Source organism: Opitutaceae bacterium TAV5, from assembly GCA_000242935.3.
In the GTDB taxonomy this organism is placed as follows: Bacteria; Verrucomicrobiota; Verrucomicrobiia; order Opitutales; family Opitutaceae; genus Geminisphaera.
The window spans coordinates 2,960,698-3,422,070 of the sequence record CP007053.1 but is presented as its reverse complement, the minus strand read 5'-3'; the positions used below and the strand labels follow the sequence as shown (position 1 = coordinate 3,422,070).

The following is a 461,373-nucleotide window of genomic DNA, read 5'->3' as shown; positions in this document are numbered from 1 at the left end:
GGCTCTTGTCGCGGTCCCGTCAGGCAGAGCTATTCCTGATTCGCCGCTCAGGTAGAAAGTACTGCCAGTTCTGGTTCCATCACCCAGATAGCCATCGCCCATCGCAGCGACAAGGCCTGCTTTATATTGGTAGTATCGGGTGCCCACTGATTGAACCGATGGTTGCGCCGCGGTCGGCCGTGAATCGGCGCGAATTCCGGAGAGGTACCCCTTGTCGTCTGTAACAGGCGCCGTGCCGTTTGAATTCGCCAAGCCAAAAACGAAATAGTTGCCGGTATTTGCTCCGTATTCGATCCCCTTGTAATCGAAGGAGAGCGTAATCGTTTCACCCGCTCGAAGGGTTACCGGGGCGAAGCTGGCATAAGCGGCGTGGCGGGTATCGCTGCTGTCGCCCGCACCGGTACGGGAAAATGCGCCGGCCGGGTTGCCTGAAGCCGGACCAGCCGTGTTCGTTGCCGCAAAAGCAAACGCCGTCGATGTCGTTGACCAGTTGCCCACGCCGGAGCTGAAATCGTCCTCGAAGACGAGTGCGCCGCGGGCGAGGGGCGCGCACAGGGAGATGGCAGGAAGGAGCAGGGAAAACAGATATTTCGCTTTCATGATTTTTGAAGGTATTGACTTAACGGGTGCGGGCGTAAGGCGGGCTGGCCGCCTGGATGGCAGCCACGATGTTTCACCCTTGTCGTGGCACAACCGCGACGCTACTGAAGCGTTCAAATGGCCAACCGTAGCCCCAAAAACACTCCGGCTGTTTCTGCTTCGCCGGCTCCGCCCGCTCCCCGCCGCCCCACCCTGCGCACCATCGCACGCGAGGCCGGCCTCTCCCTCGCGGCCACCTCGATGGCCCTGCGCAACCATCCGGGTATCGCCGCCTCCACCTGCGCCCGGGCGCAGGCCGTGGCACACCGCCTCGGCTATCATCCCGACCCCAAGCTCGCCACGCTCATGCAGCACCTGCGCACGCAGAGCGGGACGGAGTATCACGAGACCATCGCCTTCCTGAGCAGTTTTGCCCGTTACGAGGAGTGGTCATGGATTTCCCAGCACGATTATTACCTCGGCGCGACCGAGCGGGCCAGCGAGCTGGGCTATCGGGTGGAAACTTTTCACCTCGGAGCCCCGGACATGACTCCCTCCCGCATGAGCGACATGCTGTCGGCACGAGGCATCCGGGGGCTGCTCGTCGCCGGTTTTCCGCAGGCCGGCACGCATCTTCCGCTCGCGTGGGAACGCTTCGCCGCGGTGACGTTCGACTACTCCGTGACCACTCCCCTGCTGCATCGGGCCACGACCGACTACTATCGCGAAATGCTCACCGTCCTTCACCGGCTTTCCGAGGCAGGCTGCCGACGCATCGGGCTCAACATCAGGATCGGAGACGATGCCAAGGTCTGGAGCCTGTGGCGCTCCGCGTATTTACTTTTCAACGACACCCTGCCGCGCAACAGACGCCTCCCCGTGAACGCATCCGACGACGGAAAGGGAAATCTCGACACATGGATCAGGAAATATCGTCCGGATGCAATCGTCAGCGCCGGGGGAGACTTTCCCCTCGACTACGAAAAGGTGCGCCGCCGTCCGCCTCCGGACGACATTCGCTACGTCAACATGAATATCCGCCACGCGGACTCCCGCTCACAGGGTATCGACAAAATTTCCTGGGTTGTCGGCCGGATGGCCTGCAATCACTGTGTCACCTTGCTCCAGCAGAACGAAATCGGCCTGCCCGGACACCCCCAAATCATCTCCATCGAAGGCAAGTGGGTGGAGAATTACGACACCTGGCTGGCCTCGCTCGACAGCCGTTGCACACGACCGGAATGCACCTACACCGGGCGCGGGAAATCGTGATTCCTCCTCCCCCCGGAACCTGTGCACTTACGTTCGGTAACTGATGTTACGCGCTTGCGACGTGGCACGGGCATCTTGCCCGTGGACGGCGCTCCGCGCCGCAAGCGTCCCGTCCCTGCAAGCGTCCCCCTCCCCCCCCTCTCCTCCCGGCAATCATGGGCAGGATGCCCATGCCACGCTAACCGACGACGCTTCGCGTCGTCCACGGGCTGGAAGCCCGTGCCACCGTCGGCCTGCGTAACATCAGTTACACAGTGGGCATGGCGGACTGAACGCTTCACCTGCCGCCTTCTCGCGGCCGGGCGGTGCGTATCGTTCCCTTGGCGCAACGAAATCATGCACACGGCCTCCTCCGTACTCGACACACCACCACGCCAGTCCGCACACGCCCGTGCGCACGCTCCCGAATCCGTTCCCGTCTCGCACCGCTGGCACACCGGCAACCTGCTCGCCTTTTCCCATCTCGACGGTCCGGCCGACTACACCCACGGGCTCGTGGCACGGACGGTTCCCGACGGGATCGACTGCAAGTTTCCCGGACCGGGCCATGTGCGGTTTCTCCATCGGGTCGGCCAATCCCGTGTCACCGGCGACTGGTTCGAAGCGCAGGCGGACGACGGTTCGCTCATTCGCGGCGTGATGCTCGATGCGCACCATCTCCTGGTCGAAGGTTCCTGTGAAATGCACGCCGCTTCCGCCGCGATTGCGTCCCTTTCCGGCAACGGTCGCCTGCTTGTCGGCTCCTCGGCCCGTTTCAATCCTGCCCTGCTCGATATCGATTTCGATGCCATCGTCCGCACGCGCCTCCACTGGCTGAAACGGCAACTTCCCCGACTCCCCCGCCCCGTGCCCGCCGCCTCCCGTCATCCTCTCGTCCGCGCGCTCTCGCAGATGAAAGGGCAGGTCTGCTCACCGGAAGGGATCATTCGTCACCCCTGGACCACGCCCGACCGCTGGCCGCACCGCGACATGTGGCTCTGGGACTCCGCCTTCCACGCCATCGGCTGGCGGCACATCGACCCGGCGCTCGCACAGCAGATGATCGACGCCGTGCTCGACGTCCAGGCGCCCGACGGCTTCGTGCCGCACATGGCCAACCCGAGGCGACGTTCCGACATCACCCAACCTCCCGTCCTCGCGCTCGGCGCCAGTCTCGTTTTCGAAAAGACACGCGACCTCGCCTGGCTGGCCGCCCTCTATCCGAAGCTCTGCGCCTGCGTGGAGTGGAACGCCGCCCACCGCGATACCGACGGCGGTGGCCTGCTCGAATGGTTCATCGAGCAAACACCGGACTGCCGCAGCGGCGAGAGCGGCATGGACAACTCTCCGCGCTTCGACATCGCCGTCCCTCTCGACGCGCCGGATTTCAATGCGTACCAGGCCAGCGAATACGAGACGCTCGCCGCCTTCGCGCTTCTCCTCGGCCGCCCCGACGAGGCCGCACGCTGGTCCGCCCGCCACGCCGCGCTGTGCGCCCTGATCAACGAAAAACTCTGGTCGGACGAACACCGGCTCTATTGCGACCTCGATCCCCGGACCGGGCGGCACACGGGGATCCTGTCGAGTGCGGGCTTCCTGCCGCTGCTTTGCGGCGCTCCCGATTTGTGTCAGGCGATGGAGCTCGCCGCGCATCTCGAAAACCCCGCGACCTTCGGCACCGCGTTTCCGATTCCCTCGATCGCCGCCTGCGATGCGGCCAGCTATTCGAAGGACATGTGGCGCGGCCCGACGTGGATCAACATCAACTGGCTTGTGGCGCGCGGCCTCCGCCGCTACGGCCTGAGCGCCGCCGCCGACCGGTTGCGCACGCTCACGCTGGCGGAACTGGAGCGGACATGCGCGACATGGGGTACGTTTTTCGAATACTTCGACGACCGCCGTCAGGTGGAGCCGCCGTTTCTGCTGCGCAAACTCAAAAACATCCCGGGCCGCCATCCGCATCAGGCAATCCATGACTATGGCTGGTCCGCGACACTTTATGTGGACTGGCTGCTGGAATCCTGAGGCGGTCAGGGTGTTGATTTTTGAGCCTGCCTTAATGATTTAACCTCCATTCCTCCCCGGAGATCATGTTTACAAAAATTCCGGACACCGCCATCTCGTCCACCGAAAAACTGCTCGTGGAATCCGGACTTTTCCAGTCGTGGAGGGATCCCGGATCAGGTGTGGAAAGCTTTATCCTGAATTCGCGGGTAGCTCCGGTACAGCAGTCGTTTTATTTCGTGAACCGGAGCCTTGGCGACGACGGGCGTTTTTGCTGGTTTTACTGCGCATTTCCGCCAAGCGGGAATGCCAACCAGGGACGTTCGCTCGGCGTGGCCGATCTGGCGGAGGGGACAGTCACGCACTTTCCGGAAACCCATTTCACCGACGCATCTCCGCTCGTCGACGGGCGGACGGGAGAAGTTTACTGGTGCTCGGGACTGGAAGTCTGGAAGCGTAGTCCATCAGAAGATACGAGGGCAACGCTGGTCAACCGGTTTCCTGAAAAACTGGCGAGGAACCGGCGCCCGTGGCGGTTGGCAACCCACCTGACGTTTTCGGCCGACCGCAAGGCGGTGAATCTCGACGTGGAAATCGGCAACGAATGGCAGGTCGGACATCTGCCGCTGAATGGTGGCGAGTTTGTTTTGTGGGGCCGGTTTGACCGGTGTTTCAACCATGCGCAGTTCAGCCCGGTCGACCCGGATCTGCAATTGCTGGCGCGGGATCATTCGGTGCATCCGGTGACGGGCGAGGTTACGCGCTACGACAATCGCCTGTGGTTGCTCCGCCGCAATAGCGGAGGCGTGGCGGAGCCGGTGTTTGCCGATCCGCTTGCGGGGGCAATACATCCGGGCAATCCGCATTACGCGCATACTACAGCAGAAATAGTCGCGGATGCGCGCACGAAGCATGGCCACGAATGGTGGGGAATGGACGGACGGCATGTATTTTATGTGCACTACGGAAAGGGTGTCTTCCGGGTCAATGTGTCCGGAAAGGCGGAACGGCGCACACCGGAGTTACTGTGGGCGTCGAACACGGTTTCGCACGCGCACGCGAGCGCCGACGGGGCGCTGATCGTCGCCGATTGCATACCGGGACCACATACCGGCATTTATCGCGTGGTGTTCATCAACCGGAATACGGGACGTGAAGCTGAAATCGTGTCACATTCGGATTATCCTCCACCTGCGTTGCAGCGTTACCATGTGCATCCGCATCCACAGTTTTGTGCACAGGACCGCTATGTGTGCTACACGACATTCGTCCGCGGACGAGTGGATGTGGCGCTTTGCGACGTTGAGAAACTCGTCGCGATGACTTCGTAGCCCAAGCGGGGAAGGCGGTTCCTCCGTTCCGGGACACCACCCGCATCGGCACCCAGACCCTCGAAAAAAAGAGTTTGAAACCCTGCCGGCAAGGTCGTCAGGCTCATTTATTGATAATGAGTCTCATTCCTGAAAGAAATGCCGATCCCCCTTTCCCTGTCGGATCACGATCGCTTCGCGCCGGATTGACCGGGCCTTCATTCGATTGCGATGTCCTTGCGCCCGATCAGGATACGGTCCGGTACCTCAAAGACGTCGCCAAGGTCTGTGCCCGGGATGTCGGGGTAAACCTCTGCCTCAAACCCGCGACCGGGCATGACGGAGTGCCGGCCGGCGGGCTCTTTACCCTTCATCTCTCGCCCGGCCAGGCTGTTTCCCAGCACGCCGTCTGGTGCCTTGCCTGCCGGCTCGCCTGTTTCTGTCCCGACGCTCGCGTCAGCGTCCTTGTCGCCGCCTCTCCGGCCTTCGCCGCCGGCGTCCTCCCGCCCCCGGATGAGGGCGCCGTCTAGTCACGGCCGCAGGCAACCTCCCGCCATTTCCCGTCCCGACCATCCTGTTTTCATCCCGCCGGCCACATGCTCCGCGACGATAATCCTTTCCCGTTCACCGGTTCCCGCCACTCCGCTTCCGGACCCGCCGCCACGCCTGTCGCAGCCGCCGGCGCCTCGCTCATGCAACTGCCCGTCTGCCCTGACGTCCCCTGGCCGGCGGTGCCGAAAAGCCGGGTCCATACCGCTGAAAACGGCACCCGTTGCGTCCGGCTCGCCACCGACTGGCCGGCCCTGCTCCGCGCCTTCAACGAACTTTCCTCCGTCCTCCTCGTCGTCCGCACCCGCACCGCCGGGCTCGCCCGCGCCGGCATCCGGCCCGATTTCCGGCCCTGCGCCGGCACCTGGTGGATGGAGCTCTCCACCGGTACGGAGATCGATCTCTCCGAATGGTCGCTCGCCCTCGCCGTCGACGAACCCGCCCCGGGCGGCCGCGTCCTCGGCTGGCAGATTTTCGACGAGAACGGGCATGGTCTCCTCAAGCTCCACATCGCCCCGCGCGATACCGATCTCTGGCACATCCTCCTCTCCGATCATGCCAGCGACGGCTGGTCCATCGCCGCTCCCCTCGTCCCCGACGCCCGCCCGCCCGCCGCCTGGGGCCACAATCTCCCCGCCCGCTGGGATGCCGCCGATCCCGCCTGGAGCCCCTCGCTGGCCACCGGCGCCACGCCCGCCTGGCGCCTCTCCGCCGCCCGCGCTCTCGGCCCCGAACGCGCCCGCCCCGTCAGCCTCGCCGCCCTCGCCCGGATGCTGATGACGGTTACCCGCGGCAACGCCGCCCCCGACTGTCCGCCGCACTCGCTCGACTGCGTTCTCGAACACGGCTCCACCCGCCGCACCCGCGCCCGGTTCACGCCGCACGTCAGCCGCCTCGGCGATCGCTGCCTCGTCCTCGCCGACACCCGCCACCAGCTCCACCTCTTCCTCGACCCCGACCCCGCCAACCCCGCGCCCGGCCACACCGCCTGGCTGACGCGCCGCCCTTCCGCCGCGCGCGACGAATTCTGGCTCGAACTCTTCGACGCCCCGGGCCTCGCCCGCCTGGCGCTGCGGTTTGCCTCATCGCCCGCCGGACTTGCGTGGCTGGAAAACCTGGTCACCCGTGACTCCGGGACCGCCACCCCTCCCGCCGCCGCCGACACGAATCCACCTTCTGCATGAACAAATCAACCGTGCCTCCACACGTTATCATTCTGGGCGGCGGTTTCGCCGGCCTCGCCGCGGCTCGCGCCCTGGCTACGCCCGCCGTCCGCGTCACGCTCGTGGACCGGCAAAACCACCACCTTTTCCAGCCGCTCCTCTACCAGGTGGCCACGGCCGGACTCGCCGCGCCCGACATCGCCCAGCCTCTCCGCCACATCCTCGCCAACCAGGACAATGTCACCACGCTCATGGATGCCGTCGAGAGCATCGACCTCGAGGCCCGCCGCGTGAAACTCTCCACCACCACCCTGCCCTACGACTACCTCATCGTCGCGCTCGGAGCCCGCACCGGCTATTTCGGCCGCAACGAATGGGCGCAACACGCCCCCGGCCTCAAGACGCTCGATGAAGCCACCCGCCTGCGCCGCGAGATGCTGCTCGCCTTCGAACGTGCCGAAGCCGCGCCCGATCCCCGCGAAGCCCAGCGCCTGCTCAGCTTTGTCGTGGTCGGCGGCGGTCCCACCGGCGTCGAGATGGCCGGCGCGCTCGCCGAACTCGCCCGCCAGGCGCTCGTGGACGATTTCCGCCGCATCGATCCGTCACTCGCCCGTGTCCATCTCGTCGAAGCCGGCCCGCGCCTGCTCCCGATGTTTTCCCCCGCGCAGTCCGACTATACCCGCCGCCGCCTCGAAAAAATGGGCGTCACCGTCCACCTCGGCACGCCCGTCCGCGACCTCGGCCAGGGCTGGGTGCAGGCCGGCGAACAACGTATCGACAGTGTCGTTACGATCTGGGCGGCCGGCGTCGAGGGCAGCCCGGTCTCGCGCACCCTTGCCGGCGTGCCGCTCGATCGCGGCGGTCGCGTCCAGGTCGCGCCCGATCTCGCGGTTCCCGGCCACGATCATGTTTTTGTCGCCGGCGACCTCGCCGCGCTGACCGACCCGCGCGGCGTGCGCGTGCCCGGCGTGGCTCCCGCCGCCGCGCAGATGGGGCGCCACGCCGCCCGCCAGATTCTCGCCGATCTGAAAGGCCGCCCGCGAAGGCCGTTTTATTATCGCGACAAGGGCTCCATGGCCACGATCGGCCGCAGCGCCGCCGTGGCCCAGGTGGGCAAGCTCCGCTGGCGAGGCTGGGCGGCGTGGGCCGCCTGGCTGACCATCCACCTCTACTTTCTCGTCGGCCTGCGCAACCGCCTCGTCATTTTCCTGCAATGGACCTGGGCCTACTGGACCTGGCAACGCGGCTCCCGCATCATCACCGGCCTCAACCTCGGCGACCCGGACCGCAAGTAACGGCTAGCATCGCCCAGGTTTTCGGGAATACCAATACCGCGCTGCCGCACAAAAAACCGTGTGCAGGCGACAAACCAGTCGACAAGCCTCCTTCAAGCGATTGAAACGGCTCGATGGCTTCCGAAAAAAAAGAGGCGCGACTCCGCGGCCGACCCTCGGGCAAACGTCCGGCCCGCTCGTCTTCCGCCGCGTCTTCGACCGCCCCGGCCGTCGCGTCCACCGGCAAACGCACGACCATCATGGACGTCGCCCGCGAGGCCGGCGTCGATTTCTCCACGGTTTCACTCGCTCTTCGCAAAGACCCCCGCATCAGGACCGAAACCCGCGAACGCATCGAGGCCGCCGCCAAGAAAATCGGCTACTACCCCAACCGCCTCGCCCGCTCCCTCTCCGGCGGCGCCACCCGCGTCATTGGCGTGATGCTGACCGAAATGAGCCGCTTCTTCGCCACCCCGCTCGAAGAGTTCCAGCGCGTCGGCGAAGCCGCCGGTTACACCCTTTCCGTCCACTTCTCGTGGTGGGACATGGAACGCGAGCGCAAAGGCATGCAGCAATTCTGCGAAAACTGCGTCGAAGGCGTCATCTGGGCGCCCGACGTCTTCGACACCTCGCTCAGGGAAACCGCAACCCTGCTCCACAACGCCGGCATCCCCGCCGTCCTGCTCGGACTGATACACGACGACGACACCCGCACGGTCCCCTGCCACCAGATCGGTATCGACATCAGGAGCGGTCTCCGGCTCGGCCTCGAACACCTTCTCTCGCTCGGACACCGCCGCATTGCCATCGCCACCGCCGCCGGCATGGAAGGCAAACGCGGTGACATGTTCCAGCTCCGCCTGCGCATCCTCCGCGAACTTTTTTCCGAACTCGGCCTCCCGCTCGCCGACGCCGACACATTCCTTGCCACCGACCACGAACACGGCGGCATTGAAATCGCCATGCAGCTTGCCCGCCGTCCGCGCGCGGACTGGCCCACTGCCATCTTCGCCGCCGAGGATTCGCTCGCGCGCGGCCTTGCCAAAAGCCTGCACGCACTCGGCATCAACATCCCCGGCGACATCAGCCTCCTCGGTTACCATGTCGGTTCGGATGAGCTCATGGGCCCCGTTCCCCTCACCACGGTTTCGCTGGAAAGCGGCAACTTCGCCACCCGCGCCATTGACCTCCTGATCGGCCTGATGCGTAAAAAAACGCCCGCCATCCCTCATCAAATCATCACCGTCCCCTCCACCATCATCGAACGCGAATCCTGCGCCAGTCCCGGTTGACCACCCCCCTTGCCCTGCCGCTCGCATCCGAGCACCGCCAGCAGGCAATCCGCGTAAAGCCGGTGTCCGAAATCGTTGGGATGATTCACCCCATTCCCTGTCATGCTCCAGAACCCCTTGCGCCCCGCCACGTAGTCCCAAACCGGACGGACATCGCATAACACGATCCCGCTGCCCGGCAAAGCCAGCTCCGCCAGAACCCTGCCATAGGCTTCGTGCAAATCCGCCCGCGCCAGATGCCACGCGTCATGGGCGTTCATTCCGGACACCAGAACGAACTCCGTATCCGGAAGCATACTGCGCACATGACGAATCATGCCCCCGACGCTCGCCCCGAACCCGTCCGCGCTCACGCCGGCCGAAGCGTCATTCATGCCGAAAGCCAGCACCACAAGATCGGGGAAAAATCCGGTCACCGCCTCCATTTGCGCCCGATCGGCCCCCCATGCCGCCGTCTTCCCGCCAGCCGAAAAATTCCTCACCACAACCTCCTTCCACCGCCCGTCCCCTCGCGTCCCCTCGCGGGTTCCGCCCCGTCGCAAGCCCTCGGCGACCAGCTCCACATACCACGGCTGAAACGGCGCCACCCCGCATCGTCCCGATGCGTTGGCTCCCGTCGAAATACTGTCGCCCAGCACCGCCAGCCGCAATCCCCTTCCCCCGGCCAACCGCTCCGCCATCCCCGGCAAATCCTCCTGCCTGCCCACCGGCAACGGACCGCTCCACTTCTCTTCCGTCTCGTAGTCCACACACACCTGCAGGCTGTGAAAATAATGCCCTTCGGAAAAGTGAATCAGGCGCCGCCCGTCGCGATGCCGTTCGATCGTGCGCGCGCCGGCAATCGGCGGGAACAGCTCATCCCTGCCAAGCGCCGGTGCCGGCAACTCCATCCAAAACCGTCCGCCGCCCGCCCTCCCTCCCGTCCCCTGGCGGGTTCCCCGCATCCGCTCCTGTGGATAAACCACCGTTCCGCCAGAGTTACGGACCCGAAGAATCCTTTCCGGGGAAAACAACAACCGGCCCGACGCCTCCCTTTCGCCCGCCTCCCGCACCAGCAGCACCGGCTCACCCTGCACCCTCCGGCATTTCGTTTCCCCGTCCGCCCCTTGCCCCCGCCACACGGGGGGAGGCAAATCATCGAACGGGAAGACATTTCGTGTTTGATCCATGGATACAATTTCAGAATTCATACGGAAGCGGCGACGGGCTGCTCGCCCGGATATCTCCGATTGCCTGCAACACGGCAAAAAACCCGCGAAACAGAAATCGGAGAGAAAAGAATTGAATTTTTTCAAGCGTTTGAAAACATAATTCATATCCTCTTCATGAAACAAAAACTCCGCCTCTCCCCGCTCGCACCTTTTGCCCTGTCCGCAGGCGTACTGCTGGCATTATTGCTTAACGTCTCGGCGCATGCCGTCCCCTCCACCGCCGCCACCTTCATCTGGCTTGAAAAACCGTCCGCCACCAATTTTCCCGACAATCCCGACTGGGACATCCTCTCCGAAAAGCGCGCCCCCGCCGTCATGAATGTGCGGGACGCCAGCCGTTCGTCGTCGTTTTTCATCGAATACACCTTCACCATCCCCCCTGCATCCGCCACCTCTGCGCCAGACTCCGCCGCTCCCTGGTATCTCCGGGGCCGCAACTACGACCCCAACTGGTCCTCTCCCGCCCGCTGGCGGCTCGACGACCAGCCCTGGCAAACCTGGCAACCCGGTCCCGCCGCCGACCGCGCCGTCTTCAACAAGACCTTTGTCATGCAGTGGCACCCGTGGACCTCCACCCCGCTCGAACTTGCTCCCGGAGAACACCGCATCCGCATCGAGCTCACCGGCACCCGCAAACGCGGCGACATCCCTTTCTTCGTTCTCGACGTCCTTCTCCTCACCCGTGGCGATTTCACTCCCAAGGGTGCCGACAAACCCGACGCCGTCGTTGAAAAGCAACAACAACTCTCCCGCGCCCTCGCCACCCGCCTCCCCGCCGACGAAGCCGCCGCCTTCAACATCCGCGCCGACGACATCGCCCGCCGCGCCCTCATGGAGAACCTCGGGGCGCACCACGAATTTGCCGCCCTCAATGACGAAATCAGCCGGGCCACCGAACGCCAGACTCTCGTCGCCGCCAATACCCGGACCCCTCTTCACGGCAAGATCACCGACATTCAACTCATTCCGGCGGAGTCCGCCTCCTCCCCCCGCCAGCTCACCTTCAAGGTCACCTGGAACCGCTCCTGGACCGATACAAAACTCTGGCTTGGCTTCACCCAAAACCGCGCCCTCTACACCAGTCAGCTTCTCCCCCCGCCGGCCACCCGCGAGCAAACCCACACCATCGACCTTCCTCCCGGCCTCCCCGCCGGCAACATTACCCTCCAGCTCGTCCCTATCGACCAACCCGGCGCCGCCACGGCCACCGCCTCCTTCGACCTGACCACCTCCACCGCCCCTGCCAACCCCCCGCCACTCGCCCACGCCTGGGGCATCTATCGCGAGACCCAAAACCTCCGCGCCCACCCCTGGAGCGTCAACGATTCCGGGATGATGTTCTGGGACGGCGCGCCTTATGTTCCCGTCGGCGGCATGTTCAACACCAGCAACACCTGGCGAACCAACAAAGGCGACCCCGATGGCTCCCCCGTCAAGCGCACCGCCACCGATCTCCTCCGCGCCCAATTCCAGGTCCTGCGCGACTACGGACTGCGCGACATCTACTTCAACGCCTTTTTTCTCCGCTCCGATCCCAACGCTCTCGCCGCCACCATCAACGCCGCCGAGCAGGCCGGCATGCGCTACGGCCTCCACGTTTCCAGCACACCCGCGTATCGCAGTCTCGGATACCACGCCACCGTCCCAGTCGAGATCCCCTCCGGAGCCGACTCCTGGAAAATCCGCACCACCACCAACACCGCCGACATCCGCCCTGTCCACCGCGTCCTCTGGGCGCTCTTTGACGACAAAAACGCCCTCCTTGAAAAAGGCTCCGGCACCCTCGTCCCGGAACCCGCTTCCGACCCCGACGGCAAAGGCAAAAACAAAACCGACCTCTGTCTCGACCTCCGCTTCCGCGCGACCACCGGCAAGCGCACGCTCGTTTACACGCCCCAACTCGTCATGGGCGCGCAGGACGTCATTGGCTACTCCGCCGGCCTCGACGACTACATCGCCAGCCTCCGCGAAACCTACGGCGGCCTCGCCTACGGCCCCGGTCTCCGCCTCTGGATCGACCCCTTCCAGAACGAACTCCACGCCCGTCCCGTCACTCTCTGCACCGACGCCCCGGTCCGCCGCTCCTACGAACACTGGCTCCTCGACCGCTACGGCTCCATCGATGCGCTCAACGCCGCCTGGCAACCTCGCCGGCCCGACGCGCGACTCGAGGATTTCTCCCAGGTCTCCCGTCTCGTCCCCCTGCGCGAGACCGACGACACCGTTTACTGGATCGACTCCGAAACCCTCTCCGTCCACGCCTTCGCCGGCGGCAGCAGTCCCTCCCCCTCCCTTCGCGATCTCAAACTTTTCCGCGGCTACTTCGCCCAACAAACCATCAGCCGCGTTGCCGACGTCCTCAAATCCATCGCCGACGTCCCCGTCATCCTCAAACACAACACCTTCTTCAACGACTGGTTCATCAACCCCGCCCTCGCCGGCGGCCAGGACGGGCTCGGCTACGAACCTTACTGCTACGGCGACAGCCTCGCCTACCACAATTCCCTCATTCCCTACGCCCAGGCCATCGCTTCCGGCCGCCGCCAGTGGACCCTCGTCACCGAAACCTCCGCCGCCGCCTTCGACGGCCAGAAAAACTACGTCGGCTACCTCGACCGCATCCAGCTCCTCCACGACTTCGACCAGATGCTGAAATTTGGCGCCAAAGGCTTTTATACCTTCGGCTTCGCGTTCGATCCCCCGCTCAACTTCCAGGTCACCGAACTCCTCCGCGATCCGCGCCAGCTCGAATGGCTCGCCACCTGGCAAAAGACTCTCGAAGCCGCTCCTCGTCTCTCCTCCTACCTGCCTGAAGTCCACGGCTGGTATCCCGCCTACCTGCGCGAGCGCGAGATCGTATCCGCCAACCCGCTCCCCTACGCCATGCATGGCAACTACACCCAGCGCGTCGCGCAGATGCGCATGGCTCCCGACGGACGCTGGATCGTCCCCGCCATGCACCTCGATGCCCCCTGGAAAAGCGTCCTCGCCGCCACCGACCTCCTCACCGAAGCCGAAAAAAACGCCCTCCGCAATGCCTCGCCCTCCCTCCTGAAATTTGAAATCTCAAATCCGAAATCCCCCGCCACGACTCCCGCCACTCCTCCGCTCGACGGTTTCACCGCCAACGGCATCGGCCTCATTCCGCCGGCGCCCGCATGGATGACGCTCGACCAGTTCCGCGAAACCATCCTCGGCTACCGCGTTTTCCAGACCGAATCCCTCAACGGCCAGACCCTCCCCGACGGACGCCTCCTCGTCTGGACCTGTGTGGAGCGCGACCGCGCCGAAGTTCGCCTCCCCGCCACCGCCACTGCCACCAATCTCGCAGGCAAACCGCTCTCGCCGGAAAAACTCTCCTCCGGTGAAAACCGCCTCACCCTCATCCGTCCGCCCTACGAACAGAAAAAAGGCGACCTCCCCGACTACCTCGCCCACCTGCCCAAAGGCTATCACCACCCTGACACCGGCCAGCCCGAGGCTGCGATCCTTTCCGGCATATCCGTAGATCAACTACTCGCCGCCCATGCTCCTGCCTGGCACCGCTGGCTGCCCGCCGGCGTCGCCCCCGCGCAAGTCGTCGCCTGGCAGGAAGCCGAGCAGCCCGACGAAACCACCTTCGTCCAGCCCCGCGTCGAGGGTTACAGCCGTTACAGCGGTCCCGGCGGCGCCGCCATCGGCATGAATACGTATTTCAACCCACCCGCCGGCAAAACCTGGCATGCCCGCTACACCCTCAAGACAACCGGTCCCGGCAACGCCGCCACCTTCTGGCTTCGCCGCATGGATCGCCCCGCCATGGACCTCGAAATCCGCATTGACGGCACACGCGTCGGCACGATTCCCGCCGCCGAAAGGCCCTCCGACGCCCTGCACCTCAACCCGTGGAATGCAGGCATTGGCGTGAACAACATCAAGGTCGGCTGGCACCGCCTTGCCCTCTCCTCTCCCCTTCCCTCCGGCACGCATAAACTCGAGATCATCGCGCGCCCCGGCAACGCAGGAGAACTCAAGGCCGACACCCAACTCCTCGGCGGCCAGTCCGACGCCGCCATGGAAGCCGAGGCCGCCCTCATCACCGGACTCCAGTGCGTCCAGATCGACGCCTTCATGCTGACCACGCAATGACGCACCCCACGACTCCGTCGGCCACGGCTGCGATACGGTGGATGGCGCGACAGAATTTTTCGGTAAATCTCTTCGCCGGCATCTCGAAGGCGGTCAAAAATTCTTCTGTCTTCTGAGCATCGAACGGCCCGGCCTTGTCTTTAAAAATGGTTCTTTCAGCGCCACCGGCTCGAACCCTCGATGCAGGCGCTGGCCGAGATGGAGCATCTCAAAATAACCCAAATTGTAGACGGAAAATTCCTGTAGGGCCGGCGCTTGTCGCCGTGCCGCGAGGTTTTTTGACGTCCATGCGCCCAGGCGGCATGCCGGCAAGCGTGCGACACACCACGCTCACCACGTCCAGGACATTTCCTGATATGCACCGGAATCCTTTTCCGACGCACAGGCGGCAGTCGAAATCCCGCTCGGCGCCGGGTCCGCCTCCACACGCAAATTCTTCCGCACCAGTGTAAGTCCGGGCCCTGCTCCGCGCCACCAATGCCCGCCATCGACTCGAGTACACTCATTCGCCGCTACTTTTCCTGGCCGCATGGCGCTCTCCGGCGACACCCACGCCCTTACTCTCCATCACAAGAAAACACGCCGCGCCGCCATCGACCGCTACATGCAAGCCGCTCCGATCATCCGTGATGGCATCACCCACGTGTCGACCGGAGCCAGTTGCGTATCCGTTTCGTCGCTCCTTTTATCGCGCAGGGCGCGCGGCGGATGGAGTTATCACGGATAACCACTCGATCTCCACTCGGTGTGCGGCACGGCTTTCACCCGGCCATCCCAGTTGAGAACATTCATCGATCGTCCTCCTGAATGGGGCGCTCCCAATGAGGAATAATTTGGCCATGTGCACCAGACAAGGGAAGGATAAGGATCCGAATTGTTGATACGTTCCGTCTGGTTACGATCAGGCACATTGGAATCCCGGCTGCTATTCACATACCAGTATTGCAGCTCTGTAGGACCACGCATTTTTTGCAGCACTACGGTCGGGCACATGGTTGCATCCAAATTATCCAGATAGGGATCCAGAGCCTTGTTTCGCTGTGAACTGCCATACCAGTCTTGTCCATTGTTGTACCAACGGACCGGAATGAAACGGGTAAATTCGGAACCATGGCTGAGTGGAGTCGGCCACTTACCCTTGTTGTCGTTGGCATACAAATTCAACGCCACATAAACTTGCCGGAGATTGGAAATGCACACGGCGTCGCGCGCCCGCTTGCGGACGCTGCCGATGGCTCCAAGTATCAAGCCGGCCAATACTCCGATGATGGCAATCACCGTGAGCAGTTCGACCAGCGTGAAAGCTGCGCGATCGCGGGGAACAGGACGAGGGGAAGATTGGGGAATCGAATGCATTGGGAAATCGGGATGGGGGACAGGGTGGAGGACGGGAGATGGCATGGAAACAGGAAGTAACCCGTCATACGCATCATGAACGGATTACCCGCCGTGAACCGGTCAGCGACAGCGCATGCGCATGACCAGTGCTCCGGCGAGGAGCACGCCGCCAGCCAGAAGCGCATACGTTGAAGGCTCGGGAATCGCTGTGGTCACGAACTTGAGTTCGGAACCGGAAAGCGAGAATACGCCAGTCACACCCTCAGCGAGATTGATGGCGGAAAAATTCGATACGTCAAAACCACCGCCAACCACCGAACTCAGGGTGTAGGTTTCCCCTGCGGCGCCCGTGCCGCCAAAATCGAAAACATAAGTGCCATCGGTGCCTTTCACGAAACCGGCAACGGCGAGATTTTGCGCACCGACACCGAGCGAATAACTGAGCACGGCCCCATCATTCAAAGTCACCGCTCCCACCGAGCCAACACCACCGAGTGTCGCGCCGGACGCCACAGCAACAGTTCCGGTCAGCGTTCCATCAACGATGAGCTTGCCTGCACCGATCTGGAACCCGTCCAGTGCGGAACTTCCGGTCAGAGTCAGCGTTCCTTCTCCTTTTTTTACCAATACTGCCGACCCCGAGCCGGTTTTTTCCAATCCTCCTGCATAGGCCGTATTTGTCGCCTGATCTATGATCAGCGTCGTAGTCTGGGCAGCGTTGGTTCCAAAGCGGAGCGCTCCCCCCAGACCCTGCAGTTCTCCGATGGTGTAGGTGTTGGACGTTCCCGCGCTCAATTCCATGCGAGCGCCATCGATCCTGAGCCTGGTTGCGATGCTTACGGCTGACACTTGTTGTATCTGCACACGATTCTTGTCTGCCTCCCCGGCCGAAGCGCTGGTGGCGATCGTTCCGTTCCAGGCGCTCGTCCCGGCAAGTCGTAAAAACGAACCATTGACCGCCGTGCTGGCGGACGTTGTCGCCAGTGTCAGATTACCTGAACCTCCACCGGTGATTGTCAAAATGCGGGTGTTGTTCCCGCTGCCGGTGAGGGTAGCCACGCCCTGGATGGCAAGCGTATCCACACTGACGGCACGGTCATTGGGAGCCAGAATGATCTGTGCGTCGCTCGCATTGATCACAGCCGAATAACCATTCGTCCACCGTTGATCCATCGCACCGCCGGCAGTTGTCGACCATTGGGGGGAGACAGCGGTTTCAGGGACGCCGATGGCCCACGTAGTGCTGGTATCTGTCCAGTAAAGTGTTTCCTGGGCATGCGATACGGAGGAGCAAAAGCCGCACGCAAGCGCGCCGACGGAGGCGAGGGTGAGGGTTGTTCTTTTCATTTTTCGGATAATCATGATGGAGTTTTTTCAAACGCTTGAAATCAATTCAAGCGCTTGATGTCAACCGGTAAATTCCGTCCACCGTCCTCTTTTATCCACGCCCACTCACACTCCCATCGATCCCCCCTCCGCGCCTCCCGCCACACGCCGCTATCTTTTCATTATGTGTAATGAAGCTGCGCCGTCGCCTTGCACGCGGCGCCTGCGGTCACGCGGACCCAGTGGGCGCTGAAGCCGTCGGCAAACACGTGGGGCACGTAGCCCTTCGCGGGAACCTCGATTCGCTGATACGTTTTCCATTCGCCGCAGCCGAGGAAATCCACTTCCACGGTAAACGTCACCGCGGCGTCCGCATCGTGGCTCAGGTGCAGGACTTTCTTGTCGAAGCCCGTCATCAGATACGGATCGGACGGCGCGCCCGCCTCGACCGCATCCTCCCACCACGGACCTCCCCACCCCTTCGGCTTGCCAAGTTTCCAGAGATCGTCGGTGCGCCCGAACCACAGGCCCGACTGCGGCTCGGCGCATTGCAGATTGCCGCCGCTCTCGTGACTCGCGTTGTCCGCGCCGATCACGAGCATGCCCTTCCACGAACAAAAATCCCCATGCACCCACAAGTGCGTCGAAATCGGACGGATGCCCCACACGCGGTTGCCGTAGGCCCAGGGCGAGAGTTCGTAAAACATGCCGTGGTGATCCATCAGCAGACGCTCGTGTTCGGTGGCGCGGATACGCGGCCATTCGGTCTGCCACTTGTGGTCAAAACAATGCGACGCCTTGGGCAGCCGGTACGTGCGCCACATCCCGTCCGCCTTCGTGAACACCTTGAGCAACGCCGATGCGCGATCCCAGCCCGAAGCGAAAATCGTGTTTCCGAAGTGACCCAGCCCGTTCACCGCGACGAACGGCTTGTTTTCGATGATCGTCCATGTCCGGCCGTCGTACTCGGCCAGCGTGCCCTCGCGCCGCTTCCCCAGAAACTCCGCCTCGCTGTAGTCGTTGTTCACCACCACCAGACGCCCTTCCTTGCAGAAGCAGTCCTTGAAATGGCAACTCCCCTCGCCCGGCGTTTTCAGCTCTTTCTGGAGATCGAAAAGGTGGCGAGTCTCCAGCGTGTGCACGTTGAGCTCGAAGAGTTCGCCCTCCATGCCCAGCATGTAAACGAGGTTCTTCGGATCGGTGAGATGCCGCGCCGTGCCGCACAGGCGCACCTCGGTCAGCGCCGGGACCGTGCGCACGTTGTGCTTTGTATCCACCAGATGGGGACCGATGATCAACTGGCCCGATTCGTGATGCACGAAGCGGTTCGCGTAAGTGCCATCGACCGCGGCCGGCGAGCGCGTCATCCTGAAATCGCCATCGATGATGTTGAGCCCCGTGCCGGTGCCGGTCTGCTTGCGGTGCGACACGTAGTTGAGCACATAGAGCTTGCCCTGCCACGGCATGAGGCAGCCGATCCCTACCTCGCTGCGCGGCGGACCGTAATCGGCGATTTGGGCCAGCGAAGGGACAACGCCGGAGAAATTCGGAGGAAAAGAAGAAGAGGCCGTGGAGTTCATCGCCCGCCAGCCTGTCCGGCCACGCAAGGCTTGAGAAGCCGCCGAAAATGTTCACGTTAACATTCGCCCGTAGTCCGGAGCTTCACCTATCCATGAAACCGCCCACCCTCCACGACGTCGCCCGCGAGGCCGGGGTCAGCCATATGACCGTTTCCCGCGTCGTGCGCGGCTCCAGGGCCGTCCGCCTCGCCACCGCGCAACAGGTTCGCGACGTCATCGCCCGTCTCGGTTACCGCCCCGATCCCGCGCTCTCTGCCCTCGCCGCCTATCGCCAGCGCGGAGGTGGCGCGGCGCGCGGCAGCACCCTCGTGTTCATCGACTGCGACGGCACGGCCTTCACCCGCGACGTCTGGGCCGGCGCACGTGAGGAAGCCGCCCTCGACGGCTACGCCTGCGAACAGGTCCCCCTCCCCCCCTCCCCCGCCGCGCAGCGCCGCCTCGGCCGCGTTCTCTTTCATCGCGGGGTGCGCGGGCTGCTCTTCGGCCCCTCGGAGCACCCGCAGGAATTCACCGGCTGGGCCTGGCCCGAATTCGCCGCGGTCTCTCTCGGCGCGCTCACGCACCGTCCGGCGCTTCATGCCGTGGCAATGGACTATTTTCACGGCGCGTTTTCCGGTTGCGAACGCCTCTTCGCCAACGGTTGCCGCCGGCTCGGGCTGGTGGTCGATCCCCATCTGGAATCGCGAACCGGCGGGACATGGCTGGGAGGCTACGCCGCCGCCGTCCTCCCGCGCCACGCCCCGCTCATCTGCCCGGACGGGGCACGGGGCGACCCGTCGCGCCTGCAAGCCTGGCTGCGCCGTCATCGCATCGACGGCGTGCTGACGATTCATCCGGAAATTGCGAAAGTTCTGCGGACGCGGGGCCTTGCTGCCGCATTCCTCAACAGCGGCGGGGCGGCCCTTCATTCGTTCCCGTACTATGCCTTGCAGCCTGCCGAAATCGGCCGTCATGGCGTCCGTCTGCTTCATCCCGCCGTGCTCCGCCGTGAATTCGGCCTGCCGGCCGCACCCCAGCGCGTATCGCTCCGGGGAACATGGATCGACCCGGCGGAGGATTCCGGCTGAAATTTTCCCGTTCGGTCCTCCTCGCAAAATCCGTTTGCTCCCCTCCGCCCTCCCGGCAACGCTCTTCCCTTCCATGAGCGAAGCACCTCAGCACGAAGACATCTCCCACGACCAGCACGCCGTTCGCCGCCAGAAACTCGCCGACCTGCGCGCTGCCGGCCAGGACCCGTTCCGCGCCCATTTCGAGCCCACCCACTTCTCCGCCGAAGCGCTCAAGGCCTACGTTGACGGCGAGGACAACACCGTCCCTGTCGCCGTCGCCGGCCGCCTCGTCACCATCCGCGTCCAGGGCGGCAGCGCCTTTGTCAAGATCCTCGACCAGCAGGGCCAGATCCAGCTCTACGTCCGCCGCGACGTCATCGGCGAGGCCGCCTACGCCGAGTTCAAGAAGCTCGACCTCGGTGATTTTATCGGCGCCAGGGGCACGCTCTTCAAGACAAAGACCGGCGAGATCACCGTTCGCGCCGACAGCTACACGCTCGTCAGCAAGGCCCTCCGCCCGCTCCCCGAAAAGTGGCACGGCCTCAGCGATCCCGAGCAGGTTTACCGCCAGCGCTACCTCGACCTGATCGTCAACCCCGAGTCGCGCGCCCGGCTCCAGCTCCGCTCGAAAATCGTCACGCACATCCGCCGCTTCCTCGAAGACCGCGACTTCCTCGAAGTCGAGACACCCGTCCTCCAGAACGTGGCCGGCGGCGCCGCCGCGCGTCCTTTCGAGACGCACCACAACGCGCTCGGCGTCGATTTCGTGCTCCGCATCTCGCTCGAACTTTACCTGAAGCGCATGCTCGTCGGCGGTTTCGACCGCGTCTTTGAAATCGGTCGCAACTTCCGCAACGAAGGCGTCTCCCGCCGCCACAATCCCGAGTTCACCATGCTCGAGGTGTATCAGGCCTACAGCGACTACCGCGGCATGATGACACTCGTCCGCGACCTGTTCCAGTCGCTCTGCCGCGACGTCCTCGGCACCTTCGAGATCAAGCACGCCGCCAGCGGCGAAACGATCCACTTTGCCGGCGAGTGGCGCGAAGTCCGCTACAAGGACCTCATCCGCGAAGCCACCGGCGACCCCGACTGGTTCAGCCGCAGCAAGGAACAAAAAATCGCCGGCGCGCAAAAGCTCGGCCTCTACGCCGACCCGAAGTGGGAAGACTACGAGATCACCAACGAAATCTTTTCCAAGAAAATCGAGCCCACGCTCATCCAGCCCACCTTCGTCACCCACCTGCCGAAGGAGCTTTGCCCGCTCGCCAAACTCAACCTCGAGGACCCGTCCGTCATCGACGTGTTCGAGCTCACCATCGGCGGCATGGAAATCGCGCCCGCCTACTCCGAGCAGAACGATCCCGACGTGCAGCGCCAGATGTTCGAGGCGCAGGCCGGCGAGGATATCCAGAAAATCGATACCGATTTTCTCCTCGCGCTCGAACACGGCATGCCGCCCGCCGGCGGCATGGGCATCGGTATCGACCGCCTCTGCATCCTCCTCACCGGAGCCGAAAGCATCCGCGACGTGATCCTGTTCCCGCAGTTGCGCCCGGGGGGCGCAACTGCGGGAAATTAATAATTAAGAATTAATAATTAAGAATTAAAAAATTGAAAAAAACACGAGCCCTCCGACGCGCATGCCAAATCCGCCCGGCCCGGATCTCGCTTCGCCACCCCATTCTTAATTTTCAATTCTTGATTATTAATTAATTCCCATGTCCTGGCCTATCTACCTTGCGCTCAAGCAACTCTTCCCCGGCGGGCGCAAGGTGCCGCCGTTCTTCACGCTGATCTCGATCCTCGGCGTGGCGCTCGGCGTCACGATCCTCATCATCTCGATGTCGGTCATGGGCGGTTTCGGCTATGAAATCCGCAAGATGGTCATCGACACCCAGGGCGAAGTGCAGGTCCGCGCCCGCAACGCGATCGCCGATCCGGCCGGCGCCATCGAAAACCTCCTGCGCGTGCCCGGCGTCGCCGCCGCCACGCCGTTCGCACAGGGCATGGTCATGCTCGAGTGCGAAGGCCGTCCCACCTTCCCCGCCATCCAGGGTGTCGACCTCGACAACGTCGAAACCGTCACCCCCTTGAGAAAATTTCTCCGCGCCGGTTCCTTCGACGACCTCGACGACGACTCCATTATCCTCAGCTCCCAGCTCGCCCGCACCCTGGGCGCGCACCTCGGCAGCAAGGTCGAGGTCTACTCCCCGCTTCTCCTCGAAAAGCTCAAGCAGGACGAAGTCTTCATGCCCCGCGAACTCCGCGTCGTCGGCATTTTCGAGATCGGCCACCAGCAGCTCGACAGCAGCATCGTCCTCGTGACGCTCCGGCTCATGCAGGATCTCTACGGCCTCGGCTCCGCCGTGCACGGCATCAACATAAAAATCGCCCCCGGTGCCGAGCCCTTTGACGTCGCGCAAGCCATCAATGCCACGCTTCCCTTCGACCAGCGCGCCGCCACCTGGATGGAGAGCAACGACGACTTTCTCTTCGTCCTGCAAATGGAGAAGAGCATGATCTTTTTCCTGCTCCTGTTCATCGTGCTGGTGGCCAGTTTTTCCATCGCCTGCTCGCTCCTCACCACGGTCGTCCGCAAAACCCGCGAGATCGGCCTCCTCGGCGCCCTCGGCGCGCGCCCCGGCCAGGTGGCGCTCTGCTTCTGCCTGCAAGGTCTCGTCATCGGCGTGGCCGGAACGCTCGCCGGCAACCTCCTCGGCTTCACCGCGCTCCACTACCGTAACGACATCGTCAGTTTTCTCACAAAAATCACCGGCGGCGAACAGGCCCTGCTCAACGCCTACCAGTTCAACAAACTCCCCTCGCACCTGCTCCTCTCCGACTATCTGATGATCGTCACCGGCACGATCCTCATCTCGCTCCTCGCCGGCCTCCTCCCCGCCTGGCGCGCCGCCCGTCTCAAGCCCGTCGACGCCCTCCGCAGCGAATGAAGCAAAATCTAACCACAAAGACACAAAGGCACAGAGAATGCACAGAAAAAACCTCCAGCCAGTCGTCATGAAAAACAACTACAACCTTCTTTCATCTCCGTGGCTTGAGCCTCTGTGTCTCCGTGTCTCTGTGGTTAATTTTACGACTCTGAAACAATAGGCTGCGATGACCTCCCCTGCCACGCCCATTCTCGCCGCCACCGCGCTCGAAAAATCCTACCTCAGCGGGACCACCCGCCTGCCCGTCCTGCACGGCGTGGATCTCTCCGTCGTCGCCAGCGAGACGCTCTCCATCCGCGGCGAATCCGGCTCCGGCAAATCCACGCTCCTCAATCTCCTTGCCGCTCTCGACACGCCCGACGCCGGCGCCCTCGTCTGGCAGGGCGACACCGTCTTTCCCCCGCCCCTTTCCCCGGCCACCGCCGCCACCCGCCGCGCCCGTTTCCTCGGCATCGTGTTCCAGTCCTTTTACCTCATCCCCGAACTCGACGCCCGCGCCAACGTCCTCATGGCCGCCCGCATGCTCGGCTCGCCCGCCGCCGCCGACCGCGCGCGCGCCGACGAACTCCTCGCCAAGGTCGGCCTCGCCGGCCGCGCCCATCACCTGCCCGGCCAGCTTTCCGGCGGCGAACGCCAGCGCGTGGCCATCGCCCGCGCCCTCATGAACCGCCCGGCCCTGATCCTCGCCGACGAACCCACGGGCAACCTCGACGAAAAGACCGGCGACGCCGTCATCGACCTCCTTCTCGGCCTCTGCGACGAAACGCAGACCGCCCTCGTCCTCGTCACCCACAACCCCGCCCACGCCGCCCGCTGCCGCCGCGCCCTCTTCCTCCACGAAGGGCGTTTCATGTAAGCACTGTTTGTCGAAGCCGGTAGCCGGTTAACATCGACGAACAGCGTTGAACGCCCCGGTCCCGCTTTCACGATGAAGTGGCAGCGGCAAGCCTGCGTCCATCCGCCTCCCCCCGAATCCGGAGGTTACGTTTGTGACCAAAATGTTCCGAGCGCTCCTTTGCCGGACCCTGTGCACCGCGCTTTACTCGCGCTTCATGCAAACCGTCGACCCGATCACGGCCTCCACGTCGTTTCCCACCCGCCGCACCCTCCGCGAACCTGCGCGTGACGTGCCCGTCGTCCGCAAGACCGACATCCTGGTTTGCGGAGGCGGCCCCGCCGGCATCGCCGCCGCCTTCACTGCCGCCCGCGCCGGAGCCAGCGTGCTGCTCCTCGAACGCCACCCCTTCCTCGGCGGTGTCTGGACTGCCGGCGCTCTCACGATCATCCTCGACGCCGAAAACCGCCCCGGTATCAACCGGGAAATCCGCACGCGTCTCGAATCCCGCGGAGCCGTCGAGTACTCGCACCACTGGCCTCGCTGGCCCATCTACGGGCTCGAAGCCATGAAGGGGCTGCTCGACGAGATGGCCGAGGAATGCGCCCCGCGCCTCGAAGTGCAGCTTTGCACCCAGGTCGTCGGCGTGGCACACGACGGCAACCGCATCACCGGCGTATTCACCGAAAGCAAATCCGGCCGCGAATTCATCGAATCCAGTATCATAATAGACACTACGGGGGACGGTGATGTGTGCGCCCGCGCCGGCTGCCCCTTCGAGCATGGCCGCCCGGGCGACGGCAAGGTGCAGCCCATGACGCTCTACGGCCGCATCGGCGGCTACCGCGGCGTCGGCGCCGCCCGGCACCAGCCGATGCTCGGCATCGCCCGCGCCGCCGGCTTCCAGCTCAGCTATGAACGGGTCACGCTGTTCCCGCAGCCCGGCCAGCCCGGCGTGTTCATGCTCATGGCCACCCACCTTTTCGGCAGCGGCATCGACGCGCGCAATCTGACCCGCGCCGAGTTTCAGGGCCGCAAGGAAATCCGCGAACTGGTCCACATCCTCAAGACCCGCGGCGGTGAGGACTGGCGCGACATCTACCTGATCGACACCGGCCCCTTCGTCGGCGTGCGCGAAGCCCGCCGCATCCTCGGCCGCTACTATCTGACCACGGAAGATATCCAGACCGGTCGCCGTTTCGACGACGGCATCTGCGAAGTGCGCTTCAACGTGGACATCCATCACCCCGACCCCTCCGAAGGACGCGGCCTGTTCCACCTTCCCATGCGCCCCTACGATATTCCCTGGCGCTGCCTGCTCGCCCGCGATCATGACAACCTCATAGTGGCCGGCCGCTGTATTTCCGGCGATCACATCGCCCATTCCAGCTATCGTGTCACCGGCAACGCCGTGGCCATGGGCGAAGCCGCCGGCCTCGGCGCCACGCTGGCCGTGGAACAAGGCATCGATCCGGCAGACATCGCTATCTGCGAACTCCGCACCCGCCTTGGTCTTCCTGCAGAAAGCGGAGCCCCGGCCTGACAGGGACCGCGTGACCCGTATTTCCGCTCACCGCCTGTGATCGGTGCCCGGCGCATGGCCAAATTTTTTGCGAAAGCACCGTGCGAAATAATTGCCACTGCCAAATCCGCATGCGTGGGCGATGTCCGAGATGTTCATGCCCGGCATGGCCAGGATCACCCGCGCCCGCCTCAGGCGCTGCTCCAGTACGTAATCGTTAAAACTGATCCCGTCGCCATATCTGGAAAAAAGTCGTGAAATGTGGTTCGGGTGAACGTGCAGGTAGTCCGCCACGTCCTGCCTCGTGATCGGATGCTGGAGGTGTTCCTGCACAAACTGGCACGCCGCCCTCCAGGTGAAGCGCCCCTTGCCCGCGCTCGCCACCTGCTGCTCCGGCCGGTCCAGCAAGCCGACCGCCTCCAGCAGGATGATCTCCGCCAGCCGCCGCAACACGCGTGGATCACGCGCCCGGCCGGCCGCCTCGCAAAATGCCGCGCCGTCCGTATCCGGAACATGAGGACAATGATGCGTGCTCATGAAACGTTGCCACGGTGCGCTGTTCGAGCCGGGCAGCCTTTCCGCGATCGCAAACAATGTGAATTGCGGATGAAACACGATACCGAGTGAAAGGTAGTCCGCCCCATCGACGGGCTCCATGCCGCATCCCGGCGCGACGAAAATCACTTCGCCCGCGCGGACCCGCACCTCCACGAAACGGTTGCCGCGCCGCACCCGGTAGCGCCCCGTACCGCGGATACACAGGCTCAGCCTGGGCACATCGAGCACGGTCATCCGCCCCTCTCCCGGAAGATGTCCCGGTTCGCCCGCCAGATGCGCGCCCCGGATGCCGGTCGCCTGACCCGCGAAGAACGGTTCGATCTGCTGCCTGAAAATATCGGGGCTGGCCGTGGTCTCGGGGTATTTCATTTTGCGTCGGGAACGGGCATCAGGAACGTCGATCGGGAAACCTGCCACGGCCTCGTTCCGGTGGCGAGGCGGGAATGCAGCGGAGGTTACGTTTGTGCTAGCAATGTGTCACATGACGTCTTCAACGGAAACCGGCCTGCGGCATGCTGGGAAACCGACAGGCACTTTCCTGTATCCGTATCCATTTCCCCATGTCATCCATGAGCCTGCAGTTTCCTCACGCTGCGTCCCTCCACCCAGGCGCAGGAGCCCTCGATCAGGAGGCGCTGGGGATGCACGGGGACGCCGCGCTCGTTGCGATGGATCATGCTCACGAGCAGATCCACGGCGGCGGCTCCGATCACCGCTCCGTTTTCATCCATACCGGAAAAAAAGCCGCCGCCGTTGTCCGACATGATGGGCGGCACCAGGCCGATGTCCTCCGGGATTTTCCGACCCGCCGCCTCCAGCCACCGGCGCACCGTTTCGACATTGGAGGCGATGATGACATCCGGGCGATAGCGCGCCTCCCACTCGAGAAAGAGATTCCGCCGAAGCCGCGGCACCACGAGCGGAGGGATCGTATCTCCGCGTCGTCCGTAATCGGACGCGTAGGCCCAGAACGCCGCCGTCCATACGCGGTTGACGCGGTCTTCCAGAGGCTGAAGACGGAAAATGCCCGGTCTCCGGTAGCCCAGCGAATGGAGCCGTTTCAGCAACGCGATCATCGTCTGGTAATGGTGATTCGTTACGCCGTGCAGAACCGGAGATTCCAGGGTGTGACCAAACGTGACGGCGGAAAACCGCGACAGGTCCATGTCGAGCCGCACATGCGGCCGGGACTGTGCGGCAAACAGCAACCCCTGGATGCCGCGAGCCTCCGCGATACGCAGCACCCGTCGTGCATCCATCCCCGGTTCGCGCAGCCAGAATTCTTCCAGCCGGTAGCCCTGCTCCTGCGCCCGGACCCCGGCGCCCCTGAAGTGCTGCGGGAAAACCGGATTCTCGCGCCATCCGCCGCGCGTCGGCCAGTTGGTGATCCAGGCCAGCGTGCCCGCAAATCCCGCCTCCCGTCCCGCCTGCCGGTAAGCCGCCAGCCCGGTCAGGTAGGGGTCGGGCCGGTAACCGAGCTGCGCGGCCAGTTCACGGACTCTCCTTTTGGTTTCCCCGGCAATCTCTGGGTGATTGCGCAATGCCCGCGACACCGTGGCGTGATGAAGTCCCAGTTGCCGGGCCATTTGGGGAATCGTCACACGTTTGTCCAGAGCGGGAATGTGCATGGCGGAGAAGGAGAATATCGATGCATCGCACATGTGTGCGGGCTCCGGTTCTTGTATGCTGAAACCCATCCCGCAAGCTCCATTCCGTCGGGGCGCAGCCGCCCAGCCGCCCTTGCCAATCATCACCTGCCAACCCGGCAAAAACCCGTTTTCCCTGACCCGTCACCCGTAACACCCGCATAACATTATGAAATCATACCTCCGCACCTCACTGCTTCGGCGCACAGTCGCTTCATTGCTGATCGCCACCGCCAGCCTCGCCCCGCTCACAATCGCCCATGCGCAATCGCAAACGCTGGCGTTGTTCGACTTTGCGGGTTCCTCCACCTCGTCGTCCGCCACACCGGTTGACAATCTTGACGTTTCTTCCCTGGCGCCCGGGGATTTCACCGGTGCGGATGACGGGCGATATGGCTCCAACACCAATGGTTATTTCAGCCGTGCGGCCAATTCTACCGGTGTGGGATTCTTAGCCACGTCCAAAGACGACGCCCTTACGCTGGGGGATTACGTCGAATTCTCCCTCACCCCGACAAACAGCGATGTGCTCTCCCTCGACAAACTGACCCTGAAGCTCGGCAATCAACGCGGTTCCGTCTCCACCGAGACCGCTGTCGCTGCCTTCACGGTTCATTTCTTTGTGCGCGCCAGCTTTGATGACTTCCAGAGTTATCAGGAACTCATCGCCGATACGACCTCCTCACGGTCAGCCAAAGCAGCCGGGGCCAGTGGCAGCGGTACCAGTGTCTCCCTCAGCACGGTGACGATCGATTTCGCCTCGCTCGCTGATTTCCAGAACATCGACACCTCTGTCGCCTTCCGGATCTATGCGTTTATCGAAACAACAGAGCGGCATTCCAGCCAGATGGCCTATTTCGTCGGCAAAGGCACGGAACTCACCGGCACCGTTACTGCAGTCCCCGAACCTGCCACATGGGTGATCCTTGCAGGTATCGCCGGACTTGCCGTCGCCTGCCTCCGGCGCCGGTAATGATTGCGCAACTACATTGCCCCCGATATCCCCCCCGGTCCCCGCGTTTTCGATCAACCCGTCCAAAACACCAGTGCACCCGCAAACACACCTCGCCCCTCGCAAGGCACACGGCTTCACGCTGATCGAGTTGCTCACCGTTATCGCCATCATCGGCATCCTGGCGGCGATCATTATTCCGACCGTTGGTCGTGTCCGCGCGACGGCGCGCTCCGCGCAATGCAAATCCAACCTTCGCCAGATCGGTGTCGCCGCCGCGATGTGGAGCGAAGACCGCAAAGGCGACATTCTCCCCATCCACAACAGCAAGGAAGACAGGCCCAATCCTTTCAATGCACAACACTGGCCCTCCCTGCTCGCTCCCTATATCGGACGCACCGGCACTGAACCGCTGGCAAACTACACCGACGTACCCGTGTTCCTCTGTCCTGGACTCGGCGCCGGGCCGGAAGCCTTCGGTTACGGCATCAACGTGCTCATTTCTCCCACCAACGGCAGTTCCATCGCGCGCCCCTTGCTCAAAATGAACGCCGTTGCCACTCCCTCCAGAACCGTGCGTATGACCGATAACTACCGGGCTCCCGCCGACAAATGGCGTGTGTTTGTCCGCCAGCCTTCTTATGGGAAATGGAAGACCACGCTTCCCGGAGAAACTGGCATCATGGACTTCCGTCACCCAGGCCAAACCTGCAACGTTCTCTGGCTCGACGGCCACGTCACTTCGGAAAAACCCGACACACCTTTTACCACCAACAACGACCTCTGGGATCTTCTCTGACTCCCCCCGCCCCTCTTCGGTCCCCGCGTTTTCGATCAATCCACCCAAAATACCAATGCACCCGCAAACACACCCCGCCCCTCGCAACGCACACGGCTTCACGCTGATCGAGTTGCTCACCGTTATCGCCATCATTGGCATTTTAGCGGCGATTATCATCCCGACAGTCAGCAAAGTCCGCGAAAGCGCGCGTCGAGCTCAATGCACTGTCAAGGTTCGCCAGCTCGTCATTGCGAGCATCACCTACGGTAACGAAAATCGCGGCAGGCCACCTTACCCTTATGGCACCGACGCTGCGCCAAACTTTGATGGTGTTCCAAACCAGATGGATCCCAATGCCTACGATCGTTGTTTGCGGCCCTATCTTGGTGATCGTTTTCATGCGCTTTACTGTCCTGGAGCCATCGCCAGGGATGACTCTTACAACCCCGAAAAGCTGCGGGCAAGCAACTCCACCTCGCAATATATGAGTTACCAGTATTTCAACCGAAAGGAAGGCTCAGGGAGCTTGCCTCCAAAAGCAAAAGCCATGCGCTTCGAGAATCTCAATAATCCTCCCTTGGAATACGCGATGTGGGGTTGTCTTACCTACATGATATCTGCCGGGAATCTTGGGCATGACGTTGATCGGAAGAAAGGCGTTCGCCCCACCGGTATGAACGCAGGCTACGCAGACGGCTCCGTCAAATGGGTCCTCTACGACAAGACACAGGGATTCACGACTGGTGGTAACTACCGCTGGCCCATCCCAAAAGGCCAATAAGTTTCCAGCAGTGTACACGCTCTTTTATTCACCTTACTTCATTTGTTTCCATGCCCAGGCTTCTTCGCATTGTCCTGCTTTTTTGTGCCGCCTCTGCCGCTCTTGTCGCGGCCACCTGGCCTGTCGTCCCGCCAGTCGATTTCACAAAAATTGCCCCTTCCGATTTCAGCGCCGATGATCTCGAGCTCGTCACTCCGCTTGCGCATTTCACGCAGGTGGCCAATGCCGTCGTCGAGGACGGTCCCGATCGCGGCTTCATCAAGATCGCCGTCTGGCGCAGTTCCGGCGACAATCGGCCGTACAACGCCCGTATCCAGGAAAACATTATCGCACTCGCCTGGTTTTACACCGCCGACCGCGCCTGGAATCCCTACCGCGGCCACCCTGCCGTTTGTGTCCGCCTCGAGGCCGCACTTGATTACATCGCCCGTATCCAGAACGACGACGGACGTTTTTCCGAATTCGCGCCCCAAAAGTGGAATCTCGCCGCCACCGCCTTCATGACCAAATTTCTGGGCGAAACACTCGAACTCCTCGACGCCGCCGCCAAAACCGCCTCTCCCGTCACCATCGACCCCGGCGTTCTCGCCCGCGCCCACGCCACCTGGCGCAAGGCCCTCGTCGCCGCCCTCACCATCGACGAACTCTACGAATTCGGCGCCACCTGCACCAACCAGTACGGCAACCTCTGGCCCGGTGGCCTCGCGTGGCTCCACCTTCATCCCGACGATACCGAAATCCGCGCACTCTGGGAAAAACGCCTCGCGCAGAGCATCCCCGATTTCCAGAGCCCCGCCGGTTTTTTTTACGAACGCCAGGGTCCCGACTTCGGCTACACCCTCGGCACGCATGAAACCAACATCCGCGGCGTCTGGCCCTACGTCCGCGACACTCCACGCGCCGCCACCTTCATTGCCACGGAAAAAAAGTGGTTCGACTGGCTCTCGTGGAACATCGTCCTTCAACCCGGCGCCGACTGGTTTGCCGTCAACCACGCCATCGAAACGCGCCAGCAGCACCCGCTTGTCCGCCATCTCGAAACGCCGATGGCCGAACACGTCCCCGTCGCCCGTGCCCTCTCCCTCACCCGCGAAACCCGCGCCGCCACTATCGCCGCCGAACGCACCCGCCTCGCCAAAGACTGGCCCGGTGTCGCCCCGCTCAAGGTCGGCAACCGCACCGCCTTTATCCCCTATCTGTTTCAGGATCGCCGCTCTCCGGCGTATTACCCGACCGATGCCGAACGCGACGCCGCTCTCGCGACGCTCCCCTGGCTCGCGCGTGATCGTTTCAACCACGCCCGCCACGACGACCGGCCCGGCAACGGCGGCGCCGATTTTCTCTACCTTCGCCGTCCCGCCTACTACGCCGCCTTCGCCAGCGGCCAGGCCACGACGAAACAGCAACGCTACGGCCTCACCCTTCTCTGGCGGCCCGACACCGGCGTTATCCTCGCCGGCCAGAGTCGCGTCGACGGGCTCGTCTGGGGCACCTACGGTCCCGGAGCCCCCATCGCCATCGACTCGCGCACCTTCCGCCCCGTCGTCACCATCTCCAAAAACAGGATACCGTCCCCGCTTCCCGCCGCCGCCGACCTGCCCGATGGCGACCTTGTTCTCCGCTACAAGCTCGCGTTTCCCCGCAACGCCAGACCCACCGGTGACAAAACCGTCAAATTCGCCGACGATGCCATCACGGTCGCCGTCCGCTTTGCCGGTCCGTTCTCCGAAAAATTTCCCTTCGTCGTCGCAAAGGACGAAACCGTTTCTGTCGAGGATCACACCGTCACCGTACGCGGCCCGTCCGGCCCCCGGATCACGCTCTCCTTCCAGGGCGCCACGCAGGCGCCCTCGCTCACCGAAGCGCCCTGCTCGCTGCCCGGGCGTCGTATCGTCTGCGTACAGCTCGCCGCCGCCGACAAGCTCGACTACAGCCTGCGTTTCTGAACGCCCGCCCATGAAATGCCTGCGGTTCCTGCCTCTCCGGATGCCACGCCCGCTTCCGCTTTTCGTTTTCCCGTCCGGGCTCCCCGCCGCCTTCGCCGGACGACAGGCGGGCGAGACGCTTGTGCCGCCCTTTTGAATCATGCGCCCCTTTTTTTCCATCCCCTCCCTGCTGCTCGCCCGCGGTCTCGCAGTCGGCCTCGCCGCCTTCGCCGCACTGGCTCCCGCCCGCCTCGCCGCCTATGCCCGGCCCACCAACCTGCCGCCCTTCCCCAAAGCGACCCCGCTCGAAACCAACGCCGGATCCGGCATCAAACTGTTCCAGCCCGAAGGCACGCCCTTCCGCGTTCCCGTCGAGGACTGGCAAGGCGCCCGCCAGCGTGTCGCCGCCGATCCCGAATGGCAGCAATGGATCGACGAAAAACGCGTCGCGGTTGACGCCTGGATGGCTCGCCATCGCGACCGCCCGGAGTGGATTCCCGGCGGCAGCCACGATTTCGTCAGTCCCGCCGACGGCTCCTTCCTCATCTGGACCGAAGACGTCCCCGGCGAGCCCGTCTCCGATTCCCCCGGGGCCTCGGTCGCAAAACTGCACAGCAGCACCGGCCACGATGTCGAACCAACGCCCGAAATCCTTGCCGCCTGGGTCACCCGTTTCCGCAACCGCCACACGCAGATGATGGTCGAAGCCGCCAACCTGTATCAGTTTACCGGTGACACACGTTATGCCGGATGGGTCGCCGGCCAGCTCGATTTTTACGCCGACAATCTCCTCCGCTGGCCCCTCACCCTCGCGCGCGGATCGCCCGCCCGCCTCGGTGTGGACGCCTTTGAGGACGCCACCACGCTCACCCGTTTCGTCGAGGCCGCTCGCCTCGTTTTCCCGTACGCCGCCCCCGCCCGGCGGCAGGCATGGCTCGACCGCCTCTTCGTCCCCGAAGTCCGGATGCTCGAACAGTCCGGCCAGAACATCCACAACCACGGCGTCTGGCTGCGCGCCGCCCAGTGCATGGTCGCTCTCCTCTACAACGACGACGCCATGTGGACCCGCGCCGCCGACCTCCCCTGGGGTCTCCGCGACCAGCTCCTCCGGGGCGTCACCTCCGACTACTTCTGGTATGAGCAATCCGTCGCCTACAACGACTACGTGCTCATGGCCATGCGCCCGTTGCTGACCCTCGCCGGTCTCACCGGCAACCGCCACCGTCTCCTCACCGAAGCCGCCATCGTGCAAAACATGATGCTCACCACCCTCTTCCTCCGCTTCCCCGACGGCACCGTTCCCAACCCCTCCGACAGCACCCACACCTATCGCGCCCCCGCCGGCCGCATGGGTCACTACTATCGCGTCCTGCCCACCACCCTCGGTCTCGAAATGGCTTCCCGCGAACGCACTTGGGACACCCTCGTCGATCCGCCGCCTCCCCCGCCGCGCCCGCCGGTCGTGCCCGACGTCGTCTCGCGCAGTTTCGAATCCTCCCGCTTCGCCGTTCTCAGGCAGGGGCGGTGGCAGTTGTTTTTCCACTACGGCCAGCTCGAACGCTCCCATACCCAGGCCGAGGCGCTCAACTGGACGGCGTCGTTCGACGGTTTTGTCATCAACCGCGATCCCGGCACCGTCGGGTATGGTTCGCCGCTGAGCGCCGGCTACTTCAAACGCGGCCTCAACCACAACGTGCCTCTCGTCAACGGCGAAGGCCAGCAGCCCTGGCATCCCGGAACGCTCCTCCGCTTCGACGCCTCCGCCAACGTTGTCTCCGCAGAGCAGCCGCACTATCGCGACGACGCCTCCGCCCGCCGCACCCTGCGCATCGATGCCGCCACCGATTCCCTCATCGACGAGACCACCATCACGCTCACCGGTCCGGCCGACGTTTCCTCCAGCGCGGTCACCGCTTCGCCGCGGCTCGGCCTTTCGCTGCACCTGGATGGCACGCCGCGCCTGCCGCCCGGCTTCACTCCCGTCACCGACGACGACTTTCGCCGCGACCGCCCCGAACCCTTCACCTGCTGGCGTGACATCCGCGCCGCCGCCTTCCGCGACCGCGCGGCATTTACCGTCGAGTTCGAAGGCGGCCGCGTGCTCCGCGTGGAGTTGGCGACGCCCGGTGAATTCACGCTCTACCAGGGCTCCTCGCCCGACCGTCCCCCGCACCGGCGTGCCGGTTTCTACATCGAGAAAACCGGCCGCGAAACGGCAGCCACCTTCACGACCACCTTCACGCCCGTCCGGCCCGATTCATAAACCATGCGAGCGACGCAGACCGCACCGGCAGCACGGCTCGCCAGTCCCCCCGGAATGCGCCCGGAACCGACCTGCTCCGGATCGGCGAAACCACTATGTCCCCCGACAAAGTACTGCCACGACATGGCCTGCGACCAACCTCCTCCGGAACAAGAGACAAACGGATTTGTCAGGTGGTCTCCTATCTCGAAAACCAGCCCTTCACCTCGAAACTCCGGGAACGGCATCTGGCACAAATTGCCGGCCTTGGGCTCAGTCAATTCACGCGCCTGTTTCAGGCGGACATGCTCCTCACTCCCAAAAAATATCTCGATCTGCGTCGTCGTGAAGCATGCAAGCGAATGCTGGTCAAAAGCTCGCTCCCGCTAAAACAGATCGCCTGCGTCCTCGGCTTCGGACATGCCTCGGATTTTTCCGCATGGTTCAGGAAACATTATGGACTCTCTCCCCGGGAATTTCGCAACCGTTTCAGTCATCGAAAAACAGATACAGAGGCGATTCCGGACCTCGAGCGTCACTCCGCCACCGGATGATAATCCCGCACCTCCAGGAAGAGGTTCCCGCCACGCTGCTTTCCCCGGTTCACCTGGTCAACGGCCGCCTGCCGCCTGCCGTTCCGGCAGAGCTTTACCTTTTCCCGTTCGCACGCCACCTTTCTCCCATGTCCTCATCCCCGCCACTCCACACCGCCTGGGCCACGGCCTGCGCCGAACGTCGCGGCGAACGGATTTTCCGCACGGCTTCCGCCAGCTCCGCCGTCAGCCAGGACGATGCCCGCCGCCTCGCCCGCGCGCTCGCCGAAACCCGCGCCCGCGCCGCCGCCGACGGCGTCACTCCGCCCGCGCTCGACGGCGGGACTTATCCCTACCCCGAGCGCGTCCTCGTCGAGCCCGTCCTCCAGCGTCTCACCTTGCCCGCGTCCGGCTCCGCGGCCGTCGAGCTGGCCCGCATCACGCGCAACAGCTACCAGGCCTCCGTCCTCAATGCCTACCGGGTGATGTTCGTCGATGTGGATACCGCGCCCGATTCCAGCAACGCCGGCGACGAGGAAACCGTGCCGCAAGACGAGGCGCTCGACGCCCTCGTCGGCCTCACCGGGCGCCAGCCCGATCTCGCCTTCCGTGTGTACGCCACGCGGGCCGGCCTGCGCTATCTCTGCATCAGCCGCCTGTTCGATCCGGTGTCCGACGACAGCCGCGGCATCCTCGCCGGCCTGCGCGCCGACAAACGCTACGCCACGCTCTGCCGCGTGCAGAAATGTTACCGCGCCCGCCTCACCCCCAAATACTGGCGTTGCCTGTGGACACCTCCCGCCCCGCCGCCCGAATCCCGCCCGCGCGGCTTCTTCGCCCAGCTCCTCCACGCCGCCTCCGCGCCGAGCCCGGTCACCGATCCGGCGCGTTTCGCCACCTGCCGTTACCTCGAAACCGTCGGTTCCCCTCCCCGCACCCTTCCGCCGGAGATCGACCTCGTCCTCCGCCACCACGACACCGTCACCGAGGCAGCCACCGACAAACCGCTGGCGTAGCCGCATAACGGGGATCCCGTGCAGCGCCTCCCCCCACCGATCCGTCCGCTTCCACTCCCCGCGTCATCGGCGGCGATCCGAAGCCATAGCGTGTCCGGCCTGAAAAGCCGTTGGCGCGACGCCCGGATGCAAGCAGATCCGGGCTTGTGACGAGCCCGCGAAACGAGCAGGAAACTTTTCCCATGTCTGTGCCTGCATCTGCGTCTGTTGGCTCGCTCGATCCGGCCGCTCTGGTGGCGGAAGCCGTTGCCCTGGGGGCCTCCCGCGGTTTCTCCGTGGAAACCTTTGCCGAAGTGACCGGCGTCCCGCTCGTCGCGCTCATCCGGCCCGCGCCGCCGGATCGGCCGCACATCTACCTCTCCGCTGGCATCCACGGCGACGAACCAGCCCCGCCCCGGGCGCTGTTGCGGCTGCTCGAACTCGGCGTCTTCGACAACCGCGCCGGCTGGACGCTCGTCCCCATGCTCAACCCGGCCGGCTTCCGGCTCCGTACCCGCGAGAATGCCGACGGCGTGGACCTGAACCGCGACTACTTCGAACTGCGCACCACCGAAGTCACCAGCCACCTGCGCTGGCTGAAGAACCGGCCGTCCTTCCATACGGTTTTCTGTCTGCACGAAGACTGGGAATCCCTCGGTTTTTACCTTTACGAACTCAACCCCGCGCAACGTCCTTCGCTGGCCGACGCCATGATCGCCGCCGCGGCCCGGCATATTCCGGTCGAGGCGTCGCCCATGATCGACGGACGCCCCACCGCCGCCCCCGGCCTGATCCGCCCGGACTTCGATCCGGCGACACACACCACCGGCGCCGAGGCGGTGTATCTGTGCCGACACCACACCACCCTCAGCTATACCCTCGAAACGCCCTCCGCCCTCGCCCTCGATCTGCGGATCGAGACCATGGTTGCCGCCGTCCGTGCCGGTCTCGATGCCCTGCTCGGGAAAGACGAGCAGCCAGCTGCCGTTGACGGCATGACAGCGTCTCCCCCGCTCAAATCTGCGTCAGCCGGTACGCCAACGGGGTCACGCCGAACTCACGTCTGAACGTCGGGATAGTCACTGTACTTTAACTACAGAAACCCGGATCGTCCACAGACCCGGTCCTCATCCCGCCATGGTCACTCCCGTGCCGCCGGCTCCGGTTCGAATCGCACAATGAGCCGCAGGTCCGGAGCATCGGGAACAAGCGTCACCGCCAGCACCGAGATACCGTCGTTCTGTTTCTCCTCCCGTGTCGGCGGGCGGGCCGGGCTGGCCGAAAATCTCGCGCCCTCCGGTGCGGATACCACGGCCCGGAGAGTTTTTCCCTCCTGCGTCAGCGTCGCCGTGCGCCCGTCCTCCGAAAGCGTGATCCTGGCCGGCGTCAGCATCCGCCACGTCAGCGATTCACCGGCGCGCAAACCCTCGATCTTGTCCTCGATCACTACGGCCGCGCGCCCGGGCAGGGAAACCTGCCTCAGCATTTTTTTCGCCGCTCCCGGATACGCCGCCGTCAGGTCCACCGTGGCGGACGCCTCCTCCGGCGCACTCTCGAAACGTACGATCGGCGCCGTGGCCGTCGCCGATTGCAACCGGTCGCCCGGCATCACCGTGTTGTGACTGCGGTTGTTCATCCGATAGTATTTCCAGCGCTGGCCGCCCTCGCGGCGGTCGAAATAACGCGGGAGGCCGTAGTTATCCTGCCCGAGATCGACCGCCCAGCGCACGCCGCCGGCATCGAGCACGAACGAGCCGAGATCCAGGTGGCTGTGCGGCACGTTGTTATGGCCCCCTTTCAGCCCGACCCACAACGCATCCGGGTCCGCCGCCCGGCTGCGCATCACCACGAAATCGGCCTCGCCCCGGAAATGCGCGTCGAGCGGCAGCGTTGTCGCGGCCGCCGGCGCGGACGCCTGCTTCTCAGGATAAAAAAGCGCGCAAAAGACCAGCCCCCGCCCGCTCATGCCCCGCTTGTCGAGCGACGACTCGCGCACCTTCGCCTGCAGCAGCCGCCTCACCTCGGGCAACACCTCCGGGTGCCCGAAGCGCCGCGCCAGCCACACGTAAGTCGAAAGCGGCATCGAGTAGTCATGCGCCGGATTGCTGTCGGCAAAATTGAACGACAGGCCAGTCGGCCCGAAAACCTGCAACGCGTAAAACAAGGTCCGGTCAAAACCGGGCCGGTCGGCCACCCCGGCATCTCCCTCCGGCGTTTCCTCCAGCATGGCCAGCGCGTTGACCAGATAGGTGGTGCCGTAGCTCCAGTAGGTCGGCCCCTCCGGCCAGGCGCCGTCGGGCGCAAAGCCGCCCATCGCGAGCGGGAGCGAGGCGCGCGCGCCCGCGAGCACCTGAGCGGCCAGCTCCGGCTCCTCGTCGCGCAGGGCGAGGGCCGCGGCGACAAAGCCCGCGTTGCACACGAAATTCCAGTTGTTCAGCGTGGTGTCCCGCGAGCCAAAGGCCTGCCAGCGCAATGCGCCGCGCCCCTCGCGCTGATACGCCTCGGGGGCCAGGCCGAGGAGATTGCGGACCAGCGCGGCGCGGATGGTCGCACGATCCTCGGCGGACAGCTCCGGGCGCAGCCACGCGTAGCCCAGAGCCACGCCGAACCCCATCTCGGCCGTGTCCAGAAAGGACACCGGATTCCAGTCGGGGAAGCCGCAGACATTGAGCAAATCGCGCCTCGCCGCCTCCAGTTGCCGCTTGTCGCCATCGACCCGATACGCGAAGGCGCTGGCGATGATGCGGCCGGCGGCGGCGCGCGACTGGCCGAGCATGTTGCGGTCGCCGGGTTGCAGGTGCGTGTTGGGCGGCAGGGTCAGGTTCATCTCCGCCGCTTCGCGCACCCTGTCCAGCAACCCGCGCATGAGCGGGTCCTCGCGCTCCAGCCGGTGAATCTCCGCGAGCTTCGCATCGGACAACAGAAGCTGGCCCGCCGGCGGCGCAGCGAGCCTGCCGGTGTCGGCAGCCGGAGCGCCGCCGACCAGCGGAGAGATCGACAGGAGGATGCTCATAAGGAAAACGCGAAGAAATGTCATGATGTATCCAATACGGAGTTAACCTGAAAGCGGGAGGCCAACGGCAGATATCAAAGACGCCCCTGACGCCGGCGCATGCTCCGCGTCACCCCGCACGCCAGCAAGGCCACGAGGCCGGACAACATTGCGAGCGACGCCGGCTCGGGGATGGAGGAAATGGCGGAGAACGAGGCGGGAGCCGCGTCGTAGAGGCGGAACAGGTCGTAGTCGATGTCGCTGCTGTTCTCGGTGCCGCTGTTGGTACCTCCGATCAGGGAGAAGTTGCCGTCCGTCAATCCGGTGGTCACCACGCTGGAGTTGATCTTGAATGTGGCCGTGGCCAGGGCCGTCCCGCTCGTGTCGATGGCGCTGCCGTCAGTGTTCCCGAAAAGACTGGCCGTGATCCATCCCTCGGCATCCGTGCTGAAGGTGAAACCGATGTGGTTGATCGAGGCATTCACTCCGGTGGTTATGGGAAGCGTGCCGGTCAGGGTAATGGAGCTGACGGTGCTTCCGCCGGAATTGGTGATGGCACCGCTTTCCCCCTGGATGTAGAGTTTGAAGCTGTTGGCGGCGGATTCGGAAAACAGGGCGATGCGGAGCACGCCACTGCCACTGGAGGGAGCGCCCAACGTCAAGTCGATGGGACGAAACCAATTGGCATAGAACAAGGGGAGACTGTTGACCCGGAAGAACAAATCGGCACCGCCGTTGAGATGGACATAATCGCCCACTTTGGTGGACAACGCTCCCCAGGAATTGGCCGCACTGGTCGGCGTGAAGTTAACGACGGCACGATAACCACCGGAGGAAATCGTACTGTTTTTGAGCACATGAAGGTAAGACCCTTGGCCGAGGGGATTGGCGGTGGTGAGCGAACTCTGATAGATTGCGGTATTGCTGTTGAGTGCGCCCGTGCCGCCGACGTTGACGATGTTGGCGGAATCGAAACCCGCCTCGAAAATCAGGGCGGCCCGGACCGTGCCCGAGGAAAGCAGCAGGCCGATGCCTGCCAGAAGGAAGGGGCGAAGCAGATGCTTCATCACGGAATGCGAGGAGTAGGTGGACGTTGTCATGATGATTATTGGGTGGAGGTTGCAGGTCGTAACGCGGAAGCCGCCGGACAGGGTGTGCGGCGGATCGGCGCTGTTCCTTTTTCCTCCAACAATCAAAGGCGAACAATCCTCCCCGCACTAACACAGATCAGTGGCATCTCACTCCCCGCCGCCCTTCATCTGCGGCGCCCCGGAATTCTTTTCGGGAAACGTTGCCCCCGGAGCCCATATGCCCGGCACGAGGATGGACTTGGGCCGCTCCGGAATCCCGCGCTCCCCCTGATGCAACGCCGCCACCAGAAAATCCACCGCCGCCTCTCCGACGTGAAAGGAATCCTCGTAAATGCCGGCCAGGCCACCGTCCGATGGTTTTGGCACGCTTGCGCAAGCCACCGCCAGATCCTGTGGCACCCGGCAACCCGACCTGGCGATAACCCCCAGCAGACGTGGATTGCCCGTGATCACCGCATCCGGGCGGTGCTCGTCATACCATTCGCGAAAGGCCTCTGCCGTGAGCACTTCCTCGTCGAGCGGCGGAATGCGGTCGCCGCGCCCGCACAGGTGCTGCTCCACCAGATACCCGGCCAGGAAGTTGTGGTCCGCGCGGGCGTCGGTGGTGAACGAATGCGCGAACCCGATCCGCCGGTAACCCGCGTGCAGCAGCCGGCGCATGATCTCCTTGACCGCCCGGAATTGCGTCGGCGCCACCGTGTGCAGAAGCGGGCTGGCAAGCGAATACCCGAAAGTCACCGATGCGAAACGCTCGAATGGAAACTCCAGCGTCATGTTGGGGCCGGGCTGCGGACATACGAGAATCCCCTCGATGTTGCGCGTGATGAAAATCCGGGCCAGCCGGTCCGCTGTCATGCCCCGCTGGGCGATGTCAAAAACCTCCACCTTGTAGCCGTGCTCCAGGGCGCGTTTGAGCGCGCCCACATGATAATCCCTGAACATCATCACCTCGTTCCACCGGCGCGAGTGAGGCGGGACAAGTTGCGTGTTCACGAGCCAGGCCAATACCCCCTGGTAATTTGCCGAACGGGATCGGGTTCGGTAATTTGCGAGCGCCGATAACATAGGGTCCGGCGCGTATCCCAGGCGGGCAGCCGCCTCGCGTATCCGCTGTCTGGTGGCGGGAGGGATGCTGGGGTGATTGCGCATGGCGAGCGACACGGTGGAGCGCGCCACTCGCGCCGCTCCGGCTACATCCGCCTGGGTTGCCCTGCGCAAATTACTCATCTGTGTCAGTAAGCCGGGCGTTGAAGCAGATCGTCAAATACAAACAATCCAGGCCCTCACCGTATCCTGTTGCCTGCAATCCGCCCCGCTCCCCGCACATCTGTCTTTCCTGCCAAACCACCACGTTTCATGAAACCCGCAGCGTTTCCCTCATCCGTCTCCAGGAAATTGTCCCCGCTTCCGGTGTTCTCCAGGAGGCGAGGCTTCACACTCATCGAACTGCTCGTGGTCATAGCGATCATCGGCATTCTGGCCGGGATAGCTTTCCCCGTGTTTCAGCGCGCGCGCCGGGCCGCCGACCGGGCCGTCACCACCAACAGCCTCCGCCAGATCGGCACCGCCATCCAGCTTTACACCGACGACTCCAGAGGGCGTCTCCCCGGTCCGTTCTGGACCTACAATTTTTCGTGGTACAGCACCAGCAACAGCGGCACGCTGGGTTATCGTCTCTGGAGCTATCTGAACATTCCCCAGCCAACCTCAAAAGTGAAGGAGGCTGCCATCCTGGCCAATCCCGCCAATACCCGCTATCGCCAGGATCCCGAAAGTCCCGTTTATGGTCTCCGGGATACGATCCCGGAAACGAACAATCCCGTTGAAGCCAATTATCCCAGGCTGACAAAAATCTTTGGGCAACAAAGCGGCTACGATCCTGACAACCTGGCCCACCAACCCAAAAACCTCTCGCAGCTTGCAGACTATCCCCTCTCCCGCATCTGGGCGATGTGTGACGTTGACCAGAAAAACGTGAGCCAGTCCCAATCACGCTGGTCGCAACTCCCCCCCGAACCCGTTCTCGGCAACATCCGCATGGCGCTGTTTTTCGATTGGCACGTCGCGGCCGTCCCGGTCAATCCGTGACCGTCTTCTGGCTGCCTGGCCAAAGCTTCGGCTTGCCAGCCACATACCTCCCTCATCCGGGGCCGGTACGAAAGCCACTCCCCCGAGGGCAGCCGGTTTTGTCGTGCGAGCCCCGATATCGACTGCGCCGCACCCCGCCGGGTCCGGCAGCAAACTTGACCCGGACAGGTTTCTCGCAACCTTCAACGTCATGAGCACGATCACTGTCATCCTGGAACCGGATGCAACCGGCACCTTGCATTTGCCGGTGCCGTCCGGGATGCGACATGGCAAGGTACAGGTCACCGCCATTCTCACGCCCGTACCCGACACCGGAACGCCCCCTGTGGCTGACCGCAGGAAACATGCTTTCGACGCCCTGCGCCGGATCGCCGCTCGCGGCGGCCTGTCGCCCTTCCGCGACCAGGATCCCGTTTCCTGGCAACGCGAAACGCGCCGTGACCGGCAATTGCCCGGACGCGAATAATGAGGCTGCTCGACAGCAACATTCTCATCTATGCCACCCGTCCCGATCAGGACTGGCTGCGCCTCTGGCTGGAAACGGAGCCTTTCGGCATCTCCGTCGTATCCCGCATCGAGGTTCTGGGCTATCACCGCATCACCTCCGAAGAACTGGCCGATCTCCAGCTCTTCTTGGCTGAAGCGACCGAACTCTCGCTCGATGACGAAGTGGTCACCCGGGCCATTGCCATTCGCCAACAGCGCAACACCGGTCTTGCCGACGCCATTATCGCCGCGACAGCGCTCGCATACGACTGGGAGCTGGTCACCCGAAACGTGGACGACTTCCGGCATGTGCCTGGCCTGAAGCTGATCAACCCATTCGACGACAAACCTGGGATTGTCTGATGAAAATCTGTATAAAGGCGAGCCCGGTATCGTCTTCACATTTATTCGAAGCAGGATGCCTGTAAGGCCGGGTTCGTTACACCAAAGCGCACGCGCCCATCGTCAGTATCCTTGATACATCGCAGATCGAACCGGAGCACGTCGCCGACACCTGCGATGGCGTAACGACACCGTTGCCGTTCAAATCTGCGCCAGCCGGTACGCCAGCGGCGTCATGCCGAACTCGCGCCTGAACGCCGGGATAAAACTCCCTGCCGAAGCGAACTGCGAGCGTCGTGCGATTTCGACTACCGGCAGCCGCGTCCTTCGCAGGTCCAGCGCCGCCTGGGCCAGCCGCTGCCGTCGGATAATCTGCGCCGGCGTCCCGCCCTTCCATTGTTCGCTCAGTTTCCGCATCGTGTGCGAACGCGAATAGCCGATCTGTTTCGCGTAACCCGTGATCGTCTTGATACGCCGGAAAAACGACGGCAACGCCACCTCTCGCATGTCCGGCAACACCGCCTGCCCGCGCGCATCGACCAGCGGGCGCACTCGCCCCGAATGCAGCAGTTCCCACCACGCCAGCAACCATTCGTAACCCGAACGCGACATTTCAACCGACGGCCTGTTCCGGTGCTCGTTCCATTCGCGCACGCACTGCCTCGCCAGCCTCACCGGACGCGACGCCAGCGGCACCATCGCCGCCCAACCGTGTGCCGTGCCCAATGCCAGCAACGCCTCATTGCCCCAGTCGCAACGCACCTTCACCCACACCCGTCGCCACGGCCTCCCCGACGGTGTCATCCAGCGCCCCTTCGACGGGCTGGAATACACCACCACCATCCCCGGATGCACCGTCAGCGAATACCCTCCGGTCTCGAACACCGCCTCCCCCTCCAGCGTCACCACCCAGTGGATACCCCGCGTGATCTTGTTGATCGAAATATCGAACGGCATGTTGTAGGCCTTGTCCGTCTCACCCCCGTCGCACTGGAAGTAGGCTCCGCCCCATACCGTTGCCGCCATCACATCCTCCCCTGCCGGCAGCACCCGCAGCTCTGTCGGCCCTCTCCTCCGCCTCTCTTCCATCACCCGCATGATCGCATTCCCGCCCGCCTTCGTCCCTCTCCCGCCCGTCCCCTTTTTCCCGAGGACACGCGCCTGCGTCGGCGTCATGCCCATGGCCCGGCGAAACGCCTTGGAAAACGACGACGCCGATGCAAACCCGCACCGCCACGCCACCTCTCCCGCTCCCGCCCCTGTCGTGGCCAGCAACTCCCGCGCGTGCTGCAGCCGCAGCGCATGCAACACCTCCCCGGCCGGGCGCCGCCACGCCTGCTGCAGCCGCCGCGCCAGCCACCCCGGTGTGCAACCCAGATGCGCCGCCAGCGCCTTCACCGAATACCCGTGCGCCGCCCCCTCGGGCAACAGGTGATCGATTCGCCCTCTCAGCAAATCCTGCAGGTGCACCTGCCGCTCTTCCAGCGTCTCGTGCAGCGCCGCCAGCCATCCGAACACCCGCCTCGACATCACCTCGCGCCTCGCCCCCGCCTCCGCGGCCGCCGCCAGCGCCCGCGCCGCCCGCAAAGCAGGAGAGCCCGGCGGCAACCGCACCATCCGCCCGAAATTCTCCTCGAGAAAATTCACATAATCCGCCGCCAGCGGTCCGGCGAAGGTGAACTCCAGTCCCGATGCCCCTGCCCTCTCCGCCGCCTTTTCCTCCTCCCGCCCGAAACGATCTGTCACGCCCGGCCTCCACACCGATCCCGGCTCCAGTCGCATCGTGCCGAACGTCACCTGCCCCCGCAACCACACCACCTGCCGCACCGTCGCATCGCCGGAGACCCGCCCCCTCTTCCCTCTCTCCTGCTCTCCGGCAACCACGACAGCCCCTCGCCATCCGATCCGCCTGCACGCCGCCAACCCGAACAGCACCCGTCCGGCCGCCTTTTCCAGCGCCTCACGGTCACAACAGGTCGTGCAAAATCTGGTCATGAAATTTTCCGGGAGTCCGGCTTTCTGTCCGGAAATGAGACAAAAATTGAATTTTTGCAGGCAAGGAAAATTGTCCGCAGCCCCGATTCGGGTTATCGTTGCCCTCGATGTTATCCATCCCCCGCAACCACCGCCCTGTATCGCCGGCCCGGCTCTCTCCCGTGTGCCTGCCCTCTGTCGCCGCGGCTTTTGTTTTCCTCGCCCTGGTTCTTCCCGCCCTCCTGCACGCCGAGGTCGAGCTCTGGCGCAACGGGCAGCGACAACCGGCCCGTTTCCCCACCCTCCAGTCCGCCGTCGATGCCGCCCGACCCGGAGACAACCTCCGGATCCTCCCCGGCATCTACCACGAAAACATCCGCATCACCGGCAAACACGCCCCCGCCGACAATCCGATCACGCTCGAACCTGCCAATAACGCCCCCTCCTCCGTCATCATCGACGGCGCCGACCCCGAACTCCAGCGCGCCTCCCCCGCCGCCCCCCTCAACCGCTGGCATCCGCTCCCCGATCCCGCCCAGGGCTGGGAAGCCGACGTGCCCTGGACCTGGACGGCGCGGGAATCGCGGGCCCTGCTCACGTGGGCCTCGCATGCCGACGACCGTCTCATCGCCGCGCACCACAATGAGGATTTTTTCCTCCGCGGCCCGCGCGGGGACGCCCTCTGGCGCACCGGCGGATCGGGAGGAAAAGTGCGCCTCCGCCTCGCCGACGGACGCGACCCCAACGCCGTGCCCCTCAACATCGGCACGGCCGAAGGCATCATCCAGCTCACCGACAGCACCGGCTGGATCATCCGCGGCCTCACCCTTCGCCACGCCGGCTTCGCCGGCGTCCATCTCAACGGCTCCGGCGTCACCGACATCACGCTCGAAGACCTCACCATCCGCACCGCCTTCCGCGGCATCTCCACCGAGGAAATCAAAAATCGCTCCAGCCGCATCACCATCCGCCGCTGCCGTATCCAGAATTTCTGGAACTTCGACTGGGAATGGCGTCAGGGCTACCGCGATACTCTCTCCTCCAGTGACGAGGAAACCGCCCCCATGCGCGGCCACGGCATCCGCCTCCGCGCCGACGATTCCGAAATCGCCAACTGTGAAATCGCCGGCGGCTGGGACGGCATGAGCGTCCAGGGCCGCAACATCACTCTCCACCACAACCTCGTTCATCATACCAGCGACGACATGATCGAACTCGAATCCAACAACACCGCCAACCTCCGCTTCCACGACAACGTCGGCTTCAAACTTTTCGTCGGCATCAGCATCGTCTCCGACCGCCCCGGCCCCATCCATATCTATCGCAACCGCATCCAGACCACGGATACGATCCGCGTGGAAGGCGAGACCCGCCGTTATGGGTATCCGATCAAAATGGGCAACGACTGGGGGCCTGGTGCGCATGGCATCTATATTTACCAGAACACCTTCGTCAGCAACGGACGCAGCGTCTTCGTCGCCACCCGCCCCCCGCGCTACCGTCCCGAGAACTGGCGCGACCTCGCCTTCGCCAACAACATCTTCCAGCGCAATCGCCGCTCCGCCCCCGTCGGTTTCGAAGGTATGGGACCCTCCACCAACAACATCCGCTGGGAAGGCAACCTCTTCACCTGGGATGCCGACCTCAACCGCCTCGCGGAAATCGACCCCGCCTTTGCCACCGCCGGCATCGTGGCCGACCCGCGTCTCACCGATCCCGCGTCCAGCCCGGTCGATGCCCGCCTTGCCGCCGCCGACAGCCCGGCCCGCGCGAGCGGCAGCCGGCTGCCGCTCGAATCCGGCTGGCCCGATTCGTATCCACCTCCTGCCGACAGCGCAGCCCGTCCTGATATCGGCGCCCTCCCCTGGGGCTCCGAACCTTCTCCCGCCGGACCCGGCGTCGACCTTTACTGGCCCTGGCCCAAAAACTGAACCACACAACCACCTCACGCCGATGCATACCCGACTCCCAACCCGAAACCCTGAACTCCGGACTGCGCGGCGGAGCTGCGCCGCCTTCACGCTGATCGAGCTCCTCACCGTCATCGCCATTATCGGCATCCTCGCCGGCATCATCATCCCCACCGTGGGACGCGTCCGCGAAACCGCCCGCGCCGCGCAATGCATCAGTAACCTTCGCCAGCTTCAGGCTGCTGCCATGCTCTGGATCGGCGACAACCGGGACAAAATGCCCGATGCCAAAGCATGGTGTTACAACGAAGGCTCCAGCAACTATGCCTGGTCCGGCCAACTCAGCCCCTACCTCAACTTCAAAGCTCAAAAAAACCTCGACTGGAAGAACACTCCTTCCCCGATGAAGTGCGATACCGGCTTCCTCAAAAATCCGCCCTCCGCGTCCATCCATTTTGGCCGTACCTACAGTATCAATACCTATGCCACTGCCACGATGGACGACGGCTCCAGACTCAAGGACCGCGACCCGCAATGGGGTTATGTCAGCCGCCTTTCGATGATCGAGCATCCCTCGCGCATGGCATTCTTCATGGACGGCGCGGTCGCCGCGGGCGGCGGCAATTACGTATCCAATGTCAGCCACAGTCACGTACCCGATAGTGGCTCCCCTCCTCTCCAGTACGTCCACCGCGACAGCATCAATGTCGTCTTCATCGACGGCCACGTGCAGCGCATCAGCAAAGCCGACATGCAGGCCAACTACGCCACCAACGAGACGCCCTTCTGGCGCTTCGACAAATAGCCGCATCCATCCCTCTCGCAAATCTGCCGCCATCCGGGCGGCAAGCCACTGCTTTGTCCGTCTCTCCTGAACCATGAAAACGAAACTGCACCACCTCCCGCCCATCCCGACAACAGCCGCAATCGCCGTCCTCCTGACGCTTGCCTCTCCTGCGCTTCATGCACAGGCGACTCTCAACGGGACGGATGCCTACACCCAGGACTTCGATACGCTTCGCACCCATTCTGGCAGCGGCACCACTACCTTCACCTTTACCAACAACAGCACGCTGGCAGGCTGGTATTCGACCGTCGGGGGCAGCAACAGCGGTCGCGCCAGTTCCGGCTCCCAAGCCACCAGCGGCACGATTTACAGCTGGGGCCCGTCCGATGGCACCGACCGGGCGCTCGGACTTTTCACCGGCAGCGCCGACGGGTTTACCTCCACCGCCTGGCTCGGCCTCCAGCTTCAAAACACGTCCGGAGCCACCATCGACTCCGTGACGCTCACTTTCGATGTCGAACAGTGGCGACGTAATACAAACCCCACGACATGGGCGTTCAGCTATCTGGCAACCGCGGAGAGCGGCAGCCAGCTCACGGCCGCCGGCTATACGACGAACCCGCAAGGAAACGTCACCAGCCTGGTCACCGGCTCTGCCAGCGGACTCAACGGCAATGCCGACGACAATCGCCGGACGGTCAGCGTCACGCTCACCGGCCTCGACTGGCAGGCCGGCGGGTATCTCTGGCTCCGCTGGGGCAGCGACCAGCCCGCAACTGCCGCCGGTCTCGGCCTCGACAACCTCAAGGTCGAGGTCGCGCCCATCCCCGAACCCGGAGCTGTCGCCCTGCTGGCAGGGTCGCTGGTTCTGCTGGCCGGATTCGCCTTCCGTCGTCGGAGAGCGGGCTGACCCGCATCTTCCAGACAAAAGGCGTTCGCAGCTACGGACACGTGTGATATATCCGGGCAGCTCATCCCGCTTCGACAGGCCCGGATTCTTCCCTCTTCAATCGCCCGATTTCGGCACGGGATCAAACCGCACCGCCAGCCGCACGTCCGGCGATTCGGGAACAAACGCAACCGTGAGCACCGACACACCCGGATTCTGTTTTTCCGCCTTTGTCGGCGGTCGGGCGGGTTCCGCTGAAAACTTCGCCTGGGCCGGAACCGGAGCCGCCAGCGTCACTCGCAGCTTGCGTCCGGAGTGGACGAGCGTCGCCACCCGGCCGTCGGGGGAAATGGTAATCCTCGCAGGCGTTAGCATCCGCCACGCGAGCGATTCGCCCGCGCGCAACCCCTCCACCTCGTCCTCGATCAGGACCGCCTTGCGACCCGGCATCGAAACCCGACGCACCATTCTGTCTGAAAAACCCGGATACGCAGACGTCAGATCCACCGCCGCGACGCCGCCTTCCGGCGACGTTTCGAACTGTGTGACCGGCGCCACCGCCATCGGCGACTGCAACGCGTCGCCCGGCGTCAGCGTGTTGTGGCTGCGATTGTTGAGCCGGTAATAGTTCCAGCGCCGCCCGCCTTCATCCATTTCCCAATAGCCCGGCAGGCCGTAATTTTCCGATCCCAGATCGACGGCCCAGCGCACGCTTCCGGCATCGAGCACAAAAGAGCCCAGATCGAGGTGTCCGTGACTCACGCCGTTGGCGCCGCCTTTCAGGGCAACCCACAATGCAGCCGGATCGGTTGCGTGACTGCGCATCACCACAAAATCGGCCTCGCCCCGGAAATGCGCGTCGAGCGGCACGGATAATGCCGGTTCCATTTTACCGCCGGACTCAGGCACCGTCTGCTCCGGGAAAAAAATCGCGCAGAAAACCAGTCCGCGTCCGCCGATGCCGGGCGGCAGCGAGCGCGCGTAGCCGGACGGAGCTGCGCGCAATTTTGCCTGCAACCGGCGCCGCACTTCCGGCAAGGCATCCGGCACTCCGAAGCGCCGGGCGAGCCAGACGAGCGCCGGCAACGCCGCCTCATGGTCGCGCGCAGGGCCACCGTCACCAAAATTGAAGGACACGCCGCTCGGTCCGAAAAGTTGCAGGCCGTAAAATAGCGTCCGGTCGAAGCCGGGGTATTGCGACAATCCTCCGTCGCCCTGCGGCGTGTTCTCCAGCATCGCAAGCGTATTGACCAGAAACGTCGTTCCGTAGCTCCAGTAAGTCGGGCCCTCCGGCCATGCGCCGTCCGGCGCATAACCGGCCATCGCAGCCGGAATCGACTCGCGGGCGCCGGCCAGCACCGTTTCCGCAAGCACGGGCTCCTCGTCGCGCAAAGCCAGCGCCGCCGCGACAAAACCGCCATTGCAGACAAAATTCCAGTTGTTCGTCGTCTTGGCCGAGGAACCGAAAGCGGACCAGTTCAGTCTGCCTCGCCCCGACCGATCGTAAGCCGCCGGGGCCATGCGCAGGAGGTTTTTGACGAGCGCAGTCCGGATGATGGCGCCCTCTTCCCCGGACAAATCGTCCCGCAGCCACGAATAACCCAGCGCCACGCCAAAACCCATCTCGGTCACATCCAGAAAATGCCGCGGATTCCAGTCGGGGAACCCGCACACGTTGAGCAGGTCGCGCCGCGCAGCGTCACGATGACGGCTGTCACCGTCGAGTCGATACACAAAGGCGCTGGTGATGATGCGGCTCGCGGCGGCTCGCGCCTGGTCGAGCATGTCGCGATCACCCGGTTTCCAATACGTGTTGGGCGGCAGCGTCAGGTTTTCCCGGGCGGCGGCGCGGATTTCCGAAAGCAACTCAGCCATCAGCGGATCGGTCTTTTCCTGCTCGCGGATACGGGCGAGGTCTGCGTCGGAGAGAAGCAGGCGCTCAGGCACGGGCGACTCGCCGGCCGCGCAGACCGCAAGAAGAGCGAAAAACAGGGACGCCAGGCGAAACGGGTTCATGCGAATGAAAATCCGGCGGAGGGGACTCCTGAAAATTAACCACAGAGACACAAAGACACAGAGAAAACCGGAAGAGGAGATTTTTTATATTTTGTATCTATCAATTTAAAAACGAGTTATTTTTTTCTGTTCTGTGAAACTTTGTGTCTGTGTGCCTCTGTGGTGAAAATCTGTTTTTTCAGGAGTTCCCCGGAAGATCATCGTATCCGGTTTCTCATGGCAAGCAGGCCGAGCGCCGCGCCGCCGAGAAGCAGCGCCGCCGCGCCTGGCTCGGGGATCGTCGATCCCACGGCGGTGACGGTGAATTGCAGCGTCTTGCCGTCGGCCGAGTAGCCGAACGTGCCGGCCCAGCCCGCGGCAAGGCTCTCCTGCGAGAGCGCGTATTCGGTGAGCGCAATGCCGGCACGGGCGTCGGCGCCGAAGTGGATCAGGTCGTAGCTTACACCGGCCTGTGCGTCGCCCGCGTTGGTAAAGTTGAAAAAGATACTGTCGGCCGCGCCGCTCGATTGCCCGACCATCGAGGCGTCGACCAGCGTGACGAGATCGCCGGTGTCACCTGAGCCGAGCGTGAAAAGGATCGTCGCCCTGCCCTCGAAGACGAGCCCCTTGCTGGTCGTGGTGCCGATCCCGTCGAGCGTTATCCGACCGGCATCGAATACGCCGCCATCCTCAATCGTCAATGCCTTCGCGCCACCCAGGTTAAAAGTGCCGTCGAGTCCGAGCGTGGCGCCGGATTTTACGACGAAATCCCCCTGGTTGACGTTCTGCCCGCCTGCGCTGTCGCTGCCGAAGACACCGACGAGATGGAGTGTGCCTTGCTCGACGGTCGTCGTGCCGGCATAACCGCTGGCGGAGCCGGCGCGGATCGTGAGGCTGCCGGCGCCGGCCTTGGTGAGTGCGAGGCTGTTGTTGCCCTGGCTGATCGTGCGGCTGCCAATATCACCGGCAAAGATGGAGTCTGTGACCTGCTCGATGCGCAGGGTACGGACGCCGCTGTTGGCGCTGAAAACATTGGCCAGAGCGATGCGCCCGGAACCGGAGAGCGAACCGATGGTGGCGGCGCTGGCGGCGAGTCCGCCATTCAGGAAGAGCGTGCCTCCACCGAGGACAATGCGGGTGCGGGTATCGGTGCCGGTGAAGGCCGCTCCGGCGGCTGCGTCTTTCGAATCCGCTCCGAGGTAGAGGCCGGAACTGGTGTTGGAGAAACTGTTGACGGTGATCGTGCCGTTATAACCGGTGGACGCAGCGACATGTGATTCAAGAAACACGCGGAGCGAGGCGGCGCTGTCCGTGTTTTCCGAAAGGGAAAAGTCACCGCCGCCGCTGGCGCCGTTCGCACCGGTGATGCGGAGACCGGTATTCCCCCCGCTGCCCGCGCCGGTGTGCGTAAAGGTTGCGCCATTACGGATCACCAGGCTGGAGGCGCTCACATAGCTGCCGCCAAAAGCGATGGCGGCGGAGGGCGTGACAATCACGGCATCGTTGCCGGCTCCCCAGGTGGCATACGTTGCGCCGTCCTCGGCAGCCGCCCAGTTGGCGTTGCTTGCGTTGGCCCAGACGAGGCCGGCGGCGGTCCGGTTCCAGTATTGGGTGTCGGCGCGAAGGGACGGCACCGGGGCTGCGAGCGCGAGCGTTGCGATTACGGCGAAACAGGCGACAGGAACGCCACGGGTAACGGGCAGGGTTGTTTTCATGATGCGGGTCGGTTTTTTGTTGATTGCCCCGACACCGTGCCACCCGGATGCAGGCGACGGAAAGCATCTCCGGCCTAACACTGGTTAGATCATCGGTTCCCCACCGGCCTTTTGCCTGTTGCGGAGGGAAACCGTGCAGGCACCGGGCGCAACCGGGCCGGCATTGCCTCACGCGGGATCATCGTCTCTCCATCCTGCCAGAATCCGTCGATGAGGATCGTGCGCGGCACGGCCGGCACACCCCGCTCGTTGTGATAAAGCATCGAGGCCAGCGTATCCACAGCGGTACGACCAATCTCGTATTCGTTCTGGTTGATTCCGGCGGACCGGTTGTAGCTTTCGTCAGGATTGGTCCGCACGGAAAGACGCACCAGGGCGAGATCCTCCGGCACGCGCACGCCGTTCTCGCGAAGGAGCGCGGGCAGCTCGGCGTAATGCGAGATGAGCGCGTCGGGCCGGTGGCGGCGAAACCAGGGGCGCAGTTCGTCAAAATCCTCGCGCCGCAGCGCCTTGGCGGGATGGACCTGCGCCGGGACCCGCTCGGCTTCGGGGAGCGTCATCTGCTCGCTCAGAAAACCGGTCAGAAAGCTGCGCCGGGAACGTTCGTCGAGATCGTGCGAGATCAGAAAACCGATCCGGCGAAACCCGCGTTTGCGCAGTTCACGCAGCGCAAGCATGCTCGAATACGCCTGGTAGTTGGTAATGATATGGAGCCGGGGTGACGTGAGGCTGAAACCGAAGGTGACGGCGGAAAACGGCGCGAAGTCGAAGGCCACCGCGCCTGGTTCGGGCAGCGGCGCGAGAAGCAGGCCCTGGATGTTGCGCGCCTGCAACACGCGCGCCAGTTGCCTCAGGCTTTCGCGCGATCGCGTGGGCGGAAACACATCGAGCCTGTAACCGAGCTCCGCGGCGCGCGCCTCGGCTCCGGCCCGGTAACCGAAAGGCTCGCGCACGGATTTCTCGCCGGCGAAAAAATTGATCCATGCCAGCGTCGCGCGGTAGCGGGGACCGGTTTTGTCGCGTCGGTACTCGGCCAGCGCCCGCAACATCGGATCGGGCTGATAACCGAGCCGCTCCGCCAGTTCACGGACACGCGCCTTCGTGGCGGCGGCCACCGCCGGATGATCGCGCAAGGCGAGCGATACGGTGGCGTGTGATACGCCGGCCTGCCGCGCCAGGTCACGAAGGGAAACCCGCCGGGTGCCGGGTGTCGTGGCATCGACGGAACCGGTGTCAGAAAAGGAGATATTCGCATCGGCGGCATCCATTTAACCAGTGTTAGATGAAGCCTGCTTCCGGGCGAGTCCGTTTTCCGCACAGTACCCGTCATGCATTCGACATCGCCCCGTTACCATCGACTGAAAACCCGCTGCCGGCATCGGCCGCACCGGCACGCTTTCACCCTGATCGAGCTCCTGACGGTCATCGCCATCATCGGCATTCTCGCCGCCATCATCATCCCGACTGTCGGCAAGGTTCGTGAAACCGCCCGCAAGGCGCAGTGCGCCTCCAATCTCCGGCAAGTCGGCATGGCGATCATGGCCTACGCCGGGGACAACAAGGACCGGCTGCCCGGTCCGCTATGGGTCGGCATGCACGCCTTTTGCGGCAACAACAACGATACCGCCCTGCTCGGCAATGCCATCGCCCCCTACGTCAGCCAGGCGCTCCCGGAAAACCCGGCGGAAAAACGCCTCATGCCCGTCCTCACCTGTCCGGCATGGCTCGCGGCCACCACCGACAAGGAGGGCAAATGTTACACGATGGTCAGCGATGCCTCCGACCTTTTGCACGATGGCACGACCAGGCCACCCTTTGGCGTGAAAAACTCCGCTCACAACCCCAGGCGCATCACCGAATTTGTCTCCCCTTCCACGGCCGCGGCCATGATCGAACGTGATAAACCGGCGGACTCCGGCGTCACCAAACCCGTCCACGGCAATATCCGCAACCAGCTCTATCTCGACGCCCACGTGAAGGCCGTCGCCGTTCAGTGACAGCCGGATAACCCGGCAGCGGTTCTTCTTTCCCGATCGGTCAAAAACTGGAAGCGTGAATCGGATGGCCATGCCCTTCCGTCTCATCGCCCACCGCGGCGCGCCAATGCGTGCGCCGGAAAACACACTCGCTTCGTTCCGCATCGCGCAACAACTCGGAGCCACCGAGATCGAGACCGACGTCCAGCTCACCACCGACAACGTCCTCGTGCTCTGCCACGATGACACCCTCGCCCGCTACCGTCTCGGCGACCGACGTGTCGAGGAATCGCCCTACGGAGCGGCGGCGTCCCCGCCGCCGGACGGGACGACACGAAGCGCGGCAGCGCGGAGATGGCGCACCCGGAGGGTGCGGCCTGAAGCGCAGTGGAAGGCCAGACTTGGCCGGGTGCCCGCAATGCGGGCGGACAGGTCTGCAACCCCGCAGGATTGGGCGCGCTGGCGTGCGTCCGGCGGCGGGGACGCCGCCGCTCCATCAAACCAGCATGTCCGCGCCACTACGCCTCTTTGCGAACTGGATTTCGGCTCCTGGTTTTCCCCGGCCTTCGCCGGCGAACGCATCGCCACGCTCCCGCAACTCCTCGACACCCACGCCGCCGATTTTTTGTTTCACATCGAGCTCAAGGGCGCGCATCCACGCCTCGCCGCCGAAACCCTCGCGATCCTCGACGCCCGAAACCTGCTCGGCCGCAGCGTGCTCACCTCGTTCTCACTCGAACAACTCCGCCGCGCCCGCGCCGCCTCCGCCAGCATCCGCCTCGGCTGGCTCGTCCATGCCATCGACGAACCCGTGCTCAGCGTTGCCGGAGAACTCGGGCTTTTCCAGATCTGCCCCCTCGCTTCTGCCGCCACGTCCGATGCCGTGGCCCGTGCCCTCCGCGTCGTCCCCGAAGTCCGCGCCTGGGGCTGCCCCCGCGAACCCGCCGCCGCACGCGAGACCGTCCGTGCCGTGCAAGCCGCCGGCTGCATCGGTATTACCACGGACGAGCTCGGCTGGTTCCGGGACACAAAACCTGCCTGATACCAAAGCCTTCAGATTTTTACACAAAGGCCGCAAAGAGCGCAAGGGATTGCCAGTTACCTTCTTCGCGTCCTTTGCGGCCTTGGTGTAAAATCAAAAACATTCGGGACCCTGGTATGAGAGAAAAACAAACATGGGCCGCGCCAACCGCTGACAGTCGTCACTCCAAATCAGCCCGATCCCTCCACACCTGAACCAGCTTTCCATAAAGCCCGCAACGTCGCCCCTTCCTCCCAGTCGCCACCCAGCATCACGGTTTTCGGGCGGTTCGGCACGCCCTGCTCGTTGAGGTGCAGTTGCTCCGCCACCAGATCCAGCGCCATCGCGCCCAGCAAATCGTGACGCCGGTTCACCCCGCTCACTTCCCGCCCCGTCTGCGCGCGTTGTGTCCGTCCCCGCCCCTGCAAATCCAGATCCACCAGACCCACATCCTCCGGCACCCGCCATCCCCGCTGCTCGATCCACTCCGGAACATACGGATGCACCGTGATCACCGCATCCGGTTCATGACGCTTCATCCAGTCCCCCAGACCGGCCGGTCCCTCCGCAGGTGTTTCGCCCTCCCAATAAAAAACCGGCACACGCCGCGCGGCCTCCTTCCCGCGGAGCAATGGCAGCGACAAAAAACCGCCCGACCAGCGATGATTCGTGCGCTCGTCGCTCAACCGGTGCATCACCAGCCCGATCCGCCGGTAACCCCGCGCCACCAGTTTTTCTACCGCCAGTTGCATCGTGAGAAACTGGTCGTTGGCCACCCGGTGCAAAACCGAGGCCGTGTAGCTGTATCCGATGGTTGAACACGCAAATCCCGACCAGTCGAAATCCACCTCAGGGATCGGATCTACCAGCGGCGCCATGATGATACCCGGGATGCTGCGCGCCCGCAGCAACTGCCGCATCCGCGTCTCGCTCATGCCTGGTTCATCCAGCCGGAACCGCTCCACCTTGTAACCCAGCTCCGCCCCGCGCGCCCGCGCCCCGGCGAACATCGCGCCCAGCGGCATCCCCGGATCGTCGAACTGCTCCGGGTTCGGATTCGAAAACAGAAACGCAATCACCGGCCCGTTCCGGTCCACCCCGGGGTTGTCCCTCCGGCCTGCCCTCTTTCCCTTGCCCATGCGTGACCGTCGCAACGAGGCCATCAGTACCGACAACATCGGATTCGGCCGATACCCCATCTTCGTCGCTATTTTCTGGATACGCTGACAAGTTTTCTTCGGAAGCCCCGGATGGTTTTTCAACGCCCGCGATACCGTCACCACCGACACATCCGCCCGTTTCGCGATGTCTTTCATCGTCACTCGATTACTCATATAAAATCATCTTAATGTCTTTTACTTCAATATATTCAACAAATTTTATGTAACGGATTTCATTAAATCACCTTCGACACACTCTTCGATTTTCAGCACCACTCCCGCCATTAACTCCGATTCCCCTTCTGTCGCCGCATATGCGTTGCCTCATTCTCTGCATCACCCTTTTCCTTTCTCTTTTCACCTCGCGAGGTCCGGGTGCGCCGTCTCCTGCTTCTCCCGTAATCATTCAGCCCGACGCCTGGCCCCACGCATTCGTTGAACTCCTCCTCCCAACCCCCGCACCGTCAGCGTCTTTGTCTCCACTCGACGACTTCGGCCCCATCCTGCTCACCTCCAAAGGCAAATTCCTGAAGCCCGGTGATTATCGCGTCACCATCGTATTCCGAACAGGCGATGCCACGCCCGGCAATCCCCTCCGCCTCCTCTGCGAAGTCCGCGCCGATGCAGGCCCTCCGACGCACACCTTCACCCTCACTGCCGAAATCCGTCCGGAGCCGCACGCTACCCGGGTCATCCTGACTCTCGAAAGCCTCACCGGCCGTTACCGGGGAGTCCATCCCGGCCACCTGCGCCCGGAAGTCGCCACTGACCTCATCGGCTACAATGTTCCCACCCGCTACACGGGGCCTGCCGGTTTGCGCACCAACTACCAGTATTACGTCAATAAAAACGGTCCCCTCCGGCAAACCGTCCGCCGCGGACTCAATGCCAAAGGCAAACCCAAATGGCATGTCCAGCCACAGGATGCGCTGGCCGCCATCGACCAGCAGGAGACCTGGATCCAGAAAATCCTGCGCACCACCGGCACCTTTTCCGACCAGCTTACCTCCGGCGGGGAAGGTTGGCCCTACGTCGAATACACGCCCGGGAATCCTGCTGCCGGCACCATCCGCGGAGCCCGCGCCGCCCTCCGCGAGCAGGCCGTCCGCATCAAACAGCATGTCCCCGGCCCGCTTCTCTCCGAAACCGGCAGCAGTCAGTTTCTCCTCGGCGAGTATGTCGATTCCTGCGACTTCGGCATCTTTGAAGGCTATCGACGGCATTTCACGCCCGAACACAAGCTCCGCCGCCTCCACCACCTCTCCATCATGTATGGCATGGGCCTCGGTTACCGTTACTTTTTCGCTCCGCCCTACGCCAAAACCGACAAACAAGCCCGTGGCAACGCCCTCTATGCTGCTCCCTGGGGCCCCGGGTCCGATGATTACCGTGCCATGACCCTCGCTTACGGCAACGGCGCCTATCTCGATTACGCTCCAAATCGGATATGCCATGACAAAGCCCTGACTGAAGCCATGACCGTCGGCCTCCTCCAGCGCCATTATCTCCTCCAGACCGTCTCCGAAATCACCTATGAAACCCCCGAAGGCTGGCAATCTCTCGAAACCATCCTGCTCTCCGGGCTCAATCCATCCCGCTTCTGCGACCGGATAAAAATCACTTGGCAAAACGGCCTTGTCATCCTCGTCAATCGCAGGACCGGCGCGCCGCCTCTCCCGGCAACGCTCCCCCGCTTTGGCGACATCGGGATACCCCCTCACGGATGGGCCGCCTACTCGCCCGGCGGCGATATCGAGGCATTTTCGGGCATCCCCGCCTCCCTCGCCGGCGATTCCCCTGAAAACGGCTCCCTTCCGCCGTCCTTAACGGATGAATACCCCAACGGGACTCCGTATTACAGAATTGACTACGTCAACGACTCCACGCGCCGGATTATCTTCATCAACCCGAGGCTCACACGCTACCGCGGCCTCCCTGCCGCCACCCTCTTCGAAGAGGGCCGTCAGGTTTACCAACTCCCTCCGGAACTACGCCATCATCCCGACAATCTGAAGCCGCCTGTCTTCTCGCAACCGCCATCAATCACAAAAACAACCGAAACATAACAACCACAACCTGCCATATCCTGGCCCCATGTATATGAAATTCATCGCCCTCGCCTTCGCCGCGGTGCTCGCCACCGCTCCCGCCCTCCACGCCCAGATCATCTACGCCGACACGTTTGACGGCACCAACAACGCCGCTCTGGGAACGACTTCAACCGGCGGTTACAGTTGGAAGTCAAGCGCGACTTCGTCCTACATTTTTTATTACGACAACGCCGCACGCATGGCCTACAGTCAGGCCAGTGCCCCAAGCCTGGCCGCCTACGTGAACTACAGCTTGGACGACATCCGTGACTATGACATCAGCGTTGACTTGCGCATCCCGTCAACGGCGTCTCTCGCTCCATTCGCTATTCTTGCGCCCCGCACCGAAGCGACCGCCGCGACCGATCTTGCCAGCCTTACCGGCGCTTATTTCTTCCGCCGCAGCGGAAGTGACAACAAAATCACCATCACATGGTGGGACGGCAGCAACGAAACCACCGTGGCGACCTCGATTCTCACCGTGGGATCGGGAGGCACGGGTTCTGATAACTTTTTTACCGTCAACATTCAGGTCAGGGGAGATGCCATCACCTTTGTTTCCTATGGCAACGAAACGCTCAACGACACCCGCTCCCTTTCCAGTTCGCTCTACAACAACGGCACTGCCGACTACCTCCTGTTCGGAAACGCGCCCGGAGGCACAGGCACTGCCAGTATGAATTTCCGCTTCGATAACCTCACCGTCACGCAAATTCCCGAACCCGGAACCGCAGCCCTCTTTTTTGGCGCCCTCGGTCTGCTCGCCTCACTTGCGATTTGCAAATCGCGCCAAGGGTAGAGCGATCCAAATCGCGATGCCTCCAGTTAATCCACAGGGTGCACACATGCCCGCAACCGGTTCCCGGATTATGCCGAGGATCATGATCCGCCGCCTCAACCTTCGCGTCCCGTGGAGAATCATCCCAATATTCCTCGCCGTGCTCGCGGCGCTGCCAGCCTCCGCTGGCCCGGCCTCCCCACGATTCGCTGCGCCGCTTCCCGAGATTACAGTGCCCCGCGCCACCAAATCACCAATACTCGACGGACTTGGCACCGATCCCGCCTGGAGCCGTGCCACCCACATCGAACTCCACGGCTACTGGAGCGCTCCCACGCAGCCTTCTGCCTCCCGAACGCGCGTCTCACTCCTCCACGATGGACAGTTTCTTTACATCGCCTTCGATTGTGAAGATCGTGACATAATCTTCACGCGCACCGCGCACGACGACCAGACCTTCCGGGACGATTGTGTCGAAATCTTCATCGGCGCACCTGATGAACGCCTTTCCGATACCGCGTGTCTTGAAATCAATGCCATCGGAACCCTCGCCGACTACTACTATCGCCACGCCGACTGGATTAACCTTCGCTACGAATCTCACGCCCGCGTTGTCGCCTCCCGTCAGCCCGCGTTTTCCGACCTCGCTTCCGACAAACACCCGCTCCCCGGTTATCGTCTCGAAATCGCAATCCCCTTTCGATCCCTTGTATCTATTGTTACGTTACTGGACAAAAATCCCGGTCCCCCTTTGCCGGGTCGGCTTCGCGCCAACTTTGCCCGCTGGGATCGCGCCTCCACCCCCTCCGCTCCGGCCCGCTTCACCATCTGGTCCGATCCGCAGTTTTCCATGCCTCACCCCCATCGACCGGATCGCTACGGCTGGCTCAATCTGGAATCATAAAATTTTTAAAATAAATATTTAACGTAAATTCCGTGAAACGGATTACATAAAAACCATATCGCATCCTCTCCATGAGAAACCAGTCTGTTTCCGGATAAAACCTCTCCTGTCATGCACCCTATGCCCCACCGCCACAACCACCCTGCATCCGCCTTCACACTTGTGGAGCTTCTCACCGTCATTGCCATCATTGGCATCCTTGCCGCCATCCTCATTCCCACCGTTGGACGAGTTCGCCAGACAGCCAACGCCGCCGCCTGTATGAGCAACATGCGCCAGGTTGGCCTGTCCATCCTGCTCTACACCGATGGAAACAAGGGACGCCTGCCCAATTCCAACAATCCCCGCTGGGATGCCGTCGCGATGGCTACCTTTACCGGCCAAAACATCGATTCAGCCCCCTACAACGCCATTCTCCGCTGCAAAGCCGACACCATCGTCCGCACCACCAGCAATCCCGACGAACTCCGCTCCTACTCCATCAACGCCGTGCTGGTCAACTACGACAACCAATTCCGGAACGAAACCATCTGGGGTCCGGGGCGTCCCGCCGCCAACACCGGCATGTTGCTCGGCGACATCTCCACTCCAAGCCGCGTCGCCCTGCTCCTCGAACGGCACGATCCGCTCAACACCTACCAGACCGGCAACCTTGTCGCCACCACCAAGCTCTTTGACTACCACCAGGGCGGCATGAACGTCGTCTTCTGCGATGCACGCGCCGCTCGTATCAAAAAAACCGCAGAGCTGGACGCTGCCAGCACCCAATACACCGGTCTCAACAACTTCCAAGCCACCTACGCCCGCGTCCAATAGCATCCCCCGTACCGCACACACATCCACTGCCTGTCCGCACAATGACCCGCTACCTTTGCACAGCACTCATCCTCGTGATGTTCCTTTCCCGACACGGCCACGCCGCCACGGTTTCCATAGACGGAGGCGAGCAGGGCCTTGCCCTTTTCACTCCAGGCCAAGCCATCCGGTTTGACGCCATTCCCCCGCACACTTCGGTCAAGATTCACGACGTCACCGGCCGCCTCATCACCGAAACCACCCCCCTTCCCGTCACGGCCTCACACACTCTCTCCACTCCGTTGCCCCCCGGATGGTATGAAAGCCGGACTGGCGATCTCGCCGGCAGTTTTGTGGTCGTGCTGCCCCGCAAGCACCTGCGCAGCATTGTCGGCCTCGACGCCCATCTCGCCGAAACAATGTCCGGAGGAGAATCGTTTGGGAAAAACCTGCCCCGCCTGCTCGCCGCTGCGAATGCCTCCGGCGCCTGGTATCTGCGCGACCGCTTCCGCTGGCGTCGCTTCGAACCCGCCGAAGGCCAGTGGGACAACGCTCTCTTTGCCCGCGTATTCCAGCCCCAGCTCGACGCAGGCTTCGAACTGGTCCTCGCCATTGAGGGCAATACCGACTGGTCTCCCGCCATTGCAGGCCAACGCCTCTCGCATCCGCGCAAAGAGGCATGGCAGACACTCCTCGCACGCCTGACCCGCGACTACGCCGGCAAACCCGTATGGTGGCAGGTCTGGAACGAACCCAACCCCATTGGCATTGCCGGCTCTCGCTACCCCGGAGGCATCACCGCCACCAAATACGTCGAACACTTCCTGCGCCCCGCGCACGAGGCCACGACCACCGCCGCCCGCGCTACGGACGGACGTTCTCCGCTGCGCCTCATGGTCGGCGGCTCGGCAGGCATGGACCCCGACTGGCAAAAAGCCATTATTCAGGCCGGAGCCCTGAACTACACCGGAGCCTTTGACCTTCACCCCTACTCGGTCACTCCGCGGCAATTCGAACAACGCATGCGCGACGTGCTCGGCTACCTCGATGCCGCCGGTTTCGGCGGCCCGGTATTCGGAACCGAGTTCCACAGCAAGACCCCCGATGCCCTTGCCCAGATGTATGTCACCTGGTTTGCCCTCGATGCACGCTTGCGTGCCGGCGCGCTCTTTTACTTCGATCTCATCGACTGGAAGACGGCCAGCAGCCTCCAGCCTCCCCTGACCATGGGGCTCCTGCGCACCGACTACACCCCGAAACCCATGCTCGCCGCGATGAATATCGCCGCCAACCGGCTCGCCGGCGCCAGCCCCATTCGCACCGTCATCGAATCGGATGACGCCTCCGTGCACCTCATCAAGGATTCCGACGGTAAAATTTTCGCCACCGCCTGGTCGCACTCTGCCACGCAACTCCTCACCCTGCGCACCCGCGCTCGCGAGATCACCCTCACGCCAGCCGCCGGCGGCCTCCCGCTCCGCCTCGACACCGTCAACGGTCTGGCCCTGATTCCCCTGAGCGAAAAAACCTTCGCTTACATCGACGGCGACATTCACGACCTCCAGCCCGCCCCCGACCTTCTCAAACCCGGCTCCCCTCAATCCATCGTCCGGAAAGGCCACCCTCTGTGCACCCTTCCCCTCGCCTTTCGCAACCCTCTCGACACACCACTCGCCTTCGACATCGCCGTGGAAACACAGCCGGACAGCCACCTCTCCGCCCGCCTCTCCTCCACGGAACTGACACTCAAAGGCAACGAAGTAGTTGATATATCGCTACAACTATTCCCCGAATCCGGCGAGATCGAGTCACGCGAACACACGATGACTCTGGTGCTGCGCCCGCGGATTTATCCCGCTTCGGATATCCGGCTTCCCCTGACGCTCGGCATCGACGACGGCAGCCGCCTCTCCGTCTCCATTGAGCGCGCCCCCGATGGGAAACTGGGCCTCCTCGCCGTCAATCTTCAGGACGACTCATCCGTTCTCCGTCTTGCCGCCTTTGCCTCGGGACAGGAACTGAAACCCGCCGGCCACAAAGCAGGAACATATCACTTTGCCCTGCCATTCGAAATGACCCCCGAAAGCCCCCCCGTTTCCGTATCCCTGAAAGTCGGACGTGACAACGGCATTGACTACCGCCTCTCCCTGAACGCAAGCATGATGGACGCGGTCACAAGCGGCTTGGACACCCAACTCAAGCAGGATCGTCCCCTCAATCGCTATCTGGCGCAGCCTTTCCGCAACACCTCCAGCACCCTTTCTTCCGTGGCTCTCCGCCTCAACAACCGGGCGTCGCAGTCACGCTCCGTGACCGTCGCTCTCCGCAAAGCCCGGCCCGACGGCGAGACCATTGCCAGGGCGACCGTTGAACTGCCCGCCCAAAGCGGAGGTCAATGGGTCTCCTTCAATTTCCCTCTCGTGCGCAACATGGAGATTGGCGAAACCTGCTGGATCGTCACCGAAACCGCCTTCCCCGACAATCTGACCCGCTGGACCGGCCGCAATCCGTGGAAGGAACGCCCCGCCGATGCCCGAGGCAGTTTTGAAGGCGCCGCGTGGGGTCCCCTTGAACCGGCGGATTTCAGACACATGGGTTTCGCTCACCGAATCTTCCGCTGATTCGCAATGCCAAACCGCCTACTCTCCGGAAACGGACTCCCAGAATCTCTTCCATGAAACTCGCCTTCCTCTCCGATCTCCACGCCGGACCCGAACTCGGCGCCCTCAACCGCCTCGTCCGGGACTGGGTTCTGGCTACCCTCACGCACGAACCGCCCGACGTCGTCATCCTCGGCGGCGACCTTTGGCAGACCCAGGCCAATGCCGGCACCGGCGGCTGGATCGAGGAACTTCTCGCCGCCCTCCCGCTCTCCCGGTTTTTCAGCGTTCCCGGCAACCGCGACCCTCATCCCTTCGCTCTCCCCGGCGACGCTCCCGGCTGCATCCATTTTGTCCGCGATTCCCTCGTGCAAAACCTCGATGACGCCGACCTGCTTCTTGTCAACGGAAACGACCCCGACCGGCTCTTCGCCTCAATCCGTGCACTTGCTGCAAACAGAACCACGTCCCGTCCCCTGATCGTCGCCTGCCACCAACCGCTCGCCGCCGATGCCTTCGTTTCTCTCCCGCAAGATCTCCCGGCCGGACTGATCCTCGCCGGCCATCACCATCATCACGAAGAACACACCGCCGGCTGCTGGCGACAGGTTGTCTGCGCCGGGCTCGATCCGCTCAAAACCATCGAATGCCTCCCCGAATTTACTACCGTTGAAATCCGCGGCGACTACCGCACCATCACCCCCCGGCGCATTCCCGAAGAGCTCCTCTGGACACCATCGCCCGGCTCCCGGCTCCGCAAGGTCATCCCTGGCATCGCTCCCTATGCCACCCTCGGCGAACTCATGGACATCGCCCGCGCCCACCGCATCTCTGCCGTGCAGGCCGTTTTTCACCGCCAGTCGCCGCTGCCGTTGTCCGCCGAACTCGGAAAGCTCGCCGCCTGGCGCGCCGAAATTCCCGACACCTGGCTCTCGTATCATCTCCCCGATCCGGCCCCCCAACCCGACGCCGATCCGCTCGGCCAGCTCGGCTCTCACCTCGCCTGGTGCGCCGCCGCCGGCGTCCAGGACTACACGATCCATCTCCCCGCCATCGACGCCCGCCTCGTTTACGCCGATGAAGGACGGGGCGATTTCCTGGAAACCCCCGAAGCTGTCCGCATCAAGGAAATCTACAAAAATCTCGCCCGTGCCATCCTCGATGCCGGACCCGGCCGCCAGCTCAGCATTGAAAACCACCACAACGACGCCCGCCATTTCGAGGGCGGGCGCCCCGACCGCCTCTCCAGCCGGCCCGAGCACATCCTGCGCATGATCGACTATCTTCGCAGCACTCTCCGCGCCGAAGGCTGTCCCGAAACCGCCACCCGCCGCATCGGCTGGATTTTCGATTCCGGCCACGCCCGCAACAATGGTGCTGTGACCAACGAACTCAGCCTCGCCGACTGGCTCCACACGGGCGGCGCCTGCATGCAGGCCGCACACATCCACCAGGTACACGCCCACCCGACGGAGCGCTTCAAAAACCATCACGCCATCCGCAGTATCCACGAAGCCCTGATCAACCACGAAGGCCTGCTTGCCGCCTTCACCCAAACGCCCGGCCCGGCTGTCCGCGCCTTCGTCGAAGTCCGCGACCCCGCCGAAGCGACACAAAGCTGGCGCCTGCTCACCGACATGATCGCGCAACGCAAAACCCGCGTCGCCCTCGCCGCGTCGATGAACACCGGATGGCGAACCATGAACCCGAACCGCGACCCCGTGTCCGTCTGACCATCTCACCAATCCCCCCCCCTCCCTGTTCCCACCTCACCGGTCACTGCTCACTGCCAAATGCTTACCGACCTCCTGCTCGTTCGCCACGGCGAAGCCTACAATACCGCGCCTGTCGACGGCCTCCGCGAAATCCGCGACCGCGCCAATCCCCCGCTCACGCCTCTCGGCGAACGACAGGCCCGCGAACTCGTCACCGTCCTCTCGGAGTTCATGCCCGAAGCCATTGTCGTCAGTCCTTTTCTTCGCGCTGTGCAAACGGCTTGGCCCTATGTCTCGGAAACGACCGGCGCAGCGCCCGCAACCGCCATCCCGGTCCACGTTGACCGGCGATTCTGCGAAATCCTCGCCGACCCCGTCTTCTCCGGTTTTCGCGGGCTGGATATCGCGGATTATCGTGCCCGCTTCGGCCCCCGTGTGGCTCTCAACCCGGCGCTGGGTGACCGCGCCGCGTTCCCCGCGTATCCTGAACCCCCCGACAGCGTGCGCACCCGTGTCACCGCGCTCTGGAATGAACTCGTCGCATCACCGACTACACCCGCCCGCGTTGCCTTCATTGGACATGGTGCATCCCTCAGTGCTCTCCTGACGTCTCTCGTTCCCGAATACACGGCAGACATCGGCCACGTAAACTGCGGCGCCACACACCTCCGGCGCACCGGCCCCGCAGCAGCTCCCTGGAGCGCCCTTTACGTCAACCGCAAAGACCACCTCACCCGATTTGGCGCTGCCGCGGCACTGGTCAGCCAGTCATGAGGCATGGGCCACCAGCGCATAAGCGAGCCGCTCCCGGATTTGTCCTTCCGTGCATTTCCATGCTGACACGCGGAGTGAACCGGTTCTATGGGATTGCCTCCGTTTTTTAACAACCAGCCATGTCCGCCACCGTCCAGCCCGCCCACTTTAACCGCAACCGCACACCCGGGGAGGCGCTCGCGAATTGAGCACCATCGCGATCCTCGGCGGCATCGGCCTCATCCTCTTCGGCATCCGGTTTCTCCGGAAAGGTCTCGACCGGCTCTTCGGCGGGCACCTCGTGGGCTGGCTCTCCGGCCTGACCGCGCGCCCGTGGAAAGCGTTCACCGCCGGCGCGGCGGCGGGTGTCGTTTCCCCCTCCTCCACCAGTATCTCGATCATGGCCGTGCAACTGCTCGGCGACGGGCGCCTTCGCCCCGGCGGCGTGCTCGCCATGCTCCTCGGCGCCAATGTCGGCATGACCGTGCTCGTGCAGTTCATGGCTGTCCGCATCCAGGACTACGCCGGCCTGCTCATCGCCCTCGGCATGGCCGCCTTCGCGTATACCCGCCGCGAGGCCCTGCGCGGCGCCGGCCAGTGCCTGCTCGCGCTCGGCTTCATTTTTCTCGCCATCGCCATGATCGGCGACGGCGCCGAAACGATCGCGAAATCGCAGGATGCCCGCGAGGCCTTCGCCCTGTTGCACGGCCACACCTGGATGATCTTCGGCGGCACGGCCGCGCTCGCCGTCATCCTGCAAAGCTCCACCGCCACGGTCGGCCTCGGTCTCGGCCTGTGCGCCTCCGGCCTGCTCGGTGCTCCCGAACTCGTGCCCTGGGTGCTCGGCACCAATGTCGGCGTCGGCGTCAGTTCGCTCGTCGTCGGCTGGGGTACGACCGATGCGCGCCGGCTCGGCGTGGGCAACCTCCTCGCCAAACTCGCCCTCGCCCTTCCCCTGCTGCTGGCGCCCTCCGTGGCGACCCGGCTCTTCGACGCCCTCCCCGGTGACCTGACGCACCGGATCGTCATGTATCACACGCTCTTCAATGTGGCGGTCGGCCTGCTCGCGCTCCCGTTCCTCACGCCCGTCATGCGCCTGGCCGCGCTCATCGTGCCTGCGCCCGATGCCACCCTCACCGGTGGCGGCGAAGCCAGCCATCTCGATCCCAAGGCGCTCGACACTCCTTCCGTCGCGCTCGCCCGCGCCACCCGCGAAACGCTCCGCATGGCCGACCGCGTCCGCGCCCAGCTCACCGGCTTCTGGCAGGCCTGCCGCAACGGCGACGTTGAACTGGCAAAACGGATACAGAAGGAGGACGACAAGGTCGACTGGTACAATCGCGAGCTCATCGACTACCTCAGCCACATCGGCGGCGAGAAAAGCCCGCGCGACACCCGCTGGCAGGTGGCCCTGATGAACTTCGCCGTGGAGATGGAGGCCGTCGGCGACCTGCTCGACAAACACCTCTGCGATCTCGTCATCAAGCAGCGCCTCGAAGCCGCCCGGCTCTCCGCCGACGAATGGCGCGACCTGGAAAACGTGTACGGCAAACTCCTGCAACGCTTCGACGGCGCGGTCAGCCTGTTCTCGCTCGATGGCGACGAACTCGCCGATGCCTTCATCGCCGGCAAACACACGTTTAACGAACACTGCCGCCAACTCCAGCAAGCCTGCTACGAACGCCTGCAATCCTTGCCCTCGACCGGTGCGCCCGCGGGCGCCGGCAGCGATGCCGGCGTCGCGACAAACACGTACTTCCTCGATTACGTGAACGGCTTCCGCCGCATCAACAGCCACCTCACCGGCGTCGCCTGGGGGCTGGCGCACCCGCAACAGAATCGTTCCCGGACATCCGGATAGCCGCCCGTCCGGCGAATCCGTGGATCGCCCGGGCCAAACTCCCGTCTCGCCTGCCCGGCGCGACGGCGGCGGCTGGCGCAGGAATTTTCGTGAAACCCGGCGGAGCGCGGCACGCCGGACATGACCGGGGCACGTACCGGATTTCAGTCCGCCGAATCCATTCCATTAGGAATTCTATTACATGAAGGCGGCAAATTGACACCGGGCCCCACCCGGCCAGTTTCCCCGTCAGGCCCACCCTCGCCCTCCAACCCCCGCCCTCTCGGGCAAACCCGTCCTCCTCTCCCTGATCATGAATTCTCCCCTGAACCCGCAAACAGCCCGGCTCCGCCAGCTCCGCATCGAAGCGCGCAAAGGCGGCGGCGAAGAACGCATCAAGGCCCAGAAAGCAAAAGGCAAACACACCGCCCAGGAACGCATCGACCTGCTCCTCGACGAAGGATCGTTCCGCGAGATCGACGTATTCGTGAAACGCGGCGAAGACGGCCTGCTCGGCGACGGTGTCATCACCGGATACGGCACCGTCAACCAGCGCCCCGTTTACGTATTCTCGCAGGATTTCACCGTGTTCGGCGGCAGCCTCGGCCAGGGCCACGCCGTGAAGATCATGAAGATCATGGACCTCGCGCTCAAGAACGGCGCGCCCGTCATCGGCCTCAACGACTCCGGAGGGGCGCGCATCCAGGAAGGCGTCACCGCGCTCGCCGGCTACGCGGACATTTTTTTGAGAAACGTGCTGAGCAGCGGCGTCGTCCCCCAGATCTCGTGCATCCTCGGCCCCTGCGCCGGCGGCGCCGTGTATTCGCCCGCCATGACGGACTTCACCGTCATGACGCAGAAAACCAGCCACATGTTCGTCACCGGCCCCGACGTCGTGCGCTCCGTCACGCACGAGCAGGTCTCCGCCGAGGAACTCGGCGGGGCGCTCACCCACAACGAGACCAGCGGCGTCGCCCACTTCGCCGCCGAAAACGAGGTGCACGCGATCGACCTCGTCCGCGCGCTGCTCGACTACCTTCCCTCCAACAACCTCGAGGACGCCCCCATCCGCCCCACCGACGACGATCCGCTGCGCGTCGCCCACGCGCTGGACGTCATCATCCCGGAAAATCCCAACAAACCCTACGACATGTACGAAGTCCTCCGCACCGTCGTGGACACGGGGAGTTTTTTCGAGGTGCAGGAACTCTTTGCGCGCAACATCATCGTCGGCTTCGCGCGCCTCAACGGCCGCAGCGTCGGCGTCGTGGCCAACCAGCCGCAGGTTCTCGCCGGCTGCCTCGACATCAACGCCTCCACCAAGGCCGCCCGCTTCGTGCGCTTCTGCGACTGCTTCAACATCCCCGTCGTCACTTTCGTCGACGTGCCCGGCTTCCTGCCCGGCGTGGGCCAGGAGCACAACGGCATCATCCGCCACGGCTCGAAACTCCTCTACGCCTACGCCGAAGCCACGGTGCCGAAAGTCACCGTCATCACGCGCAAGGCCTACGGCGGCGCCTACGACGTGATGAGCAGCAAACACCTGCGCGGCGATATCAACCTCGCCTGGCCCACCGCCGAGATCGCCGTCATGGGCCCCGAAGGCGCGATCAACGTTCTCCACCGCAAGGAACTCGCCGAGGCCGCCGATCCCGACGCGTTGCGCGCCGCACTCGTGGCCGACTACCGCGAGAAATTCGCCAATCCCTACGTCGCCGCCGGCTACGGTTATCTCGACGACGTGATCGAGCCGGGCCAGACGCGCATCCGCCTCATCAACGCCCTCGAAATGCTCAAGAACAAGCGCGAGAAAAACCCGCCCAGGAAACACGGAAACATACCGCTGTGAAGGAGGAACCCGCCGTGCCCCGCATCAAAAAAGTCCTGATCGCCAACCGCGGAGAAATCGCCGTGCGCATCATCCGCGCCTGCCGCGAATTCGGCTGCGCCTCCGTCGCCGTTTACTCCGAAGCCGACCGCATGGCGCCGCACGTGCGCATGGCCGACGAGGCGTATCTCCTCGGCCCGGCGCCCGCCGTCGAGAGCTACCTGCGCGTCGACAAACTCATCGACATCGCCAAAAAATCAGGCTGCGACGCCGTCCATCCCGGCTACGGCTTTATCGCCGAGAACGAGGAGGCCGCCACGCAATTCATCGACGCCGGCATCGCCTGGATCGGCCCGTCCCCGTCGGCGATCCGGCTCATGGGCGACAAACTCACGGCGCGCACCACCGCGGCCGAGGCCGGCCTGCCGCTCGTGCCCGGCATCGGCAAGGTGGCCCGCATGTCCGACCAGGAGCTCATCGCCGCCGCGCCGGACATCGGATTTCCGCTGCTGGTGAAAGCCGCCGCCGGAGGCGGCGGCAAGGGCATGCGCATCGTCGAGAGCCAGGGCGTCCTCGCCGAATCGATACGCGTCGCCCGCCGCGAGGCCGCCGCAGCCTTCGGCGACGACCGCGTTTACCTCGAGCGCCTCGTGCGCAACGCCCGCCACATCGAGATCCAGATCCTCGGCGACCGGCACGGCAACATCATCCACCTCGGCGAGCGTGACTGCTCGATCCAGCGCCGCCACCAGAAGCTGATCGAGGAGTCTCCCTCGCCGCTCCTCGACGAGCCGCTGCGCCGGAAAATGGGCGCGGCCGCCGTGGCCGCCGCCCGCGCCGTCGGCTATTACAGCGCCGGCACGGTCGAGTTCGTGGTCGATAACGACACGCGCGAATTTTTCTTCCTCGAAATGAACACGCGCCTCCAGGTCGAGCACACCGTGAGCGAGCGCGTGACCGGCATCGACATCGTGAAGGAAATGCTGCGCGTCGCCTCGGGCGAACCCCTGCTCCATACCCAGGAGCAAGTGCGGCTGAAAGGCCACTGCATCGAGTGCCGCATCGTGGCCGAGGATCCGCACATGAATTTTCTGCCTTCCACCGGCCTCATCATCGGCCTCGAAACGCCCACCGGCCCCGGCGTGCGTCTCGACATGGGTGTCTCGCCCGGTTCGGAAGTGACGCCGTATTACGACTCGATGCTCGGCAAGCTCGTCGTGTGGGACGAGACGCGCGAGGAAGCCATCATCCGCACGCGGCGCGCGCTGGAGGAGTTCAACATCACCGGCGTGCCGACCACGATTCCGTTTTCCATCCAGATGATGGATACGCCGGAATTCAAGGAGGGTCGCGTTCACACCAAGTTTCTCGAACAGAACTTTCTCGCGAAGGAGAAGCGGACGCCCGAGCTCATGCGCATGGCCGCGCTCGCCGCCGCGCTCGTCGCGCACCAGCGCATCCGCCACGCCATCGTGCCGCCCGGCGCCGCGACGGCCTCGGCCTGGCGCGAGTCGGGCCGCAGCGCCGCCTTGCAACGGACCCTCTGATCCTCCCCTTCCCGCTGCCGTCGCCCTTCACCACCCATATCACCCGGATCCCGAAATCCCGCTCCCCATGAAATACATCGCCACCGTCGGAGACCAGACCCTCAACATCAAGATCGACGGCGACAGGCTGCTGGTCGATGGCGAGCCTGTGACCGCCGACCTGCAAACCTCGCTCGACGGCACGCTTTTCAGCCTGCTGGTCAACGGCCGTTCCTACGCCCTGCGCCTCCAGCCGATGGAGGACTGTTACCGCGTGCAGGTGCGCGGGGAAACCCACGACGTGCGCATCGTGGACGAGCGCACCCACCGCCTCGCGGGCCTGCGCGGCCCGGCCGGTTCGCAAACGGGCGAAGTGTCCCTGCGCGCGCCGATGCCGGGCGTGATCGTGGACGTCCTCGTCAAGGAGGGCCAGACGGTGGAAAAGGGGCAGACGCTCGTCGTGCTCGAGTCGATGAAGATGCACAACGAATTCATGGCCCCGCGCGCCGGCACGGTGAGCAGCGTGCGCGTGGCCAAGGACCAGCAGATCGAAAAAAACTCGCTGATGCTGATCCTGAGTTGAGCGGCCGGAACGCAAAAAGGGGCACGGGCTTCCCGGTCCGTGAGTGTGGAAGGCGGCTCTTCGACGCCCTCCCCGGCGACCTGACGCACCGCATCGTCATGTTTTGCGCCCGGGCTGACATCACGTTGCATCGCACCTGCGTGAACCGTGATATTCCTGCTCCGGTTTGACTCCCGGCTCTCGCGCGCATACCGCAAACGAAAGTACCGTCTCGCACTTTCCGCACTCCGTCCGTTTCGCTACATCACCGTCATGCACTTGCCGTCCTTCGCCACCCTGCCACGCTTCCTCGCCCGGTTTGCCTTTCTGCTGGTCCCGCTGCTCGTCGCTCCGGCCCTGCCCGCCCGGAACGAGCCCGCGCCGCCCGCGTCCGAAAGCGCCTCCTCTTCCACCCCGTCCGCCGCCGTATCTTCGCCCGACCCCAACACCACCGCGGCAGCCGCCGCCGTAGCCAGCGGCGAGGCCAAGGTCGAGACACCCGGTTTCGTCACGGATGCCACCAACTCCCTGCTGGAGGCGCTCGACGTCAAGACCTCCGGCAACACCACCACACGCTACATCATCGCGGGTTCGGTTCTCGTGGTGTTCTACCTGCTGAAGCGGCTCGTCGCCTACTGGCTCTTTGCGCTCTTTCACCGGCTCGCCGCACGCACGCGCAGCACGCTGGACGACAAACTTGCCGCCGCCGTCGAACAGCCCGTCGGCGCTTTCGTTCTGCTCGCCGGATTTTTTATCGCCGTCAACGTCCTGAAGCTCCCCGCCTCGACCGCCCTCATCAAGGCCTACGCCGCCACCATCGCCTTCTCCCTCTGCTTCTTCTGGCTGCTGATCCGCGCCCTCGGCACGGTTCTCGACCATCTCCATGAAATCGCTCTCCGGCGCCAGGCCGGCGTCGCCGCCTTCATGCCGTGGATCAAGAAGACGCTCATCGCCGCCTTCGTGATCCTCGCCGTGCTCATGATCGCGCAAAACCTCGGTGCCAACGTCAGCGCCTTCCTCGCCGGCCTCGGTATCGGCGGTCTCGCCTTCGCCCTCGCCGCCCAGGACACCATCGCCAACCTTTTCGGATCGGTGGTCGTCGCCATCGACCAGCCCTTCAAGATCGGCGAAGCCATCAAGATCGGTAACAACAGCGGTGTGGTGGAAGACATCGGCCTGCGCTCCACCCGGCTCCGGCTCCCCGACAGGTCGCTCGCCATCATTCCCAACAAGACCGTGGCCGCCGAAACCATCGTCAACCAGTCGCGGTTTATCCAGCGCCGCGTCGACATGGTCGTCAGCCTCACCTACGACACCACGCCCGAACAGATCGAGGCCATCGTGCGGGATATCGCCGCAATCCTCGAGGCCGAGAAGGAGGAGGTCCTGCCCGGCGGCCAGCAGGCGTGGTTCCGCGACCTCAGCGCCTCGTCGCTCGACATCGCGGTCGGCTACACGACGCGGAGCCCCGACTTCAACCGGTTCATGGTCCTGCGCCAGCGCATCAACCTGGCCATCATGCGCGCCGTCGCTGCCCGCGGCCTCTCCTTCGCCTACCCCACGCAGACCCTGCAATTCGACGGCCCGCTCGCCAAACAATGGGCGGCCGGACGCAGCGACGCCAAGTAATGGAGGCCGGGGAGGGTGAAGTTTGAATTTTGAAGTTTGAAATTGGAAGCGGGTCGACAAGCGGACGGTGCTCGCCAGAGCGGGGATGACCCGCGATGCCGGAGACCGGCTTCCAATTTCAAACTTCAAAATTCAAACTCCCCCCCTCCCCCCCGTCTCTGCCGCTTTTTTCTGCATCGCGGAGCCCCGCCGGACCTGTAACGTGGCGCCTTTCCCGTTTCGCATCCATCCATCCCGCATCCTTCCGTGAGTTTTTTCACCCGATCCTCCCGCTCCTCCTCGAAACAGAACAAAATCCGCTGCGGTGTCGTCGGCACCGGGTCGCTCGGCCAGCACCACGCGCGCATCTACGCCGCCATGCCCGACATCGAATTCGCCGGCATCTTCGAGGCCAACGACGCCCGCGCGAAGGAGATCTGCGAACGTCACCAGTGTCACCGCTTCGCCACGCTCGACGAACTCGGCGACGCCTGCGACGCCGTCTCCGTCGTCGTGCCCACCGACAAACACGCCGAAGTCGCCCTGCCCCTCCTCGCCAAAGGCTGCCACCTCCTCATCGAGAAACCCATCACCGCCACGCTTCCCGAAGCCGAAAAAGTGCTCTCCGCCGCCCGCGCCGCCGGCGTCGTCGTGCAGGTCGGCCACATCGAACACTTCAACCCCGTGATGAGTTTTCTCGAAAAACACATCCGGGACCCGCGCTACATCACCGCCGAGCGCCTCGCGCCCTTCACCCCGCGCGGCACCGAGGTCGGCGTCACGCTCGACCTGATGATCCACGACATCGGCATCGTGCTCGCCCTCGTCAAATCCCCCGTCGCCCGCATCGAGAGCGTCGGCGTCAACATCCTCTCGAAGACCGAGGACATCGCCAATGCCCGCATTGTTTTCGAAAACGGCTGCGTCGCCAACCTCAGCACCAGCCGCATCAGCACGAAAAAAGTCCGCGAGATCCGCGTCTTCCAGGAAGACGCCTACCTCTCGCTCGATTTCATGAACCAGAAGGGGCACCTCGTCAAAAAAAGCGACATGCTCGGCTACGGCATCAAGCTGAAGATGGGCCTCGTGCAGGCCGGCGATCTCTCGAAAATCCCGGTCAAGGACATCCCTATCGAAAAAGGCGAGCCGCTCGCGCTCGAACTCGCCGATTTTGTGGAAACCGTCCGCGCCGCCCGCCAGCCCAAGGTCGGCGGCGGCCTCGGCAAGACCGCCCTCGAAATCGCCATCGCCATCAGCGACCAGATCCGCGCCAACACGAAATAAACCGGACCGGTTTGACCGCTAAAGAACGCTGAAGAACGCTAAAATCGAACCGGGTACGGGCAACCTCTGCCCGTGATTGGCTTTAGCGGATTTCAGCGTTCTTTAGCGGTTCCTCATCTGCCTTTCATTAGTGTTCATTCGTGTGGATCAGTGGTTAACTCTTCTCCGGAAAACATGTCCGACCAGCGCCTCCAGCTTCCTTTTCGTCTTTCGCCGCCCGCCGGCGGCCGCGTCGATCTGCTCATCGTCGCCGGCGAGCATTCGGGTGACGAACACGCCGCGCGCATCGTGGCCGACCTTCGCCAGCGCCAGCCCGATCTCGCCGTCTCCGCGCTCGGCGGCCCTGCCATCGCCGCCGCCGGCGCGCAGCTCCTGCACGACATGACGGCCACCTCCGTCGTCGGCCTCGTCGAGGTGCTGAAAAACTACTCTTTCTTCAAAACCCTCTTCAACGAGATCCTCCGCTGGATCACCGTCTACCGGCCGCGCGCCGTCCTCTTTGTCGATTATCCCGGCCTCAACCTCCGCCTCGCCGCCGCGCTCCACGAACGCGGGCTCTCCGTCAAGGGCGGCGGCGACATCCGCCTCCTCTACTACATCTCCCCGCAAATCTGGGCCTGGAAAGCGAAGCGCCGCTTCAGGATGGCCGAACACCTCGACGCGCTCGCCGTCATTTTCCCCTTCGAGGTCGAGTGCTACAAGGACACGCCCCTGCCCGTCGAATTTGTCGGCCACCCCTTCCTCGCGCCCGACTACCGCCCGCCCGTCCGCTACGACCCCGACGGCCCCGTCCTGCTCCTGCCCGGCAGCCGCAAGCAGGCCGTCGCCCGCATTTTTCCGCTGCTCGTCGCCGGCCACGCCACGCACGACGCCAACCATCCCCGCGACGATGCCTTCAACGCGCGCGACGCGCTCGTCCTCTACCCGAGCGACACCATCCTGCGCGTCATTGAAAATACATTACCGCCCACGCCGCCGCGCTGGCTGCATTTTCAGAAAACCGGCGATCACGACGAACCCGGCCCGGCCTCCGCCGTGCTCATGAGCAGCGGCACGATGTCGCTGCACGTGGCGCTGGCGGAGATCCCCGGCGCCATCGCCTACCGGGCCAATCCGCTCACCTACCTGCTCGGCCGGATACTCGTGAAAATCCCGTACCTCGGCATTTCCAACCTCCTGCTGCGCGAACCGATGTACCCCGAGTACCTGCAAAACGCCGCCACGCCCGAAGCGCTCGCCGGCGAGTTGCACGATTGTCTCGACCCGGAGAAACGCCCCGCCCGCCTCGCCCGCACCCGCGAGCAGGCCGCACGCCTCCGCGCCCTCCTCCGCCAGCCCGCCGCCGGCACCGCCACGGACTGGGTGCTCCGGCATCTGTGAAGAGGCCGCGAGGCCGGATAACCCGCGCCCGCGAACCGCGCCGCGGATGCCGGCATCATTCCTCCCGGGCATCACCGGAAACCCAACAAGTATTTCCGTTATCAGCCCGGCAGGCGTAAGATCGTCGCCGACGACATCCCGCGCACCATCATGAAATCCGACGCACTCGACGCCGCCCAGGCCGCCGCTGCCGCACAATTCGATCGCCAGAGCGACCGTTACGGCAAAACCCACATCCTCGCCGACACCGCCGACATCACCGCCGCGCTCGAGGGCATCGACCTTCCCTCCCCCGCCGCCGGCCACGGCGCCGCCCTCGACATCGCCACCGGCGGCGGCCACACCGCCCTGCACCTCGCCCGGCTCGGCTACCACGTCACGGCCGGCGACATCGCGCCGCGCATGCTCGAAAATGCCCGCCGGCTCGCGGCCGACGCCGGTTTCACTCTCGCGACCCGCCTCTTTCCCGCCGAAGCGCTGCCGTTTGCCGATGCGAGCTTCGACCTCGTCTCGTCGCGCATCGCACCGCACCACTTCAGCGACCCCGCCGGCTTCGTGCGCGAGGCCGCCCGCGTGCTGCGGCCCGGCGGCCTCTTCCTGCTCATCGACGGCAGCGTGCCCGATCACTCGCCCGAAACCGAAGCGTGGCTGCACCGCGTGGAAAAATGGCGCGACCCGAGCCACGGCCGTTTCCTCTCCCGCGCCGCCTGGGAAGACCTCGTCCGCGCCACCGGCGTCCTGACGATTCTCCGCTCGGAGCTGTTTCCGTTCAAACAGCCCGATCTCGACTGGTATTTCGAAACCGCCGCCACTTCGCCGGAAAACCGGGCGCGGGTGCTCGAAGCCGTCCGCACCGTCCCCGAATCCGTCCGCACCGCGCTCCGGCTCGCGGAGGAAAACGGCAAGATCACCTGGTGGTGGCCCCGCCTCAGCCTCGTGGCCCGCAAGCACGGATAATACCGGCGACTCAAAGTTTCCGGATGTTCATACGAAGGGCGCAGGCCGGTTGCGTCAAAAACCGGAGCAGGCAAACCAACCGCGAATGAACGCGAATGAAGACAGAGGTTGCGGCTCCATCCGGTTTTAGAGCATTTTTTAAAAAATTGCAGCCGTACAGGATTCTGAAAACAGAACCACGGATATCACGGATGCACACGGATAAGAAGGAAGCGGCAAGGCATGGTTTGTATCCGTGATAATCAGTGAAATCCGTGGTTAAAAACGGCTACAGCTTTATTTGAACCGCTCTATTCGCGTCCATTCGCGTCCATTCGCAGTTGGCTTGCCTGCCTTGGGTTTGAGAAAATCATACGCCTTTGCGCACGATTTTTCAGGGCAGTTTTGCAACGGAATCGGCAGGGACACGCGGCAGAAAAAGCGTCCGGCAAAATCCTCCCCCCCCCCCCCGGCCCCCCGACCCCGGGGCCGGGCGCACGCCTTGCGCCGTCACGCCGCCGTGCGCGTCTCGTCGGGCTCGGCCGAGGCCGCGCCGCGCGACGTGCGCCGTTCGCCCGCTTTCACGGTTTTTTTCAGGTGAGGCCGGCGCGTGCCGGCCACCACCGCAGCGTCCACCACCACTTCCTTCACGTCGTCGCGTTGCGGCAGGTCGTACATGACCTCCAGCATCAGGTTTTCCATGATCGAACGCAGGGCGCGGGCGCCGGTTTTCATATCCACCGCCTTTTTCGCGATGGCCCGCAACGCATCCGGAGTGAAACGCAGGCTCACACCGTCGATCGCAAAGAGTTTTCCGTACTGTTTCACCAGCGAGTTCTTCGTGCGGATGAGGACCTTTTCGAGGTCGGCCACGGTCAGCGCGTCCAGCACCGACACCACCGGCAGGCGGCCGATGAACTCCGGGATCATGCCGAACCGGACGAGATCCTCCGGCGCGAGGTTTTTCATGATCTCGTCCGCCGTCTTCAGATCGGCATCTGCGGAGCCGCCGCGACCGGACCCGGCTGCCGCCGAGCCAAAGCCGAGCGCGCGTTGCCCGAGGCGGCGCTGGATGATGCCGTCGAGCCCGACGAACGCCCCGCCGCAGATAAAGAGGATGTGCGCCGTGTTGACCTGCACGTACTCCTGGTTCGGGTGCTTGCGGCCGCCGTTGGGCGGCACGCTGCACACGGTGCCTTCGAGAATCTTGAGCAGGGCCTGCTGCACGCCCTCGCCGGATACGTCGCGGGTGATGGACACGTTGTCCGTCTTGCGCCCGATCTTGTCGATCTCGTCGATGTAGATGATGCCGCACTCGGCCTTTTTCACATCGCCGCCGGCCGCCTGAAGCAGGCGCAGGACGACGTTCTCCACGTCCTCGCCCACGTAACCGGCCTCGGTCAGCGTCGTGGCGTCGGCGATGGCAAACGGCACGTCGAGCACGCGCGCGAGCGTGCGGGCGAGCAGTGTCTTGCCCGAGCCGGTGGGGCCGGCGAGCAGGATGTTGCTTTTCTCGATCTCCACATCGGCAAACTCGACCGGCGGCGTGATGCCGACCGCCGCGGTGGCAGGGGCGCCGGCCGCGCCCGCCTTGCCGGCGCGGGCCGCAGCGGGGAGAGAACCGGAGCCCGCCTCCGCCGCCGCATCGCTCTCGCCGCCAAAACGAAGCCGCTTGTAGTGGTTGTAGACGGCCACCGACAGCACCTTCTTCGCATGGTCCTGCCCCACCACAAAATCGTCCAGAGCCGCCTTGATCACGGAGGGCTTGACGAGACGGAAGACCGGGCGCGCCGCCGGCGGCGGCGTGGTCACCGTCGCCGTCTCGCGGTCGATGATCGTCTTGCAGACGGTGACACAGGAATCGCAAATGTAGACGCCCGGACCGGCGATCATCTTTCTGACCTCCGACTGCGATTTGCCGCAGAAGGAGCACAGCGTCATGCGCGAGGATTTGGCCATAGCCGGGAAATATTGCCAGGACGCCCCGCGTGTCGAGGCGGGATGCGATGATCCGGAGCAAAGCGCGCCTTCCCGCCATTCATTTTTTTCTCCCGCCTTCCTCCCCCGGCAGCGGATCGCCGCGATGAAGCACAATCCTTGCCAAACACCGAATCCCGCTTGCCAGAATTGCGCCCGGGCATTTGCTCCTGCCCTGTGCCCTCCATCAAACATATCTTTAATGAGCTGCATTACGAGATGACCCAGAAGATCGCGGAAGGCGGCATGGGGCTCGTTTACAAGGCCGTTCAGCGGGGCGCCGGAAACTTTCGCAAGATCGTTGCGATCAAACTGATCCGTGAAGAGTATTCCACCGTCCCCGAATTCCAGAAAAACTTCATCGGCGAGGCGCAGCTCGTCGCCGACCTGATCCACACCAACATCGTCCAGACCTACCATCTCGGCCAGATCGGAGGACAATATTTCATGGTGATGGAGTTCGTGAACGGGGTAAACCTGGAGCAGTTTCTCGAACGCCACCGCGCCCTCAACCGCGAGATTCCCGTCGATCTCGCCGTCTTCATCATCTCGCGTGTCGCCCGCGGCCTCGCCTACGCCCACACCAAGCGCGACCCCGACGGACGCCTCCTCGACATCGTCCACCGCGACATCGGCCCCAAGAACATCATGATTGCCCACGAAGGCGACGTGAAGCTCACCGACTTCGGCATCGCGAAGGCCCTCGACCTCATGTACAACGAGGAAGGTCAGGTCATCGCCGGCAAGGACGAGTACCTCTCGCCCGAGCAGGCCAGCTACGCCGTCACCGACGCCCGCGCCGATCTTTTCGGCCTCGGCATCGTGCTCACCGAGCTCCTCCTCGGGAAAAACATCTTCCGCTCCGCCGACCGGCTCGAGTCGCGCCGCAACATCCTCGAACTGCCCATCCCCGCTTTCGGCACCCTGCGCGAAGGCATCGACGACCGGCTCGAGGCCATCATCGCGCATCTCCTCACCCGCGACCGGGAAAAACGCTACCAGACCGCCAACCAGGTCCTCAACGACCTCGAACTCTATCTCTACAGCGACGGCTACGGGCCGACCAACGAAAAACTCGGAGCCTACCTCCGCGAACTCATGGGCTGAGACGCGTCGCGCCCCCGCGTCCCGGCCCTTCCACGACCACACGACCAGTACCTTACAGAGCGCACGCAATGAGCGGACCTTCCTTCAGCCACGAACTCAGACAAAAACAGACGCAGTCCCTCGTCCTCGCCCCGCAACTGCGTCAGTCTCTCAAGATCCTCCAGGTCGCCGCCCTCGACCTCCGCTCCGTCATCCAGGAAGAACTCGAAGCCAATCCCACCCTCGAGGAGCTCTCCGGCGACAGCGTCAGCCTCGACCAGGAGCGCGACAAGCTCTCCGCCAGCAACGAATCCGACAACGACGCCTCCGGCTCCGACGACTCCGATCGCAACGACGCCGGCAATGAAGCCGCCGGCGACACCGACTCGCTCGATTTCAGCAAGGAGTTCGAAGTTCTCGGCAAACTCGGCGAGGACTGGCGCGACTACATGTCCCAGGCCGGCGGCAACCAGCCCTACACGTCCGAAGACGCCGAGCGCCGCCAGCACTTTTTCGATTCCCTGGTCAGCGAGACCTCGCTCCAGGAGCACCTCATGCGCCAGGCCGAGCTCTCCGACCACGAGCCGGACATCCGTGCCGCGCTCGAACACCTCATCGGCGGCCTCGACGAACGCGGTTTCTCGACCCAGACGGCCTCCGAAGTCGCCCTGCAGGCCGGCCTCCCGCTCGACGCCGTCCAGGAAGCCGCCCGCCTCCTGAAGACGTTCGAACCCGCCGGCATCGGCGCCGCCGACCTCGGCGAATGTCTCCTCCTCCAGCTCCAGGCCAAGGGCCGCGGTGACAGCCTCGCCGCCCGCATCGTGCGCGACCACCTGGATCTCCTCACCCGCCGCCGCATCCCCGAGATCGCGCGCAAGACCGGCACCCACACCGACGACGTCCAGGAAGCCATCGGCGAGATCGGCGCACTCGATCCCGCCCCCGGCCGCCGTTTCGCCGAAGACACCAATCGCGTCGTCACGCCCGACGTCACCGTCGAGAAAGACGGCGACGAATGGAAAATCATCCTCAACAGCGACTACATCCCCCGCCTGCGCATTTCCGGCACCTACCGCGACCTCATCGCCAAAGGCACGCTCAACAAGCAGGAACGCGATTACCTTCGCGAGCGTATCCGCTCCGGCAAGTTCCTCATCAACTCCATCGAGCAGCGCCAGCAGACCATCGAACGCATCACGCGCGAGATCCTGAAAGTGCAGCACGAGTTTTTCGAGGAAGGCGTTTCCAAACTCCGCCCGCTGACCATGACACAGATCGCTTCCGCGGTCGGCGTGCACGAGACGACCGTCAGCCGGGCCATCGCCAACAAGTTCATCGAGACGCCGCACGGCATCTTCGAGATGAAGTACTTTTTCACGCCCGGCTACGCCTCCAGCGGAGGCGAATCCGTCTCCAATACCAGCGTGAAGGAGATGATCAACGACCTCATCGCCGGCGAGGACCGCAGCCACCCGCTCAGCGACCAGGAAATCGTGGCGAAGCTGGAGAGCAAGGGCATCAACATCGCCCGCCGCACCGTCGCCAAATACCGCGAGGAGCTCGGCCTCCTCCCCAGCAACCTCCGCCGGGAATACGTGTAGGAGGCGCGCCCGGGAATTGCATTGATTCCGGCCATCACCGCTGGCACCCGTCCTGCGTATGGCGAATAGCACTCCCTCGAAAAAAATCACGGACTACGGCGCCCGCGGTGACGGCCTCGCCGACGACCGGGAAGCCATTCAACGCGCGCTCGATGCCCGCCCCGGTCACATCGGGATTCCCCCCGGCCACTACAAGATCGGCGGCACCCTCCGCATCCACGCCCACACCCGCCTGAGCCTCGCTCCGCAGGCCACCCTCTCCCTCGCCGATGGCGCCGCGCGCACGGCCGACGACTACCTCCTCACCAACGCCAACCCCGAGGCCGCCACCGCCGACGCCGGCATCACCATCGAAGGCGGCATCTGGGATGGCAACAACGCCGGCAATCCGCGCCCGCCCGGTCTCTTCGACGCGGGCTTCTCCGGCGCCATGCTCCATTTCCGCAACGTCACCGGCCTGTGCCTGCGCAACCTCCACCTGCGCGATGCCGAAGCCTACCATCTCCGCCTCACCCACGCCCGCGGTTTTCACATCGAAACCATCCGCTTCAGCTCCACGCGCGTGCGCCCCAACAACGACGGCGTTCACCTCGGCGGCCACTGCGAGGACGGCGTGATCCGCGATATCAAGGGACTCCACCCCGGCGTCACGGGCGACGACATGGTCGCCCTCAACGCCGACGACGCCCTCACCCGTACCGAAGTCAACGGCATGACCTGCGGCCCCATCCGCAACATCCACATCGAGGACATCGAGGCCGAAGGCTGCCACAGCTTCGTGCGCCTGCTCAGCGTCTGGTCGCCCGTCGAAAACATCACCATCCGCAAGGTGCGGGGCACCTGCGAGGTTGCCGCCATCAACTGCGATGCCGCCCGCGGCTGCCGTGTGCCGCTGTTTGACGAAACCGCCCCGCCCTTTCCCGACGGAGTCGGCCTCCTTCGCAACATCGACGCTTCGGACCTGCTGGTCGCCAAGTCCGCCAACAATTCCATTGCCCTCCTCCGCTTCGAAACCCGGATGGAAAACGTGCGCCTCCACCATTTCCGCCGCGACCTTTCCCGCGATCAGGCCCCCGGCCAACCGACGCTTCGTCTGCGCCATGTCGCGCTCCGCGAACTCCGGCAAACCGCAACCGGCGCCGGACGCGCCGTGCCTTTCGGCGAATGCGTCGAATCCGACGCCGCCGACATCCCCGATCTGTTCATCAACCCGCAGTGATGCATTCCCGACGCAGGCAACTGCAACGAGACGGCTGATTTCCCCGCTCCCCCCCTCCGCCATCACTGTTCGACGAGTGCTTCCAGCAGTCGGCGCGGAAGATCCCGCGCGCCATGCAACACACGATCCCGCGAGTCCGTTTTCGCAAGTGGCCGACGGATTGACTGGCTACCCCCCCCCCCGGCTCACTGCACGACAACGCGATGGCATCCGTTCCATTTGCCGGAGAGCACAAGTCGCTTCCCTTGACGAACGGCATCCACGGCCTGTCCGTCGAGCCGGACGTCGCCCGCTCCGGCAACCGGAAGCTCGAGCCGCGCGGTGACACCGGGCGGAAGGGAAAAATTCAGCGTAAACGCCTCGCCGTCCCTGCGCCAGTCGACCACGACCGGACCAAGCGGAGCCGGCACCTTGGCCGTGCAACTCGCGAGCGGTCCGGGATGGGGACGGATGCGAAGGCATTTCCAGCCGGGGGCATCCACCTGCACCCCGGCAACGTAACGTGGCAGCAGGTTGGCAGGCGCGGCCCCCCAGGCATGGTTCCAGTCCTGGTTGGGCTTGTAGTGCTGATCCCATGCTTCCCACGTGAGCGTGGCTCCGCTTTCTGCCATATGTTTCCAGCTACGGCCTCCGTCGGCGGTGATGAGGCCAAGGGCGGCTTCGTCGGCGCCGTGTTCGAAGAGGGCTTCGAGCAGGTATTGCGCGGCGTAAACGGAGCAGGCCATTCCCCTGCGGATGAGAAACTCCACAAGACCCGCGCGGTGTTCCCCCGGCACAAGGCCGAAGGCGAGAGGAAACAGATTGGCGTGCAGCGAGGCATGACCGGTGCCCTCGCCATCGCGGTAAAGGCCGCGCGCCGGATCGAAAAGGACGCGCTGAAACGCCGCGCCGGCACTCCGTGCGCGCGCCTCGAAAGCGTTGGCATCCGCAGCCCTGCCAAGGGCGCGAGCGAGCACGGCCATGAGGGCGAGGGCGCGCAAATGGAAAGCGTTGACCACCGTGTTGACAGGCATGAACACGTAGTTGTCGCGTTCGCCGGGGGGCCAGTCCACGATGTCGTTTTTCATCTGTTCGGGCGTGCCGGCAAGGAGACCGTCGGGACGGGCACGCTCGGGAAGCAGTTTACCTGCAAGCGCCTCGTAATGGGCGGCGACCAGGCTGGTGTCGCCCGTGTGCAACCAGTCGGCGTGGGCAATGAACACCATGTGCAGGCCCCATTCGGTGGAGCGGGTGGGACGCCGGAGGAGATAGCGAAAGGTGTCGCGCGCCATGCTGAAATCGGGGTCGCACGTGTAGTGGCTGAGCTGATTGAGCCAGGCGTCGGCCTCGTAGGGACGGCGTTCGCGGTCGCCATCGACATACACGCCGGCAAAGGTGGTCGCCTTGATGGTGTAGCGGCACAATTCCCATATCCGGTCAAGGAGGGGATCGGAGCAGGTGAAGGCGGCCGCATGGTCGTCCCAGGTTTTGGCGAAAGCCGCCCGACGGCGGACAACCGGCGGCGCGGCGTCAACGGGCCAGCCTTCGATCTCGACCCAGCGAAAGGGCAGCACAACGCCCCATTCGGGCGGAAGAAGAACGGCGATTTCGTTGGTGTTGCGTTCGTCGGGAGGCGGGGCGACGACGACGGGCCTCCCGTCGCCGGCAAGCGAAACGGCGACCTTCGCGTAACGGACGGAACCGGGCGGATGACGTTCGATGCGTCCGCCGGAAAAGGCTTCCCCGAGGTGGACGACGATTTCGCCCGTCATGCCGGCAGGCGGAGCGAGCTCCAGGTTGCCAAAGGCCACGCGGCCGAAGTCGATCAGCCAAAGGCCCGGGGTAACTTTCGACACGCTTGCAGGGGCCTCGGGAAAGAGCTGGCAGGGGTGAACGGCGGGCATGACCCGTTCGGGCAGGGCGGCGGACGAGACATATTGTCCGGACGGAGTCGCGGGTTTGTTCATGGTTGGGCGGAAAGGGAGATGTGTGTAGTCAGTTTCAAATGCGTGACAGGCGACCCGGTCCGAAGCACGAGGGTCGCATGCTGATGGAGGGTTCCGGGCGTCAGCGTATTGTCCGGCATGGCTTCGATGGAAGCCGTCAACGGGACATCCGCTTCCCGGGAGACCACGATGTCACCAATGCGAATCTCGCCCGGAAAAAACGAGCAGGCCGTTTCCGGAGGCACCCCAAGATGCCAGCGGAAAAGAAGCGTGTCCGGCGCATGGAGTTCCACCTCGTCGCAAACGGTGACGGCAGCGGCATCCCATACGACCCGGCGGCTCCAGCGGCGGACGCCGGCGTAGCAGGCCGAGCCATCCATCGTCACGTCGCCGCCCGCGGCATCGAGACGGTTGACCGTGAGTGGCGCGGAACGGTGCGCGGCGTCGAGAATCTGGCCCGCGCCGCCGGCAAGCACCTGCGGCGTGAGCTCCGCCGGAGCATGGCCGCCCACCTGCAGCACGTTGTGCCCGGCAACGCTTTTGAAATGCGTAGGGTGTTCGGGAATACCGTAGGAAAACAGGCCGGCCTCAATCAGCACCGGTCGCCCCTTGACGATGAAATTGACATGACCGCGATCCTGATGATCGTGCGCGTCGCTCGCATGCCCTCCTCGCATCCAGAACCCGGATACGTCAGCCGAATGACCTTCGGCGATGCCGGCCGTGTTCCAGCTTTCGATCCAGTTGATCCGGGCGGCCACCGGATAGCTGGCGTAGAGGGGAAGAACCGGCGCGGAAGGATCGGTCAACCCCCTGCCCGCGCCGGCGCAGGCGGCGAGAAGTTCGGGCAGGATAACGGAGGGATTGGATGGCGCGACCGGAGCGCCGGCATTGTCAAGGGCAGTCGCCACCGCCTCCGTCGCAGGAAACGTGCGCAGATACCAGAAGGCGGCGGGATCACCGGTGGTGGCTGCGAGGGTGGCGACGAGCCCGCGGTCGATCTGGACCACGCGGGCGTCGAACGCGTTGATGGTGAACCCGGCGGGCTGGAGGTGGTGCAGGTACCAGACGGAGAATTTACGGAAAAAGGGATGGTCGAGGAGGCGCGTGTCGCCGGCCACGAAAGCGGCCGCCCGCGCGGCGGAGAGGGCGCTGGCCAGAGTGATGGAGCCGTATTCGAGACCTTCGACAAATTCCCCGCACGGACCCTGCGCATCCAGGGAACGGAGCACATTTTTCACGCCGAATTCGTAGTCGTCGAGATGCCGGTCGAGTCCGAGATGGAGGCTGGCGAGGATGATCGCCTCGTTGGGCAACACCCACTGGTTGCTGTGGACCGCCTCCTGTTGCGTGAACCAGTTGGGCCGGGTCCGCCAGTCGTTGCGGATGCCGGCAATCTCGGCCCGGAGGCGTTCGGCGATACGGTCAGCCAGACCGTCGGGAACGAATTCCGGAGGAAGCAACGCCAGGCTCCCGGTGATCGCGCGGACTGCCCAGCCGGTGCCAAGCCACGCTCCGTCCGGATGAGGGGCGCCGGACCAGCCGGGCCGGACAAGCGGAGCCCAGGTGGCGAGTTCGTCAAGCTGGCGACAGAGGTAATCGGCGAGCGCCGGGTCGCGCGTGAGACGGACGGCGGCAGCCAGGCGCGGCAGCCGGCGCTCGGCCAGCGGCCTGACGGCCTCGCAATCGCCCAGCGAAAGAGCAAACCGTTCCCAGCCGGCAGCGTCGAGGTGGGCGAGATGCGAGGGTTGCTCGCGGTATTTCATCCGGATCGACGCATCGGCCCGGAGTTCGGCGAGCGTGCGGGAACGGCGGATGATCGGCTGACGGGCAACGTCCTCGCGGGCGGCGGTGATGAGCCGGTCGCGGAGCGTCGCGACCTCGTCGGGCAGCGTGGTGCTCTCGCCGAGTTGATCGAGGATGCGGACCGGAGGGAGAAGAGGCAGGGTTTCGGTACTCATGAAGCAATGGCCAGGATACCCGGATATCGCCCTTCTGTCAGTGACGGAATCGGTCGAAAGGGTGTATTTTCAGGCTGACCATGCGATTGTGGATCGCCTGCCGGAACCGCCCTCCCTCTCCGAACCAGGCCGGCGCAGCCAGGCCGCTTCCCGGCACGAAGCGGTCGCCACGATCATTCTCCTGTCCGGAAATTCCGTTTGTAATCGCGCGGCGTCATTCCCATGTGCCGGCGAAAACAGCGACTGAAATGGGCCGAATCCGCGCACCCCACCTGATACGCCACCTGGGTGAGGTTGAGCTCCGGATCGAGAACAAGGCGGGCGGCATGCTGCATCCGGCGCGCCTGGAAATATTCCATGGGCCCGGCCCCCGTGGCCCCGCAAAACAGCCGGTGCAGGTGTCCGGCGGAGCATCCGATTTGTCGCGCCAGATCGGATACAAAAAACTTCCGGTTCTGCTGCACGCATTGCTCGATCAGCAGGATCGCCGCCCACACCTCCTCATGGAAAGGGATTCCCGATCCGCCGTCCCGGATTTCGTATTCCCGGGACAGCTCGTGGAGGAAACGCAGGAAGAGCAGCCTGATCGAAAACAACGAGGCGAACGGGTGCGCATACTCCGCCGTGATTTCGTCCATCATTCGCTCCAGCCGGGTCAACGTCGGTGAGGAAACTTCAAACAGGATCGGCGTTCGCACCGTCCCCGCCGGGAAAAGCGTCTTGCCCAGGAACAGCAACGCCAGCAGGCGCTGCCGGAGCAGCATCGGGTCGCCCAGAAGCCAAGGTGCCAGATAATAGATGTTCACCCCGTTCAGCCCCGCGGGCTTGCGCAGGCCGTGCACCCGCCCCGGCGGCATGATGACCACCGAACCCCGGCGCAACGGGCACACGCCGTCGTCGGAAAGATGCTCGGCGTGCCCCCGGAGTATCAGGCAAATCTCGTAAAACTCGTGGTCGTGCAGGGGATAGTCCCCGTGGTTCGAAAACGGATGGATGCGCACCGGACGGCGATGGCTCAACTGCACGCTATCCTGGCGAATTGTCTTCCGGGGAGAAAGGGGCGATGTGAGATTCATTCAAAAGAGAACCGGTTTCCTTCAAGACGGAGCCACGGCTCTCCCGTTAAAGTCAAGGCATGAAACCTTCCCCGACCAGCACCGCCTCGGCCGCTTCCATTGGCCGCTACAAAATCGCCCTTCTCGGCTCACCGGTCCGCCCGGATGTCCCCTGGACGGACGAAAACGTCCGGAAACTCCGGACCCTCGGCTTCAATACGCTGCAGCTCAACATTGCCTGGGGCGCCCGCCCTGCGGACGAACCGCTCAACCTCGAGGACGTGGTGGAGGTGCCGGCAGGGCGCGAGTCCGGATTCGCCCAGCCCGTCCCGCTGCGCAGCGACCGCTCGCCGGAGCGCTTCCAGGCCCGCCGCGAGGCTCTCCGGCACCGCATCCGCATCTGCCAGTCCACCGGCCTGCGCTCGATCTTTCACTTCGGGGCTCCTTACAATGCGCACCAGCGTTACGGAGATGCGCCCCCCAACTGCCTCAGCGACGAGCGGACGACGACGCGTTATGTGAAGTTGATCGAGCTCTTCGCCCGCCAATTCCCGGGCGTCGATGATCTCCTCCTCTACACCTACGATCAGGACGCGTGGCTCTGCGACGAGTTTGGCCCGTGCCCTCGCTGCGCAGGCATTCCTCTCCACGAACGCGTCGTTCCTTTCGTCAACAAGCTCGCGGAAGCATGGCGGCACGCGCAGCCTGCGGGCCGGCTCTGGTGGGAGCCCTGGGAACTCTCCGCGGGCCAATCCCTGCAATGCATCGATCTCCTCGACCCCGAGCGCACGGGACTCGCCCTGCACTCCAACATCGCGGAAGTCATGGCCACCCTGCCTGTCGATCGTTGGCTGAAACTCGCACGACACCGGGCGCGGGAGCGAAACATCCCCGTGGTCGTGGAGCACTTCCTCGGAGGCGCGACCGAGGAAGTGGAACCGTTCCGGCACCTGACCTGGCCCCACGCCCTGCTGCGTTCCCTGCGGGCGATCTCCGCCCTTTCTCCCGATGGCCTGAAGGAGTATTTCGGCTGCGATCCGACCATCGATGATCCGAACCTGCGACTGGCCGGCCTCTTCCTCACCCACTCGCATCTGGACGACCGGCAACTGCTCGAAAAGCTGGCCGAGCCCTGGGAAGACGCGGCCGGCTCCATGCTCGAATTCTGGCGAATCGCGAGCGAGGCCATGGAGCTCTTCCCGTGGCACACCTCGTGGTATATCCGCAAGATCGGCCTGTGCCGGGTCGATCACAACATGAAGGCTGCCTTCATCCGCGGCCAGCAGGCCCACACGCCCAGTTGGGAATCCAGCCGGCGTTCTGTATTCATGAATACAGACAACCTCCAGCCCGACCCGTGGATGCTGGAGGACGTCCAACTGCAATGCCAGCTCTCCGCGGAGCGCCTGGCCGATGCCCTGGCCCTGGGACGTGACATGCTGACAAAAAACCGGATCCCGGCCGACCTGGAACAAGGCTTCCGGAAGACGGTCGAGGCATGGGATGAATTTCGCCGCCGGGCCCTGTCGTATGGGTATCACATCCGGGAGACAAACCTGACCACGGTCATGCGCAGGCAACGGGAGGCAGGCCACGCCATCCCGGCCCGGGTGGTCGACGAACTCGTCGCCACCCTGAAAGCCGATCAGGAAAACCAGCGGAGTCATGAACCTTGCGGCCGTGCCCTCAGGCTGCTCGACGAAGATAGGGATACCTTCCTCTCAAAATACTTTCTCGTTCCCGCAGACGAGGCGGCTCCTCCGGCCTCACCCGATCAGGAGGAGGACATGCGGGCCTGGGAAAACAAGGGAGCGTTCAGCGTGACGTCTCGCTAGCGCCTGCCTTGTAGGGCCGCCGCTTGTCGGCGTGCCGCGAAGCCGGGCGGAAAATCGAATTTCACCCCGCATGCGCGGCTGCCGACAACCGGCAGCCCTACAACCCCCCCCTACACCGGCCTCCGCGCCCGGGCGAACTGCCCGGGCGCAACCCCGGCATGGCGTTTGAATTGTTTGGAAAACGAATACACGTCCGGATACCCCAGTTCCTGAGCCACGTTCTTGATTTGCGCCCCCTCTTCCGCGAGCAGGCACTGGGCTCGCTCCATGCGTTTTCCCAGCCTGAACTCTCCCGGCGAAACTCCGCAACGCTCCCGAAAATCCTGGCGGAATTTCGAATAACCCAGCCCCAGCGACTTCGCCACCGCCTCCAGCGGAAGCCGGCAGGCGAGGTCATCCGCCAGAAGAGCCGACGCCTTTTCGACAAACGCATCGCCCTGCTCCTCCGTGCCGTTGCTCCGTCCCAGCAACTCCGCGGCAAACAGGTGCATCTCCGCCAGAACGGTCGGCAATTCCGCATCTCCGCACGTCTTCAGTCGCTGCATGATCCGCTCGAACCGCACACAGATTTCCCGATCCACGCCGATGATCCTCCCCGGATTGCGCAGCGAGATCGTCCGCGTCGCCAGCAACAACTCGTGGATCTGAGGAGGCAGGATCAGATAACATTCGCAAAAACCGGCCGACGTCTCGAAAACATTCGAGTGCCGCACGCCGGGGAACCGCTGATACAACATCCCCGGCCCGATCCCGAACACGTTTCCTCTCACATCCTCGTAGCGCCCCCTCCCCTCCACGATATACACCAGGATGTAGCAGCGATCCACGATGTCCCGCCGCCCCCACTGCCCGCCCGTCTCCAGCCGGGCGCGATACGAAAAGCCGCATCCCATCCGCGCCCCCAGCCGGTAGACCCGTTCGTTGCGCGGACGAAAAACAATTCTTTGTGAAGACTTGGGCATGAGGATATCAATTATGACAAAATAGAAGTCATTCACACCATTTTTTACCGCTTTTCGACCTGATAGGATCATCGGCAAATAGAACAAATCCTCCCCATGCACACATCCCGCCGCCAGGGAATCATCAACATCGTCAACTTCATTCGCGGCATCGAACCGCGCCCGGGCCGCAACATCGACCTGGTCGAACCCGTCGTTCGCCAGCGCGCACTCGCCCGGCAACACCGCCTGCCGGTCACCTGGCTCATCCAATACGACGCGATGCTCGACCGCCGTTTTCTCGACATCCTGGAAGACATCGGACCCGAAGATGAAATCGGAGTGTGGTTCGAGTTCGTGCAACCGCTGGTGGAAAAAGCCGGCCTGCCATGGCGGGGCCGTTACCCGTGGGACTGGCACGTCAACGTCGGTTTTTCCGTCGGCTACGCTCCCGACGAGCGCCTGCGCATGATCGATATCTTTCTCGAAGACTTTCGCGCCACCTTCGGTTTTTCGCCCAGGGCCGCCGGCTCCTGGTTCATCGACGCCCACTCGCTCGCGCACCTCGAAAAACGCCACGGCATCGCCGCCTTCTGCAATTGCAAGGACCAGTGGGGAACAGACGGATATACGCTCTGGGGCGGCTACATCAACCAGGCCTACTACCCTTCGCGGCAAAACTCCTTCATCCCCGCGCAAACCATCGGTCAACAAATCAACATCCCCGTCTTCCGCATGCTCGGCAGCGATCCGATCCGGCAATACGAACTGCCCCGCGGCACCGGCTCCTGTGGAGGACAGGCCGTCATCACGCTCGAACCCATCTCCCCCGAAGGCGGCCGTAATCCCGAATGGACCGATCGTTTTTTCAAAAACATGTTCGAGACTCCGTGCCTGAGCTTTGGCTATGCCCAGGCCGGCCAGGAAAACTCGTTCGGCTGGCCTGCCATGGAGCAGGGTCTCGTTTACCAGCACCGCCGCATCGCCGAACTGCGCGACGCCGGGCTCATCCGCGTCGAAACGCTCTCCCGCTCAGGCGAATGGTTCCGCTCCGCCTATGCGAGCACGCCGCCCTCCGCCGTCGTTGCGGAGCGCGACGTGGACGCCGCGGATCGCGGGGCCACTTGGTATTGTTCAAAATACTACCGGTCGGGATTGATCTGGGAGGGCGGGGAATTGCGCATCCGCGACATCCAGCTTTTCGACGAAAGACGCGAGGAAGCCTTTCTCAAAACCGCCTGCGCCACCAGCGCCTGCAAGTATGATGCCCTGCCGCTCCTCGACGGTTTCCTCTGGAGCGGGGACGGCCACAAAGCCGGTCTGCGCCTCGTCCATGCGGACGGCACCCGCCACGACCTACAATCTCCGCCGCAAGTCACCGAACGCGACCCGCAAACGCTGCGGGTCCAGGTTGACGACCATTTTGCATTCACCTTCGGCGAGACCTTCATCGAACTGCGCGGCACGGCCGCTCCCCGCTCCTCCCCCGCCGGCTGGATGCTCGCCGCCGACTGGTCACCCACCGCGCCGTGCGCGTTTCGCGGCGTGGACGGCAACCGGCTTCGTTTTTCCCATGAAGGATACGACTACACCGTCATGCTTCTCTCCGGAAACGCCCGATCCATCCCTCACGGTTTTGTTCTTCAGCCGGATGCCGATGGCCTGGTCAGGATCGGCATGGCCGGTTGATCGCCCTGCGCCCCCCATGCTTCATCCCGGCAGCATACGCTTCTTGAAAAAACGAAGCCGACGCCTGGTTATAAGCGCATGACATTTCCCGAAATCGACAGAGTGACGATCGACCCGCTGGTGATGGGAGGGAAGCCTTGCATTCGTGGCATGCGTGTCACGGTGGGGACCATCACGGGCCTGGTAGCCTCCGGTGCGTCTTTTGCCGGGATACTCCGCCTCTATCCTTACCTGGAGGAGGCCGACCTGAAGGCTGCCCTCGCCTATGCCGCCTGGCGCTCCGGGGAGCGGGAGCTTGATCTCCAGACCGCATGAAGCTCCTTCTCGACATGAATCTGTCTCCGGAATGGGTGGCCGTTCTGGAGGCTGCCGGATGGCAGACGGTTCATTGGTCGATGGTCGGCAGAGCTACCGCCGCCGACACTGAAATCATGGCGTGGGCCAAGGCGTCCGGCCATGTCGTTTTCACCAACAGTCTTGATTTCGGCGCCCTGCTCCATGCCACGGGAGCGCAGGCTCCGAGCGTCATTCAACTTCGCGGTGAGGACGTTCGGCCCGCTTCGGCCGGGACGCTGGTTGTATCTGCACTGAAAGCGGCACAGTCAGAACTGATTTCGGGAGCGCTCGTTACCATCGATCCGAGAAAGATGCGGATAGCGATGCTCCCGCTCAAATCCGCGGCATCCTGATTTTTCACTCGAACACCAGCCAGCCATACCGGTCGGGTTCGAGAGCGTGGGGAGTCGGGCGCTGCGGATCGCTCCAGATCGTGAGCACATTTTCCGGACGGTGCCAGCGAGCGAAGTTGGCGCGGAGACGGTGTGGAGGCAGGGTGCGGAGGGTCGCTTCGGCTTGGCGGAAATCCTGATGCGCGGGATTGAAAACCGCGTTGTAGCCACCGATTTTTGTGACGTCGGCGATGTCGGCAAAAGGGAGGGCCAGTTCGGCTATCCAACCGCCCGGGATGATCTTGACCGCCACCCGAATGCCCGGCGGGTTCCAGTCGTAGTTCAACCAGTTCGGATAGCGGAAAAGCACGTCGGCCCACGCGCCGTCGGCGCTGATCTCGATGTTGAGTCCTTCGTGCAGCGGACCGGGTAGCGGGGCGGCAAGGAAGATCTCGGCGCAATCGTCACGAAACGTGTGATCGTCGCGCGCGGTATGTGTGGCGACGGTCTGCGCATCCTCGCACACGAAGGAAACGAGCAACTCTGTGCCGGTATGAAGAACGCGAACCGTCGTCTTTTCCGCCGTATCACGGGTGGGCCAATAGCTGCGCAACGCAATCGGGGTGGCCTGCTGCCAGACCGGTTCGTCAGCGACCCCGTCGATCTTCACGGCATCTCCGGAGACCCGCGGGACCCGCAATTCCGGAATTTGGGAATCGGCAGTGACGATAGCCGCAGACATGATGAAAAGAAACAGGCGGATGGCAAATACGTAGTACATATACCACTACTCATTGGACAGGATGCACGGCTGTCTGCGGAGCGTAGAGCGTGGCCGGAGTGGAGGAGAGTTTTTCCAAGCGGAAAGTGGCGGGAAACTTCGCCCAAGTCTCAAGAGAAACCACATTGCCGTCGCGCGGGATGTCGAAGGCGACTTCACGGACGAGAAGTTCGTTGTTGACCACCATGTCGAGAACACCGTCACGCATGCTCATCACCAGAGCGACCGGGACATCGGGGGCGATCACCGGCTGCGGCGAGGCCGCCTTGTCAGCGGTGCGCGGACCGACCCCGCGTCCCCAGCCGTTGAGCGGACCGTCGAGCACCCAGCGTCCGTCGTATTTGAGCGAGATGGAACCGATGCGAAGCACAAACCGGCGCGGCAACTGTTCGAACCGGAGCACGGCGGAAAAGGTATCCCCCACCGTGTGCTTCAGCGTGGCCACGACCCGGCTGCGTCCGGGGTCGATCGTGAGGGCCGGCCGCCCGCCAAGCGTGGCAGGTTTACTGCTGATTCCCTGGGCCCCCGTGTTGACGCTCCAGTCTCCGGGAGGGATGTCGGTCAAGTCGAACGGCGCAGCGGCAGGCGCAACGGCCACGCGCGAGGAGACCAGGCCGCCCTCGTAAAGGCGGATGTTGCCCGACCGGAGCGCAACGGGCGCGAAGGTCAGTTCTCCACCATCACGGATGGAGAAGGCCAAGGTGAGCGGCCTGCCGGCCGTGACGAGGGAACCCCATTGCAGGCCACGCGCCAGAGGCTGGTCATCGAGCGTGGCATCGAGAATGCATCCGCGAATATTGATCTTGAGGGAAGCGAAGCGGGGACGCCCTTCCGCATCGGTGGTGCGAAGCGGCGGGTCGAAAAGCCTGCCGAGGGCAGGCGGCGCATGCGGCGACGTGGTGTCGCTGGTGGCCGCGGAGGAACCTGCGCCCGAAACGCCGTGGGCACGGAACCCCTCCACGCTCCAGCCGCGCGCACGCGTCCAGACGAGTGCGCCGTCGCCGAGATACAGGCGAAAGTTGTCGGTCGGAAGCAGGAGAAATTCCGCGGAAGCGGCCGACGAAAGCGGACGGGCGGAGAAGACCGCGCGCACCTCGTCGCCGGCGTCCTTGCCGGAAAGGACCGCCGCGCGACGCCCGTCGGGCAGGAGACCCGGCACGGCTCCGGCCGGGAGCATCCAGCCCGCGAGCGTACCGGAAGCATCCCATGCCGAGGCGGCCAAGGCGGCTGCCTGTCGAGTGGAGGAGACACGCAGGACGACACAACGTCCGGGAGCGAGGTCGACCGTGCAACGTCCATCCGCAAGCGACCAAGGGGTGCCGGTCAGGATGTCTTCGGTATCGGCGAGAGGCTCCGAACCGGAGGACGCGAAGAGGCGGCTCAGGTCGAGCGCCACGCTGTCCCCGGCCAGGCCGGTGTTGCCGACAATCACCAGCGCCTGGTCTTCGGTCAGGTAGAGCGAGACGCGCGAGTCACCGGTGCGGCTGCGCATCTGAAGATGCGGATTCGGTTTCCAGTAGGGATGGAAAGAAGGCGCGGGTGCATCGGGGCCGGAGGGAGCGATCTCCTTCAGGACTTCCTGGAACAGGGAATTGTCGCGAATCTCGTTGTCGTGAAGCAGGGCGTAGGTGAGCGCCCGGAAAGGACCTTCGGAGCGGATCCAGCGTTTTACCCAGAAGGTGCCGCGGAAACCCCAAGGTTGCCCGCTGTAGCCGATGGCATAGGAGGCCAGCGGAGGCTGGTAGGAGGCGGGAAACCGGGCGAGTTGCTCGCCGTCGATGTAGTAGTCGAAGAAAGACAGCGTGTGCGGGTCGAGGCCGCCACCGGTATGGGCTGACATCGCGAGGGGACGGCCGGTGTCGGCAAAGATACCGCGGAGGCGCTTGAGGAACGTGCGTTGCGCGGTCACTCGCGTCGGCGAGTCCTCCTCCCACGTGATGTTGGCGGGCTGGCCTCCGCCGGCGGCATTGCCGGGGTTGTCGTCCGCCCAGGCAATGCCGAGACCATCGCTGAGAATCCCGGAAATGGCCGCTTCGTTGGCGAGCTTGCGGAACGCCCAAAGCTGAAGGTCGCCTTCGGGGCCGCGCTTGCTGGTCGCCCAGGCATTGACGTCCTTGCCGGGATTGTGGTGACGACGATAGAATCGCCAGGGCGGCTGCAGCATCATGTCCTCCTTGAACGCCTCGAAATCGGGAGAGTCCTCGGCCAGCCCCTGGCAGGTGTAGAGCGTGGGGATGCGCCCGACCGCGACCACGGCGGAAGCCCACTTTTTGAGCTCGGGGATTTTTTTCAGGTCGGGATAGCCCTGCCAGTCGCTCCACATCTCCCATTTGTAGTCGGTGACCCAGGGATTGAAGGTATGCTCCGGACGCGGGCGGGTGGGCGTGGGCTGGAGAAAGAAACGGAGAATCGGCTCGCCGGCGACTTCCGTCCCCATGGAATCGATACCGGGAAGAGACGCGGGAAACTGGCCGGGAGCATCGACGAGGTTGAATTCCATAAAAACCCGGTCGGCCTCCTCGACGAGGCGAACCTGCCGACGGATGTCCCGCGAGAAAAAGAGCGGCGTGTCATAGCTGAAGGCGAGTCCTCCTTGCTGGTTCCCGGTCCAGACGGGCCCCGCAGGCCCCTGGAATCCGTAGCCGTCAAGCGCGGCGATTTCCTGCACGAGAACGCGGTGCACATAGCGGGCGATGTCGCGGCGCACGGGGATGCGAATGCTCAGACGGGAAATTTTTCCCGGAGCAAATGCCTGGCCGTCGCCTCCAGCCGGCAGACGTATCCGCAATTTCGTTTCGACAAATCCGTCGAAATCGACCCGGGATTTTGTCTCGATGGAGACAGCCCCTTCGGGAGTCGTGGCGACCGCGGTGGCGGCCACCCGGGCGTTGTTGCCGTCGGGTGTGATGACCGGCGGGCGGGGTGAGAAGCGGAGTTCGCGTTCACCGACGGAGAGGATAATCTGGGCGGGGCCGGCAAGCAGCTCGGTCCCGTCGGAAAGGATGACGGACTCCGGAAGGCCGAAGGCGCCAAAGCGAAGGGTCTTGTCCACGAGACGAATGCTGGCGGCAGACGGATCGACATCCGGGCGGGTCCAGGGAGGCGGGATCTTGTCGTGGATGTAGTCGGCGCCGGCATCGGTGTCGTGCCATTCGGGCGCGGTGACGGCGGGCAGGTCGCGCGTGATGGAGTGCACCGGTTTCGCCCCGGACGAACGGGCAGGATCGGTCGTGTAGAAATCGAGACGGGCGGTGCGGGCAGGCTGGGTGCCGGGCTGGAGACGGGTGATAACGAACTGGCGGTCGCGGGCGGTGAGGCTGGCGGCGGGCTTGAGGGCGCGGGTGGTGTCGGGCAGGCCGGTGACGCGGAGAACGACATGCGTGGCCCGGGCTGCGGCGGACGGAAGCGGGCCGTCGATGATCCCGATCACGGAACCTTGCAACGGATAATAGCCGATGGCCACGCGCGCCTCGCGAGGCGGTTTTCCCGCTTTGACCGCCAGGCGGGCCGGAGGCTGTTCGCGGGTCGGTTGCAGGTCCCGTCCGGAGGCAATGCCGGATGTCGCCGACGGCGAAGGGAGCAGGCGGGCCTGGCCGAAGGGCATGCCGCGATAACCGCCGTAACCGGGGAGATGCCAGCCGATGAGCTGGGGCGGCCGGTAGCGAAGGATGTTGAGGAAGAGCGGTGTGGAGCCGTCGGCAATGCTCCGGAGAACCTCGGAGGTGGCTCCGAAACTGGCGAAGGGAATCTTGTATTCGACGGTCCAGCCCGAGCCAGTACGGGCGACGGCGGATTCGAAACGGGGAGCGGTCAGGGGGCGTTCGTTCCACATGCGCTGACGCGCCCCGGCAGCGTTGACGTTGAACTGATAGTAGTGGTCGGCCGCGACTGCGGGGGTGCCCATGGCGCCGTCGTAACCTCCCATGTCGAGAACCTCGCGCTCGACCGTGGCGGGTTCCTCCAGTCCGAGGACGACCTGCACGGAGTCGTCCTGCGTGAAATCTCCGTCATATCCTCGCTGATACGCCTCCGGATAACCGGGCTGATCTTCGTCGCAGGTGATGGCGACGTAGAGATGGGTGTTGTCGTATTTCAGACGGGCGGCAGTGCGGGCGTTGACCGGGGATGGCGACCCGGAATGCTCGCTGTCGTCGGTTTTCCCGAGGACAGTCGCGGGATAAAGCAGGGCGGCATCATCCCATTCACCGGCAGAAATCCGGCCATCGAGCGCCACAGGACTCCGCATAAAGGGAAGCGATGCGGAGGGAGTGTCGGAGGCCGACCGGAGAGGGGCATGGACGAGGGAAAAGAGAGGACCGAGGATGGCGATCGCGCGGAGAACGAATGATTTGGACATGAAAAGGCTAGAGAGGGGAAACGGGGAAGGAGGGGGGGAATGGATTAATCCTTGAACTGCTCGGCCGCAAGCTTGCCGACATGCCAGTCGAAATAGAGGATGTTGAAATCGTTCCCGTGGGGGATGTCCTTGTTGAGTATCCAGCCCGCAGCGGTGCCGGGATTCCTATCCGCGTAGCCGAGCGCGCATTCACGGATCGCCCATGTGCGGGAAAGACTGACGCTCGCACCGAGTCGCGAATATGTTATCGGGTTGCTCGGACTGTTGTAATTTCCCCACGGATTGGTTGTGGGGTTGGAATCGCCATCAAGATGGACTCTCGTATTGAGCAGCCGGGAGATGATTTCCTCTTTCCTGCCGGTTTTCGATTGCGACGGGCGTTTGTAGGTCGAGGGGCATTGAAAGACCTCCGGATAGACGCGCCCGTTCGCTGTGCCCAGAGGGATGCCGATGTAGGGCTTCAACCGCGCGGCCATTATCTTGTTTTTTTCCTCGTCGCTGCCGCCGGGGTTGAACCACGGGATTACTCGCTGATCGGGGTGGGGACCAATCAATGTGTCCCTGTTGTCCACCATGTAGGCGGCAATCGCCGTGCCGATTTGCCGCATCCGCCCGAGGCAGACGCTGGCGTCCGCCTTTGCCCGCACCGCGCCGACCGTGGGAATAAGTATGGCGGCGAGGATGCCGATGATGGCGATGACCGTGAGCAGTTCGATCAGGGTAAAGGCGGCGCGGCAGTTCGTTTTCATGGGGAAGCGGATAGCACAGGGGACAGGGATGGAGACGGAAGGGGTAACCGGAAAGCAAGGTTTCAGCGGCGGCGGAAGACCAGAAACAGACCCGCCCCGCCAAGACCGAAGATCAGCGCCACGGTCGAAGGCTCGGGAATGGGGGTGCCGGTAACCTGAAACTGCAGGAGATTGCCATCGCCGCCGTAGAGGAAATTGCCGGACCAGCCTTCGGAAGCGGCAAACCGGGAGAGGTCGATGCCTGGCGTGGTGCCGCCAAAGTCGATCAGGTCGATGGTCGTGCCCACGACGCTGGCGGAGGAGCCGGTGAAGTCGAAAGTGATGATGCCCGCTCCGGTCTGCGAGCCGACGAGGGAATCACCCACAAGCACGATTTTGTCGCCATCGAGGTTAAACTTGATGGTGGCATTGCCAGCGAATACGAGGCCCGCTCCGGAGGTGCCGGTGATGGTCAGCGTGCCGGTGGTGGCGACGCCAGCGTCGTTAACATCGCCGGGGTCGAGAACCGCGCCGTCGGCGAGGATGATGGTTTTGTCCGCCGCCAGGGTGATGCTGCCTGTGCCGCCAAGCGTGGCGCCAGAGGAAACCGTGATGCCCGTGCCCGAGCTGCTTGAGATACCGGTGACGGTGCCGTTCAGATAAACCGAGCCGCCGGTGATCTGCGCGCCACTCGTCCACGCCGAAATCGCGCCCGTAAAACGAATCCGTCCTGCGCCGTCTTTCGTGAAGGTCCATTCCCGCCCACCCCTGGTCCAGGTGCCCGCATAAGTCGTGTTCGTTGCTTGCACCAGTGAAATTGCACGATTGCCCCCCGCGTTTATGGCGGTGATTTCTGCGCTGGAACTCGTGCCGGAAAGTTCGCCCAGCGTCACCGTGCCCGTGTTTTGATTGAGGACCAGTTTGCCTGTCCCGTTCAGCGCGATTTTTGTGTTCGCACTCGTGGCAGTCTGGGAATTGATGCGGATTTCTTTACTGTTAGTGGAATTCGCGGTTCCAGACGTCGCCGTGCTGGCTTCGGTGATTTTTCCATTCCATGCGACCCCCCCCTCAAGAATGAGGCGCGTGTAGCCAGCACTGATACTTTTCCACGTCAGATCTCCGCTGGACGCACCGTTCACCGTAAGCGTCTGGCTGCCCGTCGCGACAGTGGTGATCGTCACAACCGAGCCATTGGAAACCGTAATGCCGTTGACGGTGGGAAAATCAGCCGACGCTATCCCGTCGAGGGAGATTTGCGCCGTGGAACGCGTGATGAAAATGGAGTCTCCTGTTGTGGCGACATTCTCGCCAATCGCGCCGTCCGGCGAGGTGGCCCAATTCGCGTTTCTCCAAGCGTTCACCGCCGGGCTATTGGCATTCCAGTATTTGTCCGCCGCTGAAAGCGGGCGGCCAAGGGGCTGCAGCAGGACAATCGCCAGACAAAACAACGGCCAAAACGCCGCGCGAGTATGAGGGGTAGAAGGATATTTTTCGAGGTGTGCGTTTTTGTGGTTCATGGGGAAAATCGGAGACGACCCTTTGTGCGCGGAGCCACGCCCCCATGCGACTTACTTTTTGTGCTAGTCCTAACACAACCAGTTCTCCACGATCCCGATTTTCACCCAATCCCATGAAACCCCCCACCATGCAGATGATTGCCGACCAGGCCGGCGTGTCGCTGATGACCGTTTCCCGCGCGCTGAAGAACAATCCCCGCCTGTCTCTCGCCACGCGCGAGCGTATCCGTAAAATCGCAACCGGGCTCGGCTATCGTCCCAATCCGCTCGTTTCCGCGCTCATGGCCCAGATCCGCCACGCCCGCGCGCCCAAGGTGTGGCCGACGATTGCCTTTCTCACCGCTCACCCGGACGAGGTCTACACGCGGGCACACACCTACAACGCCCGGATTCATGCGGGCGCCGCCGAACGCGCCGTCATGCTCGGCTACCGGCTGGAACGCTTCTCGCTCGCCGAACCCGGCATGACCGGCGCGCGGATGCGAGGCATGCTCCTCGCCCGCGGCATTCCCGGCGTGATCCTGCCTCCCCTGCCCGATCCGATTCCCGACATCGGTTTCGACTGGTCGCCATTTGCCTGCGCCACCGTCGGTTATTCCTACACCACACCTGCCCTGCATCGCGCCGCCAACGACCAGTTCAACACCATCCGCACGGCCGTCCACCGCCTCACCGGACTCGGCTACGAACGTATCGGCCTCGCCATCCGCCACGAGGACGATCACCGCGTGGAAAACAAATGGGGGGGCGGTTTTTTGTCGTTTCACCCCTATCTGCCGGCGCGACGGCGACTGCCTGTATTTTTGTGGCATTACGCCCGAAACCAGCCGCGCGCCTGTGCACACACACGCGCAGGCGAAGAAGGCTGGGAAGACTGGGAAGGCAGCGGCGAAATGCCCTCCGGCTTCTCCGCCTGGTTCCATCGGCACAAACCCGACGCGATCATCTCGCTGCAACCGCTCATGGTCCGGACGTGGCTGAAGTCGCTTGGCGCGCGCGTGCCCGAAGACGTCAGCCTGGTAAGCCTCAATCTCCAGCATAACCAGTCCGGCTTCAGCGGCGTCGACCAGAACAATGCCCTCCTCGGGGCCGCCGCCGTCGAACTCGTCGTCGAACAGATCCACCACAACGAACACGGCGTGCCCGCCCGCGCCAAGACGGTCATGATCATGGGTGACTGGGTGGAGGGTGCGACAACCCGCCGGCAGAAGCCGCCAAAACGCCCGACAGTGCCTGCCCCTGCCGCCACGCCCGTGGAGTGAGAAAGGGAAAACCCGAGACTACATTTTTAACCGCGAATAGACGCGAATCCAGAAAGACGGATGAAATACATCTAGAAATTGAACAGAAGTTAAGAAGGACACGAAGGCACTTCCGTTCCCGTAACCACTTTCCGTATCCGACACCTCTAGTGTCCTGTCATCTAAATATATTAAATAAAGAGTGAAGGACGTGTGATGATGTGATTGAATCAGGGATATGGAACGAGGACGCCCAAAGAAGCCATTGGTGTTGAGCGAGGAGGAGAAGCGGACGCTGGAGTCGCTGGCGAGGCAAAGGAAGGCGGGAGTGGCGGAGGTGACCCGAGCGAGGATCGTGCTGGGGTGCGCGCAGGGCATGACGAACAAGGAGGTGGCGAGGGAGGAGGGGGTGAGCGAGCCGACGGTGTGCACATGGAGGGAGCGATTTAGACTGGAACGGCTGGCCGGACTCGGGGACCTGCCGAGGGCGGGGGCGCCGCGCACGGTGGAAGACGAGCAGGTTGCGCAGATCGTGCGACGCACGCTGCAAACCAGGCCAAAATCGGCGACACACTGGAGCACGCGCACGATGGCCAGGGAGGCCGGCGTGTCGCACCAGACCATCAGCCGCATCTGGCAAGCCTTCGGGCTCCATCCACACCGGCACGAGTCCTTCACGCTCTCCACCGATCCGCTTTTTGTGGAGAAGGTCCGCGACGTGGCGGGCCTCTACCAAAGTCCCCCGCAAAACGCGGTGGTCTTCTGCGTGGACGAGAAGAGCCAGATCCAGGCCTTGGAGCGCTCCCAGCCCATCCTGCCCATGGATCTGGGCCGGGCCGAGCGTCACACCCACGATTACTTCCGCCATGGAACGGTATCCCTGTTTGCCGCACTCGAGGTGGCCACTGGAGAGGTCTGGGGCCGCTGTCATGCCCGCCATACCCACAAGGAGTTCCTCGCATTCCTCAAACAGATCGAGGATCGCACCCCTGCCGGTCTGGACATCCACGTCGTGCTCGATAACTACGCTACCCATAAAACTGATGCGGTCGTGCGCTGGCTGGCCCGCCACCCCCGCTGGCACCTGCACTTCATCCCCACCCACAGCTCCTGGCTCAACCAGGTCGAACGCTTCTTTGCCGAACTCACCCGCAAACGGCTTCAACGCGAAAGCTTCCTCAGCGTGCAGCAACTGCGCTCGGCCATCTCCGACTACCTTAAAACCCACAACCAAAACCCTCGCCCCTTCCTCTGGACCGCCTCCGCCGACATCATCCTCGGCAAGGTTGCCCATTTATGTAAGAAACTTCAATGACAGGACACTAGAGCGGTTCAAATAAAGCTGTAGCCGTTTTTTAACCACGGATTTCCTGGGGCGGCTTGCCGCAACCGAAGGGAGAAGGATGGCCACGAAAAACACGAAAAAACACGCCGCGGATGAAATCCTCCATCGCGCTTATAAGCGCGCGGGAGGTTCCCGCCGGGCAGAAGGGATTTTTGTGCTTTTTCTGGCTATCCCGGTTTGAAAAAGGCCGAAATCGACCGCCAATGAACCGCATTTTTTGCCGCAAAAGAGCGCAAAGGGTCTTTTGGCAGGGAAACTCTCCACGGCGCTTATAAGCGCCATGCAACGCTTCATAAGCATGGGGATATTTGCGCCCTTTCGCGGCAAAAAATCCGGAGCACCCGGGCTCCATCCCGGATTGAATCCGGAACGCATCCGTACCGAGCGAAATCATGCGCTTCCGCGCACGATTTTTCAGGGCAGTTTCGCGGATGATCACGGATTCAAACCATGCCTTGCCGCTTCCTTCTTATCCGTGTGCATCCGTGATATCCGTGGTTCTGTTTTCAGGACCCTGTACCGCTACAATTTTTTAAAAAATGCTCTAAAGAAAACGTCACAACCACCCAACTACCTTCCAGCCACCTCCGGCTCTTCGTGATCTTCTTAACTTCTGTTCAAAAAAAACAACAGATCCTCCCCGGAGAATTGCCACGACTGACAGACTCCCGGCGAATGACATCCAGTTTTCCCAGAATCAACTCACCCGAATGCCGGAGTTCCTGGTGATTGTAACCCTCCCAAAAACGCACCTTGTCACCGGCTGGCTTCCGGACGGTTTTGCGAAGGCGTCGTTTGTGCGTGGCGATCATGACAGGAAACAACTGCCCGGTTTGAGGCGGGAGTCAAGGAGTCGCCACCGCCCCTCCCGCCTGCCCCTGCCGCCACGCCCGCGGAGTGAGACCCGTCGCGCGGCGGAAGTGATGACAAAAATGCGCCGCATCCGTGTAGCCGCAGGCGGCGGCGATCTCCTTGACCGAAAGCGAGGTTTCCGCGAGTTGCCGCTGCGCCTTTTCGAGGCGCCGTCTCTGACGAAATTCCCGCGGCGCCTCTCCGTACTCGGCACGAAACCTCGCCGCAAACCGCCCCGCTCCCAGACCATGATAACGCGCCAGCTCCGCCACCCGGAGCGGCGAGGCCAGGTTGTGTGCCAGCGTGTGGGCCGCCGCGCGCACCGCCTGCGTCCGCCGGTGAGGCGCGGGGACGTTCCCCGTCCTCCCCTCCCCGACCGCCGCCCGCGCGATCAGGATCAGCACCGAACGCAACGCCAGCTCCACCCGCGCCTCCGCGCCCGGCATATCCGGCTGTTGCGCCTCCCGGTAAATCACGCCGCAAAGCCCCTCCATGTCTCCCCGCCAGGGACCGGCCACAAGCTTCTCGCCGCAACAAGCCCGCAACCCCTCCGGCTCCTGTCCCTTCGCAAAATCGAACCCGATCCACGCCATCCGCGCCCGCTGCCCCGCCGCCACCTCCTCGCTGTGCTTGCGATGCGGCGCCAGCAACAGCCATTCCCCGGCCGGCAACGCCACCCGCCGCCGCCCGAGCCTCCAGCAACACGCCCCCTCCAGCACCACTGCCAGCTCGAAAAACGGATGCTCGTGCCACCTGCCCTCGTATCCGCCCGGCCAGGAATGAGCCTGCACCACGGCAATCCGCAGCCGCGGCGCAGTTTCCCATAATTGTAAATTATTCGACAATCTGGCATCAAATTTCCATTTCAGGATCAAATTTACAATAATTATCTCAAACCCTGGCTTGTCGTCCAACGAGCCGCGCCTGTAGTTTCTCCGTCACGATGACATCTTCCCCCTCCGCTCCCGCGCCCCTTCGCTGGGGTATTCTCGGCACCGGCCGCATCGCCGCCACCTTCGCCCGCGGCGTCGCCGCCTCGCAACTCGGGCAGCTCGCCGCCGTCGGCAGCCGCACGCCCGAAGCCGCCGCGAAATTCGCCACCGAACACGCCATCCCGACCGACCGCGCCCATGGCAGCTACGAGGCGCTGTTCGCCGACCCCGATGTCGATGCCATCTACATCGGCACGCCCCACCCCCAGCATGCCGCCTGGGCCATCCGCGCCGCCGAAGCCGGCAAGCACGTGCTCTGCGAAAAACCCCTCGGCCTCAACCACGCCGAAGGCATGGTCATGGTGCAGGCTGCGCGCGATCACGGCGTAGTGCTCATGGAGGCGTTCATGTACCGCTGCCACCCGCAAACGGCGCGCATCGTCGAACTGATCCGCGAAGGCGCGCTCGGCGAGGTGCGCGTGGTGCAGGCCGCCTTCAGCTTCCGCTCCGGCTTCGACGCCAACTCCCGCCTCTGGTCCAACGCCGCGGGCGGCGGCGGCATTCTCGACGTGGGCTGTTACCCTGTTTCCATGGCCCGCCTCGTCGCCGGCGCCGCTTCCGGACAACCGTTCCTCAACCCGACCAAAGTCACCGGTGCCGGCCATCTGCATCCGGAGACCGGCGTGGACGAATATGCCGCGGCCACGCTCGATTTCCCCAATGGCGTCGTCGCCCAGGTCTCCACCGGCATCGGCGTCACCCAGGATAATGTCGTACGCATCTACGGCACCGCCGGCTGGCTGCACATCCCCTCGCCGTGGGTCGTCAGCCGCGACGGTGGCGCATCCAGGATCACACTCCATCGCGCGGGAGCCGCCGCGCCCGAAGAGATCGTCATCGACGGCGCCCCGCTCTACGCGCTCGAGGCCGATGCCTTCGCCCGCGCCGTCCGCGCCGGCCTGCGCGACGTGCCCGGGATGAGCACCGACGACACCCTCGGCAACCTCGCGACGCTCGACCAGTGGCGCGCCGCCATCGGTCTCGTCTACGAAGCCGAAAAACCGGAAAACTACACGCAAACCATCGCCCGCCGTCCGCTCGCCGCCTCCCCCGCCGCGGATGCGGCGAGTGTTCAGGGTTCCCGGTTCCCTGTGTCAGACTGTCGGCCTGCGGCCTCGGTACAGGGTTCAGGCAACAACTCCAGACCCGAAACCCTGAACTCCAAACCTGGCGGCGGCAGCCGCGCCGCCGCCATCCCGCACGCGCCGCTTCCCGGCGTGGAAAAATCCGTATCGCGCCTCGTCATGGGCTGCGACAACCAGCGCACCATGCCGCACGCCGCCGCCATGTGGGACGATTTTTTCGAGCGCGGCGGCAACGCCTTCGACACCGCTTACATCTACGGCGGTGGCCTCATGGAAAAACTGCTCGGCCAATGGATGCGCCACCGCGGCGTGCGCGACCAGGTGGCCGTCCTCGCGAAAGGCGCGCACACGCCCGATTGCACGCCGGAGGGCATCACGCGCCAGCTCGAAATCTCGCTCGACCGCCTGCAAACCGGCTACGCCGACGTGTATCTGATGCACCGTGACAATCCCGACGTGCCCGTCGACGAATTCGTCGACGTGCTCAACCGTCACGCCCAGGCCGGGCGCATCCGCATCTTCGGCGGCTCCAACTGGAGCCGCGAACGCGTGGTGGCCGCCAACGAATATGCACGCAAACACCGCCTCCAGGGCTTCGGCGCATGGAGCAACCAGTTTTCCCTCGCCCGCCTCGTCGAGCCGATGTGGGGCGGCTGCCTCAGCGCGAGCGACCCCGCCTCGCGCCACTGGCTGCTCGAAACCTCGCTGCCGCTCTTCGCGTGGTCGAGCCAGGCGCGCGGTTTCTTCACCGACCGCGCCGGCCCCGATAAACGCACCGATGCCGAACTCGTGCGCTGCTGGTATTCGGACGACAACTTCGCCCGCCGCGAACGCGCCGTGGAGCTGGCCGCGAAAAAAGGTGTGTCGCCCATCGCCATCGCGGGTTCGTATGTGCTTTCGCAGCCCTTCCCGACCTTCGCCCTGATCGGCCCGCGCACCATCGCCGAGACGGTCAGCTCGCTGGAATGCCTCAAGGTTCCGCTCACCCTCGACGAACTCGCCTGGCTCAATCTGGAGAAGGACACGCTCTGACGTAACGTGGCGCGGGCGTCCCGCCCGCAAGGAGCAGCGGCGTCCTTCGTGTAAAATCAAACCATCAGAGACTCCGGCATCATACCTCGGTCCGATGCCGCTTGCGCCAGGCCAGCGGCGTCATGCTCGCCTTTTGCCGGAAAAACCGGTGAAAATACTGCGGTGAACTGAAACCGCACTCCGCCGCGATGTGCGACACCTTGTAGTACGTCCCCTGCAACAACCCCCGCGCCCGCTCCATCCGCAGCGAATCGCGCAACTCCACAAACGACATCCCCGTCGCCTCCCGCACGGCGTGCGTCATCCGGGTGGCGGACAGCCCCAGGTGCTTCGCCAGATCGCCCAGCGAGGGATTGGTGCGCGCGTTCTTTTCCAGAAACGCCTGAATCGCCCCGCGGCGAAACCCCTGCGACGTCTCGCTGTTGAAACGCGGCCTCCGCAGATGTTCGCCGAGAAACGCTGCCAGCATCCTCGCCAGCCCGACCGCCCGCCGCCGCGCCGCCGCCCGCAGAAACGGCAGTCCCGCCGGCTGGTCTGCCCGCGTGCGAAACTGCCCCGCGAACACCACGCCGGCCAGGGCCTCGTCTGTGAACAACGGCATGATGATTTCGTCCGCGCCGGCGTGGCACGTATTCACGAAAATACGACGCTCCTGTTCGCAACGTTCCGGCACCGCCCGCAAGTCGCAATCCCGGCACCGCATGTTGAGCTTCAGCCCCTCCTTCACATGCATGCAAAACGGGGACAGATGCAGATGGTAGTTCGGCTGCGCAAGCACCTCCCCCAGCACCGTCCCCCGCGCATGCGATGCCGGCAGCAGCTTGATGCACACCGCCAGTCCGGTGGCCTCCTCGAACGCCGCCAGCGCCTCCACGATCTCGTCCTGCTCCCCCTCCCCGGCCCCGCCGCCCGCGCCTGTCCCGCCGTCGTCGCGGGATTCCCCGGTTTCATCGGCCTGTCCCCCCGGAATCTGTTTTTTCGCTCTCATCAGGTGTCATCATGCACTGAAAACAGCCGAAAACTACACTTTTTTGACCGGTTCTCCCACTAGCCGCCCGGGCGCCCGCACGCTATGATAGCGTCCATGTCCACATCGCCCCTTTCCACTGCGCACGCATCCTCCGGCACCGGCACTCCCGCCGCAGCCGCCTTCACCTCCGTTTTCGAACGGACTTTTGATGCGGTCGTCGTCGGCGCCGGTTTTATCGGCCTGACTGCCGCCCGCCAGCTCGCCGCCGCCGGCCATGAGGTGCTGCTCGTCGAACCCTCCGGCGACCTGTTGTGGGAAGCCACACGCGCCCTTGAAAACACCGCCGGCGCCTCCCCCGCCCTCCCCGCTGCGGCCCGCACCGGCTGGACGCAATGGCTCGCCGGTATCCCGGTCCCCGGTACATCGAAAAATGTCGCGCCCTCCGCCGGCGCCGCTCCCTGGTTCGACCCTGCGCTGGCCGAAATCGCCGCCGGCAAGGAGCTGCACGACACCCTCGCAGCCGCCTCTTCCGCGGCCCCCGCCAACCTGCAAACGCTCCTTTACGCCGCCCCTCTCGCCGTCTCACTCGCACCCGACGCCGGCGCCGGCCAGCGCCTCGCCGCGCTCACCCTGGCGACCAAGAACGGCGCGCGCACCGTGCGCGCCCGCCACTGGATCGACGCCACCGAACAAGGCTCGCTCGCCGTCCTCGCCCGCCCCGATGCCGCCGCCCTCGCGCGCACGCCGTCGGCGCGTTACCGCAGCATTGTCCTGCAATCTTCCACGCCCGAAAAACTCGATGCCGCCGCCGAAGCCTTTCGCGCCCGCCATCCCGAAGTCGAATGGCTCGGCTCCTCTCGCGCCACCGAACGCCGGCTGCGCCTGGCCGTCTCCGCCGGCACGCCCTGGCATCGCGAAGCGGTCGCGCTTCTCCGCGATCTCCGCTCCGCGGTCAATGCGGCCGATGCCACCGCCGGTTTTGTTGTCAGCCACACCTCGCTGCGCGATTTCCCGGTTTACGCGGCTGCTCCGGCCACCGCCACGCCGGCCGCTGCCTCGCCTGCCTGGCATGAAAACCTCGCCGTGCTCAGCCCCGCCTTCCGCCCTGAAGCCCTCGCCACTCCCGCCGACCGCTTCGCCCTCGGCTTCCTGACCACCTTGCCGCCTGCCCGCGAGAGCCAGCAGATCCCTCTGTCACAAACCCCGCCGCCGCTTCCCGCTCCGGCCGCGCTTCCCGCCTTTGAAGTCGTCGTGGCCGGCGCCGGGACGGCGGGCGCCCACGCCGCCATCGCCGCCGGCCGGGCCGGCGCGCGCACACTCGCCCTCGACCACACCACCTACCCGGGCGGTGTCGGCACCGGAGGCGGCATCTGCGGCTACTTCCATGGCAAACCCGGCGGCCTCCAGGAAGAAATCAACGAACGCACCCGCGAGATGAGTTCTCTCCTCACCGGCATCCCGGCCGAAAAAATCCGCGGCTGGCACCACGACGCGAAAAAATTCGTGCTCCTCGAAATGTTCGACGAGGCCGGCGTCACCTTTATCGGCGACGCCCTGCTCTGGAATGTCGAAAAAACCGGCGCCGCCGTCACCGCAGCGCTCGTCCTCGTCGAGGGTCGCCTCACGCGCATCCCGGCCACGGCCTGGATCGACGGCACCGGCGACGGCGACCTCGCCGTGCAGGCCGGCGCCGCCTTCGTCACCGGACGCGAAGGCGACGGCCGCACGCTCGCCTACAGCCAGTCCATTTTCGGCATCGGCCCGGCCGGCGAAGTGCCCGGCACGCTCAACGTCGGCTCGTGCAACTTCGACGCCGGCTGGTGCGATCCCACCGATCCCGAAGATCTCACCCGCGCCCGCCTTCACGGCATCGCGCAACACCTCGCCCCCGCGCTCGCCGGCAAGACCTCGCCCGTCGCCGTGTCGCCGCTCCTCGGCCTGCGCCAGTCGCGCCAGATCGTCACCGACGTCGCCCTCACCTTTGCCGACATGGTCAACCGCACGCGCTTCGACGATGCCGTCGGCGAGACCGACACGGTGGCCGACACCCACTCCGTGGACTTCGAGTTCGAGAACGACGAAGCCGTGTTCTATTACTGGGCCTGCCGCCTCTTCCGCCAGCCCCAGCGTTGCGATCTCCCCTACCGGATGCTCCTCCCGCGCGGTCTCGCCAACGTCTGGGTCCCCAGCCGCGCCACCGGCGTGACGGTCGAGGCCGCCTACGGCATGCGCATGCAGCGCGATCTCCAGCGCCTCGCCGAGGCCGCCGGTATCGCCGCCGCCCTCGCCGTCAAGAATCCGGCCACGCCCGGCGCCGCCCGCGCCGTCGACCTGCACGCCCTCCAGACCGCGCTCGAAACCAGCGGCGCGAAACTCCCGGCCACATCCGCCGACTCCGCCGCGCCGGCCGGCAGCGAGCTTCTCGCCGCCCTCGATGAAGGCCGCCCCGGCCTGCACCTCTGGCAACTCGCGCAGGACCCGGCCCGCTTCCGCGCCGACGTCACCCGCCGCCTCGCATCGGAAAACCCGCGCGTGTCCTTCTACGCCGCCACCGTTCTCGCCAACTGGCCCGATCCGGCTCCGGAAGTCGAGACGCGCCTCCTGGACGCGCTCGCCGCGCGCGAAACCGGTCCCACGCCCGAGGAATATGCCGTGCCCGGGGCGCACGGCCAGATCATCGATGTGCCTTTCTGGACCATCGCCCTCGCGCTCCTTCGCCGCGTCGGCACCGCGCGCTCGCTCCCGGCCTTGCGCGATCTTGCCCGCGAACCCGGGCGGCCGCTCAACCTGCGCACGCTCCTCGCCCGGACGCTGGAGCGCCTCTCCGTCCGCCTCGGAGATTCGCCCGTGCTGCGCGAAGCACTTGACGCCCTCCTTGCCGGGACGACATCCGCGGACGGGCTGCTGCCCACCTCGCGCTCTCTCTGGAAATCGCTGCACGGCGAGGAGCAGATCACGCTCCGCAACGACCGCGGCGCCGACACGCGCCAGGATCACACCTGGCAGTTGCACCTGATCATCGCCCGCACCCGTCGCACGCTCGGCCTGCCCGAGCAGGCCGCGGCGACCGCCTTCCGCCACGATGCCCGCGCCTACGTGCGCGACGCCTTCGCCCGGGGGTAGAGCAGTTCAAGACGGAAACCGGTAACCGCTAAAAAACGCTGAAGAACGCTAAAATCGAACCAGGAGGGGGGGGAGGGGAAAGCCGGGATGGGAGTAGTCTGGTTTTAGCGGATTTTAGCGTTCTTTAGCGGTTCAAGAATCATCACCCAAACGCTGTGAAATACCGGCATGGCGAGTTTCGGCTTCCAGCAGGTCGTTTTTGAAAAGAACGCCTGCAACGCCCGGATGCCTTCGCAACGCCAGCGCCACCGTTGTCCGGCTGATACCCAATTGCGTCGCCAGTTTCCGCACCGTCGGCGGCGTGGCGCGTCCGTCATGGACGAGGAGCTTGCGGTTACGGACTTTGGGGGGCACGCGCAGTTTGTTGAACAAAACTGCCATCCAAGGCAACTCACGGAGCCAACTCCGATGCCAATCGCCCCTTCAAATAATCAGGGTGCCGGTTCCTGTGAACCAAACCGAGGATGTAAAGTGTTTCGGATTTGATCGCATAATAAACCAGATGCGGAAAAGGACGGCATTGCCGGCATGGATGGCCGTGCGGACCGACGTGATCCCCTCCGCCTCTGCTGATAATCGTTTGGATGGTTTCCTTTTACGCGTTCGTGAAAATCATCGCCCAAGTGATCGGAAATCGAGGCGTACCGGGTCTCCGCCTCCAGCAATTCCCCTTTGAAAGCGGAACTGGAAACGACCCTCATGCCTGTGCGCCAAAAACCTCCTCGAACGACATTCCCGCATCACGGCCCGCTTCGAGGTCGGCCAAGCGACTCCGTAATTCCGTGACAATCTGTCCATCGCTTCGCGGATCATCGCTGAGGTGTTCCCTGACATCTCGCAATCCGGCCAGGAAATCCATAACCGCCTCCCGGGTGATCGCGGTTTTGGTGCTGTTCCTGCGTTTAGCCACGCGTCCCAATTCGCGTTCGATTTTTGGTGGTAATCTCAATGTGATCGTGCCGTGAAAGTCGCGCCGGAGCCGGTTCGGGTCAAGGCGTCAGGCGGAGGTTTTGCGCGGCCATCGCTGCTGCACTTTCCGGAGAAACGCATCCGCCTCACAAGTGCGGCCCTGTTGCACGTCTTCAAACCCCTCGTCCAATGCCCGGCTCATGCGCAGGGACTCACTCAAACCGGCCAGCCGGGGAGAGTCATCCGGCAAGGCATCAACGAGAGCATGCAATTCCTGTTTCAGCGTCATTGGTATATGGGGCACACGTTAAGTGCCTTGTCCTTTTGGGCAATCCTTATGGTGGTCCGTGTATCCCCCCTCCGGAAGCCTTCCCTGACGAGAGCCTGCCATCGTGACCCGATTCGGCTTCAAGACACAAACCGGTAACCGCTAAAAAACGCTGAAGAACGCTAAAATCGAACCGGGAGGGAGCTGGCATGGGAGTGGTCTGGTTTTAGCGGATTTTAGCGTTCTTTAGCGGTTCGAGAATCATCACCCAAACGCTGTGAAATACCAGCATAGTGAGTTTCGGCTTCCAGCAGGTCGTTCTTGAAAAGAACACTGAAAACAACCTTACGTCCCGATGGCAGTCATTCCCGCCTCGCCACCGTCGGGCCGTCCACCCACGTCCCCTCGATCATCGTAACCGTCGGCGTTTGCGGGATGCCGATCTCGTTCCGGAAAAGCTGGCTCGCCAGCAAGTCCATCGCCGCCGCGCCCACGCCGCGGTTGTCTTGCAGCATACCCGCGATTTGTCCCACCCGGTCCACGACATCAAGCGTCGCATAACCCGCATCCTCGGGCACGCCTATGCCGTTCTCCCGCATCCATCCGAGAGGCTGGTCCTGCCAGATGCTGATAACCGCATCCGGTTTTTCGCATGCGAACCACTTTCGGAACGCTGCCGGATCGGTGTAGTCCGGAAACAACAACGGCTCCACCGGCTCTCCTCCGTGCACCCGCTGCGCCCCGAGGCATCCCGTCAACCAGAGATGACGGACACGTTCGTCATCCAGCGCGTGCATGGCCATCCCGATACGCCGGTAGCCCGTTTTCCGGAGATGCGAATAGCAGGACATGGCCAGGTTGACGTTGTCATGCACCGCCCGGTGCAATGACACCTGACGGAAGGAATACCCGATCGTCACCACCGCATGTTCCGTCCAGTCCAGTTCCAGCGTCCGGTGGTTGATCCCGATCGGAGCCAGCACCGACCCTCGCACGCCGCGCGCCGTCAGGACTCGCGCTGTCTGGCGCGAGTGTTCACCGACGGTCCCCATCCATACCGGTTGCAAATCAAAACCCAGTTCCCGCGCGCGTTTCCGCGCCCCGTCGAACTGCTGGACAAGCGACGGATGCCTTCGCCAGTCGTCCTCCGTGTCGCAGGATGTCAAATACGCCACCACTTCTCCCGTCGGCTGAAGCCGCTGCCGCTGCCGCACCTGGGCCATGAGCGCGTTGACCAGCGGATTTTTCCGATAACCCGCCTTGTGAGCCGCTGCCTGCACGAGCCTGCGTGTCTCCACGGAAACTCTCGCCGAATTGCGCAATGCGAATGCCACCGTCGTATGGCTGATTCCGAGCTGCGCTGCCAGTTCGCGCACGGTCGGCGCCCTCGCAATGGCGCCTGCTTCTGCCTTCCTGACCGCAGTGCGGCCGGCACCACCGGACCGCTTCTTCGAAGGAGTCCCGCCCGTCTTCGATTTTTGCCTTCGGGAGTGATGCGCCCGGTGTCCGGAGTTTTTTTTCGGGGTCATGCTTACGTGTAAGCAAACACCCGGATTGCACTGTCCGTCAAGATGGAGTCCTCTGCAGCCGTTTCCTGTAAAACCTTCGTCAAATCCCCATGAACAATTCCTTCCGTTTTCATCCGAACCCTTCCCTCTCCACGGATATCGGCTTTCCCTCCTCTGCCTCCCGCCAGCCGATCAGGGCTTTCACGCTGATCGAATTGCTCACGGTCATTGCCATCATCGGCATCCTGGCGGCGATCATCATCCCGGTGGTTGGCAAGGTCCGGGAAAGCGCCCGGAAAATGCAGAGCATCTCCAACGTCCGCAGCGCCGCTCAGGCCGCTTTGCTTTACGCAAATGACAACAAGGACGCCCTTCCCCACGAGAGAGACACCAATCTCGGAACCTACAGCATTGTCGCCCGAAATGCGCTTGAGCCCTACTTCCCGTTCAAGAGCGAGGCATGGTATGATCCGAAAGTCGTCAAGCTGCAAAATCGGGATAACTATGCTTACGGCAGCGCCGATTATCTGTGGAGAGGACGAATCCGATATAACGAAGGATTAACCGGCGGGCTGGTTACCTATGGGAATAAACGCGGCTTGCCGATCCGCGTATCGACAATTGTCCGGGCATCGGATGCCTTTCTCTACGCCGTATTCACATCCAATGGTACCGGGGGGCAGTATGGAGGATTTTCTCCCGTCGGATTTGCGGACGGAAGCGTCAAAATGGTCAAGGACAACGGTGATCCCAATAAATCCCCCAGTGTCATTGCTGACTACCGCAACAACTCCGTCCCCGAACAACCTTACGGCCTGAGAGGCTTTGACTGGTAACCTTCCCGACTCGGGAAACAGCCCCCTTCGCCCAGGACCAGAATCACCACCCATCATGAAAACAACACCGCTTAAAATCGGTGCGGGGCTTTGCCTTGCACTCGGCATGACCACCGCCGCAAGCGCGGCCCTCGTTATCGACGCGGGCAGCATTGTCGATAACACATACTCCTATTCGCTCAACTTCACGGATACGGCCCAGTATACTGCCGCCACGTCAAAAGTAGCGGATGCCCCCTGGACGGCTACGGGCAACAAGTTCGTCGACGATGTGCTGTCGTTCTCCAATATCCACATGACCGTCTTCAACGGAGGAACCCGTTCCTCGGTTTCCCTGATCAACGGAGCCACCGATGGCGAGTTTGTCTACAAGTTCGATTTCACCGATCTGAACTACACCGTCAACAGCTTTACCATCAGCGAGGTTGTCAGGCGCGAGCAGGATGGCACATGGCTGTCTGACGGTGACAAGCGAAATCTTACCGGTTTCACCTCCTGGTACAGCACGGACGGTGTCAATTGGTCGCTGCTGCATGAAGTGGAGCCCGCAAAAGGGTATATGGGACAAACTACCTTCACGGATACGGTGCCGCTGGCCGAGACGACATCCATTGTTTACTACAAGGTTGTCCTTTCCTCATCCGGTCCACTTGCCGGCAGCTACACCGGAGAATCCAACAATGGTCACACCGGTGTTAACTGGAACTATACCACCAATACCAGTACAACCAGTGGTTTCTTCACCGCTTCCTTTGACCTTGCCACAATCCCCGAGCCCTCTGCCTGGGCCGCGCTGCTCGGCGGGGCCGGCCTCCTCACCGCCATGATCCTCCGCCGCCGCAGATATCAATAATCCTCCCGGCTCCGCGCATTGGTATTTCCGGGACGCGGAGCCATCATCCGCGTCCCTTTTCATTTCCTGTTTCCATTCTCCGAACCGTCATGTTTCCGCGCATCTCCACCCTTCCACTCCTCGCACTTGTCGTCCCTCTTGCCTTTACCGGTGCCGCCCCTGCCCGCGCCGAACTCGCCATCAAGCCCGACGACATCCACAACGGACGCTACATCTACCGGCTCACTCGCGAGGACATGCAGACCCTCACGCCGGCCTCGGGCAAGATCCCCGACTGGGACTGGATCGATGTCGGCAACAAGTTCTTCGATGACGTCCACTCGTTCTCCAACCTCCGGATGCAGGGCGGCGCCTGGGCCTTCATCAGCATGAAACCGGGTGCGTCCGCCGCGGAGTTCGTCTACAAATTCGATTTCACTCCCGCCGGCGTCCGCCCGGTCGGCATGCGCCTGCGCGAGATCGTGCGCATCGAGCAGGATGGCGCCACTTACCAGAAACGTTCCCGCACGGGCTTCACGTCCTTCTACCGCGTCGGAGAATCCGGAGAATGGATACCGCTCAACAGCGCCGCGCCCGATGTCGGCTTCCGTGGCGACAAGGCGTATCTGACCGATCCCCTGAAGTTCGACGCCGGCGCCTCGTCCGTCGTGTATTACAAGGTCGTCTTCATTTCCGACCAGCCCGTCAGCGGAGGTTATCTGAAAAAAGGCCAGCCGGGCGGCAATCCCGACCGCGGAGGCCCTCTCTGGAACCTGACCCGCCAGGATCAGCCCGACCGTTTTTTTCAGGTCGTATTTCAGGTGGAACCCGCGAAGTAAACAATGCCCTTTCCCGTCTCGCAGATCCCGTCTTTCCCATCCGTCCGATGATTTTTCGCTCTCGCCACATCCGCCTCTCCCTCCTCGCCTCCGCGCTCGTCGTTGCCTCCGTTCACGCCGCCGCTCCGGCCGACAGCCAGCGCCGCATCATCGACGACTTCGAGGACGCCGGCACGTGGCGTCAGCGTGAGGCGCGCGGACAAAAACCCGGAGCCTGGTTTGCCTCCGATGTGTTTCTCGGCGGCTCGCAAAAAGAAAAACGCCACGGTGACTACGTCGGGGAGTTCCGCTTCGCCGCCGACCCGAATGCCATGCCGCCCGCGCGTTTCGGTTTCGAACGCGTGAAGGCCACCCTCCTCACGGTCACACCCGACGGCATCGAATTCGACGCCAACCCTGCCGGGCACAACGCCGCTCTCCGTTTCACTCTCCGCGACGCCCGCCGCAAGTCCTTCGTTACCCCCCCCGTCCAGCTCTCCGGCCCGGGCTGGAAATCATATCGCCTCGATCTGGGCCCCGCGACCGTTCCGGACTGGGCGCAGATCAAATTCCCTGTCCACCTCCAGCGCGTGACGCTCGAAACCGACGCCAGCGGCGATGGCAGCGTGTTCATCGACGACCTTGCCTTTACCGGCCGGTTCTCCCCCGCCGCCCAGCTCGCCATCCGGCCCGTGGCGCTCGATGCCGGTCGCACGCTCGCCCACGATCCCGGCAAACCCGTGACGCTCGTCTATCGCGCGTCCAACGCCCTGCCCTCTCCGCTCGACGCGACCGTTGCCGTCCGCCTGCACACCGCCGAAGGGGCGTTCCGTCTCGAAAAATCCGTTCCCCTCCGCCTTCCCGCCCGCGGCCACGCCGATGCCATCCTCGATCTCGGGATGCTCCCCGTCGGCGCCTGGCAAGCCGATGTCACTCTCGAAGCCATCGCCTCCGGCACACCGCTCCGGGCAACCTGTGACGACCCCTTCGGCGTCTTCATTCCCAACAACCGTCGCCTCAACACCCGTCCCATGTGGCTTGGTGTGCAGGACCAGCCCATCTGGGAAGCCGAGACCGAACGGACTCTCCATCTCGAATGGGCCAGGCAACTCGGCTCCGATGCCGATCGCCTGGCCGGTGGCGGCGGCCGCCTCGAAAATCGTGACGGTCACTGGAATCTCGATGGCTGGAAACCCATTCTCGACGGCTACCGGGCCGCCGGCATCGACGTGCTGTTCACCTTTTTCGAGCTGCCCACCTGGATGACCACCAATCCCCGGGACAACCGCACGCCTCCCAAGGACTACGCCCGCTTCGAAAAACATGCCGCGGAGTTCGGCGCCTTCATCGGAAAGTATCCTTCAGTCAAATACGTCCAGTTCTGGAACGAACCCGATTCCGGAGGCCCCGGCGTCGGCCACGGCTTTTTTCACGGCACGCGCGAAGACTACCTGAAAATGTTCTCCACATTCAGCCGCGGCTTCCGCTCCACCAACCGGACCACGCTCCTCACCACCGGCGGCCTCACCCTTGCCGACGAAATTGCCGGCACTTCCCGCGGTGCGATCATCGACCATGCCGGCGATTACGACATCGCCGCCTTTCACGCCCACGGCTCGCTCGAAAACTACGAAGGCAAGCAACAAAAAATCGAAGGCTGGCTGCGCGAGGCCGGTATCGAAAAACGTATCCTCAATTCCGAGACCGGCGAACGCAGCGGCTACACGCCCGCCGGCCGGTTCCGCCAGGCGATCACCCTCGTGCAGAAAATCGCCTACGCCAAGTCCCGCCCTTCCAGCGAACTGTATCTCTGGTTCACGCTTCAGGACTACTGGGACATGGACGCCGAAGCCGACGACTCTTTCGGCCTCGTCACCTCCGACAACCGTCCCAAACCCTCCTTCGTCGCGTACAACGAACTCATTCGCCAGCTCGCCAACACCGATCCCGTCGGCGAAGCTGAACTCGCTGCCGACGTCCGCGCTCTCAAATTCCGTCGCGACGACGGCAGCCTCGTCTACGTCTGCTGGCTCCAGGGCGGCAGCACCGGCGAGCAGCTCTGGCTGACCGTTCCCGAAGGCCGGGCGCTCACCGTCACCGACCTGTTTGGCCGCGCCGCTCCCGCACCGCAATTCGGCCGCACCGCCGTCGTCGCGCTCGGCGACGGCCCCGTCTATCTCACGACCGGCGCGCCCGGCGACGCCGGCGAACTCGCCGCGAGTCCACCGGCCGATATTTTCCTGAACGTGCCTTCCTCCGTCACCGTGGACGGGGACAACGGCGGCACGCTTCCCCTCGCCTTCCGTGAACCGCAATCGCACGTCGCTTCGGGTCGCATGTCGCTTCGTGATGCCGGATCTGCCGGCGCCGATGCTCCCGTGTGGACACAACCCTTCACGCTCGAAGCCGGCGCCACCTCTCCGTTCTCTGCCAACATCCCCGTTGCGCTCGCCACCACCGGTGTACTTGTCGACCGTCTCATGACGCTCGACATCCGGTGGCAGGACCAGCAACTCGCCCTGCCCGTGCGCATCGTCGGCGCATACCCGGTGCGCCGCCTGCCCGCTGCCGGCGGCAACCCGTTTTCGTCCGGTCAGGCCGAGGTCATTGCCACGCTTCCCGCGATCACGCTCGACCGGCAATCCGACGTGGTGGAATTTGCCTTCGATCCGAGCATCACACCCTGGCGCGGCCCGCAGGATCTTTCCGCCACCGCGCGCATCGCGCATGACGGACGCGGCCTGTATTTCCGTTTCGATGTCACCGACAACAAACACGTGCAGGTTTCCACGCCTTCGCGCCTCGATCGTGGTGACAGCGTGCAAATCGCCATCGCCGGCACCGGCGAACATGCCGGCCACGTCACCACCCTTTCCCTCGGCCTGACGGACAAGGGCGAGCAGGTCATCTGGTGCACCCGCTCGACAGGCCCGGCGCCCACCGGACGCTGGGACACGCCGCTGCGCATCGACCGCACCGGCAACCTGACCCGCTACGAAGCGTGGGTGCCGTTCGACAAACTCGGCATTGGCTCCATGCAGGACGCCGCCAGCCCCCTGCCGTTGCGGTTTTCATTCATCGTCAACGAAGACGACGGGCAACGCCCCGACCGCTGGCAACGACGCGTGCGCTACCTGCGCTGGAAAAACGGCATCGCCAACGAAGCCGACCGCCTCGGCCATGCCATCCTGCAGCCCTGAGCCTCGTCCGTTCACCATGACCGAGTCCCGCCGCCAGCAACTCCTGCACGCCATCGTCGATGCCTGGGATCATCAATTCGATCCCGGCACCGGCCTGCTCCCGCCGCCGGCGTCTCTGTCATGCAATCTCTATTACGCGCTCGCCCTCCTCGAAACCGCCGAGCGCTCCCGCATGGGACGCGCCGAGGCCCTCGTTCGCCGCATCGCATCCTCACAGCCGCCATCCGCCGCCCATGCGTGCGGGGACATCGGAGTGCCCCTCCTTCTCATCTGGCATCGGCATCACCTCCGCCTTTCCTCATCGCTTCAACCGCTCATCATCGACACCCTCCGTCAAACCGCCAGCGCCCCTCCTGACGCCGCCAACCGGGCAATCCCGCCAACTCCCGCCTCCGCCGCGGCCATCTTCATTCAGCTCGCCGTCGCCGAACTCACCTACGACGCCCCGCTTCTCGCCTCCGCGCTCCCCCGTTTTCAGCAACTTTGCGACGCCCTTGAAAACGGTCGCGCTCCCGCGCCCCCTGCATTCGCCGATTTTCTCCTCATTCTTCACACCATGGAGAATCATCTCCAATCGCCCGGCATCGCCGCCCGCCTCGTTCCTGTTCTCCTTCGCCTCTGGGATACCCTTGACCTCTCGTCCTCCCTCCGCTCGCCGATTCTCGCCATCCTCATCGAGCGCGCCACCCCGGGCCCTGTCGCAGCCGGCCCGCTCGAAAAATCCCCACTCGACATCCCCTCGCTCAACGCAGCCGCGTTGCTCCATTCCCTCACGATCAACCTCAATTTTTCATCTCCGCTGCAAGCCGCTGTCGCCTAAAAATCGACACCTGTATTCAAAATACGGCGCTCCTCTGATCGCCCGTTTCCGCTGCATGATCCATGCAGGTGAATGCGGCGGCGCCCAATGCGCCCGCCCGTCACCGCCGCGCCACTGTCGGCCCGTCCACCCAGGTGCCCTCGATCATGGTCACGGTCGGCGTTTGCGGGATGCCAATCTCGTTGCGGAAGAGCTGGCTCGCCAGCAAATCCATCGCCGCCGCCCCCACCCCGCGGTGATCCTGCTGCATCCCGGCGATCGTGCCCACCCGGTCGCCGACATCGAGAGTCGCATAGGCGGCATCCTCCGGCACCCGCAACCCGGCCTCGTTCATCCAATCGATCTGCTGGTCAAGCCAGATGCCAATCACGGCATCCGGTTTTTTGCTACGCAGCCATTTCCGGAATGCGGAGGAGTCCTCATAACTCGCAAAAATCAACGGCCTGACCTCCGCTCCGCCATGCACTGCAGCCGCGCCGGCCGCTCCCGTGTGCCACAGATGTTTGACGCGCGCGTTGTCCTGCTCCGAAATGGTCAGCCCGATGCGACGGTATCCGAGCTTTCGCAGATGCTCGTAACAAGCCCGCACCAGTCCGATATGGTCATGCACCGCCCGGTGAAGCGAGACCTGGCGAAACGAATAACCCGTCGACACCACCACGTGCCCCGTCCAGTCCAGCTCCAGCGTCCGGTGATCGATGCCTATCGGGGCAAGGATCGATCCACGCATTCCCCGGGCCGCCAGCATCCGCGCAACCTGACGGGATTGCCCTCCCCGGTTTCCCAGCCACACCGGCTGCAAATCGAACCCCAACTGCCGCGCCTGATCCCGGGCGCCTTCGAATTGATGAACATGCGACGGATGCCGTTTCCAATCGTCCTCCGTGTCGTGGGAAGTCAAATACGCAACCACTTCTCCCGTTGGCTTCAACCGGTGCCGCTTCCTCACCTGGGTCATAAGCGCATTGACGAGTGGATTTTTCTGATACCCCGCCGCCTGCGCCGCCGCCAACACGCGATCGCGAGTCGCCGCCGCCACGCTCGGATGCCTTCGCAAGGCCAGAGCCACGGTTGTTCGACTGATTCCCAGTTGCGCGGCAAGCTCGCGCACGGTCGGTGGCACTTGCTGGGATAAAGGTGTGGAGATCTCAGGGGACATCTGACGTGTCAGATAATGGGCCGATTGCAATATCCCGTCAAGCCAGCTCCTGTTTCATCCATAGCTCCGCGTCATTCATCCCAACAATTATCCCACCAATGAAAAAGACACCGCCCATTACCTCATCCCAGTATGCCCACCCATGGACGACGGTGGTAAATCATAGGCCCAGAAAGGATGCGTTCACGTTAATTGAACTCCTCACGGTCATCGCCATCATCGGGATACTGGCCAGCCTGACCTTTGTTGGTATCCAGAAGGCCCGGCAAGCCGCACACCGCGCCAAAAGCATGTCCCAGATGCGAGGCATCGTAACCGCGGCGCTTACCTACACCACGGACAACAGGGATCAATTGCCCCATAAAGGCAACGTGACCGATGCCGAGGGCGACTGGAGACTGCCCGATGCAAAGACGGATACCAACGATCATGTCTCCACCAAGCTGATGGAGCCTTATATCCGTGGCATGGATCCCGCGTGGTTCGATCCGCTTGCTGTCGCCGGACAAGAAGCGCGTGGAGGCAACAAAATCGGAAATGAAAGATGGTTCGGGCGTATTTGGTTCAATAAATCGATAACGACAGGCGCCAAGCACAGCTCACTCCGGGCAGTTCCGGTTCGCGTTTCTTCTATCGCCAACCCGTCACGCGCTCTTTTGTTCTTTAACGCGCAAAGCAATAGATGGGCAGGATACCCTGATGGGTATGGGACGGTGGGCTTTGCTGATGGCAGTGTAAAACGTATCAAGGAAGCCCCGATGGGGACAGCGGAGGGATCAATCATCCGAGAGTACATTGAAAGCCCGGCAAACCTGAAAGGCTATGTGGAGTAATCACTTTCCGCATCCAAAAAACACCTACCAACCATGAAAACAACATCACTCAAAATCAGTGCGGGGCTTGGCCTTGCACTTTTTGCCGCTCTCACGGCTTCCGCCATTGTCATCACCGAGGACTTCAACACATGGCCCGGCGCCGCCTCCGACAATGGCTGGACCACAGCATGGGTAAGCCAAGGCAGCAACGGATCCTCCACGACAAGCAGCCTCCAGCCAGCCGGTGGCTGGACAGACGCGACCGGAAGCTACCTTTCCTCGACAGTCAACGGGAGTGCGACCAACGGCCCCAATACACAGGCCTTCGTGTCCCGCATCGTGGATGGCAGCCTTTTTGATCGCTCCGAATCGCTGAATATTTCCTTCCTTTTCCGTCCTGATTCCTCCGTGGGAACACCAACGACCGGCACAGGATGGCGCTTCATTTTCAACAATGGCGCCCATACTGTGGGCACCGGGGACACGAATCTCTTTACGGTTAATGCATCATCGACCTGGACAATAGGTGGCTTTTCGACCGCTCCAGGATCCGGCTCTGTCACAGAGGATTCGGAGATAGCCCTCGTAACAGGGAACACCTACAGCTTCAGCTTCGACATCAATCTCGCCAACAGCTCCTTAACCGCGACGATCAACGATCTCACCGCTGGCAGCTCCTTTACGTCGAGCAGCCTCTATTTCCGGACTATCGCTGATGTCACGAACTTCTCGATACAAATAGGCGCTCTCCTCGCGACATCAGGTTCCACCACGGGAAAATCCATGTCCTTCTCTCTGGACACCCTTTCGATTTCCCAAGGCGTCATTCCCGAACCTTCCACTTATGCCGCGCTGTTTGGCGTGACCGGTCTGCTCGCCGCCCTCCTCATCCGCCGCCGGCTGCGGTAATCGTCTTCGGTTCCCCTCATGGGTTATTTCCGGGACGCGAAGCCTCCTTCACGTCCCGTCCCGTTTTGTGTTTCCATTTTCCGAACCATCATGTCTCCACGCATCTCCTTTTTTCCTCTTTCCGCCCTTGCCGTCGCACTCTCCGCCGCTGCCACAGCTCACGCCGAGCTCGTGATCAAGCCCGAGGACATCAAGAACGGACGCTACATCTACCGGCTCACCCGCGAGGACATGCAGACGCTCGCGCCTTCCTCGGGCAAGATTCCCGACTGGGACTGGACCGACTCCGGCAACAAGTTCTTCGACGATGTCCACTCCTTTTCCAACCTCTGGATGCAGGGTGGCAACTGGGCCTTCATCAGAATGAGACCGGGCGCATCCTCCGCGGAGTTCGTTTACAAATTCGATTTCGCCCCCGCCGGCGTCCGTCCTGTCGTCATGCGCCTGCGCGAGGTCGTGCGCATCGAGCAGGACGGCGTCACCTGGCAGAAGCGTTCGCGCACCGGCTTCACGTCCTTCTATCGCATCAGTGACACCGGTAATTGGATACAGATCAACAGCGCCGCGCCCGATGTCGGCTTCCGTGGCGACAAGGAATACCTGACCGATCCCCTGACGCTCGATGCCGGCGCCTCATCGGTGGTGTATTACAAGGTCGTCTTTAGCTCCGACCAGCCCGTTTCCGGAAGCTATCTCAAAAAAGGCGAAAAGGACGCCGTCCCCGACCGTGGCGGACCGCTCTGGAATTTCACCCGCACAGACCAGCCCGACCGCTTCTTCCAGGTCGTGTTTCAGGTAGAGCCCGCAAGGTAAGCCCAATCCCTCTCCCGCCTCGTAACGCCCTTTCTGCCTCCACCCGCCCGATGTATTTCATTTTCCGCCACCTCCTCCTCGCTTTTTTCGGCTGCACGCTGGTCGCCGGCTCCGTCCATGCCGCCGCACCGGCCGACAGCCAGCGCCGCATCATCGACGACTTCGAGGACGTTGGCACCTGGCGTCAACACGAGGGGCATGGGCAAAGGCCCGGCTCCTGGTTTGCTTCCGATGTGTTTTTTGGCAGCTCGAAAAAAGAAAAACGCCATGGTCACTACGTCGGTGAAGTCCGCTTCGCCATCGACCCGGAGGCCATGCCGCCCGCGCGCTTCGGTTTCGAACGCGTGAAAGCCACCCTCCTCACGGCTACACCTGACGGTATCGAATTCGACGCCAATCCAGCCGGGCACAATGCCTCGCTCCGCTTCACCCTCCGCGACGCCCGTCGCAAATCCTTCGTCACCGCCCCCGTCAAGCTCTCCGGCTCGACCTGGAAATCGTATCGCCTCGACCTCGGCCCCGCGACTGTTCCGGAGTGGGCACAGATACAATTTCCCGTCCACCTCCAACGCGTGACGCTCGAAACCGACGCCACCGGCGACGGCAGCGTGTTCATCGACGACCTCGCCTTTACCGGGCGGTTTGCGCCCGCCGACCAGATCGCCCTCCGCCCCGTGGCGCCCGATGCCGGGCGCACCCTCGCCTACGATCCGGGCAAACCCGTGACCCTCGTCTATCGCGCCTCCAGCGCCCTGCCCTCTCCGCTCGACGCGACCGTTGCCCTCCGCCTGCACACCGCCGAAGGAGTCTTCCATCTTGAAAAATCCGTTCCCCTCCATCTTCCCGCCCGCGGTCACACCGATGTCATTTTCGACCTCGGGATACTCCCTGTCGGCGCCTGGCAGGCTGACGTCACCCTCGAGGCCACCGCCTCGGGCACACCGCTCAAGGCCACCTGCGACGACACCTTCGGCGTCTTTATTCCCAACCATCGCCGCATTAATACCCGTCCCATGTGGTTTGGCGTGCTGGATCAGACGATCTGGGAAACCGAAGCCGAGCGGTCGCTGCACCTCGAATGGGCCCGGCAACTCGGCTCCGATGCCGACCGTATCGGCGGTGGCGGCTTCCGACTTGAAGGCCGTGATGGTCACTGGAATTTCGATAGTTGGAAACCCATCCTCGACGGCTATCAGGCCGCCGGCATCGACCTGCTGTTCACTTTCTTCGAACTGCCCACCTGGATGACCACCAATCCCCGCGACAACCGCACCCCGCCTAAAGATTACGCCCGCTTCGAAAGGCATGCCGCGGAGTTCGGCGCCTTCATCACAAAGTACCCTTCGGTCAAATACGTCCAGTTCTGGAACGAACCCGATTCCGGTGGCCCAAACGTCGGCCACGGTTTCTTTCACGGCACGCGTGAAGACTACCTGAAAATGTTCGCCACCTTCAGCCGCGGCTTCCGCTCCACCAACAAAACCACGCTCCTCACCACCGGCGGACTCACCCTTGCCGACGAAATTCCCGGCACCTCACGCAGCACGATCATCGACCATGCGGGCGATTACGACATCGCCGCCTTCCATGCCCACGGCTCTCTCGAAAACTACGAAGGCAAGCAACAAAAAATCGAAGGCTGGCTGCGCGAGGCCGGCATCGAAAAACGTATCATCAACTCCGAGACCGGCGAGCGCAGCGGCTACACGCCCGCCGGCCGGTTCCGCCAGGCGATCACCCTCGTGCAGAAAGTCGCCTACGCCAAGTCACGCCCGTCCAGCGAACTATATATCTGGTTTACGCTCCAGGATTACTGGGACATGGATGCCGAAGCCGACGACTCCTTCGGCCTCGTCACCTCCGACAACCGCCCCAAACCCTCCTTCATCGCCTACAACGAACTCATTCGCCAGCTCGCCAATACCGATCCTGCCGGTGAAGCCGAGTTTTCGCCCAACGTCCGCGCCCTCAAATTCCGCCGCGACGATGGCAGTCTCGTTTACGTCTGCTGGTTGCAAAGCGGTCGCACCGGTGAGCAACTTTGGCTGACGGTTCCCGAAGGCCGGACGCTCACCGTCACCGACCTGTTTGGCCGCGCCGCTCCCGCACCGCAATTTGGCCGCACCGCCGTCGTCGCGCTCGGCGCCGGTCCCGTCTATCTCACGACCGGCGCGCCCGGCGACGCCGGTGAACTCGCCGCGAGTTCACCCGACGACATTTTTCTGACTGCGCCTTCGTCCGTCACCGTTGACGGGGACAATGGCGGAATACTTCCCGTCGCCTTCCGCGAACCGCAATCGCTCGCCGCTTCGGGCCATCTCTCGCTCCGCGACTCCGGGGCAACCGCCACCTCCAACGCTCCTGAGTGGGAACGATCCTTCATGCTCGAAGCCGGATCCCCCGTTCCCTTTACCGTCAACATCCCCGTTGCACTCGCCACCACCGGCATGCTTGCCGACCGCCTCATGACGCTCGACCTCCGGTGGAGAGAGCAACATCTCTCCCTGCCCGTGCGCATTGTCGGCGCATACCCGGTGCGCCGCCTGCCCGCTACCGGCGGCACTCCGTTCTCGGCGAAACAGGCCGAAGCCATTGCCATGCTTCCCGTCATCACGCTCGACCGGCAATCCGACGTGGTGGAGTTTGCTTTCGATCCGAGCATCACTCCCTGGCGCGGGCCGCAGGATTTATCGGCCATTGCACGTATCGCACATGACGGACGCGGTGTCTATTTCCGTTTTGACGTCATCGACGACAAGCACGTGCAGGTATCCACTCCCTCCGCCCTTTACCGCGGCGACAGCGTGCAAGTTGCCATCTCCGGCACCGGCGAACACGCCGGCCATGTCACCACCTTTTTCCTCGGTCTGACGGACAAAGGCGAGCAGGCCATCTGGTGCAATCGTTCAACCGGTCCGGCGTCTGTTGGCCGCTGGGACACACCGCTACGCATCAGCCGCACCGGCAACCTGACCCGCTACGAAGCGTGGGTGCCGTTCGACAAACTCGGCATTGGCTCCATGCAGGACGCCGCCAGCCCCCTGCCGTTGCGGTTTTCATTCATCGTCAACGAAGACGACGGGCAACGCCCCGACCGCTGGCAACGACGCGTGCGCTACCTGCGCTGGAAAAACGGCATCGCCAACGAAGCCGACCGCCTTGGCCACGGAATCCTGCAACCCTGATCCGGATCCGGGTTACAAACTGCCTACGCATTCTTCGCCATGACCGAAGGTCACCGCCAGGAACTTCTCCATGCCATTGTGGATAACTGGGACCGTACATTCGATCCCGGCAGCTGCCTGCTGCAGACTGGCGATGCCGCCGACGCGACGGCGTACGAGTCGATCCACTACGCGCTCGCCCTGCTGGAGACCGCTGAACGCTCCCGCGTGGGAAGAGCCGAGGCAATCCTTGGCCGCATCCTCGACCGGCAGGCGTACCTTCGCAGGATCGCTTCCTCCACTCCTGTTGATCCCGCCAGCCTCGGCATGATCCTGCTGCTCGTCTGGCACCAGCATCATCGCCGGCTCTCCACGCCGTTGTGCCAGCATGTCACCGAGACGATCCGGGATACAGCCGGGCTCGCCTGCAAGGACGCGGTCGATACGCGTGGAATTTTCGTCCTGATCGCTGCCGGTGAAATGTCCTTTGATTCCTCCCTGATTCACAACGGCCTCGCCCGCCTGCGGGACCTGCGCCTGACTCCCTCTCCGGCAGACGATTTCGCGGCCAACCTCATCGCTCTCCACGCCATCGAGAACCACGTGCGCCACCCCGACGCCCTTGTCCTGACGGAAAAATTGCTCGTCCGTACCTGGAGGCAAATCGCGCAACGTCCCTCCGGCAATCCCCTCTGCCTGCCGAACGGCCTCTCTCCTCTCGCCGTCCTCTTCAGCCGGATCACCTGCGGAGCGGCCCGGATCGATCTGCCTGTCCGCCTTTCCCCGCGTCGGAAATCCGGATGGCTGCTCTCTCTCATCGTCAATCCCCGGTTACCGGATGATATCGCCGAAAAGCTGACTGCCTCATCCGTTCCCGCCGGAAATGTCGGGGCGGCCGGGCGCGCCACGGCCGCGCTGCTTGCCTGATCTGCCCTGCCGCGCCACCGTCGGTCCGTCGATCCAGGTGCCGTCGATCATCGTCACCAGAGCCGTTTTTGGAATGCCGATTTCATTCCGGAAAAGCTGGCTCGCCAGCATGTCCATGGCCGACGCGCCGAGATCCCGGTTGTCCTGCCGCATGCCGGCCAGTTTTCCCTCCATGCCAGCCCCGAGGTCGAGCGTCGCATAACCGGTATCTTCCGGCACCCGCACGCCGTGCTCGCGCAGCCATGTCAGCGGAAAATCCTGCCAGATGCTGATGACCGCGTCGGGCCGGTATTCGTCATACCAGCGCAGGAAATCACCGGCGTCGCGGTAACGCGGATACAGGAGCAGCGGCACCGGCTCGCCGCCATGCACCGACTGCGCGCCGAGAAATCCGGTGCGCCAGAGATGCTTCACCCGGCTGTCGTCACTTTCCTGAAGCGCCAGGCCGATGCGCCGGTAACCGAGCGCGCGCAGATGCGCATGGCAGGAAAACGCGAGCCCCACATTGTCGTGCACCGCCCGGTGCAGCGCCGTCTGACGCCAGGAGTAGCCCAGCGTGACGACAGCATGCTGCTGCCAGTCCAGTTCGAGCGGATGATGATCCACCGGAAGCGGCGCCAGCAACGATCCGCGCACGCCGCGCGCCGCCAGCACCCGGGCCACCTGCCGCGAGTGGCAGCCCTTGTAACCGAGCCACATGTGCTCGAGCCTGAACCCCAGTTCCATCGCCCTCTCCCGCGCTCCCTCGATCTGCGCCACATGCGCCGGATGCACCTTCCAGCCGTTTTCCTCCGAGTGCGACGTCAGGTAGGCCACCACCTCCCCGGTCGGCTGCAACCGGTGTCGTTGACGCACCTGCGCCATGAGCGCGTTGACGAGCGCATGCGAACGATAGCCGGTGCGCCGCATCGCCTCCTGCACGCGGGCCCGTGTTTCGGGCAAGACATGCGGCGAGTTGCGCAAGGCCCGCGACACCGTCGCGATGCTCAATCCGAGCGATTTGGCCAGCTCACGCATCGTGGGGGGGACGGGTTTGCCGGATGATTCTCCTGAGGACATGTAACGTGTTACACGCTGGGATCATTGCTCCTGTCGTCAAGACACGTCTGAGTCGGCCCGATCCTCCTTCCAGTCCATTCCAAGCCCCATGAGCCTTACATCCCGTCCACCGTTTATCCCGGCATCCCCTTCACCTCGCACCTGCGCTTCACCAGCGCGAGGATTCACCCTGATCGAATTGCTCACGGTCATTGCGATCATCGGCATCCTCGCGTCGCTTTCGTTCTATGGCATCCAGAAAGCCCGCGCTGCTGCCAACCGCAGCAAAAGCATCTCACACCTGCGCGCCTGCACCGTGGCCATCCTCAACTATGCCGTGGACAACCGCGATGCGCTGCCCAACCGCTGGGAAGGCGATACCCTCGGACGCGGTTTCATCCACGCCAGCCTGATGAAACCCTACCTGCCGACGCCCTCGGACAACACCACCAATCCCAAACCCGGGCCGGCATGGATCTGCCCCGTCACCCGCCAGGCCCTGCTCGCATCGAGCAGCAGTTACAAGGAAACGGATCCCTGGCTCGGACGCTTTGTCTTTTTCTGGAAACTCTGGGAACGGTCGGGAAAGCAGGTCGAGGGATCGACCTCCGCCATCACCTCCGGCACGCCTCTCGTCGGCGTCAGGCTGAGCACCGTCGCCCGCCCGTCCGACGCCTTGCTGCTCGCCAATCTCTCGGGCGGCATGCGAGGCGGCTACGGCGACGGCAAGGCCAACGTTTCATTCGTGGACGGCAGCATCAAACGCGTGCGGGACGATGGCTACATTACCGCCGGCACCTCCGGCAAGGACATCGATCCGGGCGTGTGCCACGACTACTTTTATGTCAGCGCGCCCGCCGGCGCCTCCGGTTTCCGGGGATACGACTGGTAACGGACGGACGCCGGTCCTGTTACCGGCGTCCGGTCCGCGCCATCCGGCTTCCCCAATCCAACCACAAATCAGAAGCTCATCATGAAAAACACAGACGTACTGCGCCCGTTCGCCTCGCACCACCGCATTGCGGCGACGCTCGCATTTTGCCTCGCCCTCGCCGGCATCGCCCATGCAGCCCCCATCGTTGTTTCCACACCTGTTGACGACGGAAATGGAAACTACACCTGGCACTACACCAACTTCACCTACGACAACATCTCGCAGATAAAAAACGTCGCTGACTACAGCGGGTTCAATTTCAGCGGGAACCCGCAACAGACAGGGACCGGAGCCAGCGGTGTTCGCTGGTACAGCCCGAACGCGACCAGCGGATACGTCACCTGGACATTCGACTTTTCACAACTCCAGGGATTTTCCCCGGATACGATCACCATCAATACCGACAATTTCCGGACCTTCAGCGGCTACACCTCCACGGCAACGCTCACGGGCGCAATCAGTGTGGATAACGGCACCACCTGGGAAACGATCTACAGCGACACCGCCACCGGTTCCACCAATGCCAACAGCCTTGCCGGCGGCAAATCGCTCGCCCTTACCGCCCTGTCCGACGGACAACCGATCAGCACGGTCATGTATCGCTTCAGCTTCGAACTGGGCGGAAGCCAGCAAACGGGCTTCATCGGCTACAATCGTGTCGCCAACGACGGCCAGCCCGGCCTCGATATCACCTTCTCGCTCGTCGCCATTCCCGAACCCTCCAGCGTGGCCCTGGGCCTCGGCGCAATCATCCTCGCCGGAGTTGCCGGCCGCCGTTTTCTGCCCGGGAAACGCTGACCCGGAACCGGAAACCCACTCTCATCATTCGTGCCATCATGATCTTCTCCTATCGGGAAAAAACCGCATTCGCCGCCGCTGCATCGGCCATCCTGCTCTCCGGCCTGCTTGCCGCCCAGGCCACAAACGCAGACGCGCAATCCGCCGAAAATCTCCTCCGGCGTCCCGAAGTCCGCGAATCCGGCGCCTACACGTACTTCGCGCGCGGCGATGCCTCGCGGAAAAACATCACGCCCTTCACCCGCATGTTTTACCCGGGCGGTGGCGACAGCGCGAAACCGCAAGGGCTCCACGCCAGCGCCGGCGGCGGCCTTCTCACCCGTGACGGAGAACTCGTCGACACCGGCGCCAACGCCGCTCCCGTTCCCGTCCGTTCGGGAGAGCTGACCGACGGCGTCACCGACAGCACCCGGCAAGCCACCGCCCCCGTCTCCGGCTGGATCAACGTGCTGAGCCGGGGCGACGTGTCGGAAACCGGCGCCAACACCGGACAATTCGACATCCTGTTCGATCTCGGCGCCGGATACCGGGTGACGAAGGTTGTCCTCTGGATACGCGACCAGGGCGGCCACCGCTGGGCCGGCGAACAGGAATGCTACACCGCCAGCGAGTTCGCCGATCCGGCCAAACCCGCCGACAACGATTTCCGCCTGTTCGGCTCGGTCACGATTCCGAAGGACCGGTCGTCCCCGGTGGAATTTGTCGCCGCACCCCGCTCCGCCCGCTACGTCAACCTCCGCCTCGGCGCCAGCGTGAGCCGCCGCCCGGGGCCCACCGCTTCCATGGGCGGCATCCTCTACGAGGTGGAAATCCACGGCTCCGCCCCGTAGGCTTCCGGCTCGGTCTTCCGGTCCGTCCTCCGCTCCCTGTCCGCGACGCCTCGCGTCGCCGCCGGCGCTCCGCGTGCCCGCACTCTTCTCCTTCCGGTCTCCCCCTTCCATCCTACTCGTCATCATGATTCCCGTCAGGTCCCTTGTTCTTTCTGCTCTCGCGTCGCTCGCTGCGGCCGCGCTTGTCATTCCGCCTCTGCCGGCCGGTCCCGTTTCCGTCACGGGAAGCGCCGCCAACGGCTGGGAGATCGCAGGCGATGCGCTCCGCGTCACCATCACCGCCGGAGGCGACATGCGCAGTATCGAACGGCTCGATGCGCGGGGCCAGGCCGCCTGGCGGCTCAACCTCCCGACCAGCAGCTTCTGGTCGCTCGGCCGGAGCGGCAAGACCTGGAGCCTCGCCGATGCCGGGTCCGTCTCGATCGCGAGCTTCCGCGACGATCGCGGTGTCGGTGTGAAGGCCGTCTACGACCTCAAACCCGCAGGCGTTCGCGTTCACCTCACCTGGCGGATCGACACCGCCGAAGGCGACCGCCTGCGCGTCCGGTATTCGCTGGATCATGACGCCGGGGAACCCGTCGGACTGCGCTTCAATATCGCTGCCCTTTCCAACCTCGATGCCACCGCCGATGCCTGGTACGTCCTCCCCTACCGCAGCGGAAAACTCTACCGCACCGATGCCGTCAAATACGAGGAGCACCCCGCCCCCGGTCATCTCTGGATGCAGTGGACGGGTTATCACGACGGCAAGGGCAACGGTCTCGTCAGCTATCCCGAAGACACCACCGGATTCCTGAAATTTGCCCAACACGGTCCGGCCGGCGGTTTCCGCATGGGCTGGTCCGAATCGGTCGTCCTCACTCCCGGTCAGTCTCCTTATGCACCGCCCTACGATTACGTCATCCGGCCGCTCGCCACACCCGACCCGATCAACGATCTCGCCGTCGCCTACGCCGAATTCGGCCGCGCCCAATCCTGGGCGAAACAAAAACTGTCCGACAAACTCAAGGCCCGTCCGCAACTCGCCGACACCATCCGGGAAGGCATCGTCAAATTCGTCGGCTTCGGCGCGCTCGACATCCTCGAGGATGGCAAACGTGTCTTCGCCCCGCGCGAGCGGAAAGAGCGGATGGCCGCGCCGTATCACACCTTCGAACGCGCCCTGCGCGAAGCCCGCGGGCTGGAAGCGCTCTACGATATCCGGCCCTCCTACCGCTACGACGGCTGGTGGGGCCGCTTCGATGCTCACTACCCCTCCGTGTTCCCCGTCAGCGACCAGCTCGGCGGCGATGCGAAGTTCACCTGGTTCCAGGAGGAAAACCGGAAAGACAACCGTCACATCCTCTACCACCTCAATCCCGTACAATACGACGCCGAGGAAAACGGCTTCGACATCGAGCACATGGTCGCCCTCGCCAGCGGCCAGCCGCTGCGGCCCGATATCTGGGGTGGCAACCGGCTCTACCTTGCCTCGCCGAAATTCGCCACGGCCGACAACGTCCGCACGCTCTCCCGGCTGCATGCCTTCACCGGTCCGGCCGCCGGCGTTTTCTGGGACGTGATCGGCGCCATGGCGCCCTACAACGACTTCAACCCGCGCGCCGGCTATCCTGCGTGGGGCGGCGATCATTTTTATCAGGACGTCCTGAAACTCTTCGCCGCGCTGCGCGAGACCGCGCCCGACATGACCTACGGCACCGAGGACGGCCAGGAACAGATGCTGCCGTACTTCGACTGGGCTCCCAACTACCGCTCGTACGGCAACGACAAGACCGTGTCGTGGGCGCCGCTGGTGGAGCTCGTTTACGGCGACTGTTTCGCCAATATCGTCGGCATCGACGGCAACAACCGCACGTACAACGACGCCACCCGCGCCGTCCGCGCGCTCTACGGCGCCTCGATGGGCCACGACGCCCGCTCCGCCTGGATTCGGGACTACACGCCGGTCGTGCAACAGATCTTCGAACTCAACCGCGTCTTCGCCCCCGCCGCCACCGAACGCATGCAACGACACCTCATCGACCCGGCCGGCTGGCGCGCGAGCATCTGGACCGGTCAGGTCGTCGTCGCGAACACCGCCTCGCCCGATGTTCTCGCCGCCGTCCGCGTATCCTCCCCGCTCGGCGACGTCGTGATCGAAGGACTACGCCCCAACGGATTCGCCGTGGTCACGCGCGACGGCTCCTGGACCGCCTGGGGAGCGCGGAAGATCTCGGTGGATGGCAAGACCCTCGTCTCGACCAGCAACCCCGACAGCATCCTCGTCCGCAACGATCGCGGTCTGACGATGACGAGCTACGATTTCCGCAACCGCGACCGCGGCACGGAGCCGTCCCCGCAAGGCTGCAACCTCGACGCGTGGCAGATCGAAGGCGACGGCCTGCCCGCCGGCTGGCTCGAAAAGCTGAAAACCTGGCCCGGCAAACAACCCGTCAACGTCGTAGCCACCGCCTCCGCGACGGCGGCGGCCTCGCTGCCCGCTCCCGGCGAGACGCAGGTCTACCGGACGTTCTGAATCATGCGAACGCCGCTATCCGGACGTGGCGCGGGCGTCTCGCCCGCAGCGGAGCGGCGCAAACGTCGTTTGTTGCTGCTCGCCGCCCTCGCCACCTCCGTCGTCTTCGCCGCCGACCTCCCTCCCCTTCCCGAACTTCGCATCCCCCGGACCGCCTCACCTGTCGCCCTCAACGGCCGCCTCGACGACAAATGGGACGTCGCCGGGGCCGCCCGCTTCATGCTCACCGAATTCTGGACCCGACCCGACGCGACCCCGACCGGCGAAACGACCACCGTCCGCATCGCTTACGATGACCATTCCCTCTACCTCGGCTTCCACTGCGTCGACACCCATATCGTCGGCAACCGCACCGCAGCCGATGACCAGACGTACCGCGATGACTGCGTCGAAGTTTTCCTTGCCGACGACCGCGAACGCCTCTCCGACGCCATCGGCCTGGAGGTTTCCGTAACCGGGGCCATCGCCGATTTCTATTACCGGCATTCGGACTGGTTTCACTATGGCTGGGATTCGCATGCGATCGTAAAAACCGGCCGCGTCACCTTTCCGGATGGTCGCTCCGGATTTGTCATTGAGATTTCCATACCGTGGAGAACCGTGCTCCCCGCTCTCGGCCCCCGGAAGCGCGGCGGTGCCCTCCGCGCCAATTTCGGCCGCTGGAACCAGCGTCCCGGGGAAAAACCCCCGAGCGTGTTCTCGTTGTGGTCCCACTCCGGCCTGTCCTTCCCTTCCCCGCACCGCCCCGAGCGTTACGGCCGGCTGATCCTGGCGGATTCCCCGGAAACCCTCCCTCCTGCCGCGCCATGATCGAGGCACACCGGAGAGAGTTGCTTCATGCCATCGTCTCCGCGTGGGACGACGTGTACGATCCCGGCCCGGGACTGCTTCCCTCGGGAAGCCGCTACAAATCCCTCTGCTACGCGCTGGCTCTTCTCGAACTTGCCGAGTGCTCGCGCCTGGGTCGCGCCGAGGCGATCGTCGCACGCATCATCGATACACCCGGAGTCCCTTCCCGCCTGATCCGCCGTCAGGACGACGAACGGGTTTCCATCGGCTTCACCTTGTCCTTGCTCTGGCACCGGCACCACCGCCGTCTCGATCCGGCCTTGCGACGGCGCCTCTCCCCGACAATCGTGCACATGGCCGGCAATATCCGGAAGCTGCCCGCCGGCGATCTTGCCGAAATTTTCGTCCTGCACACGGCCGCCGGGCTGACCGGGGACGATGATCTGTCGAACGATGTAGCCGTTTGTCTGCGAGACAGGCTCCGCATCGCGCAAAGGGACCGACCAGCCGCAACAGGCGAGGATTCCGCCGGGCGCCTCCGTGAATTGCTCATGCTGCATGCGTTTGAAAACCACCTCCGGCATTTTGCTCCGGCCCGGGGGGCGATTGAGACCCTGATTGATCTCGCCTGGCGCAAAATCGCTCATCGTCTCAAGCGGCCAGACGATTTTCATGAGGATCTCGCGCTGGCCACCTTGCTGGACCGCGCCACTCATGGCGCGGTCGCCCTCAGGCTGCCGCCAGAAACGATCGACTGTGACCCGGTCGATCTGTTGTTCGCGCTTGTCGTCATTCCCCGAATACCGGATGAGACCATCGCGTTCCTGCGTACCTCCTGTCCGCAGGCCACGGTTGCAGAAATTCGTTGCTGACCTTTGGCAGGCAGAACGACAGCTTTCTGGTTCCTCCCGGTACCATGCTCCGCTCCGCCCTTCTCCTTCTCATCAGCGTTTTCCCGATCGCGTCACTTCCTGCCATGCTCGACTCCGCCGCCACCATTGTCTTGCCCGATCCGCTGCTCACCGGAAACGGTGTCCGCATCACTTCCGCCACACAATGGGAGGAGCTTCGCCGCCCGGAGCTTCTGGAGCTTTTTCGGGAACACGTTTACGGCCGCAATCCCGCCGGGCGTCCCGACGCTCTCCGTTTCGAGGTCACCTCCACCGCCGACGCCTTCGACGGCCTCGCCACCTGCCGCCAGGTGCGGATCACCTGCGTCGGCCCCCATGGCGAGTTGTCCTTCCCGCTGACGGTTTACCTCCCGAAAACCCCTGCCCGGCCGCGCGGCTGTTTCCTGCTGATCGTCAATCGCAACCGCAAGATCATCACGGAATCCGAAAACAATCCGCAAGGTTTCTGGCCCGCCCGCGAAATCATCGCCCGCGGTTATGCGACCGCCGCCTTTCACAACAGCGACCTCGCTCCCGACGACAAGACCGACGGATTCAGAAGCGGCGTATTCAGCATCCATGACGCCCCGCGAACCGGGGGCGAACCCCGCCCCGGCAACGCCTGGGGCACGATCGCCGCGTGGTCCTGGGGAGCCAGCCGCGCCATCGACTGGATTGTCACCGAACCGGCACTACACGGCGTGCCGGTTGCCGTCGCCGGCCATTCCCGGGGCGGCAAGGCGGCTCTCTGGTGCGGGGCGCAGGACCGGCGCGTGGCGCTGGCGATCAGCAACAATTCCGGCAGCACCGGCGCCGCCCCGGCCCGCATCACCCGCGGGGAAACCGTCAAGGACATCAACGGACAATTCCCCCACTGGTTCGCCCGCAACTATCACGACTACGGCGCCGACGTTTCCCGCCTGCCCGTCGACCAGCACGAGTTGCTGGCCTTGCTCGCGCCGCGTCTCGTGTACGTCGCCAGCGCCAGCGAGGATGCCTGGGCGGACCCGGCGGCCGAGTTCCGCGCCTGCGTCGAGGCCGGCCCGGTTTATGGTCTCTACACGCTTCCCGGTGTCGGCGCGGTCATCCAGCCCGGCATCGCGCAGCCTCTCCATACCGGCGCCATCGGCTATCACCTGCGCGCCGGCAAACACGATCTCACCGCCGAAGACTGGGGTTATTTCATGGATTTCACCGACCTCCGCTGGAGAGATGGGGAGATATGAGAGGTATAGGAGATATGGGACTGGTGGGTTGACGAGGTTTGGCGTCTCGCCAAAACCTCGTTGCCTCTCCGCCTCCCATTTCTCCTATCTCTCCTATTTCTCCCCTATCCGGCCCCCCCCCCGCCGCCCGAAACAGATTCCGGCTTACGGCGCGACCGCCGCCGGGGCCGGCGCGGCGGGTGCGACCGCAGGGGCCACGGGCGCAGCCTCGTTGCTGATGACAGGCGGCTTTTGCCAGAACCAGTAGCCGCCGCGCCGGCCCTTGTCCCAGCGCGCCGCGCCCCAGGCGACAAGCAGGAGGATGACGACGGTATAAATGATCCGGCGCCGACGGCGGGCCGACTTGTCCTCGTAAGGATCGTCGAGGCTGCGACGGGAACCGCGGGGCAGTTCGGCCTTCTCGGTGAGCTTGGTGCCGAAGGGGATGTTGACGTGAACACGCGCGTTGACCGCCCAGCCGTTGGCATCGAGCAGCGGACCGAGCGTGCGCTGGCGCAACTTGAGCGCAGCCATCAGCATCGAGGGACCGGAGATGACCAGCAGCGCGCCGGCGATGGCGGCGAGCTTCCAGTACCATTCCGGGATCGCCATAAACCCCTTGCCGAGCGCGGCGAGTGCGCCGCCGATGGCGCCGAGAGCAAGGCCGATGGCGGCAAAGATACCGGCGAACTTCGCGATATCGAACGCCGTGGGCGCAGCACCGGGAGCGGCGGCCGGCGCGGGCGCAGCCGCACTGGTGAGCCCGGCGGCGAGGCCGGTGTCGGCCGCCTTCTCCTTGTCGGCGGCAAATTTCGCGATCTGTTCCTCCACGAACTTCGCCACTTTTTTATACGGCGACCAGAAAGCCTGCCGGATGCTGACCGGGTTTTCCACGATGCTGGTGATGGAGGCATCCCAGTCGCGCCCTCGACGGTCGTAGAAAACGCCGTTGCGGCCGACAAAGAGGTAATCGCTGTCGCCCTGGGTGAAGGCGGCGGCGATTTTTATGGGATCGGAGCCGGGGCGGTTGCAATCACAGTAGGCGAGGTAGAGCTTGCTCATCGCGGCGAGCGGGCTGGGGCCGGCGACACGGATGCAGAGCTCGGCGGCACGGCTGTCGAGGTAGAGTTTGCCGGCCTGGAAGGTGGCTTCGCGATCGAGTGAATAGAGGTCGAGGAAATTGACGAAATTGTGCAGGAGTTCGCGCAGGTCGCGATGGAAACGGACGAGGCGCTCGACATCGCTGATCGCCTTGAACTCCGGCTCGATCGCCTTGTCCAGGGCCAACAGCTTTTCCAGCTCGGCGCGTCCGTTCCCGGTGAGGATCTCGCGGGCGCGGGCCACGCCGAGTTTCTCGACGCTGGCGCCGGTCTTGCCCGCCGCCCACGTTTCCCAGGGAGCCAGGCGGGCGTTGAGGGTTTTCCAGTCGGCTTCGGTGAGGCTGGTCTGCGCAGCGCCGAGGACGGGGGCCACGGCCTTGGCATGGAGCGTGGCGAGGGCGGCGGCCCAAGCGGGGTTGACGCCTTCGAGCAGCGGGAGGGCGCGGCCGGCGCCGATGTGCGAGAGAGGGAGGCTGGCCACCTCGTCGCCGACGGTGCCGAGGTCCTTGGCGGCGATGGCCTGGTAGTCGGCCTCGCTGCGGTTGAGCGCGGCGATGGCGCGCGTATCGAAGGCGGCGAGACGGCAACGGGCAAAGTAGTCGTTGACCTTGGCACGCACGGCCTTGATGGCGGCGACGGCCTCGCTGGTGTTTTCCCCGAGCACGGCGACGTCCTGGCCGGAGCTCTTGCCGATCCAGTCGGTGTAGGCGGCGAGGTCGTTGAAAAACTGCTCGACCTGGGCGGCGGTGACGCCTGCCTCGCCGGTGCGATCGACCGCGCTGCCGACGCTGGCGATGATGTCGTTGATGAGCGCCTGGACGGCGGGATCGGTCGAGGCCGAGGGCGGGATGATGCCATCGCCGTTGATCGGGCTGGCCGAGAAGATCTTTGCCGTGTCGGACACCTCCGCGACAGTCAGGGGAGAGCCGGCGGGCTTGCCGAGGCGCTGGATGATCTGGCGCGCGGAGGCAGCGAGGAGCTGGTTATCCGGCGTAGTGACATCGAGAGCCTCGATCGTGAGGCCGTCGGTGCCGCGGAGAAGGTCGGCCGGATCCTTGAGGTGGTCGGAAGCCCAGCGGACGGCGGCGAGGAGTTCGGGCACGCGAATGCGGCCGTCCTTGTCGGTATCGATGAGGGCGAGGGTTTTTTCGTCGAGTTCAAGCCCCTTGACCGGGCAGGAAAGCGCGACCCAGAGCTTCTGGTCGAGCTGGTGGAGGTTCCGGAGATCGTCGGCAGTTTCGAGGGCGACCTGATAAAAGCCGCCGATACGGTAGAATTTCCAAGCGTGAGTGGCGCTCATATGATGGGGCGAGAAGATGCGTAACCCCTTCCGGAGAGCAAGCGGTACGTGATGTTCGCGACACCGGAAGCGGAGGCAGCCATGAAATGCGCGGCGGGGCGAAGCTGGCACACGACCTGCACGCATCCAAAATGTAACTTGCGCTCCCCGGGGTGCCGCTGACACGTTCTCCCGTTCACTGACCTAACCGACCAAGCCGCCTCCGGCGGCTCCGACCATGGTAACTGCCAACAAAGATTTCGCCTGCGACAGCAAGATAGAGGGCAACGTCGTCGTCTCCACCGCCGACGCCGTCATCAACTGGATCCGCTCCAACTCCATCTGGCCCATGCCGATGGGCCTCGCCTGCTGCGGCATCGAGCTCATGGGCGTGGGTGGCGCGCGGTTCGACATTTCGCGATTCGGCGCCGAAGTCATGCGGTTTTCCCCCCGCCAGTGCGACTGCATGATCGTGGCCGGCACCGTCACCTACAAGATGGCTCCGCACGTCCGGCGCATTTACGACCAGATGGCCGAGCCCAAGTGGGTCATCGCCATGGGCGCCTGCGCTTCCTCCGGCGGCATGTACCGCAGCTACGCCACCTTGCAGGGCGTGGACCGCATCATCCCGGTGGACGTCTACATCAGCGGCTGCCCCCCGCGCCCCGAAGCCGTCCTCGATGCGCTCATCAAGATGCAGGAAAAAATCAAACGCCAGCCCGCCGCGCGCCGCCTGCTCTCCACCCGGCGCGACGAAGTCACCCTGAACAGCTAACCCCCCGCCGAGCCCGTCCACGCGCCTTCCGCACTGCCCGTCGCTCCTCTCTATTCCGCATTCCACATTTCGCACTCCGCATTTTCCAATGACAGCGTCCGCCGACGTCCTCGCCAGTCTCCAGACCCGATTTCCTCACGCCACCCTGCGTTCGAGTGCCGATCATCCGGCGATCAACGTCCCGATAACCGAAGCCGCACCCACCCTGCAGGCGCTGCGCGACGAATTCGGCTACGACCTGCTCGTTGACGTGACCGCCATCGACAACGGCGTCGAGGCCTCCCCGCGTTTCACCACCGTCTGGCACGTCCTCTCGACGACCCGGGCCAGCTATGTCCGCATCGCCGCCGACTGCGCGAGCGACACCGAGCCCGTCGCCCCGACCGTCAGCCATCTCTGGCCCGCCGCCAACTGGCACGAACGCGAGACCTGGGATCTCCTCGGTGTGACCTTCGAAAACCACCCCGACCCGCGCCGCATCCTCATGTGGGAAGGTTATCCGGGGCATCCGCTGAGAAAAGATTTCCCGCTCGCCGGCGTCGAGACCGAGCTTCCCGATCCGGAGGTGGCCGCCGTCACCGGCACCCCCGTCCTCCCCGCCCCCATGGCTGGCGGGCCTTTCGTCGCCTCGCCCGGCGAGATCAACCTCACCGAAGCCGAGCCCCGCGCCAAGGACGAGAGCTGGAACGAACAAAAACCGAAGCCTGTACCGGGCGCTGGCGACCGTCTGCCAAACCTGAAAGCCTGAAGGCCGAAAAACGCCGACGATCACCGGAATCGCCACATCACCGAACTTTCAGCCTCCAGTCCTTCCGCCTTTTTCGCAATGTCCACCGAATACGCCTTTCCCGACAACGCCACCCGCAACGCCGAGGGTGCGGCGGTCCATGCCGCCGATGACGACAAGATGTCGCTCTCCATGGGTCCCTCGCACCCCTCGACCCACGGCGTTCTCCGGCTCCAGCTCGAGCTCGACGGCGAGATCGTCACGAAGTGCGACCCCATCCTCGGCTACCTTCACCGCGGCGACGAAAAAATCGCGGAAAACATGACTTACAACCAGTTCGTGCCCTACACGGACCGGCTCGATTACCTCTCCCCGCTCGCCAACAACGTCGCCTACGCCATCGCCGTCGAACGCCTCGCCCACCTCGAAGTTCCCCCGCGCTGCCAGGCGATCCGCGTCATCGTGACCGAGCTCGCCCGCATTTCGTCCCACCTGCTCGGCTTCGGCTCCTTCGCCATGGATACCGGCGCGTGGACGGCTTTCCTCTACCAGTTCACCGAACGCGAAAAACTCTACAAACTCTTCGAGGAGCTGACCGGCGCCCGCTTCACCACCAGCTACACGCGCATCGGCGGCGTGGCCCGCGACGTGCCCGAAGGCTGGCTCCAGCGCGTCGAGGCGTTCTGCGACCAGTTCCTGCCGCTTCTCGAAGAGATGCTCGGCATGCTGACCCGCAACAAGATCTTCCTCGACCGCACGGTCGGCGTCGGCGTGATCACCCGCGAGGACGCGCTCGCGTACGGCCTCACCGGTCCCAACCTGCGCGGCTCCGGCGTCCCCTTCGACATCCGCAAGGACAAACCCTACAACGGCTACGAGAACTACGAGTTCGACGTCCCCGTCGGCACCACCGGCGACAGCTACGACCGCTACCTCTGCCGCGGCGAGGAGATGCGCCAGTCCGTGCGCATCGTGAAACAGGTGATCAAAAATTTCCCCGGCGGCGCCTGGTACGCCGAGGACGCCCGCCGCATCTACGCCCCCCGCAAGGACAAGGTGCTCACCTCGATGGAGGAGCTGATCAACAACTTCATGATCGTGACCGAAGGCCCGCAGATGCCGCCCGGCGAGGTGTATTTCGAGGCCGAAAATCCGAAAGGCGCGCTCGGTTTCTACATCGTGAGCAAGGGAGGCGGCGTGCCGTGGCGCATGAAGATAAGAAGCCCCTCGTTCTGCACCCTCTCGATCATGCCCAAGGTCGGCATCGGCTGCCTCTTCACCGATCTCACCGCCATCCTCGGCTCGCTCGACTTCGTCATGGGCGAGGCCGACCGGTGACACCGCGCGCCGAAAAGCCGTGCCGAGCGAAGCGACATTCCGCCAATGCCGAAACCTGAAAGCTGAAACCAGACTGAAAACAGAAATTTTCCCGTGAATCTGAAGCCAGAGACTCTCCATCGTATCGACGAAGTCATTACACACTATCCGGTGAGGCGCAGCGCCACGCTGCCGCTCCTGCATCTCATCCAGGAGGATGCCGGGTATATCTCCGACGAGGCGCTGGAGTGGGTCGCCGACAAACTCGGAATCGAGCGCATCCACGTCCTCGAGGTGGTCACCTTTTACCCGATGTTCCGGAGAAAACCCATCGGACGCCGCCACATCAAGGTGTGCCGCACGCTCTCCTGCGCGCTCATGGGCGGCTACAAGGTGTGCGAGACGATGCAGAAGGAGTTCGACACGCACCTCAACGCGGTGAGCCCCGACGGCGAGGTGACGGTCGAGTTCGTCGAGTGCCTCGCTTCCTGCGGCACCGCGCCCGTCGTCATGATCGACGAAACGCTCCACGAAAACGTCTCTCCCGAACGCGCCCGCGAACTCGCCGCGCAGATCAAGGCCGAAGCCGCCGCCCGCCAGAAGTAACCGCACCGCCCGCCTCCTCCTTCCACCATCCGCAATCCGCATTTTCAGTCATGTCCGCTTCCGCTCCGCAACAACGCCGCATCATTTTCAAGCACATCGACGAGGCTGGCTACACCAACGACATCGACTGCTACCTCCGCAACGGCGGTTACGACATCCTCAGGAAAGCCGTCTCCCGCAAACCCGAGGAACTGCGCGATGAAGTGAAAAAATCCGGCCTGCGCGGACGCGGCGGCGCGGGTTTCCCGGCCGGCGTCAAGTGGGGCCTCGTCGACCGCAAGAGCGGCAAGCCCATCTACCTCATCGTCAATGCCGACGAATCCGAGCCCGGCACCTTCAAGGACCGCTACATCATCCACCAGGACCCGCACCAGCTCATCGAGGGCATCATGATCACCGCGTGGGCCAACGACGTGAAGCAGGCCTACATCTACATCCGCGGCGAGATGCCCGAAGGCGCCCGCATCCTCGAACGCGCCATCGCCGAAGCCCGCGCGAAAAACCTCGTCGGCCCGAACATCCTCGGCACCGGCTATTCCTGCGAAATCTACGTCCACCGCGGCGCCGGCGCGTACATCTGCGGCGAGGAAACCGGCCTCATCGAGTCCCTCGAAGGCAAGCGCGCCAACCCGCGCATCAAGCCCCCCTACTTCCCCGCCGTCCTCGGCCTCTACCAGTGCCCGACCATCGTCAACAACGTCGAGACGCTCTGCCACGTGAAGCACATCATCGACATGGGCGGCGAGGAGTACGCGAAAATCGGCACGCCCAACAACACCGGCACCCGCATCTTCTGCGTCTCCGGCCACGTGCGGCGCCCCGGCTACTACGAATTCGAGGCCGGCAAGGTCACGATGGGCCAGCTTCTCAACGACGTCTGCGGCGGCCCCCGCCCCGGGCACACCTTCAAGGCCGTCATCCCCGGCGGTTCGTCCGCCAAGATTTTCCGTTTCGGCGAGACGTTCACGCTCAAGAACAAGGACGGTTCCACCCGCACGCTCACCGTCGAGGACGTGCCCATGGATTTCGACACCCTCGCCGCCTGCGGCTCGATGGGCGGCTCCGGCGGCGTCATCGTCATGGACGACTCGGTCAACATGGTCGAGGCGCTCGCCAACATCAACGCCTTCTACTCTCACGAGAGTTGCGGCCAGTGCACGCCCTGCCGCGAAGGTTCGCTCTGGATGAAAAAAATCACCGCCCGCATGGTTCACGGCGAGGCCCGCCCGCAGGATGCCGAGCTCCTCAAAAATGTGGCCGACCAGATCCCCGGCCGCACCATCTGCGCCATGGGCGAAGCCTGTTCGTGGCCGACGCAGAGCTTCCTCGCCAAGTTCGGCGACGAGTTCAAAAACTACTACGAAACCAAAAAACAGCGTCCCGCCGAAACGCTCCCGCTCGTCTGAAAAACCACTAACAGACACTAATTTCCACTGATTCAAACCGCCATCACCACGCCGCACGCCATCCTTTCATCAGTGTCCATTAGTGTGCATCAGTGGTTAAAAAATCCGATTTTCCAGCAATGACCGCCGCCGCGCCCGCCAAACCCGACCTCATCACCGTCAACATCGACGGCAAGGAAGTTGCCGTACCCAAGGGTACCAACGTGATCGAGGCTGCCCGCCTCGTCGGCGTGGACGTGCCCCACTACTGCTACCACCCCAAGCTCTCCGTGGTCGGCAACTGCCGCATGTGCCTCATCGAGATGGGCCTTCCCGCGGTCGATCCCGCGACCAAAACCCCCGTCATCGACCCTGCCACCGGCAAGCAGAAAATCAACTGGATGCCCCGCCCCCAGATCGGCTGCGGAACCAACGCCATCCCCGGTCTCCACATCCGCACGACCACTCAGATGGTGCGCGATGCCCGCGAAGGGGTCATGGAGTTCCTCCTCATCAATCATCCGCTCGATTGCCCCATCTGCGACCAGGCCGGCGAGTGCAAACTCCAGGAGCAGGCCACCGGCTACGGCCGCGGCTACTCGCGCTTCATCGAAGAGAAAAACGTCAAACCCAAGCGCACCCGCCTCGGGCCCCGCGTCACGCTCGACGACGAACGCTGCATCCTCTGCTCACGCTGCGTCCGCTTCAGCAAGGAAATCGCCAGGGACGACGTCCTCGGCTTCGTTGACCGCGGCAGCTACTCCACGCTCACCTGCTACCCCGGCCGCGAACTCGCCAACAACTACTCGCTCAACACGGTGGACATCTGCCCCGTCGGCGCGCTCACCTCGACCGATTTCCGGTTCAAGATGCGCGTCTGGTTCCTGAAGCAGACCAACAGCATCGACACCGAAAGCAGCGTCGGCGCCAACACCGTGGTCTGGTCGCGCGAGGGCGTCATCTACCGCATCACCCCGCGCCGCAACGACGCCGTCAACGACACCTGGATGACCGACAGCGGCCGCCTCCTCTACAAGCAGGTCGCCGCCGAAAACCGCCTCTCGTCCTCCACCCCGCTCGACGATCTGGTCGCGCAGGCCGCCGGCCTCGTGGCACGGGCTTCCAGCCCGTGTGACGACGCCGCAGGCGTCGCCTCCTCCTCAAACCCACGGGCTGGAAGCCCGTGCCACGGCCTCGCCCTCGTCGCCTCCACCCGCAGCAGCGTCGAGGAACAGTACCTCGCGAAAAAACTCTCCGCCGCCCTCGGCAACGCTCCCGTCCACCTCCCCGCCCACCTCGGCGAAGGCGACGGCATCCTCCTCTCCGCCGACCGCGCGCCCAACACCCGCGGCGCGCTCGTCACCGGCCTCGCCGCCACGCTCCCGGCGCCGAAGCTCGCGTCCCTCGCCGCCGACATCGACGCCGGCAAGGTCAAGACCCTGCTCGTCATCAACGAAGACCTGACGACCGCCGGCCTCACCGCCGACCAGCTCGGCAAGGTCGCGATCATCTATCTCGGCACGCACGCCAACGCCACCAGCGCCGCCGCCAAAGTCGTGCTCCCCACGCTCACCGTCTTCGAAAAAGCCGGCAGCTTCATCAACCAGCAGTTCCGCCTGCAGGCGTTCGCCAAGGCCGTCCCCGGCCTCGCCGGCGCGCACGACGATCTCCTCGTCCTGACAAAACTCCTCGCCGCCGTCAGCCCAAGTGGCGCGGGCGTCCCGCCCGCTTCCGGTGATACCGCAGGCGTCACCCGGTTTCCCTCCTCCGCTCCGGCCCCGCTCGCGCCGACCCTCGCCGCCGTCCGGGAATCGCTCGCTGCCGAAGTCCCGGCGCTCGCCGGCCTCGCCCGCTCCGCCCTCCCCGACACCGGCCTCGTCCTCGATGCCGCACCGTGGTCCGCGCTGCCCTTCCCGGAAGGCGCTTCCCTCCACTACAAGCCTGCGACCACCTGACGAAGACCGGACCCGCGCTCTTCATCCGCACTTCGCATTCCGCAATCCGCATTTCCTCATGTTCGCCGCTCTCGCCGACTTCTACTTCAACCTCCCGCTACTCCTCCGCCTCGTCATCCAGGGCGGTGCCGTGATCCTGGTCATGTTCCCCGTGGCCGCCGCCTGTTCGATGGCCGAGCGCAAGATCGCCGCGTGGATCCAGGACCGCCCCGGACCCAACCGCACCAGCACGCCGCTGCTCTCCTGGATACCGGTCCTCGGCCCGCTCCTCCAACGCTTCGGCGTCATGCAGCTCATGGCCGACGGCGGCAAGTTCCTCTTCAAGGAAGACCCCGTTCCCCGCTTCGTCGAGAAAGCGTATTTCATCGCCGCGCCCATCGTGGCCATGGTGCCCGCCCTGTGCACCATCACCGTCGTCCCCTTCGGCGCGTACATCAACGCCGCCGGCGACCTTGTCCCGCTCGTCCTCGCCAATGTCGATGTCGGCCTCCTCGCCGTGTTCGCCGTCTCCTCGCTCGCCGTCTACTCGCAGATCCTCGCCGGCTGGGCCTCCCACTCCAAATACTCCTTCCTCGGCGGCGTCCGCGCCTCGGCCCAGCTCATCTCCTACGAACTCTCGATGACGCTCAGCGTCCTGCCGGTATTCCTCTGGATCAACGGCCCCCTCGCCGGCGAATCCGCCGAAGGCTTCGCCGGTTCGCTCAGCCTCTTCCGCGCCGTGCAGTTCCAGACGCAACCCGGCTTCTGGGGCGGCGCCTGGTTCATCTTCATCATGCCTGTCTCGGCGCTGATCTTTCTCGTCGCCCTCTTTGCCGAAACCAACCGCCAGCCCTTCGACACCATCGAATCCGAAGCCGACCTCGTGAACAGCTTCGCCTCCGAATACGGCGCCTACAAATGGTCGCTTTTCTACGTGGCCGAGTACTGCCACATGCTCGTCGGCTCGGCGGTCTTCGTGCTCCTGTTCTTCGGAGGCTGGAATCCGCTGCCCTGGGTCATGAGCCTCGCCGACCTCGCCACCTGGCTGCACATCGCCGACATCCCGCTGCTCACCGGCCTCCTCGGCATCGTCATCTTTGTCGGCAAGGTGCTCGGCATGATTTTCTTCTTCATGTGGGTGCGCTGGACGCTCCCGCGCTTCCGCTACGACCAGGTCATGAACATCGGCTGGAGAAAACTCCTCCCGCTGGCCATCGCCAATCTCGTCGCCTACACGCTCGGGATTGCCTTCATCCACTAACCGCCAACGCTCGACAACCGTCCGCCACCTTCTCCGCCATGTCCGTCATCCAGGTAGAACGAAAACCGCTCACGCTGCTCGAGCGCACCTACATCCCGCAAATCGTCGGCGGGCTGAAAACCACGCTCAAGCACATGGTCGCGAAGCCCCTGACGCTCGAGTATCCCGAACAGCGCCCCGAGATCCCTCCCGGCTACCGGGGCGCGCCCACGCTGGTTTACGATCCGCACGGACGCGAGAAATGCGTCTCCTGCCAGCTTTGTGAATTCGTCTGCCCGCCCAAGGCCATCCGGATCACGCCCGGCGAGATTCCCGCCGACGATCCCGACGCGCACGTCGAGAAACGCCCGCAGGAATTCGAGATCGACATGCTCCGCTGCATTTACTGCGGCCTCTGCCAGGAAGTCTGCCCCGAGGAAGCGATCTGGCTGCAAAACCAGTACACCCTTACCGGCTACACCCGCGAGGAGCTCGTGAACAACAAACAGAAACTCTACGAGATGGGCGGCACCCTCCCCGACGAGCACTTCAAGTGGGACAAGAAAAAAGCCGCCGAGGACGCCGCCGCCCACGGAGGTCACCACTAAAAAAACTGAAACGCTGAAATGCTGAAAACTGAAACCGGATTACCAGCCGACAGCCCATACGGCGTTTTCCTCCACCGGCACTGATTCATTCATTTTCACCACATTCCCTCCACCCGGCACCCTCCCGTTTCAGCTTTTCAGATTTTCAGCTTTTCAGCTTTTCCACACTCATGTCCGACATCTTCTTCTACGTTTTCTCCGTGCTGGCCCTGGCCTGTGGCCTCGGCGTGGTGTTCAACAAAAACACCGTCACCTCGGCCCTCTGCCTGCTGGGCGTCCTCGTGAGCCTCGCCGGCATCTTTGTCCTGCTCGAAGCCTTCCTCCTGGCGGTGCTGCTCATCTTCGTGTACGCGGGCGCGGTCGTGGCGCTGTTTCTTTTCATCGTCATGCTCACCGATGCCGCCGGCGGCGACCGCCAGCGCTTCAGCAGGGGCACGCTCGTCTCCGGCACCCTCGCCGCCGGCCTGCTCCTCATCGGGCTGGCCTCCATTGCTCTCTATGGCTCTTTCGACACCGTCGCCCCCGCCGCCAGTCCCGGCTCCGTTCTCCGCATCTACGGACAGGAACTTTTCACCACCTACCTCCTGCCGGTGCAGATCGTGGGATTCCTTCTCCTCATCGCCATGCTCGGCGTGATCGTCATCAGCAAGAAATTCACCGGGGAACCGGCTGACAGCGCCGCTGCCGCCGCCTCGACCGACCCGCTCACGGAGGCCATCAAATGACCATCGGACTCAACGAATACCTGTATCTCAGCGCCGCCCTTTTCGCGGTCGGCTTCCTCGGCGTCCTCGTCCGCAAGAACACGCTCGTGATCTACATGTGCCTCGAACTCATGCTCGTGGCCGCCACGATCGCGCTCGTGGCCTTCTCCCGCTACAACGGCACGATGAGCGGCAACATTTTTGTGTTCTTCATCCTCACGGTCGCCGCCGCCGAAGTGGCGGTCGGCCTCGCCATCATCGTCGCCCTCTTCCGCCAGCGCCACACCATCGACGTCACCAAACTCAACGCCCTGAAAAACTGACCGCCCGTCCCCTCCCTCCCCCCGCACACGCCACCCTTTCAGTTTTCAGCTTTTCAGCCTCTCAGCTTTTTCCGTCATGCCACTCCCATTCGGCACTTCTCCCATCCAGCTCGCGCTCCTCGTCCTTCTTCTCCCGCTGGCAGCGGCCGCGCTCATCGCCCTCTTCCTCCGCCGTCAGGGCAACATCGCCGCGCTCTTTTCCACGCTCGTCTCCGTGGCCATCGTCGTCGGCGCCCTCACCCTCGCTTTCAGCGGCGTGCGCATCACGGAACCCGCCTCCGTCGAATGGCTCCGGCTTGGTGATTTCACCCTCTCGCTCGGCTTCCGGTTCGACGACCTCGCCGCGCTCATGCTCTCCATCGTCGGCATCGTCGGCGTCTGCGTTCACGTCTTCTCGCTCGGCTACATGAGCGACGACGGAGCCAAGGCCCGCTACTTCGGCGGGCTCTCCATCTTCATGTTCTCGATGATCGGCATCGTCCTCGCCGACAACCTGTTCATGATTTTCATCTTCTGGGAGCTCGTCGGTTTCAGCTCCTGGCTGCTCATCAACCATTTCTGCGACAAGCAGAGCGCCGCCGACGCCGCGAAAAAAGCCTTCGTCACCAACCGCGTCGGCGACTTCGGCTTCCTGCTCGGCATCATCGCCTGCCACGCGGTGTTCGGCACCGTCAACCTTTCGCAACTCGCCGCCCTCGCCAACGGCGGCGCCGCCGTGGCCGCCTTTATCCCGATGCTCCTCTTCTGTGGCGCCATCGGCAAATCCGCGCAAATGCCGCTCCACATCTGGCTCCCCGACGCCATGGAAGGCCCCACGCCCGTCTCCGCGCTCATCCACGCGGCGACCATGGTCGCGGCCGGCATCTACATGCTCTGCCGCATCGAACCCCTCTTCGCCGCCGCGCCCGACGCGCTCGATGTCGTCATGTGGATCGGCACCGCCACCGCGCTCTACGCCGCCCTGTGCGCCATCACCCAGCGCGACATCAAGAAGGTGCTCGCCTACTCCACGCTCTCGCAGCTCGGCTACATGGTCGCCGCCTTCGGCCTCGGCCGCATCATCGACCCCGAAGCGCCGGCCGGCCAGACCGTGCTCCTCGCCGGCCTCGGCGCCGCGATGTTCCACCTCACCACGCACGCCTTTTTCAAGGCCCTCATGTTCCTCGGCTCCGGCTCCGTCATCCACGGCTGCCATCACGAGCAGGACATCTTCAAAATGGGCGGCCTCGCGAAAAAGATGCCCGTGACGTTCATCACGTTCACGATCGGCGTCCTCGCCATCTCCGGCCTCCCCTTCATCTCGGGCTTTTACTCCAAGGACGCCATCCTTCACCTCGCCCAGGAAAAGAGCCAGCCCGTCTTCCTCATCCTCCTCGTCACCGCCGTGCTCACCGCCTTCTACATGGTCCGCATGTGGAAGCTCGTTTTCCTCGGCTCCACGCGCAGCCACGCGTCCGAACACGCGCACGAAAGCGGCCCCTCGATGATCATCCCGCTCGCTGTCCTCGCCCTCCTCTCCGTCGCCGGCGGCTGGACGACCGGCAGCCTCGGTTCCCTCGTTTACGGCAGCCACTTCGACGGCGTCTGGTCGCAGATTCCCCACGCGCACGGCGCCAGCGTCATCCTCATGAGTGTCGCCATCCTCGTTCTCGGCGCCGGCCTCGCGCTCGCCTTCTACAAGAGTGCGCCGACCGACAGCCTCGAGAAAAACGCCCGCCCTGTCTTCACGCTCCTCGCCGCGCTCAAAAATTCCTTCGACGGCGTTTACAATTATTACGTTGGAAAGGTCCAGCAGCGCTTCGCCCTGCTTCTCAACGGTGCCGAGATGCTCCTCCTTTCCGGCCTCGCCGTCCGGGGCCTTGCCGGTGTGACCGGTCTTTTCGGCCTCGCCGCCCGCGCCCTCCACACCGGCAGCCTCCACGCCTACGTTTACTGGTTCCTCATCGGCGCCGGCCTGCTCTGGGCCTTGGCAGCTAATTAATTAACAATTAATAATTAATAATTCCCCGGTCCACGTTCCGCCATCCCGTTCTTAATTTCCACGCATCCCCCGCCTCCTTCATTCTTAATTTTTAATTATTAATTCTTAATTTTCTTCGATGTCTCCCTTCCCGTTCGATCCGCTTCTCCTGTCGATCCTGCTGCCGCTCCTTGCGGCCATCCTGATCAGCGTCCTCCGGCTCCCCGCGCGTCCGGCCAGGCTCGTCGCCGCGATCGGCTTCCTCATGCCCGCCCTCCTTGCCGGATTCGTCGCGTGGAAATTCCCCGTCGTCGAATCCCTCGAGGGTTACCGCTTCCTCCATACGATCGACACCGGCCTCTCCGGGCTCGGCATCACGCTCAAGCTCGGCCTCAACGGCATCGCCCTCCCCCTCTACCTGATGGCCGCCATCGTCGGCCTCGCCGCCGGTCTCTACGCCATGCAGACCAAGGCGGAGCGGCTCCCCCTCTACCTCTCGCTCCTCCTCGTCATGCACGGCGGGCTCATGGGCGTGTTCAGCAGCGTGGACGTTTTCTTTTTCTACTTCTTCCACGAACTCGCGCTGATCCCGACCTTCATCATGGTCGGCATCTGGGGCGGCCGTGACCGCAACTACGCGGCCATGAAGATGACCATCTACCTCACGCTCGGCGCGATGCTCTCCCTCCTCGGTCTCATCGCCCTCTATTCCAGGAGCGGTGCGCAGAGTTTCGATATCATCACCCTCCGCCACGTGATCCTCGACAGCGGTTCGGGCGCAAACCCGCTCGGCGCCGGTTCGCAAAAAGTCATCTTCGGCCTGCTCCTCTTCGGCTTCGGCATCCTCGTCTCGCTCTGGCCCTTTCACACCTGGGCTCCGCTCGGCTACGGCGCCGCGCCCAGCTCCGCCGCCATGCTCCATGCCGGCGTTCTCAAGAAATTCGGCCTCTACGGCCTCATCCAGATCGCCCTCCCGCTTCTCCCGCAGGGCGCCGGCCACTGGGTGCAGTGGATCGCGCTTCTCGCCGTCGTCGGCAACATCCTCGTCATCGGTTTCATCACCATCGCGCAGAGCGACCTCAAACAGATGGTCGGTTACAGCTCGGTCATGCACATGGGCTACGCCTTCCTCGGCCTCGCCGCGTATTCGGCCATGGGCATCGGCGGTGTCGTCATGATGATGGTCGCACACGGGTTCTCCGCCGCGCTCCTCTTCCTGCTCGCGACGAGCGTCTACCACCGCACGCAGACTTTCGACATGGGCGAAATGGGCGGCCTCGTGAAACACGCCCCGGTGCTCGCCGCCTTCTTCGTCGTCGCCACAATGGCCAGCATCGGCCTCCCCGGCCTCGCCAACTTCTGGGGCGAACTCACGATCTTCGTCGCTGCGTGGCAGTTCTCGAAACTCTACACCGCGCTCGCCGTCACCGGCATCATCATCTCGGCGATCTACGGCCTGCGCGCCGTCGCCCGCGTGTTCTTCGGCCCGCAAACGGAAGCCTTTGCCAAGGTCGCCGCCGAAACGCCGCCGAAAGATCTCTGCTGCTGCGAAAAGATCCCCGCGCTCATCCTCATCGTCGCGCTCTTCGCCCTCGGTTTCTGGCCCAAACTCGTCAGCACCGAACTCAACGCCACCGTCACGACGCTCTACGCCGACGCTCCCGCCGGTCAGCACAAATAATCCGGCCACAGCCAGCGTCCGCCCATTCCGCATTTCGCAATCCGCAATCCGCATTTCAACATGCCTGACCCAACCGATCTTCTCCAGCGCGCCGCGAGCAACAACTGGTTGTCCATCGCACCCGAAGTCGCGCTCGGCCTCCTCGCGCTCCTGCTTCTCGTCTTCGAGATCGTCCTCCCGAAGAAGAACCACGGCGCCATCCCCGCGCTGGCGATCCTCGGCCAGCTGGCGATCCTCGTGGCCTTTGTCGTCAACTACACGAACCCTGCCATCGCCACCGCCGGCCTCACCTTCAACGGCCTCATCGAGCAGTCGGCGCAAGGCCAGTTCATGCGGCTGTTTTTCCTGCTGACCTCGCTCCTCGTCTCGATCCTCGGCACCGTCTCGCTCGCCCGACAAGGGCCGGCCAGACTCCCCCGCATCGAGTTCTTCGCCATCACGCTCGTCATCTCGGGCGCGCTGATGCTCCTCGCGCAGGCGCACAACTTCATCCTGCTCTTCGTCGCGCTCGAAACCGTCACCGTCGGATTCTACATTCTCGTCAGTTATTTCCGGCACAACCCGCTCACCCTCGAAGCCGGCCTCAAATACCTCATCACCGGCTCGCTCAGTTCGGGACTCCTCCTTTTCGGCATCGTGCTCCTCTACGGCGTGGCCGGCTCGCCTGATCTTCCCGGCACCCTGCCCGGCGGCGAACCGATGGATTTCACCGCACTGCGCCTCTTCCTTGCCGCCAACCCCGGCAATTTCCTCGCCAGTGCCGGCATCGTCCTCGTGCTCTGCGGCGTGGCCTTCAAGATCGGCGCCGTCCCCTTCCAGATCTGGATTCCCGACGTTTATCAAGGCGCGCCGACGCCCGTCACCGCCTTCCTCGCCGTCGGCTCCAAGGCGGCCGGCTTCACGCTCCTGCTCATCCTCACCCGCGTTTTCGGGACGTATTCGGAACTCCTCTACAAGGTTCTCGTGATCATGGCCGTGGCCACGATCCTCTTCGGCAACCTCGCCGCGCTCACGCAGCACAACGTCAAGCGCCTCCTCGGCCTCTCCGGCGTCTCGCATGCCGGCTACCTCCTGATCGGCGTCATCGCCTCGCTCAACGCCGACATCGCCGCACAGGCCGTCGGCGCGATCAACTTCTACCTCCTCGCCTACCTCCTCGCCAGCTTCGCCGTTTTTGGCGTGATGACACACGTCGCCGGCGCAAACGACGCCACCCAGGAACTCGAGGACTACAACGACCTCGGCAAGACGCACCCCTTCCTCGCGGGCGTCCTCGCCATCGGCCTCGGTTCGATGGCCGGCATCCCGCCGCTGGCCGGCTTCATGGGCAAGCTCTTCGTCTTCCTCGCCGCTTTCCGCGCCGAGCTGTACCTGCTGCTCGCCGTGGCGATCATCGGCGTGGTCATTTCGATCTACTACTACTTCGGCTGGATCAAGGCCGCCTTCTTCAACGTCTGGCGCGCCCCGCTGCTCGAAGGCGAAACCGATCCGCGTCCCCCGCGCGCGCCGGTCGGCGCCCTCGCCGGCGTGACACTCGTCGTCCTCGCCGCCGCCTCCGTCGTCCTCGGCTTCTGGCAAGGCCCGCTCGGCGCCTGGCTGATCCTGCGCTGACGAAGCCTGCGGGGATACGCGCCCTATCCCTTCAGCTGCACCCGCGTCGCCCCCCAGCCGCCGGACGTCTCGTCGCCGATGCGGAACGACAACACCCGCGGGTCGCGGCGCAGAAAGGCATGCACCGTCTCGCGCAGCGTGCCGGTGCCCTTGCCGTGGATCACCCGCAGCGAACGGATGCCGCGCTCGAGGCAGGCCTCGATATAGGCATCGAGCACCTGCGCCGTCTCGCGCGGGGCAAACGTGTGCAGATCGAGCTCGCCCGTGATCGGAACGACCACCGGCTCCGGCCCGAAACCGGATTCCGGCTCTCCGCGAAGGTTTTCCGGGGAAGAAGACATCCGGCCGACCCAACCGCCCTTTCTTCATCCTCGCAAGCGTCGCATGAAGAAACCAGCCTCTCCTGTTTCGCACATCCGCATGACCCAGCCACGTGATGCCCAGCCGCCACCGGAAACCGCCATCGGCGACACCGCGCACGCTGACGCCGCTGCGCCGGCCACGGCCGCAGCGACCCGCGCGCGCAAAAAACCCGCACGCATCCATCAGGTGAGCGGACTGAAACGCGCCGCGCTCTGGCCTCTCACCGTTTTCCTGCACCTCTGGAATGCCACCCTCCACGTCACCACCGGCCCGGCATCCGCAAGCCTGTTCACCCGGACCGACCGGCCTTTCACCTTCGCTCTCTGGCACAACCGCACCTTCATCATCGCCGACCAGGCCACCCGTTTCCGCCCGACCCGTCCCCTCCATGCGCTCACCAGCGCCAGCAAGGACGGCGCGCTCATGGGAGCCTTTCTGGAAATGCTCGGCATCCGCGTCATTCGCGGCTCCAGCAGCAACTACGGACACAAGGCCGCCACCGCCCTGATCGCCGCGCTCCGCCGGGGCTCCGACATCGGCCTTACCCCGGACGGCCCCCGCGGGCCGCGCTACACGGTGAAGCCCGGCACCGTCATCGTCGCCAAAAACGGCCACTCGCCGATCGTCGCTTTCGGTGCCGCCTTCGAGTCGGCCTGGGTCCTGCGAAGCTGGGACGGTTTTCGCATCCCGCGCCCGTTCTCGCGTGTCCATCTGTACGGCCGCCTCATGCCCCTCGAGGAAATGGCCGACACCGCCGCCGCCGTCACCGCGCTCGCCGCCACGCTGCAGGAGCTCAATCCCGACGTGGAGCACGACCCGCACCGCCTCGACCAGGTCGTGTGACTCCCTGCCCCGGACCCTTCGGATTTTCACACGAAGATCGCGAAGAACGCGAAGAGGGGGTCGATCCTTTGCACTGCTGTCCTGGGTATTCGCTCATATTCGCAAGGATTTTGGCAGACGGACAATTACGCGCTTCCCGGAGCCTGTTTCCTTACCTGTGGCCCCTCCCCGCCTCGGATTTTTTTAGCCGCGAAGGAGCGCAAAAATCTCCACGAGGATGAAATGTTGCGTGGCGCTTATAAGCGCCATGGAGAGCTCCCCTGCAAAAAACCCCTTTGCGCCCCTTCGCGGCCAAAACTCCACCCTCCGGATTTTTTTCAGCCACAAGAAACACAAAAAGAACACGCCGCGCATGAAAGCCTCCATCGCGCTTATAAGCGCGCGGGAGATTCTCGCCGGGCAGAGGGTAATTTTGTGTTTCTTGTGGCCATTCTTCCCTTCGATTGCGGCTGCGCCGCCCGATGCTCTTTGTGTAAAACAAAACGGACATAAACCCGTCTTCCCGGCTTCCGGCCTACTTCTCCCGCATCCGGTAGCTGCCGTCCCAGTCGCCCCACGGCGGGTTGGTCTGCAACTCGCCCACCATCCCCAGCAACGCTAAAGACGGGTTCAGGGTCACGCCGGGGGCCTCTCCCGGCTTGTGGGGTTCCAGCCGCGCGCTCGCCCGAAACGCCGCCCGCGCCCCCTCCCAGTCGCGTTCATTGTAGCAACGCAGGCCCACGCCGAAAATCCGCAGGCACTCGTGCGTCTCCTCCGACACCTGCTCGCGCAGGCCCACCACTTCATAAATCTCCACCGGCTGCGAACGTCCCTTCACGACCGTGTTGTTGAGCCGGCGAAACACCACACGCCCCGGCTCCACCGCCTCGCAACCCGCCTTCGTTTCCGCTGTGCACAACGTGAACACCCCCCACTGCCGCGCCGCCGACTCCAGACGCGCGGCCAGGTTCACCGTGTCGCCCATCATGGTGTAATTGAAACGCGCGCTGCTGCCCATGTTGCCCACGACCGCCCGTCCGCTGTTGAGCCCGATGCGCGTGCGCAGGCCGACCACCTCCGCCGGCCAATCCCGGTGCGTCTCCGACGCCCATTGCCGGCGCATCGCCTCCAGCCGTTGCTGCACCCGCAGCGCCGCGATGCAGGCGCGGTGCGCGTGATCCGGCAGCGGCACCGGCGCGCCGAACATCGCCACCACGGCGTCGCCCACGAACTTGTCGAGCGTACCGCCCTGCGCCTGCACCACATCGGCGCATGCCCCCAGGTATTCGTTCATCAGCTCGACCAGTTGCGTCGGTGTCAGTTTTTCGGATACGGAGGCGAACATCTGCACGTCGCTGAAATACGCCGTGATCTCCTCCTCCACCCCGCCCAGCTTCGGCTCCTCGCCGCTCTCCACGAGCTGCCTCACCACCTCGGGCGAGACGTATGAGCCGAACATGCCCTGCAGCCGGTTGCGCTGCCTCCGCTCGATGACCACCTGCACGCCCAGCCCGGCAAACCCGGCCGAAAGCGCCCCGCCCACCGGCGCCGCCAGCGGCAGCACCCAGTCCAGCCGCGAAAACACCACAAACACCAGCGCCACGTAGACCAGCACCAGAACAAGCGCCGTCACCCGCTCCCGCTCGCGAGCCGCCCCCGCGAAGCCTTTCGTGATCAGATAACCCAGCACCCCCGTGATCACCCACACGGCCCAGCCCGGCGGGTGATGCAGAAAGCGGCCGGCCACGAGCATCTTGAGGACGTTGCCGTAGATCCCCACCTTCGGCACCGGATGCCGGTCAAACGAGGTTGTTGCCATGTCGTGCATCAGCGGGTCCGTCGCCCCGATCAGCACCACCGCATCCCGGAATCCCTCCTGCCCGAAAAACTCCTTCGCCGCCGCCCGCTCCGCCTCGTCTGCCGAGCCGAGCATGCCCGCGTAGGTATGCACATCCGCAAAGCTGATCCGCGGATTCTGCCCTTCCGCCTTCCATGCCGAGAACCAGTTGATCGCCAGAAACTGTCCGCCGGGAAGCGGGATCCGGCGCACCGGCCGGCCGTCTTCGTCCACCATGTCGATGCGATCATCGCGTATCCGTACTCCTTCTTTCGGTACGCCCCACCAGATTCGCGCCAGTTCCAGCGACAGGTGCAGCACGTTGCCGCCGTCCGGCAGCGGGGCGAACAGCGGCACGATGCGGGTGTCGTTGTCGAGCGTATCAATCAGGCCGTGATGCGGCGCCGGTTTCCACAACCCGTCCGGCCCCTGCCAGCGCGGCTGTTCGGGAAAGTCCGCCGGCATGCTGCCCGCAAGCGGGATCTCGACCGGCAGGGCATTGCCTTCCTCGTCCCTCCGGATCGCGCCCATGTAGGCCGCGGCCAGCACGACCGGCGGCGGCGGTTCGGAGAACAGAAAATCGCCCAGCTCCGCGTTGCCGCGATTCCATGCCGCGCGATTGACCACCTGCGGCATCCCGGCCTCCGACATGAGCACATCGACTCCGATTGCCTTCACCCGCGCCTCGGCGAGGAGCGCCTTGCACACGGTGGCGAACCGGTCCCGGTTCCAGGGAAAATTGCCCAGCTCGCTGACCGCCTGCGAATCGATATCCACGTACACGACGTTCACCGGCGCCTCGAGAGTGCCGCGCCACCGGAAACGCCAGTCCACCGTCTCCTCCTCGATTGTCCGCAACGCGCCCAGTGTATCGAACAAGGCCCACAGCAGCGCCAGCGGCAGGAGCGCCACCGCCAGCCACTGCCCGCGCCACCGCCGCCGCTTCTGTTGCGGCGTGATCCTGCCGGCATCGGAAGCGGACGGAGCGGGAGTGGCGGGGAGGGAAGACATGGCGGGAATCAAGGGAGGATCCGGAAATTCAGTTTTTAACCGCGAATGGACGCGAACAGACGCGAATAAAGAACTTCGGGGCAAGCCCCGAGGTATTGGAGCGGCGGCGTCCTCGCCGCCGTTCCGACAAGCCGAAGCACGCTTCGGGGTATTAGACCCAAGGGAATAAAACCAATGATTCCTGCCTTTTTATTCGCGTTCATTAGCGTCCATTCGCGGTTGGCTTGCCGGATTGGGAAAAAGGATTTTCAGACGTTCCGGACGAAGGGATTCGTCGCCCGCTCGCGGTCAACCGTAGTGGGGCCGCCATGACCGGGGAACACCTGCGTGTCTCCCGGCAGCGTGTAGATCTGTTCGCGGACGGAGCGGGCCAGCTCCTCGCTGCTGCCGCCCGGCAGGTCGGTGCGGCCGACGCTGCCGGCAAACAGCGCGTCGCCGACAAACGCCGCCTTCACCGGCGCGAAATAAAACAGCACGTTGCCCGGACAATGCCCCGGCACGTGGCGCACCTCCGCCTCCATGCCGAACGCGGCCAGCCGGTCGCCCTGGCTGACCGTGGCGTCGATTTTCACCGGCCGCACCGGCACGCCCGGGCCGAGGAGCTCCATAACCTCGGGCGTCTCGATGAGCACGCGGTCGGCCTCATGGGCGCGGACGGTGGCGCCGGATTTTTCGACGACCTCGGCGCTGCCCTGCATGTGGTCCCAGTGGCCGTGGGTGAGCCAGAGTTCGCGGAGCGTGCAGCCCTCGGCCTTGAGGACGGGCTCCACGTCGGCCCAGACGCCTTCGGGAGCGTCGATGAGAATGGCCTCACCGGAGGCGGCGTCGGTGAGCAGGTAAGCGTTGGTGCGGATCGGCCCCGCGGGAAGAACGTGCAACTTCATGTCGCCACCAGCACACGCCGGACACGCCCCGGTGGAAAGAGCGAAAATCCGGACAAAACGACGCCCGGCACATAGTCCGGATCGCGGGCAAACACTTTGGTTTTGTTGGCATGGCCCGGTCGACGCAGCCTCGATTTCATGATTTCCCTGAAACGACACACTCGCACCGTCCTCGGCCCGCTCGCGGCGCTGGCCGTTCTCGCTAGCTCTCCCCTCGCCTCGGCCGGTGTCACGCTGGTCGAGGAACTGTTCGGTTATGCCGACGGCAACCTCGCCGGCGGGAATGGCGGCACCGGCTTCACCACCGCCTGGAGTGGCGGCGCCAGCATTGACGGCACCGGCCTGTGGACCGTAAACGACGGCGTCGCCACGATCACCGGCACCCGAGACACGACGGCCAGCCGCGCTTTCGACTCCCTCTCCGACACCTTTTACTTCTCGTTTGATGTCAGCGTGGCGGCGTTCACTTCGGCTGCCGGCTCGTTCAATGACCAGCTTGTTTTCCAGACGTGGAACGGCAGCTCCTGGAGCGACGTGTTCAGTGTCGGCATCGCCTACGGCACGGGAGGAGCCACCGGGCGGTACCGGGTCAATGGCGGGGACTTCAATGCGGGCGGGTTCGACGTCAGCGGCGGCGTGAACACGATTACCGGCAAGTTTACCTTCGGCGGCGACGGCTCGGCCACGCTTACCCTCTGGCTGAATGCCGACGACGAAAACGCCCCTCCGCTCACCACCCGCACGCTCACCGCGAGTGTGGACAATATCGGACGCCTGTTCCTCCGCCGGCAGGATGGCAACCGGAACGGCGCCGGCACCGTCACCGCGTTCGACAACCTCCGCATCGGCACCGACTGGGAATCGGCGACGACATCGCAGGTTATCCCCGAACCGGGCACTTGGGCCGTGCTGGCAGGACTGCTGGCGGCGGGCGTGGCCATTGCCGCCCGGATCCGGCACCGGCTCTGAAGCACGATCCGGGTTTGCCGGATGTGTCAACGGAGCGGCGGCATTCTTGCCTCTGCGACGAGGCGCGTCAGCGCCTCGCCCGGTGCCTCGCCGTCCGGACCGGCGACGCGTTGCGTCGTCGGCAGCGGCAAGTACCGAGGCCGCAGGCCGACAGCCTGCCATGCCGCCGCTCCGTCAAACACCGTAGTCACTGCTGCCTGCGCCAGGCCGCGGGAGACTGCTGGTGGAGGCGCTTGAACAGGCGGCAAAAGGCCGAGGTGTTTTCGTAGCCGCTCATGCGCGCCACGGCGTCGATCTTGTAGTCGGTCTCGGCCAGCAGATAGCGGGCGTGGTCCATCCGCACTCGCGTGATTTCTTTCCCGATCGGATGGCCGACCGCATGCGTGAAACGCGCAAAAACCGTCGAACGGGACAAACGCAGATCCTGCAGCACCGTTTCCAGGGAAATGCGTTCGGCAAAATGCTCGCGGATGTATTGCTGGATGGCGACCACCGCCTTGTCGCTCTCGGCGGCGCTGTCGGTCGACTGGCGTTTTTCGATCGTGAGCGGCGGGATGACGAGATGACGCTCGCCCGCCGGACTCGCCGCGGTGATTTCCCCCTTCATCAGCCCGTCGAGCAGGCGCGCGCCCTCATAACCGAGACGCGAGAAATTGACATCGATGCTCGAAACGGGAACCCGGCAGGCCTCGCAAATCTCGCGACTGTTGTTCACGCCGAGCACGGCGATGTCCTGGGGAATGCGATACCCGAGATCGAGCGCGGTCTGGATAAACGCCTCGGCATAAGCGTCGTCGGGCGCAAAGACGGCGAGGGGCAATCCGTTCTTCTTCACGATGCGATGAATCCGCGCCCGGAGATCACCAGGATCAATGACGATCTGTTCGGGCCAGTAGTTGAGGTACATCTGGCTGGCGGAATAACCGCGCCTGGCAAGGTAACGGCAAAAGGTATCGATGCGAGTGACGATCGGTTCGACCCGTTTGCAGCCGAAACCGAGAAAGTGCCGGTAACCACCCGAGCCGCTCAGGTAATCGGCCGCCAGGCGGGACACCTGTTCGTGGTCGATGCGCGTGGAAGCATCGGCCGACGGAATATCGCCAAGGCCGCGCAGATTCACGATCTTCGCGTTGGGGTACAGCTTGCGGAAATCGACCGGGGTATGGCCGGGGAAAACGAGCAGGCCGTCCACCTTGCGCGAGCCGTGCGGATAGTCGGCCGCGTTGCGCATGAACGAGAGCGTCCAGTCGGCCTCGCGGGCGTAGGCGCGGATGCCGTAGTCGAGCTTGTGCGTCGACCAGTGCAGGCAGGCGAGGACGTGGCGCGGATTCATTTTCGGGACGGGTTGGCGAAACGAAACGACAGATCGGGTATGGCGCGCCGGGGGCATGACGCGTGGTTTTGCGCAGGGCCGGCAGGTTTGTCAAAACGTCGTGGCGTCGGTCCCTGTCGCGTTCACCGGATCAGCTCCACGTCAGAAAAAATCACGTCGCCGGCAGCGGTGGCCCCTTTCGGCGGTTGCAGGCCGAGCAGGATGCCGCGCAGCGGAAAATCGGCTTTCCGGTTGAGGACAGCGCCCTGTCGTTCGGCAAAGGTTCCCGTAGGCCGGGAAACGTCGATGCGGAGATCCTGCCATTCGTCGGCAGTGCTCACCTGCACCGCATATTGCAGGGTTTCACCGTCGGCATCCTGAAACCGCACCAGCACCTGGGCGGGAGCGAGGGTCGTTTTGACTGTGAGGCGCAGTTCGGCAAAGGCAGGCTCCACCGGTGTGCGGAGGTAAGCGGCGGCGTAACGCCCGCCTCCGGCAAAATCGCAGCGGAGGCGCAGGGCGGGCTTGCCGTCGATGGTCACGCGTTCGGTTTCGAGGGTGACGCCTTTTGCCGGAGCCGGTCTCCAGTGCGGAGAGGCCAGCCATTTCGGCGACTCCCGGCCGGATGCGGCCGACGGCTCGCCGGCGAACGTGACCACAACCGCCAGGCACGGCAGCACAGAGAAAAGAAGATTCCGGGTGATGGACATGATGACGGCAGGCATTATCGGGAAGCGGCGGCAGGGATGAGGCGGAGCAGGATCGGATAATCCGGCACGGCAAGACGTTTGAGCGCGAGCCGGCCCCCGACATCTTCCACGGGAGGTGTGCTGACCTCACCGGTCATCAGATCGGTCAGCTCGACCGTGAATCCGCCGGGAGCGACGGCGAACTCGACGTCGGCCGCGCGTGTATTCAGATCGTTGACACGCTCGGCCGACCACATGGCAAAGACGGCGCGACCCTCCGTATCGGTAAACGGATACGCCATGATGCGGCTGAGCGCCGGCAGCACCTCCATGCCGTCCCACTGGCGGGGCTTGTTTTCCGAACGGTCGGAAAAGGGAAACGCCTTGATGCGAACCGGGCTGCCGATCCTGAAACCGGCGGTGGCGCGCGCGACCTTCTGCACGGCGGCGTAAGCGGGCTTGGGAATGTCCCCCTGGCGGACGAGGCCGAAGTTCTGCTCCGGGTCGAACGGGTCACCGGGCACGTCGGGATTACCCTTGCCGCCGCCGGCGCGCCCGTAGTCATCGAGGAAATCGTAGAGGATGTTGACCTCGACCCCGACGGCGAGCCCCTCGACCAGGCGCCGCTGCGCATACCGGGCCTGGGCGGCTTCGCTGAAACCGGCGTAGAGGGGTTTCTTTTTCGGATCGCCCTCGCGGTAGGTCGTCCATCCGGATTCGGTGATCCAGTAACGCGAGGGGCCATTGTGCTGGCGGGATTTTTCCAGACACATGCGGACATAGGAGGCAAACGTGCCCGACGCATCGGCCACCGCGAAGCCGACACGCTTGCGGTAAGTCTCGTTGTCGGGATGCGGCACGATCTCCGGCGGCGAACGGAAGCTGTAGGGATGGTCCGTGATCGCATCCACATTGCGCGATACGCCCATCTCCAGGTGATGGTAGTTTTGCGGCATGACGTTGCCCAGGCCGATGACGGTCATGCGCGGATTGGCCGCCTTGATGGCGTCGGCCGCCGTGTTGAGGAGTTTGGCGTAGTGCGCGATCCAGGGAGAGACGGAACCGTCAGGCTCGCGTCCGGCCCAGTTGTGAGGTTTCCCGCCGGTGAAGGTCTTGGCATAACCGCCGAAAGGTTCGTTGAGGATTTCGATGGCGTGGATTTTGCCGTCGAGCTCCTTCGCCAGCCAGGCAGCCGCGCGGCCGTAGGCGACGGGGTCCCAGCGGTCCTCGTAGTTCTCCCGGTTGTCGTTGTTGAAACAGGCGATGATTTTCAGGCCGTGGGCGTTGGCGATGTCGATCCACTTGCGGGTGTTTTCCGAAATACGATACTGGCCGCGCCGTGGCTCGACATCGCGCCACGTGATTTCGTCACGAATCCAGCCGACCCCGAGGTCGGCGATCATGGGAATGTGCCGTTCGGCGTCCCAGGTTTTCATCCACGGCGTCTTGTGGGCGAAATGCGTGGCTACTCCCATGTTGTAGTTGAGCGGCGGACGTGCATCGCCGGAAGGCGGGATCGCGGCAGGCACGACATTTTCACCGGCGATCCCGCGGGAGGACAGGAACATGACAAATGCCAGGAGGGTGGCGGCCGCAGAGCGGCCGATTTTCAGGTAATGATTGTGAATCATGTGAAAGGCGGAATGCCGGGGAACGAATGAGGAGGAGATCGTGCTACCAGGGTTCGGTCCGTCCGAAATTGTATTTCTTTTCGGCACTGGCCGCGTCCATTTGGGCCTTGGTCATGAGCACAATATGGGCGTCGAGAAAGGCAAAGTTGCCCTTCTGCCCTCCGTTGTGCGGGAAAGGGATCTGGCTCGTGTACTGCGGGTGATTGCCAAACCAGGGCTGTGAGAGACGACGGTCGGAGTGCTCGAATTCGGTCAGCAGACACATTCGCGACGGCGTCGGGAACGACGAAAGCGGTTTGTTCGCCGCTTTATAATCGAGCGACCCTCCGGTGCCGGGAATACCGTAAGAAACCTTGCCGTCGGCGAGGGTTTTCCCGTTGCGGGTAAACGTACCGGTGAAGGCAGGGTTCCCGGTAAAGGTCGTTTTGTCAGCGGTACACCTGAAGACATCCTTGCTGGCGCAATAGTCGGGATAGAGGTGCTGCCACCATGCGCTCGTGTCGCCGGCAGGCGACCCCCAGGTCCGGGGCAAAAGGTCCCGATTGTCCTGCGCATAGAGGAGCATGGCCTGGGCAAGCTGGCGCATGTTGGACGAACATTGCGCCGTGCGTGCCGATTCGCGTACCCGGCTGACGGTCGGGACGAGGATGGCCGCCAGGATTCCGACGATGGCAATGACCGTGAGCAGCTCGATGAGCGTGAACGCGAAGGCCGGTTGGCGGGGACGGTAACGGGAAGCGGTTTTCATGGATGGCATGGACTCGGGGTATGGCTGATGTTTTTCTCCAACGTGCGCCGCTGCTCCGTCCGCTCAAACGGAAAGGGTATGCCCGGCGGGCAAATGATGTGCCGGGCGTCCGGCGGTATATCGGAAGACACGCGTTTCCGTTGCTCCCTGCCTGTCATGTTGACTTGTTCCCGGCGATTCGCGGCGATGGTGACCTCCCGTCATGCCCGCCACGCCTGCACCCTCCGCCACCCTCCGCCAATCCTCCCCGTCTTCTGCGCTCTCCGACGCCGGACCCGCCGACACGCCGGCCCGCGCCGGTGCGCACGCGTGGTTCCGCGAAGCCACTTACGGACTCTTTATCCACTGGGGCCCCTACGTGCTCCACGGACGCGGCGAACAGGTGCTCATGCGCGAACTGCTCGACCAGCGCGACTACGCGCGGCAGGCCCGCGCATGGAATCCCTCCGCCTTCGACGCCCGCGAATGGGCCCGCATCGCCGTGCACGGCGGGTTTCGCTACGCCGTCTTCACCACCCGCCATCACGACGGATTCTGTATGTGGGATACCGCTACGACGGATTACTCCAGCGCCCGCCAGGCCGCCGGCCGCGATTTTGTGCGCGAGTACGTCGAGGCGTTTCGCGCCGCCGGGCTGCGCGTGGGGCTGTATTTTTCGTGGAACGACTTTCGCATCCCCGCCATGTTTGCCGGCCCGCAGGGCGATCCCGACGGCTGGGCGCGGTTTCGCGATTATGTCCATGCCCAGGTGCGCGAACTGCTGACCCGCTACGGCAAGATCGACGTGCTCTGGTTCGACGGTGTGTGGCCGGGATCGGCGGCCGACTGGCGCAGCGCCGAACTTTTGCAGGAAATCCGCCGTTTCCAGCCCGGCATCCTCGTCAACAACCGGCTCGGCTTCCTCGGCGCGGGCAAGGACCATGACGATGAATTCGGCGCCAACGAGGGCGCCGGCGGCGACTTCGGCACGCCGGAGCACCACATCACCCCGGTGCGCGGCAAACTCTGGGAATCGTGCCAGGTGAGCACGTGGCGGCTCTGGTGCCACAGCCGCGGCGAACGCTGGCGCTCCGCGGAAACGCTGCTCGACATGCTCACCGAGGCATCGAGCCAGGGCGGCAATCTCCTGCTCAACGTCGGTCCCGACGCCGACGGAAAAATCCCGCCCGAGTTTGTCGAGCGCAGCGATGCCATCGGCGACTGGCTGCGGCTCCACGGCGAGGCCGTCTACAACACCGATCCGGTCAACGCTGGCGAAAGCACGCTTTTCGGACGCCAGACACGCCGTGGCAACACGCTGTACCTGATCGTGCGCTTCTGGCCGGGTGCGACGCTGCGTTTCCAGGGACTCGCCACGCCGGTGAAGCGGGCCGTATTGCTGACGACCGGACAGGAAATCGCCTGCCACCGCGACGACGGCGGACGCGGCATCGTGCTGGAAGGATTGCCCGACGCCCCGCCGCATCCGCTGTTCCCGGTCATCCGCCTGGAGCTGGACGGCGAACCGCAGACCCTGCCCACCTACCATCCCGGCCTTTGGGGCGGTGATCCCACACGCCTGCTCGCCTGGGCCCGCGAACGCGGCGACGGCGTGATGGCGGACGGCTCCTGATGCCGGCGCAAAGTATTTTCGTGAAAGACCCCGTGTCTCCGGGCTTATGCCAGTGTCCCGAATGTCGTTGATTTACACAAAGCCCGGAGGGCGGCTCCGCCGCAACCGAAGGGAAGAATAGCCACAAGAAACACAAAAAAACACGCCGCGCATGAAAGCCTCCATCGCGCTTATAAGCGCGCGGGAGATTCTCGCCGGGCAGAGGGCAATTTTGTGTTTTTTGTGGCTGAAAAAAATCCGGGGGAGGAGTTTTGGCCGCGAAGGGGCGCAAAAGCTTTTTTTGCAGGGGAGCTCTCCATGGCGCTTATAAGCGCCACGCAACGTTTCATCCTCGTGGAGATTTTTGCGCTCCTTCGCGGCTAAAAAAATCCAGCCCTGACGATCAACTCCGCAGCACCGGCGGCGACCCGAGGCTCCCGTGCGGCCTGAACTCGGGAAAAATGCGCACCGTCTTCCGCCGGAAATTGCGGCGGGCGAGACAACCGGGGATCAGCCGGAACACGGCCCGGGCAAATTTCGCCGGCGAACGGTGGTAGCGCGCGGGCACCGGATTCACGAAATCGAGCGCCGGATCGTCGTCGCGGCTAATGACGGAGATCTCCTCCGGAATGCGCAGCCTCCGGCTGTGCAGATACGTCATCACGGCAACCGTGTGCAGACCGCGACAGGAAAAGATTCCGGTCGGTCGCGGATCAAGCGCGAGCAGGTGATCAAGCGCCCGGCGAATACCTTCCGGCGTGCCGTCGTGGCGGATGATATCGGCCGCGATCGGCTGGCCAGCGCCGGCGCTCCCCTCCCCTTCTCCGGCGGGCGCCGTCGCGACGCCGTCGCGAAAACCGGCTTCAGTCATGTTGTCGCCCGCTAGGCCGAGGCGAGGCATGAGCAGGGCGATGCGGCGGTGGCCGAGACGCCGCATCGTGTGCGCGGCGTGGCGGGCGGTGGCGAAATTGTCGAGATCGACCGACAGGCTGGCGCCGTCGTGGAAGGCCGTGCCGAAGACGATGTGCGGAAGGTTTTTCGCCAGAAACCACTCCTGCATGGTTTTTGTTGAATGCCAGAGCAGCCACACGTCGGCCCCGGTTTCGGCGACCAGCCGCTCCAGCGCATGCGCCGCGTCGCCGGTGTAACAGGAAGGGCGGACCTCGATGGAGAGCGTCATGCCGCGCCGCGCCAGCAGTTCGCGCAGGCTTTCGAGCTGGAGGACGATTTGCGGGTCGATGTTTTCCGGCAGGTATGGCGAAATCATGACAACTGTCCGCGCCCCGCCCGCGGGCAAAGCGGCGGCCGCAGGCGATCCGGTCCGGGCAACGATTTCACGACGACATCCGTGCGCCGTGCGCAACAGTCCCTGGCTTTCCAGCGCGGCCAGCGCGGCGCGCAACGTGGGGCGGCTGACCTGGAACAGCCCGGCGAGTTGGCGTTCGCCGGGCAGATGCCCCGTCCAGCGCCCTTGCCGAAGCTCCGCGGCGATCCTGTCGGCCACCACGGCGGCGAGTGGCGACCGGTCGACCGCCAGCGTGGAAGCGGCAGAAGCCTCCGCGACGGGAACGGAAGCGACAGACTCGGTTTTAGCGCGCCGGGGCATGTACGATCTGCTCCCCGTTTGCCGCCGAAGCGTCAACAGTGTTTTGGCGCGTCGTTATTTTGAACCGGCGTACCGCACCTGCACATGGAGATCTGTCCATGTCAGCGCTTCGGGGGCCGAGCTCGCGAGCGTGAGCGTCACGCGGTTTTCTCCCTTCCGGAGCATGGCGCCGCGCTCCCCGGTCAGGTTGAAGGTCAGCCACCGGCCGCCGCTCTCGGCCCGCGCCAGGCGGGTGCCGTTGACCGACACCACGAGGTCCCGCGTGCTGCTCGGTACCACGCTCGTGAAATTGAGGCGCAGCCGGATGGTCTGTCCGGCCAGAGCCGGTTCATCGCCCAGCAGGAAGGTCACCGAACGCTTCGCGCCGGGTTCGAGCGCAAGGGGAGCATCGGGGCAAAGCGTCGGAATCGTCGTATAGGGCAGATGCGGGAGCGCCTGCGTCCATGCGCCGAGCCCGCGGATGCTGGCGAAGTAATCCTTGTTTTGCGTGGCGAGCGCGGCGGGATCGCCAAGCTCGCTCCAGGCAGGCGAACGGGGATTGAAATAGTTGAACTTGTAAATGCCGTCCGCGCCGGCTTCGCGGGCAAGGAGAGCGCGGCCGCGCTCGGCGAGAAGGCTGCTGCGGAGTTTGCGCGCGTCGTTGTCCTTGACGCGGGATTCGTCGAGCGAGGGATAAACCGGCACGCCGTGTTGGTGGCCGAGAGCGACGCTGGTCGCCCACGGGTTGAGTTGCATGTAGCCGCCGACAACGAGCAGATCGAGAAGCCCGTCCGCCAGCCAGGTCTCGATATCGAGCCCGATATCGCGGCAATACGCGACGGAGTCGGGCACGCGCATGGAAACGAGAAGAGGGCGGCCGCGACGCAACCCCTCGCGTTCCGTCATGGCCCGGATGCGACGGATGAGCCCGGTCATCGCCGCGCGTTCGCCGGAGGTGGCCTTTTCGCCGTTGGCCGTGGTCTTGAAGAAAGCCCGGTGCCGGAAAAAATCCAGCTCCACGCCGTCGACGTCGTAGTTTTGGCAAACTTCCTCGAGGAAACGGAACGTGTAGTCGCGCACTTCGGGGAGGGCATAGTTCACGGCCGTCCAGCCGGCATGGCGCGGTTTGTTTTCGGGCGTGCCGAGGAGGAATTCGGGATGGGCGGTCTTGAGTGTGTTGGCAGCGAGGAAACCGGGACCGTAGAGGCCCGGGTTGCTGTCGTGGGTGTCGTTCATCCGCAGCGACCAGAAAATCTCGATGCCGTGCGCCTTCCCGAACTCGACCATCATGGCAAGCGGATCGAGACCGGCGTCGAGATAGCGCGCAAGGATGTCGGTCGAAAAACCGGTGGAGTGCGGTATCGGATCACGGATGACAGAACCGATTTTCGTCGGATGGCTGAAGAGGCCCCACGAGTGATTGGTGCAATAGGAGATGGCTGCGACACGCGTGTTTTCAAGACCGGTGGTGCGGGCGGCGAGAAAAACCGCCTTGCTGACTTCAGTGACTTTCTGGAAATCGTTGCCGTCGTTGTTGCAGATGACCGGACGCGGGCGTGCGGCGAGTCGGGCGCGCTCCGCGCGGTACGTGGCAAGGGCAGTATCGGTAGCAGCCGGCGTGGCCGCGCCTGCGCCGAACGGCAAAAGCGAAATCAGGAACGTCGGGAAGAGACGGCGAAGGAGAAGTTGCATGAGAAATCGGGAGCGCATTCCGGAGGGCGCGGGAAAGGAAGGAGGAGAAACGGTATGGACGGGAAGGCCGGTTTACAGGCCGTCGGTGAACATGCTGTGGCGGGCACCGCCGACCTGCACGTCGTCAACCGGGATCAGTTCGACATGGCCGTCGAGAAAGACGAACTGCGCCTTGCCATCGAACCAGTCGCGGGGGATGGCCGCCATCGAATCCGTGTTTACCGGATTGAGATAGTTGGTGTTGCGCCCGCCGGCGACCTCCGCCTCGTGGTCGCCGAAGTACATGAACCGGCTCGGAGCCGTCACATCGGATCGGATACGCAACCCCCGTCCAGCCTGCTGATACGTGAATTCCTGCGTGTAAACGTTGGGGCTGTAGCTGCGCAGGGGTTCGCTCCGGGCCGGCGACTGGATGATCTTCATGTTGGCGTAAGGCGTCGTGTCCGCGTAGCCGAGGTACGGGCGGAGAATCTTGTACCAGAAGGTGCCCGTCGGGTAGCCGAGTCGTTCGGCGTCCTGGGCACGGGGCAGGTTGCAGGGGAGAAGGAAATCGCGATGCTCCTCGGAGAAAAGCGTGGCGGCCGTCCAGATGCTGCGAAGATTGGCCGCGTCATTCACGCGTCGGGCGGTTTGGCGGACCTTGCCGACTGTCGGAATGATGATGGCAGCCAGAATGCCGATGATGGCGATCACCGTAAGAAGTTCGATAAGCGTGAAGCCGCCCGGCATCCGGAAGCGTGGAGAACGGCGGGGGATATTTTTGGCAAATGTTTGCATGGCAGGAACAGGGGTTAACGGGGGAGAAAAGGGGAGCGCCGGAAGGGCGCGCCGGTCAGTTGTTCATAAAAAGGCAGCCCGGATCGCCGGCCTGTTTTTCGACGAGGTCCTTTTGTACATCGAGGGTTTTGGCCCGGCCGTCGTAAAATGCGACGTTGGCCTTGCCGGAGTGACGTGGAAACACGTCCCACGCATCACTACCGTCGAAATGCGAATCGCCGGGGAAATACGCATAGCCGTAGCTTTTGACTTCAGCATTGGCGCGCCTGTCGGTCCAGGCGGAGGGAGCGGCGGTCGTGTTGCCAGCGTTGGCGATATCGCAAATAAAGATAGTCTGTGAGGGACGCTTCACATCGGTGAATTTCTGGCCTTTGACTGATCCGAGGTATTCGTGAATGCCGATGGTCTTGTTAATGCCATACGAAGCTGGACGGAATCCTTGTTCGTTTGCGGATGTGTAGGGGCCAAAGGTGGCGAGATCTCCGGGACACGTGAGCACGCCACCGGCACCCAGTTTGTTTTCGTCGAGGCCGAGGTAGGGTGCGAGCGGGATGCGCCAGGTTCCCGCATCGGTGGCTCCGGTTCCCCGGCAGATGGGCACGAGATTCATTTTGTTGTCATTGGCATACATCTGCCCGGCGAGCGCAATCTGGCGAAGATTGGAGAGGCAGGCGGCCGTCCGCGCCGAGTTTCTGACTCGTGCGACGGTGGGGATGATAATGGCTGCGAGGATGCCGATGATGGCGATCACCGTGAGAAGCTCGATGAGCGTGAAACCGCCCGGATGCCGGAACGGCGGGTTGGCATCCGGGAGGTGTTGAGCGGGTTTTGGCATGGCGGGGATGGAGTTGATTTCGGGATACGTGAGGACCGTTCAGGCCCGGGTGCCGCGACGGCGGATCACGAGCATGCCCGTGGTGAGCGCGCCGGCAAGCAGCAGGGCGACGCTCGCGGGTTCGGGAATGTTGGCCGCGTTATAGACGAACTGGAGCGTGTTTCCGTTGTACTGAAACGTATCGCCCCAGTTCGACGTGAAGCTTTCCAGTGCAATGCCCGGCGAGGTGCCGGCAAACGAGATCAGGTCGTAGGCCTGGCCGTCGACGAGTCCGCCGTTGTCGGTGAACCGGAAAACGATGCTGCCGGCACCTCCGGCGGCGGAACCGGTCATGCCGGCGCCGGTGAGCTCGATCTTGTCCTGCGCCGAGCCGAGACGGAAGAGGACGGTGGCCGCGCCTTCGAAAACGAGGCCCGCACCGGTGCCGTCGCCGCCGACGAGAGTCAGCGTGCCAACGGCATCCGTGGCGCCTGGAGCAAGGATGCCGCCGGATTTCACCGTGAGCGCGCGGGAGGCGGCGGTGCCGAAGTTGATCGTGGTGGCGGCGCGGAGCGTGGCGCCGCTGTCGACCGTGTAGTTGCCTTGGTCGCTGGTGGTGCCGGTGATGACGAGCGTGCCCGCCTCGGCCGTGACGCCGCCGCTGTGCAGGAGCGCGCCGGAAAGCGTCAGCGTGCCGCTGCCGGCCTTGGCAAAGGCGAGTTCGCGTCCGCCGTTGGTCGCCGCCAGCTTGCCGGCATAGGTGGTGGTGGTGGACTGTTCGACGCGAAGGGTTTTGGTGGCCACGTTGTTGGCGCCGTAGGCCGCCGTCACCTCCGCTCCGGTCGCCGAGCCCGAGAGTTCCCCGATCGTCACCACCTGTCCGGCGAGCGCGGTATCGAGACCGAGCAACCCGCCTTCAAGCCGGACGCGCGTGGCGATGCCGGCGCCGGTAGCGCTGGTGATGGCAACCCGGTTGGAGCCGCCTCCGCGGGTGACCAGCAAACCGTCCCAGGCGGACGTCCCGCCCAGGTTGACAGTCAGGCGGCCGATGCTCGCCCTGATGTCCAGATTGCCGCTGCCGTTCCCCGTAACGGTCAGGGTCCGCCAGGTCGTGGCGGTCGCTGCGGATACATTGACGAGCGAAGCGCCGCCAGCGGCCGTAAAGTCCTGCGCGGAAATATCGACGGCAAGCGCGAGGCTCGGGTTGGTATTTTCGATGACCGCGGAGTTGCCGTTGCTCCACGCCGTGGTGCCTTCCCCTCCCGGCGTGGTGGCCCAGGTCGTGGCGGACAGTTCCCAGGTGCCGGAGCCGCGATTCCAGTAAAGCGTGTCCTGGGCATGGATGGAGACGGTGGCCGTGGCGAGAAACAGGGAGAGCAGGGCGCCTGCAAGCGGAGCGCGGGAGAGGACGGGGACGGTTCGGGTGGTCATGGTGCGGGCAGGAGTGTCGGGTTGTGAAATTCCCGGACCGGTTGATCGGCAATCGAGGCGTAATCGGGCAAGTGGTCCGGGGGATACGGATTGCAGCCTCGCCCGCCGGCACGATGGCCTCAACTCCGGCCAACTGGTCTTTTCAGGATACCATTTTCACGATTTGCCCGGTGCGGGCCCGAGGCTTTCCCGCGACTGGAACTCGGGGAAGACACGCACGGCTTTCTGGGCGACATTCCGCATGGCGAGGCAACCGGTGATGAGCTTGAAAACGAGACGGGCAAACTTCGAGGGCGACCGGTAGTAGCGGGCAGGGACGGGGTTCACGAAATCGAGCGCGGGATCGTCATCGCGGCTGATGATCGAAATATCCCCCGGGATGCGCAAGCCCTTGCCGAGAAGCGCCGTAATCACCGACACGGTCTGGAGCCCGCGCACGGACAGAACGCCGGTGGGACGCGGTTTGAGTACGAGCAAATGATCCACGCTGCGCCGGATGCCTTCGGGCGAGTCGTCGTGCTTGATGACGTCGACGACCAGTGGCTCGCCTCCGCTCTCTTCCGCCGCGCCCGCGCGGAAACCCGCCTCGGCCATGCTGTTTCCGGCGAGGCCGAGCCGGGAAATGATGAGCGCGATGCGCCGGTGGCCGAGCCGCCTGAACGTGAGCGCCGCATGGCGGCTGGTGGCGAAGTGGTCGAGATCGACGGAAATGCTGGCCTCGGCGTGAAAGGCAGAGCCAAGCACGATGTGCGGAAGCCCCTTGGCCAGGAACCATTCCTGCATCGACTGCGTCGAAAGCCAGAGCAGCCACACGCAGGCTTTTTCCTCGGCGACGAGATGGCCGAGCGCGGTGGCCGCGTCGTTGGTGTAGCACGAGGGACGCACCGCGATGGAAAGCGACATGCCGCGCCGGGCCAGCAACTCGCGCAGGCTCTCCAGTTGAAACACGATAAAAGGATCGATGTTTTCGAGAGGACGCGGCGAGAGCATCACCACGACCTGACCCGCGGCCGGCGCTCCGGTAGCGTGCCGACGGACGACTACCTCCCGTCGTCGCCCGTGCGCGGTGCGCAGCCAGCCCTGCTTTTCGAGCTCGGCCAGGGCGGGACGCAAGGTGGTGCGGCTGACCTGCAGCATCTCGGCCAGCTTCCGTTCGCCGGGGAGGTGATTTGTCCAGCGCCCCTGCCGCAGCTCCTCGGCGATGCGGCGCGCCACCTCGGCCGGCAGGCGGGCGCGCTCCACGGCAAGCGCCGGAAACGGTCCGGACGGACCGGAGACCGGGGAAGAACGGGTGCGGGTGGATGTCGCGCGGCGTCGGCGGGGCATGATTCTGATCTGGTCTTCTCTTCAGACCAGATGGTCAATGTTGTTTTCCCGAACCGGACCGGCTGCCCTCCCCTTTTTCTTTTTCCGTGAACATCCCCGCTCCCCGTCTCCTTTTGCCATGCGCAGCGCTCTCCGCCATCACCCTGGCTGCCCCGGCTCTTTCCGCACCATCCGCCGCGGGAGAGAAAAACGGCGGCGACGGCGAAAATCCCTGGAGCATCGCCTTGCGGCTCGATTACGCCACCGCCGACGCGCGGTTTGCGCAGATGCATGCCGCCGCTCCCGACGACGCCCGCGCCACCATCGGGTACGCCTGCACGCTGCTTGTCCGGCAGCCGCGCACCGAAGGCAACATCGGGAAAGCGCGCGCGCTTCTCATGCACACCGCCGAAGCGGCATCGACGGAAACCGAAGAACGCATCCTGTGCCGCTACCTCGCAGCCCGCATCGATCAGGACCATCGCTCGCCCGCGCGTCCGGACGACGCGGTGACGGCCTACGAAAACCTGGTGCGCGACTACCCCGGCCATGAACTCGCCGACCAGGCGGCGGTGCAACTGGCTCTGATCTTCGCCTTCGGCCCGCCGCAACCGGACAAACCATCCGGCGCCGCGGCCGCCTCGCCGGACGACGTCGTCGCCCGGATCGAAGAACTTCTCGCCGGCGCGCGGCACGCGGAGGCCCGGCGCGAGCTGCACATCGTGCTCGCCCGGTTTCACTGGCAGGCCAGGCAGGCCGTCGCCCCCGCAATCGCGCACCTGCTCGCCGCACGCCGGATCCCTTGCGAAAAACCCTTCCGCGACGCCGAACTCGATCTGATGATCGGCAGCCTCGCCCAACGGGAAGGCGACGCGGAGCTCGCCGTTGCGCATTACGAAGCGTTCGCCGAAGCCAATCGCCGCGACCCGCGCACCGGCACCGTCCGCCGCCTTGTCGCCGGACTGAAGGCGGCATCCGCACAAGCCGCCTCCGGACACAAAACTCCCGCCCGTCCATGAAATCCCGCCTGCGTTTTCTGCTGCCCGCACTCGTCATCGCCACCGCTGTCGGCGGTTCGTTCTGGCATGTCGTCTCGCACCGGCGGGTCGCCGCCGATCCGGCCAAAACCACCCTGCGTATCGGCCACTGGCTGCTGCACACGGGCATGCGCGAGGCATTTGCCGAAGCCGCCGCCGAGTACCAGCGACTGCATCCGGACGTGGTGATCGAACAGGTCGCCGTCCCCATCCGCGTATGGCCGGCGTGGATGCGCACCCAGCTCGTCGGCGACACCGCGCCCGACATCACCGGCCTCCTCCAGGCCAACGAGGAGACGATCAACCGCTACTTTCTCCCGCTCACTCGCTTCATCGACGCCCCCAATCCCCACAACGCCGGCACGCCGCTCCAAGGCCTGCGCTGGCGCGACACGTTTGTCGATGGGCTCGCCTCCATGCAGGCCCTGACCCCCTCGACCGGCGAGGTGAACGGTGTGCATCTCCAGCTCAGCACCCTGCGCGTCTTCTATAACAAGACGTTGCTCCGGTCCGTCACGGGATCGGACGTACCGCCGACAGACTATGCGACGTTTCGCGCCCTCGAAAACCAGGTCACTGCCTGGAACGAGAGCACCGGGAAAAAACTCGTGCCCGTGGCCGGTTGCGGACCGTATGCGCAGTACCTGTTCAATGCGCTGCTCCCCTCCCAGACGCAAAAGGCCGCCGTTGCCCTCAGCCTCATGCAGACCCTCAACCTGCGTCCGGCGGAAGTCGCCGCACTGATGTTGCAAGGCCGCCTCTCGTATCGTTCATCCGAATACCAAGCGAGCCTCGATCTCCTCCGCGACGTCACGGCGCTGATGCCGCCGGGCTTTCAGCAACTCCAGCGCGACGATGCCCTGTTCGCCTTTTTGCAGGGCAATGCCGTGGCGATCTGCGCGGGAAGCGGCGATTATGCCGCCTTCCGGCAGGAAGGCGGCTTCGGCATTGCCATCACGCCGATTCCCCTGCCGGCGCCGGACGATCCGGACTACGGGCGTTTCACGCTCGGACCGATTTCGGATGCCGGTGGCTACCCGGAATCGATGTTCGGCATCGTGCGCACGAGCCGGCACCCGGGACTCGCGCTGGATTTTCTGCGCTTCCTGAGCAGCTACCGCATGGCGGCGCTCTTTGCGGAGCGGAGCCTGCGCATGTCGGCAATCGTCGACGTGCCTCCGCCCGCCGGGGCGGCCGAACTCGCCCCGCGCCTCGATGGCGAAGCACCGGGCAGTACGGTGGATTTTTTTACATTCGGAGGAAGCCACGCGCACAACGCGTTTCACCGCAACCTGCACACGCTCATCGACCGGCGCGGCGACCGCGAAGCCTTCCTGAAAAAGCTCGACGACGAAATGCCCGCCGCGCTGCGGCGCGATCTCGCGTTTTATGTGACACGACAACAGCAGGAAATCCGGCGTGCCGACGCGCATCTCGGACTGTTGCGAACACAGCCGTCGTCAACCGGACAACCGGCTGCTTCAGCCATGGCGTCATCATGGACGCGAGTGGCCGAGTTTCAGCACGACCTGCACGCGGATTACCTCCGTTATCTGTCGCTCATGCAGGCCGGGACAGCAGAGTGACACAAAGCGCCTCGTGTCATCCGGTTTTCAGGACACGCGCTTCGCCCGCAGACAATGCGAACGCCTTCCCCGCCGCTGTTCCGGTCGACAGATCCGTCAACGACCCGCCCTCTCCGGCAAACCCGGCTGTCGGCAGCGTCAGGGAGTTTCCTCCGAAATTCGCCACCAGCACGTAGCGGACGCCGTCCAGGCCGGTCACGCGTATCGCGCGAACACCTTCGTTTTCGAAACCGGTGTCCACCCGCGTCTGCTTCGGCGGGTGCGCGGCGGCGAAGGCCGCCGTCTGTTTTGCGTCCACCGAGGAGAGAACCGCCCAGCCGACATCCAGAATCGTCTCGCCCGCCTCGAACTTTTTCGGACCGATCACGCACGGCCAGCAGAGGTGCTCGACATGGAGAGAACGCAACGCTCCCGCCCGGCGATGGGGCGCGCGATGCACGGAAAGCGTGTTCGCCTCCGAAGACCTGTCAGGGGAGTGAAGGCCCACGACGCCGATGCGGTTTTCGATGTTCGCCCAGCGGCTGCCAAGCGACAATACCTCCTCGGCCGCAGCTGGCGATGCGAGTTCGAGTTCGCCGCTCTGGCTGAAGAAGCGACGGTGATAATCGTTGAAAAGATCGTTGGGTACATTGAGGTGCAGCCCCTTGATCGCGGCCACGTAACCGCGGCGGTTGCCCATCCGGCAGTATTGCAACGCAACTACGGTGTGATTGTCGGGCAACGCGGCGAAGGCAATCTGATGAAGGGCGGAGTCGGTGCCGCTCCAGCTTTCGGCGAGAATCAGATCGGTGCCTTCGTAAACGGAGCCGCAGGTCACGAAACCGCCATCAAAAGCGTCCACGTGATAGCGGTTCACGCGCCGGTGAAGTTTCCACTGTCCGTGCGTCGGGTGTGCATGGTGACAGAATTCGACGAGGCCGCCGAGGTTGTGCTCCCACTCGGCGAGATGGCCATCGTCGGGCGGCAGGCAAAGGCCTTGTGCGAGGTTGAAGGCGCGCCACGAAAACGAGGCGAAACGCGTGGGGCTGCGATGCAGCGCCGCGCCGTGTTCGGGCTCCGCCCAAGTGCTTCGCGCTAATGGAGAATGACGAAGGTTATTCGCAGGTGCCGGCTGAGAGCATTCTACATTCTTCATTCTGCCTTCTTCATTAGGCGTAGCCGCATACGCCGCCACCATGCCGAGAGCGCAGGCGCGGTCGGATTCGAGACGGGTGTAGTAGAGCGGACTCTGGCGGCGCAGTTCGGCGAGACGGACGCCGTAGAAATAACCGTTGCCCGCCGGATCGGCAGCCGCCTCGCGTTCGATGCGGGCGAGTTGCGGCGCGAGTTTCCTGATCGCGGACGGATCACCGAGGTGATCGGCTGCGTAGAGGAGCGCCGGCATCAGGTATTCCTGGCAATAGGCGTAGCGCACGCGGGTATCGCCGCCGATGCGGGCGAGGCGTCCGTCGTCGAAGATCATTTGCCGGAGCACAGCCCAGAGATCGGCCTGATGGTGGTCGAGTGATTCGGGCCGCGGCAGGCCGGCCGCCTTCAGGTCGAGGTGCAGCATGGCGGCGTTGCTCACGCAAATCGTCATGTAGCCGACATTCAGGTACGTGTGATGATCGAGCGCGTAGTTGGGAAAAAAGCAGGGCCCGATGTAGCGCTCCCGGACAGGCTTTCCGGCCACGATGCGGTCGTCGGTGGCGTCGGCCTCGATGCTCACGCCATTGATCAGGAAAACATGCGCGCGTTCCTGCCAGTCGGATGCGTGCGGATGATCCGGATACATCACCGATGTACGCCAGAGCAGGGCGCCGTTCCAGATGTTGGATTCGGGGTCGTTGCCGCCTTCGTGCGCCCAGCGGGTGGCGGTGATGCGTTTTTCGGGTCCGCGGTGATAATCGGTCAGCAGCCAGTCCGCCTCGCTGCAGAGCATGGCGCGCAGCGCAGCGTGGTCGGCTTCGGTGAAATGGGGTTGCAGCAATTGCACGCCGTACATCATGCGCTCCACGCCGAGCGCGCTGATCCACGTGTGTCCCCACTTTGCGCCGTCGGTGCAGTGAAAGGCCCCGCTCTTGTGGCCGGCGAGGTTGAAGCGCAGCGCCGCCAGCCCCCGGTCGATCGCCCATTCCGTATCGGAAAACCCGATGCGCTCGCCGAGACAGCCCAGCGCGGCGAGGGCGGCCGCGTATTTTTGCTGGGTCTGCACCCCCCAGCCGTCGTAACCGGTGCCGTACGTACCGAAAGCAGGCTGGCCGGCTGGCGAAGGGACATCGCTCCAGTCGGCCTCGGCGGCGCGCGCCCAGTTGGCGAGAAGTTGCAGGGAAACGAAAGACGGATTTCGGGACATGGTCGAAACAGGAAAAACAGAGGCCGGAGGCGGGCAATGGCGGTGGATTGTTAGCGTAACAATTCCGGAGGGGAAACCACTAATGGACACTAATGCACACTGATAAAACTACAGAATCCATTTTTGATAAACAGGTTAAGAACCCATTTCCCAATCCGGAAGATCAACCGCAAATGAACGTAAGCTCATAAATACAAATTAATTATATAATTATTTAAACACGAACTTGTCGTATTTCTATTCGCGTTCATTCGCGGTTAAAAACGTAATTTCAGTTCCTCCCTGAACAGGTTGAGTCATCAGTGTCCATTAGTGTGTATCAGTGGTAAAAAACGAACCTCTTACCGGCGCCTCCGGCCCGTCGCGCCACGCACATTCGACCATCACCATCTTCGGCACGGCGGGCAGACCGCGCTGGTTGGCGTGCAGTTGTTCGACAACAAGATCGAATGCCGCCGCTCCCAGTTCCTCCATGTGATGATCCACACCGGCGGCCGACTCCGGCTGTCCGATGATATTGATGTGGGCGAAGGCGCAGTCATCCGGGATACGAACGCCATTCCTGCGCAGGAAGCCGGCGGTGTCTCCTCCACCGATGAGCGCATCGGGGCGAAACTCACGAAACCAGCCGAGAAATTTTTCAGGCTCCCATCCGTTCATCACGAGCGGCGGGACAGCCTGGCAGGCGGAGGCAAGGGTTCCCGGATTGTGTTGCCGGGCAAGAAAACTGGCGAGCCACATGCCGTCGGTGCGTTCGTTGGACTCGGCGGAGAGGGCAAACCCGATCCGCTGGTAACCGCGTCGCGAAAGTTCGTGCCAGGCGATCCCGAGCGTCTGGTATTGCTGGCTGCACGCCCGATGCAAGCGCGGCTCCACGAGTGAAAAACCGCAGGCCGCCGCCGAAAAATGCTCCCACCCGAAACCGGCATCGATGCGCGTCCCCGACTTCGGCATCGGGGCGACGAGCACGCCACGAATCCCGCGACTGCGCAAAACGCCTCCCAGCCGCGCGGGCGTCATGCCACGCTCGCACAGCCAGAACGGTTCCAGCCGGAATCCCAGCCGCTGCGCCCGCACCCCGGCTCCGGCAAAAATCGCGGAGCTCGCCGGCGAGCGCCGCCAGCCTTCGCGCGTCGGTTCGGCTGTGATCCACGCGATGACTTCCGCTCCCGCGACGCGACTCGCGCGCAGCCTGCCCATCAACCGTGCCACCTCGGGATCGGGACGGTATCCGAGCCGCACTGCCGTTTCCATCACCCGCCGCTGCGTCGCCTCCGCCACCACTCCTTCCCCCCGCAACGCCCGCGACACCGTCATGAGCGAGCACCCTGCGGCAGCGGCGACATCGGCAAGGGTGACGCGTGCGGAAACGGATGCAGGGGAACGGTTGCTCATGACGGAGGCGAAGCTGGCCCGGCCCTCCGGCAACGGCAAGCAAGTGCACACGGATGGCAGAGCCCTGTCCACCGCCCACGTTGTTACGGGTAACAATCCGCCCGGATTGCCGCCCGGCCTGACGAGGGAGACTGTTCCGGCACGCCACCTCCTTCCGGTGGCCCCATGCCCTGTCTGCCGTTTCCGCAAATCCGAATCCTTAGCCCTGCCTCGTATCATGAAATCAATACGTACCGCATTATTCTCCCGTCTTGCCTCCAGTGTGCACGCAGCGCTGCCGGCCTGCGCAATGCTCGTGCCCGTCCTCGTCACCGCCCAGGTTACGCCGGTTAATCTGCTGATTGACAACAGTACTGTCCGCAGCAGCGGCTCCTACACCTACTACGCACGGGGCACCCCGAATGTGACCTCCGAAAACCCCAACGATGGCATAGCTCGCTGGACAGTACCGTTCTTTCCAGGAAGCAATAGTTATTCGAGCACTACGGACAAGGATGCCGGTGCAACAGTCACATGGAACCAGAATTTTGGCGTGACCAACAATGCCGGTCCCATTTCCTTCACCCATGGCGAGCTCACAGACGGGGTAATTGACTCCACCAGTTCTGTTTCCGGCTACAATGGAGCGGTGAATTTCGAAAAAGGCTTTGATCTGCTTTTTGATTTGGGAGGCCTTTATTCTATCAGTAGCGTTGAAATCGTTTATTCCGATGCCATAAATCGCCGCTGGAATACAGCCGATACCAAACAAAGCGTTTGGATATCCGAGACCTTTCCAACCTCCTCTTCATCCCTCACACAACTTGGGAGTAACGAGAAAGCCACCCTCAACGCTCCTGCTGGATCACTTCTGACTTTTTCATCTGCAGAATCCATTGTCGGACGCTATGTGAATCTTTCGCTTTTTATGTCCACATCCTATGATTTTAGCAGTAACGGCCAGAATGGCGGACGTATTTTTGAAGTGCGCATTTTTGGCACGCCCATTCCCGAACCAGGCACGGTTGCGATCTGGACGGCATTCGTCTCGCTGGTCGTGGTCGCGGGTGTTCGTATCATCAGAAAACGTAACCCGTCTTCCTGAACCGCGCGCTCCCCCTTGTTTCTACCCATGCACAAACGCTCCCGACCCCTTCCTTTGCTCGCGGCACTTCTCGCCTTGCCATTCGCCTGCCTGGCGCAGGCCGCGACCGATTCGGAACCCATTGTCAAGCACCCGCGCCTGGGTACCTGTGTGCATTTTCACCAGACGGGCAAGGGTTGGGACGTGGACACCGTCATGCCGTTGATTGCGCAGTCGGGGGTAAGCTGGATTCGCGACGAAATCAGCTGGGCTTCGCTCGAAAGGGAAAAAGGCGTTTACGTCATCCCCGAACACGACATCCGCTGGATCGAAGCCGCGCACAAGGCCGGACTCAAAATCCTGCTTCTGTTCAACACCCGCGGAAACAAACTCTACGACAACATCTACGACCCCGACGCCTATGCCCGCGCCGCTGCCTGGCTCGCGAAGGAACTCGACGGCAAGGTCCAGGCAATGGAGATCATGAACGAACCCTTCAACTTCAAGGGCATGGGCACCGTCTTCGGCGGCACGTGGAACGGCCGAGAACCCGACAACAGCACCTCGCCCTGGGTTCACCACTACGTCAAACTCCTCAACGCCGCCGCCCGTGCCATCAAGGCCGCCAATCCGCGTATGACGGTTGTCGGTCTCGGGGCCGAAGCTCCCGTCAATTTCCGCATGCTTGAAATCGGTATTGCCTCCGAAGTGGACGGCATCGCCGACCACCCTTACAGCCGGCGTGTCATTCCCGAACTTGTCCTCTTTGCGGCGACCGATGGCATCCTGAAACGCGACGGTATCGCCACGGCAGACCAGCGCGGAACCTACGCCTCCCAGGTGCGCATGTATCGTGAACGTTCCGCACGTTTCAACGGTCCCAAACAGTTCTGGATTACGGAAACCGGCTTTACGACCTACTCCGGTGTGGACCGGCAGCTTCACGCCGGCTTTACCGAAGAAGCGCAGGCCAGGTATCTGCAACGTCGCATCGTCGAGGCGCTCGGCCTCGGCGTGGACATGCTCTTCCAGTATGATTTCAAAAACGACGGACGCGACCCGAACAGAGCTCAGCATCATTTCGGCATGATCAACTGGGATCTCTCGCCCAAACCCGCCCTCGGCGCCGTTAACCGCGTCGCTACCGCTCTCGCCACCTGCGAACCTGCGCCCGGGAACGCAAAAATCACGGTTACCGTTTTCCCCCACGCCGAGCGTATCGACGCGTGGCCCATCGTCTGGGACGGCACCAAGATCGCTGCCCCCGGCACTATTCCTGTGCATCATTTTGTCGATCAGTCGGGAACGCCTGTTATCGCCCTCTGGTCCGCCGAGCGTGCAGGCAGCGACCAGCATCCCCGCCACGCCGACATCGAACTCGCCACCGCTTCCGGCAGTGCGTTCACACTCCGCACGCTCAAGGTCCATGACCTGTGGACCGGCAAGACGCGCACCATGACTCCCCGGCAAAAGAATGCCAACACCTGGATCCTCGAGCAGTTCGTCGTCCCCGACACGCCTGTGCTCATCACCCCCGCCACCGATGACTTTTCCACTACAGCAGCAGGATCCCCTGTTCTCACAACATCCCCTTCCCCTGACGCCACGGCAGCCAATGATGCCGTATCTCTCTTCGCCCGTGATCGCTCATGGAAGTTCAATCCTGGAAAGGAGTTTCCCGGCGCTACCGGAAAGCTCACCCGCACCGACGAGGATGACACTCCGGTAGTGACTGTGGACTACGATTTCACGGGAGGCGGACGTTACGTTTCGGCCGATTCTTCCTTCGGGATTACACAGTCTGCCGGCGAGATCCGATTTTTCGCCAAATCGGGGAATCCGCTTCTGCTGGCCATTCGCCTGATCGACTCGACCGGACAGACGTTCCAGATCAAGCGGCCTTACAATCAGACCGGTGAATGGCAACCCTTCCGTATCGATCTGGCCGACATCAAGGGCCAGTCGTGGGGAGGCGCCGGCGATGGAAAACCGCGTTTTCCCCTCAAACAAATCCGTATCTGTATATCTGCTACAGGAAAGGGAGCGCCTCGTGGCGGACAAGTCACCTTCGCCAACATTGCTCCTGCTTCCTGAAGGCTCGCGATCACCAGCTTTTATCTTCCATCACTGTTTTCTCCCTGAACCCGAGACTATCCCATGAAAACGCCACACCCCGACCAAAAGACCGGTTTCACACTGATCGAACTGCTTACAGTCATTGCCATCATCGGCATTCTCGCCGCGATCATCATCCCCGTCACCGGCAAGGTCCGTTCCTCCGCCAGGATGACGCAGTGCAAATCAAACATCCGGCAAGTCGGCCTGGCAATGATCCTGTTCGCCGAGGAGCATCAGGGACGTTTCCCCGCGCGCAATGCCGGCGGAGGCTGGGCACGAAAACTCGTGGATGGTGGTTATGTTGACAAGGCAGGCAAGACGCTGACGTGCCCGGCCGACAAAAACGCGGAAGGCAAACCGCGTCCGCGCAGTTACGCCTATGTCACTCCCGCGATGATTCCGACGATTCCGAAGGAAGACACATCGAAATCCGTTGTTCTGCAAAAATTCGAAAATCCCAGTCGCATCATGATGCTGACCGAGTGGCATTGGGCGAACCAGGACTATAACAAGATGGATGGCGGAGGCATTGACCAGAAGGCGATGGATACGCCGACGCAGGTTTTCCATCCGGACGGGCGGCGTAATTTCGTCTTTCTCGATGGCCATGTTGCGAGTTTTCGCAAGGAAGACTTCGAAGCCAGCGACAGGCGCTGGGGACGACGCAGTGAAGGCCAAAGCGGAGCGGAGGCTCCGTAATCCCGCCGCTGTTCATGCGCGGCGACAGCCGTGCACGTAACATTCCCCTGCTCCTCCTCTCCGCACCGCATGCCGGTGGCGCGGACACACGGAGATTTCGTCCAACACCCTGCGACGTGACGCCGTGTAATCAAATCCACTACAACATTTCCCACATCCCCTCCTGACTCTCTACTCATCTTCTTTATGCACCATTCGCTCAAGTCCCCTTCCGCCCGATCCTGCTTCCTGCGTCGCCTGTCGCAATGGGGCGCTGCCAGTTTCGCCCTGTTGGCGTTTGCTGTGCTCGGTGCGGCCGAGGTCACGATCCAGCGTGACATTATTTATTATGCTCCGGCCGGGGTGGTCGATGCAGGTATCGATGAGTTTTGCCGGCTCGATCTCTACCTTCCCGCGGTCTCTCCCGCCGGAGGTTTTCCCCTGATTGTTTTGTTCCATGGGGGGGGCCTTCATACCGGTTCCCGTAAGTCGACGGCCGCGCTGGCCCAACGTGTTGCGTCGGCCGGGATCGCGGTGGCCAACGCCACTTATCGTCGCCATCCCGGGGTGGATTTTCCCGTCTATGTGGAGGACGCGGCCCAGGCCGTCGCCTGGGCCGCGCAGCATGGCGAAAGCAAAGGTATGCGCCCAAGGGCGCTCTTTGTGGGGGGGCATTCCGCCGGCGGTTATCTGGCCGCGCTGCTGGCTGCAGACGCACGCTATCTGCGAAAAGCCGGAGTGCCTGACGGAAGCGTGGCCGGATACATCCCCATCAGCGGCCAGTTGATCACCCATTCTCAAGTGCGAAAAGAGCTTGGCCTGACGCGACTCGCCATCCTCAGCAATGAGGCCGCCCCGCTATACCATTTACACCGGGATATGGCGCCAATCCTGTTTCTCGTGGGCGATAAAGACATGCCGGCACGTGTGGAAGAGACGCGTCTTTTTGTGGCAGCCGCGAATGACATTGCGAAGAACCCCAACATCTCGGTCTTGGTGGTGCCCGACCGCGGTCATGGCTCTATCAAAGATCGCTTGCTCACTCCCGACGACCCGGGTGGCGTGGCGGTGATGGATTTCATCCACAAGTGGACCCCGTAAGAGATCTCCGAAGCGCCGGCGACGCGTCCCCGTTAGAGTATTTCAGGATATTACCCCTGGATTTGCCATTTCCGTTCCGGAAAAAATCAGGTGAATCCAGATAACAACTACAACATCTCCCGCATCTCCGCTCTTTCCCCCCTCCCCCCCCGACTCTCTCCGGCTTCCCCATGAATCTCCTCAAAAAACACATCTGTCGCATCGCCTGCTTTCTCTGGGCTCTGTTCCCGTCCGGCGTCGTGTCTGCGCCGGTCACGGTGCTTTCGGAAACGTTCGAATCGCATGGTGAGGGCGCGCCCCCCGCAGGCTGGACCACCACGGGCCAGTGGAATGTGCGCGCCTATGGCAACAACAAGGCCGTTGTGAATGAGGATGCGACCAGCAGCGGCACGAACCGCTCCGGATTGAGTCGCACGTTTTCTCCGGTCAGCGACTCCTGGAGCGTGGATTTTTCCTACGACTGGCGTTACGGGGGAGGGCCGAGCCACGGCGGTTACCAACTGATCGTGGATTGCGACCTGCTCGACCAGGCTTCGGATCAGGGCTACCGGATCCGCGTGCATCAGGGCAACGGTAACAACCCGGCCAATACAGAGAAGGTGATCAGGATCTTCAAAATCGACAACGGCATCGCGACTCTGATCGCAGAAGGCCGGGGCTACAACACGGGAGGCTGGAATCCGGCGGGCGCGCCCCGGCTCAAGCAGATCCGGCTCACGAGGGATGCGAGGAACGGCCGACTGACCGCCTCATATGATCCGGGAACCGGCATGGTTGTGGTGGCATCGGGAATCGATGCCGGAATCCGGACACTCAATCAAATCGTCTTCCAGACAACGTTTGGTGCCGCCGAGCGCCTGCAACTCGACAGCATCCGTGTGGTGCGTCCGGGAGAGTTTGTATGGGGAATAAACGGACATATCCGCAGCAGCGCTCCCTCCTACTCCTCCGCGGTCTCTCTGGACGACCAACTCGGCTTGATCAATGAACTCGGAGCCGACTACTACCGTGTCGGCGTCAGCGCGACGACCGATGCTGAGGCCAGACTCGACCAACTCCTCGTGGCGGCAGATTTGAGAGGGATCCGGGTGCTGCCGATCCTGTTTTCCCCCGTCAACATGCTGGATATCCAGTATACTCCGCAGGAGATCTACACGGCCGCCTACAACCGGGGGCGGGCTTTTGCCCAAAAATATCAGGGCGTGTTTACCCACATCGAGCTGGAGAATGAACTGGACAACCGCTGCATCCTGGCAGGCCGCAGCGGAGAATTGCCTGGCGACTACGATGCAGACAAGTCCTTGCGTTGCCTGAATGTCCTCAAGGGGCTTTCCGACGGCGTGCGGGCGGGCGATCCAGCCGTCAGGCGGGTGTTCGCCAGCCCCGGCGGCTGGTATCACTACGGTTTTGTCGATCTGGCCGTCGCCTTCGGGATCGAATTCGAGATCCTCGGCTGGCACTGGTATACGGATTCGGGCTCGCCGAGCCGGGTGATAAAAAAACTCTCGGATTATGGCAAGCCGGTCTGGATAACCGAAACCAACCGCCGGTATGGTTCGCTGGTGCGGGAGTCGGTGTTGTCTGACGATTTCCATGACGATGTCATCGGACAAGCTCCCCCCGGCTGGACCGCGTCGGGGAATTGGAAAGTGCGGCAATATGGGAGCGTGAAAGGCGTCTCCAATGAGGACGCGAGCGGCCCGCAATCCCTGAGCCGGGCAATCTCCCCGGCTGTCAGCGACTCGTGGGAGGCGGTCTTCGATTACGACTGGCGCTATGGTGGAGGTCCGGGCTATGGATCTCACAACCTGACGATCGACTGCGACATGCTGGATGCCTCCGACAATGGCTACCGCGTCCGCGTGCGACAGGGAAATGGAAATAATCCGGCCAATGACGATACGATCATCTCGATCTACAGGCTCGATGCCGGCATTGCCACACTGCTGGCCCACGGCCCCGGCTATAATCAACAGGGATTCGGCAACGGCGATCCTGCCCTGAAACGGATACGCTTCCGTCGGGATGGCATCGACACGAGGAACAACCTTCGTGTTGATGACGGCGCCGGCGGCGGGGCGTTCGCGACGATCATCGTCACGGATACAAGCCATGACATCTTTGACAAAATGGCCATTACAGTGCGCGGCTATGGAGCCACCGAGCGACCACTCCTGGACAATATCGGAATCAACGTGTATCGGCACGACGAGGACACTCAGGCGGAACGTGTGGCGGAGTTTTTGCATGAAATGTGGAATTTCCCGGCAACGGAAAATTTCCCCGGCGTGCAGGCGGTCTTCCTGTATGAATTGCTGGACGAACCGAATCGCACGGCTTTCAGCGACGAAGCCGGCTACGGCCTTTGCACCATCAGGCGTGACGGGGCCGGACAATGGAGCTTCGGCGCCAGAAAGACGGCTTTCGATGTCTATCGCGAAGCGGTTGCCGGGTTCGGATCGGTGCCTTCGCTGCACGGAGACACCATCGTGGACGATTCGTATCTGGCGCCGGTAACCAGGTACTCCTCCCCCGCTGCATGGCTGGAAGATTTCGCCTTACCCGGCTCCTTTTTCGGAGGTTACCGCCATGACAATAATGCCAACAAAGGCCATTACGTAAGGTTTTACCCGGCAATCCTGACCACAGGAAACCATGTGGTTTCCATCCATTTTCCTCCGGACGCCGCCAATGCCGCCGTGGTTCCGGTAAGGATCAAGCATGCCGATGGCATCACAACCGTGACGGTCGATCAACGGACCAATCCAGACGGCTGGATCAATCTCGGCACGTACTTTTTCAATGCCTGGCAACCGGGGCGACCTTATGGAGCCACCGCCTGGGAAAACTCGACCGATGCCGTTTATGTTGAGGTGGACAATACGGGTACGTCCGGACGCGTTATCGTCGATGCCGTGAAGTTTCACCCGATACCCTGATCACGTGCCAACCCGGCTGGCCTGGGTGAGCACCCACAACACCCGCCCGTCCGTCATCGCCCCCGCACGGTCTCTCCGTCGCACCCGCTTCCGTTGACCGAGGTGATCGTCGGCATCACCGGGATGCCGCGTCCGTTGCGGTCGACCTGATTCCGGCATCCTCCCTGTTACCTGTCATGACTCGCGCCGAGCTGAAAAGAGAAACCAGTCAGATCCTCAAAACCCTCCCCGAAAAGTCGGATTGGGAAGATCTCATGTATGGCATCTACGTCCGTAAAAAGGTGGATGCCGGCTTGCGGGACAGCGCCGCGGGGTGAGTCTTTTCCTCGCAGCAAGTTCGTCGGTCGCTGAAACTTGATCAATGAAGGTTGCCGGGAAAGGCAGGTCTGCACGCTTCCCGGATTGACAGACAGACGGTATCACACTTGATACCATTTTATGGTCTGCGTGATTGACACCAATGTGCTGCTTTCCGGTCTCCGTTCGAGACAGGGAGCTTCGTTTCAGCTCATTGAACACGCATCCCGCGGACGTCTCGTGCCAGTGGTCACCGTGCCTCTCGTTCTGGAATACGAGGATGTCCTGTCACGGCCGGGTCTGCTCCCTCATCTCACAGCCAGTGACATCCGTGGATTCATCGACTGGTGGGTTTCGATGGCGCAAGTTCATGCCATCCATCTTCTCTGGCGTCCTCATTTGCCCGATCCGAAAGACGACATGATGCTGGAGGCTGCGCTGGCCGCCGGCTCATGCACGATCGTAACCTTCAATCTTCGCCATTTCCGTGGCAGTCGCAGCCTCGGAATTACGGCCATCACACCACAAACCTGCCTGCAAAAAATCCTTCACCGCTTATGAGCACACTCAGTATCCGTCTGCCCAATTCCATCCATCAGCACACTCGCAAACTCGCCCGGGAGGAAGGGGTTTCCATCAATCAGTTTATTTCCAGCGCCGTCGCCGAAAAACTCGCGGCGCTCGACACCGAACGCTACCTCGCCGAACGCGCCAGACGCGGCTCAAAGGTCAATATCCGCCGTATCCTTGCCAAGATTCCGGATGTCACGCCCGGCGAGCAGGACCGCCTGCGCGGCAACGTCAGGTAATGTCCGGCGCATTACGTCCGCCTGTCATCGCCCCCGCACGGTCTCCCCGTCGCACCAGCTTCCGTTGACCGAGGTGATCGTCGGCATCGCCGGGATGCCGCGCTCGTTGCGGTGGTGCTGGCCCACGATCAGGTCGATCGCCGCCGCGCCCACGAAACGGCTGTTCTGGTCCATGCCGGCGACGCGGCCGAACATGTCGCCTGACAAATCGAGGTCGGCGTAGCCGATGTCCTCCGGCACACGCAGGCCCGCTTCCTCCATCCAGTCGCGCAGGAAGCCGTGATGCACCGATACCACCCCGTCCGGAGCATGCCGCCGCACCCAGTCCTGAAACGGACGCCGGTTGGAGGGCAGCTCCAGAACCTCGTCGCTCAGGAAAACCGGGACGCGGGCCTCCGGCGCATCGTGCATGGCCTGATCGGCAAGATACGCGGCCTGCCAGTGATTGAGCACGCGGTTGTCGTCCGACCGGCTCAGCGCCAGCCCGATCCGCCGATAACCGGATTCGCGCAGGTGACGCAGGGCGCTGCGCATCGTCAGATACTGGTTGTTGCAGGCGCGGTGCAGGTCGGGCTGCGACATCGTGTAGCCGAGGCAGGCCGCCGCGAAGTGCGACCAGTCGAACTCCGGGTAGTCGTGCTGGTAGGACATCCATGACGGAGCCAGCAACACGCCGCTGATCCCGCGCGACCAGAGCACGCGCGAGAGCCGGCCCGGCGTCATGCCCGGTTCCTTGGCCCAGAAATGTTCCAGCCGGTAACCGAGCTGCGCCGCGCGCTCGACGGCACCGGCGTGGAACAGCGCGACGGTCTCGGAACGCCGCCATTGCTCGCGTCCTTCGGGATCGGCGGTGAGAAAAGCAATGACCTCGGCGACGCGTTTCACCCGGCGGCGCTTGAGGTCGGCCATCAGGGTCGAGATCAGCGGATTGGGCCGATAGCCGATCTCTGTCGCTATTTTATAGATACGCTCGCGCACTTCCTGACGGACATTGGGCTGGTTGCGCAACGCCCGCGACACCGTCATGCGCGATACGCCCGCGAGGTCGGCAATCGTCTGAAGCTTGTTGGACGGGGGGGAGGCCATGCCTGGGAGAAACCGGTATCCGGGCGCCTCGCACGGTTCACTCGCGCCGGGCCGCGATCGCCCAGTGATAGGCGTCCACGTAAAGCTCGGCGCTGCGGCGCCACGAAAAATCCTTCGCCATGCCGGCGCGCCGGAGCTGGCGCACGTGGTGCGGACGGTCGTAGTAGGTCGAACACGCCCAGCCAACCGTGTTGTAGAGCGCGGCGGCACTGGTGTCGTTGAACAGGAAACCGGTGCCCTCGCCGGTCGCCTCGTCGTATTGCTCCACCGTGTCGATCAGGCCGCCGGTGGCGCGCACGACCGGCGGCGTGCCGTAGCGCATTGCGTAGAGTTGCGTGAGCCCGCACGGCTCGGCCCGGCTCGGCATCACAAAAAAATCGCTGCCCGCCTGCACGAGGCGCGCCAGACCGGGGCTGTAGCCGATATACGTGCCGACCTGGCCGCGAAACTCGTCGCCCATGCCGCGGAACATGTATTCGAGCCCGGGATCGCCCGCCCCGAGGATGACGAACTGCACATGCATGCGACGCACGATGTGCGGCAACGCCTCGGCCACGAGATCGAGTCCCTTCTGGCTGGCGAACCGCGACACGATGCCGAACACCGCCACATGCGGGTCGACCTTCAGGCCGAGTTCGCGCTGGAGCGCCGCCTTGCACACGGCCTTGCCGGTGAAATTGGCCGCGCTGTACGTCGCCGGCAGGCTCATGTCGATCTCCGGACTCCAGGAGGACGTGTCGATGCCGTTGAGGATGCCCATCAGGTCCGCACCGCGAAACGCCAGCACGTCATGCAGCCCGCAACCGCCCTCCGGCGTGCGGATCTCGTGCGCGTAGGTCGGACTCACCGTCGTAAGCTTCGTGGCGTGGTAGAGGCCCGCCTTCATCATGTTGACCCCGCCAAACGCCTCCACGCTGTCGGCGCGAAATTCGGCGGCAGGCAACCGCGAGTAGTCGAACGCCCTCCGCCCGAACAACCCCTGGTGTTCCAGATTGTGGATCGTGAACATCGACGCCGTCCGCCCGAGCGGCGTGTCGCGGTAGAGCGTATTCAGGTAAACCGGCACGAACCCGGTGGTCCAGTCGTGGCAATGGATCACGTCGGGAATCCAGCCGAGTTGCAGGCAGAGCGTGAGCGCCGCCCGCGAGAAGAAGGTGAAGCGCAGGTCATTGTCCTCGTGCGCGCCCCACGGGCCGGTGTAAACTTCCGGCCGCCCGAAAAAACGCTGGTGTTCGAGAAAATAAACCGGCACCGGCACGGTGGCGCCCGGCAGCGTCGTTTCCCAGGTGCGCGCCCACTCGGCCGCCGCCCCCACGTCCACGCCGAGCGGGTCCTGGCGCGCCCGCCAGTTGGTGCCAATCTTCACGCAGCCGTAGGCCGGGCAGACGATACGCACATCGTGCCCCAGCGCCGCCAGCGCCTTGGGGAGCGAACCCGCCATATCGGCGAGACCGCCAACCTTCACGAACGGCTCTACTTCAGGGGAAACAAAGAGTATTCTGAGGGAGGACACGCCGGGGAGAGAACACGATCTTTACGCCCCGGCCAATCCATAAAACGCGATGAAGGTGGCGAAGAAGCGCCAGCGGTGGAGCGGCGGCATTCCTGCCGCTGCGACGAGGCGCGACGCGCCCCTTGCACGGAGCATGACCTCGACCTTCCCCGACCGGCGACGCTTCGCGTCGTCGGCAGCGGCAGGAATGCCGCCGCTCCCGAAAATTCCCGGGCTTGCCTTTTCGGCAAGATCCGGCATCGGTGTGGTTCACGTTTATGAATTCCGCCTGCAAACGCCTGTTAACCGGCACCGCCACGCTTCCCGCGTCGGCGCTGTATTTTTTTGGTTACGGCTATGGCTGGTGGCAATTGGCCCGGCGATGGTGACGCGTGCAAAAGACACGCAGACCGCCTGAAGGCGGCGTAACCCATCCCACCGGGCCCGACTCTCGTTCCAGAGTCGGGCTTTTTGTTTCCGGCCAAAATCCACCCGCCACGCATTCCCTCCCGTATTTCCGCCAACCTTTTTTCCAAATCAAAACATCATGATCGCCACCGCCTCCTTCCCCGAATCCGCCATCGCCGCCGACGAGACCGACGACAGTCCTGTCCGACAGACAATCCCGCCCGCACCCGCGGTCTTCGAAACGCCCGTCGTGCGTTTCTTCGGCCGTTCGCTGGCCGAATACCTGCGTTTCTTCTCGCTCGACGCCGCGACGTTGCGCGGCCGCCGCGTCCTCGACACGGCCGCCGGCCCGTCCTCGTTTGCCGCCGAGGCCGGCGCGTTCGGCCTCGATGTGACCGCCGCCGATCCGCTCTATGGCTGCACGTCCGGCACGCTCGACGCGTATGTAAAAATCGATTACGCCACGATGTTCCGGCAACTCCGGACCAAACCCGGCCTTGTCCGTTGCGATGCGAACGGGGCGGACTTTTGTTCGATCGACGCCGCCGAAGCCGACCGCCGCGCCGCCGCCGCGCGCTTTCTCGACGACTACGAAACCGGTTTCCTGAGCGGCCGCTACGTCAGCGCCCGGCTCCCGCACCTGCCGTTTGCCGACGGCGAGTTCGACCTCGTGCTGTGCGCGCACTTCCTGTTCCTGCACGCCGCGCAGTTCGACGCCGCCTTCCACCTCGCCGCCTGCCGCGAACTCGTCCGCGTGAGCCGCGGGGAAGTCCGCATTCACCCGGTCTGCGGCAACAACGGCCTGCCTTACCCGGCCCTGGCCGCGCTCCGCGAGGAACTCGCCCGCGACGGCATCGCCTCGCGCGAGGAACCGGTGCCGCACGCATTCTTCCGGGGAGCGGACTCGATGCTGGTGCTGGAGCGCGGCTGACACGGCCGATGGTCTTCACCATTTCTGTTGTCACCGTGCTGCCTTGTAGTCCGCGATCCCGACACCGAAGAGATTGTTCGGAACAGCCGGCGCCACGACTTCCCGATAGGCGCCATCGCGCCAGACGATCAGCGCAATGGGTTTTCCGAACTCTGTATCCCGCAATAACGAATACGATATGTGTCCCCACACCCGGTAGCCTCTCACCGCCACCACGATATCCGTCGGCAGCAGCCCTGAACTGCGCAGCAATTCACTGTCACCGGTAAACCTCATTCCGACCACCGGCGGATCGCTGCCCAGACTTGCAACCGTCACCGGTTCCGGATCTTGCGGAGACATTTCGCGGATGATCCTTGCGTAGCGCTCTGCCCAGGACGCATCGCCGGTCTTCGCCCGGATCCTCAGCGCGGCCGCCACCAGCGGCTCCGGTGAATCGTAACGCTCGTGGATCGCCTCGTAGAACTTCATCGCCTGCCCGTATTCCTCTCGCCGTTCATGCAGCCACGCCCGGGTTTCCAGGCCCCGATGCGACCAGGTTTGCCCCGCCTGATCGGCCAGCCTCGTCGCTTGTGCGGACCGGCCTGTATCTTCGTAACGATTGACAAGCCAGAACGATTTATTCGCTGCCTGCACGGAGTCGGCATTTTGTGCGAAAGCCTTTTCGTAAAAATCTTCGGCTTTGGCGGCATCGCCCTGTGCAACCCAATACTCTGCCAGTTTGTAGAAATAGAATGGGTCGAGTTTCGCCGCCTTTTCCAGCCAGACTATATTTTTCCCGGGATCTTTCTCCGTAATCTTCACGAGACATGCGACGGCTCCGGCATCATAATCGAGCACAGGACCATACAGCTTCTCCGCGGCGCTCTCGGGTATATTTTCCTTGTAACGGAAATACAATACACGCTTCACGATCCCGGCATCATACGGAGCGCGCGCCAGAAGATCATCGAAAACGGCAGGCTGGTCCGACCGATGGTCGAGCGCAAACCGGGCGTATGCCGGTTGCGGATCGTACGCCGTGCCGGGCAACGGTGAATGCCGACGCCATGCAGCGATGTCATCTGCCGGCATAAAGTCATGCAGGGGCATCCGACGCACCTGATAACGCACCAGGCTCCAGAAAGCAGGCGGTACGAGCTCGGGCGTAGCCTGCATTTTTACGATAACGTCTTTCTGCGCCTGGTCGAACCCGGCCTGATCCACTGCGTTTTCGCGCTGTGCGAAGGCATACAATCGCAATCTGCCGAAAAGCGCATCCGCCCGGCTGCGATATTTTTCCGCATAGTCCGGCACGGACCACTGGCGCATCAGAAAATGGTGATCGCCCTTGATCGTATGGCACAGATGCCGCTGAAGCTGATCCGCCCACAGGCCCCAGTCGATAATACGAAGTGCGAACCCGCCCGGTTCTTTCACGGCCGCCCTTATCAAGGGGCCGGGCGGCGTGTTGAGCGCCGCCACCCAGGCATCATCACCTGTTCGCTGTTCGCGCCGGGAACCATCTGCAGCCGGCTCCGCTCCGCGAGTGGAAAGACTGTAGACTGTCCTGATTTCATTTTCCTCCAGGGCCAGTCCGGTATCCAGAAGCACATGCCCGATCGCGACACCCGTGCCCTGGCCCCGCACGATGCGAAACCAGTCCGGCATCGATTTCCAGCGTTCGGGAAACTGTTCCCATATCGCCCAAGCGCGCTCGCCGTCCACGCGTTGCGCATAAGCCCGATAACGCTCGCGCCGCTCCAGCAACAGCAACTCTTGTCCTGCGGGCGGCGCGATGCGGTAGTCTCCCGTGATACGCGTGCGCAGCGCTCGTTTCCATGCTGCCCAAGCCAGACCTTCCGCCGGCTCGAGTTCATCGAGCAAGGCCAACGCGCGTCGCTGGTCGTTAACAAGCGTCGCGAGCGCTGCATTCGCGAAGCGATGCGCTTCGCTCGCCTCGGTCACATCACCGCCCAGAACTTCGGCCAGTGTGAGCTGTGCTGCCATGCGGTCAAGCGTCGGGGCAATTGATGTAAAATCCCCTGCCGCGTCACGCAGCGCGAAGACAGCGAGCAATAATACCGCACGGTCATGTATCGAAGCCGCCCGCAAGTTCTCCTTCATTTGCGCGGAGATCAGCCGGTTGATCCGCTCGAGCGCCGGGCCGTCCGCTTCGGCCAACGCTTTTGCAAAAGCCGTGTCGGCGCGCGCATCGATCTCGGGCGCGGGCGCGTCTGCCGACGGCAGCGCGACTCCCGTGTGCGCGGCAAACGCCCGCGCCATTTGCGCGTACATGGCAGGATCCCAGATGGCTCCGGTGACCGCCAGCGTCCCTGACCACGGTCCCGGCCCGTCGGGCCAGCCGGGGGTGATCGTGACATCGTAAGTCAGCGGTTCCCCTTCGGCCGGAAGGCGTTCCCGCACATCGACCGTCACCGGCACTGCACTCACACGTTCCGGATCGCGGAGTGCCGCGAGCGTGGAGGCAATTTCACCGACAACCGAATCGACGACAAAATGGCTTTCGTTTTGCCACCGCCAGTCGGCCCGCCTGACCGGCACATGTACGGAATCGGCCTCCGGAATCTCAACGGAAGTACCCGCGACGACGGATTCCGGACGAGGAGCCTCCTTGCCACAACCGGACCCGAAGAGAAAGGATCCGCCGCACACGCAACACAACCGGACAAGGCGCAAGGCCACAGAGGATATCTTTTTCATGGCAACGAGAAGGCGGACAACGAAGGAAGTGGCAGGATCAATATGTCTGCGGTGACATACATGCAATTACGAGCAACCCGCAAGCCCCTGATTTGCCCGTCTGCCGTGGGCGCCGGCCAGCGTCTCGACAACCGCTCTTCCACAACCCGGCAGCCCGCTCATGAATCGCCAGCCTTTTCGTGACGGACGATGATCTCGCCGAGTTCCTGCTCAGACAGCCAGAAATAGAAAATCCCGTTCTCGATCAGGACGCCGCCGTCCAGGACCGTGGCTCGTCCCGGGTTGCCGCCTCGCAACGTCCGTTCATGCGCCGCCACCAGTTCCGGGCGTCGGCGGCGGAGCCCTTCCAGATCCCCGTAATCCAGATCATAGGCGATTTCCAGGACCTGCCGGGAATTGGCGGCATTCGTGACGCGCAGGGTGTTTTTCGCGCCCCACCCCTGCACGCTCCACAGCGCCCCGCCAGCGCGAACCAGGCGGGACCTTTCCGCCGCGCGCGCCGCCTCGCGACGCTCGTCCGCCGTTCCCTCGCGCCAGGCGCCCGTCGCACAGTTCCACACCACCGGCGGCCCCGCGCTCATAAAAAACTCGTCCGTCCCCGTCTTGAAAAACCCCTCGTAGGGCCGGATGAATTCATCGAGCGGGGAGCGCGCCGGGCGGCGCCGGCTGCTTACCAGCAAATCCTTGCCGCCGGTCGCCAGATCGATCGCCACCACGCCGCGCAGCGCCTCCTCGACCGTGTTGCGGTGCTGCCACGCGTCCCCGGCCACCTGCGGGCTGTATTCAAACGATACGCACACCTTGTCGCCCCGCAGGATCAGCCCGCGCACGGACGCCTGCGGTTCGATTTCCTCCAGCAAACGCCACCCGCCCGTTCTCCGGTCCAGCACCGCCAGGGCGTTGTTGCCCGTGGCGCCGGCCACCCATCGGTCGCTGACGTCGATCAGGTGGGGGACCATTTCATATTTTTCCTCCGGCAGGCGGATCGTTCCGGCCACGTTTCCTTCGCGGTCCAGGCGCAACAGAGTCTGGCGGCCGGTAAGACCGTTGTAGGCGACGATCCACGGTTCCGTTTCCCCGCTCACGCGAAGCCCCCCGGCAGTCACCTTGTGCAGCCAGCGGACCGGCGTGGACGACGCCAGATAGTCTTCCCCGAAATACATGCGCGGATGGCGCAGGACGAGCGCGCCATCCCGCCCGCTCTCCGCCTCCCTGCCGCCCGCCTCCCGAAGTTCCCTCGCCAGGTGGAGCAGGGCGGTGCAGGGACCCGACTCCATCGTCCCGGCCCCGATCAACGCCTGGCAACGCTCCGCTGCCTGCAACACCAGCCGGCGCATTTTCTCCGCCCCGCCCTCCCCCGGAGCCTCCCCGAGCGGAACCCGTTCCCGCAATCCGCGCAGCCCGAAAAACCCGCCGCGTCCGGTGTCGCCAAGCAATTCGAACCGCCGGCTGAGGCCGGCCAGCCAGAAAGCCCGTCCGTCGGAAAACAGCAGATTCGTGGAAAACCGGTTTTCCAAAAACCTGCGTTCCTGCCCTTCCCCGCTCCAGCGGCCGTCGAAGACCCCGCGCTCCAGCACTTCGGCATACCATGCGGCAAACCGCGGCCAGTCGAAAGGACTGACCGGCCCGTCGGCAAAGGAGGGCCGGGCGATTTCACCCGGCACGGCGGCGTCCTCCTCCACCAGTTGCGGAAACACCTCCCGCATATAGGCCAGCGCGGTCTCCTTTTTCGCATACGAAAGTGAATCGCCCGCGATGATCGCCATGCCCAGAAACCGCTCCCTCATGTCGTCCGACGCGGCCAGCCGGCGTCCCAGTTTCACCCAGGACTGCCGGGCGCGGCCGCTGACGGAGTTTGTGTGCTGGCGGGCGATCTCGTGGATGCCTCCCCACACGGCATGGGTCGAGCGCGGGGGCTCCGCATCGCGCCACTCTGCCAGCACGCGCATCACCTCGTCCTCGAAGTCCGCCACGTCGGGCAGCCACCAGGGGAGATTCTTGCAACGCAGGACCACCAGCGATTGCACGAGCCCCGCGTCGCCGGCCGCCTCAGCCAGCGCCAGCGAACGCGCATGCACGGCCGACAGCCGCGAGCGCAGGGCATCCAGCTCCCCTGCGTAGTCATTTCTCCATGACAACGGTTCCCCGAACCGGAGAGGCGCCGCGGCCGCCTCCCAGTGCGCATCGATCATCCATCGCCGGAGGTCCTTCCCGGCCAGTTGCTTCCCTCCCCTCCCCGGCTCCAGAATCGCCAGTCCGGCCTCATAAAAATCCAGGATGCGCTGCGCCTCGTCGAGGTAGCCCTCCATCGAAAGCTCGCGGTCGTCCTCGGCGGGGAAAGCCAGCGGCACGCGGAACGACATCAGGTTGACGATGCCCGCCATCTGTGTGCGCGCCCGTTTGTCCGCCAGCAGCAGCCGCGAGGAAAAAAGCACGCGCCCCGTTGAAGCCTCCAGCCGGAGCCGCAGCAGGGCGTCGTCGCGCGCGCCCAGCGCCCAGGCCGCCTCTGCGGCGGCCGATGCCTGCGTCCACATCCCCCGCTTGCCATAGTCTTCCGCCTGACGCGCCAGTTGCGCGGCTTCCGCCCGCCGGTCGGTCCGGTCTTCGCGTCCTTCCCCTCCGGATACGGGAGCGAGCACCGCCACCACCCGCGCGACGGCCTCCTCCGCAAGCCCGCGAAGATCGTCGCGCGTGCCCTCCACCACGATGCGGACCGGTTCCGCGCCTTGTCCCGCGGTCGTCACGGAGCGCAGCACCAGTTCGAGCGACAGCCGTTTTTCCGCCGGATCGAGGGCGACCTCCAGTCCGCTTTCCAGCACCCGACCGCCCGCCCGGAAAGTCTGCGAACCGTCCTGGCCGGCGGCCTCGCCTTCGATCGCAAGTCTCTCCAGCGCCGCGCGTTCCGCCAGAATCACGCCCGGCGAACGTCCGAGCAGATGGGCCAGCAGCAGCGATGTCTGCCGCTCCAGTTCGCGTGCATCCGGCGTGTTGACCGAAGCGACGACAGGGGCCACCGAGACGACGCGCACCGCCTCCGGCGCCGCGAGCAGCTTGTCCGCGCTGCCGATGCACATGGCCCGCACATCGCGCGCCCACGCCTCGAGCGCGGCCGGCTCCAGCGCCGCCAGTGAATTGCCGAGCACGAGTCCGGTGCCGGTCCCCGCGATTCGCGCCTCGATCACCTCGTTCTTTTCGCCGATCCGGTGCGTGGCCAGCAGGATCAGCACATCGGCGCCCAGGAGCCTGCCCGCGCGCACGACGTCCCCCGGCGAACGTGCCAGATCCGCCTGCACCGCGCGTTCGCGCAGCACTCGCCGCAGTTCCGGGCGGTCGAGGACGACGGCGTTCTCCGTCTGCGAGAGCATGGCCGCCAGCAGGCTTTCCGCGTTGGCCGCCTGTCCGGAAGCGGCAGCGGAGGAAGTGTTGACGATGGCAAATTTCACCTCACGTGGCAGCCGGCCGGGACCGTCGTCCGCACCGGCGCGCGGCGGCGCGAGCGCGGCAAATCTCAGCGCCTCGGCGCGGTCGGCATCGCGTTCGGAGCGGTTTCCGGCGTGGTTTTCGGCGACCGCTGCTCCTCCCGGATGCAACCGCAAAAGGGAGCGAAGGGTGTCCACCGCTCCTCCGGGCTCCGCCGTCGCTCGGCTTCCCTTTTCTTCTTCGCCGAAACCGGCATCGCGCGCCCACGCAGTCCAGGGATGCGGTCCCGGATCGGGAGCGCCCGCGTCGCGCAGCAACCGGTGGGAAGCGGCATCGCCCAGCATGTCGGCCAGGCGGATCGCCGCGTTGTCGAGCGCCTGCGGATCGGCCCCCGCTTGCAAGAGGATTTTCACCAGTTCCGGTTCGCTGCGAAGCACCGCCAGATACAGCGGCGTATGCCTGACCACTCCGTATCCCGTCACGGGAAACTCGCCGCGGCTCACGCGGTTGGCGTCCGCCCCGAATTCGAGCAGCAGGCGCGTCATGTCGAAACTCCGCATGAAAACGGCCCGCGAAAGCAGCGTGTTGCCGTTCTCCGGCCGGTTGGGGTTGGCTCCGCGCTCGAGGAAATAACGCGCGCAACGCAGGCTTTCCCACTCCACCGCCAGACCCAACGCGGTGCGCCCGGGGTCAAAGTTGTCCAGGCTCGCGCCTGCCTCGACAAAAGCCTGAAGCACCTCGAGCCGGTCCCAGACGATCGCGTCCATGACCGCCGAATACTCCACGCCGTCCTGCCGGCGGATGCGCTCGCCGGGATTTGCGCCGCGGCTCATCAAAAAACGGACGAAGCCGACGTCCCCGGCCCGCGCCGCCCAACGGATCGGGAGTTGCCCGGTGGCATTGCGCGCCGTGATTTCCGCACCGGCTTCCACGAGGAACCGGGCCACGCCGAACTGCCGCGCATCGAGCGCGTGATAGAGCGGAGGATACTCCCCTGTTTCCTTCGGGAAATCGAGCGGTGTGCCCGCCTCGACGAGCCGCCGCACTTCCGCCTCGTCGCCCATGCGGATCGCACGAACGAGACCGGTATGGGCATCGACCTGCGCGCCCGAAAGAGGATGCGACAAGGGCAGCAACAGGATCGAAACGATGAACAAACGGGACAGGGCGGCCCGCGACAGAAGCGGGCTCCCCTTGCGCGGGAGGCTGGAGGGACGGATCATGAGTGGCAGTTTTTCAGGTCGGAGAGAGACAAGAATGGCAGGCGAATGAAACAGGTGTTTCAGGTTTTCACGGTTTTGCTCCCGGAGCGTTATCCGGCACCGGTTCCGTCACACCGAGGATTCTGGACCATTGAGCGCGCTGTTCGGCAGTGAGGAGTGTATTTTTGCGAAATTCCCGGACGGCTTCCTCCCTTGGCACACCCAGTTCGATCATCCGGATCGCCGTCTTCGGCATATTGCCGCGAACTGCTGCCGCCAGCAGGCTACTCCGCACGTAAGAATCGCGATCGTAAGGCCAGAAAATATCCAGGCAGGCCAGCGCCATCGCATCCGTTTTCGGTTCGTCATGATGCCCGGCGGCGCGACTGTTGAGCCATGCGTAATAGACGGTCACCGGGCCTGTCATTTGATAATTGATACGACCGGCATCCGGTTTCGCTCCGCGCTCCACCAGAAAACGCACACGGGCCGGATCGTCCGTTTTCAGGGCCAGCGACAACGGCGTCCAGTACATCGACTGGTGATTGACATTGCCGCCCGCCGCCAACCGTTCCTCGGCGCGTTTTCGCCAGTTCCTGGCGTCGGCCAGAATTTCCGGCCACAACGCCTCGTCCTCCCCCGACTGATGCATGACTTCGCCCCCGTAGGCCTGGAGGACGGCCCGCGTGGCGTCGTCCCTGGCAAGGGAAAGCGCCTTCGGGCTGTAGAGTCCGAGTTCGAGGAGTTTGCGCACACTGCCGGCAAGCCCGCGCCGCGCTGCCGTATTGAGAGGATGATAATCCTCCTTCCAGGGCAGCGCCCACTTTGCCCCCTGATCGAGAAGCCACTGGATTTTTTCGGGCGAATTGGAAATGACGGCCGCCTCCAGCACGCCGTGCCCCTCGTCGGTCAGCGCGTCGAGCCCCGCCTTGCCTGTCCCCAGCAGGATTTTCAGCGACTCCATCTCGCCAGTCGCCATGCAGGCTGCGATTACGGGCTGGAAACCGAGACGATCCATGCGGCGGACATCTGCGCCGGCTTCGACCAGCACCTTGACGACGTCGCTGCAACCTTCCCTTGCCGCTGCGACGAGCGGCGTCCAGGCGTCACGGGGGCCATCCGGATCGGCGCCTGCATCGAGGAGCGCCTTGACCGTCGAAGCGTCGCAGGCCGTCGCCGCGGCATTCACGACCGTCTCGCCTCGCCAGGTCTGGCCGGACAACCCCGGATCGATACCCAGCCCTCTCGCCGCGTCCAGAATCCGCCGGACGGTTTTCCCACCGCCATTTCGTACCGATATCAACAATACACCTGCGCCGTCCTGGTCACGATATCGCAACACGGCCGGGGTGAACAGGGAATCCGGCGGAGCACTTTCCTTGTTCGCCACGGCGAGGAGGGCACGCGCGCCTTCGAGCGTGTTGTCCGGCGAACCGGGACGCCCGTTGAAAATCACGGCCAGTTCCGGCCGGTCGCGTATGATGTCCGCCAGCGTTTTCTCCGTGCTGTTGCTCATCGCATTGCGCTCCACACCTGCGCGCACCAGCGCCTCGATGCCCTCGCGCCAGCCAGCCTCGACAACGGGAAAAAACGGATTGGTGCTCCCGGTGGCTTTTCTCAGATCTTCCACCTCATCCCACGCTCGCAGCTCCACCAGTGAATCCGGAATCGGCTCGAACAATGCCTCCAGCGAAACCGCATCACGCATCCGGACGATCCCCGCCATGACGCTCTCGTCTCCCATGCGGGCCACGCGCCGCGCAAGTCTCCGGAAACCCGAACGCCGCAACGCCCGCACCACCTCCGCAGCGTCGCCGCGTGAATTCCCATGCAATACGGCCACTCGCAACAATGGATACACACTGTCATCCATTTTTCCCAGTTCTTCGTCCGCCTTCACATCCGGCGCAAACCCGCGCTCCAGCAGCAACGCGGCCTGCTCCGGGTATCCGCGATCCAGCAGCAACCGCAGCAACATCGCGCCAACCGACGTCCCCGGGCGCTGCCAGTCCGTCTTGCGGGCGGTGTTGAGAGAATCGATTGCCATATGGCGGATCATCATCTCAATCGCTTCCGTTTGACGCTGCCTCATCGCCATTTCGATCGCGGTCGCTCCCGTGCGGACCCCGCCCTGCTCCTCCTCCCGGATCTCACGCACAGGATTGGCTCCGGCCTCCAACAAAGGCTTGATCGCAGACAGCAAACGCTCCCCGCGCTCCCGCGCCACCACCGCGCGCAGTTCCATATCCAGCATCTCCTGATCCCGCTTCCCGACGCCCTCTTTCGTAGTTGAATCCCCGTTACTTTGTTTTTCTCCGCCCGAAGACGCGACGCCAGCGGCCGAGGGATCCGCCGCCGACTCCAACCCTGCGCGACCCGCCGCCGTGGCCAGCCGCAGCGCCTCCGCCCGTCTGACGGCTCCAGTGGCCAGCAGCTTGCCCGCCACCGTTTCCCCCGCATGAGTTGCGGCCAGCGCAAACGGCGACCGGCCCAGTCCGTCGGCCAGCACAGGATCGGCGCCCGCTTCCAGCAACATCGCCAGCACGTCCGCCCGGTCGGAGCATATTGCGCCATGCAAGGCTGTCGGGCGCACACGCGCCGCCGCGACAGGACGCCCGTTCACCAGCACCGGCTCCATGCGGTAGTCCGCCTTCGCTCCGGCGTCGAGCAACAGGCGCACCGCTCCGGGACGCGACCACGCGGCGGCGACAAAGAGCGGATGCCAGCCCCACGCGTTGCTCACATCACACCGCGCTCCGGCATCCAGCAGCATCCTGACCATTGCGAGATCATCCGCATTTCCCGGCCCCTCCGGGCCGGCGGCCGCTCCACTCGTAGTTACTTTTTCATTATCCGGAAATGCATCCGGCGCTCTCCACAAGGCCGCCATCAATGGCGTCCAGCCCCACGGCGAGGCTTCGTTGACATCAGCTCCGGCCGCGATCGCGGCCCGCAAGGCCAGCAGGTCCCCGCCAACAACCGCCGACAGCACGCCGCCGCCGGCTCCGCCCGAGGGCGGTGCGATCATTCCGGTGCTGACAAACATCACTCCGTGGTCGTAAACACCCGTGCCCATGGTGGCGAACACCAGTACGCCCGGAGTGGCCGCCATCGCCGTCACCGGACCGGGCACGCGGAACCACCCCCGCCACGCTCCCTCCCTGTAGTCGTAAACGTAAACCCGGAGCCCGTCCCAGGTCGGACGGGGTGTAAAGTAGTGCAGAACGGGAAAGCCGTCGATGCTCGCAGCGACAAACAGATGCCGGCCATCATCCGCCAGCGCGCCCACTTCGGCGCTCTCCCAGGTCGCGAGCGGCTGCATCCGCTCGCCCGCCGCCCAGGCGACCGAGCGACCGTCGCTCACCCAGTAACCATCGCCCGCGCCGGTCGGACAAAACGACGGCCCCGACATCTCTCCTTCCCTGCGGTTTTGCCGGATCTCCCGTTCGCGATCAGGCAGGGGTTTCCACAAAATACGACCGACCTGTTCGGGCAACTTCACCAGACGCGCGGCATCATTTCCGAATGACTGGATCGCGGCACGCTCCACCGGCGGGATTCCCCGAAGCGCGGCCGAATCCGGTAACGCAGCCTTCGTGATACGCGACAAATCGGTCGCCACGCTGCTGATCATTTCCGTGTTCCCGTCAGCGTCCCACTGGCGGCGGGCGACCTTGTCTCCGGCAAGAACGAAGCCCTTGCCCGCGGCCAGCTCCGCCACATCGTCGCGCAGCAAACCTTCCGCCCCCGTCAGTCGCCGGGTCTTTCCGGCGCCGGGCGCGTCGGTCAGCAGGCCCGGCTCCACGATCCGGATACCTCCGCCATAAGCAGCCAGCCAGACTTCGCCACCGACCAGAGCCACATCCGTGATACGTTCGGCCGGGCTCACCCCTGCCACACTTCCGGCGGATCCGAGGCCAAACCCGGCGAAGTCCAGAAACAACCCGTTCTGGTCCGCCGCTCCGTATCGCTTGCGACCCCATTTTTCCGGGATCACGCCCCACACGCCGCGCGGCTCCGCGCACACCGCCGAAACGTCATCCATCCAGTCCGCCAGGTTGTCTCCCCGGCGGGCGCCCTTGGCCCAAGCCCATCCCAGCGACATCCACCGCGCGGCAGGCAACTCCTCCGGATCGAGAACGGGCAATGGAGGGGGAATCGCCACAGCCGCGGCTATCGTCTCCGGCTCGTCCGAAGAGAACAGCGAGCGCACCCGTTCCCATGCGCTCCTGGGCTTCAGTGGTTGCGCCGCCATCCGGTCCTTCAGCGACGGACGCACACGAATGAAAAACTCCTCCGGACGGGCGGCTCCGCGCCCCGCCACTCCCGCGCCCCGGCCTCCGGGAGAAGCCCGGAAGATGCGCATCGGATCATCGGAGACAAACCACACCGGCGCCCCCTCGCGCGACTGCGTCGCCTCCGCCATCCCGGCCGCCGGTTTCGAACCGGAATCGCCGTCCAGCGCTTTCGTCGCCCGGACGGAATCTCCTTCATAGATGAAGTGAACCACCGAAAACGCCTTCTCCTTTTCATTCTGTATCCCCTGCCTCACGACAGGCCACATCGCCTCGAAAATCTCGCGCCGCCTCGCCAGCTCCACGTCATATGACTGCAACTGGGAGAGAAATTTTTCGCAGAAATCGCCAAAAGGCCATGTCGATCTCTTTATCCTGGCACCGGCCAGCAGACGGCCGGCCTTCATGAACCGTTCCGACGCTCCTGTCGTAAAAATCGGATACCGGGCGCCCCGCGCCATCAGCCCGAGGTCCACACGCCCCTGCGCATCCACGCCAAACTGGTCGTACACCCGCCAGAACTCCGTCGCCCAGTAATTCCGCCACGATGCCAGATCGTAACCGGGACGTTCCCTGCGGTCTTCGCAAACCGACATGCCCATCTGCACGCGCAGTTCGCGCCACTCGCGGTTTTCCGGAGCGAGAAACGCGGCCACACTCATCCGGTGCGCCGCCTCCGCAAACCGTTCCCGGCTGCGCTCCGTGGCACGGGCACGGCTTTCACTTCCCTGGGCGCTGGCTGCCTCGGACATGAAAGCCGCCGCCTTCAGGCGATCTTCCGCCGAAAGCCGGCCCTTCAGTCCGCGAACCTTGTCCGTCACCTGCGCCGCCATCTTTTCCGCCAGTTGCGGGAGGTTTCCCAACGTCCCGTCCATGCGGAGTGAGCCGGTTTTGTCACCGCCCGCGGACCACCTGACGGTCAGCGTTACCGGCGTTTCCAGAGGACGCCATCCATGCGGGCCGTCGTCCCCGGCCTCGGAAAACTCGCCCCATACGAGTACGTCGGCGACCCGCGCCCACGCCTCCTGGCTCTCCGCGCTCATGCCGGCGAGCACCAGCAGCGATTCATCGAACGTGCCTTCGGCCCCGATGGAATGACCTGTTGCGCCATCCGCCATTTCCCTGCCGATGGAGAGGACGTGGATGCGGCTATCCTCTCGCGACCACCGGTGGCGCAGCGCCTCGTCGAGCGCGCGTCCCAACGGTTCGAGCCGATCGGTAGCGCTCCGGTTCACGAAGGCAAGCGGGGCGACAACGGTCATGTCTTCCAGCCGGGCCGCGCCGGCATCAGCGGTTTCGAGCGCGCGCGTCACGCATCCGGCGACACTGGCGACAGCGGCATCGGGCGGCATGGAAAGCCAGCTTTCGTTGGGTAACAAATCGGGTGACAGCGTTTCCTCGACCCGTGCCAGCCGCTCCGCCCTCAACGCATCGGCAACCTCGACCAGCACGCGGGGATTTTCCCGGTCTCCGAACAACCGGATGGAGAGCACCCGGCTTGCTCCGGCCAGCCGGGCGCGGCGCAATGCCGACACGGTTCCAAGCGCAGCCGCTTCGCGCGACGCGCCTGCCGCGGCCAGTTCCTGTTCGGATTCGATCACCTGAATCTGTTCGCGTTCGACAAACGCCCAGCGCGGATCGGCCCCGAGCGACGCCTGCACCAGCACGGCCAGTGTGCCGCCGCGTTTGAACTGCTGTTCCTTTCCCGGCAATTTCTGCACCAGCACCTCCGGCATCACCGCCACCAGCGGCGGTTTCGGCTGCGATTCGCTGCCGGAAAATGCGAGCGCAGGCGCAAGGGACAAGGCAATGATGGCGCAAATGACGAGAGCGGGAATGGATGCCGGTTTCATAGTGAACAAGGGTGGATGAAAAGAAGCTGGAAAATGGAATCGTTTCAGGATCGGCAGATTTTGAGGCGAAAGGATTTGTTCACGTTTCTCTCCACGGAAAAGGATGGCATCGCGGAGTTCGCGGAAACGGGCGTCGGGGATCCGGTAATATACTGGACTCTGCCACAACAGCACGCCTCCCTCCGCAGGCACGGCCTCGACGATATTCCGTTCGAGCATGTTTTCGCGTCCGCTCCCGAGGTTTTTCCGAATGCGATGGCTGCCGCCAGCAACCGCCGCACCTCCGCCACGTCGCCCGTGCGGGCGGCATTGATGAAGCGGATGAAGCCGGTGAACGATTCACCGCTTTTTTGCGGAACCACATCCGATCCATCCGGCGCGATTGCATCACCCGTGAGCAATATTGCGGCGAACGCCAGACAACCAGCCGGAAAAAAAGGGAAGCGTGCGGTTATCATGATCTGAAAAACGGATAATGTTTTATTGCATCAGCGCCTCTTCGAGCCGCGCCTTTGGTATCCAGTAATAAACCGGCCCGCGCCACAGCAACAGGCCGCCCGACATCCTGGTCGCCCAACCTCCGCCCAACCCCGCAAGCGACACTTGGCGCCGCACATCCTCGGGCAATCGCGCCAGCAACCCGTTTTCCCCCGATGTGTCGAACTCCAGAGCAAGCCGCACCGGTGTCTTCCCGCGCCCGCGTTCGAGAAAACCCGCCCGCCCCTCGCTTGCCCAGGCAAACCATTGACGCCCCGCCAGGCGCCAGAACCGCGCGTCCTCTTCCAGCTTCTTCGCCTGCCCGATTTCCTCCGACGCCGACGCACGCCATGCCCGCGTGCGAGCATCATAGACATGCCCGGGAAATCCATCCACCATCAGAATGCTTCCCTTGTTCCCGTCCGACACTTTTAGCAGCCGCTCCGGAGGCTTTTGCATTTTGCCATCCAGCGGAGACGCCGCAGGCATCCGGCGACTACTCACCAGTAACCGCCATTCTGTTTTTTCGATATCGTATTCCATGATCCCGACCAAAGGGTCGCCCTGCAGCAGAAAATCTCCCCGATTGCGCGGTCCGGCCGCCGCGTCCGGATTATATACGAAAATTGAATACACAGCATCTCCGATAATCTTCACATCATAAATCGCATGAAACGGCTGTGGTGACTTCAGTTCGTGCCAGCCTCCCACAACACGATTCTGCAAAAAAATCCGGTCGGGCCAGTCCGGGCGCCGGCGATTTGTTTCCGCTCGCCCCCCCGGACACGCAAACCATTTATCCGTCACGTCCGCCCCTGCGGCCTGCATGTCCCCCTCCAGGCGGCCCGGCATCCACACCGGACGTCCGCCATTTCCGGTATCAGCCCCGTCTTTCGATCGCGATTCGTTCGTATCATAAAACGAGATGCGACCGACAATTCGCCCCTCGTCGTCAAACTGCCAGGCCGATGCATCCTGACCGTTGATCAACCAGTCCCCGGCCGTCGTCCTCACCCCGAGGTAATCGCCTGCACTGGCCGGACCAATGCGGGCGAGAATGCGCTCATCGATCGTGGCGGTCCTGATATCCGGAGTTGTCGTGACCAGGCCACGCGCCGGACCCGTCGGCAACACCCGCTGGTGATCCCGTTTTTTTTCGTCCTTTCCCATTCCGGGCGGATCCCGATGTTCGGCCTGCATTGCGGTGGCCTGCACCGAGTAGCGTTTTGCCCGCCATTCCAGACTCTCCGCCATCTCTCGCAATGGCGTTCCCTTGCCTCCCTCCCCATGCAATACGCGGGATGCTCCGTGCATTGCGTCGGCCAGCCTCTGCATCCCGACCGCCGGCAAGCCACCCGTCTCGTCTCCAACCACCATCGGCATGGTCCGGTAACCGGAAACCGTTCCCGATCCAGACATGCGCTCCAGTCCCGTCAGCGTCCATTCGAGGCAAAACCGTTTCCAGTCTTCCAGAAGGCGCTCCGGTTGCGAATTTATCCGTGGTCCGGGCAACCAGGTCCGGCCTCCCGGCGTCCGGAGCAACCTCGGCTGTACCATGACCGACATGGCGTCTGCATACCATGATGTCACCATCCGCCAAGGGCTCTTCCCTCGCAGCATCTCTCCCGTACATTCCCTGCGAATCGCACCCGGCCATGCACTTTCGCTTTCGAACAATATCCGGCAAAGCACAGACGCCTCTCGCCACGCATCTTCCGCCACACGCTGGCTCATGCTCATGCGATTGAGAAGCGCCAGACCCAGAAATCGTTCGCCCGCATCGGACGATATCACCAGCTCCCTCGCCATTTTTCCCCAAAAACGGAATGCCGCATCCTCCACCGCAGGCGGCGTGACTGCGCGCTCCCATGCCGACCACCATACTCCGCCCCACACGGCGTGCCCCGAAAGCGGCCCGGCCCAGTCGCGCGATTCCCGCAAGCATCGTACAACCTCCGCGCGCCCGCGACTCCCGTCCGGCTCCCACCAAGGCATGTTCCGGCAACGCCACACCCTCAACGAAGCCGCGGCTACCGTATCTCCTCGCGATAACGCCAGTGCGAACGCACGGTTGTTCAGATCCAGCAATCTGTTTCTCAATTCATTAAAACCCGCCCCGTAATTATCTTCGTATGACAATGGAGCCGTCATTCGCAACGGCACCGTGGCGGCATTCCAGATATCGCCAGCGATCCACGCAGTGAACGGCTGTCCGGCAAATCCGGCGTCACTTCCTCCACCCTCGTCATGCTGCCTTTCGACTCGCTCCAGCACCATTTCGAACAAATCCAGCAATGTCCGGGCATCCTCCAGAAGATATTCCGGCGACAACGCCCGCCCCCCGGCATCCTCTTTCCGCGCCACCGACAACGGGTCGAGCCGGGACACCAGACTGGACAATCCCGACCATTCCTGCTCGGTCTCCGCGGTTTCCCTGTAATATTTTTCGTAATACATCAATCTTCCGGAAATCGCATCCATTCGCAAACCGGACGCCACGTCGCCACCGCCGCCGAGAGCCCATGCCGCCTCCGCCGCTGCCCGGGCGGCTCCCCACATGCGATGTTGCAGATAACGTCGCGCCATCTCCGAAAATCCCCCCGCCTCCGCCTCACGGTCACCCGGCGACTCCGGAATCAAGTCCAGCAAGCTCGTCAATCCGGCGATCGCCTCATTCGCCACCTGAGCAACCGTCTTCCCTGTACCCTTTATTTGCAGCCGCCGCACCGCATGTCCGGGAGTTTCCCCCGGACCACCGGCCGGCGTGAGAACAAGTGCCAACGACGGTGCATCTCCATCCGTCAAGGCTGGCTCCACCTGCCCTTCCAGCAACCAGTGGCTCGGCAGCAATTCATCACTCCCTCCGGTTTCCATGCGCAGCTGCGCCAGTTCCGCCCGCTCCACCGGCACCACGCCCGGCAACGCCGCAAGCCCCATGCTGATGCCGAATCCGAACAGTCGCTCCAGTTCACGTGCCTCGCGAGTATTGGTCGAGGCCACGAACGGTGCCACCGCCACCAGGCTCGTCCCGGCAAACCCGCGAGCCGCCGCTTCCAGACAGCACCGCGCGAGAACATCGGTCACACGCTCGCTCTCCTCCGGGACCACCGCCAGCCGGACCATACCGGCCACCACTCCCGATTTCACGCTGACCACCCGCACACTGCAAACCGGTTCCCCGAACAAACGATCCATTTGCACAAAGACCAGTGCATCCGCTCCCAATACATTACCCAGCCGCGCCGGCTCCACCACTCGCCCGTTTGCCAGATATCCACGCTCGGCAGCAATGCGTTTCCATTCGCCGCGTTCGACCAGCGTCACATTCTCCAACCCTGAAAGCCGGGCAACCAGATGCGCCTCAATATCGGGAGCCGTTCCCTTCTCGTCGATAATGGCCAGCGTAATCCCCCCGGGTGGCAAGGCAGGCGCAGACCGGCTGTCCGTCACCTGTCCCGGCAATTGCAGTCGCCGGAAGGACCAGGTCTTTTCGCCATCCGTATCCGTCGCCCGCGCCGTTTTCGGCAGCCATTCCCGAAATGCGAACGGCTCCGGCGCAGGTGCCCCTGCCTGTCGCAACAGCGCATACGCTTCCCTGTCACCCATAAGATCAGCCAGACGGATTGCCAGCCCATCCAGCGCCCGCGGGTCGGCGCCACGTTCGAGCAACAGCGGGATCAGGTGGGCCTGATTGTGCAGCACCGCCGAGACCAGGGGCGTACGCGTCAACTTCCCGACAAGGCCGCGCGTCGTGCTGACGATCCCCGTGGCCGGCCGGTTCACGTCGGCCCCGGCATCGATCAACACCCGCGCCGCCTCCAGGTGCCCGCACTCGACGGCGGCGACAAGCGGCGTATTTCCGGTCGCAATACGACGAAACGGCCCTCCATGCTCGCTACCCGCCCACGCACTTGAGGCCGGGACGGGGAAGTCGGGGTCCGCTCCGTTCCCGAGGAAGAACCGGATGCACTCCACGCTTCCGCTCCGCGCCGCGAATTCGAGTGCGCCGGTCCCCCGGTCGGTCTCGTTGCGCCACGGTGTGCCCGCATTCACGAATCCACGGGCAATCGCCAGATGCCCGAATTCGACAGCACGCATGAGCGGCGTCGCCCCTGGAGAATAGCTTGGTCCACGGCGGGGTTGCGCCGCCGGATCGGCTCCGCGCTTCCACATGGCCCTGGCAAGGCCCACATCACCGGTCATGGCTGCCCATGAAAGCGGCAGTTCATTGTTCACGGTTTGTGTCAGGTCCGCCCCCGCTTCGACAAGCGCAACCGCCACTTCGGACTGCCCGGCATCGATAGCATGAAGCAGAGCCGGTTGCCCATAGGCGTCGCCCCGGTTCACATCCATTCCTGCCGCCAGCAACCGCCGCACCTCCGCCACGTCGCCCGTGCGGGCGGCGTCGATGAAGCGGACAAAATCGTCGGCAGATGTTGCGGTCACCCGTCCGGCCGCGCCAGCGTTTCCCGTCTGTTTCTCCGACGCCGATATCAGGGATGATGTGAACGCGCACAGGGAAAACGCGACCATCAAAATGCCGCGGGAACTCCACTGGTTGAAATTTCCCGGGTGAGCAACGCCGGCACGATGAACAGTGTGAAACAGGAAAATGTTACTGTCTGGCATGATTGGGTCAGAGGGGATCAGGTTTTGGGTTCAGGTGCCTCAAGGAATTTGGCGACTTCGGCAAGGGGCATCCAGAAAGTTGACGTTGACTCCGGCGACGATGAGGCGGCGTGCCTCTCCTTCGCCGTCCGCGTCGGACGGCATCGACGAGTTTTACTTCCGGCACCTCCTGCCACCCGCCGGGAAGACTGGCAAACACCGGGTTCAACCACCGCGGCAGCAAGACCGGCGAGGACAGGACGAGAAACCAGATAAAAAGCGTGGGAGTTATGGTATGCACGAGTGTATTCGTATTTTCATGGCGCGTTTTCCGACATATCAACGCGCTTGCCCTCCTCGAAGATCACAGAGCGCACAACCTTGCCCGACTCGTCGAAGATGCGCGCCTCGCCGTCGAGCTCACCGTCCTTGTAGGGCATCCGGGCCTTCGGACTTCCGTTCGGGAAAAATTCTTCGTAAGCGCCCTGCCACCGATACTTCACCAGCTTCGCCCGCACGCGCGGCGTGCCGTCGGCATAGTTGTATTCGAAACGAAACCGGCCTTCGCCCTCATGCACCAGTCCCGACCCCGGAGGCGCGTCGGGGCTCGCATAGGCGCCCTTCGGCAATGGGCCGCCGTCATCGATGCGGCGCGCGTCCGGCTTCCCCCATGAGACGACGCGCGCGAGTTCGCGGCCATCGCGATAAAACAACGTGCAATCCGCCTGCACCACCGGACACTCGCTCCACGCCAGCCCGGCAGCGGGGATGCTTTGCCGCCACCGCGCAAGATCCACCGCCTGCGAGCGCACGCGCACAACGCGCCCCGCCGCCCGGTTCACCTCCAGGCCGAAGTAGTCGAAATAATACACGTCACGCGGAGGCTCCTTTTCATCACCGTCGTCACTGTCCTCCCGTTTGGGAAAATCCTCGGGACGCAGCATGAGATCCGGTTCACCATAAGCCTTCACGATGTCGGCCAGCAACGGCTCGCTGCGGCATGGCGGGATATGAAACTCCATCGTCATGAAAAACCCGCCACGAAATCGCCGCGTGCGTTCCAGCGATGTCAGCAAATCGTCGATACGTCGTTCACCATAACCGGCCTCGAACAGTTTCGTGTCGAGCAGCAACCGCGCACCGCGCGATCCGAGATACTGCGCCTGCCGCCTGGCGCCCGCCTTTTGCAGCCGCAGAGCTTTTATGATGGCATCGGGATCGTCCGGTTCCTTCACCTTTCCATCATCCTGGTCATCGGATTTCTCAAAATGGATCGCAAAACGCAATTCCCCTCCGGGCGCATCCCTGTCCCGGGCGGAGAACCACAGGATATATTCCGTATCCGGCTTCAGGCGGTCGCCCTCCAGCCGCTGCAGAATCACGGGATTCTCCCGTGTGGCGGCGGGAAACTCCTCATGGAGCGCAACGGCATGGTGCCAGCTGCGGAATTCTTCCATCTCTCCCTCTCGCGGCAGGATATACCAGTGGAGCCATGCGCGCGGCGCGGTAAACGCCCATACCATGTCGCCGGAACTCTCCGGCGCGGGCGGCGTCCGAAAACGAAACGCATCGAAGCACCGCCCGCTATCCTCGTAACGAATCGCGTTATTTCCCAGCATCACGGTTTCGAAAACAGGCCATGCTTCGCCAGCCGACACGCGCGCCAGAGGAAACGTCTCCGCCGCCGCCCGCAGCCGGTCCGGCAGCGAACGCCATGGTTCGGGAATTTCGTCCGTTTGCCCGGATGCCAGGGGAAACGTGATGGCAAGGCATACACAGGCGGAGACAAGCCGGCCAAGGAAGCGGAAAGGGAGATTTTTCAAGGAAGGAGGCATCGACAAGGCTGGTTGCGTCTGTGAAGGAAGGGATGGCCGAAGGGGTGGAGGGTGTTGCTCATTTTCCCAATGCCGACGGCGTCATGCCATTGATCCACTCGCGGATTTTCTCACGCCCCGCATCGGTCAACCCGTGACCGGCGCCGGGGACGGATTCGAAGGCGATCTGCGCGCCGGAGCGGCGGATTTTCCGGTTGAACGACAGCTGCCAGTCGAGCGCCGTGGACTTCTCGCCCCAGACCACCAGCAGGCGTTTGTCTCGCGCTCCACGATACACATCCAGTGGCGACGCACCGCCCTCGTGCAGAATGAAGGCATCGAAGCCGTTCACAAAATCCAGCCACACGCGGTCCAGTCCGCAACCGATCATGTGGGCGCCGCTGCTCGTGCCTGCAACAACGCGCTGCCCATGCTCAACGCCCGGCAGCAACTCGCGCACCCGAGCCAGCATCCGCCGCGCGTAACGCCAGTGGCCGTCGATCTCCATATCCCTGGCCAGCGAACGCGGCGTCACTCCGCCCGGATACGGCAGGGCCACCACTGCCCACCGGTCAAAATCCACCAATCCGCGCGCACCGTCCACCTTGTGCGATCCCTTGCCCCCGCCGAACCATACGAACAACGGCAAAGGCCGGTCCGGGGCGGACGGATCGTGGTTTCCGGGAACGTTCACCTCGCACGCCGCCGGCAGGCCGTCGTGCATCGGCGGCAGGTCGGGGAATTCCAGCGTTAACGTCGTCCCCGGGACCGGCATCATCCGGGAGTCGGGAAATCCCGGTGTCACGGATACCAGAACCAGGAATATGAACGGAAAAACTTTCGCAGGATGTTTCATGGTCGCAGTTGTCTTGCCAGAAAAGCCCGGGCGGCCTCTTCCATTTCCAGCGTCGGCAGGTGGGGAGCATTCGGATACGAACGCCACTCGACATCAACACCCGCTCCGCGCAACCGCGTCACAAAATCCACCGCGGTGGCGTGGCGCGGAGCGAAATCACCGCTCACGAAATTATCCCCTTCCGCCGCGCTCACAAAAAACCTCACACCGCGCCAATCCCGCATCGGACGCAAGCCCGGCTCCGCATACCTGGGCATGTAGCGGTTGCCGTTGTTGACCGACACCGCCTCCACCAGGTCGGGACGCCACGCGGCGAAATGCGTGGCGAATCCTCCGCCACCCGTCACGCCGTGCAGCAACAGGCGGTTCTTCCGAATCGGCACGATCCGGCCAATTTCCCCGAACGCGCCCAGCAGGGCCTCGCCCGACCACGTTTGCACAAAATGAGCGCGGGTGAACCGGCTTTCCGCACGGTTGGTCGTGGCGCTGCCGTGAAACTCCGGGACGACGAGCACCAGCCCGTGCACGTCGGCAAATGCCGGCCATGCGCCGCCGGGCCGCAGTATTTCCAGCGCGTCCGAGTTGAATACGGGAACCACGACCAGCACGCGGTATCCATCTTTAGAATACTCGTATTCTCCTCGCTCCTGCGCCGCGGCTTCCCCGCCGCCGGCCCTCGCGCCCGGCTCCGGAGGAGGCGGCACGCGATAAAAGACGTGCAGCCACGGGTTGTCGCCGTTGCGGGTCGGTATGGTCACCACGCCGGTTCGTTCCGGCAGTGTCGCCCGGGCCGGGGCGTAACGCAACTCGCGCAACAAACGCAGCAGGTGACCGAGAAGGCTGTCTTTGCCCCAGCGCCAATCGTAGCGGGAATCGATCAGCCATGGCCGGTTGTCGATGCACAACCCGATGCCACGGCTCGCCTCCTCGATCGCTTCCGGTATCCGGGATTGCATGCGCAGCCATTGCGCACGCCGGAAACTCACATTGGCCCTTATTGTCTGGTAAAACGGCGTCGCCCGCCATTTCCCGTCGCCACGGATCTCGACCAGGCGCTGAAACACCGCCTCCGCCGCCTCGTATTCCTCGCCCATGAAGAGTGCCAGGGCATGCTCGTAAAGCCGGGGCATGACGATCGTGTCCGGATCCTCCGTCTCGTAAACGCGCAATACATCCGATGTGCGAGCCAGGTAAAATTGCGCTTTTTCCCGGGCGGTGAACGCCCGGTTGACGTTCCAAAGACGCATGTAGTCCCACCACGGCATCGGATTGAAAATCCCGTCCGCGCCCAGCGCCACGCGCGCCAGCCGTGCCTGCTCCCGCTCCAGCGCCGCCGGTTCGTAAAGCGCCCAGTCGTGCGATTCCTGCAGGATGTCCCGGCGGATATCGACCATCCGGGCGCGCGTCAGCGTCTGCCACGGGACGATGTCGGCCCTCGGCAGGCGCGGCTTGACTCCCGGCCGTTTGCAAGCTTCCGCATAGCCCGCCGCCAGCCGATCGCGGATGCGCAAAAACTCCGCTTCCGTCACCACCTCCGACAGAGCCCGTTCGTTGAGGCGCGAGCAGAACCGGGTCGCCTGCCAGTTGAGTGCATTGACCAGGGATTCGTTCCCCGCGCGCGCCAGCCAATGCAGCAAGGTCTCGTCGACATAAGCAACCACCTCGCGCATATCCTCCGCCCAGGCGTCGTAATCAAACGGATGCAGGATCGGCAGCCCTTTGGCATTCTCGATCTGCCGCAATTCTTCCCCGAGTTCGAGAGCCACTGCCAGGGAGCGGGGATGTTGTTTCAGAACAGAGCGCTCCAGGCGCACGGTGCCGCGCGCCTTTCCATTGACGGCCAGGAAGGCGCGCGCCTCGGCGATTTTTTCTTCCGGTGTCAGGCCCTCGTAGTTCAGCAGCGAAAATCTTCTATTTTCGCGGATCAGATACATCTCTCCCGAATTCTGCCAGGCAGGCCTCGCCCTTCGCGCAGCCGGGCGTTCCGGCCCCCACTCCACCCATGCCTCCACCGAGGCGTCGCCACCTGCGATCCGGGCCATCCGTTGCAACGATTCCGTCATGCCCAGCAGCCACCGGTGATGCACGATCGAATCGGGATGCGCCGCCCGCAGGTCGGCCAGCAAGGCACCGCATTCGTCCGCGAGTTGTCCGGGAGGGATGAGCGCCTGCCGGTCCAGAAGCCGGTTGTAGCGGGCCAGCACCCCCGGCCCATCCGGAGGCGATGCCGCGATGAATTCTTCCAGCGCCGGCCCGAACGGAATCACGAGGCCGGAATATTGCTCGCCCGGCGAATGCGGACCGGCGTGGTCGAACAGACGCGCCAGCTCCAGCCAGCGCCGTTTTTCATGTTTTTCGGGCAGCCGGGAGATCAGCCAGTCACGCAGCCCGTAGTCGAGAAACTGCGCCAGATTTTCGATCGAGCCCGAGTCCCCCTTCTCGAATTTCCTCGCGCCCGCCGCGGGATGATCGGGCGCGGCCAGCGCGAGCCGGAGAATCGCCTCCTGGCTTCGGCTGCCGCTTCGCTGCAAGGCGGCCAGGCGCTCCGGCGAGTCCGACGGCGGCAGACGCTCCCCGTCACCGATACCGGCGTCGGGCCTCGCACCGGCCCTGGCTGCGATCTCGCCAGGGCCGGGCCAGTCTTCAAAAAAACGGACCACGTCGCCAGGTTGCCAGTTCGCGGCGAGGGTCTGTGTTTTCCCGGCAATGGCGCCACCCGAAATCGTGTCGCGCAGAATCCATGACACCACCAGTCCGCCGTCATCCGGAATCTTGTCGATACGCCCGCTCAATGAAGTCCGGCAAAACAGTCCCGGCGCCTGTTCCCAACCGTCTCCACTCCGTTTTCCGATGCCGCTCATCCAGTCATATTCCTGACGCAGACGCCGCAACCGGTCCGGCAGACGAATGTCAAGCTCCGGGCGCGACGACAGAGCGCTGGCCGCCGCCGCCGACAGCCTCACGGCCAGCGCGTCCGCCAGCCTCTTGCCGCGCGCGTCGCCGCCGACGCCGCGCCCGGCCCCTTCATCCCGGGCGACCCGACCCACGCCCGCGAACATGATGCCTCCCGTCGAGTGCGTATGCGCCGACGCCGCGGGAATGTTTTCGACGAGGGCAAATTCCATATGCCGCCGCATCGACGCCGCAAGCGGCGCCATGCCCAGTGCGTCATAACACCGGGTCTCCCACTCCCGCGCTTCCAGAAACCGGCCGTTGAGCAACCAGGCGCGGGTAAACTCACTCGTCGCCTCGATAAAGCGTCCGGCGTCATAAAGCGCCAGTCCGCGGTAGAATGGTTCCAGTGCCTCGACCTCCACCGTCGGCAGATACGGCTCGGGCGGAGGCTCCGCACCGGCGGCATCGTCACGGAGCAGCGGCAACAGCCAGGCCTGGATCGCATCGACCAGCCGCGCATCCGGGCAGACGATTATCCGCGCCCCGATACAGGTGCCATCCCGCGCCCGCACCAGGCGCGTCTCCACGCACGGTCCCGGCCCGGCTCGCAAGGCCACGCGCGCCTGCTCCGGCACCACTGCCGGCCCGATCTCCAGCCAGCAGTCCACCCCGAGGAATGCGGACGACGGCGCCGCATCGCGCAGGCCGCGTTCGGCCTCGCGGCGCTCGATGACCACCTCCTGCGTCAGCGCCCGGTCCAGCACCGTCACCCCGTTTTCCGCCAACGCCGCACGCAGACGGGAGGCGAGCATGAAAAGACGCGTCGCATCATCCTCCTCCGCGCTTCGCTTTTCCGGTGTCACGGATGACGAACTCGCGCCGGACTCCGGGGACGGTGTCCGCGCCGGTTCTATCTCCACCACGGCAATCCGGCGCCCGCGGGTCTCACGCGACGCCTCCGCCACCAGTCGCCCGATGGCCGTGGACAGCAATGCCCGCGCCTTGTCTGCCAGTTTCCCCGCGTCTTCGGGGCCGGCAACACCCTCCACCGCCACCGAACCCAGCGAACGGCCGCCGGCCGCATCCACCGTATCGAGAATCCAGCGGTCCGGCTGCACCTGGCGAAAATGCAGATACACCGCCACGCTCCCGAGCGCGGCGAGGTCGGTGTCGCGCGCCCGCTCCTGCCAGATGCGCGCGAGTTCGGCGCGCTCGACGATTTGCCACGTCGCGGTTTCCGCCGGAGCCGGGGACGGTGTTGCCGGCGTCGAAGGCGGCGCGGAAAGCTCCGCCGTCAGCAACGCTTGCCATGTGGCGGCCTGTTCTTCCGGCGCGCTCACGCTCACCGCGACGCGCGGCGCGGCGGCAGGGACGCCTGGCGCCGCGGCGCAGGAAAACCACAGGAGCAGCAGAGGGACAAAACAACGGGAAAGCATGTCGGAGGAGGGAATCGGCGGGTTTCGGGTCATTCGCAAATCCAGCGGACGGACAGCGAACTGTCTTCGCCGATTTCGACCCGCGTCCAGTCCGGGCCGGGATTTGCGATCCTGAAAGCGGCCTCGTTGACTTTTGTGACCGGCGCCAGTTTTTCCGGTCCGCCCGGTGAACCGAGATCGATGTAGCCCTCAAATCCCACGGCGAACACCGAACCTCCCGCCACGCCGTCCTCGATGGAGGCATTGAGAACCGTCCCCACATGGAGTCCGGAGGATTTCGCCGGTTTCCCGGATTCATCCGCAGACGAAGCCGGGAGTTCCTGTGTCCAGGAACCATGCGCCTTGCCATCCCGGAACGGCAACCGGCCGTCTTCCACATCCTTCACCTCGAGCCAGCCGCCGGAGCGGGCGAGCGACAGCGGCGACACTGGCGATGGCGCGGAAGGCGATGCAAAAGCGACAAGGCAGATCCAGCCCAGAATACCGGCCGTCACGGCCAGCAGCGCGGCGGCGCCGCCGAGGCAGCCGGCCGGCTTCTGGCGCAAGCCGGGCTCCGCCGATGATGCGGGCGGGGCGGCGAATTGTTCCGGCGACTCCGCCCGGAGCTTCGCCTCGAGCGCCTCGACGGCATCCTTCGCTTCTTTCAGGCCGAGGCCGGTGAAGATGCGGCATTGTTTGACGGCGCCGATCTTGTTGCCTTGCCGGAGGAGTGAGGCGAGTTGAGCGGTCTGTTCGGGGGTGAGGTTCGATGGTATGGACATGATGTGATCGTATGGTGGTTGTCGGGTTGAAAATTCGGTCAGTCCGGCTGGTGCTTACCCGCGATGCTTTCGGGCGCGCTGTAGTTGGCCGGGCGAACGGATTCCCGGAGTTTGTCGCGTTCGCTGTTGGGGATAAACCAGAATCCGGCCATGCCGCGACCGGTGATGACGAGACCGACATTCGTGGGTATCAGACCATTCTCGACAGGTTCCGGATATTTATAGGCCTCCGGCCACGAAATATCAAATCTGCGAACCTGATGTTCATAGTCATCCGACCATGCGAAGCGGACAGGAGCAATACTCCGCCCACGGGGACCGATGCACATAAGCCAAGCCTTCGAAGCCCCGTCTCCCTGCGCCCCGGTCCTGGACCAGACAAGAATATCCAACCCGTCTTTCGACAAGGCAGCCGTATAACGGAAAGAGGTTCCCCTGAGTGTATTCAACTCTTCGGGCCAAGGGTATTCAGGTATTAACAGGTCGGAATAATCGGGATGAGAAATCAAAACATGTCGCCCGGTCGCGTCTATTTTTTCGATACGAGTCAACTGCTTTCCAAACCATTCCCTGAGGATGAGTCCCGGCGTACTGGATAACTGGATTCTGCCAAGGTACGTCTTTTCCTTTGGGGGCAAAGGCAGACCTTGCCCGCTTTCGATAAAGCCCGGCCAGGAATCGTTTTCCAAAATAGCCACATTGCCGTCCCTGTAGGGGAAAATGGCCCGAGGCTGTCCGCTTAACGTTGCATCAAGAGGATGGACCGGAGGACGCCGACGGGAAGAGGCGACAAGAACAGGGCGCAAATCCGAACCGATCCGATACAGTAAAGTCCCCTCAACCTGTTTTTTGTTCCGTCGATAAAAATCCGGCGTTCCCGTGACAGCCCAAAGCTCCCGATGAGCCACGCCAATCCGGTAAAAGGCTGGAGGCAAGTCCACCCGGGTCCAGGTTTTTCCTGGTATATCCAAAATCCAGATACCGGTTCCGGTTGTGGCAACCAGCCTTTTCTCCCATTCCAGAAGTTGCGTTCCATAATTGGTGTCCGGCAGTTTTTCCATGGAGTAAACCACGGCGCGCCCGCTTGGTGGATGTATTTTCCAGATATGTCCCTGAAATGGGTCCATAACCCATAAATGCCCCTCCATCCAAACAACCGCCTCATGCGAAAAACCAATTCGTCTGCGCAATTCGCCGGGAATGTATTTTTCGGCAATCCAAAGAGACGCATTCAAGGAGATTTCCCCTTCATCCTTTGGGAACAAGAGTGGGAATTTTTTCAAAAGAGCCGATATCGCGTTGTCGATTCTGGCGACGCCTCTCTCCTTTTTGACCGCCTGAAGGCCGTCCCTCCGAAGCTTTAGGGCGTCAAGAAAACGCCGCGCCTTCGTTTCATCCAGGTACTCGGCCAACAAGCCCAATGTGCCGCTTATGATCTCCGGCGAAATGTCCACATCCTCACCCAGCCAAGCCAGGCAAGCCTCCTGCAATTTATCCATCATCGGGATCAGGTCGTTCCTGAAACCAAGCTTGCGAATCGGAGTATCGAACTGAAGGAGAATCGCGTAGCCATATTCCCCTGACAGACTGTCAATCTCCTCAGCCAGAAATTTTGCCATGCGCACCCCCAATTTCATACGGCCCGGCGTGTCGGCAGTTGATTGCCAGCGCAAGGCAAGCCCATCGGCCCGCGATAGCACATCGGATGATTGTTCCAATTCGTCCAGGAAGGCAGCCCATGCCGTCCGCGCCGGACTTTCGTCCGCACCAATCAGCCGCCATGATGAAAACCCGCGAGGGAAATCATCGTCCGATGCAAGCCCGGTCAAAAAAGGAGGATGCGGCAGATCGTCGCCTGCCAATTCCTTGCGAATCCTCACCGGCCACTGCCCCTTGTGCAGCCCCATCCTGGGCCTGGTGTCGAGCATCGCCTTGTAAAAATTCATGGTCTTCCCGGGAGACTCATTCCAATAGGCGGCATACACGGTGAGATATGAACAGAGGGTGGCTCGCAAGTTGCCCAGCTTCTTGCTGAGCAACAGAGCCTCGCTGTTGCGTTGTATCGTTTTTCTCAGGTTTTCAAATTCCCCGGGGTATTTATTTTTCCAGCCGCTGTCGTACGCCATGCGTAAAATACGCAAACCCGTATAAAGGGTGCGCACTCCAAGATTTGCCGGGTGTTCGAGTTTTGCCCCGCCAGGATGATGATCCACCGGATAAGCGTTCCAATAATCCCCGGCAAGCGTAAGTGCCATCGTGGCAAACGCGACTCTCTCTGGCAGTTCAGCAAGATCAAAGGCATCCTTCCAATGTCCCACATCGACATTGTGAACGCCGTGAACTATCAACGGGTCCGGATATGCGCACATCGCGGCCGCTTTTACACGGAGCATTTCTGCTTCCCGTCGCGATGCAGTTCCCAGTGCGAGCGCCGATTCCGTTGCCTGCCATGCGTCACGGGGCAATCCATGGTCCAGCATCCAGCCGGCCTCGGCCAGAAACGACTCCGCCTCGATTTCCAGACCTGCCGGGGGCGCAGACATTTTCACCTCCCCCCTCCCCTCTTGGTCTTGCCCATTCAAAATGTGCGACGCGATTTTGTCAGCCAGTTCCCCGATATTATCGCCATCGACATGGCGGCGGATTTCCCTCCCGCTCGCATCACGAATCCGGATACTTGCCTGGATCTCACCACCGCTGGCCGGAGAAGACAGGCTTCCGTCAACCAGTCCGGCAGTCTTCCAGAACGGGCTATCGTCACGGGTGATGTGCTTTTCGAATACAAGATCGCCCATGCGCCAACGTTCCAGCACCAGCGCGCCCCGGGCTTGCAGGCGCGCCGTGAGCATGAGGTTGAGCGTGCGTTCGCGTATCCGGTTTTCCGGAGAATCCGTCACGAAGCGCAGGCCGGTCAGGCTGATGCGCGGACGGTCCGGATCAGCCGCCGCGCCGAGCGACGGTTGCACCCGCGTCACGATCCAGCGGGCAGTCTCTCCGACCGGCATTTTCGGAAAATCCAGCGCGAAAATCGTGGCGCCGGACGGACATGCCACGAGCCGCGCACTCCCGCGATCCTCCGTTTGTTCCACGACGAGCACGACATCCGCGCCGGTCAGTTCCAGATTTCCTTCCGCCCCCGCAAGCAAACGCTCGGCGGCGACACGCGGGAGTTCCCTGCGCGACAGTGTTTCCGCTCCGCCAAGCCCCGCGAGCAAAAGAGCTTCAAGGTCGGGATCATCCACCAGAAAAGCTACGCGCGGCCCTGCCGATAACGGAATATGGACGGCCAGAAAGCAGGCAAAAATCCGGAAATAACAACGAATACCAGACCAGGATTTCATGAGGGAAAGGGTGCGTGACAAAAAGGACATCGGAATGACTCCACGGGTGGTGGAGCGATCGGTTGATTCGGGAGTCAGGATGTCGGGCATGTTGTTATTTTCCGGAAGAGGGTTTTTGCATGGCGAAGCCGTCCCCGCCGGTGATTTCCGCCCACAGACGTGCGGTGCCCTCGCCGGGAAACCAGGTTTTTGTACGATCACCGGGACGCGCCGCAGACGGGCACTTCTCGATCGCGCGCGTGTTCAGATCGCCGAGCCAGCCCTTGTCGCCCGGCGCCGAATCGACGGAACGGAGTCGGCCGTCAGACCCGATACGAAGCGTCATCGCCTCCTCGATAAACGCCATGCCGATCTCCTTGCTCCGGCCCACGCCGTGGCCGACGCCGGGCTCGACCAGCAGACCCCACAACGCGCCGCGACGGCGGTTTTCGGTGTAGCGGCTGGTGATATTGTCGATCCGCAGATCGGTGTCTTTCCCTCCCGCGATCCATAGAGCCGGGACGGTGCGGGTGCGCACACCGGGATCGCCCTCGTAGTAAGCCCCCTTGTTGACCACAAAGGCGAGGACACGGTCCGGGTACTCGCAGGCGAAATTGAAGTTGAATTGGCCGCCCGCCGAATGGCCCCAGAATGCGAGTGGCGCGGAGGCAACCTCCAGGTGGCCGGTTTCACCTGCCAGGGATTCGAGAGCCTTCAGCAACGTGCGGCCCATGCCGCGCCGCATCACATAATAATCGTCGCCCTTCATGAAGCAGGCGAACAGGGCGGCACGGTTGCGCGTGGCGAAGGCTTGCCATACGGCGCCGCCAGCCATGCCGCGCCCGTCGCCGTTTAAACCCGGTACGAGCACCACCACCGACCGCACCCGGCCCACATCTTCGGGCAGAAAGAGACGATACATTGCCGTGTATCCCTTGCCCGGCGCGGCGTCGTGATCGTGAATCGCCGCGTTCAGGCGGACACCGCTCAACAACACGGTGACAAGGAGCGCGAGCACCGCGACATGCCTCACCGGATTCCTCCTTCCTCCGGATGCAACCGGCTCCGCTCAGGCAACCCGACAAGCGAAGTCTCGGCGGCGGCAGGCGGGCGGGGCGTCCGGGCCGCGCCAGCCAGAAATTCCTGCGCCAGCGTCTCCATCTCCCCGGTCGGAGTGTGGCCGGTTTCCGGGAGCACTTTCCAAGTCACATCGACGCCGCCGCCGAGCGCGGCAGTGGCGTACTGGATCATCACATCGAGACGGTCGTCATCGCGACGGTCATCCCGTTCGCCGCAGGTGAGAAGCATCGGGATATCGCGCAACGCGGAGAAGGGTTTCATACGCGGCATGCCGTCCAGCCACCTCCGGTTGCCTGCGCTGTGGATGGACACCGCTTGCGTGCGTTCCGGCGCCCAGCGCACAAAACACTGCACGAACTGGCCTCCTCCTCCGTAGCCATGCAGGAGTACACGACCGGTGGAGGCGGCGGGATGTTCGCGGGCGACCTGACCCAGCGCGGTGAGCAGCGCCTCGCCGGACCAGTTTTGCGCGTCGTGATACCAGAAACGGAGGCCGCCCGAACCTTCACCGGAAGCCCAGTTGAATTCAGGAACGAGCAAAAACATGCCCTGGCGGTCGGCATAGCGCGCCCACGAGTTGGCGTCCTCCATGTATTCCTCACCGCCATGCCAGAGCGAAGGCACGAGCACGAGGACCGGGCGCGAGGCGGCTGCGGCCTCATCCGCGTCGGGCGGAATGCGCAGGAAGAACATCGAACGCGCTCCGTTGCCGTCCTTGATCGGGACAAGGAAGGCCCGGATGTTTTCAGGCAACGTGGAAGCTGCAGCGGCGAGGCGAAGATCACGCATCAGGCGGAGCGCGGCACTTTTCAGCGGACCAGCTCCATCAAAGGAAAGATTGCCTGATCTCGGTGAAACCGAGCCGAGCAGGCGGTATGGCGGCCTGTCAGGCGGCTCGGGTATCTCCACGCAGGCGCGAGCGAGGCGAAGGGCTTCGTCCTCACGCCCCATCGGCACGAGGCAGGCGGCAAGGTAAACGCGGGCGCTTTCGCGAAGCTCGCGGGCGGTGTGCGTACGCATGAGGTCGTTTTCCGGCAAATCGGCAACCATGCGAAACCAGGGCTCGGCGTCAGCGTAACGGCGTCCTAGATACAGAATAAAGGCGTAGTTGTGGATGAAGGCGGCCTCGCGCGGGCCGAGGGCGCCGGCCGCCGCGTCGCTGTCCGGGAAGATGCGCCGCATCGCCTCCGCGTGGCGCATGGCGAGCTCCGCCTGTTTTTCCGGACGCAGACGCTGGATTTCCCATTGACCCATAAGCCTCCACCATGCGGTTTCCGCGGCGGGGGAATTGTCCCCGGCAAACGATTTTCCGGCGGCGGCGGCTTCTCTATCCACAAGATCGTCAAAATCGACCGGATGATCCGGTGTGTCGCGCCACACGCTCCAGATTTCGACAGGCATGCGGCGCGGAATTGCCTGGAGACTGGCGGTGCTCACATAAGGGTTATTGTCTCCAAGGCGAAGCTTGGCGCGATCGATGGCGCCAATGAGGTTTTGCTTGATCTGAAGCGCCCGGGCGTCGGAGAGCGAATCGGCGAAGGCATAGCGGGAGAGATACCAGATGCAGCGGCTCGACCATAGGTGGAGAGCTTTGAGCGACATGGCATCGCTGGCGCGTCCAAGCCAGTCAAGGAGGCCGCGTTCGCAATAGTCCACCGTCCGCAAATAGGCGGCGCGTTCGGCGTCCATGTCGAAGGGATGAGCGAAGGGCGTGCCAAAACCGTGATCCACTTCGTGGAGCGATTTTATGGCATAGTTGAGCAGCGTGATCGAGTCGGGCGACTCCTCGATCCAGGCGGAAGGCACCTTCATGGTGTTGGTGCGGCGTCCGAGAATGTGAAGAGCTGCGATGGCTTCTTGCCGCCAGAGTTTGCGAGGGGCTGCGACGAAGCGCCATTCGTTGGCAAACCACCAGGAGGTTTGCGAAAACCAGAGAGCCCCGTCCGGACGTAGTTCGGGACGAGTGCGGACGGGGTCGGGATCGCCGGGCAGTTCTTCCAATGAGGCAGTGAAAGCGCTGTTGTCCGCGGCGACTTCGGCAAGGATGCGCAGGTGGCGCGCCATGCCTTTCAGATAGGTGAACTGGCGAGAGTGTTTTTTACCTTCTTCGGACTCGGCGGCCTGAAATGCGCAGTGCTCGGCTTCGCGGCTGAGACGGACGAGATCGGCGGACGAAGTGATGGCGATAGTCTCGTAGAGGAGCATGTAGCGAGCGAGGGCGCCGGGAGCGTCATCGGCACCGGGGTGGCGCGCGATGAAATCGCGAAGGAGACGGAGCGGGTCACGCATCTCGCCGGAAAAAAAGAGACCCCGCTGCTCGTAGGGTAAAAACATTTCGAGCTGCGCAAGTTCCAGCCAAGGGCGCTGGGGGTTATCGTCGGGAAGGACGGTCAAGAGGTGTTCATGGAGCGCGAAGTTGAGGAAACCGGCGATGCCCCCCCGTTCATCTCCCCCACGTTTGAAGCGGCGACCCCAGAGATCCGGACTGGTCGGGTCGCTGGCGAGCAGTTCGACAATGGCAAGGTTGGCAACGGGCTCGATGGAGGAGACGATGTCCCGCCGGAGCGCGGCAGCGTCGCGCGGGCCGAAGGGAATCGCAGCGGATACGGCGCGGTCTGAGGCGGGCTCCGCATCCGCAAGGAGCACGGCGGACGGAAAATCCTCCGGACCGGTTGAACGGGCGGTGGCGGCGATACGGCCGGTGAGCGTGTCGAAGAGCGTCCACCGCAGATCGTCGTTGCCGCCAGCGTCATCGGCAAACGAAGCGCGCAGGGACCAGCGGGTAAGGAAGCCTGGGGCGCGCGTCCAGCCGGCGGCGGAGGGAGCGGTCACGCCGCCGGCGAGCGCGTCATATTCATGTCGATACGCGGAAAGGTGGTCGGGAAGAACGATGCGGCCGGGCGCGGAATCGATCAGGGCGTTGACGGCCTGCATTTCGAGCGCGGGGGTCGCGCCCTGGATGCCAAGAAAGGTGATGCCGTCCACGGGCACATTACGCGAGGGGACAGAGATGCCACGCCCGACGAGGCACTCGCGGCTGTAACGGCGCAGCGCGGCGGCGAGACGGGGCAGGCCGAGGGCATCATAACAGCGTGCTTCCCATTCGAGCGCTTCCTGAAACTTGTCGTCCAGCTCCTGCGCGCGCCAGAAAGAGCGGAGGGCGCTACGGATGTCGCCGTCGCGAAAACGGGCGATGCCTTCGTAAAGCGGGGCCAGCGCCTCGACCTGCACGAGCGGCTCGGGCACAAGGCGGCGGCGGGGCGGCTCGGGCAGGACGGTGGCAAGCCATGCGGCCAGTTTATCGGGCGTGGCGTCGGCGGCAAACTCATGCGCAGCCACCAGCGAGCCGGCGGCGGTGCCGAGCACCTGCAACGTGAGCCGGCGGCCATTACCGTCATGCAACCGGCCGCGGACAAGATAATCGGCGCCCAGCAACGCGGGCTCCACGGAAGCGGCGGCGGCGGAGGAGGCGGCCTCACCGGAAACCGAAGCGGACGGGCTCCCGACCATGCCAGCCCGGGCGAGCGCGGTCTCGGCGACAGCGTGCTCGATGATCGCCCGGTCGAGCACGGCGAAGCCGGCCTCGCGCAGGGTCTCGCGGAGCGCGGCGGCGCCCCTGAACCCGTTGCCGTCGAAATCGGTGACGGCAATCGAGGGCTTGCGCGGCGCGGGCGGCGCGGTGGCGAGCAGGCGGCGAACGGTTGCCGCGACTTCCTCCGGCGCGATGGAGGCGGCTTCCGCGTGGCCCAGGATACGGCCGGTTTGCGGGTCCACGGTTTCGATGAGCAGGGCGCCGGATGAGGCCATGCGGCGGAGGGAAAGCATCACGTCGGCCCGCACGAGGTGCCCGGCCCGGACGGCGGCCTGCGGCGTGGCAAAGGCATGCTGGCGGCTGCGTTCGCCGAGAAGCATGTCGAGCTGGCGGCGTTCGAGGACGTGGAGGGGGGTGTCCGATCCGTCCGCGCCGTGTGCCGACATGAGGGCGACCGTAATCATCATCTCCAGATCACGATCCCCCTCGGGTGAGAAAACGGCCACGCGCAACGGCAGGGGCGTGACGGTGACGGCGGCGGGCGCGGCCATCACTTCGGTGACGAGAACGGCCAGCACGACGGCCATGAGCAGGGTAAGGCTGAGTCGAAGCATCGGGAAAGGTGGTAATGAATAACGGGAAAGAGGCGGGGCGGATCGAGGTGGCACCAAGCAGGTCGTCTGCGGATGGCGACGCCGTGCGTCGTCACCACCTGCACTTTCCCGTCAGGAAAAGTCGAGGCATGCGGGCGACGCAGGCGGGCCGCCTGCTCCGCAGCCCGGTAGCTAGCGCGCCTGCCCGGCCAGCGCGGGGAGGATACGGTCGAGGAGTTTCAGCGCCGCATTTTCCAGCGCCTTCTTGCCGGCGATGTGCTCGGCGATGTCGATGGCCACGTCCATCTGGCGGTCGGCGAGAAGGAGTTTCCCGGAACCGTCCTTCACGGTGATTTCCACTCGCGAACGGCACGAGACGAGGTTGCCGCGGCGCATGCCGAGCTCGCTGAAGGCTTCGCCGGTGATGGTCACCGCATCGGAACGCTTCGCGGCTTCATCCGCCGACAACACGGTGAAGCCGATTTGCCGGAGAACGAGCATCAATTCGGTCTGGACCGCCGGATCGATCACCGGTCGGGCGAGGTGCTGCTCGGCAATGGTCACGTAAACAGACGGCAGCTTTGCAGGATCAGCGGCGCCGAGGAGTTTTTTGTAGCGTTCGAGCCGGGCTTCCGGCGTTTCGACTTTCGCCAGGAGAGTATCGGCGCGGGCAGTTGTCACTTTCACGATTTTCTCCGAGAGTGCCGTGACGGCGGTTTCGATATCGTCAAAATTTTTCGCCGTGGCCATCTCGCCGTAAACGCGACCCGTCTCGGCGCTCATGATCTTGGCGACCGCGTAAACCTTGCCGCCCGATTCGAAAAGGCGACCGGTGACAAGCACCTTGGCGCCGACCAGCGCGCCGACTTTGGCGACGGAATCGGGCGTGACCGTACCGGAGAGGCCGAGTTCCTGCTCGCCGAGAATCTTTTCGACCTCCTGGCGTTCGACGAGAAACACGTCGGGCGACATCGAGAGATGGGCGTTGAGGAGCGTGGCGACCTCCGCACCTTTCTTGTCGAGAGAGCGGTCGGTGGTCTGGAAATCGAAGACGGCCATCGGCAGCGGCTGGTCCACATCGGTGGCGGCGACGGCTGACGTTTCTGAAGCAGCCGACGCAACGCCGGCGCAAAGCGCGAGCGCGGTGGCGAGGCCGGCGATGTGGCGGGCGAGGCCCGGTATGTAGTGTGTATTCATGACGATTTTATGGAGAATTATGGAGTATGGAGCCGGTGGAGAGCACAGGCGTGACGGCGTCGGTGATGAGTTTGAGGACGGCCTCCCGGGCGCCCGGATCACCGGCGAGATACGGGAGGAGCGGATGCGTGACTTTGGTGACCACGGCTTCGGGAGTGGTTACGGAATGCACTCCGGCAAGGCGGTCGTGATAGAAGTGTTCGCCTGCAATAAAGAATATCCATCGACCGGCCAAGGGAGCGGGGAATTTTTCCAGCGGCGTGCCGTCGGGAATGCCGCCGACATGCAGGGTTTCTTGCGAATCGCCGGTGCGGATGGCGTCGTCTATATCTTCGGGGCCGTCAACGAAAGGGATGCCGCAGGCGATGAGAAAATCGCGAAGGTAGCGCAGTTCGGATGAGCCTCCGACAAGCGTGAGCGCGGAAGGGGCGGCGGGATTATCGTCCTGGTGTTTGCGGATGGCATCGGCAAGCGGAGCCGCATGTTTCCCGAGCGGTACGTCAGGGTAAACGGTGACAGGGATGTAACCGAGCGAGACGTTGCGCTTCCCGTCGGGTTTTTTCTGGAGAAATACGAGCATCATGCTGGTGGGACGTTCCACTGCGGGCAGCGGAAATTCGATGATGTCGTCTTTCGTCCGGGGAGGAGGAGAGGGGGGAAGCAACAGGTCGGTCAACCGGAGAGGCGCCTGTGGCCGGGCGACAATCCGGTTGGCCAACTGGAGGATATTCACGAATATGGTTTCGCGGTCGATGCCGGCGTGAATATGTAGTGCGACCGGAAGTTTTTTCCCGCCGGTGGCTGCGAGTCCGGTCAACTGGAACGGGCGGTCAAGCTGGTAGAGGGGGATGATTGCCTGGGGAACTTGAGGGTGATCGGTTTCTGTCGCACCCGAGAGGGAACGTGTCGCGCAGAGGCTTGCCAGGAACGATATCCAGATGATGCGCGGCAACAAACGGTGCTTGCGGGAAACAGGGAAGCGGAGGCATTCAGGTTTCATGGACTGGAGGAGGTGTCGGTGACGGTGTTGCAAACGGGATGATTGAAAGCGAGCGAGCGCGGATTTCGTAGCCGGCGACGCGGACCGGATGGGCAGGACTCCAGAGAAAATCCGCGCCTGCGAGCAGGACTCCGCCATCGGCAGTCGCGAGGACATCGAAGCAGACGCGGCTGCCGTTGAGATCGAGACAGACACTGCGCCCGCTATAGCTGAGAACGCGCAGGCGCTCTGTGCCGCGCTGGAGTTGCACGACCAGCGGCTGGCTGTCGGTCAGCGGAGCGACGGTGACGGTGGCAGCGGAGCTGCGAGCCGGGATGGACGATGGTTCGCTGACCTCGATCCGGACGGCGCCATTGCGCTCGATCACGGCGTTGAGCTGGCCAGGGAACAGTTTTTCCACCTGGGCGAGCATTTCGCGGGCGTCATCGACGGGCAGAGCGGCAGCGTTGCGGCCATCGCGGGCACCGGGCGCAGACGGCCCGGCCGGTCGCCAGATGAAGACTCCGAGAATCACGAGGGTCGCAACGAGCGCAGCCGCGGCCGGGAAGAGTTCCCGGAAACCACGTCGTCGGCAAAGGCCGCCGATGTCACTGCGGTCGCGGGAGCCGGGCATGGTTGCGAGGGTGCGGCCGGCATCGGCAACAGATGCAGCATCGCCGGCAAGCGCGCCAAGCGCGGCGAGCCGTGCGTTTTCGCGGACGGACGCGTCGGGCACAGGAGGAGCCAGCGCGGAAAGGTGTTTTTTCAGGTCGTTGTCATTCATGATTGTTTTCCTCTTTCGTTTTTCCTCGGCCCGCGCCGCGATCATTCGTGTGGAGACGGATTCCGGAGCCGGCGTTTGAGTTTCTGTTTCGCGCGAAATATCCGCCACGAAACGGTCGATTCGGCGCAGCCGAGGATGCGCGCGGCCTCGGCGTGATTCAGGTTTTCGTAATAAACGAGCGCCACGGCTTCGCGGAGTTCGTCGGACAACGCGGCGAGAGCGTCGCGCACGGCAGCATGGCGGGAAGCAGCCCCGTCGCCGGAAAAACCGATGCCACCGACATCCGCATCCGCGCCGGCCTGCAAGGTGGCCAGTTCGGACGACAGCCGTTCTCGCCGGAGACGCTGACGATAGCGATCGCGGCTTTTGTTGACCGCGATCGTGTGCAACCAGTTTTTGAACGATGCCTCGCGCCGGAAACCGCCCAGCGAACGGGCGGCGTGGATAAATGTATCCTGCGCGATGTCGGCGGCCTCCGCGGGGCAGAGCGTGAGGCGCCAGGCAAACGCGTGGATCACCGGATAATAACGGTTGAACAGCTCCGAAAACGCATCGCCCGACCCTTGCGCAGCCTTAGTGATCAGGCGGGCATCAGCGATTTCGGTTTCGGGAGGGAGATTCATTGCCGGTTTGCAATGGAGACGCGCCGGCGAGGCGAATCCTTGGAGCTTTTTCGGGAAAACAGAATGAAGGGACCGCCATTCTGCGCTGATTTGCGTTAATCCCAAGCAAAGAAAACAAGAAGCTTTGGCTCCAGAGGATTGAACAGAAGGTAAAAAGATCACGAAAGCATCCCCGGAGGCTGGCGGATCATTGTGCAATCGTGACGTTTTTTAGAAAACAAAGGTTCCGGAGGCAGGACCGGGTGTCTGGAACCGGAACATCTTCGTGCCCTTCTTATCTTCTGATCAATGCTTCGGTTTGGGCGCGGCCAATCCAAGTCCATCGGTGGTAAAAAACGTCCCCGGATCAGTGCCGGCCGGCGCCACTCAGCGGTCCACGGTTTCTGCCGGCATTCGGATGCCCGGCAATCCCCGCGCCTTGAGCGCCTCGTCGAGCGCGGCGAGGTCGAGCCGGTCGCCGGGACGGACGCCGCGCGAGCGGTACCAGCCCTGCTTCATCTCCAGCGCATAGTGCAACGCGCGGCTTTTCGAAGCGACCGGCGTCTCGTCGTACGCCTGGAGCGGATACACCTCGCGCAGGACGCCGTCCGCGTCGAAAAAACCGATGTCGAGCGGCGTGGGGGTATTGCGCATCCAGAAACTCATCCGCTGCGGCCCTCGATAGACAAAGATCATCCCGTCGTCGTCACCGAGATCGGTGCGACCCATGAGGCCGTGCTCCATCTCGGTCGGCGTCACCGCAAGCTGTATCCGCGCCGTGGCAGTGCCCACCCGGATCGGGAAAAACGTCTCCGGTCCCTTCGCCGCCGGAGACGCCGGCGCGCTCGCGGTGACGGTGTCGGACGATTTCCCGCCGCAACCGGCCAGTCCCGCGCCGAGCCCGGCCAGCACCAGGATGCCAGCCAGCGCGAGCGACCCTCGCCTGCGGCCGGCAAGCGCGGCAAACAACGCCGGCTCGCCCGCGGAAGGCTCTTTTCCGTCATTTCCACCCCTCGATTTCAAAACCGGATTTGCGTTTCTCACGTCCCGGTGGCTACTCACTTGCCCGACAAACACAACTTCAACGTGGCCCGCTCATCCCGCATCTCCCGCTCCGCCTCCCGCCCTGTTTCCCGTCCGGCCGCCGCTCCGGCCCCTGCGGTTCTCCTCTACGCCGACACCGATCGCAGCGCGGACATGCTGTATTTCGGCCGCTTCCCGGCACCCGATCCGTTCATCGCCATCGGCGTGCGGGGCCGGAAGATCGCCGCGCTCAACGCTCTCGAATTCGGCCGCGCCCGGCGCTCCTCCGGCTTCGACACGGTGCTGCCGCTCGAACCGCTGCTCGACCGCGCCCGCCGCGTGTTCGGCCTCCCGAAGGACCAGCGCCCCCACCCCGCCCATATCGTGGCGCTGCTCGCCCGCCGCTACCGCGTGGACGCGTTCCGGGTGCCCGACGATTTTCCCGCCGGCTTTGCCGACCGCCTCCGCGCGCTCGGCATCGGCGCGGAACCGGTGGCCGCGATTTTTCCGGAACGCGAGATCAAGACCGCCGCCGAGGCCACCGCTCTGCGCGAGGGCAACCGGGCCAGCGCCGCCGGCATCGCCGCCGCCGAAAAACTCCTGCGCACCGCCACCGCCCGCGCCGGCAAACTCTGGCATGGGGGCGCCGTGCTCACTTCCGAACGGCTGCGCACCGCCATCGAGGTCGCCTGCCTGGAGGCGGGCGCGCTCTCCGTCGGCACCATCGCCGCCGGCGGCGACCAGGCGTGCGACCCGCACGAACACGGGCATGGCCCGCTCCGTCCGAGCGAGCTGATCGTGGTGGATGTTTTCCCGCGCGTCATGCGCACCGGATACCATGGCGACATGACGCGCACATTCCTGAAAGGTCGGGCGAGCGATGCGCAGCGAAAACTCGTGGCGGCGGTGCGCGAGGCGCAGCTTGCCGCTCTCGGCGCGATCCGCACCGGGGTCAACGGCAAGGATGTCCACCAGCGTTGCCTCGACGTGTTCGAGACGCGCGGGTTCGAGACGAAGCACACGGCCAAGGGCTCGGTCGGCTTTTTTCACGGCACCGGCCACGGGCTCGGTCTCGCCGTCCACGAGGCGCCGCGGGTATCCACCGTCGATTACACCCTGAAAAAAGGCTCCGTCGTCACGGTCGAGCCGGGGCTGTATTATCCCGGCCTCGGCGGCTGCCGGATCGAGGACGTGGTGCAGGTCACCGACCGCAAGCCCCGGATGCTGTCGGAATATCACTACGAATGGGAACTGCGGTGAGAACTAACCACTGATGTTACGCGGAGCGACCGTAGGGGCTTCGCTTGCGAAGCCCGCGAATACCTTGGGGCATCGCCACTTCGTCCGGCTGGCGCGGGCGTCGCAAGCGACGCCCCTACCTGTGGAGTGCGTAACATCATTAACTATCCTGCCTGGATCCGTGTGCATCCGTGTCCATTAGTGGTTAAAATCAATGCCTGAACTCGCCGAAGTCGAATTTTTCCGCAAACGCTGGAACCGCGGGCTGGGAGCGCCCGTCCTGCAAGTGAAACTGCATCCGGCCGCTCGTGTGTTTCGCGGATGCGATGTACCGGCGTTGCGCCAGAGCCTCACCGGCGCGGTGCTCGAAGACTCCCGGGCCGCCGGCAAGCAGATGATCTTCCGCTTCCGTTCCGCGTCCGCTTCCGGCGGAAATGCCTGGCTCGGTATTCACCTCGGCATGACGGGCCGGCTGCGGGCCGACGACGCCTCCCGTTATCATGCCGAAGCCGCCGATCATCTCGTGCTGGTGCAGGAAGAAGCGGCGCTGGTGTTCAACGATCCGCGGATGTTTGGCCGCGTGCAGTTCGCCGCCGGCGCGGAGCCGCCCGCGTGGTGGACCTCCATCGCTCCCGCCATGCTTTCGGATGAGTTCACAGCGGATGCCGTGGCCGCGTTCCTGCGCCGCCGGGCGCGCGCTCCGGTCAAGGCCGTGCTCCTGATGCAGGAGCGTTTTCCCGGCATCGGCAACTGGATGGCCGACGAGATTCTCTGGCGCGCCGGCATCCATCCGCGCCAGCCCGCCGGCTCGCTCTCGCCCGCGACGGTCCGCAAACTCTGGCGCGAAATCCGCTGGGTGGCCGAACAGGCGATGCAGACCATCGGCGAGACCTGCGAAGACCCGCCGGCGACCTGGCTTTTCCCCCACCGGTGGGAGGACGGCGGGCGCTGCCCGCGCACCGGCGTGCCGCTCGTCCGCGAACAGATCGGCGGCCGCACCACCTGCTGGTCGCCGGGACGACAGAAGCTCTCGCCGGAGTCCGTGTGAAGTGCGCCTCGCGAGTTGTAGCCGTAGGGGTGCGAGGCGCTGCGCACCTCGTCCGGCAAGCATGGAGGCATGCCGCTACGTTTCCCGGCTACGACCCAATTTAAACTGCCCTCACCGGCAGGTAAAAATCCTCCTCGCGCAGCGAGTAGCCGCGGATCTGCGCCAGCGGGTCGGCGTCATCGACGATGTAGTTGACGATGTAAATTTCGCCGTCCGCAAACTGCACCCAACCGGTATAGCCTGTATCCGCCACCGGGCTGCGGTCGTAGTCGAGCGGCATGATGCGCAGCTTCGCGGCGTTGCGCTCCGGGTTGGCGCAGGAGTCCGCATCGGTGATCGCCGCAAACATGTTTTGCGTCATCCAGCCCCAGCCGCCAGCACTGCCGGGCAGGAACCGGTGCGTGATGAGGACGCGTCCGCTTCGCAGCATGCCCGCCACCGGACGATGGCAGCCGGGCAACGGAAATTTGCTCAACTGGCTCCACGTCGCACCGCCGTCGCGACTGAAGGCGCGAAACGCATCGAGACCGAGCGACGAATTCTCGCGCAGGAAACACACGAGTCCTTGGTCACCGGGCAGTTCCAGCACGCTGCCCTCGCAGAGTTTCAGACCGGGTTCCTCGGCGATGATCGACGGCCCGTGCCAGGTTTTCCCGGCGTCGTCGGAGTACCAGAGACGCTGGCTCCACAAGCGGCGGTCGGGCCCCTGAAAAGAATGCGCGGTGGTCGTCCAGCGTCCGGCATGCGGACCGTGCGCGAGCTCCACGATCTGGTCGGGCACGATGCCGGTGACGGGCGTGGGCACGGGGCCGTCCCACGTCTCGCCTTCGTCACTGCTGAACCAGAGCCAGTTGGTTTGTTCACCGTCATTGGCGGCGCCTTCGTGTGCGCCGGCCACGCGGTCAACGATCACCACCAGACGGCCGTCGCGCAGGGCGGTGACGCGGGCACAATTCCAATGCGGGTCGCCGGGCTTTTGCTTGAGGAGCGCGGGTGTGACAGGACGTTTCGCCGTCCAGGTGCGTCCGCGGTCGTCCGACGTCACACCCATGATCCGCGAATGCGTGCGGTCGCCATGATGGGTGCATTCGCTGAACACGCAGACGAGCCGGCCGGAACGCGTGAGCGCGAGGTCCGGCCAGGCCTGGTAGAAGGAGTCATCGCGGTTGACGAGGAATTTCTGAATCATGGGATTCTTGTTTTCGGGTTTTTCGACAGGAGAAAAGAGAGCCCACGAAACACACGAAAGGACACGAAAAGAAGGCCGGAACGGGGTGTGTTTGTTTTTCGTGTCCTTTCGTGTGTTTCGTGGGCCACTGATCACGGGCGCCTGATCGCCTCGAAGTAGCCGATCTCGCCGAGTTCCTTTTCGAGGGCGGCGACCGCCGGTTTGTCGGGCATTGCGAGCGGCACGCGCATGGGTCCGCAGTCGATGCCAGCAAGCGCAAGCGTGGCCTTGATCGCGGGGAGGCCGCCGTGGCGGACGATGATGTCGATCGCCTGCGTGCAGAAGGCTTGCAGGCGCTCCGCCTCGGCAAGGTCGCCAGCAGCATGGGCGCGAGCGATAGCGAGGTAAAGCGGCGCGGCAAAGTTGTAGGTGCTGCCGACCGCGCCGGTGGCGCCGAGTTTGAGCGCGGCGAGGAGCTTTTCGTCGCGGCCAAAAAACACCTCGTGTTCGTTGCCGGTTTCCTTCGTGCGGGCGCGCGCCCAGGCGAGAGCGGAAGCGTAGTCGTCGAGATCCTCGTAGGTGAATTTCACGCCGCGAAAGGTCGGCACGGCGGCGGCCATCTGCGCGATCCAGCGGCTCACCGGCGCGCTGGCACGGCTCATCGACGGCATGTGGTAATAATAGAACGGCGTGGCGGGCGCGGCGGCGGCGATCCGGCGATTCGTTTCGATCAGGGCGGCGTCGGACGAGGGCGCGAAATAAACCGGACCGATCGCGGCGATGCCGTCGGCTCCGATCTTTTCGGCATGCGCGGCGAGGTCGCGCGCATCGGCGATGGACGTGTGACCCACGTGCACGATGAGAGTGAGCTTTTTTCCGGTCTGCGTGTCACCGGCGATGGCGGCGCGCCAGGCCTCGGCGACCTGCTTGCGCTCGGCGTTGGTGAGCGAGAGGCCCTCGCCGGTCGTGCCGCAGATGAAAACGCCGGCCACGCCGTCCTTGCGAAGGCGGGCGGCGTAGGGCGCGATGACGGAGAGATTGAGCGAGCCGTCGGGAGCGAGCGGCGTGAAGGGAGCGGCAATGAGGTTCATGGTGACGGATGCAGCATCACCCGTCAGCGCGGCGCCTGCCAAACCGGGGCCACTGGTAAAATGTACTTACCAGTCCGGAAAACCTCTCCTCACTTCGTGATCTCGCCAACGAACGCGATCAGCGGCTGCACCTCGACGGGGGCCTGCACCCAGTCGCTGTAAAGCAGCTCCGGGAGCGTGTTCTGAGTCTGGTAGAACGTAAAATTATCCTCGTCGGCGCGGGCAATCCAGCCGGTCCTGACGGTGGCGCCGGCGTAGAGGCCCTTGCTCTTGCTGTAAACGAGGACGGGCGTATTGAGCAGTTCGCGGCTGATCTTTTCGGCTTCGGCCACGCGCGGGCCGGCGATGGCCTTGGCATCGATGCCGATGTTGAGGCGGTCGGTGAAAAGGAGTTTGGGCGTCTGCTCGTCGTTGATGATGTAAACCGTTTCGATGGAGCTGCCGCCGGCCTGGAGGCCGAGGCTCGTCTCGCCGGCGCGGATCAGCACCGGCAGGCTCCAGTTGCCATCGGCCTTGCGCACCATGATGACGCCGTAGCCGTAGCGCATGCCGAAGATCAGGCCGCCCTTCACCTGGTTGGTGATGATGATGCCACGGGCCTGTTTCAGCACCTCGGGCGGAATATCCGCCTGAAAATTACGAATGATCGCCTCGCATGTCTCGAAGCGGCCGGCGAGCTTCTCGTGGACGGTAGCAGCGCAAAGCGTCGAAACAAAAGCCAGGGCGCAGGTAACAAGGAAAATGGAACGTTTCATGGTGTGGAAAAACAGAATAGTGCGCACCTTGCCAGAACTGCCGCCCGAAGTGAAGAGGGAATGAGAATACGGAATAAGGAAGTGCGCCGGAGCCCGTCGTCACCGGGAATGCACCGGTCCCCTCCCCCGTACCTCACCCCTTCACTGCCCCGGCGGTGATGCCCTTGACGAGGTGTTTCTGCAACAGAATGTAGATTGCGAGGATCGGCACCGTCACCATGACGAGCCCGGCGAACAGCATGCCGTAATCGCTCCGGTACTGGGCCGTGATCGCGAGATTCGCCAATCCGAGCGGCAACGTGCGCGCACCCGCCCCGCCGGCGTCGCCGCCGCTCGCCAGCATGAACGCAAAAAAATACTCCTTCCAGATACCGATGAACTGGAAAATCGCCACCGTCGCCAGGCCCGGCCTCGCCAGCGGCAGCATCACGCGCCAGAATGCGCCCGCCTCGCCGCACCCGTCCACCACCGCCGCCTCGTAGAGCGTGCGGGGCAAACCGCGGAAAAACCCGGCGAGAATGAACACGGCAAACGGCAGCCCATTGGCCGTGTAAACCAGCACCAGCCCCGGCAGCGAATCCAGCAACCCCAGCGCCCGCAGCTCGAAAAACAGCGGCACGATCGAAAGCTGCACCGGGATCATCAGCCCCGCCAGAAACAGCCAGAACACCGCCCGCCCCGCCAGATGATAGAACCGCGCCAGCGCGTACGCCGCCATCGAGCCGAAGAGCAGGATCAGCGCCACGCTCGACGCCGTCACCAGCACGGAGTTGACAAAATAGTCGCCGAAGCGCGCGCCGCTCCATGCATTCGCGTAGTTTTCCGTCGCCAGCGCATCGAGCGCCGGGAATGCGAACGCATCGCGGAAGATCGCCTCGTCGGTCTTGAACGACGACGCCACCATCCATGCCATCGGATAGACGACCCAGAGGAGCTGGATCGCCAGGACGATCCAGCAGAAAGCTGAAACGCTGAAAAACTGAAACGCTGAAACCCAATCCCCCCGGCGTGCGCCTGTTTGTTGGTGATCGTTCATTTTGTGCGGCATCTTCATTTTAGCTTTTCAGTTTTCAGCTTTCAGCATTTTCCCTCATCGCCCGCATCACCGCCGCGCTGCCGACCAGCACCAGCACGAACATGACGACCGCGATGGCCGTCGCCCGCCCGATCTGGAATTCCTGGAACATCGTCGAGACCATCAACGTGCCCAGCGTATGCGACCCGCTCGCCGGGTCCTGCGACGTGAGCAGCCACACCAGTTCGAACGCGTTGAGTCCGCCGATCACCAGAAACACCGCCGAGATGACGAGCACCTCGCGTATCAGCGGCAGTGTTACCGAAAAAAACTGCCGCGCCGGCGACGCCCCGTCGATCTCCGCCGCCTCGTAAAGCTCCGCCGGGATCGACTCCATCGCCGCCAGGTAAAGCACCAGATTGAATCCGCACGCCATCCACAGGTAGATCGGGATCAGCGCCCCGTAGAGATGTCCCTGCGCCAGCCACGCGAACCCCTCGAACCCGAGAAACCATCCGGCGAGGGCATCCGGCGCGCCTGCCGCCGCCAGCCAGCGCCCGCATGCCACCAGCCCCGCGTTGACGATGCCGCCGCGCGGATCGTAGGCCGCCATCCACAACAACGTCGCCGCGACTCCGCCGAGCAGATTGGGAAACAGGAACACCACGCGAAACACCCGGGCGCCCCACACGCCGCGATGGATGAGCACCGCGAAAAACAACGCCGCCGGCACCACCACCAGCGCCGGCACCAGCATGAGGTAAAGATTGTTGCGTAATGCGAACCAGAATACGTCGCTCTCCAGCAGCAGCCATCTGAAATTGAACAGGCCGGCCCACGAGCGCTCGCCGAATCCGTCCCACCGCGTCAGCGCCCACGCCAGCGACACCACGCCCGGCGCGAGCACGAACGCCGCAAACAACAAAAACGCGGGTCCCACGAACCCGGCCGCAAAGCGCAACCGCAGATGCCCGAGAAAGCCTGGCGGGGCGGACATCCCGGAGCGGCGGCATTCCTGCCGCTGCGACGAGGCGCCACGCGCCTCGCCCTTTGTCGAAACATCTTGCGAATGCGCCATCCCGTTCAAATTCCCCGAATCGGGCGACGCTTTGCGTCGTCGCAGCGGCAGGAATGCCGCCGCTCCAGACTTGCGCCCCCTCTGCCTTTGCCACCTTTTCGGCCACCCCCCTCCCCACCCGATCCACCCCGCCAGCCCCGCCACCAACAACAAAAGCCCCGCCGCCGCCCACCCGTGCCGCACCTCCACACGATCCGGATCGGCCAGCCGCGCCCGCTCGGTCGCCGCCGCAGCCTCCAGCCGCTCGCCAAACTCCTCCGGAGTGATCCGCCCCGTCATCAGCCGGTAACGCGCATCGGTCAGCGCCTGATTCATCATCGCCTGAAATGCCGCGCTCGTGGCCGGCGCCGCGTCAAAACTCCCCGCGCCCGACGTCGCCGCGTGCTCGATCAGGACCGCCGTGTCGCGCATCCACGGCGAATAATCCTCCGCCCGCACCGCACGCAACGCCACCGGCGAATCGATCTGGCGGGCGAATCGCCGCGCCACCTCGCGCGACGTCAGGTAACGGAAAAAATCGACCGCCGCCCGCTCCCGTTCCGGATCTCCCGTTTTGAACAAAAAATAATACCCGCTCTGCGCCTGCAACGTATCCGCCCCTGATTGTGGCGCGGGCGTCCCGCCCGCGCCCCTTTCCGCCTCCGCAAACACCGGAAAGTTCATCACCCCCAACCCGAACCCTTCCGGCAGCCGCCCGCGCATTTCGTTGACGAACCATGAGGCCGACACCGCCATCGCCGCCCGTCCCTCGATAAATTCGAGCTGGGCGGCCGTATGCGACATCCCCTCCCAGCCGCGCACCAGGTAGCGCGTCGAAACACGCTGCAACACCCCGGCCGCCCGGACAAAACGCGGATCACTCCGCGCCCCCGGCGCGAGTTCCAGATACGCGCGATACCCGTCCGGTCCGACAAGGTTGTAATGCGCCGCTCGCAGAAATGCGTCGCCGTAACGCATGAAAACACCGGGCAGCGCGACCGGCGCGATGCCGGCTGCCTCGATCTTTTCGCATAGCGCGAAAAACTCGTCCCAGGTTTGCGCCGGTTCCCAGCCATGCTCGCGGAAAAGCTGTTTGTTGTAAAACAGCGTCCAGACCGCGTGGGCAAACGGCAGGCCGTAAACGGAAGAGGAGTTCAGGGTTTGGGGTTTGGAGTCTAGAGTTTCGGACGGCGAAGCCGCATCCCCGCTCGCAGCATTTCCCGATCCTGAACCCTGTACTCCGAACTCCGAACCGCGGACGCTGGACGATGCTTGCACCGTCCAGCGTCCGAGCACGTCGGGCAAAAACGTGTCGCGCCAGCGCGCATCGCCTTCCCAGTTCGGCCCGTCGAGGTACGGCGCGAGATCGAGAATCCGGCCGGCGGCGATCAGATTCGGATACAGCAGCACCGCATCCGTCGCGTCCGGGTAGTCCCCCGCCATCACACGAATGCGCACCTTGTCGCTGATCCTCGGATCGCCGTGCAGCCGCACGCGCACGCCCGGCCGCAACGCCTCGAACTCGCGCGCCACCTGTTCAAAAAACGCCGCCCCGTATCCGGCCACCAGCACCGGAACATCGAGCACCACGTCCTCCGTCCGCGTCGCCGCGTCCGCGCGCGCGACCGCGCTGCTCCACGCGAGCGCTCCGCAGACACAGATAACAACGGCAACCAGGCGAACCATGCCCGCCGGTTGTGTGCGTTGTCCGCCCCGGCATCAATCCACAAGCGCAGACGGGAAAAAGGAGGTCGCGGCATCAATATCGCCGGAGGCCACCCGATGGCACAACAGCCAGGCGCCCGCCGACCAGCCCATCATGCTCGGCATAGGATACTCGTCGCGCACGTCGATGTCACCGGTGAGGGCGTTGTACTTTTCCCAGAGTTTTCCGGTCCGTTCAAAAACGCGCTCGCCGGTCCGCGCCCATTTCCGGGCGAGGCGACAGGCGTCGGCCTCGAGCCCGTATCGCAGCAGACCGAGCACCGCCGCCGCCTGGAGTGGCGGCCACGCGTTGGGAGAATCCCATTGCAGACCGGGCGCATCGCCGGAAGCCGGACAGGTTGTCCGAAGGGCATGACCGGTTTCGAGCGCGGCGAGAAGACGTCCCGCGGTCGCGACGGCCTGGGCCGGCGTGGCGACACCCGCCCAGAGCGGATAAAACGAGGCGGCGGTCAGTGCCGGAGAAAGGCGGTCGCCGGCCATGTCGCGATCGACAAATGCACCGGCCTCCGGGCACCAGAGGACGGCGTTCATGTGTTCGCGGCGTGATACGGCCCGGGTTGTCCAGAGCGCGGCGGCAGCCTCGTCTCCCGTGCGGCGGGCGAGGTCGGCACAGACGGTTTCGTGGGCAAAAAGAAGCGCGTTCAGGTCAACCGGCAGGTGATCCATGCAGCGTCCGCCGAAACGCGTGGTAAAATCCCAGCCGCTCTCGGCCTCCGCAAGGTGATGGGCGATGGCGACGAGCCGCGCCTGCGGATCGTCGGGCCAGGGAGGCACGCGGCCGGCGATCATTTCGCCGAAGGCGGCCAGTTCTTCAGGATGGGCGTGGTGGCCGTAGCGGTTGAGGCCGCGATATCGCAAATCGGGAGCCGCGCGAAGCGTCGACCAGAACGCATATTCGGCGGTCAACGCCTCGAGATGGGCGGCGAGACCGTCGGGCGAAAGCGCGCCGGGCGCGGCGGACACGAGCATGGAAACGACGAGCGCGTAGTGCGGGGGCTGGCTGCGGAAAAGTTGTCCGGCTTCGTACTGGTTGGGGACATACCCGAGGCGGTTGACGAGCCAGCGCATGTTTTCGGCGACATCGACCACTTCGCGGATGCGGCCCTGGAGGAGGAGGCCGATGCTGGCGTAGCAAGAATCCCAGTAAAAGAAGGAGCGGAAGCCTTCGTCCGCGCAGGGGACAACGAAGGGCCGAGGGAGCGATGCCAGGCCAAGGGTCGCCGGATCGGTGGGGGTGGCGGCGGGGATGCGCAGAGTGCACTCCCACTCGGTGGCGATAAAGCGTTCAAGCCTGGCGGACGCCGGAGTGGTGGAGAGATGCGGGGCGGGGGGAATGACGGTGGTGGCGGACGGTTCGTCGATGGTGAGTTGCATGAACAGGGGCCGGGTGGCGGTGGCAGGAGATGTGGGGTGAGTTATTCGCGGAGGGTGTCGAATTCGTTAAAGACTGCCAGGTACTCGCTGGTGTTCATCGAACTGTACACCTTGCGCGCAAGCGGACCTCCCTTGGCCCAGCGGACGGAGCCGTTGCCGAAAGCGATATTGAAGCCCTGGCTGCCGTTGACGGGTTTGCTCGATCCCTCAAGGCCCCGGGGGAAATAATCGGTATAGATGACCTTGTCGATATACTCGGCGTGACGGAGGATTTTGCTGGCGGGAGTGCCGGGCCAGTAATTGGGGGTAAGGCGTGTGGCGAACGAACTGTTGATGTTGGTGTTTCCCCTGCCCGCCCATCCGTTGGCCCAGTTGTCCGGTTTGTATCCACGGGCATCATTCGCATCCCAGGTGGGATTGTAGAATACCCCGGGATCGGTAATGATGCCCTCCTCGAGGAGATGGCCGAGGTTGCGGATCTCCTTGTCACAATAAAGCCATGCCGAGTTGTAAACGGCGCTCGTGATACTGACCGGGGGAAGCTCCCCTTTGTGATCGGTGGCATAGATGAGGGCACCCTGCACACAGGCGCGGAGGTTGCTGCGGCCGACGGCGATTTTGGCCTGCAGGCGGACACGGCTGACAGCCGGGATGAGAATCCCGGCCAGGATGCCGATGATGGTAATGACGGTGAGCAGTTCGACGAGCGTGAAAGCGCGCCGGCTGACGACGATGGAGCGAGGGGCAGAGAGGTTCATGGCGGGGAGTCGGGTTGGTTACAATGATGGCGCGGCGGAAGTGAAGGTGACATCGACATCGGCGAGTTGCACGGAGCCGCGCAGGCCGTTGGCGGCGGTGAAGGCCACGCGGTCGAAGATGGAAGGCGGAGTCTCCGCGGTGTCGATGACACCTTGCTCGACAGAGTAGGCCGTGTCGTCGTTGGCGGCGTCTTTCAGGGTCCAGGTGACGAACGTGCCACGCCCGGTTTTTTTGAGCGTGAGGGTCAGCGTGTAGATGACGGTGTCGTTTTTTTCGTAAAGGGCATCGAGGTTCCGGACGGTGGCTTTGGTGCCGAGCTTTACGGCGCCCTTGCCTCCGGCCCATCCCCCGCCGGTGCGGCTCCAGATTTCGTGGCTGGCGGCGCGGCGGGTGCCGCCGGCGATGATCGTGTAACCCGCCCAGTCCCGGGTGTCGGCAATGTCGTCGCCGATGGGGCTGAACAGGCCGAATCGGAACTGGCCGCCGCCGGGAGCTTCGGCAAAGCGGAAGGTCACCTTGGCCGTAAGCACAAGTTCGTCGCCGGCCTGGGCCAGCCTGTAGATTTTCGGCAGGAGGGCGTAGGCCGTCGAGTTGACCGGGAGCAGGGGAGAGGCGGTGGTGAGCCCGGAAGGCGCGCCCTGCTGGATCGTCCAGGGCGAAACAGGCGTGGCGCGCAGGAGGGCCATCGGGGCGAACAGGACGGCGGTCAGCAAGACGATTGCTGCGAGATGTCGCCGGAAGGCGAACCCGGGAAGGATGGAGGTTTTCATGGCGTGTGGTTGTTTTTATTTGGCGATGAGGTCGGGACCGAGTGTGCGGTCCAGTTTCCGGTGGGCGGCGGCAAGACCTTCGAGGTAGTCGCGGTACGGTTGCCCGTCGGGGCTGACCATGCCCCAGTTGGCACGCTCGCCTTCGGTGGAATCCATCCAGCCAAAGGGAACCAGGCCGACGATGAAGGGGCATTCGCGGAGGAGTTGATCGAGGATTTTTCCGTACTCCTCGCCGCGGCGCTTCTGCGTGGCGAGCTTGGCCGTGGGGCTGGGAACGCCGGAATCGAGGGATTGTATCCCAAATTCGGTTACAATCACCGGCTTTCCGGTGACGCGGTGCGCGAGCTTCATGCGGTCAAGCTGGATGTCGGTGTATTCGCCGGTGTCCCAGCGGTCCATGGGGTAGGCGTTCCAGGCGATGATGTCGTAGTCTTTCCACGCGGCGAGGACTTCGGCGGTGGCGCCGCCCATGAAGCGGTTGCTGGCAACGAGCTTGCCGGGCATGGTGCGGCGGACTTCGGCGAGGACGCAGTCGGCAAACTCCTTTACCGTGAGCATGGCGAAATCGTAATAGTCGCGCTCCATCGCGGGGGCGCCGGCGGCGGGGGATTTTTTAGTGTGGTTGAGTCCCGTGGATTTTTCGCGAGGGGGGGCGGGTTTTTTGACAAGAATGTCGTCGAAGCCGGCGAGTTTTTTTGAGGGTTCGTTTGCGGCGGCATGGGCGGCGGAGCCGAACCAGGCGCGGTTGAGGTCGTCGATGGTGCGGTAACGGGTGCGGAGCCAGGTGACGAATTTTTTGCCGGCGGCGTCGGAAAATGCGTCGCCGGTGATGGAGGCGCAGTGGAGGGCGCCGTCGAGGTCGAGTTCGTTGTCGATGAATACGCCGGTGACGGCCTGGTCTTTCCATTCGGCGGCGGTTTTTTCGAGGTAGGCGGTGAGGTTGGCGCGCCAGGTGGGGTCGAAGGGGTCGGGCATTTTGGATTGTCTGCCGTCGTTGGCGCGGAGGCGGGGACCGCCGGCGCGCATCGCGATGTCGAGGTTGCGGAAGGAGGGCATGCCGAGCGTCTCGCCGTGCTGGTAGTGCGCAGCGTGCAGGGAGACGGCGAGGGTGTTGAATCCGAGGCGGCGCATGGCGGCGACGTCGTGCGCCGCCCAGGCGGCTTCGGTTTCCCAGGTGTTGTAGAGGTGTTTGGAATATCGATACGCCCAGCGCGGGAGAATCATGTCGGTCTGGGCGGCGAGGAGGAAAAAAGGCGCGCCGGCCGGATCGACGAGGCTCCAGCGCGGGCCGAGGTTGCGTGCGCTCCACGCGCCGGGAACGATGCGCGGGCGCAGGGCGGCCGCAGTGTGCTCCACTGGCGGGAAATCGGCGAGAGGAGCGGCGACGTAGTTCCGGGTATCCCACGGCCTGGGGACGAGCAGGGGAAAGATGTCCACGGCGCGATTGAACCTGCCGGCTTCTTTGGCAGGGAGACTGCCGAGATCCTCGACCGGGGCGCCGCCGCCGGATGGCACGACCGTGGCCCAGGAGGCATCGCTGACAACAACATGGCGATGGTCGCCCTCCTGCCAGCCGAACGCGAGCACGAGTTCGGGCGCGAGGGTTTGCGAGGTGATCGCAACCCGGAGAAGGTTCCTGCCCGGGACGAGGTATTCGCCGACGGGGATTTCCTTCGCAAGAGCCATGAAGCGGCCGCCGCTCGGCCAGCGCGCGGTGTCGACGGCGTTGTCGCCGCCGCGGCCGGCTTCGCGGCCGTTGACGGTGAGCACGAAATCCCCGTCGGCCATGAGCTGGCACCAGGCATCCGCATCCACGGCGCCGATCTCGATCTCCCGGGTAAAGACCTGCGGCGCCTCGGGATGGCGCGAGCGAATGACACGGGGGACGGGAAGTGGCATGGCGGGGCGGCGGGTAATGGCGAGGCGAGCGATCTCGACGTCGATGCCGCCGCCGCTGGTGAACGTAAGCGTGGGGTCGGTGATGGAGCGCAGGCTTTGCAGGCGCCAGAGGTCGCCGCCGACCATGTCGGCAAAGTCGATGGAAACGCGGGTCCAGCGTCCCTTGCCGATGGCGCGGGTGGCCTTGTAGCGCTGTTTTTCGTTGGTGGTGAAGGAGCGGAGCGCGGAATGTTCGGGGACGTAATAGTCGAGAGTGAGTGTGGCGCCCTCGATCGGATATTCGCCGGGAAGGTAGAGGATGGCCCACTTCCCGTCCGTAGTGATTTTGTGGACACGGGAAACATCGGGCCGCGCCAAGGTCGGGGCGGTGATTTTCTGGCTGACACCGCGAGAGAGGCGCAGGGGTAGGGCCGCGGCGGCGGCAGGGTCATACTCGGCGAGCGTCAGGGTTTCGGCGATGTTGACCGAACGCGGTTCGCCGGGGGCCGGAGCACTTCTGGCGTTGGCGTCGATGTCCTGGACAGCCGCCACCTGGGCGGCGGCAGGCACGGCGACGCCGGCGAGCAGGAAGAACGCGAGCGCAGGCAGGGCGGGTCGTGAAAAGACAAACCCGGATGCGGGAGCGGACGGATGACGGAACGGGTCGGACATGGTGGAAAGGGGTGTAAGGAAATTCGTTAGTTACGCGGGTAAGTTACGGCGATGTTTTCGGGTGGCAGGCGAATCGTGTCAACCCCTTTGTCGGAAAAAGGGCAGAGCGGGATGCCAGCCTCTGAAAATATCCGGCCTGCGGGAGGAGAACAAATACGCCGACGGCTGCGTTTTGTGCGTGCTCCGGCGCGTAAGCTGTGGGATAGCATCTTCCGTTTTATGCGCAGCCAGAAAGTAACCATGCAGACCCTGGCCGATGAGCTCAAGATCTCGCGGGCCACGGTGAGCTATGTGCTGGCCGGCCAGGCCCGGCAGAAAAAGATCCCGCCGGAAACGGAGGCGCGGATTCGCGAGGCCGCGTGGAAACACCGGTTTGTCCCCAACTACTGGGCGCGCAGCCTGGCACGGCAGGACAGATCGGGCGTGGGGTTGCTGTTTCCCGATGCGACGATGAACGCGACGCAGGATATCGTGGCAGGCATCCAGTCGGTGCTGGAGAAGGCCCGGGAGGCCAGCCCGGGAACCGGCACGGACGGGATTGCGACGGCACATGGCAGTTTTCTGTCCATCACCTGCTGGGACGCGGAGCGGGAACGGGCGGAACTGGACGCGCTGCTGGGCAAGCGGATCGCGGGGCTGATCTGCCTGCCGGGGCTGGCCAACGCCGCGCATTATCTGGCGCTGCGCAAGAACCGCTTTCCGATGGTTTACGTGACGGACAAGCTGGATGGCGACGACGAGTATTTCGTGATGATCGACGGGGCGGACGCGGTTCACAAAATATTCGATCACCTCGAAAGTCTCGGCCACCGGCGGATAGTGGTGATCGGCCCGGACGGAGCCAGTCCGACGACGGAAGAGCGCTACGCGGCGGTGCGGGTGAGGCTGGAAAGGCTGGGCGTGGCTGCGAGCGAGGGCCTCGTATCGGGGAAAACAGGACAGGAAGAGACGATCTTCGCGGCGGTGGATCGCGTGCTGGGGAGGCCGGCGGAGCGGCGTCCCACGGCCATCCTGGGGATCAATGACACCGTGGCCTACCAGATCATGCACCAGGTGATGAGCCACGGTTTGACGCCGGGGAAAGAGATTTCGCTGGCGGGCATCGGAGACATGCAGATGAGCCGCTACCAGATGGTGAGCCTGACGACGGTGCAGGAACGGCGCTACGAATTCGGGCGGATCGCGGCGACGTTGCTGCTCGACCAGATCAACGGCGCGGAGCTTGGCGAGGGCGCCGCCACGGGGTTGCGGATCAAGGGGGAACTGGTGGTGCGGCGGAGCTCAGGCGCGGTTCCCCAATAAAAATTTCCCCCCTCCCCCCCCGCTTGATCCAGGGGGAGGGGGCGCTCAACGGGGGAGATTAGCGGTTGCGCTGACGGCGGAGAGCGACGACGGCAAGGGTCAAAAAGCCCAGAATCAATCCGAAAGCGGCGGGCTCGGGAACGGCGGCGGCAACAAAACTCAGTTCGCCTCCGGTGAGATCAAACGCCCATGTGCCGAGCGCATTGGTCAGTGAGTAGGCGTTGGCGGCGGTCAGGGAAAACGTCTCGCCGGAATCGTTCCCGATATTCACCGCGAAGGTCGAGCCGTAGGTGACGGCGCTGCCCGTCACGGATACAAGCGTCACCGAGGTGTCGCCGGTCGGGAGCAGGGAGCCGAAATTCACGTTGAATATACCGTCCACGACGACCGTGCCGGTGGTGGAGAGCTGGAGCTGATTGCCTTTCGCAACGTCGAAGACCAGCGCGCCGGTGCTCGCAAGGGTGAAGTTGCCGGCGCTGATCACGGTGTTGCCGGTGTAGGTGTTGGCCCCCGCGAGGGTGAGGGAGGAATCGGCGCTGGTCTGGCTGACGCCAGTGACGTTGCTGCCGATGACGGCGTTGATCACGGTGCCCGCCAAAGTGCCCGCGCCCTTCGTTCCGGAGGTGATGATGAGTGCGCCGGTGTGGTTGACAGCGGCGCCGCTGATCACGATGCGCGAAGTCGCGGCGGCGGCGGTAGGGCCACTCACAAAAGTCGTCACATCGCCCGTGCCCGTGATGCCGCCGGTAATGGTCAGCGTGCTGCCGTTGTTGTTCTGGCTGGCAAGGGTAAGGCTGGCGTTGTTCAGCGTGATCGCGCCGGAAAACGTCGGGCTGTAGCTGCTGACGCCGAGAGTATTCGTGCCGGTGCCGACGACCTGAATGGCATTGGTAATTGCGTCGGCAAAGGCGGTGGAACCAGTGCCGTTGGCGTAGAGGGTGGCGTCGATCCCCGCCTTGGCGCTGTCTCCGAGGGTGATCGTGCCGGTGCCGACCGAGGTGCTTTGTCCGAAGCGGACCGTGCCCGACTTGATGGTCAACCCGCCAGTGAAACTGTTGTTTCCGTTCAGGGACTGGACTTTGTTCGATGTGTTCGTGCCATCGCCCATCGTGACGGACAGGTTGCCGCTCAGTGTGCCGGCAAAGGTGGAGTCGGCGTTGCGCGAGTCGATAACCACGCTGGCCGCCGTCGCGCCGGAGTTGGTGATGGTCCCGGAGCCGCGCAGACCGGAGAGCGTCAGCGTGGTGGCGTTCAGGTCAACGGTGCCGCCCGCGACGTTCAGATATACTTTCAGGGAACGCGACGCAACGTCGCTACCGAAACGCACCGTGCCGGTGTTGGTGGCGTCGCCAACGGTGAGCGTCCACACCGGATTGGAGCCGTTGGTGTCAATGGAGGCAGCGTTGCCGTTGATATCAAGCGTGCCTCCTGTGCCAACCAGCCAGGTCTGGGTGGCGGCGACCTGAATGGCCGACGCGAGCGTTATCTCGCCGGAGGTCACGGCAGAGGCGTCCACGCCGCTGGAGCCGATCTTGAGCGTTCCTCCACTGATCTGCCAGCCGGTCGAGCCGAAGAGAAGTCCACCAATGCTGCGGGTGCCCGAGATGACCGGCTGGTTTGCCGTCAGCGTGCCGGTGAAGCTGGCGATGTCGGTGGAGATGTGGTCGGCCGGCGCGACGTTGCCGGACCAGTTGGCGTTGTCCGCGAAGCCGGTTCCACTTACGCCCGTCCATTGAATGTCATCGGCGGGGAGCAAGTGCGACAGAAACACACCGGCAAACATGGTAGATACAGAAGATATTGTTTTTAAAATAAAAGCATAAGAATGCTTCGGATATGGGGAGGAGTTTTTATGCATGACGATGACGATCATGGCGGGTCGAAAATGCATCTGTCAATCTAATTAACTTACGCGCATAAGTCATTTCAGAGGAAACAGGGCGATAAACAGCAGCGCCAGCAGGGGTATCCGGCCGGCCGAGGCCCGCCCCTCGTGAGATCACACTGACCGGTCATCCGCTTCTCCGGGGCAGTCTGGTCAACATGTTTGCCCAACCGACTGCGATCCCCCCCCGCATCTCCCGGGCCGGGTTTTTCCTCCCCGCGTCCTCAGTCTTTGTCCTCGGGTGCGAAGGTGCCGCCATAGCCGGGCTGATAGACAAAGGCGCCGCCAAGCCCGCTCAACGTGGCAAAATGAGCGTCGCGCCCATAAAGCCGCCATCCGCGCGCCGCCGCCGTGGCCGAAATCAGATAATCGTTCCAGGGCAACGTGTGACCGGCATCACGCGCACGCCAGCCAAGCGCCTTGGCCGCCTCCCAGTCGGACTCGTTGCACGCGACGTAAGGAATGCAGGAAAAAAAGCTTTCCAGCGCGCGTCGTTCCTCGCGCCGCGCGCCGCCCAGCACCTCCAGTTTTACGGGCGAGCACCAGGCCGCCTCATACTCGTCAAGCAAGGCGCGCAGGGCGAGCTTGGCCATCAGGTCGCCCTGGCGCCGCGCAGCTTCAATCCAGATCGAGGAATCCACCAACACCATGGCGTTTTGTTCTCCGTGTATGTTTTCAGGTCAGAAGCCTTGCCGCTCGGTCTCCTCTGTCGGCGCCGGATAATCGAAGGCGCCTTCCATCAGCAGACGCCCGAATTCGCGGGCTTTCCTGCGTTTGAGAAACTCTTCGACGGCCTGCGCGACCGCCGGACCTTTTTTCCGCTCGTTCGTTGCCGCCAAAAGCTCTTCCAGCGTCTGGTCGTCTATGTCCACTGTGATTTTCATGCAGGCAATTTCGGCTAAAATCCTTAAATTTGCAATGATAATTCCTCAAAAAATGTTTTTTTCACCATATATTTCTTACTTTCAAGGGAAAATTTGGCCAAAAAATCCTGATCGAACAAAGCTGAAGCACCTAAATCCCAAGTGGCTCGATCTGGATTCAGTGAAAAGTAGTGTGTCACAGGCACCGCATCTTTATTGCATTCGCTGTTATGCGGGCGTCCGGGAAACGACGTCAGCCGGTATCAACTGCTGCCGGACATGCCGGCGGCGAGGCGCTTGAGGCGATCGATGGCGAGGAGGAGCGCGCGGGTTTCGTGGTAGGCGGCTTTCCATTGCCAGCCTTTTGCCGATCCGGGACCAGGAATGAGCGTGCCGTCGGCGGCAACTTCACGATACCAGCCGCCGTAGCGCGGATCAATGAGGTGGTTTTGAATAAAACGCCATTGTTCGACGAAGCGGGTCCAGTAAACGGGATTGTTTTCGGGGAGGCCGTAACGTTCGTGGAGAAGCAGCAGGGTATTCAGGTTTTCGAACTGGACCCACCAGATTTTCACGAACGGCGGAGTGGGTCCATAGAGGGTGCTGCCGGTATTGAAAAGGCCGCCGTTTTCGGGATCCCATCCAACACGCAAGGCGTGATCGACAAACGAGCGTCCTGCACGCCAGATGGCAGGATCGTCGGGGCGACCGAGCGCGGCGGCGGCATCGGCAAGCAGAAACGTAGTCTCGACGTCGTGACCGAAGGAAATGGGCGCGGGGATGACCTTCCAGTCGGCGGTAAAATTCATGTATTGGGTGCCGGGCCAGGCATGGATGCGGGTCAGCATGATATGGAGAAGCTCGTCCATACGGGCACGGAGGCGGGCATCGGGCCACACGCGGTAAAGTTCGGTGAAAGCCTCGAGAAGGTGAAGCTGGGTGTTCATCGACTTGCAGCCGAAGGGAGTGCCGACGGTGTCGACGAGGGGGATATCGTACGGTGTGGTAGCCGGTTCACGGACGGGAAGGGGTGTGCCGTCGAGATCGAGGGCGTCGAAATAACCGCCGTTGACGGAATCGTGCGCATGTTGCTCCAGCCAGTGAAAGGTGGCGATGGCCTTGTCCCGAAGCGCCGGGTCATCGAGCGCAGCGGAAGCGGCGGCGAGGGCATAGATGGCAAAGGCGTTGCCGTAGGAATGCTTGGGCTGCCTGAAGCGAGGGCTCCCGGATGGAAGAGGATGCTCCCACAGGAAGCCGCCATGCCTGGAATCCCACATGTGGAGAAGGAAATCAGCGCCGTGACGGACGATCGGACGGCAACGGTCGGCGAGGTCGGGACGGTGGAGAACAACCTGCGCCGCCACCCAGGTCATGCGTGATTGAAAAACGACGGTCTTCGGCTGACGACTGGCGGGGGCAGGAGTCCAATCGCGGTCAAAAGTGCAAAGGAAGCCGCCACGGTCGTTGTCGATGCAACGGGGAAACCACGAATCGAGAACATGGATACGAAGAGTGCCATCGAGCTCGGCGGCAAGTTCACGCAAAATCGCAGGGGAGGGATTGACCATGAATGCGGAGTCGGAGGCGCGTGATGGAGACGAAGAAAACAAGACGTTCACAAGCGCGATCACGGCGGAGAACGAAAGAAGAGGGCGGGAGACATGCAGGAAATGCCGTGTGACCATGAAAGCGTGCAGCCTCGGGGATGAGGTATTGGAGAGACGTTGCGAAGAATGAGCGCGGAAAGGGAAAAAAAGGCGGCCGGCGAAGCGCCGGTTACTCACGGACGAGAGTGATTTTCTCCTTGGGAGCAGAAGGCGCATGAACCCGGAGTTGCCGTCCGTCAGCAAGCGTGATGCGGGTGTCGGTGGCATTGATTGCGGCAACGGCCTTTACGGGGTTTTCTTCGCCGGGCCGGAGCGGGTACAGGAGCGTGAGAAACGTCTGTATTCCGGAGCCGCCCCGGGTGTGCGTGACCGTGGTGGCGGGAACGTACTGCGGATCCATGTCCTTGCGCACATGCCAGCCGAGCAACTCGGGCTCGGTCTGTGCGGAGACGGCGCGGACGGAGAGTTCCCGTGTATCCAGAGGAATGACCGCCAGATTGGAGAGGCCGGGCTCGGCCGTCGTCACCGCCTGGGTTGAGGGATCGACAACTGTCCTGGTGGGGAGCAGGTGCCAGCGCGCCTCGTAGGAGTGACTGCGCGTGTCCGCCGGATCGGTGGGGACCAGCGTGTCGGCAACGATGACCAGGTCCGGCTTGGAAAAGAGAATACGACGGGTGTGTGTGACCGGGCCACGCGGTTGCTGCTCGGCCCACATGCCAGCTTTGGAAAACGCATCGTCGTAGGTTGCGGCGGCGAAATCGTAATCGCCGGTGCTTTCCCACACGGCATCGACCGGTTTACGGGCGACATTTGCCTCGCGATCACGCAACTGCCTGCGCTGGGGCATTCCATCCACGAGGATGATGTTGTGCGAAAACGCATCGGTGGCATATTGGCGCCATTTGCTGTCCTCGTAGGAACCGCCTCCGCCATCGAAAAGGATTTCGCGTCCGTAAACCCAGAATACGAGATTGAGCTTGTCCTGATGCGAGTGGGCATAGCCGGGAAGCCCAACGTCAAAGGCAAGGTAGTTGGCATCGGTTTCCCATCCTGAACGCATGACAAAATACCCTGCATAGGGAAACGCGTGGGATGTTTTCGAGGGCGGATGACCGACTGCGCCATCGGTGGCAATCCATGCCCAGTCTTTCCGTTCCGGGAAAAAGAGGAGACCGTTATTGAGCACGTTGGACAACCAGGTGATGGGCCAGGAATCATTGAAGCGCGGCTCGGATCTATCGGGCGTCATGAGATACACCAGGTAATCGTACCCTTTCTCCATGTTCTTGATGTAGTCGGCAGGGATTTCATTCAGGCGGCCGGTTGCCCGGGCCAGCCTCGGAATTGCCATGCCATTCTCGTCCAACGATACGATGTGATAACCGGGAGCGAGTTCGTACTGTGCGCCATCCGGGAGGAATTGGCGGGAGATGCTGGCGTGCATTGTATCGATAGCGGAACGCCGCCAATCGGCGGCGTCTTTGAACTCCGGAAACATGGTTCCGATGGTGTGGAGTCCGCACATTTCCATGGTAAGCCAGTTGCCCCAGCCAGAAGGGAATTTTTTCAGGTAACGTGCATGTTGAAGATTTGAATACACATAAAGCAGCAGGTCTTCGTCGGTGACGGAGGGAGAACGCACAAAGGCCTGAAATGCGCGGGGCCACGCGTCACGCATGCGAATGCCACACTCGATGGTGCGCCAGGTGGAGTCTCGATAATTGGCGGCAGTTTCCGGAGGCGGGCACTGGGCCATGAACGAGCGAAACTGAATCGCCCAAGCCTTGGGATATTTCTCGTCGCCCGTGGCCCGATAGGCATTGGCCATGTCTCCCCAAAAGGACATGCGACAGAGCTGGTATTGCCATTCCTGGTTGTAGGCGAGACCGGGACGGTGGCGGGTTTCGTTGTGATACCAGTCGATGACATTGCCGGGAAAGGTGTGCCAGAGTTCGGCCAACCCGCTGGGCGTGATGCGTCCGATGGCCCCGCTGTTCGCACGTTCTTCCCGGTATTTGAAAGAGGGATCGGGATGGGCTGGATCGAAGGGGTCCAGAAGCCAATTTCCATGTGTTCTGGATCGCAAGTAAGCCGCGAATTTCGTGATCGCCGTATCCAACCTGGCGCGGCCAACCGCCTCCTTGACCCCCGCCAACTCCGGCAAATCCAGATTGAGCACGGAAAAGAGTTCGCGCTGGGTATCAGGAGCAAGAAGCTCCCTGGCCGGCGGGGCGGATGGCTTCGGCGCGGAGGAGGCGCCTGTCTGGCGGGACTCCGAAACCTTGCTCACCGGCACCGATGCGGCAACCTTCTCAAAAACGACGTCATCAAAATAAACAGCCCCCTGAGCCCGCCAGACAAAGAGCGTGGGAATGACCCGGGAAACATCGGGAGGAATCTTCACGACAACTTCCATCTTCGTCCACTCAACAGGAATGCTCGCGGAAGCCGGTGGTTCCAGGTTGCGCCCAACCCAATTGCCAAGCCCGACAAAATAATGTCCTTCAGGGACATCACGGCCGGCGGCATCCTTGAGCGTGAGGCGTAATGACACGCCTGCCGTTCCTGGAGCTACTTTTGTATCCGAATCGGCACGCACCCATACGGAAATTTTCCAATGTTCGCCCGCGGTCACTTTTACGACACTACTGCGGTGATGTATCCCATGACGGGCCGGGGATGCGGAATACAAGCGCGCTGCCTGTGTTCCGGAATGCGGGCGGTCAGAAGTGACGGTAAAACGGGCTTCCGCATTATGAGAATCAGCCGGGATGAAATGCGTCCACCCGGATGCACCCTCTTCAAACCCCAAATTTGGGGAGCCGGGTTTTGCACCTGAAAGATCGGCCAGCGCGCTCAATGGCGTATCGGAGGCGACTTTTTCAAAAACCACATCGTCAAAATAAACGGCCCCCTGAGCGCGCCACGCAAAGAATGACGGCGATGCCCAGGCCGCATCGGAAGGGATTTCGAGAACCACATCGATCTGGGTCCATTCCACAGGGAGCTTGCTGGCCGCCGGAGGCTGGCTATCCCGAGCCAGCCAGTTGCCAAGGCCTGCATAATAATGACCGCCGGGAGCATCTTTTTTGTCGGCGCCGGACAATGTCAGCCGAACAAGAAGACCAGGAGTGCCGCTCCGAACCTGGGTGTTTTCATCGGCGCGAACCCACGTGGAAAGACGATAGCGCTCACCCGGCGATACCGGAATGGCCGCCTGGCTCCCCTTGGCGCCAAACCCGTGGCGGGCCGGCTTCGCGGAGGAAAGACGGGCGGCGTAAGTACCGGAGTGCGGATTGTCCGTGACGATATCGAAAGCCGCTTCCGCATCCTTTGCCTCAGGCGGAATGGAGTGCGCCCATGCCTTTCCGCCCTGCTCAAAGCCGCCGTCAGGCAAGAGCGGCCGGGCGTCAGACGTAGTTCCACTTGAGATACAAATGCCGGCGACAAGAAGGGTGAACGCAAAAGGTTTGATGAGGGTCATGGCAATGATCGGGTGACAGGCGGAAGCGATTAGCGGAACTTAAACGCGTCGGGATCATTCCACGGCCAGGCGTTCGGATCGCAGACATTCTTTGCGGCCACATGCCAGTCACCAAAGAGCCAGACCGCCTTGTTCCCGAAATTGGGATTGGGACCGGAAGGATTTGTATTGCCCGTCCAGCCATACTTTTTGGCCTCATCCGTGGGATCTTCGTTGGAGGGGTTGGCGAAAAGGCGTGGACCACCATCTTCACCCGATGTCACGAGCACGGGGAATGTGCTGGGCGCAGTGAGTTGAGAGACATAAAAAACGGGTTCGCCCGTGGAATTCCCTCCATAGCCGCCAGCCCCGTCCGTTTTGCATTCGAGATTTTTGTTATAGGCAAACATGCCATCGTTGGCCTCCTGAAGCTCTCGTTTGTCAAAGCTGGGGCACTTGAAGTAGTTGCTCCGCCGAAGGATGTCGTCGCCACCAAGTCCGCTGAGAGCGGGATTGAGCCAGGGCACGAGAAGGATGTGATAGCGGGCCGACCCCGTATTGGCCGCCTGGACAAACGTGCCTTTATGATCTTCGGCGTAAAGTTGCATCGCTGTCCCGAGTTCCCGGAGACGCGAGATGCACTGAGCCTGACGAGCGGCTTCACGGACTTTGCCGACAGTGGGAATAAGAATGGCCGCCAGGATGCCGATGATGGCGATGACGGTCAGGAGTTCGATCAACGTGAAGCCATGCGATGATTTGCATGCCCTGACATGACGGGGGAAAAACGGGGATGTGGTAATCATGAGCTTTTGGGAAGAATGGGGTGATCGGATTGGAGTCAGCACAAGAGCCCTCCGAGATTGGCGAATCATTCGCGTGCCATGCGACGACGGGCAATGCCAAGCAGAAACGCACTCACTCCCATCAGAACGGCAAGCATTGCCGGCTCGGGCACGGCAGCCGTGATGGCAAGAGAACCGACAGATTGATCGAAGGAATACACCAGGCCATCCAGGGTGGCCGACCAGATGCCGCTATCGTTGACAAGCGCAAGGGCGTTAGTCCCGGAAAATGTCACGGATACGCTGTTCGCAGTTCCCGTCACGCTCGTGGTGAAGAAGGAGTATGTTTCTCCCCCGATCGGCGCGACTGCGAAGTCAAAGACAAGGTCTTTGGCCGTGAGCGAGATCGCATTGTCCGCCGCAATCTTCCCGTGACGGATGCCATCAACGCCAAAGGTGTAGGAAAGTGTAGTGACGGTGAAATTCTTCGCGTCAAATACACCGTCCGCCTGGATGACAAGGCCGCCGCGAATATCCAGGTCTGACGCAGCATCAATGATCCCTTTTTCGGCCACCACCTTGCCGATGGCGACGTTGGCATTGAGGAAACTCTTGTGGGCAGAATCGGCGGCGGCGTAAATGAAAGTGGAGGTGGCGTCCACGGTGCCGGATGCCTGGGTGCCAAGGGAGTTGGTCACGTTGTTGGCATGGGCAACAAGCGTGGTGTTGGCGCCGATGTTGACAGAAACATTGTCGTGCAGATTAAAGCGGAACGAATGCGCATCAATGACTCCGCCGCCGGACAGGTTCCAGGTCGTGGCGGTATTGCCATTGGGCCGGCCAGGTTCAAAACGCGCATTGCTTGCAGTGATATCGAAGGTATGCCCGTTGGTGTCTATGGTGTAGGCAACATTGCCCGACGCGGGACCGCCGGTAATAGTGGGCGCTCTTGTCGCAAGGTCGCTCTCCAGCTTGAGCGTGGAGGATGCTCCGGAATTTTGCTGATAGAACTGGATCTGGTCCACGTTGAGACCATCGCTGGTCACGCCGGTCGCACTGAGTGCCGTCACCTGGTTGCCTCCATAACGAATGAGAACTCTGCCGAGGCCAACTTCGCTGGTCAGCGCCTGCGGATTGGCAATGCTGCCAGCGGCATTCAAAACGACGGCGAGCGACGAAGGCAGAATGACGCTGGACCGGATGACGTTGGAACCTCCCTTGAGCCAGAGCTGAGGAGATGCAACCGATGAGGAGAGCGTGCCGCCGTTGAGGTTAAGGTTGCCTCCAATCAGAAGGCGAAAGTCACCGGTCACCGCGCCATATCCGCGATCCGCCACAGTGGAGGCCGCGCCAAAGTTGATGATGCCGCCGGAATTGAGCGTGAGTGCAGACGTGTTGTATTGGACGGAACCTTGGGCGGGATTGCTGTTTTTCCATGCCTGCTGGAGGTCGAACACACCGCCGTTGTCGATGACGAGCGGGCCGCCGGAAAGAGCAACCGGAACGTTGTTGGGATTGCCGGTGTTGGCCACGTAACCGCCGAGGCCAAGCGTATCGCCAGCGCCCAGCGTGAGGCCTCCGCCGCCAAGATCGTAGGTATTGACGACATGCGTCACCTCTCCGGAGGCGAGCTGACTTTCATTGGTGACAATGGTGGTGGCGGCGTGCGCGAAAGAAGCGAGGCAGCCGGCGGAGAAGAGGACGACGGCAGAAGGAATAAACAACGCAACGGGAGAGGGTTGTCGGGCGCATTTCATGGGATGTAGGGAGTTGATGTGCTTTTTGGGAGGCAGTTGGAGTGAACATCGGAAGGAGTCAGAGAATCATGGCGGAGGGGCAATGGATATGGCTTTCAACACGTTGAAAACATCATTGCCACTCCCCTCCCCCTCTCATAGCTTGTCATCCACTCTTTTCATTATGCCCCGCCCGCCGACCATCCGAGACATCGCCGCCGCCACGGGGCTGCACTACTCGACTGTGTCGCTCGCGCTGCGGCGCGATCCGCGCATCAAGACGGAAACAGTGAAGCGTGTTCAGGATATGGCAGGGCAGCTCGGTTATGTGGCGGACCCGTTATTTACTTCGCTGATGTCGCGCATCCGGGCGGGGCGGCACGAGCGGCATCGCGAGACGCTCGCCTATGTGACGTATCCGGGCAATACGTGCCCGCAGGGCTGGCGAAAAAATCATGCGTATCGGGGGTTCTATGACGGCGCGGTGGCGAAGGCGGAGTCGCTGGGTTGCAAACTTGAAGTGTTCGAGAGCGCGCAAATCATCGGGCACCGGTTGAATTCGATCCTGCGGGCGCGCGGCATTCGCGGAGTGGTTTTTACGACGGTTTTTGACACGCCGAAATCGGGAGAGATTTCATGGGACGGGCTGGCGGGAGTGCAGATCGAGCCTCACGTCCTGTTGCCGATGTTGCCGACGGTGAGCAACGACCAGACACAGACCGTGCGCGATGCTTATCTGCGCGTACGCGAGCTGGGCTATCGGCGCGTGGGACTGGCGATCGAAGCATCGTGGGATGCCTACATCGGACACACATGGCTGGCGGGTTATCTGACAGCGGCGCATGGCGTGCATGGCGTACCGGAGAGGGAGCGGCTGAAGCCGTTTATTTCGCGGGAGTGGAATGCGGAGGCGTTCGCGAAGTGGTTCAGGACCGAAAAACCGGACGTGATCCTGACGCTTGATCGTACCTTCGTGTGGCGCTGGCTGGCGGAGCTGGGACTTCGCGTGCCGCGTGACGTCGCCTATGTGGAACTCGACCTGCCGCCAGACGAGACCGCAGCGGAGGTGGCCGGGATGAGGCAAAGCCACGAGGCAGTGGGTGAGGCAGCCGTGAGCCTGGTGGTATCCCGGCTTTACCACAATGAAACGGGACCGGACAAAAACCGGATGATCACTCGCATCGAAGGCACCTGGTGCGACGGGGCGACTGCTCCGGGCAAGCGATAACAGCCCCGATTGCTACCGTCTCCCTTTTCCCTGTTTTTCTCCTCTCCATTTTTCATACTTCCGTCCATGCTGCCTCATGGAATCACGCAAATTTGCCGAACTCGGGCTGTCGCCGGAACTCCTCAAGGCCGTCGACAAGATGGGCTTTGAAGAGGCCTCGCCCATCCAGGCCGCCGTCATCCCGCTCCTGCTCGCCGGGCGCGATGTCGTCGGCCAGTCCTCCACCGGGTCCGGCAAGACCGCCGCCTTTGCCCTTCCCGCCATCGAACGCGTGGACCCCAAACTGAAAGCTGTCCAGGTGCTCATCCTCTGCCCGACACGCGAACTCGCCGTACAGGTCGCCGAAGAGGTCGGCAAGCTCGCCTTCTTCAAGCGCGGCATCATCGAAGTGCCCGTCTACGGCGGCCAGTCCTACGAACGCCAGTTCCGCGCCCTTGCCGCCGGCGCCCAGATTGTCATCGGCACGCCGGGGCGCGTCATGGACCACATGGAACGCGGCACGCTCAAGCTCGACCGCCTGAAGATGGTCATCCTCGACGAGTGCGACCGCATGCTCGACATGGGTTTCCGCGACGACATCGAACACATCCTCAAGGCCATGCCCGCCCAGAGGCAGTCGCTCTTTTTCTCGGCCACCATGCCGCGCGAAATCCGCGACATGATCAGCCGTTTCATCCCCGATCCCGCCTGGATCAAAATCGAGGCCAAGGAACAAAACGCACCGCAGGTCGACCAGGTTTATTTCGAGGTCGACCGCCGCTCCAAGATCGAGGTTCTCACCCGTCTCATCGACCTGCACGATTTCCGTTACGGGATCGTTTTCTGCTCCACCAAAATCATGGTCGACGAACTCGACGAACACCTGCACGCCCGCGGCTATGCCTGCGACCGCCTGCACGGCGACATCACGCAGGCCCAGCGCACCCGCACCATGGAAAAATTCAAGCGGCGCGGTTTCGAGTTCCTCATCGCCACCGACGTCGCCGCCCGCGGTCTCGACGTGGACGACCTCGAGGTCGTTTTCAATTTCGATCTCCCCAACGACGCCGAGGACTACACCCACCGTATCGGCCGCACCGGACGCGCCGGACGCAAGGGCAAGGCGTTCACCTTCGTTTCCGGCCGCGAACTCTGGAAGCTCCAGAGCATGGTGCGCTTCGCCCGGCTCGACATCCGCCGCGAGCGCGTCCCCTCGCTCGATCAGGTCGAGGAGGCGCGTGAAAACGTATTTTTCGAGAAACTGCGCTCCACGCTCGACGCGAAAAAATTCCGTCCGCAGGACCGCATCATCGACCGCCTCCTCGAACAGGGCTACCCGAGCACCGACATCATCTCCGCGCTGCTCCACATGATGCAGGGCGGCGATGGCGGCGGCCCAGCCGGAGATGCTTCCTCCGGGAACGCCAGGACCCTGCCCGGCAGTGCGGGAGATGCCGGCGTCAAACCTTCGCGCAAACCGGCTCCTTCCCGTCCTGCCGAAGCCCCCTTCTCCCCCCCTCCCCCCTCCGCCGCCGCTGCCCGGAGCCAGGCAGGAGCCTGGCGCTCCCGGGAAACCGACGACGACGATCCGGAATCGTCCGCCGCCCGCTCCCCGAAGACGAAATACGAACGCGCCCCGCGCACCGGCAACCAGCCCGGTTTCACCCCGGTGTTTTTCAATGTGGGCCGCAAGCAACTCGTCACGCCGGCGGACATTGTCGGGAAAATCGCCGGCGTCACCCGGTTGCCCGCGACCATCGTCGGCGCGATCGACATCCACCAGCGTCACACGCTCGCCGACGTCGCCGACGAACATGTCGATCTCGTCGTGAAAAAACTCGCCGGCATCCGGATCAAGGGCGAGTCGCTCGCCCCCATGCGCGCCAGCGACCAGCCGCGCGCCTGACCGGCGGCCGTGGCACGGCCATCCTGGCCGTGGACGGCACGAAGCGCCGCAAAGTGGCATGGGCTTCCAGCCCATGATTCCGGGGTGGCACGGGCATCCCTGCCCGCGCCACTTCTGCAGAGAGGCAACGTTCATGGGCAGGATGCCCCATGCCACCTCCCCTTCCGCGCCTGACCGGCGGCTGTATTCGGCCTTTCCGCAGGCGCGGGTTTTTGTTTCTGTCGTGGCTCACCCATCGCACCTCGTCCCGACATGAAACTCACCCGCAAACTTCGTTATGGCATGATTGGCGGCGGACGCGGCGCCTTTATCGGCGCGGTCCACCGGATGGCGGCGGCGCTCGACGGCGAGATCGAACTCGTCGCCGGCTGCTTCTCCGCCGATCCCGAAAAATCCCGCGCCTCCGGCGCCGACCTTCACCTCGCACCCGACCGCGTCTACACCGACTATGCTGAAATGGCCGCGCGCGAAGCCGCCCGCCCCGCCGGGGAACGGCTCGATTTCGTCAGCATCGTCACGCGCAACAACACGCACGCCGCCATCGCCGGCGCCTTCCTCAAGGCCGGGTTCAATGTCGTGTGCGAAAAACCGCTCGCCTTCAGCCTCGCCGAAGCGCGCAAGCTCCGCGACCTCGTGCGTCGCACGAAAAAAGTCTTTGTCCTGACGCACAACTACACCGGCTACCCCATGGTGAAGGAGGCGCGCGAAAAAGTCCGCGCCGGCGAACTGGGCGCCCTCCTCAAGGTCGTCGTCGAATACCCGCAGGGCTACGCCATCGGCGCCTTGCGGGAGGCGCAGGCGGCGGCGAACACCGCCGGCAGCTGTGCGAAGGCGAAAGCCAAAGCCGCCATCTCCGGCTGGCGCGCCGATCCCGCCGTGGCCGGCGCCTCCAACTGTATCGGCGATATCGGTACGCACGCGGAAAACCTCGCACGCTACATCACCGGCCTGGAGATCGAGAGCCTCTGTGCCGACCTCACCGCCTTCATCCCCGGCCGCACGCTCGATGACGACGGCAACTGCCTCCTTCGCTACCGGGGCGGCGCACGCGGCATTCTCTACGCCTCGCAGATTTCCAACGGCGAGGAGAACAACCTGAATATCCGCGTCTACGGCACCAAAGCCTCGCTCGAGTGGCACCAGGAGCATCCCAACGAACTCGTCGTCAAGGCCGCCGGCCATCCGGTGCAGGTCTGGCGACGCGGCAACAGTTACCTGAGCCCGGCCGCCCGCGCCGCCACGCGCCTGCCCTTCGGCCATCCCGAGGCGTTCATCGAAGCGTTTGCCAACGTCTACCGCGCCGCCGCCGAAGCCGTCGCGGACGAGGTGAGCGGTCGCAAGCCGCCGAAAGACGGCTATGATTTCCCGACGATCGACGACGGCGTCTACGGCATGGCGTTCATCGAGACCGCGGTGAAAAGCGCCCGCGCCGGCGCCAGGTGGACGCGGTTCCCGAAGGCCTGACCGGCCCCCTCCGGCGTCGTTCCGCTCCCCTCCCCCCGGCGCCGCACGCCGGCAGGGCCCCGGGCCGCCGGGCTACTCGTGAAACGCCCCGCCGCCGCGCCGTTCGCGGATAAACAGCCCGCCGATCACGACCGTCAGCAACGCGATCGTCACGGGATAGATCAGACCGCTGTAAATGTTGCCCGTCATCGCCACCAGCCATGTCGAGATGAACGGCACGAGGCCGCCAAACACGCCGTTGCCCACATGGTACGGCAACGACATCGACGTGTACCGGATGCGTGTGGGAAAAAGCTCGACCAGAAACGCCGCGATCGGCCCGTACACCATCGTCACGAAGAGCACCTGCACGAACACCAGCGCCACCAGCATCACCTGATTGACCGGATCCGCGTAGTGCATGATCCCCCGGTAGATCGGATAATAGAGCAACCCGCCCAGCAGACACCCGGCGAGGATGATCGGCTTGCGGCCGATGCGATCCGAAAGGCTCCCGAAAAAGATGAAGAACGGCGTCCCCAGCAGCAGCGCCACCGCGATCATCACATTGGCCGACACAAAATCCACCCCCGCCTGCTGTTGCAGGAAGTACAGCGCGTAGAACTGACCCGTGTACCAGATGACGCCCTGCCCGGCCGTCGCGCCAAACAGCGCGAGCAACACCATGCGCCGGTTTTCCGGCTTCAGGAAACTCTCCTTGATCGGATTGACCGACAGCCGCCCCTCCGACTTCGCCTTCGCGAACAGCGGAGACTCCTGCATCTTCGTGCGGATGTAGTACGAAATCATGACGAGAAACACCGAGAGCAGGAACGGCAGCCGCCAGCCCCAGTCGCCGAACCGCTCCTCGCCCAGCCCTTTGCGCGCGACAAGAATCACGCCCAGCGAAACGAACAGGCCGAGCGTCGCCGTCGTCTGGATGAAGCTCGTATAGAAGCCGCGCCGGTTGTCCGGCGAATGCTCCGCCACATAGGTGGCCGCCCCGCCGTACTCGCCGCCGAGCGCCAGGCCCTGCACCAGGCGCAGCAGCACCAGCAATACCGGCGCCGCGATGCCCCACTGCTCGTAAGTCGGCAGCAGACCGATCGCGAACGTCGAACCGCCCATCAGCAGCAACGTCAGCAGAAACGTGTACTTGCGCCCCACGCGATCGCCGATGTGCCCGAAAACCACCGCGCCGAACGGGCGCACGATAAATCCCGTGGCGAAAACGGCCAGCGTGGACAAAAAGCCCGCCGTCGGGTTGTCCTTCGGGAAAAACTGCGAGGCGATGATCTTCGCGAGCGCGCCGAAGATGTAGAAATCATACCATTCGATAAGCGTGCCTGCGGAGGAGGCCGCGATCACTTTCCAGATGGTGCGCTTCTCGGCGACACCGGCAGTCGTGGTAGGGCTTTTCATGAGGTCTATAAGAACATCTGCTAGCCTTCCCGAAGCGTGCAAGTGCCAATTCGGCGAAGGGGCGTGGAGGGGGTGTAATCGTGGCAAGGGCATCCTGCCCATGAAGTGGCACGGGCTTCCAGCCCGTGTTCCGGAAGGCGGCGCTTCGCGCCGCCCACGGGCAAGGATGCCCGTGCCACCTTTTCCGCCAATCCGGCATTCACCATTTTCGATTACACCCGCGCGGAGGCACCCCGCTCAAATCCTGCTCGCTAGCCGCTCCCCCTTTCCCGCAATTTTCCCGCGATGATCCTGCGCTCCCGGCCCGGTTTCGAACTCCTGCTCGAAAAGGAACTGCGTCTCCACGGCCTCTCCGCCACCGAGACCGGCAGCGGCTGGCTGCGCGTCGCCGGCGAGGCCGCCCCGGCGCTCCCGCCGGCCGTGGCCGCCGCCGGTCTGTGCTTTGCCCACTCCATTCTGCATGCGCCGGTCGAAATCACCGGCGATTCCGTCAATGCGCTCGCCCTGGGCATCGCCGGGCATTTTTTCGAGTCGGCGCGGACCGAGCGTTTCGAGGCCGCCTGGCCATGCCTCTTCGAGGCCGCCGCCGGGCTCGACGGGCTCGGCCGCCGCGTCGATGCCGTGGAGAAGGCTTTTGGCGACATCCTGCGCAAACGCATGGGCCGCGTCGCCCGGCTCGCCTCCACCGCCAGGCCTTGCGGCGTGGCGCCGGGCACGCGCGGGTTGTTCGTGTTTTTCACCGATTTCAGGAAGGCGTGCGTCTCGCGTGTCGCCGATTTCAACGGACAACGCCGGATGGCCGACGATCCGCTCGCGCCTTCCCGCAGCTACCTCAAGATCGAGGAGGCGTACGGGGTGCTCGGCCGCGAGCCGGCGGCGGGCGAAACGGTCGTCGATCTCGGGGCGGCTCCGGGCGGCTGGAGCTACAGCGCGGCCCGGCGCGGCGCCCGCGTCATCGCCATCGACAACGGCCCGCTCAAGGCCGGCGCGCTCGACCATCCGCTCATCGACCATCGCCGCGAGGACGCCTTCGGTTACCGCCCGGCTCCGGCCGATGTCGCGGGCGGCGTGGCGGACTGGATGTTCTGCGATCTGGTCGAGGAACCGCATCACGTCATGCGCAACCTCGTCGCCCCCTGGCTCGAAGGCCGCTGGTGCCGGCGTTTTGTGGTGATCCTGAAATTCGGCCGCACCGATCCCGTGGCGCTCCTGCGCGAGTTGCACGGGCCCGATTCCGTTTTCAGCCGCTGCGCCCCGGGTTTCCGCACCCGCCACCTCTACCACGACCGCGAGGAGTTCACGATCACCGGCGAGGTGGCCGGCGGGTGACCCGGGTGCACCCCCCCTCCTCCCGCCCCGCGCATGATCATCCCGTGCAACAAAATGACCATGCCATGAAATCCGCCTGCCTTGCCCGTCCTCCGGTCGCCCCCGAAAATACCGCGCGTATGTTCTCTCCCGTCGCGTCCTCAACCTCGCCTGCCTGTCCATACCCGCATCGCTGCCGCCCCGCCCTTTGGCCGGTCGGTATCGCCGCATGTCTCGCGATCGCCGCCGCCTGCCTCCAGCCGCTCGCGGCCGCGCTGCTGACCTTGACTCCGGGCGTTGACCAGCGCGGCGCCAGGCCTGCCGCCTGGACGCTCGACATCCCGGCCGCGAGCCCCGACGAAGCCGCCCGGACCGCCGCCACCGGACTCAGCACCCGTCTCTATGGCAAGAAAGAGGGAGCACTCAGCCAGCCCCTCGTCATCAAAACCGGCTTCGACGATGCCCGCGTATTCGCTTTCCACGTGCAGGCCGTCGCCCGCAACGGCGCCACCCTCGCCGTCACGCTCAACGGCAGCCCCGTCGGCACAAAAACGTGGCCCGCCGCTTCCGCCACGCATGCCACCGATATCCTTTACCATTTCCCGCTTCCCGCCGGCGCCAACGCGGTCGCCTTGCAGGTCACCTCTGTCGCCGGCGTCGTTGTGATCGACCGCTACCAGATCGCCGCCACCCCGGACGAACTCCCCGCCGCCGACCGCAAGGAACCGTTCGACTCCACTCCGCCCGTCTTGCCGGCCGCCCGGTCCGGCGCTGCCGCCAAACCCGCCCCCGCTCTCGTCACCGCCATGTTCACACCACACTCCACCCTCCCGCCCAAAACCGCCTCCGGCTCCGCCGCCCCCGCCGATCCCTCCCCCTTCATTGCCAATGCCGTCCCTGCCGAGGGCTACCGCGGCATCTGGTTCACGCTCGGATTCAAGTTCGAGTACGGCGACAAGTACTCCGGCGGACTCGGCACCTACACGGCCAATCACCAGCCCATGGCCGTGTATGCGCCCGCGGCCGGCAAGACCTTCTTTACCTGGGGCGGCACCCCCTCCGCCGACAAGCGCCAGCTCGTCATCATGGTCGGCAGCTACGACCACGCGCGCGGCACCGTTTCACGCCCCGTCGCCCTCTATGCCGACCCCGCGGTCAACGATCCCCACGATGACGCCTCCATCCAGCTCGCCCCCGACGGCCACCTCTGGATCTTCAAGAGCGGACGCGGCACCCACCGCCCCGGCATCGTCTTCCGCAGCACCCGCCCGCACGACATCACCTCGTTCGAGTGCGTCTCGCTCCAGGAGTTCACGTATCCGGAAATCTGGCACGGACCGGACAACGACGGCAGCCCCGCCGCGCCCGACGGCTTTTTCCTCCTCTTCACCAAATATTTCAAGGGCACCAAATACGGGCCCGCCCGCAATCTCTTCTGGAAGACCAGCGCCGACGGACGCACCTGGAGCGAAGATCACGCGCTCGCGGCCTTCGGCGGCCACTACCAGACGAGCGGCCGCTGGTCCGGCATTGACGCCGCCACCGGTCGTCGCGTCACCAAATACGCCACCTTCTTCAACTATCACCCCGAGAGCCACGTGGACCGCCGCACCAACATCTACTATGCGCAGACCACCGACGCCGGGAAAACCTGGACCACGGCCGACGGCACGCCGCTCGCTCTCCCCCTGACGACGCCCGACAATCCCGCGCTCCTCGCCGACCTGAAAGCGCAGGGCAAGTTCATGTACACCTGCGACCTCGCCTTCGACGCCGCCGGCAACCCGATCCTCCTCTGCATCGTCAGCCGCGCCGGAGAGCCCGGCCCGAAGGGCGATCCCCGCGAATGGACGCTCCTGCACTGGACCGGCGGCAAGGACGGCAAATGGGAAACACGCGTCATCACGTCATCCGATCATAACTACGACATGGGCAGCCTCTACGTGAACGGCGACGACTGGCGCATCCTCGGCCCGACCGAAACCGGTCCGCAGCGCTACGGCACCGGCGGCGAAGTCGCGCTCTGGACGAGCCCCGACGCCGGTCGCACCTGGACCAGAACGCGCCAGGTCACCGCCGGCAGCGAATTCAACCACAGCTATGTGCGTCGCCCCGAAAACGCCCGCGACCCGTTCTTCGCCTTCTGGGCCGACGGCAACCCGCAAAAACTCAGCGAATCGCGCCTCTACTTCGCCAACTCCGACGGCACCCAGGTCTGGCGTCTCCCCTACACCATGACCGGCGACGAGGCCGTTCCCGAACCGGTCACCGGCGAGAGTCGCTGACCGCGACCACGGGCAGGGGTGGAAGTTGTAGTTTTCAGTCTATTACTTTCAACGAGTCGTATTTCAGTAAAATCAATCGTATTTCTTTTCGACCTCGGTGCCATCTGTGTCCGCGCTCTGTGTTCTCTGTGTCCAATGTTTCCCTGGAACCTCCCTTTCGAATTGGCGTTGCAGGCGGATCTTGCGTTATGGTTCACGGACAACGAGCGACGGATACCACCGCGTGAAGTCATTCGGATTCCGGGTGACGAGTCCGTCACGATTGCTGGCAAAACCTCCGATAAGAAGATCGGCCACGGGACGCCTGGGCGTCTGCCGCTTGCGGCGGGCTCCCACATAAAGGTTCCATGCCTGATGCGCTGCCTCCGTATCCAGCGACGTCCAGGATTCCGCATATGAAATACCTGCTTGATCGAGAAATTGCTTTTGTTCGTTCAAGTCTCCCGAAAACGCGGCGGAAAGCTCCACCATGGTCACAGGGCTGACGGCCAATCCCTGCGGCAACAGTTTTTGCAACAAGCGTGCAGATGCTTGCCCGAATTGCGGATCATTTTCGAAAACGTCGATCACCACACACGTATCCACAATCCACATATCAGACGCCCTTCTCCCCTGCGCGCAGTTCACGCATCCAGTCCTGCGTGCGGCGGGGTTTGCTCCTGCCTTCCAGCCTGCGCGCATAGCCCAGGACAGACAGGGGACCGGGTGGATTTGCCCGGGCGACAATCACCCGAAATTCAGTGGGAGAAATCTGCTCCCATTGCAGTTGTTGCCCGGGCCGCAGGCGCATGGTCCGTCGAAGGGAGGCCGGAATGGATATTTGACCGCGTTCGGTCAGGGTGGCGGTGATCGGCATAATGCGGACGTTATCATGTCGGAATATCATGTCAAATGGCAAGGGAAGCCTCCTGCCACCTGTCGCAAATCTTGACGGAGGCGAAGGCAAGGGAACCTTCCGTTGAAATTCTCGTTTTCGATAGTCGCGGACGCAAAGAAGACATCCGGCAGGTCGGGCATGGCGTTGACTTTTTCAACGCCCCCGAAAATGTTGCCGAACGTTATGCTGACAAAGACAGCACAATCAAACGCGCAGTCGAAGCCGACGGAGGCGAAATTGCGGCCAGGATGGACGCCCGAAATGCTGCAACGGGGAAAAAAAGCGGCGGCGGCCCGCACCCGGCAGGCGATTGAGGCCCACATGCGCAAGCAAATCCTGTCCGGGCAAAACGGCCTCTGATCGGGGCTGTTACACGGTAACGCTCCACACGCAGACGCCAGAACGAACCGGTCACCGGCGAGAGTCGCTGACCGCGACCACGAGCAAGGGTGGAAGTATTCCGGAATCTTTCGAATTGCCCCGCCCCGTGAAGACCGGAACCCTTTCATCCGGTTTTCTCCCCGCCATGCGACCCTCGCCCGCCTTCCGCCTTTCGCCGTTTATCCTCGCCTGCCTGTTTGCCCTCTTCGCCCACCCGGCCCTTGCCATGGCCACCACGCGATCCACTTCGGTCTTCATGGTCGATGCCAGCAACCTCCGGCAGGTCGGCCAGGCCTCGCTCATCTACGCGACCGACAACAACGACCAGCTCCCCCGCGCGTCCAACCTGCACGACTACGCCGCGCTCCTTGCTTACGGCGGTGGACTCAATGACGCCGCCATCTGGTCCAGCAACGCGGACCCGGCCAACCCCGGCAACCACACGCTTTCGACCGTGATGGAACAGCACCGCCGCCTCGACAGCAATGGCATCCCGGTGATGACATCCTCCTTCAAGGCGCTCAAACCGACCTTTGCCGTCCCGCTCGGTGAACTTCACGTAACCATGCCCTCGACCACCCCCATCGGCTGGACGCGCGGGCTCCGGACCGACGGCACGTGGTCGGCCGACAGCCCTTACGGCACACAGGGCGGGCACATCGTGTTTCTCGGCGGCAACGTCCAGTTTTTCCGCAACCTCACGGATGGCGGCGGGCAACTCATCCGGTTTTCCGACGGCGCCAGGACGGCCAACATCCTCGAAGCGCTCCCGCCGGGCACGACCATCGGCGAGTACATTCCCACGCCCGCGGAAAAATCCCTCTGGTCGCGCCAGCCCCGTCCCCGCATCGGCGGCAACCGGGGCCTCGGCATCCCTCCCCTCGTCGGCGGCCTCATGCTCCTGACGATCGCGATCTTCGGCGTCAGCCTCGTGCTGCTCCTGCGCCGCGAGAAACAAGAAACCGGCGAGTGAGGACGCGAGAGGCGTACGTGACAATCCGGCTTTCTGTCACTCCTTCTCCTGCTGCCCCTGCAGTTTCTCTTTCATCAATTCGCCAAAAACCTCGTACACAAGCTTTCGCTCCTCGGCAAAAAGGCAGTCGATCGTCATGGGTCGGGCATAGGTAAAAATCACACGATAACGCCCTACACGCAGACGCCAGAAACCGGACAATTCGTTTTCCAGTGCCTTGATCTGGCCCTTTTGCGAGGCCAGCCGCGCGACGGCTTCACGCACCGCATGTTTGGGTCCGGGAGGGAGTGTCCGCAGGAAAAACTCCACCTGCTCCGAGATGCGGACTTTATACATGAGCAGCGGCAAGCGCCTTCATTTTCAGTTTGCCGGCCCGATACTTCGCCAGTGTATCCATAAACTCACGATTGGCCAGAAGCTCCATCGTCTCGACGATAGCCTCCATCCTGTCCCGGCCAATCAGGTAAGCAGCCACCTCTCCCCGTCGCTCGATCGTCAGGACCTCCCCGTCAGCCTGTTTCACCAGTTTCGGGAGGCTGGCCTGCGCTTCTGTGACTGAATACGTGGTTTTCATCCTCTTGCTACGTAGAGCACACGACGGAGCACGTCAAGCGATGGCGATGGCTTCCGCAGCGCGTCATACGTACAGGGCGCCCCCGCTTGCCACTCCCAGCCCTGCCCGTTTCGGCTTTCACCTCATTCGCTGTCTGAAACGGGATGACGCCAACAGAAAGTGACGGAGTGCGGAGCGAGCCGGAGAGGCGCGGCAAGGTCGACGGGGCGAGCGGCATACGGGCCGCCAATCTTGATCGAGGGGTCGACGGCGCGCATGGCGACGGCGGCGGCGTTGTAGAGAGTGGCGCGCATCGCCTCGTCGAACGTCGCGCGCCAGAAGGCGGTGAAATCCGCGGGTTCGTCGATGGCGGGCTCGAGCCGGCGCAGGTGTTCCGGCGAAAAACCTCAGGTCGGGTCGAACGGATGATCGTGAGCGAAGGTGATTCCCCGCGCGGGAACGTCTGTCTGCGGGAAAACGGGCCGTGTCTATTGCGATGCCGGGACTATAGCCGCCTGTGGAGCCTCATGGAAGGATATCCAGTGGAGGAGAGCGGTCGGGGGGGAGGGCGGGAGGCGCTCCGCACCAGTGAGCGGACTCGAAAGCTGGCACCATGGGTGCCGGGGGCCTACGGTGCGGTGGCAGACTTCACCGCTCTCCATCATGCGCATTACCCTCACCCTCCTGGCCCTGCTGGGCCTCGGCGCCCACCTGCGCGCCGACGTCGTCCCCGCGCCGTTGTTCACCGACAACGCCGTCCTCCAGCGCGAGAAGCCCGTCCCAGTCTGGGGCAAGGCCGCTCCCGGCGAGAAGGTCACCGTGACCTTCGCCGGCCAGACCGTCGCCACCACCGCCGACGCCTCCGGCCGGTGGAGCGTCACCCTCGCCGCCCTCCCCGCCCGCCACGAGGGCTCCGACCTCGTCATCCGTGGCGACAACACCCTCACCCTCGCCAATGTCGTCGTCGGCGAGGTCTGGATCGCCTCCGGCCAGTCCAACATGGCGTGGAACGTCAAGAAGACCTACGACCAGGCCCTCAGCATCCCCGCCTCGGCCCGACTCCCGCTCATCCGCCACATCAAGATCAGGAGGACCGTCGCCGAGGCTCCCGCCGACACCGTGGCTATCGAGGGGGCCGCCTGGCAGGTCGCCGGCCCCGAGACCACCGGCGGCTTCACCGCCGTCGGCTACTACTTCGCCAAAGACATCCACGAAGTCACCGGCGTCCCCGTAGGGATCATCGGCAGCAACTGGAGCGGTTCCCTCATCGAAGGCTGGATCGACTCCGACTCGCTGCATCCCTCCAACGGCGCCCCCTTCCGGGCCGTCCACGAACGCTGGGCCAAGGCCCTCGCCGACTACCCCGAGGCCAAGGCCAGACACGCCGCCGCCGTCGCCGCATGGAAACAGGAGCGCGACGCCGCCAAAGCCGCCGGCCAGCCCTTCGCCAAGCGCCAGCCCAGGGGCCCAAGGGGCCCTGGCAGCTCCTCCACCCCCTCCGGCCTCTACAACGCCATGATTCACCCGCTCGTCCCCTATGCCCTCCGCGGCGCCATCTGGTATCAGGGCGAGTCCAATATCGGCCGTCACTCCGAATATCGCGAACTCTTCCCCGCCATGATCGCGGGCTGGCGCTCGAAGTTCGGACAAGGCGACTTCCCCTTCTACTGGGTCCAGCTCGCCAACCACGGCAGCCCCGCGGGCATCCATTGGGCGCTCCTCCGCGAGGCGCAGACGCAAACCCTCGCCCTGCCTGCCACCGGCCAGGCCGTCATCCTCGACATCGGCAACAGCCGGAACATCCATCCCGGCAATAAACAGGACGTCGGCCGCCGCCTCGCCCGTCTCGCCCTCAACCGCACCTACGGCGTCGCGATGCCCGACAGCGGTCCCGTCTTCGCCAAGGTCGAACGCGCCGACGCCGGCCTCCGCGTAAGCTTCACCGAGACCGCCGGTGGTCTCATCGCCCCGCTCAACGAACTCTACGGCTTCGAGCTCGCCGGCGAGGACAAGGTCTTCAAGCCCGCCGAGGCCAGGATCGAGGGTGACACGGTCCTCGTCACCAGCGCGGACGTCCCCGTGCCCGTCACCGTGCGCTACGCCTGGCGCGATGCCCCCGTCGCCGGCCTCTTCAACAGGGAGGGACTCCCCGCCGTCCCCTTCCAGCGACACCTGTAAAGCCGGTCCTGCGTCCGGACCTGAAAACTCGCTCCAAAAGTCCCCCGGCGCCTCGTTCAAAGCCCGCAATTTTTCCTCGCGACGCGGAGAGTCGAAACGGCCGGCCGAAAGCTCGCGGAGCCGCCGACGGTAGTCGGAACGGGGGTGTCACCGGGCGGCGGGGGTGCGATGACTGTGGTTTTGGGCATGGACGGACACGGGAACCGTCAGTTGATCCAGTAGAAATTGACGCTGTGGGGCGCGAGGGTCACGGGCGCGGCAAAGGGCGAGGCCGCGGTCTCGGGAAGAAGCCCCTCGGCGGCGATCGAGGCGACCCGCCACGAGCCGGACGTGACCGGAGTCTCGGTGAGCGTGACCGTCTGCTCGCCGTTGGTGCGGTTGACGAGGACGAAGGCGGGCCGGCCCTCGCTGCCGTCGGCGATCGCGAAGGGCACCACGGTCTTCTCGTCGCTGGTGGAGACCGTGGCGCGGGAGCCTTGCAGCAGGCGGTTGAAGTAGTGGTAAACGTGGGCGGCGGGCCGGAGATCGCCCTGGTTGTTCATCTTGCCGTAAACGCCGTCCTGGTCGTTCCAGGCGTTGGTCGCGGTGAGGCCGGGCACCTGCGCGTAGGAGATGAGCGAAAGCGCGTCGAACACCGCGCCCTTGTGGTTCGTCATGCGCGGCTCGGGCACGCGCCAGCTATAGCAGATGTTGTATTCGTTGAGGTGATACTCGAGAATCTTGCCGGTGTGCGGGCGCAGCGCGGCGTTGATCCGGCGGATGAGGTCACCCGAGTCGGAGGCCATGACGATCGCCTTCTCGTAGATGGTCTGGTCGCTGTCCGTGTTGCTGCCGGTGGCGTAGTGGTGAAAGGAGAAGAAATCGAGCTGCTCGTGGGTGAGCCGGGCGAACTCGACCAGCGGCTCCACCGGCAACGGGCTGCAGGCGGCGGGGCCGCCGATCCTGATCGTGGGATCGACCGCTCGCATGGCGGCCGCGGCCTGGTTGTAGATGCGGGCGAACGCGGCGACGTCGGGCTGATTGTTGTTGCGCGGCTTCCGCCAGTAAGCGAAGTCCTTCTCGTTGGTCACCTCCCAGTAGAGGATGCCGATGCGCCGCTCGATGTTGACGAAGCGCACGAGGTCGGCGCAGAGGCGGGCAAAGTCGTCGATGCGATCGGAGTCGAGGCGGCCGTCCTCGTCGGCGTCGAAGGAGGCGGGCCAGGAGTTGAGGCAGATCATGCGCACGGCGCCCGTCGGCGGCGTGCCGGCGACGAGCGCGGCGGCGACGGCGTCGTATTTCCAGTCCTTGGTCTCCTCGTCGAACCAGCTGCGGACCAGACCGGAGCTGTGCAGGCGCATGAGCCGCGTGCCCATGTAGGCGTGGCCGTCGTGCCAGGTGGTCTCGGACATGCGCGCGACGCTGTGTCCGCGGAAATTGTTGAGCGAATAGATGAAAGGCTCGACCCGCGGGCCAATGGCGGACCAGTCGATCGCGACCGCGGCTTCGCCCGGCTCGGACGATTCCTCGATCACCGCAACGGTCGCCTGCACGGTGGCGTTGGCCGCGTCGGGCGCATCGGGGTTCACCGGGGGCGTCGCGACGGCCTGCGGCCGCGGCCTGGTCGCCCCGGGCGGCGCCCAGGCGGCGTCGGCGGTGATCACCAGCGCGTCGATGCCGCTGTTGTCCTCGCGCTTGGTGTCGCAGAGAAACAGCACGCCCTCGCCGAGCTGCTCGCGCGGGAAGGCGCCGACGTGGCGCCACGCAAACCGGTCGGGATTGCGGGTCCAGTTCCAGGGAAACTCGACGGTCTTGCCCTCCACCCGCGCCTTCATCTGGAGGGCGAGGCCGCGGTAGCGCACCCACACGTGCAGCACGTCGCCGCCGTGGGGCAGCGACGCCGTGGCGAGGATCTCGTAGTTCCTGCGCGGCGAGACATGCCGGCCGGTGTAGGCCGCGGAGTCCTCGCGCAGGGCGACGTTGCGCCCCTCGGCCACCGCAGGGCCGAAGAGAGCCACCGTGTTTTCACGTGGCGCCTCCGGGATCGGCGCGGCGGCGCGCAGGGTGGAGGTCAGGAGGCAAAGGCCGGCGAACACGACCGTGATTCGGGGGAGTGGGAATGGAAAACGGGTCATGGGCAATGGGAAGGAGGAAGAGAGCGTCCGGACAGATCAGCGACGGCGGCGGGGCATGGGAGGCGGCGTCAGTCCAGCCAGTAGAAGTTCACGCTGTGCGGGGAGAGCGTGACAGGGGCCTTGAAGGGCGCGGCGGGGGCGGCGGGGCGGGGGCCGCCGGCGTCGATGACGGCGACCTGCCAGGAGCCGGTCTGCGCGGGCGACTCGGTGAACGTGACCGTCTGCTCACCGTTGGTGCGGTTGACGAGGACGAAGGCGGGCCGGCCTTCGTGGCCGTCGGCCACGGCGAAGGGCACCACGGCCTTGTCCGCGCTCGTGGTGACGGCGGCGGGGCGGCCGGAGAGCAACCGGTTGAAATAATGATACACATAGGCGCCGGGACGGAGGCTTCCGCGCTGGTCCATCTTGCCATAGACGCGGTCCATGGCGCCCCAGGCGTTGGTGGCGGTGAGACCGGGGACTCGTGTGTAGGCGATGAGGGAGAGGGCGTCGAAGACCGCGCCCTTGTGATTCGTCATGCGGGGCTCAGGCTTGCGCCAACTGTAGCAGATGTTGAACTCGTTGAGGTGATACTCGATGACCTTGCCCTTCATCACGGCGTCGATCCGGCGGATGAGGTTCCGGGCGTCGTCGGCCATGACGAACGCCTTTTCGTAGATGACCTGATCGGGCTCGGTGTTGTTGCCGGTGGCGTAGTGGTGGAAGGAGAAAAAATCGAGCTGGTCACGCGTCAGCCGGGCGAACTCGACCAGCGGTCCCATGGGCAGGGGGCTGCAGACGGCGGGGCCGCCGATCTTGACGGTGGGATCGACCGCGCGGATGGCGGCCGCGGTCGTGTTGTAAACGCGGGCAAGGGCGGCAACGTCGGGCGTGTTGTCTTTACGGGGCTTGCGCCAGTAGGGCATGTCCTTCTCGTTGGTGATTTCCCAATACTGGATGCCGGCCTTCATCTCGATGTTCACGAAACGGACGAGGTCGGCGTAGAGGCGGGCGAAGTCGTCCACGCGGTCGGTGTCGAGGCGTCCGTCCTCGTCGGCGTCCCAGGAGGCGGGCCAGATGTTGACGTTGTGCATGCGGAAGGTGCCGGGAGGCGGGCGGCTCGCCTCGAAGGTGGCACGCACTTTCGCGTAGTCCCAGGTGACCTTGCCGTCGGCGGTTTCGACGAACCAGGAGCGCGCGAGGGAGGAGCTGTGCTGGCGGATAAGCGGCGGCCTCATGAGGGCGATACCGGCTTCCCAAGTAGGGTCGGGCGCGCGCCGGAGGCCGTTGAGCGAATACAGGAGCGGGGAGACACGTTCGCCGGTCTTGCCCCAGTTGATCGAGACCGTGGCTTCGCCGGGTTCGGAAGTCTCCTCGATCACGGCGACCTCCGCCTGCACGGTGGCGTTGGCGGCGTCGGGCTCGTCGGGGTTCGCGGCGGGCGGCGCGGGCTTGGCAGGGGTGGCCGCGGCATTGGTCACGCCGACGGGCTTCCAGTCGGTGTCAGCGGTGACGACGAGGGCATCGACGCCGCTGGCCTCGGTGAACTTAGGATCGGTGATGAGCCAGACGGAATCGCCGAGTTGGTCGCGCTTGAAAGAGCCGGCGAGACGCCAGGCGAAGTCCTTGGCGTTGCGCTGCCAGCTCCAGGGGAACCCGACAGTCTTGTCGCCCAGGCGGGTCTTCACTTGCAGGGCGAGGCCGCGGTAATGCACCCACACGTGGAGCGTGTCGCCTTCGGCGGGCAGCGAGACGCGGGCGATGGTCTGGTATTTCTCACGTGGCGACACGTAGGCGCCACCGAGCGCGGCGGGGTCCTGCCGGGTATCGACCTTGAGGCCGGCGGCAAGGTCCGCACCGGCGACCACGACGGTGCGCAGTGAGGGGGCGGGCAGCGGGGAGGCGAGAGCGGGGGCGAGGCCGGCGAGCAGGGCGGCCGCCGTCGCAAGGAGGAGGCGAGGGAGTATCATGAGAAAGAAAACCGGTTTTAGCGCGTGCGGCGGCGGAGGACAAGGCCGAGGGCAAACGCCAGAGAAGCCGCAAGGGCCGCGGTGGCGGCGGGCTCCGGGATGGCGGCGGCGTAGAGTTCGCCGGTGGCGCTGTTGAACAGGGCGGCACCGTGGCCGGCGAAGACCACGCGGGAGAGGGCGGTGGCGTCCCAGCCGGAGCCGTCGGTGAAAAGGATGGAGGCGTCGTCGCTCCAACCGGTGACGGTGAGTATGCCGGTGATGGAGGAGAGGCTGGCGAAGGTGAGCGCGCCGGCCTGCCCGGCAAAGTCGATCGTGCCGCCTTCCGCGCCGACGGTGAGCGCGCCGAGCGCCTCGGTGAATTCACCGACCTCGAACAGGCCGCCCGCGAAGGACAGGGTGGTGGCGTCGGCAATCTGGTTGGAGGCGGCGAGGTGGAGGGTGCCGGTCGTGTTGACGGTGACGGAGCCGCCGCCGATGGCGTCGGTACCCGCGGTCTTGGCGAGCACGAGTGTGCCGTCGATCTCGATGGGAGTCACGCTGGTGTTGGGTCCGGAGCCGGAGAAGCGGACGATGCCGTCGCCGGCGATCAGCACCTTGGTGCCGCTGGCGGAGGCGATGTTGTCGACGATGGTTCCGCTGAGCGCGAGGGTATTGCCGGCAGCGGCCTGGAGGCGGTAGGTGTTGCTGGCTCCTGCTCCGGTTTGGTTGAAGCGAACCACGCCGCTATAGGTCGCGGTGCCCGTGCCTGAAAAATCCGCGCCGAAAGTCAGGGTCTTGCCGGCTGCCCCGTCGCCGCGAAACTGGAGGGAGGCGGCGCCCACGGTGAGTCCGGCTTCCGACAGGTAGATCTCGCTGCCATCACCAATAAGCTGGAGCGAGATGCCCGATGTCCCCGTGGCGCGATGGAGATTGATCCGGCCGCCGTTGGCTTGATAGTTGTTAACGCCGTTCTGGTTCGTCGTATCGTAGTTAATCGTAGCTCCCCCTGACGCGATCAGGTTTTGGAACAAAGTGAAGCTGCTGAACGAGCCGGTAAAGTTGACGACGCCGCCGCCTGTGACGGTGAAGTTGCCGCCGGTCGCGACGGTCTTGCCAATGGTGGATGCAAACGTGAGCGAACTGCCGGCACTCACATCGAGCATGGCGGAGCCGGCAAAATTCACTCTCGTGGAAAAGGTCTGGAGGTTCCCCGACGAGTTGGAAATCGTCGCGCCGCTAGTGCTGATCCTGTTTAGCGTGAGTGCCTCGCCGGAGAAGGTATAACGGCCCGCTCCCGCGACGAACTCCAGGTTGTCGATGGTGGTGGCCGTGCCGATGGAAATTTCGTCGTTGGCCACGTCGGCGTCGAAGCGGGCGATGTCGGTGGCCGCCGTGCCCGGAGGCGCACCGGTGCCTGTCCAGTTGGCGGCTTCGGACCAGTTGCCGTCGACGGAACCGGTCCAGACAAGCGTGTTCTGCGCGCGGGCAGCAGGCAGCAGGGCGAGACACAAACTGGCAAACAGAGGGCTGAGGAAATGTAGTGTTTTCATGATACGATTGAGCTTGGGAATAGTGCGATATCGTCGGTAGAGGTTGGATGTTGGAATGAAAGCGGAAGGGCTCGGTGGCGCATCCCGACGAGCGGGGAGATGTCTGGACCGTAACACCACAAAGGATTGCGTCCATCACACCGTTCCGCTCACTGGTGCGGAATACTTGTTTGCCCGATGCTTTCGCCATCCTCCCCCCCTTCTCCGCCTCCCACGCTCCGCCAGGTCGCCGCAGCCGCGGGCGTTCACCACACAACGTTGAGTCGTGCCCTGCGCGGACACCCCGATGTGTCGAAAGCCAGGGCGGAAGAATTGAGGGCCCTCGCCGCCCGGATGGGTTACGTCCCCGATCCGATGCTCCGTGCCCTGGCCGCCTATCGTACTGGACGCAGGCCGGCTGCGTTTCACTCCGTCATCGCCTGGCTCAATCCGAGTGTGAAACGGGCGGAATGGAAGCAGGTGCGCACCTACCGGAATTATTTCGAATCGGCAGGGCAGAGAGCTCGCGAGCTGGGATTCCAACTGGAGGAAGTCACATTGCCGGACATCGGCGCGGGCGCAGCCCGTGTGGCTTCCATGCTCGCCGCCCGCAACATCACCGGCCTGATCGTCGGTCCAGTACCCACAATAGGACTACAACTCGACATGATCGACTGGAGTCAGTTCTCCGCTGTGCGCGTGGGTGAATCGCTCACCGTGCCGCGTCTGCATGCCATCACGGCGCATCACTCCAACGGTATGTTCACCATGATGCAGGAACTGGCCGCGCGCGGTTATCGAAGACCGGGGTTATTCATGTCGCGTCACATGGATGAACGCACCGGACGCCGCTGGTCGGCCGCGTTTTTGAGGGAACAACTCGAGTTGCCCGTGGCAAGAAACCGTATTCCGCCATGCCTTTTCCCGAGCGTGATGGCCAACATGAAGGAGTTGGCGGAGTGGGTGCAGAAATGTCGACCCGACGTGGTGATCGCCATTGGTGAAGAGGCTCTGCTGCCGACCTTGCGGCAGATCGGGTTGCGCGTGCCGGAAGACATCGGGCTGGCCGTGCTGGTGCAACCGCCGGGCGAAGGCGAACGCCTCAGCGGACTGGCTGAAAACAACGCCGAGGTAGGGCGCGCCGCCATTGATCTGGTTGTGGCCATGATGAACCGGCAGGAACGCGGCGTGCCCCGATATCCGCAGACGCTGCGCATCGACAATCAATGGATGGATGCAAGCACGCTGCGGGAGCAGTCAGCATCTCCGTAGCTGATTTAAACTACAAAAATCACTGTTTCAGAAAGCGGACAATCTCGTCCCAAAGATTGATGCCATCGGGCACCTCAACCGGTTTCTCCATCCGCATCGGTTTCGCCTGCCAGCCATCGAAAGTGATGCCGTGCCCCACGCCAGGCAGCAGGATGAGTTTGTTCGGCACTCCGGCCTTGTTGAGCGCGTCGGCGAGTTCCGTCGCCTGATGATAATCAACTGCGCGGTCGCGTTTGCCGTGGATGGTCAGGACGGGAGGCAATCCGGGGCGAACATGCGTCACGGGCGAGGCCTGCGCCCAGAGGGCGGGATTGCTTGCAGGGGTTTTTCCGCCCACCAGACCCGATCCGGTCGCATAAAAGGGAACGTCCGTGGGCTCGCCGTTGGCGCTCGTCTTGCGGCGGGTGGCGAAGTTCGTTCCACCATAAAGGTTGACGACAGCGCGGACGTGGTCGGGGACGCCAGGCCAAGGGGACTCCGGCTCCAGTTCCTTGTCGCCCGCGGTAAAGGCGACGAGAAGGGCGAGTTGACCTCCAGCCGAGCCTCCCATCACCGAGATACGACCCGGGTTGATGTTGTGGCGGGCGGCATGGACACGCATGAACCGAACGGCGTTTTTGCAATCGTGTATGACCAAAGGCCAGGAAGGTTTTTGGGGAGCGGCCAGCGTGTAGTCGATGGAGGCTGCAGCAACGCCGTCCCGGGCCAGTCGCAGGCAATTAGCCATGGTTCCAACCCTGTCTTTGGAGCCTGCGCCAAATCCTCCACCGTGAATGAACACCACGGCGGGAAAGCCGCCCTCGGGGACGGGGCCGGCGGGCAAATAGAGATCAAGTTTTTCGGCACGATCCGAGCCCAGATAATCCACGTCGGGCAGGACACGGATCTCCCCGGACGGGGGAACCGGGGAAGACGCGGCTTGCATGTCATGTGCCACTTGCGCCTGCGAGGTGCTCATCACAAGAATCGTCAGTAACCGGAAAATAAATACATTCTTCATGGCCTCTCTTCATCGTTTCGAAAACCGGTCGCCCCCGGAAATCTGCCCCGGCAGGTCAAAGCCCGGTTACTCCGTCGTTCTCTGAACGTGCCTGTATTTCAATTCGCCGACCGCCATGGACCTGGCGTGCCCGTCAGCAAAAGCGACATGCGTTTTGCCGTTATGGCGCCATGCAATGCGTGCGGCACCATCCGCCGTCTGATCGGGAATCGGGTCATCCAGTGCGTTGCCGGATTTGATGGGACCATGAGCCTTGTCGTTGTAAAATCCCCAATCGCTGACGTTGTTGCTGTTGACCGTGCCGTCCGTCACGATAACGGCCTGCGAAGGGGCGCGGATGTCGGCGACTTTTTTGCGGGCTGCGGTTGGTTTTTCCTGCGGCATGAGCAGGGAGTTTGCGATATAGCTGCTGCGTCCGACGATAGTGGCGTCCTTGGGCGGAGGAACCGACGGGCAAAGGAAGATGCCAACCCCCGGCTTGCTGTTGCTGCCATAGCCCGCGAGGTATTTGTTGAGATACAGATGCCAATAGGCGCTGTAGCTGCTGTTGGTGCCCCAAGGCAGCAATCCCTTTTCGTCTTCGGCGCAGAGCACAGCCGCCAAGCCGATCTGGCGCAGATTGCTCAGGCACTGCGCCGCCCGCGCCGACTGGCGAACCCTGCTGACGGTGGGCACGAGGATCGCCGCCAGGATGCCGATGATGGTGATGACGGTAAGCAACTCGATCAGGGTGAATCCGGATACCCCCGGATGGACATTACGGGGGGAAGAAGGACGCAGAAGGCAGACGGTTTTTTTGCGGGGAAAGTTCATGCGGGGGGGCGGGTGAAATATCCCGCACTGAAATCCACGATGGGAAAAGCGTCCAGCGACGTGTTCCGCTCACTGGTGCGGAACTTCAGACGGACCCGTCCCTGTCGCTCGCGATCCCGGCCTTGCGGCCGGGGGCGAAGGGGTTCTCCTGACCGGGCCGTGGGGGCTACTTTTTCTTTTTCGGGGGACTGGTAAGGTTGACGATCCTCGTGGACTGGCCGTTGTCGTCCAGTTCGACGACGTAGCCTTTTTCCATTTGCTGGAGCCAGTTCATGCGGCCGTTATTGAAGTAGGCGGAGGCGGCTTCCTGACCGAGCGCGGCGGTGACCTGGTTGCGCATGTCGGCGGCGAGGGTCTTGAGGGATTCCTTTTTTTGTTCGGCGGTCAGCGTGTCGTCGGCGGCGAGGCGTTTCGAGGAAGCGAGGGTGGCGTCGCGCAGGTCGTAGAGTTGAGAGGCGGTGTTTTCGGGCAGGCCAAAGCGTTTGCCGGCGGCGACGAGTTGCTGGTAATCGTAGTCCTTGGCGCGCCGGTAGTCGGTGTAGCGTTCTTCGCCGAGCGCCTGGCGGATTTGCTCGTTGAGCTGTTTTTCCGCCTCCTGGCGCTGCTTCCAGTAATCCTGGTCGCGCCCGCGCGGACCCATGCCGAGCATGTCGTTGTTGCTGTAGCGTTCGTCGAACTCTTTCCGGAGGGAATAGATGGAGAGGAATTCGTCTTCGCTCGCGTCGAATTGCGCCATTTCCCCGCGCAGTTGCTGGGTGGTCTGCGAATTGCGCAGCTCGTATTGCGCAAATTCTTCCGGAGTGAGGAGAGCGGCGAGATCCTGCTTTTTGGATTCCTGGAGGACGCGCATGGCCTCGGCGTCGGAGGGGACCTGGAAACGGCCGGCCTCGCGGTAGAGTTCGCTGGTGAGTTCGGCGTAGTCCTGCTCCACTTCCTGAATGGAGGTGCGTTTCCCTTCGGGGAGGAAGGACGTGCGGGGATCGACCCAGCCGCCGTAACGGCCGGCCTCGGGGTCCTTGCCGAGGAGGTTTTCGAGTGTGTCGCGGACCTCGCGTTGCAGGCGGCGGGCTTCCGCGCGCTGCTCTTTGGTCTGGCGGTTGTACTGCGCTTCCCAGGGGTTTTCCTTCCACCAGTTTTTGTTGAGGGTTTCGGGATCGGGCTGCGGCTGGAGCGCCTTCATGCGGTCGGAGTAACGGCGCCAGATCGTGCTGGAAACGATCATGCGCAGGGTGCGGTCGTCGACGCCGGCGGCGCGGAGGACATCGCGGAGGGCCACGGGATCGTCGCCGCGCAAGGCTTCGAGGAGGTCGCTTTCGCCGACGGAAGCGGAGCCGCCGGCGCGGGCATTCTTGCCGGCGGTGGCGAGGCGGGCCGCGTTGCGGCCGGAATCGGCGGCGCCGTCGGAGGATTCCCGGTGCGCGCGCCAGGCGGAGCGGGCGATGAAAGCGGCATTGGCGGTGAGGGAAACGGCGAGAAAAAGAACCGTGAGTTTTTTCATAAGGGAAGAAAGGCCGACGGACATCATGCGGCCGGAAGGCTGCGGGACAAGGGGATTGGGCAGGAACGGCGGTCTGCCATGCGGCCGCTCCGGCAGCCCCGTTGTCCTCTTGTGTCGCCACCGCCGGCATGGCATTGTCCGCAGTCTTCTTCTCCGCATGTCTCCGGAAACGTCCGCCACCGCCTCTCCGCCTTCATCTCCTGCTCCCGCCGTGGCGGAGGTGGCGCACGAGAGCATGTGGCGGCGGCGGGTGGTGCGGCCGGTGATGCTGCAACTGGGCCAGGGCGTGGCGCCGGAACGGATCGCCACGACGGTGGCGGCCGGCACGGTGTGCTCCCTGTTTCCCGTCATGGGCACCACGACCACGCTCAACATCTTTATGGGACTGTGGCTGCGCATGAACCAGCCGCTGCTGATCGCGCTCAACTACGCGCTCACGCCGGTGCATGTGGCGATGATCTTCGTTTACCTGCGGATCGGCGAATGGCTCTGGCGCGCGCACGATGCGCCGTTCGATCTGCAAACCCTCACGCGGGCGTTTCATGCATTGCCGCTGCGCGAGTTCGGCGGACGGTTCGGGTGGGCGATCCTGCACGCGATCTCCGGCTGGGCGGCGACCGCGCCGCTGCTGTTTCTGGCGATCTGGCTGCCGGCGCGGGTGATCCTGGTGCGGACGGCGCGGACATTTCGCCCGGGCCCCGGGAGCGCAAACGGCGCTCCGGACGCGGATCGTTCCGGGCGAGGCCGTCCTTGAAAAATGACACGCGGTGACCGGTCCGGTTTTGCGCAAGACAATTGGCAGGAGACGTGCATCGTCGGTGACATGTCACGTTCGCAAAACGCGCCGCTCTGGCACTGGGTTTACGTCGTCCTGCTGATCTCGACGGTCATCTGGGCCTCCAACCACAGCCGCGTGGCCGCGCCCTCGATCAGCAATTTCGACAAGCTCGCCCACTTCAGCGTCTTCGGCCTGATGGGCACGCTCGTGCTGCGCCAGCTCGGGCAGCGCCGCTGGTGGCTGGCGCTGCTGCTCGTGTCGCTTTTCGGCGCGAGCGACGAGATTCACCAGCATTTCACCCCGGGCCGCTCCTCCGACATCCGCGACTGGATCGCCGACACGTCGGGCGCCGCCGTCGCCATTGCCGCGTATTGCCTGATCGGCCCGTACCGCCGCCTGCTCGAATGGAAACTGTGGACGTGGCGGCGGCGAAAAAAGACCCTTGCCGGGGCCGGCCAGGATCCCGTCGCCCCGGCCGCGTCGGCTGCCGGCGCCGATTCATCGGACAAATCCGTCCAGTCGGCCTGACCGGGCCGGGCAATCCGGCTTTCCCGCCTTTCAGCGAGGTTCTGAAAATTAACTTCTTTCAATCAAGTTAACCACTCATGCACACTGATGCACACTAATAACGGTTCAGAATCCATTCAATATCATCTGATTGCATTCCGATCAGGTTTGCTCGTCAGTGCCCATTAGTGTGCATCAGTGTGCATGAGTGGTTAAAAATGTATTTTCAGAACCTCCCGTTATCTTCTGTTCAAAAAATCCGGTTTCAGAACTCCCCTTCAGTTTTCCAGCCTTCCAGTTTTTCAGCTTTTTCCCATGTCCGCCTCTCCGGAAAATTCCCCCGCCGCCCGCATCGCCGCGCTCCGTGCCGAACTCGCCCGGCACGACGAACTCTACTACCGTGCCGCGCGTCCCGAACTGAGCGATTTCGACTACGACCGCCTGAAGCGCGAGCTCGCCGATCTCGAGGCGCAGCACCCGGAACTCGCCACCGGCGAATCGCCCACGCGCCGCATCGGTGACGATCGCGCCGAGGGGTTTGCCCGCGTGCGCCACCGGCAGGCGATGATGACGCTCGACAACACCTACGATGACGGCGAACTGCGCGAGTTCTACGCCCGCCTGCTCAAGACCCTGGCGGCGGCCGGCGCGATCGACGCCGGCACTGGCGAAGCCCGCGCCGAAAACGACGCGGCCGATGCCGACAACGCCCGGCTCGCCTGCATCGTCGAGCCCAAGATCGACGGCGCGGCCGTTTCCCTCACCTACGAACACGGCAAGCTCACCCGCGCGGTGACTCGCGGCGACGGCTCCGAAGGCGACGACGTAACGGCCAACGTCCGCACCCTCCGCGGCCTCCCGCACACCCTGCGCGCCGCGCCACCGGTGGTCGCCCCCCCCTCCCCCCCCGCGCCCGCCGGACCCGGACCGGAGGACGACCTGTTTTCGCTCGCCGCCGCCCCGGCTCCTGCCTCCACACCGGCGGCGCCGGTGCCCGTTGCCCCCTTCCCCGATCTGATCGAGATCCGCGGCGAAATTTTTCTGCGCGAGGAAGAATTTCGCCGGATCAACCAGCAGCAGGAGGAAGCGGGCGAAGCCGCCTACGCCAACCCGCGCAATCTCGCCGCCGGCACGCTCAAGCTGCTCGACTCTTCGGTGGTCGCCTCGCGCCGCCTCGAAATCGTGCTCTATGGACTCGGCGCGTGCGAACCCGCGCCCGAACAGGCGCTGGCGGCGCTGGCCACCGCGGCCCCCCCCACGCCCGGCTGGGGTTTCGATTCGCAGACCGGCTTCCAGCGACAACTCGCCGCCTGGGGGCTGCCGACGGTGGAAAAAACCTGGTCCGTGCGCGGCATCGAGGCCGTGCGCGAGGCCATCGCGGAGCTCGACCGGCTGCGGCGCGGCTTTGCCTACGCGACCGATGGGGCGGTGGTGAAACTCGATCTTTTCGCGCAGCAAAAAATCCTCGGCTACCGCGGCACCGACGCCGCCGGCCGCGCGCAGGAAGCCCGCAAGCTCTCGCCGCGCTGGGCCTGCGCCTTCAAGTTCCCGCCCGACCGCGCCGAGACGCGCATCAACGCCATCACCATCCAGGTCGGCCGCACCGGCGTGCTCACGCCCGTGGCCGAGCTCGATCCCGTGCTCCTTGCCGGCACCACCGTCAAACGCGCCACGCTGCACAATGCCGACGAGATCGCGCGCAAGGACGTGCGCATCGGCGACACCGTGCTCATCGAAAAGGCGGGCGAGATCATCCCGGCGGTCATCGGCGTTGTCATGGACAAGCGGATACCTTCGTGCGAACCCTACTGTTTCCCCGAAAAATGCCCCGCGTGCGGCACGCCTGTCGTGCGCGTCGAGGGCGGTGTGGCCTGGCGGTGCCCCAACCCGCATTGTCCGGAAAAAGTCCGCCGCCGCGTCGCGCATTTCGCCTCCAAAGCGTGCCTCGATATCGATGGTCTCGGCCGGGAGATTGTGGACCTGCTTCTGGAGAAGAAACTCATCACGACGATCCCCGACCTGTTCCGGCTGAAGGTCGAAGACCTGCTGCCGCTGAAAAAATCCGGCGAGACATGGGCCAACAACCTGATCAACGCCATCGACGCCCGCCGCACCGCCGACCTGTGGCGCGTGATTCACGGCCTCGGCATCCCGCAGGTCGGCGCGACGGCGGCCAAGACGCTGGCCCGCTCTTTCCGCTCGCTCGATGCGCTGGCCGCCGCGCCGCTGCCCGACCTCGTGCGGCTGGCGGATTTTGGCGAAATCACCGCGCAGGCCGTGCGCGCGTGGTTCGACGACGGGACGAACCGCGAACTCGTGGCCGACCTGCAACGCGCCGGCCTCGCGCCGACGCCGCCGGCGGAGAACGCGGCGGACAGCCCGGCGGCGGGCAAGACGTTCGTGCTCACCGGCACGCTCCCGACGCTGGGCCGCGAGCAGGCGACGGAGAAAATCGAGGCGGCCGGCGGCAAGGTGAGCGGCAGCGTGTCCAAGAAAACCCACTACGTCGTCGCCGGCGAGGAAGCCGGGTCGAAACTGGAAAAGGCCCGGAAACTCGGTGTGCCCGTGCTCGACGAGGAAGGGTTGCTGCGATTGCTGGCGGGGGAGTGACACCAACCGTCCTGGAGTTATTCCCGGACCCCGCCGGCGATCCCCAGCCAGCCGAGCACGACAATCCCCACCGCCACCAACGCCACCATCAGCGTCAGGGTGCCGATCCGGCCGGTGATTCGCAGGAATACAAGCCCGCCAACCGCAAGCCCGAGGACCACGACGGGAAGGAACTGGCTCCCTACCGTCGGCAGCAGGAGCGCGGCGACCATGACCAGGCACGCGGCGATCGCCAGCGCGCTGGCGAGGGCCGGGAAAATGGAAAGGCGGCGGCGCATCACCGGCTGCTCGCGCAGGCGTCGCGGCAACGGCACGTCGGTATCGTGCGGCGGCTCCGGCAGCGGTTCGGAGGTGAGCGCATCCTCCAGCGCGGCGACGAATTGCCGGGTGCGGTCCACTTCGGCCTGGGTGGCGGCGTCGGCCGCCACCTCCCGGGCGAAGGTTTCGGCTTCGCCGGGCGGCAGGTCGCCGGAAACGTAGGCGGTGAGGCGCGGGTCATCGGGAGTGGGAGACGGAGCGGTGCGCGAGGTCGTGGTCATGGTCGTGGCGGCTGCGTGGTGGCGGTGGAGCGTTCGATCGTGGATCGTCGGATTGTCTGTAAAAGTGTGGTTGGCGGCAGGCCGGGCGGGCGGCGGATTGCGGCGGCGGGGCCGGAAAAGGACTAGCGGTTGTTGCTGGCCTCCCATTCGCGGCGCATGGACTGGACGGCCGTATGCAGGAGCACGCCGACGTGATTGGCGGAGCGGCCGGTGATCTCGCCGATTTCCTGGTAGCTGAAACCTTCCTGGTAGCGGAGCCGGACGATTTCGCGCTGGGCGGGAGGGAGGGCGGAGACGAGGGCGAGGATCTGTTGCCGGTCTTCGGCATGCTGGAGGAGAGCGGCGGGATCGGCTTCGGGTGACGGGATGCGGCCGGTGGCTTCGTCGTCGAGAAGCGTCATGCGCCCCTGCTTGCGCAAGACGTTGAGTGCCTTGCGCCGGCAGACGGTGAAGAGCCATGCGCCGGTGTGATCGGCCCACGCCGCGGGAGGCGTGGAGCCGAGAGCGGCAAAGGTCTCCTGCACGATGTCGCGAGCCTGGTCGGCATCGTGCAGGAGTCGGGTCGCGTAGCGGAACAACGTCGCTTCGTGCCGCACAAGGGCTTCGGCGATCAGACCGTGAACGGAAAGAGCGTCGGGAGCCTGGTTCATGAAGCGCGGAGGCGGGTTGGCATGGGGGATGCAGCTGCTGATGTACTCATAATAACACGCGGAACGGCGGTTTATTAATGAGACTCTCGCCGGGGTTGCGCGCAAGGGCGGACGGAGAATCGGGCAGAAGAGAGCCACCGTCGGAAACCGGGGACCACCGGCCAACCTTGCCCGTTAATGCCATTTTGTAGCGTCATGCTTGCCCCGACGAAACACTCCCTGGATAATCGCGGCCCTCATGAGCAGCTTCCCTCAACCCGGCAACCGTCTGCGTTCGCAACGCGGACTCTCGTTGCTCGAACTCCTCCTCGTCGGCACGCTGTTCGGGGTTCTCCTCATCATCCTTGTGCCGGATTGCCGGCGCACCACCGAATTCCCTCCGGAAACCATCGTCCTCACCGACATGAGCACCCTCCAGGCCGCCTTCCGGCGCTGTTACCAGGACTGCCAGTTGCAGGACGAGGACATGGAGCTGTTCGACCGTTTCGGCCTGTGGCCGCTCGCCGGCATCGCCGCGCCCGCCACCTCACAACCCGCTCCCGGCACCAACAGCCAGGAAGAGATCTTTTCCGCTCCGGTCCCCGAACGGCCCGCCGCGCTTCGCGAAAGCGACCTCGCCGATTTCCGCGATCTGCTCGCCACGCGTCTCGCTGTCCGCGACCCGAAGTCACCGGGGCCGGGCAATAACCGCAACTGGCGCGGATGGAACGGCCCGTATCTGACGCTCGACGCCACCGGCACGTTCGAAACCGCGCCCGGCAGTTCCGGACAGAAAACGGAAAGAGAGATGGGCGGCGCCTTCACCACCGCCCGCACCCTGCCCGTAAAACCCGACGCCTGGACCCTGCTCGACGATCCCCTCGCCCGCAAGGTGACGTCCTGGTATCGCGTCATCATTCCTGCCGACCCCGACGGCATCCACTATTACCCCGGCCTCATCACTCTCGTGGCCACCGGCCCCAACGGCAAGCTCGACACGCGGCCCACCGACATCGATCCGGTAACCCGGGAGTTGAAAGCCCAAGGCGATGACATCGTCCTGACCCTGCTCCCGCGGACGGAAAAAAACTGAACACGCCGCAAGCGATGACGCCGGTCGCTCTCCCGGAACGCCGGGCCGGGAGCCCGGCCGTTACGTCGGGCTGCCGGCCTCCGCCCCGGCCGCCGCTTCCGCCTCCAGTTCGCGGATGGCGTTTTGCAGTTCCCGCACGCGCTCCGCTCCGATCTTCCATTGTTCGACCAGGGTTGGCATCAGTTCCGAGGGAGGTCCCTGGAAATGGGTCCATATTTCCAGCGCTGCGTTCCAGGGCGCCGCATAATAACGCATCTTCGCGGCCGTTTCCTCGTCCGCGCCCTTGAGGGCCTTGTCGATGACCGCGTTCATGTACTGCATTTTCAGCACGTACTCGGGCAACTCGATCGCGCGATTGGTGTCGCCCCGGAGTTCCTGCACTTCCCTCAAGACCGTTTTCATCACCTCAAGCCGTTCCGCCGGCTCCAGCGGAGCCCGTCCGCAGGCAGACATGGCAAAAGCAACGACAGTCAGCAACGACCACAAAACACGACGAGGGAAGAGAGAATTCATCCGGAGATTGCATTCCCGCAACCTCACACACTCAAGTCTGTTCCGTTATTAAAGAAAATATATTGCAAATAATGCCAGCACTCTGAAGTCTGTGGATTTTCCCGGAAGGAAGCGGCCTCCGGGGCAACGGTCACCAGGCCACCGTCACGCTCACATGGCCACGCTGGTTGTCACCGGTCGGGGACACGCCGCTGTCGCGCAACTGCCAGCCGTAGTCGAACCGGGCGACGATGTTCGCCGCCAGCGTATAGCGCAGGCCAATACCCGTGCTCAGCAGCTCGCGCGTGCGCTCCTCCCCCGGCAGCGTGTCGGCGATCACCGCCACGCCCGCGTCGAGAAACACCAGCGGCACCAGCCGGTCGCTTGCGCGTGTGAAGCCGAGATGCCGTGCCACGGAAAACGCCGGACCGTGCAGTTCGTTCACGAGGATGAAGCCGCTATCGCCGTTGGCCTCGCGCTCGTCGTAGCCGCGCAGCGACGATGCTCCGCCAAACCCGAGCTGCTCGCTGCCCAGCAGGTTGCCGCTCGCAAGCTGCGCCTCGGCCCGCACCACCCAGGAAAACTCCTGCGGCAGCCGCGTGGTGCGTTCCAGCGCGAGGCGCGCCCAGGCGTAGCGCGCTTCGGCGTACGAGCGCGCCGCCGCGTAGTCGGCATCGTCGTTGTGGCCACCGATGCCGCCAGGGCTCAGCGCCACGGTGAACGCAGCCGAGGTCACTCCCAGACGGTCCGCCAGGCTCGCCTCGTATCCCAAAACCAGTTGCACGACATCGGTCGCCTGCGCGAACACCGACATGCCGCCGAACGCCAGGTTGTTGTCGCTGCGCTTGAAGTCAAAACCCGCCGAAACCGCATGCTCGACTCCCTGCCAGGAACGCAGCGGCACCCGGTAACGCAATCCCGCCTGCCAGGAGGTGCCTTCCAGATTGAAAGGCGGGATGTCCGGCTCGCTCTTCGCATAGCTGCCAAAGAGCGTCAGCGTGTGTCTCCAGGGCAGCGGCACGACATAGCTGGCGGAGTGCGCCACCATTTTTTCGAAATCGGGACTCGTGGTGAACTGGTAATTGAGCTGGTGGTCCAGGCCGAAAACATCACCCCAGTTGAAGCCGGCGAACAGCCGGTCCTCGTCGGTGAGCGGGGTGCCCGAGTCGTCGTAGCCGGCATACACCCGCCAGGGACGCCGGTCCTGCGTGCGCAGGATCACGTCGGTCTCCCCGGGTTGCGCGCCGCGCGCGAACACCAGATCCACCCGCCGGAACGGGTTCTGGTTGAGCCAGGCCAGGTCGTCGAGCAGCTCCGACCCGGAGATGGACTCGCCGGGTGCGATGCGCACCTCACCGGTCAGCCGTCCGGAGGAAAACCAGCGGTTGCCTTCCGCGCGCACCTCTCCCAGCCGCCCCTCGGTGACGAGGAGCTGGATCGTGCCCGACCGGATGTTCTGCTCCGGCGCGGCCACATCGACGATCGGCCGGTCCGCGGCCCGATACGCCAGCACCGCCTCGCGCGTGATCTCCCGGAGCCCGCCCAGCGTCAGGGGTTTCCCCAGCCGCGTCTCCAGTTTTTCGCGGAAGGCCGGCGTGTCGAGCAGCAGACCGGAGGGCATGTGTATTCCATCAATTGATACGCCTTCCGGCCTGACCCCGGCCGGGTCGGTCACGAAAACCAGACCGAGCAGGGCGGGCGTGAGCACGCGGTCGTCGCCGGACTCCGGTTCCGGCTGCGGCACGGGCAGGACCGGCGGGGCCGGCTCCGCCGGAGCCGGCGTCTGCGGCGCCACCTGCTCGTAGGTCTGCGCATGCGACGCGGCAGTCGCCGTCAGGAGGAGGACAAGGAGGACGGGTTTCATGAATTGGCTCATCGTGCGCCCTCCGCCTTGAGGAATTCGGAAAAGCTCGTCACGGCCAGCGGCGCGGGACCGGACGGCGCCTCGCCTTCCGCGCCGGCGCGATAGCTCGCCGGAGGCCCGGACGGCGATGGCGACAGGGAAAAAGTCAGCAGCGGCGGCGAGGCCAGCGCGTTGCCCACGTCCTGCTCCACCGCCCGGCTCTCACCGGTTTGCGCATCGACCAGGGGCACCAACGTCGTGCGCCCGCCGCGCACCACCGCGGCATACTTATCCGAACGCACCGGCACGCCGTCGATCTGTACCACCGGCACCGTGTATCCGTCCACCGTGATGCCGGGAGACACCACGGTGAGCACGCCGTCCTCGTAGCGGATCGCGTAATTGGCCGCCGCGGCTCCCCAGGGCGTGATCGCATACGCGCCCGGCTCCGACTCCGGCGTGGCCGGCGTCGTGAACTCCAGCCCCGAGACCACGTCGGCCGTCTCGCCGTTGACGAGGCCTTCGAAGCTCGCGGTGAAAACCGGGTTCGGGCTGTCCGTGAGCCGTGTCGCATCGTTGGCCGTGATCAGCAGGTCTTTCGGCGACACGATCCACGTGCCGTCGTGGCGGCTCATGACGGTGTAGTTGCCGTTGGCCAGTTCGCCTTCGACAGTGAGCGTGTAACTGCCGGCTCCGGTCGTCGCGCCGACGCCGAAGCTGTTGGCGAGCCCGGTGAGCACGTCGACGGTCTCGCCGTTGACCAGACCCTCGGCGGTGATGCCGGGATTGGCCGGCGCATCGCCATAGGTCGACGTGCCGCCGTTGGCCGCCACCGTGATTTCCTTCGGCGAGACGATCCAGGCGCCGTCGTGGCGCTGCGCGATGGTGTAGTTGCCGTTGGTCAGCGTGCCCTCGACCGTCAGCGTGTGGCTGCCCGCGTTCGTCGTGCCCGTGATACCGAAGCTGTTCCCCAGGCCGGTGAGCACCGCAACGGTTTCCCCGTTGACCAGACCCCCGGCCGTGAACCCGGGGTTGGCCGGCGCATCGCCGTAAGTGGACGTGCCGCCGTTGGCCGTGACGGTGATTTCCTTTGGCGAGACGATCCAGGTGCCGTCGTTACGGGTGGTGATGATGTAGTTGCCGTTGGTCAGCGTACCCTCGACCGTCAGCGTGTGGCTGCCCGCATTCGTCGTCGCGCCGATACCGAAGCTGTTGTCCAGACCGGTGAGCACCGCGACCGTTTCCCCGTTGACCAGACCTTCGGCGGCAAGGCCGGGATTGGCCGGCGTATCGCCGTAGACCGAGGCGCCGCCGTTGGCCGTGACGACGATCGACACGGGCACGATGGTCAGGGCGCTCCCCGTGGAAACCAGATCGTAGCCCTGCTGGGACGAATACAGACCGGTCGTCACGTCATAGCTGCCCGCATTGATTCCGCTCGAGGTCGAGCCGAGCAGGAGCGAGGTGTCGTACGGGCCGTTCACGCTGTAGCCCGAAGTCTGCGCGAGGCCGGTGTACGCCACCGTCTTGTCCTCGCCGTTGACCTCGAGCCGCGTGAGGAATGCTTTCAGGAGGGGCGCTGTATTTCCCGCGTAGATACGCCAGACGGTGTCGGCCCCGCCCTCGGCGTCGATGCTCCATTCCGCGAACGAAGCCGGATCGGTCATCTGCGCGGTGGTCAGGCCGGTGGCGTCGACCGTGCGGGAGCCTCCGCCCACCGCGGCGTTTTGCCCGGTCGTGTCGACGTCCCAGACGGACCGGGTGACCGTGCTGTTGCGATGATTGTAGCCGATCAGGCCGCCGACATCGTCCTCGCCCGACACTGCGCCGGTGGCGTAGGACTGGATGACCGAGCCGCGGTCGTTGTCGCCCACCAGGCCGCCCACCTCGTCCTCGCCGGTCACGGCGCCTGTCGCGTAGCTTTGCCTGACCGTTCCCCGATCGTTCCAGCCCACCAGGCCGCCGATCGAGGATTCACCGGACACGGCCCCGGTTGCATAGCTTTGCTCGATGGTTCCCAGGTAATTGATGGCCGCCAGGCCGCCCACAAGGTATTCACCCGTCACCGCGCCCGTCGCGTAGCTGTATTTGATCGAGGTGTCGATGCTGGTGCCCACCAGGCCGCCCACCTGGAATCCGCCGGTCACCGCCCCGGTCGCGTAACTGTAGAGAATCTCGCCTTCCCAGGTATGGCCAACCAGGCCCCCGGCGTTATGCGTAATCGCAGTGACCGTCCCGGTTGCGTAGCTCCACTCGATCACAGTCGTGGCGCGGCCGGCAAAGGATTCGTAGCCGCTGTAGCCGACCAGACCGCCGACCACGTCGTTGCCCGAAACCGATGCCGTGGCGTAGCTCCGGCGGATGGCGCCGTAGTGGGTTCCGGCGATACTGCCGACGGAGCTTCTCCCCACAATGCTGCCGCCGACCAGCCCCAGATCGCGGACCTCGGCGAGATCGCCAAGGATGCCGAACAGGCCCACGTCGTCCATGGCCGGACGGTTGATCGTCAGGCCGTTGACGGTATGGCCCCGGCCGTCCAGCACTCCCTGGAACCCGGCCCGCAGCCCCTCGGGGTAGGTCGAATCGTAGGTGACGGGCAGAAACCCCTCGCCGTCGTTCCAGTTGGCCGTGCCGCCGGCGTCGATATCGCCCGCCAGCTCATAATGCGCGTACCGCGATCCGGTGATGATGCCCTGCAACCCATAAATATCGGCGAGCAGCCAGGGCGTATCCGCCGAGCCGTCACCGCCGACCGCGCGGAGGAAACGTCCGCCTTCGATGCGGAAGTCGCCCACCTCGAAAACCGGCAGCGTGGCGTCGTTCTGAATCCATTCGCCCTGCTCGAGGATGAAGCCGCCGGCGACCAGCGCGTGCGGCGCGATCAGGGAGCCGGGAGCGTTGATCCGCAGGGTGTTGCCAGGCAGGTTCAGCGCGGTGTCGAACGTGAACACATCGGACGAGAGCTCGAGGCGCAGGCCGATGCCCGCGGTCATGCCGAACACGTCTCCCGAAAACGCATAGAGAATATCCGCGTCGGAAAAGGAGCCCAGGACGTTCCCCATGTCGGCGATGAGGTCGCTCAGCCTGGTCGCGCCGCTGGTGACCCAAACCTGCCGGTTGGCCAGCGCCACCTCTTCGGTAAGGTTGCCGGCGAGCGACACGAGCCGGTTGGACCGGAAATAATCGTCGCCCACCGTATAGACCAGCGCGGTCGTGCCGGCCTCGAACTCGCCGGAGTAATAAAATACAAACGCGCCCTCCTCGGCGGTGACGGTCGTGGCGACCTGCTGGCCGTTGATCACCAGCGCGAGCGTGATGCCCTCGCCCGCGCCTTCGAGCGCGCCGACCAGGGTGTTTTCGGGCAACGAGGCCAGCTGCCAGCGAAGCAGCGGATAATCGCCGGTCGCAGCATACCAGGTGGCCGCACTGAACCCGGAGGGAAGCCGGAGGTACATGAACTCGTCCGTGGTCAGGCCGACGACACCGTCGACCGCTCCGGAACCGACTCCGGGCAGGCCGCCCGCGGTGTCCACATTCCAGTAACTCGTGTCAATGGCGCCGCCGTCGTTCACGCCGGCGAGCGCGCCCGCGTATTCGTTTCCGGATACCTCGCCGGTCGCATAGGACTGCGAGATGGAGCCGCCCTCGTGGCGTCCCACCAGGCCGCCGACCGCGGAGTCTCCCGAGACGGCGCCGGTCGCGTAGGACTGCGAGATTTCGCCCTCGCGATTGTACCCCACCAGTCCGCCGACGGACGATCCCGTGCCGGACACCGCGCCGGTCGAGTAGGCCTGCGTGATGACGCCGCCGTCGTTGAGGCCGACCAGGCTGCCGACGGCCTCATGACCCGTCACACTGCCGCCGGCCAGGCCGACATCGAGGAGTTGCGATCCCGGCCCCGCGACACCGAACAGGCCCACGCGGGACTCCGTCCCGCGGTCGATCACGAGCCCGGATATCGTGTGCCCGTGTCCGTCCAGCGTGCCGGTGAAGGGTGTGGCCGACGAGCCGATGGGCACAAACCCGCCGCCTCCGCCCCAGATGGAGGAGACGTTGCCCGTGCCGCTCAGATCGAGGTCGCGCACCAGGGTGTAGTGCGCTGCCAGCGTCTCGCTGTTGAGGCCGATGAGCTGCAACTGATGGCCGGTGGCGATGCGCGTGCTGTATTCCCACGCCAGCATCGGGCGTGTCTGGCCCTCGATCATCACCCAGACGTTGGCGGACGGATCGTTGCCAATATCCCAGCCGACGTAGCTCGCCGCCGTTTTTGCCTGCGCCGTGGTGAGGCGGTCGCCGCCGTCACTGAAATCGAGACCGGTGCTGTCGCCGTCCCAGTAGCTCGACGAGATGTGGCCTTCGTTCCAGGCGACCAGGCCGCCCATGGACCACCAGCCGTTGATCAAACCTGTGGCGTAGCTCTCCGTGATCGTGCCGAAGTTTCCGCCCGCCAGAGCGCCCGCCTCTTCGCCAGCGGAGATCGAGCCGGTCGCGTAGCTCCGCGTGATCGTGCCGTCGTTCCAGCCGGCCAGGCCGCCGCCGAAGTCGGCGGAGACCGCCCCGGTCGAGTAAGACTCCACAATGTCACCCCCGTTGTAGCCGACCAGCCCCCCGGTATCCCATACGCCGGCCACGCTTCCGGTTGCATACGTTCGCATGATCGTCCCGCTGTTCGATCCCGCGACTCCGCCCACCTCCTTGTTTGTGCCTGAAATCGCCCCGGTTGCATGGGAATCCGTGATCGTTCCGTCGTTGGAGCCAACGAGCCCGCCCACGGTGTCTCTTCCCGAAACCGTCCCCGTCGTATAAACGTTCGTGATTGTGCCGCTGTTGGTCCCGGCCACGGCGCCGGTATAATCGCTTCCGGCCACGGAGCCGCCGGTCAGGCCGACGTTGCGCACCAGCGCGGTGCCACCAAGAGCTCCGAACAAACCTGCATGGGTGCTGGAGGGGCGGTTGATCCTGAGCCCGTTGATCGTGTTACCCAGTCCGTCGAAAACGCCGGTAAAGGGGGTGCCGCCCGATCCGATGGGGGCAAAGCCCGCGCCGCTGTTCCAGAGGATCGTGTCGCGAGCGTCGATATCGACGCCCAGCACATAGCGTCCGGACAGATCCGCGGTCGCGATGCCCTGCAACGCCTCCAGGCTCCGGATCACCGTGTAGGCCGAGCCGTTGACCGAAAAGGACGCCCCGCTGCCGCTCAGGGTGACGCGGGCTCCGTTGTTCAGCGTATAGCCGTAGCCGGCGCCGTGCGTCAGGGCCAAGCCGGCGCCATCGCCGGTGGCGGTGATGTCGGCGTTGAAGTGGATGCCGAGGAGCGCGTCCAGGGTCAGGACCGTGCCCGCGCTCCAGCTTACCGCGGCGTTGACGAAGAGGTTGCCCGCGGTGGTCTGCAAGGTGATGTTGCTGGTGGCCAGGTTGGTCACGAGGGTATCGGCGCCAATGCCGTGGGAGGTCTGGGCCGCGCCACCCGAGCTGATGACAAAATCGTCGGGATCGATCAGCCAGGTGCCGAAAACGCCGGAGGAGCCGCGGGTGTCCACGCGCGCGCCGTCGGCGATCTGCACGGTCTGGCCGCTGGTCTCGACGAAACCGCCCGTGCCGCCGGCATTGGTCGCGGTGATCTCGCCGCTGTGCCGGGCGAGGCCGTCGAGGCCCGCGGTGGTGGCGGCGACGAGCCAGACCTCGCCGTCGCGCTCGGCGGTGCCGGTGGCGCGGATGACGCCGGTGTTGTTGATGGCGAGGGCGTAGGCGTTGCCGCCGGCGGCCTTGAGTTCGGCGGTGGCGGCGGCGATTTTGCCCGCGTTGACCACGAGGCCGGGCGCGGTACCGGCCTGCACGAACACGCGCTGCGAGCCGCCGGTGGTGAGCAGCACCTCGGAGCCTGCCGCCAGGCCCGCCGTGCCCTGCGGGGCGGAGAGCGTGCCCCGATTCTCGACCTTGCGGGCGATCAGAAAAATATCGCCGCCCGCGGCGTCGATCGCGCCGAGGTTTTGCACGGCGGCGGTGGAGTCGCCGGTGAAGAGCAGGTCGCCGCCCTTGAGAAAGGCGCTGTCGCTCACGTCGAGCGTGGAGGCAAGGAAGCCGGCGGTGTCGATGCGCGCGCCCGCGCCCACGATCACGCCGTTGGGATTGATGAGAAAGACCTGCCCGTTGGCCCGGAGGTTGCCGAGCAGCGACGAGGGCGCGCCGCCGATCACGCGGTTGAGCGTGGCGCTGGCCGCATCGGGCTGCACGAAGCGCACGAGCTCGCCCGCGCCGATGGAGAAGTCCTGCCAGTTGATGATCGCGCGCGCGGTGGTCTGGTTGACGGTGAGCGCGCCCGCGCCGCCCGAGATCGTGGCGCCCCCGGCGGCGACATGACCTCCGGAGGGGTTGGCCGACAGATGCGTATGCGTGGCCAGCCATGAGAACAAGGCGGCGGCGGTAACCCGGGGAAACGACCCCTTGTAAATAAACGGCAAAAACATGGCTAGGCCACGGGCTAACCGCCGCCGGAGTTTTGAGAAGGTGATTTCGGCCAACCCCATCCTTTTCCCGCCGAAACCCGCCTTTCTCTCTGTGAAAATGCAAAAATGCTTCTTTCCGGCGCGCCGACACAGCGCCGGTTGCCCAATCCCGATCGGGCTCCTCGTCCTGCAAGCGGCAGTCGTTACCGCAGCGCCGTGACGACACCCGGGCGCGCCCTTCGCAGGCGCCCCCACCTCCGGGCTTGTCCCCCCGGCCCGGCGCTGCGAGCGTGCCCGCGTTCATGGATTACTTTCTGGATCAACAACGCCCTGACGGCGACGCCGCCTTTCCGCCACCCGACTTTCGCGGCGAGCTCAACGAGGAACAGTACGCCGCCGTCACCGCCGAGCCCGGCCCGCTCCTCGTTCTCGCCGGCGCCGGTTCCGGCAAGACGCGCACGCTCACCTGGCGCGTGGCCTGGCTGCTCTCGCAAGGCGTCAAACCGTGGCAGATCCTCCTCCTCACGTTCACCAACAAGGCTGCCCGCGAGATGCTCCATCGCGTGCACGACCTCACCGGTTACGAACCCGGCCGCTTCTGGGGCGGCACTTTTCATTCCATCGGCAGCCGCATCCTGCGCATCCATGGTGAAGCGATCAAAATCCCCAAAAACTTCACCATCCTCGACGCCGACGAATCCGAAGGCGTTCTCAAGCAGGCCGTCGAAGCCGCCGACCGCACCTTTTTCAAGGACAAGACCCACCCCAAGCCCGGCCCGCTCCACTCCGTCCTCTCCCTCTCGCGCAACACCCGGGAGACACTCGTGCAGACCGTCGAGAAACGGTTTCCCCAATACAAGGACATCGTCGGCCGCTTCCCCGCTTTCGCCGCCGCCTACGAAGCCCGCAAGCGCGAACAGAACGTCCTCGATTACGACGACCTCCTCGAACTCTGGCTGGAGCTTCTCGAAAAATGTCCCGACATCGCCGCGCATTTTTCCGAACGCTTCCGCCACCTCCTCGTCGACGAATACCAGGACACCAACACGCTCCAGTCGCGCATCATCGACCTCATGGCCGCGCACCATCGCATCATGGCCGTGGGCGACGACGCCCAGTGCATCTACTCCTGGCGCGGGGCGGATTTCGAAAACATCATGACGTTCCCCGAACGTCACCCCGGCACCGTCATCCACCGCATCGAGACCAACTACCGCTCCACCCCGCAGATCCTCGCCCTCGCCAACGGCGTGCTCAATGCCCAGCCCCGCGGCCGCCACTTCGACAAGGAACTGCGCGCCCACCGCGCCAACGCGCAAAAGCCCTTTCTCGTCCAGGCGATGGACGCCCGCGAACAGGCCGAGTTCATCACCAAACGCATCAAGGGCCTGGTGGACGAAGGCTGTGCGCTCTCCGACGTCGCGATCCTGTACCGCGCCCACTTTCAGGCTCTCGAAATCCAGGTCGAACTTTCCAAACAAGGCATCCCCTACCACATCACCAGCGGCGTGAAGTTTTTCGAGCGGCAACACATCCGCGACCTCGTCGCCCTGTTACAATTCGTCTACAATCCCGCCAGCGAATCCTCCTGGCAACGCATCGCCATGCTCCTGCCCAAGGTCGGCGAAAAGGGCGCGGCCAAAATCCACGCCGCCGCCCGCGAACACGCCCGCCTCCTCCGCACCGATCCGGTCGACGCCCTCATCACCGACGACGTGAAAAGCAAGGTGCCCGCCGCCGCCCGCGAGGAGTGGGAAAGTTTCTGCGCCTCCCTGCGCGAAGTCGCCGCCGCCATGCACGCCGAGAAAAGCCCCGTGCGCGCCGTCGAGCTCGCCATCGAGGGCTGGTACGGCGATTACCTCAAGGGTGCGTTCGCCGACTACATCGAGCGTCTCGACGAACTGAAGGCCCTCGTCACCTTCGCGCAGCGCCACGAGGACATGCAGGACATGCTCGCGCAGATCATGCTCCTCAACAGCGAGACCGGCGACCGCAAGGTCGATCCCGACGCCGACGCCGTGCGTCTCACCACCGTCCACCAGGCCAAGGGGCTCGAGTACTCTGCCGTCTTTCTCATCAGCCTCGCCGACGGCCTCTTCCCGCTGCGCCGCGCCATCGAGAACGGCGACGAGGAGGAAGAGCGCCGGCTCTTCTACGTCGGCGTCACCCGCGCGCGGGACGAACTGTACCTCTGTTTCCCGAAGATCAACAGTCGTCCCGGCCCCAACGGCATGATGGCCACGCCCAGCCGTTTCCTCGGCGAACTCCCGCCCGATCTCTATGAACCGCTCCGCATCAAACGCCATTTTGCATGGTGACCGGACCGGCTGCGCCGGTAGAGTTGGAAGTTTGTAGTTGGTAGTTTGAAGTTTGTAGTTGGAAATTGGTGATACCAGATTCGCAGCCGACAAGACATCCGCCCCCGACACACTCTCCCGCCACCAGACACCAACTTCCAACTCCTAACTCCTAACTACCAACTACCAACTTCCAACTTCAATCTTCCACCATGTCACATCACCCGTCACTCTCCGGAGGTTTTCATCACGTCGCCCTGCGTCTCGACAACTGGGACGCCGCCGTCGCCTTTTATCGCGATGTCCTCGGCTTCTCGATACACGTCGCCTGGTCGCGTCCCGACGGGCTGCGCTGCGCCCTGCTCGACATCGGCGGCAACTGCCGCCTCGAAATCTTCGAGGACCCCGCCGCCCGCCCGATTCCTGCCAGCGAGGCGACCGGGCCGCTCCTGCACATGGCCCTGCACGCCGCCGATGTGGATGTCGCCATCGAACGGGTGCGCGCCGCCGGCTACCCGGTGACGCGGGGCCCCGAGGACGTCACCATAAAAACCACCAACGGCCTCGGTCCCGTGCCCGTGCGCCTCGCCTTTTTCACCGGCCCCGCCGGCGAAGTGTGGGAACTGTTCAAAAGCGACCGCGCCTGAAACCGGCAAGACGCATACAGTCTCCATTAATTCGTTTTTATATCAGCATCCCGAAATTTCCGGATTCTCACACAAAGATCGCAAAGGCTACAAAGGGCTGGTTCCCTGAAACTTCGTGTTCTTCGCGATCTTTGTGTAAAATCAAGGGAGGTTCTGAAAATTGAACAGAAGTTAAGAAGATCACGAAGGCACTGCCGTTCCCGTAACCATCTCCCGTATCTGGCACCTCTTTTTCAGAAAGAAGAAAACGCCATATCCGCCCAACCACCTTCCAGCCTCCTCCGGGCCTTCGTGATCTTTTTAACTTCTGTTCAAAAAAACAATTTTCAGCCCCCCTTAAGAACATCAGGGACGCCGGCATGAGCCTGAAAATCAGGCGTGCTACAGTTGAGTTTTCCAGTCGTCGTCCGGCATGATGCGGCACCTGAAGGCGTCGAGGACCTGGCGCGCCCCATCCGGCCTCGAAGCTGGGGTAAGCCTGCTCCAACCATGATCACGGGATGACGACGCCGGGAGCAAACGGATTATAGATGGAGTTCATGGTTCCGGAAGTGTAGGAAAATTATCGAAATTATGAGCGGATTATAATTTCGATAATTTCCATCAAATCCGGAGATGAGGCGCAATCAGCACCCAATAGACTTGATGCTAGCGGAGGATGTGAATCAAACCGATGTCAGGTCCGGGGAGCGCACGGATCTGACATCACTTTCGAGTCGCACCCCTTGGTGCCATCGACCTCGCTCCCCTCTTGACCCGCTCCCGGCATCACGCATCTTTGACGGCATGAGCGTTCTGGAGATCAAACAAAACCTTTCCCGCCTTTCCGCTCGTGAGCGCAGGGAAATACAAGTTTATCTGCACCAGCTCAAGCGAACGACACCGGCATGGAAAAAAGCCACCGCCCAAAAAATAGACGCGGTGAAAGCGGGGAGGTTCACGACAATAGAAACGTTGGAATCCCTCCATCGCCGTGCCTGATCGTAGTGCTTACAAGCCGGTCTTTACCGATTCCGCAGTCGAGTTTTTCGTCCGGCTGACCAAGCGGAAACAACGAACCATTCTGGATCGCTCCCATGAGCTGGCCGCCGACCCGTTTCTCCTCCCTGATTTCCAGACCATCGACGCATCGGGACGCGAAATCTCGCATCTGGTGATCGACAATTTCATCTTCGATTTTTGGGTCGATCACGCTGCGAAACAGGTGGTCATCACCGAAATCGACAGGGTGGAATGAGTGCATGGGCGGGCATCCCTGTTAATCAGGCCGTGCGACCGGCTGCCCCTGCCTCGCCGCCACTTCACGGATTGCTTTCCGAGACCCCCGCGACAAATGGTGCCGCCGGCAGCCCCGCTTCGTTGAACAGGACCGGGGCCGGATTATTGCGGAAGGCATAGCGTACCGTCTTCGGCACACGCACCGGTTCGCTGCGCAGCTGGATTTCGCTGTCGATCAAGGTCGCTCCGGCAGGGTGGAACACGCTATCAGCCCCGGCGAGTTCAAAGGCAATCTTGTCCGGCGGCGGCGGAGGACGCAGCACCAGCTGTCCACCGTCGGTTTCCGTTCCACCAAAGCGCAAGCGAGCGACACTGCCCTCGGATGTAGCCGACAAAAACCGCGGTCCCTCCGCCGTCACCGCCTCGCCAAAAATCGTCCGCCTGGCAAGCAAGCCCAGCCGGTGGCCAACGTCCTGCTTGTTGCGCGGATGGATGCCCCGGGGTTCGCCAAGATCTATGGTTACGGCCATCGCTGTGGCGGGCAAATCCAGGGCAGACGCCTGCCCTTGGCGAATTTGCGCCCAATTTATCCCCTCGGTGCTGCCATAGTTGGGTAATTGCACGAAAAGAAAGGGAAGCGCCGGCGATTCCCAACGCTGCCGCCAGTCGGCGATCAAGGCGCGGAAAAGCGCGCCGTATCCGTCCGGCTCACGCGCGTTGGCTTCGCCTTGATACCAAAGTATCCCGCGCAGACCCACCCCGATAATCGGATGAATCATCGCATTGAATGCGCCCGACGGCGCGCGCCGGTTTTCGGAGCCGGATTGGACGACGGCTGAAATCGCATGGCGGTCGAACGCCTCCTCGCTTATCCACGCCTCGACCGTCGTGCCACCCCACGCGCTTGTGACAAGACCTTGCGGGATGTTGTAGCGGCGGTGCAGATCCCGCGCGAAGAAGTAGCCGACCGCCGTGAAGTCCCGCCCCACCGTGGGGGGCGAACACACGACCCAATGTCCGGCAAGCTCATGCGGAGCGATCGGTCGCCCGACCGAGCGACCGGCAACCTTGAACTGGCGGATGCCGGGATAGTTGGCGGCTGCGATTTCATCGACCGCATTGGCTGCCTTGCGGATCGACCACTCCATGTTGGATTGGCCGGAACAAAGCCACACATCGCCATACACGACGTTGCGGCTGATCACCGTCTCCGACGCGCCTTTGAAAACAAGATCGCTTCCCTCGGTTTGAATGCTGCCGCCCTGGATGGCACGCGGCGGCGCGGGAAGCATGACTTGCCAGTTCCCATCGGCATCGGCCGTGGCCTTGGCTGAAACCCTGTGAAAGCGCACGACAACCGGCTCGCCGGGATCGGCCCGCCCCCAGATGCGGACGGGCGTATCGCGTTGCAGGACGGCGTTGTCACCAAAGAGCGCGGCAGGCTCGGGTCTCGACTGCGCCGCCCCGGGAAACAGGCATGACACGCCGAAACACAGTATCGCCGCAGTGTGCGGGTGTGATCGCGGAGCTCGAAAAATCATTGCGGCTCACCCCCGACCGGGACCGCGGTTCCCTCATTTTTCTTCGCCCCGGCCAGTGACGCCACCAAGGCCTCGACCCTGCGTCCGTATTCAAGATAGATGCGGCGGCGGTTCTCCACGGTCGGCGGTCCGTAAAAACTCGAGCCGCCCATGTGCGGCTCGATCGACAAACCGCCCCGATAGCCGCCCGCCAGCAAATCGGCCACGACACGATGCACATCGCCTTGCCCTTCGCCCAGGAAACACCACCGCACGTGCCCGGTTTCAGCATCAAAGACACCATCCTTGATATGCACGTAAACCACGTGCTCCCTCACCTGCCGGAAAAACTCCAGGGACAACTGCCGCGGATGCGGGGCGGGCCGGGCGTGGTCGGCATCCTTCACGCAATTGCCGGTGTCGAAAACCAGCTTCAGGCCCGGCACGTTTTCCAGCAGGCTCAGGGTGTGCCTCCAACTCATGCCGCCGTAGTTGGCACAGTTTTCGTGGACCACGGTGACGCCGACATCCGAAAAGATGCGCACGATTTCGCGCAGTCGCCGGAAACGCTCTGTCTCGCGCAAATCGGATACGTCGCCCACCGGATAGCTCATCACCCGGACAAACGACGCACCCAGACGTTGCGCGCGCGTGGCGCCGCGTCTCGCCGCGGCCAATTCGTCATCGAACGGATTGCGGATATCCTGTGCCCCGTTGCCGAGGGTGGAGCCGAGGGAATTCACCCGCACGCCGGCATCGTCCAGCGCTGCCACCACGCGGTCGAAGGCTTCGTCCGGGATGTCGTGGAGATTGCCGACGGGAAACCCGGGGACCCCGACCTTGCGCAGCTCGATCGCACGCCAGCTCAGTTCGCGGGTGACTTCGATCTGCACGTCGATGTCGGGCGCCACCTCGTCGGCAAAGCCGGTGAAATACACGGGGAAAATGGAAGTGGGGTTCATGATGGTAAAGTCGGAAAATGGCCGGGGCCGAATGATGTGATTGGGTTCGCGGGACTGCTCTGCGGAGAGATTATGCCGCTTCTATGGGTTGACCGCCGCCAGCACCTTTTTGAGTTCCTGATGGTCGCCCGCGATGGCGTCGGGACGTGCCACGCCGTTAAGGATACGAAAATAGGCGATGCGGCCCTTGAAGAAGGAGTCTCCGCGCGTGCCGTCCAGAAGGGCGTCGTCTTCCGAGTTCCCGAGCGGACCGCCGAGCCGGCTGCGCTCCGGCGAGCACAGCCCGTCGCTTATTATGGAGGCTTCCTCGACACCGTTCACATAGAGGCGCAGCCGGCTCATGTCCCAAGTGGCGGTGACATGATACCACTGGCCGGACTGGACGACGGTGGACCCGGGAGCGAAGTCGAAATCCCGGCGGGCGTTAAGCCGGCGCGCCTCGAACCTTCCGCCCGCCGTGATGCGCAGGGAAAGGCCGGCGTCACGCTGGATGAAGAGCTCCTGCTGGCGGCCGGGCTTCTCGTCGGGGCGGACAAGCAGTTGAACCGTGACGGACCCGGCGGGCATGGCGGCGAAAGGGATGTCCACGAAGGTATCCTTGCCGTTGAACTGGAGGGCATCCCAGCGATCGGAGAGGTTCTTCCAGCCGGGGCGGCCCGCCTTGTCGGCCGGATCGGTCTGGCCAAGCTGGCCGTGGAGCTTGCGGCCGGAGGTGTCGATCAGCTTGTCCCTCCCGATTTTTAGCCGGGGGAACAGGCTTTCGAGTTCAAACTGGTAACTGGCCGCGATGCGAGGCCAGGCGGCGTCGGAGGCCCACTGGCCGCTGGCGTAGGCGATGGTGCCATCCTCGTAGCCGACGAGGGCTCCGTAGTAATCCTCCGAGACCATGCCGGTATGGAGCGGATCGCTCAGCCAGTTCTCGACCACGGGCCGGGCCGCGGTGTCGGGCGTGGGATCATTGATGATGAATCCGTTTTTCAAATACGCAATGCCCATCACCGCATTCCCGGAAACGGATGCGGAGTCGATTTCCAGAAGCCGGGGACCCGTGAGGGAGGGCTGGCCGCCGGAGCGCCGGTTGACGAGAAGGACGGGTTGATCGCCGGTGCGGAGACGATGGAGCGGCACACTGAAGCAGAGCATGTCGGCCTGCACCGAGTTGGTGACGACGGGGACGGGGGCGAGCTGCCGGTAGGTCTGGCTGAAGGCGGCGGCGTTGACCGTGACTTCGGGCCGGAGCATGTCGCGGGTGGCGGCGGCCGGGACGGTCCAGGTGACGGTCGTGGCTTCGGCACTACGGCCCGAAAGCGGGCCCCAAGGCAGGGTCGCGAGGACGCCGCCGGTCTGATCACGCAGCGTGAGCGTGCCGCTCACCGTTTCGTAGCCGGGGGCGACGGGGAGGCTGAGGATTTCGAACTCGAGGGGCTCTCCCGGGAAAATGTTCTTGCGATAGGAGACGATGACGCGGGGCCGGTCGCCCGCGGGCGGCGGGCGGTCGAACATCCGGTCCGCGTAATGGCGCACGATCTCAAGGAGGGCGGTGGTGTGCTTGTAGCTGGGCTCGAAGCTGGTGGACTCCACCCAGTCGTTCCAGGTGGCGGCCTGCAGGAAATCCGGTCTGGTTTCGGCCAGGAGTTCCAGCACCTTCCTGAGCCGCCAGGTGCCTTGCTGGCTGATGTAATTGCGGGAATCGAGGCGATTGGAATAATAGCCGGGGTTGAAACCGCCGCCAAAGAGCTTGCCCGGAGTCCGCCGCACGGCGGCGGCGAGGTCAGCCAGGCCGCCGAGCCCTTGATCGAGTGGCGCGGAGAAATTATAAGCTCCTTCGGCAGCCTGCAACAGCACGGCCAGTTGCGGTTCGTCCACCCGGCCGCTGACCGAAAAAGAGGTGCCGGCGACGCCGTGACCGAACCAGATGAAGCGATAACCTTCGCCGCGAAGGCTGGCTATCAGGTCCACCAGCTCGCCGGCATTCGCAAGGCCGATGCCACCGGCCGCGTAATCAAAGATGACGGGAAGGCCGTTGATGCGAAACCAGGAGGGATGATCGGCAAAACGGTCCAGGAACAGCTTGACCTGATTCCTGAGCTTTTCGGCCGCGTTGCCTCCGGTCGCGTGAACGATGGGCACGATGGCGGCGCCTTCGACGGACCTGGCCGCTTCCAGATAATCTTCAAGGCGCTGCGCTCTCTGGTCGGGGTTTTCGATGCTGCCGTTGTAGAGATAGGCGCCGAAGACGGCGCCGGGCACTTCGCGCAGCATGGCGCGGAGCTGCCATACTTTCAGGTCGGATTCATTGCCGAGGGCAAAGGGGCGGTCGAAGCTGTAGCGGTAATAATCCTGATGACCGCGGGCCGCGGCCCATTGCGGACAGGCATGGAAAAGGATGAACGGGGGAACCTCCGGCGCGGCGGTGGCAAGAAGACCGGAGAGCAAACCAAACAGGGCGAGAAGCGACTTGGTCATATCAAGGGGTGTGGGGACCGGAGGACGGCGGGATTTGGGCAAGCGCGGCGATTTCGGCGGCGGTGAAGTCGCGATTGTAAACGGTGTAGGCGGCAATGAGCCCGTGGAAGGGATCGAGCCCGGTTCCCCGGGAGCCAAGCGCTTCGACCGAATCGCGGCCGGATGTTTTCCGGCCCCGGCAGGCTTGAGTGGCCGCGAGCCGGCCATCGATATAGAGAGCGAGGGAGACACCGTCGTGCGTCACGGCGAGGTGCTGCCAGCGTCCCGATTCAACCGGAACGGAGGCGACCGCCGTCTGGGGGCGTCGATCATCGTTGCTGCGGGAGACATGGTATCGATTGTTCTTGTCGATCCCGAGGGTGACTACATTGCCCGCACGGATGATCTGCGGAGCGGTGGAAAGCGGGGGATCGGGACGCACCCACAGCGACAAGGTCAGCGGACCGGCAGGCAGATCGAGGACGGTCAGTTGGACCGGTTGCCCGGCCTGCGGACGCAGCGCGGGCAAATCGCCGGAATCCGCCACGGTGATTATTCCTGGAGCGGGGCGTGAAGGCTGCCGCGCCCACCGGTCATGAAGCATCCTGTCCGCCGGATCGAAAAGATAGTCCACAAAGACTTCCTCCTTAGAGACGACGAAGGCGGCTGCGAAGCCGAGTCGATAATCGTCGCCCACCCGCTCCAGCCGGGCGATGTAGCGGGAGTCGTCGTAGCCGGTGATGCGCTCGAAGGTGAAACCAGCGGTGGTGACGTTGCGGAAGAGGGTATAGGTTTTGCCGTAGTCGATGGCTCCCTTTAACGCGAGGGTTGCGCCGCCGCCACCGGCGAGCCAGTCGCCGGTGGTGGCGAACACGATCTTGTCCGAGACGGCGTCCGTCGCCCCAAGATCGAGAGACAGCACGGAATCCGTCTCGAACCTGAGCTTGCCGGAACCGGCCAGCGAAAGCGTCAGGGTGCCGGCCTGACTTTGCCTGGAGGCCGAGGTCAGGCTGCTCACGTTGCCGGGCGAAAGAGTCGCCCCAGCCCCGATGACGATGTCTTTGTCCGCGGAGAGTGACAGCGCGCCGTCACCGGCCAGGATGCCGCCGGTGGCAAGGGCAACGTCCCCGCCCGAGTTCACCTGACCATTCGCAAGGAACCAGACCGCATCGATGGCGATGCCGTTGGCGACCGTGAGGCTGCCCTCGCCGGCGACTCGGGTGGCGCCCTGCGCACCGCCGGTGGCGACAAGCCGTCCGGCCGCAAGATGGCGGCCATTGAGTTCGAGGGTCGAGGAATAGTCGGCCGAGGAGGTGGACAGCCGCACAAGGGCGGCGGAAGGCAAGGCCGAGGCCGTGGCGAATCTCAACGCCCCCCGGACTATCCTCACTTCGGTGAAGTTGTTGGCCGCCCCCCCCACCGTCCAGCGGCCCGTGTCGGTCTTTTGGAGAATCCTGCCCCCGGGCGTGGTGGCCTCGTCAAAGACAACCCCGGCCACCAGGTTGTTCGCGCTCGTGGAGGTGCCTCGCAGGGAGAGTGCGATCGAGGTGGCCGTCGTGCCGCCCGCCTGCGTCACGAAAAGATCCCCGAGCGCGAGCGAACCGCCGGTGGAGCTGATATGACCGATTTGCTCCGCGACGTTGCCGCTATAAGAAAGCACGAGATCGCCGAATGTCTCGTTCTCCACCCCGGACGACTTGAGCCAGTAGCCATTGTAGGCTGGGAGCCGATACATCGGAGTGAAGCGGAGCTGATAATCGTTACCCACCCGTTCGAGCCGGGCGATGTAGCCGGAGTCGTCGTAGCCGATGATGCTCTCGAATGCGAAACCATCGGTGGTGACGTTGCGGAAGAGGGTATGGACTTTGTTGTGATCGACGACGCCCGTCAGCGCGAGCGTGGCGTTGCCGCTGCCGGCGAGCCAGTCGCCGGTGGTGGCGAACACGATCTTGTCCGAGGCGGCGTCTGTCCCCCCGAGGTCAAATGCCAGCACGGAGCCGGGCGCGAACCTGAGCCTGCCGGAACCGGCCAGCGAAAGCTCAAGGGAGCCGGGCAGGCTGTATCTGTCCGCCGAGGTCAGGCTGTTCACCATGCCGGGCGCCAGCACGCCCTCGATCACGATGTCCTTGCCCGCGGAGAGCGCCAGGCTGCCGTCGCCCCCCAAAATGCCGCTTTCGGCGATGGCGACATGTCCGCCCGAATTCACCCGGCCGTTTACAAGGAAGCAGACCGTATCGACGACGATGCCGTTGGCGACCGTGAGGCTGCCCTCGCCGGCGATGCGGGTGGCGCCCTGCGCGCCGCCGGTGGCGACGAGCCCCGCGGCCGTAAGATGCCGGCCATCGAGTTCGAGGGTCGAGGAATAGCCAGCCGAGGAGGTGGACAGCCACACATGGGCGGCGGAGGGCAGCGCCGCGGCCGTGGCGAATCTCAACGCCCCCCGGCCTACCCCCACTTCGGTGAAGTTGTTGGCAGCGCCCCCCACCGTCCAGCGGCCCGTGTCGATCTTTTGGAGAATCCTGTCCGCGGGCGTGGTGGCCTCGTCAAAGACAACCCCGGCCACCAGGTTGTTCGCGCTCGTGGAGGCGCCTCGCAGGGAGAGTGAGATCGAGGTGGCCGACGTGCCGTCCGCCTGCGTCACAAAAAGGTTCCCAAGCGCAAGCGAACCTCCGTTTGAACTGATATGACCGAGTTGCTCCGCGACGTTGCCGCTGTAAGAAAGCACGAGATCGCCGGCTGTGCGGCCGCCCGCTCCGGAGGTGTTGATCCAATATTGGTTGTGCGTCTGGAGCCGGACATCCAGCAAGCCGCCGCCCCCCATCGTCACGACGCCGCTTGTATTTGAAAACATGATACGCCTGATCGACCAGGCGGCGTTCACGTTGACCGTTGCAGCGTTGTTGAACGTGGCGACGGCCACGCCGCTGCCGGAGGGCAGCCAGCCCCCTGCGCCACCCGGCGCATCGGACCAGTTTGCAGCGTCGGACCAGTCGTTGGCGGAGCCGCCTCCGATCCAGAAAGGCGTGTGGGTGGTCTGCGCGCCCAGGGAGGCTCCGACGGCCAGCAGGCAACCCAGAAGAATGCCCGCGCAAGGGTGATGGGAGGGGGAAGCAAGTGTGGACAGGGATCGATTGGGCATGGGGTAAGGCTGAATCGCACACGGGGTTGACGGGGAATGAAGAGGACAGGATGTCACCGCTCCTATGGGTTGGCCGCCGCCAGCACTTGGGCGAGTTCACGGTGGTCGCCGACGATGGCGTCGGGGCGGGCGGCGCCGTTGAGGATGCGCAGGTGGGCGATGCGGCCCTTGAACCAGGAATCGCCCCGCGTGCGGTCGATGATGGCGTCGTTTTCCGTGTCGCCGAACGGGCCGCCGAGACGGATTTTTTCCGGCGAGCGCAGGCCGTTGCTCGGCACGGAAGCCTCCTCGACGCCGTTCACGTAGAGTCGCAGCCGGGTCATGTCGTAGGTGGCGGTGACGTGATACCACTGGCCGGGCTTCAGGGTCGTGGAGCCGGTGGCGAGGTCGAAATCCCTCCGGGTGTTGAGACGCCGGGCCTCGAATTTTCCGTTCGCGGCGATGCGCAGCGACAGGTTGGCGCCGCGCTGGATGAATATCTCCTGCTGGCGTCCGGGTTTCTCCGAGGGCTGGACAAGCAGTTGAACCGTGACCGGGCCGGCAGGCATGGCGGCGAGGGGGATGTCCACAAAAGTGTCCTTGCCGTTGAACTGGAGGGCATCCCAACGGTCGGAGAGGTTCTTCCAGGCGGGGCGGCCCGCCTTGCCGGCCTGATCGGTCCGGCCGAGCTGACCGTGGAGCTTGTGGCCGGAGGTGTCGATCAGCTTGTCCCTCCCGATTTTTAGCCGGGGGAACAGGCTTTCGAGTTCAAACTGGTAACTGGCCGCGGTGTCGGGCCAGGCGGCGTCGGCGGCCCACTGGCCGGTGGCATAGGCGATGGTGCCGTCCGCATAGCCGACCAGGGCGCCGTAGTAGTCGTGCGCGATCATGCCGGTGAGGAGCGGATCGCCGGGCCAGTTGTCCACCACCGCCCGGCTGGCGGTGTCGGGCAAGGGGTCGTTGATGACGTGGCCGTTCTTGAGGTAGGAGACGCCGGCCACGGCGGTGCCGGCCGTGGCGGCGGAGGCGGGGTCGATCACGAGCAGGCGGGGGCCGGCGAGGGAGGGCTGCCCGCCGGGGCGTCCGTTGACGAGGAGCACGGGTTGCGCGTCGATGCGGAGACGGTGGAGAGGCACGTTGAAGTAGAGCATGTCGGCCTGCACCGAGTTGGTGACGACGGGGACGGGGGCCAGTTGCCTGTAGGTCTGGCTGAAGGCGGCGGCGTTGACCGTGACTTCGGGCCGGAGCATGTCGCGGGTGGCAGTCGCCGGGACGGTCCAGGTGACGGTAGTGGCTTCGGCACTACGACCCGAAAGGGGGCCCCAAGGGAGGGTAGCGAGGACGCCGCCGGCCTGATCGCGCAGCGTGAGCGTGCCGCTCACCGTTTCGTAGCCGGGGGCGACGGGGAGGCTGAGGATTTCGATATCGAGGGGCTCACCCGGAAAGATGTTCTTGCGATAGGAGACGATGACGCGGGGCCGGTCGCTTGCGGGCGGCGGGCGGTCGAACATCCGGTCGGCGTAATGGCGCACGATGTCCAGCAGGGCGGTGGTATGATTGTAGCTCGGCTCGAAACTGGTGGCCTCGACCCAGTCGTTCCAGGTGGCGACTTGCAGGAAGTCCGGCTTGGTTTCCGCCAGAAGTTCCAGCGCTTGCCTGAGCCGCCAGGTGCCTTGCTGGCTGATGTAATTGCGGCCGTTCAGGCGACTGGAATAATACCCGGGGTTGAAGCCGCCGCCAAAAAGCCGGCCCGGTGTCCGCCGCACGGCGGTGGCGAGGTCCGCCAGGCCGCCGAGCCCTTGAGGAAGCGGCGCGGAGAAATTGTAAGCTCCTTCCGTGGCCTGCAACAGCACGGCCAGTTGCGGCTCGTCCACCTTGCCGTTGACCGCGAAGGACAGGCCGCCGACGCCGTGCGTCAGCCAGATGAAGCGGCGCCCCTCGGCGCGCAGGGAGGCGATGAGCGCGGCCAGCTCCTCCGCCCGCTCCACGCCCAGCCCCCCGGCGGCATAGTCAACGATGACGGGCAGCCCGTTGAGCCGAAACCACGCGGGATGGTCGGCATGGCGATTGAGGAGTTCTTCAACCAGAGCCTTGAGCTTCTGCGGGCGTTCGGCCGCGGGACCGATGGCGTGGACAATGGGCACGATGGCCGCGCCTTCGACGGATTTCGCCGCCTCGAGGTATTCTTCAAAGATGATGGCCGGACGGTCCAGCCGGTCGAGATTTTGAAAAAAAAGGTAGGTGCCAAAGACGCCGCCGGGCACGTGCTCCAGCATGGTGCGGAGCTGCCAGACCCGATTGGGCGTGTCACCCGGGGCGAAGGGACGGTCGAAGTTGTAGCGGTGATAATCCTGATGCCCCCGCGCCGAGGCCCATTGCGGGCAACCATGGAAGAGGACAAACGGGGGAAACTCCGGCGCGACCGCGTTCGGCCGCTCCGTGGCGGGAGCGCCCGCGGGGGTCGCAAGCGTCAGGCAGAAAATCGGAAGAAAGGAAAACAGCGGTCGAATCATAAAGAAGAGAGGGAACGGACTTGGATAGTTGCGTTGTTGTCGGGAGACCGGGCGTGGAAGGACCGGGCCAGCGCCGCGATCTCGGCGGCGGTGAAGGCCCGGTTGTAAACGGCGTAGGCTGCGATGAGCCCTCGGAAGGGATTGCTCCCATCCCCGCGCGAACCAAGCGCCTCGCCGGAATCGCTGTGGGAGGTTTTTCGTCCGCGACAGGACTGGGTGGCGACGAGGCGGCCATCGACGTAGAGCGCGAGCGTCACGCCATCGTGGGTGGCGGCGAGATGCTGCCAGCGCCCCGGCCCGACGGGCTCGGCGGCGGTGGCGGACTGCGGGCGCCGGTCGTCGTCACTGCGGGTGACCTGGTAGCGGTTTTGCCCGTCGATGCCGAGGGTGAGCACGCTGCCGCTGGCACGGATGACCTGGGGCGCGCCGGAAAGCGGAGCGTCGGGACGCACCCACAGCGACAGGGTCAGCGGGCCGGCAGGCAGATCGAGGCCGGTGAGCCGGACCGGTTTTCCCGCCTGGGGGCGCAGGGCGGGCGCGCCCCCGGTCTCGGCCACCGGGGCGATGCCCGGCGCGGGCCGGTCGGGTTGCCGTCCCCACCGGTCGCGGAGCACCTGCCGCTCCGCGTCGAAGATGTAGTCAACGAAGGTCTCCTCCTTGGAAACCGACGAGCCGGAGACAGGCTCCGGAGGAAGCGCGGCGCTCGATACACCGCACCCACCCGACAGGAGCAAGAGGGTCAAAGGGAAACGTAGCATACGAAGTGTTCCTTGGATCCGCGCTTTATTCAATCAGCTCCCCGATCAGGAGAACCGACCGCACGTGCCAGATGTTGCCTTCATATTTGGCGGGATTCTTGTCAAAGTCCTCCCGATTGCGCGCGAAGAGGATGTTTCGTTTGTCCACCTGATCGGCCAGTACGGTGACTGTCACTTCATGTTCGCCCGGCGGCAGGTTGTCGCCGACAACCACCATGTGCTGACGGCGATAGGTGCAATAGCCATCGAAGCGCGTGACCGTCCGCTTCTCCCCGTCAAGCGACACTTCTATCATGCCGGAGTTCGGGCCGAGATAATCGTAAAACGCCACCTTGGTCCCGCGAAACCGGAAGCGCAGCGTCGTCCCCGGCTCCAGGCGCCAGATGACGCCGTCTTTTGACACCGAAAACGAACCGTCCACCTGGAGCGCCGGACTGGAGCCGAGAGGCACGGCCGTGGCCTTTTCCCAATTGCCGGCGTCGAACGGGTCGCGCAAAGTCCGCGGCGTGGCGGCGAGAGGCGCTGTCGCCCGGACGGCGCGGATCGGCTCCATCGCGCGAACGAAGGTCCGGGTGTAGAGCATGTGGCCGGTATCGAGATAAGGATGCACTCCGTCCCTGGAAAACACGATGCGGCCCTGCTCGTCGGTTGGAAGCGGAGTCGTCATGTCGAGTTCTTCGCCGGACACGCGTTCCACGCGGGCGCCGGAAGAAGACATGACCAGCTTGCCCTCCTGGAGGAGCCGGGCGATTTCCACGCCGAAATGAATGGAAGGGATGCCATAGTGATCGGCCACGTCTTCCATGGCGGAGGCCGCCGGCTCCATCTTCCCGATGCGCAGACGGCGAACGTGGGAGCCGGTGACGGTATAAATAAAAACAATGTCGCAATCGGGCACCGTGCGCCAGGTCTGGCGAACGATGCCTTCGATCGACTTGTGGATGTCGGATGGCCGGGCTTTGCCATCGTTCACCGCAAATTCCACGAACAGGAGATCGGGCTTTTTGTCCAATACATCGGAACGCAGGCGGAAGACGCCCAGTTCCGACCCCGTGCCTCCCACGGTCGCCCTGATCTCGTCGATCCTGGCCTGCGGATATTGCCGGCGGAGCCAGTCCAGGCTCTGCACCCGCCAGCCTTTCTGCGCCGTTATGCTTCCTCCCAGATAGGCGACGCGCAGGCTTTGGCCGGCCTCCAGTTTTCGCAGCACGCGAGGAATCCCGTTTCGCGGGAAGACTTCCTTGAGGTCGCGCAACGCGGGTTCAGGGACCGCGGCGTTGGTCGCCGCGGGAACGGTGGGCGAGGCGGATGCCGCGAGACCAAACGGCGTCGCTGCCAATGCGAAGATCATGCAGCCGAGACGGACCAAACATGAATACCTGCCGGGAGACATACGAGTGTGAATGGGGGGATGCGGACGAGCGGGACCGGTCATCTCGTCAACGGGATGGCCGACTCTAGGATGCCGTCATTTTCAGCGCCGCCGACAAAGAAAAAACGCCAGCGCGAAGACGCCGACCAGGAGAGCGGTGGATGAAGGCTCGGGGACGGGGACGGCGGGAATGGAAAAATTGTCGATGGCGAAGGAACCGGTCTGGACATTGCCTCCGGTGCTTATGAACTGGATGTAACGGATGCTGTTCGCATCATAGCGGAATGTGAGCGCCGAATGCACCACGCTCTCCCCCCCGAAAGGCGTGATCGTAACAGTATAATAATCCGTGCCCCCTGATCCGGCCACCGTATAGGCCGCCTCGATGTGATACCATATGCCAGGCGTGAGCACGGTGCCCAAATCCGTATTGGGGTTACTAGGGCCAGTGCTGTAGCTAAGCGGACTACTCAGCCCCAGCCACGCACTGGTGGCACTCCTATTGGTCGTTTGTGAAGCAATCAGATTCAGACCGAGCCCGGGAGTGATGATTTGGAAATCAAACGAGAGGCTGAGCTGGGTATAACCGGCGCCGAGATCATAGAACAAGCCCGTCGCAGCGCCGGTGGTGGTCGATGTATCCGTATAGACAAATCCCCGCCCTCCCGGCGTGCCTGAGAACGGGGATTCATAATCGGATGAAATGGACCAAGAGTGACCCGAAGGTTCAGACCCTGTGAGGTTGTTCCCTGCGTAGAAACGCATCCAAGATCCGGCCCCACCCGCTGGAGCAAAAGCGCCTGCGGAATAGGCGTTGAAATTATCCGAGGCGGTTTGCGCATAGGAAAGCTGGACGCAGGCGGCGGCCAGGATGGCTCCGAAAACATGGAGGTGGAGATGTGACGGTTTCATGGTGTAGGTAGGGATGGAATGGGATGGGGAGAGTTGCGGGGTTGGTCTGACGGGGAAAAACGAGAGGCAGGCTGGTATCCTGGCGATCGGGAGGGGCGAACACGGAGCGCGGCCTATTTGACCGCCGACCAGATATCCTCGGGACCGCCGTTCCAATACTTTGCGTCGCGATAAATGTAGCTGTTTTTCCAATACCGGACATGGCCGTCGGCAAAGAGGACATTGGCTCCGCCATTGGTGTGCGAGGTGGAGGCCGGCGGATTATTTCTCTTATCGTAAACGGTTCCGGGAAGCCGGCCCGAGCTATTGATGTTGACGAACGACTGCCGTGACGACTCCCACCAGCACATGTCGCCCAGCAGGAGGGTGCGGGAAGGTTGAGTGATCCGCATTTTGGGAGCCGGGCTGTAATTTCCGTCCGGCAGATCGGCGTAGAGGTAGTCGTTTATGCTGTAATGGGTGCCGCCGGTCCAGTCGAGTTGCACCTTCCATTCGGAACAGACATACATGGAGGCGGAGCCCCCCGGAGTACTCCCATACCGGTTCCCGTAAACATAGTCCTTGATGATATAGGGATAGGAGGCCGTTGTGGTGCCCGACTCGTTTGCCAAGCGGGAGGGCGGCCAGTGGTTCTTGTGGTCGGCGGCGTAAAGCTCGAACGTCAAAAATATCTGCCGGAGGTTGGAGGAGCACTGGGCAATCCGTGCCAAATAACGAACATGGAGGGCAGTCGGGATCAGAATGCCGGCAAGGATGCCGATGATTGCGATGACCACAATCAGCTCGACGAGGGTGAAGCCCCGGTTGCGGATCGACAGGCACCGGGATGGGCAGAAATCTGGTTTTGAGAGAATCGGAATCATGGCGGGGAGGGGCGTTCTGCTGTAAATGGGTGTTGCGAACAAGAGGCAGGGTTTCCGGTTTTCTGACAAAACTTCATTTATTTATCACGATAAAATACCATGAAACCCGGTTCACTTGTTGGATTGAAGCCTGGCGATCCGGGGGGGAGGTGTGCACGGGAACAATATGCCCGATCTGGCACAAGCGTCGAAGACCTTCGTCCGCTTCGGACGGGTATCCGAAGCTTGCTCGGGGAAACCCGGGCCGTGTTCGTCGCCGGGAAATCGGCATTCATGAGCGAAAGATTGATTTTGGAGGCAAGCGGGCGCATTTTGCCCCCATGCCTGCCATACCGGAAAATATCCTGGAAGTCACATTGCCGCCGTTCGTGCCCAAGGAGGATGCCCGGTTGATGCTTGCCATAAAACTTTTCGAAGCGGGGCGATTGAGCGCCGGGCAGGCCGCCACCGTCGCCAATCTGTCCAAACGGACATTTCTCGATGTGCTCGGCCAGCAGGGAATACCCGTTGCGAACCACGCGGCATCTGAACTGGCTGACGATCTGGCATGGTAGCTCCGGCCAAAATCGCCGCCGTATTGGACAGCACCTGCCTGATCGGCCTCGATAACATCGGACGGCTGGACGTCATCGACGCGTTGCTGCAACCCGCATGGGCGCCGCCTGCCGTGGAAAAGGAATTCGGCGCGCGTCCCGCCTGGTTGCAAATTGTCCCGCCTGCCGACCGGGCACTGGTAGCCTCGTTGCGGATGATGGTGGATGCCGGGGAATCCGAGGCTATTGCGCTGGCCCAGGAAAAGGGGATACGCGTGATACTCGATGATCGCAAGGCAAGGGCGGTCGCCGCCCGCCTGGGAGTGCCGGTGACCGGAACCGTCGGATTGTTGCTCAAGGCAAAAGAATTCGGAGTGGTCCCCTTGGTCAGGCCCTTGCTGGATGCGCTTGATGCGAGTGGTTTCCACCTCGGCCCGGGTATCCTGGCCGAAGCCTTGCGCCTTGCGGGAGAGTAGCGTCGGGCAATTCGCGGCAAATCATGCAGCAGGCCGGCGCCCTGCCGCTTGACCCGTATCCGGAAAGTGACACTGTGACACCATGCCTGCCACGATCACCATCAAGGAACTTCACGCCAAAACCGGCGAGCATGTCCGCCTTGCCGGCAAGGCCAAAACGCCCACGCCGATCACGGATCGCGGACGATTGATCGCCGTGCTCGCCCCTGTCTCGGCCATGCCGGGAAAACGCCGTCGCCGCGTAGTGCTTCCTGAATACGCGGCGTTGCTGAAGAAAGCAGGCCATGCCGCCAGCGTGCCGGGTGGCGATGTGCTCGATGACCTTGATGCCGTGCGCGGTGAACGCTGAAAGGAGGCGTATTCCCGATGGCCTTTTGCGATACCTCGACCCTCGCCAAGTATTATGTGCCGGAGCCGGAGTCCGCCGCCGTCCGGGCCTGGCTGGACGCTCGACCTTCGGTCTTTGCGTCCGAGCTGGCGCGCACGGAACTGATGGCCGTTTTTCACCGCCGCCTCCGTGAAAAAAAATGGAGCCGGGAGGATTTCCAAGCCGCTGCCCGGCAGTTTGCCCAGGATGACATCGGCGGTTACTGGACATGGTTCCCTCTGGATGGAGGCATTCCGGAGCAGGCGGCCCGGACCTATGCGACACTCCCTGAAAATGTGTTTCTGCGCGCGGCCGATTGCCTGCACCTGGTGACTGCGCTGCATCACGGTTTTGATGAGGTGCATTCGCACGACACCCACCAGATCGCCGCCGCCAGCGCGCTCGGGTTGAAAGCTGTCCGGATCGGATGACGCGCAACCGGTAAAGCCTTTTCGATTCCCCCCCGCCGAAGTCGCTTCAATCCCATGGCCAATCAGCGCGAGATCGCCCAAAAGCTCGGGCTCACCCAGGCCACCGTCTCGATGGCACTGCGAGATCATCCGCTCGTCGCCGCCGAAACGAAAAAGCGCGTGCAGGAAGCGGCCCGCAAGATGGGTTATCGCGCCAGTCCGTTTGTCACCACCCTCATGGCGCGTATCCGCGCGGGACGTGCGCCGCAGAGCCTCGGGTGCATCGCCATCCTGCTCGACAACGCGTCGAAAGAGGAATGGCTCGCTCAGGAACGCAACACCTACACCGCCCAGTATGCCGGCTACCAGCGTCGCGCCGCCCTGCGCGGTTATCGCACGGAGTGTTTTTGCCTGCGCGGCCCGGGGATGAGCGACGAGGCCATCGACCGCCAGCTTCATGCGCGCGGCATCATCGGCGTGATTCTCGCCGCGCCCAAGCACGCGCAGCGTCCGGCGGTCCGGCTGCGTTGGGAAAACTACGCCTGCGCCACCGTCAGCTACACATGGACTTCACCCGTCGTGGATCGCGTCTCCTCGCATCACCGGCATAACATGGATCACGCGTTTGCCCGGCTGGTGAAGCGCGGGTGCCGGCGCATCGGCTTCTGCCTGCCGAAAAATGCCGTCCGCGGCGTCGATGCCAACTGGATAGCCGGCTACCTCGTGGCGCAGGCGCAGATCCCGAAGGCACGGCGGCTGCCCGTATTCGTCGGCACGATTCACGACACGCCCCTCGCCACATTCCGGGCCTGGCACAAACGCTGGAAGCCCGACGGGCTCGTCACGCTGCTCGGCGAGGAGGCCCGGTGGCTGGAAACGATGGGCGTGTCGCCGCTTGCACGCGGCGGCGATGCGGGAGGCGGCGGCACGTTGCTCGTATGCCTGAATCGTCCGGCAAACTCGCCGTTCCCGGGTATCGACGAAAACAATACGCTGGTCGGCGAGATGGCCTGCGACCTTGTCGTCAACCAGCTCACGCACAACGAGCGCGGACTGCCCGAGCACCGGCGCGAGATTCTCGTCGAGGGGGCCTGGGTGGAACCGCGAAGGTAGCCCGGATAGTTCATCGCAAGACCGGGTGATGCAGACGAGCTGTTCGAATGATGGCGGAGAACGTTTTAACATTAAACACTTAACATCTGATGTTACGCAATGCGCTGTAGCGCGGGCGTCTGCGTAACATCCGTTAACATTTAACATTAAACAGGATGCCGGCTGACGGGATTCCATTCGCCAAACAGACTGTTTCCGGTGTTTTCATTGAGCGCTAAATGTTAAACGTTAAATTTCAAGTGGTTGTCCGGCTTCCGTGATGATCGGCCGGATACGCGTGGAGTATGCAGGATAATTATAACAGGCGGGGTTATGCCCCGCGTAGCCCCGGTCGTCACGCCTCGCCCCGGCTCGCACGCATGAGCCTGAAGACATCACCGGCTCCCGGTTGCCCTGTCCCTTCTCCGGGCAAGGGAAACCGGGACCGGTGCGGCAAGCAAAAAAAGTGCGTTTTTCCTCCCTGAAAGTACCAAAAGACGTTTGACCTGCCGTTCCGACAATCCCATCCATTGTGGTCTACCAACTCAGGAACCACAACCCGTTGTGGTTAATAACACGTCAGCAACTACGAATAAGTCGGGATTGATTACTCCATAAGTGGACTAAAAATCCGTCCCTTTCTGCCACATTTTCCGGTCGTCGCACCCATCGCATCACTGTCCTTCGCCGTTTCCGTCTCACGACGCCCGCCCTCTCCATCTGCCGCTCACGCTCGTCACGTTTCCCCAGTCGTTTTCTCATGCAAAAGTCCTTCACCGTCGGAACCAAAACCTTCGTCCTCGATCAGGCCAAAGCCGAAGCGGCCTTCGCCGCCAAGCGCGTCATCAACGGTCGCGAGACCATGACCTTCAACCTCCTCCCGCTCAAATACCAGTGGGCCTACGATCTCTACCGCACCATGAAGGCCAACCACTGGGAGCCCGAGGACATCCCCATGGGCAAGGACATCGAGCAGTGGCGCGACGAGCGCGCCGTCTCCGACCAGGAGCGCTGGATCATCCGCATGGGCATCGGCTACTTTTCCGCCGCCGAGGGCATCGTCGGCGACAACATCCAGCACGTCACCCGCGAACTCGTCACCGCTCCCGAGCTCAAGCTCGTCCTCGGCCGCCATGCCCACGAGGAAAACATCCATGCCGACTCGCTCCTCTACATGATCTCCTCCCTCGGCATCAACCCGCACGAGTGCGAGGCCATGTTCGAGGACATCCCGACCATCGTCCGCAAAAACGAGTTCGTCACCAAAAACTCCCGCGAGCTCCGCCGCGACATCGACCTCACGCAGCCCGAGAACAAGCAGCTCCTCGCTCGCAACATGTTCCTCTTCGGCCAGTGCATGGAGGGCACACAGTTTTACGGGCTCTTCGGCATGATCCTCTCGCTCTACCGCCAGAACAAGTTCCCCGGCATCGGCCAGATGTTCCGCTACACCCTGCGCGACGAGAGCAACCACATCGAGGTTTTCCGCAATCTCCTCATGGATCTCGTCGAGGAGAACCCCGAAATCTGGACGTCCGGTTTCAAGGAGGAACTCCGCGAAACCATGCGCGAAGCCGTCGCGCTCGAGAAGGAATTCATCCGCGACTGCCTCCCGGTCAATGCCGTCGGCCTGGCCGTGGACGAGTTTCTCAACTACATCGACTATATCGCCGACCGTCGCCTCGAAGGCGTCGGCCTTGCCCCGCTTTCCGGCGGCACCATCAAAAACCCGCTCCCCTGGCTCGCCGAGATGATGGACATCAAGAAGGAACAAAACTTCTTCGAGGGCCGCGTCACCGAATACCAGAAAGCCTCCTCCCTCGCCACCACCCACGACGACGACCTGTAGACCGAAACCCGGGCCGCCTTGCGGCCAGACATCCAACGCCTGGCATCCGGCATTTAACGCTTGACATCACCCGACAACCCTCCGGCGCGGCAGCGCCGCCGCTGGCTGTTAAATGTTAAACGTCAAGTGCCGGATGTTCTCCTCCGTCCTCTTTCACCCGCCGACTCATCCGCCACTCACGCCAACATGAACACTTCCGCCACCGCCTCCAGCTCCACCCGCGCCCTCGCCCACGACCTCGCGCTCAAACGCGCCACCCACGCCCCCGTCGAACAAAAACCCTCGCACAACTGGCGCGACTGCGTCCCCGCCGACACGCCGCTCCTCCCCGAGATCCTCCTCCTCACGCCCGCCGGCGAGACCCCGCTCGACCTCGGCGAGATTGCCGACACCCTCGGAAAAGCCCTCACCAACGTCCACCTCGCCCGCGGCGACACCGGCAACATCTTCACCCCCTCCACGCGCGACTTCGTCGGCCGCATCATTCGCGAGGCCGCCGGCAACCTCGCCTCCGCCGCGCTCAAGACCGCGCCCCTCCGCCTCTCGCTCAACGATCTCTACGAGCTCATCGAAAAGACCCTCGTCGACAACAACGCCTACGACATCGCCAAGAGCGTCCTCCTCCACCGCTCCCGCAAGCTCGGCTCCACCGGCGCCACCACCGCGCAGACCGCCACCCGCGTCATCCGCCGCAACCGCCAGGTCGTCCCCTTCATCCCCCAAAAAATCGAAGTCGCCATCCGCAAGGCCTTCCTCTCGCTCCAGCGCGACAGTTCCCCCGCCATCGACATCACCCGCGCCGTTTCCGACCGCGTCCTCGGTTCCCGGCAGGCTTTCATCCACATCGAGGAAATCCAGGACATCGTCCAGGAAGAGCTCATGAAGACCGGCCACTACAAGGTCGCCGAAGCCTATATCCTCTACCGCGCGCTCCGCAGCGAAACCCGCTCCGCCGAACCTCCCGCCGACTCCGGATCCTCCGCCGCCCTCCCCGCATCCGCAGCCGACACCTCGGCGACCATGATCGTCGTCCAGCAACCCGACGGCTCCACCACGCTCTGGGACCGCACCGACCTGCGCCTGCGCATCGAGTTCGCCCGCATCGGCCTGGACCTCTGCCTCACCAGCGACGAGATCGAAACCGAGCTCACCCGTTCCCTCTTCGACCAGATCACCCGCAAGGATCTCGACCAGACCATCATCCTCAACAGCAAGACCCTCATCGAGCGCGACGCCGACTTCGCGAAATTCGCCGGCCGCATCCAGCTCACCTACATCTACGAGGAGGTGCTCGGCTGGGACATCGTCCGCGACGGCATCGGCAAACTGAAGACCTTCCACCAGGCCGCCTTCAAAAAACACCTCGCCCACGGCGCCGCCATCAAGCGCATCAACCCCCGCCTCCTCGACTACGACCTCGAAAAACTCGCCGCCGCGCTCGACCCCTCCGCCGATCTCGAGCTCGATTTCCTCGGCATCCAGACCCTCTACGACCGCTACCTCATCGTCGACAAGACGCAAAAACCTTCCCGCCGGCTCGAGACCCCGCAACTCTTCTGGATGCGCGTCGCCATGGGCCTCTTCCTCAACGACGGCGACGAAAAGACCGGCCAGCGCGAGCAGCGCATCGTCTCGCTCTACGAGCTCTACAAGAGCCGCCGCTTCTGCTCCAGCACGCCCACCCTCTTCAACTCCGGCACGCTCCACTCGCAGCTCTCGTCCTGCTATCTCTACTACGTGGACGACTCGCTCGAAGGCATCATGTACCGCGGCATCGCCGAAAACGCCCAGCTCTCCAAGTGGGCCGGCGGCCTCGGCGGTTCCTGGACGGCAGTCCGCGGCACCGGCGCGCACATCGCCGGCACCAACGGCGAATCCCAGGGCGTCATCCCCTTCCTCAAGCTCCACAACGACCAGCTCAACGCCGTCAACCAGGGCGGGAAGCGGAAAGGCTCCGGCTGCGCTTACCTGGAAACCTGGCACAACGACATCTTCGAATTCCTCGAACTGCGCAAAAACACCGGAGACGACCGCCGCCGTACCCACGACATGAATACGGCCAACTGGATTCCCGACCTGTTCATGAAGCGCATGGAGGCCCGCGAGCACTGGACGCTCTTCCGTTCCAACGAGGCTCCCGATCTCCACGAGCTCTACGGCAGGAAATTCGAGGAAGCCTACCTCCGTTACGAGAAGCTCGCCGAAGAAGGCAAGATCACCGGCCAGCGCATCGAGGCGCTCGAACTCTGGAAAAAGATGCTCTCGATGCTCTTCGAGACCGGCCATCCCTGGATCACGTTCAAGGACGCCTGCAACCTCCGCTCCCCGCAGGATCACGTCGGCGTCATCCACTCGTCCAACCTCTGCACCGAGATCACGCTCAACACGAGCAACGACGAGACCGCCGTCTGCAACCTCGGCTCCATCATTCTCGAAACGCACCTGCGTCCCGACGGCTCGATCGACCACGACAAGCTCCGCGACACCATCCGCACCGCCGTCCGCGCGCTCGACAACGTCATCGACATCAACTTCTACCCGACCAAACCCGCCGAGACGTCCAACCGACGCCACCGTCCCATCGGCCTCGGTGTGATGGGCCTTGCCAATTCCCTCTACCTGCGCGGCCACGCCTTCGCCTCGCCCGAGGCCGTCGAGTTCAACGACGAGGCCATGGAAGCCATCGCGTACTACGCTTACGAAGCCTCCAGCGACCTCGCCGCCGAACGCGGCGCCTACTCCACCTACAAGGGCTCGAAATGGGACCGGGGTATCCTCCCGCAGGATACGGTCGATCTCCTCGAGCAGGAGCGCGGCGTCCCCGTGGAAGTCCCCCGCGGCGGCAAGCTCGACTGGACGCCCCTCCGCGCGAAAATTGCCAGGCAGGGCATGCGCAACAGCAACGTCCTCGCCATCGCGCCCACCGCGACGATTTCCAACATCACCGCCACCTCGCCCTGCATCGAGCCGACGTACAAAAACCTCTTCGTCAAATCCAACCTCTCCGGCGAGTTCATCGTGCTCAATCCGTACCTCGTCCGCGACCTCAAGGCGCGCGGCCTCTGGAACCAGGAGATGATCGACAACCTGAAATACTTCGACGGCGAACTCCGTGACATCGACACCATCCCCGCCGACCTGAAGGAAAAATACCGCACCGCCTTCGGCATCGACCACAAATGGGTGATCGACGCCGCCGCGCGCCGCCAGAAGTGGATCGACCAGAGCCAGTCCGTGAATCTCTGGCTCGAGACGCCCGACCTCAAGACCCTGAGCCACATGTACCGCCATGCCTGGCACGTCGGACTCAAGACCACCTACTATCTCCGCACGCTCGGCGCCTCCAACATCGAGAAGGCGACGGTCTCCGTGAAAAAAGAGATGCGCGGCGTGTCTCCCGGCGTTGCCACCGCCACGACCAGCGATGCCGCCACGCAACGCACTTACACCGCCGAGCAAAAACTCGCCTGCAGCATCGAGGCCATGCGCAACGGCGGCGAATGCGAAGCCTGCCAGTGAGGCCCCCCCGGGGGGCCAGGCGCCCGGCTCATCACAACGACGTGGCACGGGCATCCCTGCCCGTGAAGTGGCATGGGCTTCCAGCCCATGATTCCGGGCAACATGGCCAGGATGGCCATGCCACTCAAACCCACGGGCAAGGATGCGCGTGCCACTTCTCCGGGCATTCACCCGTTGCCTCGACAAGGCCTGCGCAGATGTGCACGTTCCTGCTTTCCAGTCCATGACCGCGCCCGCCGCCCGCCCATCCACCATCACCACTGCCGCTGCGTTTGCCACGGTTTTTGCCCGGCTCAAGCCGCGCATGAGCCGGCTCGATGCGTTTCTCCGGGCGCAGCTCTCCGCCTTCGAACCGGAAATCCGCGACATGGCCGATTATTGCATCGATACCTCCGGCAAGCGCATCCGGCCCGCACTCGTCTTCCTCAGCGGCTGGAACGACAGCGATCCTTCGGACGACGCCACCCCCGCCGCCGTTTCGACCCACGGCGATCCGCTCGTCCGCGCCGCCGCCGTCGTCGAACTCGTCCATCTCGCCACGCTCGTCCACGACGATATCATGGACGAAGCCGATGTCCGGCGCAGCCGTCCCACCGCCGCCCGCAAATACGGAGCCGAAGCGGCGGTCCTTCTTGGCGATGCGCTGCTCGCCCATGCCGTTTACCTCGCTTCGCAATTCCCCACGACCGAGGTCTGTGCCGCCGTCTCCGAATCCACCCGGAAAGTCTGCGCCGGCGAGATCGTGCAAACACTCCGCCGCGGCACCATCGACGTCACCCGCGCCGATTACGACCGCATCATCGACCTGAAAACCGCCGAGCTCTTCCGCGTTTCCTGCCTGCTCGGCGCCCGCCTGTCCGGCCACCCCGGGTTTGCGCCCGCCGCCGCCACCTTTGGCCGCAAGCTCGGCATCGCCTACCAGATCTACGACGACCTGGCCGATTTCTTCGGACAGGAAAACCGCATCGGCAAGACTCTCGGCACCGACCTTGCCAGCGGCAAGATCACGCTCCCGCTCCTCTTCCTTGCCGAAAAGCTCTCACCGGCCGAACGCGAGACACTCCATGCCGAGATCACCGGCCAGCGCCCGCCCGATCTTTCCGCGCGGTTGCGCCAGATGCAGGAGCACGGTATTTTCGAACAGGTCGCCGCGGCCCTGGCCGAAGAAACCTCCGCCGCCCGCGAGGCCCTCGCCCCGCACGCCGCGCTCCCGCCGGTCCGGCACTTGCTGGAACTCTGCGATGTGCTGCATGCGCAGGTCGCCGCCCTTCGCCAGTAGCTCTCCGGATCATTCTCCTTCTCGTTCTCTTACTCGTTCTCCGGATCGTACTCTTTCTCGTACTCCTTCTCTTTCTCTTACTCTTTCTCGTGCTGCGGCGCGTCGTGCGAATGCCGGAGCAGGAGAACGATCAAGAGAACGAGAACGAGAACGATTCCGGAGTGGCACGGGCTTCCAGCCCGTGTTCCGCGGGCGTCCCGCCCGCTTCCGTCCTGCAGGCAGATTGGCAGTAAAAGCATGCCGCCACGTCGGGAGTGCGTAACTTCAGTTCCGAGCCTTCGCGTTCTTCGCGGTCTTTGTGTAAGATCAAAACCATCAGGGGGCGCCGGTCTTACGCCTCTTCCTCCAGCAACGCCACGGCGTCGAGGAACACGCCTGCCGTCCAGCCCATCATGGCCGGAGTCTCGTAGCCGGCGTCGCCACTGGCGTGGTGCGTGCCGGTGTCGGCGTTGTATTTCTCCCAGAGATCACCCGTATCCACAAAAACGCGACAGACGGTATCGGCATATTTTTGAGCGATACGCCGGGCTTCGGTGACATAGCCGTAGCGTTGCAGGCCGCGCCAGGCGATGGCTTGCAGGCAAGGCCAGAGATTGGGGTGATCCCACTGGCAGGAATGCGGATTGCGGAATGCGGATTGTCGAATGGCTGGAGCGCAGGCGGTGAGGCCGTGGGGGCGTTCGAGTTGCGGGAGGGCTCGCGCGACGACGGAGGCGGCTTGCTCCTCGGTGGCCAGACCGGACCAGAGCGGCTGGAAAGTGGCCGCGGAGAGCACCGGACTGCGACGGGCGTGGGCAAAATCGTAATCGAAAAAGGCGCCCCGGTCGGCATCCCAGTTGAGGGCGTGGACGAGGTGGCGGCGGGCATCCGCCCGGATGCGCCAGGTCGCGGCCTCGGTGCGGGCGGCGGCATCGGACGCCGCAGTGGAAGCGTCGGGCTCCCGATCGATTTTTCCGGAGCTTGCCGGGAGATGGACATCCCCGGTGGCGCTGAGAGCGGCGAGCGTGGCTTCGAGGACGTAAAGATTGCAGTTGAGATCGACGGGGCAGAAGTGTTCGCAACGCTGGTCGAAGCGGGGAGTGAAATCCCAGCCGGACTCGCATTCGGCGAGCATGTGGCCGGCCTGTTCGCGGCAGGCGGTTTCGTCACCTCCGGGAAGGCCGGCGCGGTCCTTGATCTCGCGGAAAAACTGCATGACGTAGTCGGGCGAAGCGTGATGGCCGTAGCGGGAAAGGCCGGCGGCGGACGTGCCGGCAGGAGCGGCGCGGCGGGTGGTCCAGAAAGCGTGTTCGGTGCGGAGAGCGGAAAGGAGGCGGGGCAGTTCGACCGGAAGGACTGCGCCCGCGCCACGTCGCAGGAGATTGACCAGAGGCGCCAGGTACGGCGGCTGGGAACGATTCAGATAGTAGGTGCGGTTGCCGTTGGGGACGAAGCCGTGGCGTTCGACTTCGTGGATGAAGTTTTTCAGGTTGTCCTGCGCGAGCGCGAGGCCGCCGGGGCTGCGCACCAGACCCAGCGCCGTGAAGTAAGTGTCCCAGTAATACAGTTCCTGAAACATCGCCCGGCGGCAGGGCACGGTGTAGGGATGCGGCAGGCCGAGGAGCGTGCCCTCGTCCTGCGTGTGCGTGCGAAGCGTGGCCGCCCAGTTGCGGTGGATAAAATCGCGGACGGCGTCGGTGGTGGACGACCGGACAGCAGCAGCGGGTGCTTTCAAGGCAGGGTGCGGAAGGATGCGTCGAAGGGGTCGGGAAGGCGCGGCTGCATTACGGGAGCCTTTTCGCGTCGAGGCCATAGACGATCACCGGAGCACCGGTGAGTTTGAGCGTGACCTCGGTTCCGCGTGCCGTGGTGGTCGCAGCCACATTCTGCCGCTGGCCAATGGGATTGACCGTGGTGACCGACGCCTGGCCGGGAGCAACGGGCAACAAGGTCGGGATACGGGAACGCCACGAGTCGATCCAGGGTTCGGGCGAGGCGAAATCCTTGACCTTTTCGGTCAGGACATAGCCGTCGGTGCGATCCCAGAGAATCGTCATCGGGCCGCGCGGCGTGTCGAAGAGGAGGCCGCGGGTTTTGCTTTCGCCGGATTCGGGGAAATGCAGCCAGCGGACGAACTTCGCCTGGTCGAGTTCCTCGGCCGCGGTGGCGTAGGCCAGGAGCGCGGGCTTGAAGCTGAGGTCGCGGTTGATCAGGCCGAAGTAATATTCGCGGTCCTTCGGGTTCACGCCGAGCTTGTCGTAATGAACGGAGTCGAAAAGCTGATACCACATCAGCGCCTTGACGTTTTCGCTCATGGCGAGGCCGAAGGAAAGGATGGCATTCTCGGCACCGTGGCGCAGCGAGTCTTCCCAGAAACTGTTCGGGTAGGCGCAGGCGTAAACTTCGGTGAGCCAGAGTTCCTTGGGCTTGTCCGGCGTATCGCCGTATTTTTTCACGAGATTGGCGGCGGTGCGGACGGAGCCGTAATAATTCCAGTAGTTGCCGTAAGCGCCGCTCTTCCAGTTTTGCCAAGGTTCGGAGACGGGGTAGTCGGGCGTGAAGTTGCCGCGGCCAGGATGCAGGGCGAGGCCGTCGAGGAGTTTCCAGCCGCCGGCGTCGTGGATGCCGTCGGCAAATTTCACATCCATGCCGGCGAGGCCGACGCTGAGAAGTTTCACGTCGGCGGCAGGTGGTCCCATTTCCTGCTGGATGCGACGGATGGCGCGCACCCAGCCGAGGTATCTGTCGATGCGTTTGACGCGTTCCTGATCTTTTACCGTATCACCCATGCCGATACTCATGACGGCGTAGTTGATCTCGTTGCCGAACTCCCAAGCGGGGTTGGCGTGATCGACACAGAGCTGAAGTTGTTCCCGAACCCATTTGTCGCCGGCGACGGGGTCTTCGTCGTGGCGCTTGCGCGGGATCTGGGTGTGACGGATGGCGGTGATGTTTTTGTAATTGTGCGTGTTGCCCTGCCGATACCAGCGAACCCCCATGCGCTCCATGACGCGCTGCACGGAGGCTTCGTCGGGGAAAGGCCAGTAGGCGGCGATGCCGAAGAGGCTTTCGGTGGAAGTGCCCTTGAAGTCGTGCGGAGGGAGAAGCGTGAGGTTGGTGCGCGCGAAGGCAAGTTCCTCGCCGGTGGCCTTGTCGGTGGCAGAGACCTCGGCGAAAAAGATTTCCCGGGAAGGATCGACGGAATCGGCCGAGGGACGAAAGCGAATCGTCTCGTCGAGACGCTGGCCGGGGGCGAGCTCGATGTCGCGCGCCTCGCGGGAGACGTGGTTGCCGGCGAAATCGCGGATCCAGTGATTCAGGGTGACGGTGCGCGCGGCATCGGCGGTGTTGGCGAGCACGGCGTCGAGAGTGAGTTCGGGTTGTTGGCCGGCAGGCTGGTTTTCTCTCGATTCCCACCAGTTGTAGAGTTTCGGGGTGGTGATCTTCAGGCCGACAGGGCGGCCGTGCCAGCGGGCGGAAACGAGTTCGAGGGGCCAGTCGGCGGGTGTCAGGATGATGGAAAACGCGGCGGTTTGCGTGCCGGGCTGGTCGGGGGATTTGACGAAGCTGATGTGATGCCGGGCGCCATCTTTCCAGTCGAGGTTGACCTTGTTTTCGGAGCCAAAGGCGAGGGCGACGATTTTGTCATCGACCTGATAGCGGGCGAATTTGCCATCGGGGTGCTCCTGGGGCTGGCCGCCGTGGGCATGGCGTTTCCAGATGCCGGTTTTTTCAATGGGGAGGGAAGTCGCGCCAGCGGCAAGGCGGCGGCCGAACATGCTGAGGCCGAGGTTGGCGTCATCGGGGAGACCGGCAAGCGTCCAGGTGACATCGACGAGGCCGGGCTTGAGGGTGAAGTAGCCGGTGAGTTTTGCGGTGGTGACGGCGTCGTCGGATGCGGCGAGCGTGTAATCGATCGCGAGCGCGGGGTAACCGTCGGGGGAGGTCGTTTGCGTGACGACACCGCCGGTGGTTTTGGCGCGGGGCGCGGGTTTGAGGTCGAGGCCGGTGAGGGTGAGCAGCGTCTTCCCGCTGTCGTCCTGAATCCGGATGTTGTCCCAGGCTTTCGCTTCGAGTGTGAGGCCGGGTTGCTTGATGGTCTGTGCAAGCGCGCTGCCCGTGATGGCGAGCAGTGCGGTGGCGGCCACAAGGGAGCGGAGGATTTTTACAGGAAGGCGCATGGTTTGGTTGATGACGAATATTGCCGTGACCGGCAGGGGATGTTGATGGGAAAAGTGGGCGGCGTGCGATTGCACGCCGCAAAGGGAGGGGGGGGAAGGAGGGAGTTTACTTCCGGTTGCGGAAACGGCGAATGGCAAGGGTGCCGCCGAGAACGAAGGCCCCGGCAAGGAGGGCAACGGTGGCGGGTTCGGGGACGGCCCCCACCTGAAGCAGGCCGGTGCCGGTGATGAGCGTGGATTCGTAGTCGGCCCCCGATCCGATCGCGCCCCATGTGCCGGCGGCTTGTTTCGCGCCGTCGATGTAGAGGCCGGCAATGCTTTCGATGACGGTGTAGTCCTTGAAATTGAGGACGAGGCCGGATTCGTCGGTCGTGTAGAGATAGAGGCTGGCGGTGTCGGTCAGGAAGGTGGCTGTTGTAGTAACTGCTCCACTACCGAGGGTCAGCGTACCGCCCTGAATGTCCACGTCGCCGGTGAAGGCGTTATCCGTGCCGGTCAAAACAAGCCGCGACTGGGCTCCGGTCTGGATGATGTCGGTGACGTTGCTGCCGATGGTGCCGGCAATGTAAACGCCGCGAGTAGTGGGGACGCCCGTGCTCGTCGAGGTGATGGTGCCGGTGTTGTTGACGAAACCGTTCAGAAAAACGCGCGTAGGGCTGGCACCGGTGTTGGTGGCGTGGCCGGTGGTGGTGAGCGTGAGATCGCCCGTGCCCGTAATGCCCCCGTCGACGGTGAGGGTGGCGCCGCTGGTGCTGTTCGCCTGGAGAGTGAGGTTGCTGTCGTGCAGTGTGATCGGACCCGAGTAGGTCGCGCTCCAGGCGGTCACCCCAAGCGTGTTCACACCGTTGCCACGGACATGGAGTTGGTTGGTCGCTGAAAAGCCTTCGCTTGTTCCGCCTATGGTGAGGCTGGCGGCGATACCGGTGTTGGCAGCATCGCCAATCGTGACATCGCCAGTGCCGAGGCCGTCTGTATAACGGACACTGGTTCTCCCTGCCTTGACGGTAAGCCCGCCCGAATAGTTGCTTCCTTTGCCGGTCAGGCTAATGACGTTGGGGGAGCCCCACGGGGTTTCTGTGATCAATCCGCCAGTTCCTGTGATGGCACCGGACAGGGTGAGCGCGTTGGTGGATGTTCCGGTGATGCGGAGGATGAGATCCTGGTCCAGCGTCACTGTGTTGGTGAACGTGGCAGCCCAGGAGGTGTGCACCAGGGTATTGACCCCTGTACCGACGACATGGATGGCATTGGCTGTGTCGGAGAATGATCCACTGCTGCCATACAGGGAAAGCGTGGCATTCGCACCTGTACCTGCGGAGGCGTCGCCGATGGTGATGACCCCATCACCCAGTGCTTGGCGCTGACCCACGCCGAGCGTGCCGTTTTTGATGGTTACAGCCGAAAAACTGTTGGCCCCGTTGAACCGGGTCGCCCCGGTGCCGGTGGAGTTGATGGTGAGGGCGCGGGTTCCCGAAATGTTTCCGGTAACGAGCAGGGTGTTCCCGCTCGCGTTGGAAAATGTCACGTCATCGTCGAGCGTGATGTTGGCCGAGAGGGTGTCGCCTTTGCTGGTGGAGAGTTGGTTGATATGTGCGCCGGAACCGCCGTTGTCGAGAGTAAGCACGGCGTCATTGGTCGCGGCGAGTGTGAAGGCATGCGTGTTGTTGGTGTCGCCAATGTTCAGGGTGCCAAGCGTGCGATTCGAATCGATGTTGATGGTTTTGGCGCCGCCGATGTTGGTGTTGATTGTGGCGGTGGCACCGACGCCATCGGCGATGTTGCCGCTTTCCCATTTGGTGGCATCGCTCCAGTCGGTTGGGGTGTCGATGGAAATCCAGTTGCCGTCAGTCGCGTGAGACAGACTGGCAAGGGCCGCGGCGGCGAGGGCCGCGCCGGTGGGCTTTACGAATTTCCGGCATGTTGAGGTTCGGGTTTTCATGGTGGTTCGGAGTTGGTGTATTGATGTTTCGGCAACTTGCGGGTGGTATGTATATGTGTATGGAGGGGGAGAACGGACTTACGGTTTCAATCCTGCGTTGAGCTGCGCATCGGTAAGGATCTTGCCGAGCCAGAGAACGACTTCGTCGATGTCGCCGCCGAAGCTGCCGGCGACCTGCTCCTTGTAGTAACCGCGGCCGGCGCCGCCGACGGTGAAGAGTTGCGTGGCCTTGCCGCCGCAGCGGGCGCGGGCGGTGGTGCCGCCGAAGAGGAAGTTGGCTTCTTCGGCTCCGGCGGGTGTCAGGTAAATTTTGAAGCCGACGCCGGTCTCGACCTTTTCCTTGCCGTCCTTGTCCTTGTAGCGGACTTGTGTGGAGGACCACGCAAGCGTGAGCTGGTACCAGGTGTCGCGTTCCCATTTGAACGGTTCGCTGGTGAAGGTCTGCGTGGTGCCGATCCACGACTGGTAAACGAGCGCGAGGGTGCGGTTGCCGGCGGCGTCGGGCGCGCTGACCTGAAGTTGCCAGGGGCGGTTGGCATTTTTTGTGGCACCGCCGACCGCGATGACGTTAGCGGCGGCGTTGCCGGGGTTGCGCAGCCAGAGCTGGAGCGTGAAGCGGGCCGGCCACTCCTGCCCGGTTTCGAACGACACCGTATTCGCGGCGGACGTGAACCCGGTGAAAGCGCCGCCGGAAACGCCGTCCGCCGTGCCGGCGAGCGTGCCGTTGACGGTGCCGGCGTTGCCGTTGCCGGAAGCGTCGGCGACCTGCGCGAGCGCGCCGGTCTCGTCACACTTCCAGAGCAACGTCATGCCTTCGCCACCGGTGTACGCAAAGGCCGGCAATGCGGTGACCGGCACGATGGCAGCCAGCAGAAACGGAAAGAGGAAACGGGGAGTGCTGCGGACGGTTTTCATCGGGAATGGAAGTAGCGAGGGAGACGGGGCCAACGGGAGAGGCGAGGACATCACTCTATCAGAATCGGCCGCGCAGATAAATGTGGCTTTGCGCATATTTTCTTATATTTTACGCAAGAACATGTCCATGACCCAAAGATCATGCAGCAGCAGGCCCGGGTTCCCGCCAGGATCCGCCATTGGTGCAGGAATCAAATCGGCAAAACAGGTATTTGCCTGCGCCCCCGAATCATTACACGTTGTTGGCATGTACAACCGGAAGCAGACCCCTGAAATGAACGACATCGAAGACGCACGCCGTGCGGGCATCGATCTCGATCTGGTGGATACCCTTCTGGCGTTGCCCGTAGCCGAACGCTGGCGCCGGCACGATGCCGCCCTGACGCTGGCACTAAAACTCAGAAACGCTATGGAAACTCGCCATGCAGGACTTCAGCGCACTTCTCAAACGGCTCGCTGAGGCAGGGCTGGATTTTGTCATCATCGGCGGGTTCGCAGCCGTTACGCATGGGGCATCCTACGTCACCCAGGACATCGACATCTGTGCCCTGCTTACACCCGAAAACGTATCCAGGCTGCGACAGGCTCTGGCCGAGTGGAATCCGCGGCACCGGATGACGCCCCAGCGACTGTCGTTTCTTCAATACCCGGCAGACGATCAACCCGTCAAAAATCTCTGCCTCCAGACCGACAAGGGCGTAATTGACATCCTTTCCTCGGTTATGGGCGTGGGCGAATTCGAACGCCTGAAACAGCAAGCGGAAGAAATCGAGGTGGATGGCACCCGTTTCAGGGTGATGTCCCTGCGTGATCTGATCTCGGCCAAGGAAGCACTGGGACGCGAAAAGGATCTGCTCACAGCCAGGGAACTCCGTCTGATTGCCGCCAGACGGAATGCCGGCTGACTATCGGGAAAATTCTGTCATTATTTTTCTGATACCTGTTTCCCGTTGTCCCGGCCATGCCTCCTGCTTCTTCCGCCTCTCCCGATTCTCCCCGCGTCGCCCTGCTTGTCGAGACGTCCACCACGTGGGCGCGCTCCATTCTCGACGGGATCAACCGCTACCTGCGCAAGGGCGATTACTGGCAGATTTTCCTGGAGCCGCACGGCTCCAACGAAAGCATCCGGATGCCCGCCGGCTGGGTCGGCGAAGGCGTCATTGCCGACATCAAGGACATGGCCATGGCGCGCCAGTTGCATGCGCTCGACATTCCGGTCGTCAACATCTCGCAGCTCACCTTTCCGGGCCTTGCGTTCCCGACCGTGACCACCGACATCTCCGCCTGCCTGCGCATGGCGGCGGAGTATTATTTCGAACGCGGCTACGAAAACCTCGGTTACCTGCGGCTGGACCGGAACGCCTTTGACGGAAACATGTCCCGCGAGTTTGGCCATTTTGTGCAACACGCAGGCGGCCGCTTTTTTCCCAAGAGCGTGAAAAACCGCGCCTGGGGGGTGGCCGACTGGAACGTGAGCATTCGGGAACTCGCCGGCTGGCTGCGCGAACTGCCGAAACCCGTCGGACTTTTTTCCTGGGCGATCGGACGCGAAGTGATCCACGCGGTCCACCTCGCCGGGCTTCGGATTCCGGAGGAGGTCGCGCTTGTCATGCTTTCGGATGACGAGATTTTTCTGGAGATGTCGCATGTTCCCATGTCGGGCATCACGCATCCCGGCGCGGAGATCGGCCACGAGGCGGCACAGATGCTCGCCGACCTGATGGCCGCGAAGGCGACCGCCGCGCCTCCGGCCGGAACGCCGGTAAAAAAAAGAAGCGCCGGCCCCGTCCGACAATCGCGGCCGTCCGCTCCGCCGCCGGTCCGGCTCATCAAGCCGCTCGGCATTCGCACACGCCAGTCCAGCGATGTGCTGGCGATCACCGATCCGGCTCTCCGCGCCGCCATCGGTTACGTGCGCCAGCACGCGGGGGAACCGTTGCAGGTGGACGATCTGGCCCGGCATGCCGGCGTCTCGCGGCGCACCCTGGAACAGAAATTCGCGCAGACGCTCGAACGCAGTCCGGCCGAATACATTCGCGACACCCACCTGGAGCGCGCCAGGGAACTCCTGCGCGAGACGACCCTGCCCATCCCCCAGGTGGCGGATGCCTCCGGCTTCTCGTCCCCCGAATACATGGCGCAGCTTTTCCGCGCCCGGCTCGGCGTTTCACCGCTGCGCTACCGGCGTCAGGTCTCCGCCCGGTGAAACCCGGATCGAGGCAAGGGTTTCAAAAGATAGTTTCCCATCCTTTTAAATCTCTTGGAGGATCTGTGAAATCCGTAGTTAAGGATAAAATCCAGAGGGGATCCTGGTATCACGGGTGCCAGGAGAGATTCGGATAATCGAGTGGATTCCCCTTGGGGCCACTGGCGTAACCTTTCACGTGCCCGTCCAGGAACAGAAAGTGACACCGGTTCCCGTGGCGGTAGGCGAATTCAACGTAGCTTCCCCCTCCCCAGCCAGCTTCCGGCAAGCCTATATCCCAACCGGAAATACACTTGGCATCCCAACAAACAACGGTCGTGCCCGGTGAGTCCAGCAAACTGACGTTTTTGGCCTTGGGGTTCCGGTCGGAGCCCACGTTGCCATTCCATTTGTAACCCAGGTAGGTCCAGTTTTTGTTGGCGGTGGCTTCGTATTCGTAAGTGGGACAATAGAGGAAGAATCGCCCCGACATCGTTGCAGACCGGACCCTGTCACCGGCATTGGCATAGGGTTTCAGCTCATGCATCCAGGTGTACCAGTTCACATTGGCTACGGGCATGCTGTTTTTGTTGTCATTGATGAAGAGATACAGGGAATTTCCGATTTGACGGAGGTTGGACTGGCATTGGGCGGTGCGGGCGGATTCCCGGACTTTGCTGATCACGGGGATGGCAATAGCGGCAAGAATGCCAATAATGACGATGACGGTCAGCAATTCGACCAGAGTGAAGGCGGCGCAAGCATGATGAACATGGCGCAGCATCCGTGTTGTGTTTTGCGGAAAAACCGCCGTATTTGAGATTGGCGCGAGGGCATGGGGGCTGGAGCGTGGTTGGCGGTTCATGGATTTTCGTTTTTTTCGGCAAGGCATGCTTATGGGGGCGTGTCGGGATATGTCGTCGTGGATTCTAGTAAAATCGAGGCTGCGGAAAGAAACGATTTCACGCATTTTTTCTAAGTTTTTACGCAAATTCTTTCTCCTCTGATGCGACATGACACGGCACGCATATCACATTCAGAAAGGCAGGTGCGTTGTTGTTGGGCCACATCCCCAAGGAATCGTGATCAGGCGAGATCCGGATCAGTTAGCTGGCAAGGGATGTATCGCCGTCAACCTCCTCGCGCCCGACAATCCCGGGGCGGAAAGTTTCCCCTTTCCCTCTTTCCCGTTCGTCCTTCACCTCGGTGCATGCCGCCCGATGCACCTGCCGCCGCCTGCGTTCCCCGCCTCAAAGACGTCGCTGCCGCCGCCGGCGTGTCGGCGCAGGCCGTGTCGCTCGCCCTGCGCAACCACACCAGCATCCCGCCGCAGACCCGCACCCGTATCCAGAAAATAGCGACGAAGCTCGGCTATCGCCCCGATCCCAACATCAGCCAGCTCATGGAGCGCGTGCGCGGCAAAAAGCCCACCGCCACCGGCACCGTTCTCGCTTATCTGACCGCCCACCGCGAACGCCTCGCCTGGAAAAAAATCCCCACCCAGCGTGATTACCATGACGGCGCTGTCCGCCGCGCCCGCGAACTCGGCTATCACCTCGAGGAGTTCTGGCTGCGGGAGCCCGGCATGACCGAAGAGCGCCTCTCCCGCATCCTGCGCAATCGTGGCATCGAAGGCGCCATCATCGCTCCGCTTCAGGATCCCGGTCATCTTTTCCGGAAATTCCAGTGGGAACACTTTTCCGTGGTCGAGCTCGGCTATTCGCTGCTCACCCCTGTGCTTCACCGCTGCTGCAACCAGCAGTTCCAGTCGATGATGCTCCTTCTGCGCCGCCTCCTCGAGGCCGGCTACCGGCGCATGGGTCTGGCCATGGGGCCCGGCCAGGACGAACGCGCCAACCACCACTGGCGGGCCGCCTGGCTCGCCACACAAAGTCTCCTGCCCGACGCCAGCACCCGCGATCTCCCGATGTTTTTCGGCGCAGGCGGCGCCTGGACCCGGGCGGCTTTCGCCGACTGGCTCCGGGCCTCCCGGCCCGACGTCGTCGTCACGGTCGATATCGACGTGCAGCGGTGGTTGTCCGGACTCGGCCTGCGCACACCGGCGGACATCGGCCTGGCCAACGTGGACATCAACGAGACGATGCCCGGCGTCACCGGCATCAACCAGAACGCCCCGCAAGTCGGCGCCTCCTCGGTCGATTTTCTCCTGTCCCAGATACGCACCGGCGAACGCGGCCTCCCCGACATCCCCCGCACGCTCATGGTGGACGGCGATTTCGTGCAGGGCGAAACCACCCGCCCCGCGCCGCCCGGGTCTCGCCGCCGGAAATAATGCCGCGGGCGGCTGCCTTCTTGCCAAAATGCACTTCGGGACACAGTCTGCGGGCATGAGTACGTTGGCCAAAGCCAGGAAACCCGCTCGCCGCCGCAAGCCTGCCGCGCGCGCAAAAGCCCCTGTCACCATGAAGGCCGTTCCCGGCAATCCCTTTGCCGGGGTGGAGCATGTTTTCGGCTCCCTGTCGTTTCCTCCGCTGAAGGGCAAGGCACTCAAACAACACATTCGTGCGCGCATCCTCGCCGATCATAATATTTGATGCGGGTCCGCTCATAGCGGCACTCAACGCGCGCGATCCCGACCACGAATGGGCAAAAAGTTCGATGCTGAACCGCCCGGGTCCCTTCATCGTCACCTCGGCCGCAGTGGCAGAGGCTACGCACGGACTTGGCAACAGCACGTCCGGCATGGTCAAATTGCGCACACTCGTCGAACGCATGCAGGTGGAAGACCCTGCGCCCGTGGATGTGCTGGATGAGATGGCGACATGGAAGACGCGCATGGACTACGCCGATGCCTGCGCGGTGCTGCTTGCCCGCCGCCATCGCGGTGCCACGGTGCTGACGACCGACCACACCGATTTCACGGTTTACCGCCTCCCTTTCATTTCACCTCGCGGAGAATTCCGTCCGTGACACTGCGCCTGAAGGCGCGGCCTCCCGCCATCCCCCGCACGCTCAGGGTGGACGGAGATTTTGTGCAGGGCAAAACCACCCGCCCCGCGCCGGCCGGGTCTCGGCATCGCCTGAAATAGCTCCTGCAAAACGCTTCCCGAAAAATGGGGTCGCCTACTTTATCATAAAGCCACGAGAGGCTGGAAACACCTCCATGAAGATGCCACCGTAAGATCCGTCGCCCGTACCACGCCTTTCGACGTCATCCCGAAAACAAGCCTGAACCTCCACGTTTCCACCCATGAAAAGTCACCGTACTCCCTGCTTCTCCGTCATCCCTCTGGTTGCATTCCTCACCATCGCGCCGCTCGTCAGCGCAGCCGTCATCTACGAGACCGGTTTTTCCGCTGCCGACGGTTACACCGTTGGCGCGCTCCCCACCGGCACCGCTGGCTGGACAATCAGCCTTGGCGGTACATCCACGATAAATACCTTCTTCATCGCCGGGCCTGGAACGCAAAATCCCAAAATACCGAGCGGCCTCAGCGCCCATCCCGCGTCCCTGTCCGACGGCAATCTCTTCTGGATCGGTGCGAGAACCGAAGGCGCTACCAGCAGCAACACCAACGTCGCCACCCTCGCCTTTACGGATGCAGAGCATCGTGTGCAGGAGACGTTTTCCGTTTCCTTCGACCTTTATGTCGGGCCGCAAAGCGGAAGCGCTGGCGCGAGCTTCAACTTCGGCCTGGGCCAGGGGACAAGCGTTCCGGCCAAAGCTCCGCTGATTCGTCTGCACAGTGCGGGCTCTTCCGGCGGGACGACAAGCCTCCGCATACGGGACGACGGCACCGATCTCACGGGACAGGCAATCCTGGACCAGAACGCGTGGTATCGTTTCGTGCTCACCGTCAACCCCGCTACCGGATCAAGCGGCACCTACGGAGTGGCCGTCTATACGCTCGATGCGGAAGGCACCATCACAGGCACGGCATTCCTGACCCCGGAGACCTACGACTACAGCGGCGTGAATGGTGGCTTCGATTCCCTGCGCTTCTCCAATGTCAGCAATCGTTCCGATTACTGGATCGACAACATTACGATAAGCACGATCCCCGAGCCCCGGGCCGCAACCCTGCTTGGCGGTGTTATCGCTTTACTGTGCATGATCGTCCTTAAACTTCGTTGTCGCTGATAATGCGCACACAATCGGAAGGGGATTGACGTTTTCCTCTTTTCCCCTCCCACCACACCTCCCCCCAAAAACACCCATATGAAACACCGCGCCTTCACCCTGATCGAGTTGCTCACGGTCATCGCAATCATTGGCGTTCTGGCAGGCATCCTGATTCCCACCGTATCCGCCGTCCGCCGTACCGCCCGGACTGTCCAATGCATCAGCAACCTTCGCCAAGTCGCGCAAGGAGCCCAACTCTGGATCGCCGACAACCGCGGACGCATGCCTGACCCGTCAGGATGGCGGGACACCGAGAACAATAGCCCGAATAGCATTCGCCCCTACATCGCGGTCACAGGCGCCAAAAAAGCCGGTGTCTTCACCTGCCCCGAAACCCTCCTGCGCCACGCCGATCCTGACAAACTCACCGATGGACTCCGAACTTACAGCATCAATCAGGTCGTCTGCGGCACCACCAGAAACATCCACGAGATCAGCACTCCCAGCAAGACCTGTTTCTTCATGGACGGTAGCATGTTGGCCCAAGGCGCTGTCCGCCAATACGTCCATCCGGGATCAACCACAGCCAAAAAGATTGTGATCGATCCCCCCATCGTCTGGAATGAACAAACAACAGCCGAGACCCTGCCCGCCATTCATAAAGGCAAACTCAACGTCGCCTTCATTGACGGCCACGTCGAAACCCGCGCCCCCGCCACCATTCCCTCCGACGACATGGGCAACACCGCTGCCAAAAAAACCCCCTTCTGGGGGCAAAATTAGGGACCCGCGAAGAACACGGAGAGTTTTAACCTTTATACGCTCCTCCGTATCCCTCCCGCCCTCCCTTGGTTTATTGTTTTACTGTTGATCACCAAACCACACCGGATCGGAATTTCCCGCCCGCCCCTACCCTCCCCTCCTGTGACGATGACTACACGCGCCTCTCCCCTCCTCCTCCCGCCCATCGCATTACGTCCGGTATTTCTCACTTGTATCCTGATTTGCGTTATCTGGTTTCCATGCCTCCATGCCCGCACCCTTCACGTTGACGCTGCGACGGGTGACAACGGACACGATGGCCTGTCACCCGCGACCGCCTTCCGCACCGTCCAGCGCGCCGCCGACCTCGTCCAACCCGGCGACGAAATCATCATTCACCCCGGCATCTATTTCGAACACGTCACCCTCGCCGAGGACAAACGCGGCACCCCCGACGCCCCCATCACCCTCCGCGCCGACCGCATCGCCAAAAACCGCGTCATTCTCAGTGGAGCCAACCCCGCCATCCGCACCGGCAAAACCCGCTGGCAACTCATCGACCCCGACACCCAACTCTACGCCGCCCCTTACGCCGGCCCCGCTCCCGCCCGCGTCACCTATGACCACGTTGACCTCTTCCCCTATGCCGACCGCGAAGCGCTCAACACCTTAACCCTCCGCCCCACCGACACCACCACCGCTCCCGGCCCCCGCCACGGATTTTTTTACGACGGCACCGGATCGGGAAAAAAACTCTACCTCCGCCTGCATCCATCCGGCCAATACGGCCCCGCCGACCCCAACCAACACGCCATCGCCGTCTCACCCCGGCGAGTTCTCGGCACCGGCATCAACATCCGTGCCCGCGGCCCCGCCCATCTCATCATCGAAGGCATCACTTTTGAAACTCCCGGCGACTCCGCCATCACCACCACCGCCAGCAACATCACCATCCGCGACAACTGGTTTTTCGGCGCCCCCTACGCCGTCCGCGGCAACAACAAAGGCGAAGCCCGCAAACCCGACGCCGACCCGTACGCCACCGCCTCCGACATCACCATCGAACACTGCGAATACACCGAGTTTTCCACTTGGAACGATGCCACCGAACTCCTCCGCGAACTCAAACTCCAGCCCGGCCAGCGCGCCCCCTGGTCCGCCATCTGGCATCGCAAAACCACCGGACGCTACGGACTCCCCAAAAACACCAAAAACTACGAAAACGGCATCGCCGTCCGTATCGGCCGCGGCTGGGTAATACGCAACAACTACATCCACGACACCTTCGAAGGCCTCGCCAACGACGGTATGGGCAACGCGGTGGACGTCCGCATCCACGACAACGTCTTCGCCCGTATCTGCGACAACGCCATCGAAACCGAAAACCGATCCCGCAACGTCCATATCTACCGCAACCATTTCCTCGACGTTCTGGAGCCCTTTTCCTGGCAGCCTTACGGCTCCCCCCCCTGGCCCGGCCCGGTCTATTTTTACCAAAACATCATCGAGAACACCCCCGACGCCGCGCGCCTCTGGCAACCCGCCCCCCACGGAGGACGCGGCGTATTCAAAATCGGGATATCGCTCAAAAACTGGAATAACGGTCGCAACGCCGACGTTCCCAAGTCCCCCCTCGCCGCTCCCCTGCCCGGACTCTTCTTTTGCAACAACACCATCACCTTCCCCGGCGGACGCCTTTTCACCCTCATGGGCAGCCGCAACGTTCCCATCCAGAACGTCTTTTTCACCCGTAACATCATCGCCACCGACTACGTTCTTTCAAAAGATCCCGCTGCCGACCTGCCCGCCGGCTTTTTCACCTTTGCGCGCAACCATGTTTCACCTGCCACGCCCGGTCAGCCCGGTCCCGCGCCCTTTGTCGCAGGCGACGACACCGAACCGCCAGAAATCCCCATTCCCGTCCCCCCCCTCCCCGACATCGGAGCCCTGCAACCCGGCGACACCTGGTTCCCACCGAAAGTCGGCCCGCGCGAGACATGACGGAGCGGCGAGCGTCCCGCCGCCGGACGCGCGTCAGCGCGCCCCCGACTGTGCGCGCGACCCCTGCCTCCCGATCAGGCGAGGCTGTCGCCTCGTCCGGCGGCGGGATGCTCGCCGCTCCGTTGCTTCTCCCCCTCCGATTCCTCTTCTTTTTCCCATTCCCTGAACAATCCACCATGCACCGCATCCTCGTCACCGCGCTCCTCATCTTCGCCCCCCTCGCCGCCCCTGCCACCACCTGGCACATCAACGCCGCCACGGGCAATGACGCCGCTCCGGCGGCGACCGCCGGCCTCACACCCGACACGCCCTTCCTTACCATCCAGGCTGCCGTCGCCCGTGTTCAACCCGGCGACACCCTCCTCATTGCCCCCGGCATCTATTTCGAACACGTCACAATCCCCGCCACCCTTCGCGGCACCGCCGACGCCCCCATCACGCTTCGCGCCGCCACACCCGGGACCTCAAACCCCTCTCCCCATTCCGTCATCATTACCGGGGCCGATATACGTATCCGTAAAACCAAAACAACCTGGGAACTCGTTGACCCTGCCACGCATCTCTATCGCACCCACTACCAGCACCCCGCCGCCGGCTGGCCTGCCCGCGTCCTCTACGACAACACCGACCTCTATCCCTACGCCACGCTCGATGCCCTCAACACCTTTCAAACTCAAAACGCCCCCGGCCCCCTTCACGGCTATTATTACGACGAAACCGGAAAACAACTCTACCTCCGCCTCCATCCCCGCCATGCCCGCCGCGCCGCGGGTGCGCCCGACCTTAACCCCGCCAGCCACATCATCGCCGTCGCCCCTCCAACCGGCGGCGGCTTCGAAGGCACCCTCATCAGCCAGCCCGCACACTACAACATCGGCATTCTCGGCGAACGCCCGGCGCACATCCGCATCGAAGGTTTCACGTTCGAGACGCCCGGCGTCGCCGGCATCTACACCGAAGCCCCCGACGTCACCATCACCGACAACTGGTTTTACGGCTGCCGCACCGCCGTCTCCGGCAACTATCAGGAAACCCCCATCGACCCGGCAAAAGGCCATGCCTTCAAAAACCTCCGCCATGATCCCGCCACCCTCGACCACGTCGCCGCGCGCGTCACCCTGCGCCGCTGTTTTTTCACCCAGTATCCAATCTTTGAGGATATCGCCGACTGCTTCGCCCGCCTCCCCGAAAACATCCCCGCCGGGCGCGCCGGGAGGGCCGTCCGCTACGGAGCGATGTGGCATCGCAAGGGTGCCGGGCAGGGCTTGCCGTCCGAACTTTTCAAGTACGAGATCGGCATCGCCTGCCGCATCGGGCGCGACTGGACCATCGAAGACAGCATGATCGTCAACGCCTTCGAGGGCCTTTCCTGCCACGCCGTCGCCGGCAGCGAAAACCTCGCCGTGCGCCGCAACCTCTTCGCCCGCCTCGCCGACAACGCCATCGAAACCGAAGACTGGTCGCGCGGTATGACTGTCACCGAAAATCTGATACTCGACACCCTCGAACCCATTTCCTGGCAACCCCTGCGCGGCCTTCCCTGGCCGACCGATATCGTCATCACCCGCAACGTCATCGTAAACACCCCCGCCCATGCCGACTACTGGAAGCCCGTGCTCAGCGGGCGTGGCGTCTTCAAGATCGGCGCGTCCGCCTCCAACTGGAGCGCCCTTGCCAGCATGGCCGGCGTCCCCAAATCCCCCGCCCTCGGAGGACGCGGCATCGAGATCAGCCACAATCTCGTCTGGTTCCCCGGCGGACGCCTTTTCACACTCATCGGCGATCGCAACGTATCCATCCCGGAAATCCGGCTGCACGACAACCTCTTCGCCACCGACTGGCTCTTCGATGTCACCGGCAACGCCAAAAACGAGATGACCGCCGGCCATTTCACACTTGCCCGCAACCTTGCCATGCCCGCCCGCTCCGGCGTTCCCGGCCCCGGCGCTATCGGCGCGGGGGACGGCGGGGAATCGGTAGACAATGCGGCAGCAGCAGGAGTGCCGGGAGCGGCAGCGCTGGATTTTCGGACTGGGGCAGGCTTGGCGGCGGCCCGTCCGGGCGTGCCGACGCCGGATCTGCGGAAGTTGCTGACCTTTGATTTCGAGAGCGGAGATTTGACGACCCTGCGCTGGCCTTTGGGGGAGTAGCCGGAGGGATGCCGCTATCTTGCCATGAGCCTGAAATCGCAACGGTTGTTCCGTCTCCCCGGTTTGGCCGCAAGTCTGACTTTTGCCCCGGCGTTGTTGTGGGCGGACGCGGGCGGGCTTGAGCGGGTCTTTCCCGCGGAGGAGTGGACGGTCGCCGCGCCACACGCACTGGGGCTCGATCCCGAAACATTCGAGGCCGCGATCGGGCGGCTCGATGCGATTTGCGGCGAATTGGGCAATCGTCGCTCCGTGGTGGTTTACAGGGGGTATGTGGTCTGGCGGGGAGCCGGGGCCGGTTCGGTGGAGCCGGTCTGGTCATGCACCAAGTCGGTGCTGAGCGTGTGTATGGGCTTGTTGTGGGACGACGGGAAACTCGCCCCCGATGATTATGCGTGGCGGTTCGACCCGGCCCTGAAGAGCGACTATCCCGGAGTGACGCTGGCGCATCTGGCGACGTTCACCAGTGGTGTGAATTACCACCACAAGACACACGCGGTGGGAGCGCCCCGCCATGCGCCGGGTGAGATTTTCCGATATTCCGCGGAGTCCGACCTGCTGGCGCGCTTGCTCACCGTAGCAGCGGGAGAGCGGCTGGAGGCGTTGTTTGCGCGGCGCATCGGCATTCCGCTCGGCATCCGGAGCGAAGAGTGGACGTGGGGCGTGAACCGCTTCCCCGACGGCGTCGTTGCCAATGGCGGGGCAGGTTATCCGGAAACGGGGTTGCACACGACGCCGCTGGCCCTGGCCCGCCTGGGCTGGTTGCTGGCCAACGAAGGCCGGTGGGCCGGGCGGCCGTTGTTGAGCGCGGACTACGTGCGGGCGGCCACGCGCCCCCGGGTCGCGCCGGAGACCAGACCGTTTGAGGGAAATGCCTGGTATGCCGTCCTGCCGGGACGCTACGGATTGAACTGGTGGACCAACGGGGTGAATGCGCAGGGGAAACGCCTGTGGCCGAACGCGCCGGCGGAAGCGTTTGCCGCACAAGGCAACCGGAACAACATCTGCATTGTCATTCCGTCATGGGACCTGGTGCTGGTGCGGGGCGGCGGCGACGCGGCAATCGATGTCGGAAGATATGACAAGGTGCTACAATTGTTGCACGAGGCGGGCGTCGGAAGGAACGACCGGGCGCAGGCGGAAAGAGATTTGCCGTCGAAAGCAGGAACGGACGGAAAAGCGAGAAACTGAAATCGCCCTGCAAGAGGGGAAATGCCGGCGGCCGGAAGCCGCACCGCTTCCTGCACCGTGCCGGCGCCCTGCATGTCGCCACCGTCACCCGCCACCCGACTCTCGGCCCCGACGCCCGCTGGCTCGTTTATAACGACGCCAATCCTGCCCGCCAAGGCGCCTGGCTGCTTGGCCTCGAAATCGAGTAATATCACCGGGATTACGCAGGTTCTGGATGCCAGCCGTTCATTCCGGATTTCCCGGCGTGTCATATGCCGGGCGGATTGGCGCAATCACTGTGCGCGTGTTGTTTTTCCGTGAACCCACTGGCCGCGGATGTAGAGGTCGGAAAGTTCGTTTTCCCGCGGCACACCCCGCCGGCCCTGGTGAATCATTGACTGGACCATGTCCACCGCCGCAGCCCCCATCCGGTGATGATCGATTGCGTAACCGGAACAAGGATACTCGCTTCCCTGCAGCGGAACCGAATATCCGGCGAGGCCGAGATTCTGTGGCACCCGATAACGGGTTCCCTTCAGCTTTTCGAGAAACGCCATGGGAAACATCGTCATCACGGCGTCAAACTTGTGGCGCCTGATCCAGGGGACCGGTGACCAGTCGGCAGCCTCGTCATAAAACAACGGCGGGGAATCTTCGACCGGAATGCCGTCCAGCCAGAGACACTTGAGATAGGTTCCAAGGTAGATGTGATGCTTGCGCTCTTCGGAAATGCCGATGTTGCAGAAACCGATCCGGCGATATCCCAGGCTGCGCAATTCCGCGTAAATCGTGTTGAGGATCGTGCCTTGGTGGTGATTGACGTGGTTCAGCCTGGGTTCGGAAAAGTATTCGCCTATGACTACGGCGGAAAAGTGCTCCCACCGCATGAACAGCGTCGGCATGCGCAAGGCGAGAAGGACGAGTCCGCGAATACCGCGAGCGTGCAACACCGAACTCAGCCGCATTGATCCGGATTGGTCGGGATACACCCGGAAAAGCTCCACATCATACCCCAGATGTCGCGCTCGTTCTCTCATGCCGGCTACCTGCTGCCGCAGCGGAACAGGGAAACCGGATTCCTTGCGGTCGAAGTCGTGGAGCACCGCGATTTTTCCAAAATCCCCCGCCTTGCGTGTGCGGGCGCGGTAGGCGACCAGAGCGGAGAGAGCCGGATCGGGCACGTAACCGCGCTCCTCCGCCAACGCCTGGATCCGCAACCGGGTCGATTCGCGGACACGCGGATCATTGCGAAGAGCCAGTGACACCGTGGACTGGCTGACGCCGGCTTCCTGCGCGAGGCTCGCCGTGGTTACGGGGTAGCTTGGAGAGGTCATTTTTCATTAGTATGAAATTCTGCGGGTTTGCTTCAAGCATAATGGAGGCTCGTTCTGCCTGCACTGGCCTACACCCGAAAAATCATGAAAACTCCACTACACCTCCTCGCCGTCCCTGCTCTCCTTTCAGTGCTCCCTCTTCCGGCATTCGCTCTTTATAATTTACCGGATACCAAGCTCGACGGGACGGCCGGTGCAAATACGTGGTACGTGTCGGGGGATACCAACACGACTTATCCTGGCGGCCTGAGTTATTCGGCGGACGCCGGCAACCCGACGCTCACCTGGACACTGGGGAGTTCAGGGAAATACAATTACATGGTCGCCACCTTCGATGCCGTCACTCTGGCGAATGTCGGAGATTCGCTTGTCCTTTCCTGGCAGATCACACCAAGCGGAAGTGATGTTTTCCGAAATGTCGATGGTGCCCTCCGGGTTGGATTGTTCAACTCGGGCGGGAGCCAGATATCGGGGAACGTCAGCGGCGCCACCGATGCGAGGTTCAACAACGACACCGGCTATGCCGCCCTGTATGCGCCCAATGCCACGCCCGGTGCCAACAGCAAATTTTTCCGCAGAGGCAACGGCAATGAAAACTTGTGGTCGGGGCGCACGGAGATTGCCGATTCTCCCACGCTGGTCAGCCCGGGAACCGGTGTCATCACCGGCTCCCTGACCCTGAAGTTGATCGAGGGAGGCCTTCTGATAACCAGTGTCATCAATGGCGGCACCGGGCAGAGCGTCACAACCGCCAGCAACCTGGTGACCACCTTCGACGCCCTTTCCTTTTTCGCCACCTCCGGCAAGGCCGACTCCACATTGACGTTCCCGGAATTGAGCGTGACTTACGTTCCTGCAGTTCCCGAGCCCTCCACCTGCGCGTTTCTGGCAGGAGCGATCCTGCTCGCGTTCGCCGTGATTCGCCGCAGGCGGGAGATGCCCTGAAATCAGTAAACGGGTACTGTAGCGACGCACGCATGATGAGACTCCTTCCATTCCTGTCATTCCTCGTGATCTGCATGACCACCACCCACGTTCTCGACGCCCAGCCCTGGTTGCTGGACAGCCCGGTCATCACCACTCCCGAACTCCGGGCATGGCGCAACGCCCGAATCCTCCCGGTGGCGTCGTCGCTGAACGAGCACAGCATACACAGCTACTTCAACACCTGTCCGGAGAGCCCGGATGGACGCTATGTCCTGTATTTTTCCTCGTCCGCCGCGAACGGTGAAAAAGGCGATCTTCGCATCATGGAGCGAGCCACCGGAGTGGAACGGACGCTGGTCACCAACCTCACCGCGGAAGATGCGCACCGGGTGGCATGTCAGCAGTGGATCGCAGGAGGGCGCATGGTGGCGTATCATGATTTTCGTGATGGTCTCTGGATTGTCGCCGCCGTGGACATCGAAAGCGGACGCGAACGTATCCTTGCCTCGGACCGGCAACTCGGCTTCGGAGCCCCTGCCGGTGAATGGGTCCCTGTTTATGGCTGCCACTGGAAACCGGGCAAACACCGGAACCTGGAACTGATAAACGTCACGACAGGCACAATCAAACCTGCCGTGCTCGCTAGCGACGTGCTTGCCAGGTATGGCCAGGAGGTGGTCCGGATGGTCGGCGAAGGAGACATTTCCCTCTTCTTTCCGGTGATGAGCCCGGACGGGAAGAGGGTCATGTTCAAAGTGTCCCGCGGCACTGACACCGACAATTTCCGGGCGCGCAAGGCAAGCAAGCGGGAAGGCAAGTTTGTGTATGATCTCGCCGCACAACGCTTCATCGGTTTTTATGAGCGCTGGGGACATCCGGCGTGGACGCCCGACAGCACCGGTATTCTTGAAAAAGGAATCCGTATCTACTATCTGAATACTTCGACCATCCGGCGCCATGCCGTCGGAAGCCCGAGTAATCACCAGAGCGTGAGTCCCGACGGGAGGCTTTACGTGACCGACTCGGATATCGCCAGGAGGGAAACCGGGAAACCCGGTGAGTGGGGCATCATTGTGGGGTCGCTCGAGACCAACGAATTTACAACCATCCACCGTTTCATGAATCGCGACGGTGCCCGTTCATGGCGAAAACCCGATCCACACCCGGTCTTCAGCGCCGATGGAAAACGTGTGTATTTCAACATTAGCGACGGAGGCTTCACCCGTCTTTACGTCGCGACAATCGCCGCTATTCCCGCTCGCTAGCTCCCTCCTTCTCAAAGCCCATGTCTGTCCGTTGCCTCAATACAGCCATTGTCGGAATCGGCGGATTCGCCGGAGCGCACCATGCGGCTCTGCTGGATATGGAACGCGCAGGTCGGGCAAAAGTCGTCGCCACCTGTGATCCGGCCCTGGATTCACCGGGAGTGCGTTGCGCAAAATACGAATTCAAAAATCGCGGCGTTCACATGTATCGGGATTTTGACGACCTGCTGGCCGCGCACGGCGACCACCTTGATGTCATCCACCTTGTCAGCCCAATCCGTTTTCATGCCGCACACCACCGTGCCTGCGTGGAACGGGGCATCGCCTGCTATCTGGAAAAACCGCCGACTCTCGATCCGGAGGAGCTGGAAGCAATGATCGCGACCGACACCGGCGCCGGAATCAAGACGCAGGTCGGCTTCAACCATATCGCCCAACCCTGGCGGTTGCGGCTCAAGGAGCGTGTTCTGGCCGGCGAATTCGGGCGCATGAGGAGGGTGGCGTTTCAAGGGCTCTGGCGGCGACCGCTCTCCTACTGGTTCGACACCAACACAAAAGGCATCAGGCAACGCGATTGCCGCGGGTACCAGTACAACCGCTATTTCCGTACCGATCCCGGCCTCAACGACGCCATTCCCCTCTCTGCCATCGAACAGCCCTCGCGCACACTCATGATGTGGGACTCGATCGGTGTGGGCGACGACAGCGAACACACCACCTGCAGACCGCCGGGTTACTGTTTTCCGAAATACAGGCATAACGGAAAAATCAACCTCCTGATGGTATCCGGGGCGGTGGTCCCTCGACGCGGTATCAATAACCCCGACGAATCCGTAAAGGATACACACCTGCCAGCGAAAAACGGGGGCATCAACTGGACCAAAAGCGGCGACCCGTTCTTTTTTTACTGATTCCGGGCCGATCGATCACGGGTCCGGAAAAACTGTCTGTTCGCCACCGATCGCCTCTTCGGTCTGTCCGACGATTCCAAAAACGGGATGATCGCCGGCCGCTTCATGACCGCGCATCCTTCAGCACCCGTTCATGCCGCCCGTTTCCCCGCGCCCTCGCGATGGATGCCGCCGAGCCAGAGAACGAGGCAGGCGAGCGGATGCAGGAAAGCCATCGCCACGAACCACGCGCCGTAACCGCTGCCCGCCACCGCATCGAGAACGGGGCCGAAGACCGTCTGGATGCCACGATCGAGAAAACCCGCGGCACTGCCCGCAGGTGCCGGGCCGGATACCATCCGGGCGACGAGCGTGTTCATGATGATCCCTCCCACCGTGCTGCCCGCCGCCACCACGCTGAAGACCGTGCCGAGCGAATGTTTCGGCACCACATCCACCACCAGCGAGCTGATGTTGATCAGAAATGCCAGTGACGCCACCACCGCAATCGAGGCAAACACCATCGTGCCCGTCATCCCCGTGATCGAGGCGATGACCGGCGAGAGCGGCATCAGGCAGGCGCAGCCAACCATCACGCGCATCCGGCTGGCCGCCGGCAATATCCCGCGCCTGACCAGCGCTCCCGACAGCCACCCGCCCGCGAGGCTGCCCACGCCCGCCGCCGCATAGATGATCCATGTGATCGTCAGTTGCCCCTGCTCCAGGTCGCGCGCGGCGTGCAGGTATTTGGCAAACCAGAACTGGTAAAAGTACCAGACGGGATCGGTCATGAGCCGCCCCGCGAGCAGCAGCCAGACAATGCGCGACGAAAAAACGCGGCCCCATGTCCAGGGCGTGTTGTCGGCGGCAGGCGCCGGGACGAGCGCTGCCGGCGAGGCGGCGCCCGCCGGTTTGTCGCCGGGCTCCGGTTCCTCGATCAGGGATATTTCCCGGTCGGTGACGAAACGTGATTGCCGGGGCGTGCGGTAAAAGGCCGACCACGGAATCAGCCACAGCAGGCCAAGCGCCCCCGTAATGAGAAACGCCATACGCCATCCCGTGCCGTTGCCGAGCAGGCGGGCGAGAAAGGGCAACTTTTCGACGTAGGGAAACTGCGCGAGCGGGATCACGATGTAGGGCGCCACCGTCGCGCCGATCGTCGAACCCATCGTATAGAGACCGATCGCGAGCGCGCGTTCTCTCGCCGGAAACCATTCCGACACCGCTTTCGAGGCCGCCGGCCACACGCCCGCTTCGCCGAGCCCGAGCGCGAAACGGAACGTGCCCAGCGAACGCATGCCGTGCGCCGCGGCCGTCAGCATGTTGGCCACCGACCACCACGCGACAAACACCGCCATGCCCGCCCGCGTGCCGAGCCTGTCGATGAGCCGCCCGGAAACGAGGTACGAGATCGTGTAGGCGACGAGGAAGATGTTGACGATGTCGGCATAGGCGCGGTCGTCCATGTCGAGGTCGTGCTGGATCGTCGGCGCGAGCGCGGAAAGCGTCTGGCGGTCGACGTAGTTGAGGACGGCGGCGAGAAAGATCAGGGTGATGATCCACCAGCGAAAGTGCGGGATTTTCATGTGGAAACGATATGAGGGGAGCCCTGGCGCAAACGCGTCACCGGGCCGGCGTGACGGGTTCCCCGGTCACCTGGAGTCGCGCGGGTACCGCGGGGAGAACGGAAAGATGCACGGAAAGCAGCAAGACCCCTGACCAGGCCAGGAAACGGAGGACAACAGGGCGGAACGCGGGAAGACGGATAAACATGAGGGGGAAGCCAGCAGACACGGCCCGCAAGACGAGGGCGAGCCGTGGCATAGTGAACCCGTTCACTGATCCGGCCTCCCGATCATGCTCCGGCGGGTTCCGGTCCGGGTGGCCGGCTGCTCCCCGGCCGGGTGAGGATGCCGTTACCGGCTCGGGTCCCTCTCATGTCCCCGGGGCTTGCGCCCGACCGGCGGAGCCGTTCCATTCGCCGACGACATGAGCCTGATCTTCGCTTCCATCGCCGCCCTCCTCCCGATCATCAACCCGTTCAGCACGGCGCCGCTGTTCCTCGCCATGACCGAGGGCGACACCGATGCCGAACGCGTGGAGCAGGCGCGCAAGGGCGTGATCTACATGATCGCCATCCTCGGGAGCTTCCTGCTCTTCGGCAGTTTCATCATGAACTTCTTCGGCCTCTCGCTCCCCGGCCTGCGCATCGCGGGCGGCATCCTCGTGGCGGGCGTCGGCATGCGCATGCTCTACCCGAAAGACGACCACGACCAGACGCCGCAGGAACGCGCCGAGTCGCGCAAGAAGGAAGACATCTCCTTTACCCCGCTCGCCATGCCCAGCCTGAGCGGACCCGGCGCCATCTCGGTGACGATCGGCCTCACCTCGCTGGCGTCAGGCTGGCTCGACTACGTGAGCATCCTTATCGGCATTCTCGTCGTGGCCACCATCACCTACATCGTGCTGCGGCTGTCCACCCGGCTCGTGCACCATCTCGGCGTCAACGGCCTCCACGCCATGACCAAGATCATGGGCTTCCTCATCCTGTGCGTGGGAATCCAGTTTATCGTCACCGGCGTGCGCGGCATCGCGAGCGACCCGGAACTGCTGCGCGAGATCCGCGCCGGACTGGCGGAGCCGGCAGGCGACGGGGTGGAAAAGTAACCCTGAGAACCGCAGCGGAGAGAACCGCTGAAGGGCGCTAACGGACGCTGAACAAAGACATTGCCTGGCAGGATGACCCAACGATGTTTTCACCCGGCAGGTGAATCCCCCCTGTCTCCTGATCCCATCGTCAATCGCTTCTCCTTTAGCGACTTTTAGCGTCCTTTAGCGGTTTCAAATTCGGAATCCAGGCGAAACGGTTTGCCGGAAGAAATCCGCCCAAGGGACCAGTTGGCCAACAAAGGTGAGCCTTGCCGCGCTCCTGTTTCCGTCTCACAATTTTCTCTCCATGATCTCTCCCGCCCCTGCTGTCTCCCGTCTCTCCCGTTCCCGCGCGGCGCTCGTTGCGTCGTGCCTGCTCGCCGCGGCGTTTGTCGCCACCGGCGCCCTGCCGCTGTCGGGCCATGCGCAGACATCGGCTCCGGCTGCCGCCGCCCAGGCCGAGTCCGCCAAACTGTCGCTCACGGTCTCCGCCGACCGGGCCGACGCGATCTACCGCCAAGGGGAAACCGTGACGTTCACGATCCGCGTCACCGGCGCGGATGCCGCCCCGGAGGCCCAATGGACCCTCAGCAAGGACGGCGTGGCCCCCAAACGTTCCGGCACCGTCGCGCTCGTCAACGGCGCGGCCACCGTGACCGGTTCGCTCGACGAACCCGGTTTCCTGCTCTGCCAGGTCACCCTCCCCGATCCGGCAGCGAAACCCGATGCGAAAGGAAAAACCACAGCCCTCGGCGGCGCCGCCATCGATCCGCTGAAAATCGCGCCGAGCCTGCCGGTGCCGGACGACTTCGACGCGTTCTGGGCGGAAAAGAAAAAAGCCCTCGCCGCCATTCCGGTCAATGCCCGCCTCACGCCCGTCGCGCCGCCGAAGTCGGCGGACGCCACAAAAATCGAGACCTTCGATCTGCAAGCAGACAGCCTCGGCGCTCCCGTATCCGGTTATTACGCACGTCCCGCCGGCGCGAAACCGAAGAGCCTCCCGGCGATCCTCACGGTGCACGGCGCGGGCGTGCGCAGCTCCAGCCTGAGCGGGCCGGCGAACTGGGCGGGCCGCGGCCTGATCGCGCTCGATATCAATGCGCACGGCCTGCCCAACGGGAAACCGGCCTCCTTCTATGAAGCTCTCGCGAAAGGCGAACTGCGCGACTACCGCGCACGCGGTCGCGATTCGCGCGAGACGATCTACTTTCTCGGCATGTACCTGCGCCTCGTGCGCGCCATCGATTTCCTCACCGCGCAGCCGGAGTGGGATGGCCGCACGCTGATCGTCTCCGGCGGCAGCCAGGGCGGCGCCCAGTCCATCGTGGCAGGGGGACTCGATCCGCGCGTCACCTACATCTCGGCGGGCGTTCCCGCGCTCTGCGACAACACCGGCGTGCTCGTCAACCGCCAGCGCGGCTGGCCGAAGTTCCTGCCCGAAACGAAGGCCGAGGCGGAAAAAGTCCCCGAAGTCGTGGAGGCGGTGCGCTATTACGATGCGATGAATTTCGCCACGCGCGTGAAGGCCGAGGCGTATTTCACGACGGGCTTCATCGACACGACCTGCGCGCCGACCTCGGTTTACGCGGCCTACAACAATCTGCCCGGGAAAAAGGCCATCTACAACGACATCGCCAGCGGACATCGCAGCTCTCCGGCGTGCGGCAAGGCCAAAAACGACGCGCTCATGGCTTACCTCGCCACGCGCAAGTGAGTAGCACGGGCTTCCAGCCCGTGTTCCGGAGCCACATGGCCAAGGATGGCCATGCCACGCAAACCCACGGGGATTGGCAGTAAAAGCCCGTGCCACGTCAGCACCCGAAATAGGACTTCACCTCGCCCGCACGCTCCGCCCCTCCATCCACGTTCCCTCCACCAGCGTCACTGACGGCACCTCCGGTACGCCGCGTTCGTTGCGTTGCAATTTCCCGATCAACAACTCCACCGCACGCGCGCTCACCAGCGTGTGATTCTGACGCACACCGGCCACCTCGCCCGCCGGATCATCCTCGCTCACATCCAGATTGATGTAGCCGATGTCCTCCGGTATTCGCAGCCCCAGCGCCCGCAACCATGGACGCACATACAACGGGTCCACGGTCATCACCGCATCGGGCCGCGCCTCGCGCAACCACCGCGCAAACCCCTCCTGCGTCCACTCGTCCGACAGAAACAACGGCACCCGACTCCGTATCCCGATCCCCAATACCGACTGCGCCGTCAGGTATCCCGAACGAAACCGGTGATCCAGTCGCTCATCCCACAGCCGCCGCACCGCCAGCCCGATCCGCTTGTATCCGCGCTCGTGCAGCCGCCGGAACCCCAGTTGCGCCACCTGCGCCTGATTATTGGTCACTACATCCAGGCGCGGCTCCGGCGGGTTGGGGTCGATCCGCACCGCGCAATAATGTGACCAGTCCAGCGGTAGCGGTCTGACCTCGTCAAACGACGCCAGCACCAGCCCCGTGATCGCCCGCGTTTGCAGCACCGTGTTCCATCGCTCCGGTGACATTCCCGCGCGCCCCAGATGAAAATGCGCCAGACGGTAGCCCATTGATTCCGCCCGCTGCTTCGCCCCCGCAAAAAACTCCCGGTGCGCCAGCACCTCGCGCCACCCATCCGGCGTTTCCCAGTTCGTCAGGTACCCCAGCGTCGGGTGATTGCGCGGATGCTGCCCCGCCCGCACCGTGGCCATCAACGCCGCCACCATCGGATTGGTCTGATAGCCCAGCCGCCGCGCCGCCTCCTGCACCCGCTCCCGCGTCGTCGCCCGCAATGCCGGACTGTTGCGCAACGCCAGCGACGCCGTCGTGAAATGCACCCCCGCCGCCGCCGCCACATCACGAATTGTCACCCGTTGAGCCATAGGTTTTCAACGTGTATAATTACGCCGCCATTGTCTATCACTGATAACGCGGTTCCGGTTCCTGCACCCGCAGTCTCCATCACCATCACCCGCCTCTCCCCATGAATAACCACCCGCGCCAATCTGCCCGTCTCCTCCGAGCCAGCCTCGCCGGACTCCTCCTCGCAGCCAGCCCTGCCCTATCATCCCGGCTCGCAGCCGAAATCATTGCCTCGGATTCGTTCTCCTACGGTACCGGCCCCCTTGATAGCGCATCCGGAGGCTCCGGCTGGGCAACCAACTGGACCGCCGACCCCGTCGCCACGACGACCGACTCCGGCGTCACCTTCGGAAACGCGGCTCCGCCGCCCCCCAACAACAATGAGCTCGCCTACCGCACCTTCGCGGCGCAGAGCGGTGACGCCCTCTTCGTCAGCATGACCCTCACCGCGACCGGCCACGCGGGTGATGACTTTTTCGCCCTCTGGCTCGACAATGTCGTGGATGGCGGCACCCACGCCACCTCACGTCTCAATGTCGGCATGTCTTCGGGTAACCTTATCGCCCGGTTGAGCACCACCCGCGTTTCCACCGGTCCCGCCGTCGTCAACGGCACGAGTTATCAACTCGTGGTTGCCTATACCAAGAGCGTATCCGGCAGCGACAAGATGTTCGATACTGTCCAGTGGTGGGTTGACCCGACCGCCACGGACCTCGGTAGTCCGACCGGCACCGTATCGGGCAGCGGTCTGAGCACCTTGCTGACTTCGATCAGCAATGTCGGATTCCGGGGAGCCAGCAACGAGGCAACCGACCAGTATCTCGTGAACAACCTCGTGATCGCCACCACATGGAATGATGTTGTTCCCGCCATACCCGAACCCCGTACCGCCGCCCTCGTCGTCGGCATTGCGGCCCTCGTCTCGCTGGCCACAGTGCGTCTGATACGACGTAGCTAATAAATAACTACCCTGACTCCGCTTTCCCAACGTTACCTCCGCACACACTGTTCCCCATGAACCCGGAAAAATCACCCGCCCGCCCGTCCGGTTTCACGCTTATCGAATTGCTGACCGTCATCGTGATCATCGGCATCCTCGCCGCCATCGTCATACCGACGGTCGGCAAAGTTCGTGAAACCGCCACCGCCGCCAAATGCGCCAGCAACCTCAAACAACTCGCGACCGCCGCCCTGCTGTATGCGGAAGACCACCGCAGGATGCCCTACAACCAACGCTGGCACTTCCTGCCCGCGACACGAGGATCCATTGCCCCCTACCTTTCCATCCAACACACGGACTGGACTCCCGGCCAGCCCTCCGTCATGCGGTGTGATTCCTCGTTCAGACTCCGCGCCCCCGCCGCCGCCGATGAGGCCGGAAAACGCTTTGACCGCACTTTTTCGATGAACCTTCACGCCTCAAGCGGCACAGGCAATCAAGGCGGCCCCGACAACAACGAGCACGGTTTCGACCCCGGCCTCCACACGCCTCCCGGAGCCGTTTTTCCCTCTCCTTCGCGCACGGCGCTCTTCATGGACGGTGCCATCAATCAGGCTCCCAACAGCAATTACAAGCTGACCATCGGCCATGCCGACATTCAGGAATCCTCCACCTCCCAGCCTGTTTACCCGCACGGCAACGCCATCAACGTCGTCTTTGTTGACGGCCACGTGCAACGCATCTCCAGAACCGACATGATCAACAATCACAGCGCCTCCTCCAATTCGATCTTCTGGCGCCATGACCGTTGACCCGTTGCCCTCCTCCAACGCCTCTAGGTTTCCTGGAAAAATATAAAATCCGCTAGTCGGATACACATTGCCCGTTTTCAATGGAAAAAACAAAAAACAGCCATTCTCTCTTCACCGCGCTTCTCCTCGCATCATTCGTCCATTCCGCCCCCGCCGCGCTACCTGCCATCCCCGCCGTTACGCTCGAACGAGCCGATGGCGCGCAGCAAACCCACGCCACCATCCAGGCCGCGCTCGATGCCGCCGCTCCGGGCGACACCGTGAGAATCGCACCCGGCGTTTACCACGAAAACCTTGTATTCAAAAAATCCGGTCTTACCGATGCCCCCATCACCCTCGAAGGCCACGGCCCGCAAACCATCATCGACGGCGCCGACCCTGCATTTCAGCAAATTTCCTCCTCGAATCAACGATGGACGCCCTTCACTGACAAGACCCTCAACCTGACCTGCTATCGCGCCGCGCTTCCCGTCATCGGCATCACCATTCCCGGCGTGAACACCTGGGCCTCCCGCGCCGGCACACCCGGCAATCACGGCTGCGACCGCCTCATCGCCACCTACGCCAGTCTCCAGGGACTCAAGGCCGCCCCGCGTGGCGAAGGCATCTTCCGCGACACGCGACACACCTACATAAAACTCGCCGGTGACCAGGACCCCAATCACACCTCCCTCAGCATCGGACGCGCCCTCGCCGTCATCGACCTCGCCAGCCAGAGCCATATCCGCATCCGCTCGCTCGAAATCCGCAACGGCGGCACCACCGGCATCCGCCTCACCGCCACCGAAAAATCCCTTTCGCACGTCGAGATCAGCAACGTCACCATCCGCAACTGCTGGAATGGCATCGACTCCCAGGGCAAGACCGCGATCGCCTCCCGTATTCTCATCTCACGCGTCCGCATCCTCAACGGCATCCCCGACGAATGGCAATGGCACGGCGGGTACACACACGAAATCGGCACCTACACCCGCGCCCGCCACGAAGGCCCCTGGCAGGGCTCCGGCCTCCGGCTCGAAAACCTGGAGGACAGCGAAATCCATGAATGCCTGATCCTGGGACAGTGGGATGGCATGGCTGTTCGCGGGAACCGCGTCCGCATCCATCACAACACCCTCGGGCACATCATCGACGACGGCATCGAGCTGGAGTCACCCTGGTCCGCAAACATCGAGTTTTTCAACAATCGCATCTATGGCGCATGGACCGGCATCAGCGTCACCACCAACACGCCCGGCCCCATCTACATCTACCGGAACGTGGTCGAAAGCACGCGCTTCCAGACCGCCATGAATCCGGCGACGAAAAACAACGGCTTCGGCATCAAGAGCGGCGTCAACTGGGCCGGGAAGTCCGAAAACATCAAATTTTACCACAACACGTTTTACGCCAACTCCTATAACGTGTGGGAAAAAACCGACGACGCTGCCCCTGACCGCTGGCATGGCTACGACTTCGTCAACAACGTCTTTTTTTCGCACTCGCCTAAGGCCAACATCACATTTCGCGGAGCATCCCGTGAAGACGACGGCGGTGACAACCACTGGGAGGCCAACCTCTACAACATCGACAGACCCGCCGCCGAAAAAGACGCCGTCACCGACACGCAACTGGCCCGGCATTTCACACACCCCGGCCGCGGCGCCGCCAACGCCAGCATCCCTGACGAAAAACGCGACCTGCGCCTGCGTCCCGGCACTCCCGGCAAAGACAGCGGCAGCGATTATCCGGCCCGCCAGGGCTGGCCCGACAGCATCACCACATGGCCCGGCGGCCGCGACCGCGGCGCGTGGGAAGACGGCATGGCCGATGACGACATCGGCGCCCCGTCCGGACTCCTCCGTCTGCCGCTCTGAGCGGATATGCAGGGGATGATTCCGGCCCTCATTCAAAAACGCCGAAACCGCCATTCTGCCCGGTCTCGCCAGGACCCTTCCGCGCATGTCTCTCATTGCCCAAACCGACCGTATCCCGTTTCCGCAAAAAATCGCTTTTGCCGCCGGCGTGAACATGGACTACGTCGCCACCACGTTCATGATCAACACGCTCTGGATGCCGGTCTTCAACATCGGCCTCGGCATGGAGCCGGTTGTGCTTGGCATTATCCTGATGATCCTCCGCGCGTGGGACGCCATCACCGATCCCGTCATGGGCAACATATCGGACAACGCCCGCACCCGCTGGGGCCGGCGCCGTCCGTTCATATTTTTCGGGGCCGTTGCCACGGCATGCATGTATCCACTGTTATGGCACGTTCCCGACTCCCTCGGAGACACTGGCCGCGGTATTTATCTTACAGTCGTCGGACTGGCGTTTTTCACCTGCTTCACATTCTGGTCCATGCCCTACTACGGACTCCAGCTCGAACTCACCCCCAACTACGACGAACGCACCCGCCTCGCCGCCTGGATGGCTCTCTTTGGCAAGCTCTCCACGCTCGCCGGCGGCTGGCTTCTCTCCATCGTCATCCTTCTCGGCACCGTAGCCGCCAACGCTCCCGACGCCCTCGCCAACCGTGGCCCCCTCGCCACCAGAATCCTCACCACGATCCAACCCGTGCTTGCCCGTATCGCCGATCCTGCCACCGACGAAAAACCCATCATTGTCGGCATGCGCATCACCTGCTGGCTCATCGCGCTTTGCATTCTCTGCTTCGGCCTCCTTCCCGCCCTCTTCGTGAAAGAGCGCTACTATAAACCCGAAGCCGCCGCCCAGGCACGCGATCCCTTCTGGCAAAGCATCAGGGAATCCGCCCGCTGTTCTCCCCTCCGGGCGCTCATCTGCATCTCCTTCTTTCTTGTCCTCGGCACCACTTCGATTGCCAGTCTCGGCCAGTATGTGAACTTCTACTACGCCTGCCAGGGCGACCTTGCCCTTGGAGCCACCATCCTCGGATGGAAAGCCACCATCACGGTAACAGCGGGCATTGCCGCCATCCCGTTTTTCACATGGCTCGGCGAGCGCTTCGACAAACGCACCGTCGTCATGGTCATGCTCGGCACCAGCATGACCGGACACCTCCTCAACGGGTTCCTCATGACTCCGGCCAATCCCTACCTGCAAATCATTCCCGGCGTCTTTGAGTCATGCGCCATCTCGGCCATCTGGATATTTCTTCCCTCCATGAAAGCCGACGTCGCGGATTACGATGAACTGCATACCACACGCCGCCGCGAAGGATCGATCAACTCCTTCTACTCATGGTTTATCAAAGTGGCGTTTACGGCCTCCATGGGCATTGGCGGACTCGTCCTGCAACTCTCCGGCTTCAATGCCAGACTCGACGCCCAGCCTGCCGATGTCGTTCATCGTATGTTTGTCGTTTATCTCATCCTCCCGCTCGTCATCTGGAGTATCGCGATGTCAGCGGCCTGCTTTTACCCTCTGACTCGTGCTCGCTCCGCGGTCATCCGCAGCGCACTCGAAACCCGTCGTGGCGCACTGTGAACGCAGCCTCCCTCACCAACCACTTCCGCCAATCATGATCACCGCATCCACCACCGCACCCACCGATACTACCGCCGACGCCGCGCCGATGCCGCCCCCCTTTCGCGACCCCGACCTCGCGCTCGACCACCGCGTGCGCGACCTCGTTTCCCGGCTCACCCTCGCCGAAAAGGTCTCGCAAATGGAGCACGCCGCCGCCGCCATCCCGCGCCTCGGCATCCCTGCCTACAACTACTGGAACGAATGCCTCCACGGCGTCGCCCGCAACGGACGCGCCACCGTCTTCCCCCAAATCATCGGCCTCGCCGCCACGTGGGACACCGATCTCGTTTACCGCGTCGCCACCGCCATCTCCGACGAAGCCCGCGCCAAACACCACGCCGCCCTCGCCCGCCAAGGTTTTGCCCAAACCCAGCAATACCAGGGCCTCACCTTCTGGACCCCCAACATCAACCTCTTCCGTGACCCCCGCTGGGGACGCGGTCAGGAAACCTGGGGCGAAGACCCGCACCTCACCGCCAGGCTCGCCGCCGCCTTCGTTCGCGGCCTCCAGGGCGACACGCCCGACACCCACCTCAAACTCGCCGCCTGCGCCAAGCACTACGCCGTCCACTCCGGTCCCGAAAACGAACGTCACACCTTCAACGCCCGCGTCACCCCGCACGACCTCTGGGACTCCTATCTGCCCGCCTTCGAGCACCTCGTGCGCCACGCCCGTGTCGAATCCGTCATGGGCGCCTACAACCGCACCCTCGACGAACCCTGCTGCGCCAGCCAGTTCCTGCTCCTCGACATCCTGCGCGAACGCTGGGGTTTCGAGGGCCACGTTGTATCCGATTGCTGGGCACTACGCGACATCCACGAGACGCACCGCATCACGACCGACCCCGTCGAATCCGCCGCCCTCGCCCTCACCAAGGGCTGCGACCTCGCCTGCGGCACCACCTTCGAACTTTTGGGCGAAGCCGTTCAACGCGGCCTCATCACCGAGGCCGACATCGACCGCGCCCTCTCCCGCCACCTCCGCGCCCGCTTCAAGCTCGGCATGTTCGACCCCGCCGACGACAACCGCAACCCCTGGTCGAATCCCCCCGCCCCCGAGGCCATCGTTACTTGCGCCGCTCACACCGCGCTCGCCTGTGAAGCCGCCGTCGCCTCCTGCGTTCTTCTTCAAAACCACAACCACATCCTCCCCCTCCGTCCCGACGTCCGAAGCATCTATATTACCGGCCCCCTCGCCGCCACGCAGGATGCCCTCCTCGGCAACTACTACGGACTTCCCCCCCGCGCCATCACCCTCCTCGACGGCCTCGCCGCCGCGCTTCCCGAAGGCATCCGTGCCGACTACCGGCCCGGCGCGCTCCTCTCCACCCCCAAGCAAAACGCCCTCGAATGGGCCGAGTTCGACTGCGCCTCATGCGATGTCACCATCGCCTGCCTCGGTCTCACCGCCCTGCTCGAAGGCGAGGAAGGCGAAGCCATCGCCTCGTCCCTGCACGGCGACCGCGACGACATTTCCCTGCCCCCGCCCCAACGCCTGTTTCTGGAAAGCCTCATCCAACGCGGCGCCCGCGTCATCGTCATCCTCTTTGGCGGCAGCGCCCTTTCGCTCGGCCCGCTCGCCGACAAGGTCGAGGCCATCCTCTGGGCCGGCTACCCCGGACAGGAAGGCGGACGCGCCCTCGCCGACATCCTCCTCGGGCGCGCCTCGCCCTCCGGTCGTCTCCCGATCACCTTTTACGAAAACATCAACGACCTCCCCCCCTACGCCAACTACTCCATGCGCGGCCGCACCCACCGCTGGTTTGACGGCACGCCCGCCTGGCCTTTCGGCTTCGGCCTCACCTACACACGCTTCACCTACTCCGACCTGCGCGTTTCCGATGTGTATTCGCCAGGCAATGATAGCCCCTTGTGCGGCAGTGTTCTTCTCACCAACACCGGCGACCACGAAGCCGCCGAGATCGTGCAAATCTACCTCACCGACTTCGACGCGCCCGGCAACGGCCCCGTACCGCGCGAAAACCTTGCCGATTTTCACCGCGTCACCCTTGCCCCCGGCCAGAGCCGTCGCGTCGAATTCAGCATCCCCCCGGAACATATCCTGTTAGTCGATACGAATGGTCGTCGCACGCGCGCCCCGCTCGCCTTCACCGTGCACGTCGGCGGCTGTTCACCGCATCCCTCTGCCCGGGCACTCGGCGCCGCGATTCCGCAAACCGCACGCGTTTCCAGAATCGCCCGTTGCCCTGCATAATTCATCCGAAGGAGCGCCTGCCCCGCAGCTACACGAAATCAGTACCCGAAGTCGAACTTCACCTCGCCGCCGGTGACCTTGAGTTTCGCATCGAAGGGCTTGCCGGCTTTCGACGTGAAACCGGTCAGCGGGCCGGTGACGCCGGTTTCAAGCAGGCTCTTGACGATGTCCGGCGTGATCTCTTTTTGCGCGATCGTCTTCCAGATCACGAAGCGGCACCCGTTGCGCCAGTTGGAGCAGCCGTATGCTTTTTTGCCGACAACGATGTCGCCGCCGCAGGCCGGACATGGGCCGAGGGTTTCGTCGTCCGCGTTTTTCTTGTCGATCTGCGTGACCACGTCGGGTTGCACGGCGCCTTTTTTGTCGAGGCCGAGATGGGCGATGCGGGGAGCGCCGTCGATCGTCACCGGGTGCGGGCCGAGCGTGCGTTTGTGAATGAGAATCTCGCGGGCGAGCACGGGCGTGATTGTCAGGCCGAGAATCTCGCCGGGCAGGACGAACGTGCAGCCGTCGCGCCACGTCGAGCAGCCGTAGCCGCTGCGGCCGCGGATGACCGGCGCGTGGCAGAGCGGGCACGGACCGAGGTTGGCGAGGTTGACGGTCTGCTCGGCGCGGCCTTGCAGGATCTCGCGCGTGTAAGCCTCGACTTCGCTCATGAACACCTGCGGCTCGTACTCGCCGCGCTCGATCTGCCTGAGGCGGTATTCCCAGTCGCCGGTGAGCTCGGGCGACTTGAGGCGCTCGTCCTGCACGAGCGCGATGAGGGCGCGGCCGGAATCGGTGCTGAGCAGGTTTTTCTTTTTGCGCTCCACGTAGCCGCGCGTGATGAGCACCTCGATGATCGCGGCGCGCGTGGCGGGCGTGCCCACGCCCTTGTCCTTGAGCGCTTCCTTCAGCGCCTCGTCGGTCACGATCTTGCCGGCGGTTTCCATGAGCTGGAGGAGGCTGGCTTCGTTGAAGCGGCGGGGCGCGGAGGTCTTGAATTGCGGGAGGGCCGGCTCGTGCGGGTTGCGCTCGCCTTCCTGGAAGTCGGGCAACGGCTGCGCGGCGTCGGCGGTGTCTCCCTCGGCGGCGTCCTTTTTATCCTTTCCGTCCTTCGCTCCTTTTTTGAGTTTCGCCGCGCCTTCGGTCTCGTCGTCGGCCACCTCGTCGCCGTAGAGCGCCTGCCAGCCGGGATCGACGAGGACGGTGCCGCGCGCGCGAAACGGCTCCTCGTTGGCAACGGCCTCGACTGTCGTGATCGCCTTGATACACGGCGGATAGAAGGCGGCGATGAGGCGCGTGACGACGGCGTCGTATACCTTGGCCTCGTCGCCGGCGAGGTCGCCGCCGAGGACATTGGTCGGGATGATGGCGTGGTGATCGGAGACTTTCTTGTCGTCGATGATGCGTTTTGAAAACGGGAGGGCGTCGAGGTCGAGTTTGCCGATCTCGGCGGGTTTGAGCGCGCGGAGGCGTTCGAGGAGCGGAGCGAGGGTGGGCTGGATGTCGGAACTGAGGTAGCAGCTGTCGGTTCGCGGATAGGTGAGGTGCTTGCTTTCGTAGAGGCTCTGCGCGAGGCGGAGCGTCTGGTCGGCGGTGAAACCGTGGCGGCGGTTCATGTCGCGCTGGAGGCCGGTGAGGTCGTAGAGGAGCGGCGGATGGGTGAGCGCGTTTTTTTTCGTCACGGTCTGCACGACGAGTTCGTGGCCGGTGACGCGATCGACGATGGCCTGCGCCTCGGCCCGGACGGAAAATTTGCCGGCGGTGTGCCTGAAGGTGGCGCCGCGGCACAGGGTGTGCACTTCCCAGAAATCTTCCGGTTTGAAGTGCTCCACCTCGAGGTCGCGGTTGACGATCATCGCGAGGATGGGCGTCTGCACGCGGCCGAGGCTGAGGAGGAGGTTGCGGCGGCCGTACTCGACGGTGAAGAAGCGGGTGGCGTTGATGCCCACGATCCAGTCGGCCTCGCTGCGGCAGCGGGCGGCGTGGTAGAGGCGGTCGAAATCGGAGCCGGGCGCGAGGTTGCTGAACCCTTTCTCGATGGCTTCGTTGGTGAGCGAACTGATCCAGAGGCGGCGGAACGGTTTCTTGAGCTGTTCGCAACCGGTCCAGGTGAGGATGTAGCGGAAGATCAGCTCGCCCTCGCGGCCGGCGTCCGTGGCGCAGACCAGTTCGTCGGCCTCGAGGAAGAGTTTTTTGATCGTTTCGAGCTGGGCGCGGGCGGTGCCGTCGGGGTCGGCGGCGCGGGGGCGGAGCGCGAATTCGGCGGGGATGATGGGCAGGCCGGAGAGCCGCCAGGGTTTCCACTCGGGCTTGTAGTCTTCCGGCTCCTGGAGCTCGACCATGTGGCCGAACGCCCAGGTGACGGTCCAGCCGTTGCCTTCGAGAAAACCCTGGCCGCGGCGGGTGGCGCCGAGGTGTTTCGCGATGTCGCGCGCGACCGAGGGTTTTTCCGCCAGAACGACTTTCATCGGTGATATTACGCAGCAACGCAGGGGCGCACGTCACGTGCGCCCGCGAATGGCGAGGGAAGCTTCATCCTGCAAACGGGCGCACGTGAAGTGCGACCCGACAAAAACGTCTCCGCGTAACATCGGTTTCATAAGCGTCACAGGCAAGGAAGCCGGGCGCGGAAGGTCGATCATGAAGTGCCGGGACGAGGGGCGGTGTTTTGACTCTGCCCGGTTACGGGTCTTCTTGTCGGCATGGAGCCTCATCCGTCTGCGCCGGTTCTTTTTTCCGTACTCGATCTTTCGCCGATCGTGCAGGGCAGCAACGCCGCCCGGGCGTTGCGCAACTCGCTCGATCTGGCCCGCCATGCGGAGCAGTGGGGCTACCACCGTTACTGGGTGGCGGAGCACCACAACATCCCCGGCGTGGCGAGCGCGGCGACGTCGGTGGTCATCGGCTACATCGCGGGCGGCACGTCGCACATCCGCGTGGGCGCGGGCGGCATCATGCTGCCCAACCACGCGCCGCTGGTGATCGCCGAACAGTTTGGCACGCTCGAATCGCTTTATCCGGGGCGCATCGACCTGGCGCTGGGGCGGGCGCCGGGCGGCGACCAGCGCACGGCCCGCGCGTTGCGGCGCGGCCTCGGGAGCAGCGGCGACACGTTCCCGCAGGATTTTGCCGAGTTGCAGGGCTATTTCCGCCCGTCCGTGGCGGGGCAGCCGGTGCGGGCGATCCCGGGCGAGGGGTTGCCGGTGCCGCTGCATATCCTCGGGTCGAGCGACTTCGGGGCGCGGATGGCGGCGGCCACGGGACTGCCGTTCGCCTTCGCCTCGCATTTCGCGCCCGATTACCTGCACGTGGCGCTGGAGCTTTATCGCGAAACGTTCCGCCCGTCGCCCGCGCACGCGCGGCCGCATGCGATGATGGGCGTCAACGTGATCGCGGCCGAAACCGACGAGGAGGCGCGCCGGCTGTTCACGTCGTTGCAGCAGCAGTTTCTCAACCTCGTGCGCGGACACCCCGGCGAGATCCCGCCGCCGGTGGAGCGGATCGACGACCTGTGGAACGAGGTCGAGGCCGCGCATGCCGGCCGGATGCTGCGCTACGCGGTCGTCGGCTCGCCGGCCACGGTGCGGCGCGGGCTGGAAGCGATCATCGCGGAAACAGGCGTGGACGAGATCATCGTGACCGGGACGATCTTCGATCACGGGGCGCGCCTGCGCTCATTCGAAATCGCGGCGGAGGCGCTGCGCGGGATGCAGGGCCGGCGCGCGGCGATCGCCGGCAGACCGGCACAGGAACGCGGGTGACGGGCGCACCCGCTACGGCCGGCGCGCCGGACCGGAGGCGACCGCGGCAGCGGGTTCCGGCCCGGCTTCGGTGTCCTCGGTGGCGGCAGCCTGCATTTCCGGGAACCAGGCGGAGGCGGCGTAGCCTTTGCCGAACATCATGTCGTACTGAAACTGGCGATACGCGCCGAGCAGCGGGTCGACCTCCTTCTGCTGCCACGCAGCACCGGCCGACGCAGCGCCGTCCGGGCCGACGAGGAGGTTGCGGTCGACCACGCGGTAACGCTCCCGCACGGCGCCGAGAAATCCGGTGTACCACGGGTGGCTGATGCCGGCGGTGCGCAGCACCTGGAGCGGCAGCAGCGCCGGGCTGATCGTGCCGACATCGGCGACCGGCCCCGTGCGGTTGGACCAGATGACGAGCGGCGTCTCGTGCTGGACCGTCATCTTGTCGGGCGCTTCGTTGCGGCTGGCAACCAGGCCGGGCATGAAGCCGGTGCTGATGTAAACCGGACCGAGCGGCGGCAGGTGGTCGCCGAAGAAGGCGATGATCGTCTCGCGCTTGCGCCCGCGCGCCCACTCGACGAGCCGGGCGAGCCCGCGGTCGCCGTCGGCCGTGCCCTCCGCATAGCTGGCGATGGATTCGCGGGTTTCCTCGTCGGCCGACGTCTCGACCCGGATCGCGTTGTCGGGATAGCGGTGCGGTTCGTAGGGACCGTGGTTTTGCAGGGTGACGGCGAAAAAGAAAAACGGTTCCGCGGCCTTGTCGGCCCGGCGGATGATTTCTTCGGTGAGCGCGGCGTCGGAGACGAGCGGGCCGCGTTTTTCGAGCGCAGGGGCGGGCAGCGTCTCCTCGGAGAGAAATTCGTCGAACCCGAACGCGGAGTAAACCGCCTTGCGGTTCCAGAACCATTCGCTGTTGGGATGAAGGGCGCAGGTGGCGTAGCCCTTCTCTTTCAGGAAACGGGCGAGCGACGGCACGGGGCGGCGGATGTACTGCTGATACGGGATGCTGCCGTAGGGAAGAAACGCGTTGGAGAAACCGGTGAGCGCCTCGAACTCGACATTGGACGTCATGCCGCCGAATTCGGGCGAGAAGACATGGCCCGAAAGCAGCGAGCGCACGGTCGGCACCGGATCGGGCTCCAGGGTCACGCCCGGCAGGCGGGTGGAATCCCAGAACGACTCGTTCATCACGATGATGATATCGGGCGGTTCGGCGGGGACGGTGGCCGGGGTGGCAACGGCGGAGACCGGAACCGCGGAGGAGGCCGCGGCGGCGGGCGGGGGTTGCCCGTACCCGGCGGTCGCGCTGTCCGCGGATTCGGGGGAAGAGGGGGCGGGGCCGCTGCCGGAGGTGAGCGCGTGGATCGTCTCCTCCGAATAGCCGGCGGGCGCCGAAAGTTTGGCCATCGGGAGGTTGAGGGCAAAGGCGAGGGTGAAGCCGTTGTGCGAGTAGTTCTCCTTCTGGTTCCACATCATCGGGGAAATCCTGAAGCGGTCGCGCACCCAGGAATAGCTGGAGTAATCCATGAGAAGGCCGAGCAGGCCGAGAACGGGCAGGGCGATGACCAGACGCACCGCGCGGTGACGCATCGGCAGCACCGGGAAACGCCGCCGCCAGAAAACCCAGGCAAGGACCACAAACACGATGGCGCCGGCCAGCCCGAGAGCGGCGGCGATGACGGTGCCCGGCCGGTCGCGGGCGAGAAGCGGCATCAGGTCAAGGACCTGCCGCACGTAGAGAAAATCGGTCGGATAAAGCGGATCGCCCAGATAGAGGGTTTTCTGGTGGCACAACCAGGCGGCCAGCAACATCAGCGGCGCGATCACGAGCAGCGCGTGGTGCGCCCGGCCCAGCAAGGCGTCGAGCCCGACCAGCAACAACGTGAAAAACAGGATGGTTGTCCACCACGGGTACCAGGTGGACATGAAGAACGGCAGCGTCTGGCGAAAGGACCCGCGGGCAACCACTTCGACAACAAACACCAGCAAGGCGGCGACGACCACGGTCACCAGCAGCGAGGAGGCGAACGGGAGCGACCGCCCCAGCCGGGGGAAGCCGGAGAGAGGGGCATCGTCATCTTGCTTCAACGGGATGAATTGCAGGAGGTTTCTTATTTTTATCATCATCCGTACCGATTTTCTTTTTCGCGAACGTGTTCCGATAGCGCGGCCTGTCGAGGATGCCTGAAAGAAATGTTACGATCAGGTTACGGAAAGGTAAAGCCCCGCCAGACACGGAGGTGCGGAAAACCGTCCTTTCTGCCTTTCCGTGCTTCCTTGATTGAAAAACGGTTTTGGGCTCGACCTGCCTGCGGCCGGAAGAGATTCCCCGATTTCCGGTTTGCGGGCGGCGGGGCGCGGGATTTTTGTCGCACCTTTACTTCATACCAATACGGCCAGCGCCGTTCATCCACCGTTTACCGCTCCCGCCGTTCCCGCCACTTCCGATCCATGATCCGCATCAACGAAAACTACCTGAAACTCAAGGCCTCCTACCTGTTCGCCGACATCGCCCGCCGCGTGACGGCCTACACCGCGGCGCATCCCGACAAGCCGGTGATCCGGCTCGGCATCGGCGACGTCACCGAACCCTTGCCGCCCGCGTGCGTGGAGGCGTTTCACGCCGGCGTGGACGAGATGGCGAAGCGCGAGACCTTCAAGGGCTACGGTCCCGAGCAGGGCTACGCCTTCCTGCGCGAGGCCATCGCCGCCGGCGACTACGCGGCGCGCGGCTGCGACATCGCGGCCGACGAGATTTTTGTCTCCGACGGCGCCAAGTGCGATTGCGGCAACATCCAGGAGATCTTCGCCACCGAAGGCCTCATCCTCGCCATCCCCGACCCCGTGTATCCGGTTTATGTGGACACCAACGTGATGGCCGGCCGCACCGGCGCGAACACCGACGGACGCTACGCCGGCATCACCTACCTGGAAAGCACGCCGGCCAACGGCTACGTGCCGGCGGTGCCCGCGGCCGCGGCCGACCTGATCTACCTGTGTTTCCCCAACAACCCGACCGGCGCCGTCGCCACGCGCGCGCAACTCGCGGCCTGGGTGGCCTACGCGAAGGCGAACAAGGCGATCATCCTCTTCGACAGCGCCTACGAGGCGTTCATCCGCGATCCGGAGATCCCGCACTCGATCTACGAAATCCCCGGCGCGCGCGAGGTGGCGATCGAGTTCCGCAGCTTTTCCAAGACCGCCGGCTTCACCGGCACGCGCTGCGCGTACACGGTGGTGCCGAAGTCGCTCGTCGCCTGGGACGCCGCGGGCAACACGCATTCGCTGCACGCGCTCTGGAACCGCCGCCACACGACGAAGTTCAACGGCGTGTCGTATCCGGTGCAGAAAGCCGCCGCCGCGGTTTACACGGCCGAAGGCCAGCGCCAGGTGAAAGCGACGACGGATTATTATCTGGCCAACGCCGCGCTCATCCGCGAGGCCGTGCAAAAGCTAGGCTTCTCCTGCGTGGGCGGCGACAACGCGCCCTACATCTGGATCAACACCGGCCGCGATTCGTGGGAGTTTTTCGATCTGTTGCTGGAGAAGGCGCAGGTCGTCTGCACGCCCGGAGCCGGCTTCGGCAAGTGCGGCGAGGGGCACGTGCGCATCAGCGCGTTCAACTCGCGCGAGAACGTCGAAAAAGCGCTCGCTCGCATCGCCGCGGCGCTGGCGGGATAAGGCATGAAACGCGGTCGCCCCGCGCGTCGCGCTACGGAAACCAACGCTTCTCCGTAGCCGCGCGGCCGGCGGGTGTATTGCCGCAACGGATGACGAGCGCCTGGTAAAAGCGGTTGGCCGCTGACGGATCGCGCCAGCGGAGCCACCCGCCCGCCGTCGTGAGGATTTCGGCGGTGCGCTCGTCGTCGTTGGGCAGAAGCGACGCCGCCCACCACGCGAGGTCGGCTGCCCGGTAACGGTAACTGAAGCGCTTCGTCGGCATCTTGCGGTTTCTGTCCTCCGTCTGCTCGCGTTCCGCCGCCGGCGGTGCGAGGGGGCCGTGGAGCGCGAGTCGGCCGGCGACGGTGTTCTGTTGCCAGTAATTGCCGCCCCAGATGGCATAATCCGGCTCCAGTTCGGTGCCGATCAGCTCCATACCGTGTTCGCGGATGATCCGGGCCGCCCGCCAGAATGCGTCAGCCCGTTCCGTCGCGGACAGGGATATATCGAAGCCGGCGCGCACTTGCGCGATGTAGCCCGCGTAGAGTTCGCGTGTATCCGCCGAAAAATACCGCATCGCCTCCTCCGGTTTGTTTTCACGCGCCAGCCGGCGCGCAAGCAGCGCCCGCAGTGCCTGCGGGGGATTGTCCACGGGGCGCTCCGAAAGCATCGACCGGCGCGGCGTCCAGTACCAGTCCCCGTAGCCGGTTACCGGCAAGGGCGGGCGGAGGTACCCGTCCACAAATGCGCGCAACTCGTCCAGCGGCAGCACACGCTCGGCCACATAGGCCGCATCCGCCCAGTGGCCGCCATCCATCCACGCCCTCAGCGATCCGCTGGCGTCGCCGAGCGACAGACGCACGCGCCCCAGCTCCGCCAGCACCTGCTCGCGGTACGGTGCGGCCAAGGTGGCATCCGCGGCGGCAAGTTGCAGGTGTGAGGCCGCTTCGGCCAGCCTGCCCTCGCGCAGCGCCAGCTTGGCGCGGATCCAGCGCACCTCCGGTTCGTCCGGTCGGGCCATTTCCAGCCACGTGCGCGCCCGCTCCGTGTCGCCGCCTTCGTAGGCCAGCCATGCGAGTCGTGACGCCTCGGCCATGTCGCGCGCACCCGCCCGGGCGAGGGCATCCGCCCAGCGGTGCAGTTTTTCGACGCGTTGCGACGAGGCGTCATAATCGTAGCTGCTGTGAAAACGTGAGAGAAACCAGAGCGTCACCACCTGTCGCGCGCGCCGGTCGGCCGCCACGGCGTCGAGTGTCTCCGGCGGGGCGTCCGCCACCCGGGCCACCACCTGCTGCAACGACGCCAGCGCCGTGCCGTCGCCCGTCGCGTACTGGTCGAGGTAACAGCCGAGAGCCTGCGCAAAATCGCCCGCCCGCAGGGCCAGCCTCCCGCGCGTGCCGGCGGCGGAGCCGCGCAGATCGAGCGCGTCAGAGAAACCTTCGGCAGCAAGCCGTTCTGTTTCGAGAAAACGCCGGTTCGCTTCCTCTGCGGCCGCCGATGCCTCCGCGCCTTCCGGCATCCGTTCCAGCGCGACGCGTCCGAGCATGTACGCGGCCCATACCGCACGATGACGCCGCTCGCCTGCGGGCAACTCCAGCAACGCCCGCCAGCGGTCCGCCGCCTTGTCCACGTCTCCGGCATGCCAGGCTTCGGCCCCGCGCAGGTAGAGGGCGAATTCGGCCGGCAGCTTTGCCGGCCATTCCGGCCACGGGGGAAGTTGCGGAGCGGCCTTCCCGTCTGTCGGGCCTTCGGTATCTGTATTTTTGTTACGAGACGTTTCCTGTTCCTTCCCGAGCCGGGCGGCGTACGCGCGCAGGATTTTTTCCGCATCGGCCGGCCCCGTGCCGGCTGCGGACAAGGCTGCCTGCAACTCCTCGCGCACGGAGCGGGGCAGGATGTTGTCGATTTCCCTCCGGTGTCCGTCGCTTTCCTCCGCGGATTCCTCTTCATCTTCCGGATTCGATCCGTTTCCGGAGGAGCGGACGACGATCTTGCCCGACGGCGAGATTCGTTCGATTTCGACGCCGAAAAAACCTTCCGGCGCGTTCACGAAGACGGAATCCGGCGCTGCCAGATATGTGTTGGGAAAAAACGGTCCGCAGGCGCTGGCCTGACCCGCGCCGGCAAGCGCAAGGGTGGCGATCGCCAGCCATGCGACCGTTTCGGGCGGACGCGGTTTCGCGTTACGGAGCATCGACAATATAGAGCTTGAGAAGAGGTCGGGTATTCGGGTCCTGTTCATGAGAAAGGGAGTTGTGCCGTCCGTGCGGGGCTGATGAAAATCGCAGCCAGCCGAGTTTGCGCTGCCGGCCCGGCTCGAGGGAGGCTTCGGGCGGCAGGCGCCAGCCGCTCAGCACGCCGGAAACTTCACCGGCCTGCGCTTCCCAGCGATAGCCGCCGAGCCCGTCCGCGCCGGCGATGGTAAGGGAATCCGGCGTTGCCGGATTTCCGGACAATGTCACGCGCACAGCGCGGGGGAGGAGTTCGGCCCTCTCGCCGGTGTTGAGGAGGATGATTTCCGCGAGGCCGTCGTTTCCCGAGCCGCCGTCGGCCTCCGGCCAGCGGGCGACCGCCTCCAGGCCGCGCCGCGGGGAGCGCCCTGCCAGCACGGCGGCGAATGTCGGAGGGCTCCAGTTGAGCCGGTCGCCCGTCACAGGCAGGCGAAACCACACCACGCCGGTGCAGGACGGCGGCGCGTTGTTCGCCAGCGAGCGCGCCACATCGCTCATCTGTTCCGGGTCGGCCCCCGTCACGCGCACCTGCGTCCCTGCCGGCCACGACGGACGGTCTCCTTCCGCCGCGAGCGCGAAAAACTTTCCCTGTGCATCGAAGGCGAGCAGATAGCCGTAGGTCGGCAATGCCACGCGAAACGTCCGTCCCGCCGCCGCCGCGATTTTCCCCGCCCGCGCCACGTGTCCGGCGACCTTTGACGGATCGCACAGCTCCGGCAAAGCATCCGGCGACGACGGCTTGTCGAGCGAATGGACCTGGAGCACGAAGCCGTCGGAGACGCGGGCCAGCTCCGCAAACTCCTCTTCGTGCCGCAACCAGGCGGGCAGCGCGGTGAACACCAAGGGCACGCGGCGCATCCCCGTTCCGGGCTCCGCCGGCGCATGGCGTGCATCGCTGTCGAGCGCGCCGCGCAGCGCTTCCAGCCATTCGCGGTAACCCGCCAGCCGCGACTCCGCGCAATCGAAATCGATCTGGAGCTCCGCCGGCTCCAGCCCGACTGCCCGCGCTGTCGCCAGCAGCGAACGCGCCCGCGCGGCGAGCAGGCGCGCGGTGGCATCGTCGCGTTGCATTTTCCCCGAAAACGCGCCCACGCGCAGCACGAGCCCGACAGGCTTGCTGGTTTCCGCCAGCCGGGCGTAGTCGACGGCGACCGGCGCCCATTGCCCGGCGCCAGCCGGTCCGGCAGGCCATGCCACCTCCGCGGCCAGCACATGAAACGCATCGACGAGCGGAGCAGACCGGCGCAGGGCTTCCGCCACGGCGGGGGCGGTTTGCAGGCGTTGCCACACATACACCTCCTGCGTCCACGCGGCCGCCTGTTGTCCGCACGCGGCGAGCGTTGCGATGCACAGGGCAACGCCGCGAAGCAGGTGGACGGAGAGAGTGAAGGGAGAGCGCATGGATCCGGAAAACATTACCGGCGTCCGATCATCGCCGGCGACGGTGAAACGAGTGTGAAATCACGATGAAATTCGTGAGAAAAAGCGAGGCGGGCGGGCGGCAATGGCCTCGCCATTGCCGTAATCCCGTCCACAACGTTTGCCCGTCATGACAGCCCAAGCCCTGCAAACGAGAATCGCCACCGCGGCCGACGAGGCGGAGGTGCTGGCGATGATGCGCGCGTTTTACGCGGAGGACCGGATCGACTTCGTGGAGGATCGCGCCCGCCGGGCTTTCCGCCTGATCGTGGCCGACGACGCCTGCGGCGCGATCCTGCTCTTCGTCGATCCCGCCGCGCAGGCGCCTGCTCCCGGCGGCGCCTCCGGCACGACAGCCGGCTACGCCGTGGTCACGCTCGGCTTCAGCCTGGAGTTTGGCGGACCGTTCGCGTTGCTCGACGAACTTTACCTGTGCGACGCGGCGCGCGGTCGCGGCTGGGGACGGTGCGCGCTCGATCTGACAAAAACCTGGGCGCGGCAACGCGGCGTGCTCGCGCTGCGTCTGGAAGTCCACCACCACAACCCGCGCGCCAAATCCATCTACACGAAAGCCGGTTTCCGCGACGATCACCGCGACATGCTGACAGTGTGGCTGGAGTGAAGGCGGAAAGGTCGCCGGAGTTGGAAATTGGAAGTTGGAAATTTGAAGTTCGTCTTCGGCCAGGTCCCCCCCCTCCCCCCCGGCTCTCCTCGTTTCCCGCTGCCAACGTCCAATTTCAAACGGGAGTTTCCAAAAATTGACCGCGAAGGACGCCAAGGATGCGAAGAACTCAAAAACAAGGCTCCTTTGGTGATACAAAATTATTTGATTCGGAAAAAAATACGCCATTTCCACATTTTTCTGCTTCTTCGTGTCCTTCGCGTCCTTCGCGGTAAAAGATGTTTTTTTCAGAACCTTCCTTCAAACTACCGGACTTCAATCCACCATGCCCTCCGCCACCGATTCCACCCGCCGCTTCACCGATCGCGTGGCCAACTACGTGCGCTATCGCCCGGCCTACCCGGCGGCGCTGCTCGAAACCCTGCGCGAACGCGCGCGGCTGACGCCCGCCAGCGTCGTGGCCGATGTCGGTTCGGGCACCGGCATCCTTGCAGCCTTGCTCCTGCCGCTAGTCAGGCGTGTGTACGCGGTGGAGCCCAACGACGCCATGCGCGCAGCGGCCGAAGCGTGGCTGGGCAGCGGACACGGGGCAGGCAATGCCGCCGGCACCGCCAACGGTACGCGCGGCGCAGGCGAGTTCGTGAGCGTCGCAGCGACGGCCGAGGCCACGACCTTGCCGGAAGCATCGGTCGATCTGGTGACGGCGGGGCAAGCGTTCCACTGGTTCGACCACGCGGCGGCACGGCGCGAGTTTGCACGCATCCTCAGGCCGGGAGGCCACGTCGCCCTCGTCTGGAACGAACGCGAGACGGACACCACGCCTTTCCTGCGCAGCTACGAAGCACTCCTGCAACAACACGCCCGCGACTATGGCCGGGTGAAACACACCAACGTCGACGAGACGGCCATCGCAGCGTTTTTCGCACCGGAACGACATGAATGCATCGAGACGGCCAACGAACAGCGCTTCGACCTCGACGGACTCGTCGGGCGTTCCCTGTCGTCGTCCTATGCGCCTAACCCCGGGCAGCCGGGGCACGAGGCATTTGTGGCCGCTCTCCGCAACCTCTTCGCGGCCCATGCGGAGGCGGACGGCCGCGTGAGCTTCCGTTACCGGACACGGCTCTACTTCGGCAGGCTGTGAGGGACGGCGCCGCCGGGCGAACACTCCCGGGGCGGGAAAGAACAGGCGTCGGAACATCGAACCCGGAGCACCCCGGGCGACCGGCGCCGCTCAGGCTTTTTTGACGAAGCAGGCCTTGAGGGCCATCGGGCTGCCGTCGATCTTGCAATCGATCTCGTGGTCGCCGTCGACGAGGCGGATGTTTTTGGCTTTCGTGCCCTGCTTCAGGACCTGGGAGGAACCGCGCAGCTTCAGGTCCTTGATCAGAACGACGCTGTCGCCATCGGCCAGCGGCGTGCCGTGGGCGTCCTTGACCACGCGGGCGGCCTCGGCCGGCGCGTCCTTCGGCCACTCGTGACCGCACGTGGCGCATTCGTAGTGGTCGGCGTGTTCGAGAACGTCATCGAGTGTGCAGGCCGGACAGGAGAGAGAAGACATGGCGGGAACGGTGTGGTGAAGGATGCGTGAAAAGGAAAAGAGCCGAACGTGAAGGATCGCGGCGAGCCTGACAATCCCTCTGTCTTCCGCGAAGCAGCAGGACGGGCCGGGCGAGGGTTGAGGGGCTGAGGCGTCTGGCTGAAACCGCAAGCCGGAACCCGGGTTTGACCGGAGCCGGCCGATTTCTCACAAGATTTTCGATGGAGAAGAATTCTGGAAAAACGCGCCGGCTTGGCGGCCTCCTTGGTTGCGCCGGTCTGGCGCTTTCGGCGACAGCCGCGTCCGGGGCCGGCGAACCGGCGGAAACCTCGCCCGCCGCCGCAGCCGTTCCCGTGGTCGAGACGACCCGGCCCGCGCGCGAATGGGGTGTGGCCATGGGCCTGCGCTACGCCGACGTGCCTTTCGTGGCCGATGACGAGACCGTCGCCGATATCGTCCCGCTGTTCTTCTACGAAGGTGAACGCATTTTCCTCCGCGGCCTGGAAGGCGGCATCCGGCTGTGGTCCGAGGAAAAGGTCGATCTCAACTTCATCGCCCGTTACCGGTTCTTCGACATCCCGAAAGAATACCAGAACGAGCTCCGCAGCGACGCGCTCGACATGGGGGCGCAGCTCTCGTTCCAGCTGCGGCCGGACTGGTGGCTGGACACGGAAATCCTGAGCGATGTGGATGGCCATGTGCAGGGCATCGCCCGGTTGCGGACGCGGATCGAGTGGCCGGGCTGGCGATTTCAGCCGGAGCTGGAACTGCGGGCGAAGACGTCGTCGTTCAACAGCAACTATTACGGCATGGACGAATTTGACGTGGATGCGGGCATCGACATGCGCGTGCGGCTGAAGATGCGCCGTCATCTCTACAGCAACCTTTACCTGATCGGCTCCGTCGAGGCGTCGATGCTCGACCACCCGGCCCGGTCCAGCCCGGTGGTGGACGAGCGGTTCGAATGGGAGGCGTTTCTCGGCGTGGGCTTTTTCAGTCTTCCGGAAATGTCCGGAAACAATGCTCCGGCCTCGGCTTCGGCCCTCTCGATCCGCCCGTACTGGCGGCTGGCGCAGGGTTTCGGCACCGATGCCACGATCGGGGAAGCGATGACGGGCAAGGTCGCCGAAGGGGACAAGACGATCATGATGACCTCGCTCTTTTACGGGCACCCGCTGGCGGAGGAATTCATGGGCCTGCCGGTCGAGGTGTATCTGACGCCGGGCATCGTGCACCACTACGCGTCGTCCGCACAAGACGCCGCCACCGAATACGTGCTCGCCGTGAAATTTTACTACACGTTTCCCCTGCCCTGGCGGATACGCTTCGGCTTTGCCGAGGGCATGTCGTACACCGACTCGATCACCTGGTACGAGGAAACCAGCCTGCACAGGAAAGGCTACCGGACGAGCAACCTGCTCAACTACCTGGATTTCTCGCTCGACCTGAATATCGGCGACGTGGTCCGGAAAAAAGCGCTCAAGGACTGGTGGCTGGGCGTGGGCATCCACCACCGGTCGGGCATTTTCGAGACGTCGTCGATGTTTGGCCGCATCAAGGGCGGCAGCAATTTCACCAACATCTACGTCCAGTGGTCGCCCTGAGCGGGGTTGGCCAGGGAGGAGACGGAGACGCAGCAGCCTCCCGCCTGCTCCGCCATAAAATGTAGTTATATTATAATTACAGAAATCATCGGAGAGGGTTATGCCGGTGTTTTGCGCTCTCTGATTTTACACAAAGACCGCAAAGGTCGCGAAAGGGTGTAATCGGAAGTAGAGGTAGCATGGGCATCCTTGCCCATGAAGTGGCACGGGCTTCCAGCCCGTGTTCCGGAAGGCGGCGCTTTGCGCCGTCCACGGGCAGGGATGCCCGTGCCACGTTTTCCGCCAATCCGGCTTCCATCACTTCCGACTACACCCGACGCGAAGGGGTGGCGTCCTGGAACTTTGCGTTTTTTGCGGCCTTTGTGTAAAAATCCGGAGGTTTCAGGAGACCGGTATTATCGTTTCCGGAACCGGATCGCGGCGATGTAGCCGATGCTGCCGATCCCGACAACGAGCGCCCAGGTCGAGGGTTCGGGGACGACGGTGAGAGCCAGCGCGCCCTCTTTCCAGGTGAACACATATTTGCTGTCCGGGCTGTTTTCGAAAACGAAGTAGTCGTTGGCATCCAGACCGGTGCCGTAAAGGCCGGCCACGGAATCGAAGGAGAAAATCTCCAGGCTCTCGCCGACACCGAACTCCTGGAAGCCGAGGATGAGGATGCCGATCTTGCCGCCGTCCAGACTTTCGAGATCGAGGACGCCTGCGTGCAGCCCCGCCGCCAGCGGATCGAGCACGAGGCGGGAAGACGCTTCGAAAACGAGCCGTCCGGTATCCAGAACCGAATTACCTTCCATTTTCAGGGTGCTGCCCGTCGCCAGCGTGGTCGCGCCGGTGACGTCGATCGTGCGGCCCGAGGCGATGGCGAGGATGCCCTCGCGGTTCGTCAGCGCGCCCATGCCGGAGGAGGCGTTCAGCGTCAGGGTGCCGGCGTTGATTTTGGTGAGGCCGCCCGAACCCGAAAACGCGCTGTTCACCGTCACGGATTTGCCGTTGGTGTCGATGATGCCGCCGTTTTCCAGCAGGGTGATGCCGGAGACGCCGTTGATGAAACTGTCGTGATTGGCCAGCGCCCGCAGGGTGCCGCCGTTGAAGGTGAGGGTGCCGGTGCCGTTTCCGTTGGCGATGCGCGTGGTTTCGAAGACGCCGCCGTTGAGCGTGAGCGCGCCCGAACTGCCGCCGTTGCCGCTGACCCAGGTCGTGTCGGCGGCGGAGACGAGACCGCCGTTGACCGTCATTTCTCCCTGCCCCGCGTAGGCGAGGTAGAGGCTGCCACTGGTCCTCATCGTGCTGTTGTCGTTGACCGTCACCGTGGACTGGCCGGTGGCGCCGGGGCTGAGCACGATGCCGCTCGTATTGGAGAAGAGGGCATTGTCGTTGAGGACGACTTCGCCCCGGCCGCTGGACTGGAGCTGGTTGCGCCAGATTTCGCCGCCGAGGAAGGCCCAGTCGGAATCCACGTGGCCGTCGTTGTTGATTTCCAGCTTTCCGCTGCCGTTGCCGCCGATGACGAAGTTGTTGTCGTAGCCGTTGGTCACCTTGCCGCCGTTGACCTGGAGAAAACCTTCCCCGCCAGCCTCGGTGCCGATCATGACATTCCAGGTGGCGTTGAGCTGTCCGCTGTTGATAATGAGGGTGCCCTTGCCATTGGTACCCACGTAGGTGGTGGCCGAAGACACCCGCGCGTCATCGTCGACAATGGCAGTGCCGCCATTGTTGATGTAGGCGTGAGCCCAGGCGTCGGGCAGGTTGCCGTTCCAGTTGGCGGCGTCGGTCCAGTTGCCGACATCGGCGTTGATCCAGTCGACAGCCTGGAGCGCGACCGGAAATGCGATCGCTGCGACAAGGGTGTGCAGGGTGTTCATGTTTTTCATAATGTGATAATGGATGAACACCATGTTATCGCGGCCCCCGGACACCCGATAGTTGGGTGAAGCCCCGATTCTCCCGATACAACGCCGTGTCCGTCACCGCGCCCGTCGCCGGTAGAGGAAGCAAGTATCGGATAAATTTATACAGACCAGAAAACGGAACCCGTTTTATGGTTATCGGTTAACGACCACCTGGGACAACTTGGCCAGACGCGACCGGGCACCGTACCGTCAGGATCAGGCGGAACGAAGGGACCGAGGGTAATACCCTACGCAGCCGACAGCCTATTCGGGGAGGCGCACCTGCCAGTTGCCGGCTTTCTCCTCGAGCTTGAGCAGGCCGCGCTTCTGGCCCTCGCGGAGCAGGTCGGTGAAGGCGCTGAAGCCGTAAGCGCGTTCGTTGAAACCGGGATTCTGACGCTTGATCGCCTGCTTCACCATCGAGGCCCAGATGCTTTCGTCGGCGCCGCGTTCGTCGATGAGGGCGTTGACCGTGGCCATGACCAACTCGATGGCTTTGGCGGGATCGGGACGCTTGGCGACGGGTTCGGCGGGCCTGGCTTTGGACCCGGCGGCAGAGGCCGTGCCGCGCGAGCGGACCCTGGGCGGATCGACGCGCACGAGGTCGTCGTAGTAGATGAATTCGTCGCAGTTGGCGATGAAGAGATCGGAGGTGGAGTTTTTCACGCCGACGCCGATGACAGTCTTGCCGTTCTCGCGGAGCTTGCTGACGAGCGGAGAGAAATCGGAATCGCCGCTGATGATGGCGAAGGCGTCCACGTGGTCGTTGGTGTAGCAGAGGTCGAGGGCATCGACGACCATGCGGATGTCGGCGGAGTTTTTGCCCGACTGGCGGACGTGGGGAATCTCGATCAGCTCGAAGGCCGCCTCGTGCAGGGGGCGCTTGAAGTCCTTGTAGCGCTCGAAGTCACAGTAGGCTTTTTTGACGACGATGTTGCCCTTGATAAGGAGGCGCTCGAAGACCTTGCCGATATCGAACTGGGGAAAGCGGGCGTCCTGCGCGCCGCGGGCGATGTTCTCCAGATCGAGAAAAACCGCCAGAGTGTAGGTCGAGTCGGGAGTGGTCATGGGTGTGAAGAACACGCAGGATGGGCCTGACGCGAACAGACGCGAGCCTGTCCTGCCCGGGTTCGCCCGGGCCGCCCGGGACCGACGGGGCTTGCTACGGGACGGGCTCGCGGGGATAACCAGCCACGCCTTCGCGGGAAACGAACATCCCGAAGGCGAGGAAACTCAAACCAAGGAAACCCGTCATGGGCGACAGATCTCCGAAATCCGCACAGAAACAGGCATCGCAAAAACAGTCGAAACTGGATGCCGTAAATCAGAAGAAACAGGCCGTCATCACGGCGCAGCAGGCGACCAAGGCAAAGGCCGCGGTGGCCAAAAAGAAGTAGTTCTCTTGTGATTATCTCCCCGCCTCCTCCTCCGAGGGGGGGCGGGGATTTTGCCGTGTATCGGGGGCGGGGGGGAGTTATTCGGGGAGGCACGCCTGCCCGTTGCCGGCCTTGCTCCTCGGGCCGGAGCAAACCGCGCCTCCGGTCCGCGCGGAGCCGCCGCGACCACGGTTGGTCCGCCACTCGATGACGGGCTCCGGCGCATCCCCGTAAAATGTCTTCCGGTTTCCGGTTGTCCGGGCAGGCGACGGCCGGTGAAACTTGCCGGTACATGACAACGTTCAAAACGCTTTTCAGCCTCTGCCTGTTCACGGCCCTCGCCGTCGTTTTTTCATCGTACACGACCGGCTGCTCGCATGCGGCGTCCGCTCCCGTCGAAACCGTGTACCGCTCCGCACAGGGGGCATTGCTGGCCGCGCGTTTCGACCGCGACGGAGACCGGGTGACGGTACGCCTGTCGGACGGGAAAACGTGGGTGCTGCCTCGCGCACGTTCGGCTTCCGGAGCCCGCTATGCCGCCGGAGAGGCCGAGTTTTGGGAGCATCAGGGCCGCGCCATGCTTGCCATCAAGTCGGAGACGGTTTTCGAAGGCGAAAGCATGGCTCCGCCGCGGAGCGAGTGATACCGGACTGCGTCCCGAATGCCGGCTCCTGCCCAATTCATTCCCTCCCCCGCGTTTTCCGATACGGCTGAAATCGCCGCCGCCGCGACCATCGCCCGCTACATCGGCCACTATGATCCGATCCACGCGCGAGCCTGCTGAAACAGACGCCAGCCGAGTTGCCAGTCGATGACCAGGTACTGATGCACCAGGACAATCAGCCAGAAGACGAACCGGTAAGACGTTTTGGATGATTTGTGCCGCAGACGACGCTGGGCGACAAACCCGCCCGGCCAGCCGCCAAGGAGTTCCCACAGATGCAGCGTCCTTTCGGAGATGCGCCGCTCCCCTCGCCGGGCGCAGCGTTTGTCCCACGCGTACAGACCGTATGTGACGGTGGAAGCAAGCAGCACCCACCCGGTAGCCAGGCGGGCATGATCGGGCGGGAGCATCCGCCAGATCGCCATGCCGGGAGCGATGAGCAGCACGGCAACAATGACCAGGTGGGCGGGGCGCAGGCGTCCGCCGTCGTTGGGCTGGAGGATGTTTTTGGCGCAGCGGCGTCCCCGTTCGTCCGAGCCGGGGGAGTAAATCAACGTGTCGCCGGCTTCGGGAATCTTGTGGCGTTCCGTAAAATCGCGGATGTGGGCAAACAGCCACTGCCCGCCATCGTCGATGAAACCGTAGCCTTTGGCCTTGTCCCATTCGATGACTTTTCCCCGGAAGGTAACAGGCTGTTCGGAGGCAGGGGAATTCATGGTGGCGGGGCAGGAATGAGATTCCGTTCAACAAAACCGGTCAGGCATACCGGGTCCAGACGAAGCGGGCGAAGAACGGGCAGGCGACGGCGAAAAACACCCCGAGGAAAACCATTTCGGAAGGACGTCGCCAGAGAACCGCTTCTGCGGGATTGACGGGATTCACCCAGACGGTCGCGGGACCGGACTCGGGCGCCGCGCCGAGCGGCCGTCCGCCGATGGCAATGTTTTCCGAGGTGTAGCTGCGGCCCGGGAGACCGGGCACGACGGATAAGGAGAACGTAGTGCGACCACGGGAGCGGGAAGGCGCGGGCAAGGTTGGTAAGAAGCGGAGCCGAAGATCCAGTCGACAGGATAGCCCGTTTTTGAGTACCTGTCGATTGGCCAGACAGTGTCTGGCCTATTGCTGACTAAACAGATTTGGCAGACAGTGCCTGCCAAATCTGTTCAAGGGAAAATGCCTGATACAGTGAACGCATATCCTGCAAATTGCGCCGGGAAAATCCTCGACCAAATTGTGCCGTCAAATCTTGTGCCAGTTGCTCCAGCAATTCCGCCCCATAACCTGCCCGTTTTTTGCCGCCCTGCTCAAACTCGACGATCCGCCGGCCGATTTCCCGGTAGGTCGCCGTCATGAGTGCGTTGACCGCTCGCGCGCTGGAGCGGCGGGCGGCTTCCAGCAACTGACCGATGTCCTCGAGCAAAACCGGATAAGCCTTGGTGATGGCGGGTGAAGTGATCTTCTTTTTCGAGGCAGGTTTGCTCATGCAGGGAAGAGGCGGGCTGGTGAGAAAGGCGGTCGAGGGACCCGAAGAGGAAAATCAAGCGGGTTTGTGGAGCAGGCTCAACCTCAAGTTCTTTCACCCGGAAGACAACGCCGACAAAAGCGCGCCGAAGGACTCCGCTTCGGACTTGCCGGCCGTGTCGATGACGATGCGGTCTTCCGTCCAGCGATGATACTCGCGGTTTTCAACTTCCGGCCACGTCGGGAGCCTGAGACCGGGGATGGTGGAACGGCGGGTTTCGATCCGGCGGCGGTGTTCGGTTTTGTCCGAGCAAAGCACCTCGATATTCACGAACCGGCAGCCGTTATCGCGGGCCACCTGTTCCCATTCCGCGCGGGTCAGTTCGATCGGGTTGCACGAATCGGCCACCACGCTGACACCCAGCCGCAGGTTGTCCTGCGCGATCCGATACGAGAGGCGGTAGCCTTCGCCCTGCACCTCGAAGGCGCACAGGTCCCGGATCGCCTGTTCGACAGTGTCGATCCGCAGATAGGCCGCGCCCAGCTTGCGAGCCAGTTGCTGCGCGAGGGTGGTTTTGCCGGTGCCGGGGAGGCCGGAAAAAATATAGAGTGCTGGTATCGCGTCACTCATCCGCGGCTCCTTTTTCCGGCAGTTCGAAAATGTGCCGCCGCTCCAGTTCTGCCTGCAATTCCTCCTCGCTGGGAAGGACGAGGCGATATCTCGAGGCGAAGAGTTGCCGGCTTTCGCTGAGCACGGAATAGCGGACGAGCGTCTCGTCCTTGTCGGCGCAAAGGATGATGCCAAGCGTGGGGTTGTCGTCGGGACTGCGTTTGAGGTCGTCGAATATCCGGACGTACATATCCATCTGGCCGATATCGGCGTGCGTAAGCTTTTTCGTCTTCAGATCAAGCAGGACAAAACACTTGAGGAGATAGTTGTAGAAGACGAGATCGACGTAGAAGTGGGAGGTCTCGGTGCTGACGCGAAACTGGCGGCCGACAAAGGAAAAACCTTTGCCGAGCTCCATAAGGAAGTCGCGCAGGCGGGAAACAAGGGCGGTTTCGAGGGAACGTTCGTCGGGGTCATGCCGCTCGGGCAGATCGAGAAATTCGAGAACGTAGGGGTCTTTGATGAAATCTGCGGCGGGCTGGGCAGAGGCCGGGGCGAGTGGCACAGAAGTCGCAGGATTGCTCAACAGACGTTCGAAGGAACGGGTGGTGATTTCGCGTTCCAGCTGACGGGTGGACCAAGCCTGTTCGGTGCATTCACGGATATAATAATCGCGAGCCCGGGCATCCTCGACGCGCATGACGAGACGCCAGTGGGTCCAGGCCAATTGGCTACGCAGTGCGTAGCTTTTTCCGGCATCGGGGAAGGTAAGATAAAACTGCCTGAAATTTTTGAGGTTGGCCACGGAGAGCCCTTTCCCGAACTCCTCTCCCAAATCGCGAGCAAGGTTGCGGATGAGCTGGCTGCCGTAGTCGGCGCGGGCGGCGCCGCCCTGTTCTTCTTCGACGATGCGGCGTCCGATCTCCCAGTAAGCCTCCACCATCGCGGTATTGGCGGCGGCGTAAGCCTTGCCGCGGGCCTGTCGCAGAATGGCACGGACATCGTTCAGGAGGCGGGAAGACAAAGAGGGAGATTCGGAAGCCATATGCGGGAAGAAAGCATGAAAACGAACGACTACCGGGTGAGCAAGTTCGGTGGACAGGTTCAACCTCATGTTGGCACGACGACTTTTTCTTCGGCCCGCCGCCTCGCCGTGTTATGACACCCGCCACAACCCTCACGACCATGACAAACGAGCGACTGGCAGGATTCAGGCAGCAGAAAATCGATACCGGCGAAGCGGTCATCAACACCTTCGTACGCGGCAGCGGCGAACCCTTGCTGATGCTGCACGGTTATCCGCAAACCCACCTGATGTGGCACAAGGTCGCTCCCGCCCTGGCCGGGAACTACACCGTGGTCCTGACCGACCTGCGCGGATACGGCGACAGTTCCTGTCCGCCGGAGGGTGAAAACCACCTCGGCTACAGCAAGCGGGCCATGGCGCGGGATCAGGTCGAGGTGATGCGCCGGCTGGGATTCGACCGTTTTTACCTGGCAGGACACGACCGGGGCGCGCGGGTCTGCCATCAACTGCTCCTGGATTATCCCGAATCCGTGCGCCGTGCGGCCCTGCTGGACATCATTCCGACATCGGAGATGTATGCGCGCACGGACATGGAGTTCGCCTCGATCTACTTTCACTGGTTTTTCCTGATCCTGCCCAACGACCTGCCGGAAAAACTGCTCGCGGGCGCCCCCGAGGCATGGATTCGCCGCACGGCCGGCAGCCTGGGTTCGCGGGGCGGTACCGACGCCTTTCCCGAAGACGTGATGGCGCACTACATCGAAAAATTCTCCAACCCCGCCGTCATTCACGCCACCTGCGAAGACTACCGCGCCGGGGCGACGGTGGACCTCGAACACCTCGCGGCGGCCAGGGAGAAGAAGATACCGGTGCCCCTGCTCGTGCTGTGGGCCGCGCCGTACCTGCGCAAGCTCGACGTATTGGGAATCTGGCGACAACATGCCGAAACCGTCACCGGCCACGCCGTCCCCGACTGCGGCCACTTCATTGCCGAAGAAGCGCCGGAGGAAACCGTCCGGACGCTCCGCCGTTTCTTCGAAAACAGGGGCTGAGGCCCGCCCGACGGCTTGGGCTTTCTCCCCGGCCAGCCTGCCCTTTCCCTGGCAACTCCCTGCCCTCGGTGCCTCCTCACGGTCATCTGTCTGACTATTCGTGAAAAATTATACGCGAAGGGGTATGATTTTCTTCGGTGCGGATGCTTTCTGAATTCAAACCGGGAGGGCCACAAAAAGCACAAAAAATCATTTTGCCCGACGAGAATCTCCCGCGCGCTTATAAGCGCGATGGAGGGTTTCACGCGCGGCGTGTTTTTTGTGTTTTTCGTGGCCATTCTTTCTGCCCCTTCGGTTGCGGCCCGGCCGCTCCAGGTAATTCAAATTTAACGAAGTGGAAGCAATCGGTCCGGCCTGGCATCGCTTCGGGCTCCCCCCCCTCCCCTGCAAGCACGTTTGCGCATTGCCCCGGTTGACACGGGACGGTTGCATGAAAGCAATTTTGTCTGCGTCCGCACCGGAATGATCATCAGAATACCAGGCCTGAAGGGAAATACATGGGGAACCCGGCGACTCTACTTCGTCGTGCGCGCCTTTCTGTTCGAGGGCGGTCCGGAATATTTTTACGACTACCGCATCGGGCACGGATACCTGCTGATCACCGACGATGCAGGAATATCCCTGCGCTCGTATTCATGGCACCCGCACGAATGGCCCAGGCCCAGATCCCGGGACAGAAAGGCCGTCGGCCTGTACAAGATCCGCGAGTACATCGAGTCCGGGATCGACGCCAACCTTGCCCGGAGAGGCCGTGTGTGGGAGAACGACCCTGCGGACCTGGAGGTGCCTGAAGACAGGAGCTACCGGATACCGGTCTCCTGCGAGATCGACGACATCCGCCGGTTGGAGAACTACATCCGCGAATGGATCAAGGTCAACTGCGTGGGCTACGAAATCGGGAAACGGGAATGGATTCCCGGTGTGCACAACCAGATCAGCCGTTCGGAGCTGCGGAAAAATCCCGCCGGCGACGCGACGGCCTACTGGGTGTACGGGCAAAACTGTTTCTGGTGGGCCGGCACCATGCTGACGGATATCGGCCTGTCACTGCCCGTGAACCGGATCGCCCTGTTCAACCTGGGCATCGGGATCACCCGGCGGTTTTTCGACAATGCCCGGGTCATGGTCGGGTTGAACAAGAACCGGTTCGTGCGCCGGATCATCGGCCAGGGCGGAGCCAACCACGCCGGCACGGACCTGATCGTCGACCCGGCCCGGCAACAGGTGCTGATGCCCGCCGGGTATGCGGAAGACATCAAGCCGGACCCGAAGGCGTGGGCGTAAGTGCTCCGGCATCGGGATCCCGTCACTCCAACGCCGTTGCCTGCATCCTTGCCGCCGACCGGCTGGCCGCCATTGCCGAGACGATGGAACTGCTTTTCAACCCCGCCGCCCGCACCGCCATCGAAGATGCCCAGGCCGAGGGCAGAGTTCTGGAACGACGGCTGCTTTTTGAGATGGCGGAACAAACCTTTGCCATGTCATAGCACGGTTATGTCTGATGCTCCTGAATTCCGGCTGAAACACGCGCCCATCATCGAAGCGATTGTTGATATTCACTGCGATTTGCCTCCGGGGCTGGATCGCGCCGCATTCGAGGCCGCTGCACGCACCGCATTTGGTAAAGCCTACAGCGGTGGAATCCAGGCTGTTCAGGTACAGGAATACGACGTGGAAATGAAACCCGATACACCTCCCAAACCGGGGATCATCCGGCAACGCATCCAGGCATTCCGTTTCCTGTCGGCCGACAAGCGACAAATCGTGCAGCCCCGTTTCGACGGTTTTTCATTCAACCGCCTCGCACCCTATTCCTCCCTTGACGACTATCTGCCGGAAATCCGGCGCTGCTGGGATCTGTTTCTGGAATTTGCCAAGCCTGTTGTCATCCGGCGCGTGGGGCTACGTTACATCAATCGCATCGTCGTGCCGTTCGTAAACGGACAGCTTCACCTGGCCGATTACCTTCGATGCGCACCGCATGTGCCAATGTCCGACGGCTACTCTGTGGCGCTCACGGGCTTCATGCATCAGCACCAGATGGTGCATGCAGAGACAGGTAATCTCATCAATGTTATCCTCGCCGCTCAGCCGATAGAAACCGCAGGACTACCCGTTATTCTTGATCTCGATGCATTCAAGCTTACCGGACTCCCTCCGCACGCATGGGATGAAGTGCTCGGACTGCTGTGTTCATTAAGACGCTTGAAAAACCATGTGTTCCGCGAAACATTGACGCCGAAATGCCTGACCTTGTTTTGACGCCCATGCTGACCGTCGCCGCCTGTGCCATGCTCCGGAATGGACCACGCTTCAGTCCTGCAGTCTCGCAGGAGGGTCAGTTTGTCCGCAGCCAAGTGACCCAGGTATGGGAAGGCTTCGGACGCTCGATTGCCCTTCAAGGGCAACATGCTGAAGTATTGGCGCAACTGGATTCCCTTGTCGCCGAGCACTCGCTTCCCGGATGGGATGGCACCGAAGCTCCGCCCGTCTCTTGGGCAACGGAGCAGAACGTGCGGGATTTCATCTCGGTGCTTCCGGATGCGATCCCTTCGCCGGAACTCGCGGTGGACCCCGATGATGCAGCCATCTCGCTTGAATGGCATGGCGGCTATCGAAAGGTATTTTCCGTCAGCATCGGAGACCATGAACGCCTCGCTTGCGCGGGCATTGACGGAACCGACCAGTGGCATGCGGTGCTGCGTTTTGACGGTGCCGTTATTCCCGCGCAGATTCTCGCCGCCATCCGTCAGGTGTGTGCATGAGCCAACTCCCGTCAGGCTTGCCTGCAGCACTCGCTGACGAGGAAAACGTTGCCCGATTTGTCATGTCCTCAAGTTGGGTCGCGGCATCGACTGGCCGGGTAAAGCATCAGGCCTTTCTGCCTGCGCCGGATAACGACACTTCGGTTTTTCGCTCAACCGGAATCGCTCGTGGCCAACTATGGGCAATCGGTGACAATGTGCTTGAGGGTCGACATCATCATGGAGCGGCAGAGGTATCGGTTCGGGTGATACGACAGTGCGAATTGGATGCACTCGCGCAAGAACCGCCCCCGCGCCACGCAAACCTGCGCGGTTGGTTTTGCTCGCCGGACCCGGAATTGCAAAAGGCACGCCGCAAAACCGTCGCCTCGGCTATTGCTGAAGAGGCGGGATTTGTCAGTCGCCACGCCGTTTGACTGGCAGAAGCTCGTTCGGCGTAATTTCGAAAACTTCGGCCAGCCCGCCGAGCCCCGGCGGGATCAGCGCTTCAGGAGACGGCGGGCCTCTGCCGGATCAAGCGCTGACGATGGATCAGCCCGGACTGCCGCCAACCGCTGATTCAACTCCGCAAGATGACTGTCCGGCACCGTGATCTCGCCCAGCCTGCGGATTGATTCCCAAAGCTCATCAATAACCGCAAACTTCTCTTCAACGGTTGCTTCAGAAAGCTCAGGATAACGTTCGAGGACGTGCGGCATAAGTGCAAAAATGTCAGCGACCTCCGGTTTTGTCAATTCAACCCCGGGCGACATTCGCAGCACTCGGCATGTTCGACTGCCATGTAGACCGGATGCTCCATCGAGAAAACAAACTCTCCGCCCGGCACCAGCGCGCGGTGCACCCTCGCAAATACGGGGGCCAGGTGTTCGAGGTAATGCAATGCGAGCGAACTCCAGGCGAAGTCGCACGAGGACTCCGGCAGCACGAGCGTTGCGAGATCGGCGCGGCGATAATCGATCGCGCCGGGTGACATCGCACGGGCCCGCGCCAGCATTTTTTCCGACACATCCACACCGAGCACCTGCGCCGCGCCCTGTTCGTGGGCGAACCGGCAGAACCACCCGAAGCCGCACCCGAGATCAACAACCCGCTTGCCGGCCAGCTCCGGAAGCAGCGGCCTGATGGCCGGCCACTCCGCCGCTCCCGCCAGACCGTGTACGGAACGATCAAGCTGGCTGTAGCCTTCGTGGAATTCCGGATTGTCGTAAATGTTCTGGGTCATGGTGACGGTTTGGGGACGGATACTTGCGGCGATTTTCATCCAGGCGTCAAAACCGGTTCGTCAACGTTTTCAGTCATCCGGGCTGTAGGCTGGCGGGTAGCTCGAAGAAATATAAAACGTAACATAAACATAATTATTATCTTACGAACTTAAAATGCTGGTTCTCAGACTAATCCTCTTCCTTTCACGACCTCCAATTCAGGAGGCGGCTCGATTTGCGCTCGCGTTGAAAGGCCGATACTGTGCTAACACTTATGCCGTGAAATCCGTCGCGCCAATAATCCCCTTCCGACGCGAACCCAAAGTCATCCGCTTTGGGTGCCATAATACGCGTCGCAATTTACCCGCAGAGTCCGCCTTGAAGCGGGGTGAGGCTAATTTTCTTGGGCAATTCGAACGTGCCTACTTCGCAGCGTTTCAATCCCCTGCCTTGGAAACTTTTGCCCGTGGTCGTGAATTTACTCTGAACGGCTATGGCCGCGCTGATGTTATCTGGCTTGCTTGGCGAAGCCCAAGCACGGATGAGGATTTCAGTGCGTTTGCGCTTGAAAAGCATGTCCAGCTTACCGCCATCGAAGCGAAGTTGAAGGACTGGCGAAAGGGGATGATCCAAGCCTCACGTTACCGTCATTTTACCAACCGGGCTATTCTGGTTTTGCCTCCGGCGAGTGCGACGAACGCCGTGCTGTTTTTGAAGACTTTCAAACTGCTCGGAGTGGGGTTGTGGGAATTTGATCCCAAAACCGGGCGAATCATCAAACACACGACCCCTCGATTGGGGAAACCATGGAACACCCAAGCGCATGCTCGGGCCTTGGAGATGATAAAGTATCGTCTAAAGCTCTGCCAAGTTTGAGAACTCGCTCAGTTCGTCGCGAATCGCAGCAATATGTTCGTTATTCGATCTTTCGCGCAAAGGGTAAGCAATCGTATTAATCGCGCTGTAAAGCTCCCCGGCTTCATCCAGCGTGGTTGAACAAGCATCTAGTGAAGCCGACACATCGGGACGTTCACATTTGGCAATCATCGCCCGGATTCCTTCCCAGTTTTGAACAGCCTCAGCAGTGAGGTCGGGACGCGAACCATCGATTATGGGATAAAAGGCATCACTTGGCAGGTTATTAAGGATTTCAGGGAAATGGTCACGTAAGTCGTGGAGCTCTGCATGACGGATACTTTTTAGCAGCGAGGCACTGGTGTAGCGTGGGACTGCGCGAGACGCGATTGTATCGTTTGGCTCAAATTTCCTTAGAGAAAAGCATTTTAATGTGCCAAACCAGCCGGTGGCCACTGCGTCCGCACCCGTGGCAGCGATATAGGGTGCCAATAAATCCGTGTAACCGTTGATGATTTTGAACCCACTGACCTTGAGTGTGTGGTTTACTAGCATCCATCGACTCAGGCAGTCGCGCTCCGTGAGACTCGGTTGTGGAGTTGTATCCAGTTTCTCAAGAAGCAGGTAAAAACCGGCAGGAGGATCATCCAACTCGGTGATTTCCTGTAAAAATGCCCGCAACTCATTCCGATCTGTAAGAGCAGCCTGTGAGATGGCCAGCGTCACATACAACTCTCGGTCGGGGGCGACCTCTCGTGCAATTTCTGGTGCGTGACGGATAAAACTTTTCGCGATGACAGCCTCGATCGAATCGAGATTGCGCCGCACCACGATGTTCGGAGAAATCAGGCCGGTCACAGGCAGTGCCGCCTGAAATCGAAGGCAAGCACGGATGTCTTCCCGCACAGGAGTCACTTGCTCCAAGTCACGACGCATATGGGCACGAAAATAACCGTGGCCCTTATCTCCAATCAAGTAGCCAAGTCTGGCTCCGGGCTGGGCGGCAATCAGGGTAGCAAAATAATGTGGATCGAAGAAACGCCCGGCGTCCGGCCAATCCGCTGCGATTTGCTCAAGCTCCGAACGCAGTTTGTCGTTTGAGATTTCTTTCGCCCCGTAAATGACTCCATCCAAAACACCTGCATTCAGTCCTGCCGTAATTTTTTCTCCAGCCTGGGCTCCTGATTGAGCGTATAATTTCATAATATTTAGGCGATTTGGTTAAGGATGAGCGCCATGTTCGCCGGGCGAAGCGAAGGGCTTTTTTTGAGAAATTGATCGATGAGGCGGCAAAGTGTCGGTGAAAAGTCAGGCCTACATTGAGCAAGCGGAACCGGCTCCTGCTGCACTACCCGCGTGTAGGTTTTCATAAGGTCATCATCGCGTTTGCTCAGTGGGTGGATGCCTGCAGCAAATTCGTAGGCAGAGAGGGCCGCGGCATATAGGTCGGAGCGGTAGCTCATCGTTTCCCGAAAGTCGGCGCTTAGCATTTCAGGTGCCATATAAAGCGGCGTGTGGGGCATGTCAGTCTTGCGCAACGTCAGGCCGGGCACGGTAACGTCATACGCAATGCCGAGATCAATCAGCACATAGGGACGAGAGGGGTCATGTGTAGCAAAAATATTGGCCGGTTTGATGTCTCGATGAACGATCCGATGGTCACGCCACAGCGCCTGAATCGCTGAGACCAAGCAATGAAGCAAACACCTTACCTCTTTTTCGACGGGCCGTTTTTCTGCCCCCCTCCTTATCGCCAGAATTCTTGAGCAAAGGTCGCTGCCATTCAGAAGTTCCTCGGTGTAAGCAAAGCAGGGATAACCGGATATCGTGACAGCATGAGGAGGTATTTTTCCCATCTTAACCACAAATGGACTGGTGCACTTTCTCAGAATCTCTGTCTCCCGCTGCACCCGTCCCAATTCCTGCTGATAAATTGCCTCTTTTTCTTCTGTATCTCGTAAATTAGGTAACCGCACCACTTTTAGCACCTCGTCTGGAGAATTGTCGGAATGAGCAACACGATAGACAGACTTGTAACTGCCAGCCGCCATAAAATTAAAGCCAGCCAAGCCAGAAAATACCGGGGCAAGCAAATCAGCAGAGAATTGAGACGGTGTCATAATCTATGATCTGATTTGTTTCGATAAGTGGACTTCACGTGTTTTTCAAGTAATCAATTCCATAAATAAGGTCATCGAAATTTCCAATCCCGCGTACTCGACCTTCAATCGTAATTACGATGCTTCGTGAAAGCCGCCATCCTGCGAATTGGCATTTCGCCAGCGACGATAGTTCGAGGCCGTGGCTAATTCTGCTTCTGCCTCAATCCGCTTTTCAACGACCAGCGGATCTCAGCGCACGGAGAAAAGTGGCAAAAAGCTTTTCGGGTTTTTGTCCCATTGCCTCGGCAAGACGGACAAATTCGACGACATCGATTCGCCGCTCCCCTTGTTCGATTTTTGCGATCACGGACTGCTCCCATCCGCATGGCTTGGCGACCTCGGTTTGATTCAGGCCCAAGCGCTTTCTCTCCTCACGAAGCACTTGGCGGAGCACGTCGTTTTCGAAGCTGAACAAGGATTTGACAGGAGACTCGGGCACTTAGCCGGGAAGCTTACCTGAGTTATTAAAATATCCTAAAATCGGATATTTTTCATTGACCAAAACCCTCTCTTTTCCGAGAAATGCAATCCACCTGACAATCTCATGAAACCAACCCTCACCTACCCATTCACCGGCGCTGCGCGCGCCGTGATTTGTCTCGCCTTCGCCGTCTCGGCGCAGGCTCTCGTCGCCCAGACGGTGCTCGTCCAGAGTGCCGTAGCCTGGTGGTCCTTCGACGGGGCCACCACCGGCACGAACGGCCGTAACCTAACGGCCGTCAGCACCTCGACGAGCGGACTGACACCGGTCGTCGATGTCGATTACGTGACCGTTTCCGGCCTGCCGGGGCTCGCCACCGGCAGCCAAGCCGTAAAATTCAACGGCAGCACGGTGTTGAAAACCAATGACCCGGCCCTCCGCATCGGCGGCGCGCAGACCTTCTGGCTGCGCGTCAGCCTTGGCGACGTATCGGGGACGATCACACTGATGAGCCGGAGCCGGGCGAACAACGGACAGCGGGGCATTTCACTGCAACTCGCCAATGGACGGCTGGTCGCTTACGTGTCGTCGGACGGACAAGCTTACGAAGCGCAGTTGTCGGACTCGCAATCGACAGCCCTGAGCGCGAACACCTGGTATGATATCTCCCTGCGCTTCGATCCGTCAAAAAGTCTGAGGATCGACCTGTACGATCCAACCACGGGCTCGTTGCTCGATACGCTGGAAACCACGTCCGGCATCCCGGCCTCGATTTCCACGACCAACAGCATCGGAGCCGGTTATTTCCAGATCGGCGGGATTAACAACGGCAGTTCGGGCAGCGCGTGGGCGGTGCCGGCCGGAACACTGATCGAAGCCGCCGGAGTCTGGAACCGCGTGCTCACGAACGAAGAAATCATGAGTCTCTCGGCGATTCCCGAACCTGCCGCGGCCTCGCTCGTTGCCGGGCTCTGCGTGCTGGCCGGCTGCCTGGCGCTGCGCCGCCGGCACACTCATTGAACGCATTCCACCGGCCCCACTCCAGTTCATCCAAACCCTCAACGTTTATGACTCCTCTCTGTTGCCTCTTTTTTCGTCCTAAATCGTTTCCCGCGATCGTTGCCGCTGCCGTCTGGCTGTGGCCCCTCTGCGCAGGCGGGGCCGTGTATTACGTCCATGGTTCCGCAGGCTCGAACGCACGCGACGGCCTCTCGCCGGAACACGCGGTAGCGACGATCCAGGAGGCGGCCGGACGAGCCACGCCGAGCGATCGCATCATGGTGGCGCGGGGCGTGTATTATGGACCGGTCGAGCTGAAGCTCAAGGGCACGGCCGAAAGGCCCATCATGTTGCAGGCCGAGGACGGCAGTCGTAATGCCGTCATCATTACGAATGCCAACCATGCCATCCGCGAAGGGCGCAGCCGCTGGGAACTCGTGGACGCGAACCTGGGCCTCTGGCGCACGCCGCTGGACAGCGTCACCTGCCGGGTGCTCTATTCGGGAACGGATTTGCAACCTTACAGCACACTGGAGGGGCTGCGGACGTTTGTGGTGGCGAACGGACAACCGGGACCAGCCCACGGCTATTTTTACGATACGGAGACCCGGCAGCTCTATGTGCGGCTGCACGCTTCGGGCAAATACGGCCCATCCGATCCCGCGCAGCATGTGATGAGCGCAGGTCCGCGCACCGGCAACGGGCACGCGGGGACGAGCTATAATGGTCCCACCTTCTTCAATCTCGGCCTGATGGAGCGCGGAGACATTCACGTCATCGTGGACGGTTTTACCTTCGAGACACCGGGCTTTTCCGGTGTGCACGCCAACGGCAGCCATGTCACCGTGCGCAACAGCTGGTTCCTCGGCTGCCGGGCGGGCGTGACCGGACGGAAGGAGTCACCGGATCCGCGAGAAACCTCCAACCACATCACGGTGGAGAACTGCGACTACACGCAGTATCCGGCCTTCGACGACATGATGGAAATCATCCGTGAACGGCGTCCGACGGAAGGCGCGCCAAAATACCCGCTCTACTGGTGGTCGCGCAAGGGCGGCGGAGCGGGCAGCAACCGGACCTACGAAACCGGCATCTGCGGTCTGGTGGGCAGCGACTGGACGGTGCGCCACAACCGGGTGCACGACGCCTTCGAGGGCTTGTCCACGTGGTCGGTCCGGTGGAGCAAGGGGATGCGTATCCACGACAACGTTTTCGAGCGGCTGGTGGACAACGCGATCGAGATGGAGGATCACGCGGAGGACATGCGGATCTGGCGTAACCTGATTGCCGATACGGTGGAGCCGCTTTCGTGGCAGCCGCTCGGCGGCGAACCGTGGCCCGGGCCGGTGTATGTTTACAAAAATGTCATTCGTAACGACGAGGCGTTCAATCGCCTGATCGCGGAATCCTCGGGACACCGCCCGGGCTGGTTCAAGGCCGGAGTGAGCGGACAGAACTGGACCGCTCCGTGGAACAAGGAACGCATGCGTGATGTGCCGCGAGATTCGGTGCGTGCTCCCGGCGCGGGGGTGGTGATGTTCAACAACACGGTGCTTTTCCCCGGCGGTCATTTTCTGACCGTGGTGCAGCCGCACAGCCGGCTTTTCGAAAATTTCCATTTCATCAACAACATCAGCGTGGCGCAGGCGTTCGCCGGACAGGCCGGCTATCGTGCCCCGAAAATGGTTTTCCGCAACAACGTGTGGATAAACGCGCCTGCAGAAGCCGGCAAGGCAAGCGGGGGTGAAGCATTCGCCGGCGAAGGCGGCACGACACTCGCAGCACCGCTTCCGGACATGGCGCTGGCCGTCGGCGATTTTCTCGCCGATGAAAAGGGACCGGCGTTCGGCAAGGGTGTCGCCGTGCCGGAAGCCGCAGCCGTTTTGCCCGGTGCCGAAACGATCACGAACATCGGCGCGATCCCACTGGGGCGCCAGTGGAGCCCGCCGGCTGTCGGGCCGCAAACCAGCGAAGGAAAGGCGGTGCAACCATGACCCCGCACGTTTTCGTGATCGAACTGCATAGTGCCCGTCACCGGGCATTCACGCTCATCGAGTTGCTGACGGTGATCGCCATCATCGGAATCCTCGCCGCACTGTCCTTCGCAGGATTCTCGCAAGTACGGCGCCTGGCTGACCAGACGAAGTGTGCGGCCAATCTGCGAGGCCTCGCCACCGCCGGATTGCTGTGGATCAACGATCATAAGGGCAACATGCCTGATGCGATGTTCTGGCGTCATCCGAGCCAGAGCCACGACGGGTCGTTTCTGCCGTATCTGGGTTACACGGACGGACAGGGCGCCACCCCGGACACGCCAACGCTCATGTCGTGTCCGGCTTCGTTCAAGGACGTCGGACCAAACCCGGACTGGAATCGCGGCTACTCCATCAACATCTATGCCTGCCGGACGGAAAACAACCAGTGGCCGCCGGTCTCTCCTTTCAGCCGGCACGCCACCAATATCCAGCAAATCGCCCAGCCGTCCGTCATGGCGTTTCTCATGGATGCCAATTTCTTCGCCGACGGCACCGCTGAGCGAAAGGTTTCCAACGTCACGGTTGCGGACAGCAGTTCGCTCTGGAAACAGCGCGGAGTCGCCGGGTTTTACGCCGGACACGGAGGCAAGGCCAACGTGGCATTTCTCGACGGACATCTCCGGGCCGTGGACCCGCTGAAAGATTTTCCGAAAGGCACCGCAGACGAAAGACGACTGCATCCCTTCTGGGGTAGCCTGAAGTGACAATACCGGACGGGAACCGGTACATTCCCCGCCCGGTTGCGCGGCGCGTGCGGCCGGTTAGCGTGGCTCGATGAGCAAGCCGTTCCCGTCTCTCACCGACGCGTCACTCGCCCACGGCCTCGCCCGGCTGGGGCTGGGCATCAACATCGCCCTGCACGGGTGGACGCGCATTCCGAAGTTTTCGGCATTCTCCTCCGGGTTGCAGGAGCAGTTCGCCGGCTCGCCGCTGCCCGGACCGCTCGTGCATGTCGCGGCTTACGGCATCGTCACCGCCGAGTCGGTGCTCGGCCTGCTGCTCCTGCTCGGCCTCTGGCTGCGCTTCGCCCTCGCGGCGGGCGCGCTGCTCATCTGCACGCTGCTGTTCGGCGTGTGCCTCATCCAGAACTGGAACGCCGCCGGCTCGCAAATGGTTTACCTCGCGTTCTTCACCGGCCTGCTCGCCACCGCCTCGCACGATCGCCTGTCGCTCGATGCGTGGCGGAAACGCTGACGGCGGTTTTTTTCACGGAAGTGAACCGCTAAAGAACGCTAAAATCCGCTAGAGCGGTTCAGATAAAGCTGTAGTCGTTTTTTAACCACGGATTTTACCGATTATCACGGATTCAAACCATGCCTTGCCGCTTCCTTCTTATCCGTGAAAATCCGTGCAATCCGTGGTTCTGTTTTCAGGATCCTGTACGGCTACAATTTTTAAAAAAATGCTCTAAAAGGGAAAGAACCTCAAGGGATTGGTTTTAGCGGTCCTTAGCGTATTTTAGCGGTTTCCCTCCTGTCTTGTTCAAAATCCATCGCAAAGGCTCACCCCCTTCAACCCGTCACCATCCATCCGATCCGCCATCATGAAAATTCTCCTCTCCTCCCTGCTCATCGCCTTCACGTTCCTCCTGCCGCTGCCGACCCGGGCGGGCGAGGCGGAAAAACCGTCCGATGCGATCCTCCTCACGATCTTTCTCAAACACGACCAGGGGAAAAACCTCGCCGAGATCCAGCAGATCCAGCGCGAGCAGGGGTTCTTCAAGACCTTCCCGCCGGCAGGCACGAAGATCGTCACGTGGCACGTGGTCATGGGCATCGGCCAGGTCGTCACCCTGGAAGTGCCGGCCGCGAAGCTGCGCGAGGTCAACGTCGCCCTCGAAAAGACGGCGTGGAAAGCCTTCCGCACCGAATATTATCCGACCTACGACCTGTATCCGGTCATTAAAGACCAGCTCGCCAACGCCGAAAAGACAGAACGATGAAAGCTGCCATGAAACGACGCACGTTTCTGAAACCGGGAGCGCTGCTCCCGGAGGCGGTCAGGCGCTGGCGGAGTCCAGCGCGGCGATATCCGCGGGCGTGAGTTTCAGCGAGGCGGCCCGGGCAAAACTCGTCACCTGCTCGCGGCGGGTGGCGCTGGCAATGGGCGCGGTAACACCTTCGCGGGCGATCAGCCAGGCGAGCGCGACCTCGGCGGGTTTGGCATCGTGGCGGGCGGCGATGTCGTCGAGCACCTTGAGGATGGCGGCGCCGCGGTCGGTCAGGTATTTGGCGATGCCCTCGCCGCGCTTGCTCTGGCCGAGATCGGCCTTCGAGCGGTATTTGCCGGAGAGGAAACCCGAGGCCAGACTGTAGTAGGTGACGACGCCGATGTTTTCCCGGATGCACAGGTCGCGCAGCGGACCGTCGTAAGAAGGGCGGTCGTAGAGGTTGTATTCGGGCTGGAGCACCTGGTAGGGCGGCAGGGATTTTTCGCGGGCCACCTCGAGCGATTCGGCGAGCTGGGCGGCGTTGAGATTGGAGGCGCCAATGGCGCGCACCTTGCCGGCCCTGAGGAGTTTTTCGTAGGCGCCGAGCGTTTCCGCGAAGGGCGTGGCAGGGTCGGGAAAATGCGAGAAATAGAGGTCGATCCGGTCGACGCCGAGGCGGGCGAGGGATTCGTCCGCAGCCTGGAGGATCCATTTTTCGGAGAGTCCCTTCTTGCCCGGCACGCCGAGATCGAGGCCGACCTTGGTAAAAATGTGCACCTTGTCGCGCAGCCCGGGTCGCGCCTTGAGCCAGCGGCCGATGATCGTCTCCGACTCGCCGCCCTTGTTGCCGGGCGCCCAGACGGAGTAGTAGTCGGCGGTGTCGATGGCGTTGAAGCCGTGATCGACGAACGCGTCGAGCACGTCGAAGCTCGTCTTTTCGTCGATCGTCCAGCCGAAGACATTGCCTCCGAAAACGATCGGCGCGATGTGCAGGCCGGTTTTTCCAAGGGGTCGTTTTTCCATGATGAAGATGTGGTTCGTTGGGTCTTTTTTACGGATACGCAACGGATGTGCCCTGCCGGTGTCAGCGGGATTTTTCCGCCGCGGGCAGTTTCCACTCGCGCGCGAGCGGACCGTCCGGACCGAAGACGGGATCGCCCGAAGGCAGCGGCACGGCCGCGATGCGCCCGTCGGCGGCCGGGCGCTCGCCGGGCTCGCCGCGCAGCAGGTCGGCGCTCTGGCCGTCCGGATAACCGCCCACGACATGAAAATCGGGACTGCTGCCGAGATTCTGGTGCCCCACGCCGGCCGGGATCACGATGACGTCGCCGGCCCTGACCTCGAACACCTCGCCGGCGTCGTGTCCCAGGCGGATGCGCGCGCTGCCGCGGTAAACGCCGAGGACTTCGTGCGCGGTGCTGTGGTAATGCGGGAAAGGATACACGCCGTAGCGCCAGGCCGGCCGCCAGCCGTTGCGCCGGAACAGCGCCTCGATGGCGCCCGCATCGGCCGGCACGGCCCCGGCGTAGACGAGCAGCGGCAGGCGGGGATTGTTGGGGATGGCGCCGGCATCCGGAAACAGGCGGGCTTGCGGTGTGGTCATGGCAGCGGATGCGGGGAGGCTGGCGGGGGCGGCTGGATCGCGGCCGGCCACGAGCCGGGCGGAAGGGGGCGGGAGTTGCGGAGCAGGCTTTTCCCCCGGCACGGCGCCGGACAGAAGACCGGCAAGCAATCCTGCCGGCAGACTCGCTGTTCCCATCGAAAGCCGCATGGACTCACGCTGTGCAGGACAGGAAACCGCGGCAAGCGAGGCGGGCTTTTTTCCGACCCCGCGGGAAAACCGGCTGGAGACTCCGGAGTCACAACCCGCTTTTTATCTTCCTGTTACCTCTTAATAACCACAATCATTAGTAAATAACCTGACAAACTAAAATCCACTTGCGCCGGCGTCGCGGTTTCGACAGATTGTCAAATCCGACAATACTGACTTCACGACCCACGCGCTTCCGCGCCTCTCTCTGCCACCCACGACGACCACCGACCGACCCGACCTGACCGCACACTCATGAGCAACGATCCTACGGCCACGACTTCCGCCACCCGCGGCGCCGACCGGCCTTTTCCCGCCAATCCCGCCAACCCGGCCGCTTCCGCCTCTGCCGCCAGCAGCGCCACTCCGGCCGCCCCGACAGAGACAGCAAAACCTCCTTCCGCCAACGAGGGCATCAAGACCGCGTCCAATTACCTGCGCGGCACCATCGCCGAGGACGTCCTCAACACCTCCACCGGCGCCTTCATGCCCGACAACGCCCAGCTCATCAAATTCCACGGCTTCTACGAGCAGGACGACCGCGACCAGCGCCTCGCCCTGCGCAAGGCCGGCAAGGAGCGCGCCTACTCCGTGATGCTCCGCGTGCGCCTCCCCGGCGGCCGTTGCACGCCCGAACAGTGGCGCATCCTCGACGACCTCTCGCTCAAGGTCGCCGGCAAGCACACCCTGCGACTCACCACGCGCCAGACGTTCCAGTTTTACGGCATTCTCAAGGGCGACGTCCGCAAGCTGATCCAGGGCCTCCACAAGGCGCTCCTCGACTCCATCGCGGCCTGCGGCGACGTGAACCGCAATGTCATGGCGCCGCCCAATCCCGAGCGCCACCCGGCCCTCCAGGAAGTTTACGAGCACGCGAAAGCGTGGAGCGAATTCGCGCTCCCCCGCACCCGCGCCTACCACGAAATCTGGATCGACGACGAACTCGTCGCCGGCGGCGAACCGAAGGCCGAACTCCCCCCCTCCCCCGCCGCCACCGCGTATCCCGAATACGCCGGCATCGCCGGGACGAAGGACGGCGAGGAGCCGCTCTACGGCGCCACCTACCTGCCGCGCAAGTTCAAGGTCGGCTTCGCCATCCCGCCTTCCAACGACGTCGACGTGTTTTCGCAGGACCTCGGCTTCATCGCCATCCTCGAGAACGACAAGCTCGTCGGTTACAACGTCACCGTGGGCGGCGGCATGGGCATGAGTCACGGCAACGAGGCCACCTTCCCGCGCCTCGCCGATCTCATCGGCTTCATCACGCCCGACCAGCTCAAGCGCATCGGCGCCGCCGTGCTCACCACGCAGCGCGACTACGGCGACCGCACCAACCGCCGCCATGCCCGCCTCAAGTACACGATCGAGGATCGCGGCATCGCCTGGTTCAAGGCCGAGGTCGAAAAACGCTCCGGCGTCACGCTCGCGCCCGCGCGCCCCTTCGAATTCACCACCATCCAGGATCCGCACGGCTGGCACGCTTGCGCCGACGGCACCTGGTTCTACGGGCTCCATCTCCTCAGCGGCCGCATCGAGGACCGGGAAAACTGGCCCATGCAGACGGCCCTGCGCGAGATCGCGCAAATCCACACCGGCGATTTCCGGCTCACACCTTCGCAGAACCTCACCCTCTCCGGCGTCACCGTGGAGCAGAAGCTGCGCATCGAGGCGATCCTGCAAAAGCACGGGCTCTCCCGCGAGAACACGCAGAGCGCGCTCCGCCTCAACGCCCTCTCCTGCGTGGCGCTCCCGACGTGCCCGCTGGCGCTTTCCGAAAGCGAGCGCGAGCTGCCCGCTATTCTGGAAAAATTCCAGCCCGTCTTCGACGCCGCCGGCCTGCGCGACCAGCCCGTGAGTATCCGCGTGACCGGCTGCCCCAACGGCTGCGCCCGCCCCTATCTCGCCGAGATCGCCCTCGTCGGCAAGGCGCCGGGCAAGTACGCCGTGTACCTGGGTGGCAACTACACCGGCCGCCGCCTCAACCGGCTGGTATCGGCGAGTTCGACGGTCGATGACGCCGTGAAGCTGCTCACGCCGGTGATCGAGCGTTACGCCGCCGAACGCGGCGAAGGCGAAGGGTTCGGGGATTTCTGCGACCGCGTGATTCTCCCGGCCGACGCCACCCTCCACAAGGTCGGCTCCCGCCCGCTGACGCCCGCGCCGGCCGCCGCCGTCGCCGCTGCGGCCACGTAATACCTTGCGCAGGGGCGCACGTGAAAAGCGGACATGCATCCCGGAGTGGCACGGGCTTCCAGCCCGTGGGATTGCGTGACATGGCCATCCTTGGCCATGTGTCCGGAATCATGGGCTGGAAGCCCATGCCACGGCGCAGGGGCAACGCTCACGGGCTGGAAGCCCGTGCCACTCCGGAGTCTGTCCCGTTTTTGAGATGCGCCCTTCGTCGCTGTTTCCGTTCTTTTGCCTGGTTGCCAGTCACGGCAAAAGTGGCAGAGATCGGCGGCACACATGCTCCGCGCCTTCCAATGGGATCTCGCCCGCCAGGTCGAACGGCTCGACCACCTGCTCGCGCTTTTGCCCCGCTATGCCGACTGGGGTTACCACGAGCTGTACCTGCACCTGGAGGATGCCGTGGATTACCCGTCGTTGCCCGGCATCGCCCGTGCCGACGCGTACGCCTGGCGCGATCTTGAAAAACTCGTCGCCGCCGCCACCCGCGCCGGCATCCGCGTCGTGCCGATCGTCAATCTGCTCGGTCACACGCAGTACCTTATAAAACACTCCGCATGGCGCGACCTCAACGAACTGCGCGCCGCCGACGGTTCGCCGCTCCCTGCCGGGCAGATCTGCCCGCTCCATCCACGCACACCGGAAGTGGCGGAAAAACTCCTGCGCGACGTCGCCCCGTTCTGCACGGCGGGCAAGGTGCATGCGGGGCTCGACGAGTCGTTTTCACTCGGCCGCCATCCGCTGTCGCGCGCCGAGATCGCCGAAATCGGGCTGGCCGCGCACTTCGCCCGCCACGTCGGGCGGCTGCACACGATCGCCGGCCGGCACGCGCTGCGCCTGGTCATCTGGGCCGACATGCTCGCTCTCCTGCCCGAAGCCATCCCGCTGCTCCCGCGCGGCATCGCCGCCTGCGACTGGTATTATTACCCCTTCCCGCGCGTCCCGCGCCTGGAGCTGCGCAACTTTGCCGGCTACGACCTCGTGCCCGCCCTCGCCGCGCAGGGCATCGGCTACTGGGCGTGTCCGATGAACGGCGCGTTTCGCTTCGAGCCCGCGCCCGTTTACGGCGAACGGCTCGCCAACATCCATGCCTGGTGGCAACGCACCCGGCGCACCCGGGCGGAGGGTTTTCTGGTCACGTCCTGGGAGGCGTACCGGCTCGCCCTGGAAACCACCACGCTCGTCGACGCCGCCGCCGCCGGGCTCTGGCTCGAACCCGACGCCGACGACGACCCGCTCGCGCTCCTCGCCCGCGGCTGCCGCCGCCTTTACGGGACCGGCGCCGCCGCGGCCGCCGCCACCGCGCGCGCCCTCATCGCCGGCGACGCCCGCGCCTTCGCCGGTTATGCGCGCTGGGAAATCAACACGCGCTGGGATGTGCTTGCGCGCCGCGAAAGCCCGAAACCGCACGAACAGGCGGAGCGGTTTTTCCGCCGCCAGGCCGCGCCCGCGCACCCGGCGACAGAAAAACGCTCGCCCGCGCTGCGCGCCACGGCCGCGTTCCAGGCATACATCGCCGCCCGCGACGCCTTCGTGCGCCGCGCCGGGCTGGCCGTCTTTCGCCTGCGCCGGCAGCACGCCGCCGGCCACGACTGCGCTCCGCTCGCCCTGGCCCTGCTCGCCGGCTGCGACGCCTTTGCCCGCGCGCTCCGCGCCGGCCGCGCCGCCGCCCGCGCGATGTGGGACGCCAGCCGCGAGCCGTCGCTCTACGAAAGCAGCCAGAACCACGCCATCCTCGACGCCGACGCCCGCCGCCTCGCCGCCTGGCGCCGCTGGCTCCGCGCCGCCCTGCGCAACCCCGCCCGCGTCCATGCAGCCAGCCCCGTCTGCGGGGCGTGGCAATTGCAGTTCACCGTGCACAACTTTGCGCCCGCCCTGCAAAAAATCATCGTCGAGCAACAGCAATCCGACGGCTCCTGGCAGGAGTTGCACAGCCGGTTCACGATCGAGTTTCGCGCCGCTGCCGCGCGGCCGCGCACGCGGATCGCCCGCGAGTTTGGCGCGCCCGTCCCGGCCGCGTCCGTCTCCGCGCCGCTGCGGATCGCCCTGCGAGGGCTCGGCCAGGTGCGGATCGGCAACATCGTCTTGACTGACGGTGTCGCCACGCGCCGCCCGTCCGCACCGCCCGCGGCCGCGCGTCCCCTGCTCGGCCGCCCCGCTCCTGCCGCCGGCTGGCCGGTGCTCGACTGGCAGCACAATGCCGACGCGCTCCCGCTGGTCTTCGGCCCGGTCGGCGGCCTGTAAGCGCCGGCACCGGGTGCATCCGCCGCGCGTAGCTGCGAACGTAAGTTCGGTAACTGTTTAGCGACGACGGCGTGTGACGGAGCGGCGGCATGGCAAGCTGTCGGCCTTCGGCCTCGGTACTTGCCGCCGCTCCGTCGCTCAACGGATACCAAGTTCGCAGATCGCAAGTCGCCGACATCCAAGCCCTGCGAACTTGCGTTCGCAGCCACGGGCCCGTAATCGCTTAATGGATACTGGCGGCCGTTGCCTCGCCAGCCGCGCCGGCTGCCCGGGCGCGCTCGGTGGCGACGGCGTCATGCGCGATCTGGCGCAGTTGCGCGGCGTCCTCGGCGGAGACTCCCTTGGGCGTGTAACCGGTCACCGTGAGCACGGAGTCGTTGTAGATCGTTTCATAAAACGCGCAGCCGCCGAGGTAGCAGCCGGCAGTGTTGGCGTGGATGGCGTCGAGCGTGAGTTTCTGCTTGCCGTCCTTCTGCTTGCTCCAGCGCCAGCCGGTGTTGAGGCTGCCGGTCTGGTCGGGCAGCTGGCCTTCGGTCGCGTTCTTGAAATCGAAGCTCGTGTCTTCCCGGAATGTCCAGCGCGGCGTCTGACGGGCGGCCTGGATGGCGGCGCCGGAAGGAATGATCCGCAGGCCGCCGTAGCGCGCCGAAAGCTCACGGTAGGCGGCAAGCAGGCCGTCATACATCTTTTGCTGCGTGAGTTCGTCACCCTTCTGATACCACGGGTGATCCTCGCGGTACGCCCAGGTCTGGTGAATGAGGATTTCAGCCGTGGGCGCATACTTGCGGATGGCCTCGATCAGTTGTTGCGCGTAGGGCTCCTGATACTCCGGCTTGAAGCTCCGGGCGCTCCATTCCTGGATCGTCACAAAATCCCACTTCTGCGCGGCGAGAGCCTCGGGGAGGGACACGGTTTTTTTGCCGGCCAGCGCCTCGCCGAAGACGGGAGAGTTGCTGTAGGGCCGGCCCTCCGGCGAGTCCGGATCGGCGAGCGCGGCGGCGAGGTGTTTGGCGTGGCGTTCGAGCGAACAGCCGCCGAGCGATGTACGGCCGACGAGCAATTCCTTGCCTCCCGCCTTCGCAATCTCGGGAAGCTGGGAGATGGCGTTGTTCGAAAAGCTGTTGCCGATGGTCAGCAGCTTGACCGACGTGCGCGGCGCGTTGTCGGCGGCGGACCACCCGGCGGCCGGCGCGAGCAGGCCGGCCGTGAGGGCGACGCCGAGAATGAGGCCACGGCCACGACGGACGAAGGCGGATAACGGAGAGCGGGACAGGGTAGCGACAGATGTCTGCATAACGTCGCAAGGTTTTACGCAGCCCGCGCGGGCGCGTCAAAGCCCTTCGCGCGAAACAGGAAAGAATGGCCTGCAAAGGGCATAATGGACGGAATACCTGTCGAGAGGGTTCTCCTTTGGCACCGATCAATCCGGATCGCCGCGAAAAAAGCGCAGAAATCATTTTGCCCGTCGTGGCTCTCCCGCGCGCTTATAAGCGCGATGGGGAGTTGCATACGCGGCGCGTAATTTGCGCTCTTTCGCGGCTATCCTGCTTTGGCCGCAGCCGGGCCGGAACGGATCTTTTGTGGCCATTCCCTCCGTTCCCCGGGTTGCGGTTGCGCCGGCCCATGATTTCATGGGCTTCATGCGCGTGCCTTTCGTTTTCCGTTTTCCGGTGGCGGCTCCCGTGGTCCTGGCGGTTGCCCTCTTTGCGGCTCTCGTTTCCACCGCGCCAACCGCCGCCTGTGCCGCGACCGGCGGCGGTCGGGAAAAAATCCTCAACTTCGGCAACGGCACCGAACCGCAGGATATCGACCCGGCCGTCACGACCGGCGTGCCCGAAGCCCGCATCATCAGCGCCCTTTTCGAGGGCCTCGTCACCTATGCGTCCTCCGGCAGCGGCGTCGCCCCCGGCGTGGCCGAGCGCTGGGAAACCTCCGCCGACGGCCGCGAGTGGACGTTTCACCTCCGCGCCGACGCCCGCTGGAGCAACGGCGAACCGGTCACCGCCGGGGACTTCGTCCGCACCTTCGAACGCACGCTCACCCCGGAATTCGGCGCCGAATACGCCTACTTCCTCTACCAGGTGGAAGGCGCCGAGGCGTTCAACAACGGCACGCTGAAGGAGTTTTCGAAAACCGGTTTCAGCGCGCCCGATGCCCGCACGCTCCGGCTGCGCCTGCGCGAGCCCGTTCCCTTTCTCCTCGAATCGCTCACGCACCATTCCTGGATGCCCGTGCCGATCGCCACCGTGGAAAAATTCGGCGGCCTCCGCACCAAGGGCACGGCCTGGACGCGCCCCGGCAACTTTGTCGGCAACGGCCCGTTCACCCTCGCCGGCTGGCTGCCCAACCAGAAAATCACCGTCACGCGCTCGCCGACGTACTGGAATGCCGCCGCCGTGAAGCTGGATGCGATCGCCTTTTTCGCCGTCGACAACGCCGACGCCGAGGAGCGGATGTTTCGCGCCGGCACGCTCGACATCACCAGCACGCTGCCGCTCTCGCGCACCGGTTACTACCGCCGCCAGCGTCCCGCCGAGTTTCGTTCCGACGACCTCTACGCCCTCTATTATTACCGGCTCAACACCACCCGCAAGCCGCTCGATGACGTGCGCGTGCGCCGCGCCCTCGCGCTGGCCATCGACCGCGAGAGCATCACCGAAAACCTTCTCCGCGCCGGCCAGACGCCCGCATACAACTTCGTGCCGCCCTCGCCCGCCTTTCACAGCCCGGCCCGCATCGATGGCACCCTCGACGACGCCCGCCGCCTCCTCGCCGAAGCCGGTTTCCCCGACGGGCGCGGCTTCCCGCGTCTCGAACTTTTGTACAATTCGATGGAGGCCCACAAACAGCTCGCCGAAGCCGTCCAGCAAATGTGGAAGCGCAACCTCGGCATCGACATCGTCCTGCGCAACGAGGAGTGGAAAGTCTACATCGAGACACAGAACAACCTCGCCTACGACATCGCCCGCGCCGGCTGGAATGCCGACTACCCGGACCCGTTCAGTTTCCTCGATCTCTGGCTCGCCGACGGCGGCAACAACCGCACCGGCTACGCCAACCCCGACTACGACCGGCTCGTCGCCGCCTCGCTCGCCGCGCCCGACACCGCCGCCCGCCATGCGATCTACCGGCAACTCGACGGGATCCTCGCGCGCGACGTGCCCGCGATCCCGGTGTATTTCTACAAACGCGTTTACGCCATCAGCCCGCGGGTGAAAAACTGGGTGCCCAACGTCATCGACATGCGCGCCTGGCAGTGGGTGGACGTGGAGTGATCGCCGCTCCTTTAACAGTTTGCCGCCTCCTCGCCTTGCCGCCAAGTTCGCGGCAACTCGTTATGGAAAACTTCACGTTTCACAACCCGACCCGCATTCACTTCGGCCGCGGGCAAATCGCCAGAATCGACCGCGAGCTCCCCTCCGGTGCCCGCGTCCTCCTCCTCGCCGGCGGCGGCTCCATCAAAAAGAACGGCGTTTACGACCAGGTGAAAACCGCGCTCGGCGCCCGCGCCACCACCGAATTCTTCGGCGTCGAGGCCAATCCCGATTTCGACACGCTCGCCCGCGCCATCGATCTCGTCCGCCGCGAGAAGCTCACGCACCTCCTCGCCGTCGGTGGCGGCTCCGTGCTCGACGGCGCCAAACTCGTGGCCGCCGCCGTCCCGTACCTCGACGCCGCGCCCGCTGCCGACGCCTGGGAGATCCTCCGCACGCACGGCGGCGTAGTGAAATCGGCATTACCCATCGGCGCCGTGCTCACGCTGCCCGCCACCGGCTCCGAAGCCAACGGCAACTCCGTGATCTCGCGCCGCGCCACGCGCGAGAAACTCGCCTTCTTCAGCCCGCACGTCTACCCGGTCTTCTCGATCCTCGACCCGGAAACCACCTTCAGCCTCCCCGCCCGCCAGGTGGCCAACGGCATCGGCGACGCCTTCTGCCACGTCCTCGAACAGTACCTGACCTTCCCGGCCGACGCCGCGATCCAGGACCAGTTTGCCGAATCCGTCCTGCGCGTGCTCGTCGCCGAGGCGCCGAAAACCCTCGCTCACCCGACCGACTACTCCTCGCGGGCCAACCTCATGTGGGCCGCCACCTGGGCGCTCAACAACGCCATCGGCGTCGGCGTGCCGCAGGACTGGGCCACGCACGCCATCGGCCACGAACTCACCGCGCTCCACGGCATCGACCATGCGCGCACGCTCGCCATCGTCCTGCCCGCGCTCCTCGACGTGCAACGCGCCACCAAGCGGGAAAAACTCCTGCAATACGGCGAACGCGTCTGGGGCATCACGACCGCCGCCGGCAGCGAGGAGGCCCGCATCGATGCCGCCATCGGCGCCACGCGCCGCTTTTATGAATCGCTCGGCATCGCCACGCGCCTTTCGGGTTACGACGTGAAAGACGCCGCCGCTGCGCAAACCGCCGCCGAAGTCGCCCGCCGTCTCGACGCCCGCGGGGCCACGCCCCTCGGCGAACGCGACGATATCACCGCAGAAAAGGTGGAACAGATCCTCCGCCTCGCTGCCTGACCCTTCGGGGTCTTTTTTAACCACGGATTTCACGGATTATCACGGATTCAAACCATGCCTTGCCGCTTCCTTCTTATCCGTGTGCATCCGTGCAATCCGTGGTTGAAAGTAACCGCTGCCGGTTCCGGAAACCGGAAACAGCTTCGTTTCCTTCGTTAACTTCTGTGTAAAATCTTCTGTGCAAAACTCCGGGGCCTGGCCTCGCCGTAACATTGCCGCACCGCGTCTCCCGCCCATGAAACACATCACCCTCAACGACAATACCACCCTCCCGCAATTCGGGCTCGGTGTCTGGCAGGTCGCCAACGACATTGCCGAACGCACCGTCCTCACCGCGCTCGACGCCGGCTACCGCTCGGTCGACACCGCCGCCATCTACGGCAACGAGGAAGGCGTCGGCGCCGCCCTCGCCGCCACCTCCGTCCCGCGCAAGGACATCACCGTGACGACCAAGCTCTGGAATGCCGAGCAGGGTTACGATTCCACGCTGCGCGCGCTCGAGGAAAGCCTGCGCCGCCTCCGCCTCGATTATGTGGACCTCTACCTCATCCACTGGCCCGTGCCCAAGGCCGGCCGCTACGTCGATACGTGGAAGGCGTTCACCAAAATCAAGGCCGACGGACTCGCCCGTTCCATCGGCGTCTCCAACTTCAACCCGGCGCACATCGAACGCCTGATTGCCGAGACCGGCATCGCGCCGTCGGTCAACCAGGTGGAGCTGCACCCGGCGTTTTCCCAGAAGGCGCTGCGCGCGTTTCACGCAAAGCACGGCATCGCCACGGAAGCCTGGAGCCCGCTCGGCCAAGGAAAACTCCTCGCGGACGCCACGCTGGCGGCCATCGCGAAAAAACACGGCAAGACGCCGGCCCAGGTCGTCATCCGCTGGCACCTGCAACTCGGCAACATCGTGATCCCGAAATCGGTGACGCCCGCGCGCATTGCGGAAAACATCGCGGTGTTCGATTTCGCACTCGATGCCGACGATCTCGCCGCCATCGCCACGCTCGACAAGGGCGCCGCCGGCCGCATCGGCCCCGATCCCGAGACGTTTTCAATGGGCCTGTGAGCATGACGGTCGCCAGCAAACAGGCCCGGCTCGTCGAGGATCTCGGCATCATCGAAAACGCGCAGGAGCGCCTCGCCGCCGTCGTGGACCGGGCGCGCCGGCTGCCGCCGCTGGGAGAGAGCGAACGCGTCGAGGCCAACCGCGTGACGGCCTGCGTATCCGCCGTCTGGATCGTCGCCGCGCGCGGCGACGGCGGGCGGCTGCGCCTGCGCAGCGACGCGGATTCGCCGCTGGTCAGGGGGCTCGTCGCGTTGCTCTGCGAGGTTTACGACGGAGCCACGCCGGAAGATGCCGCAGCCACCGAACCGGACGTGCTCGAACAACTCGGCCTCTTGCGCGATCTCACGCCGACGCGCCGCAACGGCCTCGCCGGCGCCCGCGCCCGCATCCGCGAACTGGCGGCCGGCCTGGCAGGGTAAAGGAGCGGCGGGCGGAAGAAATGCGCCCCCGCCGCCATGCGTCGGGCATCTGCATCAGATTATCTTCTTCCGGGAAAACCGTCCAGAAGAAACATGGCATAACTGCCTGCCAGACAGGAGACTGCGACGGCAATGGCATCGATTATGCTGATGGACAAGGCATGAACATCCGTCGGAGCAGTCTCTGCATCCTCTGGATCGCCGTTGCGCTGGTCTTGTCCCAGGCGCGGGCGGATGTCGTGGAAACGGACCGGCAGACATCGCCGGTGCTGCCCGGCCAGATGTCGCTGGCCGCCACGTTGTCGGACAGCGACACGTGCCTGGCCAAGGCCGGGAAATGCTCGAAATGCGCGAAGGCCAAGTCTCCGCCGGCCGCCCTGCTGCTGTTCGCCGAGGCGGCGCCGGGCCGGCTCTTTCCGGACCTCGTCTGTCTGGGGCGGCTGGTCTTCCGGCCGACAGAAACGCCGGCTCTCACCCTGCTCGCCGGGCGCCCGATCCGGGGCCCGCCGCACATGGCCTGAAACCGGACTCCTGGCTGGCGCAGGGATTTGCGGAAGAGAGCCGATGACGGAATGTCTCACGGCCGGTTTCCGCGCATGCGTCGGCCCGCAACAACCAAATCAGGAAAACCTGAATCAACTGCTGTTATTGTCATGTCTGCATCTTTATTGTCATCACACCGTCTGCACTGGGGCGCCCACAAGGCGCTTTCGGGAAACCTTCTGGTCCATCTCGGGCTCCATGTTCACGACACACCCGAAGAGGATATCCCGATTCTGCTGGTGCCCGAACCCGAGCCGGAAATGCCTTCGGCCGGGTTTTCGTCGCCGGGCTTTTCCGCGCCGCTGCATCTGCCGGAAGAACTCGGTTACTGACCGGTCCGCGACCGCTCCGGGAAGAGACCGGTCGCCGGAATCCGGGACAATGTGACACGCTCGCGCCCGTTCGCCGTCACAGGCGGACGGGCGCCCTGTTTTTGCCCGGGGCGAACCGGCCTCCGGCTCCCGGTGTGCAGCACGGGCATGCCGGCTTCGTGCGGGATCGTGGCTCCCCGTTTGCGAAAACGGGCAGACGGGCCTTCATTCCCGATCAGCACTCCGCAACGGGCATCCACTGCCACAGCGCGATGCCTCCTGTCCTCCCGTCCTTCCGAAACACCATGAAACTCAACTGCCGCCTCACCGGCGTCGTCACCGCCCTCCTTCTCGCCATGTCCACCTCCTCTCTGCCGGCCGAACCTCTCGATGTCGGCTCCCCCGCTCCGCAAATCTCCGCCACCACCCAGGCCGGCACCACGCTTGCCCTGGCCGATGTGTACTCGGGAAACAAATACACGCTGGTGTTTTTTTACCCGAAGGCGTTCACCGGCGGATGCACCGCGCAGAGCTGCTCGTTGCGCGACGGTTACGAAGCGCTCGCCGCCAAGGGCGTCGCCATTATCGGAGTGAGCACCGACGACGTGGAGACCCAGCGGCGCTTCAAGGAAGAAAACCATCTCCCGTACACGCTGCTCGCCGACACCGACAAGCAGGTTGCCCAGGCTTTTGGCCAGCCCGCCGGCGGCCGCGCCAGCCGCCAGGCCTACCTGATCAACAAAGACGGCAAGATCGTCTACGCCGACCACAAGGGCACCACCACCAGGCAGGCCGAAGTGATCCTCGAGTTTATCAAGGATTCGTGAGAGAGCGGCGGCAGTAAAGTGGCACGGGCATCCTTGCCCGTGGACGGCGCTCCGCGCCGCAAGCGTCCCCCCCCCCCGGAATCACGGGCTGAAAGCCCGTGCCCCGTCGTCGCCTCCTGCCGTCAGTCCAGCACGATCTGCTGGCCGTCGCGAATGGCTTCGATGACTTCCGCGGGATTGTCGGCCTTGTGCAGGCGTTCGGTGACGTAGTCGCTTTCGATCAGCCCGACGATGTCCGCCAGCAGGCGCGGCTGGAGCCGGGCCATGCCGCCGGGCGTGAGCAGCAGGAAAATCAGCTCCACGCGCTCGCCGGAGTTTTCCACGGGCACGCCTTCATCCGAACGGCCGAAAAGCAGCACGGGGTTTTCCAGGCTGTCGAGGCGGCAGTGCGGGATCGCGAGGCCCTTGCCCAGCCAGGTCGGCATGGCGTCCTCGCGTTCGAGGACGGCGGTGAGAATCTCGCGGCCGGGCAACGGCAGCTCGGCGTCGGCGACGTGGGCGAAGATGTCTTTCACCGCATCGCGCAGGCTGGTGCCGCGGACGCCGAAAACGACGCGGCCGGGCGTGATCGCGTCGGCCATCGAGACAAACCGGCCGCTGCGGGCCGTGTCGAATTCGTCGCCGATCTTTCCGACGAGCTCCTCGAGCACGTCCTCGATGGTGAGGATGCCCGTCCATTCGCCGCGGGCGTCCAGGACCACCGCGAGGTGATTGTAGCTGCGCTGGAAACGGGCGAGGGCGTCCTCGAGCGGAGAATCCTCCGCCAGTTCCAGGCAGGGGCGGGCGAGCGTTCGCAATTCGCCGGCCGCGGGCGGAAGCGGCGGTTGCCCCGGGCCGGCGGCGGTGAAGCACTGGAACAGATCCTTGACGTGGAGCGAACCGACGGGCCGGGCGCCGGGGTTTTCCACCAGCGGATAACGCGAGAACCGGGTTTCCCGGATCATCGCCAGGTTGTCCGCCCACGGCAGGTCGAGCCGCACGGAGCGCACGCCGCTGCGGCGGCGCATCGAATCGCGCACGCGGATGTCCCCGAGATCCACGATGTTCTCGATCAGCAGCAGCCGGCGAAACGGCAGCAGCCCGAGCCGTTCGGGCCGCTCGAACAGCATCTTGAGGTCGTCGTGGCGCGGACGCAGCAGCGACACGATCACGCACACGAGCAGTATCACGACGATCAATACGAGCGAGATGCCCACCGGCACCTTGTACACATCGGCCAGCAGCATTTTCACGCCGAGGATCAGGATGATCGACGCGAACCCGTAGTGCAGGAAGTGGAACATCCGCATGAACCCGGACACGGCGAAATAGAGCGCGCGCAGGCCGAGCATCGCAAAGATGTTGGACGTGTAGACGATGAACGGATCACCCGTGATGGCGAAGATCGCCGGGATGGAATCGACCGCGAAAATGATGTCCGACGATTCGACGGCCAGCAGCACCACGAACAGCGGCGTGGCGGCCAGCCGGCCGGCCTTGCCGCCAGCGCCGTTGCCGTTGCCGGTCCCGGCGTCGCCATCGGCGGGCAGGCGGGTGAAGAAGCGGTTGCCGTCGTAACGCTCGGCGACCGGGAAAAAGCGCCGGAAGAGGCGGATGATCCGGTTGTTGCCGGGTTCGAATTTCGATTCCTTTTTCCGCATCATGCTGATGCCGGTGAAGAGGAGGAATCCGCCGAAAAGGTAGATCGTCCAGTGGAAGCGTTCGAGCAGGGCGAGCCCGCCGAGGATAAAGGCCACGCGCAGGATGATCGCGCCGACGATGCCCCAGAATAGCACCTTGTGCTGGTAGACTTGGGGAACGTGGAAGAAGCTGAAGATGAGCAGGAAAACGAAAATGTTGTCGATACTCAGGGATTTCTCGACGAGAAAGCCGGTAAAGAATTCCAGCGCGGCCTGCCCGCCGCGTTCGTGGAAGAGCAGGATGCCGAGATTGAAGAGGAGGGCGAGGCCGGTCCACACGCCGAACCAGGCGAGCGCCTCTTTCATGGAGATGACGTGAGGGCGCCGCTGGAAGACGCCGAGATCGAGCGCCAGCATGGCGACGATAAAAAGGGTAAAGCCGCCCCACAGGGCGATGGTTTCATTGATCATGGAAAAACGGTGATGGAACAGACATTCGGGAAAACGCGGACAGGAACGGCGACGGGGATGTCACCGGCAAACGGATACCCGCCTCGCCGCACGGGACCGGCGGAGGGACGCGCTGATGCGCGCCGGGCAACGGGGAACGTCACCCTTCCGTGGCGGCAGCCGGGAGAAGCCCCGAAGGCTAAAGCCGCAGCACCACGATGCCGACAATCCGGTCCCGGACCGGCGCCGGCTCGCGATCACCGGCGCGGGCAACCCGCCGCACGCGCGTGGCGCGGTCGAGCGGAGGCGTCAGCCAGCCGGGCAGTTCGCGTGCCGGCGCGGCCAGGGAAACGGGGCTCTTTTTCGCATGAAAAACCCCGTGGGTGCCGCTGTCGCGGGTGGTGTTTTCCTCGATGGCGATATCGCCGACGGCGGGCCAGGCCGCGCTGGCCGGTTGCGGAGCCGGGAGGGTGCCGGCAACGGCCTCGGCCGGGGAGCCCCCCTCCCCTTGCAGGATGAGGTCCTCGTGCTCGAAAACCGCAAACAGCGTCGCGACGAGCGTGATCACGCTCATCCATACCTGCCATCTGGAAAACGATGTTCGCATCAAGATACGGGCGGGATGTTCCTGGATGCCGGGGCGGGGAGTCAATCCGTCGCTCGGGCCCTGTTTTCCCCAAACGTGCGCCGGCAATCCCCCGGTGGTATTTGCGCATTTCAGGATTCCGCCGGGCCCGATAATCCGTTTTCGTCTCCGGCCATGAAATACCGCGTAGGTCGTGATGGTCAGGAAATCGGCGTCTGGACACTCGAGGAAATCATTGCCCTGTATCAGCGGGGTGAACTCCGGTCAGGCGACTTCGTCTGGAAAGAGGGCATGCCCGCCTGGAAAACGCTCGCCGAAATCCTCCCGGCTTCCCCGCCCCCGATGACCGGCGACGCCGCGCCCGCCTTGCCCGACCTGCCCTCGCTCCCCGACATCGCCGCCATCCCGGAAATCAACAATCCGGCCCAGGCCGGCGAAAGCGGAGACGAACCCGGAGCCACGCCGCTCACCCTTCGCCCCCGGCCGGCCACCGGGCACGGCAGCCACGTCCGCCCGCCCGTTGCCGGCGCCTCCGCCGGGCAGACCTCGCGCCGCCCGCCCAAACCCGCCAACAATCTCGTGTGGGCCATTCTGGTTACCCTGTTCTGCTGCATACCCTTCGGCATCCCGGCGATCATCTTCGCCACGCAGGTCGATTCCAAATACGCCAGCGGCGACTACGCCGGAGCGGAGGATGCGGCCCGCAAGGCCAAGATGTGGGCATGGATCTCCGCCGGCGTCGGCCTGGTTGTCGGCGCGTTATGGAGCCTCTTTGCCGTAGTGGGCGGCGGCCTGTCCGGCCTCGGCCGGTTCTGAACCCCGGAATGAACCCCGGAAAACGGCAGGTGACCACTCCGCCTCCGGTTCCCGGCTCCGGTCCGGTCGCTGGCGGCGGCGGCTCGCAACCGCCGCATGCCGGAGCGGTTTCCCGTCTGTCGCGTCTGTCAGCCATCGCGTCCGCTCCGCGGACTCTCGCCCTTGCCGCCCTGGTGGCGGCCCTGGGCGGAGCGGTTTCCCTGTGGTTTCGCCCGCCCGGCCCCGGCAGCCTGTATTTCCCCTGTGTCTTTAACCGGGCGACCGGCTGGTACTGCCCCGGCTGCGGCATCACGCGCGCCCTGCATGCGCTTCTGCACGGCCAGTGGCGCGCCGCCTTCAGCCACAACCTCCTCGGCCTGCCCGTCCTGCTGGTCGCCGCAATCGTGCTGCTCCGCCCGGGGTGGCACGCGCTTCGTCACAACCGCTGGCGGCCTCCTCCCTTGCCGGCCTCGACTGCCTGGTGGCTGCTCGGCATCGGCATCACGTTCGCCGTGCTCCGCAACCTGCCGTGGGAGCCGTTCACCGCGCTGGCGCCGTAACCCGGCGCCCTGCGGCGCCGGGGGGTTACAGAGTTCAAAGTTTGGGGTTTAGGGTTCAGAGTTCAGGTTCTCAGAGCCTTTCATTCATACGGGAGACAAGCGTAGCGTATTCCGGACGTTAATACAAAACCCTAAACCCTGAACTGCGGAAGCCCGCAGGCTTCCGCCACCCGCCGCGCCAGCACCTCGACCAGACGCGGGTCGCCGGAGATCGTTTCCGTCATGTGCGTCCGCAAGTGGCGGCTGTCGCCGCCCCCGCCTGCCCGGGCGGCGGCATCCGCCTCGGCCTCCCGGCAGAGGGTCGCGATGTCCCCGCCCGCGCCGGCATGCCGCCCGGGCGAAAGAAACTGCAGCGCAACGACCACATCGCCGCGATCGAACGGCGGCGTGCGCAACGCGCGCTCCAGCAGCGGTTCGTTAAAATCGTAATGGTCTCCGTCGCGCCGTTCCATCGAAGCCACGCCGACGCCCGCCGGCGCGCATTCGTCCGCCAGCGTCTTCGCAAGCTCCGCGCCCAGCAGGTTGCGCACGGCGGTCACCCCGCGCCGCGGCGTGCCGTGATCGACCAGCAGCACCTGCGGGCGCGTCAGCCCTTTCGCCCGCGTCACGGCGCGCACGCGGTCGGCGAGGATGGCCACGATCTCAGGCGCGTCGCCGCCCGGCCGGTCCGTATCGACCAGCCAGCGCGCACGCGTGACACGCGCAGCCGGGAAGCGGTCCAGCAGCGGTTTCAGCCGGCCCGGCCAGTAACCCGTCACCGCCCCGCTCGGGCCGAAAAACAGGGGGAGCGTCACCGCATGCGCCGCCGGGTTTTTTTGCAAAAACGCGCCCAGCGCCGGCTCCAGCAAGCGTGCCGGTTCTCCGTCCAGCTCCTCCGCGGGCACGCCATCCGAGTGCAGCAGCGACACGGCCTCGACGCGCACGCCGATCCGCCGCTCCAGCGCGCCTGCCAGCGCCCGCAACGATCGCGTTGCCTCCGCCCGCAACGACCCGTTGTCGAAGAGGAAACAGACATCCGCAGGGAGGGCGGAAACGGCGGAAGCGGCAGTCGTGGCGGCAGGCATCATGAACGCCTTGGTAATACTCCGGACCCGGACCGGCGCAACTTTCCGCAGACACACGTTTCCGGCCGGCCTGGCCGCCCGGAGAGGCAGGCGAAGGCAAGGCGCGCTAGCGGATGCGGTGCGATGCAAAAATATCCCGCCGGCCTTCGTGAGCCCACTGGCGGGATTCGATGCTCCTGTTGTAGTCGTGCGTCACCGAACGGATGCGGGCCCGCCGGCCGAACGCGTTGGCGACCGCCGCCGCGATGAGCGTCATATGCGTTTCCGGGATGACCTCGCTCCGGTCGCGGTCATCACCCGATGACTCCGCCCGGGGAGCGGGAGCGGATACGGTGGACGCGACCTGCGAAGCGGCTTCGGCGGCGCAGGCGACCACCGCAGGTGACATTGCCGGCCACCGGGTGGCGGCGACCGGCCCGCCGGACCGTTGCCAGCCGAAGAGCCGGTCCTGCAAAACCGGCAGCGCCAGGATCGCAGCGAGCACGCCGGACACAACCACAAGGCTGTTAAACGAAATGCCGGGCAGCTCCGCGGCACCGGAGAGATGAGCCTGGAAAGCAAGCAACAGGGAGGAGGACATGGGAGAAAGACGAGGGAACCGAAAACAGGAAGAGCCTGGAAGACCGCCACCCGCTGGCGCAAGGACAAAGGCCCTGACGGAAACCACGCACCACGAGGCGGCAATCTTCAGTATCCATGCGGCTCACGACCATCGTCCGTAGCGCGGGTCTTCCGGTCATCCGGAGGTTTACGTGGCAATCATCTCCGCATCTGCCATTCTTCGACTTCCACCATAAACGCCATGGATCCGCGTCCTGTTTTTTCGGTTTTCACCCGAGAGGTATTTTCGACTTTCTGATCGACGCCACTTCGCCACCAGCCGACCTCCTGCCACACACTTCCATCCTCGCAGCAAACCGTGACCACCTTCGACTGGCCCCCCATCATCCGCTCCATCGTCCTCGACCGCGAAGGCGGCATTCCGCTCCACGTCCAGCTTCGCACCTCGCTCCGCCGCGCCATCCAGGCCGTCCCCCCTCACGTTGAAAAACTCGCGCCCGAAAATACCCTGATCACCCTTCTCGGCGTCTCGCAGGCCACCGTAAGAAAAGCGCTCGACGGCCTCGTCGAGGAAGGCCTCATCCAGCGCCGCCGCGCCCTCGGCACCATCATCACACGCAACCGCCCCGCCTTCTCCTCCGCCCGTCGCGCGGGCAAGGCACTCCGGACCGACGACAACTTTCCCGCTCCCGAAGCCGCCGCCGCCCCGATCCCGCACCCTCGCCTCGCCATCATTTCCCCTGCCCACGCCAGCTACTCCAACAGCGGACACCTCGCCGCGCTCACCGCGCAAGCCAACGCCCGCGGCGTATCCGTTACCCTCGTTTCCTTTGAAAAAGGCGAAGACTGGCGATCCAGCCGTTCCCGCATCGGATTCGGTCCCGCCGAAGGCGGCGTGGTCTTTCTCGGAGGATTCAACCCTGCCACCGTCCACGATCTCCACGCCATCCTTTCCGGCCAGGGTTACCGGACCGTCTGCGTCGGTCTCCCCCCGGAAGGCTGCTCCTGCCCTGCCGTCGGCATCGACAACCGTGCTTTCGTCCGTCTCGGTCTCGAACGCCTCCGCGATGCCGGTCACCGCCGCCACCCGCGCCACGCTCGCAGCGAGTACCGCCTCCGCCTTCCCCGGCTGGCACGCCGCCCCCGTCGATCCTCTCATATCCTCCAGTTGGATACAACTCCCGCCCAATGCCCGCGAGGCCCGCTTTGCCCGGGATTTCCCCGGCAAAATCGGCATTTTCTCCGACGATGCAGGACGCACCTACATCGTCCGCTGGCTCGCCCGGCCCACACGCCGCCTGCATCCCGCCGCGGACTGCCTGCGCGCGCTTGGGTACGAAACCGAGCCACGCCCCATCCAACAAAAAACCGACGGCACCCTCTGGAGCGTCACCGCGGCCACGCGAGGCAACCACTCCACCCTCGTCCATGAACGCATCCTCGCCAGCGACGGCCATGCCTGGACGGATGTCTCCGCCTGGTACTGGACCGCCGGTCCCTGGTGGACGATCACCGGGCTCATTCCCCAAACAGGCCCGCACATTTAGATGTTTAGTTTGCAGTTCGTGAGCGGAGACGAACTGAAAACGCTTCGTGAAAGAATGGCCGCATACGGAGCCGAGAACTCCTCTTCCTCCGCGAAATGTGGCGGCACAGGGAAAGGGGCTGGCATTCATTCAGCCGCCAAGCCATCCGGTTCCTCTATTTTTCACCACTGACGGCGCCACACGCCATACCCTGCCAGGGGTGCACATGCCTCCAGCCCTTTCCCTTCAACGCCTCCATCGCACCGTCTTCCCCGGCACCCAGCGCCCGTCAATCAAGACCACTTTCGGCACCGTCGGCAGGCCATGTTCGTTGGCGCTGATCTGCCCCGCCAGCACATCCACCATTGCCGCCCCCGTGTTCTCCCAATCCTGCCGGATACCGGCGATCTCACCCACGTGTTCCGCGTCAATGTCGAGACTCGCATACATCACCTCCTCCGGCACTCGCACCCCCGCCTCGTGCAAAAATTTCAACGACTGGTTCGGAAACGTGCCAATGATCGCATCCGGACGTTTCGTCCTCAACCACTCCCCGAAATCCTCGTCCGCGTCATATCCCGAAAGGATATGGACCGGCAACAAATCCCCGCCAAACAACTGCTGGCTCATCAAAAAACCGGCCCACCAGTAATGCCTCACCTGCTCGTCGTCGATTTTTGTAATTGAAAGTGCGATACGCCGGCATCCCAGCGATCTCAGTTTCTGGTAGCACAATTTAACCCCCTCCACATGATTGTTTGCCACCTGGTGCAGCCGTTGCTGCCGGAATCCATACCCGATCGACACCACCGGCCTTGCCTCCCAGTCCAGCAGCAGTCCGGGCGAGTCTCCGACCGCCGTGAGGATCATCGCCCCACGCACCGCCCGCGCCCGCAGCACCCGCGAGACCTGCCGCGCATTCGCCCCTTGATACCCCATCCAGAAATGCTCCAGCCGATACCCCAGCCGCCCCGCCTGTCTCTCCGCCCCCTTCACGCACTCCCGCACATTGAGCAACTTCCGCCACCCATCCTCCGTCCGCTCCGCCGACAAGTAGGCCAGCACCTCTCCGCGCACCGGCGCCGGCTTGCCCTGCCTGATGCGCGACATCAACGCGCTCACCAGCGCGTTGGCATGGTAGCCATGCCTTTCCGCCGCCTCCCGCACCCGCTGCCGCATCGCCTCGGAAATACGGGGATTGTTGTTCAACGCCAGCGTCACTGTCGTATGGCTGACACCCAGAATCCGGGCGAGATCTCGTGAGTTCATCTATTTGCCGATTGGGATGTTATGAGAAATGCATGGGCATGGATGATGGCAACAGGTTTACATGGCAACCATTTCTTTCCCTGCCTTTGGGAAACATGTCCATAAGGTGATTCTCGATTCGCCGTCTCACCCGCGCCCAAACCCGCACCGCTCCCCTGCCTGACTCGGTTACGCACATATCCATCCCCCCCGCCAACCCGCAATGAACATCATGAATTCGCAACCATCCCGAGGCTCCATGAGCCTTGTCACCATCGTCCTGGGTCTCCTGCTGACCGCTCTCCCTGCCATCGCTCAAACCGCACTTGCACACTGGACATTCGCCACCGGCACCGCCGCCGATCTCACCGCCGGCGGGCACACCCTCGCGGCGCTCGGTTCGGGAGCGATCAGCCATTCGTCCGACTCCGGTGGATACGTTTCACTTCCGAACAACGCCCTCCTCGTCAGCACCAGTATCAACAGTAACGATACTCCAGACCTCGGCTCCGCCGCCACCTTCATCATCACCATGCGCTATGATGAACCCTCTCCCGGCGGCACGTTCAACTGGGGCATCTTCAACAACACCACCTCCGCCGGCACCGACTGGCAGCACGCCACTCTCGTTGGCATGAACAGCGGCATCCGCGAAGGCGTTTACACCAAAAACGGCGTCAACGAGGCCTTTCCCAACACCGCCAGTGTCCCCGACGTCGGCGACTGGTTCACTCTCGTCGCCATCTACGACTCCGCACGCAACAACGGACGCCTCGATCTCTTCCTCAACGGCGCCTACGTCCAGACGGCCACCGGCATCACTCTCAACGCCTTCCAGGCTTTCGGCATCGGCAGAATCAAGGAGGGCGCCGGCGTCTCCATGTCGTTCGCCGACGTCCAAATTTACGACAGCGCTCTCAACGAAGCCACCGCCGTCTCCCTCGGCAACGCCGCACTCGCCTCCACCGCCGTTCCCGAACCACAAACCGCTGTCATTTTGCTCGGAGTTGCCGCCACACTCTCTGTTGTCTTCGCCCGGACCTGCGGAAGAAACCGGCCATGGGGTCGTTCCTAAAAGGTCTGTATTACTCTTTCGGTCTCGCCGGGCGCAGCCCCCTTTGGGCGTCCTGCTCATTTTTCCTGATCCTCTCCGTTCCCTCCTTCCCCATGGCAATACATACCCGATTCCCGTCTGCAACGGCATCGCGCGCCACTCCGATCAACCGGCGTGGTTTTACCCTGATCGAACTTCTCACCGTCATTGCGATCATCGGTGTTCTTGCCGCTATCCTCATCCCTACTGTCGGTGCCGTCCGTAAAAGCGCTCAGGCCGCCTCCTGCATCAGCAACCTCCGCCAAATCGGTGTCGCCATGGTCATGCACGCCCAGGCCAACAGGGACAAACTGCCCGTCGCATGGGGCGGAGACACCACCATCTGGAACGAAAAAATGTGGCAGTGGCAGCTCCAGCCCTACCTCGAAAACAAGCAAAATCAGACCAACGCAATCGATGCTGTCTTCGGCGGCATCTTCCGCTGCCCCGGCAAAACCAACTTCAACATCGATGGCCCTACGGATCGCGAAAAAAATTCCTACGCGATGAATGCCTTCAGCAACGGCGGGGACACCACAACGCAGCGCACCCTTTCCTCCCTCGGCCAGCCCACCATCACCCTCCTCGTGTCCGACAGCAACACCGCGACCTGCCATCTCCGCAACGCGAACTATCTCTACGACAACGCCGCCGACATCGCCCTCTGGCATAAGGGAAAAAACAACATGCTCTTCGCCGACGGCCACGTCGAAGCCCTCCCCAAAGACAGCGTGAACTACTACCTCATGAAAACCGCCGACCCCGACGACGACTCCATCCGCCCCTGAACCATCTCCTCCCCCGGAGGAATAAAAAATCCGCTCCAAAGAACAACCCGCCCAACCCCTTCAACAACTCCCCACTCCATCATGAACCCACAACCCTGCCGTCCTCCCCAATCCCGCCTCATGGCAATTGCCACGAGCCTGCTGTTAACCGTGCTCACCGCCGTAACCGCCGTCGCCCAGACGCCCGCCCCCCTCGCCCACTGGACCTTCGCCACCGGCACCTCCGTCGATCTGACCGCCAGCGGCCACACCTTTGTCCCCAACTGGGATGGACATCTGACCTATTCGACCGACAACGGCGGCTACATCTCCATCACGCAACACGGAGAACTCTTTGCCACCAGCATCAACAGCACCGCCCTGCCGGGTCTGCGCGACAACATCACTCTCCTCGTCGCCCTGCGGTATGATCAGGCCCCGGGAGCCCTCCAGTATTTCAACTGGGGCCTGACCAATGCCACCACATCAGCCGACTGGGCGCAGATGGCCCTGGTCAGCATGCAGTCCACCACGTATGAAGCCGCCTATCTTTGGTCGGGTTCCCCTGTGGCTGACCAGATGTTGAATTATTCGCCAGGCGCCCCCCTGCCTGTCGGCACCTGGTCCACCGTGGCACTTGTTCTCTCATCAGAGCAGGGAGGACAGAGGCGGCTCGATACCTTCGTAAATGGCAATTACGTCAGTTCGACGACGTCCAACGGAACATTACAGGCATTCCAGGCCCTTGCCCTCGGCAAACTCAAAGCCAGCAGCGGCCTCGCCATGTCGTTTGCCGATGTGCAACTCTATGACTCCGCGCTGGACGGCACCCAGATCAAAACCCTCTCCGACGCCGCCCTCGCCACCATCAACGGCACCACCCCGCCCACCCCCACCCCCGACTCAATCGATACCACGATAATCCCCATCATCGTGGAATACGTCGGCTCCACTCTTAACGGAAATTTCGAAATCGGAAACGCCATCATCGGCAATGCCTACTGGGGAAGGAATCCGTCGATGCCCCTCATCACCAACCCTGCCTCCACCGCGGCAGGCGTGGCGAAGAGCGGGAACAATATGATGGCCATCAACGCGTCGGGCGTCGAATGGAACATCGCCGACCTCTCCACCTCCCCCGACGACCAACTCCCCCGCCCCGGAGACGTGGTTGGCGGCGGCTACTGGCTCTATGTCCCCGCCAACGCCGACCTGACCCAAGGCGCGCCCTACGCTTATTTCATTCAGAGGAAAACCGGCGACACCGTGGTCGCCACCGGCGCAACCTTCCCGGTTTCCAATCTGGTCAAAGGCCGGTGGAACCACATCCCCATGAACCCCGTGGCCGGCGCCACCATTCCCGACTTCGACAGCCCTGCAAATGCCGTCGGCATCATGGTCAACGCCCCGGCGGGAGCCGACTACTCCGCCCCTTGGTATATCGACGACATTCGCGTGGGTCGCATCCCTACCGGCTACTTCTTCGCCTCCGCCACCCACTTGCTCGACGCAAACGACAATCCAATCGCCGCTCCCGCAGCCGACGATACGGAAATCCACGTGCGCGCCATCGTGCAAAACAGCTCAAGCGCCACCGACGTGCCCGCCTGGCTCGTGCTCAAACTCTACGAACAAGGCGTCCTCAAAAACACCATCGTGGAGCAGATGACGATCAACGGAAAAGGCGCTGCCGGCATCTCCAACACCACCGCCACCCTGAGCGCCTCGCTTGCCGGCCTGGACAAAGCAAAACTCACCGCCCGGCTCTTTCTCTATGCCGACTCCGCTCAGACCACCCTCCTCGCCAACCCCTTCAGCCTTGTCCAGCAGACGCGCGCCTTCCCCCCCTCGTCACTGGAAATCAACTACACCGGTCGCTGGTCTTCCGACGGGGCGGCCCTCCGCGGCGACTGGATTCGCCCCTACCTCAAGGTCAACGTCACCCACACCTCCTCGGTGAAAATCAACCTCCTCCAAGCCGCCAGCCTCAGCGTGCTGCTCGACGGCGTCCGCACCGACTACAACAACGTCAGCGGCCTGGTCACCATCGCTGCCAACCTCTCGCTCGACGACACCCACACCCTCCGCATCGCCGCCCTCACCCTCGACGACCGGATACTCTTCGACTCCCTCGTGCTCGACGACACCGGCGCGCTCGCCGCCCCCGCCGTCAATCCCAACCTCATCGAATTCATCGGCGACTCCATCACCGCCTGGAACAACGGCTATTCCTGGCTCGTCCCCGAGCAACTCGGCGTGGAAAGCACCCGCATCGCCTGGCCCGGCATCGCCCTCCGCGACGGACGCGGCTACTACACCCTGCCCGCCGGCGTCTTTGTCCGCTCCGGCATGGAGTCCGCCTGGTTCCAGAAAGGCATGCCCGGCTACGGCACCGGCGGCGCATGGGATTTCACCGCCGCCCCCCATCCCAACCTCATCGTGATCAACCTCGGCACCAACGACTTTGCCCAGATCACCGGCAACGCCCCGGAAGTCACCGCCTTCCGGACCGCCTATCAGACCTTCCTTCAGCAAGTCCGCGCCACGCATCCCTCCGCCGGGATCTTCGTGATGCGCCCCGTCAGCATCCCCGCCGCCGACGTCCAGACCGCCATCCGCGACGCCGCCCAGGCCCGCATCGATGCCGGCGACACCAAAATCCATTATGTGGATACCACATCCTGGAACGTCGCCATCGGCAGTGACAACATCCACCCCAACGAAGCCGGCCACGCCACTCTCACGGAAAACCTGGTGACGCTGCTGACACCCTACCTCGGCTCCACTCCCCCGCCCGATCCTGACCCCGAACCGACCCCGCTCGCCCTCCACTGGACCTTCGAGACCGGCACCTCCGCCGACCTCACCACCGGCGGTCATACCCTCACGGCGCTCGGTTCCGGAACGGCAACCCACTCCTCCGATTCCGGCGGCTACGTCTCTCTCCCCGCCAACGCCCTGCTTCTCGACACCGCCATCAACAGCACGGCCCTCCCCTCCCTCGGCTCCGCCGCCACCTTCATCATCACCCTGCGTTACGACGCGGCCCCTCCCGGCGGCACCTTCAACTGGGGACTCTTCAACAACAGCACATTCGTCGGGACGGACTGGCCTCACGCCACCTTGGTCGGCATGAACACCGGCACCCAGGAAGCCGTTTACATGAAAAACGGCACCCCGGAGGCTTTTGTGAGCGGGTCCAATGCCAAACCGGCGGTCGGCGAATGGTTTACCGTCGTGGCCATCTACAATTCGGCCAAGAACGGCGGTCAACTGGACATGTTCATCAACGGCGCCTACGTGTCATCGGCGGCCTTTGCATCTCTGAACAACTTCCAAGCCTTTGGCCTTGGCCGGATAAAGGCAGGAGCCGGTGTCGCCATGTCGTTCGCCGACGTGCAGATTTATGACAGCGCGCTGGACGAGACAACCGCCCTCGCCCTCGGCAATGCCGCCCTCGCCACCACCACCGACACCCCGCCGCCGCTTACCTCGCTGGAGACTTGGCGGCAGGATCAATTCGGCACCACTGACAACGCCGGAGAAGCCGCCGACTCCGCCGATCCCGACGGCGACGGCCTGCCCAACCTCCTCGAATACGCCCTCGGCCTCGACCCACTTCTGAGCGACAGCGCCGGGGCCGTCACCATCGGCAAAAGCACGGATAGCCAGCGCCTCGCTCTGACCTTCACCCGTATCGCCGATCCTGATCTCACCTACACGGTGGAAGCGACTGATGATCTGGTTTCCGGCCAGTGGATACCAGTCTTTACCAGCACGGGTGCTGAAAACGTCGCCGGTTACTACACCGCCGTGGACACTGAACTCATCTCCAATCATGCCCGCAGGTTTTTACGGCTCGCCGTCAGTTCGTCCGCTTCATTCTCTCAATATATTACGTCATCCCTTGTCGGTCTTGTGAAAATAATATGCAAGGCGAACTCGGACACCTTGCTCGGTGTCCCATTGGAGAAAAGTGCCTCTTTCTCCGGTCTTACAGAGACATTTGGGGGAATTACAGACGGAATCGCTACGATTGGGGTTCCCGGTAATCCTGCTTGGCCAAACGATATTTTTGCCGCTTCCCATTATATCCGATTCAAAACAGGCCCCTTGGCAGGCAAATACTTTACCGTAACGGAAAATTCATCAAACAGCCTCAAGTTTATTACGCTGGGTGAAATTATTTCCGACGATATTGTCGCCTCTCAATTTGATCTGATCGGATACTGGACATTGGATGAACTATTCCCTCCGGCCACGCAAACAACTTTTGTAGTGTCAGCCGGTACTCTGGGCATTCAGAGGCGTTCCGAATTGCTCCTGCCCGATTATACCGGCTCCGGAAGTAACCTGCCGCCCAAACAACAATATTTTATCACAGCGGCCGGCGGATGGCGCAGCACAGACGCAGGCTTTCCCGAAGCTGGCTCCCGGATACTCTTGCCTGACGTCTGTTTCATTATCCGCCATCCTGCCACGGTCAGCAGCGACACAGTGATGGAATCGCTCGCCAGTGTTAATCTCCATCCAATTTCCATTTTTCTGTCATCTCTTGCGGATAACAAGCAGGACACTTGGCTGTTTATACAGCGGCCGATGGAGTTGCGTCTCGACCAACTCGGGTTGGAAAACGCCTTCGTTCCCAGCAACGGTACCCTTGGCCTACAGCGTAGGGACGAAGTTCTCGTTTTCGACAACGAGGCAGCATCGCTCAACAAGGCTCCTTCCAGATCATTTTTTAGGACAGGTAACAATTGGGTGGAAAGCACATCGGGATTCCCTGTCTCCAACGATTACATAATCCCGGTTGGCGCGGGGCTGGTGATCCGAAAATATCCGACAACAGACGGAGGTGTTTCTTATTTCACCAACAATCCATTATATTGATGTCAGAATAACCAAAACAACAAAATAGATATGAATAAAACAATGATCATGTTGAATAAAACCACGAAGCTCTTCCTGATTATATGTGCAAGCGCAGGCATGTCACTTGCGAATATTGCCATAGATTTTCAGATTGAGACATTCGATGCATCCGGCGCGCCGGTGGCTCTTGGTGTGATCGGTGTCTTGGTCGTCGATACCACTGGGGCGGGTTTCGCCCAAGACGAGGCGCTTGTCGGGTCCACTTTCTCGACCGGCTCCACTTTTGGCGCGGACAATGTATATATTCTCAATACTTACACCGCTGTTGATCTGGGCGGGGTAAACGGTTTTGGAGGAACTTTGAGCACATATTCATATTCCGATATTCCTGGTCTTAATGTTGGTGACCTGCTGGCATTCTACTGGTTTCCGACCGTTACGGATGCAGGTTCCATCGTCACATCAGGCTTAAACTACGGTTTTTTTCGCTCGGATGCAATAGTTGATAATTCTATGATGGCGTGGGTGGCCCCTGCCGATACTGGCGGTCTCTACAGCCTTTATGCATTTTCCATTCCGACAGGGGGCTCGTCGCCTGTCGAGCAACTGAGCGCCACCCTCACAACAGGGAACATCCCCGAGCCCGTCACCTATGCCGCGCTCTTCGGCGCATGCGCGATCTGCCTCGCTTTCTGGCGACGCCGCCACAAAGCGGCGCTCCGCTCAGGTAACGGCCAATGATATACGCCACAGCACCTCTCATTATGCACCGAGGAAAAAAGACCGCCGACTCCGTCCATTCCAAGGCGCATAACGCTCCGATATCAGCCTCTCGCTGAACCGTCCTCCCCCTCATCCCAATAATCGAATCATCCGTATTGAAAAAAGACGCACCCGCATCCGGTGCGCCTTCATTGTATCCACCCGGCAATGGCCGGATCATCATGCTGAATGTCACAACTATATAGATACAGTTTGTATCGAAAACATGGCTATCTGGTTTTACAGACCAAATCGACACCCGCCAAAGTGCCGTCCTCACCTCGTCAGTCCACCCAAACATTACATCAAAAACCATGAAAACATTCCTCAAAATCCTGGCGTTCTCGTTGCTTGCTCCGCTTGCATGCCATTCCGCTACGATCTATATCGACTTCGGATCATCTGCCAACCCGACAACCGTACCTGGCTGGAACAACATCACCGTCCCCGGAGGGGGCTCCAATGTCCCGCTCATCGACAGCACCGGCGCCGCGACTCCGCTCACCCTTAGTTGCACTGCATTCGGAGACGCCAATCCCTCATCGGGAACAGCCAACCCCACCGGCGATGCCGCCTATCCGTCCACGGCCACGCAGGACAACCTTTTCGCCTGCGCCGTTGCCGGCGGCAGCTTTCAGAGCCCGCAAGCCTCGGTCCCCCTTACCATCAAAAGGTCTCAGCTCCGGCGAACTGTACGTGCCGACGGCCACGTTGAAGCCCTGCCCCAAAATGGTGTGAATTATTACCTCATGAAATGGCCCGACAACACCCTTCGCCCATGACCAGGAAACCGTCCTTGCTGGCCGCCTCCGCAAACCAAAAAGCGCCCGATTCCAAAAGCGAGTCTCCTCCGTCCCCTGATTGCCGCCCCTCTCTCTTCACCGCCAAACTGATCACCTTACAAGAGGGGCCTCGCAGCAGGTTTACATGGCAACCATTTCTTTCCCTGCCTTTCTAAAACCCGCCTGTAAGGTAACCCCAATTCACTTCTCCATTCGAATCCGGCTTTTTCCCCGTCCACCCAAACTCTGCTTCTTCCCATGGCAACGCATATCCAATTCCCGCCCATCACCAACATATGCCAATCCTCTATCCGGCGTGGATTCACCCTCATTGAGCTGCTCACCGTCATCGCCATCATCGGCATCCTCGCCGCCATCCTCATTCCCACGGTTGGTGAAGTTCGCAAAAGCGGTCGCGCCGCCGTTTGCAAAAGCAACCTGCGCCAAATCGGTGTCGCCATGTCGCTTTACGCGGAGGCCAACAAGGGATTTTTTCCGCCGCCACGCGCATCAGGCGGCGATTGGTACAATGATGTCTGGATGACCGCCCTCCAGCCTTACATGGAAAACAAAAAACCGGCGGTCAGCGATTTTAACGGGAAAATATCCGCGATTTATGGCGGCGTTTTTCACGATCCTGGCAAAGGCAATTATAACATGGACGGCCCCGGCGACATCCCGCGTCTCTCCTACAGCATGAACTGCTTTGGCGATAACGACACCGATATCTCAACAGCCCGAAGCATCACCCAATTCACGCGCCCCAGCATCACCGCCCTCGTCGTCGATTCAAACACCGGCACTGTATTCATTCGCAACTACGCCTACATGTATCGGGATTTCCAGGCACTCTGGCACAAAGGACGCGACAACGTCTTGTTCGTGGACGGTCATGTCGAAGCAATCCCGAAAGACGGCCTCAACTACTATCTGCTTAAAACCGGGGATAACGAAGAGCGGGCGTTCTAAGCCGGGAATCAAAACAGCCGCGCCCAATCCTTCCTCGCAATCCGAATACGCATTTCTCTCTCCATGAATACCACCGCACTCATTAACGCATCCGCAATGCTTGTCGCACTTTTGGTTACTCTGCCATTGCCCTCACTCACCGCCCAAACGCTCGTCAAAGAGAACTTCGATTCCCTGCCCGTTGGCCACGTAGCTTCCGGCCGCTACCCGCACATCATTCCGTGGGAAGGTCCGTCTGAACGCGAATTCGGCCGCATCGAGATCACCGATCAATTCCCCGGCTCCGAGTCCACCGCCACCGGAAAAGATCGCCTCAACGTGATCGCCATCCACGACAACTCTCCGGCCCTTAACAAAAGTTCGAGTCTGGTATTCCCCTGGAAAGACAAGGCCCCAACCTCCGGACGCCTGACTCTCTCCTGGGAGTTTCTGGTTCCCGTCGAGCCGCCCTTCCTCGGCATTCACTTCCTCGGCGGCTCCTGGGACAGCTCGGCCGCCGCCGTCCTTCTTGCCGATGGCAAAATCATCCTCCACGCCAACAAAGGCGACACCACCCGCCTCACGGTGGGAGCTTACCAACCCGGCAAATGGCACGCTCTCAAGGCAGAACTCGACATCACCGCCCGCACCCTCGACCTTTGGCTTGACGGCAAAAAAGTCGCCAACGCCGTTCCCTGGCTCGCCTCCGCGCCCAAGTCCATCGACCGCCTTTCCACCGTCGCCGACTTCGCCCCGGTTGACCGCCATGGCGCCGCCATCCTCTTCCTCGACAACATCGATGTCACCGCCGTCCCGTGAAATTTTCACATCCCCCGCTTCGCCTCGTCTCCCTTGCGGCTCTGACCGCGCTCGCCTGTATCGTTGATCCCGTTGCATCGCACGCGGCAAATCCGCCAGGAACCCGGCCACCGTCCGCCATTCGCAAAATCCGCACCGGCCAGCCCGTGGAAGTTTACGCTCCCGGCGAATCCCTGAAATGGAGAATCACGCTGGTCAATCCCTCCACGACAACTCCCTTGAGCGGTTCCCGTCTGGTCTGGACAGTCTCCGCCTGGCCGCAAGCGAACCCGTCCGATACACCCGCTCCCTCCGGAGAAATCCCCGTCCCTGCAATCCCACCTGGCGACAACGCCGTCATCAACCTCGATCACACGCCATCCGCCCTTGGCTGGCACGAAGTCGCCCTCGAACTCCGCGACACCAGCGACGCCCTGATCGACCGCCAGACGCGCACCTTTTCCGTCGGCCACACTCCGCGCAGCACCGGCCGGCACTTCCGCTACGGCCTCTGCTCCCACATGCGCCGCCACATCGGCACGCCCCTCTTCGAAAAAGAAGCCGCCCTCGCCGACCGCCTCGGTATCGATATTATCCGCACCGAACTCGCCGGCTGGGAAAGCACCCAGCCCTCCGAGGGACAATGGAACTGGAAAGCCGCCGACCAAGTCCTCGACACCCTCACCCCGCTCGGCATCGAAATCCAGCCCATCTTCGCCTACACCACCCGCTGGGCCTCCACCGGCGACCCCAACGCCAAGGACTGGAACGACTGGAACAAAACCGCCCCCCGCCTCACCCCGTGGCACACTTACGTCCGCACCGTCATGGAACGCTACGGCGAGCGCGCCCGCTATTGGGAAATCTGGAACGAGCCCGACATCAGCTTCTGGCGCGCCACCACCGAACAGTATATCGAGCTTTTTAACACAAGCTCCGCCCTCATCAAAAAAGCCTCCCCGCGCGCCCAGGTCCTCAACGGCGGCCTCGCCATGGTCAAGCGCCAGCCCAATCCCGACTTCGTCCAAACGTTTGTCGCCAGGGCCGACAAGTCCAACTGGGACGTTTTTGCGTATCATGATTACCATACCTTTGCCCAGTTCCTCACCCGCCGGGCCGAAGTCGGCGAGCACCTGGCAAACCTCTCTCCCGACATGCCGCTCTGGATCAACGAAGGCGGGCACCACACCCTTCTCGCCGGTGGAGAACATGAGCAGGCTCTCACCCTCGTGAAAAAGCTCACGACCTCGCCCGCGCAGGGCATCTCCGCCTACTTCTGGTACAACCTCCGCGACGACGGCCTCGATCCGCGCGAACCCGAACACCACTTCGGCCTGACGCGCTACGACGGCCAGCCCAAACCCGCCTGGTCCGCCTACCAAAACCTCATCCGCGAACTCGGCTCCGCCCGCTACCACAGCTCCCTTCCCGCCGCCGAGCTTCCTCCCGGCACGTGGGCGCACCTTTACGAACGGACGGACTCCCCGGCCGGCCAACACGCCTCGCACGTCCTTGTCCTCTGGCAGGAAGGTTCCAGCCGAAACGTCCCGGTCTGGCTCGGCACGGACAACTCACAAGCTCGCATAACTCAAGTGCTCAACCTCATGGGCAACCCCCTTCCCGCCTCCATCACCGATCAGGGCGCCGTGATCGACCTCTCCCGTGAGCCCGTTTATGTTCATATAAACCACGACCAGGCTCCACGCCTCGTTATCAAGCCCATCCTCGACGCACCGCCGCTTCTCGTCCTCATCCCCGATGCGCCCTCCCCCCTGCGTATCCAGATATCAAATCCACTCGCTGCCGCCGCCACCGCGCAACTCCGGCTCACCTCCGACCTCCCCGGCCTCACCCTGCCCGCGGACCATCCGCCAATCACCCTCAAGCCCGGTGAAACCGTTCGCCAATCGCTCGACCTGCACCTCGCCCCGGCATCCCCGCCGCCATCATCCAACGACAAGCACCGTCCTGTGCTCAATCTCCACCTTTCCATCCCGGAAGCCGGTCTTGACCTGCCGGCACGCATCCCCCTCGTTCTCGCGAAACAAGTCCCCGCGCTCGCCTCCGGTTCCGGGATCGGAAGCCTCCCTCCCCTCGCCCGGCTCGACCGCCAGACCGACATCTTCAACCTCTACTCCGCCGAGCCCTTGCCCGCCATGCACTGGCACGGCCCCGGCGACCTCAGCGCCACCGCCCGTATCGCCCATGATGGCGCGGCCCTGCACATCGAGGTGGTCGCCCGTGACGATGTCCATCACCAGACCAACATCCGGGAAGAACTCTGGGCCGGGGACAGCCTCCAGATCGGCATCCGGCTGCTTGAAACCGATTCAGGCTACATCGAACTCGGCCTCGCGCTCGGCAACGACGGCAAGACCGGCGGCTGGGTCTTTTCCACCACGCCCGACAGCGCCCTCCCGCTCGGACGCCTGGATCCGCCGGTCAACTACACCGTCTCGCGCGACCAATCCGCCGCCGCCACCTATCGCATCCGCCTGCCGTGGGCCGCGCTCGGCGGCAAGGACGGGAAACCGCCCTCCGACAGCTTCCGCCTCACATTCATCGTGAACGACAATGACGCCAAGGGCCGCAAGCAATGGGTCAAGCTCTCCGACGGCCTCGGCGACCAAAAGACCCCCGATCTCTGGCCTATCTTTGTCTGTCCCTGATGCAACCGCCCTCGGCAAACTTCGACGTCCTCTCACGGCGCGGCGTTCGGCCCCTCGGTGTCGCGCGGGCGCGGGACTCGCTCGAACGAGTCCTCGAGATCGGCCCAGAGAAGACCCAGCCGGACCGCCAGGATCGCATTCGGACGCTTCCACCAGGCCGCCAAGCCCTGGCCGCCCCAATCCAGCTATTGCCGTTGCCTGCAACATCCTCCGCCATCATGCATCGAACCGGCACAATCGGTTTCCCGCGCAATGGACAACGCAACCTCCAACAACTCATCACTCCCCTCCGCCACTCCTGCCGCTTCCAGCTTCGAATGGGAACCACTCATCCGCGCCATCGTCATTGACCGTGAAGGCGGCATTCCGCTGCACGTTCAAATCCGCACGTCCCTCCGCCGCATCCTCCAAACCGTCCCGGCCCACGTCGAAAAACTGCCTGCCGAAAACACGCTGATGACGCTCCTCGGCGTCTCGCAGGCCACCATTCGCACCGCGCTCGACGGCCTCGTCAACGAGGGCCTCATCCTGCGCCGCCGGGCGCTCGGCACCCTCATCACCCGCAACCGCCCGAACACCTTGTCCCCGTTCACCCCGGCATCCGGCCAGGCGCGCATCGCCCCCGCCACGACCCAGGCCGTCTCCCGGATCGCGCTCATTTTTCCCGGCAACGACAATTACTCCAACTCCGCCCACCTCACTGCCATCACCACGCAAGCCAACGCGCGGGGCACCAAAGTCTCCCTCGTCGCCATCACCAGAGGCGACGACTGGCAATCGACCCGGTCCCGCATTGATTTTTCCCCGGCGGAAGGCGGCGTCTTGTTTCTCGGCGGTTTTCCTCCCGCCACGATTCACGACCTCCACAATATTCTCGCCACGCAAGGCTACCGCACCGCGGCCATCGGACTTCCCCTTGAGGGATGCAGTTGCCCCGCCGTCGGCATCGACAATCGCGCCTGCGTCCGCACCGGACTCGAACACCTCCGCGACGCCGGCCACCAGCGCATCGCCTTTCTCGTCGGCGAACCCGAGCAACACCCCGAAGTCGTCGAGCGCGTCCGCCATTTTGAGGAACTCGCCCGGGAGCTCGGCCTCCCCCGCGCCGAAGTCATCCATGGCGGTTGCGTATTCGGGGACGATCCCTCCGAAGTCTCCGGGCGCGCCGTCACCGCCCTCTGGAAACAGCGTGCTCCGAACAAGCGCCCCACCGCCCTTTTTGGCGTTTCCGACGCCTGTGTGGTCGGCGCCCTTTACAGCCTCGCCCACCTCGGAGTCCGGATTCCCGACGATGTTTCCCTGCTCGGGTACGACGGCACCCCGCTCACCCAGGCCGTCCAACCCCGCCTCGCCACCCTCGTCACACCGATGGACACCTCTGCCGCCGCCCTCCTTTCACTGCTCGACGAACCCCGCTCTACCGACGATTCCACTGAATCCCCCCCTCGCCAGATTCTGATTGCCCCTCAATTCCGCCCCGGCCCAAGCCTGAGCAAGTGTTGATCACAGGCACAATTACACCATAACCTACTAACCACAAACTCATTATAAATTAACCCCTATTTTGAGCTTGCGAATAAACCACAAGTTTCGATTCTTCGAAGAATCGAAACTTAGGAACAATGGTTTCATCGAACCTCATCACCCCAGTCACCACCACATCTGCCGCGCCGCGAAAAGCCAGCGGCGGACGAGTGACTGCCAGCGTTTTGAACAAGATGGGAGACCATCGAGAAACCAACAGCCCGGCATGGAATTGGGAAGAAAACCTTCGCTCCATCGTTCTCGACCGCGACAACGGCATCCCCCTCCACGTCCAGCTCCGCGCCTCGCTCCGCCGCGTCATCCGGTCCACCCCTGCACACGTCGAAAAACTCACCCCCGAAAACACCCTCATCGATCTCCTCAACGTCTCGCAGGCCACCGTCCGCCGCGCCCTCGACGGCCTCGTTGAAGAAGGCCTCATCCAGCGCAAACGCGCCCTCGGCACCGTCATCACTCGCCGCCCCGCCAGTGACACCACCCTCAGGAACATCGCCGTCATCGCCCCGAACTTCCCCAGCTATTCCAACTCCGCCCACCTCGCCGCCCTTACCGCCCGGACCAGTGCCCAGGGAGCCACCCTCACCCTGATCTCCTTCAACCGCGGAGACGACTGGCAGACCTGCAAACGCCAGATCTCGTTCGGACCCTCCGAAGGCGGCGTGGTGTTTCTCGGCAACACTCCCCATGCCACCATCGACCTCCACAACCTCCTCGCGCAGGAAGGCTACCGCACCGTCCATATCGGCCCCCCCCTCCCCGGCTGCTCCTGCAACAGCGTCGGCATCTCCAACCCCGCCTTCATCCGCCTCGGGCTCCAGCACCTCACCCGCGCCGGCCACCGCCACATCCTCTTTCTCGTCAGCGAACCCGAGGAAGTCCCCGAAGTCATCGAACGCGTGGCCTGTTTCGAACAGATTTCCCGCGAGCTGGGGCTGGACGTCCCCTCCGAAGCCGAAGTTCTCCACTGCGGCGCCCACGTCTGGGAAAACTCCTCCGAAGCCTCCGCGCACACCATCAAAAATCTCTGGCAACAGCGTCCCGCGAACCGTCGCCCCACCGCCATTTTCGGCATTTCCGACGACGCTGCCGCCGGCGCCCTCTTCGGCCTCTCCCGCCTCGGCGTGCGTGTCCCCGAAGACATCTCGCTCCTCGGCTACGACGGCTCCGAACTCACCCGCATCGTCCAGCCCAAACTCGCCACCCTCGTCACCCCCATGGACAAGTTTGCCGCCGCCGTTCTCCGCCTCCTCAACACCGGCGCCCAGGACCGGCAAATCCTCATCAATCCCGATTTCCGCGAAGGCGAAAGTCTCCGCCCCCGGATGCCCTGACATCTTCCGCCGCTCCCGAAGAACCCTCGCCATTCCCGCGTCTGCCCGACACCTGAAACCCGACACTCGATAACGCCGCAAAATCCATGAACCCCGCAGCTACCTCCGCCCCGATAACCCGCCCCTGCCTGCGCAATGCCCGCACCGCTGCCCGTCCGGCTGCATCCGCCTTCACACTCATCGAACTCCTCACCGTCATCGCCATCATCGGCATTCTCGCCGCCATCATCATTCCGACGGTCAGCAAGGTCCGCGAAAGTGCCCGCAAGGCCGCCAACGCCTCCAACATCCGCCAACTCGCCATCGCCCACATGATGTGCCGGCAGGAGAACAAAGGCGTTTTCCCGGCACGCAAAAGCGGCGACCCCAGGCTCATTCTCAACAGCAACGGCGCGCTCGACAACGTCGGCTATCTCCTCCCCTACCTGTCATTGCAGGAACAATACAACAATCCTTCTTCCCTTACACGGACCCCCGATGTGCTCATGTGCCCATTCTACCAGCGTGATTCCAACGGAAGCTCCGGCGGACTTCAGCACACCATCGCGTATCAGAAAACGCTCATGGCCGGTTACCAGATCAACCTCTACTCTTTCTCTCCTCCCTACAGCGGCTATGCCGAATACCGCGACTCCGATATCCCCGCCCGCCGTGCCATCGTTGCCGACCTGACCCACTGGTGGGACGGATCGCTGGATGGCATCATCAAAAACGACCGCAAGCCATGGGACGGCAAAGGCTTTCATGTCGGCACCTGGAGTGGCAGCGCCCGCTGGATCAAACTGACAGGCAGCAACATCGCCGGCGGTGTCGCTCCCGGCGGCAATCCTCCCTCCGGTGGCCGCTCCCAGTGGGAAGGTCTCGACAATTACTGATCCCGTTTCGCCTCGCTGCTAACCTCCAACACCCGCGCACCTGACCAGCCCTTTCCCCCATCCGGCCCTCCCCGGAAACCCGCAACGCACACCGCACACATCAACCACCATGAACATATCCCGCCAACACACCGCCGGACGCCCTGTAATGTCCCTGGCACTCACCGTCCTGCTGGCCGCCACACCGGCCATCGCTGCTGATTCCGCCTGGAACGGCGGCGATGGCAACTGGTCCGCCGCCACCAACTGGACCCCCGACACCGCGGCTCCCGGAGCAGGCGACACCGCCACCATCACCGGCAGCTCCGCCGATCAGACCGTCACCTATGACTCCGCCGCCAGCGGTCTGCTCGGCACACTGATCCTCGATCAGGCCGCGTCCGGCTTCGCCAACACCCTACTCGTCTCCAAATCACTGACCATTGCCAGCGACATTGCCCTCGGCGGCAACGACGCCCTCGGCACCGCGCAACTCCAACTCGGCGCGGGCACCACCCTGAAAATCGGAGATGCCACCACTCGCGGCGCGCTCACCATCGGCCAGAACGCCGTCCTCCTGGCCACCGATTCCTCCAGCAGTCCCACCATTGATGCCAACGTCACCCTCAACGCCGGCGGCCTCATCACCCTCAACTCGGCCGCCGCCGTCGACACCCGCACCACCCTCCTCGGCAACTTCACCGCCAACGGCGGCACCATCGAACGTGTTGCCGGCAACGCCGGACAAGGCATCCTCCAGCTCAAAGGCGCGACCAACGTCCTTAACAACGTCACACTCTCCGACACCCTGGCCAGCACCAAGGGCCTGCCCTACATTTATCTCAACGGCAACGCCACCAGCGGCGCCGCCGACCAGTCCTTCTCCACCAACATCACCGTCCCCATTCTCGCCCTCCGCGGCGCCACCGGCACCAAGACCCTCGCCACCACCGGCTCCGGCGTCATCACCCAAATCCGCCTCGGCAACTACGCCGCCAACAGCGAACTCACCCTCAAACTCGGCGGCGATCTCGCCCTCACCAACGGCATCGCCGACGGCGTATGGGGAGCCTCCACCGGCACCACCCTCAACCTCGACACCGCCGGCCACACTCTCACCAACACCAGCACTCTCAATTTCATCAGCGCCAACCTCACCGGTGCGACATGGAATATCAAAAACACCGCCGCCACCGCCGGAAAAATCGTCGCTGCCAACTACACCTTCAACGCCGCCAATACCAACACCGTCACGGGCGACCTCACCCTCCAGGCCACAGGCACGGGGGCCAACGCGTTTGCCAACGCCACCTTCGGAGCCTCCACCCGCTTCCACTACACCGGCACCGCCGGCTCCTTTTCCAGCACCAACGCCCTGGCCAGCATCGAAGTCGGCAACGGCGTCAACGCCTCCGCCCTCACCCGCACCGGCAGCGCCCTCACGCTCACCGGCAACCTGAAAATCAACACCGCCGCCACCTACACCGCCGGCGGCTACGCCACCACCCTCACCGGCAGCATCACCGGCTCCGGCACCTACCACGCCATCAATTCCTCCGGCAACGTCACCTGGTCCTCCGGCTCCATCGGCGGCCTTTCCGCCGGTGACGCCGCCGGCCAGACCGGCACCCTCACCTTCAGCGCCGCCGGGACTGTCTCCGGCATTCCCACGATCAACCTCGCCGCCACGTCCGTCTCCGTCTTCGATATCGCCAGCGCCTCCAGTTACGACGTCGTCAACCTCGGCGCCTTCAACATCGCGTTCAACGGCACGCTGTATCTGAATTTCCTGGACGGCTACACGCCGGAGGACGGAGCCTCCTTCGACCTGTTCCGGAGCGCTTCCGAATTGAACAGCGCATCCGTTGCCTTCACCGGCACGAAAAGCGGCGATTTCATCACGATCGCCAGCAACCTCGCCGGCTTCGAATTCTCCTTCGATGCCGGTACCGGCATCGTTTCCGTCACCAGCGCCATCCCCGAGCCCGCCACCGTCGCCATCCTGGCCGGTCTCGCCATGCTCGCTGGAGCCGCCATCCGGAAACGTCGCCGCCTGGCCCGAGCATTTCCCGCAACCAACAGCCAATAACATCCTCACCGGTCGGGCCGGCGCGCCACGCGCCGGCCTGATGACCCTCCTCCATCCCTCCTCCCGGCTCCCGTTTTTCCACCCGCAAAATCCATCCATGAAACAGCACCTCGCCCCCGTTCTCGCCGCCACCCTCGCCCTCCTTGCCGCTGCCGCCGCCACCGCTCAGCCCCTCTTCCGGGAAAACTTCGGCGGCGATACCCCCAAAGGCACCCTTTTCCCCGCCGAGCCCACCCCCGGCACCTGCAACGGCTGGTATGCCCCTCTCAATACCGACGACTCCGTCAACGGCTCCCGCCCCCACGCCTGGACCTGGGGCCTTGCCAAAGAGAAACTCGACATGGCCGTCACCTTCCAGAGCCGCGCCCAACCCGAAGAACAACGCTGGCTCTTCCGCAAGCTGACCACCGGAGGCCCCCTCGCCGAAGGCCGCGCCGTAACCAACCCCAAACTCACCGCCCTTTTCAATATGGCCTGGGGCGGCAACTCCTCCGCCTACCATTACAACCTCGCCCTCCTCGACGACTCCGGCAACGGCTATGTTGCCCAGATCAGTCGCGCCGGCACCGCCACCCTCTATCGTCTCGACAACGGCCTCACCGGCGGCTGGACCATCCTCGGCACCAGGGAAAGCGAGCACCAGTTCAACACCAACCTCATCTGGCTCTCCATCTCCAACGGCAAAGTCACCGTCGCCAGCAAGCTCATCACCATGAAAAACATCCCCGGCCCCGAGCTTGCCGAAGCCGACACCACCTACACCCGCTTCACCACCATCGGCGTCGCCGGCATCGGCTATCAGGACGCCATCGATGTCCGCGTCCGCAACGTCACTCTCGAAGGCCAGGTTGTTTCCGGAGAGTGACAAAATGCAAAGCGCAGGGAAGGAGGTTTCCGGCCGCCGGACGAGGCCCTCCATGCCTCCTCCTTCGCTTTCCATCGCCTCCCGGTTTTTCCCGGCACCTTGACCACGTTCCGTCTTTCTCCTCCCGGCAATCCCCGGATCCAACGCCAAACACGTATCCCTTAAATTATGACAACCGTCTCCCTTCTCCGCCGTTTCCTCCTCGCCTCTCTCGGCGCGACCACACTCCTCTCCGCCATCGTGGCCGCCGCGGAGGCGCCACGGCTCACCGCCACTGGCCGTGAATATCCGCTCATCTCCCCGGGTGCGGGAGAAAAAGACCTGCGGCTCACTCTCCCCGCGACCCTCCGCGCCACGACCATTCGCACCGAAGTTCGTGCCTATGATGTCTCCGCCGGCATCGCCCCCAAACCCCTCTCCACGACGACCACTCCCATCCCCGTCGCCACGCTCTCCACCACCGCAGACACCCGCGACCTCACTCTCAAGGTCGACCTCCCCCGCCTCGGCCTCTACGACATCACTTTCACCGCCCTCGACACCGCGGACGAACCCGTTGCCGCCATCAACGTCTCCTGCGCCGCCGTCCCCCCGCGCACTGAAGTGGGTCCCGCCGATTTCGCCACCGCCACCCACTTCGGCCACACCCCCACCGCTGACGACCTCGAATCCGTCCCCGCCACCCTCGCCCTCATCAAACTTGCCGGCTTCTCCCGCATCCGCGACGAAGTCTCCTGGGACACCGTCGAGCGCACCCCCGGCGCCTTTGTGTTCGGCCCCCATCACGACGCTTACATCCGGCAAGCCGCCGACCTCGGTCTCTCTCCCCTCATCGTTCTCGATTTCGGCAACGCCCGCGCCTACCCCGAAGCCTTCAAAGGCACCAAAGGCTTTCCCGAAACCGCCGAAACCCGCGCCCTCTTCGTCCGCTACGCCACCGAACTCGTCAAACGCTACGGCAAACAGGTCCGCCACTGGGAAGTCTGGAACGAACCCCAGGCCTGGGGCAAACCGACCAACGAACACTACACCCTCCTCCTCAAAGAGGTCTACGCCGCCATCAAAAAACTCGACCCCCTCGCCACCGTCATCGGTTGCGGCGGCGGCGGAGCCGGAGGCGGCCCCGGCGGCGACTATGCCGCGGCCGTCATCAGCCACGGCGGCCTCGACTCCATGGATGCCTTCAGTATCCATCCCTACATGACGCCTCCCGGCACGCCCGACAACGGCTACGGCGCCTGGAACTCCCCCATCGGCCGCGTCAGCATCCCCAGCGTGTCGCAGCACCTCCGCCGCTTTATCGACAATCCCAAAAACCTCCGGTCCGACGGCAAAAAACTCGGTCTCTGGGTCACCGAATACGGCGCATTCACCTCCCCCGTCAGCTTCGTGCAGGGCGAACCCTTCCAGGCCCTTTTCCTTACCCGCGCCTACCTCCTCGCCCGCCGCCACGGCACCATGGACGTCCTCGTCTGGTATGATTTTCGCGACGACGGCACCAACCCGCAAAACCCCGAACACAACTTCGGCATCATCCGCAAAGACTACTCCCCCAAACCCGCCTACGTCGCCACCGCCACCCTCACCCATACCCTGGGCGACCGTCCCTGGAAACGAGCCATCATGGAAAACGCCACCTGTGCCATTCACGAATACAGCAACGGTGACGACGACTCCGTGATCGCCGGCTGGTGCGTCCAGAGCCTTTACCACGAACTCGTCAACATCCGCCCCAAGCCCGGCCGCTACCTCCTCCGCGACTGGCAAGGCGGCGAACAAACCATCGAGATCGGAGAAAAAGGCTACCTCTGGAAAGTCCGCCCCCTCCCGCAATATCTCATCCTGCAAAAATGAAACTGAACCCCTTCTTCGCCCTCGCGGCTCTCCTCATCCTTGCACCGCTCGCCGCCCGCGCCACGCCCGTCGAACTCCGGTTCCCTTCCGAACAACGCCTCATTTTCACCGGCGCCGGGCCGCAAAGCATCCAGATCGAAGTCGAAACCGGCCTCGTCCTCCCGGGCCTCTCCGTCACCCTCGAACTCCGTCGTTACGACGTGGACGGGCGTCTCCCTCCCCGCGCAGCCAAACCCGTCTCCACCGCAGAATCCACCGACGACATACGCGGCGGCGGCGGTCCTGTTTACCTGCAACTCTCCATCCCGGCCACCGGTTTTTATGAACTCACCGCCACCGCCACCAACGCCGAAGGCGCCACCATCGCCCGCACGCGCACGGTGCTCGCTGCGCTCGCAAGGACCGGAGACTGAAGTGGCGGACGCCCCCATCCGTCAGTCCTCACCCGTTTCCGGAATATCCACTTTTCCATGACATCACTCCGTCCCGCGACCATGCGTTCCCGCTTCAGCCTTTTGCTGCTTTCTCTCTTCACGCTTTCCCCTTCGCTCTTTTCCGCTCCCGCCGCCCCCCTCGTCCGCATCCAGCGCGACGCCGACCTCTCGCAATTTCCCCGCTACGAAATCCGCAATACCACCCCTGCCCCCCTCACCATCGTCGTCACCAGCACCCTCGAGGACACCCGGGGAGAAATCCGTCAGCAGGCGGCCTCAACCTACACCCTTGCCCCCGGCAACATCGACACCTACCCCGCCTACGCCCCCACCCCCGCCGACCCCCGCACCGCGCTGCGCGACGACATCGCTCTCCTCCGCACCACCCTCACCCTTACCCCGGTCACCGTTTCCTCCCCCGCTTCTGACAGTCCGGACCTGAGCTCTGAAACCGGCGGCGAAGCCGTCACCTCCACTCACACCGAAACCCACTCCGCCATTGTCGGCACCCCGCGCCCCGTTGCCCGCGATGGCGACTACTTCATCGGCATGAACGTCCACCTCCAGCGCTACACCGCCGAGGAACAGTGGAAACTGTTGCGCCTGATGAAGGCCGCCGGCGTCCGCTCCGTCCGCATCGAGCCCGGCTTCCGCGCTCGCGAGGCCGACGGCACCTTCCTCATGGACCCCCGCTACGAACAGGCCCAGCTCGGCGCCGAGGCTTTCGGCATGAACAGCCTCTTTGCCCTCACCTTCTTCAACCCGGCCTTCCACCGCACCGGCGAAAAAGCCGCCCTCGCCCACGACTGGGCCAAGGCCGTCGGCGAGCACTACAAGGGACGCGTATTCGATTACCAATACGGCAACGAGACCAACTCCGGCTGGAGCGCCTACGGCGCCGCCGCCGACATGGTCGCGCACAACCGCGCGATGGCCCTCGGCTCGCTCGCCGCCGATCCCTCCGCCCGCCCCGCCACCTTCGCCATCGCCGAGGCCGATCCGCACTACCTGCGCGAAATGTTCCGCCTCGGTATCGGCCCCTGGATGAAAGCCGTCACCGTCCATCCCTACTGCGGCGTTCCCGAAGCCGGCATCGCCAAACTGGAGGCCAACCGGGCCGTGATTGGCGAATTCGGAGGCAAGCAGGAAATCTGGGCCACCGAAGTCGGCTTCCACTACGACGAAGGCGGCGCCCTCAACCCCACCACCCAACAGCTTACCCTCGTCAACGGCTACACCCGGGAACAGCAGGCCGATTATCTCGCCCGCCTCTATCTTCTCGGCCGCGCCAAAGGCATCGAACGCATCTACTGGTATAACATGTATGGCAAGAACGACCCCGAAACCTTCTGGCTGGTCGACGCCGACATGAATCCCCGGCCCGTTTACCACACCCTCGCCTTCATCTCCACCTGGGTGAACGACGCCATGCCCCTCGGCGGCACCGCCTCCACCGAACCCGTCCAGAAACAACTCTTCCGCCGCGCCGACGGCCGCGTGTTCCTCGCCGCCTGGGCGTTGCGCGATGGCGTATCCGTGAACCTGCGACTCCCGGCCGGCGACTACACCGTGCACGACACCGCGGGCAACCGGCTCGACATGGATCCCTCCCGCGCCATCACTCTCGGCGAACGCCCCCTCCTTATCGAAGGCCTGCCCGCCTCCGTTACCAGCTACGAGCACTTAGGACTGCTGGCCGACGCGATGGACGACCGCAATTTCAACCACCCCCTTCACCGCTGGGAAATCGCCGCCGGCGAGACCATCGCCGTCCCCTGCGTGGTCTTCAACGGCGGGAACGCCCCCGTCACCGCCCACCCGGCCGTCGTCGCCCGCATGCCCGGCTGGACGATCAAGCTGCCGGAAGCCTTCGAAGTCGCTCCCGGCCAGACCGTGCGCAGGGACATCACGCTCACCGCCCCGGCCAACGCCGTGCCCGGCGTGGAATACCGCTTCGCCTTCGCGGTCGAGACCGCCGGCCCCGCCCGCACGCAGCCCTGGGAGACCCGCATCTGGCTCAGGGGAGCCTTCCCCTATGCCCGGCATTTCCTGGAAAAAACCGTTCCCGATTACCCCGTCCGTCGTCCGATCGACGAAGATGCCACCGGATTCGGTCCCGCCGAAGTCATTGCCCGCCGCGCCTCTTCCGCGCTCACACCCGATTCCATCGACGGCAACCTGACCGCGAACAAATGGAGCCCCGACGATTTTGTTCCGCTTGCCCAGCACGGACACTGGAAATTGCGCGACGCCCTCCACCCCGCCGACCAGGACGCCCGCGTTCGCGTCGCGCTTCGCTGGGACGAGCATCACCTCTACCTCGCCTGGCTCGTGCAGGACGACGACCTCAGCCTCCTCGATCTCACCAGTCGTGACTGGCGCGATGCCGACAACGTCCGTCTCTTCCTCTCCGCCGAATCCGATCCCGAAAAACGCACCAAAAACATCAGCCAGCGGGATCTTCTCGTTCTCATGGCGCCAACCCGCCAATTTCACGATGAAGCCCCCGCCGTCCTCGTCGCCTCGCTCGGTGGATATGTCCGCACCGGATACGAATCGAAAATCAGGATCGCCAGTCGCGTCTGGCACGGCGGTTACCTCATCGAGGCCGCCGTCCCCTTCGCCGCCATCGGCCACACTCCCGCCTCCGGCGACACCCTTGGCGTCAACCTCATGAGCGACGATTGCGACCACGGTTTCCGAAAATCCGTCTCCCTCCTCGCCCTCGTCAACTACGACTACTGGAACTCCCCGCGCGCCCTCACCCGGCTCCGCCTCGCCGACTGAAACGCCGGCATCCGGGCACGCCAGTGCACGCCCGGCAGCGCCCCGGTCACGGCGCCGAATTCGGCCCCTCGGTGCCACGCGGACGGGGCACACGCTCAAAGGAATCCTCAAGGTCGGCCCAGAGAAGCCCGAGCCGGACCGTGACCAGCGTCACCGTGATCGCCACCAGCAGCGCCGTTATCCCCATCAGATAACCCGGCATCCCGAAATGCAGGCACAGGCTCAGCGTCGTCACGATCGACGCCAGGTAAACCGCCTGTCCGGCCATGATCGCATTGGGCCGCTTGCGCCAGGCCGCCAGACCCTCGGCATGTCCGCGCATCGCCTGCAATACCGGCAGGATGCCCACCACCAGCATCGCGCCCGCCGCCAGCGGCACATCCGCCTCCGGCAGATTTTGCACGTTGACGAAATACCACCGCGCCACGGCGGGCACCTGCCCGAGCAGCGGGAAAATCGCAAGCACCAGCCCTGCGACGATGGCGAAACGCAGGAGGTTGTTCGCGTACCTGTCTCCCGGTGGAAACGCCAGCACCACAGCCTGCATGCGCAACGCCGCAAAACCCACCGGATTCACGATCCCGAGCACCATGTAATGGACAGGCAACATCTGTGTCGGCGCTTCCGCGCGCGCGATAAACGCTCCGATGATGATTCCTGAAAACGCCAGCAACACCCCTCCGAACGACAACGGGATCGTGAACAGGAACTGCGTGCGCAGACTCGACACCGAAGTAGTCTCACTATGGATACCTGGAATATAAGGCCGCGCAAAATACTGCGACAGGAACAACTCCAGCCCCACCGGAATTGTCATCGCGATCACCCCCATCTGGTAGCCCGTCCAGCCGAACACCGGGAAAAGCCACGCGAAAAAAAGCGTGAGTGCGATGCGTGCCAGTGTCGCCCAGTTGGCCGGCGCGCTGGCGCGGGCGTTGTAGAGGGCGACAAGCGGCGCGTTGCGCAGGAAGAACAATAACTGCACCGGGATGCACATGAACGTCACGTTGCGCGCGATGTGGTCGAGCGGTTCCGGCAACCCGAGAATCCCGCGAAAAACCAGCCCGTCGATGCCCGGCAGGCACACGCATCCCTGCGCCACGAGCAACGCCACCGCGAACATCAGGTTGAGCCGCTTGAAAAGCCGGAAACCCTCCGCGTCGCGACCGAAAAGCATCCCTGTGGTGAGCAACCCGCCGCCGAGCGAACCGATGACAAACATGATGCCCATTCCCTGGGCGAACGCCGCGAGCGCGTCCTTGCCGAAGGCTCCGTGCGAAACAATCGAGGCGACAAGCGGATACGTGAGGCTTTGCGACGCGGCCTGGATGACGAGCGGAATATAAAATTTCGTCGCTCGCCAGGGCGTGTAGTCGGAGAGAGTTGGCTGGATGCCCGTCTGACACATGTCCACATGCCTCAACAGACACCCCGCCGCAATGACGAGCCTATTCCCCCCGCCAAACACCATCGTTACGGTAACGTTAATAATACCTCTCCAACACCGCCTTCGCCAGGCAAGGATTTCGCTGTCGATCCCGCCTGTCCATCCACCCCGAACATCACCCGAAACACATGAAACCCGCATCAGCCACTCCCCGAGACACTTCCGGCAACGCGGCCGCGTTCACGCTTATCGAACTCCTCACCGTCATCGTCATCATCGGGATCCTCTGCGCCATCATCATCCCCACCACGGTAAAAGTCCGCCAGAACGCACGCACGGCCCAGTGCCTCTCCAATCTCCGCCAGATCGGCATCGCCAGCATGGCCTACGCCAACGACAATAAAGACATGCTGCCCCTGCGTGGAGCATCCGATGGCGACTACAATACGACCTTCCCGTGGCCGATCGGCTCCTCGGAACGCGGAAAGACCTGGAACCAGAAAATCGCCTCCTATATGGGCATGGACTGGGTCAGTGCCCGGTCCCGCTTCATCTGCCAGGAAGCCAATCCCAAGCCGGACACCGACCATAAAACGACCTACAATATCTCCTTTTTCCTCGATAGGGGTCCCGTGAAAGGACGCGTTTCCAATCTTAGCAAACCCATCATCCTGGTGGCGGATTTTGAAACAGGAAATTACGATGGCATCTGGCCGTGGAATGCTTCGAGCTATGCAGGCACGGCGAAGCGAACACAGGCATTTCGCCATAACGGCGGCACCCGCCAGAACGTTGTCCTTACCGATGCCTCGGCCAGGAGCCTGACAGGCAAACAGGCCGGCATCTTCGGCGGTTCTACCAGTATTGCCCCCAATCTCTGGATGGTTCCGGAGGATACGAAATTACCCGCACCAATTACATTGAACCCAAGCGCTCCCTCCGAATTCGTTCCCTGATCAATTCCATTGGCTCCGGGTATTGTAGCTATAAATCAACTACGCATAACCGGATATTCCCCTCGGGCGGTAGCGACCTTCACCGCCCGCCTTGCAATTTGCCTCCGCAACCGGACTTCCCTCTTCATCTCCTGTCCTCTTTTCACCGCCCTTTCCCGACGAGACATCCCCCGATGCACAAACCACGCCCGTTCTGCCGCCTCTGCCATGCCCTGATCACTGCGCTTGTCGCCGGCCTGCCGCTGCTTGCCGCCGCACCCGCCTTCGCCGCCGACGCCGCGTCCGAATCCGCCCCCACCGTATCCTCCCCCACCGTATCCTCCCCATCGATACTCCCCGACGGCACCTTCGAGACCCTCGACCCCGCCACCGGCCGCCCCGCTGGCTGGCCCGGAGGCCGCGCCGTCTCCTGGGAGACCGAACCCGATCCCGCCACCGGCCAGCAAAACCGCTTCCTCCGCATCACCTCCGGCGGCCCCGCCCGGATGGATTCCCTCTACCTGCCGGTCACCTTGCCCCCCGGCGCCGGAGCCCTCGAATTCTCCGCCCGCGCCCGCGTCACCGACCTCAAAAAAGGCCCGAAATCCTGGAACGACGCCCGTGTCATCATGAATTTCAAGGACGCCACCGGGAAACAGATCGGCAGCGCTCCCCCCGTCTGGTTCGGCGCCAACACCGAAGGATGGAAAACCCCCGTCACCCGCTTCCTCGTGCCGCCCGGCGCCACCACGCTCGACTTCCAGCCCACGATGTTCAATGCCGCCGCCGGCACCCTCGACCTCGACGACGTCATCCTCCGCCCCATCCCCCGCGCTCCCCTCGAAGCCGAACTCGCCCGAAACGCCCCGCCGCCCGCCCCCCCGCGCGAGGTGTCCGACCCGAAAAAATTCCCTCCCGAAATCCGCGTCCAGGGCAACCGCCTCGTCTCCCTCCGCGACGGCAGCGAAGTCTGGCTGCAGGGCGTCAACGTCGCCAGCATGGAATGGCGCGCCAACGGCGAGAACGTCCTCCGCTCCACCCTCGTCGCCATCGAGGACTGGAAAGCCAGCGTCATCCGCATCCCCGTGAAGGAAGAATACTGGTACGGTCGCAACGAGACCCAGAGCGACGGCGGCAAGGCCTACCGCGAACTCGCCGACGCCGTCATCACCCTCGCCGCCAACCGCGGCGCCTATGTTGTCATCGACCTCCACCGCTACCGCGCCCCCCGCCCCGAGCACATCGAGTTCTGGACCGACGTCGCCACCCTCTACAAAAACCATCCCGCCGTCCTCTTCGATCTTCTCAACGAAGCCCACGGCGTCTCCTGGGAGCTCTGGCGCAACGGCGGCTTCGTCGAGGAAAAGAAAAAGGCCGGCGAAGAAGACACCTTCCTCACCGACGCCGAAAAAAAGTACAACAAGCACGGTTTCGAATCCCCCGGCATGCAAAAAATGGTCGAAGTCGTCCGCGCCACCGGCGCCCGCAACGTCATCGTCGCCGGTGGCCTCGACTACGCCTACGACCTCTCCGGCATCGTCAACGGCTACGCCCTCACCGACACGCCCGACGGCAACGGCATCATGTACGCCTCACACATCTATCCCTGGAAACGCGACTGGCAGGGCAAGATGCTCGACGCCGCCGCGCTCCACCCGATCCTCATCGGCGAAGTCGGCGCCGACGTCAAAAAAATGCCCTTCGAGACCGACGAGACTTTTGTCCCGCCCGGGACCTGGGTGCCCGACATGCTCGGGCTGATCCAAAAGCACCGCCTCAACTGGACCGGCTGGTGTTTCCACCCCAAAGCCGGCCCGCGCATGCTCGCCGACTGGAAATACACTCCCACGCCCTTCTGGGGCGAACCGGCCAAACGCGCCCTCGCCGGCGAAAAATTCGAACTCCGGCGCCTCCGCTAAAATCCTCCCGTTCGTTCCAATCCATTTTGAACAGAAGGCAACAAAGAGAACGAATAATACCAGTGTCCCGAATGTTTTTGATTTTACACAAAGGCCGCAAAGGACGCGAAGAAGGTAACTGGCAATCCTTTGCGCTCTTTGCGGCCTTTGTGTAAAAATCTGAAGGCTTTGGGGCTTTGGTATAACAACCAAGGACGCTTGTCATTTTTTCTTCTCAACATGTTTATGAAAAATAAGTTATAATACATATCAGTCTTTGTTTCATCTTCGTTTCCTCCGTTTCCTTCTGTTCAAGACAATCCATGAAAACGCCCTCCCGCCTCCTGTTCCCTCTTCTCTCGCTTGCCGCGCTGGCCACCACGCTTTCCGCCGCCGTCATCCCCGCGACCGATCCGCAACTCCGCTACACCGGTCGCTTCGACCGCACCGATCAGGCCGGCCCCCGCTGCACCTGGACAGCCAGCGCCGTCGCCCTCACCCTCACCGGCGGCTCCGCCAGCGTCACCCTCAAGGGCGCAACCGGCAAAAACCACTGGCAAGTCGTCATCGACGGCCAGCCCGCCAGCGTCCTCGCCCTCGAAGCCGGCGAAAAAGAATACCTCCTCGCCAGCAATCTCCCTCCCGGCCAGCACACCATCGAGCTCGTCAAACGCACCGAAGCCTCCCAAGGCGCCACGCAAATCGTGTCCTTTCGCATCGACGATGCGGAAAAGCTCCTGCCCACCCCCGTCCGCTCCCGCCGCATCGAGGTCATCGGCGATTCCATCAGTTGCGGCTACGGCAACGAAGCCGCCAGCAAGGAAGAAAAATTCACCCCCGCCACCGAAAACGGCTGGCTTGCTTACGGCGCCGTCGCCGCCCGCGCCGTGGATGCCGACTACACCTGCATCGCCTGGGCCGGCAAACGCCTCTGGCCCGGCAACAGCATCATTGATCTCTACGACCAGACCGCGCCCACCGTCACCTCGGCCAAATGGGATTTCGCTTCCGTCCCCGCGCCCGACGCCGTCGTCATCAACCTCGGCACCAACGAATTTAACGATCAGAAAAACCCCAACGAAGCCGGCTGGACCACCGCCTACCTCCGCTTCATCCGCGAAATCCGCACCCGCTACCCCGAGGCCCTCGTTTATTGCACCGTCGGCCCCATGCTCAGCAACTGGCCCGGCGACCGCAAACCCCGCGAGACCATCCTCGGTTATCTCGCCAAGGTCGTCGAGCAGGCCAACGCCGCCGGCGGCCCCCCCGTGCGCCTGATCGACTTCGGCACGCAGTATCAACACCACGGCATCGGCGCTTCCTGGCACCCCAGCGTCAAGACCCACTCCCTCATGGCCGAAAAACTCACCGCCGCCCTCAAGCAGGACCTCGGTTGGTAACAATCATTCCGATACGCCTGGCCGTAGTCCGGACCGCCTTTCATCCATCACCGCTCATGAACACCGAAAAACACATTATTCATTGCCGCGCCCGCGTCCTCCTCGTCGTCGCTTCCCTGCTCGTTGCCGGCGGCGCCCTGCCAGCCGCCGACTATTACCTCCAGCGCAACCAGACCCAGGGCTGGCACTGGCATGCCGTCAACGCCGGCACCGGCTGGTTCCCCAAGCCTGCCGGCCACGCCCCGCTCGCCGAAATCGATCCGGCCGGCATCTATCACACCAACGGCTTCCAGGCGCGCACTCGGGAAGTCAACGGCGCCGGCGAGACCGACCTCTTCGAAGGCGCCACCCTCGTCATCGACGGTGCCGCCTCCGGAGGCGCCGGAGCCGCCGCCGGTTCGCTTGCGATCAAGGCCGCCGGTTCCGCCACCGCCAAGGTCAATCATCTCGTGTCCGCCTCCGGCACCTTTGTTGCCGGCACCGGCAGCCGCCCGCAAAACCTCCATATCGTCACCTTCGAGCAATCCGGCACCACCACCTTCGCCGCCACGTCTCCGGGGCGCGGATACAACCTCACCGTCGAAAAACTCACCGGCGCCGGCACCATCAAGTTTGCCGAGCAGGAAATCACGGACAAATCCACGGCCTTCAACCTCACCCTTCAGGACGCCTCCGCCTACACGGGAACCATCGAGTTTTCCGGCGGCGTGCTCTCCTTCGAAAGCAATCTCGACGCCCCCGGCGCCACGCTGGCGCTGAAGGCCGGTTCCACCGTCGATCTCAACGGCAAGACCCTCACCCTCTCCGCCCTGACGGTCGGCGACGCGACGAAAGAACCCGGCACCTACGCCGCCGCCGACCTCCAGGGCCATGGCGTCACCCTCTCCGGCGCCGGCTCCATCATCGTCGGCGCTTCGACACCCTGATGCCAATGGTACGATCGTTTCCCGTCCGTGGCTCTGCTTTTTGTCGTTACGGTAACGCATCAAGACGCTCTCTTCGCCTGCGTAAATCTCCTATAACCCCGTCCAGTTCCCCGCGTCCGCTGCTTCTTCTCCGAACCGGCGGATACGGATTTTTGCCCAAACCCGAATCCAGTCCCGAAACCCGAACCTCGCTCCATCATGAAATCGAAATTCCGTCACATCCGTCCCCTGTTGCTCGTCGCCTCAGTTCTCTCTGCCGCCGCCCTGCCCTCCACCGCACAGGCCGCCGATTATTATCTGCAAAATGACCAAAGTGCAGGCTGGGGATGGAACCAACTTACAGGTGGCACCGGCTGGTTCACCAGTCCCTCCGGAGGCTCCAACGCAACCGCCATGGATCCGGCTGGCATTTATCACACGCGAGGAAAAATCCTCCGAAGCACAAACAACGCCACTGGCACTGATACTTTTGGAGGAGGGACACTCATCCTTGAAAACAGCCTGTTCATTCTCAAGACGTCCGGAGCCGGAACCGCAGTGATCAACCACCTGATCACCCAAGGTGGTTCTTTCTCCTTGGGCAACATCGTCGCTACCGGCCAGAATCTTTCGGTCAGCACCTTCGAACAGACAGACTCCACCCGCTTCTATGCCGATGGCACCAGCAACCGGGGCCTCAATCTGACAATCGGCACGCTGTCCGGCGAGGGCACGATGACATTCGAGAACCTCACCACCAACGGATCGACGATCAATTTCAGCCTCGGCATCACCGACGCCTCGGCCTTCACCGGCACGTTCTCCCTGCTGGGCGGAAACCTGAAGTTCACCAGCGATCTCTCCACGGCCGGCTCTCTGTCGCTGGCCACAGGCAGCAACGTGGACCTTAACGGAAAATCCGTCACCGTTTCCTCACTGACGGTTGGCAGCACCACCCTGGATTCCGGCACGTTCTCCGCCGCCCAGCTGGCGACCTATGGCGTCACTGCCACCGGTGACGGGTTCATTACCGTCGCCGCCATCCCCGAGCCCGCGCACGCCGCCCTCACCGTCCTGCTCGCCGCCGCCGGAGCCGCCCTCGCCCTCCGCCGCCGGAAAGCCTGAACCGCCCGGAAAAAATTCCTCCGCCTCCTTGCTGGCCCCCGTACTCCGGGGGCTTTTTTTTGAGCGACGAAGCACACCTTCGATGCCGCGCCGCCATTGCCACCCGGCAAAAAAACCGCCTGGCTTCCGGCCTTTCGCCCACGCCACCGATCATGCAAAACCTCCTCCGCACCCCGCCCGCCCGCGACGCGCTCCACGCCCTCTTCCGACAATCCCCGCCGCTTTCCCCGCTCCCTCCTTTCGGCGACCCGCGCTGGACCACCGCCTTCACCGCTCCCGCCGCCGGCCCCGCGCTCGCCGCGATCACCCGGCTCGCCACCGATCCCGCCGAACGCGACGCCCCCCTCCCCGAGCTCACCGACGCACTCTATCGCGACTATGCCGCCACCGGCACCCGCATCCGCTTCGAGAAACCCTATTTCGCCCGCCGGCGCCGTCTCGCCCGCGCCGCCATCGCCCTCCTCGCCTCGCCCGACGCCGCTCGCGACCCGCAATCGCCGCTTCTCCGGTCCTTCATCGACAAACTCGAGGACATCTTTGCCGAAGGTTCCTGGGCGCTCCCCGCCCATGTGCACGACACCCCCTCCGGACGCGATCCGCTCGTCATCGATCTTTTCGCCGCCGAGACGGCCCATCTCATGGCCGAACTCCTCTCCGTGTTTGCCGACATCATTCCGCCCGACCAGCAAGCCATCATCCGCAAGAAACTCCGGCGCGACATCTTCGAAAACTACCTCGCCACCGACTGCTGGTGGATGCTCGCCACCAACAACTGGAACGCCGTCTGCCACCAGGGCGTCCTCGGCGCCGCGCTCACCATCGAGGACGACCCCGACCTGCTCGCTGCCCTCGTGGAAAAAGCCGCCCGCCACCTCCCCGCCTTTCTCGACGGCTTCGGCGACGACGGCGCCTGCTCCGAAGGCCCCGCGTATTGGGATTACGGATTCGGCTGGTTCGCGCTCCTCAACGAACAGCTCGAAACCCGCACCCGCGGCGAATGGTCCCTCTTTGCCGGCGACGAAAAAATCCGCCGCATCGCGGCCTACGGTCCCGCCATGAGCCTGCACGGCGGTCACGTCGTCAACTTTGCCGATTGCCGCCCCGACTGCGTCCTGCGCCCCTCCACGCTTCAGTACCTCGGCGCCACGCTCGACCTCCCCGACTGCCTCCGCCAGGCCGGAGAAAATTACACCCGGCTCGCCACGCCGCCGGTCGACTGCGACTTCCAGCGCACCGACTTTCTCTTCTGGTCGCGTTTTTTCCTCCGCCCGCCCGCCGGCACCCACCACTCCAAACCCGGAACCCCGAACGCCAAACCCGGGGAAGACGCCGCCGGCGTCTTCCTCCCCAGCCTCGGCGTCCGGGTCATTCGCGGCCGCGACCGCCACGGCAACACCTGGGAACTCGCCGCCAAGGGCGGCCACAACGCCGAGCATCACAATCACAACGACGTCGGCAATTTTCTGCTCCACATCAACGGCATCCCCTTCGTCGCCGAGATCGGCATGCCCGAGTACAACGCCGCGTACTTTTCCGAAAAACGCTACAGTATTCTCGCCGCGCGCACCCTCGGCCACTCGCTCCCGCTCATCAACGGCTGCGAACAGGCCGCCGGCGCGGAATTCTCCGCCACCGTCCGCCACGCTGGCCTCACGCCCGGCGCCACCTTCCTCCCCTTCGAAGCCGACCTCACCCGCGCCTGGCCCGCTGCCGCCAACTGCAAGAGCTTCATCCGCGGGCTCTCCCTCGATCCGCACGCCGGCGTCTGCCTCTGGACGGATACGATTCACCTCAACGGACCCGGCACGGTAGAGTCGGGTTTCATCACCGACAGCGAGCACGTCACCATCGAGTCGCCGGCCGTGCTCGTGATCCGCGAACCCGGCGCCACCCTCGAATTCCGCATCCGGACCGACGCTCCCGACACTACCACGCCCCCCTGCGCCTGGACCCGCATCGAAACCCACCCCTGCTCCATGCCCGACGGCACCTCGCGGTCATGGCGACGAGCGATCCTCGCACCTTCAGGCACCGGGAATCAGGCCGCCGGCATCACCGGATTTTCCGCCACGGTAAAAATCACCCTCCGCGCTTAATCCTCCCCGCCACTGCCCCTCCGATGAGCGCCTCCGACAAGCCCGCCTCCGACCGCGCCCCCGCTTCCGGCTCCGCCAACCGGCGCGTCACCACCATCGACATCGCCCGCGCCGCCGGCGTCAGCAAGATGACCGTCTCCCGCGCCCTCCGCGGCGAACGCGGCATCTCGCAAGCCACCCGCCAGCACATCCAGGCCATCGCGGAAAAACTCGGTTACCGGCCCGATCCCGCCGTATCCGAACTGATGGGGCACCTCCGGAAAAGCCGCACCGCCGGCTTCGAAACACTCGCCTGGATGACGACCTACGACACCATCGGCGGCTGGCGCGACAACCCCGGCACCTGCGACATCTTTCGCGGCGCCACCGCCCAGGCCCACCGGCTCGGCTACCGTCTGGAAGAATTCAGCCTCCGCACCTCCGGCATGACCCCGAAACGCCTCGGCAACATTCTCTACAACCAGGGCATCCGCGGCATCGTCCTCGCCCCGCTTCTCGAACACGGCAGTATCGAGGGCTTCCCGTGGCAGCACTTCGCCACCGCCTGTTGCAGCCATTCCCTGCTCAGCCCCCTGTTGCACCGCGTGTCCGTCGACCACTTCGAAGTCTTCCGCGTGGCCTGGCAAAACCTCGTCACGCGCGGCTACGAGCGCATCGGCCTGTGTGTATCCGAAACCGACGACACCCGCCTGGCTCACCGCTGGCAAGGGGCGCTGCTCGTCGAAAACCGCGCCCTCCCCGCAAACCGCGGCGTGGAGCCCATGATCAGCGACGACTGGAACGCTGCCGCCTTCCTCCGCTGGTACCGGCTCCACAAGCCCGACGTCGTGCTCTCCCATTTTCCCGAAGTCCTCGACTGGATGAAACACGCCGGCATCCGCGTGCCGCGCGACTGCGGTTTTGCGCTCCTGCGGCTCTGGCACACAAAAGGCATTGCCGGCGTGGACCATCGTTTCCCCGACATCGGGGCGGCCACCGTCTCGCTGGTCGCCGGCGAGCTCAACACCAACCAGTACGGCATCCCCACCGTTCGCAAAAGCGTCTCCATCGAGTGCGTGTGGCAAGACGGCCCCACAGCCCCCGGCCGCTCGTAAAATCCCCACCTCCCCGAAACACCGCGGAGGTCTTCCCGGAGCCGCCGGACCCAGCAGCGGCATGGTTTCCCGCCCGACAGCCGCAAGATGTACACCAGGCTCGACTGGATCTTCCGGACTGCATTCCACCACCGGCGACGGCCGCCAGATCGCCTTCCCGGCCCGCTCCGTCGTCGGCGGCCTCTTCATCCGCCAGCTGGATTACCCGCGCTGCATGCCGGGACACCCAAACCATGCTCAACGTTGAGCACCAGGCAGTTTGTCGCAGGCGCGGCGGTGTGCTGGTGTTTCACGCGTCATGTCAAAACCCGCAACCGTCTCCACCTCGTCCGTCGCCGACGGCACTGTTTCCCGGCCTCCAGCGTCCCTCCTGCTTCCGCCTCACCTCGCGCCGTGTGCGGCCGCGGTTCATGCGTATTCGGAAACAGGTTCCCTGCGAGCCGCTTCCGTGGAATGGTTTCGTGAAGCGGCGTTCGGATTGTTCGTCCACTACAACAACACGAGCCTGCTCCCCGGCAGCAAATATGACCCGCTGCCGGCCGGCGTGACATTTGAGCAACTGTCGGCGCGATTTCGGGCGGAGCGGTTTGATGCGGATGCCATCGCCGGCCTGGCGGCGGAGGCCGGAGCGCGTTATGTGTGCTTCACGCCGTATCATGGCGGAGGTCCATATTTGTGGGACTCGGCGGTGGGCGAACCCTCGTCCATGCGACTGCCGGCAGGACGCGATCTCGTCGCCGAATTGTCGGCGGCGTGCGCGCGGCGCGGGCTGGGCTATTTTCACTACGTGCATTTCACGTTGTCGGAATCCCATGACGCGGTGTGGGCCCGCAACCGGGCGTTGCTGACCGAGCTTGGCCGCAACTATGGGCCGGTCGCCGGCTGGTGGATCGACTCGGCGCCGCATTTCCATCGCGAGCCGGAGAAATATCCACGGCTTGCCGAAACATATGCGCTGCTGCGCACGTTGCAGCCGCACGGCCTGATCTCGTTCTGCGAGGGCGTGCAGGGCGACGAGGATTACCTGACGTTCGAGCACCGGCACGGCCTGCCGGAAAACGCGGAGGCGGGCGGCGCGGGCTGTGTCATCGCGGAACGCCATCGTGGCAAACCGGTCGAGGTGTGCACGACGTTGCAACTGGACCAGCCCGGCGGTTCCGGCTGGCGGATGTGGTTCAATGTGGAACGCGCTTATCACCGGACTGCGGACGAAGCATGGGCCGAACTGGCGGCAGCGCGGCGGCAGGGAGCCAATTTTCTGCTCAACACCGCGCCGCGCGCCGACGGTTCGCTGCATCCGGCGGATGTGGAAACGTTGCGAGCGCTGGGCCGACGCGTGCGGGCGGAAGGACTGCCCGGGCCGATAACGGACGGCGGCGAGGGAGCAGGCGCCGGCAACCGCGGATGAAGGCGCCCGGGCCACGACGGCCCGCCGGCGCGGCTTCTGTTCCCCCACGGTGGAGGCGCCGAAGCGCCGGCCCGCAATCGTGAATTGCCCGCCGCCGCCAGCCGGGGCAGCGTTGCCGCCGATGTTCGCCAGCAGGGTAACGCTCAACGATATCGCCCGCGCGACGGGACTCTCCCGCTCGGGTGTGAGCCGGGCCTTGCGCAACGATCCGCGCGTGCCGGCGGCGACCTGCGAACGCGTGCAGGCGATAGCCCGGAAACTCGGTTACCGGCCCGACCCGGAATTGAGCGCAGCGCTGCGCCTGCTGCGGGAGCGAAAGGCGGGGCGTTATGTGGAGACGCTGGCGTTTTTGTCGTGGCACGAAGACCGGATCGAACGTGCCGGCAACCTTTACACCAGACGGCTCTTTCACGGTGCGCGCACCCATGCCGAAGCGCTGGGATATCGGCTGGAAGAATACTGGGCCCGCGAGCCGGGCATGACGCCCCGGCGTCTCCAGTCGGTGCTCGTCAATCGCGGCGTGCGCGGCGTGCTGGCGGGGCCGGTGGCGGATGAGGACAGCCGCACATTCGCCTTCGCCTGGGAGCGGTTTTCGGTCGTCGCGGCCACGGCGGCGTTTCCCGATGTGACCATGCACCGCGCCCGTCCGCGCAATTTCGAGAACAGCCGCCTCGCCCTCGCCGAGGCGCATGCGCTCGGCTACCGCCGCATCGGGCTGATGCTCGACGACTACGTCAATGAACGCAGTGCCCACGCCATCCGTTCGGCGTATCTCGATTATCAGTACACCCGCGCCGGCCTGCCTCGCCTGCCGGTGCTGGAGCTGTGCGGGCTCGGACCCGATCCGGGGCCGGAGTCCGCGCGCGCGCCGGAGGCGGAACCGGAATACAAGCGGTTCGCCGCATGGCGATTGAAGCACAGGCCCGATGTCATCCTCGCCTCCCGCGTGGTGTTTTACGAATGGCTGCGGCGGGCGCGTCTGCGCGTGCCGGAGGAAGTGGGTTTTATATCACTGGAGGGTGTGAACGAGGGGCAGGCGTTTTCGCACATTGACCAGCATCCCGATCGCGTGGGCGCGGCAGGCATCGATCTGCTGATCGCCGTGCTCAACCACAACACGCGCGGCGTGCCGGGCGAAGCGCTGATGGTGACGGTCGCCGGCGCATGGGTGCCGGGCGCCTCCACACGCAGGCAGCCCCCTCACGGGGCCGCCTCGTCCACCCGCCGGTCACGGGCCGCGTCACCGGTTCTTCCCGAACAGCAACCGGAGTGAGTTCAGGCATACGACCACCGTGCTGCCCTCGTGCGCGGCCACGCCTGCCGCCAGCGGCACGATCCCGGAAATCGCCGCCAGCGCCATCACGCCGACCACCCCGAGCGAGATCACCAGGTTTTGCCGGATGATCGTCCGCGCCCGCCGGCTCAGCCGCAGGGCCGACAGCACGTTCTCGATCCGGTCGTGCATCAGGATCACCTCGGCCTGCTCCAGCGCCGCGTCGCTGCCCCGCGCGCCCATCGCGATGCTCACGTCCGCCGCCGCCAGGCTCGGCGCGTCGTTGACGCCGTCGCCCACCATCGCCACCGGACACCCCTCCGCGCGCAGTTCGCGCACCGCCTCGACTTTCTGCTCCGGCAATAATCCCGCCCGCACCTCGTCGAGCCCGAGCTGCCGCGCCACGCTCTCGGCGGCATGACGCCGGTCGCCCGTCAGCATCACCGTGCGGATGCCCGCCGCCTTCAGGCTCGCCAGCACCTCGCGCGATTCCGCCCGCACCTGGTCGCGCAGCAGCAGCCGTCCGAGCAAATCCCCCGCCACGATCCACACCTCGGTAAACTCCGGCCGCGCCGGCGGCAGCTCTCGCGACCAGCCGGCGAGCGGCCCCGCCTCCAGCAACTCGCGCCGCCCCGCCACCACGCGCACCGCGCCCACGCGGCCGCTCACGCCATGACCGGTGAGCGACTGAAACTCCGCCACCCCGTGCTCGGCCACGCCGCGCGCCCGCGCATCGCGGACGATGGCGCGCGCCAGCGGGTGCTGCGAACCCAGTTCCAGCGCCAGAGCGTACTCCCACACCTCGCGCTCGCGCCCCGGCGGAAAACTCTCGCACCCCTCGACGACCAGTTCGCCCGTCGTCAATGTGCCGGTCTTGTCGAGCGCCACCACGCCGATCCCCGCCAGTTTCTCGATGGCGGCGCCACCGCGAAACAGCACGCCATGCCGCGCCCCCCATGCAATCGCCGCGAGGATCGCCGACGGGATCGAAAGCACCAGCGCGCACGGACTCATCACCACGAGCAACGTCATCGCCCGATAAAAAGCCGACCGCGCGCCCTCCTCGTTGACAAACGCCGGCAGCCCCATCCCCAGCCACCAGACCAGAAACATCGCCGCGCACACCCCCAGCACGAGCAGCGTGTAGTGCGGGCCAAACCGGTCCGTCAGCCGCTCGCTCGGCGCGCGCAGCTTCTGCGCCGTATGGATGAGCCGGATGATCTTTTGCAATGTGCTTTCCGATGGCAGCCGCCGCACCCGGAAATCCACCGCGCCCCACAGGTTGAGCGTGCCGCTGAAAACCGGGTCGCCCACGGCCTTGTCCACCGGCGCGGCTTCGCCGGTGAGGTTGGATTCGTCGCTCGCCGTCTCGCCGCGCACCACTTCGCCATCCGCCGGAAACACCGCGCCCGGCCGCACGCGCAGCACGTCGGCGATGCCGATTTCCCCGACCGCGATCTCGCGTTCGCGCCCGTCCTTTTCCACCAGCGTCGCCTGCCGCGGCGCCGACCGGAGCAGCGCGCTGACCTCGCGGTGCGTGCGGTCCACCGAAAACTCCTCCATCGCTCCCGACGCGGAAAACAGGAACAACAACAGCGCCGCCTCGCCCCACGCGCCGATGCACACCGCGCCGACCGCCACGGCCAGCATCAGGAAATGGATATCGAGCTTCGCTCGCCGCAGGTTTTTCAGCGTATCCACCGCCGCGTCCCATCCACCGGTCGCCAGCGCCACGATGTAGAGCGCGCGCGGCAGCCACGCGAGGATGCCGCCGCCGGTCGCATCGCCCGCCGTGTTCCCGTCTCCGGCGACACCGGATTTTTCCAGCAAAAACGCCGCCAGACCCGACACGCCGCAAACCGCGGCCAGCCAGGCGAGTTGTTTCCATTCGCTGCCCTCCTCGCCCGCCCCTGCCACGCCGGTTTCCGCATCCGGACGCAATTCCGGCCAGGCAAACTCGCGCCACTGCCAGAACCGCGGAGCCGTCGCGCACGTCGGCCGCGCCACCTGCGTGATGCCGTCGGATCCGTGTTCGACCGTGTAGTCCTCCGGCAAGCTCGCCGGGCTCGCATTCCCGGTCGCTCCCGCGCCGGATCCGTGGCCGGTTCGCACCCTCCTGTCGCGCATCGCGCCCGGACGGACGGTGCCGAGTTGCGAGTCGATCGCCGCCAGCGTGGCATCGAGACGTTCACGCAACCGCACCATGTCCACCTCGCCGAGCGTGGCCACGGCCACCTTGCGCGTCACCGGATCGAGACGTACGGCCTCGACGCCCGGCTCGTTGCGCAAAAACCTCGCGAGTGTTTCAGTCCAACTGGTTTCCATAATCGCGGCGAACCATTGCACATTCCGCCCTCGTTCGCCAACAGAACATTGGGGAACAATAGCTTGCAGACGAGACTCAGTCTCCCGGCGCCTCCAAAATGCCTGGACCGGTTTGCCGCACTTCACACTCAAATGGCTGCACTTCTGCAGTGAGCCCTTATGATATGATTTCAGCAATTCAAGCTACCTGTTCCGCGAGACATCGTGTCACTTAAAAACTCTTTGAGCTGTTTTTTCATCAAGATGTTTCCGTAAATACGGGCGCAGAATTTCCAGCAGGACATAGTAACCGTTTTCGGCAAGATGAAGATGGTCCTTCGTGTAAATGTCCTCACGGGTTTGTCCTGTTGAAGTCAGAAGAACAGACTCGATATCCAGATAAGTCACCGATGGACGATTGCCCAGACTCGCGATGCCCCCGTTGGCCTCGTGAATCAGGCCGCGCACGAAAGCATCGGGATTGGGAGACCGAGGCAGCACCCCCAGCAACAGGACATGAGTCTTGGGAAATTGGCGACAGAGTGCATCGACAATGGCAGTGATGCCGTTTGCGACTTCGTCAGGTCGGTGTTTGCTGAAGCCGAAGTTGTTCGTGCCGATGAGGA

General features: G+C 63.7%; 365 protein-coding genes (2 of these 365 cut by a window edge). 212 read left to right on the top strand and 153 right to left on the bottom strand.

Annotated elements, in window-relative coordinates; translation table 11 throughout:
* Positions 1 to 600, bottom strand: the 5' portion of a protein-coding gene (locus OPIT5_14715; GenBank protein ID AHF94407.1) for a hypothetical protein. The gene continues 333 nt to the left of window position 1, outside the view; the window shows 600 of its 933 coding nt (coding positions 1-600); it begins with the start codon at positions 598 to 600; the stop codon falls past the left edge of the window.
* A gap of 117 nt (positions 601 to 717) precedes the next feature.
* On the opposite strand from OPIT5_14715, the gene OPIT5_14710 reads away from it, so the two are divergent.
* The 7 genes from OPIT5_14710 to OPIT5_14680 all read left to right on the top strand — a co-directional run bounded on the left by OPIT5_14710 (position 718) and on the right by OPIT5_14680 (position 9,422).
* Entirely contained in the window at positions 718 to 1,851 is a 1,134-nt protein-coding gene (locus OPIT5_14710) for a LacI family transcriptional regulator (protein ID AHF91276.1), read from the top strand.
* A 219-nt stretch (positions 1,852 to 2,070) separates the two neighbouring features.
* Entirely contained in the window at positions 2,071 to 3,855 is a 1,785-nt protein-coding gene (locus tag OPIT5_14705) for a flagellin biosynthesis protein FlgM (protein AHF91275.1), read from the top strand.
* Positions 3,856 to 3,920: 65 nt separating this feature from the next.
* Positions 3,921 to 5,165, top strand: a complete 1,245-nt coding sequence (locus tag OPIT5_14700) for a hypothetical protein (protein AHF91274.1) — start codon at positions 3,921 to 3,923, stop codon at positions 5,163 to 5,165.
* Between the two features lie 185 nt (positions 5,166 to 5,350).
* Positions 5,351 to 5,674 carry a hypothetical protein gene (locus OPIT5_14695; protein ID AHF94406.1) on the top strand — a complete coding sequence of 108 codons (324 nt, stop codon included), beginning with the start codon at positions 5,351 to 5,353 and terminating at the stop codon, positions 5,672 to 5,674.
* Between the two features lie 66 nt (positions 5,675 to 5,740).
* Complete coding sequence (locus OPIT5_14690) at positions 5,741 to 6,877, top strand: hypothetical protein (GenBank protein ID AHF94405.1); 1,137 nt, start codon at positions 5,741 to 5,743, stop codon at positions 6,875 to 6,877.
* Complete coding sequence (locus tag OPIT5_14685; protein ID AHF91273.1) at positions 6,874 to 8,151, top strand: FAD-dependent pyridine nucleotide-disulfide oxidoreductase; 1,278 nt, start codon at positions 6,874 to 6,876, stop codon at positions 8,149 to 8,151. Before OPIT5_14690 ends, OPIT5_14685 begins: the two co-directional genes overlap by 4 nt.
* Positions 8,152 to 8,264: 113 nt before the next feature.
* Positions 8,265 to 9,422 carry a hypothetical protein gene (locus OPIT5_14680; protein ID AHF94404.1) on the top strand — a complete coding sequence of 386 codons (1,158 nt, stop codon included), beginning with the start codon at positions 8,265 to 8,267 and terminating at the stop codon, positions 9,420 to 9,422.
* On the opposite strand, the gene OPIT5_14675 is transcribed toward OPIT5_14680, so the two are convergent.
* A complete protein-coding gene (locus tag OPIT5_14675) occupies positions 9,362 to 10,591 on the bottom strand; it encodes a lipolytic protein G-D-S-L family (protein AHF91272.1) in 1,230 nt (409 codons plus the stop codon). The two genes, OPIT5_14680 and OPIT5_14675, sit on opposite strands and share 61 nt — an antisense overlap.
* Before the next feature lie 60 nt (positions 10,592 to 10,651).
* Here OPIT5_14675 and OPIT5_14670 point away from each other — a divergent pair, with 60 nt between their 5' ends.
* The 3 genes from OPIT5_14670 to OPIT5_14660 all read left to right on the top strand — a co-directional run bounded on the left by OPIT5_14670 (position 10,652) and on the right by OPIT5_14660 (position 16,177).
* Positions 10,652 to 14,761: a hypothetical protein gene (locus tag OPIT5_14670; GenBank protein AHF94403.1), complete on the top strand. Its 4,110-nt coding sequence runs from the start codon at positions 10,652 to 10,654 to the stop codon at positions 14,759 to 14,761.
* Positions 14,762 to 15,290: 529 nt separating this feature from the next.
* The gene (locus OPIT5_14665) at positions 15,291 to 15,488 is read left to right on the top strand and encodes a hypothetical protein (protein AHF94402.1); all 198 of its coding nucleotides are present in this window, start codon (positions 15,291 to 15,293) and stop codon (positions 15,486 to 15,488) included.
* A 383-nt stretch (positions 15,489 to 15,871) separates the two neighbouring features.
* Positions 15,872 to 16,177 carry a hypothetical protein gene (locus OPIT5_14660; GenBank protein AHF94401.1) on the top strand — a complete coding sequence of 102 codons (306 nt, stop codon included), beginning with the start codon at positions 15,872 to 15,874 and terminating at the stop codon, positions 16,175 to 16,177.
* A gap of 42 nt (positions 16,178 to 16,219) precedes the next feature.
* Here the strand turns inward: OPIT5_14660 and OPIT5_14655 are convergent, their stop codons facing one another.
* Together OPIT5_14655 and OPIT5_14650 are read right to left on the bottom strand one after the other, a co-directional pair.
* Positions 16,220 to 17,461, bottom strand: a complete 1,242-nt coding sequence (locus OPIT5_14655; GenBank protein ID AHF91271.1) for an anchor protein — start codon at positions 17,459 to 17,461, stop codon at positions 16,220 to 16,222.
* Between the two features lie 146 nt (positions 17,462 to 17,607).
* On the bottom strand, positions 17,608 to 19,005 hold the full coding sequence (locus OPIT5_14650) for a hypothetical protein (protein AHF91270.1): 1,398 nt from the start codon (positions 19,003 to 19,005) through the stop codon (positions 17,608 to 17,610).
* Between the two features lie 92 nt (positions 19,006 to 19,097).
* Here OPIT5_14650 and OPIT5_14645 point away from each other — a divergent pair, with 92 nt between their 5' ends.
* The 5 genes from OPIT5_14645 (at position 19,098) to OPIT5_14625 (ending at position 25,386) form a co-directional block, all read left to right on the top strand.
* On the top strand, positions 19,098 to 20,072 hold the full coding sequence (locus OPIT5_14645) for a LacI family transcriptional regulator (GenBank protein AHF91269.1): 975 nt from the start codon (positions 19,098 to 19,100) through the stop codon (positions 20,070 to 20,072).
* Between the two features lie 73 nt (positions 20,073 to 20,145).
* Positions 20,146 to 21,636 (top strand): lysyl-tRNA synthetase, encoded by a 1,491-nt coding sequence (gene lysS / locus OPIT5_14640; GenBank protein AHF91268.1) that lies wholly within the window; start codon positions 20,146 to 20,148, stop codon positions 21,634 to 21,636.
* Positions 21,637 to 21,775: 139 nt separating this feature from the next.
* Positions 21,776 to 23,008 (top strand): ABC transporter permease, encoded by a 1,233-nt coding sequence (locus tag OPIT5_14635; GenBank protein ID AHF91267.1) that lies wholly within the window; start codon positions 21,776 to 21,778, stop codon positions 23,006 to 23,008.
* A 166-nt stretch (positions 23,009 to 23,174) separates the two neighbouring features.
* Complete coding sequence (locus OPIT5_14630; protein AHF91266.1) at positions 23,175 to 23,864, top strand: ABC transporter; 690 nt, start codon at positions 23,175 to 23,177, stop codon at positions 23,862 to 23,864.
* 142 nt (positions 23,865 to 24,006) lie between these two features.
* Complete coding sequence (locus OPIT5_14625; protein AHF91265.1) at positions 24,007 to 25,386, top strand: glucose-inhibited division protein A; 1,380 nt, start codon at positions 24,007 to 24,009, stop codon at positions 25,384 to 25,386.
* A gap of 27 nt (positions 25,387 to 25,413) precedes the next feature.
* On the opposite strand, the gene OPIT5_14620 is transcribed toward OPIT5_14625, so the two are convergent.
* The gene (locus tag OPIT5_14620; protein AHF91264.1) at positions 25,414 to 26,292 is read right to left on the bottom strand and encodes an AraC family transcriptional regulator; all 879 of its coding nucleotides are present in this window, start codon (positions 26,290 to 26,292) and stop codon (positions 25,414 to 25,416) included.
* A gap of 194 nt (positions 26,293 to 26,486) precedes the next feature.
* Positions 26,487 to 27,545, bottom strand: coding sequence for a LacI family transcriptional regulator (locus tag OPIT5_14615; protein ID AHF91263.1), 1,059 nt, complete (start codon positions 27,543 to 27,545; stop codon positions 26,487 to 26,489).
* A 193-nt stretch (positions 27,546 to 27,738) separates the two neighbouring features.
* Between OPIT5_14615 and OPIT5_14610 the strand changes: the two genes are divergently transcribed.
* The 9 genes from OPIT5_14610 to OPIT5_14570 all read left to right on the top strand — a co-directional run bounded on the left by OPIT5_14610 (position 27,739) and on the right by OPIT5_14570 (position 36,845).
* Positions 27,739 to 28,542, top strand: a complete 804-nt coding sequence (locus OPIT5_14610; GenBank protein ID AHF91262.1) for an anchor protein — start codon at positions 27,739 to 27,741, stop codon at positions 28,540 to 28,542.
* 73 nt (positions 28,543 to 28,615) lie between these two features.
* Positions 28,616 to 29,320, top strand: a complete 705-nt coding sequence (locus tag OPIT5_14605; GenBank protein ID AHF91261.1) for an N-terminal cleavage protein — start codon at positions 28,616 to 28,618, stop codon at positions 29,318 to 29,320.
* Positions 29,321 to 29,375: 55 nt separating this feature from the next.
* Positions 29,376 to 30,083, top strand: a complete 708-nt coding sequence (locus OPIT5_14600; protein ID AHF91260.1) for an N-terminal cleavage protein — start codon at positions 29,376 to 29,378, stop codon at positions 30,081 to 30,083.
* Positions 30,084 to 30,133: 50 nt separating this feature from the next.
* Positions 30,134 to 32,029, top strand: a complete 1,896-nt coding sequence (locus OPIT5_14595) for a hypothetical protein (GenBank protein AHF91259.1) — start codon at positions 30,134 to 30,136, stop codon at positions 32,027 to 32,029.
* Between the two features lie 10 nt (positions 32,030 to 32,039).
* Positions 32,040 to 32,165 (top strand): hypothetical protein, encoded by a 126-nt coding sequence (locus OPIT5_14590; protein AHF94400.1) that lies wholly within the window; start codon positions 32,040 to 32,042, stop codon positions 32,163 to 32,165.
* Between the two features lie 120 nt (positions 32,166 to 32,285).
* Positions 32,286 to 34,271: a heparinase gene (locus OPIT5_14585; GenBank protein AHF91258.1), complete on the top strand. Its 1,986-nt coding sequence runs from the start codon at positions 32,286 to 32,288 to the stop codon at positions 34,269 to 34,271.
* A gap of 173 nt (positions 34,272 to 34,444) precedes the next feature.
* Positions 34,445 to 34,804, top strand: coding sequence for an AraC family transcriptional regulator (locus OPIT5_14580; GenBank protein ID AHF91257.1), 360 nt, complete (start codon positions 34,445 to 34,447; stop codon positions 34,802 to 34,804).
* 128 nt (positions 34,805 to 34,932) lie between these two features.
* Positions 34,933 to 35,799, top strand: coding sequence for a hypothetical protein (locus OPIT5_14575; GenBank protein AHF91256.1), 867 nt, complete (start codon positions 34,933 to 34,935; stop codon positions 35,797 to 35,799).
* 182 nt (positions 35,800 to 35,981) lie between these two features.
* Positions 35,982 to 36,845: a Succinylglutamate desuccinylase/aspartoacylase gene (locus OPIT5_14570; GenBank protein ID AHF91255.1), complete on the top strand. Its 864-nt coding sequence runs from the start codon at positions 35,982 to 35,984 to the stop codon at positions 36,843 to 36,845.
* A gap of 74 nt (positions 36,846 to 36,919) precedes the next feature.
* On the opposite strand, the gene OPIT5_14565 is transcribed toward OPIT5_14570, so the two are convergent.
* The 3 genes from OPIT5_14565 to OPIT5_14555 all read right to left on the bottom strand — a co-directional run bounded on the left by OPIT5_14565 (position 36,920) and on the right by OPIT5_14555 (position 41,088).
* Positions 36,920 to 38,815, bottom strand: coding sequence for a heparinase (locus tag OPIT5_14565; protein ID AHF91254.1), 1,896 nt, complete (start codon positions 38,813 to 38,815; stop codon positions 36,920 to 36,922).
* A gap of 50 nt (positions 38,816 to 38,865) precedes the next feature.
* Positions 38,866 to 39,870 carry a hypothetical protein gene (locus OPIT5_14560; protein AHF91253.1) on the bottom strand — a complete coding sequence of 335 codons (1,005 nt, stop codon included), beginning with the start codon at positions 39,868 to 39,870 and terminating at the stop codon, positions 38,866 to 38,868.
* A gap of 138 nt (positions 39,871 to 40,008) precedes the next feature.
* Positions 40,009 to 41,088 (bottom strand): LacI family transcriptional regulator, encoded by a 1,080-nt coding sequence (locus OPIT5_14555; GenBank protein ID AHF91252.1) that lies wholly within the window; start codon positions 41,086 to 41,088, stop codon positions 40,009 to 40,011.
* Between the two features lie 168 nt (positions 41,089 to 41,256).
* Here OPIT5_14555 and OPIT5_14550 point away from each other — a divergent pair, with 168 nt between their 5' ends.
* From OPIT5_14550 to OPIT5_14540, 3 genes are all read left to right on the top strand, one after another.
* A complete protein-coding gene (locus tag OPIT5_14550; GenBank protein AHF91251.1) occupies positions 41,257 to 41,949 on the top strand; it encodes an N-terminal cleavage protein in 693 nt (230 codons plus the stop codon).
* 190 nt (positions 41,950 to 42,139) lie between these two features.
* On the top strand, positions 42,140 to 42,415 hold the full coding sequence (locus OPIT5_14545) for a hypothetical protein (GenBank protein AHF94399.1): 276 nt from the start codon (positions 42,140 to 42,142) through the stop codon (positions 42,413 to 42,415).
* 89 nt (positions 42,416 to 42,504) lie between these two features.
* Positions 42,505 to 42,798 (top strand): twitching motility protein PilT, encoded by a 294-nt coding sequence (locus tag OPIT5_14540; GenBank protein AHF91250.1) that lies wholly within the window; start codon positions 42,505 to 42,507, stop codon positions 42,796 to 42,798.
* 180 nt (positions 42,799 to 42,978) lie between these two features.
* Here OPIT5_14540 and OPIT5_14535 read toward each other — a convergent pair whose 3' ends face one another.
* On the bottom strand, positions 42,979 to 44,808 hold the full coding sequence (locus OPIT5_14535) for an AraC family transcriptional regulator (GenBank protein AHF91249.1): 1,830 nt from the start codon (positions 44,806 to 44,808) through the stop codon (positions 42,979 to 42,981).
* 71 nt (positions 44,809 to 44,879) lie between these two features.
* Here OPIT5_14535 and OPIT5_14530 point away from each other — a divergent pair, with 71 nt between their 5' ends.
* From OPIT5_14530 to OPIT5_14520, 3 genes are all read left to right on the top strand, one after another.
* Positions 44,880 to 46,682 (top strand): hypothetical protein, encoded by a 1,803-nt coding sequence (locus tag OPIT5_14530; GenBank protein AHF91248.1) that lies wholly within the window; start codon positions 44,880 to 44,882, stop codon positions 46,680 to 46,682.
* Between the two features lie 22 nt (positions 46,683 to 46,704).
* Complete coding sequence (locus OPIT5_14525) at positions 46,705 to 47,466, top strand: N-terminal cleavage protein (GenBank protein ID AHF91247.1); 762 nt, start codon at positions 46,705 to 46,707, stop codon at positions 47,464 to 47,466.
* A 73-nt stretch (positions 47,467 to 47,539) separates the two neighbouring features.
* Positions 47,540 to 48,358, top strand: coding sequence for an endonuclease (locus OPIT5_14520; GenBank protein ID AHF91246.1), 819 nt, complete (start codon positions 47,540 to 47,542; stop codon positions 48,356 to 48,358).
* Between the two features lie 96 nt (positions 48,359 to 48,454).
* On the opposite strand, the gene OPIT5_14515 is transcribed toward OPIT5_14520, so the two are convergent.
* The 3 genes from OPIT5_14515 to OPIT5_14505 all read right to left on the bottom strand — a co-directional run bounded on the left by OPIT5_14515 (position 48,455) and on the right by OPIT5_14505 (position 53,315).
* Complete coding sequence (locus OPIT5_14515) at positions 48,455 to 50,353, bottom strand: heparinase (GenBank protein ID AHF91245.1); 1,899 nt, start codon at positions 50,351 to 50,353, stop codon at positions 48,455 to 48,457.
* A 197-nt stretch (positions 50,354 to 50,550) separates the two neighbouring features.
* The gene (locus OPIT5_14510) at positions 50,551 to 52,047 is read right to left on the bottom strand and encodes an autotransporter (protein ID AHF91244.1); all 1,497 of its coding nucleotides are present in this window, start codon (positions 52,045 to 52,047) and stop codon (positions 50,551 to 50,553) included.
* Positions 52,048 to 52,136: 89 nt separating this feature from the next.
* Positions 52,137 to 53,315 (bottom strand): LacI family transcriptional regulator, encoded by a 1,179-nt coding sequence (locus OPIT5_14505; protein ID AHF91243.1) that lies wholly within the window; start codon positions 53,313 to 53,315, stop codon positions 52,137 to 52,139.
* Between the two features lie 60 nt (positions 53,316 to 53,375).
* Between OPIT5_14505 and OPIT5_14500 the strand changes: the two genes are divergently transcribed.
* Entirely contained in the window at positions 53,376 to 54,044 is a 669-nt protein-coding gene (locus OPIT5_14500) for an N-terminal cleavage protein (protein ID AHF91242.1), read from the top strand.
* A gap of 64 nt (positions 54,045 to 54,108) precedes the next feature.
* Entirely contained in the window at positions 54,109 to 55,065 is a 957-nt protein-coding gene (locus OPIT5_14495) for a glycerophosphoryl diester phosphodiesterase (protein ID AHF91241.1), read from the top strand.
* 170 nt (positions 55,066 to 55,235) lie between these two features.
* Here the strand turns inward: OPIT5_14495 and OPIT5_14490 are convergent, their stop codons facing one another.
* Positions 55,236 to 56,378, bottom strand: a complete 1,143-nt coding sequence (locus OPIT5_14490; protein ID AHF91240.1) for a LacI family transcriptional regulator — start codon at positions 56,376 to 56,378, stop codon at positions 55,236 to 55,238.
* 299 nt (positions 56,379 to 56,677) lie between these two features.
* Between OPIT5_14490 and OPIT5_14485 the strand changes: the two genes are divergently transcribed.
* From OPIT5_14485 to OPIT5_14415, 15 genes are all read left to right on the top strand, one after another.
* Positions 56,678 to 58,270: a hypothetical protein gene (locus tag OPIT5_14485; protein ID AHF91239.1), complete on the top strand. Its 1,593-nt coding sequence runs from the start codon at positions 56,678 to 56,680 to the stop codon at positions 58,268 to 58,270.
* A 34-nt stretch (positions 58,271 to 58,304) separates the two neighbouring features.
* Positions 58,305 to 59,093 (top strand): hypothetical protein, encoded by a 789-nt coding sequence (locus OPIT5_14480; protein AHF94398.1) that lies wholly within the window; start codon positions 58,305 to 58,307, stop codon positions 59,091 to 59,093.
* Positions 59,094 to 59,139: 46 nt separating this feature from the next.
* Positions 59,140 to 59,976: a hypothetical protein gene (locus OPIT5_14475; GenBank protein AHF91238.1), complete on the top strand. Its 837-nt coding sequence runs from the start codon at positions 59,140 to 59,142 to the stop codon at positions 59,974 to 59,976.
* A gap of 120 nt (positions 59,977 to 60,096) precedes the next feature.
* Positions 60,097 to 60,792 (top strand): hypothetical protein, encoded by a 696-nt coding sequence (locus tag OPIT5_14470; GenBank protein AHF91237.1) that lies wholly within the window; start codon positions 60,097 to 60,099, stop codon positions 60,790 to 60,792.
* A gap of 41 nt (positions 60,793 to 60,833) precedes the next feature.
* Positions 60,834 to 63,392, top strand: a complete 2,559-nt coding sequence (locus tag OPIT5_14465; GenBank protein ID AHF94397.1) for a hypothetical protein — start codon at positions 60,834 to 60,836, stop codon at positions 63,390 to 63,392.
* Between the two features lie 53 nt (positions 63,393 to 63,445).
* The gene (locus tag OPIT5_14460) at positions 63,446 to 65,104 is read left to right on the top strand and encodes a hypothetical protein (GenBank protein AHF94396.1); all 1,659 of its coding nucleotides are present in this window, start codon (positions 63,446 to 63,448) and stop codon (positions 65,102 to 65,104) included.
* A gap of 60 nt (positions 65,105 to 65,164) precedes the next feature.
* Positions 65,165 to 65,860: a hypothetical protein gene (locus tag OPIT5_14455; protein ID AHF94395.1), complete on the top strand. Its 696-nt coding sequence runs from the start codon at positions 65,165 to 65,167 to the stop codon at positions 65,858 to 65,860.
* A 184-nt stretch (positions 65,861 to 66,044) separates the two neighbouring features.
* Positions 66,045 to 67,700 carry a sodium:phosphate symporter gene (locus OPIT5_14450; protein ID AHF91236.1) on the top strand — a complete coding sequence of 552 codons (1,656 nt, stop codon included), beginning with the start codon at positions 66,045 to 66,047 and terminating at the stop codon, positions 67,698 to 67,700.
* Positions 67,701 to 67,992: 292 nt separating this feature from the next.
* Positions 67,993 to 69,528 carry a methylmalonyl-CoA carboxyltransferase gene (locus tag OPIT5_14445; GenBank protein ID AHF91235.1) on the top strand — a complete coding sequence of 512 codons (1,536 nt, stop codon included), beginning with the start codon at positions 67,993 to 67,995 and terminating at the stop codon, positions 69,526 to 69,528.
* Positions 69,529 to 69,551: 23 nt separating this feature from the next.
* Positions 69,552 to 71,054 (top strand): acetyl-CoA carboxylase, encoded by a 1,503-nt coding sequence (locus OPIT5_14440; protein ID AHF91234.1) that lies wholly within the window; start codon positions 69,552 to 69,554, stop codon positions 71,052 to 71,054.
* A 67-nt stretch (positions 71,055 to 71,121) separates the two neighbouring features.
* Entirely contained in the window at positions 71,122 to 71,616 is a 495-nt protein-coding gene (locus tag OPIT5_14435) for an acetyl-CoA carboxylase (protein AHF91233.1), read from the top strand.
* Positions 71,617 to 71,763: 147 nt separating this feature from the next.
* Positions 71,764 to 73,224, top strand: coding sequence for a small mechanosensitive ion channel protein MscS (locus tag OPIT5_14430; GenBank protein ID AHF91232.1), 1,461 nt, complete (start codon positions 71,764 to 71,766; stop codon positions 73,222 to 73,224).
* 246 nt (positions 73,225 to 73,470) lie between these two features.
* A complete protein-coding gene (locus tag OPIT5_14425) occupies positions 73,471 to 74,487 on the top strand; it encodes an oxidoreductase (GenBank protein ID AHF91231.1) in 1,017 nt (338 codons plus the stop codon).
* Between the two features lie 174 nt (positions 74,488 to 74,661).
* Positions 74,662 to 75,867, top strand: coding sequence for a lipid-A-disaccharide synthase (locus OPIT5_14420; GenBank protein ID AHF91230.1), 1,206 nt, complete (start codon positions 74,662 to 74,664; stop codon positions 75,865 to 75,867).
* A 150-nt stretch (positions 75,868 to 76,017) separates the two neighbouring features.
* Positions 76,018 to 76,824 carry a type 11 methyltransferase gene (locus OPIT5_14415; GenBank protein AHF91229.1) on the top strand — a complete coding sequence of 269 codons (807 nt, stop codon included), beginning with the start codon at positions 76,018 to 76,020 and terminating at the stop codon, positions 76,822 to 76,824.
* Positions 76,825 to 77,313: 489 nt separating this feature from the next.
* Here the strand turns inward: OPIT5_14415 and OPIT5_14410 are convergent, their stop codons facing one another.
* A complete protein-coding gene (locus tag OPIT5_14410; GenBank protein ID AHF91228.1) occupies positions 77,314 to 78,762 on the bottom strand; it encodes an ATP-dependent protease in 1,449 nt (482 codons plus the stop codon).
* Between the two features lie 237 nt (positions 78,763 to 78,999).
* On the opposite strand from OPIT5_14410, the gene OPIT5_14405 reads away from it, so the two are divergent.
* From OPIT5_14405 to OPIT5_14395, 3 genes are all read left to right on the top strand, one after another.
* Positions 79,000 to 79,887 carry a serine/threonine protein kinase gene (locus tag OPIT5_14405; protein ID AHF91227.1) on the top strand — a complete coding sequence of 296 codons (888 nt, stop codon included), beginning with the start codon at positions 79,000 to 79,002 and terminating at the stop codon, positions 79,885 to 79,887.
* A 68-nt stretch (positions 79,888 to 79,955) separates the two neighbouring features.
* On the top strand, positions 79,956 to 81,467 hold the full coding sequence (locus tag OPIT5_14400) for an RNA polymerase subunit sigma-54 (GenBank protein ID AHF91226.1): 1,512 nt from the start codon (positions 79,956 to 79,958) through the stop codon (positions 81,465 to 81,467).
* 58 nt (positions 81,468 to 81,525) lie between these two features.
* A complete protein-coding gene (locus tag OPIT5_14395) occupies positions 81,526 to 82,686 on the top strand; it encodes an endopolygalacturonase (GenBank protein ID AHF91225.1) in 1,161 nt (386 codons plus the stop codon).
* 185 nt (positions 82,687 to 82,871) lie between these two features.
* Here the strand turns inward: OPIT5_14395 and OPIT5_14390 are convergent, their stop codons facing one another.
* The 3 genes from OPIT5_14390 to OPIT5_14380 all read right to left on the bottom strand — a co-directional run bounded on the left by OPIT5_14390 (position 82,872) and on the right by OPIT5_14380 (position 87,648).
* Positions 82,872 to 84,632: an alpha-L-rhamnosidase gene (locus OPIT5_14390; protein ID AHF91224.1), complete on the bottom strand. Its 1,761-nt coding sequence runs from the start codon at positions 84,630 to 84,632 to the stop codon at positions 82,872 to 82,874.
* On the bottom strand, positions 84,629 to 86,572 hold the full coding sequence (locus tag OPIT5_14385; protein ID AHF91223.1) for a heparinase: 1,944 nt from the start codon (positions 86,570 to 86,572) through the stop codon (positions 84,629 to 84,631). Before OPIT5_14385 ends, OPIT5_14390 begins: the two co-directional genes overlap by 4 nt.
* 173 nt (positions 86,573 to 86,745) lie before the next feature.
* Positions 86,746 to 87,648: an AraC family transcriptional regulator gene (locus tag OPIT5_14380; GenBank protein AHF91222.1), complete on the bottom strand. Its 903-nt coding sequence runs from the start codon at positions 87,646 to 87,648 to the stop codon at positions 86,746 to 86,748.
* A gap of 59 nt (positions 87,649 to 87,707) precedes the next feature.
* On the opposite strand from OPIT5_14380, the gene OPIT5_14375 reads away from it, so the two are divergent.
* A complete protein-coding gene (locus OPIT5_14375) occupies positions 87,708 to 89,462 on the top strand; it encodes a hypothetical protein (protein ID AHF91221.1) in 1,755 nt (584 codons plus the stop codon).
* Positions 89,463 to 89,572: 110 nt separating this feature from the next.
* Here the strand turns inward: OPIT5_14375 and OPIT5_14370 are convergent, their stop codons facing one another.
* Positions 89,573 to 90,526, bottom strand: a complete 954-nt coding sequence (locus OPIT5_14370) for a hypothetical protein (GenBank protein ID AHF94394.1) — start codon at positions 90,524 to 90,526, stop codon at positions 89,573 to 89,575.
* Between OPIT5_14370 and OPIT5_14365 the strand changes: the two genes are divergently transcribed.
* The 3 genes from OPIT5_14365 (at position 90,521) to OPIT5_14355 (ending at position 92,781) form a co-directional block, all read left to right on the top strand.
* A complete protein-coding gene (locus OPIT5_14365) occupies positions 90,521 to 92,092 on the top strand; it encodes a hypothetical protein (protein ID AHF91220.1) in 1,572 nt (523 codons plus the stop codon). The genes OPIT5_14370 and OPIT5_14365 overlap by 6 nt on opposite strands.
* A gap of 78 nt (positions 92,093 to 92,170) precedes the next feature.
* Positions 92,171 to 92,407, top strand: coding sequence for a hypothetical protein (locus tag OPIT5_14360; protein AHF91219.1), 237 nt, complete (start codon positions 92,171 to 92,173; stop codon positions 92,405 to 92,407).
* Positions 92,404 to 92,781 (top strand): hypothetical protein, encoded by a 378-nt coding sequence (locus OPIT5_14355; GenBank protein ID AHF91218.1) that lies wholly within the window; start codon positions 92,404 to 92,406, stop codon positions 92,779 to 92,781. The genes OPIT5_14360 and OPIT5_14355 overlap by 4 nt, the downstream gene beginning before the upstream one ends.
* 4 nt (positions 92,782 to 92,785) lie before the next feature.
* Here the strand turns inward: OPIT5_14355 and OPIT5_14350 are convergent, their stop codons facing one another.
* The 4 genes from OPIT5_14350 to OPIT5_14335 all read right to left on the bottom strand — a co-directional run bounded on the left by OPIT5_14350 (position 92,786) and on the right by OPIT5_14335 (position 100,143).
* Positions 92,786 to 93,541 carry a hypothetical protein gene (locus OPIT5_14350; protein AHF91217.1) on the bottom strand — a complete coding sequence of 252 codons (756 nt, stop codon included), beginning with the start codon at positions 93,539 to 93,541 and terminating at the stop codon, positions 92,786 to 92,788.
* A 10-nt stretch (positions 93,542 to 93,551) separates the two neighbouring features.
* Positions 93,552 to 97,898: a hypothetical protein gene (locus OPIT5_14345; GenBank protein ID AHF91216.1), complete on the bottom strand. Its 4,347-nt coding sequence runs from the start codon at positions 97,896 to 97,898 to the stop codon at positions 93,552 to 93,554.
* Positions 97,899 to 97,942: 44 nt separating this feature from the next.
* Positions 97,943 to 98,647, bottom strand: coding sequence for an N-terminal cleavage protein (locus OPIT5_14340; protein AHF91215.1), 705 nt, complete (start codon positions 98,645 to 98,647; stop codon positions 97,943 to 97,945).
* Positions 98,648 to 98,709: 62 nt separating this feature from the next.
* Complete coding sequence (locus OPIT5_14335; GenBank protein AHF91214.1) at positions 98,710 to 100,143, bottom strand: anchor protein; 1,434 nt, start codon at positions 100,141 to 100,143, stop codon at positions 98,710 to 98,712.
* A gap of 113 nt (positions 100,144 to 100,256) precedes the next feature.
* Between OPIT5_14335 and OPIT5_14330 the strand changes: the two genes are divergently transcribed.
* The gene (locus tag OPIT5_14330; GenBank protein ID AHF91213.1) at positions 100,257 to 101,405 is read left to right on the top strand and encodes a LacI family transcriptional regulator; all 1,149 of its coding nucleotides are present in this window, start codon (positions 100,257 to 100,259) and stop codon (positions 101,403 to 101,405) included.
* Between the two features lie 568 nt (positions 101,406 to 101,973).
* Positions 101,974 to 102,699: an integrase gene (locus OPIT5_14325; protein AHF91212.1), complete on the top strand. Its 726-nt coding sequence runs from the start codon at positions 101,974 to 101,976 to the stop codon at positions 102,697 to 102,699.
* A 40-nt stretch (positions 102,700 to 102,739) separates the two neighbouring features.
* Here OPIT5_14325 and OPIT5_14320 read toward each other — a convergent pair whose 3' ends face one another.
* Together OPIT5_14320 and OPIT5_14315 are read right to left on the bottom strand one after the other, a co-directional pair.
* Positions 102,740 to 103,168, bottom strand: coding sequence for a hypothetical protein (locus tag OPIT5_14320; protein ID AHF94393.1), 429 nt, complete (start codon positions 103,166 to 103,168; stop codon positions 102,740 to 102,742).
* Between the two features lie 406 nt (positions 103,169 to 103,574).
* On the bottom strand, positions 103,575 to 104,456 hold the full coding sequence (locus OPIT5_14315; GenBank protein ID AHF91211.1) for an AraC family transcriptional regulator: 882 nt from the start codon (positions 104,454 to 104,456) through the stop codon (positions 103,575 to 103,577).
* A gap of 68 nt (positions 104,457 to 104,524) precedes the next feature.
* Between OPIT5_14315 and OPIT5_14310 the strand changes: the two genes are divergently transcribed.
* Positions 104,525 to 106,690 (top strand): oxidoreductase, encoded by a 2,166-nt coding sequence (locus OPIT5_14310; protein AHF91210.1) that lies wholly within the window; start codon positions 104,525 to 104,527, stop codon positions 106,688 to 106,690.
* A 79-nt stretch (positions 106,691 to 106,769) separates the two neighbouring features.
* Here the strand turns inward: OPIT5_14310 and OPIT5_14305 are convergent, their stop codons facing one another.
* On the bottom strand, positions 106,770 to 107,678 hold the full coding sequence (locus OPIT5_14305; GenBank protein ID AHF91209.1) for an AraC family transcriptional regulator: 909 nt from the start codon (positions 107,676 to 107,678) through the stop codon (positions 106,770 to 106,772).
* 96 nt (positions 107,679 to 107,774) lie between these two features.
* Here OPIT5_14305 and OPIT5_14300 point away from each other — a divergent pair, with 96 nt between their 5' ends.
* Positions 107,775 to 110,783 carry an FAD dependent oxidoreductase gene (locus OPIT5_14300; GenBank protein ID AHF91208.1) on the top strand — a complete coding sequence of 1,003 codons (3,009 nt, stop codon included), beginning with the start codon at positions 107,775 to 107,777 and terminating at the stop codon, positions 110,781 to 110,783.
* A 697-nt stretch (positions 110,784 to 111,480) separates the two neighbouring features.
* Here OPIT5_14300 and OPIT5_14295 read toward each other — a convergent pair.
* The 3 genes from OPIT5_14295 to OPIT5_14285 form a co-directional block, all read right to left on the bottom strand.
* Entirely contained in the window at positions 111,481 to 111,693 is a 213-nt protein-coding gene (locus tag OPIT5_14295; GenBank protein AHF94392.1) for a hypothetical protein, read from the bottom strand.
* A gap of 87 nt (positions 111,694 to 111,780) precedes the next feature.
* Positions 111,781 to 111,987, bottom strand: a complete 207-nt coding sequence (locus OPIT5_14290) for a hypothetical protein (protein ID AHF91207.1) — start codon at positions 111,985 to 111,987, stop codon at positions 111,781 to 111,783.
* Positions 111,988 to 112,322: 335 nt separating this feature from the next.
* A complete protein-coding gene (locus OPIT5_14285) occupies positions 112,323 to 113,489 on the bottom strand; it encodes a transcriptional regulator (GenBank protein AHF91206.1) in 1,167 nt (388 codons plus the stop codon).
* Positions 113,490 to 113,578: 89 nt separating this feature from the next.
* Here OPIT5_14285 and OPIT5_14280 point away from each other — a divergent pair, with 89 nt between their 5' ends.
* The 5 genes from OPIT5_14280 to OPIT5_14260 all read left to right on the top strand — a co-directional run bounded on the left by OPIT5_14280 (position 113,579) and on the right by OPIT5_14260 (position 119,974).
* Positions 113,579 to 114,304, top strand: coding sequence for an N-terminal cleavage protein (locus tag OPIT5_14280; protein AHF91205.1), 726 nt, complete (start codon positions 113,579 to 113,581; stop codon positions 114,302 to 114,304).
* Between the two features lie 55 nt (positions 114,305 to 114,359).
* Positions 114,360 to 115,157, top strand: a complete 798-nt coding sequence (locus OPIT5_14275) for a glycosyltransferase family 1 (protein ID AHF91204.1) — start codon at positions 114,360 to 114,362, stop codon at positions 115,155 to 115,157.
* 89 nt (positions 115,158 to 115,246) lie between these two features.
* Positions 115,247 to 115,975 carry a hypothetical protein gene (locus tag OPIT5_14270; GenBank protein ID AHF91203.1) on the top strand — a complete coding sequence of 243 codons (729 nt, stop codon included), beginning with the start codon at positions 115,247 to 115,249 and terminating at the stop codon, positions 115,973 to 115,975.
* A gap of 47 nt (positions 115,976 to 116,022) precedes the next feature.
* Complete coding sequence (locus OPIT5_14265) at positions 116,023 to 119,154, top strand: hypothetical protein (protein ID AHF91202.1); 3,132 nt, start codon at positions 116,023 to 116,025, stop codon at positions 119,152 to 119,154.
* A gap of 16 nt (positions 119,155 to 119,170) precedes the next feature.
* Entirely contained in the window at positions 119,171 to 119,974 is an 804-nt protein-coding gene (locus tag OPIT5_14260; GenBank protein AHF94391.1) for a hypothetical protein, read from the top strand.
* Between the two features lie 100 nt (positions 119,975 to 120,074).
* Here the strand turns inward: OPIT5_14260 and OPIT5_14255 are convergent, their stop codons facing one another.
* Positions 120,075 to 121,133, bottom strand: a complete 1,059-nt coding sequence (locus OPIT5_14255; GenBank protein AHF91201.1) for a transcriptional regulator — start codon at positions 121,131 to 121,133, stop codon at positions 120,075 to 120,077.
* A 98-nt stretch (positions 121,134 to 121,231) separates the two neighbouring features.
* On the opposite strand from OPIT5_14255, the gene OPIT5_14250 reads away from it, so the two are divergent.
* The 5 genes from OPIT5_14250 to OPIT5_14230 all read left to right on the top strand — a co-directional run bounded on the left by OPIT5_14250 (position 121,232) and on the right by OPIT5_14230 (position 127,761).
* Complete coding sequence (locus OPIT5_14250; protein AHF91200.1) at positions 121,232 to 121,966, top strand: N-terminal cleavage protein; 735 nt, start codon at positions 121,232 to 121,234, stop codon at positions 121,964 to 121,966.
* A 33-nt stretch (positions 121,967 to 121,999) separates the two neighbouring features.
* Positions 122,000 to 122,857, top strand: a complete 858-nt coding sequence (locus OPIT5_14245; GenBank protein AHF94390.1) for a hypothetical protein — start codon at positions 122,000 to 122,002, stop codon at positions 122,855 to 122,857.
* 90 nt (positions 122,858 to 122,947) lie between these two features.
* Positions 122,948 to 123,670, top strand: coding sequence for a hypothetical protein (locus OPIT5_14240; protein ID AHF91199.1), 723 nt, complete (start codon positions 122,948 to 122,950; stop codon positions 123,668 to 123,670).
* 50 nt (positions 123,671 to 123,720) lie between these two features.
* A complete protein-coding gene (locus tag OPIT5_14235) occupies positions 123,721 to 126,855 on the top strand; it encodes a hypothetical protein (GenBank protein AHF91198.1) in 3,135 nt (1,044 codons plus the stop codon).
* Between the two features lie 39 nt (positions 126,856 to 126,894).
* The gene (locus tag OPIT5_14230) at positions 126,895 to 127,761 is read left to right on the top strand and encodes a hypothetical protein (GenBank protein AHF91197.1); all 867 of its coding nucleotides are present in this window, start codon (positions 126,895 to 126,897) and stop codon (positions 127,759 to 127,761) included.
* On the opposite strand, the gene OPIT5_14225 is transcribed toward OPIT5_14230, so the two are convergent.
* Positions 127,699 to 128,820 (bottom strand): transcriptional regulator, encoded by a 1,122-nt coding sequence (locus tag OPIT5_14225; GenBank protein AHF91196.1) that lies wholly within the window; start codon positions 128,818 to 128,820, stop codon positions 127,699 to 127,701. The two genes, OPIT5_14230 and OPIT5_14225, sit on opposite strands and share 63 nt — an antisense overlap.
* Positions 128,821 to 128,908: 88 nt before the next feature.
* Between OPIT5_14225 and OPIT5_14220 the strand changes: the two genes are divergently transcribed.
* The 7 genes from OPIT5_14220 (at position 128,909) to OPIT5_14190 (ending at position 136,781) form a co-directional block, all read left to right on the top strand.
* Entirely contained in the window at positions 128,909 to 129,691 is a 783-nt protein-coding gene (locus OPIT5_14220; protein ID AHF91195.1) for an N-terminal cleavage protein, read from the top strand.
* 81 nt (positions 129,692 to 129,772) lie between these two features.
* Positions 129,773 to 130,531, top strand: coding sequence for a hypothetical protein (locus tag OPIT5_14215; protein ID AHF91194.1), 759 nt, complete (start codon positions 129,773 to 129,775; stop codon positions 130,529 to 130,531).
* A gap of 38 nt (positions 130,532 to 130,569) precedes the next feature.
* Positions 130,570 to 131,361 carry a hypothetical protein gene (locus OPIT5_14210; GenBank protein ID AHF91193.1) on the top strand — a complete coding sequence of 264 codons (792 nt, stop codon included), beginning with the start codon at positions 130,570 to 130,572 and terminating at the stop codon, positions 131,359 to 131,361.
* Between the two features lie 124 nt (positions 131,362 to 131,485).
* Positions 131,486 to 133,876, top strand: coding sequence for a hypothetical protein (locus OPIT5_14205; GenBank protein AHF91192.1), 2,391 nt, complete (start codon positions 131,486 to 131,488; stop codon positions 133,874 to 133,876).
* A 72-nt stretch (positions 133,877 to 133,948) separates the two neighbouring features.
* A complete protein-coding gene (locus OPIT5_14200) occupies positions 133,949 to 134,686 on the top strand; it encodes a hypothetical protein (GenBank protein AHF91191.1) in 738 nt (245 codons plus the stop codon).
* Complete coding sequence (locus OPIT5_14195; protein AHF91190.1) at positions 134,683 to 135,537, top strand: hypothetical protein; 855 nt, start codon at positions 134,683 to 134,685, stop codon at positions 135,535 to 135,537. Before OPIT5_14200 ends, OPIT5_14195 begins: the two co-directional genes overlap by 4 nt.
* Before the next feature lie 44 nt (positions 135,538 to 135,581).
* The gene (locus OPIT5_14190) at positions 135,582 to 136,781 is read left to right on the top strand and encodes an acetyl xylan esterase (GenBank protein AHF91189.1); all 1,200 of its coding nucleotides are present in this window, start codon (positions 135,582 to 135,584) and stop codon (positions 136,779 to 136,781) included.
* Between the two features lie 144 nt (positions 136,782 to 136,925).
* Here OPIT5_14190 and OPIT5_14185 read toward each other — a convergent pair whose 3' ends face one another.
* Positions 136,926 to 139,160, bottom strand: a complete 2,235-nt coding sequence (locus tag OPIT5_14185; protein ID AHF91188.1) for a hypothetical protein — start codon at positions 139,158 to 139,160, stop codon at positions 136,926 to 136,928.
* A 217-nt stretch (positions 139,161 to 139,377) separates the two neighbouring features.
* On the opposite strand from OPIT5_14185, the gene OPIT5_14180 reads away from it, so the two are divergent.
* From OPIT5_14180 to OPIT5_14120, 13 genes are all read left to right on the top strand, one after another.
* A complete protein-coding gene (locus tag OPIT5_14180; protein AHF91187.1) occupies positions 139,378 to 139,914 on the top strand; it encodes an NADH-quinone oxidoreductase subunit B in 537 nt (178 codons plus the stop codon).
* An 88-nt stretch (positions 139,915 to 140,002) separates the two neighbouring features.
* A complete protein-coding gene (locus OPIT5_14175; GenBank protein ID AHF91186.1) occupies positions 140,003 to 140,662 on the top strand; it encodes an NADH dehydrogenase subunit C in 660 nt (219 codons plus the stop codon).
* 78 nt (positions 140,663 to 140,740) lie between these two features.
* Entirely contained in the window at positions 140,741 to 141,979 is a 1,239-nt protein-coding gene (locus OPIT5_14170) for an NADH dehydrogenase subunit D (protein AHF91185.1), read from the top strand.
* 93 nt (positions 141,980 to 142,072) lie between these two features.
* The gene (locus OPIT5_14165) at positions 142,073 to 142,564 is read left to right on the top strand and encodes an NADH dehydrogenase (GenBank protein AHF91184.1); all 492 of its coding nucleotides are present in this window, start codon (positions 142,073 to 142,075) and stop codon (positions 142,562 to 142,564) included.
* Positions 142,565 to 142,614: 50 nt separating this feature from the next.
* A complete protein-coding gene (locus OPIT5_14160) occupies positions 142,615 to 143,970 on the top strand; it encodes an NADH dehydrogenase (GenBank protein AHF91183.1) in 1,356 nt (451 codons plus the stop codon).
* A 119-nt stretch (positions 143,971 to 144,089) separates the two neighbouring features.
* A complete protein-coding gene (locus tag OPIT5_14155; protein AHF91182.1) occupies positions 144,090 to 145,904 on the top strand; it encodes a ferredoxin in 1,815 nt (604 codons plus the stop codon).
* Positions 145,905 to 145,962: 58 nt separating this feature from the next.
* A complete protein-coding gene (locus tag OPIT5_14150; protein AHF91181.1) occupies positions 145,963 to 147,144 on the top strand; it encodes a 2-hydroxyacid dehydrogenase in 1,182 nt (393 codons plus the stop codon).
* Positions 147,145 to 147,182: 38 nt separating this feature from the next.
* A complete protein-coding gene (locus OPIT5_14145; protein AHF91180.1) occupies positions 147,183 to 147,731 on the top strand; it encodes an NADH dehydrogenase in 549 nt (182 codons plus the stop codon).
* Between the two features lie 170 nt (positions 147,732 to 147,901).
* Positions 147,902 to 148,456 (top strand): NADH-ubiquinone oxidoreductase, encoded by a 555-nt coding sequence (locus OPIT5_14140; GenBank protein AHF91179.1) that lies wholly within the window; start codon positions 147,902 to 147,904, stop codon positions 148,454 to 148,456.
* The gene (locus tag OPIT5_14135) at positions 148,453 to 148,758 is read left to right on the top strand and encodes an NADH:ubiquinone oxidoreductase subunit K (protein ID AHF91178.1); all 306 of its coding nucleotides are present in this window, start codon (positions 148,453 to 148,455) and stop codon (positions 148,756 to 148,758) included. Before OPIT5_14140 ends, OPIT5_14135 begins: the two co-directional genes overlap by 4 nt.
* Positions 148,759 to 148,834: 76 nt before the next feature.
* Positions 148,835 to 150,739 carry an NADH-quinone oxidoreductase subunit L gene (locus OPIT5_14130; GenBank protein ID AHF91177.1) on the top strand — a complete coding sequence of 635 codons (1,905 nt, stop codon included), beginning with the start codon at positions 148,835 to 148,837 and terminating at the stop codon, positions 150,737 to 150,739.
* A 118-nt stretch (positions 150,740 to 150,857) separates the two neighbouring features.
* Positions 150,858 to 152,399: an NADH-quinone oxidoreductase subunit N gene (locus OPIT5_14125; GenBank protein ID AHF91176.1), complete on the top strand. Its 1,542-nt coding sequence runs from the start codon at positions 150,858 to 150,860 to the stop codon at positions 152,397 to 152,399.
* Between the two features lie 60 nt (positions 152,400 to 152,459).
* Positions 152,460 to 154,010 carry an NADH-quinone oxidoreductase subunit N gene (locus OPIT5_14120; GenBank protein ID AHF91175.1) on the top strand — a complete coding sequence of 517 codons (1,551 nt, stop codon included), beginning with the start codon at positions 152,460 to 152,462 and terminating at the stop codon, positions 154,008 to 154,010.
* Positions 154,011 to 154,033: 23 nt separating this feature from the next.
* On the opposite strand, the gene OPIT5_14115 is transcribed toward OPIT5_14120, so the two are convergent.
* The gene (locus tag OPIT5_14115) at positions 154,034 to 154,351 is read right to left on the bottom strand and encodes a DNA mismatch repair protein MutS (GenBank protein AHF91174.1); all 318 of its coding nucleotides are present in this window, start codon (positions 154,349 to 154,351) and stop codon (positions 154,034 to 154,036) included.
* 43 nt (positions 154,352 to 154,394) lie between these two features.
* On the opposite strand from OPIT5_14115, the gene OPIT5_14110 reads away from it, so the two are divergent.
* A complete protein-coding gene (locus OPIT5_14110) occupies positions 154,395 to 155,216 on the top strand; it encodes a hypothetical protein (protein ID AHF91173.1) in 822 nt (273 codons plus the stop codon).
* A gap of 183 nt (positions 155,217 to 155,399) precedes the next feature.
* Here OPIT5_14110 and OPIT5_14105 read toward each other — a convergent pair whose 3' ends face one another.
* The 4 genes from OPIT5_14105 to OPIT5_14090 all read right to left on the bottom strand — a co-directional run bounded on the left by OPIT5_14105 (position 155,400) and on the right by OPIT5_14090 (position 159,067).
* On the bottom strand, positions 155,400 to 155,582 hold the full coding sequence (locus OPIT5_14105; GenBank protein AHF94389.1) for a hypothetical protein: 183 nt from the start codon (positions 155,580 to 155,582) through the stop codon (positions 155,400 to 155,402).
* A 148-nt stretch (positions 155,583 to 155,730) separates the two neighbouring features.
* A complete protein-coding gene (locus tag OPIT5_14100) occupies positions 155,731 to 158,043 on the bottom strand; it encodes a guanylate cyclase (GenBank protein ID AHF91172.1) in 2,313 nt (770 codons plus the stop codon).
* 248 nt (positions 158,044 to 158,291) lie between these two features.
* Positions 158,292 to 158,927 (bottom strand): beta-lactamase, encoded by a 636-nt coding sequence (locus OPIT5_14095; protein AHF91171.1) that lies wholly within the window; start codon positions 158,925 to 158,927, stop codon positions 158,292 to 158,294.
* Positions 158,924 to 159,067: a hypothetical protein gene (locus OPIT5_14090; GenBank protein ID AHF94388.1), complete on the bottom strand. Its 144-nt coding sequence runs from the start codon at positions 159,065 to 159,067 to the stop codon at positions 158,924 to 158,926. The genes OPIT5_14095 and OPIT5_14090 overlap by 4 nt, the downstream gene beginning before the upstream one ends.
* Between OPIT5_14090 and OPIT5_14085 the strand changes: the two genes are divergently transcribed.
* Positions 159,066 to 159,896 (top strand): PEP-CTERM motif protein, encoded by an 831-nt coding sequence (locus OPIT5_14085; GenBank protein ID AHF91170.1) that lies wholly within the window; start codon positions 159,066 to 159,068, stop codon positions 159,894 to 159,896. The genes OPIT5_14090 and OPIT5_14085 overlap by 2 nt on opposite strands.
* A gap of 187 nt (positions 159,897 to 160,083) precedes the next feature.
* Here the strand turns inward: OPIT5_14085 and OPIT5_14080 are convergent, their stop codons facing one another.
* From OPIT5_14080 to OPIT5_14065, 4 genes are all read right to left on the bottom strand, one after another.
* Positions 160,084 to 161,229 carry a transcriptional regulator gene (locus tag OPIT5_14080; GenBank protein AHF91169.1) on the bottom strand — a complete coding sequence of 382 codons (1,146 nt, stop codon included), beginning with the start codon at positions 161,227 to 161,229 and terminating at the stop codon, positions 160,084 to 160,086.
* A gap of 122 nt (positions 161,230 to 161,351) precedes the next feature.
* Positions 161,352 to 161,933 carry a hypothetical protein gene (locus OPIT5_14075; protein AHF94387.1) on the bottom strand — a complete coding sequence of 194 codons (582 nt, stop codon included), beginning with the start codon at positions 161,931 to 161,933 and terminating at the stop codon, positions 161,352 to 161,354.
* Positions 161,933 to 163,528: a hypothetical protein gene (locus OPIT5_14070; GenBank protein ID AHF91168.1), complete on the bottom strand. Its 1,596-nt coding sequence runs from the start codon at positions 163,526 to 163,528 to the stop codon at positions 161,933 to 161,935. The genes OPIT5_14075 and OPIT5_14070 overlap by 1 nt, the downstream gene beginning before the upstream one ends.
* Positions 163,529 to 163,571: 43 nt before the next feature.
* Entirely contained in the window at positions 163,572 to 164,276 is a 705-nt protein-coding gene (locus OPIT5_14065; GenBank protein ID AHF91167.1) for an N-terminal cleavage protein, read from the bottom strand.
* A 202-nt stretch (positions 164,277 to 164,478) separates the two neighbouring features.
* On the opposite strand from OPIT5_14065, the gene OPIT5_14060 reads away from it, so the two are divergent.
* Positions 164,479 to 165,888 carry an alpha-L-fucosidase gene (locus OPIT5_14060; protein AHF91166.1) on the top strand — a complete coding sequence of 470 codons (1,410 nt, stop codon included), beginning with the start codon at positions 164,479 to 164,481 and terminating at the stop codon, positions 165,886 to 165,888.
* Positions 165,889 to 166,101: 213 nt separating this feature from the next.
* The gene (locus OPIT5_14055) at positions 166,102 to 166,251 is read left to right on the top strand and encodes a hypothetical protein (protein ID AHF94386.1); all 150 of its coding nucleotides are present in this window, start codon (positions 166,102 to 166,104) and stop codon (positions 166,249 to 166,251) included.
* Between the two features lie 19 nt (positions 166,252 to 166,270).
* Here the strand turns inward: OPIT5_14055 and OPIT5_14050 are convergent, their stop codons facing one another.
* The 6 genes from OPIT5_14050 to OPIT5_14025 form a co-directional block, all read right to left on the bottom strand.
* A complete protein-coding gene (locus OPIT5_14050; protein ID AHF91165.1) occupies positions 166,271 to 167,473 on the bottom strand; it encodes a transcriptional regulator in 1,203 nt (400 codons plus the stop codon).
* A gap of 54 nt (positions 167,474 to 167,527) precedes the next feature.
* The gene (locus OPIT5_14045) at positions 167,528 to 169,144 is read right to left on the bottom strand and encodes a hypothetical protein (protein AHF91164.1); all 1,617 of its coding nucleotides are present in this window, start codon (positions 169,142 to 169,144) and stop codon (positions 167,528 to 167,530) included.
* Between the two features lie 72 nt (positions 169,145 to 169,216).
* On the bottom strand, positions 169,217 to 169,921 hold the full coding sequence (locus OPIT5_14040) for a hypothetical protein (GenBank protein AHF91163.1): 705 nt from the start codon (positions 169,919 to 169,921) through the stop codon (positions 169,217 to 169,219).
* Positions 169,922 to 169,976: 55 nt separating this feature from the next.
* On the bottom strand, positions 169,977 to 170,756 hold the full coding sequence (locus OPIT5_14035; GenBank protein ID AHF91162.1) for an N-terminal cleavage protein: 780 nt from the start codon (positions 170,754 to 170,756) through the stop codon (positions 169,977 to 169,979).
* Positions 170,757 to 170,795: 39 nt separating this feature from the next.
* Positions 170,796 to 172,166 carry an autotransporter gene (locus OPIT5_14030; GenBank protein AHF91161.1) on the bottom strand — a complete coding sequence of 457 codons (1,371 nt, stop codon included), beginning with the start codon at positions 172,164 to 172,166 and terminating at the stop codon, positions 170,796 to 170,798.
* 156 nt (positions 172,167 to 172,322) lie between these two features.
* Entirely contained in the window at positions 172,323 to 173,492 is a 1,170-nt protein-coding gene (locus tag OPIT5_14025) for a transcriptional regulator (GenBank protein ID AHF91160.1), read from the bottom strand.
* An 86-nt stretch (positions 173,493 to 173,578) separates the two neighbouring features.
* Between OPIT5_14025 and OPIT5_14020 the strand changes: the two genes are divergently transcribed.
* Positions 173,579 to 174,490, top strand: coding sequence for a hypothetical protein (locus OPIT5_14020; protein AHF91159.1), 912 nt, complete (start codon positions 173,579 to 173,581; stop codon positions 174,488 to 174,490).
* Complete coding sequence (locus OPIT5_14015; protein ID AHF91158.1) at positions 174,487 to 176,094, top strand: sugar ABC transporter substrate-binding protein; 1,608 nt, start codon at positions 174,487 to 174,489, stop codon at positions 176,092 to 176,094. The genes OPIT5_14020 and OPIT5_14015 overlap by 4 nt, the downstream gene beginning before the upstream one ends.
* A 16-nt stretch (positions 176,095 to 176,110) precedes the next feature.
* Here OPIT5_14015 and OPIT5_14010 read toward each other — a convergent pair whose 3' ends face one another.
* On the bottom strand, positions 176,111 to 178,429 hold the full coding sequence (locus OPIT5_14010; GenBank protein AHF91157.1) for a hypothetical protein: 2,319 nt from the start codon (positions 178,427 to 178,429) through the stop codon (positions 176,111 to 176,113).
* A gap of 309 nt (positions 178,430 to 178,738) precedes the next feature.
* Positions 178,739 to 179,857: a LacI family transcriptional regulator gene (locus OPIT5_14005; GenBank protein ID AHF91156.1), complete on the bottom strand. Its 1,119-nt coding sequence runs from the start codon at positions 179,855 to 179,857 to the stop codon at positions 178,739 to 178,741.
* Here OPIT5_14005 and OPIT5_14000 point away from each other — a divergent pair.
* The 8 genes from OPIT5_14000 (at position 179,823) to OPIT5_13965 (ending at position 188,829) form a co-directional block, all read left to right on the top strand.
* The gene (locus OPIT5_14000) at positions 179,823 to 180,908 is read left to right on the top strand and encodes a hypothetical protein (GenBank protein ID AHF91155.1); all 1,086 of its coding nucleotides are present in this window, start codon (positions 179,823 to 179,825) and stop codon (positions 180,906 to 180,908) included. The genes OPIT5_14005 and OPIT5_14000 overlap by 35 nt on opposite strands.
* A 15-nt stretch (positions 180,909 to 180,923) precedes the next feature.
* Positions 180,924 to 182,981 (top strand): hypothetical protein, encoded by a 2,058-nt coding sequence (locus OPIT5_13995; protein AHF91154.1) that lies wholly within the window; start codon positions 180,924 to 180,926, stop codon positions 182,979 to 182,981.
* Positions 182,982 to 183,044: 63 nt separating this feature from the next.
* Positions 183,045 to 183,704 (top strand): N-terminal cleavage protein, encoded by a 660-nt coding sequence (locus tag OPIT5_13990; protein ID AHF91153.1) that lies wholly within the window; start codon positions 183,045 to 183,047, stop codon positions 183,702 to 183,704.
* Positions 183,705 to 183,890: 186 nt separating this feature from the next.
* A complete protein-coding gene (locus OPIT5_13985) occupies positions 183,891 to 184,784 on the top strand; it encodes an alpha/beta hydrolase (protein AHF91152.1) in 894 nt (297 codons plus the stop codon).
* A gap of 170 nt (positions 184,785 to 184,954) precedes the next feature.
* Positions 184,955 to 187,723 (top strand): hypothetical protein, encoded by a 2,769-nt coding sequence (locus tag OPIT5_13980; GenBank protein ID AHF91151.1) that lies wholly within the window; start codon positions 184,955 to 184,957, stop codon positions 187,721 to 187,723.
* A gap of 176 nt (positions 187,724 to 187,899) precedes the next feature.
* Positions 187,900 to 188,040, top strand: a complete 141-nt coding sequence (locus tag OPIT5_13975) for a hypothetical protein (GenBank protein AHF91150.1) — start codon at positions 187,900 to 187,902, stop codon at positions 188,038 to 188,040.
* A gap of 121 nt (positions 188,041 to 188,161) precedes the next feature.
* On the top strand, positions 188,162 to 188,581 hold the full coding sequence (locus OPIT5_13970) for a hypothetical protein (protein ID AHF91149.1): 420 nt from the start codon (positions 188,162 to 188,164) through the stop codon (positions 188,579 to 188,581).
* A complete protein-coding gene (locus tag OPIT5_13965; GenBank protein ID AHF91148.1) occupies positions 188,578 to 188,829 on the top strand; it encodes a CopG family transcriptional regulator in 252 nt (83 codons plus the stop codon). Before OPIT5_13970 ends, OPIT5_13965 begins: the two co-directional genes overlap by 4 nt.
* 24 nt (positions 188,830 to 188,853) lie before the next feature.
* Here OPIT5_13965 and OPIT5_13960 read toward each other — a convergent pair whose 3' ends face one another.
* Genes OPIT5_13960 through OPIT5_13950 form a run of 3 tightly spaced genes read right to left on the bottom strand, consistent with a single transcriptional unit; the run spans position 188,854 to position 191,668 of the window.
* Entirely contained in the window at positions 188,854 to 189,915 is a 1,062-nt protein-coding gene (locus OPIT5_13960; protein ID AHF91147.1) for a LacI family transcriptional regulator, read from the bottom strand.
* Positions 189,916 to 189,952: 37 nt separating this feature from the next.
* Positions 189,953 to 191,428, bottom strand: coding sequence for a glycogen synthase (locus OPIT5_13955; GenBank protein ID AHF91146.1), 1,476 nt, complete (start codon positions 191,426 to 191,428; stop codon positions 189,953 to 189,955).
* A gap of 21 nt (positions 191,429 to 191,449) precedes the next feature.
* Positions 191,450 to 191,668, bottom strand: coding sequence for a hypothetical protein (locus OPIT5_13950; protein AHF94385.1), 219 nt, complete (start codon positions 191,666 to 191,668; stop codon positions 191,450 to 191,452).
* Between the two features lie 17 nt (positions 191,669 to 191,685).
* Here OPIT5_13950 and OPIT5_13945 point away from each other — a divergent pair, with 17 nt between their 5' ends.
* Together OPIT5_13945 and OPIT5_13940 are read left to right on the top strand one after the other, a co-directional pair.
* Positions 191,686 to 191,796 (top strand): hypothetical protein, encoded by a 111-nt coding sequence (locus tag OPIT5_13945; GenBank protein AHF91145.1) that lies wholly within the window; start codon positions 191,686 to 191,688, stop codon positions 191,794 to 191,796.
* 158 nt (positions 191,797 to 191,954) lie between these two features.
* The gene (locus OPIT5_13940; protein ID AHF91144.1) at positions 191,955 to 192,746 is read left to right on the top strand and encodes a methyltransferase; all 792 of its coding nucleotides are present in this window, start codon (positions 191,955 to 191,957) and stop codon (positions 192,744 to 192,746) included.
* A gap of 30 nt (positions 192,747 to 192,776) precedes the next feature.
* Here the strand turns inward: OPIT5_13940 and OPIT5_13935 are convergent, their stop codons facing one another.
* The 3 genes from OPIT5_13935 to OPIT5_13925 form a co-directional block, all read right to left on the bottom strand.
* Positions 192,777 to 195,449 carry a hypothetical protein gene (locus OPIT5_13935; protein AHF91143.1) on the bottom strand — a complete coding sequence of 891 codons (2,673 nt, stop codon included), beginning with the start codon at positions 195,447 to 195,449 and terminating at the stop codon, positions 192,777 to 192,779.
* A 158-nt stretch (positions 195,450 to 195,607) separates the two neighbouring features.
* The gene (locus OPIT5_13930; protein AHF94384.1) at positions 195,608 to 200,092 is read right to left on the bottom strand and encodes a hypothetical protein; all 4,485 of its coding nucleotides are present in this window, start codon (positions 200,090 to 200,092) and stop codon (positions 195,608 to 195,610) included.
* A 67-nt stretch (positions 200,093 to 200,159) separates the two neighbouring features.
* Positions 200,160 to 206,438: an ankyrin gene (locus OPIT5_13925; GenBank protein AHF91142.1), complete on the bottom strand. Its 6,279-nt coding sequence runs from the start codon at positions 206,436 to 206,438 to the stop codon at positions 200,160 to 200,162.
* A 36-nt stretch (positions 206,439 to 206,474) separates the two neighbouring features.
* Here OPIT5_13925 and OPIT5_13920 point away from each other — a divergent pair, with 36 nt between their 5' ends.
* Entirely contained in the window at positions 206,475 to 206,684 is a 210-nt protein-coding gene (locus tag OPIT5_13920; protein AHF94383.1) for a hypothetical protein, read from the top strand.
* A gap of 15 nt (positions 206,685 to 206,699) precedes the next feature.
* Here the strand turns inward: OPIT5_13920 and OPIT5_13915 are convergent, their stop codons facing one another.
* The 13 genes from OPIT5_13915 to OPIT5_13855 form a co-directional block, all read right to left on the bottom strand.
* On the bottom strand, positions 206,700 to 211,325 hold the full coding sequence (locus OPIT5_13915; protein ID AHF91141.1) for an aankyrin: 4,626 nt from the start codon (positions 211,323 to 211,325) through the stop codon (positions 206,700 to 206,702).
* 296 nt (positions 211,326 to 211,621) lie between these two features.
* On the bottom strand, positions 211,622 to 213,139 hold the full coding sequence (locus OPIT5_13910) for a hypothetical protein (GenBank protein AHF91140.1): 1,518 nt from the start codon (positions 213,137 to 213,139) through the stop codon (positions 211,622 to 211,624).
* Between the two features lie 58 nt (positions 213,140 to 213,197).
* The gene (locus tag OPIT5_13905; GenBank protein AHF91139.1) at positions 213,198 to 213,974 is read right to left on the bottom strand and encodes a hypothetical protein; all 777 of its coding nucleotides are present in this window, start codon (positions 213,972 to 213,974) and stop codon (positions 213,198 to 213,200) included.
* Positions 213,971 to 218,338, bottom strand: a complete 4,368-nt coding sequence (locus tag OPIT5_13900; protein ID AHF91138.1) for a hypothetical protein — start codon at positions 218,336 to 218,338, stop codon at positions 213,971 to 213,973. Before OPIT5_13900 ends, OPIT5_13905 begins: the two co-directional genes overlap by 4 nt.
* Positions 218,335 to 219,066, bottom strand: a complete 732-nt coding sequence (locus tag OPIT5_13895; GenBank protein AHF91137.1) for a 50S ribosomal protein L12 — start codon at positions 219,064 to 219,066, stop codon at positions 218,335 to 218,337. The genes OPIT5_13900 and OPIT5_13895 overlap by 4 nt, the downstream gene beginning before the upstream one ends.
* A gap of 38 nt (positions 219,067 to 219,104) precedes the next feature.
* Complete coding sequence (locus tag OPIT5_13890) at positions 219,105 to 222,497, bottom strand: hypothetical protein (GenBank protein ID AHF91136.1); 3,393 nt, start codon at positions 222,495 to 222,497, stop codon at positions 219,105 to 219,107.
* Positions 222,498 to 222,501: 4 nt separating this feature from the next.
* Positions 222,502 to 223,419: a dienelactone hydrolase gene (locus OPIT5_13885; protein AHF91135.1), complete on the bottom strand. Its 918-nt coding sequence runs from the start codon at positions 223,417 to 223,419 to the stop codon at positions 222,502 to 222,504.
* Positions 223,416 to 227,612, bottom strand: a complete 4,197-nt coding sequence (locus OPIT5_13880; GenBank protein ID AHF94382.1) for a hypothetical protein — start codon at positions 227,610 to 227,612, stop codon at positions 223,416 to 223,418. The genes OPIT5_13885 and OPIT5_13880 overlap by 4 nt, the downstream gene beginning before the upstream one ends.
* Positions 227,613 to 227,783: 171 nt before the next feature.
* Positions 227,784 to 228,788, bottom strand: coding sequence for a curli assembly protein CsgG (locus tag OPIT5_13875; GenBank protein AHF91134.1), 1,005 nt, complete (start codon positions 228,786 to 228,788; stop codon positions 227,784 to 227,786).
* Positions 228,789 to 228,795: 7 nt separating this feature from the next.
* Positions 228,796 to 229,788 carry a hypothetical protein gene (locus OPIT5_13870; GenBank protein AHF91133.1) on the bottom strand — a complete coding sequence of 331 codons (993 nt, stop codon included), beginning with the start codon at positions 229,786 to 229,788 and terminating at the stop codon, positions 228,796 to 228,798.
* Complete coding sequence (locus OPIT5_13865) at positions 229,778 to 230,596, bottom strand: hypothetical protein (GenBank protein AHF91132.1); 819 nt, start codon at positions 230,594 to 230,596, stop codon at positions 229,778 to 229,780. Before OPIT5_13865 ends, OPIT5_13870 begins: the two co-directional genes overlap by 11 nt.
* On the bottom strand, positions 230,593 to 231,174 hold the full coding sequence (locus tag OPIT5_13860) for an RNA polymerase subunit sigma-24 (GenBank protein AHF91131.1): 582 nt from the start codon (positions 231,172 to 231,174) through the stop codon (positions 230,593 to 230,595). The genes OPIT5_13865 and OPIT5_13860 overlap by 4 nt, the downstream gene beginning before the upstream one ends.
* A 366-nt stretch (positions 231,175 to 231,540) precedes the next feature.
* Positions 231,541 to 232,122 (bottom strand): hypothetical protein, encoded by a 582-nt coding sequence (locus tag OPIT5_13855; GenBank protein ID AHF91130.1) that lies wholly within the window; start codon positions 232,120 to 232,122, stop codon positions 231,541 to 231,543.
* An 81-nt stretch (positions 232,123 to 232,203) separates the two neighbouring features.
* Here OPIT5_13855 and OPIT5_13850 point away from each other — a divergent pair, with 81 nt between their 5' ends.
* Positions 232,204 to 233,436: a peptidase M24 gene (locus OPIT5_13850; GenBank protein AHF91129.1), complete on the top strand. Its 1,233-nt coding sequence runs from the start codon at positions 232,204 to 232,206 to the stop codon at positions 233,434 to 233,436.
* 193 nt (positions 233,437 to 233,629) lie between these two features.
* Positions 233,630 to 234,463 (top strand): DNA-formamidopyrimidine glycosylase, encoded by an 834-nt coding sequence (locus OPIT5_13845; GenBank protein AHF91128.1) that lies wholly within the window; start codon positions 233,630 to 233,632, stop codon positions 234,461 to 234,463.
* A gap of 100 nt (positions 234,464 to 234,563) precedes the next feature.
* Here OPIT5_13845 and OPIT5_13840 read toward each other — a convergent pair whose 3' ends face one another.
* From OPIT5_13840 to OPIT5_13800, 9 genes are all read right to left on the bottom strand, one after another.
* Positions 234,564 to 235,652 (bottom strand): hypothetical protein, encoded by a 1,089-nt coding sequence (locus OPIT5_13840; GenBank protein AHF91127.1) that lies wholly within the window; start codon positions 235,650 to 235,652, stop codon positions 234,564 to 234,566.
* Positions 235,653 to 235,783: 131 nt separating this feature from the next.
* Positions 235,784 to 236,722: a dihydrodipicolinate synthetase gene (locus OPIT5_13835; protein ID AHF91126.1), complete on the bottom strand. Its 939-nt coding sequence runs from the start codon at positions 236,720 to 236,722 to the stop codon at positions 235,784 to 235,786.
* A gap of 89 nt (positions 236,723 to 236,811) precedes the next feature.
* Positions 236,812 to 237,477: a hypothetical protein gene (locus tag OPIT5_13830; GenBank protein AHF91125.1), complete on the bottom strand. Its 666-nt coding sequence runs from the start codon at positions 237,475 to 237,477 to the stop codon at positions 236,812 to 236,814.
* A gap of 133 nt (positions 237,478 to 237,610) precedes the next feature.
* The gene (locus OPIT5_13825) at positions 237,611 to 238,513 is read right to left on the bottom strand and encodes an ABC transporter permease (GenBank protein AHF91124.1); all 903 of its coding nucleotides are present in this window, start codon (positions 238,511 to 238,513) and stop codon (positions 237,611 to 237,613) included.
* A gap of 34 nt (positions 238,514 to 238,547) precedes the next feature.
* Positions 238,548 to 241,235: an ABC transporter substrate-binding protein gene (locus OPIT5_13820; GenBank protein ID AHF91123.1), complete on the bottom strand. Its 2,688-nt coding sequence runs from the start codon at positions 241,233 to 241,235 to the stop codon at positions 238,548 to 238,550.
* A gap of 33 nt (positions 241,236 to 241,268) precedes the next feature.
* The gene (locus OPIT5_13815) at positions 241,269 to 242,648 is read right to left on the bottom strand and encodes an alpha,alpha-trehalase (protein ID AHF91122.1); all 1,380 of its coding nucleotides are present in this window, start codon (positions 242,646 to 242,648) and stop codon (positions 241,269 to 241,271) included.
* A 41-nt stretch (positions 242,649 to 242,689) separates the two neighbouring features.
* A complete protein-coding gene (locus OPIT5_13810; GenBank protein AHF91121.1) occupies positions 242,690 to 243,406 on the bottom strand; it encodes an N-terminal cleavage protein in 717 nt (238 codons plus the stop codon).
* Positions 243,407 to 243,424: 18 nt separating this feature from the next.
* The gene (locus OPIT5_13805; GenBank protein ID AHF94381.1) at positions 243,425 to 244,177 is read right to left on the bottom strand and encodes a hypothetical protein; all 753 of its coding nucleotides are present in this window, start codon (positions 244,175 to 244,177) and stop codon (positions 243,425 to 243,427) included.
* Between the two features lie 15 nt (positions 244,178 to 244,192).
* A complete protein-coding gene (locus OPIT5_13800) occupies positions 244,193 to 246,727 on the bottom strand; it encodes a glycoside hydrolase family 42 (protein ID AHF91120.1) in 2,535 nt (844 codons plus the stop codon).
* 219 nt (positions 246,728 to 246,946) lie between these two features.
* On the opposite strand from OPIT5_13800, the gene OPIT5_13795 reads away from it, so the two are divergent.
* Positions 246,947 to 248,029 (top strand): hypothetical protein, encoded by a 1,083-nt coding sequence (locus OPIT5_13795; GenBank protein AHF94380.1) that lies wholly within the window; start codon positions 246,947 to 246,949, stop codon positions 248,027 to 248,029.
* 58 nt (positions 248,030 to 248,087) lie between these two features.
* On the opposite strand, the gene OPIT5_13790 is transcribed toward OPIT5_13795, so the two are convergent.
* The 8 genes from OPIT5_13790 to OPIT5_13755 all read right to left on the bottom strand — a co-directional run bounded on the left by OPIT5_13790 (position 248,088) and on the right by OPIT5_13755 (position 258,389).
* Positions 248,088 to 249,812: a hypothetical protein gene (locus tag OPIT5_13790; GenBank protein ID AHF94379.1), complete on the bottom strand. Its 1,725-nt coding sequence runs from the start codon at positions 249,810 to 249,812 to the stop codon at positions 248,088 to 248,090.
* Between the two features lie 326 nt (positions 249,813 to 250,138).
* The gene (locus OPIT5_13785) at positions 250,139 to 250,564 is read right to left on the bottom strand and encodes a twitching motility protein PilT (GenBank protein ID AHF91119.1); all 426 of its coding nucleotides are present in this window, start codon (positions 250,562 to 250,564) and stop codon (positions 250,139 to 250,141) included.
* Between the two features lie 30 nt (positions 250,565 to 250,594).
* Positions 250,595 to 250,798, bottom strand: a complete 204-nt coding sequence (locus OPIT5_13780; GenBank protein AHF91118.1) for a hypothetical protein — start codon at positions 250,796 to 250,798, stop codon at positions 250,595 to 250,597.
* A 23-nt stretch (positions 250,799 to 250,821) separates the two neighbouring features.
* Positions 250,822 to 250,917 (bottom strand): hypothetical protein, encoded by a 96-nt coding sequence (locus tag OPIT5_13775; GenBank protein AHF94378.1) that lies wholly within the window; start codon positions 250,915 to 250,917, stop codon positions 250,822 to 250,824.
* Positions 250,918 to 251,040: 123 nt separating this feature from the next.
* Positions 251,041 to 252,462 (bottom strand): hypothetical protein, encoded by a 1,422-nt coding sequence (locus tag OPIT5_13770; protein ID AHF94377.1) that lies wholly within the window; start codon positions 252,460 to 252,462, stop codon positions 251,041 to 251,043.
* Between the two features lie 91 nt (positions 252,463 to 252,553).
* The gene (locus OPIT5_13765) at positions 252,554 to 255,868 is read right to left on the bottom strand and encodes a Heparinase II/III family protein (protein ID AHF91117.1); all 3,315 of its coding nucleotides are present in this window, start codon (positions 255,866 to 255,868) and stop codon (positions 252,554 to 252,556) included.
* Between the two features lie 29 nt (positions 255,869 to 255,897).
* The gene (locus tag OPIT5_13760) at positions 255,898 to 256,653 is read right to left on the bottom strand and encodes a hypothetical protein (protein ID AHF91116.1); all 756 of its coding nucleotides are present in this window, start codon (positions 256,651 to 256,653) and stop codon (positions 255,898 to 255,900) included.
* 65 nt (positions 256,654 to 256,718) lie between these two features.
* Positions 256,719 to 258,389 carry a hypothetical protein gene (locus tag OPIT5_13755; GenBank protein AHF91115.1) on the bottom strand — a complete coding sequence of 557 codons (1,671 nt, stop codon included), beginning with the start codon at positions 258,387 to 258,389 and terminating at the stop codon, positions 256,719 to 256,721.
* Positions 258,390 to 258,552: 163 nt separating this feature from the next.
* On the opposite strand from OPIT5_13755, the gene OPIT5_13750 reads away from it, so the two are divergent.
* From OPIT5_13750 to OPIT5_13740, 3 genes are all read left to right on the top strand, one after another.
* Positions 258,553 to 259,596, top strand: a complete 1,044-nt coding sequence (locus OPIT5_13750; GenBank protein AHF91114.1) for a LacI family transcriptional regulator — start codon at positions 258,553 to 258,555, stop codon at positions 259,594 to 259,596.
* Between the two features lie 76 nt (positions 259,597 to 259,672).
* A complete protein-coding gene (locus OPIT5_13745) occupies positions 259,673 to 261,481 on the top strand; it encodes a DEAD/DEAH box helicase (protein AHF91113.1) in 1,809 nt (602 codons plus the stop codon).
* Between the two features lie 252 nt (positions 261,482 to 261,733).
* On the top strand, positions 261,734 to 262,945 hold the full coding sequence (locus tag OPIT5_13740) for an oxidoreductase (GenBank protein ID AHF91112.1): 1,212 nt from the start codon (positions 261,734 to 261,736) through the stop codon (positions 262,943 to 262,945).
* 72 nt (positions 262,946 to 263,017) lie between these two features.
* On the opposite strand, the gene OPIT5_13735 is transcribed toward OPIT5_13740, so the two are convergent.
* A complete protein-coding gene (locus OPIT5_13735) occupies positions 263,018 to 264,346 on the bottom strand; it encodes a major facilitator transporter (GenBank protein ID AHF91111.1) in 1,329 nt (442 codons plus the stop codon).
* A gap of 285 nt (positions 264,347 to 264,631) precedes the next feature.
* On the opposite strand from OPIT5_13735, the gene OPIT5_13730 reads away from it, so the two are divergent.
* Both OPIT5_13730 and OPIT5_13725 read left to right on the top strand, forming a co-directional pair.
* On the top strand, positions 264,632 to 265,675 hold the full coding sequence (locus tag OPIT5_13730) for an rRNA methyltransferase (protein ID AHF91110.1): 1,044 nt from the start codon (positions 264,632 to 264,634) through the stop codon (positions 265,673 to 265,675).
* 785 nt (positions 265,676 to 266,460) lie between these two features.
* Positions 266,461 to 267,939 (top strand): hypothetical protein, encoded by a 1,479-nt coding sequence (locus OPIT5_13725; GenBank protein AHF91109.1) that lies wholly within the window; start codon positions 266,461 to 266,463, stop codon positions 267,937 to 267,939.
* Between the two features lie 186 nt (positions 267,940 to 268,125).
* Here OPIT5_13725 and OPIT5_13720 read toward each other — a convergent pair whose 3' ends face one another.
* Entirely contained in the window at positions 268,126 to 268,533 is a 408-nt protein-coding gene (locus tag OPIT5_13720; GenBank protein ID AHF91108.1) for a DNA-binding protein, read from the bottom strand.
* A 1-nt stretch (position 268,534) separates the two neighbouring features.
* Entirely contained in the window at positions 268,535 to 268,795 is a 261-nt protein-coding gene (locus OPIT5_13715) for an AbrB family transcriptional regulator (protein AHF91107.1), read from the bottom strand.
* A gap of 35 nt (positions 268,796 to 268,830) precedes the next feature.
* Between OPIT5_13715 and OPIT5_13710 the strand changes: the two genes are divergently transcribed.
* Both OPIT5_13710 and OPIT5_13705 read left to right on the top strand, forming a co-directional pair.
* Positions 268,831 to 269,130: a hypothetical protein gene (locus OPIT5_13710; GenBank protein ID AHF94376.1), complete on the top strand. Its 300-nt coding sequence runs from the start codon at positions 268,831 to 268,833 to the stop codon at positions 269,128 to 269,130.
* Positions 269,131 to 269,342: 212 nt separating this feature from the next.
* The gene (locus OPIT5_13705) at positions 269,343 to 270,170 is read left to right on the top strand and encodes a hypothetical protein (protein AHF91106.1); all 828 of its coding nucleotides are present in this window, start codon (positions 269,343 to 269,345) and stop codon (positions 270,168 to 270,170) included.
* A gap of 36 nt (positions 270,171 to 270,206) precedes the next feature.
* Here OPIT5_13705 and OPIT5_13700 read toward each other — a convergent pair whose 3' ends face one another.
* From OPIT5_13700 to OPIT5_13690, 3 genes are all read right to left on the bottom strand, one after another.
* Positions 270,207 to 270,506: a hypothetical protein gene (locus OPIT5_13700; GenBank protein ID AHF91105.1), complete on the bottom strand. Its 300-nt coding sequence runs from the start codon at positions 270,504 to 270,506 to the stop codon at positions 270,207 to 270,209.
* Entirely contained in the window at positions 270,499 to 270,744 is a 246-nt protein-coding gene (locus OPIT5_13695; protein AHF91104.1) for a prevent-host-death protein, read from the bottom strand. Before OPIT5_13695 ends, OPIT5_13700 begins: the two co-directional genes overlap by 8 nt.
* 122 nt (positions 270,745 to 270,866) lie before the next feature.
* Positions 270,867 to 271,037 (bottom strand): hypothetical protein, encoded by a 171-nt coding sequence (locus OPIT5_13690; GenBank protein ID AHF91103.1) that lies wholly within the window; start codon positions 271,035 to 271,037, stop codon positions 270,867 to 270,869.
* A 349-nt stretch (positions 271,038 to 271,386) separates the two neighbouring features.
* Between OPIT5_13690 and OPIT5_13685 the strand changes: the two genes are divergently transcribed.
* The gene (locus tag OPIT5_13685; GenBank protein ID AHF91102.1) at positions 271,387 to 272,901 is read left to right on the top strand and encodes a sialate O-acetylesterase; all 1,515 of its coding nucleotides are present in this window, start codon (positions 271,387 to 271,389) and stop codon (positions 272,899 to 272,901) included.
* Between the two features lie 206 nt (positions 272,902 to 273,107).
* On the opposite strand, the gene OPIT5_13680 is transcribed toward OPIT5_13685, so the two are convergent.
* From OPIT5_13680 to OPIT5_13670, 3 genes are all read right to left on the bottom strand, one after another.
* Positions 273,108 to 275,015 carry a glycosyl hydrolase family 39 gene (locus OPIT5_13680; protein ID AHF91101.1) on the bottom strand — a complete coding sequence of 636 codons (1,908 nt, stop codon included), beginning with the start codon at positions 275,013 to 275,015 and terminating at the stop codon, positions 273,108 to 273,110.
* A gap of 68 nt (positions 275,016 to 275,083) precedes the next feature.
* A complete protein-coding gene (locus OPIT5_13675; GenBank protein AHF91100.1) occupies positions 275,084 to 276,964 on the bottom strand; it encodes a glycosyl hydrolase family 39 in 1,881 nt (626 codons plus the stop codon).
* A gap of 17 nt (positions 276,965 to 276,981) precedes the next feature.
* A complete protein-coding gene (locus OPIT5_13670) occupies positions 276,982 to 278,493 on the bottom strand; it encodes an anchor protein (protein ID AHF91099.1) in 1,512 nt (503 codons plus the stop codon).
* A gap of 177 nt (positions 278,494 to 278,670) precedes the next feature.
* Here OPIT5_13670 and OPIT5_13665 point away from each other — a divergent pair, with 177 nt between their 5' ends.
* Entirely contained in the window at positions 278,671 to 279,744 is a 1,074-nt protein-coding gene (locus OPIT5_13665; protein AHF91098.1) for a LacI family transcriptional regulator, read from the top strand.
* A 19-nt stretch (positions 279,745 to 279,763) separates the two neighbouring features.
* Here the strand turns inward: OPIT5_13665 and OPIT5_13660 are convergent, their stop codons facing one another.
* From OPIT5_13660 to OPIT5_13650, 3 genes are all read right to left on the bottom strand, one after another.
* The gene (locus tag OPIT5_13660) at positions 279,764 to 280,744 is read right to left on the bottom strand and encodes an esterase (protein AHF91097.1); all 981 of its coding nucleotides are present in this window, start codon (positions 280,742 to 280,744) and stop codon (positions 279,764 to 279,766) included.
* A gap of 66 nt (positions 280,745 to 280,810) precedes the next feature.
* On the bottom strand, positions 280,811 to 281,557 hold the full coding sequence (locus OPIT5_13655; GenBank protein AHF91096.1) for an N-terminal cleavage protein: 747 nt from the start codon (positions 281,555 to 281,557) through the stop codon (positions 280,811 to 280,813).
* Between the two features lie 166 nt (positions 281,558 to 281,723).
* Positions 281,724 to 283,082, bottom strand: coding sequence for a hypothetical protein (locus OPIT5_13650; GenBank protein AHF91095.1), 1,359 nt, complete (start codon positions 283,080 to 283,082; stop codon positions 281,724 to 281,726).
* Between the two features lie 130 nt (positions 283,083 to 283,212).
* Here OPIT5_13650 and OPIT5_13645 point away from each other — a divergent pair, with 130 nt between their 5' ends.
* The 3 genes from OPIT5_13645 (at position 283,213) to OPIT5_13635 (ending at position 286,950) form a co-directional block, all read left to right on the top strand.
* Positions 283,213 to 283,809, top strand: coding sequence for a hypothetical protein (locus OPIT5_13645; protein ID AHF91094.1), 597 nt, complete (start codon positions 283,213 to 283,215; stop codon positions 283,807 to 283,809).
* Positions 283,810 to 283,812: 3 nt separating this feature from the next.
* On the top strand, positions 283,813 to 284,361 hold the full coding sequence (locus OPIT5_13640; protein ID AHF91093.1) for a teicoplanin resistance protein VanZ: 549 nt from the start codon (positions 283,813 to 283,815) through the stop codon (positions 284,359 to 284,361).
* 294 nt (positions 284,362 to 284,655) lie between these two features.
* On the top strand, positions 284,656 to 286,950 hold the full coding sequence (locus OPIT5_13635) for a DNA ligase (protein AHF91092.1): 2,295 nt from the start codon (positions 284,656 to 284,658) through the stop codon (positions 286,948 to 286,950).
* A 17-nt stretch (positions 286,951 to 286,967) separates the two neighbouring features.
* Here OPIT5_13635 and OPIT5_13630 read toward each other — a convergent pair whose 3' ends face one another.
* A complete protein-coding gene (locus OPIT5_13630) occupies positions 286,968 to 287,489 on the bottom strand; it encodes a hypothetical protein (GenBank protein ID AHF91091.1) in 522 nt (173 codons plus the stop codon).
* A gap of 122 nt (positions 287,490 to 287,611) precedes the next feature.
* On the bottom strand, positions 287,612 to 288,139 hold the full coding sequence (locus OPIT5_13625) for an RNA polymerase subunit sigma-24 (GenBank protein ID AHF91090.1): 528 nt from the start codon (positions 288,137 to 288,139) through the stop codon (positions 287,612 to 287,614).
* A 238-nt stretch (positions 288,140 to 288,377) separates the two neighbouring features.
* On the opposite strand from OPIT5_13625, the gene OPIT5_13620 reads away from it, so the two are divergent.
* Entirely contained in the window at positions 288,378 to 289,211 is an 834-nt protein-coding gene (locus OPIT5_13620; protein AHF94375.1) for a hypothetical protein, read from the top strand.
* A gap of 60 nt (positions 289,212 to 289,271) precedes the next feature.
* Here the strand turns inward: OPIT5_13620 and OPIT5_13615 are convergent, their stop codons facing one another.
* From OPIT5_13615 to OPIT5_13605, 3 genes are all read right to left on the bottom strand, one after another.
* Positions 289,272 to 289,664: a hypothetical protein gene (locus OPIT5_13615; protein ID AHF94374.1), complete on the bottom strand. Its 393-nt coding sequence runs from the start codon at positions 289,662 to 289,664 to the stop codon at positions 289,272 to 289,274.
* A gap of 190 nt (positions 289,665 to 289,854) precedes the next feature.
* A complete protein-coding gene (locus OPIT5_13610) occupies positions 289,855 to 291,579 on the bottom strand; it encodes a peptide transporter (GenBank protein ID AHF91089.1) in 1,725 nt (574 codons plus the stop codon).
* The gene (locus OPIT5_13605; protein AHF91088.1) at positions 291,576 to 298,013 is read right to left on the bottom strand and encodes a filamentous hemagglutinin; all 6,438 of its coding nucleotides are present in this window, start codon (positions 298,011 to 298,013) and stop codon (positions 291,576 to 291,578) included. Before OPIT5_13605 ends, OPIT5_13610 begins: the two co-directional genes overlap by 4 nt.
* Before the next feature lie 281 nt (positions 298,014 to 298,294).
* On the opposite strand from OPIT5_13605, the gene OPIT5_13600 reads away from it, so the two are divergent.
* The 4 genes from OPIT5_13600 (at position 298,295) to OPIT5_13585 (ending at position 302,173) form a co-directional block, all read left to right on the top strand.
* Complete coding sequence (locus OPIT5_13600; GenBank protein ID AHF91087.1) at positions 298,295 to 300,310, top strand: DNA helicase UvrD; 2,016 nt, start codon at positions 298,295 to 298,297, stop codon at positions 300,308 to 300,310.
* Positions 300,311 to 300,501: 191 nt separating this feature from the next.
* Positions 300,502 to 300,936, top strand: a complete 435-nt coding sequence (locus OPIT5_13595) for a glyoxalase (protein ID AHF91086.1) — start codon at positions 300,502 to 300,504, stop codon at positions 300,934 to 300,936.
* A gap of 786 nt (positions 300,937 to 301,722) precedes the next feature.
* Positions 301,723 to 301,917 carry a hypothetical protein gene (locus OPIT5_13590; protein ID AHF91085.1) on the top strand — a complete coding sequence of 65 codons (195 nt, stop codon included), beginning with the start codon at positions 301,723 to 301,725 and terminating at the stop codon, positions 301,915 to 301,917.
* Positions 301,910 to 302,173, top strand: coding sequence for a hypothetical protein (locus OPIT5_13585; GenBank protein AHF91084.1), 264 nt, complete (start codon positions 301,910 to 301,912; stop codon positions 302,171 to 302,173). Before OPIT5_13590 ends, OPIT5_13585 begins: the two co-directional genes overlap by 8 nt.
* Before the next feature lie 64 nt (positions 302,174 to 302,237).
* Here OPIT5_13585 and OPIT5_13580 read toward each other — a convergent pair whose 3' ends face one another.
* The 9 genes from OPIT5_13580 to OPIT5_13540 form a co-directional block, all read right to left on the bottom strand.
* Entirely contained in the window at positions 302,238 to 303,695 is a 1,458-nt protein-coding gene (locus tag OPIT5_13580; GenBank protein ID AHF91083.1) for a sialate O-acetylesterase, read from the bottom strand.
* Complete coding sequence (locus tag OPIT5_13575) at positions 303,692 to 304,636, bottom strand: xylose isomerase (protein ID AHF91082.1); 945 nt, start codon at positions 304,634 to 304,636, stop codon at positions 303,692 to 303,694. Before OPIT5_13575 ends, OPIT5_13580 begins: the two co-directional genes overlap by 4 nt.
* Positions 304,637 to 304,717: 81 nt before the next feature.
* Entirely contained in the window at positions 304,718 to 307,144 is a 2,427-nt protein-coding gene (locus OPIT5_13570) for a laminin (protein ID AHF91081.1), read from the bottom strand.
* Complete coding sequence (locus OPIT5_13565) at positions 307,104 to 310,220, bottom strand: laminin (GenBank protein AHF91080.1); 3,117 nt, start codon at positions 310,218 to 310,220, stop codon at positions 307,104 to 307,106. Before OPIT5_13565 ends, OPIT5_13570 begins: the two co-directional genes overlap by 41 nt.
* 62 nt (positions 310,221 to 310,282) lie before the next feature.
* Positions 310,283 to 312,712, bottom strand: coding sequence for a laminin (locus tag OPIT5_13560; GenBank protein ID AHF91079.1), 2,430 nt, complete (start codon positions 312,710 to 312,712; stop codon positions 310,283 to 310,285).
* Positions 312,709 to 313,470, bottom strand: a complete 762-nt coding sequence (locus OPIT5_13555; protein ID AHF91078.1) for a laminin — start codon at positions 313,468 to 313,470, stop codon at positions 312,709 to 312,711. Before OPIT5_13555 ends, OPIT5_13560 begins: the two co-directional genes overlap by 4 nt.
* Positions 313,471 to 313,495: 25 nt before the next feature.
* Positions 313,496 to 314,821 carry an acyl-CoA thioesterase gene (locus OPIT5_13550; GenBank protein AHF91077.1) on the bottom strand — a complete coding sequence of 442 codons (1,326 nt, stop codon included), beginning with the start codon at positions 314,819 to 314,821 and terminating at the stop codon, positions 313,496 to 313,498.
* 123 nt (positions 314,822 to 314,944) lie between these two features.
* The gene (locus tag OPIT5_13545) at positions 314,945 to 315,265 is read right to left on the bottom strand and encodes a hypothetical protein (protein AHF94373.1); all 321 of its coding nucleotides are present in this window, start codon (positions 315,263 to 315,265) and stop codon (positions 314,945 to 314,947) included.
* Positions 315,266 to 315,867: 602 nt separating this feature from the next.
* The gene (locus OPIT5_13540) at positions 315,868 to 316,617 is read right to left on the bottom strand and encodes an N-terminal cleavage protein (GenBank protein AHF91076.1); all 750 of its coding nucleotides are present in this window, start codon (positions 316,615 to 316,617) and stop codon (positions 315,868 to 315,870) included.
* Positions 316,618 to 316,937: 320 nt separating this feature from the next.
* Between OPIT5_13540 and OPIT5_13535 the strand changes: the two genes are divergently transcribed.
* The 8 genes from OPIT5_13535 to OPIT5_13500 all read left to right on the top strand — a co-directional run bounded on the left by OPIT5_13535 (position 316,938) and on the right by OPIT5_13500 (position 326,142).
* A complete protein-coding gene (locus tag OPIT5_13535; protein AHF91075.1) occupies positions 316,938 to 317,171 on the top strand; it encodes a hypothetical protein in 234 nt (77 codons plus the stop codon).
* Positions 317,165 to 317,626, top strand: coding sequence for a hypothetical protein (locus tag OPIT5_13530; protein AHF91074.1), 462 nt, complete (start codon positions 317,165 to 317,167; stop codon positions 317,624 to 317,626). The genes OPIT5_13535 and OPIT5_13530 overlap by 7 nt, the downstream gene beginning before the upstream one ends.
* Positions 317,627 to 317,708: 82 nt before the next feature.
* Complete coding sequence (locus OPIT5_13525; protein AHF91073.1) at positions 317,709 to 317,975, top strand: hypothetical protein; 267 nt, start codon at positions 317,709 to 317,711, stop codon at positions 317,973 to 317,975.
* A 17-nt stretch (positions 317,976 to 317,992) separates the two neighbouring features.
* Positions 317,993 to 318,424, top strand: a complete 432-nt coding sequence (locus OPIT5_13520) for a twitching motility protein PilT (GenBank protein ID AHF91072.1) — start codon at positions 317,993 to 317,995, stop codon at positions 318,422 to 318,424.
* 54 nt (positions 318,425 to 318,478) lie between these two features.
* The gene (locus tag OPIT5_13515; GenBank protein AHF91071.1) at positions 318,479 to 319,516 is read left to right on the top strand and encodes a LacI family transcriptional regulator; all 1,038 of its coding nucleotides are present in this window, start codon (positions 318,479 to 318,481) and stop codon (positions 319,514 to 319,516) included.
* Between the two features lie 739 nt (positions 319,517 to 320,255).
* Positions 320,256 to 321,344 carry a response regulator SirA gene (locus OPIT5_13510; protein AHF91070.1) on the top strand — a complete coding sequence of 363 codons (1,089 nt, stop codon included), beginning with the start codon at positions 320,256 to 320,258 and terminating at the stop codon, positions 321,342 to 321,344.
* Positions 321,345 to 321,530: 186 nt separating this feature from the next.
* Positions 321,531 to 324,863: a ribonucleoside-diphosphate reductase gene (locus tag OPIT5_13505; GenBank protein ID AHF91069.1), complete on the top strand. Its 3,333-nt coding sequence runs from the start codon at positions 321,531 to 321,533 to the stop codon at positions 324,861 to 324,863.
* Between the two features lie 304 nt (positions 324,864 to 325,167).
* Positions 325,168 to 326,142, top strand: coding sequence for a polyprenyl synthetase (locus tag OPIT5_13500; protein ID AHF91068.1), 975 nt, complete (start codon positions 325,168 to 325,170; stop codon positions 326,140 to 326,142).
* A gap of 331 nt (positions 326,143 to 326,473) precedes the next feature.
* On the opposite strand, the gene OPIT5_13495 is transcribed toward OPIT5_13500, so the two are convergent.
* From OPIT5_13495 to OPIT5_13475, 5 genes are all read right to left on the bottom strand, one after another.
* A complete protein-coding gene (locus OPIT5_13495) occupies positions 326,474 to 327,934 on the bottom strand; it encodes an alpha,alpha-trehalase (GenBank protein AHF91067.1) in 1,461 nt (486 codons plus the stop codon).
* A complete protein-coding gene (locus tag OPIT5_13490; GenBank protein ID AHF91066.1) occupies positions 327,906 to 330,302 on the bottom strand; it encodes a hypothetical protein in 2,397 nt (798 codons plus the stop codon). Before OPIT5_13490 ends, OPIT5_13495 begins: the two co-directional genes overlap by 29 nt.
* A gap of 106 nt (positions 330,303 to 330,408) precedes the next feature.
* On the bottom strand, positions 330,409 to 332,241 hold the full coding sequence (locus tag OPIT5_13485; GenBank protein AHF91065.1) for a glycosyltransferase family 1: 1,833 nt from the start codon (positions 332,239 to 332,241) through the stop codon (positions 330,409 to 330,411).
* Positions 332,242 to 332,319: 78 nt separating this feature from the next.
* The gene (locus tag OPIT5_13480; GenBank protein AHF91064.1) at positions 332,320 to 333,156 is read right to left on the bottom strand and encodes a hypothetical protein; all 837 of its coding nucleotides are present in this window, start codon (positions 333,154 to 333,156) and stop codon (positions 332,320 to 332,322) included.
* A 232-nt stretch (positions 333,157 to 333,388) separates the two neighbouring features.
* Positions 333,389 to 333,526, bottom strand: coding sequence for a hypothetical protein (locus OPIT5_13475; GenBank protein ID AHF94372.1), 138 nt, complete (start codon positions 333,524 to 333,526; stop codon positions 333,389 to 333,391).
* Positions 333,527 to 333,578: 52 nt separating this feature from the next.
* On the opposite strand from OPIT5_13475, the gene OPIT5_13470 reads away from it, so the two are divergent.
* Together OPIT5_13470 and OPIT5_13465 are read left to right on the top strand one after the other, a co-directional pair.
* Entirely contained in the window at positions 333,579 to 334,061 is a 483-nt protein-coding gene (locus OPIT5_13470; protein AHF91063.1) for a nucleotidyltransferase, read from the top strand.
* 56 nt (positions 334,062 to 334,117) lie between these two features.
* Complete coding sequence (locus OPIT5_13465) at positions 334,118 to 335,362, top strand: AraC family transcriptional regulator (GenBank protein ID AHF91062.1); 1,245 nt, start codon at positions 334,118 to 334,120, stop codon at positions 335,360 to 335,362.
* A 109-nt stretch (positions 335,363 to 335,471) separates the two neighbouring features.
* Here the strand turns inward: OPIT5_13465 and OPIT5_13460 are convergent, their stop codons facing one another.
* Positions 335,472 to 336,206 (bottom strand): N-terminal cleavage protein, encoded by a 735-nt coding sequence (locus OPIT5_13460; protein AHF91061.1) that lies wholly within the window; start codon positions 336,204 to 336,206, stop codon positions 335,472 to 335,474.
* A gap of 345 nt (positions 336,207 to 336,551) precedes the next feature.
* Between OPIT5_13460 and OPIT5_13455 the strand changes: the two genes are divergently transcribed.
* The 9 genes from OPIT5_13455 (at position 336,552) to OPIT5_13415 (ending at position 345,526) form a co-directional block, all read left to right on the top strand.
* The gene (locus tag OPIT5_13455; protein ID AHF91060.1) at positions 336,552 to 337,634 is read left to right on the top strand and encodes a LacI family transcriptional regulator; all 1,083 of its coding nucleotides are present in this window, start codon (positions 336,552 to 336,554) and stop codon (positions 337,632 to 337,634) included.
* Positions 337,635 to 337,689: 55 nt separating this feature from the next.
* A complete protein-coding gene (locus OPIT5_13450; GenBank protein AHF94371.1) occupies positions 337,690 to 337,896 on the top strand; it encodes a hypothetical protein in 207 nt (68 codons plus the stop codon).
* Entirely contained in the window at positions 337,865 to 338,272 is a 408-nt protein-coding gene (locus OPIT5_13445) for a DNA-binding protein (protein ID AHF91059.1), read from the top strand. The genes OPIT5_13450 and OPIT5_13445 overlap by 32 nt, the downstream gene beginning before the upstream one ends.
* The gene (locus OPIT5_13440; protein AHF94370.1) at positions 338,269 to 338,391 is read left to right on the top strand and encodes a hypothetical protein; all 123 of its coding nucleotides are present in this window, start codon (positions 338,269 to 338,271) and stop codon (positions 338,389 to 338,391) included. The genes OPIT5_13445 and OPIT5_13440 overlap by 4 nt, the downstream gene beginning before the upstream one ends.
* Before the next feature lie 161 nt (positions 338,392 to 338,552).
* Positions 338,553 to 339,443, top strand: coding sequence for a hypothetical protein (locus tag OPIT5_13435; GenBank protein ID AHF91058.1), 891 nt, complete (start codon positions 338,553 to 338,555; stop codon positions 339,441 to 339,443).
* A 78-nt stretch (positions 339,444 to 339,521) separates the two neighbouring features.
* Positions 339,522 to 340,208: an N-terminal cleavage protein gene (locus OPIT5_13430; GenBank protein ID AHF91057.1), complete on the top strand. Its 687-nt coding sequence runs from the start codon at positions 339,522 to 339,524 to the stop codon at positions 340,206 to 340,208.
* A gap of 147 nt (positions 340,209 to 340,355) precedes the next feature.
* Positions 340,356 to 342,188, top strand: a complete 1,833-nt coding sequence (locus tag OPIT5_13425; protein ID AHF91056.1) for a hypothetical protein — start codon at positions 340,356 to 340,358, stop codon at positions 342,186 to 342,188.
* Positions 342,189 to 342,364: 176 nt separating this feature from the next.
* Positions 342,365 to 344,338: a hypothetical protein gene (locus OPIT5_13420; GenBank protein AHF91055.1), complete on the top strand. Its 1,974-nt coding sequence runs from the start codon at positions 342,365 to 342,367 to the stop codon at positions 344,336 to 344,338.
* Positions 344,339 to 344,362: 24 nt separating this feature from the next.
* The gene (locus OPIT5_13415; protein ID AHF94369.1) at positions 344,363 to 345,526 is read left to right on the top strand and encodes a hypothetical protein; all 1,164 of its coding nucleotides are present in this window, start codon (positions 344,363 to 344,365) and stop codon (positions 345,524 to 345,526) included.
* 272 nt (positions 345,527 to 345,798) lie between these two features.
* Here OPIT5_13415 and OPIT5_13410 read toward each other — a convergent pair whose 3' ends face one another.
* Positions 345,799 to 346,839 carry a LacI family transcriptional regulator gene (locus OPIT5_13410; protein ID AHF91054.1) on the bottom strand — a complete coding sequence of 347 codons (1,041 nt, stop codon included), beginning with the start codon at positions 346,837 to 346,839 and terminating at the stop codon, positions 345,799 to 345,801.
* A gap of 84 nt (positions 346,840 to 346,923) precedes the next feature.
* Here OPIT5_13410 and OPIT5_13405 point away from each other — a divergent pair, with 84 nt between their 5' ends.
* From OPIT5_13405 to OPIT5_13395, 3 genes are read left to right on the top strand one after another with little or no spacing between them, the layout of a single operon-like run.
* Positions 346,924 to 347,784 (top strand): anchor protein, encoded by an 861-nt coding sequence (locus tag OPIT5_13405; protein AHF91053.1) that lies wholly within the window; start codon positions 346,924 to 346,926, stop codon positions 347,782 to 347,784.
* A 32-nt stretch (positions 347,785 to 347,816) separates the two neighbouring features.
* A complete protein-coding gene (locus OPIT5_13400) occupies positions 347,817 to 349,031 on the top strand; it encodes a hypothetical protein (GenBank protein ID AHF91052.1) in 1,215 nt (404 codons plus the stop codon).
* 20 nt (positions 349,032 to 349,051) lie between these two features.
* On the top strand, positions 349,052 to 349,942 hold the full coding sequence (locus OPIT5_13395) for an oxidoreductase (protein ID AHF91051.1): 891 nt from the start codon (positions 349,052 to 349,054) through the stop codon (positions 349,940 to 349,942).
* A 15-nt stretch (positions 349,943 to 349,957) separates the two neighbouring features.
* Here OPIT5_13395 and OPIT5_13390 read toward each other — a convergent pair whose 3' ends face one another.
* The 3 genes from OPIT5_13390 to OPIT5_13380 are packed head-to-tail and all read right to left on the bottom strand — an operon-like array spanning position 349,958 to position 351,745.
* Positions 349,958 to 350,059, bottom strand: a complete 102-nt coding sequence (locus OPIT5_13390) for a hypothetical protein (protein ID AHF94368.1) — start codon at positions 350,057 to 350,059, stop codon at positions 349,958 to 349,960.
* A gap of 14 nt (positions 350,060 to 350,073) precedes the next feature.
* Positions 350,074 to 351,507, bottom strand: a complete 1,434-nt coding sequence (locus OPIT5_13385; GenBank protein AHF91050.1) for a hexuranate MFS transporter — start codon at positions 351,505 to 351,507, stop codon at positions 350,074 to 350,076.
* 37 nt (positions 351,508 to 351,544) lie between these two features.
* Positions 351,545 to 351,745, bottom strand: a complete 201-nt coding sequence (locus OPIT5_13380; GenBank protein ID AHF91049.1) for a hypothetical protein — start codon at positions 351,743 to 351,745, stop codon at positions 351,545 to 351,547.
* Between the two features lie 165 nt (positions 351,746 to 351,910).
* On the opposite strand from OPIT5_13380, the gene OPIT5_13375 reads away from it, so the two are divergent.
* Positions 351,911 to 352,588 carry an antibiotic resistance protein gene (locus OPIT5_13375; GenBank protein ID AHF91048.1) on the top strand — a complete coding sequence of 226 codons (678 nt, stop codon included), beginning with the start codon at positions 351,911 to 351,913 and terminating at the stop codon, positions 352,586 to 352,588.
* A 289-nt stretch (positions 352,589 to 352,877) separates the two neighbouring features.
* Complete coding sequence (locus OPIT5_13370) at positions 352,878 to 354,284, top strand: acetyl xylan esterase (protein AHF91047.1); 1,407 nt, start codon at positions 352,878 to 352,880, stop codon at positions 354,282 to 354,284.
* A 117-nt stretch (positions 354,285 to 354,401) separates the two neighbouring features.
* Here the strand turns inward: OPIT5_13370 and OPIT5_13365 are convergent, their stop codons facing one another.
* Positions 354,402 to 355,436, bottom strand: a complete 1,035-nt coding sequence (locus OPIT5_13365; protein AHF91046.1) for a LacI family transcriptional regulator — start codon at positions 355,434 to 355,436, stop codon at positions 354,402 to 354,404.
* A gap of 101 nt (positions 355,437 to 355,537) precedes the next feature.
* On the opposite strand from OPIT5_13365, the gene OPIT5_13360 reads away from it, so the two are divergent.
* The 5 genes from OPIT5_13360 to OPIT5_13340 all read left to right on the top strand — a co-directional run bounded on the left by OPIT5_13360 (position 355,538) and on the right by OPIT5_13340 (position 362,872).
* Positions 355,538 to 356,374 (top strand): hypothetical protein, encoded by an 837-nt coding sequence (locus tag OPIT5_13360; protein AHF91045.1) that lies wholly within the window; start codon positions 355,538 to 355,540, stop codon positions 356,372 to 356,374.
* Positions 356,375 to 356,430: 56 nt separating this feature from the next.
* A complete protein-coding gene (locus OPIT5_13355; GenBank protein ID AHF91044.1) occupies positions 356,431 to 357,168 on the top strand; it encodes a hypothetical protein in 738 nt (245 codons plus the stop codon).
* 80 nt (positions 357,169 to 357,248) lie between these two features.
* The gene (locus OPIT5_13350; protein AHF91043.1) at positions 357,249 to 359,024 is read left to right on the top strand and encodes a hypothetical protein; all 1,776 of its coding nucleotides are present in this window, start codon (positions 357,249 to 357,251) and stop codon (positions 359,022 to 359,024) included.
* Positions 359,025 to 359,109: 85 nt separating this feature from the next.
* The gene (locus tag OPIT5_13345) at positions 359,110 to 360,615 is read left to right on the top strand and encodes a sodium:melibiose symporter (GenBank protein ID AHF91042.1); all 1,506 of its coding nucleotides are present in this window, start codon (positions 359,110 to 359,112) and stop codon (positions 360,613 to 360,615) included.
* A gap of 34 nt (positions 360,616 to 360,649) precedes the next feature.
* A complete protein-coding gene (locus OPIT5_13340) occupies positions 360,650 to 362,872 on the top strand; it encodes a beta-glucosidase (GenBank protein ID AHF91041.1) in 2,223 nt (740 codons plus the stop codon).
* Positions 362,873 to 362,910: 38 nt separating this feature from the next.
* Here the strand turns inward: OPIT5_13340 and OPIT5_13335 are convergent, their stop codons facing one another.
* A complete protein-coding gene (locus OPIT5_13335) occupies positions 362,911 to 365,325 on the bottom strand; it encodes a DNA topoisomerase (GenBank protein AHF91040.1) in 2,415 nt (804 codons plus the stop codon).
* Between the two features lie 234 nt (positions 365,326 to 365,559).
* On the opposite strand from OPIT5_13335, the gene OPIT5_13330 reads away from it, so the two are divergent.
* Positions 365,560 to 366,618 carry an alkane 1-monooxygenase gene (locus OPIT5_13330; GenBank protein ID AHF91039.1) on the top strand — a complete coding sequence of 353 codons (1,059 nt, stop codon included), beginning with the start codon at positions 365,560 to 365,562 and terminating at the stop codon, positions 366,616 to 366,618.
* A 12-nt stretch (positions 366,619 to 366,630) separates the two neighbouring features.
* Here OPIT5_13330 and OPIT5_13325 read toward each other — a convergent pair whose 3' ends face one another.
* The gene (locus OPIT5_13325) at positions 366,631 to 368,727 is read right to left on the bottom strand and encodes a divalent ion tolerance protein CutA (GenBank protein ID AHF91038.1); all 2,097 of its coding nucleotides are present in this window, start codon (positions 368,725 to 368,727) and stop codon (positions 366,631 to 366,633) included.
* A gap of 327 nt (positions 368,728 to 369,054) precedes the next feature.
* On the opposite strand from OPIT5_13325, the gene OPIT5_13320 reads away from it, so the two are divergent.
* Positions 369,055 to 370,284 carry an aspartate aminotransferase gene (locus tag OPIT5_13320; GenBank protein AHF91037.1) on the top strand — a complete coding sequence of 410 codons (1,230 nt, stop codon included), beginning with the start codon at positions 369,055 to 369,057 and terminating at the stop codon, positions 370,282 to 370,284.
* A gap of 31 nt (positions 370,285 to 370,315) precedes the next feature.
* Here the strand turns inward: OPIT5_13320 and OPIT5_13315 are convergent, their stop codons facing one another.
* Positions 370,316 to 372,457 (bottom strand): hypothetical protein, encoded by a 2,142-nt coding sequence (locus OPIT5_13315; protein AHF94367.1) that lies wholly within the window; start codon positions 372,455 to 372,457, stop codon positions 370,316 to 370,318.
* A complete protein-coding gene (locus OPIT5_13310; protein ID AHF94366.1) occupies positions 372,447 to 373,895 on the bottom strand; it encodes a hypothetical protein in 1,449 nt (482 codons plus the stop codon). The genes OPIT5_13315 and OPIT5_13310 overlap by 11 nt, the downstream gene beginning before the upstream one ends.
* A 148-nt stretch (positions 373,896 to 374,043) precedes the next feature.
* Here OPIT5_13310 and OPIT5_13305 point away from each other — a divergent pair, with 148 nt between their 5' ends.
* Together OPIT5_13305 and OPIT5_13300 are read left to right on the top strand one after the other, a co-directional pair.
* Complete coding sequence (locus OPIT5_13305) at positions 374,044 to 374,535, top strand: GCN5 family acetyltransferase (GenBank protein ID AHF91036.1); 492 nt, start codon at positions 374,044 to 374,046, stop codon at positions 374,533 to 374,535.
* A 325-nt stretch (positions 374,536 to 374,860) separates the two neighbouring features.
* Positions 374,861 to 375,679, top strand: a complete 819-nt coding sequence (locus OPIT5_13300) for a methyltransferase (GenBank protein AHF91035.1) — start codon at positions 374,861 to 374,863, stop codon at positions 375,677 to 375,679.
* Between the two features lie 90 nt (positions 375,680 to 375,769).
* Here OPIT5_13300 and OPIT5_13295 read toward each other — a convergent pair whose 3' ends face one another.
* Positions 375,770 to 376,096: an alkylphosphonate utilization protein gene (locus tag OPIT5_13295; GenBank protein AHF91034.1), complete on the bottom strand. Its 327-nt coding sequence runs from the start codon at positions 376,094 to 376,096 to the stop codon at positions 375,770 to 375,772.
* Positions 376,097 to 376,296: 200 nt separating this feature from the next.
* Between OPIT5_13295 and OPIT5_13290 the strand changes: the two genes are divergently transcribed.
* Positions 376,297 to 377,679, top strand: coding sequence for an MltA-interacting protein MipA (locus OPIT5_13290; protein AHF91033.1), 1,383 nt, complete (start codon positions 376,297 to 376,299; stop codon positions 377,677 to 377,679).
* A gap of 179 nt (positions 377,680 to 377,858) precedes the next feature.
* Positions 377,859 to 378,047 (top strand): hypothetical protein, encoded by a 189-nt coding sequence (locus OPIT5_13285; GenBank protein AHF94365.1) that lies wholly within the window; start codon positions 377,859 to 377,861, stop codon positions 378,045 to 378,047.
* A 27-nt stretch (positions 378,048 to 378,074) separates the two neighbouring features.
* On the opposite strand, the gene OPIT5_13280 is transcribed toward OPIT5_13285, so the two are convergent.
* The 3 genes from OPIT5_13280 to OPIT5_13270 all read right to left on the bottom strand — a co-directional run bounded on the left by OPIT5_13280 (position 378,075) and on the right by OPIT5_13270 (position 380,823).
* Complete coding sequence (locus tag OPIT5_13280) at positions 378,075 to 379,574, bottom strand: anchor protein (protein AHF91032.1); 1,500 nt, start codon at positions 379,572 to 379,574, stop codon at positions 378,075 to 378,077.
* Between the two features lie 258 nt (positions 379,575 to 379,832).
* Positions 379,833 to 380,636, bottom strand: a complete 804-nt coding sequence (locus OPIT5_13275) for a hypothetical protein (GenBank protein ID AHF91031.1) — start codon at positions 380,634 to 380,636, stop codon at positions 379,833 to 379,835.
* A gap of 94 nt (positions 380,637 to 380,730) precedes the next feature.
* Positions 380,731 to 380,823, bottom strand: coding sequence for a hypothetical protein (locus OPIT5_13270; protein AHF94364.1), 93 nt, complete (start codon positions 380,821 to 380,823; stop codon positions 380,731 to 380,733).
* On the opposite strand from OPIT5_13270, the gene OPIT5_13265 reads away from it, so the two are divergent.
* The 3 genes from OPIT5_13265 to OPIT5_13255 all read left to right on the top strand — a co-directional run bounded on the left by OPIT5_13265 (position 380,822) and on the right by OPIT5_13255 (position 381,728).
* On the top strand, positions 380,822 to 380,965 hold the full coding sequence (locus OPIT5_13265; protein ID AHF91030.1) for a hypothetical protein: 144 nt from the start codon (positions 380,822 to 380,824) through the stop codon (positions 380,963 to 380,965). The two genes, OPIT5_13270 and OPIT5_13265, sit on opposite strands and share 2 nt — an antisense overlap.
* Positions 380,966 to 381,236: 271 nt before the next feature.
* Positions 381,237 to 381,587 carry a Membrane-bound lysozyme-inhibitor of c-type lysozyme gene (locus tag OPIT5_13260; GenBank protein AHF91029.1) on the top strand — a complete coding sequence of 117 codons (351 nt, stop codon included), beginning with the start codon at positions 381,237 to 381,239 and terminating at the stop codon, positions 381,585 to 381,587.
* Positions 381,588 to 381,605: 18 nt separating this feature from the next.
* Complete coding sequence (locus OPIT5_13255) at positions 381,606 to 381,728, top strand: hypothetical protein (GenBank protein AHF94363.1); 123 nt, start codon at positions 381,606 to 381,608, stop codon at positions 381,726 to 381,728.
* On the opposite strand, the gene OPIT5_13250 is transcribed toward OPIT5_13255, so the two are convergent.
* From OPIT5_13250 to OPIT5_13230, 5 genes are all read right to left on the bottom strand, one after another.
* Positions 381,698 to 382,324 carry a DNA-binding protein gene (locus OPIT5_13250; protein ID AHF91028.1) on the bottom strand — a complete coding sequence of 209 codons (627 nt, stop codon included), beginning with the start codon at positions 382,322 to 382,324 and terminating at the stop codon, positions 381,698 to 381,700. The genes OPIT5_13255 and OPIT5_13250 overlap by 31 nt on opposite strands.
* 40 nt (positions 382,325 to 382,364) lie before the next feature.
* Positions 382,365 to 382,589: a hypothetical protein gene (locus OPIT5_13245; protein AHF91027.1), complete on the bottom strand. Its 225-nt coding sequence runs from the start codon at positions 382,587 to 382,589 to the stop codon at positions 382,365 to 382,367.
* 145 nt (positions 382,590 to 382,734) lie between these two features.
* Positions 382,735 to 383,091 (bottom strand): hypothetical protein, encoded by a 357-nt coding sequence (locus tag OPIT5_13240; GenBank protein AHF94362.1) that lies wholly within the window; start codon positions 383,089 to 383,091, stop codon positions 382,735 to 382,737.
* Positions 383,092 to 383,184: 93 nt separating this feature from the next.
* Positions 383,185 to 383,700: an adenylylsulfate kinase gene (locus OPIT5_13235; protein AHF91026.1), complete on the bottom strand. Its 516-nt coding sequence runs from the start codon at positions 383,698 to 383,700 to the stop codon at positions 383,185 to 383,187.
* On the bottom strand, positions 383,693 to 384,724 hold the full coding sequence (locus OPIT5_13230) for a hypothetical protein (GenBank protein AHF91025.1): 1,032 nt from the start codon (positions 384,722 to 384,724) through the stop codon (positions 383,693 to 383,695). The genes OPIT5_13235 and OPIT5_13230 overlap by 8 nt, the downstream gene beginning before the upstream one ends.
* Before the next feature lie 113 nt (positions 384,725 to 384,837).
* On the opposite strand from OPIT5_13230, the gene OPIT5_13225 reads away from it, so the two are divergent.
* The 6 genes from OPIT5_13225 (at position 384,838) to OPIT5_13200 (ending at position 388,523) form a co-directional block, all read left to right on the top strand.
* Positions 384,838 to 385,758 (top strand): fluoroacetate dehalogenase, encoded by a 921-nt coding sequence (locus tag OPIT5_13225; GenBank protein ID AHF91024.1) that lies wholly within the window; start codon positions 384,838 to 384,840, stop codon positions 385,756 to 385,758.
* Between the two features lie 231 nt (positions 385,759 to 385,989).
* On the top strand, positions 385,990 to 386,088 hold the full coding sequence (locus tag OPIT5_13220) for a hypothetical protein (protein AHF94361.1): 99 nt from the start codon (positions 385,990 to 385,992) through the stop codon (positions 386,086 to 386,088).
* A 132-nt stretch (positions 386,089 to 386,220) separates the two neighbouring features.
* Positions 386,221 to 387,042 carry a hypothetical protein gene (locus OPIT5_13215; GenBank protein AHF91023.1) on the top strand — a complete coding sequence of 274 codons (822 nt, stop codon included), beginning with the start codon at positions 386,221 to 386,223 and terminating at the stop codon, positions 387,040 to 387,042.
* Complete coding sequence (locus OPIT5_13210; GenBank protein AHF91022.1) at positions 387,033 to 387,245, top strand: prevent-host-death protein; 213 nt, start codon at positions 387,033 to 387,035, stop codon at positions 387,243 to 387,245. Before OPIT5_13215 ends, OPIT5_13210 begins: the two co-directional genes overlap by 10 nt.
* 7 nt (positions 387,246 to 387,252) lie before the next feature.
* Positions 387,253 to 388,020: a hypothetical protein gene (locus OPIT5_13205; GenBank protein ID AHF94360.1), complete on the top strand. Its 768-nt coding sequence runs from the start codon at positions 387,253 to 387,255 to the stop codon at positions 388,018 to 388,020.
* 5 nt (positions 388,021 to 388,025) lie between these two features.
* Positions 388,026 to 388,523 carry a hypothetical protein gene (locus OPIT5_13200; GenBank protein AHF94359.1) on the top strand — a complete coding sequence of 166 codons (498 nt, stop codon included), beginning with the start codon at positions 388,026 to 388,028 and terminating at the stop codon, positions 388,521 to 388,523.
* A gap of 479 nt (positions 388,524 to 389,002) precedes the next feature.
* On the opposite strand, the gene OPIT5_13195 is transcribed toward OPIT5_13200, so the two are convergent.
* Both OPIT5_13195 and OPIT5_13190 read right to left on the bottom strand, forming a co-directional pair.
* Positions 389,003 to 389,221 (bottom strand): hypothetical protein, encoded by a 219-nt coding sequence (locus tag OPIT5_13195; GenBank protein AHF94358.1) that lies wholly within the window; start codon positions 389,219 to 389,221, stop codon positions 389,003 to 389,005.
* 32 nt (positions 389,222 to 389,253) lie between these two features.
* Complete coding sequence (locus OPIT5_13190; GenBank protein ID AHF91021.1) at positions 389,254 to 389,745, bottom strand: SAM-dependent methyltransferase; 492 nt, start codon at positions 389,743 to 389,745, stop codon at positions 389,254 to 389,256.
* 358 nt (positions 389,746 to 390,103) lie between these two features.
* On the opposite strand from OPIT5_13190, the gene OPIT5_13185 reads away from it, so the two are divergent.
* Entirely contained in the window at positions 390,104 to 390,601 is a 498-nt protein-coding gene (locus OPIT5_13185) for a hypothetical protein (GenBank protein ID AHF94357.1), read from the top strand.
* Here OPIT5_13185 and OPIT5_13180 read toward each other — a convergent pair.
* From OPIT5_13180 to OPIT5_13170, 3 genes are all read right to left on the bottom strand, one after another.
* Positions 390,581 to 391,714 (bottom strand): hypothetical protein, encoded by a 1,134-nt coding sequence (locus OPIT5_13180; GenBank protein ID AHF94356.1) that lies wholly within the window; start codon positions 391,712 to 391,714, stop codon positions 390,581 to 390,583. The genes OPIT5_13185 and OPIT5_13180 overlap by 21 nt on opposite strands.
* Before the next feature lie 74 nt (positions 391,715 to 391,788).
* Positions 391,789 to 392,169, bottom strand: a complete 381-nt coding sequence (locus tag OPIT5_13175) for a hypothetical protein (GenBank protein ID AHF94355.1) — start codon at positions 392,167 to 392,169, stop codon at positions 391,789 to 391,791.
* Positions 392,170 to 392,914: 745 nt separating this feature from the next.
* On the bottom strand, positions 392,915 to 393,181 hold the full coding sequence (locus tag OPIT5_13170) for a DNA-binding protein (protein ID AHF91020.1): 267 nt from the start codon (positions 393,179 to 393,181) through the stop codon (positions 392,915 to 392,917).
* A 105-nt stretch (positions 393,182 to 393,286) separates the two neighbouring features.
* On the opposite strand from OPIT5_13170, the gene OPIT5_13165 reads away from it, so the two are divergent.
* The 5 genes from OPIT5_13165 to OPIT5_13145 all read left to right on the top strand — a co-directional run bounded on the left by OPIT5_13165 (position 393,287) and on the right by OPIT5_13145 (position 398,140).
* On the top strand, positions 393,287 to 394,183 hold the full coding sequence (locus tag OPIT5_13165; protein AHF91019.1) for a hypothetical protein: 897 nt from the start codon (positions 393,287 to 393,289) through the stop codon (positions 394,181 to 394,183).
* A 47-nt stretch (positions 394,184 to 394,230) separates the two neighbouring features.
* Positions 394,231 to 396,156 carry a hypothetical protein gene (locus OPIT5_13160; protein AHF91018.1) on the top strand — a complete coding sequence of 642 codons (1,926 nt, stop codon included), beginning with the start codon at positions 394,231 to 394,233 and terminating at the stop codon, positions 396,154 to 396,156.
* Positions 396,153 to 396,902, top strand: a complete 750-nt coding sequence (locus OPIT5_13155) for a hypothetical protein (protein ID AHF91017.1) — start codon at positions 396,153 to 396,155, stop codon at positions 396,900 to 396,902. Before OPIT5_13160 ends, OPIT5_13155 begins: the two co-directional genes overlap by 4 nt.
* Positions 396,903 to 396,972: 70 nt before the next feature.
* Positions 396,973 to 397,392, top strand: coding sequence for a DoxX family protein (locus tag OPIT5_13150; protein ID AHF91016.1), 420 nt, complete (start codon positions 396,973 to 396,975; stop codon positions 397,390 to 397,392).
* A gap of 349 nt (positions 397,393 to 397,741) precedes the next feature.
* Complete coding sequence (locus OPIT5_13145; GenBank protein ID AHF91015.1) at positions 397,742 to 398,140, top strand: hypothetical protein; 399 nt, start codon at positions 397,742 to 397,744, stop codon at positions 398,138 to 398,140.
* A gap of 57 nt (positions 398,141 to 398,197) precedes the next feature.
* Here OPIT5_13145 and OPIT5_13140 read toward each other — a convergent pair whose 3' ends face one another.
* Together OPIT5_13140 and OPIT5_13135 are read right to left on the bottom strand one after the other, a co-directional pair.
* Positions 398,198 to 399,151: an NADP-dependent aryl-alcohol dehydrogenase gene (locus OPIT5_13140; protein AHF91014.1), complete on the bottom strand. Its 954-nt coding sequence runs from the start codon at positions 399,149 to 399,151 to the stop codon at positions 398,198 to 398,200.
* A 61-nt stretch (positions 399,152 to 399,212) separates the two neighbouring features.
* A complete protein-coding gene (locus tag OPIT5_13135) occupies positions 399,213 to 399,731 on the bottom strand; it encodes a hypothetical protein (GenBank protein ID AHF91013.1) in 519 nt (172 codons plus the stop codon).
* Between the two features lie 462 nt (positions 399,732 to 400,193).
* Here OPIT5_13135 and OPIT5_13130 point away from each other — a divergent pair, with 462 nt between their 5' ends.
* On the top strand, positions 400,194 to 402,131 hold the full coding sequence (locus tag OPIT5_13130; GenBank protein AHF91012.1) for a sulfite reductase: 1,938 nt from the start codon (positions 400,194 to 400,196) through the stop codon (positions 402,129 to 402,131).
* Between the two features lie 273 nt (positions 402,132 to 402,404).
* Positions 402,405 to 404,369 (top strand): glycoside hydrolase family 20, encoded by a 1,965-nt coding sequence (locus OPIT5_13125; GenBank protein ID AHF91011.1) that lies wholly within the window; start codon positions 402,405 to 402,407, stop codon positions 404,367 to 404,369.
* A 223-nt stretch (positions 404,370 to 404,592) separates the two neighbouring features.
* Here OPIT5_13125 and OPIT5_13120 read toward each other — a convergent pair whose 3' ends face one another.
* Entirely contained in the window at positions 404,593 to 405,663 is a 1,071-nt protein-coding gene (locus OPIT5_13120) for a hypothetical protein (protein AHF91010.1), read from the bottom strand.
* A gap of 14 nt (positions 405,664 to 405,677) precedes the next feature.
* Positions 405,678 to 405,878: a hypothetical protein gene (locus OPIT5_13115; protein ID AHF94354.1), complete on the bottom strand. Its 201-nt coding sequence runs from the start codon at positions 405,876 to 405,878 to the stop codon at positions 405,678 to 405,680.
* A 122-nt stretch (positions 405,879 to 406,000) separates the two neighbouring features.
* On the opposite strand from OPIT5_13115, the gene OPIT5_13110 reads away from it, so the two are divergent.
* From OPIT5_13110 to OPIT5_13080, 7 genes are all read left to right on the top strand, one after another.
* On the top strand, positions 406,001 to 407,644 hold the full coding sequence (locus OPIT5_13110; GenBank protein ID AHF91009.1) for an ABC transporter substrate-binding protein: 1,644 nt from the start codon (positions 406,001 to 406,003) through the stop codon (positions 407,642 to 407,644).
* Positions 407,645 to 407,706: 62 nt separating this feature from the next.
* Complete coding sequence (locus OPIT5_13105; GenBank protein ID AHF91008.1) at positions 407,707 to 408,897, top strand: aldehyde oxidoreductase; 1,191 nt, start codon at positions 407,707 to 407,709, stop codon at positions 408,895 to 408,897.
* Positions 408,898 to 409,141: 244 nt separating this feature from the next.
* Complete coding sequence (locus OPIT5_13100; GenBank protein AHF91007.1) at positions 409,142 to 409,963, top strand: oxidoreductase; 822 nt, start codon at positions 409,142 to 409,144, stop codon at positions 409,961 to 409,963.
* Between the two features lie 2 nt (positions 409,964 to 409,965).
* Positions 409,966 to 410,382 carry a Fe-S metabolism protein SufE gene (locus tag OPIT5_13095; protein AHF91006.1) on the top strand — a complete coding sequence of 139 codons (417 nt, stop codon included), beginning with the start codon at positions 409,966 to 409,968 and terminating at the stop codon, positions 410,380 to 410,382.
* 20 nt (positions 410,383 to 410,402) lie between these two features.
* A complete protein-coding gene (locus tag OPIT5_13090; protein AHF91005.1) occupies positions 410,403 to 410,903 on the top strand; it encodes a hypothetical protein in 501 nt (166 codons plus the stop codon).
* Positions 410,904 to 411,035: 132 nt separating this feature from the next.
* A complete protein-coding gene (locus OPIT5_13085; GenBank protein ID AHF91004.1) occupies positions 411,036 to 411,257 on the top strand; it encodes a hypothetical protein in 222 nt (73 codons plus the stop codon).
* 284 nt (positions 411,258 to 411,541) lie between these two features.
* Complete coding sequence (locus OPIT5_13080; GenBank protein ID AHF91003.1) at positions 411,542 to 412,063, top strand: alkyl hydroperoxide reductase; 522 nt, start codon at positions 411,542 to 411,544, stop codon at positions 412,061 to 412,063.
* 122 nt (positions 412,064 to 412,185) lie between these two features.
* On the opposite strand, the gene OPIT5_13075 is transcribed toward OPIT5_13080, so the two are convergent.
* The gene (locus OPIT5_13075) at positions 412,186 to 414,150 is read right to left on the bottom strand and encodes a membrane protein (protein ID AHF91002.1); all 1,965 of its coding nucleotides are present in this window, start codon (positions 414,148 to 414,150) and stop codon (positions 412,186 to 412,188) included.
* A 181-nt stretch (positions 414,151 to 414,331) separates the two neighbouring features.
* A complete protein-coding gene (locus OPIT5_13070) occupies positions 414,332 to 414,706 on the bottom strand; it encodes a hypothetical protein (GenBank protein AHF91001.1) in 375 nt (124 codons plus the stop codon).
* 186 nt (positions 414,707 to 414,892) lie between these two features.
* On the opposite strand from OPIT5_13070, the gene OPIT5_13065 reads away from it, so the two are divergent.
* Positions 414,893 to 415,534, top strand: coding sequence for a membrane protein (locus OPIT5_13065; GenBank protein AHF91000.1), 642 nt, complete (start codon positions 414,893 to 414,895; stop codon positions 415,532 to 415,534).
* 134 nt (positions 415,535 to 415,668) lie between these two features.
* On the top strand, positions 415,669 to 416,073 hold the full coding sequence (locus OPIT5_13060) for a membrane protein (GenBank protein ID AHF90999.1): 405 nt from the start codon (positions 415,669 to 415,671) through the stop codon (positions 416,071 to 416,073).
* A gap of 131 nt (positions 416,074 to 416,204) precedes the next feature.
* Here OPIT5_13060 and OPIT5_13055 read toward each other — a convergent pair whose 3' ends face one another.
* From OPIT5_13055 to OPIT5_13045, 3 genes are all read right to left on the bottom strand, one after another.
* The gene (locus OPIT5_13055; protein AHF90998.1) at positions 416,205 to 417,140 is read right to left on the bottom strand and encodes a cobalamin biosynthesis protein CbiX; all 936 of its coding nucleotides are present in this window, start codon (positions 417,138 to 417,140) and stop codon (positions 416,205 to 416,207) included.
* Positions 417,141 to 417,243: 103 nt separating this feature from the next.
* Positions 417,244 to 417,717: a hypothetical protein gene (locus tag OPIT5_13050; GenBank protein ID AHF90997.1), complete on the bottom strand. Its 474-nt coding sequence runs from the start codon at positions 417,715 to 417,717 to the stop codon at positions 417,244 to 417,246.
* Positions 417,718 to 417,885: 168 nt separating this feature from the next.
* Positions 417,886 to 418,857 (bottom strand): hypothetical protein, encoded by a 972-nt coding sequence (locus tag OPIT5_13045; protein ID AHF94353.1) that lies wholly within the window; start codon positions 418,855 to 418,857, stop codon positions 417,886 to 417,888.
* Here OPIT5_13045 and OPIT5_13040 point away from each other — a divergent pair.
* Entirely contained in the window at positions 418,766 to 419,245 is a 480-nt protein-coding gene (locus OPIT5_13040; protein ID AHF90996.1) for a hypothetical protein, read from the top strand. The genes OPIT5_13045 and OPIT5_13040 overlap by 92 nt on opposite strands.
* A gap of 225 nt (positions 419,246 to 419,470) precedes the next feature.
* Here the strand turns inward: OPIT5_13040 and OPIT5_13035 are convergent, their stop codons facing one another.
* Positions 419,471 to 420,493, bottom strand: coding sequence for a LacI family transcriptional regulator (locus tag OPIT5_13035; GenBank protein ID AHF90995.1), 1,023 nt, complete (start codon positions 420,491 to 420,493; stop codon positions 419,471 to 419,473).
* 238 nt (positions 420,494 to 420,731) lie between these two features.
* Between OPIT5_13035 and OPIT5_13030 the strand changes: the two genes are divergently transcribed.
* The 16 genes from OPIT5_13030 to OPIT5_12955 all read left to right on the top strand — a co-directional run bounded on the left by OPIT5_13030 (position 420,732) and on the right by OPIT5_12955 (position 444,922).
* Positions 420,732 to 421,547, top strand: a complete 816-nt coding sequence (locus OPIT5_13030) for a hypothetical protein (GenBank protein ID AHF94352.1) — start codon at positions 420,732 to 420,734, stop codon at positions 421,545 to 421,547.
* 92 nt (positions 421,548 to 421,639) lie between these two features.
* Complete coding sequence (locus OPIT5_13025) at positions 421,640 to 422,353, top strand: hypothetical protein (protein ID AHF90994.1); 714 nt, start codon at positions 421,640 to 421,642, stop codon at positions 422,351 to 422,353.
* A 120-nt stretch (positions 422,354 to 422,473) separates the two neighbouring features.
* Positions 422,474 to 427,222, top strand: coding sequence for a hypothetical protein (locus tag OPIT5_13020; protein ID AHF94351.1), 4,749 nt, complete (start codon positions 422,474 to 422,476; stop codon positions 427,220 to 427,222).
* A gap of 42 nt (positions 427,223 to 427,264) precedes the next feature.
* Positions 427,265 to 427,945, top strand: coding sequence for a hypothetical protein (locus OPIT5_13015; protein ID AHF94350.1), 681 nt, complete (start codon positions 427,265 to 427,267; stop codon positions 427,943 to 427,945).
* A 335-nt stretch (positions 427,946 to 428,280) separates the two neighbouring features.
* Positions 428,281 to 428,748, top strand: coding sequence for a hypothetical protein (locus OPIT5_13010; GenBank protein ID AHF94349.1), 468 nt, complete (start codon positions 428,281 to 428,283; stop codon positions 428,746 to 428,748).
* Between the two features lie 258 nt (positions 428,749 to 429,006).
* Positions 429,007 to 429,717 carry a hypothetical protein gene (locus tag OPIT5_13005; protein ID AHF90993.1) on the top strand — a complete coding sequence of 237 codons (711 nt, stop codon included), beginning with the start codon at positions 429,007 to 429,009 and terminating at the stop codon, positions 429,715 to 429,717.
* A gap of 126 nt (positions 429,718 to 429,843) precedes the next feature.
* Positions 429,844 to 430,515 (top strand): hypothetical protein, encoded by a 672-nt coding sequence (locus tag OPIT5_13000; GenBank protein AHF90992.1) that lies wholly within the window; start codon positions 429,844 to 429,846, stop codon positions 430,513 to 430,515.
* The gene (locus tag OPIT5_12995; protein AHF90991.1) at positions 430,512 to 433,163 is read left to right on the top strand and encodes a glycoside hydrolase family 10; all 2,652 of its coding nucleotides are present in this window, start codon (positions 430,512 to 430,514) and stop codon (positions 433,161 to 433,163) included. The genes OPIT5_13000 and OPIT5_12995 overlap by 4 nt, the downstream gene beginning before the upstream one ends.
* Before the next feature lie 252 nt (positions 433,164 to 433,415).
* A complete protein-coding gene (locus tag OPIT5_12990) occupies positions 433,416 to 434,666 on the top strand; it encodes a transcriptional regulator (GenBank protein ID AHF90990.1) in 1,251 nt (416 codons plus the stop codon).
* Positions 434,667 to 434,785: 119 nt separating this feature from the next.
* Complete coding sequence (locus OPIT5_12985) at positions 434,786 to 436,039, top strand: transcriptional regulator (protein AHF90989.1); 1,254 nt, start codon at positions 434,786 to 434,788, stop codon at positions 436,037 to 436,039.
* 86 nt (positions 436,040 to 436,125) lie between these two features.
* A complete protein-coding gene (locus tag OPIT5_12980; protein AHF90988.1) occupies positions 436,126 to 436,914 on the top strand; it encodes an N-terminal cleavage protein in 789 nt (262 codons plus the stop codon).
* Positions 436,915 to 437,062: 148 nt separating this feature from the next.
* Positions 437,063 to 438,982: an anchor protein gene (locus OPIT5_12975; protein ID AHF90987.1), complete on the top strand. Its 1,920-nt coding sequence runs from the start codon at positions 437,063 to 437,065 to the stop codon at positions 438,980 to 438,982.
* Between the two features lie 97 nt (positions 438,983 to 439,079).
* The gene (locus OPIT5_12970) at positions 439,080 to 439,847 is read left to right on the top strand and encodes a hypothetical protein (protein ID AHF90986.1); all 768 of its coding nucleotides are present in this window, start codon (positions 439,080 to 439,082) and stop codon (positions 439,845 to 439,847) included.
* A 168-nt stretch (positions 439,848 to 440,015) separates the two neighbouring features.
* The gene (locus OPIT5_12965; protein AHF90985.1) at positions 440,016 to 441,701 is read left to right on the top strand and encodes a beta-glucosidase; all 1,686 of its coding nucleotides are present in this window, start codon (positions 440,016 to 440,018) and stop codon (positions 441,699 to 441,701) included.
* On the top strand, positions 441,698 to 442,114 hold the full coding sequence (locus OPIT5_12960) for a hypothetical protein (GenBank protein ID AHF90984.1): 417 nt from the start codon (positions 441,698 to 441,700) through the stop codon (positions 442,112 to 442,114). The genes OPIT5_12965 and OPIT5_12960 overlap by 4 nt, the downstream gene beginning before the upstream one ends.
* Positions 442,115 to 442,195: 81 nt before the next feature.
* Complete coding sequence (locus OPIT5_12955) at positions 442,196 to 444,922, top strand: alpha-galactosidase (GenBank protein AHF90983.1); 2,727 nt, start codon at positions 442,196 to 442,198, stop codon at positions 444,920 to 444,922.
* A 46-nt stretch (positions 444,923 to 444,968) separates the two neighbouring features.
* Here OPIT5_12955 and OPIT5_12950 read toward each other — a convergent pair whose 3' ends face one another.
* The gene (locus OPIT5_12950) at positions 444,969 to 446,393 is read right to left on the bottom strand and encodes a hypothetical protein (GenBank protein AHF90982.1); all 1,425 of its coding nucleotides are present in this window, start codon (positions 446,391 to 446,393) and stop codon (positions 444,969 to 444,971) included.
* A gap of 104 nt (positions 446,394 to 446,497) precedes the next feature.
* Between OPIT5_12950 and OPIT5_12945 the strand changes: the two genes are divergently transcribed.
* From OPIT5_12945 to OPIT5_12905, 9 genes are all read left to right on the top strand, one after another.
* Entirely contained in the window at positions 446,498 to 447,265 is a 768-nt protein-coding gene (locus OPIT5_12945) for an N-terminal cleavage protein (protein AHF90981.1), read from the top strand.
* Between the two features lie 173 nt (positions 447,266 to 447,438).
* Positions 447,439 to 449,163 (top strand): glycoside hydrolase family 5, encoded by a 1,725-nt coding sequence (locus OPIT5_12940; GenBank protein AHF90980.1) that lies wholly within the window; start codon positions 447,439 to 447,441, stop codon positions 449,161 to 449,163.
* Between the two features lie 302 nt (positions 449,164 to 449,465).
* Positions 449,466 to 450,542, top strand: a complete 1,077-nt coding sequence (locus OPIT5_12935) for an acetylxylan esterase (protein ID AHF90979.1) — start codon at positions 449,466 to 449,468, stop codon at positions 450,540 to 450,542.
* Positions 450,543 to 450,598: 56 nt separating this feature from the next.
* A complete protein-coding gene (locus tag OPIT5_12930) occupies positions 450,599 to 451,468 on the top strand; it encodes a glycosyltransferase family 1 (protein AHF90978.1) in 870 nt (289 codons plus the stop codon).
* 198 nt (positions 451,469 to 451,666) lie between these two features.
* On the top strand, positions 451,667 to 452,572 hold the full coding sequence (locus tag OPIT5_12925; protein AHF90977.1) for a glycosyltransferase family 1: 906 nt from the start codon (positions 451,667 to 451,669) through the stop codon (positions 452,570 to 452,572).
* Between the two features lie 152 nt (positions 452,573 to 452,724).
* Positions 452,725 to 454,668, top strand: coding sequence for a heparinase (locus OPIT5_12920; GenBank protein AHF90976.1), 1,944 nt, complete (start codon positions 452,725 to 452,727; stop codon positions 454,666 to 454,668).
* The gene (locus OPIT5_12915; protein ID AHF90975.1) at positions 454,572 to 455,762 is read left to right on the top strand and encodes a LacI family transcriptional regulator; all 1,191 of its coding nucleotides are present in this window, start codon (positions 454,572 to 454,574) and stop codon (positions 455,760 to 455,762) included. Before OPIT5_12920 ends, OPIT5_12915 begins: the two co-directional genes overlap by 97 nt.
* Before the next feature lie 298 nt (positions 455,763 to 456,060).
* On the top strand, positions 456,061 to 457,170 hold the full coding sequence (locus OPIT5_12910; protein AHF90974.1) for a glycoside hydrolase family 29: 1,110 nt from the start codon (positions 456,061 to 456,063) through the stop codon (positions 457,168 to 457,170).
* 121 nt (positions 457,171 to 457,291) lie between these two features.
* Positions 457,292 to 458,443 (top strand): LacI family transcriptional regulator, encoded by a 1,152-nt coding sequence (locus OPIT5_12905; protein ID AHF90973.1) that lies wholly within the window; start codon positions 457,292 to 457,294, stop codon positions 458,441 to 458,443.
* On the opposite strand, the gene OPIT5_12900 is transcribed toward OPIT5_12905, so the two are convergent.
* Entirely contained in the window at positions 458,411 to 460,789 is a 2,379-nt protein-coding gene (locus tag OPIT5_12900; GenBank protein ID AHF90972.1) for an ATPase, read from the bottom strand. The two genes, OPIT5_12905 and OPIT5_12900, sit on opposite strands and share 33 nt — an antisense overlap.
* Positions 460,790 to 460,975: 186 nt before the next feature.
* A protein-coding gene (locus tag OPIT5_12895; protein ID AHF90971.1) for a GDSL family lipase crosses the window boundary here: on the bottom strand, positions 460,976 to 461,373 show its end. 607 nt of this gene lie beyond the right edge of the window; 398 of the gene's 1,005 nt are visible here — the last part of the coding sequence; the start codon falls outside the window, past its right edge; the stop codon is at positions 460,976 to 460,978.

What these genes read in the sequence shown, in the direction of transcription:
- OPIT5_14710 (AHF91276.1), top strand. Translation starts at nt 718, where the DNA reads ATGGCCAACCGTAGCCCCAAAAACACTCCGGCTGTTTCTGCTTCGCCG.
- OPIT5_14700 (AHF91274.1), top strand. Translation starts at nt 3,921, where the DNA reads ATGTTTACAAAAATTCCGGACACCGCCATCTCGTCCACCGAAAAACTG.
- OPIT5_14690 (AHF94405.1), top strand. Translation starts at nt 5,741, where the DNA reads ATGCTCCGCGACGATAATCCTTTCCCGTTCACCGGTTCCCGCCACTCC.
- OPIT5_14685 (AHF91273.1), top strand. Translation starts at nt 6,874, where the DNA reads ATGAACAAATCAACCGTGCCTCCACACGTTATCATTCTGGGCGGCGGT.
- OPIT5_14680 (AHF94404.1), top strand. Translation starts at nt 8,265, where the DNA reads ATGGCTTCCGAAAAAAAAGAGGCGCGACTCCGCGGCCGACCCTCGGGC.
- OPIT5_14675 (AHF91272.1), bottom strand. Translation starts at nt 10,591, where the DNA reads ATGGATCAAACACGAAATGTCTTCCCGTTCGATGATTTGCCTCCCCCC.
- OPIT5_14665 (AHF94402.1), top strand. Translation starts at nt 15,291, where the DNA reads ATGGCGCTCTCCGGCGACACCCACGCCCTTACTCTCCATCACAAGAAA.
- OPIT5_14660 (AHF94401.1), top strand. Translation starts at nt 15,872, where the DNA reads ATGGCTGAGTGGAGTCGGCCACTTACCCTTGTTGTCGTTGGCATACAA.
- OPIT5_14655 (AHF91271.1), bottom strand. Translation starts at nt 17,461, where the DNA reads ATGATTATCCGAAAAATGAAAAGAACAACCCTCACCCTCGCCTCCGTC.
- OPIT5_14650 (AHF91270.1), bottom strand. Translation starts at nt 19,005, where the DNA reads ATGAACTCCACGGCCTCTTCTTCTTTTCCTCCGAATTTCTCCGGCGTT.
- OPIT5_14645 (AHF91269.1), top strand. Translation starts at nt 19,098, where the DNA reads ATGAAACCGCCCACCCTCCACGACGTCGCCCGCGAGGCCGGGGTCAGC.
- lysS (AHF91268.1), top strand. Translation starts at nt 20,146, where the DNA reads ATGAGCGAAGCACCTCAGCACGAAGACATCTCCCACGACCAGCACGCC.
- OPIT5_14635 (AHF91267.1), top strand. Translation starts at nt 21,776, where the DNA reads ATGTCCTGGCCTATCTACCTTGCGCTCAAGCAACTCTTCCCCGGCGGG.
- OPIT5_14630 (AHF91266.1), top strand. Translation starts at nt 23,175, where the DNA reads ATGACCTCCCCTGCCACGCCCATTCTCGCCGCCACCGCGCTCGAAAAA.
- OPIT5_14625 (AHF91265.1), top strand. Translation starts at nt 24,007, where the DNA reads ATGTTCCGAGCGCTCCTTTGCCGGACCCTGTGCACCGCGCTTTACTCG.
- OPIT5_14620 (AHF91264.1), bottom strand. Translation starts at nt 26,292, where the DNA reads ATGAAATACCCCGAGACCACGGCCAGCCCCGATATTTTCAGGCAGCAG.
- OPIT5_14610 (AHF91262.1), top strand. Translation starts at nt 27,739, where the DNA reads ATGAAATCATACCTCCGCACCTCACTGCTTCGGCGCACAGTCGCTTCA.
- OPIT5_14600 (AHF91260.1), top strand. Translation starts at nt 29,376, where the DNA reads ATGCACCCGCAAACACACCCCGCCCCTCGCAACGCACACGGCTTCACG.
- OPIT5_14595 (AHF91259.1), top strand. Translation starts at nt 30,134, where the DNA reads ATGCCCAGGCTTCTTCGCATTGTCCTGCTTTTTTGTGCCGCCTCTGCC.
- OPIT5_14590 (AHF94400.1), top strand. Translation starts at nt 32,040, where the DNA reads ATGAAATGCCTGCGGTTCCTGCCTCTCCGGATGCCACGCCCGCTTCCG.
- OPIT5_14575 (AHF91256.1), top strand. Translation starts at nt 34,933, where the DNA reads ATGTCCTCATCCCCGCCACTCCACACCGCCTGGGCCACGGCCTGCGCC.
- OPIT5_14570 (AHF91255.1), top strand. Translation starts at nt 35,982, where the DNA reads ATGTCTGTGCCTGCATCTGCGTCTGTTGGCTCGCTCGATCCGGCCGCT.
- OPIT5_14565 (AHF91254.1), bottom strand. Translation starts at nt 38,815, where the DNA reads ATGACATTTCTTCGCGTTTTCCTTATGAGCATCCTCCTGTCGATCTCT.
- OPIT5_14560 (AHF91253.1), bottom strand. Translation starts at nt 39,870, where the DNA reads ATGACAACGTCCACCTACTCCTCGCATTCCGTGATGAAGCATCTGCTT.
- OPIT5_14555 (AHF91252.1), bottom strand. Translation starts at nt 41,088, where the DNA reads ATGAGTAATTTGCGCAGGGCAACCCAGGCGGATGTAGCCGGAGCGGCG.
- OPIT5_14545 (AHF94399.1), top strand. Translation starts at nt 42,140, where the DNA reads ATGAGCACGATCACTGTCATCCTGGAACCGGATGCAACCGGCACCTTG.
- OPIT5_14530 (AHF91248.1), top strand. Translation starts at nt 44,880, where the DNA reads ATGTTATCCATCCCCCGCAACCACCGCCCTGTATCGCCGGCCCGGCTC.
- OPIT5_14525 (AHF91247.1), top strand. Translation starts at nt 46,705, where the DNA reads ATGCATACCCGACTCCCAACCCGAAACCCTGAACTCCGGACTGCGCGG.
- OPIT5_14520 (AHF91246.1), top strand. Translation starts at nt 47,540, where the DNA reads ATGAAAACGAAACTGCACCACCTCCCGCCCATCCCGACAACAGCCGCA.
- OPIT5_14515 (AHF91245.1), bottom strand. Translation starts at nt 50,353, where the DNA reads ATGAACCCGTTTCGCCTGGCGTCCCTGTTTTTCGCTCTTCTTGCGGTC.
- OPIT5_14510 (AHF91244.1), bottom strand. Translation starts at nt 52,047, where the DNA reads ATGAAAACAACCCTGCCCGTTACCCGTGGCGTTCCTGTCGCCTGTTTC.
- OPIT5_14505 (AHF91243.1), bottom strand. Translation starts at nt 53,315, where the DNA reads ATGGATGCCGCCGATGCGAATATCTCCTTTTCTGACACCGGTTCCGTC.
- OPIT5_14500 (AHF91242.1), top strand. Translation starts at nt 53,376, where the DNA reads ATGCATTCGACATCGCCCCGTTACCATCGACTGAAAACCCGCTGCCGG.
- OPIT5_14495 (AHF91241.1), top strand. Translation starts at nt 54,109, where the DNA reads ATGGCCATGCCCTTCCGTCTCATCGCCCACCGCGGCGCGCCAATGCGT.
- OPIT5_14490 (AHF91240.1), bottom strand. Translation starts at nt 56,378, where the DNA reads ATGAGTAATCGAGTGACGATGAAAGACATCGCGAAACGGGCGGATGTG.
- OPIT5_14480 (AHF94398.1), top strand. Translation starts at nt 58,305, where the DNA reads ATGAAATTCATCGCCCTCGCCTTCGCCGCGGTGCTCGCCACCGCTCCC.
- OPIT5_14475 (AHF91238.1), top strand. Translation starts at nt 59,140, where the DNA reads ATGCCCGCAACCGGTTCCCGGATTATGCCGAGGATCATGATCCGCCGC.
- OPIT5_14470 (AHF91237.1), top strand. Translation starts at nt 60,097, where the DNA reads ATGCCCCACCGCCACAACCACCCTGCATCCGCCTTCACACTTGTGGAG.
- OPIT5_14465 (AHF94397.1), top strand. Translation starts at nt 60,834, where the DNA reads ATGACCCGCTACCTTTGCACAGCACTCATCCTCGTGATGTTCCTTTCC.
- OPIT5_14460 (AHF94396.1), top strand. Translation starts at nt 63,446, where the DNA reads ATGAAACTCGCCTTCCTCTCCGATCTCCACGCCGGACCCGAACTCGGC.
- OPIT5_14455 (AHF94395.1), top strand. Translation starts at nt 65,165, where the DNA reads ATGCTTACCGACCTCCTGCTCGTTCGCCACGGCGAAGCCTACAATACC.
- OPIT5_14445 (AHF91235.1), top strand. Translation starts at nt 67,993, where the DNA reads ATGAATTCTCCCCTGAACCCGCAAACAGCCCGGCTCCGCCAGCTCCGC.
- OPIT5_14435 (AHF91233.1), top strand. Translation starts at nt 71,122, where the DNA reads ATGAAATACATCGCCACCGTCGGAGACCAGACCCTCAACATCAAGATC.
- OPIT5_14420 (AHF91230.1), top strand. Translation starts at nt 74,662, where the DNA reads ATGTCCGACCAGCGCCTCCAGCTTCCTTTTCGTCTTTCGCCGCCCGCC.
- OPIT5_14415 (AHF91229.1), top strand. Translation starts at nt 76,018, where the DNA reads ATGAAATCCGACGCACTCGACGCCGCCCAGGCCGCCGCTGCCGCACAA.
- OPIT5_14410 (AHF91228.1), bottom strand. Translation starts at nt 78,762, where the DNA reads ATGGCCAAATCCTCGCGCATGACGCTGTGCTCCTTCTGCGGCAAATCG.
- OPIT5_14405 (AHF91227.1), top strand. Translation starts at nt 79,000, where the DNA reads ATGACCCAGAAGATCGCGGAAGGCGGCATGGGGCTCGTTTACAAGGCC.
- OPIT5_14400 (AHF91226.1), top strand. Translation starts at nt 79,956, where the DNA reads ATGAGCGGACCTTCCTTCAGCCACGAACTCAGACAAAAACAGACGCAG.
- OPIT5_14395 (AHF91225.1), top strand. Translation starts at nt 81,526, where the DNA reads ATGGCGAATAGCACTCCCTCGAAAAAAATCACGGACTACGGCGCCCGC.
- OPIT5_14390 (AHF91224.1), bottom strand. Translation starts at nt 84,632, where the DNA reads ATGAACAAACCCGCGACTCCGTCCGGACAATATGTCTCGTCCGCCGCC.
- OPIT5_14385 (AHF91223.1), bottom strand. Translation starts at nt 86,572, where the DNA reads ATGAGTACCGAAACCCTGCCTCTTCTCCCTCCGGTCCGCATCCTCGAT.
- OPIT5_14380 (AHF91222.1), bottom strand. Translation starts at nt 87,648, where the DNA reads ATGAATCTCACATCGCCCCTTTCTCCCCGGAAGACAATTCGCCAGGAT.
- OPIT5_14375 (AHF91221.1), top strand. Translation starts at nt 87,708, where the DNA reads ATGAAACCTTCCCCGACCAGCACCGCCTCGGCCGCTTCCATTGGCCGC.
- OPIT5_14365 (AHF91220.1), top strand. Translation starts at nt 90,521, where the DNA reads ATGCACACATCCCGCCGCCAGGGAATCATCAACATCGTCAACTTCATT.
- OPIT5_14360 (AHF91219.1), top strand. Translation starts at nt 92,171, where the DNA reads ATGACATTTCCCGAAATCGACAGAGTGACGATCGACCCGCTGGTGATG.
- OPIT5_14355 (AHF91218.1), top strand. Translation starts at nt 92,404, where the DNA reads ATGAAGCTCCTTCTCGACATGAATCTGTCTCCGGAATGGGTGGCCGTT.
- OPIT5_14350 (AHF91217.1), bottom strand. Translation starts at nt 93,541, where the DNA reads ATGTACTACGTATTTGCCATCCGCCTGTTTCTTTTCATCATGTCTGCG.
- OPIT5_14345 (AHF91216.1), bottom strand. Translation starts at nt 97,898, where the DNA reads ATGTCCAAATCATTCGTTCTCCGCGCGATCGCCATCCTCGGTCCTCTC.
- OPIT5_14340 (AHF91215.1), bottom strand. Translation starts at nt 98,647, where the DNA reads ATGAAAACGAACTGCCGCGCCGCCTTTACCCTGATCGAACTGCTCACG.
- OPIT5_14335 (AHF91214.1), bottom strand. Translation starts at nt 100,143, where the DNA reads ATGAACCACAAAAACGCACACCTCGAAAAATATCCTTCTACCCCTCAT.
- OPIT5_14330 (AHF91213.1), top strand. Translation starts at nt 100,257, where the DNA reads ATGAAACCCCCCACCATGCAGATGATTGCCGACCAGGCCGGCGTGTCG.
- OPIT5_14325 (AHF91212.1), top strand. Translation starts at nt 101,974, where the DNA reads ATGGCCAGGGAGGCCGGCGTGTCGCACCAGACCATCAGCCGCATCTGG.
- OPIT5_14310 (AHF91210.1), top strand. Translation starts at nt 104,525, where the DNA reads ATGACATCTTCCCCCTCCGCTCCCGCGCCCCTTCGCTGGGGTATTCTC.
- OPIT5_14305 (AHF91209.1), bottom strand. Translation starts at nt 107,678, where the DNA reads ATGAGAGCGAAAAAACAGATTCCGGGGGGACAGGCCGATGAAACCGGG.
- OPIT5_14300 (AHF91208.1), top strand. Translation starts at nt 107,775, where the DNA reads ATGTCCACATCGCCCCTTTCCACTGCGCACGCATCCTCCGGCACCGGC.
- OPIT5_14285 (AHF91206.1), bottom strand. Translation starts at nt 113,489, where the DNA reads ATGACCCCGAAAAAAAACTCCGGACACCGGGCGCATCACTCCCGAAGG.
- OPIT5_14280 (AHF91205.1), top strand. Translation starts at nt 113,579, where the DNA reads ATGAACAATTCCTTCCGTTTTCATCCGAACCCTTCCCTCTCCACGGAT.
- OPIT5_14275 (AHF91204.1), top strand. Translation starts at nt 114,360, where the DNA reads ATGAAAACAACACCGCTTAAAATCGGTGCGGGGCTTTGCCTTGCACTC.
- OPIT5_14270 (AHF91203.1), top strand. Translation starts at nt 115,247, where the DNA reads ATGTTTCCGCGCATCTCCACCCTTCCACTCCTCGCACTTGTCGTCCCT.
- OPIT5_14265 (AHF91202.1), top strand. Translation starts at nt 116,023, where the DNA reads ATGATTTTTCGCTCTCGCCACATCCGCCTCTCCCTCCTCGCCTCCGCG.
- OPIT5_14260 (AHF94391.1), top strand. Translation starts at nt 119,171, where the DNA reads ATGACCGAGTCCCGCCGCCAGCAACTCCTGCACGCCATCGTCGATGCC.
- OPIT5_14255 (AHF91201.1), bottom strand. Translation starts at nt 121,133, where the DNA reads ATGTCCCCTGAGATCTCCACACCTTTATCCCAGCAAGTGCCACCGACC.
- OPIT5_14250 (AHF91200.1), top strand. Translation starts at nt 121,232, where the DNA reads ATGAAAAAGACACCGCCCATTACCTCATCCCAGTATGCCCACCCATGG.
- OPIT5_14245 (AHF94390.1), top strand. Translation starts at nt 122,000, where the DNA reads ATGAAAACAACATCACTCAAAATCAGTGCGGGGCTTGGCCTTGCACTT.
- OPIT5_14240 (AHF91199.1), top strand. Translation starts at nt 122,948, where the DNA reads ATGTCTCCACGCATCTCCTTTTTTCCTCTTTCCGCCCTTGCCGTCGCA.
- OPIT5_14235 (AHF91198.1), top strand. Translation starts at nt 123,721, where the DNA reads ATGTATTTCATTTTCCGCCACCTCCTCCTCGCTTTTTTCGGCTGCACG.
- OPIT5_14230 (AHF91197.1), top strand. Translation starts at nt 126,895, where the DNA reads ATGACCGAAGGTCACCGCCAGGAACTTCTCCATGCCATTGTGGATAAC.
- OPIT5_14225 (AHF91196.1), bottom strand. Translation starts at nt 128,820, where the DNA reads ATGTCCTCAGGAGAATCATCCGGCAAACCCGTCCCCCCCACGATGCGT.
- OPIT5_14220 (AHF91195.1), top strand. Translation starts at nt 128,909, where the DNA reads ATGAGCCTTACATCCCGTCCACCGTTTATCCCGGCATCCCCTTCACCT.
- OPIT5_14215 (AHF91194.1), top strand. Translation starts at nt 129,773, where the DNA reads ATGAAAAACACAGACGTACTGCGCCCGTTCGCCTCGCACCACCGCATT.
- OPIT5_14210 (AHF91193.1), top strand. Translation starts at nt 130,570, where the DNA reads ATGATCTTCTCCTATCGGGAAAAAACCGCATTCGCCGCCGCTGCATCG.
- OPIT5_14205 (AHF91192.1), top strand. Translation starts at nt 131,486, where the DNA reads ATGATTCCCGTCAGGTCCCTTGTTCTTTCTGCTCTCGCGTCGCTCGCT.
- OPIT5_14195 (AHF91190.1), top strand. Translation starts at nt 134,683, where the DNA reads ATGATCGAGGCACACCGGAGAGAGTTGCTTCATGCCATCGTCTCCGCG.
- OPIT5_14190 (AHF91189.1), top strand. Translation starts at nt 135,582, where the DNA reads ATGCTCCGCTCCGCCCTTCTCCTTCTCATCAGCGTTTTCCCGATCGCG.
- OPIT5_14185 (AHF91188.1), bottom strand. Translation starts at nt 139,160, where the DNA reads ATGAGCGCCACTCACGCTTGGAAATTCTACCGTATCGGCGGCTTTTAT.
- OPIT5_14180 (AHF91187.1), top strand. Translation starts at nt 139,378, where the DNA reads ATGGTAACTGCCAACAAAGATTTCGCCTGCGACAGCAAGATAGAGGGC.
- OPIT5_14175 (AHF91186.1), top strand. Translation starts at nt 140,003, where the DNA reads ATGACAGCGTCCGCCGACGTCCTCGCCAGTCTCCAGACCCGATTTCCT.
- OPIT5_14170 (AHF91185.1), top strand. Translation starts at nt 140,741, where the DNA reads ATGTCCACCGAATACGCCTTTCCCGACAACGCCACCCGCAACGCCGAG.
- OPIT5_14160 (AHF91183.1), top strand. Translation starts at nt 142,615, where the DNA reads ATGTCCGCTTCCGCTCCGCAACAACGCCGCATCATTTTCAAGCACATC.
- OPIT5_14155 (AHF91182.1), top strand. Translation starts at nt 144,090, where the DNA reads ATGACCGCCGCCGCGCCCGCCAAACCCGACCTCATCACCGTCAACATC.
- OPIT5_14150 (AHF91181.1), top strand. Translation starts at nt 145,963, where the DNA reads ATGTTCGCCGCTCTCGCCGACTTCTACTTCAACCTCCCGCTACTCCTC.
- OPIT5_14145 (AHF91180.1), top strand. Translation starts at nt 147,183, where the DNA reads ATGTCCGTCATCCAGGTAGAACGAAAACCGCTCACGCTGCTCGAGCGC.
- OPIT5_14140 (AHF91179.1), top strand. Translation starts at nt 147,902, where the DNA reads ATGTCCGACATCTTCTTCTACGTTTTCTCCGTGCTGGCCCTGGCCTGT.
- OPIT5_14135 (AHF91178.1), top strand. Translation starts at nt 148,453, where the DNA reads ATGACCATCGGACTCAACGAATACCTGTATCTCAGCGCCGCCCTTTTC.
- OPIT5_14130 (AHF91177.1), top strand. Translation starts at nt 148,835, where the DNA reads ATGCCACTCCCATTCGGCACTTCTCCCATCCAGCTCGCGCTCCTCGTC.
- OPIT5_14125 (AHF91176.1), top strand. Translation starts at nt 150,858, where the DNA reads ATGTCTCCCTTCCCGTTCGATCCGCTTCTCCTGTCGATCCTGCTGCCG.
- OPIT5_14120 (AHF91175.1), top strand. Translation starts at nt 152,460, where the DNA reads ATGCCTGACCCAACCGATCTTCTCCAGCGCGCCGCGAGCAACAACTGG.
- OPIT5_14115 (AHF91174.1), bottom strand. Translation starts at nt 154,351, where the DNA reads ATGTCTTCTTCCCCGGAAAACCTTCGCGGAGAGCCGGAATCCGGTTTC.
- OPIT5_14110 (AHF91173.1), top strand. Translation starts at nt 154,395, where the DNA reads ATGAAGAAACCAGCCTCTCCTGTTTCGCACATCCGCATGACCCAGCCA.
- OPIT5_14105 (AHF94389.1), bottom strand. Translation starts at nt 155,582, where the DNA reads ATGGAGGCTTTCATGCGCGGCGTGTTCTTTTTGTGTTTCTTGTGGCTG.
- OPIT5_14100 (AHF91172.1), bottom strand. Translation starts at nt 158,043, where the DNA reads ATGTCTTCCCTCCCCGCCACTCCCGCTCCGTCCGCTTCCGATGCCGGC.
- OPIT5_14095 (AHF91171.1), bottom strand. Translation starts at nt 158,927, where the DNA reads ATGAAGTTGCACGTTCTTCCCGCGGGGCCGATCCGCACCAACGCTTAC.
- OPIT5_14085 (AHF91170.1), top strand. Translation starts at nt 159,066, where the DNA reads ATGATTTCCCTGAAACGACACACTCGCACCGTCCTCGGCCCGCTCGCG.
- OPIT5_14090 (AHF94388.1), bottom strand. Translation starts at nt 159,067, where the DNA reads ATGAAATCGAGGCTGCGTCGACCGGGCCATGCCAACAAAACCAAAGTG.
- OPIT5_14080 (AHF91169.1), bottom strand. Translation starts at nt 161,229, where the DNA reads ATGAATCCGCGCCACGTCCTCGCCTGCCTGCACTGGTCGACGCACAAG.
- OPIT5_14075 (AHF94387.1), bottom strand. Translation starts at nt 161,933, where the DNA reads ATGCCTGCCGTCATCATGTCCATCACCCGGAATCTTCTTTTCTCTGTG.
- OPIT5_14070 (AHF91168.1), bottom strand. Translation starts at nt 163,528, where the DNA reads ATGATTCACAATCATTACCTGAAAATCGGCCGCTCTGCGGCCGCCACC.
- OPIT5_14065 (AHF91167.1), bottom strand. Translation starts at nt 164,276, where the DNA reads ATGAAAACCGCTTCCCGTTACCGTCCCCGCCAACCGGCCTTCGCGTTC.
- OPIT5_14060 (AHF91166.1), top strand. Translation starts at nt 164,479, where the DNA reads ATGCCCGCCACGCCTGCACCCTCCGCCACCCTCCGCCAATCCTCCCCG.
- OPIT5_14050 (AHF91165.1), bottom strand. Translation starts at nt 167,473, where the DNA reads ATGCCCCGGCGCGCTAAAACCGAGTCTGTCGCTTCCGTTCCCGTCGCG.
- OPIT5_14045 (AHF91164.1), bottom strand. Translation starts at nt 169,144, where the DNA reads ATGCAACTTCTCCTTCGCCGTCTCTTCCCGACGTTCCTGATTTCGCTT.
- OPIT5_14040 (AHF91163.1), bottom strand. Translation starts at nt 169,921, where the DNA reads ATGCAAACATTTGCCAAAAATATCCCCCGCCGTTCTCCACGCTTCCGG.
- OPIT5_14035 (AHF91162.1), bottom strand. Translation starts at nt 170,756, where the DNA reads ATGCCAAAACCCGCTCAACACCTCCCGGATGCCAACCCGCCGTTCCGG.
- OPIT5_14030 (AHF91161.1), bottom strand. Translation starts at nt 172,166, where the DNA reads ATGACCACCCGAACCGTCCCCGTCCTCTCCCGCGCTCCGCTTGCAGGC.
- OPIT5_14025 (AHF91160.1), bottom strand. Translation starts at nt 173,492, where the DNA reads ATGCCCCGCCGACGCCGCGCGACATCCACCCGCACCCGTTCTTCCCCG.
- OPIT5_14015 (AHF91158.1), top strand. Translation starts at nt 174,487, where the DNA reads ATGAAATCCCGCCTGCGTTTTCTGCTGCCCGCACTCGTCATCGCCACC.
- OPIT5_14010 (AHF91157.1), bottom strand. Translation starts at nt 178,429, where the DNA reads ATGTCCCGAAATCCGTCTTTCGTTTCCCTGCAACTTCTCGCCAACTGG.
- OPIT5_14000 (AHF91155.1), top strand. Translation starts at nt 179,823, where the DNA reads ATGACGGAGGCGAAGCTGGCCCGGCCCTCCGGCAACGGCAAGCAAGTG.
- OPIT5_13990 (AHF91153.1), top strand. Translation starts at nt 183,045, where the DNA reads ATGAAAACGCCACACCCCGACCAAAAGACCGGTTTCACACTGATCGAA.
- OPIT5_13985 (AHF91152.1), top strand. Translation starts at nt 183,891, where the DNA reads ATGCACCATTCGCTCAAGTCCCCTTCCGCCCGATCCTGCTTCCTGCGT.
- OPIT5_13980 (AHF91151.1), top strand. Translation starts at nt 184,955, where the DNA reads ATGAATCTCCTCAAAAAACACATCTGTCGCATCGCCTGCTTTCTCTGG.
- OPIT5_13975 (AHF91150.1), top strand. Translation starts at nt 187,900, where the DNA reads ATGACTCGCGCCGAGCTGAAAAGAGAAACCAGTCAGATCCTCAAAACC.
- OPIT5_13970 (AHF91149.1), top strand. Translation starts at nt 188,162, where the DNA reads ATGGTCTGCGTGATTGACACCAATGTGCTGCTTTCCGGTCTCCGTTCG.
- OPIT5_13965 (AHF91148.1), top strand. Translation starts at nt 188,578, where the DNA reads ATGAGCACACTCAGTATCCGTCTGCCCAATTCCATCCATCAGCACACT.
- OPIT5_13960 (AHF91147.1), bottom strand. Translation starts at nt 189,915, where the DNA reads ATGGCCTCCCCCCCGTCCAACAAGCTTCAGACGATTGCCGACCTCGCG.
- OPIT5_13950 (AHF94385.1), bottom strand. Translation starts at nt 191,668, where the DNA reads ATGCCGGATCTTGCCGAAAAGGCAAGCCCGGGAATTTTCGGGAGCGGC.
- OPIT5_13945 (AHF91145.1), top strand. Translation starts at nt 191,686, where the DNA reads ATGAATTCCGCCTGCAAACGCCTGTTAACCGGCACCGCCACGCTTCCC.
- OPIT5_13940 (AHF91144.1), top strand. Translation starts at nt 191,955, where the DNA reads ATGATCGCCACCGCCTCCTTCCCCGAATCCGCCATCGCCGCCGACGAG.
- OPIT5_13935 (AHF91143.1), bottom strand. Translation starts at nt 195,449, where the DNA reads ATGAAAAAGATATCCTCTGTGGCCTTGCGCCTTGTCCGGTTGTGTTGC.
- OPIT5_13930 (AHF94384.1), bottom strand. Translation starts at nt 200,092, where the DNA reads ATGATCCGTCCCTCCAGCCTCCCGCGCAAGGGGAGCCCGCTTCTGTCG.
- OPIT5_13925 (AHF91142.1), bottom strand. Translation starts at nt 206,438, where the DNA reads ATGCTCGAACGGAATATCGTCGAGGCCGTGCCTGCGGAGGGAGGCGTG.
- OPIT5_13920 (AHF94383.1), top strand. Translation starts at nt 206,475, where the DNA reads ATGGCTGCCGCCAGCAACCGCCGCACCTCCGCCACGTCGCCCGTGCGG.
- OPIT5_13915 (AHF91141.1), bottom strand. Translation starts at nt 211,325, where the DNA reads ATGCCAGACAGTAACATTTTCCTGTTTCACACTGTTCATCGTGCCGGC.
- OPIT5_13910 (AHF91140.1), bottom strand. Translation starts at nt 213,139, where the DNA reads ATGCCTCCTTCCTTGAAAAATCTCCCTTTCCGCTTCCTTGGCCGGCTT.
- OPIT5_13905 (AHF91139.1), bottom strand. Translation starts at nt 213,974, where the DNA reads ATGAAACATCCTGCGAAAGTTTTTCCGTTCATATTCCTGGTTCTGGTA.
- OPIT5_13900 (AHF91138.1), bottom strand. Translation starts at nt 218,338, where the DNA reads ATGACCCGAAACCCGCCGATTCCCTCCTCCGACATGCTTTCCCGTTGT.
- OPIT5_13895 (AHF91137.1), bottom strand. Translation starts at nt 219,066, where the DNA reads ATGTCCATACCATCGAACCTCACCCCCGAACAGACCGCTCAACTCGCC.
- OPIT5_13890 (AHF91136.1), bottom strand. Translation starts at nt 222,497, where the DNA reads ATGCCCGACATCCTGACTCCCGAATCAACCGATCGCTCCACCACCCGT.
- OPIT5_13880 (AHF94382.1), bottom strand. Translation starts at nt 227,612, where the DNA reads ATGCTTCGACTCAGCCTTACCCTGCTCATGGCCGTCGTGCTGGCCGTT.
- OPIT5_13875 (AHF91134.1), bottom strand. Translation starts at nt 228,788, where the DNA reads ATGAATACACACTACATACCGGGCCTCGCCCGCCACATCGCCGGCCTC.
- OPIT5_13870 (AHF91133.1), bottom strand. Translation starts at nt 229,788, where the DNA reads ATGAAACCTGAATGCCTCCGCTTCCCTGTTTCCCGCAAGCACCGTTTG.
- OPIT5_13865 (AHF91132.1), bottom strand. Translation starts at nt 230,596, where the DNA reads ATGATCGCGGCGCGGGCCGAGGAAAAACGAAAGAGGAAAACAATCATG.
- OPIT5_13860 (AHF91131.1), bottom strand. Translation starts at nt 231,174, where the DNA reads ATGAATCTCCCTCCCGAAACCGAAATCGCTGATGCCCGCCTGATCACT.
- OPIT5_13845 (AHF91128.1), top strand. Translation starts at nt 233,630, where the DNA reads ATGCCTGAACTCGCCGAAGTCGAATTTTTCCGCAAACGCTGGAACCGC.
- OPIT5_13840 (AHF91127.1), bottom strand. Translation starts at nt 235,652, where the DNA reads ATGATTCAGAAATTCCTCGTCAACCGCGATGACTCCTTCTACCAGGCC.
- OPIT5_13835 (AHF91126.1), bottom strand. Translation starts at nt 236,722, where the DNA reads ATGAACCTCATTGCCGCTCCCTTCACGCCGCTCGCTCCCGACGGCTCG.
- OPIT5_13830 (AHF91125.1), bottom strand. Translation starts at nt 237,477, where the DNA reads ATGAAACGTTCCATTTTCCTTGTTACCTGCGCCCTGGCTTTTGTTTCG.
- OPIT5_13825 (AHF91124.1), bottom strand. Translation starts at nt 238,513, where the DNA reads ATGAACGATCACCAACAAACAGGCGCACGCCGGGGGGATTGGGTTTCA.
- OPIT5_13820 (AHF91123.1), bottom strand. Translation starts at nt 241,235, where the DNA reads ATGGTTCGCCTGGTTGCCGTTGTTATCTGTGTCTGCGGAGCGCTCGCG.
- OPIT5_13815 (AHF91122.1), bottom strand. Translation starts at nt 242,648, where the DNA reads ATGCAACTCACCATCGACGAACCGTCCGCCACCACCGTCATTCCCCCC.
- OPIT5_13810 (AHF91121.1), bottom strand. Translation starts at nt 243,406, where the DNA reads ATGAACCTCTCTGCCCCTCGCTCCATCGTCGTCAGCCGGCGCGCTTTC.
- OPIT5_13805 (AHF94381.1), bottom strand. Translation starts at nt 244,177, where the DNA reads ATGAAAACCTCCATCCTTCCCGGGTTCGCCTTCCGGCGACATCTCGCA.
- OPIT5_13800 (AHF91120.1), bottom strand. Translation starts at nt 246,727, where the DNA reads ATGTCCGACCCGTTCCGTCATCCGTCCGCTCCCGCATCCGGGTTTGTC.
- OPIT5_13795 (AHF94380.1), top strand. Translation starts at nt 246,947, where the DNA reads ATGCGCAGCCAGAAAGTAACCATGCAGACCCTGGCCGATGAGCTCAAG.
- OPIT5_13790 (AHF94379.1), bottom strand. Translation starts at nt 249,812, where the DNA reads ATGTTTGCCGGTGTGTTTCTGTCGCACTTGCTCCCCGCCGATGACATT.
- OPIT5_13785 (AHF91119.1), bottom strand. Translation starts at nt 250,564, where the DNA reads ATGGTGTTGGTGGATTCCTCGATCTGGATTGAAGCTGCGCGGCGCCAG.
- OPIT5_13780 (AHF91118.1), bottom strand. Translation starts at nt 250,798, where the DNA reads ATGAAAATCACAGTGGACATAGACGACCAGACGCTGGAAGAGCTTTTG.
- OPIT5_13770 (AHF94377.1), bottom strand. Translation starts at nt 252,462, where the DNA reads ATGGTCACACGGCATTTCCTGCATGTCTCCCGCCCTCTTCTTTCGTTC.
- OPIT5_13765 (AHF91117.1), bottom strand. Translation starts at nt 255,868, where the DNA reads ATGACCCTCATCAAACCTTTTGCGTTCACCCTTCTTGTCGCCGGCATT.
- OPIT5_13760 (AHF91116.1), bottom strand. Translation starts at nt 256,653, where the DNA reads ATGATTACCACATCCCCGTTTTTCCCCCGTCATGTCAGGGCATGCAAA.
- OPIT5_13755 (AHF91115.1), bottom strand. Translation starts at nt 258,389, where the DNA reads ATGAAATGCGCCCGACAACCCTCTCCCGTTGCGTTGTTTATTCCTTCT.
- OPIT5_13750 (AHF91114.1), top strand. Translation starts at nt 258,553, where the DNA reads ATGCCCCGCCCGCCGACCATCCGAGACATCGCCGCCGCCACGGGGCTG.
- OPIT5_13745 (AHF91113.1), top strand. Translation starts at nt 259,673, where the DNA reads ATGGAATCACGCAAATTTGCCGAACTCGGGCTGTCGCCGGAACTCCTC.
- OPIT5_13740 (AHF91112.1), top strand. Translation starts at nt 261,734, where the DNA reads ATGAAACTCACCCGCAAACTTCGTTATGGCATGATTGGCGGCGGACGC.
- OPIT5_13735 (AHF91111.1), bottom strand. Translation starts at nt 264,346, where the DNA reads ATGAAAAGCCCTACCACGACTGCCGGTGTCGCCGAGAAGCGCACCATC.
- OPIT5_13730 (AHF91110.1), top strand. Translation starts at nt 264,632, where the DNA reads ATGATCCTGCGCTCCCGGCCCGGTTTCGAACTCCTGCTCGAAAAGGAA.
- OPIT5_13725 (AHF91109.1), top strand. Translation starts at nt 266,461, where the DNA reads ATGTTCACACCACACTCCACCCTCCCGCCCAAAACCGCCTCCGGCTCC.
- OPIT5_13720 (AHF91108.1), bottom strand. Translation starts at nt 268,533, where the DNA reads ATGTGGATTGTGGATACGTGTGTGGTGATCGACGTTTTCGAAAATGAT.
- OPIT5_13715 (AHF91107.1), bottom strand. Translation starts at nt 268,795, where the DNA reads ATGCCGATCACCGCCACCCTGACCGAACGCGGTCAAATATCCATTCCG.
- OPIT5_13710 (AHF94376.1), top strand. Translation starts at nt 268,831, where the DNA reads ATGGCAAGGGAAGCCTCCTGCCACCTGTCGCAAATCTTGACGGAGGCG.
- OPIT5_13705 (AHF91106.1), top strand. Translation starts at nt 269,343, where the DNA reads ATGCGACCCTCGCCCGCCTTCCGCCTTTCGCCGTTTATCCTCGCCTGC.
- OPIT5_13700 (AHF91105.1), bottom strand. Translation starts at nt 270,506, where the DNA reads ATGTATAAAGTCCGCATCTCGGAGCAGGTGGAGTTTTTCCTGCGGACA.
- OPIT5_13695 (AHF91104.1), bottom strand. Translation starts at nt 270,744, where the DNA reads ATGAAAACCACGTATTCAGTCACAGAAGCGCAGGCCAGCCTCCCGAAA.
- OPIT5_13690 (AHF91103.1), bottom strand. Translation starts at nt 271,037, where the DNA reads ATGCGCGCCACTCTCTACAACGCCGCCGCCGTCGCCATGCGCGCCGTC.
- OPIT5_13685 (AHF91102.1), top strand. Translation starts at nt 271,387, where the DNA reads ATGCGCATTACCCTCACCCTCCTGGCCCTGCTGGGCCTCGGCGCCCAC.
- OPIT5_13680 (AHF91101.1), bottom strand. Translation starts at nt 275,015, where the DNA reads ATGACCCGTTTTCCATTCCCACTCCCCCGAATCACGGTCGTGTTCGCC.
- OPIT5_13675 (AHF91100.1), bottom strand. Translation starts at nt 276,964, where the DNA reads ATGATACTCCCTCGCCTCCTCCTTGCGACGGCGGCCGCCCTGCTCGCC.
- OPIT5_13670 (AHF91099.1), bottom strand. Translation starts at nt 278,493, where the DNA reads ATGAAAACACTACATTTCCTCAGCCCTCTGTTTGCCAGTTTGTGTCTC.
- OPIT5_13665 (AHF91098.1), top strand. Translation starts at nt 278,671, where the DNA reads ATGCTTTCGCCATCCTCCCCCCCTTCTCCGCCTCCCACGCTCCGCCAG.
- OPIT5_13660 (AHF91097.1), bottom strand. Translation starts at nt 280,744, where the DNA reads ATGAAGAATGTATTTATTTTCCGGTTACTGACGATTCTTGTGATGAGC.
- OPIT5_13655 (AHF91096.1), bottom strand. Translation starts at nt 281,557, where the DNA reads ATGAACTTTCCCCGCAAAAAAACCGTCTGCCTTCTGCGTCCTTCTTCC.
- OPIT5_13650 (AHF91095.1), bottom strand. Translation starts at nt 283,082, where the DNA reads ATGATGTCCGTCGGCCTTTCTTCCCTTATGAAAAAACTCACGGTTCTT.
- OPIT5_13645 (AHF91094.1), top strand. Translation starts at nt 283,213, where the DNA reads ATGTCTCCGGAAACGTCCGCCACCGCCTCTCCGCCTTCATCTCCTGCT.
- OPIT5_13640 (AHF91093.1), top strand. Translation starts at nt 283,813, where the DNA reads ATGACACGCGGTGACCGGTCCGGTTTTGCGCAAGACAATTGGCAGGAG.
- OPIT5_13635 (AHF91092.1), top strand. Translation starts at nt 284,656, where the DNA reads ATGTCCGCCTCTCCGGAAAATTCCCCCGCCGCCCGCATCGCCGCGCTC.
- OPIT5_13630 (AHF91091.1), bottom strand. Translation starts at nt 287,489, where the DNA reads ATGACCACGACCTCGCGCACCGCTCCGTCTCCCACTCCCGATGACCCG.
- OPIT5_13625 (AHF91090.1), bottom strand. Translation starts at nt 288,139, where the DNA reads ATGAACCAGGCTCCCGACGCTCTTTCCGTTCACGGTCTGATCGCCGAA.
- OPIT5_13620 (AHF94375.1), top strand. Translation starts at nt 288,378, where the DNA reads ATGAGCAGCTTCCCTCAACCCGGCAACCGTCTGCGTTCGCAACGCGGA.
- OPIT5_13615 (AHF94374.1), bottom strand. Translation starts at nt 289,664, where the DNA reads ATGTCTGCCTGCGGACGGGCTCCGCTGGAGCCGGCGGAACGGCTTGAG.
- OPIT5_13610 (AHF91089.1), bottom strand. Translation starts at nt 291,579, where the DNA reads ATGAGCCAATTCATGAAACCCGTCCTCCTTGTCCTCCTCCTGACGGCG.
- OPIT5_13605 (AHF91088.1), bottom strand. Translation starts at nt 298,013, where the DNA reads ATGTTTTTGCCGTTTATTTACAAGGGGTCGTTTCCCCGGGTTACCGCC.
- OPIT5_13600 (AHF91087.1), top strand. Translation starts at nt 298,295, where the DNA reads ATGGATTACTTTCTGGATCAACAACGCCCTGACGGCGACGCCGCCTTT.
- OPIT5_13595 (AHF91086.1), top strand. Translation starts at nt 300,502, where the DNA reads ATGTCACATCACCCGTCACTCTCCGGAGGTTTTCATCACGTCGCCCTG.
- OPIT5_13590 (AHF91085.1), top strand. Translation starts at nt 301,723, where the DNA reads ATGAGCGTTCTGGAGATCAAACAAAACCTTTCCCGCCTTTCCGCTCGT.
- OPIT5_13580 (AHF91083.1), bottom strand. Translation starts at nt 303,695, where the DNA reads ATGATTTTTCGAGCTCCGCGATCACACCCGCACACTGCGGCGATACTG.
- OPIT5_13575 (AHF91082.1), bottom strand. Translation starts at nt 304,636, where the DNA reads ATGAACCCCACTTCCATTTTCCCCGTGTATTTCACCGGCTTTGCCGAC.
- OPIT5_13565 (AHF91080.1), bottom strand. Translation starts at nt 310,220, where the DNA reads ATGCCCAATCGATCCCTGTCCACACTTGCTTCCCCCTCCCATCACCCT.
- OPIT5_13560 (AHF91079.1), bottom strand. Translation starts at nt 312,712, where the DNA reads ATGATTCGACCGCTGTTTTCCTTTCTTCCGATTTTCTGCCTGACGCTT.
- OPIT5_13555 (AHF91078.1), bottom strand. Translation starts at nt 313,470, where the DNA reads ATGCTACGTTTCCCTTTGACCCTCTTGCTCCTGTCGGGTGGGTGCGGT.
- OPIT5_13550 (AHF91077.1), bottom strand. Translation starts at nt 314,821, where the DNA reads ATGATCTTCGCATTGGCAGCGACGCCGTTTGGTCTCGCGGCATCCGCC.
- OPIT5_13540 (AHF91076.1), bottom strand. Translation starts at nt 316,617, where the DNA reads ATGATTCCGATTCTCTCAAAACCAGATTTCTGCCCATCCCGGTGCCTG.
- OPIT5_13535 (AHF91075.1), top strand. Translation starts at nt 316,938, where the DNA reads ATGCCTGCCATACCGGAAAATATCCTGGAAGTCACATTGCCGCCGTTC.
- OPIT5_13530 (AHF91074.1), top strand. Translation starts at nt 317,165, where the DNA reads ATGGTAGCTCCGGCCAAAATCGCCGCCGTATTGGACAGCACCTGCCTG.
- OPIT5_13525 (AHF91073.1), top strand. Translation starts at nt 317,709, where the DNA reads ATGCCTGCCACGATCACCATCAAGGAACTTCACGCCAAAACCGGCGAG.
- OPIT5_13520 (AHF91072.1), top strand. Translation starts at nt 317,993, where the DNA reads ATGGCCTTTTGCGATACCTCGACCCTCGCCAAGTATTATGTGCCGGAG.
- OPIT5_13515 (AHF91071.1), top strand. Translation starts at nt 318,479, where the DNA reads ATGGCCAATCAGCGCGAGATCGCCCAAAAGCTCGGGCTCACCCAGGCC.
- OPIT5_13510 (AHF91070.1), top strand. Translation starts at nt 320,256, where the DNA reads ATGCAAAAGTCCTTCACCGTCGGAACCAAAACCTTCGTCCTCGATCAG.
- OPIT5_13505 (AHF91069.1), top strand. Translation starts at nt 321,531, where the DNA reads ATGAACACTTCCGCCACCGCCTCCAGCTCCACCCGCGCCCTCGCCCAC.
- OPIT5_13500 (AHF91068.1), top strand. Translation starts at nt 325,168, where the DNA reads ATGAGCCGGCTCGATGCGTTTCTCCGGGCGCAGCTCTCCGCCTTCGAA.
- OPIT5_13495 (AHF91067.1), bottom strand. Translation starts at nt 327,934, where the DNA reads ATGGCCTCGACGCGAAAAGGCTCCCGTAATGCAGCCGCGCCTTCCCGA.
- OPIT5_13490 (AHF91066.1), bottom strand. Translation starts at nt 330,302, where the DNA reads ATGCGCCTTCCTGTAAAAATCCTCCGCTCCCTTGTGGCCGCCACCGCA.
- OPIT5_13485 (AHF91065.1), bottom strand. Translation starts at nt 332,241, where the DNA reads ATGAAAACCCGAACCTCAACATGCCGGAAATTCGTAAAGCCCACCGGC.
- OPIT5_13480 (AHF91064.1), bottom strand. Translation starts at nt 333,156, where the DNA reads ATGAAAACCGTCCGCAGCACTCCCCGTTTCCTCTTTCCGTTTCTGCTG.
- OPIT5_13470 (AHF91063.1), top strand. Translation starts at nt 333,579, where the DNA reads ATGCAGGACTTCAGCGCACTTCTCAAACGGCTCGCTGAGGCAGGGCTG.
- OPIT5_13465 (AHF91062.1), top strand. Translation starts at nt 334,118, where the DNA reads ATGCCTCCTGCTTCTTCCGCCTCTCCCGATTCTCCCCGCGTCGCCCTG.
- OPIT5_13460 (AHF91061.1), bottom strand. Translation starts at nt 336,206, where the DNA reads ATGAACCGCCAACCACGCTCCAGCCCCCATGCCCTCGCGCCAATCTCA.
- OPIT5_13455 (AHF91060.1), top strand. Translation starts at nt 336,552, where the DNA reads ATGCCGCCCGATGCACCTGCCGCCGCCTGCGTTCCCCGCCTCAAAGAC.
- OPIT5_13450 (AHF94371.1), top strand. Translation starts at nt 337,690, where the DNA reads ATGAGTACGTTGGCCAAAGCCAGGAAACCCGCTCGCCGCCGCAAGCCT.
- OPIT5_13435 (AHF91058.1), top strand. Translation starts at nt 338,553, where the DNA reads ATGAAAAGTCACCGTACTCCCTGCTTCTCCGTCATCCCTCTGGTTGCA.
- OPIT5_13430 (AHF91057.1), top strand. Translation starts at nt 339,522, where the DNA reads ATGAAACACCGCGCCTTCACCCTGATCGAGTTGCTCACGGTCATCGCA.
- OPIT5_13425 (AHF91056.1), top strand. Translation starts at nt 340,356, where the DNA reads ATGACTACACGCGCCTCTCCCCTCCTCCTCCCGCCCATCGCATTACGT.
- OPIT5_13420 (AHF91055.1), top strand. Translation starts at nt 342,365, where the DNA reads ATGCACCGCATCCTCGTCACCGCGCTCCTCATCTTCGCCCCCCTCGCC.
- OPIT5_13415 (AHF94369.1), top strand. Translation starts at nt 344,363, where the DNA reads ATGAGCCTGAAATCGCAACGGTTGTTCCGTCTCCCCGGTTTGGCCGCA.
- OPIT5_13410 (AHF91054.1), bottom strand. Translation starts at nt 346,839, where the DNA reads ATGACCTCTCCAAGCTACCCCGTAACCACGGCGAGCCTCGCGCAGGAA.
- OPIT5_13405 (AHF91053.1), top strand. Translation starts at nt 346,924, where the DNA reads ATGAAAACTCCACTACACCTCCTCGCCGTCCCTGCTCTCCTTTCAGTG.
- OPIT5_13400 (AHF91052.1), top strand. Translation starts at nt 347,817, where the DNA reads ATGATGAGACTCCTTCCATTCCTGTCATTCCTCGTGATCTGCATGACC.
- OPIT5_13395 (AHF91051.1), top strand. Translation starts at nt 349,052, where the DNA reads ATGTCTGTCCGTTGCCTCAATACAGCCATTGTCGGAATCGGCGGATTC.
- OPIT5_13390 (AHF94368.1), bottom strand. Translation starts at nt 350,059, where the DNA reads ATGCGCGGTCATGAAGCGGCCGGCGATCATCCCGTTTTTGGAATCGTC.
- OPIT5_13385 (AHF91050.1), bottom strand. Translation starts at nt 351,507, where the DNA reads ATGAAAATCCCGCACTTTCGCTGGTGGATCATCACCCTGATCTTTCTC.
- OPIT5_13380 (AHF91049.1), bottom strand. Translation starts at nt 351,745, where the DNA reads ATGCCACGGCTCGCCCTCGTCTTGCGGGCCGTGTCTGCTGGCTTCCCC.
- OPIT5_13375 (AHF91048.1), top strand. Translation starts at nt 351,911, where the DNA reads ATGAGCCTGATCTTCGCTTCCATCGCCGCCCTCCTCCCGATCATCAAC.
- OPIT5_13370 (AHF91047.1), top strand. Translation starts at nt 352,878, where the DNA reads ATGATCTCTCCCGCCCCTGCTGTCTCCCGTCTCTCCCGTTCCCGCGCG.
- OPIT5_13365 (AHF91046.1), bottom strand. Translation starts at nt 355,436, where the DNA reads ATGGCTCAACGGGTGACAATTCGTGATGTGGCGGCGGCGGCGGGGGTG.
- OPIT5_13360 (AHF91045.1), top strand. Translation starts at nt 355,538, where the DNA reads ATGAATAACCACCCGCGCCAATCTGCCCGTCTCCTCCGAGCCAGCCTC.
- OPIT5_13355 (AHF91044.1), top strand. Translation starts at nt 356,431, where the DNA reads ATGAACCCGGAAAAATCACCCGCCCGCCCGTCCGGTTTCACGCTTATC.
- OPIT5_13350 (AHF91043.1), top strand. Translation starts at nt 357,249, where the DNA reads ATGGAAAAAACAAAAAACAGCCATTCTCTCTTCACCGCGCTTCTCCTC.
- OPIT5_13345 (AHF91042.1), top strand. Translation starts at nt 359,110, where the DNA reads ATGTCTCTCATTGCCCAAACCGACCGTATCCCGTTTCCGCAAAAAATC.
- OPIT5_13340 (AHF91041.1), top strand. Translation starts at nt 360,650, where the DNA reads ATGATCACCGCATCCACCACCGCACCCACCGATACTACCGCCGACGCC.
- OPIT5_13335 (AHF91040.1), bottom strand. Translation starts at nt 365,325, where the DNA reads ATGAAAGTCGTTCTGGCGGAAAAACCCTCGGTCGCGCGCGACATCGCG.
- OPIT5_13330 (AHF91039.1), top strand. Translation starts at nt 365,560, where the DNA reads ATGGAGCCTCATCCGTCTGCGCCGGTTCTTTTTTCCGTACTCGATCTT.
- OPIT5_13325 (AHF91038.1), bottom strand. Translation starts at nt 368,727, where the DNA reads ATGATAAAAATAAGAAACCTCCTGCAATTCATCCCGTTGAAGCAAGAT.
- OPIT5_13320 (AHF91037.1), top strand. Translation starts at nt 369,055, where the DNA reads ATGATCCGCATCAACGAAAACTACCTGAAACTCAAGGCCTCCTACCTG.
- OPIT5_13315 (AHF94367.1), bottom strand. Translation starts at nt 372,457, where the DNA reads ATGCTCCGTAACGCGAAACCGCGTCCGCCCGAAACGGTCGCATGGCTG.
- OPIT5_13310 (AHF94366.1), bottom strand. Translation starts at nt 373,895, where the DNA reads ATGCGCTCTCCCTTCACTCTCTCCGTCCACCTGCTTCGCGGCGTTGCC.
- OPIT5_13305 (AHF91036.1), top strand. Translation starts at nt 374,044, where the DNA reads ATGACAGCCCAAGCCCTGCAAACGAGAATCGCCACCGCGGCCGACGAG.
- OPIT5_13300 (AHF91035.1), top strand. Translation starts at nt 374,861, where the DNA reads ATGCCCTCCGCCACCGATTCCACCCGCCGCTTCACCGATCGCGTGGCC.
- OPIT5_13295 (AHF91034.1), bottom strand. Translation starts at nt 376,096, where the DNA reads ATGTCTTCTCTCTCCTGTCCGGCCTGCACACTCGATGACGTTCTCGAA.
- OPIT5_13290 (AHF91033.1), top strand. Translation starts at nt 376,297, where the DNA reads ATGGAGAAGAATTCTGGAAAAACGCGCCGGCTTGGCGGCCTCCTTGGT.
- OPIT5_13285 (AHF94365.1), top strand. Translation starts at nt 377,859, where the DNA reads ATGGGCATCCTTGCCCATGAAGTGGCACGGGCTTCCAGCCCGTGTTCC.
- OPIT5_13280 (AHF91032.1), bottom strand. Translation starts at nt 379,574, where the DNA reads ATGGTGTTCATCCATTATCACATTATGAAAAACATGAACACCCTGCAC.
- OPIT5_13275 (AHF91031.1), bottom strand. Translation starts at nt 380,636, where the DNA reads ATGACCACTCCCGACTCGACCTACACTCTGGCGGTTTTTCTCGATCTG.
- OPIT5_13265 (AHF91030.1), top strand. Translation starts at nt 380,822, where the DNA reads ATGGGCGACAGATCTCCGAAATCCGCACAGAAACAGGCATCGCAAAAA.
- OPIT5_13270 (AHF94364.1), bottom strand. Translation starts at nt 380,823, where the DNA reads ATGACGGGTTTCCTTGGTTTGAGTTTCCTCGCCTTCGGGATGTTCGTT.
- OPIT5_13260 (AHF91029.1), top strand. Translation starts at nt 381,237, where the DNA reads ATGACAACGTTCAAAACGCTTTTCAGCCTCTGCCTGTTCACGGCCCTC.
- OPIT5_13255 (AHF94363.1), top strand. Translation starts at nt 381,606, where the DNA reads ATGCCGGCTCCTGCCCAATTCATTCCCTCCCCCGCGTTTTCCGATACG.
- OPIT5_13250 (AHF91028.1), bottom strand. Translation starts at nt 382,324, where the DNA reads ATGAATTCCCCTGCCTCCGAACAGCCTGTTACCTTCCGGGGAAAAGTC.
- OPIT5_13240 (AHF94362.1), bottom strand. Translation starts at nt 383,091, where the DNA reads ATGAGCAAACCTGCCTCGAAAAAGAAGATCACTTCACCCGCCATCACC.
- OPIT5_13235 (AHF91026.1), bottom strand. Translation starts at nt 383,700, where the DNA reads ATGAGTGACGCGATACCAGCACTCTATATTTTTTCCGGCCTCCCCGGC.
- OPIT5_13230 (AHF91025.1), bottom strand. Translation starts at nt 384,724, where the DNA reads ATGGCTTCCGAATCTCCCTCTTTGTCTTCCCGCCTCCTGAACGATGTC.
- OPIT5_13225 (AHF91024.1), top strand. Translation starts at nt 384,838, where the DNA reads ATGACACCCGCCACAACCCTCACGACCATGACAAACGAGCGACTGGCA.
- OPIT5_13220 (AHF94361.1), top strand. Translation starts at nt 385,990, where the DNA reads ATGGAGGGTTTCACGCGCGGCGTGTTTTTTGTGTTTTTCGTGGCCATT.
- OPIT5_13215 (AHF91023.1), top strand. Translation starts at nt 386,221, where the DNA reads ATGATCATCAGAATACCAGGCCTGAAGGGAAATACATGGGGAACCCGG.
- OPIT5_13205 (AHF94360.1), top strand. Translation starts at nt 387,253, where the DNA reads ATGTCTGATGCTCCTGAATTCCGGCTGAAACACGCGCCCATCATCGAA.
- OPIT5_13200 (AHF94359.1), top strand. Translation starts at nt 388,026, where the DNA reads ATGCTGACCGTCGCCGCCTGTGCCATGCTCCGGAATGGACCACGCTTC.
- OPIT5_13195 (AHF94358.1), bottom strand. Translation starts at nt 389,221, where the DNA reads ATGCCGCACGTCCTCGAACGTTATCCTGAGCTTTCTGAAGCAACCGTT.
- OPIT5_13190 (AHF91021.1), bottom strand. Translation starts at nt 389,745, where the DNA reads ATGACCCAGAACATTTACGACAATCCGGAATTCCACGAAGGCTACAGC.
- OPIT5_13165 (AHF91019.1), top strand. Translation starts at nt 393,287, where the DNA reads ATGAAACCAACCCTCACCTACCCATTCACCGGCGCTGCGCGCGCCGTG.
- OPIT5_13160 (AHF91018.1), top strand. Translation starts at nt 394,231, where the DNA reads ATGACTCCTCTCTGTTGCCTCTTTTTTCGTCCTAAATCGTTTCCCGCG.
- OPIT5_13155 (AHF91017.1), top strand. Translation starts at nt 396,153, where the DNA reads ATGACCCCGCACGTTTTCGTGATCGAACTGCATAGTGCCCGTCACCGG.
- OPIT5_13150 (AHF91016.1), top strand. Translation starts at nt 396,973, where the DNA reads ATGAGCAAGCCGTTCCCGTCTCTCACCGACGCGTCACTCGCCCACGGC.
- OPIT5_13145 (AHF91015.1), top strand. Translation starts at nt 397,742, where the DNA reads ATGAAAATTCTCCTCTCCTCCCTGCTCATCGCCTTCACGTTCCTCCTG.
- OPIT5_13140 (AHF91014.1), bottom strand. Translation starts at nt 399,151, where the DNA reads ATGGAAAAACGACCCCTTGGAAAAACCGGCCTGCACATCGCGCCGATC.
- OPIT5_13135 (AHF91013.1), bottom strand. Translation starts at nt 399,731, where the DNA reads ATGACCACACCGCAAGCCCGCCTGTTTCCGGATGCCGGCGCCATCCCC.
- OPIT5_13130 (AHF91012.1), top strand. Translation starts at nt 400,194, where the DNA reads ATGAGCAACGATCCTACGGCCACGACTTCCGCCACCCGCGGCGCCGAC.
- OPIT5_13125 (AHF91011.1), top strand. Translation starts at nt 402,405, where the DNA reads ATGCTCCGCGCCTTCCAATGGGATCTCGCCCGCCAGGTCGAACGGCTC.
- OPIT5_13120 (AHF91010.1), bottom strand. Translation starts at nt 405,663, where the DNA reads ATGCAGACATCTGTCGCTACCCTGTCCCGCTCTCCGTTATCCGCCTTC.
- OPIT5_13115 (AHF94354.1), bottom strand. Translation starts at nt 405,878, where the DNA reads ATGCAACTCCCCATCGCGCTTATAAGCGCGCGGGAGAGCCACGACGGG.
- OPIT5_13110 (AHF91009.1), top strand. Translation starts at nt 406,001, where the DNA reads ATGGGCTTCATGCGCGTGCCTTTCGTTTTCCGTTTTCCGGTGGCGGCT.
- OPIT5_13105 (AHF91008.1), top strand. Translation starts at nt 407,707, where the DNA reads ATGGAAAACTTCACGTTTCACAACCCGACCCGCATTCACTTCGGCCGC.
- OPIT5_13095 (AHF91006.1), top strand. Translation starts at nt 409,966, where the DNA reads ATGACGGTCGCCAGCAAACAGGCCCGGCTCGTCGAGGATCTCGGCATC.
- OPIT5_13090 (AHF91005.1), top strand. Translation starts at nt 410,403, where the DNA reads ATGCGCCCCCGCCGCCATGCGTCGGGCATCTGCATCAGATTATCTTCT.
- OPIT5_13085 (AHF91004.1), top strand. Translation starts at nt 411,036, where the DNA reads ATGTCTGCATCTTTATTGTCATCACACCGTCTGCACTGGGGCGCCCAC.
- OPIT5_13080 (AHF91003.1), top strand. Translation starts at nt 411,542, where the DNA reads ATGAAACTCAACTGCCGCCTCACCGGCGTCGTCACCGCCCTCCTTCTC.
- OPIT5_13070 (AHF91001.1), bottom strand. Translation starts at nt 414,706, where the DNA reads ATGAGCGTGATCACGCTCGTCGCGACGCTGTTTGCGGTTTTCGAGCAC.
- OPIT5_13065 (AHF91000.1), top strand. Translation starts at nt 414,893, where the DNA reads ATGAAATACCGCGTAGGTCGTGATGGTCAGGAAATCGGCGTCTGGACA.
- OPIT5_13055 (AHF90998.1), bottom strand. Translation starts at nt 417,140, where the DNA reads ATGATGCCTGCCGCCACGACTGCCGCTTCCGCCGTTTCCGCCCTCCCT.
- OPIT5_13050 (AHF90997.1), bottom strand. Translation starts at nt 417,717, where the DNA reads ATGTCCTCCTCCCTGTTGCTTGCTTTCCAGGCTCATCTCTCCGGTGCC.
- OPIT5_13040 (AHF90996.1), top strand. Translation starts at nt 418,766, where the DNA reads ATGCCGGTCACCGCCGCCACCCGCGCCACGCTCGCAGCGAGTACCGCC.
- OPIT5_13045 (AHF94353.1), bottom strand. Translation starts at nt 418,857, where the DNA reads ATGAGAGGATCGACGGGGGCGGCGTGCCAGCCGGGGAAGGCGGAGGCG.
- OPIT5_13035 (AHF90995.1), bottom strand. Translation starts at nt 420,493, where the DNA reads ATGAACTCACGAGATCTCGCCCGGATTCTGGGTGTCAGCCATACGACA.
- OPIT5_13030 (AHF94352.1), top strand. Translation starts at nt 420,732, where the DNA reads ATGAGCCTTGTCACCATCGTCCTGGGTCTCCTGCTGACCGCTCTCCCT.
- OPIT5_13025 (AHF90994.1), top strand. Translation starts at nt 421,640, where the DNA reads ATGGCAATACATACCCGATTCCCGTCTGCAACGGCATCGCGCGCCACT.
- OPIT5_13020 (AHF94351.1), top strand. Translation starts at nt 422,474, where the DNA reads ATGGCAATTGCCACGAGCCTGCTGTTAACCGTGCTCACCGCCGTAACC.
- OPIT5_13015 (AHF94350.1), top strand. Translation starts at nt 427,265, where the DNA reads ATGATCATGTTGAATAAAACCACGAAGCTCTTCCTGATTATATGTGCA.
- OPIT5_13010 (AHF94349.1), top strand. Translation starts at nt 428,281, where the DNA reads ATGAAAACATTCCTCAAAATCCTGGCGTTCTCGTTGCTTGCTCCGCTT.
- OPIT5_13005 (AHF90993.1), top strand. Translation starts at nt 429,007, where the DNA reads ATGGCAACGCATATCCAATTCCCGCCCATCACCAACATATGCCAATCC.
- OPIT5_12990 (AHF90990.1), top strand. Translation starts at nt 433,416, where the DNA reads ATGGACAACGCAACCTCCAACAACTCATCACTCCCCTCCGCCACTCCT.
- OPIT5_12985 (AHF90989.1), top strand. Translation starts at nt 434,786, where the DNA reads ATGGTTTCATCGAACCTCATCACCCCAGTCACCACCACATCTGCCGCG.
- OPIT5_12980 (AHF90988.1), top strand. Translation starts at nt 436,126, where the DNA reads ATGAACCCCGCAGCTACCTCCGCCCCGATAACCCGCCCCTGCCTGCGC.
- OPIT5_12975 (AHF90987.1), top strand. Translation starts at nt 437,063, where the DNA reads ATGTCCCTGGCACTCACCGTCCTGCTGGCCGCCACACCGGCCATCGCT.
- OPIT5_12970 (AHF90986.1), top strand. Translation starts at nt 439,080, where the DNA reads ATGAAACAGCACCTCGCCCCCGTTCTCGCCGCCACCCTCGCCCTCCTT.
- OPIT5_12965 (AHF90985.1), top strand. Translation starts at nt 440,016, where the DNA reads ATGACAACCGTCTCCCTTCTCCGCCGTTTCCTCCTCGCCTCTCTCGGC.
- OPIT5_12960 (AHF90984.1), top strand. Translation starts at nt 441,698, where the DNA reads ATGAAACTGAACCCCTTCTTCGCCCTCGCGGCTCTCCTCATCCTTGCA.
- OPIT5_12955 (AHF90983.1), top strand. Translation starts at nt 442,196, where the DNA reads ATGCGTTCCCGCTTCAGCCTTTTGCTGCTTTCTCTCTTCACGCTTTCC.
- OPIT5_12950 (AHF90982.1), bottom strand. Translation starts at nt 446,393, where the DNA reads ATGGTGTTTGGCGGGGGGAATAGGCTCGTCATTGCGGCGGGGTGTCTG.
- OPIT5_12945 (AHF90981.1), top strand. Translation starts at nt 446,498, where the DNA reads ATGAAACCCGCATCAGCCACTCCCCGAGACACTTCCGGCAACGCGGCC.
- OPIT5_12940 (AHF90980.1), top strand. Translation starts at nt 447,439, where the DNA reads ATGCACAAACCACGCCCGTTCTGCCGCCTCTGCCATGCCCTGATCACT.
- OPIT5_12935 (AHF90979.1), top strand. Translation starts at nt 449,466, where the DNA reads ATGAAAACGCCCTCCCGCCTCCTGTTCCCTCTTCTCTCGCTTGCCGCG.
- OPIT5_12930 (AHF90978.1), top strand. Translation starts at nt 450,599, where the DNA reads ATGAACACCGAAAAACACATTATTCATTGCCGCGCCCGCGTCCTCCTC.
- OPIT5_12925 (AHF90977.1), top strand. Translation starts at nt 451,667, where the DNA reads ATGAAATCGAAATTCCGTCACATCCGTCCCCTGTTGCTCGTCGCCTCA.
- OPIT5_12920 (AHF90976.1), top strand. Translation starts at nt 452,725, where the DNA reads ATGCAAAACCTCCTCCGCACCCCGCCCGCCCGCGACGCGCTCCACGCC.
- OPIT5_12915 (AHF90975.1), top strand. Translation starts at nt 454,572, where the DNA reads ATGGCGACGAGCGATCCTCGCACCTTCAGGCACCGGGAATCAGGCCGC.
- OPIT5_12910 (AHF90974.1), top strand. Translation starts at nt 456,061, where the DNA reads ATGTCAAAACCCGCAACCGTCTCCACCTCGTCCGTCGCCGACGGCACT.
- OPIT5_12905 (AHF90973.1), top strand. Translation starts at nt 457,292, where the DNA reads ATGTTCGCCAGCAGGGTAACGCTCAACGATATCGCCCGCGCGACGGGA.